The sequence below is a fragment of the Streptomyces sp. NBC_01445 genome (genome assembly GCF_035918235.1).
In the GTDB taxonomy this organism is placed as follows: domain Bacteria; phylum Actinomycetota; class Actinomycetes; order Streptomycetales; family Streptomycetaceae; genus Streptomyces.
Genome location: NZ_CP109485.1, coordinates 8725204 through 9186576 on the forward strand (window position 1 = coordinate 8725204; position 461373 = coordinate 9186576).

At 70.0% G+C, this 461373-nt stretch carries 392 protein-coding genes, 1 tRNA gene, 20 pseudogenes and 1 riboswitch (2 of these 414 cut by a window edge); of the genes and pseudogenes, 215 read left to right on the top strand and 198 right to left on the bottom strand.

The window, feature by feature from the left end; genetic code table 11:
* Both OG574_RS39785 and OG574_RS39790 read left to right on the top strand, forming a co-directional pair.
* Window positions 1-1673, top strand: the 3' portion of a protein-coding gene (locus OG574_RS39785) for an FUSC family protein (protein ID WP_326777124.1). It extends 67 nt beyond the left edge of the window; 1673 of the gene's 1740 nt are visible here — the last part of the coding sequence; its start codon lies off the left edge, out of view; the stop codon is at window positions 1671-1673.
* Complete coding sequence (locus OG574_RS39790) at window positions 1670-2200, top strand: MarR family winged helix-turn-helix transcriptional regulator (RefSeq protein WP_326777125.1); 531 nt, start codon at window positions 1670-1672, stop codon at window positions 2198-2200. The genes OG574_RS39785 and OG574_RS39790 overlap by 4 nt, the downstream gene beginning before the upstream one ends.
* 180 nt (window positions 2201-2380) lie before the next feature.
* On the opposite strand, the gene OG574_RS39795 is transcribed toward OG574_RS39790, so the two are convergent.
* A complete protein-coding gene (locus OG574_RS39795; RefSeq protein WP_326777126.1) occupies window positions 2381-3160 on the bottom strand; it encodes a FadR/GntR family transcriptional regulator in 780 nt (259 codons plus the stop codon).
* A 143-nt stretch (window positions 3161-3303) separates the two neighbouring features.
* Here OG574_RS39795 and OG574_RS39800 point away from each other — a divergent pair, with 143 nt between their 5' ends.
* The 6 genes from OG574_RS39800 (at window position 3304) to OG574_RS39825 (ending at window position 11144) form a co-directional block, all read left to right on the top strand.
* The gene (locus OG574_RS39800) at window positions 3304-4539 is read left to right on the top strand and encodes a M20 family metallopeptidase (RefSeq protein ID WP_326777127.1); all 1236 of its coding nucleotides are present in this window, start codon (window positions 3304-3306) and stop codon (window positions 4537-4539) included.
* On the top strand, window positions 4536-5984 hold the full coding sequence (locus tag OG574_RS39805; RefSeq protein WP_326777128.1) for an aldehyde dehydrogenase family protein: 1449 nt from the start codon (window positions 4536-4538) through the stop codon (window positions 5982-5984). Before OG574_RS39800 ends, OG574_RS39805 begins: the two co-directional genes overlap by 4 nt.
* A gap of 37 nt (window positions 5985-6021) precedes the next feature.
* Window positions 6022-6810: an SDR family NAD(P)-dependent oxidoreductase gene (locus tag OG574_RS39810; RefSeq protein WP_326777129.1), complete on the top strand. Its 789-nt coding sequence runs from the start codon at window positions 6022-6024 to the stop codon at window positions 6808-6810.
* 32 nt (window positions 6811-6842) lie between these two features.
* Window positions 6843-7190 (top strand): DUF3311 domain-containing protein, encoded by a 348-nt coding sequence (locus OG574_RS39815; protein WP_326777130.1) that lies wholly within the window; start codon window positions 6843-6845, stop codon window positions 7188-7190.
* Window positions 7187-8707: a sodium:solute symporter family protein gene (locus tag OG574_RS39820; RefSeq protein WP_326777131.1), complete on the top strand. Its 1521-nt coding sequence runs from the start codon at window positions 7187-7189 to the stop codon at window positions 8705-8707. The genes OG574_RS39815 and OG574_RS39820 overlap by 4 nt, the downstream gene beginning before the upstream one ends.
* Before the next feature lie 100 nt (window positions 8708-8807).
* The gene (locus tag OG574_RS39825) at window positions 8808-11144 is read left to right on the top strand and encodes a penicillin acylase family protein (protein WP_326777132.1); all 2337 of its coding nucleotides are present in this window, start codon (window positions 8808-8810) and stop codon (window positions 11142-11144) included.
* A gap of 29 nt (window positions 11145-11173) precedes the next feature.
* Here the strand turns inward: OG574_RS39825 and OG574_RS39830 are convergent, their stop codons facing one another.
* Window positions 11174-12532, bottom strand: a complete 1359-nt coding sequence (locus OG574_RS39830) for an NAD(P)/FAD-dependent oxidoreductase (protein WP_326777133.1) — start codon at window positions 12530-12532, stop codon at window positions 11174-11176.
* A 135-nt stretch (window positions 12533-12667) separates the two neighbouring features.
* The gene (locus tag OG574_RS39835) at window positions 12668-13054 is read right to left on the bottom strand and encodes a VOC family protein (protein ID WP_326777134.1); all 387 of its coding nucleotides are present in this window, start codon (window positions 13052-13054) and stop codon (window positions 12668-12670) included.
* Window positions 13055-13133: 79 nt separating this feature from the next.
* On the opposite strand from OG574_RS39835, the gene OG574_RS39840 reads away from it, so the two are divergent.
* Window positions 13134-13685, top strand: coding sequence for a GNAT family N-acetyltransferase (locus tag OG574_RS39840; RefSeq protein WP_326777135.1), 552 nt, complete (start codon window positions 13134-13136; stop codon window positions 13683-13685).
* Window positions 13686-13742: 57 nt separating this feature from the next.
* On the opposite strand, the gene OG574_RS39845 is transcribed toward OG574_RS39840, so the two are convergent.
* From OG574_RS39845 to OG574_RS39855, 3 genes are all read right to left on the bottom strand, one after another.
* On the bottom strand, window positions 13743-14426 hold the full coding sequence (locus OG574_RS39845; RefSeq protein WP_100598792.1) for a glycerophosphodiester phosphodiesterase: 684 nt from the start codon (window positions 14424-14426) through the stop codon (window positions 13743-13745).
* Between the two features lie 80 nt (window positions 14427-14506).
* Window positions 14507-14632, bottom strand: a complete 126-nt coding sequence (locus OG574_RS39850; RefSeq protein ID WP_267893774.1) for a hypothetical protein — start codon at window positions 14630-14632, stop codon at window positions 14507-14509.
* A gap of 85 nt (window positions 14633-14717) precedes the next feature.
* Entirely contained in the window at window positions 14718-15302 is a 585-nt protein-coding gene (locus OG574_RS39855) for a PadR family transcriptional regulator (protein ID WP_326777136.1), read from the bottom strand.
* 153 nt (window positions 15303-15455) lie between these two features.
* Here OG574_RS39855 and OG574_RS39860 point away from each other — a divergent pair, with 153 nt between their 5' ends.
* The 7 genes from OG574_RS39860 (at window position 15456) to OG574_RS39890 (ending at window position 22348) form a co-directional block, all read left to right on the top strand.
* Window positions 15456-16595: an LLM class flavin-dependent oxidoreductase gene (locus OG574_RS39860; protein ID WP_326777137.1), complete on the top strand. Its 1140-nt coding sequence runs from the start codon at window positions 15456-15458 to the stop codon at window positions 16593-16595.
* Complete coding sequence (locus OG574_RS39865) at window positions 16592-17593, top strand: alpha/beta hydrolase (protein ID WP_326777138.1); 1002 nt, start codon at window positions 16592-16594, stop codon at window positions 17591-17593. Before OG574_RS39860 ends, OG574_RS39865 begins: the two co-directional genes overlap by 4 nt.
* Before the next feature lie 82 nt (window positions 17594-17675).
* Window positions 17676-19094, top strand: a complete 1419-nt coding sequence (locus OG574_RS39870) for a DUF6421 family protein (RefSeq protein ID WP_326777139.1) — start codon at window positions 17676-17678, stop codon at window positions 19092-19094.
* Window positions 19095-19120: 26 nt separating this feature from the next.
* Window positions 19121-19879 carry an SDR family NAD(P)-dependent oxidoreductase gene (locus OG574_RS39875; protein WP_326778761.1) on the top strand — a complete coding sequence of 253 codons (759 nt, stop codon included), beginning with the start codon at window positions 19121-19123 and terminating at the stop codon, window positions 19877-19879.
* Window positions 19876-20946: a threonine aldolase family protein gene (locus OG574_RS39880; RefSeq protein ID WP_100598786.1), complete on the top strand. Its 1071-nt coding sequence runs from the start codon at window positions 19876-19878 to the stop codon at window positions 20944-20946. The genes OG574_RS39875 and OG574_RS39880 overlap by 4 nt, the downstream gene beginning before the upstream one ends.
* 87 nt (window positions 20947-21033) lie before the next feature.
* A complete protein-coding gene (locus OG574_RS39885; protein WP_100598785.1) occupies window positions 21034-21627 on the top strand; it encodes a transglutaminase-like domain-containing protein in 594 nt (197 codons plus the stop codon).
* Between the two features lie 34 nt (window positions 21628-21661).
* Window positions 21662-22348 (top strand): B3/B4 domain-containing protein, encoded by a 687-nt coding sequence (locus OG574_RS39890; RefSeq protein ID WP_326777140.1) that lies wholly within the window; start codon window positions 21662-21664, stop codon window positions 22346-22348.
* Window positions 22349-22388: 40 nt separating this feature from the next.
* Here the strand turns inward: OG574_RS39890 and OG574_RS39895 are convergent, their stop codons facing one another.
* Together OG574_RS39895 and OG574_RS39900 are read right to left on the bottom strand one after the other, a co-directional pair.
* The gene (locus OG574_RS39895) at window positions 22389-23117 is read right to left on the bottom strand and encodes a lysophospholipid acyltransferase family protein (RefSeq protein WP_326777141.1); all 729 of its coding nucleotides are present in this window, start codon (window positions 23115-23117) and stop codon (window positions 22389-22391) included.
* Between the two features lie 175 nt (window positions 23118-23292).
* Window positions 23293-23709: a DUF4395 domain-containing protein gene (locus OG574_RS39900; protein WP_326777142.1), complete on the bottom strand. Its 417-nt coding sequence runs from the start codon at window positions 23707-23709 to the stop codon at window positions 23293-23295.
* Window positions 23710-23785: 76 nt separating this feature from the next.
* Between OG574_RS39900 and OG574_RS39905 the strand changes: the two genes are divergently transcribed.
* The 5 genes from OG574_RS39905 (at window position 23786) to OG574_RS39925 (ending at window position 28350) form a co-directional block, all read left to right on the top strand.
* Window positions 23786-24193, top strand: coding sequence for a TlpA family protein disulfide reductase (locus tag OG574_RS39905; protein ID WP_326777143.1), 408 nt, complete (start codon window positions 23786-23788; stop codon window positions 24191-24193).
* Between the two features lie 210 nt (window positions 24194-24403).
* Entirely contained in the window at window positions 24404-24910 is a 507-nt protein-coding gene (locus OG574_RS39910; protein WP_326777144.1) for a flavin reductase family protein, read from the top strand.
* Window positions 24911-25078: 168 nt separating this feature from the next.
* Entirely contained in the window at window positions 25079-25864 is a 786-nt protein-coding gene (locus OG574_RS39915; protein WP_326777145.1) for an electron transfer flavoprotein subunit beta/FixA family protein, read from the top strand.
* 63 nt (window positions 25865-25927) lie between these two features.
* Window positions 25928-26890: an electron transfer flavoprotein subunit alpha/FixB family protein gene (locus OG574_RS39920; RefSeq protein WP_326777146.1), complete on the top strand. Its 963-nt coding sequence runs from the start codon at window positions 25928-25930 to the stop codon at window positions 26888-26890.
* Window positions 26891-27057: 167 nt separating this feature from the next.
* Window positions 27058-28350 (top strand): DUF6986 family protein, encoded by a 1293-nt coding sequence (locus OG574_RS39925; RefSeq protein WP_326777147.1) that lies wholly within the window; start codon window positions 27058-27060, stop codon window positions 28348-28350.
* A gap of 125 nt (window positions 28351-28475) precedes the next feature.
* Here OG574_RS39925 and OG574_RS39930 read toward each other — a convergent pair.
* Window positions 28476-28640, bottom strand: a pseudogene (locus OG574_RS39930) (IS200/IS605 family transposase); the annotation flags it as partial.
* 206 nt (window positions 28641-28846) lie between these two features.
* Between OG574_RS39930 and OG574_RS39935 the strand changes: the two are divergent.
* From OG574_RS39935 to OG574_RS39945, 3 genes are all read left to right on the top strand, one after another.
* Entirely contained in the window at window positions 28847-30253 is a 1407-nt protein-coding gene (locus OG574_RS39935; protein ID WP_326777148.1) for an IS1380 family transposase, read from the top strand.
* A gap of 395 nt (window positions 30254-30648) precedes the next feature.
* Complete coding sequence (locus OG574_RS39940) at window positions 30649-31821, top strand: RNA-guided endonuclease InsQ/TnpB family protein (RefSeq protein WP_326777149.1); 1173 nt, start codon at window positions 30649-30651, stop codon at window positions 31819-31821.
* Window positions 31822-31935: 114 nt separating this feature from the next.
* A complete protein-coding gene (locus OG574_RS39945; protein WP_442816875.1) occupies window positions 31936-33201 on the top strand; it encodes an RNA-guided endonuclease InsQ/TnpB family protein in 1266 nt (421 codons plus the stop codon).
* A gap of 231 nt (window positions 33202-33432) precedes the next feature.
* Here the strand turns inward: OG574_RS39945 and OG574_RS39950 are convergent, their stop codons facing one another.
* The gene (locus OG574_RS39950) at window positions 33433-34470 is read right to left on the bottom strand and encodes a LacI family DNA-binding transcriptional regulator (protein ID WP_326777151.1); all 1038 of its coding nucleotides are present in this window, start codon (window positions 34468-34470) and stop codon (window positions 33433-33435) included.
* Window positions 34471-34630: 160 nt separating this feature from the next.
* Between OG574_RS39950 and OG574_RS39955 the strand changes: the two genes are divergently transcribed.
* The gene (locus tag OG574_RS39955) at window positions 34631-35578 is read left to right on the top strand and encodes an ROK family protein (protein ID WP_326777152.1); all 948 of its coding nucleotides are present in this window, start codon (window positions 34631-34633) and stop codon (window positions 35576-35578) included.
* 69 nt (window positions 35579-35647) lie between these two features.
* Here OG574_RS39955 and OG574_RS39960 read toward each other — a convergent pair whose 3' ends face one another.
* Window positions 35648-37714: an NPCBM/NEW2 domain-containing protein gene (locus OG574_RS39960; RefSeq protein WP_326777153.1), complete on the bottom strand. Its 2067-nt coding sequence runs from the start codon at window positions 37712-37714 to the stop codon at window positions 35648-35650.
* A gap of 267 nt (window positions 37715-37981) precedes the next feature.
* On the opposite strand from OG574_RS39960, the gene OG574_RS39965 reads away from it, so the two are divergent.
* Genes OG574_RS39965 through OG574_RS39975 form a run of 3 tightly spaced genes read left to right on the top strand, consistent with a single transcriptional unit; the run spans window position 37982 to window position 41114 of the window.
* Window positions 37982-39250, top strand: coding sequence for an ABC transporter substrate-binding protein (locus tag OG574_RS39965; RefSeq protein ID WP_326777154.1), 1269 nt, complete (start codon window positions 37982-37984; stop codon window positions 39248-39250).
* 11 nt (window positions 39251-39261) lie between these two features.
* On the top strand, window positions 39262-40185 hold the full coding sequence (locus tag OG574_RS39970) for a carbohydrate ABC transporter permease (protein WP_326777155.1): 924 nt from the start codon (window positions 39262-39264) through the stop codon (window positions 40183-40185).
* A complete protein-coding gene (locus tag OG574_RS39975) occupies window positions 40182-41114 on the top strand; it encodes a carbohydrate ABC transporter permease (protein ID WP_100598513.1) in 933 nt (310 codons plus the stop codon). The genes OG574_RS39970 and OG574_RS39975 overlap by 4 nt, the downstream gene beginning before the upstream one ends.
* A 14-nt stretch (window positions 41115-41128) precedes the next feature.
* On the opposite strand, the gene OG574_RS39980 is transcribed toward OG574_RS39975, so the two are convergent.
* Both OG574_RS39980 and OG574_RS39985 read right to left on the bottom strand, forming a co-directional pair.
* Window positions 41129-41506, bottom strand: coding sequence for an anti-sigma factor antagonist (locus OG574_RS39980; RefSeq protein WP_326777156.1), 378 nt, complete (start codon window positions 41504-41506; stop codon window positions 41129-41131).
* Window positions 41507-41567: 61 nt separating this feature from the next.
* On the bottom strand, window positions 41568-41798 hold the full coding sequence (locus OG574_RS39985; protein ID WP_326777157.1) for a hypothetical protein: 231 nt from the start codon (window positions 41796-41798) through the stop codon (window positions 41568-41570).
* Window positions 41799-41946: 148 nt separating this feature from the next.
* Between OG574_RS39985 and OG574_RS39990 the strand changes: the two genes are divergently transcribed.
* Entirely contained in the window at window positions 41947-42987 is a 1041-nt protein-coding gene (locus OG574_RS39990) for an NUDIX hydrolase (RefSeq protein WP_326777158.1), read from the top strand.
* A 16-nt stretch (window positions 42988-43003) separates the two neighbouring features.
* Here OG574_RS39990 and OG574_RS39995 read toward each other — a convergent pair whose 3' ends face one another.
* Complete coding sequence (locus tag OG574_RS39995; RefSeq protein ID WP_326777159.1) at window positions 43004-43741, bottom strand: MBL fold metallo-hydrolase; 738 nt, start codon at window positions 43739-43741, stop codon at window positions 43004-43006.
* A gap of 96 nt (window positions 43742-43837) precedes the next feature.
* Window positions 43838-45196, bottom strand: coding sequence for a dipeptidase (locus tag OG574_RS40000; protein ID WP_326777160.1), 1359 nt, complete (start codon window positions 45194-45196; stop codon window positions 43838-43840).
* Between the two features lie 211 nt (window positions 45197-45407).
* On the opposite strand from OG574_RS40000, the gene OG574_RS40005 reads away from it, so the two are divergent.
* Entirely contained in the window at window positions 45408-46724 is a 1317-nt protein-coding gene (locus tag OG574_RS40005; protein ID WP_442816876.1) for a geranylgeranyl reductase family protein, read from the top strand.
* Here the strand turns inward: OG574_RS40005 and OG574_RS40010 are convergent.
* Window positions 46708-47190: a nitroreductase family deazaflavin-dependent oxidoreductase gene (locus OG574_RS40010; RefSeq protein WP_326777161.1), complete on the bottom strand. Its 483-nt coding sequence runs from the start codon at window positions 47188-47190 to the stop codon at window positions 46708-46710. The genes OG574_RS40005 and OG574_RS40010 overlap by 17 nt on opposite strands.
* Before the next feature lie 264 nt (window positions 47191-47454).
* Here OG574_RS40010 and OG574_RS40015 point away from each other — a divergent pair, with 264 nt between their 5' ends.
* The 3 genes from OG574_RS40015 to OG574_RS40025 all read left to right on the top strand — a co-directional run bounded on the left by OG574_RS40015 (window position 47455) and on the right by OG574_RS40025 (window position 50306).
* A complete protein-coding gene (locus OG574_RS40015; protein WP_326777162.1) occupies window positions 47455-48207 on the top strand; it encodes a TetR/AcrR family transcriptional regulator in 753 nt (250 codons plus the stop codon).
* Window positions 48208-48351: 144 nt separating this feature from the next.
* A complete protein-coding gene (locus OG574_RS40020) occupies window positions 48352-49644 on the top strand; it encodes a sensor histidine kinase (protein ID WP_326777163.1) in 1293 nt (430 codons plus the stop codon).
* Window positions 49641-50306, top strand: coding sequence for a response regulator transcription factor (locus tag OG574_RS40025; RefSeq protein ID WP_326777164.1), 666 nt, complete (start codon window positions 49641-49643; stop codon window positions 50304-50306). The genes OG574_RS40020 and OG574_RS40025 overlap by 4 nt, the downstream gene beginning before the upstream one ends.
* A 95-nt stretch (window positions 50307-50401) precedes the next feature.
* On the opposite strand, the gene OG574_RS40030 is transcribed toward OG574_RS40025, so the two are convergent.
* The gene (locus OG574_RS40030) at window positions 50402-51940 is read right to left on the bottom strand and encodes an MFS transporter (protein WP_326777165.1); all 1539 of its coding nucleotides are present in this window, start codon (window positions 51938-51940) and stop codon (window positions 50402-50404) included.
* 87 nt (window positions 51941-52027) lie between these two features.
* Between OG574_RS40030 and OG574_RS40035 the strand changes: the two genes are divergently transcribed.
* On the top strand, window positions 52028-52432 hold the full coding sequence (locus tag OG574_RS40035; protein ID WP_326777166.1) for a MarR family winged helix-turn-helix transcriptional regulator: 405 nt from the start codon (window positions 52028-52030) through the stop codon (window positions 52430-52432).
* Window positions 52433-52457: 25 nt separating this feature from the next.
* Here the strand turns inward: OG574_RS40035 and OG574_RS40040 are convergent, their stop codons facing one another.
* The 3 genes from OG574_RS40040 to OG574_RS40050 all read right to left on the bottom strand — a co-directional run bounded on the left by OG574_RS40040 (window position 52458) and on the right by OG574_RS40050 (window position 55411).
* On the bottom strand, window positions 52458-53195 hold the full coding sequence (locus OG574_RS40040) for a maleylpyruvate isomerase family mycothiol-dependent enzyme (protein ID WP_326777167.1): 738 nt from the start codon (window positions 53193-53195) through the stop codon (window positions 52458-52460).
* Between the two features lie 65 nt (window positions 53196-53260).
* Window positions 53261-54478, bottom strand: a complete 1218-nt coding sequence (locus tag OG574_RS40045; RefSeq protein WP_326777168.1) for an MFS transporter — start codon at window positions 54476-54478, stop codon at window positions 53261-53263.
* 153 nt (window positions 54479-54631) lie between these two features.
* Window positions 54632-55411 (bottom strand): DeoR/GlpR family DNA-binding transcription regulator, encoded by a 780-nt coding sequence (locus OG574_RS40050; protein ID WP_100598526.1) that lies wholly within the window; start codon window positions 55409-55411, stop codon window positions 54632-54634.
* Between the two features lie 179 nt (window positions 55412-55590).
* Between OG574_RS40050 and OG574_RS40055 the strand changes: the two genes are divergently transcribed.
* From OG574_RS40055 to OG574_RS40075, 5 genes are all read left to right on the top strand, one after another.
* Complete coding sequence (locus OG574_RS40055) at window positions 55591-56475, top strand: SIS domain-containing protein (protein ID WP_326777169.1); 885 nt, start codon at window positions 55591-55593, stop codon at window positions 56473-56475.
* A 39-nt stretch (window positions 56476-56514) separates the two neighbouring features.
* A complete protein-coding gene (locus tag OG574_RS40060; protein WP_116500414.1) occupies window positions 56515-57366 on the top strand; it encodes a class II fructose-bisphosphate aldolase in 852 nt (283 codons plus the stop codon).
* Between the two features lie 59 nt (window positions 57367-57425).
* Entirely contained in the window at window positions 57426-58151 is a 726-nt protein-coding gene (locus OG574_RS40065; RefSeq protein WP_326777170.1) for an alpha-ketoglutarate-dependent dioxygenase AlkB family protein, read from the top strand.
* A 69-nt stretch (window positions 58152-58220) separates the two neighbouring features.
* On the top strand, window positions 58221-59483 hold the full coding sequence (locus OG574_RS40070) for an ROK family protein (protein ID WP_100598530.1): 1263 nt from the start codon (window positions 58221-58223) through the stop codon (window positions 59481-59483).
* 63 nt (window positions 59484-59546) lie between these two features.
* Window positions 59547-60050 (top strand): levansucrase, encoded by a 504-nt coding sequence (locus OG574_RS40075; RefSeq protein WP_326777171.1) that lies wholly within the window; start codon window positions 59547-59549, stop codon window positions 60048-60050.
* On the opposite strand, the gene tnpA is transcribed toward OG574_RS40075, so the two are convergent.
* On the bottom strand, window positions 60028-60441 hold the full coding sequence (gene tnpA / locus OG574_RS40080) for an IS200/IS605 family transposase (RefSeq protein ID WP_326777172.1): 414 nt from the start codon (window positions 60439-60441) through the stop codon (window positions 60028-60030). The two genes, OG574_RS40075 and tnpA, sit on opposite strands and share 23 nt — an antisense overlap.
* A gap of 24 nt (window positions 60442-60465) precedes the next feature.
* On the opposite strand from tnpA, the gene OG574_RS40085 reads away from it, so the two are divergent.
* Entirely contained in the window at window positions 60466-61635 is a 1170-nt protein-coding gene (locus OG574_RS40085) for an RNA-guided endonuclease InsQ/TnpB family protein (RefSeq protein ID WP_326777173.1), read from the top strand.
* Here the strand turns inward: OG574_RS40085 and OG574_RS40090 are convergent.
* The 4 genes from OG574_RS40090 to OG574_RS40105 all read right to left on the bottom strand — a co-directional run bounded on the left by OG574_RS40090 (window position 61625) and on the right by OG574_RS40105 (window position 67386).
* Complete coding sequence (locus OG574_RS40090) at window positions 61625-62617, bottom strand: DUF2877 domain-containing protein (RefSeq protein ID WP_326777174.1); 993 nt, start codon at window positions 62615-62617, stop codon at window positions 61625-61627. The two genes, OG574_RS40085 and OG574_RS40090, sit on opposite strands and share 11 nt — an antisense overlap.
* Window positions 62614-64062 carry a DUF1116 domain-containing protein gene (locus tag OG574_RS40095; RefSeq protein WP_326777175.1) on the bottom strand — a complete coding sequence of 483 codons (1449 nt, stop codon included), beginning with the start codon at window positions 64060-64062 and terminating at the stop codon, window positions 62614-62616. Before OG574_RS40095 ends, OG574_RS40090 begins: the two co-directional genes overlap by 4 nt.
* Complete coding sequence (gene fdrA, locus OG574_RS40100; protein WP_326777176.1) at window positions 64059-65636, bottom strand: acyl-CoA synthetase FdrA; 1578 nt, start codon at window positions 65634-65636, stop codon at window positions 64059-64061. The genes OG574_RS40095 and fdrA overlap by 4 nt, the downstream gene beginning before the upstream one ends.
* A 133-nt stretch (window positions 65637-65769) precedes the next feature.
* Entirely contained in the window at window positions 65770-67386 is a 1617-nt protein-coding gene (locus OG574_RS40105; protein WP_326777177.1) for a PucR family transcriptional regulator, read from the bottom strand.
* 171 nt (window positions 67387-67557) lie between these two features.
* Here OG574_RS40105 and OG574_RS40110 point away from each other — a divergent pair, with 171 nt between their 5' ends.
* The 4 genes from OG574_RS40110 to OG574_RS40125 all read left to right on the top strand — a co-directional run bounded on the left by OG574_RS40110 (window position 67558) and on the right by OG574_RS40125 (window position 71683).
* On the top strand, window positions 67558-68589 hold the full coding sequence (locus OG574_RS40110; protein WP_326777178.1) for a carbamate kinase: 1032 nt from the start codon (window positions 67558-67560) through the stop codon (window positions 68587-68589).
* Window positions 68586-69653: an acetamidase/formamidase family protein gene (locus tag OG574_RS40115; RefSeq protein WP_326777179.1), complete on the top strand. Its 1068-nt coding sequence runs from the start codon at window positions 68586-68588 to the stop codon at window positions 69651-69653. Before OG574_RS40110 ends, OG574_RS40115 begins: the two co-directional genes overlap by 4 nt.
* Window positions 69654-69753: 100 nt before the next feature.
* Complete coding sequence (locus OG574_RS40120; protein WP_326777180.1) at window positions 69754-71004, top strand: amidohydrolase family protein; 1251 nt, start codon at window positions 69754-69756, stop codon at window positions 71002-71004.
* Window positions 71005-71092: 88 nt separating this feature from the next.
* Window positions 71093-71683 (top strand): DUF1097 domain-containing protein, encoded by a 591-nt coding sequence (locus OG574_RS40125; protein ID WP_326777181.1) that lies wholly within the window; start codon window positions 71093-71095, stop codon window positions 71681-71683.
* 9 nt (window positions 71684-71692) lie between these two features.
* On the opposite strand, the gene OG574_RS40130 is transcribed toward OG574_RS40125, so the two are convergent.
* From OG574_RS40130 to OG574_RS40140, 3 genes are read right to left on the bottom strand one after another with little or no spacing between them, the layout of a single operon-like run.
* Window positions 71693-72613 (bottom strand): phosphotriesterase family protein, encoded by a 921-nt coding sequence (locus OG574_RS40130; protein ID WP_326777182.1) that lies wholly within the window; start codon window positions 72611-72613, stop codon window positions 71693-71695.
* Complete coding sequence (locus tag OG574_RS40135; protein WP_326777183.1) at window positions 72610-73194, bottom strand: DUF4865 family protein; 585 nt, start codon at window positions 73192-73194, stop codon at window positions 72610-72612. The genes OG574_RS40130 and OG574_RS40135 overlap by 4 nt, the downstream gene beginning before the upstream one ends.
* A gap of 19 nt (window positions 73195-73213) precedes the next feature.
* Window positions 73214-73774 carry a TetR/AcrR family transcriptional regulator gene (locus OG574_RS40140; RefSeq protein WP_326777184.1) on the bottom strand — a complete coding sequence of 187 codons (561 nt, stop codon included), beginning with the start codon at window positions 73772-73774 and terminating at the stop codon, window positions 73214-73216.
* A gap of 183 nt (window positions 73775-73957) precedes the next feature.
* Between OG574_RS40140 and OG574_RS40145 the strand changes: the two genes are divergently transcribed.
* Genes OG574_RS40145 through OG574_RS40155 form a run of 3 tightly spaced genes read left to right on the top strand, consistent with a single transcriptional unit; the run spans window position 73958 to window position 77591 of the window.
* Window positions 73958-74239, top strand: coding sequence for an SHOCT domain-containing protein (locus OG574_RS40145; RefSeq protein WP_326778763.1), 282 nt, complete (start codon window positions 73958-73960; stop codon window positions 74237-74239).
* Entirely contained in the window at window positions 74236-75024 is a 789-nt protein-coding gene (locus OG574_RS40150; RefSeq protein WP_326777185.1) for an ABC transporter ATP-binding protein, read from the top strand. Before OG574_RS40145 ends, OG574_RS40150 begins: the two co-directional genes overlap by 4 nt.
* A 5-nt stretch (window positions 75025-75029) precedes the next feature.
* Window positions 75030-77591, top strand: a complete 2562-nt coding sequence (locus tag OG574_RS40155; protein ID WP_326778764.1) for an ABC transporter permease — start codon at window positions 75030-75032, stop codon at window positions 77589-77591.
* A gap of 62 nt (window positions 77592-77653) precedes the next feature.
* Here the strand turns inward: OG574_RS40155 and OG574_RS40160 are convergent, their stop codons facing one another.
* Both OG574_RS40160 and OG574_RS40165 read right to left on the bottom strand, forming a co-directional pair.
* Complete coding sequence (locus OG574_RS40160; protein ID WP_326777186.1) at window positions 77654-78172, bottom strand: ATP-binding protein; 519 nt, start codon at window positions 78170-78172, stop codon at window positions 77654-77656.
* Window positions 78173-78383: 211 nt separating this feature from the next.
* The gene (locus OG574_RS40165) at window positions 78384-78728 is read right to left on the bottom strand and encodes a hypothetical protein (protein ID WP_326778765.1); all 345 of its coding nucleotides are present in this window, start codon (window positions 78726-78728) and stop codon (window positions 78384-78386) included.
* Window positions 78729-79034: 306 nt separating this feature from the next.
* On the opposite strand from OG574_RS40165, the gene OG574_RS40170 reads away from it, so the two are divergent.
* Window positions 79035-80192 (top strand): PLP-dependent cysteine synthase family protein, encoded by a 1158-nt coding sequence (locus tag OG574_RS40170; protein WP_326777187.1) that lies wholly within the window; start codon window positions 79035-79037, stop codon window positions 80190-80192.
* Window positions 80193-80211: 19 nt separating this feature from the next.
* Here OG574_RS40170 and OG574_RS40175 read toward each other — a convergent pair whose 3' ends face one another.
* Both OG574_RS40175 and OG574_RS40180 read right to left on the bottom strand, forming a co-directional pair.
* Window positions 80212-80709 (bottom strand): SRPBCC family protein, encoded by a 498-nt coding sequence (locus tag OG574_RS40175; protein WP_326777188.1) that lies wholly within the window; start codon window positions 80707-80709, stop codon window positions 80212-80214.
* Window positions 80710-80775: 66 nt separating this feature from the next.
* The gene (locus OG574_RS40180; protein WP_100598549.1) at window positions 80776-81603 is read right to left on the bottom strand and encodes a DeoR/GlpR family DNA-binding transcription regulator; all 828 of its coding nucleotides are present in this window, start codon (window positions 81601-81603) and stop codon (window positions 80776-80778) included.
* 216 nt (window positions 81604-81819) lie between these two features.
* Here OG574_RS40180 and OG574_RS40185 point away from each other — a divergent pair, with 216 nt between their 5' ends.
* The gene (locus tag OG574_RS40185; RefSeq protein WP_326777189.1) at window positions 81820-84159 is read left to right on the top strand and encodes a hypothetical protein; all 2340 of its coding nucleotides are present in this window, start codon (window positions 81820-81822) and stop codon (window positions 84157-84159) included.
* Here OG574_RS40185 and OG574_RS40190 read toward each other — a convergent pair.
* From OG574_RS40190 to OG574_RS40205, 4 genes are all read right to left on the bottom strand, one after another.
* Complete coding sequence (locus tag OG574_RS40190; RefSeq protein WP_326777190.1) at window positions 84129-86534, bottom strand: right-handed parallel beta-helix repeat-containing protein; 2406 nt, start codon at window positions 86532-86534, stop codon at window positions 84129-84131. The genes OG574_RS40185 and OG574_RS40190 overlap by 31 nt on opposite strands.
* A 115-nt stretch (window positions 86535-86649) precedes the next feature.
* Window positions 86650-87255, bottom strand: a complete 606-nt coding sequence (locus OG574_RS40195) for an Rv1733c family protein (protein WP_326777191.1) — start codon at window positions 87253-87255, stop codon at window positions 86650-86652.
* Window positions 87256-87425: 170 nt separating this feature from the next.
* Window positions 87426-88250, bottom strand: coding sequence for an MOSC domain-containing protein (locus OG574_RS40200; RefSeq protein ID WP_326777192.1), 825 nt, complete (start codon window positions 88248-88250; stop codon window positions 87426-87428).
* Between the two features lie 45 nt (window positions 88251-88295).
* Window positions 88296-88736 carry a DUF6643 family protein gene (locus tag OG574_RS40205; protein WP_326777193.1) on the bottom strand — a complete coding sequence of 147 codons (441 nt, stop codon included), beginning with the start codon at window positions 88734-88736 and terminating at the stop codon, window positions 88296-88298.
* A 259-nt stretch (window positions 88737-88995) separates the two neighbouring features.
* Between OG574_RS40205 and OG574_RS40210 the strand changes: the two genes are divergently transcribed.
* Window positions 88996-90279 carry a TerD family protein gene (locus OG574_RS40210; RefSeq protein WP_326777194.1) on the top strand — a complete coding sequence of 428 codons (1284 nt, stop codon included), beginning with the start codon at window positions 88996-88998 and terminating at the stop codon, window positions 90277-90279.
* A gap of 12 nt (window positions 90280-90291) precedes the next feature.
* Here the strand turns inward: OG574_RS40210 and OG574_RS40215 are convergent, their stop codons facing one another.
* Window positions 90292-91467, bottom strand: a complete 1176-nt coding sequence (locus OG574_RS40215) for a glycosyltransferase (RefSeq protein WP_326777195.1) — start codon at window positions 91465-91467, stop codon at window positions 90292-90294.
* Between the two features lie 58 nt (window positions 91468-91525).
* Here OG574_RS40215 and OG574_RS40220 point away from each other — a divergent pair, with 58 nt between their 5' ends.
* Complete coding sequence (locus OG574_RS40220) at window positions 91526-92314, top strand: glutamate racemase (protein WP_326777196.1); 789 nt, start codon at window positions 91526-91528, stop codon at window positions 92312-92314.
* A 105-nt stretch (window positions 92315-92419) separates the two neighbouring features.
* Window positions 92420-92971, top strand: a complete 552-nt coding sequence (locus OG574_RS40225; RefSeq protein ID WP_326777197.1) for a hypothetical protein — start codon at window positions 92420-92422, stop codon at window positions 92969-92971.
* Window positions 92972-92985: 14 nt separating this feature from the next.
* Here the strand turns inward: OG574_RS40225 and OG574_RS40230 are convergent, their stop codons facing one another.
* Window positions 92986-94056 carry an O-antigen ligase family protein gene (locus OG574_RS40230; protein ID WP_326778766.1) on the bottom strand — a complete coding sequence of 357 codons (1071 nt, stop codon included), beginning with the start codon at window positions 94054-94056 and terminating at the stop codon, window positions 92986-92988.
* A gap of 224 nt (window positions 94057-94280) precedes the next feature.
* Between OG574_RS40230 and lnt the strand changes: the two genes are divergently transcribed.
* The 4 genes from lnt (at window position 94281) to OG574_RS40250 (ending at window position 99250) form a co-directional block, all read left to right on the top strand.
* Window positions 94281-95879, top strand: coding sequence for an apolipoprotein N-acyltransferase (gene lnt / locus OG574_RS40235; RefSeq protein WP_326777198.1), 1599 nt, complete (start codon window positions 94281-94283; stop codon window positions 95877-95879).
* Window positions 95880-95889: 10 nt separating this feature from the next.
* Entirely contained in the window at window positions 95890-96369 is a 480-nt protein-coding gene (locus OG574_RS40240) for an NUDIX hydrolase (protein WP_326777199.1), read from the top strand.
* Between the two features lie 55 nt (window positions 96370-96424).
* Window positions 96425-97216, top strand: coding sequence for a 3-hydroxybutyrate dehydrogenase (locus tag OG574_RS40245; RefSeq protein ID WP_326777200.1), 792 nt, complete (start codon window positions 96425-96427; stop codon window positions 97214-97216).
* A 90-nt stretch (window positions 97217-97306) separates the two neighbouring features.
* Window positions 97307-99250 carry a helix-turn-helix domain-containing protein gene (locus tag OG574_RS40250; RefSeq protein WP_326777201.1) on the top strand — a complete coding sequence of 648 codons (1944 nt, stop codon included), beginning with the start codon at window positions 97307-97309 and terminating at the stop codon, window positions 99248-99250.
* 110 nt (window positions 99251-99360) lie between these two features.
* On the opposite strand, the gene OG574_RS40255 is transcribed toward OG574_RS40250, so the two are convergent.
* Entirely contained in the window at window positions 99361-100752 is a 1392-nt protein-coding gene (locus OG574_RS40255; RefSeq protein WP_326777202.1) for an MFS transporter, read from the bottom strand.
* A gap of 717 nt (window positions 100753-101469) precedes the next feature.
* Between OG574_RS40255 and OG574_RS40260 the strand changes: the two genes are divergently transcribed.
* Both OG574_RS40260 and OG574_RS40265 read left to right on the top strand, forming a co-directional pair.
* Window positions 101470-102519 (top strand): hypothetical protein, encoded by a 1050-nt coding sequence (locus OG574_RS40260; RefSeq protein ID WP_326777203.1) that lies wholly within the window; start codon window positions 101470-101472, stop codon window positions 102517-102519.
* Window positions 102520-102723: 204 nt separating this feature from the next.
* The gene (locus OG574_RS40265) at window positions 102724-103479 is read left to right on the top strand and encodes a class F sortase (RefSeq protein ID WP_326777204.1); all 756 of its coding nucleotides are present in this window, start codon (window positions 102724-102726) and stop codon (window positions 103477-103479) included.
* A gap of 19 nt (window positions 103480-103498) precedes the next feature.
* Here the strand turns inward: OG574_RS40265 and OG574_RS40270 are convergent, their stop codons facing one another.
* Window positions 103499-105184 carry an FAD-dependent oxidoreductase gene (locus tag OG574_RS40270; RefSeq protein ID WP_326777205.1) on the bottom strand — a complete coding sequence of 562 codons (1686 nt, stop codon included), beginning with the start codon at window positions 105182-105184 and terminating at the stop codon, window positions 103499-103501.
* Window positions 105185-105414: 230 nt separating this feature from the next.
* Here OG574_RS40270 and OG574_RS40275 point away from each other — a divergent pair, with 230 nt between their 5' ends.
* The 7 genes from OG574_RS40275 to OG574_RS40305 all read left to right on the top strand — a co-directional run bounded on the left by OG574_RS40275 (window position 105415) and on the right by OG574_RS40305 (window position 110721).
* Complete coding sequence (locus tag OG574_RS40275; protein WP_326777206.1) at window positions 105415-106542, top strand: SchA/CurD-like domain-containing protein; 1128 nt, start codon at window positions 105415-105417, stop codon at window positions 106540-106542.
* 67 nt (window positions 106543-106609) lie between these two features.
* The gene (locus tag OG574_RS40280) at window positions 106610-107089 is read left to right on the top strand and encodes a cupin domain-containing protein (protein WP_326777207.1); all 480 of its coding nucleotides are present in this window, start codon (window positions 106610-106612) and stop codon (window positions 107087-107089) included.
* The gene (locus OG574_RS40285) at window positions 107086-108354 is read left to right on the top strand and encodes a beta-ketoacyl-[acyl-carrier-protein] synthase family protein (protein ID WP_100598568.1); all 1269 of its coding nucleotides are present in this window, start codon (window positions 107086-107088) and stop codon (window positions 108352-108354) included. Before OG574_RS40280 ends, OG574_RS40285 begins: the two co-directional genes overlap by 4 nt.
* Complete coding sequence (locus OG574_RS40290) at window positions 108351-109598, top strand: ketosynthase chain-length factor (RefSeq protein WP_326777208.1); 1248 nt, start codon at window positions 108351-108353, stop codon at window positions 109596-109598. Before OG574_RS40285 ends, OG574_RS40290 begins: the two co-directional genes overlap by 4 nt.
* Before the next feature lie 27 nt (window positions 109599-109625).
* Window positions 109626-109886: an acyl carrier protein gene (locus OG574_RS40295; protein ID WP_100598570.1), complete on the top strand. Its 261-nt coding sequence runs from the start codon at window positions 109626-109628 to the stop codon at window positions 109884-109886.
* A 1-nt stretch (window position 109887) separates the two neighbouring features.
* Window positions 109888-110364 (top strand): SRPBCC family protein, encoded by a 477-nt coding sequence (locus OG574_RS40300; RefSeq protein ID WP_326777209.1) that lies wholly within the window; start codon window positions 109888-109890, stop codon window positions 110362-110364.
* A 24-nt stretch (window positions 110365-110388) separates the two neighbouring features.
* Complete coding sequence (locus OG574_RS40305; RefSeq protein WP_100598572.1) at window positions 110389-110721, top strand: TcmI family type II polyketide cyclase; 333 nt, start codon at window positions 110389-110391, stop codon at window positions 110719-110721.
* Between the two features lie 88 nt (window positions 110722-110809).
* Here the strand turns inward: OG574_RS40305 and OG574_RS40310 are convergent, their stop codons facing one another.
* Both OG574_RS40310 and OG574_RS40315 read right to left on the bottom strand, forming a co-directional pair.
* Window positions 110810-111838: a methyltransferase gene (locus OG574_RS40310; RefSeq protein ID WP_326777210.1), complete on the bottom strand. Its 1029-nt coding sequence runs from the start codon at window positions 111836-111838 to the stop codon at window positions 110810-110812.
* A gap of 52 nt (window positions 111839-111890) precedes the next feature.
* Window positions 111891-112952, bottom strand: a complete 1062-nt coding sequence (locus OG574_RS40315; protein ID WP_326777211.1) for a right-handed parallel beta-helix repeat-containing protein — start codon at window positions 112950-112952, stop codon at window positions 111891-111893.
* A 105-nt stretch (window positions 112953-113057) separates the two neighbouring features.
* Between OG574_RS40315 and OG574_RS40320 the strand changes: the two genes are divergently transcribed.
* Window positions 113058-113504, top strand: a complete 447-nt coding sequence (locus OG574_RS40320; protein ID WP_326777212.1) for a hypothetical protein — start codon at window positions 113058-113060, stop codon at window positions 113502-113504.
* Window positions 113505-113509: 5 nt separating this feature from the next.
* Here OG574_RS40320 and OG574_RS40325 read toward each other — a convergent pair whose 3' ends face one another.
* Both OG574_RS40325 and OG574_RS40330 read right to left on the bottom strand, forming a co-directional pair.
* The gene (locus OG574_RS40325; protein WP_326777213.1) at window positions 113510-114643 is read right to left on the bottom strand and encodes an LCP family protein; all 1134 of its coding nucleotides are present in this window, start codon (window positions 114641-114643) and stop codon (window positions 113510-113512) included.
* A gap of 73 nt (window positions 114644-114716) precedes the next feature.
* A complete protein-coding gene (locus OG574_RS40330) occupies window positions 114717-115226 on the bottom strand; it encodes a transglycosylase SLT domain-containing protein (protein WP_326772804.1) in 510 nt (169 codons plus the stop codon).
* A 405-nt stretch (window positions 115227-115631) separates the two neighbouring features.
* On the opposite strand from OG574_RS40330, the gene OG574_RS40335 reads away from it, so the two are divergent.
* A complete protein-coding gene (locus OG574_RS40335) occupies window positions 115632-116513 on the top strand; it encodes an MBL fold metallo-hydrolase (protein WP_326777214.1) in 882 nt (293 codons plus the stop codon).
* A 113-nt stretch (window positions 116514-116626) separates the two neighbouring features.
* The gene (locus tag OG574_RS40340; protein WP_326777215.1) at window positions 116627-117850 is read left to right on the top strand and encodes a cytochrome P450; all 1224 of its coding nucleotides are present in this window, start codon (window positions 116627-116629) and stop codon (window positions 117848-117850) included.
* Between the two features lie 56 nt (window positions 117851-117906).
* Here OG574_RS40340 and OG574_RS40345 read toward each other — a convergent pair whose 3' ends face one another.
* The 8 genes from OG574_RS40345 to OG574_RS40380 form a co-directional block, all read right to left on the bottom strand.
* Entirely contained in the window at window positions 117907-119151 is a 1245-nt protein-coding gene (locus OG574_RS40345; RefSeq protein ID WP_326777216.1) for a cytochrome P450, read from the bottom strand.
* Window positions 119148-119762 carry a GTP-binding protein gene (locus OG574_RS40350; protein ID WP_100597279.1) on the bottom strand — a complete coding sequence of 205 codons (615 nt, stop codon included), beginning with the start codon at window positions 119760-119762 and terminating at the stop codon, window positions 119148-119150. The genes OG574_RS40345 and OG574_RS40350 overlap by 4 nt, the downstream gene beginning before the upstream one ends.
* Window positions 119743-120102, bottom strand: coding sequence for a DUF742 domain-containing protein (locus OG574_RS40355; RefSeq protein WP_100597280.1), 360 nt, complete (start codon window positions 120100-120102; stop codon window positions 119743-119745). Before OG574_RS40355 ends, OG574_RS40350 begins: the two co-directional genes overlap by 20 nt.
* Window positions 120099-120518 carry a roadblock/LC7 domain-containing protein gene (locus tag OG574_RS40360; RefSeq protein ID WP_100597281.1) on the bottom strand — a complete coding sequence of 140 codons (420 nt, stop codon included), beginning with the start codon at window positions 120516-120518 and terminating at the stop codon, window positions 120099-120101. Before OG574_RS40360 ends, OG574_RS40355 begins: the two co-directional genes overlap by 4 nt.
* A gap of 118 nt (window positions 120519-120636) precedes the next feature.
* Window positions 120637-122349: a sensor histidine kinase gene (locus OG574_RS40365; RefSeq protein ID WP_326777217.1), complete on the bottom strand. Its 1713-nt coding sequence runs from the start codon at window positions 122347-122349 to the stop codon at window positions 120637-120639.
* A 542-nt stretch (window positions 122350-122891) separates the two neighbouring features.
* A complete protein-coding gene (locus OG574_RS40370; RefSeq protein WP_326777218.1) occupies window positions 122892-123701 on the bottom strand; it encodes a hypothetical protein in 810 nt (269 codons plus the stop codon).
* Between the two features lie 91 nt (window positions 123702-123792).
* Window positions 123793-124506 (bottom strand): YoaK family protein, encoded by a 714-nt coding sequence (locus OG574_RS40375; RefSeq protein WP_326777219.1) that lies wholly within the window; start codon window positions 124504-124506, stop codon window positions 123793-123795.
* Window positions 124507-124548: 42 nt separating this feature from the next.
* Complete coding sequence (locus OG574_RS40380; protein ID WP_326777220.1) at window positions 124549-125643, bottom strand: HoxN/HupN/NixA family nickel/cobalt transporter; 1095 nt, start codon at window positions 125641-125643, stop codon at window positions 124549-124551.
* A 29-nt stretch (window positions 125644-125672) separates the two neighbouring features.
* A riboswitch (cobalamin riboswitch) is annotated at window positions 125673-125896 on the bottom strand.
* An 89-nt stretch (window positions 125897-125985) separates the two neighbouring features.
* On the opposite strand from OG574_RS40380, the gene OG574_RS40385 reads away from it, so the two are divergent.
* Together OG574_RS40385 and OG574_RS40390 are read left to right on the top strand one after the other, a co-directional pair.
* A complete protein-coding gene (locus OG574_RS40385) occupies window positions 125986-126348 on the top strand; it encodes an ArsR/SmtB family transcription factor (protein ID WP_100597286.1) in 363 nt (120 codons plus the stop codon).
* A gap of 279 nt (window positions 126349-126627) precedes the next feature.
* A complete protein-coding gene (locus tag OG574_RS40390) occupies window positions 126628-127800 on the top strand; it encodes an RNA-guided endonuclease InsQ/TnpB family protein (RefSeq protein WP_326777221.1) in 1173 nt (390 codons plus the stop codon).
* A gap of 61 nt (window positions 127801-127861) precedes the next feature.
* Here OG574_RS40390 and OG574_RS40395 read toward each other — a convergent pair whose 3' ends face one another.
* The 3 genes from OG574_RS40395 to rho form a co-directional block, all read right to left on the bottom strand.
* Window positions 127862-128416 (bottom strand): inorganic diphosphatase, encoded by a 555-nt coding sequence (locus tag OG574_RS40395; protein WP_326777222.1) that lies wholly within the window; start codon window positions 128414-128416, stop codon window positions 127862-127864.
* 48 nt (window positions 128417-128464) lie between these two features.
* Entirely contained in the window at window positions 128465-128953 is a 489-nt protein-coding gene (locus OG574_RS40400) for a GNAT family N-acetyltransferase (RefSeq protein WP_100597287.1), read from the bottom strand.
* A 63-nt stretch (window positions 128954-129016) separates the two neighbouring features.
* Window positions 129017-130177, bottom strand: coding sequence for a transcription termination factor Rho (gene rho, locus OG574_RS40405; RefSeq protein WP_326777223.1), 1161 nt, complete (start codon window positions 130175-130177; stop codon window positions 129017-129019).
* A 411-nt stretch (window positions 130178-130588) separates the two neighbouring features.
* On the opposite strand from rho, the gene OG574_RS40410 reads away from it, so the two are divergent.
* Window positions 130589-131314, top strand: a complete 726-nt coding sequence (locus OG574_RS40410; protein ID WP_326777224.1) for a class I SAM-dependent methyltransferase — start codon at window positions 130589-130591, stop codon at window positions 131312-131314.
* Here the strand turns inward: OG574_RS40410 and OG574_RS40415 are convergent.
* A complete protein-coding gene (locus OG574_RS40415) occupies window positions 131311-131796 on the bottom strand; it encodes a DUF4440 domain-containing protein (RefSeq protein WP_326777225.1) in 486 nt (161 codons plus the stop codon). The two genes, OG574_RS40410 and OG574_RS40415, sit on opposite strands and share 4 nt — an antisense overlap.
* A gap of 182 nt (window positions 131797-131978) precedes the next feature.
* The gene (locus tag OG574_RS40420) at window positions 131979-133157 is read right to left on the bottom strand and encodes an alpha/beta hydrolase (RefSeq protein ID WP_326777226.1); all 1179 of its coding nucleotides are present in this window, start codon (window positions 133155-133157) and stop codon (window positions 131979-131981) included.
* 157 nt (window positions 133158-133314) lie between these two features.
* Here OG574_RS40420 and OG574_RS40425 point away from each other — a divergent pair, with 157 nt between their 5' ends.
* Window positions 133315-135060 carry a phosphatidylglycerol lysyltransferase domain-containing protein gene (locus tag OG574_RS40425; RefSeq protein WP_442816877.1) on the top strand — a complete coding sequence of 582 codons (1746 nt, stop codon included), beginning with the start codon at window positions 133315-133317 and terminating at the stop codon, window positions 135058-135060.
* Here OG574_RS40425 and OG574_RS40430 read toward each other — a convergent pair.
* On the bottom strand, window positions 135047-136405 hold the full coding sequence (locus tag OG574_RS40430; RefSeq protein WP_326777227.1) for a hypothetical protein: 1359 nt from the start codon (window positions 136403-136405) through the stop codon (window positions 135047-135049). The genes OG574_RS40425 and OG574_RS40430 overlap by 14 nt on opposite strands.
* A gap of 154 nt (window positions 136406-136559) precedes the next feature.
* Between OG574_RS40430 and OG574_RS40435 the strand changes: the two genes are divergently transcribed.
* Complete coding sequence (locus tag OG574_RS40435; protein WP_326777228.1) at window positions 136560-137792, top strand: molybdopterin-dependent oxidoreductase; 1233 nt, start codon at window positions 136560-136562, stop codon at window positions 137790-137792.
* The gene (locus tag OG574_RS40440; RefSeq protein WP_326777229.1) at window positions 137792-138340 is read left to right on the top strand and encodes a hypothetical protein; all 549 of its coding nucleotides are present in this window, start codon (window positions 137792-137794) and stop codon (window positions 138338-138340) included. Before OG574_RS40435 ends, OG574_RS40440 begins: the two co-directional genes overlap by 1 nt.
* Here OG574_RS40440 and OG574_RS40445 read toward each other — a convergent pair.
* From OG574_RS40445 to OG574_RS40455, 3 genes and pseudogenes are all read right to left on the bottom strand, one after another.
* Window positions 138298-138948, bottom strand: a pseudogene (locus OG574_RS40445) (class I SAM-dependent methyltransferase); the annotation flags it as partial. The gene OG574_RS40440 and the pseudogene OG574_RS40445 overlap by 43 nt on opposite strands.
* On the bottom strand, window positions 138945-139613 hold the full coding sequence (locus tag OG574_RS40450; RefSeq protein ID WP_326777231.1) for a TIGR04282 family arsenosugar biosynthesis glycosyltransferase: 669 nt from the start codon (window positions 139611-139613) through the stop codon (window positions 138945-138947). The pseudogene OG574_RS40445 and the gene OG574_RS40450, both read right to left, overlap by 4 nt.
* Window positions 139610-140344, bottom strand: coding sequence for a glycosyltransferase family 2 protein (locus OG574_RS40455; RefSeq protein WP_326777232.1), 735 nt, complete (start codon window positions 140342-140344; stop codon window positions 139610-139612). The genes OG574_RS40450 and OG574_RS40455 overlap by 4 nt, the downstream gene beginning before the upstream one ends.
* 123 nt (window positions 140345-140467) lie before the next feature.
* On the opposite strand from OG574_RS40455, the gene OG574_RS40460 reads away from it, so the two are divergent.
* Both OG574_RS40460 and OG574_RS40465 read left to right on the top strand, forming a co-directional pair.
* Complete coding sequence (locus tag OG574_RS40460; protein WP_326777233.1) at window positions 140468-141229, top strand: response regulator transcription factor; 762 nt, start codon at window positions 140468-140470, stop codon at window positions 141227-141229.
* Window positions 141222-142334 (top strand): sensor histidine kinase, encoded by a 1113-nt coding sequence (locus OG574_RS40465; RefSeq protein ID WP_326777234.1) that lies wholly within the window; start codon window positions 141222-141224, stop codon window positions 142332-142334. The genes OG574_RS40460 and OG574_RS40465 overlap by 8 nt, the downstream gene beginning before the upstream one ends.
* Window positions 142335-142375: 41 nt before the next feature.
* On the opposite strand, the gene OG574_RS40470 is transcribed toward OG574_RS40465, so the two are convergent.
* Entirely contained in the window at window positions 142376-143401 is a 1026-nt protein-coding gene (locus tag OG574_RS40470; protein ID WP_326777235.1) for an NAD-dependent epimerase/dehydratase family protein, read from the bottom strand.
* Between the two features lie 206 nt (window positions 143402-143607).
* On the opposite strand from OG574_RS40470, the gene OG574_RS40475 reads away from it, so the two are divergent.
* Window positions 143608-144399, top strand: a complete 792-nt coding sequence (locus OG574_RS40475; protein WP_326777236.1) for a VOC family protein — start codon at window positions 143608-143610, stop codon at window positions 144397-144399.
* 11 nt (window positions 144400-144410) lie between these two features.
* Here OG574_RS40475 and OG574_RS40480 read toward each other — a convergent pair whose 3' ends face one another.
* Window positions 144411-145043 (bottom strand): peptide deformylase, encoded by a 633-nt coding sequence (locus OG574_RS40480; RefSeq protein WP_326777237.1) that lies wholly within the window; start codon window positions 145041-145043, stop codon window positions 144411-144413.
* A 194-nt stretch (window positions 145044-145237) separates the two neighbouring features.
* On the opposite strand from OG574_RS40480, the gene OG574_RS40485 reads away from it, so the two are divergent.
* Window positions 145238-145957, top strand: a complete 720-nt coding sequence (locus OG574_RS40485) for a GNAT family N-acetyltransferase (protein ID WP_326777238.1) — start codon at window positions 145238-145240, stop codon at window positions 145955-145957.
* Window positions 145958-145986: 29 nt separating this feature from the next.
* Here the strand turns inward: OG574_RS40485 and OG574_RS40490 are convergent, their stop codons facing one another.
* Window positions 145987-146451, bottom strand: coding sequence for a MarR family winged helix-turn-helix transcriptional regulator (locus OG574_RS40490; protein WP_398380280.1), 465 nt, complete (start codon window positions 146449-146451; stop codon window positions 145987-145989).
* A gap of 68 nt (window positions 146452-146519) precedes the next feature.
* On the opposite strand from OG574_RS40490, the gene OG574_RS40495 reads away from it, so the two are divergent.
* From OG574_RS40495 to OG574_RS40505, 3 genes are all read left to right on the top strand, one after another.
* Entirely contained in the window at window positions 146520-146786 is a 267-nt protein-coding gene (locus OG574_RS40495; protein WP_326777240.1) for a hypothetical protein, read from the top strand.
* 140 nt (window positions 146787-146926) lie between these two features.
* Complete coding sequence (locus OG574_RS40500; protein ID WP_326777241.1) at window positions 146927-148948, top strand: NADPH-dependent 2,4-dienoyl-CoA reductase; 2022 nt, start codon at window positions 146927-146929, stop codon at window positions 148946-148948.
* A gap of 61 nt (window positions 148949-149009) precedes the next feature.
* Window positions 149010-149549, top strand: a complete 540-nt coding sequence (locus tag OG574_RS40505; RefSeq protein ID WP_326777242.1) for a PadR family transcriptional regulator — start codon at window positions 149010-149012, stop codon at window positions 149547-149549.
* 10 nt (window positions 149550-149559) lie between these two features.
* Here OG574_RS40505 and OG574_RS40510 read toward each other — a convergent pair whose 3' ends face one another.
* Both OG574_RS40510 and OG574_RS40515 read right to left on the bottom strand, forming a co-directional pair.
* Window positions 149560-150663 carry a Gfo/Idh/MocA family protein gene (locus OG574_RS40510; RefSeq protein WP_326777243.1) on the bottom strand — a complete coding sequence of 368 codons (1104 nt, stop codon included), beginning with the start codon at window positions 150661-150663 and terminating at the stop codon, window positions 149560-149562.
* A 200-nt stretch (window positions 150664-150863) separates the two neighbouring features.
* Complete coding sequence (locus tag OG574_RS40515; protein ID WP_326777244.1) at window positions 150864-151850, bottom strand: fibronectin type III domain-containing protein; 987 nt, start codon at window positions 151848-151850, stop codon at window positions 150864-150866.
* A gap of 425 nt (window positions 151851-152275) precedes the next feature.
* Here OG574_RS40515 and OG574_RS40520 point away from each other — a divergent pair, with 425 nt between their 5' ends.
* Window positions 152276-153478 carry an RNA-guided endonuclease InsQ/TnpB family protein gene (locus OG574_RS40520; protein ID WP_326777245.1) on the top strand — a complete coding sequence of 401 codons (1203 nt, stop codon included), beginning with the start codon at window positions 152276-152278 and terminating at the stop codon, window positions 153476-153478.
* Window positions 153479-153528: 50 nt separating this feature from the next.
* On the opposite strand, the gene dhaM is transcribed toward OG574_RS40520, so the two are convergent.
* From dhaM to OG574_RS40550, 7 genes and pseudogenes are all read right to left on the bottom strand, one after another.
* Window positions 153529-153972, bottom strand: coding sequence for a dihydroxyacetone kinase phosphoryl donor subunit DhaM (gene dhaM, locus OG574_RS40525; protein ID WP_326777246.1), 444 nt, complete (start codon window positions 153970-153972; stop codon window positions 153529-153531).
* Window positions 153965-154567 (bottom strand): dihydroxyacetone kinase subunit DhaL, encoded by a 603-nt coding sequence (dhaL, locus tag OG574_RS40530; RefSeq protein ID WP_326777247.1) that lies wholly within the window; start codon window positions 154565-154567, stop codon window positions 153965-153967. The genes dhaM and dhaL overlap by 8 nt, the downstream gene beginning before the upstream one ends.
* Window positions 154568-154611: 44 nt before the next feature.
* A complete protein-coding gene (gene dhaK, locus OG574_RS40535) occupies window positions 154612-155604 on the bottom strand; it encodes a dihydroxyacetone kinase subunit DhaK (RefSeq protein ID WP_326777248.1) in 993 nt (330 codons plus the stop codon).
* A gap of 234 nt (window positions 155605-155838) precedes the next feature.
* Window positions 155839-155962, bottom strand: a pseudogene (locus OG574_RS52835) (IS110 family transposase); the annotation flags it as partial.
* Window positions 155963-156146: 184 nt separating this feature from the next.
* Complete coding sequence (locus OG574_RS40540) at window positions 156147-156359, bottom strand: hypothetical protein (protein WP_326777249.1); 213 nt, start codon at window positions 156357-156359, stop codon at window positions 156147-156149.
* A complete protein-coding gene (locus tag OG574_RS40545; RefSeq protein WP_326777250.1) occupies window positions 156352-156657 on the bottom strand; it encodes a hypothetical protein in 306 nt (101 codons plus the stop codon). Before OG574_RS40545 ends, OG574_RS40540 begins: the two co-directional genes overlap by 8 nt.
* 91 nt (window positions 156658-156748) lie before the next feature.
* Window positions 156749-157351 (bottom strand): TetR/AcrR family transcriptional regulator, encoded by a 603-nt coding sequence (locus tag OG574_RS40550; RefSeq protein WP_326777251.1) that lies wholly within the window; start codon window positions 157349-157351, stop codon window positions 156749-156751.
* Between the two features lie 156 nt (window positions 157352-157507).
* On the opposite strand from OG574_RS40550, the gene OG574_RS40555 reads away from it, so the two are divergent.
* Together OG574_RS40555 and OG574_RS40560 are read left to right on the top strand one after the other, a co-directional pair.
* A complete protein-coding gene (locus OG574_RS40555) occupies window positions 157508-158587 on the top strand; it encodes an alkene reductase (protein ID WP_326777252.1) in 1080 nt (359 codons plus the stop codon).
* A 119-nt stretch (window positions 158588-158706) separates the two neighbouring features.
* On the top strand, window positions 158707-159420 hold the full coding sequence (locus tag OG574_RS40560) for an SDR family oxidoreductase (RefSeq protein ID WP_326778768.1): 714 nt from the start codon (window positions 158707-158709) through the stop codon (window positions 159418-159420).
* Between the two features lie 255 nt (window positions 159421-159675).
* Here the strand turns inward: OG574_RS40560 and OG574_RS40565 are convergent, their stop codons facing one another.
* The 4 genes from OG574_RS40565 to OG574_RS40580 form a co-directional block, all read right to left on the bottom strand.
* The gene (locus OG574_RS40565; protein WP_326777253.1) at window positions 159676-159873 is read right to left on the bottom strand and encodes a hypothetical protein; all 198 of its coding nucleotides are present in this window, start codon (window positions 159871-159873) and stop codon (window positions 159676-159678) included.
* Between the two features lie 124 nt (window positions 159874-159997).
* Window positions 159998-160174, bottom strand: coding sequence for a hypothetical protein (locus OG574_RS40570; protein WP_326777254.1), 177 nt, complete (start codon window positions 160172-160174; stop codon window positions 159998-160000).
* Window positions 160175-160783: 609 nt separating this feature from the next.
* Window positions 160784-161644, bottom strand: a complete 861-nt coding sequence (locus tag OG574_RS40575; RefSeq protein ID WP_326777255.1) for an alpha/beta fold hydrolase — start codon at window positions 161642-161644, stop codon at window positions 160784-160786.
* A 64-nt stretch (window positions 161645-161708) separates the two neighbouring features.
* Window positions 161709-162704, bottom strand: a complete 996-nt coding sequence (locus OG574_RS40580; protein WP_326777256.1) for an NADP-dependent oxidoreductase — start codon at window positions 162702-162704, stop codon at window positions 161709-161711.
* A gap of 310 nt (window positions 162705-163014) precedes the next feature.
* Here OG574_RS40580 and OG574_RS40585 point away from each other — a divergent pair, with 310 nt between their 5' ends.
* Together OG574_RS40585 and OG574_RS40590 are read left to right on the top strand one after the other, a co-directional pair.
* Window positions 163015-163671 (top strand): TetR/AcrR family transcriptional regulator, encoded by a 657-nt coding sequence (locus OG574_RS40585; RefSeq protein ID WP_326777257.1) that lies wholly within the window; start codon window positions 163015-163017, stop codon window positions 163669-163671.
* Window positions 163671-164168 (top strand): annotated as a pseudogene (locus tag OG574_RS40590) (FAD-dependent oxidoreductase); the annotation flags it as partial. The gene OG574_RS40585 and the pseudogene OG574_RS40590, both read left to right, overlap by 1 nt.
* A 242-nt stretch (window positions 164169-164410) precedes the next feature.
* On the opposite strand, the gene OG574_RS40595 reads toward OG574_RS40590, so the two are convergent.
* From OG574_RS40595 to OG574_RS40605, 3 genes are all read right to left on the bottom strand, one after another.
* Window positions 164411-167896, bottom strand: a complete 3486-nt coding sequence (locus OG574_RS40595; RefSeq protein ID WP_326777258.1) for an SDR family oxidoreductase — start codon at window positions 167894-167896, stop codon at window positions 164411-164413.
* Between the two features lie 49 nt (window positions 167897-167945).
* Window positions 167946-169256, bottom strand: coding sequence for an MFS transporter (locus OG574_RS40600; RefSeq protein WP_326777259.1), 1311 nt, complete (start codon window positions 169254-169256; stop codon window positions 167946-167948).
* Between the two features lie 118 nt (window positions 169257-169374).
* Window positions 169375-170565 carry a family 1 glycosylhydrolase gene (locus tag OG574_RS40605; protein ID WP_326777260.1) on the bottom strand — a complete coding sequence of 397 codons (1191 nt, stop codon included), beginning with the start codon at window positions 170563-170565 and terminating at the stop codon, window positions 169375-169377.
* 192 nt (window positions 170566-170757) lie between these two features.
* Here OG574_RS40605 and OG574_RS40610 point away from each other — a divergent pair, with 192 nt between their 5' ends.
* A complete protein-coding gene (locus tag OG574_RS40610; protein ID WP_326777261.1) occupies window positions 170758-171375 on the top strand; it encodes a TetR/AcrR family transcriptional regulator in 618 nt (205 codons plus the stop codon).
* Window positions 171376-171377: 2 nt separating this feature from the next.
* Here OG574_RS40610 and OG574_RS40615 read toward each other — a convergent pair whose 3' ends face one another.
* The 6 genes and pseudogenes from OG574_RS40615 to OG574_RS40635 form a co-directional block, all read right to left on the bottom strand.
* Window positions 171378-172004: a TetR/AcrR family transcriptional regulator gene (locus OG574_RS40615; protein ID WP_326777262.1), complete on the bottom strand. Its 627-nt coding sequence runs from the start codon at window positions 172002-172004 to the stop codon at window positions 171378-171380.
* Between the two features lie 191 nt (window positions 172005-172195).
* The gene (locus OG574_RS40620) at window positions 172196-172432 is read right to left on the bottom strand and encodes a hypothetical protein (protein WP_326777263.1); all 237 of its coding nucleotides are present in this window, start codon (window positions 172430-172432) and stop codon (window positions 172196-172198) included.
* A 91-nt stretch (window positions 172433-172523) separates the two neighbouring features.
* Window positions 172524-172727: pseudogene (locus OG574_RS52840) on the bottom strand (DUF5060 domain-containing protein); the annotation flags it as partial.
* Window positions 172728-172769: 42 nt separating this feature from the next.
* Window positions 172770-174518 (bottom strand): family 43 glycosylhydrolase, encoded by a 1749-nt coding sequence (locus OG574_RS40625; RefSeq protein WP_326777264.1) that lies wholly within the window; start codon window positions 174516-174518, stop codon window positions 172770-172772.
* A 52-nt stretch (window positions 174519-174570) separates the two neighbouring features.
* Complete coding sequence (locus tag OG574_RS40630; protein WP_326777265.1) at window positions 174571-176637, bottom strand: beta-galactosidase; 2067 nt, start codon at window positions 176635-176637, stop codon at window positions 174571-174573.
* A gap of 115 nt (window positions 176638-176752) precedes the next feature.
* Entirely contained in the window at window positions 176753-177781 is a 1029-nt protein-coding gene (locus OG574_RS40635; protein WP_266567774.1) for a LacI family DNA-binding transcriptional regulator, read from the bottom strand.
* A gap of 278 nt (window positions 177782-178059) precedes the next feature.
* On the opposite strand from OG574_RS40635, the gene OG574_RS40640 reads away from it, so the two are divergent.
* The 7 genes from OG574_RS40640 to uidA all read left to right on the top strand — a co-directional run bounded on the left by OG574_RS40640 (window position 178060) and on the right by uidA (window position 188128).
* The gene (locus tag OG574_RS40640; RefSeq protein ID WP_326777266.1) at window positions 178060-179394 is read left to right on the top strand and encodes an ABC transporter substrate-binding protein; all 1335 of its coding nucleotides are present in this window, start codon (window positions 178060-178062) and stop codon (window positions 179392-179394) included.
* Entirely contained in the window at window positions 179394-180299 is a 906-nt protein-coding gene (locus tag OG574_RS40645; protein ID WP_326777267.1) for a carbohydrate ABC transporter permease, read from the top strand. Before OG574_RS40640 ends, OG574_RS40645 begins: the two co-directional genes overlap by 1 nt.
* A 2-nt stretch (window positions 180300-180301) precedes the next feature.
* Window positions 180302-181201: a carbohydrate ABC transporter permease gene (locus OG574_RS40650; RefSeq protein WP_266567780.1), complete on the top strand. Its 900-nt coding sequence runs from the start codon at window positions 180302-180304 to the stop codon at window positions 181199-181201.
* A 64-nt stretch (window positions 181202-181265) separates the two neighbouring features.
* Window positions 181266-183125 carry a hypothetical protein gene (locus tag OG574_RS40655; protein ID WP_326777268.1) on the top strand — a complete coding sequence of 620 codons (1860 nt, stop codon included), beginning with the start codon at window positions 181266-181268 and terminating at the stop codon, window positions 183123-183125.
* Window positions 183126-183177: 52 nt separating this feature from the next.
* Window positions 183178-185835: a family 78 glycoside hydrolase catalytic domain gene (locus OG574_RS40660; protein ID WP_326777269.1), complete on the top strand. Its 2658-nt coding sequence runs from the start codon at window positions 183178-183180 to the stop codon at window positions 185833-185835.
* Between the two features lie 106 nt (window positions 185836-185941).
* The gene (locus OG574_RS40665; protein ID WP_326777270.1) at window positions 185942-186313 is read left to right on the top strand and encodes a hypothetical protein; all 372 of its coding nucleotides are present in this window, start codon (window positions 185942-185944) and stop codon (window positions 186311-186313) included.
* Between the two features lie 12 nt (window positions 186314-186325).
* Window positions 186326-188128, top strand: coding sequence for a beta-glucuronidase (gene uidA / locus OG574_RS40670; RefSeq protein WP_326777271.1), 1803 nt, complete (start codon window positions 186326-186328; stop codon window positions 188126-188128).
* A 498-nt stretch (window positions 188129-188626) separates the two neighbouring features.
* Here the strand turns inward: uidA and OG574_RS40680 are convergent, their stop codons facing one another.
* The 6 genes from OG574_RS40680 to OG574_RS40705 all read right to left on the bottom strand — a co-directional run bounded on the left by OG574_RS40680 (window position 188627) and on the right by OG574_RS40705 (window position 194453).
* Window positions 188627-189265, bottom strand: a complete 639-nt coding sequence (locus OG574_RS40680) for an MBL fold metallo-hydrolase (protein ID WP_326777272.1) — start codon at window positions 189263-189265, stop codon at window positions 188627-188629.
* Window positions 189262-190347, bottom strand: a complete 1086-nt coding sequence (locus tag OG574_RS40685; RefSeq protein ID WP_326777273.1) for an S-(hydroxymethyl)mycothiol dehydrogenase — start codon at window positions 190345-190347, stop codon at window positions 189262-189264. Before OG574_RS40685 ends, OG574_RS40680 begins: the two co-directional genes overlap by 4 nt.
* Before the next feature lie 57 nt (window positions 190348-190404).
* Complete coding sequence (locus tag OG574_RS40690; protein ID WP_326777274.1) at window positions 190405-191619, bottom strand: cytochrome P450; 1215 nt, start codon at window positions 191617-191619, stop codon at window positions 190405-190407.
* Between the two features lie 59 nt (window positions 191620-191678).
* On the bottom strand, window positions 191679-192686 hold the full coding sequence (locus OG574_RS40695; RefSeq protein ID WP_326778769.1) for a PDR/VanB family oxidoreductase: 1008 nt from the start codon (window positions 192684-192686) through the stop codon (window positions 191679-191681).
* Between the two features lie 110 nt (window positions 192687-192796).
* Window positions 192797-193552: an IclR family transcriptional regulator gene (locus OG574_RS40700; protein WP_326777275.1), complete on the bottom strand. Its 756-nt coding sequence runs from the start codon at window positions 193550-193552 to the stop codon at window positions 192797-192799.
* A 316-nt stretch (window positions 193553-193868) separates the two neighbouring features.
* A complete protein-coding gene (locus OG574_RS40705) occupies window positions 193869-194453 on the bottom strand; it encodes a helix-turn-helix domain-containing protein (RefSeq protein ID WP_326777276.1) in 585 nt (194 codons plus the stop codon).
* Between the two features lie 116 nt (window positions 194454-194569).
* On the opposite strand from OG574_RS40705, the gene OG574_RS40710 reads away from it, so the two are divergent.
* From OG574_RS40710 to OG574_RS40720, 3 genes are read left to right on the top strand one after another with little or no spacing between them, the layout of a single operon-like run.
* Window positions 194570-195406 (top strand): EamA family transporter, encoded by an 837-nt coding sequence (locus OG574_RS40710; RefSeq protein WP_326777277.1) that lies wholly within the window; start codon window positions 194570-194572, stop codon window positions 195404-195406.
* A gap of 26 nt (window positions 195407-195432) precedes the next feature.
* A complete protein-coding gene (locus OG574_RS40715; protein ID WP_326777278.1) occupies window positions 195433-196080 on the top strand; it encodes an FMN-binding negative transcriptional regulator in 648 nt (215 codons plus the stop codon).
* A gap of 35 nt (window positions 196081-196115) precedes the next feature.
* On the top strand, window positions 196116-196823 hold the full coding sequence (locus OG574_RS40720) for a B3/B4 domain-containing protein (protein WP_326777279.1): 708 nt from the start codon (window positions 196116-196118) through the stop codon (window positions 196821-196823).
* A gap of 218 nt (window positions 196824-197041) precedes the next feature.
* Here OG574_RS40720 and OG574_RS40725 read toward each other — a convergent pair.
* Together OG574_RS40725 and OG574_RS40730 are read right to left on the bottom strand one after the other, a co-directional pair.
* A pseudogene (locus OG574_RS40725) lies at window positions 197042-197972 on the bottom strand (integrase core domain-containing protein).
* A 12-nt stretch (window positions 197973-197984) separates the two neighbouring features.
* Entirely contained in the window at window positions 197985-198140 is a 156-nt protein-coding gene (locus OG574_RS40730) for a hypothetical protein (protein ID WP_326777280.1), read from the bottom strand.
* 480 nt (window positions 198141-198620) lie between these two features.
* On the opposite strand from OG574_RS40730, the gene OG574_RS40735 reads away from it, so the two are divergent.
* The 4 genes and pseudogenes from OG574_RS40735 to OG574_RS40750 form a co-directional block, all read left to right on the top strand.
* Complete coding sequence (locus OG574_RS40735; RefSeq protein WP_326777281.1) at window positions 198621-199577, top strand: adenosine kinase; 957 nt, start codon at window positions 198621-198623, stop codon at window positions 199575-199577.
* Window positions 199574-199834: a lycopene cyclase family protein gene (locus tag OG574_RS52845; protein ID WP_442816878.1), complete on the top strand. Its 261-nt coding sequence runs from the start codon at window positions 199574-199576 to the stop codon at window positions 199832-199834. The genes OG574_RS40735 and OG574_RS52845 overlap by 4 nt, the downstream gene beginning before the upstream one ends.
* 195 nt (window positions 199835-200029) lie before the next feature.
* Window positions 200030-200125 (top strand): hypothetical protein, encoded by a 96-nt coding sequence (locus tag OG574_RS52850; protein ID WP_442816946.1) that lies wholly within the window; start codon window positions 200030-200032, stop codon window positions 200123-200125.
* A 52-nt stretch (window positions 200126-200177) separates the two neighbouring features.
* Window positions 200178-200465, top strand: a pseudogene (locus OG574_RS40750) (Na+/H+ antiporter); the annotation flags it as partial.
* 12 nt (window positions 200466-200477) lie between these two features.
* On the opposite strand, the gene OG574_RS40755 reads toward OG574_RS40750, so the two are convergent.
* Window positions 200478-201587, bottom strand: a complete 1110-nt coding sequence (locus tag OG574_RS40755) for a mechanosensitive ion channel family protein (protein ID WP_326777282.1) — start codon at window positions 201585-201587, stop codon at window positions 200478-200480.
* 53 nt (window positions 201588-201640) lie between these two features.
* Here OG574_RS40755 and OG574_RS40760 point away from each other — a divergent pair.
* A pseudogene (locus tag OG574_RS40760) lies at window positions 201641-201871 on the top strand (dienelactone hydrolase family protein); the annotation flags it as partial.
* A gap of 18 nt (window positions 201872-201889) precedes the next feature.
* On the opposite strand, the pseudogene OG574_RS40765 reads toward OG574_RS40760, so the two are convergent.
* Window positions 201890-202011 (bottom strand): annotated as a pseudogene (locus OG574_RS40765) (helix-turn-helix domain-containing protein); the annotation flags it as partial.
* Window positions 202011-202355: pseudogene (locus OG574_RS40770) on the bottom strand (helix-turn-helix domain-containing protein); the annotation flags it as partial. The pseudogenes OG574_RS40770 and OG574_RS40765, both read right to left, overlap by 1 nt.
* Window positions 202356-202467: 112 nt before the next feature.
* On the opposite strand from OG574_RS40770, the gene OG574_RS40775 reads away from it, so the two are divergent.
* Together OG574_RS40775 and OG574_RS40780 are read left to right on the top strand one after the other, a co-directional pair.
* On the top strand, window positions 202468-203064 hold the full coding sequence (locus tag OG574_RS40775; RefSeq protein WP_326778770.1) for an NADPH-dependent FMN reductase: 597 nt from the start codon (window positions 202468-202470) through the stop codon (window positions 203062-203064).
* Window positions 203065-203214: 150 nt separating this feature from the next.
* Window positions 203215-203568 (top strand): hypothetical protein, encoded by a 354-nt coding sequence (locus OG574_RS40780; RefSeq protein ID WP_326777283.1) that lies wholly within the window; start codon window positions 203215-203217, stop codon window positions 203566-203568.
* A gap of 77 nt (window positions 203569-203645) precedes the next feature.
* On the opposite strand, the gene OG574_RS40785 is transcribed toward OG574_RS40780, so the two are convergent.
* Window positions 203646-204098 carry a hypothetical protein gene (locus tag OG574_RS40785; RefSeq protein WP_326777284.1) on the bottom strand — a complete coding sequence of 151 codons (453 nt, stop codon included), beginning with the start codon at window positions 204096-204098 and terminating at the stop codon, window positions 203646-203648.
* 357 nt (window positions 204099-204455) lie between these two features.
* Here OG574_RS40785 and OG574_RS40790 point away from each other — a divergent pair, with 357 nt between their 5' ends.
* Window positions 204456-205109 (top strand): TetR/AcrR family transcriptional regulator, encoded by a 654-nt coding sequence (locus OG574_RS40790; RefSeq protein ID WP_326777285.1) that lies wholly within the window; start codon window positions 204456-204458, stop codon window positions 205107-205109.
* A 169-nt stretch (window positions 205110-205278) separates the two neighbouring features.
* Here OG574_RS40790 and OG574_RS40795 read toward each other — a convergent pair whose 3' ends face one another.
* Window positions 205279-207708, bottom strand: coding sequence for an ATP-binding SpoIIE family protein phosphatase (locus OG574_RS40795; RefSeq protein ID WP_326777286.1), 2430 nt, complete (start codon window positions 207706-207708; stop codon window positions 205279-205281).
* An 80-nt stretch (window positions 207709-207788) separates the two neighbouring features.
* The gene (locus OG574_RS40800) at window positions 207789-210248 is read right to left on the bottom strand and encodes a SpoIIE family protein phosphatase (protein WP_326777287.1); all 2460 of its coding nucleotides are present in this window, start codon (window positions 210246-210248) and stop codon (window positions 207789-207791) included.
* A gap of 194 nt (window positions 210249-210442) precedes the next feature.
* Here OG574_RS40800 and OG574_RS40805 point away from each other — a divergent pair, with 194 nt between their 5' ends.
* The gene (locus OG574_RS40805; protein ID WP_323136463.1) at window positions 210443-210628 is read left to right on the top strand and encodes a TetR/AcrR family transcriptional regulator; all 186 of its coding nucleotides are present in this window, start codon (window positions 210443-210445) and stop codon (window positions 210626-210628) included.
* Between the two features lie 97 nt (window positions 210629-210725).
* On the top strand, window positions 210726-211130 hold the full coding sequence (locus tag OG574_RS40810; RefSeq protein WP_323136462.1) for a hypothetical protein: 405 nt from the start codon (window positions 210726-210728) through the stop codon (window positions 211128-211130).
* Here the strand turns inward: OG574_RS40810 and OG574_RS40815 are convergent.
* From OG574_RS40815 to OG574_RS40825, 3 genes are read right to left on the bottom strand one after another with little or no spacing between them, the layout of a single operon-like run.
* A complete protein-coding gene (locus tag OG574_RS40815; protein WP_266570924.1) occupies window positions 211076-212260 on the bottom strand; it encodes a cytochrome P450 in 1185 nt (394 codons plus the stop codon). The two genes, OG574_RS40810 and OG574_RS40815, sit on opposite strands and share 55 nt — an antisense overlap.
* A gap of 31 nt (window positions 212261-212291) precedes the next feature.
* Complete coding sequence (locus OG574_RS40820; protein WP_326777288.1) at window positions 212292-213659, bottom strand: NAD(P)/FAD-dependent oxidoreductase; 1368 nt, start codon at window positions 213657-213659, stop codon at window positions 212292-212294.
* A complete protein-coding gene (locus tag OG574_RS40825) occupies window positions 213649-213858 on the bottom strand; it encodes a ferredoxin (RefSeq protein WP_100595393.1) in 210 nt (69 codons plus the stop codon). Before OG574_RS40825 ends, OG574_RS40820 begins: the two co-directional genes overlap by 11 nt.
* A gap of 372 nt (window positions 213859-214230) precedes the next feature.
* Between OG574_RS40825 and OG574_RS40830 the strand changes: the two genes are divergently transcribed.
* The 3 genes from OG574_RS40830 to OG574_RS40840 all read left to right on the top strand — a co-directional run bounded on the left by OG574_RS40830 (window position 214231) and on the right by OG574_RS40840 (window position 215507).
* Window positions 214231-214662 (top strand): hypothetical protein, encoded by a 432-nt coding sequence (locus tag OG574_RS40830; protein ID WP_266931573.1) that lies wholly within the window; start codon window positions 214231-214233, stop codon window positions 214660-214662.
* Between the two features lie 26 nt (window positions 214663-214688).
* Window positions 214689-215108 (top strand): SsgA family sporulation/cell division regulator, encoded by a 420-nt coding sequence (locus tag OG574_RS40835; protein ID WP_326777289.1) that lies wholly within the window; start codon window positions 214689-214691, stop codon window positions 215106-215108.
* 69 nt (window positions 215109-215177) lie between these two features.
* Window positions 215178-215507, top strand: a complete 330-nt coding sequence (locus tag OG574_RS40840; RefSeq protein ID WP_326777290.1) for an NIPSNAP family protein — start codon at window positions 215178-215180, stop codon at window positions 215505-215507.
* Between the two features lie 669 nt (window positions 215508-216176).
* Here OG574_RS40840 and OG574_RS40845 read toward each other — a convergent pair.
* Window positions 216177-216773, bottom strand: coding sequence for a TetR/AcrR family transcriptional regulator (locus OG574_RS40845; RefSeq protein WP_326777291.1), 597 nt, complete (start codon window positions 216771-216773; stop codon window positions 216177-216179).
* Between the two features lie 246 nt (window positions 216774-217019).
* Between OG574_RS40845 and OG574_RS40850 the strand changes: the two genes are divergently transcribed.
* Together OG574_RS40850 and OG574_RS40855 are read left to right on the top strand one after the other, a co-directional pair.
* Window positions 217020-220241: a bifunctional cytochrome P450/NADPH--P450 reductase gene (locus OG574_RS40850; protein WP_326777292.1), complete on the top strand. Its 3222-nt coding sequence runs from the start codon at window positions 217020-217022 to the stop codon at window positions 220239-220241.
* 130 nt (window positions 220242-220371) lie between these two features.
* The gene (locus OG574_RS40855) at window positions 220372-221418 is read left to right on the top strand and encodes a zinc-binding dehydrogenase (protein ID WP_326777293.1); all 1047 of its coding nucleotides are present in this window, start codon (window positions 220372-220374) and stop codon (window positions 221416-221418) included.
* 362 nt (window positions 221419-221780) lie between these two features.
* Here the strand turns inward: OG574_RS40855 and OG574_RS40860 are convergent, their stop codons facing one another.
* Both OG574_RS40860 and OG574_RS40865 read right to left on the bottom strand, forming a co-directional pair.
* Entirely contained in the window at window positions 221781-223979 is a 2199-nt protein-coding gene (locus OG574_RS40860; RefSeq protein WP_326777294.1) for an ATP-binding SpoIIE family protein phosphatase, read from the bottom strand.
* A 185-nt stretch (window positions 223980-224164) separates the two neighbouring features.
* On the bottom strand, window positions 224165-224800 hold the full coding sequence (locus OG574_RS40865; RefSeq protein WP_326777295.1) for a TetR/AcrR family transcriptional regulator: 636 nt from the start codon (window positions 224798-224800) through the stop codon (window positions 224165-224167).
* Between the two features lie 137 nt (window positions 224801-224937).
* Between OG574_RS40865 and OG574_RS40870 the strand changes: the two genes are divergently transcribed.
* From OG574_RS40870 to OG574_RS40890, 5 genes are all read left to right on the top strand, one after another.
* A complete protein-coding gene (locus tag OG574_RS40870) occupies window positions 224938-226083 on the top strand; it encodes a VOC family protein (protein WP_326777296.1) in 1146 nt (381 codons plus the stop codon).
* On the top strand, window positions 226080-227018 hold the full coding sequence (locus OG574_RS40875) for a fumarylacetoacetate hydrolase family protein (RefSeq protein ID WP_326777297.1): 939 nt from the start codon (window positions 226080-226082) through the stop codon (window positions 227016-227018). Before OG574_RS40870 ends, OG574_RS40875 begins: the two co-directional genes overlap by 4 nt.
* Window positions 227015-228637, top strand: coding sequence for a bifunctional 3-(3-hydroxy-phenyl)propionate/3-hydroxycinnamic acid hydroxylase MhpA (mhpA, locus tag OG574_RS40880; protein WP_326777298.1), 1623 nt, complete (start codon window positions 227015-227017; stop codon window positions 228635-228637). Before OG574_RS40875 ends, mhpA begins: the two co-directional genes overlap by 4 nt.
* Window positions 228638-228653: 16 nt before the next feature.
* On the top strand, window positions 228654-230672 hold the full coding sequence (locus OG574_RS40885; RefSeq protein WP_326777299.1) for an acetoacetate--CoA ligase: 2019 nt from the start codon (window positions 228654-228656) through the stop codon (window positions 230670-230672).
* A gap of 142 nt (window positions 230673-230814) precedes the next feature.
* On the top strand, window positions 230815-231438 hold the full coding sequence (locus OG574_RS40890) for a malonic semialdehyde reductase (RefSeq protein ID WP_326777300.1): 624 nt from the start codon (window positions 230815-230817) through the stop codon (window positions 231436-231438).
* A 194-nt stretch (window positions 231439-231632) separates the two neighbouring features.
* Here the strand turns inward: OG574_RS40890 and OG574_RS40895 are convergent.
* Window positions 231633-232040: pseudogene (locus OG574_RS40895) on the bottom strand (HoxN/HupN/NixA family nickel/cobalt transporter); the annotation flags it as partial.
* A 39-nt stretch (window positions 232041-232079) separates the two neighbouring features.
* Between OG574_RS40895 and OG574_RS40900 the strand changes: the two are divergent.
* From OG574_RS40900 to OG574_RS40910, 3 genes and pseudogenes are all read left to right on the top strand, one after another.
* Window positions 232080-232403 (top strand): hypothetical protein, encoded by a 324-nt coding sequence (locus tag OG574_RS40900; RefSeq protein WP_326777301.1) that lies wholly within the window; start codon window positions 232080-232082, stop codon window positions 232401-232403.
* Between the two features lie 421 nt (window positions 232404-232824).
* Window positions 232825-233111, top strand: a pseudogene (locus OG574_RS40905) (NAD(P)/FAD-dependent oxidoreductase); the annotation flags it as partial.
* A gap of 139 nt (window positions 233112-233250) precedes the next feature.
* Entirely contained in the window at window positions 233251-234762 is a 1512-nt protein-coding gene (locus OG574_RS40910) for an MFS transporter (RefSeq protein WP_326777302.1), read from the top strand.
* 143 nt (window positions 234763-234905) lie between these two features.
* Here OG574_RS40910 and OG574_RS40915 read toward each other — a convergent pair whose 3' ends face one another.
* A complete protein-coding gene (locus tag OG574_RS40915; protein WP_326777303.1) occupies window positions 234906-235124 on the bottom strand; it encodes a hypothetical protein in 219 nt (72 codons plus the stop codon).
* Window positions 235125-235175: 51 nt separating this feature from the next.
* Between OG574_RS40915 and OG574_RS40920 the strand changes: the two genes are divergently transcribed.
* The 3 genes from OG574_RS40920 (at window position 235176) to OG574_RS40930 (ending at window position 237040) form a co-directional block, all read left to right on the top strand.
* A complete protein-coding gene (locus OG574_RS40920) occupies window positions 235176-235736 on the top strand; it encodes a GTP cyclohydrolase II (RefSeq protein WP_326777304.1) in 561 nt (186 codons plus the stop codon).
* 262 nt (window positions 235737-235998) lie between these two features.
* On the top strand, window positions 235999-236328 hold the full coding sequence (locus OG574_RS40925; protein ID WP_326777305.1) for an SsgA family sporulation/cell division regulator: 330 nt from the start codon (window positions 235999-236001) through the stop codon (window positions 236326-236328).
* 16 nt (window positions 236329-236344) lie between these two features.
* Window positions 236345-237040: a hypothetical protein gene (locus OG574_RS40930; protein ID WP_326777306.1), complete on the top strand. Its 696-nt coding sequence runs from the start codon at window positions 236345-236347 to the stop codon at window positions 237038-237040.
* A 34-nt stretch (window positions 237041-237074) separates the two neighbouring features.
* Here the strand turns inward: OG574_RS40930 and OG574_RS40935 are convergent, their stop codons facing one another.
* Entirely contained in the window at window positions 237075-237500 is a 426-nt protein-coding gene (locus OG574_RS40935) for a hypothetical protein (RefSeq protein ID WP_326777307.1), read from the bottom strand.
* Between the two features lie 1393 nt (window positions 237501-238893).
* Here OG574_RS40935 and OG574_RS40940 point away from each other — a divergent pair.
* The 3 genes and pseudogenes from OG574_RS40940 to OG574_RS40950 all read left to right on the top strand — a co-directional run.
* A complete protein-coding gene (locus OG574_RS40940) occupies window positions 238894-239229 on the top strand; it encodes a MerR family transcriptional regulator (protein ID WP_326773095.1) in 336 nt (111 codons plus the stop codon).
* Window positions 239230-239477: 248 nt separating this feature from the next.
* Complete coding sequence (locus OG574_RS40945) at window positions 239478-239681, top strand: cold-shock protein (protein WP_326709878.1); 204 nt, start codon at window positions 239478-239480, stop codon at window positions 239679-239681.
* A gap of 416 nt (window positions 239682-240097) precedes the next feature.
* Window positions 240098-240284: pseudogene (locus OG574_RS40950) on the top strand (IS5/IS1182 family transposase); the annotation flags it as partial.
* A gap of 64 nt (window positions 240285-240348) precedes the next feature.
* Here the strand turns inward: OG574_RS40950 and OG574_RS40955 are convergent.
* From OG574_RS40955 to OG574_RS40965, 3 genes and pseudogenes are all read right to left on the bottom strand, one after another.
* Window positions 240349-241002 carry a peptidoglycan recognition protein family protein gene (locus tag OG574_RS40955; protein ID WP_326777308.1) on the bottom strand — a complete coding sequence of 218 codons (654 nt, stop codon included), beginning with the start codon at window positions 241000-241002 and terminating at the stop codon, window positions 240349-240351.
* Window positions 241003-242718: 1716 nt separating this feature from the next.
* Window positions 242719-243124 (bottom strand): annotated as a pseudogene (locus OG574_RS40960) (ATP-binding protein); the annotation flags it as partial.
* Window positions 243125-243275: 151 nt separating this feature from the next.
* Entirely contained in the window at window positions 243276-246224 is a 2949-nt protein-coding gene (locus tag OG574_RS40965) for a glycosyl hydrolase (protein ID WP_326777309.1), read from the bottom strand.
* A 308-nt stretch (window positions 246225-246532) separates the two neighbouring features.
* On the opposite strand from OG574_RS40965, the gene OG574_RS40970 reads away from it, so the two are divergent.
* From OG574_RS40970 to OG574_RS41015, 10 genes are all read left to right on the top strand, one after another.
* Window positions 246533-249118, top strand: coding sequence for a beta-L-arabinofuranosidase domain-containing protein (locus tag OG574_RS40970; RefSeq protein WP_326777310.1), 2586 nt, complete (start codon window positions 246533-246535; stop codon window positions 249116-249118).
* 60 nt (window positions 249119-249178) lie between these two features.
* A complete protein-coding gene (locus tag OG574_RS40975) occupies window positions 249179-252544 on the top strand; it encodes a glycosylhydrolase-like jelly roll fold domain-containing protein (protein WP_326777311.1) in 3366 nt (1121 codons plus the stop codon).
* Between the two features lie 17 nt (window positions 252545-252561).
* Window positions 252562-255753: a family 78 glycoside hydrolase catalytic domain gene (locus OG574_RS40980; RefSeq protein WP_326777312.1), complete on the top strand. Its 3192-nt coding sequence runs from the start codon at window positions 252562-252564 to the stop codon at window positions 255751-255753.
* Between the two features lie 127 nt (window positions 255754-255880).
* Window positions 255881-256129 carry a hypothetical protein gene (locus tag OG574_RS40985; protein WP_326777313.1) on the top strand — a complete coding sequence of 83 codons (249 nt, stop codon included), beginning with the start codon at window positions 255881-255883 and terminating at the stop codon, window positions 256127-256129.
* Window positions 256130-256421: 292 nt separating this feature from the next.
* Window positions 256422-256598, top strand: coding sequence for a hypothetical protein (locus tag OG574_RS52855; RefSeq protein ID WP_442816879.1), 177 nt, complete (start codon window positions 256422-256424; stop codon window positions 256596-256598).
* Window positions 256599-256935: 337 nt separating this feature from the next.
* Window positions 256936-257445, top strand: a complete 510-nt coding sequence (locus OG574_RS40995; protein WP_326777314.1) for a transglycosylase SLT domain-containing protein — start codon at window positions 256936-256938, stop codon at window positions 257443-257445.
* A gap of 323 nt (window positions 257446-257768) precedes the next feature.
* Complete coding sequence (locus OG574_RS41000; RefSeq protein WP_326777315.1) at window positions 257769-258053, top strand: formyltransferase family protein; 285 nt, start codon at window positions 257769-257771, stop codon at window positions 258051-258053.
* Window positions 258054-258096: 43 nt separating this feature from the next.
* Window positions 258097-259182: a LacI family DNA-binding transcriptional regulator gene (locus tag OG574_RS41005; RefSeq protein WP_326777316.1), complete on the top strand. Its 1086-nt coding sequence runs from the start codon at window positions 258097-258099 to the stop codon at window positions 259180-259182.
* A gap of 189 nt (window positions 259183-259371) precedes the next feature.
* The gene (locus tag OG574_RS41010; protein WP_326777317.1) at window positions 259372-260679 is read left to right on the top strand and encodes an MFS transporter; all 1308 of its coding nucleotides are present in this window, start codon (window positions 259372-259374) and stop codon (window positions 260677-260679) included.
* A complete protein-coding gene (locus OG574_RS41015; protein ID WP_326777318.1) occupies window positions 260676-263510 on the top strand; it encodes a family 78 glycoside hydrolase catalytic domain in 2835 nt (944 codons plus the stop codon). Before OG574_RS41010 ends, OG574_RS41015 begins: the two co-directional genes overlap by 4 nt.
* A gap of 116 nt (window positions 263511-263626) precedes the next feature.
* On the opposite strand, the gene OG574_RS41020 is transcribed toward OG574_RS41015, so the two are convergent.
* Window positions 263627-264667, bottom strand: a complete 1041-nt coding sequence (locus tag OG574_RS41020; protein ID WP_326777319.1) for a LacI family DNA-binding transcriptional regulator — start codon at window positions 264665-264667, stop codon at window positions 263627-263629.
* Between the two features lie 500 nt (window positions 264668-265167).
* On the opposite strand from OG574_RS41020, the gene OG574_RS41025 reads away from it, so the two are divergent.
* From OG574_RS41025 to OG574_RS41040, 4 genes are all read left to right on the top strand, one after another.
* Window positions 265168-265971 carry a carbohydrate ABC transporter permease gene (locus tag OG574_RS41025; RefSeq protein ID WP_326777320.1) on the top strand — a complete coding sequence of 268 codons (804 nt, stop codon included), beginning with the start codon at window positions 265168-265170 and terminating at the stop codon, window positions 265969-265971.
* A complete protein-coding gene (locus tag OG574_RS41030) occupies window positions 265968-266789 on the top strand; it encodes a carbohydrate ABC transporter permease (protein ID WP_326777321.1) in 822 nt (273 codons plus the stop codon). The genes OG574_RS41025 and OG574_RS41030 overlap by 4 nt, the downstream gene beginning before the upstream one ends.
* A 102-nt stretch (window positions 266790-266891) precedes the next feature.
* The gene (locus OG574_RS41035; RefSeq protein ID WP_326777322.1) at window positions 266892-268154 is read left to right on the top strand and encodes an ABC transporter substrate-binding protein; all 1263 of its coding nucleotides are present in this window, start codon (window positions 266892-266894) and stop codon (window positions 268152-268154) included.
* A gap of 187 nt (window positions 268155-268341) precedes the next feature.
* On the top strand, window positions 268342-271566 hold the full coding sequence (locus tag OG574_RS41040; RefSeq protein ID WP_326777323.1) for a family 78 glycoside hydrolase catalytic domain: 3225 nt from the start codon (window positions 268342-268344) through the stop codon (window positions 271564-271566).
* Between the two features lie 79 nt (window positions 271567-271645).
* Here the strand turns inward: OG574_RS41040 and OG574_RS41045 are convergent, their stop codons facing one another.
* The 6 genes from OG574_RS41045 to rhaI form a co-directional block, all read right to left on the bottom strand.
* Window positions 271646-272308 (bottom strand): LutC/YkgG family protein, encoded by a 663-nt coding sequence (locus OG574_RS41045; RefSeq protein WP_326777324.1) that lies wholly within the window; start codon window positions 272306-272308, stop codon window positions 271646-271648.
* Complete coding sequence (locus OG574_RS41050; protein ID WP_326777325.1) at window positions 272305-273738, bottom strand: LutB/LldF family L-lactate oxidation iron-sulfur protein; 1434 nt, start codon at window positions 273736-273738, stop codon at window positions 272305-272307. Before OG574_RS41050 ends, OG574_RS41045 begins: the two co-directional genes overlap by 4 nt.
* The gene (locus tag OG574_RS41055; RefSeq protein WP_326777326.1) at window positions 273735-274478 is read right to left on the bottom strand and encodes a (Fe-S)-binding protein; all 744 of its coding nucleotides are present in this window, start codon (window positions 274476-274478) and stop codon (window positions 273735-273737) included. Before OG574_RS41055 ends, OG574_RS41050 begins: the two co-directional genes overlap by 4 nt.
* Window positions 274478-275959 (bottom strand): rhamnulokinase, encoded by a 1482-nt coding sequence (locus OG574_RS41060; protein WP_326777327.1) that lies wholly within the window; start codon window positions 275957-275959, stop codon window positions 274478-274480. The genes OG574_RS41055 and OG574_RS41060 overlap by 1 nt, the downstream gene beginning before the upstream one ends.
* Before the next feature lie 86 nt (window positions 275960-276045).
* Window positions 276046-278085: a bifunctional aldolase/short-chain dehydrogenase gene (locus OG574_RS41065; RefSeq protein ID WP_326777328.1), complete on the bottom strand. Its 2040-nt coding sequence runs from the start codon at window positions 278083-278085 to the stop codon at window positions 276046-276048.
* Between the two features lie 52 nt (window positions 278086-278137).
* Window positions 278138-279304: an L-rhamnose isomerase gene (gene rhaI, locus OG574_RS41070; RefSeq protein ID WP_326777329.1), complete on the bottom strand. Its 1167-nt coding sequence runs from the start codon at window positions 279302-279304 to the stop codon at window positions 278138-278140.
* A 472-nt stretch (window positions 279305-279776) separates the two neighbouring features.
* Here rhaI and OG574_RS41075 point away from each other — a divergent pair, with 472 nt between their 5' ends.
* From OG574_RS41075 to OG574_RS41125, 11 genes are all read left to right on the top strand, one after another.
* Window positions 279777-281306 carry a sugar ABC transporter ATP-binding protein gene (locus OG574_RS41075; RefSeq protein ID WP_326777330.1) on the top strand — a complete coding sequence of 510 codons (1530 nt, stop codon included), beginning with the start codon at window positions 279777-279779 and terminating at the stop codon, window positions 281304-281306.
* Window positions 281303-282358, top strand: coding sequence for an ABC transporter permease (locus OG574_RS41080; protein ID WP_326777331.1), 1056 nt, complete (start codon window positions 281303-281305; stop codon window positions 282356-282358). Before OG574_RS41075 ends, OG574_RS41080 begins: the two co-directional genes overlap by 4 nt.
* Window positions 282351-283391, top strand: coding sequence for an ABC transporter permease (locus tag OG574_RS41085; protein WP_326777332.1), 1041 nt, complete (start codon window positions 282351-282353; stop codon window positions 283389-283391). The genes OG574_RS41080 and OG574_RS41085 overlap by 8 nt, the downstream gene beginning before the upstream one ends.
* Before the next feature lie 62 nt (window positions 283392-283453).
* Window positions 283454-284542 (top strand): rhamnose ABC transporter substrate-binding protein, encoded by a 1089-nt coding sequence (rhaS, locus tag OG574_RS41090; protein ID WP_326777333.1) that lies wholly within the window; start codon window positions 283454-283456, stop codon window positions 284540-284542.
* A 79-nt stretch (window positions 284543-284621) separates the two neighbouring features.
* Window positions 284622-284942, top strand: a complete 321-nt coding sequence (locus tag OG574_RS41095) for an L-rhamnose mutarotase (protein WP_326777334.1) — start codon at window positions 284622-284624, stop codon at window positions 284940-284942.
* Window positions 284943-285004: 62 nt separating this feature from the next.
* A complete protein-coding gene (locus OG574_RS41100; protein WP_326777335.1) occupies window positions 285005-286024 on the top strand; it encodes a LacI family DNA-binding transcriptional regulator in 1020 nt (339 codons plus the stop codon).
* Between the two features lie 109 nt (window positions 286025-286133).
* Entirely contained in the window at window positions 286134-286589 is a 456-nt protein-coding gene (locus OG574_RS41105; RefSeq protein WP_326777336.1) for a hypothetical protein, read from the top strand.
* 836 nt (window positions 286590-287425) lie between these two features.
* A complete protein-coding gene (locus OG574_RS41110; protein WP_326777337.1) occupies window positions 287426-288715 on the top strand; it encodes a copper resistance CopC/CopD family protein in 1290 nt (429 codons plus the stop codon).
* 47 nt (window positions 288716-288762) lie between these two features.
* Window positions 288763-289875, top strand: coding sequence for a cupredoxin domain-containing protein (locus OG574_RS41115; RefSeq protein WP_326777338.1), 1113 nt, complete (start codon window positions 288763-288765; stop codon window positions 289873-289875).
* A 93-nt stretch (window positions 289876-289968) separates the two neighbouring features.
* Entirely contained in the window at window positions 289969-290493 is a 525-nt protein-coding gene (locus OG574_RS41120) for a hypothetical protein (RefSeq protein ID WP_326777339.1), read from the top strand.
* Window positions 290481-291197, top strand: coding sequence for a cupredoxin domain-containing protein (locus OG574_RS41125; RefSeq protein WP_326777340.1), 717 nt, complete (start codon window positions 290481-290483; stop codon window positions 291195-291197). Before OG574_RS41120 ends, OG574_RS41125 begins: the two co-directional genes overlap by 13 nt.
* 307 nt (window positions 291198-291504) lie before the next feature.
* Here OG574_RS41125 and OG574_RS52860 read toward each other — a convergent pair.
* From OG574_RS52860 to OG574_RS41145, 4 genes and pseudogenes are all read right to left on the bottom strand, one after another.
* A pseudogene (locus OG574_RS52860) lies at window positions 291505-291624 on the bottom strand (SpoIIE family protein phosphatase); the annotation flags it as partial.
* A gap of 338 nt (window positions 291625-291962) precedes the next feature.
* Window positions 291963-292361 (bottom strand): annotated as a pseudogene (locus tag OG574_RS41135) (integrase); the annotation flags it as partial.
* A gap of 165 nt (window positions 292362-292526) precedes the next feature.
* On the bottom strand, window positions 292527-293798 hold the full coding sequence (locus tag OG574_RS41140) for an ROK family protein (RefSeq protein WP_326777341.1): 1272 nt from the start codon (window positions 293796-293798) through the stop codon (window positions 292527-292529).
* 142 nt (window positions 293799-293940) lie between these two features.
* On the bottom strand, window positions 293941-295095 hold the full coding sequence (locus tag OG574_RS41145; protein WP_326777342.1) for an ROK family transcriptional regulator: 1155 nt from the start codon (window positions 295093-295095) through the stop codon (window positions 293941-293943).
* Window positions 295096-295273: 178 nt separating this feature from the next.
* Between OG574_RS41145 and OG574_RS41150 the strand changes: the two genes are divergently transcribed.
* Complete coding sequence (locus tag OG574_RS41150; protein WP_326777343.1) at window positions 295274-298462, top strand: beta-glucosidase; 3189 nt, start codon at window positions 295274-295276, stop codon at window positions 298460-298462.
* 320 nt (window positions 298463-298782) lie between these two features.
* Here OG574_RS41150 and OG574_RS41155 read toward each other — a convergent pair whose 3' ends face one another.
* From OG574_RS41155 to OG574_RS41225, 15 genes and pseudogenes are all read right to left on the bottom strand, one after another.
* On the bottom strand, window positions 298783-299106 hold the full coding sequence (locus tag OG574_RS41155; protein ID WP_326777344.1) for a hypothetical protein: 324 nt from the start codon (window positions 299104-299106) through the stop codon (window positions 298783-298785).
* Complete coding sequence (locus OG574_RS41160) at window positions 299060-300109, bottom strand: IS256 family transposase (protein ID WP_442816947.1); 1050 nt, start codon at window positions 300107-300109, stop codon at window positions 299060-299062. The genes OG574_RS41155 and OG574_RS41160 overlap by 47 nt, the downstream gene beginning before the upstream one ends.
* Window positions 300088-300576: pseudogene (locus tag OG574_RS41165) on the bottom strand (helix-turn-helix domain-containing protein); the annotation flags it as partial. The gene OG574_RS41160 and the pseudogene OG574_RS41165, both read right to left, overlap by 22 nt.
* Window positions 300577-300843: 267 nt before the next feature.
* Window positions 300844-301206, bottom strand: a pseudogene (locus tag OG574_RS41170) (nitroreductase family protein); the annotation flags it as partial.
* Between the two features lie 62 nt (window positions 301207-301268).
* Window positions 301269-301430, bottom strand: a pseudogene (locus OG574_RS41175) (IS5/IS1182 family transposase); the annotation flags it as partial.
* An 88-nt stretch (window positions 301431-301518) separates the two neighbouring features.
* Window positions 301519-302625, bottom strand: a complete 1107-nt coding sequence (gene pqqE, locus OG574_RS41180; RefSeq protein WP_326777346.1) for a pyrroloquinoline quinone biosynthesis protein PqqE — start codon at window positions 302623-302625, stop codon at window positions 301519-301521.
* Window positions 302622-302885: a pyrroloquinoline quinone biosynthesis peptide chaperone PqqD gene (pqqD, locus tag OG574_RS41185; protein WP_326777347.1), complete on the bottom strand. Its 264-nt coding sequence runs from the start codon at window positions 302883-302885 to the stop codon at window positions 302622-302624. The genes pqqE and pqqD overlap by 4 nt, the downstream gene beginning before the upstream one ends.
* Entirely contained in the window at window positions 302885-303688 is an 804-nt protein-coding gene (gene pqqC / locus OG574_RS41190; protein WP_442816880.1) for a pyrroloquinoline-quinone synthase PqqC, read from the bottom strand. Before pqqC ends, pqqD begins: the two co-directional genes overlap by 1 nt.
* Window positions 303685-304584, bottom strand: coding sequence for a pyrroloquinoline quinone biosynthesis protein PqqB (pqqB, locus tag OG574_RS41195; protein WP_326777348.1), 900 nt, complete (start codon window positions 304582-304584; stop codon window positions 303685-303687). Before pqqB ends, pqqC begins: the two co-directional genes overlap by 4 nt.
* 9 nt (window positions 304585-304593) lie before the next feature.
* Window positions 304594-304743: a pyrroloquinoline quinone precursor peptide PqqA gene (gene pqqA, locus OG574_RS41200; protein ID WP_326777349.1), complete on the bottom strand. Its 150-nt coding sequence runs from the start codon at window positions 304741-304743 to the stop codon at window positions 304594-304596.
* An 82-nt stretch (window positions 304744-304825) separates the two neighbouring features.
* A complete protein-coding gene (locus OG574_RS41205) occupies window positions 304826-305818 on the bottom strand; it encodes a ThuA domain-containing protein (RefSeq protein ID WP_326777350.1) in 993 nt (330 codons plus the stop codon).
* A 37-nt stretch (window positions 305819-305855) separates the two neighbouring features.
* Window positions 305856-308006 (bottom strand): outer membrane protein assembly factor BamB family protein, encoded by a 2151-nt coding sequence (locus OG574_RS41210; RefSeq protein WP_326777351.1) that lies wholly within the window; start codon window positions 308004-308006, stop codon window positions 305856-305858.
* A 191-nt stretch (window positions 308007-308197) separates the two neighbouring features.
* Window positions 308198-309010 (bottom strand): citryl-CoA lyase, encoded by an 813-nt coding sequence (locus OG574_RS41215; RefSeq protein ID WP_326777352.1) that lies wholly within the window; start codon window positions 309008-309010, stop codon window positions 308198-308200.
* Entirely contained in the window at window positions 309007-310206 is a 1200-nt protein-coding gene (locus OG574_RS41220) for a CaiB/BaiF CoA transferase family protein (protein ID WP_326777353.1), read from the bottom strand. The genes OG574_RS41215 and OG574_RS41220 overlap by 4 nt, the downstream gene beginning before the upstream one ends.
* Window positions 310207-310258: 52 nt before the next feature.
* Window positions 310259-311026: an IclR family transcriptional regulator gene (locus OG574_RS41225; RefSeq protein ID WP_326777354.1), complete on the bottom strand. Its 768-nt coding sequence runs from the start codon at window positions 311024-311026 to the stop codon at window positions 310259-310261.
* Between the two features lie 209 nt (window positions 311027-311235).
* Here OG574_RS41225 and OG574_RS41230 point away from each other — a divergent pair, with 209 nt between their 5' ends.
* The 8 genes from OG574_RS41230 (at window position 311236) to OG574_RS41265 (ending at window position 320595) form a co-directional block, all read left to right on the top strand.
* Window positions 311236-312738 (top strand): aldehyde dehydrogenase family protein, encoded by a 1503-nt coding sequence (locus tag OG574_RS41230; protein WP_326777355.1) that lies wholly within the window; start codon window positions 311236-311238, stop codon window positions 312736-312738.
* Window positions 312735-314486 carry a thiamine pyrophosphate-binding protein gene (locus OG574_RS41235; protein ID WP_326777356.1) on the top strand — a complete coding sequence of 584 codons (1752 nt, stop codon included), beginning with the start codon at window positions 312735-312737 and terminating at the stop codon, window positions 314484-314486. The genes OG574_RS41230 and OG574_RS41235 overlap by 4 nt, the downstream gene beginning before the upstream one ends.
* A gap of 117 nt (window positions 314487-314603) precedes the next feature.
* Window positions 314604-315764 carry an ABC transporter substrate-binding protein gene (locus OG574_RS41240; protein WP_326777357.1) on the top strand — a complete coding sequence of 387 codons (1161 nt, stop codon included), beginning with the start codon at window positions 314604-314606 and terminating at the stop codon, window positions 315762-315764.
* Between the two features lie 7 nt (window positions 315765-315771).
* Complete coding sequence (locus OG574_RS41245) at window positions 315772-316641, top strand: branched-chain amino acid ABC transporter permease (protein WP_326777358.1); 870 nt, start codon at window positions 315772-315774, stop codon at window positions 316639-316641.
* A complete protein-coding gene (locus OG574_RS41250; RefSeq protein WP_326777359.1) occupies window positions 316638-318491 on the top strand; it encodes a branched-chain amino acid ABC transporter ATP-binding protein/permease in 1854 nt (617 codons plus the stop codon). The genes OG574_RS41245 and OG574_RS41250 overlap by 4 nt, the downstream gene beginning before the upstream one ends.
* Window positions 318488-319222, top strand: coding sequence for an ABC transporter ATP-binding protein (locus OG574_RS41255; protein WP_326777360.1), 735 nt, complete (start codon window positions 318488-318490; stop codon window positions 319220-319222). The genes OG574_RS41250 and OG574_RS41255 overlap by 4 nt, the downstream gene beginning before the upstream one ends.
* Before the next feature lie 109 nt (window positions 319223-319331).
* Window positions 319332-320213 carry a shikimate dehydrogenase gene (locus OG574_RS41260; protein WP_326777361.1) on the top strand — a complete coding sequence of 294 codons (882 nt, stop codon included), beginning with the start codon at window positions 319332-319334 and terminating at the stop codon, window positions 320211-320213.
* A 148-nt stretch (window positions 320214-320361) separates the two neighbouring features.
* Window positions 320362-320595 carry a hypothetical protein gene (locus tag OG574_RS41265; RefSeq protein WP_326777362.1) on the top strand — a complete coding sequence of 78 codons (234 nt, stop codon included), beginning with the start codon at window positions 320362-320364 and terminating at the stop codon, window positions 320593-320595.
* Window positions 320596-320619: 24 nt separating this feature from the next.
* Here OG574_RS41265 and OG574_RS41270 read toward each other — a convergent pair whose 3' ends face one another.
* From OG574_RS41270 to OG574_RS41315, 10 genes are all read right to left on the bottom strand, one after another.
* On the bottom strand, window positions 320620-321621 hold the full coding sequence (locus OG574_RS41270; protein WP_326777363.1) for a proline racemase family protein: 1002 nt from the start codon (window positions 321619-321621) through the stop codon (window positions 320620-320622).
* Window positions 321618-322523: a dihydrodipicolinate synthase family protein gene (locus OG574_RS41275; protein WP_326777364.1), complete on the bottom strand. Its 906-nt coding sequence runs from the start codon at window positions 322521-322523 to the stop codon at window positions 321618-321620. Before OG574_RS41275 ends, OG574_RS41270 begins: the two co-directional genes overlap by 4 nt.
* Before the next feature lie 70 nt (window positions 322524-322593).
* Window positions 322594-323925: an aminopeptidase P family protein gene (locus OG574_RS41280; protein WP_326777365.1), complete on the bottom strand. Its 1332-nt coding sequence runs from the start codon at window positions 323923-323925 to the stop codon at window positions 322594-322596.
* A complete protein-coding gene (locus OG574_RS41285) occupies window positions 323918-325204 on the bottom strand; it encodes an alpha/beta fold hydrolase (RefSeq protein ID WP_326777366.1) in 1287 nt (428 codons plus the stop codon). Before OG574_RS41285 ends, OG574_RS41280 begins: the two co-directional genes overlap by 8 nt.
* Complete coding sequence (locus OG574_RS41290; RefSeq protein ID WP_326777367.1) at window positions 325201-326022, bottom strand: ABC transporter ATP-binding protein; 822 nt, start codon at window positions 326020-326022, stop codon at window positions 325201-325203. The genes OG574_RS41285 and OG574_RS41290 overlap by 4 nt, the downstream gene beginning before the upstream one ends.
* Window positions 326019-326849 (bottom strand): ABC transporter ATP-binding protein, encoded by an 831-nt coding sequence (locus tag OG574_RS41295; protein ID WP_326777368.1) that lies wholly within the window; start codon window positions 326847-326849, stop codon window positions 326019-326021. Before OG574_RS41295 ends, OG574_RS41290 begins: the two co-directional genes overlap by 4 nt.
* A complete protein-coding gene (locus tag OG574_RS41300; RefSeq protein WP_326777369.1) occupies window positions 326846-327835 on the bottom strand; it encodes an ABC transporter permease in 990 nt (329 codons plus the stop codon). The genes OG574_RS41295 and OG574_RS41300 overlap by 4 nt, the downstream gene beginning before the upstream one ends.
* On the bottom strand, window positions 327835-328788 hold the full coding sequence (locus OG574_RS41305; protein ID WP_326777370.1) for an ABC transporter permease: 954 nt from the start codon (window positions 328786-328788) through the stop codon (window positions 327835-327837). Before OG574_RS41305 ends, OG574_RS41300 begins: the two co-directional genes overlap by 1 nt.
* A 7-nt stretch (window positions 328789-328795) precedes the next feature.
* Window positions 328796-330472, bottom strand: a complete 1677-nt coding sequence (locus tag OG574_RS41310; RefSeq protein WP_326777371.1) for an ABC transporter substrate-binding protein — start codon at window positions 330470-330472, stop codon at window positions 328796-328798.
* 47 nt (window positions 330473-330519) lie between these two features.
* Window positions 330520-332388: a glycoside hydrolase family 127 protein gene (locus tag OG574_RS41315; RefSeq protein ID WP_326777372.1), complete on the bottom strand. Its 1869-nt coding sequence runs from the start codon at window positions 332386-332388 to the stop codon at window positions 330520-330522.
* A gap of 264 nt (window positions 332389-332652) precedes the next feature.
* Between OG574_RS41315 and OG574_RS41320 the strand changes: the two genes are divergently transcribed.
* The 6 genes from OG574_RS41320 (at window position 332653) to OG574_RS41345 (ending at window position 338947) form a co-directional block, all read left to right on the top strand.
* The gene (locus tag OG574_RS41320) at window positions 332653-333840 is read left to right on the top strand and encodes an NAD(P)/FAD-dependent oxidoreductase (protein ID WP_326777373.1); all 1188 of its coding nucleotides are present in this window, start codon (window positions 332653-332655) and stop codon (window positions 333838-333840) included.
* Complete coding sequence (locus tag OG574_RS41325; protein ID WP_326777374.1) at window positions 333837-334157, top strand: (2Fe-2S)-binding protein; 321 nt, start codon at window positions 333837-333839, stop codon at window positions 334155-334157. Before OG574_RS41320 ends, OG574_RS41325 begins: the two co-directional genes overlap by 4 nt.
* Complete coding sequence (locus OG574_RS41330; RefSeq protein WP_326777375.1) at window positions 334147-335637, top strand: FAD/NAD(P)-dependent oxidoreductase; 1491 nt, start codon at window positions 334147-334149, stop codon at window positions 335635-335637. Before OG574_RS41325 ends, OG574_RS41330 begins: the two co-directional genes overlap by 11 nt.
* Window positions 335638-335753: 116 nt before the next feature.
* Complete coding sequence (locus OG574_RS41335) at window positions 335754-336440, top strand: GntR family transcriptional regulator (RefSeq protein WP_326777376.1); 687 nt, start codon at window positions 335754-335756, stop codon at window positions 336438-336440.
* A gap of 1262 nt (window positions 336441-337702) precedes the next feature.
* A complete protein-coding gene (locus OG574_RS41340) occupies window positions 337703-337876 on the top strand; it encodes a hypothetical protein (RefSeq protein WP_326777377.1) in 174 nt (57 codons plus the stop codon).
* Window positions 337877-338647: 771 nt separating this feature from the next.
* A complete protein-coding gene (locus OG574_RS41345; protein WP_326777378.1) occupies window positions 338648-338947 on the top strand; it encodes a hypothetical protein in 300 nt (99 codons plus the stop codon).
* 413 nt (window positions 338948-339360) lie between these two features.
* Here OG574_RS41345 and OG574_RS41350 read toward each other — a convergent pair whose 3' ends face one another.
* The gene (locus OG574_RS41350; protein ID WP_326777379.1) at window positions 339361-340128 is read right to left on the bottom strand and encodes a GntR family transcriptional regulator; all 768 of its coding nucleotides are present in this window, start codon (window positions 340126-340128) and stop codon (window positions 339361-339363) included.
* Between the two features lie 132 nt (window positions 340129-340260).
* Between OG574_RS41350 and OG574_RS41355 the strand changes: the two genes are divergently transcribed.
* The 9 genes from OG574_RS41355 to OG574_RS41395 all read left to right on the top strand — a co-directional run bounded on the left by OG574_RS41355 (window position 340261) and on the right by OG574_RS41395 (window position 346849).
* A complete protein-coding gene (locus OG574_RS41355; RefSeq protein WP_326777380.1) occupies window positions 340261-340524 on the top strand; it encodes a hypothetical protein in 264 nt (87 codons plus the stop codon).
* A 930-nt stretch (window positions 340525-341454) separates the two neighbouring features.
* On the top strand, window positions 341455-341814 hold the full coding sequence (locus tag OG574_RS41360) for an ATP-binding protein (RefSeq protein WP_326777381.1): 360 nt from the start codon (window positions 341455-341457) through the stop codon (window positions 341812-341814).
* 56 nt (window positions 341815-341870) lie between these two features.
* Complete coding sequence (locus tag OG574_RS41365) at window positions 341871-342251, top strand: hypothetical protein (RefSeq protein WP_326777382.1); 381 nt, start codon at window positions 341871-341873, stop codon at window positions 342249-342251.
* A 349-nt stretch (window positions 342252-342600) separates the two neighbouring features.
* Window positions 342601-342674: transfer RNA gene (locus tag OG574_RS41370), tRNA-Met, on the top strand.
* Window positions 342675-342957: 283 nt separating this feature from the next.
* Window positions 342958-343236 (top strand): dihydrofolate reductase family protein, encoded by a 279-nt coding sequence (locus tag OG574_RS41375; protein WP_326777383.1) that lies wholly within the window; start codon window positions 342958-342960, stop codon window positions 343234-343236.
* A 110-nt stretch (window positions 343237-343346) separates the two neighbouring features.
* Window positions 343347-344309 (top strand): hypothetical protein, encoded by a 963-nt coding sequence (locus OG574_RS41380; RefSeq protein WP_326777384.1) that lies wholly within the window; start codon window positions 343347-343349, stop codon window positions 344307-344309.
* Between the two features lie 79 nt (window positions 344310-344388).
* Window positions 344389-344973: a sugar O-acetyltransferase gene (locus OG574_RS41385; RefSeq protein WP_326777385.1), complete on the top strand. Its 585-nt coding sequence runs from the start codon at window positions 344389-344391 to the stop codon at window positions 344971-344973.
* A gap of 11 nt (window positions 344974-344984) precedes the next feature.
* Window positions 344985-345527 (top strand): TetR/AcrR family transcriptional regulator, encoded by a 543-nt coding sequence (locus OG574_RS41390; protein ID WP_326777386.1) that lies wholly within the window; start codon window positions 344985-344987, stop codon window positions 345525-345527.
* Window positions 345528-345682: 155 nt separating this feature from the next.
* Entirely contained in the window at window positions 345683-346849 is a 1167-nt protein-coding gene (locus OG574_RS41395) for an alpha-hydroxy-acid oxidizing protein (protein WP_326777387.1), read from the top strand.
* Here OG574_RS41395 and OG574_RS41400 read toward each other — a convergent pair.
* The 4 genes from OG574_RS41400 to OG574_RS41415 form a co-directional block, all read right to left on the bottom strand.
* Window positions 346818-347807, bottom strand: a complete 990-nt coding sequence (locus tag OG574_RS41400) for a YihY/virulence factor BrkB family protein (RefSeq protein ID WP_442816881.1) — start codon at window positions 347805-347807, stop codon at window positions 346818-346820. The two genes, OG574_RS41395 and OG574_RS41400, sit on opposite strands and share 32 nt — an antisense overlap.
* A 119-nt stretch (window positions 347808-347926) precedes the next feature.
* Window positions 347927-348511: a nucleosidase gene (locus OG574_RS41405; protein ID WP_326777388.1), complete on the bottom strand. Its 585-nt coding sequence runs from the start codon at window positions 348509-348511 to the stop codon at window positions 347927-347929.
* Window positions 348512-348569: 58 nt separating this feature from the next.
* Complete coding sequence (locus OG574_RS41410) at window positions 348570-349127, bottom strand: DUF6069 family protein (RefSeq protein ID WP_326777389.1); 558 nt, start codon at window positions 349125-349127, stop codon at window positions 348570-348572.
* Between the two features lie 107 nt (window positions 349128-349234).
* Entirely contained in the window at window positions 349235-349873 is a 639-nt protein-coding gene (locus tag OG574_RS41415) for a TetR/AcrR family transcriptional regulator (protein WP_326777390.1), read from the bottom strand.
* Between the two features lie 222 nt (window positions 349874-350095).
* Here OG574_RS41415 and OG574_RS41420 point away from each other — a divergent pair, with 222 nt between their 5' ends.
* The 4 genes from OG574_RS41420 to OG574_RS41435 all read left to right on the top strand — a co-directional run bounded on the left by OG574_RS41420 (window position 350096) and on the right by OG574_RS41435 (window position 355644).
* Entirely contained in the window at window positions 350096-353341 is a 3246-nt protein-coding gene (locus OG574_RS41420) for a carboxyl transferase domain-containing protein (RefSeq protein WP_326777391.1), read from the top strand.
* Window positions 353342-353398: 57 nt separating this feature from the next.
* A complete protein-coding gene (locus OG574_RS41425; protein WP_326777392.1) occupies window positions 353399-353809 on the top strand; it encodes an AMP-binding protein in 411 nt (136 codons plus the stop codon).
* Window positions 353810-353924: 115 nt separating this feature from the next.
* Window positions 353925-355148, top strand: coding sequence for an RNA-guided endonuclease InsQ/TnpB family protein (locus tag OG574_RS41430; protein WP_326777393.1), 1224 nt, complete (start codon window positions 353925-353927; stop codon window positions 355146-355148).
* Between the two features lie 208 nt (window positions 355149-355356).
* Window positions 355357-355644, top strand: coding sequence for a hypothetical protein (locus OG574_RS41435; RefSeq protein WP_326777394.1), 288 nt, complete (start codon window positions 355357-355359; stop codon window positions 355642-355644).
* 20 nt (window positions 355645-355664) lie between these two features.
* Here the strand turns inward: OG574_RS41435 and OG574_RS41440 are convergent, their stop codons facing one another.
* From OG574_RS41440 to OG574_RS41455, 4 genes are all read right to left on the bottom strand, one after another.
* Complete coding sequence (locus OG574_RS41440; RefSeq protein WP_326777395.1) at window positions 355665-356297, bottom strand: TetR family transcriptional regulator; 633 nt, start codon at window positions 356295-356297, stop codon at window positions 355665-355667.
* A gap of 98 nt (window positions 356298-356395) precedes the next feature.
* Entirely contained in the window at window positions 356396-356908 is a 513-nt protein-coding gene (locus tag OG574_RS41445) for a DinB family protein (protein ID WP_100597356.1), read from the bottom strand.
* A gap of 69 nt (window positions 356909-356977) precedes the next feature.
* The gene (locus OG574_RS41450; protein ID WP_326777396.1) at window positions 356978-357652 is read right to left on the bottom strand and encodes an SRPBCC family protein; all 675 of its coding nucleotides are present in this window, start codon (window positions 357650-357652) and stop codon (window positions 356978-356980) included.
* A 290-nt stretch (window positions 357653-357942) separates the two neighbouring features.
* Window positions 357943-359625, bottom strand: coding sequence for a class I adenylate-forming enzyme family protein (locus OG574_RS41455; protein ID WP_326777397.1), 1683 nt, complete (start codon window positions 359623-359625; stop codon window positions 357943-357945).
* A 115-nt stretch (window positions 359626-359740) separates the two neighbouring features.
* Here OG574_RS41455 and OG574_RS41460 point away from each other — a divergent pair, with 115 nt between their 5' ends.
* Complete coding sequence (locus OG574_RS41460; protein WP_326777398.1) at window positions 359741-360355, top strand: TetR/AcrR family transcriptional regulator; 615 nt, start codon at window positions 359741-359743, stop codon at window positions 360353-360355.
* Between the two features lie 13 nt (window positions 360356-360368).
* Here the strand turns inward: OG574_RS41460 and OG574_RS41465 are convergent, their stop codons facing one another.
* The 4 genes from OG574_RS41465 to OG574_RS41480 form a co-directional block, all read right to left on the bottom strand.
* Window positions 360369-361667 (bottom strand): hypothetical protein, encoded by a 1299-nt coding sequence (locus OG574_RS41465; protein WP_326777399.1) that lies wholly within the window; start codon window positions 361665-361667, stop codon window positions 360369-360371.
* Window positions 361668-361755: 88 nt separating this feature from the next.
* Window positions 361756-363579, bottom strand: a complete 1824-nt coding sequence (locus tag OG574_RS41470; RefSeq protein WP_326777400.1) for an alkyl/aryl-sulfatase — start codon at window positions 363577-363579, stop codon at window positions 361756-361758.
* An 18-nt stretch (window positions 363580-363597) separates the two neighbouring features.
* On the bottom strand, window positions 363598-363888 hold the full coding sequence (locus OG574_RS41475) for a hypothetical protein (RefSeq protein WP_326777401.1): 291 nt from the start codon (window positions 363886-363888) through the stop codon (window positions 363598-363600).
* Between the two features lie 127 nt (window positions 363889-364015).
* Window positions 364016-364399 carry a DUF488 domain-containing protein gene (locus OG574_RS41480; RefSeq protein WP_326777402.1) on the bottom strand — a complete coding sequence of 128 codons (384 nt, stop codon included), beginning with the start codon at window positions 364397-364399 and terminating at the stop codon, window positions 364016-364018.
* 137 nt (window positions 364400-364536) lie between these two features.
* Between OG574_RS41480 and OG574_RS41485 the strand changes: the two genes are divergently transcribed.
* Entirely contained in the window at window positions 364537-365169 is a 633-nt protein-coding gene (locus tag OG574_RS41485) for an HdeD family acid-resistance protein (RefSeq protein WP_100597399.1), read from the top strand.
* An 83-nt stretch (window positions 365170-365252) separates the two neighbouring features.
* Here OG574_RS41485 and OG574_RS41490 read toward each other — a convergent pair whose 3' ends face one another.
* Both OG574_RS41490 and OG574_RS41495 read right to left on the bottom strand, forming a co-directional pair.
* Window positions 365253-366386 (bottom strand): hypothetical protein, encoded by a 1134-nt coding sequence (locus OG574_RS41490; protein WP_442816882.1) that lies wholly within the window; start codon window positions 366384-366386, stop codon window positions 365253-365255.
* Window positions 366387-366522: 136 nt separating this feature from the next.
* Entirely contained in the window at window positions 366523-367413 is an 891-nt protein-coding gene (locus OG574_RS41495; RefSeq protein ID WP_326777403.1) for a GNAT family N-acetyltransferase, read from the bottom strand.
* A 195-nt stretch (window positions 367414-367608) separates the two neighbouring features.
* Here OG574_RS41495 and OG574_RS41500 point away from each other — a divergent pair, with 195 nt between their 5' ends.
* Window positions 367609-368799 carry an acyl-CoA dehydrogenase family protein gene (locus OG574_RS41500; RefSeq protein WP_326777404.1) on the top strand — a complete coding sequence of 397 codons (1191 nt, stop codon included), beginning with the start codon at window positions 367609-367611 and terminating at the stop codon, window positions 368797-368799.
* 283 nt (window positions 368800-369082) lie between these two features.
* Here OG574_RS41500 and OG574_RS41505 read toward each other — a convergent pair whose 3' ends face one another.
* The 4 genes from OG574_RS41505 to OG574_RS41520 all read right to left on the bottom strand — a co-directional run bounded on the left by OG574_RS41505 (window position 369083) and on the right by OG574_RS41520 (window position 373054).
* Window positions 369083-369214 carry a hypothetical protein gene (locus OG574_RS41505; RefSeq protein ID WP_326777405.1) on the bottom strand — a complete coding sequence of 44 codons (132 nt, stop codon included), beginning with the start codon at window positions 369212-369214 and terminating at the stop codon, window positions 369083-369085.
* A gap of 614 nt (window positions 369215-369828) precedes the next feature.
* Entirely contained in the window at window positions 369829-370737 is a 909-nt protein-coding gene (locus OG574_RS41510; RefSeq protein WP_326777406.1) for a carbohydrate ABC transporter permease, read from the bottom strand.
* On the bottom strand, window positions 370734-371750 hold the full coding sequence (locus OG574_RS41515; protein WP_326777407.1) for a carbohydrate ABC transporter permease: 1017 nt from the start codon (window positions 371748-371750) through the stop codon (window positions 370734-370736). Before OG574_RS41515 ends, OG574_RS41510 begins: the two co-directional genes overlap by 4 nt.
* Window positions 371747-373054, bottom strand: a complete 1308-nt coding sequence (locus OG574_RS41520; protein ID WP_326777408.1) for an ABC transporter substrate-binding protein — start codon at window positions 373052-373054, stop codon at window positions 371747-371749. The genes OG574_RS41515 and OG574_RS41520 overlap by 4 nt, the downstream gene beginning before the upstream one ends.
* A 347-nt stretch (window positions 373055-373401) precedes the next feature.
* Between OG574_RS41520 and OG574_RS41525 the strand changes: the two genes are divergently transcribed.
* Both OG574_RS41525 and OG574_RS41530 read left to right on the top strand, forming a co-directional pair.
* Window positions 373402-374835 (top strand): beta-galactosidase, encoded by a 1434-nt coding sequence (locus tag OG574_RS41525; RefSeq protein ID WP_326777409.1) that lies wholly within the window; start codon window positions 373402-373404, stop codon window positions 374833-374835.
* Between the two features lie 14 nt (window positions 374836-374849).
* Window positions 374850-375155: a hypothetical protein gene (locus OG574_RS41530; RefSeq protein WP_326777410.1), complete on the top strand. Its 306-nt coding sequence runs from the start codon at window positions 374850-374852 to the stop codon at window positions 375153-375155.
* 86 nt (window positions 375156-375241) lie between these two features.
* On the opposite strand, the gene OG574_RS41535 is transcribed toward OG574_RS41530, so the two are convergent.
* The gene (locus OG574_RS41535) at window positions 375242-376411 is read right to left on the bottom strand and encodes a Gfo/Idh/MocA family protein (RefSeq protein WP_326777411.1); all 1170 of its coding nucleotides are present in this window, start codon (window positions 376409-376411) and stop codon (window positions 375242-375244) included.
* A 431-nt stretch (window positions 376412-376842) separates the two neighbouring features.
* On the opposite strand from OG574_RS41535, the gene OG574_RS41540 reads away from it, so the two are divergent.
* From OG574_RS41540 to OG574_RS41550, 3 genes are read left to right on the top strand one after another with little or no spacing between them, the layout of a single operon-like run.
* A complete protein-coding gene (locus tag OG574_RS41540) occupies window positions 376843-377619 on the top strand; it encodes a FadR/GntR family transcriptional regulator (protein ID WP_326777412.1) in 777 nt (258 codons plus the stop codon).
* Between the two features lie 30 nt (window positions 377620-377649).
* On the top strand, window positions 377650-378693 hold the full coding sequence (locus OG574_RS41545; RefSeq protein ID WP_326777413.1) for an enolase C-terminal domain-like protein: 1044 nt from the start codon (window positions 377650-377652) through the stop codon (window positions 378691-378693).
* 3 nt (window positions 378694-378696) lie between these two features.
* Window positions 378697-379020: an L-rhamnose mutarotase gene (locus OG574_RS41550; protein ID WP_326777414.1), complete on the top strand. Its 324-nt coding sequence runs from the start codon at window positions 378697-378699 to the stop codon at window positions 379018-379020.
* 66 nt (window positions 379021-379086) lie between these two features.
* Here the strand turns inward: OG574_RS41550 and OG574_RS41555 are convergent, their stop codons facing one another.
* The 7 genes from OG574_RS41555 to OG574_RS41585 all read right to left on the bottom strand — a co-directional run bounded on the left by OG574_RS41555 (window position 379087) and on the right by OG574_RS41585 (window position 387968).
* Window positions 379087-379956, bottom strand: a complete 870-nt coding sequence (locus OG574_RS41555; protein ID WP_442816883.1) for an amidohydrolase family protein — start codon at window positions 379954-379956, stop codon at window positions 379087-379089.
* Between the two features lie 59 nt (window positions 379957-380015).
* The gene (locus OG574_RS41560) at window positions 380016-382388 is read right to left on the bottom strand and encodes a hypothetical protein (protein ID WP_326777416.1); all 2373 of its coding nucleotides are present in this window, start codon (window positions 382386-382388) and stop codon (window positions 380016-380018) included.
* A gap of 41 nt (window positions 382389-382429) precedes the next feature.
* Window positions 382430-383425, bottom strand: a complete 996-nt coding sequence (locus tag OG574_RS41565) for an aldo/keto reductase (RefSeq protein ID WP_326777417.1) — start codon at window positions 383423-383425, stop codon at window positions 382430-382432.
* 149 nt (window positions 383426-383574) lie between these two features.
* Window positions 383575-384408: a carbohydrate ABC transporter permease gene (locus OG574_RS41570; RefSeq protein WP_326778775.1), complete on the bottom strand. Its 834-nt coding sequence runs from the start codon at window positions 384406-384408 to the stop codon at window positions 383575-383577.
* Window positions 384409-384446: 38 nt separating this feature from the next.
* Window positions 384447-385445 (bottom strand): carbohydrate ABC transporter permease, encoded by a 999-nt coding sequence (locus tag OG574_RS41575; RefSeq protein ID WP_326777418.1) that lies wholly within the window; start codon window positions 385443-385445, stop codon window positions 384447-384449.
* Complete coding sequence (locus OG574_RS41580) at window positions 385445-386743, bottom strand: ABC transporter substrate-binding protein (RefSeq protein ID WP_326777419.1); 1299 nt, start codon at window positions 386741-386743, stop codon at window positions 385445-385447. Before OG574_RS41580 ends, OG574_RS41575 begins: the two co-directional genes overlap by 1 nt.
* Before the next feature lie 439 nt (window positions 386744-387182).
* Complete coding sequence (locus tag OG574_RS41585) at window positions 387183-387968, bottom strand: FadR/GntR family transcriptional regulator (protein ID WP_326777420.1); 786 nt, start codon at window positions 387966-387968, stop codon at window positions 387183-387185.
* Window positions 387969-388401: 433 nt separating this feature from the next.
* Between OG574_RS41585 and OG574_RS41590 the strand changes: the two genes are divergently transcribed.
* The 4 genes from OG574_RS41590 to OG574_RS41605 all read left to right on the top strand — a co-directional run bounded on the left by OG574_RS41590 (window position 388402) and on the right by OG574_RS41605 (window position 399237).
* Window positions 388402-390792, top strand: coding sequence for an Ig domain-containing protein (locus OG574_RS41590; protein WP_326777421.1), 2391 nt, complete (start codon window positions 388402-388404; stop codon window positions 390790-390792).
* Window positions 390793-390951: 159 nt separating this feature from the next.
* Window positions 390952-393282 carry a discoidin domain-containing protein gene (locus tag OG574_RS41595; RefSeq protein WP_326777422.1) on the top strand — a complete coding sequence of 777 codons (2331 nt, stop codon included), beginning with the start codon at window positions 390952-390954 and terminating at the stop codon, window positions 393280-393282.
* A gap of 81 nt (window positions 393283-393363) precedes the next feature.
* Entirely contained in the window at window positions 393364-396792 is a 3429-nt protein-coding gene (locus OG574_RS41600; RefSeq protein WP_326777423.1) for a galactose-binding domain-containing protein, read from the top strand.
* Between the two features lie 66 nt (window positions 396793-396858).
* Complete coding sequence (locus OG574_RS41605; protein ID WP_326777424.1) at window positions 396859-399237, top strand: Ig domain-containing protein; 2379 nt, start codon at window positions 396859-396861, stop codon at window positions 399235-399237.
* A 72-nt stretch (window positions 399238-399309) separates the two neighbouring features.
* Here OG574_RS41605 and OG574_RS41610 read toward each other — a convergent pair whose 3' ends face one another.
* The gene (locus tag OG574_RS41610; protein WP_326777425.1) at window positions 399310-399483 is read right to left on the bottom strand and encodes a hypothetical protein; all 174 of its coding nucleotides are present in this window, start codon (window positions 399481-399483) and stop codon (window positions 399310-399312) included.
* Between the two features lie 622 nt (window positions 399484-400105).
* On the opposite strand from OG574_RS41610, the pseudogene OG574_RS41615 reads away from it, so the two are divergent.
* A pseudogene (locus OG574_RS41615) lies at window positions 400106-400759 on the top strand (hypothetical protein); the annotation flags it as partial.
* Between the two features lie 831 nt (window positions 400760-401590).
* On the opposite strand, the gene OG574_RS41620 reads toward OG574_RS41615, so the two are convergent.
* Together OG574_RS41620 and mptB are read right to left on the bottom strand one after the other, a co-directional pair.
* A complete protein-coding gene (locus tag OG574_RS41620; protein ID WP_326777426.1) occupies window positions 401591-402289 on the bottom strand; it encodes an SDR family oxidoreductase in 699 nt (232 codons plus the stop codon).
* A 127-nt stretch (window positions 402290-402416) separates the two neighbouring features.
* Window positions 402417-403877 (bottom strand): polyprenol phosphomannose-dependent alpha 1,6 mannosyltransferase MptB, encoded by a 1461-nt coding sequence (gene mptB / locus OG574_RS41625; protein WP_326777427.1) that lies wholly within the window; start codon window positions 403875-403877, stop codon window positions 402417-402419.
* A gap of 231 nt (window positions 403878-404108) precedes the next feature.
* Here mptB and OG574_RS41630 point away from each other — a divergent pair, with 231 nt between their 5' ends.
* Window positions 404109-405593: an MFS transporter gene (locus OG574_RS41630; protein ID WP_326777428.1), complete on the top strand. Its 1485-nt coding sequence runs from the start codon at window positions 404109-404111 to the stop codon at window positions 405591-405593.
* A gap of 70 nt (window positions 405594-405663) precedes the next feature.
* Here the strand turns inward: OG574_RS41630 and OG574_RS41635 are convergent, their stop codons facing one another.
* A complete protein-coding gene (locus tag OG574_RS41635) occupies window positions 405664-405852 on the bottom strand; it encodes a hypothetical protein (RefSeq protein ID WP_326777429.1) in 189 nt (62 codons plus the stop codon).
* A 200-nt stretch (window positions 405853-406052) separates the two neighbouring features.
* Between OG574_RS41635 and OG574_RS41640 the strand changes: the two genes are divergently transcribed.
* From OG574_RS41640 to OG574_RS41650, 3 genes are all read left to right on the top strand, one after another.
* Entirely contained in the window at window positions 406053-406994 is a 942-nt protein-coding gene (locus tag OG574_RS41640; protein WP_326777430.1) for an oxygenase MpaB family protein, read from the top strand.
* On the top strand, window positions 406967-409225 hold the full coding sequence (locus OG574_RS41645) for a serine/threonine-protein kinase (RefSeq protein ID WP_326777431.1): 2259 nt from the start codon (window positions 406967-406969) through the stop codon (window positions 409223-409225). Before OG574_RS41640 ends, OG574_RS41645 begins: the two co-directional genes overlap by 28 nt.
* Window positions 409226-409690: 465 nt before the next feature.
* On the top strand, window positions 409691-411241 hold the full coding sequence (locus tag OG574_RS41650) for a phytoene desaturase family protein (RefSeq protein WP_326777432.1): 1551 nt from the start codon (window positions 409691-409693) through the stop codon (window positions 411239-411241).
* Between the two features lie 51 nt (window positions 411242-411292).
* Here OG574_RS41650 and OG574_RS41655 read toward each other — a convergent pair whose 3' ends face one another.
* Complete coding sequence (locus OG574_RS41655; protein ID WP_326777433.1) at window positions 411293-412495, bottom strand: RNA-guided endonuclease InsQ/TnpB family protein; 1203 nt, start codon at window positions 412493-412495, stop codon at window positions 411293-411295.
* 253 nt (window positions 412496-412748) lie between these two features.
* Window positions 412749-414575 carry a serine hydrolase gene (locus OG574_RS41660; protein ID WP_326777434.1) on the bottom strand — a complete coding sequence of 609 codons (1827 nt, stop codon included), beginning with the start codon at window positions 414573-414575 and terminating at the stop codon, window positions 412749-412751.
* A 161-nt stretch (window positions 414576-414736) separates the two neighbouring features.
* On the opposite strand from OG574_RS41660, the gene OG574_RS41665 reads away from it, so the two are divergent.
* Complete coding sequence (locus OG574_RS41665) at window positions 414737-415864, top strand: NAD(P)H-dependent flavin oxidoreductase (RefSeq protein ID WP_326777435.1); 1128 nt, start codon at window positions 414737-414739, stop codon at window positions 415862-415864.
* On the top strand, window positions 415861-417432 hold the full coding sequence (locus tag OG574_RS41670) for an acyl-CoA synthetase (RefSeq protein WP_326777436.1): 1572 nt from the start codon (window positions 415861-415863) through the stop codon (window positions 417430-417432). Before OG574_RS41665 ends, OG574_RS41670 begins: the two co-directional genes overlap by 4 nt.
* 61 nt (window positions 417433-417493) lie before the next feature.
* Here the strand turns inward: OG574_RS41670 and OG574_RS41675 are convergent, their stop codons facing one another.
* Window positions 417494-419950 carry a penicillin acylase family protein gene (locus OG574_RS41675; protein WP_326777437.1) on the bottom strand — a complete coding sequence of 819 codons (2457 nt, stop codon included), beginning with the start codon at window positions 419948-419950 and terminating at the stop codon, window positions 417494-417496.
* Window positions 419951-420090: 140 nt separating this feature from the next.
* Here OG574_RS41675 and OG574_RS41680 point away from each other — a divergent pair, with 140 nt between their 5' ends.
* The gene (locus OG574_RS41680; protein WP_326777438.1) at window positions 420091-421614 is read left to right on the top strand and encodes an acyl-CoA synthetase; all 1524 of its coding nucleotides are present in this window, start codon (window positions 420091-420093) and stop codon (window positions 421612-421614) included.
* Between the two features lie 196 nt (window positions 421615-421810).
* Window positions 421811-423121 carry a threonine--tRNA ligase gene (gene thrS / locus OG574_RS41685; protein WP_326777439.1) on the top strand — a complete coding sequence of 437 codons (1311 nt, stop codon included), beginning with the start codon at window positions 421811-421813 and terminating at the stop codon, window positions 423119-423121.
* A 25-nt stretch (window positions 423122-423146) separates the two neighbouring features.
* Here thrS and paaK read toward each other — a convergent pair whose 3' ends face one another.
* From paaK to OG574_RS41700, 3 genes are all read right to left on the bottom strand, one after another.
* The gene (gene paaK / locus OG574_RS41690; protein ID WP_326777440.1) at window positions 423147-424442 is read right to left on the bottom strand and encodes a phenylacetate--CoA ligase PaaK; all 1296 of its coding nucleotides are present in this window, start codon (window positions 424440-424442) and stop codon (window positions 423147-423149) included.
* A 174-nt stretch (window positions 424443-424616) separates the two neighbouring features.
* Entirely contained in the window at window positions 424617-425408 is a 792-nt protein-coding gene (locus tag OG574_RS41695) for a GNAT family N-acetyltransferase (RefSeq protein ID WP_326777441.1), read from the bottom strand.
* A gap of 132 nt (window positions 425409-425540) precedes the next feature.
* Window positions 425541-427154 carry an acyl-CoA synthetase gene (locus OG574_RS41700; RefSeq protein WP_326777442.1) on the bottom strand — a complete coding sequence of 538 codons (1614 nt, stop codon included), beginning with the start codon at window positions 427152-427154 and terminating at the stop codon, window positions 425541-425543.
* 196 nt (window positions 427155-427350) lie between these two features.
* Between OG574_RS41700 and OG574_RS41705 the strand changes: the two genes are divergently transcribed.
* The 6 genes from OG574_RS41705 to OG574_RS41730 all read left to right on the top strand — a co-directional run bounded on the left by OG574_RS41705 (window position 427351) and on the right by OG574_RS41730 (window position 432856).
* A complete protein-coding gene (locus OG574_RS41705) occupies window positions 427351-428187 on the top strand; it encodes a crotonase/enoyl-CoA hydratase family protein (protein ID WP_326777443.1) in 837 nt (278 codons plus the stop codon).
* A 28-nt stretch (window positions 428188-428215) separates the two neighbouring features.
* Entirely contained in the window at window positions 428216-429163 is a 948-nt protein-coding gene (locus OG574_RS41710) for a Zn-ribbon domain-containing OB-fold protein (RefSeq protein ID WP_326777444.1), read from the top strand.
* Window positions 429164-430210 (top strand): thiolase domain-containing protein, encoded by a 1047-nt coding sequence (locus OG574_RS41715; protein ID WP_326777445.1) that lies wholly within the window; start codon window positions 429164-429166, stop codon window positions 430208-430210. It begins immediately after the preceding gene.
* Entirely contained in the window at window positions 430207-431409 is a 1203-nt protein-coding gene (locus OG574_RS41720) for a thiolase domain-containing protein (protein WP_326777446.1), read from the top strand. Before OG574_RS41715 ends, OG574_RS41720 begins: the two co-directional genes overlap by 4 nt.
* A 97-nt stretch (window positions 431410-431506) precedes the next feature.
* Complete coding sequence (locus tag OG574_RS41725; RefSeq protein ID WP_383085598.1) at window positions 431507-431734, top strand: DUF397 domain-containing protein; 228 nt, start codon at window positions 431507-431509, stop codon at window positions 431732-431734.
* Between the two features lie 207 nt (window positions 431735-431941).
* Window positions 431942-432856 (top strand): universal stress protein, encoded by a 915-nt coding sequence (locus OG574_RS41730; RefSeq protein WP_326777447.1) that lies wholly within the window; start codon window positions 431942-431944, stop codon window positions 432854-432856.
* A gap of 15 nt (window positions 432857-432871) precedes the next feature.
* Here OG574_RS41730 and OG574_RS41735 read toward each other — a convergent pair whose 3' ends face one another.
* Window positions 432872-433627 (bottom strand): leucine-rich repeat domain-containing protein, encoded by a 756-nt coding sequence (locus tag OG574_RS41735; protein WP_326778776.1) that lies wholly within the window; start codon window positions 433625-433627, stop codon window positions 432872-432874.
* A gap of 7 nt (window positions 433628-433634) precedes the next feature.
* Here OG574_RS41735 and OG574_RS41740 point away from each other — a divergent pair, with 7 nt between their 5' ends.
* Window positions 433635-434258, top strand: a complete 624-nt coding sequence (locus tag OG574_RS41740) for a CGNR zinc finger domain-containing protein (protein WP_326777448.1) — start codon at window positions 433635-433637, stop codon at window positions 434256-434258.
* A gap of 208 nt (window positions 434259-434466) precedes the next feature.
* Window positions 434467-434967, top strand: coding sequence for a hypothetical protein (locus tag OG574_RS41745; RefSeq protein ID WP_326777449.1), 501 nt, complete (start codon window positions 434467-434469; stop codon window positions 434965-434967).
* A 69-nt stretch (window positions 434968-435036) separates the two neighbouring features.
* Here OG574_RS41745 and OG574_RS41750 read toward each other — a convergent pair whose 3' ends face one another.
* Window positions 435037-437022 carry an N-acetylmuramoyl-L-alanine amidase gene (locus OG574_RS41750; RefSeq protein WP_398380429.1) on the bottom strand — a complete coding sequence of 662 codons (1986 nt, stop codon included), beginning with the start codon at window positions 437020-437022 and terminating at the stop codon, window positions 435037-435039.
* 325 nt (window positions 437023-437347) lie between these two features.
* Entirely contained in the window at window positions 437348-438553 is a 1206-nt protein-coding gene (locus OG574_RS41755; RefSeq protein ID WP_326777450.1) for an ROK family transcriptional regulator, read from the bottom strand.
* A gap of 202 nt (window positions 438554-438755) precedes the next feature.
* On the opposite strand from OG574_RS41755, the gene OG574_RS41760 reads away from it, so the two are divergent.
* From OG574_RS41760 to OG574_RS41785, 6 genes are all read left to right on the top strand, one after another.
* On the top strand, window positions 438756-440276 hold the full coding sequence (locus OG574_RS41760) for a sugar ABC transporter ATP-binding protein (RefSeq protein ID WP_326778778.1): 1521 nt from the start codon (window positions 438756-438758) through the stop codon (window positions 440274-440276).
* Entirely contained in the window at window positions 440273-441274 is a 1002-nt protein-coding gene (locus OG574_RS41765) for an ABC transporter permease (RefSeq protein ID WP_326777451.1), read from the top strand. Before OG574_RS41760 ends, OG574_RS41765 begins: the two co-directional genes overlap by 4 nt.
* A complete protein-coding gene (locus OG574_RS41770) occupies window positions 441271-442281 on the top strand; it encodes an ABC transporter permease (RefSeq protein WP_326777452.1) in 1011 nt (336 codons plus the stop codon). The genes OG574_RS41765 and OG574_RS41770 overlap by 4 nt, the downstream gene beginning before the upstream one ends.
* The gene (locus OG574_RS41775) at window positions 442278-443486 is read left to right on the top strand and encodes a substrate-binding domain-containing protein (RefSeq protein WP_326777453.1); all 1209 of its coding nucleotides are present in this window, start codon (window positions 442278-442280) and stop codon (window positions 443484-443486) included. Before OG574_RS41770 ends, OG574_RS41775 begins: the two co-directional genes overlap by 4 nt.
* On the top strand, window positions 443483-444358 hold the full coding sequence (locus OG574_RS41780; RefSeq protein WP_326777454.1) for a sugar phosphate isomerase/epimerase family protein: 876 nt from the start codon (window positions 443483-443485) through the stop codon (window positions 444356-444358). Before OG574_RS41775 ends, OG574_RS41780 begins: the two co-directional genes overlap by 4 nt.
* Before the next feature lie 99 nt (window positions 444359-444457).
* Window positions 444458-447556 (top strand): ThuA domain-containing protein, encoded by a 3099-nt coding sequence (locus OG574_RS41785; RefSeq protein ID WP_326777455.1) that lies wholly within the window; start codon window positions 444458-444460, stop codon window positions 447554-447556.
* A 64-nt stretch (window positions 447557-447620) separates the two neighbouring features.
* On the opposite strand, the gene tnpB is transcribed toward OG574_RS41785, so the two are convergent.
* The 3 genes from tnpB to OG574_RS41800 form a co-directional block, all read right to left on the bottom strand.
* On the bottom strand, window positions 447621-449078 hold the full coding sequence (gene tnpB, locus OG574_RS41790) for an IS607 family element RNA-guided endonuclease TnpB (protein WP_326777456.1): 1458 nt from the start codon (window positions 449076-449078) through the stop codon (window positions 447621-447623).
* Window positions 449075-449650 (bottom strand): IS607 family transposase, encoded by a 576-nt coding sequence (locus OG574_RS41795; protein ID WP_326777457.1) that lies wholly within the window; start codon window positions 449648-449650, stop codon window positions 449075-449077. Before OG574_RS41795 ends, tnpB begins: the two co-directional genes overlap by 4 nt.
* Window positions 449651-449783: 133 nt before the next feature.
* Window positions 449784-450962 carry an aminoglycoside phosphotransferase family protein gene (locus OG574_RS41800; protein WP_326777458.1) on the bottom strand — a complete coding sequence of 393 codons (1179 nt, stop codon included), beginning with the start codon at window positions 450960-450962 and terminating at the stop codon, window positions 449784-449786.
* A 233-nt stretch (window positions 450963-451195) separates the two neighbouring features.
* Here OG574_RS41800 and OG574_RS41805 point away from each other — a divergent pair, with 233 nt between their 5' ends.
* Window positions 451196-452695, top strand: a complete 1500-nt coding sequence (locus OG574_RS41805; RefSeq protein WP_326777459.1) for a DNA-binding protein NsdB — start codon at window positions 451196-451198, stop codon at window positions 452693-452695.
* Window positions 452696-452753: 58 nt separating this feature from the next.
* Here OG574_RS41805 and OG574_RS41810 read toward each other — a convergent pair whose 3' ends face one another.
* The 7 genes from OG574_RS41810 to OG574_RS41840 form a co-directional block, all read right to left on the bottom strand.
* A complete protein-coding gene (locus tag OG574_RS41810) occupies window positions 452754-454184 on the bottom strand; it encodes a PP2C family protein-serine/threonine phosphatase (protein ID WP_326777460.1) in 1431 nt (476 codons plus the stop codon).
* 150 nt (window positions 454185-454334) lie between these two features.
* Window positions 454335-455936, bottom strand: a complete 1602-nt coding sequence (locus OG574_RS41815) for a glycoside hydrolase family 13 protein (RefSeq protein WP_326777461.1) — start codon at window positions 455934-455936, stop codon at window positions 454335-454337.
* Window positions 455937-456014: 78 nt separating this feature from the next.
* On the bottom strand, window positions 456015-456890 hold the full coding sequence (locus OG574_RS41820; protein WP_326778779.1) for a carbohydrate ABC transporter permease: 876 nt from the start codon (window positions 456888-456890) through the stop codon (window positions 456015-456017).
* A 32-nt stretch (window positions 456891-456922) separates the two neighbouring features.
* Window positions 456923-457870: a carbohydrate ABC transporter permease gene (locus OG574_RS41825; protein ID WP_326777462.1), complete on the bottom strand. Its 948-nt coding sequence runs from the start codon at window positions 457868-457870 to the stop codon at window positions 456923-456925.
* 30 nt (window positions 457871-457900) lie between these two features.
* Window positions 457901-459313 (bottom strand): extracellular solute-binding protein, encoded by a 1413-nt coding sequence (locus tag OG574_RS41830; protein ID WP_326777463.1) that lies wholly within the window; start codon window positions 459311-459313, stop codon window positions 457901-457903.
* Window positions 459314-459463: 150 nt separating this feature from the next.
* Window positions 459464-460486 carry a LacI family DNA-binding transcriptional regulator gene (locus tag OG574_RS41835; RefSeq protein WP_326777464.1) on the bottom strand — a complete coding sequence of 341 codons (1023 nt, stop codon included), beginning with the start codon at window positions 460484-460486 and terminating at the stop codon, window positions 459464-459466.
* Window positions 460487-460625: 139 nt separating this feature from the next.
* Window positions 460626-461373: the 3' portion of a TIGR03619 family F420-dependent LLM class oxidoreductase gene (locus OG574_RS41840; protein ID WP_326777465.1), read on the bottom strand. 161 nt of this gene lie beyond the right edge of the window; only the last 748 of its 909 coding nucleotides appear in the window; its start codon lies off the right edge, out of view; it ends in the stop codon at window positions 460626-460628.

Consider the following 461373-nt stretch of genomic DNA (forward strand, 5'->3'; position numbering starts at 1 on the left):
GGCTCCCGCTCGCGGGGGTGCTGCGCCTCAACAAGCCGTCCGACATCTGGTTCAAGCCCGCGACGAGCGTCGTCGTGTCCGCGGCGGTGCCGAATCTGACGCTGCTCGCCCTCGGCCGCCTCGACCTCGCGATGTACACGATGGCCGGGTCACTGTGCGCGCTCTACGCGCACAACCTGCCGTACGCGGCGCGTGCCCGGGCCCTCGCCTGGGTCGTCCTCGGCATGCTCGCGAGCCTCGCCGTGGCCCTGCTCACCGCCTCGCTCACCTCTTCGGCGGCCGTGCTCGTGGCGGTCGGCGCGCTTCTCGCAGCCGCCCAGAAGACCCTGTGCGACGCGACCCGCATCGGCCCGCCCGGCCATCTGATCCTTACGTTCATCAGCTCCGCCAGCCTCTTCGCACCGCAGCACCTGGGGCAGATACCCGGCCACCTCGCCCTGACCGCCGGTGCGGGCGCCGTGGCCTGGCTCGTCGGCATGGCCCCCGCCCTCGTGCGGCCGCACGGCCCGGAACGGCGCGCCACCGCTCGCGCCCTGAACGCCGCCGCCGCGTACGTGAGCGCCGAGGGCGGTGCGCGCGAGCGGGCCAGGGCCGGTGCTGCCGCCGCCGTCCACGCCGCCTGGCAGTCCCTCCTCGCCACCGGTAACAGCGGCGCCGCCCGCCGGGCCCTGGAGCGCCTGGTCGTGCGCGCCGAGGTCGCTCTCGCCGCCCCCGCCGACACCGACCCCGCACTCCTGCGCGACTGGGCCGCAGGCCTGAGCGGCACGGGCCCCGTCCCGCGCATCAACCACGCGCACGCCCATGAAGTCGACGACGAAGTCCTCGGCGTCGAGGCCGAACTCGCCCTCGGCAAGCCGTCGTTGTGGCGCAGGCTCGCTCCCGGCTCGCCTCTCCTGCCGGTCGCCCTGCGCACCGCCGTCGGGTGTGCCCTCGCCGGATACGGGTCCCTCGCACTCGGTATCGGCCGCCCGTACTGGGCCCTGGTCACCGCGGCCTCGCTCTACCAGGCCAACGTCACCCTCACCTGGAACCGCACCGTGCAGCGCGTGGCCGGCAATCTAGCCGGAGTGCTCGTCTTCGCCGCCGTGGTGCCCCTCGCCCACGCCGGCCAGATCTTCGTCGTCCTGTTCTGCCTCCTCTTCAGCTTCGGCGCCGAGGCGTTCATCTCCCGCAACTACTGGCTCGGCAGCGTCTGCGTGACCCCCATGGCGCTGCTGATCACCGAGTTCGCCAGGACGCAGGAGGCCGGTGAGCTCATCACGGACCGGGTCGTGGACACCCTCGTCGGGGCGCTGCTCGGCATCGTCGCCGCGGTGATCGTCACCAACCGGCGCGCTGCCGACCACATCGAGCTGGCCCTCGAAGCGACCGACCGTGCCCGCGAGGCCGCGGAGCGCACCCTCGCCGCCCCGCGTCCTGAGCCCGGCGCCCTGGAGGCCGCGCGTCGCAGGCTCGCCGCAGCCCTCGTCGAACTGCGCGCCGCCGACGACACCGCGGCGGGCGAATGGTGGCAGCGCGCCCTGCCCGAGGAGCGTGTGGTCACCGCTGAGCAGGCCGGACACCGTACGCTCGCGGCGACGGTCCGACGCGCGACGCTGCGGACCGTCCGGAACCCCGAGAACGCAGACGAGCACAGGGGCGGCACCGACGCCCGGGAGAACACGCGAGCATGACGACACGGAACGGCAGGGCGGCGGCGGACGACACCGTCGCAGCGGTGGTGCGGCAGTGGCAGACCGTCCACCCCGACATCGACACCGGGCCCATGGAGGTCATCGGGCGGATCAACCGCTGCGCCGCCCTGCTCCAGCAGGCCGAGGACGCCCCGCTGCGCCGCGCCGGGCTGACCCGCGCCGAGTTCGACCTGCTCGGCGCGCTGCGCCGTACCGGCCACGAACTCACCCCGGGTGACCTCGCCCGGGAGACGTTCTCCTCGGGCGCCGCCGTCACCAAGCGGCTCAAACAGCTCCAGGAGCGCGGCCTGGTCGGCCGGCGCGGCGACACCCGTGACCGGCGCGTCTCCCACCTCAGCCTGACCGACGCCGGCCGCGACCTCGTCGATGCGCTGCTGCCCGACCAGCTCGCGTACGAGAAAACGGTCCTTTCCGGCCTCGGTGGCGCCGGGCAGGGTCAACTCAGTGTGCTGCTGGGCGAGTTGCTCGGTCAGCTCGAAGGCCGTCCGGGTGGTCCGCGCGCCTGATCCCGGCCCTTTTCGCAAGGGCGGGAGATACTCGAACTGATCGCCCGAGGCTTCAGCAACCGGAAGATCGCCCGCGAACGGACCGCGGTAGTGGCTGCTTCGTGCTGGAGGTTTCCGGTGGTGGCCCGCGGTAGCCGCTGCTCCGAGCTGAAGGTCTCCAGCGGCAGCCCGCGTCAGTCGCTACTCCGAGGGATCCTCCACGGCCGCCGCGAGCAACCGCCGCGTCTCCGGCTCCACATGGTCGGCGTAGTACTCGTAGAGCGCCTCGCGGCCGAGCCGGGCCGCGCGCGGTGCGTCGCCCGAGCTGATCGCGTCGAGCACCTGCCGGTGGTGGGTGATCGAGCGCTCCATCCAGGCGGCGGCGTCCGTGGCGCCCGCGATCTTCTCCTCGATGACCCCGACCACCGCCTCGTGCACCGCGCGGGCGCACAGGCCGAGCAGGGAGTTGCCGCTCGCCTCGGCGATGGCCCGGTGGAAGAGGGCGTCCGCCTCGCTGAAGGCGTGCAGGTTTCCCGTCGACGACTCGCCGAGGCGCTCCATCCGGCCGATCTGCTCCCGCATGCGGGCCAGGTCGTCGGGGGTGTGCAGGCGCGCGGCGAGGCGGTTGCTCTCCGCGTCGAGCACCATGCGGAACTGCACCAGTTCGCCGAGCGAGGCGATACGGGAACGGGTCAGGCGGCTCAGGGCCTGGCTGAGGTTGTCCGGGGAGACGCCGAGGACCTCGGCGCCCAGCGGGTCGCCCGGGCGTGAGCGGATCAGGCCCGCCGACTGGAGCACGCGCAGCGCCTCGCGGACCGTCGAGCGGCCCACGTCGAAGCGCACGACGAGTTCGCGCTCCGCCGGGAGCCGGGAGCCGGGCGGCAGGTCGCCGCTGAGGATGCGCTCCTCGATCTGCTGGGCCACCCGCTGATAGGCGCGGACCGGCTTCACCGGCTGGAAGAGATCGTCGTCGGGCGCCATGTGCCTCTCCGTGTCGGGCCGTTGCGCCGGAGTGAATCCATGATCCGGCCATTGACCCGGGCGTGAACGTGGGGGCAGAGTACGGGAAATCAACTGGTCTGACCAGTCGACTGGCCTCGTGGCCGCCCCGACTTGGAGGTGCGATGCGTTCCCGCTCAAGAGCCCTGCCCGTCCCCGTGACCGACGCCGCGGCCGCTGTCGCCCTCACGCAGGAACTCGTCCGGCTGCGCACCGTCAACGCCGCGGGAGCCACCGAGGTGGAGCGCCCCGCGGCCGACCTCGTCCAGCGGCTCTTCACGGAGTTCGGCTGGAAGTACGAGGTGGTGGAGGTCGTCCCTGGGCGGCCCAACACCGTCGCGGTGGTCGAGGGCGGCGGCGGGGACGGCCCCACGCTGATGTTCGAGGGGCACATCGATGTCGTCACCGAGGGCGACACGGCCGACTGGACCGTCGATCCGTACGGCGCCGAGATCCGGGACGGAAAGCTCTGGGGTCGCGGCTCGGCCGACATGAAGTCCGGTGTCGCCGCCATGATCTACGGGGTCCGAGCCCTTCAGCTGGCCGGGCCCTTCCCCGGCCGGATCGTCGTCGGCGTGCTCTGCGACGAGGAGGGGTTGATGCTCGGCGCGAAGGCGTTCGCCGCGTCACCGCTCGCCCGCGAGGTGGACGGCGTCATCGTCTGCGAGCCCGAGGGCTACGAGGTGTGCACCTCGGCGCGTGGCGGGATCCGCCTCCGTCTCGACCTGCACGGCGTGATGGCCCACGGTGCCATGCCGCAGGAGGGCAGAAGCCCGATCGTCGCCGGCGCCCGCATCGTCGAGGCGCTCGCCGCCGTGCAGGAGTGGGCCGAGGAGCGCTACGGCGAGCATCCGCACGCGGGCCGCGTCACCGTCACCCCGACCGTGCTGCTCGGCGGCGACCCCGACCAGCTCAACGTGATCCCCGCGCACGGCGTCGTCGGCATCGACGTACGGACCGTCCCGGGCACCGACCACACCGAACTCATCGAGCGTGTCAGGGAGTTCGCGCAGCGGGCGGCCTCCGGAGTGGGGGTGTCCGTCGAGGTCACCGTCGTCGACGACCGGCCCGCCGTCGAGATCCCCGAGGACCACCCCGTGGTCACCGCGCTCGTGGACGCACACCGCCGGGTGCACGGCGAAGCACCACCGTTCGGGGCCGTTCCCGGCACCACCGACGGCACGATCCTGACCCGCGACGCCGGTCTCGCCACCGTCGTCTACGGCCCCGGCGGCAAATGGATCGCGCACCAGGCCGACGAGTACGTCGAGGTGCGCGAGATCGCCGAGTACACGCGCGTGTACGCGGCCGCCGCGCAGGCCTTCCTCACCGCCCGTCCGGACGGGGGTGCGGCGCGATGACGTATCCGCGAGAAGTGCCCACGGGCCTGCCGGTCGGGGATGTCTGGGTTCCCGCGCCTTCGCAACAGCCCGTTGTCTTCCCGTACGACGGGAGCGAGTTCGCTTCGGCGCCCGTCGGCGACGTGGACCTCGCGCGGCGCGCCGTCGAGCACGCCGCCGGGCTCCGCAAGGAGGTCGCGGCCCTCTCTGCACGGGTGCGGCGGGACGTGCTCGCCGGTGTCGCGGCCGACCTGGAAGGCGTCTCGTCCCGGATGGCGGAGCTGCTCGTCCTGGAGACCGGGAAGCCGCGAGTCGACTGCGACATCGAGATGCAGCGCGCCGCCGCGACCTGGCGGGCCGCCGCCGACGAGGTGGCCCACCTGCACGGCGAGACCGTCCCGCTGGACCTCCAGGCCTCCGGCGACGGCATGTTCGGGTTCTGGACGCGCAGGCCCATCGGGGTCGTCGTCGGCATCGCCGGCTTCAACTACCCCGTACTCCTCGCCTCCCACAAGATCGCCCCGGCGCTCGCCGTGGGCTGTCCCGTGATCGTGAAGCCCGCACCGGCGACGCCGCTCGCCACGCTCTGGCTCACCCATCTCGTCCGCGAGCGCCTCGCCGCGGCCGGCGCGCCGCCCGGAGCGGTCCAGCTCGTGACCGGCGACACCGAGGTGGGCCGCACCCTCACCACGCATCCCGACGTCGCGGCGGTCTCTTTCACCGGCTCCGCCACGGTCGGGCACCGCATCGCGCGCGACGCGGCGCCCCGCAAGGTCGTCCTCGAACTCGGCTCCAACGCGGCGCTCGTCGTCGCGGCGGACGCCGACCTCGACGCGGCCGCCGACGCCGTGGCGCGCGGCGGCTACTACGCGTCCGGGCAGGCGTGCATCTCGGTCCAGCGGGTCATCGCCGTCGAGGAGATCGCCGGCGCCCTGGAGAAGAAGATCGCCGAACGGCTGCCCGACGTCGTGGTCGGCGACCCGCGCGACGCCGGCACTCGGGTCTCCGCGCTCATCGACGAAGCCGCCACCGAGCGCGTCCTGGACTGGATCGGCCGGGCCAGGGCGGCCGGTGCCCGGGTCGTCGCGGGCGGAGGTCGCACCGGCACGAGGTGCCTCGCCCCGACCCTGCTCGCGGACGTCCCCGACGGCGAACCCGCCTGGGACGAGGAGGTGTTCGGCCCCGTCGTGTGCCTGCGCACCGTCCCCGGCCTCGATGCCGCGTACGACCTGGTCAACGCGAGCCGGTACGGGCTGCACGCCGCGGTCTACACCCGCGACCTCGGCGCCGCCTTCCGCGCGGTCGACGCGCTCGACGTCGGCGGCGTCGTCATCAACGAAGTCCCCGGCTACCGCAGCGACATCGCCCCGTACGGAGGCGTCAAGGACTCCGGCACCGGACGCGAGGGGCCACGGTTCGCCATCGAGGAGCTGACGGTCACGCGGATGGCCGTCATCCGCCCCTGACGGATCACCTCAGCAGACAGAAAGGCAGCAGCACTTCATGGACTACGCGAATCTGTTCCGGCTCGACGGCAGGCGCGTCGCGGTCGTCGGCGGAGCGGGCGGCATCGGCCGTGAGGTCGTCCGCGCGCTCGTCGCCCAGGGCGCCGACGTCGTGGTCGCCGACCGGGACGAGAAGGGCGCCGAGCAGACCGTCGCCCTGGCCGGCGCGGACGCGGTCCGGTCCGGCACCGCGTCCGCCTACGCCCTCGATGTCCTCGACCCCGAGGCGATCCGCGCCGCCGCCGACGTGTGGGGCCCCCTCGACGCGCTTGTCGTCACCGTCGGCGCCAACGTCCGCAAACGCATCGCCGACTACACGCTCGACGAGTTCGACCGCGTCATCGCCCTGAACCTGCGGGCCTATGTCAGCCTCGTCCAGACGTTCGCCCCCGGCATGGCGGAGCGCGGCCGCGGCAGCGTCGTCGGCTTCGCCTCCATGCGGGCCTTCCAGGTGGAGCCGGGCCAGAGCGTGTACGCCGCGTCGAAGGCCGGCCTCATCCAGTTCCTGCGCACCGCCGCCGCCGAATGGGGCCCACGGGGCGTGCGGTTCAACGCCGTCGCCCCCGGCGTAGTCCGCACCCCGCTCACCGACCAGATCGCGGCGGACCCCGCCTGGTACGACGCCTACGCCCAGGCCTCCGCGCTCAGGCGCTGGGCTCGCGCCGACGAACTCGCCGGTGCCGTCGCGTACTTGGTCTCCGACGCGTCGACGTACGTCACCGGCAGCGTCCTGACCGTCGACGGCGGCTGGACCGCGGTCGACGGCCGCTACGACCCCGCGCTCTGAACATCCGCCGCCCTTCCCCCTCAAGGAAGTTCATGTCCCCCACAGACGAGGCCGCCGGCCGCTCCCCGGAGCCGGACCCGCGCGAGGCCGACCCCCTCGGTTCCCCGCAGCCCGACCCCCTCGAAGGACTCCCCACCCTCGGCGGCCAGGCGCGCCGCTCCCTCTGGATGCTGCTCGTGCCCGTCGTCCTCTACGGCGCCGCGCCCTTCGTCGCCAACCGCATCGAACCCCGCATCCTGGGTGTCCCGTTCCTGCTGGCCTGGGTCATCGCCGCCACGGTCATCAGCCCCGTCGCCATCTGGCTGGTCGCCCGCTTCGACCCGGCGTACCGCACCGGCGCCGTCGAACCCGTCCCCGCCGACGAGGGAGGCGCCCGATGAGCGGCTCCGCAGCCGTCGCGACGACCGTGTTCGGCCTGGCCATGGTCGCCACCATCCTGATCGGCCTGCTCAGCGCGCGCGGCCGGTCCAAGGGCCTCGCCGAGTGGTCGGTGTCCAGCCGCGGCCTCGGCGTGATGTTCATCTGGCTCCTGATGGCCGGCGAGACGTACACCAGCTTCTCGTTCCTGGGGACCGCCGGCTGGTCGTACTCCTTCGGCGCCCCGATCCTCTACCTCGTCGCCTATCTCACCGTGGGCTTCGCCGTCGCCTACATCGTGGGCCCCGCCCTGTGGACGTACGCCTCTCGGCACAGTCTCATCTCGATCGCCGATATCGCTGAATTCCGGTTCCGCTCACGGCCGTTGGGGATTCTTGTCGCCGTCGTCGGGACCGTGTTCCTCGTGCCGTACATCCAGGTGCAGATCCAGGGCATGGGCGTCGTCGTCAACGCGATGACGTACGGGAGCGTCGACCTGCACGTCGCCGCCGTCATCTCGTTCGTCGTCGCCGAGGTGTTCATCCTCGTGTCGGGGCTGCGCGGATCCGCCTGGGTGAGCGCCCTCAAGGACGTACTCGTGATCCTCGCGGTCGTCTTCCTCGCGGTCTACATCCCCATGCACTACCTCGGCGGATTCTCCGACTTCATGCAGCGCATGGTCACCGAGAAGCCCGAGTGGCTCACCTTCCCCGGACACGTGTCCGGCGGGCGCGACGCCGCCTGGTTCCTGAGCACCGTCGTCCTCAACGCCGTCACCATCACCATCTTCCCGACCACCGTGGCCGGCTACCTCAGCGCGAAGAGCCCCAACGCGCTGCGGCGCAACGCCCTGCTGCTGCCGTGGTACCAGCTGCTCCTGTTCGTACCGATGATGGTCGGCGCCACCGCGCTGTTCGTGCTGCCGGGCCTCGGCAACCCCGACCTCGCCCTGTTCAAGCTGGTCACTGACTCGCTGCCGTCGCCCGTCGTGGCGGTCATCGGCGTCGCGGGCGCCCTGTCGGCGATCGTGCCGATGAGCGTCTTCATGCTGTCCATCGGGACCCTGTGGGGAAAGACCGTCCTCGGCGGCGGCAATGGCGCCGACCCGCGCCGCCCGCGGCCGGCCGTCACCGACGACCACGACCTGCGCACCAAGCGCCGCTCGCAGGCGGTCTGCGTCCTCGCTGGCCTGGTCGCGCTCGGCGGCAGCCTCTTCTACCCCAACACGCTCGTCCAGCTGTCCGTCCTGTCCTACGAGGGCCTGGCCCAGCTCGTGCCCGTCGTGCTGCTCTCCCTGTTCTGGCGGCGAATGACCGCTCGCGCCGGGATCTCCGGCATGCTCGTCGGGCTCGTCGTGATGACGGGGCTGTGGGCCACTGACAACGACCCGTGGCACGGGGTCAACGGCGGCATCATCGCGCTGGCCGCGAACCTGGTGGTGACGTTCGCGGTCACCCGCGCGACACCGGCCCCGAGCGCCCCCGCCCCGCAACGGCCCACTGTCCCGGCCGCCTCGGCGGCCGCGGTGAAGGAGTCCTGATGATCGACGAGACCGCACCCGTCCTCCACCGCGCCGCCCACATCGGAAGCCGGAGCGGCGCCGGCCCCCAGGCGTACGCGGCGACGGGGGAGGCGTACCGGTGAACTCGCAAGCAGCGAACGACTTCGAGATACCCGGCCTCGCCGGACCTGTGGAGATCCTCGTCGACCAGTGGGGCGTCCCTCATCTCTACGCCGGCTCCCAGGACGACCTGTTCCTGGCGCAGGGCTTCAACGCGGCCCGCGACCGCCTCTTCCAGCTGGACCTGTGGCGCCGCCGCGGACTCGGCCTCCTGTCCGAGGTGTTCGGCAAGCGGTACGTCGAACACGACCGCGCCGCCCGCCTGTTCCTCTATCGCGGCGACATGGCCGAGGAGTGGAGCGCGTACGGCGAGGACACCGAACAGATCACCACGGCGTTCGTGAACGGCATCAACGCCTACGTGTCCCTGTGCCGCCGCGACCCCTCCCAACTCCCGCCGGAATTCGCAACGTTGGGCTACGAGCCGGCATTCTGGAAGCCCTCGGACGTCGCCCGGATCCGCAGTCACGGCCTGCAGTACAACCTCCACGACGAGGTCGCCCGCGCCTTCACCCTGCGCGACCACGGCACCGACGTCGAAGACTTGCGCCGCCGCCGCGAACCCGCCCCGCACCACCTCACCGTCCCCGAGGGCCTCGATCTGAGCGTCATCCCGGACGACGTGCTGCGCGTGTACGACCTCGCGACGGTCCCGCCCTGGCCCGACGCCGCCGCCCTCCAGGGCAGCGACGGCTCCAACAACTGGGTGCTCGCGCCGTCCCGGACCGTCACCGGCCGCCCCATCCTCGCCAACGACCCGCACCGCGCGGTCACCCTGCCCGCGCTGCGCTACATCGCGCACCTGACCGCACCCGGCATCGACGTCATCGGCGCGGGCGAACCCGCCCTGCCCGGCCTCTCCATCGGCCACAACGGGAACATCGCCTTCGGCTTCACGATCTTCCCGATCGACCAGGAGGACCTGTACGTCTACGAGACCGACCCCGACAACCCCCGCGCCTACCGCTACCAAGGCCGCTGGGAAGCCATGACCCGCGTCACCGAGACGATCCCGGTCAAGGACGGGGAGCCGGTCGAGGCCGAGCTGTGGTTCACCCGGCACGGCCCGGTTATCCACGAACACCCCACGCGCGGCGCCGCGTTCGCCGTGCGAGCCGCCTGGCTCGGTCCCGGCATGGCGCCCTACCTCGGCAGCACCGGCTACATGCGGGCCGAAGGCCCCGACGCGTTCCTCGCCGCCCTGCGCCGCTGGGGCGCGCCCGGCGAGAACCAGGTGTACGCCGCGCCCGACGGCACCGTCGGCTGGCGCCCCGCGGGCCGCGTCCCGGTCCGCCCGAACTGGGACGGCACCCTGCCCGTGCCCGGCGACGGCCGCTTCGAATGGGACGGCTTCCTCGACGCCGACGCGCTGCCCGCCGAACGCGACCCGGACCAGGGCTGGTTCGCCACCGCCAACCAGATGAACCTGCCGCCCGGCTACCCGAACGACCGCGACACGGTCACGTACGACTGGTACGCCCCCACCCGCCACCACCGCATCGCCGAAGAGCTCGACGCGCGCACGGACTGGACCGTCGAGGACTGTGTACGGCTCCAGACAGACACGGTCAGCCTGCCCGCGCGCCGCATCCTGCCGCTGCTCGCCGATCTGGCCGGCGACGACGAACTGACGGCGCGGGCCATCGGCCTGCTGCGGCACTGGGACGCCGACGTCACGGCGGACTCGGCGGCCGCCGCGCTCTTCGAGATCTGGTACCGCCGCCATCTGCGCCCCGCCGTCTTCGGCAAGGCACTGCAACAAGTCGTCCCCGACGCCGAACTCGCTGCGGCCCTCGCCCGGATCCTGCCGCCCGACGACCCGACCTCCGACCCCCGCGTCGACCTGGACCTGCTCACCGGCGAGGAGACCACCCTCGACCCGGGCACCCTGCTCACCACTCTGACCGCCGCCGTCGCCGAGCTCTCCGCCCTCCTCGGACCCGACCCGGCCGCATGGACCTGGGGCGCGCTCCACCACGCCCGCGTGTTCCACCCGTTGACCGCCCTCCACGACGGACCGCAGCCGCCGTGGGCGTCGGTCGGTCCCGCCCCGCGCGGCGGCAGCGGTGACACGGTGGGCGTCGCGCCCTACGGACCCGACTTCCGCCAGACGACGGGCGCCACGTTCCGCCTGGTCGTCGACGTCGGCTCCTGGGACGACTCGGTGGCCATGAACTCACCTGGCCAGTCCGGGAATCCGGACAGCGAGCACTACAGCGACCTGTTCGCCACTTGGGCCGCCGACGGCTCCTTCCCGCTCCTCTACACCCGCGGGCAAGTGGAGAAGCACACGACGCGGACGATCACCCTGCGACCGCCCGCGCCGGCCACCACTCAGGACCCGAACGGGAGGTAGGCCACGTCACTGGTCCTGGCCCAGCCCTGTCACTGGCCCTCGACATGCGCCGTCACCATCGCGTGCACTTCCTCCGGCGTCAGATACGCGTCCGTCTTCTCGAAGTCCTTCAGCGTCGCGGGCCGCTCCGACTGGAACCCCGTCCGCACGAAGTCGTCGCCGGCGACGGCGTTGAGCCCCCAGTTCGCCGCCGTGCGGAAGCGCGCCGTCCCGGTGCGCAGCGCGCCCAGGTGGTAGGCCCGGGCGACGACCTGGGCGGGCAGTCCGGTCAGCTGCACACCCAACGGCTTGGACACGGCCTGAACGCCGCCCAGGTCCACCACGAGCCCCAGGTCCTTGTGCCGGTACGGCTTCAGCGGCTGTCCGTGCAGCGCGGCAGCCACGTTCTTCGCGGCCGCCCAGCCCTGCCGCATGGCGTGCTGGGCGGTCGGCGGGCAGGTCGCGTCGGCGCCCTTCTCCAGGTCCGGCACGGCGGCCGCGTCACCGAGCGCGAACACACCGTCGAGCCCCGGAACCGTCAGATCCGGCTCCACGACGAGCCGGCCCCGGTTCGTCTCCGCGCTGAGCGTCGCGATCAGCGGGCTCGGGGCGACACCCGCCGTCCAGATCAGCGTGCGGCACGGCAGTACACGGCCGTCCGTGAGCGTCACCGTGTCCTCGGTCGCCTTCGCCACGGACACTCCGAGCGACACATGCAGCCCGCGCCGCTCCACGATCGACAGGGCCTTCTCGCCGAGCCGGTCGCCGAGCTCGGGCATCAACTTGGGGGCGATGTCGACGAGATGCCACTTGATCTGCGCCGGGTCGAGCCCCCGAAGGCGCTTGGCGGCGGCGGTGGTCAGGCGCTGCAGATAGGCGGCCGTCTCCGTACCGGCGTACCCGGCGCCCACCACCACGAACTGCAGCCGCGACTCCCGCTCGGCGGGGTCGGTGCTGGCCGCGGCCAGGTCGAGCTGCGAGATGACGTGGTCGCGGATCCAGGCCGCCTCCGCCAGCGTCTTCACGCCGACCGCGTACTGGTCCACACCGGGGATGTCGAACTGCCGCGTGACGCTGCCCGGCGTGAGGACCAGGTAGTCGTAGCGCTCCACCACCGTCTCGCCGTTGATCTTCCGTACGACGACGGCCTTCGCCTCCGGGTCCACGCCCACCGCGCCGCCCGGCACGATGCCGGTGTGCCGCAGCATGCGGCGCAGCGGCACCGCTACCGACTGCGGAGTGAGCACGCCCGAGGCGACTTGGGGGAGCAGCGGCAGGTACAGCTGATGGTCGAACGGACTGACCAGTCTCAGCTGCGCCTCGCCCGGCTTGAGGATCTTCTCCAGCTTGTGCGCGCACTCCATGCCGGCGAATCCGCCGCCGACGATCAGGATCCGAGGAGCTGCCATGTGATGTCTCTCCAGGGTCGGGCTCATCCGGACGCTAAGGGGCCGGTCTGCGGCCATCCCGCCCATACTCTTCCGCGCGCGGGTGCCGCGCACGCTGAACGGGTCCTTCCGCTCCCGTACCCCGGAACCCGCTCCTCAAGGCCGGTAGCGCAACGGATGGTCCTCGGGTACCTCGGTGATCACGATGCGCACGCCGTCCGGGTCCGAGATCCACATCTCGATGAGCCCCCACGGTTCCTTGACCGGCGGCCGGAGCACCTCGACGCCGCGCGCCGCCAGCTCCTCGTGCGTGGCCGCCGTGTCCGCGACCTGGAGCCACAGCTGGAGCCCGGGCGACGGCGGCGCCTCCGACCGGCCGGACACCTCCAGGAAGCCGCCCCCGAGGAAGTAGACGGTCCCGCGCTCGGGCCCCGTCCCGAACTCCCGGTACACGGCGAGACCGAGCGCCCCACCGTAGAAGGCCCGCGACCGCTCGGGATCGGTGGGGCGAAGAAGCGTTCTGCTGCTCAGTACGTGAACCATGCGAACGCAGCGTAGAGGCTCGGCGTTAGGCTCGACGGCGCCCGCGCCGACAGCCGTGCACGAGATCGGAGACCGTCCCATGTCCATCGCTCCCCGCCCCACGACCGGCGACCTCACCTTCAGGGACGCCACCGACGCCGATGTCGACGTGCTCGTCGCGCTGATCGAGTCGGCGTACCGCGGGGACTCCAGCCGCACCGGCTGGACGACCGAGGCGGACATCCTGGAGGGGCAGCGCACCGACCCGCAGGGCGTCGTCGACGTCATCAAGTCGCCGGACAGCCGCCTGCTGACCGTCGAGCGCGACGGCGCGGTCGTCGCCTGCTGCCAGCTGGAGCACCGCGGGGAGCACGCCTACTTCGGCATGTTCGCCGTGAGCCCGGCCCTCCAGGGCGCGGGGCTCGGCAAGGTGATCATCGCGGAGGCGGAGCGCACCGCCCGCGAGGCCTGGGGCGTGCGCGAGATGCACATGACGGTGATCTCCGTACGCGAGGACCTCATCGCCTGGTACGAGCGCCGGGGCTACCGCCGTACGGGAGGGATGACCCCCTTCCCGTACGGCGACGAGCGCTTCGGCATCCCGCAGCGGGACGACCTCCAGTTCGAGCTGCTGGTCAAGCCCCTCGGCTGACGTGGGCCTCGTGGCCGGCACCCGGGTCCCGCGGCTGACTCGGGCCGCTCGCCCGGCTCAGGCCGTGAAGCGGCCGGTCCGTTTGATCTCCGGGTAGTCGGTCGTCGCGGCGTCCAGGCCGAGCGCCCGTACCAGGCGCAGATCGTCCTGCGTGTTGACGACCCAGCCGATGATCCGCAGGTCCGCCTTGCGGGCCCGTTCGACGATCTCCTGTGTCAGACGCCGGATGTTGAGGACCAGGGACGTGGCGCCGACTGCAGTGGCCCGGTCCACCACATCGGTGCCGTACCGGCTGGCCACCAGCGCCGTACGGACGCCCGGCACCAGCCGGGCGATCTCGGCGACGGCCTCGTCGTGGAACGAGATCACCTCGACGCGGCTCACCAGATCACGGCGCAGCATGACCTCGGCGAGGGCGCGCGCCGCGGCGACGTCCTTGATCTCGGCCTGGAGCGGTTTGGAGACGGCGTCGAGCACCTCCTCGAAGACCGGCACCCGTTCGCCGCGCCCCGCGTCCAGGGCGCGCAGCTCGGCGAGGGTCTTGTCGGCGATGGGGCCCCGGCCGTCCGTCGTGCGGTCGACGTCGGCGTCGTGCATGACGACGAGGGCGCCGTCCTTGCTCAGATGCAGATCGAGTTCGATGAGGTCGAGGCCCGCGTTCTGCGCGGCGACGAAGGACCGGAGGGTGTTCTCGGGTTCGACACCCATCACTCCGCGATGCCCGATGGTGAGGAAGTTCAAGATCGTCTCGCTTCCGTCGACGGCGGCTCGGCATCCGCGCGAGGTCGTGGACGGGGTCGCCCGCGCGGCACGGCCGAAGCCTAACGGCCCGTCTCCACGATGGGACCGGTCCGACGCGAGGGAGTGGAGTGGTCCGCTCTGGTTGCGGTGATTCCGAGGACCAGTCCGGTGATGACGGCTGCGACCAGGACGGCGCGGATGCTCACGCTCAGGGCTCCAGACGGGCGGAGGGACAGGGAAGGGGCGGGGACCGGTCCGTCCTACCGCCTCGGCAGCCTGCCGCGGGAAGTGTCACCCGTGGGTGGGCGAGTTCCCCGGCGGTTGACCGGGCACCGCGTCCAGGTCGTCCAGCATGGCCTCGGCCAGCTCGACTTCTGCCGCGAGCCGCCGCTCGCTCCAGCGCAGCGCGATCTGCGGATGGGCCCACGCCTCCACCCCGTCGGCCCGCTCGAGCGCGTCCCTGACCTCCTTCAGCTCGCCCTTCGTGCGGGCCACGTGTTCCGTCACCAGGTCACGCAGGTGCTCCGGCGCGGCGAGGTGCCCGAGCCACACGCGCAGCAGCACGGGGTGCTTGAGCACGGGCGCGCCGAGGCCCTGCCCGCTCCCGGCCCACACCGCGAGCGCCCCGCGCCCTTCCTCGGTGATCGCGTACGTCCGTTTGGCCCGCGGGTCCTCGGCCCCGGAGCGCAGCGAGGTGACGTAGCCCAGTGATTCGAGGCGGCGCAGTTCGGCGTAGATCTGGCTGATGGCGGGCGACCAGTAGAAGAACCGCAGCGAGGCGTCGGCCCACTTCTTCAGCTCGTATCCGGTCCGTTCCCCGGGGAAGGACAGCAGCCCGAGGACGGCCCAGGCGGTCGGTGGCAGGTCGTCAGCCATGCGCCGCATTGAAGTGACCGGAACCGGTCACCGCAAGACCCCGGAGCCTTTGTCACTGCCGAATACCGTCGCCGGTCTTGCCCCTTGAAGACCTGACGGTTAGTCATATACCTAACCGGAACAGTGCGTGTGGCTCAACTCCCTGGAGGCAACGTGAAGTTCTCCGTCATCTTCGAGGCGCAGCTCGCCGATCCCACCGTCGAACACGAACACCAGGTCATCCACGACTGCGTGGAGCAGGCGGTCCTCGCCGAGGAGATGGGCTTCGACCGTATCTGGGCCGTCGAGCACCACTCCCTCAAGTGGTACGCGCACATGTCGGCCCCCGAGATCTTCCTGACCTGGGTCGCCGCCCGCACCAGCACCATCCGGATCGGGCACGGTGTCGTCTGCATGCCCTTCAACTTCAACCATCCGGTGCGGGTCGCCGAGCGGGCCGCCATGCTCGACCTGCTCTCCGGTGGCCGCCTCGACCTCGGGGCCGGCCGGGGCGGCACCAAGCAGGAGACCTCCCTGTGCGGTGTCGACAGGGACCGCACGACGCAGGAGGTCGAGGAGGCGCTGCGGATCATCGGGAAAGCCTGGGAGAAGGACGAGCTGGAGCATCACGGGGAGCTCCTCGACATCGACCCGCACCCCGTCCTGCCGCGCCCGAAACAGGAGCCCCACCCACCCCTCTTCCTCGCGTGCAGCCGCACTGAGACGCTCACCCAGGCGGCCGAACTCGGCATCGGCGCTCTGGTGATGGGCTTCGCGGGCCCCGAGTCGATCGCCGGCATGCGGCGCGCCTACGACGACGCGATCGCCGCCCGTACTCCCGACCGCTTCGTGTCCGGCGTCGTCAACGACCACTTCTCCGTCCTGTGCCCGACCATCGTCCTGGACGACCGGGAGACGGCCCGGAACATCGGCATCCGCGGCCAGCGGTTCTTCGCGCAGTCCATCGGGCACTGGTACGGCGGCGCGGGCGTCCCCGACGAGGCCGTGGTGGAGGGCGCCGACGAGGCGGCCGACATGCGCAGGGCCGCCGAACAGGTCGTGGCCCGCCTCCACGAACACCAGATCCCGGTACGTCCCACCGCGACGGCCACCTTCAACGCCGATCACGCCTACGGCACCGCCGACGACGCCATCGCCTACGTCGAGCGCCTGCGCGACGCGGGCGCCGACGAGATCATGTGTCTCGTCCAGATGGGCACCGTCCCCCAGGAGGCCTGCCTGGAGACGCTGCGGCAGTGGGGCGAGAAGGTCATCCCGCACTTCCGCGCCCAGGAGCAGGGGGTGTCCGCATGAGCCCCGCACCCGAGGACCGCCTCGCACCCGACGTCCGCGCCCTGGTCGACGCGATGACCGCGTTCTTCCCCGACCTCGGCGGCGCCGTCACCGACGCGGCCGAGGCCCGCCGCATCCTGGCCGCGGCTCCCGCGTCACCGCTCCCGCCACCGGTCGTCGGCTCGGTCGAGGACCGCGACATCCCCGGCCCCGCCGGAGCGCCCCGGATCCCCGTACGGATCTACCGCCCGGACCCCGACGAGGCCCCGGGCCCGCGCCCCACCGTCGTCTTCCTCCACGGGGGAGGGTGGGCGATCTGCGGCCTGGACAGCCATGACTCCACCGCCCGCGGGCTCTGCCGCGAGGCGGGGGCCGTGGTCGTCTCCGTCGACTACCGGCTTGCCCCCGAGTCGCCGTTCCCGGCCGCCGTCGACGACGCGTACGCGGCGCTGTGCTGGGCGGCCGACCACCACACCGCGCTGGGCGGCGACGCGGGCGCCCTTGTCGTGGCGGGGGACAGCGCGGGCGGGAACCTCGCGGCTGTCATCTGCCTCCTGGCCCGGGACCGGGGCGGCCCGCGCATCGCGCTCCAGGCCCTCGTCTATCCGGCCACCGACGCGCATCAGTCGACGGAGTCGTTCGCGCGGAACGCCGACCGCTACTTCCTGACGGCCGCGCACTGCCGCTGGTTCGCCGAGCAGTACCTCGGCCCGGACGGCGACCGGTCCCACCCGCACGTCTCGCCGCTCCTCGCCGACCTTGCCTCGCTGCCGCCCGCCCACATCGTGACCGCGGGCTGCGACCCGCTGTGCGACGAGGGCCTCGCCTACGCGAAGGCCCTGCGCGCGGTGGGCGTCGAGGTCACCGAGAGCCACTTCCCGGGGATGTTCCACGGCTTCTTCGGTTTCCCCGAGCTGCTCGACGATGCCCGTACTGCCGTGGCGGATGTGGCGAAGGCCATCGTTTCAACCGCGTCAGGCAGGAAAAACGACGGTGAACCAGGGGGTCACGCAGGATAACTTCCTCCCGGCTCCTCTTGTGGTGGAGAACCTCGCCCGTTTACGGTGTCTGTACGCGAGGTTCTCCCGTGAAGGATGGGTAATGACGGAAATTCTTGTGCAGTCGGGCGTGGAGGGGAAGGTTCCTCCGGAGAAGGTCGGGGGAAGCCCCGAAAGCAGGGTGGTCGAACACCCGGCGTGGCCCGTGCTCAAGGCCGCCGTGGAGGAGATCCGTCCCTGGCAGCAGAAGGACGGCTCCATCGACTTCGCCGCCGACGGCGCCCCGTCCAAGGCCGTGGCGGAGCTGACGCTCGACCGCGCGATATCCGCCGTCGAGCAGCTCTCCCCGCTGCTCCCGCACGACGCCGCGTACCACTCGGCGCTCGCCGCCGACCTGCGCCGCTGGGCGGAAGACGGCTTCCAGGTCCCCGACTTCCTCGACTCGCTGCTGGCCTTCCACCCCGCCGCGCGCCGCGAGGACGGACTGCAGCACCTGGTCGTCTTCCCGATGTACACACAGAACGGCAATCCGGACCGCAATCTGGAGGCCGTCGTCCTGCGCATGGTGTGGCCCGAGTGGCTCGCCGAGCTGGAGGCGACGCGCTACGACAACCCGCTGTTCTGCGGGATCACGTTCGAGGACTTCACCGCCGGCTACGACACCAACTCGGCCGTGCTCTTCCCGGAGACCATCGCCGTACGCGAGGCTCCCGAGCGCTTCTCCTGGGGTGGCATCTTCTGCGACCGCGAGGCGGCCCGCTTCCGTGCCGTCACCGAGGCTTCCGTCGGCATCCTCGGGCTCGAACTGCCCGACGACATCCGCGAGATGATCTCGGACCAGGACCGCTGCCAGCAGGCGTTCGTCCTGTGGGACATGGTGCACGACCGCACCCACAGCCACGGCGACCTGCCCTTCGACCCGTTCATGATCAAGCAGCGCCAGCCGTTCTGGATGTACGGCCTCGAAGAGCTCCGCTGCGACCTCACCGCCTTCAAGGAGGCCGTGAAGCTGGAGGCCGACGGCTTCCCGCAGGGCCGCGACGTGCAGTACGCCGTCCTCTTCGACCGCATGTTCCGCTTCCCGGTCACCGGCGAGCGCGTGCGCAACTACGACGGACTCGGCGGCCAGCTCCTCTTCGCGTACCTGCACAAGCACGACGTGCTGCGCTGGACCGACAACAAGCTCCAGATCGACTGGGAGCGCGCCCCGCAGGTCACCAACCAGCTGTGCGCCGAGATCGAGAAGCTGTACCGCGACGGCATCGACCGCCCGAAGCTGGTGCACTGGTTCGCCGCGTACGACCTGGTGTCCCAGTACCTCGCCCCGCACCCCGGTTCGCGCTGGGCCAAGGGCCCCGACGCCCTCGACCTGAGCCTGCCGCCGCGCAAGCTCGTCGACGACGTGCTTCCGGACGAGTTTCCGCTCAGCATGTTCTATGAGGCACTGTCCAAGAAGCTCAAGAACGTGATCGCCTCCACCAAGGGGATCACCGCTGCGGGCGCCGAGCAGGCCGCCGCGTGAGCGCTCGCGACGAGGAGGCGACGGCCATGGCCGAAGGCAACGGGAACGGCACGCTGGACGGAGCGGTCATCGCGGTCGCGGGCGCGGCGGGACCCGCGGGCCGCGCCACCCTGCTGCGCCTCGCCGAGGCGGGCGCGACGGTCGTCGGAGCGGACGCGGACGCCACACGCCTGGCGGAGGCCGTGGACGCGGCACGCTACGCGCACGGGGGCGCCACCGTCATCGGCGACACCGTCGACCTCCTCGACCTGGACGCGACCCGGGACTGGGCGAACCACATCGAGAAGGACTTCGGCCGGGTCGACGGCCTTGTCCACCTCGTCGGCGGCTGGCGCGGCAGCGCCACCTTCGCCGAGACCGACCTCGCGGACTGGGACCTCCTCGAAAAGCTCCTGATCCGCACGGTCCAGCACACCTCCCTCGCGTTCCAGGACGCCCTCCAGCGCAGCGACCGCGGACGCTTCCTGCTGATCAGCGCCGCGGGCGCCAGCAAGCCGACCGCGGGCAACGCGGCGTACGCGGCCTCCAAGGCCGCCGCCGAGGCCTGGACGCTGGCCCTCGGCGACGCCTTCCGCAAGGCGGGGGGTGACGCGGGCCCGCAGCAGGCGGCTGCGATCCTGGTGGTGAAGGCGCTGGTCCACGACGCGATGCGCGCCGAGCGACCCAACGCGAAGTTCGCGGGCTTCACGGACGTCACGGACCTGGCCGATGCCATCGCCGGCGTCTGGGACCGGCCCGCCCATGAGTTGAACGGGACCCGTCTGTGGCTGACCGAGAAGCCGTGAATCCGCCGAAGACCGACGCCCGCCGGCATCACGACCCGGACGTCCGCGGCTTCGCGAGCGACAACTACGCGGGCGCGCACCCGGAGATCCTCGCGGCCCTCGCCCTCGCCAACGGCGGTCACCAGATCGCGTACGGCGAGGACGACTACACGGCCAACCTCCAGCAGATCATCCGCGCCCACTTCGGCCCCACGGCCGAGGCGTTCCCGGTCTTCAACGGCACCGGTGCCAACGTCGTCGCGCTCCAGGCGGTCACCGACCGCTGGGGCGCGGTGATCTGCGCCGAGTCCGCGCACATCAACGTGGACGAGGGCGGGGCCCCGGAGCGCATGGGCGGCCTCAAGCTGCTCACCGTGCCGACCCCGGACGGCAAGCTCACGCCCGAGCTCATCGACCGGCAGGCCTTCGGCTGGGACGACGAGCACCGCGCGATGCCGCAGGTCGTCTCGATCACGCAGAACACGGAGCTGGGCACGCTCTACACGCCCGACGAGATCCGCGCGATCTGCGACCACGCGCACGAGCGCGGCATGAAGGTGCACCTCGACGGCTCCCGGATAGCCAACGCGGCCGCGTCGCTCGACGTGCCGATGCGCACGTTCACGAACGCGGTCGGCGTCGACATCCTGTCGCTCGGCGGCACGAAGAACGGCGCTCTGTTCGGTGAGGCGGTCGTCGTCCTCAATCAGGACGCCGTCAGCCACATGAAGCATCTGCGCAAGCTCTCGATGCAGCTCGCCTCCAAGATGCGTTTCGTGTCGGTGCAGTTGGAGGCCCTGCTCGCCAAGGACCTGTGGCTGCGCAACGCGCGGCACGCCAACGAGATGGCCCAGCGCCTCGCCGAGGGCGTCCGCGCCGTGCACGGCGTCGAGATCCTCTACCCGGTGCAGGCCAACGCGGTCTTCGCGCGGCTGCCGCACGACGTCAGCGAGCGCCTCCAGAAGCGCTTCCGGTTCTACTTCTGGGACGAGGCGGCCGGCGACGTCCGCTGGATGTGCGCGTTCGACACCCGTGAGGAGGACGTCGACGGCTTCGTCGCCGCCCTCAAGGAGGAAATGGCCCGCTAGCGTTCTCCCCACACCCGACTGTATAGATATGCGATCGACCGTAAAGCTATTGACGCGCGGTCGGTCGCATTTCTATGCTCCCGGTCCATGCAGCTGATCCAGAAGAATCCCGACCTGTCTGCCTACTTGGCGGCCGACGAGGTCATCGACCATCACCACCCGCTCGTACGGAAGACGGCCGAGCGCCTCGCCGCGCAGGCCTCCGACTCATATTCATACGCCCAGGTGGCCTACGAGTTCGTGCGGGACACCATCCCGCACTCCGCCGACAGCGGGGACCTCCGCGTCACCTGGCGCGCCTCGGACGTCCTGGAGCAGGGCACGGGCATCTGTCACGCCAAATCCCACGCGCTGGCCGCGCTCCTGCGCGCCGAGGACATCCCCGCGGCGCTCTGCTACCAGCGGCTCACGCATGACGCCGGGACCGGGTATGTGCTGCACGGCATGGTCGCCGTGCGCTTCCATGGGGCCTGGCACCGGCAGGACTGCCGCGGTAACAAGCCCGGCGTCGACGCCCAGTTCTCCCTCGACGGTGAGCGGCTGGCCTTCATTGTGGATACGGAGTCCAATGAGGTGGACTATCCGGTACTCTTCGATGTACCGGAGCCGGCCGTTCTGCGCGCCCTGCGCGACGCCCCCGACCGGCCCTACTTGTGGGAACACCTCCCCGACGCACTCTGAAACAGCAAGCGCACCCCGAAGAGCAAGGCGGACGATGACCCTCCACCTCACTGTGTCCGACGCGGTACGGACCCTCGCGCCCGAGTTCCGGCACGTCGCCATCGAGGCGTACGGGCTGGTCAACAGCCCCAGCAGTGAAGGGACTTCGGCCCTTCTCGACGATGCCGCACGCCGTCTCGCCGCGCGACTCGACGGACGCGCCCCGCACGAGGACCCGCACATGGCGGCCTGGCGCGCCGCCTACACGGCCTTCGGCTCCAAGCCCTCCCGCACCCGTAACTCGGCCGAGGCACTGGCCAAGAGGGCCCTCGCGGACGGCGGACTGCCGCGGATCAACACCCTGGTCGACGTCTACAACGCGATCAGCGTGGCCCATCTGATCCCGGTCGGCGGCGAGGACCTGGACCACATCAAGGGCGGCATGCGCCTCGTCAGGGCCACCGGCGAAGAGGGCTTCGCCACCGTGGCCGGGGGAGAGGACGTCGTGGAACACCCCGACGCAGGCGAGGTCGTCTGGTGCGACGACGACGGCGTGACCTGCCGCCGCTGGAACTGGCGCCAGGGCACCCGTACGCGCCTGACCGAGGAGTCGGTGAACGCGCTCTTCCTGCTGGAGGCGATGGGGCCGCACTGCGACGTGGTGGCGGCCGGCACCGAACTCGCCGAACTCCTGGAGAAGTTCAGCCCCGGCGCGCGGATCACCGTCCACGCGCCGGAGTAGACGCACCGCGGTGGGCCCGCGGCACGTCTGCAGTACCGATTCAGCTTGCCTCGGCGGCCTTCACCTCTGCCGCGGTGGGCGCGGTGCCGCCGAGGTGCGCGGGCATCCACCAGGTGTCGTCCGGACCCTTCGGGCGTACGGGGTACGCGCGCTGTGCCGCTTCGAGGAGCTCCTGCACACGCTCGCGCAGCCGCCGGGTGATCGCTCCGGCGTACTGGTCGCGCGGGGCCTCCATCGGCTCGCCCACCCGGATCGTGATCGGGATGTGCTGGCGCTTGAAGTTCTTCGGGTGGCCCTTCGTCCACAGGCGCTGGGTGCCCCACAGTGCCATCGGGATGAGCGGCACACCGGCCTCCTGGGCCAGGCGCGCGGCGCCCGACTTGAAGCTCTTCAGCGTGAACGACTGCGAGATCGTCGCCTCGGGGAACACCCCGATGACCTGACCGGAGCGCAGCGAGTCGAGGGCGTGCGCATACGCGTCCTCGCCCTGCTTCCGGTCCACGGGGATGTGCTTCATGCTGCGCATCAGCGGACCGGAGATCTTGTGCCGGAACACCGACTCCTTCGCCATGAAGCGCACCAGGCGCTTCTGCGGCAGCGCTGCGAGACCGTCGAAAATGAAGTCCAGGTAGCTGATGTGATTGCTGACCAGGACCGCGCCGCCGGAGCGCGGAATGTTCTCCGCGCCCTTGACGTCGATCTTCAGATCGAGCGCCTTGAACATCGTGCGGGCCGCGCCGATGACCGGACGGTAGACGAGCTCTGCCATGGAGGGGGAGGACCCTTCATCTCTGCCTGGGGAGGGGGCTCCCGGCGGGAAGTTACGCAGCCGTAGGTTTTGTGGCTTGCGCAGATCGTGCCCCATCAACGGCTGAGTAGCCAGTCCTGGTTCCGGCCGGGCGCGAGATCCTCGTCACTCCCACGCGGTCCGTGCAACCCGTTGATCAGCCAAATCGTGCCGCGCCACGCCGCAGGAGCAGGTACATCTCGCACCCCAGGCAGTAGCCGAACACCGAGTTGAGGAACGCCGCCGCCAGCGCGCAGGCCGTCGCCGCGAGCCCGAGCCAGCCCGGCCCCCACACCAGACCCACCAGACCCACCGCCGCAAAGACGAGCCCGACGAACTGCGCGAACCGCGGCGGCTGCGGAGCCTCGAACTCCGTGGGCGGCCCCAGCCGCGGCCGCACCGCCGTACGGAACAGCCACGCATAGGGAGAACGCCCCACTCCGCCCGCCGCGCCGAGCGCGAAACACAGCGTCTGCCACGCCAGGAGCCAGGCGCTGCCCGTGACGAGCACCAGGGCCAGTACGACCGTCGTGACCGCGGCACCGAACCGCGGCCCTCTCACATCGATGTCCATGAACCCAGCATTCCGCAACGGTGCGCTGTGCGGACCCGGGGAATCTTTGCGGTCTCGTGAATGCTGCACTGGAACGATGACCGGACTTGTGGTGTGTGTGGCCGTGCTCGCCGTGGCGAGCGCCTTCGGGCTGATGCAACGGCGGCGGAGCGGGAGGATGAAGGTGCGGCAGGGCGAAGCGGCGCTCGGAGCGGCGCAGTTGGGGGAGGCACTGGGGGAGCGGGCCACGCTCGTACAGTTCTCCAGCGCCTTCTGCGCCCCGTGCCGGGCCACCCGGCGCGTGCTCGGCGAAGTGGCCGAAATGGTTCCCGGCGTGGCCCATGTGGAGATCGACGCCGAGGAGCGGCTCGACCTCGTACGGGAACTCGGCGTCCTCAAGACGCCCACCGTGCTCGTCCTCGACGCGGCCGGACACATCGTGCGCCGCGCCTCGGGCCAGCCGCGCAAGGCCGACGTCATCGCCGCGCTCGGGGAGGCGGTCTGACGGGTGGTGACCTCGTCGTGACGCTTCTCCCAGATGGCGGGACGCACTTGACTGCACGCACCACCTATCGTCAGCCTGACAGTATGCCCACGGAACCCCTTCTCTTCGAGCGTGTCCATGTGGACCTCGCCCGCTGCGCGAGTGCGCGCTGTCCCGGCTCCTGAGCAGCCACGGACCCCGCTCGCACCCCTCCGGCAGAAGGACAACTCCATGACGGCCACGCCCGATCTCCGCACCGCCACGACCGCATCGCCCGACCTGCTGCGCTCGGTCTTCCGCCGGCACGCGGCCGGAGTCGCCGTGATCACCGCCCGCGGCGCCGCCCCCGTGGGCTTCACCGCCACCTCCCTGACGTCCGTGTCGGCCGAACCCCCCGTCATCTCGTTCGGTATCGGCCTGGGCGCCTCCAGTTGGCCCGTCGTCTCCGAGGCCGGACACATCGGCGTGCACATACTCGGCGAGCACCAGCAGGATCTGGCCGCCACGTTCGCGAAGAGCGGAGCCGACCGCTTCGGGGACCCCACGCGCTGGTACGAGGGCCCGGAGGGCGTGCCCGTACTCGAAGGCGTCCTGGCCTGGCTGGTGTGCCGCGTGATCGCACGCGTGCCCGCCGGTGACCACCGCATCGTGCTCGCCGAGGCCGTCACCGGAGACCCCGCGGGGACCGGCCGGCCGCTCGTCTACCACCAGGGCCGCTTCAACGGTCTGCGCGACTAGGATCACAGTTCAAAGCGCTTGCTTAGCGGGCGAATCCTGGGTGTACTGGCGAGTAATATTTCGTTCGGGGCGCGGGCCGCCCCGACCGGGAGAGTCCGCTTCGGACGCCTATGCTGCCTGCAGGGAGCAAGGCCGCCCAGTAAAGACGATTGCAGTAGGAGAGCCGGCGTGAGCTTGAGGATCGTTGTCACCGTGAAGTATGTGCCGGATGCGACGGGGGACCGGCATTTCGCTGATGACCTGACGGTGGACCGTGATGATGTGGACGGGCTGCTGTCGGAGCTGGACGAGTACGCGGTCGAGCAGGCGTTGCAGATCGCGGACGAGGCGGACGATGCGGAGATCACCGTGTTGACGGTGGGTCCGGAGGACGCGAAGGACGCGTTGCGCAAGGCGTTGTCGATGGGCGCGGACAAGGCGATCCATGTCGAGGACGACGATCTGCACGGCACGGACATCGTGGGCACGTCGCTGGTGCTGGCGAAGGCGATCGAGAAGGCCGGCTTCGATCTGGTGGTCTCCGGTATGGCGTCCACGGACGGCACGGCGGGTGTGGTGCCGGCGCTGCTGGCGGAGCGTCTGGGTGTGCCGCAGGTGACGCTGTTGTCGCAGGTGTCGGTCGAGGACGGTGTGGTCAAGGGGCGCCGTGACGGCGACACCGCCTCGGAGCAGGTGGAGGCGTCCCTGCCGGCGGTGGTGTCGGTGACCGACCAGTCGGGCGAGGCGCGTTACCCCTCGTTCAAGGGGATCATGGCGGCGAAGAAGAAGCCGGTCACCTCCTGGGACCTGTCCGATCTGGACATCGAGGCCGAGGAAGTGGGCCTGGAGGGTGCCTGGACGACGGTCGATTCCGCGGCTGAGCGTCCGGCGCGCAGTGCGGGCACGATCGTCAAGGACGAGGGCGAGGGCGGCAAGCAGCTCGCCGAGTTCCTCGCGGGCCAGAAGTTCATCTGAGTCCCGCCTGCTCGCATCACCCGCTCTGTCCTCATCTTTCGCACGCAGGAGAGAAGAAGTTCCATGGCTGAAGTTCTGGTCTACGTCGATCACGTGGACGGTGCCGTCCGCAAGCCCACCCTTGAACTGCTGACCCTGGCCCGCCGTCTGGGCGAGCCCGTCGCGCTGGCGATCGGTGCCGGCGCCGCCGACACCGCCGCGACCCTCGCCGAACACGGCGCGACCCGCGTCCTGACGCACGACGCGTCCGAGTACGCCGACTATCTGGTCGTGCCGAAGGTGGATGCGCTGCAGGCCGCCTACAACGCGGTGTCCCCGGCCGCCGTGTTGGTGCCGTCCTCGGCGGAGGGCAAGGAGATCGCGGCGCGTCTGGCGGTACGGATCGGGTCGGGTGTCATCACCGACGCCACCGACCTGACGGCCGGTGACTCGGGTCCGGTCGCCACCCAGTCGGCGTTCGCCGCCTCCTTCACCACCACCACCCGGGTGGCCAAGGGCACCCCGGTCATCACCGTCAAGCCCAACAGTGCCCCGGTCGAGTCCGCCCCGGCCGCCGGTGCGGTCGAGACGCTGGACGTGTCGTTCTCCGACCAGGCCAGGGGCACGAAGGTCACCGCGCGCACGGCGCGTGAGTCGACCGGGCGTCCCGACCTGACCGAGGCCGCGATCGTGGTCTCCGGCGGACGTGGCGTCAACGGCGCCGAGAACTTCGCGATCATCGAGGCCCTCGCCGACTCCCTCGGCGCGGCGGTCGGCGCTTCCCGCGCCGCGGTCGACGCGGGCTGGTACCCGCACTCCAACCAGGTCGGCCAGACCGGCAAGAGTGTCTCCCCGCAGCTCTACATCGCCAACGGCATCTCCGGCGCGATCCAGCACCGGGCCGGCATGCAGACCTCGAAGACCATCGTCGCGGTCAACAAGGACGCCGAAGCCCCGATCTTCGACCTCGTCGACTACGGCGTCGTCGGCGACCTCTTCGACGTCGTCCCCCAGCTCACCGAGGAAATCAAGACCCGCAAGGGCTGAGCTTCTCCGGGCCGGTAACGGGGCCGCGTGGTGATCTTCACCGCGCGGCCCCGTTCGCGTACGAGGGACCATTGACGCAGGTGGCGAGCGCAGATAACTTCGCTATACGGATTGTTGATTCCGTGAAGCGGAAACTCTGGAACGTCGAGAGTGTGGAGGGTGCAGGAATGGGTCAGCAAGAGAAGGTGGCAACGAGCCTCGCCGGTGCGGTCAGCGAGGGCATCAGCGCTTCCCTCGCCCCCGTGGACGCGGAGCTGGAGCGCCGCTACCCCGGAGACCCCGGCACCCGGCAGCCCGTCCACACCGTGTACGTCCCCGGTGAGCAGTTCGACGCCGACACCATTCGCACCTGGGGCGACAAGGCCCTGGCGATGCTCGACGAACACGCCCCGGACGCCGCCTCCTTCGCCTCCGTTCTCGGCCTGGGCGACGACCTCGCCGAGGCGGTCCACACACGCGTGCGCGCCAAGCTGGAGCGCGAGCCGGTCGAGGACCTACGCATCGACTTCGAGGACGGCTACAAGGGCGCCGACGAAGACCAGGACGCCGCCCGCGCGGCCCGGCTGGTCGCCGAGGCGTACAAGAACGGCACCGCCGCTCCGTACATGGGCATCCGCATGAAGTGCATGGAGGCGCCGGTACGCGACCGGGGCATCCGCACCCTCGACATCTTCCTGTCCAGCCTCATGGAGGCGGGCGGCCTCCCCGACGGGCTCGTCCTCACGCTCCCCAAGGTCACGTACCCGGAGCAAGTCACCGCCATGGTCCGGCTTCTGGAGGCCTTCGAGAAGGCGCACGGTCTCGAGGCCGGACGCCTCGGCTTCGAGATCCAGATCGAGACCAGCCAGTCCATCCTCGCCGCCGACGGCACCGCCGCCGTCGCCCGCATGATCGACGCCGCCGAGGGCCGCGCGACCGGACTGCACTACGGCACCTTCGACTACAGCGCCTGCCTCGGCGTCAGCGCCGCCTACCAGGCCAGCGACCACCCGGCCGCCGACTACGCGAAGGCCGTCATGCAGGTGGCCGCCGCCGGTACCGGTGTCCGCGTCTCGGACGGCTCCACCAACGTCCTGCCCGTCGGCACGACCGCGAAGGTCCACGACGCCTGGCGCCTGCACTACGGCCTCACCCGCCGCGCCCTGGCCCGGGCCTACTACCAGGGCTGGGACATGCACCCGGGCCACATCCCGACCCGCTACGCCGCGGTCTTCGCCTTCTACCGCGAGGGCTTCGAGTCGGCCGCCGCGCGCCTGGCCGCCTACGCCGGTCACCACGAGGGCGGCGACGTCGCGGACGAGCCAGCCACCGCCAAGGCGCTCGCCGGCTATCTGCTGCGCGGCCTGGACTGCGGCGCCCTCGACACGGGCGAGGTCACCCGCATCACGGGCCTCACGCTGGCCCGCCTCCAGGGATTCGCGGGCCCGCGCCGCGGCGACCTGACCGCGCAGGAACGGTGACGGTCGTCCCGGTCCCGTAACGCGTATCCGGTCCCGTCACCGCTGCCCCGTAGTCTGTACGCCACTTGAACAGGCGTCACAGGGACGGGGCAGCGGTGTCTTCGGGGGAATCTTCGACGCCGGCCGATCTTGGGCGGGTAGTGGACGAGTAGGTGGCCGTGGTCGGGTTCGCGGTTGATCCAGCGCAGTTCGGCCTCGAAGTCCGCGCAGACCTCCCGCATGATCTCCTCGCACCGGTCCAGCATCACCTGAGTGAACACTCCGCGAGAGTATTTGGTGACAAGAATCAAATGGACTTGAAAGTTTCAGACAGCGCGGCGACCGGTTCTGACATCCTTGTTCGGCGTCCGGCAAGGTGACATAAAACAAGACTAGCCTCGCCGTTTCACTTGGTGTGAGGTCGGGTTTCTGTGCGGTAACGCGAAAGTGCCTTCTGAGCTGGGACGATGAACCTTGTCGAGGGGTTCTGTCGGTCCAGGCGGAAGGCACTTTCTGCGTGCAGGGTATCGGTTCGCGTCCCAAGCTTCATGTCTCTGCTGACGGTGCCGGGGTGGTTGGTCACGCCGGGGCACGGTTGTTGGCTGATCTTGCCGATGCCACCGGACTGACCAGCGCGTACTCCACTGCGTTGGGGCCACTTCGGCGACGCGGCACTGGCCACGCCCCGGGCCGGATCGCCACCGATCTCGCGGTGATGCTCGCTGATGGCGGGGAAGCCATCACGGATCTGGCCGTGCTGCGGGACCAGGGCGAGGTGTTCGGCTCGGTCGCCTCGACACCGACTGCCTGGCGACTGCTCGCCGACATCGACGAGACCGGGCTCGCTCGGCTGCGAGCGGCCCGCGCCCTGGCACGAGAGGTTGCCTGGCTGCAGGCCGCCGAGACCCGCTGCGCAATACCGGCCGTGAAGGCCGGCGGGAGGGAACTGCCCGGCCTGGTCCTGGACATCGACGCCACGCTGGTGACCTGCCACTCCGAGAAAGAGGCGGCCGCACCCACCTATAAGGGCGGCTTCGGCTTCCACCCTCTGGTGTGTTTCCTGGCCAACACAGGCGAGGCCATGTCCGGGCGCCTTCGGCCCGGTAACGCCGGAGCCAACACCGCCGCCGATCACATCGCGGTGCTGGACGACGCTCTTGCTCAGATCCCCGACGCCCAACGGCATGGCACCGACATCCTCGTCCGCACCGACAGCGCCGGATCGGCGAAAGCCTTCCTTGCCCACGTCCGGAACATGCGGACCCGAGGAATCCGCACCTTCTTCTCGGTCGGACACGCGGTCACCGAGCCAGTCCGCCGCGCGATCAGGGCCCTGCCCGAGCAGGTCTGGCACCCCGCTCTGGACCAGGACGGGACGCTGCGTGCCGGCGCCGCGGTCGCCGAGCTGACCGGCACGGTCGACCTTGCCGGCTATCCGGACGGCACCCGCATCATCGTGCGCCGCGAGCGACCGCACCCCGGAGCCCAACTGTCCCTGTTCGACCAGGACGAGGGCCTGCGGCATCAGGTCTTCCTCACCGACACCCCGTTCGCCAGCGGCGGCTCCGCCCAGTTCCTGGAGGTCCGCCACCGCGGGCATGCCACCGTCGAGGACCACATCCGGTGCGGCAAAACCACCGGCTTCGGCCGCTTCCCCTCCCGCCACTTCCCAGTCAACGCCGCATGGCTTGAACTCAGCCTCGCGGCGATCGACCTCCTCACCTGGACCCGCGTCCTCCTGCTGGACGGCGAACTCGCCGCTGCCGAACCCAAGAAACTGCGCTACCGAATCCTGCACGTCGCCGCCCGGATCACCCGCGGCGGCCGCCGCCTGCGCTTGCGGATATCGGCGACCTGGCCCTGGAGACATGAACTCACGGCCGCATTCCACCGCCTGGCCGCCCTGCCTCGCCCCGCCACCTGAGCGACCGCCCTCTGATCACCCACGACCCGAAGGACCTTGGAGAACCCGGCCCACCGCGCCGGGCCTTCACCATGCCCGCCGACCGACACCGCTCCAAACGACCCCGCACAGCCAGTCAGCAACCTCAACTGAAACGGCGAGGCTAGTGTTTCAGCGGATTCTTGCGAGGAGCCCCGGGCGTTCACGCCCGGGAGGAATCGCATCCACGGGGTGCGACGCGGAGCGTCGCCGTGACGTGCCGCAGGCCATCACGGCCGCGGAGCGGCCGGGAGGCGTTCCGGCGGAGCCGGGCCACGGCGGTGTGCGCGGTCAGGGGCGGGGTGGGTGTCGCTCGTTCGGGTGGGGCGGGGCCGAACGTGTGGTGGGTCTTCGTCCAGGTGTATAGGTTCGCTGCAGTGAAGCTGGTGGTGCGGGTGAAGCTGCTGCCGACGCCCGTACAGGCGGCGGCACTTGAGGCGACCCTGAACGCTTGCAACGAGGCCGCCACGTGGGCCGCGTCCGTCGCGTTCGAGAACGAGGCGCGACGTCCGCTGGAGCTGCGCAAGCACACCTATGCCGAGGTCCGGGAGCGGTGGGGGCTTGGCGCGCAGGCCGCCCAGCATGCGATCAAGAAGACCTGCGATGCCTACACCACCTTGAAGGCGAACCTGCGTAACGGCCGGTACGGGCGGCCCGGTTCCAGGCGGCACGCCCGCGCCTCGGGCAAGCCGGTCGTCTTCCGGCCCCAGGCGGCTCAGCCGTACGACGACCGGATGCTGTCCTGGCAGCACCAGGCACGCACGGTGTCGATCTGGACCACCGCGGGCCGGCTGAAGGGCGTGGCGTTCACCGGGCAGGCCGAGCAGTTGGAGGTGCTGGCTGCGCACCGCAAGGGTGAGTCCGACCTGGTGTGCCAGGGCGGGAAGTGGTTCTTGATCGCGACGTGCGAGATCGCCGAAGCCGCCCCGAACACCCAGCCGGTCGGGTTCCTCGGGGTGGACCTGGGGATCGTGAACATCGCGGTCACCTCCGACGGGGCCCGACACTGCGGTCGCCGCGTCAACCGCAAGCGGGAACGGGATCGCAAGCTGCGTTCCAAGCTGCAGAAGAAGCAGACCAAGTCCGCCAAGCGGCGGGCGAAGAGGCATGCGGGCAAGGAAGCCCGGCGCGCCAAGGACATCAACCACAAGATCAGCAAGCGGATCGTGGCGGAGGCTGAACGCACCGGTCGCGGGATCGCCCTGGAGACACTCACGGGCATCCGCGAGCGGGCACGGCTGAGAAAGCCCCAACGCACCACGCTCCACTCCTGGCCCTTCGCCCAGCTCGGCTCGTTCATCGCCTACAAGGCGAAGCGGGCCGGGGTGCCGGTCGTCTACGTCGACCCGGCCTACACCAGCCAGGAATGCTCGCAGTGTCATCACATCGCACGCGCGAACCGGCCCTCCCAGGCCCGGTTCGCGTGCAGGTCCTGCGGCTTCGTTGAGCACGCGGACTACAACGCGTCCCACAACATCGCCCACCGCGGGTGGTACGTGTGGGTCTGCGGGGCTCAGTCAACGGCCCCTGAACTCACCCTCATAGCGTGAGTCCTGGACGCAGCCGAACCCATCACAGCCAGTGATGACTCGAGCAGCAAGCCCGGTCGTTTCACGACCGGGTAGTTGACCCCTATGAGTCGTCAGGGTGCCCAACAAAGGCTGGTGAAGCGGCAGTTCGGGCATCGTGCCCGGCTTGTGCTCGCCGCTGCCCAGGCGGCGGTCCTGGACGCTCAGGGGCATGCGGCCCGTGCCACGTGGAATCTTCTGCACGACTGGTGGCTGATGCTGCCCAAGGCCAAGCGGAGCCTCGCGGTAGCCGATGCGGTCATCCGTCAGGGCCGCAAAGACTTGGACTGGCTCGGTGTGCTGCCCGCGCAGGCCGCCCAGGCGGTGCTGAAGACCTACTTCCAGGCCTGGAAGAACTGCTGGGAGGGCCGGGCGCAGGCGCCGGAGTTCAAGGCCCGCTTCCGAACCCGGATGAGCCTTGACATTCCGCAGGGCCGCGACCTGCACGTGGTGCGGGTGCACCGGCGCTGGGGCATGGTCAACATCCCCAAGTTGGGCCGCATCCGTTTCCGCTGGACCAAGGATCTGCCCGTCGGCAAGCACGTCGGCAAGGACCATCGGATCACCGGTGCCCGGCTGGTCAAGGACACGCTGGGCTGGCACATCGCCTTCCGCATCACCACCCTGGCCCCAGCCTCTGTCCCGCACTCCGGGCCGGAGGTCGGCATCGACGCCGGGATCGCCGTCCCGCTCGCCCTGTCCGATGGCGAGAACATCGAGCACGCACCCTGGCTCAGCAAGGGGGAAGAAGAGCGGCTGCTGCACCACGAGCGGCGGGCTGCGCGCCGTAAGGCGTACCGCAAGAAGGGCGAGCGCGCCAGCCGCCGCCTGCAGCAGACGTACGACCAGATCGCTCGTATCCGCGCGACAGCCAAGCGTCGGCGCGAGGACTGGCAGCACAAGACCACCACCTCCATCGCCGAGGTGTACGGCACGGTGGTGGTCGAAGCACTGCACATTACGAACATGACCCGGTCCGCCAAGGGCACCGTCGAGGCGCCCGGCAGTCAGGTCGCGCAGAAGGCCGGTCTGAACCGCTCCATTCTCGGCGAGGCGTGGGGGCGAACCGTCCAGCTCCTGGCGTACAAGGTCGCCCACCGGGGCGGCATCCTGGCCGAGGTTCTTGCCCCGGGTACCTCGCAGGAATGCCATAGGTGCCACACGGTCACTCCCGGCAGCCGCAGGAACCAGGCCGAGTTCGTGTGCAACAACTCCGCGTGCGGCTGGGAAGGCAACGCCGACACCAACGCCGCCCGCACCGTGCTTCACCGATACCGGACGGGCCACCCGCTCGTCCCGGCTGCCGGGAGGGCAGTCGTCAGGCGCGCTGCCAACGGCGTCAAACCCGCCACCGCAAGGTAGGCAGGAATCTCCTGGACTCATCTGGGAGAGAACTTCAATGTCAGCAGAATCTGGGCTGCCGCGAGACGTACGGGCAGTGGACGAACGTCTGGTGGGCGAAGACGGACGACGACAGCGGCAATACGAACGTCTTCGTCAGCGACGTCTACCTCAAGGGCGGCGACAACAACGCGCCGCTCCCCGGGCTCCCTGTCTGCTGACCGTCCGCCGAGCCGCCCGAGGCCTCAACTGTCAGTCGGCCGGGGGCAGTTCGCCCGAGCCGCGCGTGATCAGCCGGGTCGGCAGCTCGATCCGCTCCGGCGCCACCGACAGCCCGTCGAGCTGCCGGAAGAGCCGCTCGGCGGCCGTGCGGCCCAGCTGTGCGGCGTCCTGCGCGACGACGGTCACGCCCGGGCGCAGCAGATCGCCCAGCTCGATGTCGTCGAAGCCGACCAGCGCCACCGGGCGCGTCACCTCCGAAAGGACGCGGACGACGGTGACCGTCACACGGTTGTTGCCCGCGAAGATCGCCGTGACCGGCTCGGGCCCCGCGAGCATCTCCTCCGCGGCGCGCCGCACCCGCTCCGGATCGGTCACACCGAGCGACATCCACGCGTCCTCGACGACTGTCCCGGCGTCCTCCATCGCGGCCCGGTAGCCGCGCAGACGCTCGGCGGCGGTGTGGATGCGCGGCTGGTCACCGATGAAGCCGATACGGCGGTGGCCGTGCGCGATCAGATGCGCGACGCCGTCACGGGCGCCCCCGAAGCTGTCGGACAGGACCACGTCCGCGTCGATCTTCCCGGCAGGACGGTCGACGAACACGGTCGCGACACCGGCTGCGATCTCGGGCTCGAGATAGCGGTGGTCGTCACCGGCCGGGATCACCACGAGCCCGTCCACCCGGCGTGCGCAGAGCGCGAGGACGAGTTCCTGCTCGCGCTCCGGGTCCTCGGCGCTCGACCCGTTGATGAGCAGCGCGCCATGGGCGCGGGCGACCTCTTCGACGGCGCGGCTCAGGGGCCCGTAGAACGGGTCGGCCAGGTCTTCGAGCACCAGGCCGATACTCGCGGTCCTGCCCTTGCGCAGGACGCGCGCGCTGTCGTTGCGGCGGAAGCCCAGGGCCTCGATGGCCTCCTGGACGCGGCGCTCGGTGTCGGGGGTGACTCCCGGCTCGCCGTTCACGACGCGGGACACCGTCTTGAGCCCCACCCCGGCGCGCGCCGCGACGTCCTTCATGGTCGGGCGGTTGCCGTAACGGCTGTCGGGGCGGCGGGCGGTGCGGTCCACGGTGGGCTGTCCTGTCCTGTCGTCGCTGCGGTTCCAGGGGGTTCATCATGCTGTATGGGGATGTGGCGTCGAGCATAGGCCCTGGACAACGTTGTCAGATGCGGGAGAGACTATCTACCGTATTCTCCGACCTGCCATTTCACCAGGGGACCTCACACTGATGCAGACCGACCTCGTCGCCGCGCTCGACATCGGCGGCACCAAGATCGCCGGGGCCCTGGTGGACGACCACGGCCGCATCCTGCTGCGCGCGCAGCGGCCGACTCCGGCCAAGGAGCACGGGGACACGGTGATGCGGGCCGTCGAGGACGTACTGCGCGAGCTGACCGCCGCGCCGCTGTGGGTGCGGGCGCGGGCCGTGGGCATCGGGAGCGCGGGTCCGGTGGACGCCTCCACCGGCACGGTGAGCCCCGTCAACGTGCCGGGCTGGCGCGACTTCCCGCTCGTGGACCGGGTCCGCGCGGTCACCGGTGGCCTGCCCGTCGATCTGGTCGGCGACGGCGTGGCCATGACGGCCGCCGAGCACTGGCAGGGCGCGGCGCAAGGCCATGACAACGCGCTGTGCATGGTCGTCTCCACCGGCGTCGGCGGCGGCCTGATCCTCGGCGGCAAGCTGCACCCGGGCCCCACGGGCAACGCGGGCCACATCGGCCACATCAGCGTGGATCTGGACGGGGACTCGTGCCCGTGCGGGGCGCGCGGCTGCGTGGAGCGGATCGCGAGCGGGCCGAACATCGCGCGCCGCGCGCTGGACAGCGGCTGGCGTCCCGGCGCGGACGGCGACGTGTCGGCCGCGGCGGTGGCGGCGGCCGCGCGCGCGGGCGACAAGGTGGCCATGGCCTCGTTCGAACGCGCCGCCCAGGCGCTGGCCGCGGGCATCGCCGCGACGGCCACGCTCGTGGAGATCGACATCGCGGTGATCGGCGGCGGAGTGGCGAAGGCGGGAGAAGTCCTCTTCGCGCCCCTGCGCCGCTCGCTGCGTGACTACGCGACGCTGTCGTTCGTGCAGCGCCTCACGGTGGCCCCGGCCCGCATGGGCACGGACGCGGGCCTCGTCGGAGCGGCAGCGGCTGCGCTCACGCGCGACCGGGACGTGTCGGCACTCTGACGCGTCACCTGAGTTCGAAGGGGCGGTGTCGGGGCAGGAAGCTCTGCCCCGACACCGCCCCCTGACGCGTCAGCAGGACAGCGTCGCGTCCCCCCAGTCCGCGTGATCGGAGTCCACGCCGTCGCCGGCGTCCGTCACCACGAGGCGTACCGCCTGGGCCCCGCCCACGTCGGCCGACAGCTGCTCCGCCGCGTCCGCGTTCGTGAGGGTGCCGGTCGATGCCACCTTCTTGCCGTCGGCCCAGATCTCGAACGTCACCGTGCCCTTCGTGCCCTTCTCGTCGTCGACGCCCACACTCGCGGTGACGCGCTCGCACGAGCCGCCCGTGTAGTACTCGACGGCGCTGTCCGCGTGCACGCCGAGCCCCTTCCCGTACACGACGCCGCCGATGGTGATCGGATGCCCGTCACCCGCGTCGCTCTCCCCGTTGCTGGTGTTGCGCTCGACGGGCCCGTACCCGTTCGTCGTGGACAGCCACGGCAGATCGCCGAGGGACGAGGCTCCGGCCGGCGGAGCGACCACCACGTGCGCGGTCAGCGGCAGCGCGCTCTGGGCGCGCACCCCGCCCGGCGAGCGGTACGTGGCCTTGAGGGACAGGTCGTACGCCCCCGTCGCGGTCCCCGCCGGCGCGGTCACGGTCCATGACGTGGTGAGCGCCTTGCCCGTCGGTACGGATCCGGCGCCGGTCGGCGAGGTCGGCCTGACGCTCCACCCTGCGGGCCCGTCCAGTGCGACGGACACCTGGCGTGCGGGCGTGCGGCCGAGGTCGGTGACCGACGTCGTGAGGCGGGCGGCCTTGCCCGCCTCGACGAACGGCGCGCCGCTCAGGCCGAGTTCGACGGCGGGCGGGTTCGCGGCCCACTTGCGGTCGGCGGCCACCCGTACCAGTACGGTTCCGTGCGCGGGAACGGTCGCCGAGATGGCCCCGGCCGTGTTGTAGCTCTTGTGCTGCCACAGATCGCGCAGCGTGTAGGCGCTCGCGTGCGGCAGTCCGGCCGCCGCGGCCGAGGTCGCGATCCGCTGTGCGTTGCCCGACTCGTTGAAGAGGGCGACGACGCGGCTGCCGTCCTTCATCTCCTTGGAGACGACCCAGCGCCCGCCCTCGGAGGAGAGCACCGTGCCCTGCTTGCCCAGCGGGTCCTGGTCGACCGCGATGACTTCGCGGTTGCTGAGGATGTCGAGGGTCTCGGCGGAGGCCTTGCGCAGGTCGGTGCCGATGAGCAGCGGTGAGGCCATGATCGACCACATCGAGAAGTGCGTGCGGTACTCGGTCGCGGTCATGCCGCCGTTGCCGACCTCGAGCATGTCGGGGTCGTTCCAGTGCCCGGGCCCCGCGTACTGCGCGAGCGGCAGATTCTGCTTCATCAGGGAGAGCATCGAGCCCCAGCTGTCACTGATGTCACCGGTGGTGCGCCACAGATGGCCGACGTCGGCCGCCCACTCCCACGGCTTGTTGGATCCCCATTCGCAGAGGCTGTAGACGATGGGCCGTCCCGTGGCCTTCAGGGCGTCACGCATCGTGCGGTAGCGCTGCTTGGCGTCGACGCCCTGGTTGTTGCAGTTGTCGTACTTGAGGTAGTCGACGCCCCAGTCGGCGAACTGCTGGGCGTCGCTGTACTCGTGACCGAGGCCGCCGGGGAAGCCGATGTCGCTGCACGTCTTGGTGCCCGCGCTCGTGTAGATGCCGAGCTTGAGGCCCTTGGAGTGGACGTAGTCGGCGACGGCCTTGATGCCGCCCGGGAAGCGCACCGGGTCCGGCACGAGCTTGCCGTTCGCGTCGCGCTGCGGCAGGGCCCAGCAGTCGTCGAGGTTGACGTACTGGTAGCCCGCGGCCTTGAGGCCCTTGTCCACGAAGATGTCGGCAATGCCCTTGACCATCGCCTCGTTGAACTCGGCGCGGCAGTGCGTGGAGTTCCAGTTGTTGAAGCCCATGGGAGGGGTCAGCGCGAGCCCGTCGTCGAGCGTGGGCGAGGCCTTCTGCACGCTTGTGCTCTGCGAGCCGGCCGCGCCGGCTTTCGGCGGGTCGGCGACCGCGGCCGGCGCCGTGACGCCCGCGGCACACAGCAGCCCGGTGGCCAACGCTCCGACGACTCTTCGGCGGGTGGTGCGAGAGGTGCGGGTGGGAAGGTGACGCATCGTTACGTTCCTCCGTACTCGCGAAAGGTGGGGTGACGTCATGTTCGCGTCAGTGGCGCGCGTTTACGGTAGGCCGTGTTGGACTCTGTTGGAAGAGATGCGGTAACGGTTGCCCGATGTCCCGTCAGAACCCTTGACGATCTCGGGAGTTGGGAGTGGGATCCAACCCTCGCGTTCGGTTGTGTTGGGTTGCGGCCCCAGGAGGGGGACATGGCACAGTCATCGTTCTACGGTTCTGGCGCGCCCGGGAGCGCGACAGGACATCGGATGTCCCGTCGGGGTCTCCTGCGGGGCGCGGCGGTGGGCGCCGGTGCGCTCACGCTTCCGGCACTGCTCACGGCGTGCGGGGACGGCCCGGGCGGCGACAAGAAGACCGTCACCGTGGGGTCCAACTCGTCGGACGCCGTGCCGAAGAAGGCGTTCGCGGCGGCCTTCACGGCGTACGAGAAGAAGTCCGGCAAGAAGGTCGACGTCAACACCACGGATCACAACGAGTTCCAGACGAACATCACGCGCTATCTCCAGGGCACCCCGGACGATGTCTTCATGTGGTTCGCCGGCTACCGCATGCAGTACTTCGCCGAGAAGGGCCTCCTGACGGACGTCGACGACGTCTGGAAGGGCTTCAAGGGCTTCTCGCAGGCGCTCAAGGACCAGTCCACGCACGACGGCAAGCAGTACTTCGTGCCGTACTACTACTATCCGTGGGCCGTTTTCCACCGGAAGAGCCTCTTCGACAAGAAGGGCTACGAACAGCCCAAGAACTGGGACGACTTCATCGCCCTGGCGAAGCAGATGCACAAGGACGGCACCCCGGTCGCGTTCTGCGACAAGGACGGCTGGCCCGCGATGGGCACCTTCGACTACATCAACATGCGCCTGAACGGATACGACTTCCACAAGGGCCTCATGGCGGGCACGGAAGCCTGGACCGACACCAAGGTCAAGAAGGTGTTCGACCTCTGGCGCGAACTCATGCCGTACTACCAGAAGGGCGCGCTCGGCCGGACCTGGGAGGAAGCCGCTCAGGGCCTGCAGAAGCGCCAGACCGGCATGGCCGTCTTCGGAATGCCGCACCCGGGCCAGCAGTTCCCGGAGAACGAACGCGCGGACATCGACTTCTTCGCGTTCCCGGAGATCGACCCCCAGTACGGGCAGGACGCGGTAGAGGCCCCCATCGACGGCTTCCTGATCGCGAAGAAGGCCAAGAACGTCGACGCGGGCAAGGCGCTCCTCAAATACCTCGGTACTCCCGGGGCCGAGGACATCTATCTCGCGGGCGACCCGAACAATGTCGCCGTGAACGACGGCGCCGACACCTCCAAGTACACCCCGCTGCAGAAGAAGTCCGCCGAACTCGTCTCCGGTGCCAAGCAGATATCGCAGTTCATGGACCGCGACACCCGGCCCGACTTCGCGCAGACCGTGATGATCAAGGCGCTTCAGGACTTCATCGGAAATCCGAACGACGTCGACGGCCTCGTCAACCGGATCGAGCGGCAGAAGAAGGAAATCTTCTCGTCCGCCGTCAGCTGAGTAGTGGGGGAATGCGTTCCGTGGCGCTGAACACCGCGCGGCGCGCAGGGCGGCGGAGGTCGCGGCGGTTCACCCGCCGTGACCTCGTCGTTCTCGTCGTGCTCCTGGGAATACCCGTACTGCTCGACATCGTCATCATCTGGGGCCCCACGCTCGCCTCCATCGGACTGTCCTTCACGTCGTGGGACGGCATCGGCGACATCCACTGGGTCGGCGGAAAGAACTACCAGAACCTCGTCGACAACTATCCGCCGTTCTGGCCGGCCGTGCGCCACAACCTCCTGTGGCTCGCCTTTCTCGGCCTGATCGCCACGCCCTTCGGCCTCCTCCTCGCCGTAGTGATCGACCGGGGCGTGCGCTTCAGCCGCTTCTACCAGTCGACTCTCTATATGCCGGTCGTGCTCTCACTCGCCGTCGTCGGATTCATGGCGCAGCTCGTCCTCGGCACCGACCAGGGCGTCGTCAACACCGTTCTCAACAACCACGAGAACCCGATCGACTGGCTGGGCGACTCGGACATCAACATCTGGATGATGATGCTGGCCGCGAGCTGGCGGCACACCGGATACGTGATGATCCTCTATCTCGCCGGCCTCAAATCCGTCGACCCGACACTGAAAGAAGCCGCAGCGATCGACGGCGCGAACGCCCGCCAGACCTTTTTCCGCGTCGTCTTCCCGACCCTGCGCCCCGTCAATGTCATCGTCGGCGTCATCACCGTCATCGAGTCGCTGCGCGCCTTCGACATCGTCTACGCCGTGAACAAGGGCCGCAACGGCCTGGAACTGCTGTCCGTCCTCATCACGGACAACGTCATCGGCGAGGCCAGCCGCATCGGCTTCGGCTCGGCCATCGCGGTCGTCCTCCTCACGGTCTCCCTGGGATTCATCGTGACGTTCCTGGTCCAAGAGCTGCGAGGTGCGCGCGACCGATGACCGCCGACATCCGTACGACCTCCCCCGCCGCCCGGGGCCGCTCCCTGGCCGGCGGCGACCGGCGCGGTGAACACCCACGCCGGCGCGGCCGGTTCGGGGTGCACATCTTCCTCATGGCCGTCTCGCTGGCGTTCCTCGCGCCCCTCCTGCTCGCGGTCTACGCCTCGTTGCGGCCGTACGAGGAGACGGCGCAGCACGGCTACTTCTCGCTGCCCGAGCACCTGTCCTTCGACTATTACCGTGAGGCCTTCAGCGACTCGGGGATGGGCGAGTACTTCAAGAACACCCTGATCATCGCCGTCCCGGCCGTCCTGATCACACTCTTTCTCGCCTCCTTCGTCGCCTTCGCGGTGTCGCGCATCAAGGTGCGCGGCGGAATTGTGCTCCTGATGTTCTTCACGGCGGGAAACCTGCTGCCACCCCAGGTTCTCGTCACCCCGCTGTATGTTCTCTTCCTGAAGATTCCGCTGCCGTGGTGGATGTCGGACTCGCTGACGATGTACGACTCGTACTGGGCCGTGATCATCGTCAACATCGGATTCCAGCTGGGATTCTGTGTCTTCGTCCTGGCGAACTTCATGCGGACGCTTCCCCAGGAAATCCTCGAGGCGGCGATCGTCGACGGCGCGGGACTGTGGACACAGTTCTGGCGCATCACGCTGCCACTGTGCCGCCCGGCTCTCGCGGCGCTCGGCACGCTCGAATTCACCTGGGTGTACAACGACTTCCTCTGGGCCCTGATCTTCATCTCGAACCCCGACAAACTCCCGATCACGTCGTCCCTCAACAACCTCCGCGGCCAATTCTTCACCGACTACAACTTGCTGGCCGCCGGTTCGGTCCTGGTGGCGCTCCCCACGATCCTGGTGTTCCTGCTCCTGCAGAGGCACTTCATCGCGGGACTCACGTTGGGGTCGAGCAAGGGGTAGCCGGGCGGGCCGCTCTAGTCCTGCCGTACCGCCGCCTCGACGGTCGGGGCCGGGGCGAAGAGCGGCAGCAGGCCCGTCACCTCCAGCAGGCGTAGCGTCAGCGGCTGGTTGCAGACCACCCTCAGGCGGCCGCCGCGGGACTCCACGCGGCGGCGGGTGCGCAGGAGGAGGGTGAGGCCCGAGCAGTCGAAGAACGTCGTGCGGGTCAGATCGATCACCACGGTGAGGGCCGGGCCCGCCGCCACCGTCTCGAGCAGGGCGACGGAGTCCTGGAGCGTCACGATGTCGACATCGCCGCGCAGTTCGACGACGACGCAGTCACCGGTCTCGTAGACCACGGGGGGCGCCGGGGGCGCGCCCGTGTCGCCGCGACGCTGTTCACTCTGTCGCATGGATCCCCCCGGCCGCGCGGACACATGTCAAGGGGGGAGCACTCCCGTACACCTTCCGGAGTCAGCTCTGGGAGTGCGGCCGGCGGGCGGCCTGGCGCAGGGCCTTCGCCACGTCGTGCCGGTTCAGGCCCTGTTCCTGCGCGTACGCCGTGACCGCGGCCTCGACCTTGGCCGCCGCCTCGAACCAGGCATCCCGCTGCGCCTGACGCTCCACATCATCGAGGTGCTCCAGGGTGCGGCCCTTGTCATCGGCGTCGTGCTGCAAGCGAATCAACTCTTCGGGAAGGTCCACGGAGCGGATCCTAAGCGGCCCCCGCGGCTGGTTCGCGGACCTCGGTGACGTGCGCGAGGCGTACGCGAGGCGCGCCCCCATCAGGTGCTGGTTTCCGCCGCACGCTGTTGCGGGCAAGCCTCAGGGGGCCGACGGAGGAGGGGGAACCGTGATCGTCTGGATCAACGGTGCTTTCGGTGCGGGGAAGACCACCACCGCACGGGAACTGATCGAGCTGATCCCGAACAGCACGCTCTTCGACCCCGACGCGATCGGCGGGGAACTCGCGCAGCTGCTGCCCGCCAAGCAGCTGGCCGAGGTGACCGACATCCAGGACCTGCGCATCTGGCGGCGGCTCGTCGTCGACACTGCCGCCGCGCTGCTCGCCGAGGTGGGCGGCGTCCTCGTCGTCCCGGCGACGCTGCTCAGGCAGGAGTACCGCGACGAGATCTTCGGCGGTCTCGCCGCCCGCAGGATCCCCGTACGCCATGTGCTCCTCGCCCCAGCCGAAACGATCCTGCGCGAGCGAATAGCCCGGCGCGAGATACCGCCCGAGACACGCGACGGCGAGCTGCGCGTCCGCCAGTGGTCCTACGACCACATCGAGGCGTACCGCACGGCGCTGGCCACCTGGCTCACCGCCGACGCCCACCCCGTCGACACCAGCGCGCTCAGCGCGTACGGAGCGGCCGAGCGCATCGCCGAGGCCGTGCGCACCGGCGCCGTCGAGCCGTGCGACATTGTCCAGACGCCCGAGCCCACCGGTGAGACCGTCGCCGCGGGCGTACTCCTCTTCGACGAGGACGACCGTGTGCTGCTCGTCGACCCCACGTACAAGGCCGGCTGGGAGTTCCCCGGCGGTGTCGTGGAACCCGGAGAGGCCCCCGCCAGGGCCGGTGTACGGGAGGTCGCCGAGGAGACCGGGATCCAGCTCCCCGTGCTGCCCGGCCTGCTCGTCGTGGACTGGGAGGCGCCCGCACCTCCCGCGTACGGCGGCTTGCGGCTGCTCTTCGACGGCGGGCGCCTCGAAGGCGCCGAGGCCCGCCGCGTGATCCTTCCGGGCCCGGAGCTGCGCGGCTGGCGGTTCGTCACCGAACAGGAGGCTGCCGGACTCATGCCTCCCGTCCGGTACGAGCGCCTGCGCTGGGCGCTACGGGCCCGCGAGCGCGGCGCCGCCCTCTACCTGGAGGCGGGAGTGCCGGTGGGCTGACGCCGTACGGGGATGCCTACGCGGCGTCGAGGCGCGTGACCGCCGCACGCAGGGCCCCCGCCGACCCGCCCGTCACCGGGTCGCCGTGCCCGAAGCACGCCACGTCCGAGTCGAGCGAGGCCAGGGTGCGGAAGGACTCGACGGACCGCGCGCGGTCGAGGTTGAACACGCCCAATATGACCTGCCCGTCCAGCGGGGACGCGGCCACGGCGTCACCGGTGAACAGCACGCCGTGGTGCGGCAGATGGAGCGCGATACTGCCGTCCGTGTGCCCGGGTACCGCGACGACGCGGGCGCCACCGCCGAAGTCGAGCACGTCACCGTCCGCCAACTCCCTCACCTCACGCGGTAGTACAGGATTCGTCGGCGGTGGCGGCAGCAGCTTCTGCGCCTGTGCGTACAGCGGTCGCTCCCACTCCTCGAACTCCGGGGCGGGGCCCGGCCGTTCACCGCGTACGAACGGCGCGTCGAGCGGGTGCGCCCACACGTCCGCCCCGCTGAGCGCCGCGAACTCGCCCGCGCCGCCCGCGTGATCCTCGTGGAAATGGGTCAGGACGATCCGGCGCACCTCGCGCGGATGGTGGCCGAGCGCGCGTACGGCGCCGGCGATCGCCGTCCCGGCGCCGGCGGCCCCCGCGTCCACCAGCGTCAACTCGCCCCCGTCGTCCCACAGATAGGCCTGCCCCACCGGGAAGCGCAACAGGTGCAGCCGCGGGACGACCTCGATCACATCGGTGATGCCGTAGACACTCATACGCCGACCGTAGGGACGCGCAGCTGTCCGGGGGACATGGCTACGCCCCGGGCAGAAGAGTTCCGCCCGGGGCGAAGACGACGGCTTTTACGAGAGTCAGATCGCGGCGTACTTCTGGAGGAACAGCGCCTCGGCGACCGAGAGCCGCTCCAGCTCCTGCGGCGACACGCTCTCGTTCACCGCGTGGATCTGCGCCTCGGGCTCGCTCAGGCCGATCAGCAGGATCTCCGCCTCCGGGTACAGCGACGCGAGCGTGTTGCACAGCGGGATCGAGCCGCCCTGGCCCGCGTACTGCATCTCCTGACCGTCGTACGCGACGCTCATCGCCTCCGTCATCGCCGCGTACGCCGGGCTGCCGGTGTTCGCGCGGAACGCCTGGCCCTGCCCGATCTGCTCGACCTGGACGCGGGCGCCCCACGGGGTGTGCGACTCGATGTGCGCGACGAGGAGCTTCGTCGCCTCCACGGCGTCAATGCCCGGCGGCACCCGCAGGCTGATCAGGGCGCGCGCCCCGGCCTGCACGGACGGCGTCGCGCCGACGACCGGCGGGCAGTCGATACCGAGGACGGTGACGGCGGGGCGGGCCCAGATGCGGTCGGCGACCGTGCCCGAACCGATCAGCTCGACACCGTCGATGACCTTGGCGTCCTTGCGGAACTGGCCCTCGTCGTACTGGAGGCCGTCCCACGCGGCGTCGCCCGCGAGACCGTCGACCGTCGTCGAGCCGTCCTCCGCGCGCAGCGAGTCGAGGACACGCACCAGCGCCGCGAGCGCGTCCGGGGCCGCGCCGCCGAACTGGCCCGAGTGCAGGTTGCCCCCGAGGGTGTCGACCTGGACGCGGACGAGCGTCATGCCGCGCAGCGTCGACGTGGCAGTCGGCAGCCCGACCCGGAAGTTTCCGGCGTCACCGATGACGATCGTGTCCGCCTTCAGCAGCTCCGGGTGCTGCTCGGCGTACCGCTCGAGACCGCCCGTGCCCTGCTCCTCGGAACCCTCGGCGATCACCTTGACGTTCACCGGGACACCGCCGTTGGCCTTGAGCGCGCGCACGGCGAGCAGGTGCATCAGGACGCCGCCCTTGCAGTCCGCGGCGCCGCGCCCGTACCAGCGGCCGTCCTCACGCTCCGTCAGCTCGAACGGCGGCGTGACCCACGCCGACTCGTCCAGCGGAGGCTGCACGTCGTAGTGCGCGTACAGGAGAACGGTCGGCGCGCCCTCGGGGCCCGGCAGGAAGCCGTACACCGACTGCGTCCCGTCCGGGGTGTCGAGCAGCGCGACGTCCTGGAAGCCCTCGGCGCGCAGCGCGTCCGCCACCCAGTTCGCGGCGCCCTCGCTCTCGCTCTTCGGGAACTGGTCGAAGTCCGCCACCGACTTGAACGCCACCAGTTCGGCGAGCTCGGTCCGGGCCCCGGGCATGAGCGAGGCGACGGTCTCGGCGATCGGATTCGGTGACATGGGAACGCTCCTCGTAGGTGCGACGTTGCACGTGTGTGTACGTATGCGGCTTTCGCACGCGTCCGTGCGGGTCCGCCGTCGGCTGGTGTGCGTGAGCGTTTCGTGCACAGGGCATGCGGTGCCGATCCTGCCACAAGGGGTTGGCGGGACACCGCCGTAGGATGCCTGGGAAAGGTGCGGCAGGCGGCTGGATCGGGAGCAGTAGACCATCGTGAGCAGCGAGAACTCGGCGGACGGCAACGGAACGGGCGAGCACGCGGCGGACGCCGGTGACGGCGGGCAGGTGTGGGACGTCGTCGTGGTGGGCGCCGGTCCCGCCGGCGCCTCGGCCGCCTACGCGGCAGCGGTCGCCGGACGCAGCGTCCTCCTTCTGGAGAAAGCGGAACTGCCCCGGTACAAGACGTGCGGCGGCGGCATCATCGGTCCTTCCAGGGACGCGCTGCCGCCGGGATTCGAGCTGCCGTTCCGGGACCGGATCGACGCGGTGACGTTCTCCCTCGACGGGAAGTTCACCCGCACCCGGCGCTCCCGCCACATGCTCTTCGGCCTGGTGAACCGCGCCGACTTCGACCACCAGCTCGTCGAGCACGCCGAGAAGGCGGGCGCCGAGCTGCGCACCGGGACGACGGTCTCGCGGGTGGAGCAGCACGGCTCGGCCGTGCCCGACCGGCGCACGGTCGCCGTGATCCTCCAGGACGGCGAGGCCATCCTGGCGCGTGCCGTCGTCGGGGCGGACGGCAGTGCCAGTCGCATAGGGGCTCATGTCGGGGTGAAGCTCGACCAGGTCGATCTGGGTCTGGAGGCGGAGATCCCCGTTCCCGAGACGGTCGCCGAGGACTGGAAGGGCCGCGTCCTCATCGACTGGGGCCCGATGCCCGGGAGTTACGGCTGGGTCTTCCCCAAGGGGGACACCCTGACCGTCGGCGTGATCTCGGCGCGGGGCGAGGGCGCCGCCACGAAGCGGTACCTGGAGGACTTCATCGCCCGGCTCGGCCTCGCCGGCTTCGAACCGTCGGTCTCCTCCGGCCATCTGACGCGCTGCCGTGCAGACGACTCACCGCTGTCGCGCGGTCGCGTACTCGTGTGTGGTGACGCGGCGGGTCTCCTCGAACCGTGGACCCGCGAGGGCATCTCGTTCGCGCTGCGGTCGGGTCGTCTCGCGGGGGAGTGGGCCGTCCGCGTCTCCGAGGCGCACGACGCGGTGGACGCGCGCCGGCAGGCTCTGAACTACGCGTTCGCTGTCAAGGCGGGGCTCGGTGTCGAGATGAGCGTCGGCAGGCGGATGCTGACCGTCTTCGAGCGCAGGCCCGGCGTGCTGCACGCGGCGATCACCGGGTTCCGGCCCGCGTGGAAGGCGTTCGCCCGCATCACCCGCGGATCGACGACGCTGGGCGAGATCGTCAGGACGTATCCGATGGCGGGTCGCGTCCTGAGCCGTCTGGACCGGCCGGCATCCGCGGCCGCGTCCTCGGCTGATCCGTCGGCCGTGCCGACGGTCGACGATCCGGAGGCTACTTCTCGATCGTGATGAGGAAGACCGGGTGGTCCGGCGCGGCCGCGGTCAGCTCCTCGTCGGTCGACTTGGCAGTGACGCCCTGGAAGTACTGGTTGACCTCCCAGCCCCACTTCTCCAGGTAGCTGCGCAGGATCGGCAGCTTCTCGCTGTCGGGCACCTCGGTCGCGGTGAACGTACGGACCTTGCGCCCGACGCGCAGCTCGCCGGCCCCGGCGACGCGCATGTTGCGCACCCACTGGGAGTGCCCGCGGGCCGAGACGATGTACTGCGCGTCCTTGTACGTGTGCGGGTTGACCGGGATGCGCTGCATCTGACCGCTCTTGCGGCCGCGTACGGAGAGCTCGGCGGACCCCATCAGGCTGACGCCGTGGCGCGCGAGCCAGCCGATCACGCCGTTCAGTCGGACGTTCAGGCGGCTGCCCTTCAGGTAGTAGGGGCTGGGGGAGGAGGACGAGCCGGACTGGGCGTTCGCGGTCATGGGGTTCTCCTGGGTGTGGGTGGCGCGACAGGGGCGCCGCTGGAGTCGGTCTCGATCTCGGCTGCGAGAGCACTGCTCTCGCTTGAGATCAGTGTGCACGAGATCGGCGATCCAAAGCAAGAGCGGTGCTCTCTTTTCTGGTCGCCGCGGCAGAGTGCGCCGCTCGCCACTGAGTGCACTGCTCCCAAATGAGTGCACCGATCCATAACGCGTGCATCGATCCGGAACGTGTGCACTGCTCCGAAAGCGTGGGACACTGCCCGTATGAGCACCGCACGAGGAGCCAGGGCCAGGGCACGGGAAGAAGTCACCGCCGCCATCAAGGACGAGGCCCGCAGACAGCTCGCGGCCGAGGGCGCCGCCAAGCTGTCCCTGCGCGCCGTCGCCCGCGAGCTGGGCATGGTCTCCTCGGCGCTCTACCGCTACTTCCCCAGCCGCGACGACCTCCTGACGGCGCTCATCATCGACGCGTACGACTCCGTCGGTGAGGCGGCCGAGCAGGCGGACGCCGCCCTGCTCAAGAAGGCGGCGAAGAGCAGCGACAAGGCGAAGACCTCCGACAGCAGGACCGAGGCGATCGCACCCGTGCGCCGCTGGGTCGCCGTCAGCGAAGCCGTCCGCGCCTGGGCGCTGGCCCACCCGCACGAGTACGCGCTCATCTTCGGCTCGCCCGTACCCGGATACAGCGCGCCGATGACAACCGTCCCGGCCGCGTCGCGCGTCGGGCTGCTGTTCTTCAGCATCGTCCGCGACGCCCACCAGGGCCGCGGGATCGCCGAGCCGCCGCTCCCCGAGGAGCTGCGGCCCGAGGCCGAGCGGCTCGGCGCCGACCTGGCCCCCGACCTGCCGCCCGCGACGGTGGCCGCGCTCGTGGCCGCCTGGGCGCAGCTGTTCGGCCTGATCGGCTTCGAGCTGTTCGGCCAGTTCAACCGGGTCGTGGAGGACCGTGCCGCCTTCTTCACGCACGCCGCGACACAGCTCGCCCACGGCGTGGGCCTGGTGCTGCCCCGGGAGTGACATGCCCTCGGCCCGGGAGCGGAAGTCGCTGCCCCGGGCATGACGCACGCCGCCCGAACTGCGTCGCGTACTCCCCGGGGAGTACGCGTGATCACCACGCCCGGCTGACGCCCGCGACGGCGTCCGGCGTCTAGCGTTGCGGTCATGGATGAGCAGCACGTACGCGGGGCCGGCGGCCCGCCCCGGGCCTGGGCGGGTCCGCCGCACCTCAGGCGCTACGGGCCGCCCTGGACGGCGACCGGTGCCGCCCGGCGAGGCCACTACGTGCCGCCCTGGTGGGGTGCCTCGGGCCAGGGGCCGCGCTGGCCCTGGCGGTCCACCGTCCTGATCACCGCGTTCGTCCTCGTCGGCTCGACCTTCGCGGCGCACGCCCAGACCGATCGCGCCGGCCTCGACGTGTTCGCCCGCGTGCTGCTGATCGCGAGTGGCGTTCTCCTGTTGTGGCGTCAGCGCTATCCGGTCCTCGTGGCCTTCGGTACGGCGGCGTGCGCGACGGTCTATCTCGGCGCGGGCTACGCGTACGGGCCGGTCTTCATCACCGTGGCCGTGGGCTGCTACGCGGCGATCGTCGCGGGGCACCGCAGAGCCGCGTGGGCGGCGGTCGGCATGTTCTGGGTGGGGCATGTCCTCGTGGCGCACTGGCTGTACGCGTATCTGCCGCCGTCGGGGGACGATGCCGCGTCCTGGGGGCAGGAGGGTTTCATCGCCGCGTGGGTCCTGGCGATCGTGGCCTTCTCCGAGCTGGTCAAAACGCGCCGCGAGCAGTGGGCGAAGGAGCGCGCCGAGCGCGAGAAGGCCGCAGAGCGGCGCGCCGACGAGGAGCGCCTGCGGATCGCACGCGAGCTGCACGACGTGCTCGCGCACTCCATCTCGGTCATCAACGTCCAGGCGGGCGTGGGTCTGGCGCTGCTCGACTCCGACCCCGAGCAGGCCCGTACCGCCCTCACCACCATCAAGTCCGCGAGCAAGGAGGCGCTGGGCGAGGTCCGCCAGGTCCTCGACACCCTCCGGACCCCGGGTGACGCGCCGCGCGCCCCCGCCCCGGGTCTCGACCGGCTCCCGGAACTCGTGGAGCAGGCGGCGAGCGCGGGCCTCACCGTCGACATCGACACGGAAGGATCCCGCGCCGCGCTGCCGCCCGGCGCAGACCTCGCCGCATTCCGCATCGTGCAGGAGGCGCTCACCAACGTCGTACGGCACTCGGAGTCGCGCAACGCGCGCGTGGAGGTGCGGTACTCGGGGACCGCGCTGTCCCTGCGCATCGACGACGACGGGCCGGCGAGCCATGAGGCGGCAGGTGGCAGCGGGAACGGGCTTGCGGGGATGCGTGAGCGGGCCGCCGCACTCGGTGGCACGATCGAGGCGGGACCGCGGCCCGACGGCGGTTTCCGGGTGCTCGCCGAACTGCCGTTCACGCCGACGGAGGAGAACTGTTGATCCGCGTACTGCTCGCCGACGACCAGTCGCTCGTCCGCGCCGGATTCCGGGCGCTGCTCGACGCGCAGAGCGACATCGAGGTCGCGGGGGAGGCATCCGACGGCGACGAGGCGGTGCGGCTCGTACGAGAACTGCGGCCCGACGTCGTCCTGATGGACATCCGCATGCCGGTCCTCGACGGGCTCGCCGCGACCCGCCGCATCAGCGACGACGCCGCGCTGGAAGGTGTGAAGGTCGTCATGCTGACCACCTTCGAACTGGACGAGTACGTCTTCGAGGCGATCCGCGCCGGTGCGTCCGGGTTCCTCGTCAAGGACACCGAACCCGAGGAACTGCTGCGTGCCGTAAGGGCGGTGGTGCACGGGGACGCGCTGCTCTCGCCGGGGGTGACCCGCCGTCTGATCGCCGAGTTCGCGGCACGCTCCAAGGAGCCTGCGGCCGCCGAGTCGCTCGGGCAGCTCACCGAGCGCGAGCGTGAGGTGATGGCTCTGGTCGGCATCGGCCTGTCGAACGAGGAGATCGCCCGCCGTCTCGTCGTCAGCCCGCTCACCGCGAAGACACATGTGAGCCGCACGATGGTGAAGCTCGGCGCGCGTGACCGGGCCCAACTGGTCGTGCTCGCCTACGAGTCGGGCCTCGTGCGGCCCGGCTGGCTCGGCTGAGCGGACACGCGCCGCCGAAACGCGGGTGCACCCGGCGGGCAGGGGACTGCCGGCCGGGCGCAACCCATGTGTGATGGGGGTCGAGAGTCTGTGGGTCAGTCGCGGACCGCGACGCGCTCCGTACGCGCGGCGGCGTCAGCCTCCTCCTTCATGGACTCCTTCATCGACTCCTGCACCGGCCCCTGCTCCTGTACCGACTTCGCGATCAGGATCGTGTCCTGCGGACGACGGGTCCGCAGGCCGGTGAGGGTGATCAGCAGGCCCGCAAGGGCGATCGCGGTGACGACGACGAGACCGGGCCGGAAGCTGTCGAGGACGGCTTGCGGGGACGAGCCCTCGCCCGAGTTCGCGGTGACGACGGCCGTCACGACGGCGAGGAAGATGGCGCCGCCGACCTGCACCGAGGTGTTGAGCAGGCCCGAGACCATGCCCTGTTCGTCGTCGTGGACGCCGTTCGTGGCCTGGATGTTGAGCGAGGGGAACACCAGGGCGCAGGCCGCGCCGATCAGGAGCATCGTCGGCAGGATGACGGACGCGTAGACCGGGTCGAGGTTGATGCGCAGGAACAGCGCGTAGCCGATCACCATGCAGGTGAAGCCCAGCGCGATCAGGCGCGGCGTGCCGAACCGGTCGACGACGGCGCCGACCTTCGTCGAGGAGAGCGCCACGAGGGCGCCCGCCGGCAGGAACGCGAGCGCGGTGTGCAGCGCGGACCAGCCGAGCAGGGACTGCATGTACAGGGTGACGAGGAACTGGAAGCCGACGTACGAGCCGAAGAACGCCATCGCGCCCAGCTGCGCCCTGATCTGTGAGCCGGAGCGCAGCACTCCGAGACGGATCAGCGGGCCCGGGGAGCGGCGCTCGATGGAGACGAAGACCGCGAGCAGGACGGCGACGGCCAGGAAGGACAGCAGGGTCCGGGCCGAGGCCCAGCCCGCTTCCGGTGCCTGGACGACGGTGAACACGAGGAGCAGCATCGACGCGGTGCCGGTGATGGCGCCGGGGATGTCGTAGCCGCGGTGGTTCTTCTCGCGTTCGCTGTGCGGGATGAGCTTGATGCCGATGAGCAGCGCGATCACGGCGATCGGCGCGGGCAGCAGCATGGTCAGGCGCCAGCTGGCCTCGGTGAGCAGGCCGGACAGGACGAGGCCCATGGAGAAGCCGGTCGCGGCGCAGGTCGTGTAGATGGAGAGCGCGCGGTTGCGCAGCGGGCCCTCGGCGAACGTCGTGGTGATGATGGACAGGCCGGCCGGCGCGGTGAACGCGGCGCTGAGGCCCTTGATGAAGCGGCTGGCGATCAGGAGCGGCCCGGAGTCGACGAGTCCGCCGAGCAGGGACGCGAGGGCGAAGACGCCGAGGGCGATCAGGAACACCCGGCGCCGGCCGAGCAGGTCGGCCGCTCGGCCGCCGAGCAGCAGCAGGCCGCCGTAGCCGAGGATGTAGCCGCTGACGATCCATTGCAGGGTCGACGTGGACAGGTCGAGCTCCGAGCCGATGGACGGCAGGGCGACTCCGACCATCGACACATCGAGCGCGTCGAGGAACATCGCGGCGCAGAGGACAAGCAGTGTGCCCCACAGACGGGGGGACCAACGCTCCTGGGACGCAGGGGTGTTGGTGAGCGGAGAGGTCATGCGGAGCACACTACATGCATATGCATTGACTGCAAGTGCATTTAATTCCGATGCAACAATGCCTGTCTTTTCTGCTACGGTGCGGTTATGGCGGCGAAAAAGGCCGAGCCCGGCCTCGTGGATCAGTGGCGGGACATCCTTGCGGTGCATGCGCGCACCATGTGCGAGCTCGATCGCGAGCTGCATCAGCACGGCCTGGGCGCCAGCGACTTCGAGGTGCTCGACGTCCTGGCCGCCGGTACGGCGGAGGACGGCAGTTCCTCCTTCCGCGTGCAGGAGATCGCTGCGCAGGTCCATCTCAGCCAGAGCGCCCTGTCACGCCTGATCGGCCGCCTGGAGAAGGACGGCCTCCTGACGCGCGGGATGTGCCCCGAGGACCGCCGCGGCGTACGGGTCTGCCTGACGCAGAAGGGCCGCGACCTGCACACCGAGGTGCGACCGTTGCAGCGCGCGGTACTGGGGCGGATGCTCGCGGACGGCCCGAAGGGCTGATTTCCGCAGATGGCCCGGTGGGTCGTCAGCTCCAGGTGATCCCCGACCGCTCCCGCCACAGCGCGGCCAGTGAGGCGTCGCCGGTGAGGCTCGGGAACGGCAGCCGGTTCCACAGCGACAGATAGAGCCGCGCCGCGGGACCCGACAGCTCGCAGTCGGCCTCGCCCGCCCCGTCCCGCTCGGTGGCCGGCGGCTCCTGCGAGACCCGTACGGTCCATGCCCGGTCGGCGTCGGTGGCCCGCACGCGCAACAGGCGCGGGGTGTCCGACCGCACTTTGCTCCTGCCGCGCGCGTGGAAGCCGAGCAGCAGCTCCTCGATGCCGTCGACGGCGAACTCCGCGGGGATCACGCCGGGCGTCCCGGCCAGCGCGGACTCCGCGTCCACCCGGTGGACGGTCGTCTCGTGCGCCTGCCGCCGCGCCCAGAACGCGAGCGGCGACGGCGCGGGCAGGAAAGTCCAGCACTCGACGTCGGGCCGGGCACCGGCCAGCGTCCCGACGAGCCGGCCGTGGCCCTCACGGAACCAGGCGATGAGCTCCGCGCCGTCCAGATCCGGCAGACCGTCGTCGGGGTGGTACGACGTGCGCCCCTCGGCGACGAACGCCGTGGCCCAGCGATGCACCATGCCCACGTGCCGCAGCAGGTCCCGTACGGCCCAGCCCGGGCAGGTCGGCACCTTGGCGTCGGTCCCCGCCGTCTCGGCGGCGCCGGCGAGGAGGCGGCCCTCCTCGTCGAGCGTCTCGATGTGCTCCGCAGTCTCCATGGCGGGAGTCTGCCCGATGGGACCTGGCTTGAATGCGTCCTTGCGGGATGCTCGTCGCGCGCGGGTCAGGCGACGGCCGCGCGCCGGGTCGCGAAGCCGATCAGGGCGGCGACGCCCGCCAGTACGGCCACGCTGGTCAGCGCGGCGGGGAGCGAGAACCAGTCCGCCATGAAGCCGATCATCGGCGGTCCGAGGAGCATGCCGCCGTAGCCGAGCGTGGACGCGGCGGCGACGCCGGTGGGTCCGGCCAGGGCGCCGGCGCGTTCGACCGCCACGGGAAAGATATTGGCGAGACCCAGGCCTGTGACGGCGAAGCCGAGGAGCGCCAGCCACACGGTGGGGGCGAGCGAGCCGAGCAGCATGCCGGCCGCGCCGGTGGCGCCGCCGAACACCAGCGTGCGGGTCCTGCCCAGGCGTTCGAGCAGCGACGTCCCGCTGATCCGGCCGATGGTCATGGCCAGGGCGAAGCAGGAATACCCTGCCGCGGCCACGCCGGGATGGGCGTGCAAGTCCTCCTCCAGGTGCAGCGCGCCCCAGTCCGCGAGCGCGCCCTCGCCGTACGCGGTGCACAGGGCGATGAGGCCGAAGACGAGGACGAGTCCGCGCACGCGTCCGGCGGGCCGCTCGGACGCCGACGCGGGCTCGCTTCGTGTACGACTGCTGTCGTCCGGGGCCGTCGGGGCGTCGTGGCGCAGGAGTGTGGGGCCGACGGCGGCCGTGACGAGCAGGCCGATGACGGTGAGGGTGAGGAGGTGCCGGGTGGGGGAGACGTGGCCCGCGACCAGGCCGCCGAGGCCCGCGCCGAGCATGCCGCCGAGGCTGAACGCCGCGTGGAAGCTCGGCATGACGGGGCGGCGCAGGGCGGCTACGAGGTCGACCGCGGCGCTGTTCATCGCCACGTTGATCCCGCCGTAGGCGGCTCCGAACACGAGCAGCACCAGGCCGAGGACGAGCGCCGAGTGGGTGAGTGGCGGCAGCGCGACGCTCAGCGCCAGGAGTACGGCGCTCACCACGGTGACCGGATGGCTGCCGAAGCGCCTGCACAGGCGCCCTGTGAGCATCATCGTGATCACGGCCCCCGCGGAGACGCCGAGGAGCGCGAGTCCGAGCGTGCTCGCCGAGGCGCCGGTCTGCTCCTTCACTGCGGGGATGCGGACGACCCATCCCGCGAAGATGAAGCCGTCGAGCGCGAAGAAGATCGTGAGCGCGATACGGAGGCGGGTGAGGGGCGCGGTCCGCGGGCTGTCGTCCTTGACGGCCCGGAGTTTGTTTAGTGTCGGCACAAAGTCAGGGTAGGGCGCCACCCCGGCCGGGGACAAGACGGTTCGAGGCGTGACGGCCACGACATCCGCCTGACCGGGCGCAGGGAAATGGCTGCGGCCCCGCCCGTCCGGGCGGGGCCGCAGCCATGAAATCCGTAGGCGTGGCTCGGGGTGTCACACCGCGAGGACCTTGACCCCCGCCTCCTCGAAGCGCTCCACCGTCGCCGCGTCCACGGCGCTGTCCGTGACCAGGGTGCCGATCCGCTCCGTCGAGCAGATCCGGGCGAACGCGCGCTGGCCCAGCTTGCTGGAGTCCGCCGCGACGATCACGCGCTCCGCCCGCTCGCACAGCAGCCGGTTGATGGCCGCTTCCGCCTCGTCGTGCGCCGCGGCGCCGTGCGCGACGTCGAAACCGACGACACCGAGCACGGCCGTGTCGATGGTGATCTGGCTCAGCACGCCGTCCGCGAGCGGGCCGATGAGCTCGTACGACTGCGGCCGGGCGACCCCGCCCGTCACCACGATCTTGAACTGGGGCCGCACCGCGAGCTCGTTGGCGATGTTCAGCGCATTGGTGACGATCGTGAGGGCCGGGGAGCCGGAGGCGAGATCGGGGCGGACCGCGAGTGCGCGCGCCACCTCGGTCGTCGTCGTGCCGCCGGTCAGGCCGACCGCCTCGCCCGGCGTGATCAGCTCGGCGACCGCCTTGGCGATTCGTTCCTTCTCGGAGGCGTTGCGCGCCGTCTTGTAGCGCAGCGGCAGCTCGTAGGAGACGCCGTGGACGACGGCGCCGCCCCGGGTGCGTACGAGCATCTGCTGCTCGGCGAGCTGGTCGAAGTCGCGCCGGATCGTGGCCGCGGACACCCCCAGATCGGCCGCCGCCTCCTCGACATCCAGGCGCCCCCGCTCCACGAGCAGTTCCAGCAGGGACTTCCAGCGGGCGTCGCGGGACATCCGCGGCCTCCAATCGTCGTTCTCCGGTGACCCTAGCGCACTACCTGATGCTTGGTTATGCTCGAAAGGTATCGAATTCTTGCAGGAACGAGCATACGCTCGGCGGGGCGGTTCGAGCGCGACGCATGCGACGCGTTCGACCGGTCCACGGACACGACACATCAGGGAGTGGGCACGGCATGAGCCATGTCGAGAACGAGCTGAACAGCCAGCCGGAGTGCTGGACGCGCGCGGCGGGCCTGGCCGCGGGCGAGGCCGCCAAGCTGCCCGCGCCGGGGGAGCGCGTCGCGATCGTGGGCTGCGGCACCTCGTGGTTCATGGCGCAGGCCTTCGCCGCGCTGCGCGAGCAGTCCGGGCAGGGCGAGACCGACGCGTTCGCGGCCTCGGAGTTCCCGGCCGGGCGCCAGTACGACCGCCTCATCGCGCTGTCCCGGTCCGGCACGACGACCGAGGTCGTCGAGCTGCTCGCCGCGGTCAAGGGCCGCATCCGGACGACCGCCGTCATCGGCGACCCGAACACACCGATCGTCTCCGCCGCCGACGACGTGATCGTCCTGGACTTCGCCGACGAGCAGTCCGTCGTCCAGACCCGCTTCGCGACGACGGCGCTCACGCTCCTGCGCGCCCACCTCGGCCTGCACACCGAGCAGGCCGTCGCCGACGCGCGCACCGCGCTCGAGACGCCGCTGCCCGAAGGCCTCGTGGAGTGCGGCCAGTTCACCTTCCTGGGGCGCGGCTGGACCGTCGGCCTCGCGAACGAGGCCGCTCTGAAGATGCGCGAGGCGTCCCTGTCGTGGACCGAGGCGTACCCCGCGATGGAGTACCGCCACGGCCCCATCAGCGTCACCACCGCGGGCACCGCCACCTGGATGATCGGCACGGCGCCCGAAGGGCTCGCCGAGCAGGTGACCGGCACCGGCGCGCTCTGGGTCGAGGGGAGCCTCGACCCGCTCGCCGAACTCGTGCGCGCGCAGCGCCTCGCCGTCGCCGTCGCGGCCGCCCGCGGCCTCGACCCCGACCAGCCGCGCCACCTCACCCGCTCGGTGATCCTCACCGCCGGCTGACCGTCGACCGAGCTTCCGAGCCTTCCGAAAGGAGGGGCTGTGCCCCTCGCAGCAACCGGCGCGCTCGTCGCCGAGGCCACCGCGGCGCGTACCGCGGTGGCCGCGTTCAACGTCATCACCCTGGAGCACATCGAGGCCGTCGTGGCGGGCGCCGAGGCGGCGAACGCGCCGGTGATCCTCCAGGTCAGCGAGAACGCCGTGCGTTACCGCTACGGGCGCCTGCTGCCCCTCGCGAGGGCCGCGGCCGCCACCGCCGAGGCGTCCTCGGTGCCCGTGGCGCTCCACCTCGACCACGTCCAGAGCGACGAGCTGCTCCGCCAGGCCGCGGACGCCGGGTTCAGCTCGGTGATGTACGACGCGGCCCGGCTCCCCTACGACGAGAACCTCGCGGCCACCCGCGCTGCCGCCGACTGGGGCCATGCCAACGGGCTCTGGGTCGAGGCCGAACTGGGGGAGGTCGGCGGCAAGGACGGCTCCGCGCCGCTCGACGCCCACGCGCCGGGTGCCCGTACCGACCCCGGGGAGGCCCGCGCCTACGTGACGGACTCGGGCGTCGACGCCCTCGCCGTCGCGATCGGCTCCTCGCACGCCATGACCACCCGCACCGCGACGCTCGACCACGACCTCCTCAAGCAGCTCTCGGAGGGCCTCGACGTACCGCTGGTCCTGCACGGCTCCTCCGGTGTCGGTGACGACGAACTCTCGCAGGCCGTCCGGGGCGGCATCGCCAAGGTGAACGTCGGCACGGCCTTGAACATAGCGATGACAGCGGCCATCCGGGAGTTCCTTGCCGCACATCCCGACGCCGTCGACTCCCGCAAGTACCTGAGCGTGGGCCGCGAAGCGATGGCCCGCACCGTGACGGAGCTGGTCGAGGTGATGCGCCGCTGACCGTCCACCGCTCCCGCCCCGGTACGCGGAAGGTACCTCGTACCGGGGACAATGGGTCCATGGCCGGCCAGCACGAACCGCACGCGCCCCCGCTCTTCCCGGTGCACCGGGAGCGCCGGGAGATCACCCCCGGCGCCGTGCACGTGCCCGGCTGGCTCGACGCCGAGGCCCAGCGGGCACTCGTCGAAGCCTGCCGCGGCTGGGCCGCCGGGCCCGTGCCGATGCGCCACACGCGACTGCCGGGCGGCGGCGTGATGTCCGTCCAGACCGTGTGCGTCGGATGGCACTGGCAGCCCTACCGCTACACGCGTACGGCATCCGATGTGAACGGCGCCCAGGTGGCCCACTTCCCCGACTGGCTACAGGAGTTGGGCAGACGCGCGCTGGTCGACGCGTACGAGGACGACGCGGCCGGCGACGGCTACGACCCCGACACGGCACTCATCAACTTCTACGACGGCGCCGCCACCATGGGCATGCACCAGGACAAGGACGAGCGCGCCCGGGAACCCGTCGTCTCGCTCAGCATCGGCGACACCTGCGTCTTCCGGCTGGGCAACACCGAGAACCGCGGCAGACCGTACGAGGACGTGGAGCTGGTCTCCGGGGACCTGCTGGTCTTCGGAGGGCCGTCGCGCCTCGCCTTCCACGGGGTGCCGAAGGTGTACCCCGGTACCGGCGACCCCGCCAACGGGCTCTCCCGGGGCCGCCTGAATCTCACGATGCGCGTCACCGGACTCCACGCACCGCCCTCCGCGCCTTCCCCACCCTCCCCACAGGGGTGAGTTCACCCGCAGGGGCTGCGACGTTCACCGGTTACGATGCGACACGGTGATCAGGGCGAGGAGTTGCTGATGCGTGGCAAGGCGGCCTCCGGGGCCGGGGGGCAGACGGCGGGCGAGGCGGAGGGTTCCGCGCGTTCGCCACGTCTCGAGCGGGGCCGTGGCGCGCTCGGGCCCGCGCTCGAACTCGTGCACACCGGCCGCGCGCCGACCCGCGCCGTCCTCACCGCCGAACTGGGCGTGACCCGGGCCACGGCAGGCGCCGTCGCCGCCGAGCTCGAAGCGCTCGGGCTGATCAGGATCGACGCCAAGCCGAGCGCCGCCGCAGGCTCGCAGGGGCGACCCTCGCACCGGCTGTCCGTCGCCGAGGACGGACCCGTGGCACTCGCCGCGCAGGTGCACGCCGACGGCTACCGCGCCGCCCTGGTGGGCCTCGGCGGCCGGATCGTCGCGACCACGCCCGGCTGCGAGATCATCGACCCGGACCCGGCGCAGGTCCTCGGCTCGGTCGTGGAGGCCGGCGCCCAACTGCTGCGCGAGAGCGGGCGCCACTGCGTCGGCGCGGGCCTCGCCGTGCCGTCCGCCGTGGCCGAGCCCGACGGCACGGCCCTCAACCCGCTGCACCTCGCCTGGCCCGCGGGCTCGCCCGTCCGCGAGATCTTCGCCGAGCGCGTACGGGAGGCGGGCATCGGGCGGCCGGCGTTCGCCGCGAACGACGTCAACCTCGCCGCCCTCGCCGAGCACCGGCACGGCGCGGGCCGTGGAGCGCGCGACCTGCTGTGCGTCGCCACCGGCCACCGCGGCGTCGGCGGCGCGCTCGTCCTCGACGGCCGTCTGCACACCGGCAGTTCGGGCCTCGCCCTGGAGGTCGGGCACCTCACCGTGAACCCCGAGGGCCGGCCCTGCTACTGCGGCAGCCGCGGCTGCCTCGACGTGGAGACCGACCCGCTGGCCCTGCTCGACGCGGCGGGCCGCGAACCGGGCCCCGACGGCTCCCTGCTCCAGCAGGCCCGCGACCTGATCACCGGCAGCCTCGACGACCCGAAGGTGCGGATGGCCACCGAGGCCCTGATCGACCGTCTCGGACTCGGCCTCGCGGGCCTGGTGAACATCCTCAACCCCGACCGCATCATCCTGGGCGGCCTGCACCGGGCGCTCCTCGACGCGGACCCGGACCGCCTGCGGGCCGTCGTCGCGGACCGCAGCCTGTGGGGCCGCAGCGGCGGCGTGCCCATCCTGGCGTGCACCCTCGACCACAACAGCCTCGTAGGAGCTGCCGAGTTGGCGTGGCAGCCGGTCCTCGACGACCCGCTCTCGGCGCTGGGCCTGGCCTGACGCACGGAACTCCGTCGCACCCCGACTGGTCCGGCAGGAGCTTGACCGTGCACAAGCACCGCCATGACTGGTGAATCGGCCCGAAACTACCTGGCCTCGGTGGAGAGCCGCCTCCAGGCGGACGGCTGCGCGACGCGCTGGGAGGACTGGTTCGGCGTGCCCGTCCTCGTGGGGCGGCGGGCCGACTTCCGGATGCGCTGGATGGCCACCAACCTGCACCTGTTCACCGTCGCCGCCGCCGTGCCCGAGATCACCCCGCAGAGCGTCGACGCGTTCACCTCGCAGGTCCTGACGTACGCGAAGAAGAACAAGGACCGCGGCCTCCCGGTCGGCCTGCAGACCGGCGTCGCCGCCTTCCCCGTCCTCGTCAGCGAGCGCGTCGACCCGGCCGCCATGGCCTGGGCCGAACAGCAGCAGCGCAACCGCTTCGCCTGCTTCGCGCGCCCCGTCGTCGTGGACAGCGCACAGCGCTACGTCGGCTTCTACCGCGGCAAGCCGGCCCTCGGCCGCGTCTACGCCTCCCACCTCATCGACAAGGGCTACTTCAATTCTCGATGTACTCCTTGACCACCTGTAGTGGGGCGCCCCCGGTGGAGGCGGCGAAGTATGACGGTGACCAGAAGTGTTCGCCCCACAGGTGGCGGTGGATGTGCTCCGGGTACTCCTTGCGCAGCAGGCGGGCGGAGACGCCCTTGAGGGAGCCGACCATCCGGGACAGAGCGATCTGCGGGGGATAGTGCACGAGCAGGTGGACATGGTCCGCCTCGCTGTTGGACTCGGTCAGCTCGGCCCGGAAGTCGCCGCACACCTCGGTCATGATCTCTTCGCAGCGGGTGAGGATCTCGTCGGTGAAGGCCGCACGCCGGTACTTGGGGACGAGGACCAAATGGGCGTGCAGGGTGTAGATGACGCTACGACCCCTGCGGATATTCGGCTTTGGTTCCCATCGTAGTGACACAGGTCAAGCAGTAGCATGGTCGGCATGAAGCTGGTGGTGCGGGTGAAGATGCTGCCAACGCCCGTACAAGCATTGGCGCTTGAGGCAACCCTGCATGTCTGTAACGAGGCGGCGACCTGGCTGTCGACTCAGGCGTTCGAGCGCAGGGTGTTCTCCCGGGCCGGACTGCAGGCGATGGCCTATTGCGAGGTGAGGGCTCGCGGGCTGTCGGCGCAGCCTGCGCTGCATGTGCTGCGCAAGGTCGCCGACGCGTACAGCACCCTGACGGCGAACCTGATGGCCGGAAACCTCGGCAGGCCCGGCTCCCAGCGGCATGCGAGGGCCACCGGGAAGCCGGTCGTCTTCCGTGAGGTCGCGGCCCAGCCCTTCGATGACCGCTGTCTGTCGTGGCAGATGGGCGAGCGGACGGTGTCGATCTGGACCGTCACGGGCCGGATGAAGCACATCGCCTTCACCGGCTCACCGGAGCAACTCGCCGTCCTTGAGGCGTACCGCAAGGGCGAGAGTGACCTGCTGTACCGAGACGGGCAGTGGTATCTGATCGCCACGTGTGAGGTTGCAGAGGCCGAACTGGACGCGCACCCGGCGTCCTTCGTCGGGGTGGACCTGGGGATCGTGAACATCGCGACTACCTCCACCGGCACCCGCCACAGCGGACGCCGTCTGAACCGGCGCCGCGAGGCGGACCGCACACTGCGGGCCAAACTACAGACGAAGGGCACGAAGTCCGCGAAGCGGCGGGCGAAGAAACACGCGGGCAAGGAAGCACGGCGGGCCCGGGACATCAACCACAAGATCAGCAAGCACATCGTGGCAGAGGCTCAACGCACCGGCCGCGGGATCGCCCTGGAAGACCTGGGCGGTATTCGCGAGCGGGCACGGCTCAGGAAGCCCCAACGCGTCACGCTGCACTCCTGGTCCTTCCATCAGCTCGGCGCCTTCATCGCCTACAAGGCGAAAAGAGCCGGGGTCCCGCTGGTGCACGTCGATCCGGCGTACACCAGCCAGGAATGCTCCCAGTGTCATCACACCGACAGACGCAACCGGCCCTCGCAGGCCCGGTTCGCGTGCCAGGTCTGCGGCTTCGTTGAGCACGCGGATCTGAACTCGTCCCACAACATCGCCGCACGCGGCTGGTGGACGTGGGTTCGCGGGGCTGAGTCACAGGCCCCTGCGCTCACCCTCATCGCGTGAGCGCTGGATGCAGCCGGGCCTCATCATCGCCAGTGATGACCCGAGCAGCAAGCCCGGGCTTCAGCCTCGGGTAGTTGACCGGGTAGTCGTCACGGTCACCGGTCGCCGCGCACGCTCTGCTCAGGCCCACCGCGAGCACCCCACGCGCCAGATCGCCTCCCGAATGGTGTCCGACGGCGAGCAGTTCGCGTAGAGCGGGTTCCAGGGCACCGTCCCCGCGCAGCGACCGCAGGAACGCGTGGGCCTGTGGCACGCATTCGCCGCGCACCGCGTGCCGCAGGAGTGCCGCCGAGAGCAGCGGTGTGCGCAGGGTTGCGTCCGCGACCGCCTCCGAGAGCGGCGCGAGAGGGCCTCCCCACGCTCGGCTCGCCAGCAGTGCGCCGCAGAGGATGTCGTCACCGGACGGGGTGAGTCCGGGGCCGAGGCCGACCAGTGTGCGGGCGGCCCGCAGGACTTCGCTCGACTTATCGGTGTGCAGGGCGTGGCGCAGGTCCGTCAGGCGGGGCGCCAGCGGGGGCGGCAGGGGTTGGGACAGGGCGTCGAGCAGCACCGTCAGCTGTCGGATGCGCGCCGGGTCCGGTGGGGAGGAGGCGTCCTGGACACGGGGCGGTGTCCAGGACGCCTCCGGCTCGAAGCGAACGGGCCCGATGACTACGCGGCCTGCCCCGACGCCGGCCCATGGTGCGTTCAGGTCCAACGGCCGGTCCGCCGACGAGAAGGGCAGGACGAGCGCGTTCGGCAGGCGGATCGCGTCCCTGGTCACCACGGCGAGCGCGGGCAACTCCCGGTCGCCGGTGGCGAGATGGACCGCGTAGCGGGTGGCGGCGACGACGCGGGCCGGCCGGAACGGACCGTGCAGCAGCGGGGCGACGGCCGTGCTGATGGTGCCGAGGTGTACGTGACTGACGGTGCCGAGGTGTACGTGCTCAGGGCGGGTCACCCCGGCCCGTACAGAACCCCCGCCGGCCGGCGTACCCGTCACTCCGCGGGCTCCGGAGGCACCTCGAAGGCGTTCAGCGCGTCCGTGAAGCAGCGCATCGGGGCGTGGGTGAGGCCGGCACCGATCTGGCCGATGCCCGGCTCGCGGTGGGCGATGCCCGTGGTGATCACCGGTTCGAGGCCCGTGTCGACGACCTTGCGGATGTCGACGCCGACGGGGCTGCCGACGAAGTCGAGGCCGGGGAGCCGGTAGTCGCGGTGCCGGCCGACGGTGAGTGTCCCCATCTCCTGGCTGATGCGGCGGGCCCCTTCGGGCGTGCCGCCCACGAAGCCGACGATCGCCGGGGCGGCGGCCAGCGCGAACCCGCCCAGGCCGTGCATCTCGGTGATGGCGCTGTCACCGATGTCGGGATTGGCGTCGGCGGGTCCGTAACCGGCGAAGTAGAGGCCGTCCACGGGGGCGGCGGGTGCGATGAACCAGGTGTCGCCGAGGCCGCTGACGCGGATGCCGACGTCGACACCGTTACGCGCGAAGGCTGTGACGACCGTGGAGTGCGGCACACCGTGCCCGGCCATGAGCGCCAACTTGCTTGCGGCCATCGAGAAGTTGAGGAACCAATAGTTGTTGTCACGCAGGAAGTCCAGCGCCTCGATCCCGCCCAGGTCCGCATGCCGGGCGAGCACGGCGGAGAGTTCGCGGGTGAGCAGGGCGCTCGCCGCGGTGTTGCGGCTGTGGCACTCGTCGCCCATCTGAAGGGCCTGCGCCGTGACCGACCGCAGGTTCACCGGCTCGGCGAGCGAGCCGATCGCAGCGCGCAGAGCGGGGCCGAGGCGCTCACCCATCCAGCGCAGCCGCTCCATGACGTCGTCGCCGAGTGCGCCGTAGCGCAGGCAACGGCCCTGTCCCTCATTCAGGTTGGAGTACGCCCGAAGCCCCGTGGCCTCGTCCTCCACGACGAGCAGGGGCATGGACGCGGAGATGACTCCCGCCATCGGGCCGACTGCATCGTGGTGATGACAGGGGGCGAAGCGGATGGCTCCCGCGTCGGCGAGCGCTTCCGCTTCCGGCGGCGTCGCCGCCCAGCCCTCCAGGAGTGCGGCGCCGACGACGGCGGCCCGCATCGGGCCGCACATGCGCTCCCACTCGATCGGCGGTCCGGCGTGCAACAGGAGTCTCTCCTGCGCCAGTTCAGGGATCAGTGCTCCGGCGGGGCGGACGTCGGTCCATATCGGCACGACGCCCAGGATCCGTTCGAGTGCTTCGGAGTTGGCGGCCTCGACGGCCGGGTGCGCGACCAGGCGGGCGAGCCCGGCGCCGAGTTCCGGATCACCGTAGGCCGGGGGGCGCCAGTCGACCGCGGTCACCGTCGCGCCCGCGGCCCGCGGCGGCCCGGCGAACGCGTCGACGCCGACGTTCACGACGTGCGGGACGCCGGTCAGGAGGCCCTGCGCGGGCACGGCTCGTGCGGGCACGGTCTGTGCGGTCATGCGGTCTCTCCGATCCGGGAGGCGGGGGCGGGGGCTGGGGCAGACGCAGCTGGGGCGAGGGCCAAGTCGTCACTGCCGGCCAGGAGGTCGGCGCACACCCGCGCAGCGGTCGTACTGCTGTCGACGACATACGCGCCCGCGTCGCGCAGAATCCGCCGCTGTGCGGTGAGTCCCTGCGGGTCGTCATCGGTGCCCACGACGAACGCGATCACCGGTGGTGCGTCGGCAGGAGCCTCGGCCAGCGCTCCGGCGAGAGCCGCCGCCGGATCCGGTGCGGCGCCGTGTCCGATGACCACGTCGAGGACGACCGCGGCGCTCCGTGGGTCCGCGAGGGCTGCCCGCAGATACTCGGTGCGGACCGTGGGGTCGATCATCGGGTGGGGGCGCCCGGTGGTGAACTCGTCGTCGCCCAGGTCGAGTACGAGATGCCGGTCCGGGAGGCGCGGGGCTGCGCCCGGCGCGGGCGGGGGAGCGGAGCGGGTGAGGCCACCGAGCACCGGGCCGAGGAGCCAGGCCGCCTCGTGGGCGAACGTGCCGCCCGCGTACAGGGCCCGCAGCAGGCGGCGAGGCGGAGCGGGGGCGGGCAGCTTGGGCAGCTCTTCGCCGGGCGGGAGCGCCCCGCCGGCAGCAAGGGAGGCTGCGGACCGTGCCGCCTCGAAGAGGGTGGGAGCGAGCGTGACTCGGGCCGGAGCCGGGGAGGCCTCGTCCGTGCCGAGGAAGCAGGCCACCACAGGTTTCCCCAACGCGCCCGCGTGACCCAGCAGTTGGTCGGCCACGTGTGAGGCAGGTGGTTTGGACACGAGGACGATGACGTCCGTCGCGGGGTCCGCGGCCAGGGCGTCGAGCCCGGCCCGCATCGTCAGCCCGCCCACTTCCGCGCTCACGTCGCGGCTGCCCGTGCCGATCACATGGCTGACCCCGGCGCCCATGGAGTGCAGGAGGCTCGACACCTGCTGCAGTCCCGTACCGGAGGCTCCGACCAGGCCGACGCGGCCCGCCCGCACTTCGTTGGCGAAGCCGAGGGGGATGCCGCTGATGACTGCGGTTCCGCAGTCCGGCCCCATGACGAGCAGCCCGCGGCGGGCGGCCTCCCGCTTCAGGAGCACCTCCTGCTCGATCGGCACGTGATCGCTGAAGACGAAGGCGTGCATGCCCAGGCGCAGCGCCTTGAGGGCTTCGGCGGCCGCGTACGGTCCGGGGGTGGAGATCAGCGCGAGACTTGCGTCGGCGGGAGCGCCGGCGAGCGAGCGCACCGGGGGCCCGGCGTCGGCACCGGCCTCCGGTCCTGCGCCCGGTCCCTCACCGGGACCGGACAGGGCATCGACCGCCAGGGCGAGGGCGGTGTCCACCGCGTCGGGTTCGCCGCGGACGGCGACGAGCAGGTCGTTGGGTCCGGCGTCGTGGCCCGGGGTGGTCAGCAGCCCCGACCGCGCGAGGACGTCGCGGTTGGCGGGTGTTCCCATCACGAGGCTGATGGTTTCGACGCCCGGCGGTTCGGCCAGGCGGGCGGCGACCCTCATGAGGGCGACGGAGTCGGCGTAGAGATCCTTGTGCACGGCGTTTCGTAGCACCATGGTTCCGACTCTAGGCAGCGGCCCGCCCCTTGCGGCATGGCTCGAAGTGCCAGAACCGGCCGGGGATTTACCGGCAACGGGTGACAGTGACCCGCCTTTGCGGGGGTCGGCGTCAGCCGTGAGGAGGGCTTGCTCAGTGCCGGTCGCGCGAGGAGAGCAACCGGTGGGCGTGGACGGCCAGTTCGGTCTGGAGCCGGGCCGTCGGCCGGCGTTCGAGACCGCCGGTGAGGCGGTCGATCTGGCGCAGTCGATAGCGCAGGGTGTTGTAGTGGATGTGCAGCCGCGCGGCGGTGGCCACACCGTTTCGGTCCTCGAGGAGATAGACGCCGAGGGTCTCGACGAGGCTGCCCTCGTGCTCGGCGTCATGGGTGAGCAGCGGGCCGAGCGCGTCGTCGACGAGGGCCGTGAGCTCCGCTGCGGGAAGCTGTCCGAGGAGCCGGTACACCCCCAGGTCCGCGTAGCCGCGAACGAAGTCGGGGCCGTGCAGTTCGCGGCCGAGCGTCAGGGTCTGCGCCGCTTCCTCGTAGCTGTGGTGGTAGTCGGTGAAGTCGTCCCGGACGGTCCCGGCGGCGACAGCCACGTCCCAGCCGGGGTGCGCGGCGGTGACGGCCGCATGCAGGGCCTGGCATCGGCCGGCGAGTGACGGCCCCGGTTCCATCAGCAGGACGAGTCCGCTCTGGCTGCCCCAGATGATCGCGCCGGCCCCGGCCGCCGACCGTACGAGCGGCAACAGCCGTTCCTCCAAAGCGAGTTCGGTGTCGGTGGGACTGCCGGTGCCGGTGGAGGCGACCTCGACGAGCACGACCGCGCGGGGCAGCCGCAGATTCCAGCCCATGGCCGCGGCCCGGCGCGCGGTCTCGGCGCGGTCGCGCGGCGGCCGGGAGACCAGCTCCATCAGGAGCAGCGTGCGGTAGCGCTGCTGGCGGCTGGCCAGGGCGCGTTCCTGGGCGGCGATGGTGGCGGCGACGGTCGTGGCGTGCTCCAGCGCCATTCGCTGATGAGTGTCGAGCTCATGAGTGGAAGCAGGGGCCGCTCCGGCCCCGTGGTCCTCGGCCTCCGCGTCGTCCCGCCACAGGGCCACGGCGCCGCTCGCGCCCGTGCCCGTCTCGATGGCGCGCTCGGCGGCGGGCGGACGGTCGGGAGGCGGGGAGCCCGCGGAGGCCAGGATCCACCCGTGCTCGTCGAGCACGGCGGCCGCGCAGCCGGACAGTTCGAGCAGTACGTTCATGAGCTCCTGGTAGGAGCCTCCGTCGAGGGCCACCGCCGTGAGCCGTTCATGGATGGCCCGCGAACGCTCCAACTCCAGGGCCTGACGGTTCAGTACGGTGCCCAGCACCTCGGACAGGATGTCGTTGAACATGACGGCACCCGGCAACTCCACGACGGGGAAGCCGAGTTCGTCCGCCACCGCCAGCATCGCCGGCGGCAACGCGGGCAGATAGGGGCCCACCTTCACGGCCAGGGCGGCGAGACCGCGCTCGGCGAGTACGGGGACCAGGTCGCTCAGCGCCTGTGCGTCGTCACGGACGGCGTAGGCGGTGGTCAGCAGCAGTTCACCGCCGCGCATCCAGCGCACGATGTCGGGGACTTCCATGATGTTGACGACGCGGATACGGCGGCCGCGGCCGCTCGCCCCGGCGACGAGTCGTGCGCCGCTGAGGCAGGGCAGGGCCAGCGCCTCGCTCACGGTCAGCCCGGGAGAGAGGCCGTGGGGGACGGTCGGGGCGGTGCCGATACCGATGCCTGTCATGCACAGTCACTATGCGACAGCCGCGAGTAACCTGTAATACCCCGCGCGTAACTTCCATGTTTCCCGCCACGGTTGGGGACGCCCCTTGTCAGCGGGTGTCAACGGCGGGCCGCTCATCCTGGCGTCCGGTGCCCATGACCGGCTCGGCCCGCCTCTCTTACGGTGACCCGCATGACTCCCCGAGCCGTGCCGAGGACAGCGGTGGTCGCCATCGGCGGCAACGCGCTGCTGCGCGGTGGCGCCCACGCCACCGTCGCCGAACAGGTCGAGGCCGCGCGCCGGCTCGCGTCGCCCGTAGTGGCGCTGGCCGACACGGGGTGGCGGGTCGTGGTCACCCACGGCAACGGCCCCCAGGTCGGATTCATCAAGCGCCGCGCGGACCTCGCAGCGGCCCTGGCACCCGAACTGCCCGCCGTCGACCTCGACATGTGCGTGGCTGACTCGCAGGGCGGCCTCGGATACATCCTGGCGACCGCGATCGCGGGCCGCCTCCGGTCGCTCGGGCGCGCCGACGACCGGGTCGCCGCCCTGATCACCCACACCGTGGTGGACGCGCACGACGAGGCGTTCAGCCACCCGACCAAACCCATCGGAGCCTTCTATCCGGCAGCCAGGGCAAGGGAGTTGGCGGATCTTCACAACTGGACCGTGGCGGAGGAGGGCGAGCGGGGCTGGCGGCGCGTGGTCCCGTCGCCCCGGCTGCGCCGGGTCCTTGAGGCGGAGGCGGTTCGGGCGCTGTCCTCGGCCGGATTCACGGTGATCGCGGCCGGTGGCGGCGGCATCCCCCTCGTAGAGACCGACGACGGCGGCTACCGGGGCGTCGAAGCCGTCATCGACAAGGACCTGACCTCGGCGCATCTCGCGGCGGAACTCGGCGCGGACCTGCTGGTCATCACCACCGGAGTGGAACGCGTCGCCGTCGACCACGGCCGGCCCGCACAGCGCTACCTCGACCGGCTCACCCACGACGAGGCCGAACGCCTCCTGGCGCAGGGCCAGTTCCCGCCGGGCAGCATGGGCCCCAAGATCCGCGCCGCCCTCGACTTCCTGCGCGGTGCCCCCGGCCGTCAGGTGCTCATCACCTCACCACAGCAGCTCGGCGCCGCCCTCGGCGGGCGCGGCGGCACCCGGCTCGACAGCGAACCGGCGCGGACCACCGAAGAACCCCTCAACGGCACCGTCACGGCAGGGAGGCCGCAGTGATACTCGAAGCGGGACAGGGCCCGATCGACGGCACGCACTATCTGCGGGCCACACCGGAGACTGCCGGCTGGGGGCGGCTTCCCTGCCGGACCACCGCGCCGGCGCTCACGATCGACTCCGGTGACAGCGTCACCTTCGACACCGTCTCGCACGAGGGCATCCTGGAGGACCAGGGGCGCGATCCTGCGGCCTTCTTCGGGCGGTACGGCATCGCCGCGACCGAAGTGCTCTCCGACGCCCGCCTGTTGGCCAAGTCCCCGCCGCCACGGGACCCGGAGGGGGACGGGCCTCACGTCGTCAGTGCGCCCGTCCACATCAGGGGCGCCGAGCCGGGCGACCTCCTGAAGGCCGAAGTGCTGTCCCTGCACCGGCGCGCCGACTACGGCGTCATCTCCAGCCGGCACGGCCGTGGTGCCCTGCCCGATGAATTCGCCCGCACAGGGCCGGAGTTCACCTTCTGCGCGGTGGAGCGTGCGGGCGGCCGGGACGTCGGCGTGATCCGCTACGGCAACGGCCGGGCGGCGGCCCGGTTCCCGCTGCGGCCCTTCATGGGCATCATGGGCGTGGCCACCGACACGGACGGGCCGGAGCACTCCGTGCCGCCAGGACGGCACGGTGGCAACCTCGACATCAAGGACCTCGCGACGCACTCCGCGCTATATCTGCCCGTACAGACGGCCGGCGCGGGCTTCTACACCGGAGATCCGCACTACGCCCAGGGCAACGGCGAAGTCGCCCTCACCGCCCTGGAGGCGCCGCTGCGCGCCACATTCCGGCTCACCCTGCTCAAGGGCGCACGGGCCCGCGCGGCCGCCGCGGCCCTCACGCATCCCTTCGGCGAGACCGACCGGCACTGGATCCCCGTGGGGCTGCACGAGGACCTCGACGAGGCGATGCGGGAAGCGGTCCGCGCCGCCGTCCGCTTCCTCACGGACCGCTTCGGCATGGACGGGCCGGCCGCGTACGCCTACCTGAGCGCGGCGGCGGACTTCGAGATCTCGCAGGTCGTCGACCAGGTCCAGGGAGTGCACTGCCTCATCCGCAAGGCGGACTTCCCCGACTGATCCAGTTCCCTCCGGTCCGATCGCGGCTGATCGCGCCTGCCGCGCATGCCATTCACCCCCCCCGCATCCGCCCCCGCCCATCCATCCACCGGGAGCCCGTATGCCTCAACTGATACTGCGTCAAGCACGCGTCGAGGACGCCCGTTCGCCCTGCGACGTGGTGATCGACGGCGGCCGGGTGCGAGCCGTCGGTGACGCCTCGGGCCAGGACGCCGACGAGGTGATCGACTGCGCGGGCCGGGTCGTCCTGCCCGGCTTCGTCGAACCGCATCTGCATCTCGACAAGGCCCTCCTGGACGGCGTACGAAGCAACCCCGACGGAACCCTCGCCGGAGCGATCGCGGTGACCGGCGAACTGAAGAGCGCGTTCACGCACGAGGACGTACTGGCTCGTGCGCGGCGCGTCCTCGAGGCGGCGGTCCTCAACGGCACGACGGTGATCCGCGCCCATCCGGACGTCGACCCGATCGCGGGGCTGCTCGGCGTCGAGGTCCTGCTCCAACTCCGCCAGGAATACGCGGATGTGGTGGACCTCCAGATCGTGGCGTTCCCCCAGGAGGGCGTCCTGCGCGCACCCGGCACCGAGAAGCTGCTGATCGCGGCGCTGGCGGCGGGCGCCGACGTGGTGGGCGGCTGCACGTACAACGAGGCCACCCTGGACGACTGCCACCGCCACGTCGAGCTCGTACTCGACCTCGCCGCACAGCACGGAGTCCCGGCCGATCTGCACGCCGACTTCGCCGACGACGCGTCCGACCCCCGGTACGCGCTCGCCGAGTTCATCGCCGGTGAGACCGTGCGCCGGGGCCTGGGCGGCCGGGTGACGCTCGGCCATATGACCTCGCTCGGCGGCCGGGAGCCGGCGGACCGGGCGCGGGCGATGGCGGCACTCGCCGACGCGGGCGTCGCCGTCGTGCCGCTCCCGGCGACCGACCTGCACCTCGGGGGACGACGCGACACCCGGTCGGTCCGGCGGGGGATCGCCCCGGTCCGGGAACTGTGGGACCACGGCGTGCTCGCCGCCTGCTCCTCCAACAACATCCGCAACGCCTTCACCCCGTTCGGGCGCGCGGACCCCCTGGACACGGCACTCCTGCTGGCGCAGACCGGCCATCTGTCCGGGCCCCTCGACCTTCATCGGGTCCTTCGCATGGTGACGCACGACGCGGCCCGCGTCGTCGGGGTCGCCGACGACTACGGCGTACGGCCCGGCGCCCGCGCCGACCTGGTGGTCCTCGACACGCAGGTCTACGACGACATCGTCCTGGACCGGCCCGAACGCGCCCATGTCATCAAGGCGGGAAAGGCGGTGGCCCGCACGACCAGGACCAGCGAACTCCTCGTCCACTGAGCCTCCGCTCCCCTCCCTCCTTTCGCACCCGCACCCGCCCCCCACACGCCCCCGCGCTCTGCCATCCGACTCCAGCAGAGGAATCCCCATGCGCGAACGCCTCTCTCACGAAATCGTTGCCTCCGTACTCGCCGGTCTCACGGCGTTCATCGGAGGGACCGCGCTCCATCTCCCGCCCTGGGCGATCTTCATCTCGTGGGCGGCCGTCTTCGCACTCGGAGGGCCGAGCTGGGCGAACGCACGCAGGCTGTGGTGCACGATGCCCGCCGGCTCCGCCTTCGCCCTGATCATCGTGCTGATCGACCAGCACGTGGGCACGGCGTTCGGCGACAGCCAGTTCGCCCGGAACACGGTGCTGGCCCTGGTGATCATGGTCGTCAACACCGTCCTGATGCACACGGGCCGCATCAAGGCGTTCTCGCTGATTCCCGGCATGTTCCTCGGCTTCGCCAGCTACTTCGCCACGTTCTTCGGTGGCTTCGGGTACAAGCCGGGCAACATCTGGGCGGCTTGGGTCTGCGTGGTCGCGATGAACGCGCTCGGGCCGGTCTTCGCCTATCTGTCCAACCGGCTCATGTACCCGATCCTCTCGCCGGTGCCGACGTCGGTCGTGGCCTCCGCGGGCCCTGTGCACCACGACGGCCGCACACCGCCGGCGGAAACCGCACCGGCCGAGTGAGGCCGTCCGTCACTGCCCGGGCAGCCGCTCCACCGCGAACGCCCTGCCCGGGTTGTCGACGAGGATCCGGTCCACCAACTCCTTGCCCAGGGCCAGTTCGAGCCGTGGGCGGACGCGGCGCAGGAGGTACGGCATCCCGGGCCCGCCGCTCACCGAACGCGCCCCGGCGGTCGTCGTGTCGCCGCCGAGCAGGAGCCGCTCGCCGAACCCCGCGTCGGCGAGCGCCGCCATCGCGTCCGGCATCCGCCAGTCCGTCGAGTGGTTGGCGCGCGACGGCCCGTCGAAGGCGAGATACGCGCCGGACTCGGCGGCCTGGCGGTGCACGGCGAAGTCGGGGGAGCGGTTGAGATGCCCGAGCACGACCCGCTCCGGCGCCACCCCCAACTCCCCGCACAGAAGGTCGAGTACGTCCAGTACGCCCGTACCCAACTCGTGGTGGACGGCGATCGGCGCGCCCGTCGCGTGATGGGCCTCGGCTGCGGCCCGCATCGTCCACACCGCGTGCACGTCGAGGGCGTGGAAGCCGCCCGCGACCTTGATGAGCCCGGCACGCACACCGCTGTCGCCGATCCCCTCTGTGAGTTCCCGCACGAACACGTCGGCGAGGACGGGGCGCTGCCGGTCGAGCAACTCCGGTGTGTAGTGGGCGGCTTGATGAAGTCCCGTCGCGGCCACGATGCGTACACCCGTCGTGGTCGACAGCTCGGGCAGCAGCTCGGCCCGGCGCCCCAGACCGTGCGGCGTCCACTGGACGACCGCGCAGCCGCCCGCCTCCCGGTAGGCGCGCAGTTCCGCCTCGGCGGCTGCCGCGTCGTCGAGTTCCTGGCCGGGGAGCAGCGGGCTGCGGAAGAAGAGGTGGTCGTGCGCGTCGCACACACCTAGTTCCTCCGGCGCCACGTCCCCGAGCACGGTCCGTACGGTCGCGGTCACCACTGCCTCCCCCGGGGAAGCCGGTCGTGCTCGGGGGCGCTCAGGTGCAGCACCTCGTAGAGGTCGCCCGGTGTGTCCGGCGACGCGTGGTCCCAGAGGGAGAAGGTGAGCAGGTCCCAGTGGCGCGGGTCGACGGCGACTGCCGCGCACACCGCCCCGTCCTGCCCGGCGATGCGGGCCGCGTCGCGCACGGCGGCGTCCGTCGCTTCGGCGAGCGGCGCCTGCCCGGTGAGGGGTGTCCGGCGGCGCACCGCGCTCCTCGGGGTGGCGTGCGAGGCAGCCCCCTCCTCGTAGGCGAGTCCGGCCCAGTGCTGCACCTCGGGCCGGCCGAAGTCGTCCACGATGCCCTGGAAACCGGGCCCCCACAGGAACGAGTTCATGCCCTGAGGGGTGTTCCACAGGTAGCACGGCGCGTACTGGTTCACGGGTGACCCGGCGACGCCGCGCTCCCGCATCAGATAGGCCTTGAGCCCGAGTCCGGGGAAGTCGTCCAGGAGATGCCCCCTGGTCTCCACCCGCTTGCGGATGATGGCCATGTCGTAGTCGGCGGGCAGCGTGATCTCGTACTGCATCGCGTGCACGGTCGTGTCACTCCTCTGCTCAGGTGGCGGGTACGAGCAGCGAGAGCAGTCCGCGCACCCCCGCGTCGAAAGCGGCGGGCGAGCCGGACGCGCGGGCCAGCACATAGCCGCCCTGGACCGTCGCGACGATTGTCGCCGCGATCTCCTCGGCATCCAGCGAAGGCGCGAACTCGCCCTGTTCCTTGCCCTCTTCGACGATCCCGGCGAGCTGCTCCCGCAGCCAGTCGATCGTCTCGTCGACCGGAGCGCGCAGCGCGTCGCTCGCGATCACATCCGGGTCCATCGTGAGCCGGCCGATCGGGCAGCCGCGCAGCACATCGCGCTCGCGCCGCAGATACGCCTCGATACGGGCGTACGCGGAGCCGGCGCCGCCGAACGACTTCGCGGCCGTGGCCCGCATCTCCTGTGCCGTCCGCTCGATCGCGGCGAGCGCGAGGTCCTGCTTCCCCCCGAAGTGGTGGTACATGCTGCCCTGCCCGGCGTCGGCGCGCTGCTGGATCGCCTTGGGGCTCGTGCCCACGTACCCCCGCTCCCACAGGAGCTCACGAGTGGACTCGATCAACCGCTCCGAAGTGCCCATGAAGCAACTGTACATACTAGTAGGTACAGAAGTCGAGAGCGAGGAGAGTAGGCGGAAGCAGGCCCAGTACTCCCGTGGTGGTACGCGCGCTGCCGCTGGCTGTACGACGACTTCGACCCCCCTTCGGAGCGAGTCTCGAGTCATCGAGAAAACGTGAGCACACGTTCCGAGGAGATGACTCTCATGCAGACCCTGGCGAACTGGAACGGCGGGCCCGGCCCGTGGATCCTGTTCTTCCCACTGATCTGGGCGGCCGTCGTCATCGGCGTCGTCACGCTGCTGCGCCGCACCGTGTGGCGCGGACGCCGTCGTGGCGGCCCCTGGCGGCCCGCCGCCGACGAGAACTCGCCCCTCACCGTGCTCGGCCGGCGTTTCGCCGCGGGCGAGATCGACGAGGACGAGTACTGGCGCCGCAGCTCCGTCCTGAACGAGGAGTTCGGCCGCACCAAGGGCGGTGCGGAATGACCACCGCCACCCGCACCCGGACCGCGGCCCGAGTCGTCGACGCCGTGAAGGTCTACGGCAGCGGCGACACCGCGGTCCGGGCCCTGGACGGCGTGAGCGTCGGCTTCGAGGCCGGGAGGTTCACCGCGATCATGGGTCCGTCCGGCTCCGGCAAGTCCACGCTCATGCACTGCGCGGCGGGCCTCGACACCCTCAGCGCCGGCTCCGCCTTCATCGGAGACACCGACCTGAGCGACCTCGACGACCGCCGCCTGACCCTGCTGCGCCGTGACCGCATCGGCTTCGTGTTCCAGGCCTTCAACCTGGTGCCGACGCTGACGGTCGCGGAGAACATCACCCTGCCGATGGACCTCGCGGGCGCGAAGGACGACGCCGCCTCCAGGGAGTGGATCGACGCCCTGGTCGACGTCGTCGGCCTGCGCGACCGCCTGCACCACCGACCGTCCGAACTCTCCGGCGGACAGCAGCAGCGCGTCGCCGTGGCCCGGGCCTTCGCGGGCCGCCCCGACGTCGTCTTCGCCGACGAGCCCACCGGCAACCTCGACTCCCGCTCCGGCGAGGAGGTGCTCGGGCTCCTCGGCCGCGCCGTACGGCAGATGGACCGTACGGTCGTCATGGTCACCCACGACCCGGTGGCCGCCGCCCACGCCGACGAGGTCGTCTTCCTCGCCGACGGCCGCCTGGTCGACCGGATGCAGGACCCGACCCCGGACAAGGTCCTCGACCGCATGAAGGCCTTCGACGCGGCCGACGGCGCACGACATGCGGGGGAGGCGCCGGCATGAGCTCCGTGAGCACCTCCGCGCGCCTGAGCCTGTCGTCCCTGCGCGCCCACAAACGGCGCTTCGCCGGCACCTTCCTGGCCGTCCTGCTCGGCGTCGCGTTCCTCGCCGGCACGCTCGTCATGGGCGACACCCTGCGCGCCAGCTTCGACACCATGTTCGGCAACGCGTCGAGCGGCACCGACGCCGTCGTCCGCAGCACGAACGTGATCACGACCCCCGGTGAGAGCCAGGGCACCCGGCAGCCCGTCGCCGCGTCGCTCGCGAAGAAGGTCGCGGACACCCCGGGCGTCGCCGCCGCCGTGCCCGGCATCCAGGGCGCGGGCCAACTCGTCGGCAGCAACGGCAAGGCGATCGGCGGCCAGGGCCCGCCCACCCTCGCGGGCAACTGGATCACCGACCCCGAACTCAACCCGTACCGCCTGGCCGAAGGACACACCCCTTCGAAGACCGGCGAGGTGGTCGTCAACCGCGGAGCCGCCAAGAAGGGCGACCTCAAGATCGGCGACACGACGACCCTGCGCACCCCCGACCCCGTCAAGGTGACGATCGTCGGCCTCGCCACGTTCGGCGGCGAGGACGGCATGGCCCAGGTGACGTACACCGGCATGACGCAGGCCGACGCGGAGAAGTACCTCACGCCGAAGCCCGGCGAGGCCGCGTCCATCCAGGTGCGGGCCGGCCCCGGCACCAGCCAGCGGGAACTCGTCGACGAGCTGACTCCCGTACTGCCCAAGGGAGTCGAGGCCATCACCGGTGAGGCGTCGGCGCAGGAGAGCACAGACATGATCTCCGGGCAGTTCCTGACCCTCTTCACCACCTTCCTCCTCGTGTTCTCCGGCATCGCCCTGCTGGTGGCCACCTTCTCGATCCACAACACGTTCGCGATCGTCGTCGCCCAGCGCACCCGGGAGAACGCGCTCCTGCGTGCCCTCGGCGCCTCCCGCCGCCAGGTCACCGCCACCACGCTCGTCGAGGCGAGCGCCGTCGCCGTCCTCGCGTCGGTCGCCGGTCTCGCCGGCGGCATCGGCATCGCGGCCGGGCTCCAGGCGCTCTTCCCCGCGATCGGCTTCCCGTTCCCCGACGGCGCTCTCGTGATCAGCGGTCTGTCCATGCTGCTCCCGCTCGCCGTCGGCATCCTCGTCTGCCTCGGCTCCGCGCTCCTGCCCGCCGTACGAGCCGGACGCACCGCACCCCTTGCGGCCCTGGGCGAGACGGCAGTCGACCAGTCCGGGGCCTCGCGCCGCCGCGCCGTCGCCGGTACGGCCCTGGGCGTCACGGCGGTCGCCGTCACCCTGATCGGTGTCCTCGCGTCGCCGTCCATCTGGCTCGCCGGCCTCGGCAGCGTGCTGATCCTCGTCGCGTTCGTGGTGCTCGGTCCCGTCGCCTCGTCGCGCGCCGTACGCGTCCTCGGCAGCCCCCTCGACAAGCTGCGCGGTGCCACCGGCGGCCTCGCCCGGCGCAACGCGCTGCGCAGCCCCAAGCGCACCGCCGCGACCGCGAGCGCCCTGATGATCGGTGTCGCCGTCGTCTCCCTGTTCACCGTCTTCGGCGCCTCGCTGAAGGCGACCATGGACCAGACGGTGTCCCGCTCCTTCGCCGGCGACATCGCCGTGTCCGCGCCGTCGTTCGGCGCGGGCGGCAGCGGCCTCAGCCCGAAGCTCGCCCCGGCCATCGCCGAGCAGCCGCAGGTCGCGACAGCCGTCGGCCTGGGCAAGGGCGTCGCGGACGTCGACGGCGATGGCCGTGCGCTCACCGTCACCGACCCGGCCGCGCTCGCCAGGTCCTTCGACCTGGGCACCGTCCGCGGCTCGCTGAACGACCTCGGCACGGACGGCATCGCGATCACCCGCAAGGAGGCCGACAAGCAGCACCTGGAACCGGGCAGCCGCGCCCGACTGGCCTTCACCGACGGCAAGCAGCAGAACTTCACCGTTCGCGCGGTCTACGGCCAGTCGGAGCTCGCGGGGGACTACGTCATCACGCGCGAGGCCTGGGCCCCGCACCGCGCCCAGGACTCCGACACCCTGATCGCCGTCACGTTCAAGGACGGCGTGAGCACGGCCGACGGCAAGGCCGCCGTCTCCAAGGTCGCAGCGGCGTACGGGAATCCGGAGGTGCAGACCCGCGACGAGTACGCGCAGTCGTCCGCCGGTGGCATCGACATGATGCTGACCCTGGTGTACGCGCTGCTGGCCCTCGCCGTGCTGATCGCTCTGCTCGGTATCGCCAACACCCTCACCCTGGCCGTCCACGAACGCACTCGTGAACTGGGCCTGTTGAGGGCCGTCGGCCAGACCCGCGCCCAGCTGCGGGCCATGGTCCGGTGGGAGTCCGTCCTGGTCGCGGCGTTCGGCACCGCGGGTGGCCTGGTGCTCGGCGGCTTCCTCGGCTGGGTCCTGGTCGAGGCGTCGGGCGGCGCGAGCGACAGCGCGTTCGCGTTCGCCCTGCCCCCGCTCCAGCTCGTCGTCGTGGCCCTGGTGGGCCTCGCCGCCGGAGCGCTCGCGGGCCTGCGTCCGGCCCGCCGCGCCGCACGCCTCGACGTGCTGCGGGCCATCGCCACCGAGTGACGTGGCCCGTGCCGTAAGGAGTGACGCGGCCCGTGCCGTACGAGGGGGTGGTCACCGCCCGGTCAGCCGACAACGGCCGACCGGGCGGGAGCATGTCGGGCCGCGCGGCGGTCCGCCGGGGAGTCCAGCTCGGGGAAGGCGTCCGTCACCCGGTACTCGGGAATCGGCGGCAGCGGCAGCGCCGCCGGCGGTGCGGGGAGCGTGAACCACACGACCTTGCCGTCCTCGCCCTGCGGCCGCGCGCCCCAGCTCTCGCTGACCGCGGCGACCAGGGCGAGGCCCCGGCCGCAGGTCGAGAGCGGGTCGGCGTCGCACAGTTGCGGCAGGTGCGGGTCGTGGTCGTGCACCGACACCGTGAGGCGGTCCCGCAGCAGCTCGATCTCGACGGTGCACATCTTGTCGGGACCGGCGTGCCGATGGACGTTGGTCAGCAACTCGGTCACGCCGAGCATCGCCTCGTCGATCAGGGGATCCAGATGCCAGTAGCGCAACTGCGCCGATACGATTCTGCGGACCTGGCGGATCCGCGACGGCAGGGCCTGGAGCTCCACCGTGCAATGCTTGCTTGGGTGGCTGATCACGGCTGCGACTCCCCGAATTGAAGGTCCGGAAGAAGGCGGAGTACCGAGCCAGCAGAGGGTCGCGTTGTCAGCCGAGGCCCGCCTGCTGCATGTCCGGCGGGCTGGTTCGCAGCGTTATCGCCGGTAAACCCTGAGTAGTGATGTGTGACCAGAGTGACTCAGGGGGTGCGAGCCTGCAACTCGCGCACGCAGTCCCCCAGTCCGCCGCCGACTACGTCAGCCGGCCGCGCGCCCTGCGCACCGCGTCGAGGAACCGACGCGTCGTGGGCGGCCCGCTCTCGCCGACGAGACGGGGCACCGCGTCGCCGGGTTCATGATCGTTGCCGAGTTTCAGCAGGTAGCGCCTGCCGCCGACATCGGCGAGCGCCCGGTCGCCGGGCGCGAACCAGGCCTTGCCGGCGCGGACTTCCTGGAGTGGCGCGCTGTCGATCTCGCTGCCGTAACTCGTGAGCAGTTCGAGACGGCCGCCCTTGATGCGGACCTCGCCTGCCCGGGTGAGCGAGCGAAGCAGTCGCCCTATGCGCACACCCGTCGCCGTGAACTCCGGCTCCGCCATGTCGTCCGCCCCCTTGGTGTGAGCTCTCACCGGCCCCGCGGTGCAGTCTGCCCGCACGAAGGCGTCCGCACCAGTGCGCGGGGGAGTGCGCCCGGCAGGGGAAGGGCCGACTCACGCCTTTGTTCCTCCGCACGCCTGTTCCTGCCCTGGGGCAGGTGTTCCTTTGAGTTGCTCAAAGGGGTGTTTATGCAGGTGAGAAGCGTGCGGAAGGTGTTTATGATCGGGGCGTCCGACCGGTCGCAAAGACGACGGCCGGGTGTGGACGGCGTCGGACCGGCGCTCGGAACGACGCTAAGGAGCCATGTGGTGAGCACCCCTCGGCAGGACCCGTCAGCCGTGATCCCCCAAGGGCCGGAACCGGTGCCCACGCTGGACGTGGACCACACGGACGCGGAGTACCGAAGCTGGCTCAAAGAAGCTGTACGAAAGGTCCAGGCCGACGCCAACCGGTCGGCCGACACCCACCTCCTGCGTTTCCCGCTCCCCGAGGAGTGGGGCATCGACCTCTATCTGAAGGACGAGTCGACGCACATCACCGGCAGCCTGAAGCACCGGCTCGCCCGCTCGCTGTTCCTCTACGGCCTGTGCAACGGGTGGATCCGGCCCGGCCGCCCCGTCATCGAGGCGTCCAGCGGTTCGACCGCCGTCTCCGAGGCCTACTTCGCGAAGCTCATCGGGGTGCCCTTCATCGCCGTGATGCCCCGCACCACCAGCCCCGAGAAGATCCGCCTGATCGAATTCCACGGCGGCCGGTGCCACTTCGTCGACGACTCGCGCACGATGTACGAGGAGTCGGCGGCCCTCGCGGTCGACACCGGCGGCCACTACATGGACCAGTTCACGTACGCGGAGCGGGCCACGGACTGGCGCGGCAACAACAACATCGCGGAGTCGATCTACCGGCAGCTGGAGCTGGAGCGCTACCCCGAGCCCACCTGGATCGTCGCCACCGCCGGCACCGGAGGCACCTCCGCGACCATCGCCCGGTACGTCCACTACATGCAGCACGACACCCGCCTCTGCGTCGCCGACCCCGAGAACTCCTGCTTCTTCGAGGGCTGGACGACCGGGGACCCGGACGTCACCTGCGACTGCGGCTCCCGCATCGAGGGAATCGGCAGGCCCCGCATGGAGCCGAGCTTCGTGCCCGGCGCGATCGACCGCATGATGAAGGTGCCGGACGCGGCAAGCGTCGCCGCCGTGCGCGCCCTGGAGGGCGCCATCGGCCGCAAGGCGGGCGGCTCGACCGGTACGGGGTTGTGGAGCGCGCTGAAGATCGTCGCCGAGATGGTGGCCGAGGGCAGGACCGGCAGCGTCGTCACCCTGCTGTGCGACCCGGGGGACCGCTACCTCGACAAGTACTACTCCGACCAGTGGCTGGCCCACCAGGGTATGGACATCGCGCCGTACACGCGGACCATCGAGACGCTGCTCGCCACGGGAGTCTGGCCCAGCGCCGACTGAGGCCCGGGACGGACCTGCCTCAACTCGCCCTGGAACCCCGGGAGTTCACGGCGAGCCTGCGGTCGAGCGCGGCCACCGCGTCACGGAACGCTCGGCCGAGTCCGGCCCGGCCGAGCCGCAGACCCACCCGGAAAGCGGCGGCGCCGTCCGCGGCGAACGTCCACTGCACCCGCGTCCCGCCGACGCCCGACGGCGTGAGCCGCCACTCCTCGACCAGGGCACGTATCCCCGGCGCGTTGGTCTCGTCCACCCGGTACGCGTACACCGTGTCGGGCTCGGCCGCGAGGATGGTCTCCCGCATGCGCGTACCGCCCCTGAGCCGCACCTCGCGCCCCGCGCCGCCGTCCGTCGGGCGGGCGAGCGTCACGGCGGAGAACCACTCGGGCCAGCCCGTCACGTCTTCGGAGAGCGCCCTGAACACCGCCTGCGGATGTGCTGACACCTCACGGGCGAAGACCAGGCGCAGTGGCGCGGACTCGGTGAACTCGAGCCCCACGGGCTTCAGTCGGCGTGCCATGGACGTTCAGCCCCCAAGCGGAATCGGGCGGTTGACCGGGCAGAGGTCACCATAGCTGGCGAACCGTCAGATGTCTGTACCTGTTCCGGGCTCGCCCGCGATGATGAGCCGCAGCTCCTCAGAGATCTCCGCGCGCGCGTCCGCAGGCAGCCCCGCGTCCGTCACGAGCGTGTCCACCTGGTCGAGCGAGGCGAACGAACTCAGGCCCACCGTCCCCCACTTGGTGTGGTCGGCGACCACGACGACCCGGCGCGCGGACTGCACGAGGCGCCGGTTCGTCTCGGCCTCCGCCAGGTTCGGCGTCGACAGGCCGGCCTCCAGCGATATGCCGTGCACACCGAGGAACAGCACGTCGAAGTGGAGCGCCGCGATGGCCTGGTCCGCGACCGGCCCCACCAGAGAATCGGAAGGCGTTCGCACGCCGCCCGTGAGAACCACGGTCGCCGCGCCCTGTCGCTGTCCCGACGAGCGCTGCGCACCGTGGAACACGTCCGCCACCCGCACCGAGTTGGTCACCACGGTCAGGTCCGGCACGTCGAGGAGGTGGTGGGCCAGCGCATACGTCGTGGTGCCGCCGGACAGCGCGATGGCCGTGCCCGGCGCCGCCAGGGCCGCGGCGGTCCGCGCGATGTCCTCCTTGGCGCTGAGCTCCAGACCCGACTTCGCCTCGAAGCCCGGCTCGTGCGTGCTTGCTTCCTCCACGGGGACCGCGCCGCCGTGCACCTTCTCCAGGACGCCCTGCCGGGCGAGCGCGTCGAGATCACGGCGGACCGTCATGTCGGAGACGCCCAGCTTGCGAGTGAGTTCGTTGACCCTGACGCCGCCACGGCGCCTGACCTCGTCGAGGATCAAGGCCCGGCGCTGCTCCGCGAGGAGGTTCTGATTCTCGCTCACGTCCTGTCGGATCCCTTCGCCTCGTCACACCCGTCCATGGTCGCCACATCCTCGCACGCGCCACCGACAGCCGGACCACTGCCCGCTCGCGCGGGCAGTATGGCGCGCGGTAGCACGGATGGGGGAGATTCGGTGACGAGGGATGCGTAGCGCGGGCGTGAGCGGGGATTCTGATTCCGGCACCACACGCGCACGTCAATCGGGGGATGCTGAACGGTGGAGCGTGACACGGCGGACGAGACCGCCCTCGAACTTCTGGTCCACGGCGTAGGGGGCACCACCCCGGAGGTGATGCTCAACGACCCGCGCACGGTCCGGGTCTCCGGCGACGACACGGCCGCGGTCTACCGCCGCGCCGACGACGTCGACGCGGAGGAACGCCCCGACGACTACCGGGGCAAGCCCGTCCCCGAGGCGTACGTCTGGTGCAACCTCACGTCCGGCAACGGCTCGCGCGCCTTATGGCTGCTGCTCCTGCCGTTCATGGTGGTCAACCTCGCCCACTGGATGCGCCCCAACGCCCACCGCCGCACGCGGACCGTGCGGGCCTACGGACTCCTGGTGCGCCTAGTCGGCCTCAGCCTCACCGTCCTCCTGGTCGCCGCCGCCTGCGAGGTGGCGCTCGACCTGGTGGCCTGGCAGTGCGCGGGCACGCACGCGTGCGCCGAGGGGCGCTCCTGGCTCGGCTTCCTGTCGGTCGACGCGCACGGACACGGCGGCTGGTGGAGCCAGCCCGGCCGCCGCCTCGCCCTCGCCGCCCTCGTCCCGGCCGCCGTCACTGGACTCCTCTGGTACCTCTCCCACCGCACCTGGGGCGCGTACGAGTCCCAGCAGCCGCTGCCCCACCAGCCCGACCCGGAGGAGGAGGCCCCGACCAACGCGCTCGGACGGCCGGGGTTCTGGTACGGCCGCCGTCTTGTCGCCCGGCTGCGCGCCGCGCACACCGCCGCGGGCCTGCTCACGGTGGCGGCCGCCGTCGGCACCTCGGCCGCCCGCTTCGACCGCGAGAGCGGCGGCCCCGTCCTCCTCGACGTGCTCGGCCGGATCCTCGACGGCGCGCTCGTCGTGGGCACCGCCGTCGTCGTCTGGGTGGTGTGCCGCAGGGGCCGCAGCGAGAACACGGTCGACCGCACCCTCGACCGGACCCTCGTCCGCCTCCTGCCCGCGGCCGCCCTCGCCCTCCTGGTGCTCACGTTCCTGTACGCGGGCTGGTCGCGCCCCGAGTGGCGCTCGCACGGGCGCCTGCCCGGAGACGCGACGTTCGGCGGGATCGTCCTCGTCCAGGGCGCCGTGATCGTGGCGCTCGCCGTGGTCGCCCACGCCATCCACCGCCGCGCCCGCGACTCCCGTGCGGCCCTGCGCGGCCTCGGCGGACCCGCGACCGCGATGCTCGCCTGCGCCCTGGGCGGTGTGATGTCCGGGGGAGTGGCCCAGCGTGTCGCCGACTGGCTGGACGGCTCCGGCACGCCGGGGGCCGACGGCACCATCGAAGGACCGCCCGTCCTACTGTCCTGGCAGGCCTCCGTGATCCCGCCCCTGCTGATCGTCGTCGCCGTGGTGTGCGCCGTGCTCGCCCAGCGCACCATGCGGCTCAAGCGCCGCGAGATGGCCACCGTCGCGACCGACTACCCGGGGGAGCCCGAGGACGCCGCCCGCACCAGCCGCATCGCGGGCACGCGCGCGCGTGCCGCCCTCACCGACGAGGCGCCCATGATCATCGGCGCGGTCTCCACGGTGACCCTCCTCCTCGGCGCGGGAGCCCTCACGGGCGCGTGGGCGACCCACCAGGTCCCGGGCCGGGCGGCACAGGGCACGTACGACATCGTGGAAGGCGCCGCGCAGACCGCGCAGGCGATGGGCTCCTGGCTCATCGGCCTCGGCTTCATACTCTTCGTCACCTGGGGAAGGCGCGCCTACCGCGACGCGTCGGCCCGCCGCACGATCGGCATCCTGTGGGACGTCGGCACGTTCTGGCCGCGCGCCGCGCACCCCTTCGCGCCGCCCTGCTACGCGGAGCGCGCCGTGCCCGACCTGACCTGGCGCATGGCCACCTGGATTCGCACCACGGGCGGCCGCCTCGTCCTTTCGGGGCACTCCCAGGGCAGCGTCCTCGCCGCCGCGGCCGCCTGGCAGCTGCATCCCACGGTCCGCCGACGCGTCGCCCTGCTCACCTACGGCTCGCCTCTGGAGCGCCTCTACGGGCGCTGGTTCCCGGCCCACTTCGGCCCCGCCGCGCTCGGCGCCCTGCACCGCCAGGTCGACTGCTGGCGCAATCTGCACCGCACCACCGACCCGATCGGCGGCCCCGTCCGGCTGCCCGGCGAGGACGGCCCCCAGGTCGATCACCCGGCGCTGAAGGATCCGCTCGCCTACGGCCGCACCGAGCAACACCCGCTGCCCGCGCCGATCCTGGGCCACTCCGACTACCAGGCCGACCCCGTCTTCGCCGAGGAACGGGCCCGCCTCCTCGCCAGGCTGCGCCCGGGGGTCCCGGGGCCACGCCCGGACGGCGAGCCCGCCGCGCCTCAGGGCAGCGCGGGCAGGTCGTCCTCGTAGAGCAGGGTCAGGTCGTCCGTGCTCGGCTCGGCGAGCTGGGCGACCCGGCCCGCGTGGCGCTCGACCATCGACTCGAAGGTCTGCCGCGCCGTGCGGCCGTTGCCGAAGGCGGGCCCCTTCGGGAGCGCCGTGAAGTGCTTCAGAAGGGCTTCGGACGCGCCCTCGCCGAGCCGGTACTCGTGCTCGTCGGCCTGCTGCTCCACGATCCGCAGCAGCTCTTCGGGCAGGTAGTCGGAGAACGTGATGGTCCGTGAGAAACGGGACGCCACACCGGGGTTGACGGAGAGGAAGCGCTCCATCTCGGAGGTGTAGCCCGCGACGATCACCACGACGGAGTCGCGCTGGTCCTCCATCAGCTTCACCAGCGTGTCGATCGCCTCACGCCCGAAGTCGCGGCCGGAGTCCTCGGGGGACAGGGCGTACGCCTCGTCGATGAACAGCACGCCGCCGGTGGCCCGTTGAAAGGCCTCTTGCGTGCGGATGGCCGTCGAACCGATGTGCTCGCCGACCAGGTCGACCCGGGACACCTCGACGAGATGGCCCTTCTCCAGGACACCGAGCGAGGCGAGGATCTCCCCGTACAGGCGCGCCACGGTGGTCTTGCCGGTGCCGGGGGAGCCCGTGAACACCAAGTGCCGCCTGACGGAAGCCGCCTTGAGGCCCGCCTGCTGCCGGCGCCGGCCCACCTCGATCATGTCCGTCAGGGCGCGCACCTCGCGCTTGACGCTCTCCAGGCCCACCAGGGTGTCGAGTTCACCGAGGACGTCGGTCGACGTACGCGTCGTGGCCGGCGCCTCCGTCTCGGGTGCCGCGGCACGCTGGTCGGGCAGCGCGCTGAGCAGGCCCACGGTCTGCGTGGCCTTCTGGACGCCGGGCGCCGGAGCGGCCTGACCCGCGGATCGCACCCCGCCGCTCTCGTCGCTGGTGCAGTCCTCGACGACGGGACCGTCCTCGGCGAATTCGTAACCGCCGCGCGAACACCGTTCCGTACGGCACTTCTTGAGCGTCGTGCGGCAGCCGTCGATGATGTGGAAGCCGTAGCCCTCGCTCCCGGTGACGCGGCAGCCGTGGAAGCTGCCCCGGCCCCCGGCCGACACATAGAAGCCGGCCTCGGCGGGGGAGGCGACCGTGCAGCGCTCGATCGTCGGGTCGGCGCCCTTGGTGACGATCACGCCCGTCTGGACGGCGTCCACAGTGCAGTTGGCGAGGGTGCCGCCACTCCCGTGATCACGGAACCAGGCACCCGTCGCGGCCTCCCTGATCCGGCAGTCGTCCAGCTGGGCCGTGGCGCCGTCGCTCACCGACACGGCCGTGTTGCGGACTTGGGAGAGATCGCTGTCGACGACGTCCACGCGGGAGCCGCGGTCCAGCACGAACAGGGCGTCGGGCACGTCGTGCACCCGGCACGCGTCGAGCACGGCGGTCGCGCCGTCGCTCACCCACACCGCCGGATAGTCGCCCGTACTGTCGTGGATCTCGCACTGGTTGGCGTCCACGCGCGTGCCCGGGTCCCACACGGACAGACCGTTGCGCCCGAACCGGCGCACCGTCGAGCGGGTCAGCGTCAGAACCGACCGGGAGCGCAGGTCGATCGCGTTCTCCGGGACCTCGTGGATACGGCAGTCGGAGAGGGTGAGCACCGCGTCCGTGTCGAGCGTGACACCGTCCGCCGTGGTGCGGTGCACATCGCAGTCCGTGAGGTGCGCCGTGGCGCGACCGGTGATCTGCACGCCGGTGCCCTTGACCTCGTACACCTCGCAGCCGACGGCCTCCAGGCCGCTGTGCTCGCCGGTGACGGACAGTCCGGAACCCGACGCGTGATGCACCCGGCAGCGCTCCAGGCGGGGGTGCGCGCCGCCGCGTACGGCGACTCCGGCCTGGCCCGCCGAGACGACTTCGCACTCCTCGAAGACACCGCCCCCGCCGTCGAGCACGGCGATGCCGATGCCTCCGGGGTTGTCGACGGTGCAGCGCCGCACGGTGGGCCGCGCGCCGCCCCGCACCTCTATGCCGGCCGCCGAGCGCGTGACGATCCGCAGATCGCAGAGCTCCGGAGCGCCTTCCTCCACCAGGAGTGCCGGGGCCGCCGAGTCCTGCCCCTCGACATGCAGATCGATGACGGTCGCGGACGCGCGCACCGTGAGCGGCACCCCGTCGACCGGGGCGATCCGCACGGACCCGGGCGAGCCCTCCGGACCGCGCAGCGTCACCGCGCGCTCCACGACGAGGTTCTCTCTGTACGTGCCCGACGCCACGGTCAGCACGTCGCCGTCACCCGCGGCCTCCAGAGCCGCAGCGAGCGATCCGTACTCCCCAGTGCGGCGCCGCCACCGCGACGTGCCGGTGTGCGTCACCTGGACCGTGCCCTGTGCCATGGCTTTGTCGTGCCCCCACCTCGTCGTACGCGGGTCCTCGCTGCGTTCCCCGCGGCGAAGGTGGGTCCACCGTAGCGTGCGCGAAGGAGGGGAGTTGACCGGAGCGGAAGGCCGCTCAGCTGCCGGTCCCTGTCCTGCCCCAGTCCGGGCCCGCCTTGTCCCAGGCGCGGTCCCAACGGTCGTACCGGCGGCGCACCATGCGCCACACGACCAGGCGCCGGGCGCCCTCGACGAGCCCCGCCACGGCCGCCGCGGTCCCGAATCCGGCCAGCGCGGCGTGTGTTGTCGCCGTCGCGTTGTCCAGCGGGCGGCCGGAGACCTGACCCGTGGCATCGACCCACAGCGTGAACCGGTCGCCCGGCTGCGGGGCCTTGAGGCTCGACAGGACGCGGCCCGTGTGCTTGACGCCGTCGGGTCCCTTCCAGTCGGCGACGACCCTGCTGTGAGCGTCTCTCGCCGTGGACGTCTCGGGGTCGGGGTCCAGCGGCGGCTGGGGCAGCTTCCGTACGACCGTCGCCGGAACTTCCCGGCGGTCCTTGCGCTGCTCCTGCACGGACTGCATCAGGGCGCCATGCGCCAGGGTCCCCGTCGCGACGCCGATGAGCGGTGCGACAACGACGATCAGCAGTAGCGCCACCAGCGCGACCCACGCCTCGGCGAGGTCGGTCGCGCGGCGCAGCGGATTGTGCCGCCAGCGCCAGAGTCCGGCGATTGCCCGCACGGCCAGCACCCCCTTCCGCCTCCGTCTTAACCGTGAACGGCACGGCTCACGCGCAGTGGGGCGAAGAGAGAGCGAAATCACCCCACTCGACGAAGCTCTCCGCCTGTCCCGTCTTTCCATTGTGCTCCAACGACCGTGTTCCGGCGCGGGGTTCCCCACGCGGCCACGCGTCAGCCCAGGATCGTGATCGCGTCACCGATCCGGACCGTCCCGGTCGTCTCCGGGACCAGGTTCGTCCCGAAACACAGCTGGTCACCGAAGCGGCGGTGGCGTGCGAGCGTCCGCAGCGGCTCCTTGCCACGCTCCGAAGTTGACTGGTTCGTGGTGGTCACCACGCAGCGGCCGCTCTTCTTGGTGATACGGAACGTGACGTCGCCGATCGAGATGCGTGACCAGTCGTCCTCCGCCCAGGGCGCGGTGCCGTCCACCACGACGTTCGGCCGGAAGCGGTTCATGGGCAGCGGGCCCTCGTCCGCGTGATCACCCTGCGCGATGAGGGAGTTGAGGGCGTCCAAGGAGGACAGGGTGGTGAGCAACAGCGGATATCCGTCGGCGAAGCTGACCGTCTCGCCGGGCTTCGCGTACTCGGGGTCGATGGGACGCCGCGTCGCCGGGTCGTCGAGGTGGACGAGCCGCACATCGGCCTCGAGGTGCGCGCTCCACCAGGAGTGCGCCGCGTCGTCGGCCGGAACGGCCTCGACCTTGTCCCCGAAGATGTTCACCGTGGTCGTCGCGGCGGGCCGGGGCACCGGCACGGTCAGGGGGGCGCGGCCGGGCGCCGACATGCGCAGACCGACGCCGTCCGGGGTCTCGGCCGAAGTGAGCGCGAGACGCGGCTGCTGGCGCTGGGTGACGACCTTGCCCGAGGCATCGATGAGCACCCACCGGCGGTCTCCTGCAAGACCCCACGGTTCCACGGCCGCCTCGCGCGGCGCGCGCCCCCGAACCGACTTCAGTGGGTGTATGTGAATCGAGTGAAGCGAGGCATTCGGCATGGGGCCATCCTGCCAGCCGGCACGGACAGCCCCATGGCCGGAAGATCAATAACCGCGGTACTGCTGACGGTTGTACGGATCCTCGTAGGGCGCGGCAGGGCGGGGCGCCGCGGGGCGCATGGCCTCGTAACCGGTGCCGGGCGCCGGGCGCTGCTGCTGCTGTTGTTGCGGCTGCTGCATGCCCGCGTAGCCGCGGGGCCCGGAAGCCTGCTGCGGGATGTACGGCGTAGGCGCGTGCTGGAGCGGCACCTGCTGCGGGGTCGCGTAACCGTACTGGGGCATGGGAGCGGAGGGCGCGGCCGGCAGCGCGGGAAGCGCGGACGGGAGCGCGGGCAGATGACTGCCGGTGTCGTACATGGCAGGAACCCGGATCGGGGCGATCTGGGGTGTGCCCCGCTCTGCGACGAGGGAGTCGTAGATCGGAGTGTCCGGGAAGGACGGCGCGGAGTAGTAACCGCCGCCATAGGTGGAGCGGGGGGAGGTCATGGCACATAAGTTAAGCCCACGATGTGCTGGTTGGGGAGACCGATAAGAGGGTTGTTTTGCGTGTCGGCAGTGACTCGAGATCCCCAATGCGAGCGAACTTGGCAAAATCGGTCGTCGTTCAGCGTTCGGATCGTGTAAAGGCGAGTTCTGATGGGTTACCGGCGGTTGGCCAGTGATCATCGAACGCCTGCCCCTGTGCCGCTTTCGGTCGCGGGGAATAGGTTGACCAGGAAGCCGGAGATCTCTGTTGGGGGCGGACATGCCAATGTCTAAAGGTTCGAATGTCGTCGTGGCGGCGCCGGCCGTGCGGATCGAATTGGGGTGGCGTTCAGGTGCGGGGGTGCCCGACGCGGACGCCTCCGCGCTGTTGCTCGTCTCCGGAAAGGTCCGTTCGGACGCGGACTTCGTCTTCTACAACCAGCCGGCGCACGCCTCGGGGGCGGTACGTCACGAGGGCAAGCGGAGCGCGGACGGCCAGGTGACCGACACGATCTCGGTCGACCTCGCGCGCGTGGAGCCGGCGATCGAGAACGTGGTGCTCGCCGCGTCGTCGGACGGCGGCTCGTTCGGGCAGGTCCCCGGGCTGTACATCAGAGTCCTCGATGCGGCGAACGGCGCCGAGATCGCGCGCTACGACAGCGCCGACGCGAGCGTGGAGACCGCCTTCGTCCTCGGCGAGCTCTACCGGCGCCAGGGCGCCTGGAAGTTCCGCGCCGTCGGCCAGGGATACGGCAGCGGTCTGGCGGGCCTGGCCACCGACTACGGGATCACGGTCGACGAACCCCAGACACCCGCGCCGACACCCGCACCCGCGCCGACACCCGCGGTCACGCCCGCCCCCGCACCGCCCGTCGCGGCCCCTGTCACCGCGCCGCCGCCTCCGACCGCACCCCCGCAGCAGCCCGTCCGCCTCACCAAGGTGACGCTCACCAAGGCGGCGCCGTCCGTCTCCCTCGCCAAGCAGGGCGGCACGTCGGGCTCGATGCGCGTGAACCTCAACTGGGAGGTGCGCAAGCAGTTCAAGGGGTGGGGCAGCAAGCTGGGCCGCGCCGTCGCGCAGCACGCGGACCTCGACCTGGACCTGTGCGCCCTCTACGAACTCACCGACGGCCGCAAGGGCGTCGTCCAGGCCCTGGGCAACGCGTTCGGCGCCCTGAACCGGCCGCCGTACATCCACCTCGACGGCGACGACCGCACCGGCGCCGTCTCCAGCGGCGAGAACCTGACGATCAACCTCGACCACATGAAGGACCTGCGGCGCGTCCTCATCTTCGTCACGATCTACGAAGGCGCCCGCAGTTTCGCGGACCTGCACGCGACCGTCACGCTCCAGCCCCAGTTCGGCGCGGCCGTCGACTTCTCCCTGGACGAGTGCACCGTGCCGTCGACGGTGTGCGCCCTCGCGCTCATCACGAACACGGGCAGCGACCTCACCGTGCGGCGCGAGGCCCGTTACCTCGTGCCCGAGCGCGGCGTGAGCCCGCAGCGCACTGTCGACTACGCGTACGGGTGGGGCATGAACTGGACGCCGGGCAGAAAGTAGCGCCCCGGTCGGCTACTGCCGCTCCGGCGCGGGGTGCGGCCTGGAATACGTACGTCCCTTCCAGGCCGCACCCCGTCCCCTGTAGTGCTGCACCGCGGAGTCGACCGTCATGAGGAGATACAGGAACGCGGTGCCCGGCAGCAGCGGCGCCAGCCACAGCGGCTGCGCGTAGTAGCGCAGCATCGGAACGTACGTCGCGGTCATGAGCAGCCAGGCGAGCCCGCCGAGCAGCGCGGTGAGCCCATGTCCCGTGGCGAGTCCGGCGACGAGCGTGACCGGCGGCGCCAGGTAGACGAGCGCAAGGCCGGCCACGGTCCCGGCGAGGAGCAGCGGGTTGTGGCGCAGCTGGGCGTAGGCGCTGCGCGACACCATGCGCCACAGGTCGCCGAGCCGCGGGTACGGGCGGACGCTGTCGACGCGGTCGGCGAGGCCCAGCCAGATGTGGCCCCCCGCGCCCTTCACCGCCCGCGCGAGCGCGACGTCGTCGATGACGGCGTGCCGGATCGAGTCGGGGATCGCGGCGCGTTCGGCGGCCCGGGCGCTCAGGAGCACGCAGCCGCCGGCCGCAGCCGCCATGCGCGAGCCCTTCCGCGCGATCCAGCGGAACGGGTACAGCTGGGCGAAGAAGTACACGAAGGCCGGTACGACGAGCCGCTCCCACACGCTCTCCACACGCAGCCGCGCCATCTGCGAGACGAGGTCGAAGCCGCCCGTGCGGGCCGCCGCCACCAGTTCCCGCAGGCTGTTCGGCTCGTGCGCGATGTCCGCGTCGGTCAGGAGCAGATATTCGGGCTCACGCGCGCGTGCCAGGCCGATCCCGTGGCGCACCGCCCACAGCTTGCCGGTCCAGCCCGCCGGCGGTTCGCCCGGTGAGCCGACCGTGAGGGGCAGCCCGCCGTGCCGCACGGCCAGCTCCCTTGCCAGGGTTCCGGTGCCGTCCGTGCTGCCGTCGTCGATCAGGAAGACCTCGGCCCGCCCCGGATAGTCCTGCGCGAGGAGCGAGGGCAGGCTGTCCGGGAGCACCGCCGCCTCGTCGCGTGCGGGGACGACGACACACACCGAGGGCCACTCCGCCGGCTCCGTACGCGGGGGCAGACGCAGGTCCGTGCGCCAGAAGAAGCCCTGCCCGGCCAGCAGCCACACCCACGCGGCCAGCGATGCTGCGGTGATCCACACAACGGCGTCCATCCGCCGCAGTCTGCCCCACCGCCCGCTCGCTGTGAGGGCCATCGTCTATGGTTTCCGGGTGAAGATCGCGCTCATGGACTCGGGAATCGGACTCATCGCGGCCGCTGCCGCGGTACGGCGCCTGCGGCCCGACGCCGGGCTCGTCCTCTCCTCCGACCCCGACGGGATGCCCTGGGGGCCGCGTAGCCCGCAGGGCATCACCGAGCGGGCCCTGGCCGTCGCCGAGGCCGCCGCGGAGCACCGCCCCGACGCGCTCATCGTCGCGTGCAACACCGCCTCGGTCCACGCCCTGCCGGCGCTGCGGGCCCGTCTCGAACCCGGGATCCCCGTCATCGGGACGGTCCCCGCGATCAAGCCGGCCGCCGCCGGCGCCGGACCCGTAGCCATCTGGGCCACCCCCGCCACCACCGGGAGCCCCTACCAGCGGGGACTGATCCGGGACTTCGCGGACGGGGTGGAGGTCACCGAGGTGCCCTGCCCGGGGCTCGCCGACGCCGTGCAGCACGCGGACGAGAGCGCCATCGACAGGACGATCGCTGCCGCCGCGGCGCTCACCCCGAACGATGTAAGGGCCGTCGTCCTGGGCTGCACCCATTACGAACTCGTGGCGGAACGCATCCGCGCCGCCGTCCAGCAGCCCGGCATGCCGCCGCTCGTCCTGCACGGCAGCGCAGGGGCCGTCGCCGCGCAGGCGCTGCGCAGGATCGGCGCCGGGCCAGACGCCGAGACCGGTGCGCAGGGCGCCCTCACCGTCCTCCTCAGCGGCCGCACCTCCGCGCTGCCGCCCGCCGCACTCGCGTACGCGGAGGGCAGGCTGCTCCAGGCCGCCGTCAGCCACGCACAGTGACGGCCGGGCCCGGATCTCGGGCATGGCCCAGGCGCACCAGGGCTTTACGCAATCACTCTCCGCAGCCCAGTGCCTTCACTGCGGAACATGAGTAGTCTCGTTTTCATGAGGCACCACTCCGGTAGTGAGCGGCGCGCGACCGTCGCCCCCGAGGTCTGGACAGGCCGTGCACGCAATCGCGTGCAGTGGCTGGCAGCGCTGGGCGGCGCCGCGTGCCTGGCGCTCGGCATCGAGATCGCCGTGGCTTCCCAGTGGACTTCCGGGATCGTCGCGCTGGTGATGTCGGTGGTCGGCTGCATCGCCGCGGGTCTCCTGATCCTGTTCGGCACCCTTGCCTTCGTCCATGTGGCCGTGAAGGTCGACAAGGACTACCTGGAAGTGCGGTGCGGCCACATAGGAGTCCCGCGCCGCCGCATCCTGCTCGCCCATGTGGTGGGAGCCGAGTTCGAACCCAGCGTCACGCCACGGCAGTGGGGCGGCTGGGGCTACCGCTGGCGTCCCGAGCAGGGCACGGCCGTCATCGTCCGGCGTGGCGAGGGCGTCGTTCTGATCATGGTCGACGGCAGGAAGTTCACGGTGACCGTGGACAACGCCGAGTCCGCGGTGCGCGCCATTCACGCCAGGCTCAAGCCGACCTCGATGGGCCCCGCCGTCTGACGGCACCCGCACCCTTACGCACGGCCGCTCCGGACACGCACCGGGGCGGCCGTGGTGCTGTCCGGGGGCTCGTCGCCCCAGGGTCTCGCCGTCGCCACCCCCGCGAGCAGGCCCGCGCCTGCGGTGACGGTCGTGAAGCTCAGGGCGTTGCCGAGCGTCGCCAGACCGGCGAGAGCGGTCAGGGCCGCGCCCGCCGTCAGGACCACCTGCGTGGAGCGCGCCGACCGCCACAGGACGTACAGGAGCCAGCAGAACACCGCGGCAAGGAGGCAGACGCCTACGAGTCCCTGTTCGGCGGCCTGCTGGAGCGGGGCGGAGTGCGGCTTGCCGTCGGGCAGGAGCGTCTCGCCGACCGTGGGGCTGAGCTCTGCGAAGCGGCCTGGGCCGCTGCCGAGGCCGGGATCGGACTCGGCCAGGCGCAGCGCGTCCTGCCACAAAAGGATCCGGTGCTGCGTGAGCTGCCCCTCCAAAGAGGCGGTGAGTCCCGAGGGCAGTACGCCCTTCAGCAGAGCAAGCGAGAGTCCGGTCACCAGCCCCGTCATGACGCCGAGACCGGCGAGGCCGAGGCCCCTGTGGTGCCGCATCATGACGGAGGCGAGGGAGCACAGCAGCACGCCCGTGCACGCCGTGACACCGGCGATCGATCCGACGGCGGCGGCCGCCGCGACCGTGCCGCCGGCCAGGAGGAACAGGGCCGCACGCACGGGCAGGCGCCGCGCGGCCCAGGCCGCGCAGCAGGCCCCGCCGGTGGAGAGCGCGAGGAGTGCGGCCGTCGCGCCGGTGCGGCCGAGCGGAGAACCCGTGTCGGGCGCGGGCACCGCGTGCGGGGATGCGAGCGCGAGCCCGAGTCCCGCGAAGGCCGCCGCACAGGGCGCCGCCATGGGCAGCAGCGCGCCGGAGATCCGGCCGCACGCGTAGCCCGCCGCAACGGCCAGCACCGCGAGCAGCACGCCCTCGGGCCTGCCCGCGCGGGCGGTCGCGGTGATCAGCGACCAGACGGCGCACGCCCCGAGCGCGACGATGCCTGCCGCGTCGGCGACATTGCGCCGCTCGTACTCCGTCGACGGACCGGCCGCCGACGACATCCCCGTGGTCCCCACCACCCCGTCGCCCCCCGACTGTGACGGGCCCCGAGCGGCATGGCCGGATCCGGCCCGTCCTCGGGGACTCGGGCACACCGTAACGGCTGATGCACCGGTTTGTGCATGGGTTGCGCAGGAACGATGCTGCACGGGATGGCCCGCGCGGCGGCCACGACCCCCGCGGACCGCCGTGTCACCCGGCAGGGGACCCGCCGTACACTCCCCGAGTGACCGCCACCGCAACCTCCGTAGACGAGCCGGAACAGCTCGATCCGCAGTCGGCGCCCGCCTCGCGCTGGGCCCGCCTGCCGCGACGGATCGCTCCGGCCGCCGCCGCGGTGCTCTCCGGAGTGCTGCTGTACGCCGGCTTCCCACCCCGTGAACTGTGGTGGCTCGCGCCTCTGGCCCTCGGGCTCTTCGGGGCGTCCGTGTACGGGCGGCGGCTGCGCGCGGGATTCGGCCTCGGCTTCCTCATGGGCCTCGGCTGCCTCGTGCCGCTCCTGTCGTGGACGGGCGTCGACGTCGGGCCGCTGCCGTGGCTGGCCCTCGCCCTCGCCGAATCGCTGGTCATGGCCCTGGCCGGTCTCGGCATCGCCTACGTCTCACGGCTGCCGCTGTGGCCGCTGTGGGCCGCGGGCGTGTGGATCGCGGACGAGGCGCTGCGGGCACGTTTCCCGTTCGGCGGCTTCCCCTGGGGCAAGGTCGCGTTCGGTCAGCCCAGTGGCTTGTTCCTGCCGCTCGCCTCGCTGGGCGGCACCCCGCTCCTGGGATTCGCCGTCGTCCTGTGCGGCTTCGGCCTCACCGCTCTCGCGCTGCGCCTCAAGGACGTACGCGGTGTACGCGACCGGGGTGTGGCCGTCGCCGCCGCGTTCACCGTCGCGCCTGTCATCGCCGGAGCGGTCGCGGCGCCCCTCGTCTCCACCGCGGCCGAGGAGGGCACCGCGCGCGTCGCCGTCATCCAGGGCAACGTGCCGCGCATGGGCCTCGACTTCAACTCCCAGCGCCGGGCCGTCCTCGACTACCACGTACGGGAGACGATGAAGCTCGCCACGAAGATCAAGGCGGGCCAGGTCAAGAAGCCCGACCTCGTGCTGTGGCCGGAGAACTCCTCCGACATCGACCCCTACGTGAACCCCGACGCGTACGCCGAGATCGACAAGGCGGCCAGGGCGGTCGGCGCGCCCATCTCCGTCGGCGCCGTCGTCACCGCCAAGGACGGCACGCCCCGCAACCGGCAGATCCTCTGGGACCCGAAGACGGGCCCCGGCGCCGTCTACGACAAGCGGCAGCTCCAGCCCTTCGGCGAGTACATGCCGTACCGGAGCTTCTTCCGCATCTTCAGCAAGGACGTCGACCGCGCGGGCAACTTCGTGGCCGGCGAGAAGCCGGTCGTCTTCGACATGGCGGGCACCAAGATCGGGCCTGTGACCTGCTACGAGGCCGCGTTCGACTCCGTAGTCCGCGACCAGGTGAAGGCGGGTGCGCAGATCCTCTCCGTGCCCAGCAACAACGCCACCTTCGACCGCAGCCAGATGACCTACCAGCAGCTCGCCATGGACCGGGTACGCGCCGTGGAGCACGGCCGCGCCGTGATGGTGCCGGTGACCAGCGGCGTCAGCGCGGTCATCAGGCCCGACGGATCCGTCGCCCAGCACACCGGCATGTTCGTCGCCGACACCCTGGTCGCCGACGTGCCCAAGAGGACCTCACTGACCCTCGCCACGCGCCTGGGCGGATGGCCGGAGCTGCTCCTCGTGGCTGTCGGCGTGGGCGGTCTCGGCTGGGCCGTGGTGCGCTCCCGCCGAGGCGGGCGCGCCGCCGGATAGGGTCGCGGGCATGCCTACTCCAGAGTTCATCCGCAAGATCCGGGAAACCGTCGGGCACCAGCTCCTCCTGCTGCCCGGCGTCAGCGCCGTCGTCTTCGACGACGACGGCCGGGTCCTGCTCGGGCGGCGCGCCGACACCGGCAAGTGGGCGGTCCTCGCCGGAATCCCGGAGCCGGGGGAGCAGCCCGCAGAGGCCGCCATACGCGAGGTGTACGAGGAGACGGGCGTCGAGTGCGTGCCCGAGCGGGTCGTCCTGGTGAAGACGCTCAAGCCGGTGACGTACCCGAACGGCGACCAGTGCCAGTTCACCGACATCTCCTTCCGATGCCGGGCGACCGGCGGCGAGGCCCGGGTCAACGACGACGAGTCCCTCGAGGTGGGCTGGTTCGAGCTGGACTCGCTGCCGCCGCTGGGCGACTTCTGCCTGCTCCGGATCAAGCAGGCGGCCTCCGACGGGCCGACATGGTTCGAGACCACGTCCGAGCGCTGAAGTATGGGTGCTGACCACATCGGGCGGGGCGCGAGCGCTGCCTAGGGTGCGGAGCATGACCGCGCCCAACGCACCCCTCACCGCGCCGCTCGATCTCGGCGGCCGCATCGCACTCGTCACCGGCGCCGCAGGCGGCATCGGCCGCGCCTGCGCGCTGCGGCTCGCCGCGGCCGGGGCCAAGGTGAGAGCGGTCGACCGGGACCGGGAGGGCCTTGACGCGCTGGCCGAGCAGGCCGGCGCCACCCCCGGTGGCATCGAGCCGCACGTCCTCGACCTCACCGACCTGGACGCGGCCGAGGAGTGCGCCGCGGGCGCCGACATCCTGGTCAACAACGCGGGCATCCAACTGGTGCGCCCCATCGAGGAGTTTCCGCCCGACGTCTTCCACACCGTCCTGACGGTGATGCTGGAGGCACCCTTCCGCCTGGTCCGCGGCGCCCTGCCGCACATGTACGAGCAGGGCTGGGGGCGCATCGTGAACCTCTCCTCGGTCCACGGCCTGCGCGCGTCCGCGTTCAAGTCCGCCTACGTCGCCGCCAAGCACGGCCTCGAAGGGCTCTCCAAGACCACCGCGCTCGAAGGCGCTGCGCACGGCGTCACCTCGAACTGCGTGAACCCCGCCTACGTCCGCACGCCGCTGGTCGAGAAGCAGATCGCCGACCAGGCCGCCGCCCACGGCATCCCCGAGGAACGGGTCCTGGCCGAGGTCATGCTCCAGGACAGCGCGCTCAAGCGGCTCATCGAACCCGACGAGGTCGCCGAGGCGGTCGCGTACCTGTGCAGCCCGCATGCCTCCTTCATCACCGGGACGTCGCTCGTTCTGGACGGCGGCTGGACTGCACACTGATCACCCTCGCGGGTGGTGGCGATTGTCTGATCCATTGAGTTGTCCACAGGGCTGGCGGGGCCGGCCGTACGGCGGGTAATCCTGGTGAGCATGTCGCACGATCGAGCACAGTCCCCGTCAGGACCCGCCGGCCCTGAGCGCCCCGCATCGAGTGCCGAGGCGCCGTTCCTCGAGCTCCTCGCCCGGGGCGCGTCCGCCGACGCCTACGAACAGCCCGTGCTGGTCGCTCGCGCCGAGGGCGAGGAGCAGGGGCGGATCGACGCCCTCGAGCAGGCCAAGGGGCTCGCCCTGCGGGTCCGCGCCGACCTCGAGGGCAGGCGCCGCCGCGAGGCCGAGCTGTCCGCGCTCTTCGAGACCGCCCACGACCTCGCCGGCCTGCGCGATCTGGGCGCCGTCCTCCAGGCCATCGTGCAGCGCGCCCGCTCCCTCCTCAGCACGGACGTCGCCTATCTGACGCTGAACGACCCGGCCAGGGGCGACACCTACATGCGGGTCACCGAGGGCTCCGTCGCCGCGCGCTTCCAGCAGCTCAGGCTCGGCATGGGCGAGGGGCTCGGCGGACTCGTCGCCCAGACCGCCCGGCCGTACGTCACCGAGGACTACGCGCAGGACATCCGCTTCAAGCACACGCGCACCATCGACACCGGAGTCCACGACGAGGGCCTCGTCGCGATCCTTGGCGTGCCGTTGATGCTCGGCCCCCATGTCATCGGCGTGCTGTTCGCCGCCGACCGGCGCGCGCGGGTCTTCGAGCGGGAGCAGATCGCGCTGCTCGGCTCCTTCGCGGCGCTCGCCGCGGCCGCCATCGACACCGCGAACCTTCTCTCGGAGACCCGGGAGGCGCTCGGCGAACTGGAGCGCGCCAACGAGATCATCCGGGACCGCGGCGATGTCATCGAGCGCGCGTCAGACGTCCACGACCGCCTCGCCGAACTCGTCCTGAGGGGCGGCGGGGTCCACGACGTGGCGGCGGCCGTCTCCCAAGTCCTCGACGGGACCGTGGAGTTCGCTGACGTGGTCACCGCCCCCGACAAACCCCTCGACGCCTCCCGCGCCGACGGGCACGCCGTGCGGGACGGGGACGACTGGGTCGCCGCCGTCGCGGCGGGCGGTGAACTCCTCGGCGCGCTCGTCCTGCGAGGCCACCCGGGGCTCGACCCCGTCGACCAGCGCACTCTGGAACGGGCCGCCATGGTCACCTCGCTCCTGCTCCTCGCCCGGCGCTCCGCCTCCGAGGCAGAACAGCGTGTACGGGGCGAGCTGTTGGACGATCTGCTCGACGCGCGGGACCGGGATCCGCGGCTGCTGCGGGAGCGCGCCGCGCGGCTGCGCGCCGACCTGGACGCCGCCCATGTGGTCCTGGCCGCGCGCCTGGAGACCCCGGGCGCCGACGCCGAACAGGAGGCCGCCGCCCGGCGCCGCCTGTGGTCCGCCGCGTCCCATGTCGCCGCCACCCGGCACGGGCTCGCCGCCGCGCGTGACGGGGGTACGGTCCTGCTGCTTCCCCTGAGAACCGGGGACCGGGCCTCCGACCTCGCCCGCCGCACCGCCAAGCACCTCTCCGCCGCGGTCCACGAGCAGGTCACCGTCGGCGCGTCGGCGCCCGTGGAGGACTTGACCACCCGCACCGACACCGTCGCCGCCGCGTACGCGGAGGGGCAGCGCTGCCTGGACGCCCTGCGCCTGCTCGGCAGAGCCGGGGAGGGCGCCGCCGCGGAGGACTTCGGCTTCCTCGGCCTGCTCCTCGCGGACAGCCGGGACATCTCCGGATTCGTCGAACGCACCATGGGCGAGGTCGTGACGTACGACCAGCGCAGGGGGACCGACCTCGTGCGCACGCTCGACGCCTACTTCGCCTCGGGCATGAGTCCCGCCCGCACCAAGGACGCGCTGCACGTGCACGTGAACACGGTTGCGCAGCGCCTGGAACGAATAGGGCGCCTGCTCGGCCCGGACTGGCAGTCGCCCGCGCGCGCCCTGGAGATCCAACTCGCGTTGCGGCTGCACCGGTTGGCCGGGGCGATGTCGGGCTGACGGCCGGGGCGTGGTGAGCCGAGTGCTGTGTGTCGTGCGCCGTGCCTCGCGTGACGGCGAGGCCCCCGTACGCGGGGGTGCGTACGGGGGCCGGGGGAGCGGTGGCCGGGTCAGGCGGGGCGGGCGTCCGCCGTGCGGGCCGCGGCCGCCTGCTCGCCGGCGGTGCCGTCCTCCTCGACGTGAGCCAGGTCGCGGTGCCTGGTCTCCTTCGCGACGCCTACGGCGATGAGCGTCAGGACGGCGGCGGCGATCACGTACAGGGCGATCGGGGTGGAGCTGCCGTAGTCCGCGAGGAGCGCCGTGGCGATGAGCGGCGCGGGTGCTCCGGCGGCGACCGAGGCGAACTGCGCGCCGATGGAAGCACCCGAGTAGCGCATCCGCGTCGCGAACATCTCGGAGAAGAAGGCCGCCTGCGGTGCGTACATCGCCCCGTGCAGTACGAGGCCCACGGTCACGGCGAGGATCAGGTTCCCGAAGCCGCCGGTGTCGATGAGCGAGAAGAACGGGAACATCCACAGGCCCACGCCCGCGGCCCCGAGCAGGTACACGGGCCTGCGCCCGACCCGGTCGGAGAGCGCGCCCCAGGCAGGGATGACGGCGAAGTGCACGGCGGACGCGATGAGTACGGCGTTCAGCGCGGTCTGCTTGGAGACGCCGGCCGACGTGGTGGCGTACACGAGGATGAAGGCGGTGATGACGTAGTAGCTGATGTTCTCGGCCATGCGCGCGCCGATGGCGACGAGGACGTCGCGCCAGTGGTGGCGCAGCACGGCGACGAGCGGCGTCTTCTCGCTCGCGCCGCCCTGCGCGGCCTTGCGCGCCTCGGCCCGGGCCAGCGCCTCCTTGAAGACGGGTGACTCATCGACAGAGAGACGTATCCACAGGCCGACCATGACGAGGACACCGGACAGCAGGAACGGGATGCGCCAGCCCCAGGAGGTGAAGGCGGAATCGGAGATGAGTGCGGTCAGCAGGGAGAGCACGCCGGTGGCGAGGAGTTGTCCCGCGGGCGCTCCGGTCTGCGGCCAGGAGGCCCAGAAGCCGCGCCGCTTGGCGTCCCCGTGCTCGGAGACGAGGAGCACGGCGCCGCCCCACTCGCCGCCCAGCGCGAAGCCCTGGACCAGTCGCAGCACGGTGAGCAGTACCGGAGCGGCCACGCCGACCGTGTCGTACGTCGGCAGGAGGCCGATCGCGAACGTCGCCCCGCCCATCATGAGCAGGCTCAGGACCAGAAGTTTCTTGCGGCCCAGCTTGTCGCCGAAGTGCCCGAAGACGAGCGCGCCGATCGGCCGCGCGGCGAACCCGACGGCGTAGGTCACGAACGAGAGGAGCGTGCCGACGAGCGGATCGGTGTTGGGGAAGAAGAGCTTGTTGAAGACCAGTGCGGCGGCGGAGCCGTAGAGGAAGAAGTCGTACCACTCGATCGTGGTGCCGATGAGGCTCGCGGCGACGATCCGCCGGAGGCTCGCGGGCGGTGGGGGAGCGGTTGCTGCGGAGGCCATGTGGACCACTTCCAGGCGTTGGGCGGGGACGGGTACGTGTCGGCACAAGGTAGAAAGACGCAGGTCAACGGCACATGTGGTGGGGCACCATAGTTTTGGGCGGTGCTATGCGGGGAGCCACCATGAGGAGACGGTGAGCAGGGTCAAGTGCATCGCGCGTCGGCGTGTCGCGACAGGATGACGGCTGTGAGCCCCCCGTAGTCATTGGGCCAGGTGGATCAGACTGTCCGTCAGCGATCGGGGTCAGTGGATCGGGCCCGTCGTCAGGGAGCCGGGCCGGCGGATCGGACCCGGCGCCAAGGAGCGCGGCGGGCGCGGATCAGACTCTTCGTCAGCGATCGGGTGCGGACGGACCGGACTGGGCGTCAGGGACCTGGACGGGGCGGATCGGACCCGTCGTCAGCGAGATGGGTGGGTCGGGCTGGTGCGTTCGAGGGACTGGGTGCGCGCAGTCGTGTCGGGGCCGATCGGGTTGTGCCATAAGCGGTCCGCAAGCCGGAAATCAGGCAAATATCATGATGAAATGCCTGGTCAGGATCTGTGACTCGCCTCCCGGCTGAGCCATTGGGGGCCGAGTGGGTGATAACCCGACTATCGGCCGGGCGGGCGGTTCGAGTGGTGTGCGGGTCACCTGTGGCCGACGGTTATCACGTCGGGGCCGGGTAAGTCGAGCTGACAAAGCGTCAGTGGCCTGGCCGCGGCGGAAGGACTTCGACGATGCGTTCTGCTCGCATGCTCCTCGCTACCGCGACGGCCACGGCTGCACTCGCCATGGCTGCTCCCGGTGCGTACGCAGTCGCCGCAGGCGACTGGGACAACGATGACTCTTCCTACAGCTCAGGGCACGACAAGGACAGCAACCGCGGCGACGATCACGGCTCGGACAAGGGTGACCACGGCTCGGGCAAGGACGAGCGCGGCTCGGGCAAGGGCGGCTACGGCTCGGGCAAGGAAGAGCACGGCTCGGGCAAGGGCGGCTACGGCTCGGGCAAGAACGAGCGCGACGACTACGGCTCCGGCCACGGCAAGCCGCGTGGTGGCATGCACACCGGTGGTGGCGCCCTCTCCATGGTGAAGGGTGACGACTGGAGCAAGGACGAGAACAAGAAGGGCGACTCGGGCGAGCGCGGGGACGAGCACGGCTCGGGCAAGGGCGGCTACGGCTCGGGCAAGGAGGAGCACGGCTCGGGCAAGGGCGGCTACGGCTCGGGCAAGGAGGAGCACGGCTCGGGCAAGGGCGGCTACGGCTCGGGCAAGAACGAGCGCGACAACTACGGCAAGCCGAGTGGTGGCATCCACACCGGTGGCGGTGCGCTGACCACGGTGAAGGGCGACGACTGGAGCAAGGACGAGAACAAGAAGGGCGACTCGGGCGAGCACGGCTACCAGGGCGGCAAGGAGCGCGGCGACCAGGGCGGCAAGGAGCGCGGCGACGGCCGTGGCGGCAACTACGGCTCGGACCAGGGCAAGCCGCGTGGTGGCATCCACACCGGCGGCGGCGCCCTCACCGCGCTGAACGAGGACGACTGGACCAAGGACAAGGAGAAGTACGACCCGGAGAACTACAAGAACGACGGCAACGGCGAGGGCAAGGACTCGTGGGGCTCCGGCTCCGGGCGTGAGAAGCCCAGCGGCGGTATGCACACCGGTGGCGGCGGGCTCGCCACGTCGCCGGGTGTCACGGCAGGCGGCATTGCGGTCCTCGCGGTCGCCGCGGCCGGCGCCTTCGCGCTGCGCCGTAAGAGCGCGTCCGACCGCGCGTCCTGACCGGCGGTGCCTGTCATAGCAGCCGGGGCCGCCGCGTCAACACGTCGCGGCGGCCCGGCTGGCTTTCTTTTTTGCCCAGTTCTCTCTTGAAGTCCCCGATTCTGTGCACGGTCCCGGACGGCTTGCGCTGTTGCCGGACTCTTTTGCTGTTTCCGATCTTCTTGCGCTGTTCCAGATCTGCTCGTTCCAGTGAGGTGGTGCCAGATGGCAGCCCGGTTGCCTTCCCCCGATCAGACCGAGTCCGCGCCACGCGAGCGCCGCTCCCGCCGCGGCCCATGGATCGTGTGGTCCGTCGGAATCGTCGTTCTGCTGGTGAGCCTGTTCGGCGGTCAGGAGGAGACGTCCGACATCACCGATTCCTCCGGCGCTTCGCGTCCCGCGGTGGAGCTCGCGCCGTCCTCGGAGCCCGCTCTGCCCGATCCGCCTACTCTTCCCGCTCTGCCCGTTCCGCCCACAGAGCCCGCGGCGCCCGCAGAGCCCGCGGCGCCGGCGCCCGTCGGAAAGCATCTGCCGCGGGCGAATCCCACGCGGCTGCTCATCCCGAAGATCGGCGTGGACGCCCCCTTCACCCGCCTCACCATCGGCCCCACGGGCCAGCTCCAGCCCCCGCCCGCCGCCAACACGAACCTGGTCGGCTGGCAGGCCGACGGCGTGTCCCCGGGCGAGACCGGTACCGCGATCATCGCCGGGCATGTCGACACGAAGACGTCCGCCGCGGTGTTCGCCAGCCTCAGGGCTCTGAAGACGGGGGACACCTTCACCGTCAAGAGGGACGACTCGAGCACGGCCTCCTTCGTGGTCGACAGCGTCGAGACGTTCGCGAAGAACGCCTTCCCCAACGAGCGCGTGTACGGGGACACGCCCCAGGCCCAGGTCCGGCTGATCACCTGCGCCGGGGCGTACGACCACGGCAAGAAGGACTACACCGACAACCTGGTGGTCTTCGCCCATCTTGTCTGAGGCCGTGGGGAGTTGGTTGTCAGTCCCGGTCCAGGACTCCCATGAGAGCGTCCCGCAGTTCCTTCCCGGGATCCGCCGACGGCCCTTCGGACCGCCACGCGACGAACCCGTCGGGGCGGACGAGGACCGCACCGCCCGGGGCGACGCCATGGGCCTCGGCCCAGTCCACGTCGCCCACGGGGTTCAGCTCCGCGTCGGGCCCACTGCCGATGCGGTACGAGTCGAGCGGGACGGCCAGCCGTTGTGCGATGGCCGTCCCCGCGGTGTGCCACGCGCCGTCGCCACCCCCGGAGCTCAGGAGCACCAGCGACCTCTCGTACAGGTCGAGGCTGGAGATCCGGGTGTCGGCGCGGTGCAGCCACATGTGGGGCGCGCGGCTCCCGGGTTCGCCCGTCAGCCGCATGCCCTCGGGTACGACCGGCGTCGCGGGGTCGACGCCGAGGACCGCGCCGCGCGGATAGCGGTAGCCCAGCGCCACATTGAGGATGCCGCCCTTCTTGCCGCCGGGGCCGCCAGGACCACCAGGGCCGCCGGCGCCGCCGGCTTCCGGGCCAGGGGTGTATCCCGGGTGGCTGTGCTCGACCGATCGCGACGAGGCGCGGGCACTCGTCGCCTCCGCGACGGGCCGGCGCTCCAGGTCATAGGACTCCAGCAGACCGGGACCTGCCCAGCCGCCCAGCACAGCGGCCAGCTTCCAGGCGAGGTTGTGCGCGTCCTGGATACCGGTGTTGGACCCGAACGCCCCGGTGGGGGACATCTCGTGGGCCGAGTCGCCGGCGAGGAACACCCGCCCGTCCGAGTACCGTTCGGCGACCCGCTCGGCGGCGTGCCAGGCGGCCCTGCCGGTGATCTGCACGTCGAGGTCCGGGACTCCGGTGGCGCGCCTGATGTGTTCCGTGCACCGCTCGTCGGTGAACTCCTCGATCGTCTCCCCGTTCTCGGGGTGCCAGGGAGCGTGGAACACCCAGTGCTCGCGGTTGTCGACCGGCAGGAGCGCGCCGTCGGCCTCCGGGTTCGTGAGGTAGCACACGATGAAGCGCCGGTCGCCGACGAAGTCCGCGAGGCCGCGCGAGGTGAACGTGACGCTCACATTGTGGAACAGGTCGCCCGGGCCGCTCTGCCCGATGGCGAGCCGCTCGCGGACGGGGCTGCGCGGCCCGTCCGCCGCGACGAGGTACTTCGCCCGGACGGTGGTGTGCTCGCCCGTGTCGCGGCTCTTGAGCTGTGCGGTCACGCCCTCGGCGTCCTGCTCGAACGACATCAGTTCCGTGTGGAACCGCAGGTCCCCGCCCAACTCCCGTGCGCTGTCCAGGAGTACGGGTTCGAGGTCGTTCTGGCTGCACAGGCACCATGCGCCGGGGCTGAAGCGGGCGAGCCCGCCCCCGGGGTCGATCTCCTTGAACAGCCACTCGCCGGCGTCGCCCACCAGGGTCGGTGTCTGCAGGATGCCGTGGTTGTCGGCCAGGACCGACGCGGCGTCCTCGATGCGCTGCTGGACTCCGGCGACCCGGAACAGCTCCATGGTCCGCACGTTGTTGCCGCGCCCGCGTGGATGGATCGATGTGCCCGAGTGGCGCTCCACGAGCATGTGCGGGACGCCGAGACGCCCCAGGAACAGCGAGGTCGACAGGCCCACCAGGGAGCCGCCGACTATGAGTACCGGCACGTCCTGAGTGCCCTCCGGGGCCTCTTCCGATCGGTTCATTCTTGCCTCCAGCCGCAGCGGCGACCTGGGTCAGTGGTTGGGATCACAGTCCATGCCTCCCCGTGCCGCTTCGCCCCCCGGAGCACCCGGACGGGTGCTCCCCTCACCCGTACGGCGCTTGGGGATCGCGCCCGCCGGGGGGCCGATCAACGATCGGCTCATGCGACCCCGGCATTTCGGACGCGGTGGTCGTTCTTGAACTTCTGCCAAGAAGAGGAGAGGTGTGCCGTATGACCCCGATCTCAGGACGCATATCGCAGTCGGCCTTCGACGGCTCCAGGCTGCGAGTGATCCTTCTGCTCGATCTGTACGAGGGAGCCCAGCAGCAGTTCCTGGACGCGTACGAGCACATGCGCAATCAGGTCGCGTCCGTGCCCGGTCACCTCAGTGACCAGCTCTGCCAGTCGATCGAGAACCCCTCGCAGTGGCTCATCACCAGCGAGTGGGAGAGCGCCCCGCCCTTCCTCGCGTGGGTGAACAGCGAGGAGCACGTCGAGACCGTCCGGCCGATGCACAGCTGCGTCAAGGACACCAGGTCGATGCGCTACAGCATCCTCCGGGAGACCAACCCCGCCGAGCCGGTCACGCCGGCGCCGGCGCCGGCGGCGAACGCGGTGGCGGCCCGGGTGGGGGACGGCGCGGCGCGCCACGCCCTCACCTTCACCGTCAAGCCGGGCTCCGAGTCGAAGGTCGCGGAGATCCTGGCCGGTTACCAGTCGCCCCAGGCCCAGGTCGATGACACCACACGCCTGCGCCGCACCTCGCTCTTCATGCACGGCAACCGCGTCGTGCGGGCCGTGGAGGTCGAGGGCGACCTCCTCGCCGCGCTGCGCCACGTCGCCCGTCAGCCCGAGGTACAGGCGGTCGAGGAAGCCATCAACCCCTATCTCGAACAGCACCGGGACCTGACCGACCCCGAGTCGGCGCGCGTGTTCTTCACCCGGGCCGCGCTCCCGGCCGTCCACCACGTCGTGTCCGACATTCCGGTACCGACCGGCCTGCGGCGTCACGCCCTGTACTACCCGGCCAAGAAGGGCCGCGGGATGGACCTGGCCCGGCTGCTCGCCGAGCAGGACGCGGCCGCGGCGGACGCCCCGGGCAACCCGGTGTACGGCAGCACCGTCTTCCAGCGCGACGACATCGTGGTGCGTCTCATCGACATCACGGGTGAGCTCGACGCCGACCCCGTCGCCTCCCTCGGCCTCAGCGGCGCGAAGAAGTGCGAGGAGCTCGAGAAGCTCCTCGACGGCGCGGCCATCGGCGTCGAGGGCTCCCTGCAGACGGAGCGCAACATCAACCGGCTTCTGTCGCACGCCGACATGATGCCCATCACCGACCGCAGCTCGGCGGGTTCCTGACGGACAACCGCGGGGTGTCCGTGGGCAAGGGCCCCGGACGCCACCGCCGCACCCGGAGGTATCAACCATGATCAAGAATCCACGCATCGTGGACCTGAGCGATACGGAGCCCAACCGCCGGCGAGGAGGTGATCTGCGGGCCATGCTCACGCCCGCGACGGTCGGCTCCACCAGTGGCTTCATGGGCCTGGCCCTCGTCCAGCCCGGCGAGCGCATCGGCGAGCACTACCACCCGTACTCGGAGGAGTTCGTCTACGTCGTCAACGGCGCCCTCGAGGTGGACCTGGACGGCGAGACGTATGAACTCCGCCCGGATCAGGGCCTGTTGATCCCGATCAACATGCGCCATCGCTTCCGCAACGTCGGCGACGTGGAGGCCCGTATGGTCTTCCACCTCGGCCCGCTCGCCCCGCGCCCCAGCCTCGGCCACGTCGACACGGAGGAGACCGAGGGCGCCGAAGCCGGACCCGGGTTCATCACCGGTGGCCCGGACCTGACGGCGCCAGGACACGGACGGCCGTCCGAGCGTAGTGGGGCCATAACGTGACCCGGCGGGTGGCTGTCACCGGTGTCGGTGTAGTCGCCCCGGGTGGTATCGGGGCGAGCGCGTTCTGGGACCTTCTCGCCAACGGCCGTACCGCGACCCGCGGCATCACGCTCTTCGACCCGGTGGGCCTGCGCTCACGCATCGCCGCCGAATGCGACCTGGACCCGCTCGCGCACGGGCTCGACCCGGAGCTGGTCGAACACGCAGACCGGTACATTCAGTTCGCCGTCATCGCCGCCGGCGAAGCCGTCAAGGACTCCGGAATCGACACCGGAGTCGAAGACCCCTGGCGCATCGGAGTCTCGCTCGGCAGCGCCATCGGCGGCACCACCCGCCTGGAGCAGGACTACGTGCGGGTCAGCGAGGGCGGGAAGCGGTGGGACGTCGACCACCGCGCGGCCGAACCGAAACTCCACATGGCGTTCTCGCCGAGCACACTCGCCTCGGTCGTCGCCGAACAGTTCGGTGCCCAGGGCCCGGTGCAGACGGTATCCACCGGCTGCACCTCCGGGCTCGATGCGGTCGGCTACGCCTTCCACACCATCGAGGAAGGCCGCGCCGACATCTGCATAGCCGGGGCGTCGGACTCGCCGATCTCCCCGATCACGATGGCGTGCTTCGACGCCATCAAGGCGACGTCGCCCAACAACGACGATCCCGAGCACGCCTCCCGCCCCTTCGACGCCGAGCGCAATGGTTTCGTGATGGGCGAGGGCGCCGCGGTGCTCGTCCTGGAGGACTACGAGCACGCCCGTGCGCGAGGCGCGCACATCTACTGCGAGCTCAGTGGCTACGCCACCTACGGCAACGCCTACCACATGACCGGTCTCACCAGCGAAGGCCTGGAGATGGCCCGGGCGATCGACAACGCGCTCGGCCAGGCCCGCCTCGATCCCACGCTGATCGACTACGTCAACGCCCACGGTTCGGGCACCAGACAGAACGACCGGCACGAGACGGCCGCGGTCAAGGTGTCCCTGGGAGCTCACGCCTACGAGACACCCATGAGTTCCATCAAATCCATGGTGGGCCACTCCTTGGGAGCGATCGGCGCGATAGAGGTGGTCGCCTGCGTCCTTGCCATGAAGCACCAGGTGGTGCCGCCCACGGCGAACTACGAGACCCCAGACCCCGAGTGCGACCTCGACTACGTACCGCGCACCGCACGTCCGCGAAAACTGCGGAACGTTCTCTCCGTCGGCAGCGGATTCGGCGGATTCCAGTCCGCGGTGCTCCTGACCGAGACAGGTGGGAGGACACGATGAGAACGGAACGCGCCCGAGGCGCGGCCATCACCGGGATCGGTGTGATCGCGCCCAACGGACTGCACGCCGAGGCGTACTGGAAATCCGTCCGGGAGGGCCTCGGCGCCCTGGACCGGATCACCCGCGAAGGATGCGAGAACCTGCCGCTCCGCGTCGGGGGTGAGGTCCGCGGCTTCGATCCCGCGGGCCTCATCGAGGAGCGGTTCCTCGTCCAGACGGACCGGTTCACCCACTTCGGCATGGCCGCCGCGGCGCTCGCCCTCGACGAGGCGGGCCTCAGCCGCGGAGACCCCGCGGAGCCGTACTCCATCGGCGTGGTCACCGCGGCCGGTTCCGGCGGCGGCGAGTTCGGGCAGCGGGAGCTCCAGAAGCTGTGGGGCCAGGGCTCCAAGTTCGTGGGCCCCTACCAGTCCATCGCCTGGTTCTACGCGGCCAGCACCGGACAGATCTCGATCTGGAGCGGCTTCAAGGGGCCGTGCGGAGTGGTCGCGAGCGACGAGGCGGGCGGCCTGGACGCCATCGCGCACGCGGCCCGCACCGTACGGCGCGGCACCGGCGCCATGGTGGTCGGATCCGCCGAGGCACCCCTCGCCCCGTACTCGATGGTGTGCCAGCTCGGATACCCCGAGCTCAGCACCGCCGAGGACCCCGACCGGGCCTACCTGCCCTTCACCTCGGGAGCCCGTGGATTCGCGCCCGCCGAGGGCGGCGCGATGCTCGTCGTCGAGGACGAGACCCGTGCCCGCGAGCGGGGGGCGGACATCCGGGCCGTGGTGGCCGGCCACTCGGCCACCTTCACCGGCGCCTCCCAGTGGGAGGAGTCCCGCGAGGGGCTCGCCCGCGCGATCAAGGGCGCCCTCGACGAGGCGGGCTGCGCCCCCGAGGAGATCGACGTCGTCTTCGCCGACGCCATGGGCGTCCCGGCGGCGGACCGCGCCGAGGCGCTGGCCATCGCCGACGTCCTGGGTGCACACGGCAGGCGTGTACCCGTCACGGCACCCAAGACCGGTACGGGCCGGGCCTACTGCGCGGCGCCCGTCCTGGACGTCGTGTCCGCCGTCTTCGCCATGGAGAACGGCCTCGTACCCCCCACCCCCAACGTGTTCGACATCTGCCACGACCTCGACCTGGTGATGTCTCGCGCTCGCCCCGCCGAGCTGCACACGGCCCTGGTCCTCAGCAGGGGACTCATGGGCTCCAACGCGGCGCTGGTAGTGCGCCGCGGTGGCGACTCCGCCCGGTAACGACCGGGCGGGAAGGAGAACACCCGCATGATCACCGCAGAACTGACCTTCGACGAACTGGCCCGCCTGATGAAGAAGGCGGCCGGAGTCACCGTGGACCCTCATCTGCTCAAGCAGTCGCCGGACTCCCCGTTCGACTCCGTCGGCCTCGACTCGCTGGGCCTGCTCGGCATCGTGGGCGAGCTCGAGAACCGGTCCGGCCAGCCGCTTCCCCCGGACTCGGAGCGCTGCAAGACGCCCCGCGAGTTCCTCGACCTCGTCAACAGCACCCTCAAGGCTGGAGCCTGACATGTCCGGACACACCGAGAACAGCATCACCATCGACGCTCCCATCGACCTCGTCTGGGACGTCACCAACGACATCGAGAACTGGCCGCAGCTCTTCAGCGAGTACGCGTCCCTCGAAGTCCTCTCCCGCGAGGGCGACAAGACGACCTTCCGCCTGACCATGCACCCGGACGACAACGGGAAGGTGTGGAGCTGGGTCTCGGAGCGGACCATCGACCGCGCCAAGCGGTCCGTGCGTGCCCGTCGCGTCGAAACCGGTCCCTTCGCGCACATGGATATCCGGTGGGACTACACGGAGACCCCGGAAGGCACCCGTATGGACTGGGTGCAGGACTTCGCGATGAAGCCCGAGGCCCCGGTCGACGACGCCTGGATGACGGACAACATCAACCGCAACTCCGTCACGCAGATGGGCCTCATCCGCGACCGGATCGAGCGTGTCGCCCATGACCGCCAGAACGCCGCCGTCCCCCGCTGATCGCCGGCCCGGAAAGGAAACCCGATGCATCACGCCCTGATCGTCGCCCGCATGGCGCCCGGTTCGGCGCCGGCGATCTCCGACGTGTTCGCCGCCTCCGACCGAGGTGAGCTCCCGCACCTGATCGGTGTCAACCGACGCAGCCTCTTCCAGTTCGGTGACGTGTATCTGCACCTCATCGAGTCCGACGAGGACCCGGCGCCCGTCATCGCGAAGGTGGCCGGGCACCCCGAGTTCCGCAGTGTCAGCGATCAGCTGTCGGCGTACGTCAGCGCGTACGACCCCGAGACATGGCGCAGCCCCAAGGACGCCATGGCGCACCGCTTCTACCACTGGGACCGTAACAACCCCTCCTGAGTGAGGGCACGACACAACCCGAGGCCGCCGGTCCCGCGTCAGACGCGGAGCCGGCGGCCTCGGGTTGTGTCCGGAGGCGATGTCCCGGTCAGGCGGGGACGGTGCACTCGAAGGCGTGCAGATACGCGTTGACGGGACGGACCTCGCCGAGGACGAGACCCGCGTCCGTCAGCCGCTCGACCATGCTCAGCCGGGTGTGCTTCGCGCCGCCGACGTTGAGGAGGAGCAGCAGGTCCATGGACGTCGTGAACTTCATCGACGGGGTGTCGTCGACGAGGTTCTCGATGACGACGACGCGGGCACCGGGCCGCGCCGCCTTGCGGACGTTGGCCAGCGCCCTGCGGGTGCTGTCGTCGTCCCACTCCAGGATGTTCTTGATGATGTAGACATCCGCCTGGACCGGGATGTCCTCGCGGCAGTCACCGGCGACGATGCGCACCCGCGAGGCCAGCGAACCGCCGTCGCGCAGGCGCGGATCGGCGTTCTCGACCACCCCCGGCAGGTCGAGCAGCGTGCCGTGCATGTCGGGGTGCTTCTCCAGCAGGCTGGCCACGACCTGCCCGTGACCGCCGCCGATGTCCGCGACCGAGGCCACGCCCGTGAGGTCGAGGAGGTCGGCGACGTCGCGCGCGGACTGCTCGCTGGACGTCGTCATGGCGCGGTTGAACACGTGCGCCGACTCGGGGGCCTGCTGGTTGAGATAGGTGAAGAACTCAGCTTCGTACACGTCCTCGAAGACGTTGCGGCCGTGGCGCACCGCCTCGTCGAGCTTCGGCCAGACGTTCCAGGTCCACGGCTCGGTGCACCACAGCGCGATGTAGCGCAGGCTGTGCGGGTCGTCCTCGCGCAGGAGCCGGGACATGTCCGTGTGCGCGAACGTGCCGTCCGGGAGCTCGGTGAAGACGCCCTGGCTGGACAGTGCGCGCAGCAGCCGGCGCAGTGTCAACGGCTGGGTCTTCACCGCAGCCGCCAGGTCCTCCGCGCTCATGGGCGTGTCGTCCAGGGCGTCGGCGACACCCAGGCGGGCGGCCGCGCGTACGGCGGCGGCGCACGCGGCCCCGAAAACCAGCTCCCGCAGGCGCATGGGTGACTGGGAGGCCTCTTCAACGGTCGTCATCTGTTGCCTCGCTTCTGCTGGCGTGATGTGTGTGCGGACATGGCGTTGGCCCTCAGCACATTCCGGCGGGCACAGAGACCGCACACGTGTTGTCGCGGAACCTGTTGCCCTTGCCCTTGTCCTGGCTGGCCAGGTCGGCCGAGCCGTTGCCCATCACGAGGTTGTCGCGGATCTCGTTGCGCTGGTTGAGGGCACCCTTGAAGTTCTTGGCGAGCACGATGCCGCCCGACATCGGGGCCTTGCCCACGTTGTCCTCGACGCTGTTCCCCGCCAGCAGCGAGTCCTCGACGCCGGTGAGGACGATGCCCGACCCCTGGAGGTAGGGCAGACGCGCGGTCGCGGCGCAGTACTTGTTGTTGTCGTGGACGTAGTTGTTGCGCACCTTCAGTGCGCCGGGGCGCGGCTTGTTCTCGTCACCCACGAGCATCATCGCGGCGCAGTTGCCGGTCGCCTCGTTGTGGTCGACGGCCACGTTCCGCAGCCGCCGCACGGTGACGCCGATCCGGTTGCCGACCAGACGGTTGTTGCTGATCACCGCCTTGGCGTTCGGGGCCCCCTCCTCGGCGTCGATCGTGTTGGCCAGGAAGAGGCCGGCGTCGCCGTTGGCCTCGACGGTGTCGTGGCGGAACACCCCGCGCACGGACCTCTCCTGGGCGATGCCCCACTGGCCGTTCTTCTCGGAGGTCACTCCCTCGACTCGGAGGCGATCGGTCCCGGTCGCCAACAGACCGTTCTTCTTGAAACCGCGAAGGGTCAGCGAGCGCACGGTGACGTGCTCGACGGGCTTGGTCTTGGTCCCGGTGACGCAGATGCCGTTGCCGGCCTTGGCGCAGGCGCCGGCAGCGGACGCCGCGTCAGGGACGATGACGGTGGACCGGGCGCTCGCGCCCCGCAGCGTCAGTCCGGACACGGTGATGCTGACGCTCTCGTGGTAGGTGCCGGGGGAGAGAACGATGACGTCTCCCGGCTTTGCCGTGTTCACGGCTTTCTGGATCGACTCGCCCGGGTTCACCCGGTGCACCGTCCGGCAGTCGGCCGACGGGGCCGCGGCCCCCACCCCCGACACGACGACGGCCGCGGTGCATGCGAGGTACGCAATCTGTCGCTTGGTCATATGGCGAAGCTACGAGCGGGTGTTCCGGCCCGCCACCGCTGATCGCCCAGGTGGGCAGCGCCCTACGCTGTGGGTGAGCCGAACGAGCGGAAAAGGGGGCGGCACATGGCCACTTGGGGGCTGATCGTCGAGATGACGGTGGGGACGGGGGAGCGCAAGCACATGGAGGCGTCCGTGCTCGGGCATGTGGAGGGCTCGCGGGAACAGGCCCTCGCGGAGCTGGCGGAGCGGATCGGGCGCTATACGCCGGAGCATCCCCGCAGTCCGAAGCGCAGCCGCATCTTCCGCACCGCCGACGGATTCCTGCTCGTCATCGACGGTGCCTGGCAGTCCTTCAGTTCCCGGTTCACGGTCGCGGAGCTGGTGAAGGACAGTGCCGCGCCGCCGCCCGAGCCGCAGCCGACCCCTGTGCCGACACCCGAGGGCACCGCCGCCCCGACCGCCGCGCCTCCCGAGGACGCCGTTCAGGCGCCCTCGGGCCCGACTGTGGACCGGTACGAGGACGGGGTGCCGGTGAAACCGGCCTGGCTGGGCCGCACCGACCTGCCGTGACGCCCTCAGGCGCCGGCGGACACCGGTGAGTCGGTCCGCGCGGCGACCGAGTTCTCGGTCGCGGATTTCGGGATCGGACGGTCGTCGCGCAGTGCCTGCCAGACCTGGTGGGACGCCTTCGCCAGCGGCAGGACGCGGCCGGCGTCCTGGGCGTCGTAGCTGACCGGCAGCGTGACCATGTTCATGTGGTCGGGGCTGATGCCCTTCAGGTCCTTCGCCAGGCCGAGCAGTTTGTCCGCGGACGCGAGACCGGAGTCGGCGCTCACGGTCTTGGTCGCGGTGTCGGCGAGCTCGTACGCCCTGGCGGGGTTGCCGACCACGTCGATCGACTCGGCGCGGTGGATCAGTGCCTTGATGAAAGTCTGCTGGAGCTGGATCCGCCCCAGGTCGCTGCCGTCGCCGACGGCGTGCCTGGTCCGCACGAGCGCCAGGGCCTGTTCACCCTTGAGGGTGTGCTTTCCGGCGCTCAGGGACAGGTGACTGCTGGCGTCCTTGATGGCCCGGTGGGTGCTGATGTCGACACCACCGAGCTCGTCGACGAACTTCTGGAAGCCCTTGAAGTCGACCTCGAGATAGTGGTCCATGCGGACGCCCGACATCTTCTCCACCGTCTTCACGGTGCAGGCGGGACCGCCCACTTGGTACGCCGCGTTGAACATCGACTGGTGCTCGCCCGGCGCTGTGCCGCCCGACGGCTTCGCGCACTGCGGCCGGTCGACCATCGTGTCGCGGGGGATGCTGACGACGGAGGCCATTTTGTGGCTCTTGTCGACGTGCAGCACCATCGCCGTGTCCGAGCGGGCGCCGGTGACGCCCTTGCCATACTTGCCGTGTGTGCCGGCGCGCGAGTCGGAGCCGAGGAGGAGGATGTTCATCGCCCCGTCGTGGCCCGCGTCCGGGCGGTTCTCGCCCAGTACGGCATTGATGTCCGTGCCCTTGAGATTCCCGTTCAGGTGCGACCATGCGTAGGCCACACCACCGCCGCCGACGAGGACGGCGCCGAGCGCGGTGTACGTGATGACGCGCAGCCGCTTCCTGCGTGACCTGCCACGTGAGCGGTGCAGGTTCGCGGACCCGTAGTCGGGGTGTTCAAGAGCATCTGAGGGCGCGTGTCCTTCGTCTCCGCTGGTGTGCGGCATGGGCGCTGCCCTCCGTTCGAGGGTTGAGATGTGCCGTGGATCAGTTACGGCGTGTGCGTGTGGTGATGACGGCTCAGTACGCGGAGTTGACGTTGTCGATGGAGCCGTAGCGGTCGGCGGCGTAGTTGGCGGCCGCGGTGATGTTGGCGACCGGGTCCGTCAGGCTCTTGGCGGTGCCGGCGACGTGGTAGGCGTCGAAGGTCGGCTGGATGACCTGGAGCAGGCCCTTGGACGGGGTGCCCTTGACCGCGTTCACGTCGTAGCCGTTCACGGCGTTCGGGTTGCCGGAGGACTCACGCATGATGTTGCGCTTCAGACCCTCGTAGGAGCCGGGGATGCCCTTGGCCTTCATGACCTTGAGGGCTTCGTTGATCCAGCCGTCGACGTTGTTCCCGTCGGTGGCCTTCTTGGTCGACACCGAGTGAGCGGCCTTCGGCGTCGCGGCGGGCTCGGCGGCCTGCGCGGGCGACGGGGCGAAGGTCAGTGCTGCGCCCGCGAGACCGGCGGCGGCCAGGACCGTGACGGTGGCGCGCTTGAAGGTGGTGGGGCGGGCGGCAGCGGTGATCGGGGTGGAGAAGGTCATACGGGATTACCTCTTCATGTTCGGGGACACCGTGCGGCGCCGGCCTGTGGTGGCGCCTGGAGCGGAGTCGGGATCCGCGTCCTGTCCCGGGAGTCCGGAGCGAGCGTCTTCGCTCGTGCTCCGACCCGTTCTCCGGGACGACAGCCATAGTTAGCGATGCCCGAGAGGAGGCGCAAGGATGTGACGTACTACCCCACTACGGAGGAATGTCCGAAATGACCGAATGAGGTGGCTTCTATGCACCCCAGAGTGGCCCCACCAGCCACTATCGCCTTTAGTATGTGATCTGGCTCCTATGGGGTGCTTCACAGGCCCGCCCCCCTCCGCGTTACCCAGGTCACGCGTTCAGCCCGGTTCGGAGACCAGGACGATGCCCTCGGAGGGCGACTCTCTTAAGGAGGCGGCATGGGTGGAACCGCGCGGCAGGTCGACTTCGTGACCGAGGGGCCCGAGTCGCACACGCTGGGTGTCCGCTGGATCCATGGATCGGTGTCGGCGAAGCACAACACCGACCCGGACATCCAGGTGCACGCCTATGACGAGCACACGGTCGTCCTGCGGCAGAACATGGCCGTGCATTACGAGGCGCCGTTCCTGTTTCTGCTGTTCGGCAACGCACGCGCCGTACTCATCGACACGGGAGCCACCGCGTCCGCCCAGTACTTTCCCCTGCGCCGGGTCGTCGACGAGCTCATCGAGGACTGGCTGGCCGAGCATCCCAGGGCCACGTACGAACTCCTTGTCCTGCATACGCACGCCCACGGGGACCATGTCGCGGGAGACGTCCAGTTCGCCGACCGGCCCCACACACGCGTCGTCGGGGCGGATCGTGACAGCGCCTGGGAGTTCTTCGGGTTCGCGGACGACGCGGGTCAAGTGGCCCGCGTCGACCTGGGCGGCCGCGTGCTGGAGTGCCTGGCCACGCCGGGCCACCATGCGGCGGCCGTCACCTACTACGACCCGCACACCGGCTTTCTGCTCACCGGTGACACGGTGTATCCCGGGCGGCTGTACGTCGAGGACTGGGCGGCGTTCACCGAGTCCATCGACCGCATGGTCGAGTTCGCGGGCACCCGTACGGTCACCCACGTCTTGGGCTGCCACATCGAGATGAGCAGCAAGCGGGGCGTCGACTACCCAGTCCTGACGACCTGTCAGCCGGACGAGCCGCCGCTGGAGATGACAGTCGGGCAACTGCGGGACATCCGGCGCGCGATCGAGGAAATCGGCGACCGGCCCGGCCGGCACGTCTTCCCCGACTTCATCATCTGCCGCTCGGACGACTGAGCAACCAGGCCTAGCACGCCGGCAATCACCGGGAATCCCCGAGGGGGTCTGTCTCTGCCGACGGATGATCAATAACCTGGTGGGCGTTGCCTGTTACTGACCGAGGGAGCTTCATGTCCACCGCACAGGTCCCCGACATACTGTCGCCGGAGTTCGCCGAGAATCCGTACCCGGCCTACGCGGCCATGCGTGAGCACTCTCCGCTCATCTGGCACGAGGCCACGCAGAGTTACGTCATCTCGCGGTACGCCGATGTCGAGCGCGTCTTCAAGGACAAGGAGTCGCAGTTCACGACCGACAACTACAACTGGCAGATCGAGCCCGTCCACGGCAAGACGATCCTCCAGCTCAGCGGGCGTGAGCACGCGGTCCGCCGAGCCCTCGTCGCACCGGCGTTCCGCGGCAGCGACCTCCAGGAGAAGTTTCTGCCCGTCATCGAGCGCAACTCCCGCGAACTGATCGACACGTTCCGCGCCACCGGCTCCGTAGACCTCGTGGACGCGTACGCCACCCGCTTCCCCGTCAACGTGATCGCCGACATGCTGGGCCTCGACAAGGCGGACCACGCGCGGTTCCACGGCTGGTACACCACCGTCATCGCGTTCCTCGGCAACCTGTCCGGGGACAAGGACGTCGCGGCGGCCGGTGAGCGCACCCGCGTCGAGTTCGCCGAGTACATGATCCCGATCATCCGGCAGCGCCGGGACAACCTCGGCGACGACCTGCTCTCCTCGCTCTGCGCCGCCGAGGTCGACGGTGTCCGCATGAGCGACGAGGACATCAAGGCGTTCTGCAGCCTGCTCCTCGCGGCCGGCGGCGAGACCACCGACAAGGCCATCGCCAGCATCTTCGCCAACCTGCTCACCCACCCCGAGCAGCTCGACGCCGTCCGCAAGGACCGCACGCTGATCGCCCGCGCCTTCGCCGAGACGCTGCGCTACACCCCGCCCGTCCACATGATCATGCGCCAGTCGGCGACCGACGTGGAGGTGAGCGGCGGCACGATCCCCGCGGGAGCGACCGTCACCTGTCTGATCGGCGCCGCCAACCGCGACGCGGACCGCTACGCGGAGCCCGACCGCTTCGACATCTTCCGCGAGGACCTCACCGCGACGAACGCGTTCTCGGCGGCGGCCGACCATCTCTCCTTCGCGCTCGGCCGGCACTTCTGCGTCGGCGCGCTGCTCGCCAAGGCCGAGGTCGAGATCGGCGTCGGCCAGCTCCTCGACGCGATGCCCGAACTGCGGCTCGCCGAAGGCTTCGACCCGGTGGAACAAGGGGTGTTCACCCGCGGCCCGCAGTCCCTGCCGGTGCAGTTCACGCCCGTCACGGCCTGAACCACACGGCCGGGACCGGCGGTTGACCGGTCCCGGCCGCGTCGTCTCCGTAGGTCTCAGTGCGACACAGGAGTGAACTGCACCGGCAGCGCGGTCAGTCCGCGCATCCAGATCGACGGGCGCCAGGTCAGTTCCTGCGGCTCCACGGCGAGCACCAGGTCGGGGAGCCGTTCCAGCAGCGTCTCCACCGCCGTGCGGGCGATGACGTCCGCGAGGAGCGGGGCCGGATACGGGCAGCGGTGCTCGCCGTTGCTGAAGGAAAGATGCGCCGAGTTCTCGGCGCCCACCTGCGACTCGGGCCAGATCTGCGGATCGGTGTTGGCCGCCGCGAGGCCAAGGACCAGGCAGTCGCCCGCCCGGATCTGCCGCCCGCCCAGCTGTGTGTCGCGCACCGCCCACCGGCCGATGAAGTTCTGCGTGGGTGTGTCCAGCCACAGCACCTCGTTCAGTGCCTGACCGACGCTGAGCCGCCCGCCGGAGACGTTCAGCGCGAACCGCTCGTCGGTCAGCAGCAGACGCAGCGTGTTGCAGATCCAGTTGGCCGTCGGCTGCTGCGCCGCCGCGATGACGGAGATCAGGTCCTGGACGACCTCCTCGTCGGTGAGTCCCGCCGGGTGTGCCAGCATCCGTGACGTGACGTCAGGACCGGGCGACTCGCGCTTCTCCTTGACCAGTTGCTGGATCCGCGCGCCCACCCGGCCGTACGCGGCCACCGGGTCGTCGCCCTCCGCCGCGTCCAGGGAGATCCGCAGATCGTCCACCAGCTGCTCGGTGTCGGTGCTGCCCGCGGGCATCCCGCAGAACTGCACCGCCGCCCGCATCGGCAGGGCGTGCGCGAACGCGCCCATCAGCTCGGCCCGGCCGCTGCCGGCGAACGCGTCGATGAGCTGGTCGGCGATGCGCTCGCAGTCGCGGGCGAGTTCGAACTGGTCGACCGCCTCGAGTGCCTCCGTGATGACGCCCGCGCGCCGCTGGTGCTCGGCGCCCTCCGTGAACAGGACCGACGGCTGATAGCCGACGAACGGCATCAGCGGCCAGTCGGCCGGGATGTGCTCCCACTGGTTCCAGCGCCGCGAGTCCCGGGCGAACAGCTCGTCGTGGCTGGTGACATACGTGACCTCGGGATAGCCGAGGACCAGCCACGCGGGGATGTCCCCGTCGAGCAGGACGGGCGCGATCGCGCCGTGCTCCCTGCGCAGCGACCGGTAGAGCTCCGAGGGGGTCTGCTGGTACTCCAGGCCGCTGAGGGCCACCGCGCCGGAGTGGGCGGGGCAGCCGGGCGGCGGGGTCGCGTCGGTCATGGTGTCTTCTCCCGGGCCATGGCCAGTTCGTAGAGGTGGTCGACGAGGGTGATCAGGACGTGCTTGCCGGACGACCTGACGCGCGCGTCGCAGTCGATCAGCGGCACGTGCTCGGGCAGCGTGAGCGCCTGGCGGATCTCGTCGAGGGAGAACCGCGTCCCGTCGTCGTCGAACCGGTTCACGGCGACCACGAACGGCGTCCTGTGGTGCTCCAGGCGGTCGATGGCGTACCAGGAGTCGCTCATCCGCCGCGTGTCTACGAGCACGACCGCGCCGAGCGTCCCCGAGAACAGCCGGTCCCACAGGAACCAGAAGCGCTCCTGCCCGGGGGCGCCGAACAGATAGAGCACCATCCGCTCGGTGAGGCTGATGCGCCCGAAGTCGAACGCCACGGTCGTCGTGGTCTTCGAGGCGACCCCGGCCGGCTCGTCGACGCCGACGCCCGCCTGGGTCATGACCTCTTCGGTGTTCAGCGGCCGGATCTCGCTGACGGACCGGACGAGGGTCGTCTTGCCGACGCCGAACCCGCCCACGATGACGATCTTGAGCCCGGTCTCGGCGACGTCGGCAAGCGGCGTACGGGAGGGCAGCTCAGAGGTTGCGGAGTCCATGCAGCACCTCCTTGAGAAGGGCGGAGTCGGGGAGCGAGGCGACGGACCGCGCCGCGCGTGGATGCCGGGCGGTGATACGGCCCGTCGCGAGGAGATCGCCGAGCAGGATCCGGACCACCGTGATCGGCAGGTTCATCTCGGCGGCGATCTCGACCACGGCCGCCGGATGCCGACACAGGTCGAGGATGCGGACGTGTTCCGACTGCATCCCCGGCGTGGGCTCGCACTCGGCGACGACCAGGGTGACCAGGTCGAAGGTGTCGTCGTCGGCCCGGCTGCGGCCACCCGTGACCGTGTACAGCCGGTCCGGGTCACCGGTGTCGACGGGCCGGCGCGTCATGAGGACGCGCTCTCGCCGTCGCCTGTCCGTGGCTCGGCCCGCAGGTGTTCGCCGATCTGCTCGACCAGCTCGCTCATCTGGTGGCCGACCACACCCGGGTCGGCGCCGTCCTCGGCAATCACCGCGAGATGCGCGCCCTCGCCCGCCTCGACGATGAACAGCAGACCGCCGTGGAACTCGGTCATCGAGTGCCGCACACCGCCCGTCCCGTCGCCGAACTCCACCGAGGCGCCCTGGGCGAGCGCCTGGATGCCGGAGCAGATGGCCGCGAGCTGGTCGGCCTGGTCGAGAGTCAGATGCTCGCTCCAGCACAGCTTCAGACCGTCCCGGGAGAGCACCAGGGCGTGGCGCGTCCCGGGCGTTCGGTCCAGCAGGCTCTCCAGGAGCCAGGTCAGGCTGTTGTCAGTGGTCCGCATGGCGTGTGGGGCGGGTTGTGCCCGGCGAACCGGTTCACCAGCCCGTGCCTCCAATCAAACGTTCTCGTACGGGGGATGGGGGCGCCGGTGCCCGGGCGCGTGCGGGGAGCGGGGCGGGCTACTCGGCCGGCGGCTCGTCGGCCTGGCCGGGCACCTCGGGCGACGTGCCGGGCGTTTCGTCGCGGGCACGCCGCGCGCGGTGGAAGGCGCCGAACTGCGCACCGGCGTTGCGCGGCGCACGCACCGATTCCTCTGCGGGCCCGCCCCCTTCGGCGGGCGCGCGGTCCTTGCGGTCGCGTTCTGCCGAGGCCATGGTGCGCCCCGGCGCCCGTACGGGCAGGCCGCCCGGCGTCGCGGGCGGCGGGTCCGCCTGGGCGGGAATCCCGGGCGTGGTGTCGTCGGACGCCTGCGGAGCGGGGTCCGGGGCCGTCACGGGGGCGGGGGCTGCGGCGCGGCGGACCGGGGGCTGCTGCGGGGCGGGGTCGCGCTGCTGGGCGAGCAGCTGCGGCGGAAGGAGGACCACGACGCCGGTGCCGCCGCGCGACGACGGCCGGAAGTTCACGCTCATCCGGTACTTGGCGGCGAGGCGGCCCACCACGGCGAGGCCGAGCCGGGTGCCCTGGAGCGAGGCCAGGTCCGTCTCGCGGCCCGACACCGCGGCCTCGGCCCGGCGCATGGCCGCGTCGGCCATCTTCAGGCCGCTGTCCTCGATCGTCACGACGATCCCGGCGCTGCGTTCCTCGACGTAGACGTGAACCTCGTCGATGGGCGGCGAGAAGTTCGCCGCGTTGTCCATCAGTTCGGCGAGGAGGTGCATGACGCCCTCGGCGGCGAACCCGGCGATCGCGGCGTTCGTGGCGCAGTGGAGCCTGACCCGCTGGTAGGCGGCGATCCGGCCGACCGCGCCGCGCAGGATGCTCTCCATGACGATCGGCTTGTTCCACGCGCGGCTGGCGCGGCCGCCCATGAGGAGGGCCAGCCGGTCGGTGAGCAGGCCGAGTTGGGATGTGTTGTGGTCGAGCCTGAGCAGATCGCCGAAGACCTCCTCGCCGTGCCGGTCCTGCATCTCGCGCAGATCGGCGAGCATGCTGACCGACTTGGCCTGCACTCGGCTGAGCGCTTTGGCACTGGCGGCCTGTGCTGCGGCGGCCCGCCGCTCGCTGGTGGCGAGTTCCCGTACGAGGGACTCGGCCAGGGTGCGCAGGTGCGCGTTGTCGGGTAGGCCGAGGCCCGACAGGACCGCGGCGGCGGTGGAGCCCTCGCGCAGCGCCACGACGGCGGCCGGCAGGGTCGCCGTGGTCAGCTCGTCCAGGTCGCGGTCGGTCCGGGCGATCCGGTGGGCCGCGTCCTGTCCGGTGGCGACGGCGGAAGCCTCGCGCCGTACGGCGTCGTCCAGTTCGGCGGTGAACGCCTTGAGCACCAGGTGCAGTTGGGGATCGGCGGGCGGCGCGGTGGCTGCGAGCGCCTCCTCGGCACCCGCGCCGTCCCGCAGCCGCTTCGACACGGAGGGGAGCGTGACGTTCACGAGATGGGCGGCCTCGGCCCCACGCTGCGTCAACTGCTGCTGGAACGCCAGCGATTCGCCCTGCGCGGTGTCCACGGCAGCACGGGCCCGCTGCTGGAGCAGGGCGGCCGTGATGAGGGAGGCGGCGACGCAGAGCCAGCTGATCAGGAGCGCGACGAGCACCCAGGTACGGGAGGCCTGCGGCGCCGCGGCGGTCACCGCGCCGACGGCCGCTCCGGCCACCACGAGGACGGCGAGGGGGACGGCGAGCGTGGAGCGTCGCGACGTGGGTGTTCGGCGCGGCGTCGGGCGGGCAGGCACTGGCATTCCGCGGTCCCATCGGTGCTTGCGTGCGGGAAGGTCGTGGCCGATCGGCTCGGGTCGGCCGCACGGCCGGTCCCACCAACAGGACGGTGATCTTCCGGCACGTATATGGCGCTCATGCTAGCCACCGCGCGCGGTGAGAGAACCGGGACAATGGGCGCAGAGCGCCCGGCGGCGAAGTTCGTCGCGAAGTCGCCAGCCTGTCAGGGGACCGTGGTAACAGATTTCGCCGCAGAGGGAGCGTCAAATGGGGACAGGTGTATGGGTGTTGGGCGCCGCCCGGCGCGAGTGGACTCGGGCCGGACCGCGTTCACCGGCGCGCGAGCCGGTGAACGGCCCTCCTGTGCGTCTCCCGCGTTACTGTCAGGGGCTGTTTTCAGCCAACCCCGGCCGGATTCGCAGTGACGCGTCATCGATGTGGAGCCGGGGCGAGTGCCGTTCGGCCGGCCGCAATGAAGGCGATTGTCGGCAACGCGCGGTTGGTCGGGGGTGGAACGGACCTACGGCGCACTTGCCTCGAACGTGACGGTTGGCGGATGGACCGGTCAGTCCTCGCGCGGGGCACGCGTCCTGCGCCACAACAGGTAGCCGGCCCCGCCCGCGAGCGCCGCGCCGAAGCCGATCCGGCCCAGGTCCACGCCGCCGCCCGCGGTGCTGCCGACTCCGGCGCGCGCGCCGCGGTAGCCGTCGCGCGCCACGTTCATCGGGGTGCTCCACTGCCTGCCGTCGGGGCATGCGCCTTGCACGTTCACCTGCGAGCTGGTTCCGACCTCGCCGGCGAGGCGTGCCGTGCCCCGGTACTGCGTGCGGCCGTCCTGCCCGATCCCGCCGCCCAGCTGGGGGAGCGTGACGGAGCCGGCGGCGAAGGCCTGGGAGCGAGCCGTGATGGAGCTCCGCCCGCCGCCGCGGCAGGAGACCGTGATCTCGACCGAGGACGCGGCCCCCACCGTGGACGGCGAGAGGCGCGCCTCCGCGTAGGAGTCGCCGTTCGACGAGCCCCGGTCGCGCGTCCCGTTCGACGAGCCCCGGTCGCGGGTCCCGTCCGGCAAGCCTTGGTCGCGTGTCCCGTCCGGCAAGCCTTGATCGCGGGTCCCGTCGTACGAGCCCTGGTCGCGGGTCCCGTCCGACGAGCCCTGGTCGCGGGTCCCGTCCGACGATCCTTGGTCGCGGGTCCCGTCGTCCGAGTCGGCGCGGCTCAAGAGGTCGGTCCGGCCCACCGAGTCGGTCCGGCCGACCTCGCCGGGTGCGGTCACCGAGGCGGGCGCTGTGACGGGCTCGTGTGCGCTGACGGACCCGGGCGCGAGCGCGGTCAGGCAGGCGGTTGTCGTGATGACGGTGGCTATGGGGCAGAACATGAGGCGTCTCCGGTCCCTGTGCCGCAGCGGCAGGGGGAGCTGCGGTCCTGGTCAGGACGCTAGTGAGCCCGGGCGGGCGGCGCCCGCAGGACTAGGCCGATCGGAGGTCGTCCCCGTCGGCGGCCGGTTCGCGATATCCGACCGCGGCGGCCGCCACGAGCAGGGTGCCGACGAGAAGCGGCCAGCCGAGGCCGTGGTGCAGCACGAGCAGCGCGCCGAGCGCGGCGCCCACCAGCATGGCCACCAGGGAGACGATCCGGCGCCCCGCCCGCGGGTCGGTGCCGCCCGCGAGCGAGGACTCCGAGGCGAGCCCGGTCAGCGTCATCGTGAGGACCGTCGTGGTCATGTCCGGGACCGCGAGTTTGCGGACCGTCGCGTTGCGCAGCCCCATGGCCCATGCGAGGACCGCGATGAGCGCGCACGTGGCCGCGCCCGGCCAGGCGAACGCGACGGCCGTCGCCACGGCGAGCAGGACCGCCTCGGTGACGAACACCGACCGCACCCAGGTCTCCCGTGCCCGCCCGGCGAACACCCCGGTGAGCCGCCCGGCGCACACGGCCCCCGCGAGGAACGCGCCGAGGGAGGTGAGCGACCCGAGCACGGAGAACCCGGGAGCGCCCGCGGCGGCGAAGCCGATGACGACGACATTGCCGGTCATGTTCGCCGCGAAGACGTGGCCGAGGCCCAGATAGCTGACCGCGTCGACGAAGCCGCTCACGACCGTGAGGACCGTGAGGGCCGCGGGGAGGGTGGACCTGCGCGGCGCGGACGCGGGCGCCGCGGGTGGAACGCTGGCTTCACTCACCCGCACGACCTTACGGAGTCCCGGCCCCGGCGGCCCGCCGGATCAGGTCCGCACGGCCCACCGTTGCTCGACCTTCGCCAGCCGCCAGTACCCGATGGCGGCCGCCCAGACGACGACGAACAGGCCCACGATGATGAACCCGACGTTGTCCAGGTCGAGCCCCGCTATCCAGCCGGTCACCGAGTCCCGCAGGTCGAGCTTGTCGTGCAGGACGCCCACGAGCTCGATGGTGCCGATCAGGAACGCGACGGCGATCGACAGGCCGGTGATGGCCAGGTTGTAGAACACCTTGCGCACCGGGTTCGAGAACGCCCACTGGTACGCGAAGTTCATGAACGTCCCGTCCAGGGTGTCGAACAGGCTCATACCGGCGGCGAACAGGAGCGGCAGGCACAGGATCGCGTACCAGGGCAGTCCGGCCGCCGCGCCGCTGCCCGCCATCACCATCAGCGTGACCTCGGTCGCCGTGTCGAAGCCGAGGCCGAAGAGGAAGCCGAGCGGGTACATCTGGCCCGGGCGGGTGATGGACTTGGTGAACCGGCCGAGGACCCGGTTCATGAACCCCCGTGAATCCAGGTGCTGTTCGAGCTCCGCCTCGTCGTACGAGCCCGCGCGCATCGCCCGGAACACCCGCAGGATCCCCACCAGGGCGACGAGGTTGAGCGCCGCGATGAGGTAGAGGAAGGACCCGGAGATGGTGGTGCCCATGACGCCGAGCGTCTGATGGGTGGCGGACCCCTCGTTCATGATCCGCCCGGCGAGCTGGGTGCCTCCGGCGATCAGCGCGGCGAGCACGACCACGACGCTGGAGTGGCCGAGCGCGAACCAGAACCCCACCGACACCGGGCGCTTGCCGTCGGCCATCAGTTTGCGGGTGGTGTTGTCGATCGCGGCGATGTGGTCCGCGTCGAACGCGTGCCGCATCCCCAGGGTGTACGCGGTGACGCCGAGGCCGATGCCGAAGGCCTTCGACCCCACCTCGTAGTGCTCCGGCACGACGAGCAGGAACAGCACGCCGAACGCGACGACATGGAGTGCGGCGATCACCGCGAGGAGCCCGGCGGTGCGGACGGTGTCCTCGCGCCGCCAGTGGAACGCGTCGCGTCCGGTCGCCGGGGACTTTACGGGCAGGGCCATGCGGTCACGCTCCAACACCTCGTGGAATCACTTCGTGAGATGCCGTGGCCGGTCTCCTGGCTGACGGGTGTCCGCGTCCGCCCCTGCCTTCCCAGCTGCGCGCGGCAGCCAGTGGCGTAGTGGGGCAAGGCGTCCCGAGTCGTCTCGTTGCCGAGGGACCCGGGGCCCGATCACAGTGGCGAGGGCCGCTTCGGTCTGAGTCCTTTGAGGGACCGTCACCGAATTCCCGAGCACCACGGCCCGCCCACAGTAGAGGCCGGTCGGCGACGCCTGCAAGGCTGCACAGCTGCGTAGGTGTGCGCGGGTATTCAAGATCACATCGGTGGCTGCGAGGATAGGGCCATGCATCTCGTCCCTGCCGAGCGCGCCGACCGCCGCACGATCGACGGCCACCGGGTCTGCGAAGCCATCGCCGCCATCGGTGAGCCAGGACATGTCCGCGCCTGGGCCGACCGGTTCTCCCTGCTCGCCGATCCCCGCCGCCTCGCGCTGCTCCTCGCGCTGTACCGGGCGGGGCCGCTGGCCGTGTCGGATCTCGCCGTCGCGACGGGCATGAACGACCCGGCGGTCTCGCAGGCGCTGCGGCTGCTGCGCGCGGCCGGAGTGGTCGAGGGGGAGAAGGAGGGCAGGATCGTGCGTTACCGCGTCGTCGACGCGGCGACCGCGGACCTTCTCGAGCACTGCGCGACGGACGGCGCGCACTGACACGTGCGCGCCGTCGTGGCCGGCTGCTCTGTCCTTCAGCGGGTTCTTGCGAGGAACCCCGGTCGTTCGCGCCCGGGAGGAATCGCATCCACGGGGTGCGACGCGGAGCGTCGCCGTGACGTGCCGCAGGCCATCACGGCCGCGGAGCGGCCGGGGGCGTTCCGGCGGAGCCGGGCTACGGCGGTGTGCGCGGGCAGGGGCGGGGCAGGTTTCGCTCGCTCGGGTGAGGTGGGGCGAACGTGTGGTGGGGCTTCGTCCAGGTGTATAGGTTCGCTGATCGTGAAGCTGGTGGTGCGGGTGAAGCTGCTGCCGACGCCCGTACAGGCGGCGGCACTTGAGGCCACCCTGCACGCCTGCAACCAAGCGGCGACCTGGGCGGCCGAGGTTGCATTCGAGGAGAACGCGCGACGTCCACTGGAGCTCCGCAAGCACACCTACGCCGAGATCCGGGCCAGGTGGCAACTGGGCGCGCAGGCCGCCCAGCACGCCATCAAGAAGACCTGCGATGCCTACACCACCTTGAAGGCGAACCTGCGCAACGGTCGTTACGGGCGGCCCGGGACCAAGCGGCACACTCGCGCCTCGGGCAAGCCAGTCGTCTTCCGGCCCCAGGCGGCGCAGCCTTACGACGACCGGATGCTGTCCTGGCAGCACCAGGCACGCACGGTATCGATCTGGTCCATGGCGGGCCGGCTGAAGGGCGTGGCGTTCACCGGGCAGGCCGGGCAGCTGGAGGTCCTGGCTGCGCACCGCCAGGGTGAGTCCGACCTGGTGTGCCAGGGCGGGAAGTGGTTCTTGATCGCGACCTGCGAGATCGCCGAAGCCGCCACGAACGCCCACCCGGTCGGGTTCCTCGGGGTGGACCTGGGGATCGTGAACATCGCGGTCACCTCCGACGGGGCCCGACACTGCGGTCGCCGCGTCAACCGCAAGCGGGAACGGGATCGCAAGCTGCGTTCCAAGCTGCAGAAGAAGCACACCAAGTCCGCCAAGCGGCGGGCGAAGAGGCATGCGGGCAAGGAAGCCCGGCGCGCCAAGGACATCAACCACAAGATCAGCAAGCGGATCGTGGCGGAGGCTGAACGCACCGGTCGCGGGATCGCCCTGGAGACACTCACGGGCATCCGCGAGCGGGCACGGCTGAGAAAGCCCCAACGCACCACGCTCCACTCCTGGCCCTTCGCCCAGCTCGGCTCGTTCATCGGCTACAAGGCGAAGCGGGCCGGGGTGCCGGTCGTCTACGTCGATCCGGCATACACCAGCCAGGAATGCTCCCAGTGCCATCACACCGCACGCGGCAACCGGCCCTCCCAGGCCCGGTTCGCGTGCAGGTCCTGCGGCTTCGTTGAGCACGCGGACTACAACGCGTCCCACAACATCGCCCACCGCGGGTGGTACGTGTGGGTCTGCGGGGCTCAGTCAACGGCCCCCGAACTCACCCTCATAGCGTGAGTCCTGGACGCAGCCGAACCCATCACAGCCAGTGATGACTCGAGCAGCAAGCCCGGTCGTTTCATGACCGGGCAGTTGACTCCCGTTGGCCGTTGGCCCGGCGGCGCGCGGCGGCGATCTCCGCGTACGTGAGGTCGCGCCCCTCCCAGTGCGAGCCCTCGGCGGACTTGCCGGGCTCCAGGTCCTTGTAGACCTCGAAGAAGTGCGTGATCTCCAGGCGGTCGAACTCGGGGATGTCCTCGATGTCCTGCACGGAGGTATGGCGCGGATCGTGCGCGGGCACGCACAGGACCTTCTCGTCCATGCCCTTCTCGTCCCGCATCACGAACATGCCGATCGCGCGGCACTCGACGGTGCAGCCGGGGAACGTCGGATCGCCCACCAGGACGAGCGCGTCGAGCGGATCGCCGTCGCGCCCGAGCGTGTCCTCGATGTATCCGTAGTCCGCGGGGTACTGGGTGGAGGTGAACAGCATCCGGTCGAGCCTGATCCGGCCGACGGAATGGTCCATCTCGTACTTGTTGCGGGAGCCTTGGGGGATCTCCACGGTGACGTCGAACGCGTGGACCGCGTCGGTGCCGTGGGCTGCGTCGGTGTGTCGGACCTCGTTGTCCAAGCCGGCCTCCTCGTCCACCCCGAGTGTCCTCCCGGGAGTGCGGGCGCGTCAGCCTATCGGGAACTCCAATTCGGGCCTGTCCCACATCACGGCCGGCGGGTTGGCGGCGGCCGTGCCGGTGGGTACGGCCCCCACGCTGCGGTAGAAGCCCTCGGCGGGCGGGTGCGAGACCACGCGGACCGAGGTGAGTCCCGCCGCGCGCGCCTCGTCCTTCATATGGCTGACGAGCAGCCGGCCGATGCCGAGTCCCTGCGCCGCGTCGGCGACGAACATCAGGTCGAGCTCCGGAGGCACCAGCGTGAGCGCGTAGAAACCGAGCACCAGGTCATCGGCGCCGACCGCGACGAAGACGCGATGGGCCTCGATGTAGTCGGGCCCCACCCGGTAGCCGGCCACCATCGACGCGTACGGGGCCTCGTAGGCGCGCGACGTGCGGACGAGCCGGGTCAGCCGCTTGGCGTCACGGGCGGTCGCCCGGCGCACCCGGACCGTCCCGCCGTTCCCCGTGCTTCCCGCGGTGGTAATGCTCGAAGTCATAGTGAGAGTATTACGCATCCTGTCGCGCCGATCGACCCGGGGAGGTGCACGCCGGCCGCCGTCTCACGCGGTGGGAACGGTGGACTGCACCTGCCGCAGGAACGTCGCGTTGTCCGGTGTCTGCCGGATCCGCTCGACGAGCGTCTCGAGCCCCGCGTGTCCGTCCCGCGACTGAAGTGCCCGCCGCAGACCGCGCACGACCGCCAACTCGGCCTCAGGCAGGAGGAGTTCCTCGCGACGGGTGCCGGACTGGGTGAGGTCGACGGCGGGGTGGATCCGGCGCTCGGCGAGGCTGCGGTCGAGACGGATCTCCATGTTGCCCGTGCTCTTGAGCTCCTCGAAGAAGTAGTCGTCGGCGCGGGAGCCGGTGTCGACGAGCGCGGTGGCGAGGATGGTGAGCGAGCCGCCCTCCTCGGCGAGCCTCGCCGAGCCGAAGAACCGCTTGGGGCCGATCAGCGCGGAGGCGTCGACACCGCCGCTGAGCGTACGGCCGCCGGACGAGGCCGTGTTGTTGTGGGCGCGGCACAGGCGCGTCAGGGAGTCCAGGAGGATGACGACGTCACGGCCGTCCTCGACGAGCCGCTTGGCGCGCTCGACGGCGAGTTCGGCCAGCGCGATATGCGCCTTCGCGGGCTGGTCGAAGGTCGAGGCGAAGACCTCGCCGCGCACCGAGCGCCGCATGTCGGTGACCTCCTCCGGCCGTTCGTCGAGGAGCACCACCATCAGATGGGCCTCGGGGTGGTTCGTGGCGACGGACGCGGCGAGCTGCTGGAGCAGCACCGTCTTGCCGGTCTTGGGCGGCGCCACGATCAGCCCGCGCTGCCCCTTGCCGATGGGGGTGAACAGGTCGACGACGCGGGGCGTCACGCCGCCCTTCGCGGTTTCGAGACGCAGGCGCTGCCGCGGGTGCAGGGGAGTGAGCTCACCGAACTCGGGCCGCCCGCGCAGCTCCTGGACGGGGCGCCCGTTGACGCGCTCGACCGCGGCGAGGACACGCAGCCTGCCGCACGTCCCCTGGATCAAGTCGCCCTTGCGCAGGCCGAGTCGGCGGATCAGGGCGGTCGGAACCTGGACGTCGTGCGACGTCGGCAGGAGGTCGGCGAGGCGCAGGAACCCGGGCCCGTTGCCCGAGGTGTCGAGGACGCCCGCGGCCTGGACCGCGACCTCCTTCGGCTGCGTCGTGAACGCCTTTGTGGTGGTGGGGGGTTCGAGTGTGGTGGTCATCGGAATCGGTCCTTTCGAGGACGTTCGTACGAGAGCATGAGTGAGGTGGGATCCGGCGGGATCGGGGCGGTGACTGCACGCCCCGCGAGGCGGGCGGGCGAAGAGGCCCGTGAAAGCCCTGAGAAGCCTGTGGCCGGGAAGAAGCGATGCGGGGTACGGCGCGTCGGCGCCGCCTGGCGCATCGCTGACATCGATTCGACGAATCCCGCTGTAGCGGCGATTCGGAGAGGGAGACTGGCACCGGCGCCGAAGAGGCGGCTAGCACACGTGCCATTGGCACTGTAACACCCTGGGGGCGCCGTCCCGCAAGGGCTTACGTCACGGGCCGCGGTGCCGACCCGGCCCGGGAGCCCTGCTCGAACCCATCACCACAGCCCCTGCGGCCCCAGGCGCGGCCTATGCTGAGCCACGATGTTCGCACCCGAAGGCCCCACCGTCCGCGAGCTCGCCGTCCAGGCGCTGTCCTCCGTCGAGCACGGCTACGACCTGCTCGCCCCCAAGTTCGACCGCACGCCGTTCCGCACGCCCCGGTCGGTCCTCGCACCGGTCACCCGTGCCCTGCGCCGCATGGGCCCCTTCGAGCGCGGACTCGACCTGTGCTGCGGGACCGGCGCGGGGTTCGGCGTGCTGCGGCAGGTGTGCCGCGAGCGGCCCGTCGGGGTCGACATCAGCGCGGGCATGCTCACGGCGGGCCGCGCGGCCCACACGAGCGGCGCGGACCTGGTGCGCGCCGACGCCCTCGCGCTGCCCTTCGGGCCGGCCTTCGACCTGGTCGTCTGCTTCGGGGCGTTCGGCCACTTCCTGGCACGGCAGCGGCCCGCGCTGTTCGCCCAGGTCCACTCCGTGCTGAGGCCGGGCGGACGCTTCGCGTTCCCGGTGCCGGCTCCCGCGCGGCCCGGCTCCCGCGGCTACTGGTCGATGCTGGCCTTCGACGGCGCGATGCGGGTCCGCAACGCGCTGTGGCGGCCACCCTTCGTCATGTACTACCGCGGCTTCCGCCTCGGCGATGTACGGAGCGAGCTGGTCGCTGCCGGTTTCGACGTGGAGCTCCAGGCGCTGCCCGAACTCGGTGAGCGCTCCGACGGCAGCCCCCGGTGCCGCCTCCTGGTGGCCACGAAGACCGGCGCGCCCCGCTAAACGGCGGTCTCGGGCGCGCCGCCCGCCTGCCGTACGTCCTCGTGGAGATGCACGATCAGCCAGCGGCCGGCCGCGGGGTCCTTGCGCAGGACGGCCGTGTTCCGCAGCAGCTCGGGACGGAGCGGGGTGCCGTCCGGGCCGGGCGCGTATGCGACGCGCAGCCAGTAGCGCAGGACCGCTGTGTCACCGAAGACGTCGACGACCGGGTCGTACGGGCGAAGCCCGCTCCCCACGGGCCCGTCCTCGGACTCGGGCCGCTCGTCCCGCACCCGGTCCAGGTCCGGCTTGCCGAGCAGCAGCGGCTCGGCGGCCGGGTCCCAGATCGTCGCCTCCGGGTCGAGCCGGGCGTCGATCTGGGCGCGGTCCCCGGTGGCGTACGCCTCGTACATGCCGGTCACGACGGACCAGACGGCGGCCACGTCGCCGGGCGCCGCGCCCGGCCTGGCCAGTGCGGGGCGGGCGGACACGGCGGACTCGGGCATGAGGGATGCTCCTGGTCGGACGGGGGAGGCGCGCCGGGGCGACGCGGATGCCAGGCCACCGTAACGGGTCGTCGGTGACGGGTGACCGGTCGGGCCGCAGCGACAGACAGGTGGGCGGGGCTCCGACGCAGGCCCCAGGGGTGCGGCCGGTTCGCGGCCGGTGGAGTGGGCGGGTGGTGCGCTCAGTGCGTCGTGTCCTGCGGGAACGTCAGCTGGCCGCTCATCCACTGCATGGCCGGCGCGATCTCCCGCTGCCATGTCGTGAAGCGGTGGCTGCCGCGCGGCAGGATGATCTGGGCCGACGTCATGGGCGGCTTGACCGCGTGCAGGAACCTCATCGTGTCGCTGAAGTCCGTCTCGCCCGACCTGCTGCTGGCGGCGAGGACGGACACGCGCGGCACGGGCAGGTTCTCCAGGCGCCAGATCAGGTCGTGCTCGCGTTGTCGCTGGGCGGCGTGGGGACCCGAGCCGAAGAGGCTGCCTGTCGTCAGGTCGTCGCCGATCCTGTAGTCCGCCGACAGCGCGGCCGCCGACGTGTACACACCGGGGTGGCGCAGGGTGAGCTGGAGTGCGCACGTGCCGCCCGACGAGTATCCGAGGGCGCCCCACGCACTCGGGTCGTGGCCCACGCGGTACGCCCGCTTGAGCGCCTCAGGCAGGTCCTTCGTGAAGAACGTCTCGGCCCGCGGACCGCCCGGCACGTCCACGCACTCCGTGTCACGGGGCGGCGCGATCGTCGGGCGCACCATCACGATCACCGTCGGCTGCATCCTGTCCGCCCGCAGCAGCCGGTCCGCGGTCTGGGGGACCTGGAGGTACTGGGCGAGGTTCATGATGCCGCCCGGATAGCCGCTGATCGCGACCATCACGGGGAAGCGCTGGCGGTGGAACTGATTCTGGAAGTACTGCGGCGGCAGATACACGAAGGCCGGGTTCACTGCCCGGCTGCGCCGTCCGACGATCTTGACCGACTCGACCCGGCCGACCTGCGCCGCGGGCCCGTGCGGAATCCCCGTCACCCGATCGAGGCCCTGCGGCCCGGCGGGCTGCACCAGACCGCCGCGCACCGCGCCGACCGTGGTGTAGATGCCGCCGTGGCCGAGCGCCGTGACCTCGGCGGGCGCCTTGTCGACATGGCCGAGCAGCTCGTCCCACGAGCCGTAGAAGTCGAAGTTCGTGTTCACGGCGACGGCGAACGCGGTGAGGATCGTGAGCTGGGTCGCGCCGATCACGCCGAGTCGGCCGAGCACGGCGGCGGGCCCTCGCCGGGCGAGCCGTGGCCACACCCAGACCGTGAGCGCCACACACCCCAGGGCGGCCAGCACCGTCGCGTATTCGAGTGCCCGGCTCGTCAGGCCCATGGTTTCCTCAACTTTCAGCCGTCATCTGCGCTGTTCGGCAGTTTTCACCGGGAAAGAGGCGCGACGGCCGAGGAAGGTTTGCCGGCCACCGCGTTCTTACCGTGCTGTTGTGTCGCTCTTACTCCAGCGATGTGGAGCACTCCTACGCTCGGTCACTGTGAAACAACGCCCCGCCGCCGTGGCAGGTCACACGTGCCTGATCATCGGAATTCTGGACATCGCGTCGGCGATCTCCCCGCACATGCACGAGACCCGCATAGAGCGCATCGCGCCCTACGTGCCGGGCCTGGCCGAGGAGGTGGCGCGCGCCGCCGCGCTCGCCGCGGGGCTGCTGCTCGTCATGCTCGCCAGGGGCTTGCGCCGCCGTAAACGGCGCGCCTGGGAGGCGGCCGTGGGGCTGCTCGCGGTCAGCGCGCTCGTCCAGGGCGTGCGCCACCATGCCCTGATCCCCGCGACGGTCTCGGCCGTCCTGTGCGTCGTGCTCGTCGCCTACCGCGAGGAGTTCTACGCGCTCGGCGACCCGCGCGGCAGAACGCGAGCCCTGTGGAACCTCGTCGTCCTCGGCGGCAGCAGCTTCGGGCTCGGGCTCCTCGTCGTCGGCGTGCGCGCGAACCAGGAGGCGGGCCGCTCCATCGTGTTCACCGAACGGGTCCAGGAGGTCGCCTACGGCCTGTTCGGTGCGTCGGGCCCGATCGCGTACAGCAGCGACAAGGCCGCCGACATCGTCCAGTTCTCGTTGCTCGCGCTCGGTGTGGTCACCGCCGCCACCAGCGTCTATCTCGCCCTGCGGCCCGTCACCCTCCGCCCCGCCGACAGCGACGAACGGCTGCGTGCCCTCCTGGCCGACGAGGGCCGGCGCGACTCGCTCGGCTACTTCGCGCTGCGCGGCGACAAGAGCGTCCTCTTCTCGCCGTCCGGCAAGGCCGCCGTCGCCTACCGCGTGGTGTCCGGCGTCGCCCTGGCCGGTGGCGACCCCATCGGCGACTACGAGGCCTGGCCCGGCGCCATCAAGGAGTTCCTGCGGCAGTGCGCCCTGCACGCCTGGACCCCGGCCGTCATGGGGTGCAGTGAACTCGGCGGACAGGTGTGGGTCCGCGAGGGCGGCCTCAAGGCCCTGGAGCTGGGCGACGAGGCCATCGTCGACTGCGCGGCCTTCAGCCTCTCCGGACGCTCCATGCGCAACGTCCGGCAGATGGTCAACCGCATCGAACGCGCCGGCTACACCTGCCGCATGCAGCGCGTACGCGATCTGCCCGACGAGGAGAAGAAGCGGCTGCGCGAGGCCGCCGCCGCGTGGCGGGGCAGCGCCACCGAACGCGGGTTCTCCATGGCGCTCGGCCGGTTCGGCGACCCCGACGACGGGGACTGCGTCGTCGTCACCGCGCACCAGGACGACGAGGCGGGCAACGACCGCGTGCGCGCCCTGCTCCACTTCGTGCCCTGGGGCGAGGACGGTCTCTCCCTCGACCTGATGCGCCGCGACCGCACGGCCGAACCCGGCCTCAACGAACTCCTCATCGTGGCCGCCCTGCGGGGCGCGCCGGGGCTCGGAGTACGCCGTATGTCGCTGAACTTCGCGGTGTTCCGGGCCGCTCTCGCCCGCGGCGAACGCCTCGGCGCGGGACCGGTGCTGCGGGTGTGGCGGGGGCTGCTCGTGTTCCTGTCGCGCTGGTTCCAGATCGAGTCCCTGTACCGCTTCAACGCGAAGTTCCGCCCGGAGTGGGAGCCGCGCTTCGTCGTCTATCCCACGGTGCGCGAACTGCCGAGGATCAGCTGGGCCTGCCTCCAGGCGGAGGCGTTCGTCGTCCTGCCGCGCCCGGCGGAGCGGCTGCGTCAGCTGCTCAGGAGCCGGCCCGCCGCCCGCGAGGAGAAGCCGCAGCCGATGGAGGTCACCACCCCGTGACCAGCAGGTGGTTGATCAGCAGGGCGAGCACGGCCTGCGCGGTCAGCCACCCGCGGCGCCACCGCTCCGGCAGCAGAGCGGTGGCCGCGAGGAGCCAGACGGCGAACGGGAGCCAGATGCGCTCCGTCTCCGCCTTGCTCATGCCCGACAGATCGGCGGCCAGCAGGGCGAGCGCCGCGCCGAGGACGACAAGGGCGAGCCGCCCCTCCGGCTCCGCCCGGTCACGCAGGACACGTCCAGGGACCCGGCGCAGTCCCGCCACCGTGGCAAGGCCGACGATCAGCACGGTGCACGCGAGGTTGGCCCAGATCCAGTAGCCGTACGGCCGGATCCCGCCCGCTCCCTGGTAGTACCGCTCCGTCAGCAGGTGGTACGCCTCCCACCAGTTGAACCCGACGAGCGTGAACGCGACGGGCACGACGGCCGCTCCCACGGCGAACAGCGGCAGCGGCCGCACGGTCCGCGCCGTGAGCAGTGCGGCCGCCGCGACGAGGGCGATCAGCGTCAGCCCGTACGACAGATAGCAGGTGAGCCCGAACAGCAGTCCGCTGCCGAGGGCCGCCCAGCGGCTGCCGCGGGTGGCCGCCACCGCGAGGAGCGCCATCGACCACGCGGCGACCGCCGCGAAGTAGCCGTCGGCCGACGTGCCCATCCAGACCGCGGCCGGCGCGAGCGCCAGGAACGGCGCAGCGCGGCGCGCCGTCCGCTCGTCGGCGAGCGCGCGGACGGTGACGAGGACGGCGAGCGCCGCCGTGCACCCCACCGTGATGCACCACACCCCGGCCCACGCGCCGCCGCCGAGCCCGATCCGGTCCAGGCCGACGAAGGTCAGGGTCGCCGCGGGCGGATGCCCCGCGACATGGGGCGGCCAGTGGTCGGGGGAGTGCAGCAGGATGTGCCGCGTGAAGTCGCGCAGCGTCGCGCCGACGTCGTCGAACCGGTCGATGACCTGCAGATACTCGTACGAAGTGGTGAGGCGCCCGGCGATGCCCCGCTGCCAGCCGTCGATCAGCGCGAGCGAGAACGTCCACGCCGCCGACGCGGCCCACACGGCGGGCAGCAGCAGCCGCCACCGCAGCCGGGCGGCCACCACGGGCCCGTACGCGACGACCAGTACGGCGACCGAGATCGCCGCCGGGGTCCCCGGGCCCACATGTGGTTCCCAATGGCCGTACAAGGGAGCCCAGTTGACGTGCAGAGTGCCGTAGTGGTCCTGGATGTACCGGCCCACGAGGACGGCCGCCGTGACCAGGGCCACGGCGGCAGCGGCGGCAATCAGGTCACGGCGCGTCCCGGTGGAGGGTGGCGCGGTGCTGGGGGCGGCGGGGGGAGCTTCGACCTTCACATCCGGAACGCTAAGCGCCCGCACCGCCGATCGGTCGGCACCGCGAGGTGGCGTCACCGAACCGTCAGATCTTCCTGCGCCGATCCGCGGGCTGTGCGCAATACGGTCGGACCAGGTCGGCGGGCCCCCGCCGCGCACAGCCTGAAGGAACCACATGGGCGACTTCCCCCGCACTCTCCCCGATCCGTGGCGCAGCCCCCTGCGCGGCCCCCGCTTCACCGCGGTACTCGGCCTCGTCCTGCTCGTCGGGATGACCCTGCTCTTCCTGACCGGCCTCCTGTCATACGCCGCGTACAACCCGAACCTCGCGGCGGTCAACGACAAAACGCCCGACAAGGGGCTGCTCGGCTTCTATCTGTTCTCGTGGCCGACGGACCCGCACTGGCTGTACCGCCTCACTCAGGGACTGCACGTCACCGTGGGCATCACGCTCGTGCCCGTGCTGCTCGCCAAGCTGTGGTCGGTCGTGCCCAAACTGTTCGAGCTGCCACCCGTACGCTCCATCGGCCACGCCCTGGAACGTCTTTCGCTGCTCCTGCTCGTGGGCGGCGCGCTCTTCGAGTTCGTGACCGGCATCCTCAACGTGCAGCTCGACTACCTGTTCCCCGGCTCCTTCTACCCGCTCCACTTCTACGGCGCCTGGGTGTTCATCGGCGCGTTCGTCGTGCACGCCGTGCTGCGCGTACCGCAGGCGCTGCGTGTGCTGCGCGAGCGGAAGGCCGGACTGCCCGAGACGGGGGACCTGGTGGCGGCGAAGCCCGCCGAGCCCACCGTGTCGCGGCGCGGGGCGCTCGCCATGGTCGGCGGGGGTTCGCTCCTGCTGCTCGTCACGACGGCCGGCCAGAGCATCGGCGGGGTGTGGCGCCGCACCGCGCTGTTCGCCCCGCACGGCGGCTCCGACCCGGGCACGGGTCCCGGCCGCTTCCAGATCAACAAGACCGCCGCAGTGGCGGGCATCCGTACGGCCGACACCGGCGAGCCGTGGCGGCTCGTGGTCACCGGTCCGAAAGGCACCTCCCACCGGCTCACCCGTGACGATCTCCTCCGACTCCCGCAGCACACCTCGTCGTTGCCCATCGCCTGCGTCGAAGGCTGGTCCACGGACGACCAGCAATGGAGCGGCGTACGACTGCGGGACCTCGCTGTCCTCGCCGGGACCGACGGCGACGCCGACGTTTTCGTCGAATCCCTGCAACAGCGCGGCGCGTTCCGCAAGGCGGCCCTGCGGCACAATCAGGTGCACGACCCGCGCTCCCTGCTGGCCCTGCGCGTCAACGGAGCCGACCTCACCCTCGACCACGGATACCCGGCCCGCGTCATCGTGCCCGCGGCGCCGGGCGTCCTGAACACGAAGTGGGTCGCCCGCATGACGTTCGGAGCGCTGTGATGAACCGACGGAGTCGTTGGTACGGCGAGAGCCCGCTCCAACTCCTGCTCCTGGCCGCCTCGTTCGCCCTCGCGGGATATGCGGGCGTGCGGCTGCTCGAAGGCGACGTGTGGGCCGTGGCGATCTGGTTCGTCGGCGCGGCCCTCGTCCACGACCTGCTGCTCGTGCCGGCGTACTCGATCGCCGACCGCGCGGCGCGGACGGCGCTCGGCGACCGGAGCCGTACGGCGATGATCTACGTGCGCGTCCCCGCGTTCCTGTCGGGGCTGCTGTTCCTGGTGTGGTTCCCGCTGATCACGCGGGCGCGAGAGGACCACTACGTCCTCGTGACGGGGCATTCAGGGGAAGCGTTCCTGCCGCGGTGGCTGCTGCTGACGGCAGCGCTGTTCGCCGCGTCGGCCCTGTGGTTCGTGTCCGTTACGTTCCTTGCTCCCGCGTCGCCCTGGAGGCAGGCGCGCAGGGCGCGCCGTGAGGAGCGGGCGCGGGAGCGTGAACGGGAGCGTCAGCGGCGCAAGGAGACGAAGGAACGCCCGCCCTCGGACCACTGAGCGACCGACCGCCAGCCGAGCGGGCGCGCGTCGCGCAGCAGCGCGCGCGTGCCCACCCGGGCCCACGGGAACAGCGAGCCCGCGGCGCCCTGCCCGTCGTCCACCCGCACCTCCACTCGCTCGTCCATGTCGAGCGGAGCCGTCTCGGCGATCAACAGTCCACCGGGCGCGGTGAGTTCGGCGACCCGGGACAGCAGGGCCCCCGGGTCGCCGCCGATGCCGATGTTGCCGTCGAGAAGGAGTGCCGTCCCCCAACGGCCCTCGCCGGGCAGGGGGGCGAAGACGGACCGCTGCAGAGCGGCGCCGCCCAGGCGGACCGTCCGCGCGACCGCGGCCTCACTCACGTCGATGCCGAGCGCGCGGTGCCCGGCCGCGGCAAGTGCGGCGACGATGCGGCCCGGGCCGCAGCCGATGTCGAGGACAGCGCCCTCGCAGCGGCGCAGCGCCGAGAGGTCGGCCGTGTCGGCGACCGCGCACCAGCGCTCCACCTCGAGCGGCAGCAGCCATCCGTCCGCGCGCCGCAGGAACAGGGGGCCCCGCTCGTTGCGCACGGCGTCGGTGTAGGGGTCCGTACACCAGGCCGGTGCCGCCTCGCGCGCCGTGGTCATGAGCGGACCACCCGCGTCAGCCGCGCGTGCTCGGCGGCGAACCGGCCGTCCGGCGCGTCGGCCGCCACCAGGGCGGCGTCGTGGGCCGTGTCGACGTCCCGAAGGACCGGCAGGTCCCGTACGCGCAGCTCCGCATCCGTGAGCCGGGCCCGCTGGGCCGCACCCGTGTGCGCCGTCGACATCGGCACACCCCGCAGCAGTTCCGGATCGGGCTCGGCGAGCCCGAGCGCCCAGAACCCGCCGTCGTCGGCGGGCCCGAACCATGCGTCGCAGCCCCGCCAGGCGTCGGGCCCGAGAGCGGGCGCGAGCAGCGCGGGCGTCGCCTGAGGCGTGTCCATCCCGATCAGGACGGCCGGCCCGGTACACCCGGCGAACGCCGCTGCGAGCCGCTCGTCCAGACTTCCGCCGCACTGCGGGACCACGTCGATCCCGGGCGGCAGCCATGCTCCGGGCGCCCCGTCGAGCACCAGGACGCGACGCCGCGCGGGCGTGGCGAGCGCTGCGTGGAGTGTGTCGACGAGCGAGGCCTCGGCCAGGTGCGCGGCCTCCTCGGGTGTGAACGGCGGCGTGAGCCGCGTCTTGACCCGCCCCGGCACCGGGGACTTGGCGATGACGAGGAGCGTGGTGCCGTGCCGCCGCGCTGCGGGCGATCCGCCGGCGGTCACCGCGACGCCGCCTCTCCGCGCGCGGAGAGCGCCGTCCGCGGCTTCTCCGCGAGGACCCCGCGCATGTCACGTACCGCCTGCCAGGTGCCCCGCCAGGTGCCCGTGACCTTGGACTTTCCCGTACGGGGTCGGTAGGGCACCGGGCGCTCCTCGATGTGCCAGCCCGCGTCGGCGGCCCGGACGACCATCTGGAGGGGGTAGCCGCTGCGACGGTCCGTGAGGTCCAGGCCGAGAAGGGATGTGCGGCGTGCGGCCCGCAGCGGGCCCAGGTCGTGCAGCCGCAGTCCGGTGCGCCGGCGCAGCATCCCCGCCAGCGCGAGGTTCCCGGCGCGCGCGTGCACGGGGAAGGCGCCACGGCCCTGCGGCCTGCGCCGGCCGAGCACGAGATCGGCCCGGCCCTCGATGACGTCCTCGACGAACGTCGTCAGCAGAGCCGGATCGAGCGACGCGTCGCAGTCGCAGAAGCAGACCACTTCCGCGTCGGACGCCAGCAGGCCCGCGTGGCAGGCGGCCCCGAAGCCGCGCCGGGGCTCCGTCACCACGGTCGCGCCCAGGGAACGGGCGATGTCGGGGGAGCCGTCGGTGGACCCGTTGTCCACGACGAGTGCCCGCCAACCGTCCGGGATGCGAGCCAGCACCCACGGCAGCGCGGCGGCCTCGTCGAGGCAGGGCAGCACGACATCGACCGAGGGGGCCAGGTCGCGGAGGGAGGGGAAGTCAGGGGGGATCACAGTGTCACCCTACGAATCCAAACCGGACATTTCGGCTCTCAGCTCCTTACGAAACGCGGACGTCGGACGCGGACGGCCCCTCCGGTGCCTCCGATCGGCGCCCCCGGGTGCGACGCTGGTGGAATGCAGACACCACCGCTCGGCCGCGTCCTCGTCGTCGACGACGACCCGACCGTCGCCGAGGTCGTCGCGGGCTACCTGGACCGCGCGGGCTACGACGTCGACCGCGCGGCCGACGGCCCGGCCGCCCTCGACCGCGCCGACGTGCACGGGCCCGACCTGGTCGTCCTCGACCTGATGCTGCCCGGCATGGACGGCCTCGAGGTGTGCCGCAGGCTCCGGGCACGCGGCCCCGTCCCCGTGATCATGCTGACGGCGCGCGGCGACGAGGACGAGCGCATCCTCGGCCTCGAGGTCGGCGCGGACGACTACGTGACCAAGCCGTTCAGCCCGCGCGAGCTGGTCCTGCGTGTCGAGTCGGTGCTGCGCCGGGCCCGAGCGGCCACGGCACCCAAGCCGGCGGGACCGCTGCGCGCGGCCGCCCTCACCATCGACCCGGCGGCCCGTCGCGCCACCAAGTCGGGGGACGAACTCGCCCTGACGATAAGGGAGTTCGACCTCCTCGCCTTCTTCCTGCGCCACCCCGGCCGCGCCTTCTCCCGCGAGGAGCTCATGCAGCAGGTGTGGGGCTGGGACTTCGGCGACCTGTCGACCGTCACGGTCCACGTCCGCCGGCTGCGCGGCAAGATCGAGGACGACCCGGCGGCACCGCGCCTCATCCAGACGGTCTGGGGCGTCGGCTACCGCCTGGACCCGGGCGGCCCGCACGGCGACGCCGCGCAGCCCGACCGGGCACCGGCAGACGGGACCGAACCCCGTGCATGACATGCTCCTCATCGCCCTCTTCGCGTTTCTCGGCGCCGTCGGTGCGGGCCTCCTCGGCGCGCTCGCCCTGTTCGTGCTGCGCCGCCGCTCCCTGACCGTGTCGCTCACGGTCGTCGCCGCCGTCGCCGTGACGGCGATGCTCGCCGGAACGCTCGTCGTGGCCTGGGCGATGTTCCTGTCCCCGCACGACCTGTCCGTCGTGACGACCGTCGCCGCGATGGCCGCCACCGTGTCGCTTGCGACCGCGCTGCTCCTCGGCCGCTGGGTCGTGGCCCGCAGCAAGGCACTCACCCTCGCCGCCCGCTCCTTCGGTGACGGCGGCAGCTTCGCGGCGCCCCTCGCCCCCGCGACGGCGGAACTCGCCGCGCTCTCGAGGGAGCTGGAGGCCACCAGCGCCAAGCTGGCCGCGTCCAGAGACCGTGAGCGCGCCCTGGAGACCTCGCGCCGCGAGCTCGTCGCCTGGATCTCGCACGATCTGCGCACCCCGCTCGCCGGGCTCCGCGCGATGTCCGAGGCCCTGGAGGACGGCATGGCGGCCGACCCGGACCGCTATCTGCGCCAGATCCGCACCGAGGTCGAGCGCATGAACGACATGGTGGGCGACCTCTTCGAACTGTCGCGCATCCACGCGGGGACCCTCGTCCTGAGCCCGTCCAGGGTCTCCCTCCACGACCTGGTGGGCGACGCGCTCGCGGGCGCCGACCCGCTCGCCCGCGAACACGGCGTCCGCCTCGTCGGCGACCGCATCGACAAGATCCCCGTCGAGGTCGACGGCAAGGAGATGAGCCGCGTCCTCGGCAACCTCCTCGTCAACGCGATCCGTCGCACCCCGGCGGACGGCACGGTCGCCGTGGCGGCGGCCGGCTCGACGGACGGCGTGGTCCTCACGGTCACGGACGGCTGCGGCGGCATCCCTGAGCAGGATCTGCCCCGCGTCTTCGACACGGGGTGGCGCGGCAGCCACGCCCGTACACCTCCGTCGGGCGCGGGCCTCGGGCTCGCCATCGTCAGAGGAATCGTCGAGGCCCACAGGGGCAGCGCCGCCGTGCGCAATGTGGCGGGCGGCTGCTGCTTCGAGGTGACGCTCCCGGCGGCGGGGGTGTAGCCCGCAGGTGCCACGTCGCCGGGGCTGTCACCTCACTCACCTCACCCCAGCTCGGCCTTGGCGAACTCCGTCATCCCCTCCTCGAACCCCACCTCGGCGCGCCACCCCAGCTCGGCCCTGAGCCGGGCCGGGTCCGCTGTGATGTGCCGTACGTCGCCGAGCCGGTACTCGCCCGTCACGACAGGCATCGGCCCGCCGTACGCGGCGGCGAGGGCGTGGGCCATCTCGCCCACCGTGTGCGGGTCCCCGCTGCCCGTGTTGTACGCGACGCACGTGTCGGAGGGCCGGTCGCTCATCGTCTCGAGCGCGAGCGCGTTGGCCGCGGCCACGTCGTGCACGTGCACGAAGTCCCGCCGCTGGCGGCCGTCCTCGAAGACGCGCGGGGCCTCACCCCGGGCCAGAGCCGACCGGAAGAAGGACGCGACGCCCGCGTACGGGGTGTCGCGCGGCATCCCCGGCCCGTACACGTTGTGGTAGCGCAGCGACACCGCGCGGCCGCCGGTGGCCCGCGCCCAGGACGACGCCAGGTGTTCCTGGGTGAGCTTCGTCGTCGCGTACACGTTGCGGGGGTCCGTGGGGGCGTCCTCGCCGACGAGGCCGGGACTCAGCGCGGCGCCGCACCGTGGACACGCGGGCTCGAAGCGGCCGTCGCGCAGGTCGGCCTCGGCGCGCGGCCCCGGGCGTACGACTCCGTGGCGCTCGCACTCGTACCGCCCCTCCCCGTACACGACCATCGACCCGGCGAGCACCAGATCCCTCACCCCCGCCGAGGCCATCGCGGCGAGCAGCACGGCCGTGCCGAGGTCGTTGCGGGAGACGTAGTCGGGGGCGTCGGCGAAGTCCTTGCCGAGCCCGACCTTCGCCGCCTGATGACACACAGCGTCGATGCCGGCGAGGGCCGACTCCACGGCGGCGGGGTCGCGTACGTCCGCGACGACCCAAGGATGCGGTGCGTCCGGGCCGGGTGGCCGGACGTCGAGCACGACGACCTCATGTCCTCGCGCGGAGAGAGTGTCCACGACCGCTGACCCGATGAACCCGGCACCGCCGGTGACCAGTACACGCATGCCGCCCACGCTATGCGGGACGGGGCGCGGGGAGGGTTCTCCCCGCCGGTACGTCACGGCTCCGTAAGGCTTGTGCGAACGGAGTTCGGTATCGCGCGGCAGCTCGTACCCGACTAGCGTGAATCGGGGGAACCGGGACGAAACGCACCACCGTCGCCCGGAACATCTCACCCCCGGCACCACCACTCGGAAGAAGGGTTCGCGCCATGGCCGCACGACCGGAGGGCGCGCCCGTCTGGGCCGACGCCATGTTCCCCGATCTGGAGGCCGCCAAGCGCTTCTACGGCGAGCTCCTCGGCTGGACGTTCGAGGAGGGGCAGGAGGAGTACGGCAACTACACCCAGGCGAAGTCGGACGGCAAGCGGGTCGGCGCGCTCTCGCCGCAGATGCCGGGCATGGAGGGCACCCCGCCGGCCTGGAACCTGTACCTGGCCACGCCCGACGTCAACGCCACCGCGGCCCGCGTCAAGGAGGCCGGCGGCACCCTGCTGATGGAGCCCATGGAGGTCGGAGACTTCGGCACGATGGTCACCGTCCGGGACCCGGCCGGCGTCTTCTTCAGCCTCTGGCAGCCGGGCACGCACGACGGGTTCGAGAAGGTGGGAGAGCCCGGTGCGTACGCCTGGGCCGAGGTGACGACACGTGACACCGAGAAGACGGACGGATTCTTCGAGGCCGCCTTCCCGTACGAGGTCCGGAAGATGGCCGACGAGGACGTCGACTTCAACATCTGGCAGCTCGACGGACAGCCGCAGCTCGGCCGCTTCAAGATGACCGAGGACTTCCCGCCGCAGGTCCCGTCGTACGTCAACGTCTACTTCGCGGTCGACGACTGCGACGCGGCGGTCGCCACGGTGACCAGGCTCGGCGGAAAGCTCCACTACGGCCCGATGGACACCCCGTTCGGCCGGTTCGCGGCGGTGACGGACCCGCAGGGCGCCGCTTTCTCGGTGATCGACCTGAGCACGACCGAGGGCGAGATGCCCGACCTCACCTGAGGCGGGATCCGTCAGGGAATCGAGAAGCCGAGCGCGCCCGCGGCCAGTTCCGCGGTGGGCTGTGTCCAGCGCTCGGCCATCGCGTTCCGGGTGGACAGCGAGCGCAGCTCCGCCCGGTCGAGATAGAGCGTGCCGTGCAGATGGTCCGTCTCGTGCTGCACGATCCGGGCGGGCCACCCCGTGAACTCCTCGTCCACGGCGTGGCCCCGCTCGTCGAGCCCCCGCAGCCGCACGTGCTGATGCCGGGCGACCACGGCCTGGAGGCCGGGCACGCTCAGACAGCCCTCGAAGAACGCGGCGCGGTGGGCCCCCACGGGTTTGTACGACGGGTTGATCAGGACGCGGAACGGCTGCGGCACCCGGCCGCGCGCCTCCCGCACCTCGTCGGGGACCTCGGCCGCGTCCTCGATGACGGCGATCCGCAGCGGGACGCCGATCTGCGGTGCGGCGAGTCCGACGCCTGGGGCGGCGTGCATCGACGCGCGCATCGCGGCGATCAGGCGTTCCAGGAGCGCGGGCGCGAGCTGACCGTCGTAGGTCTGCGCGGGGGACCGCAGCACGGGGTCGCCCGCCTCCACGACCGGCAACGGGTGCTCGCCCGCGAGCAGTTCCTCGACGTGGTCACTCAGGGGTACGGGGGACATCGCGCCAGCATGCCAAGAAGGATCACGCGTCGGCAACGTCCACCGCGCCACGCGCATCGTTGCGGCCTCGTGAACATTTCCCCGGCGAGGGAATGAGACCGCGGTGACACGGGCTTTCATCAGAGGGCGGCCATGGTCGGCACGGCCGCTCCACCAGTCCGAACGTCCACCGCCGTCTCCTGGGAGCCCGCCGTATGTCCGTCCCGGCCGCCGCCACCGCCCACCCGCTCGACAACCCCGCGCACGCCTCCCTCACCGGCCCGCACGCGCACTTCGCCGAGTGGCGGGGCCGGATCGTGCGGTACCCCCTCGACGTGACGCCGTGGCTCGCGCTGCCGGACGAGCCCGGACCCGGGGACTGGGCGGATCTCGCGGCGCTCGCCGGGCCGGGCGAGACGGTCCCGCTACTGGGGATGCGCGCGGCGCCGCCCGAGGGCTGGGAACTCACGATGAGCATGGACGGCGTGCAGCTCGTCGACGACGGCGTGGCCGCGGAGCCGGACGCGGAGGCCGTGCTCCTCGGCGCGGCCGACGTGCCCGAGATGCTGGACCTCGTGGCGCGCACCCGGCCGGGCCCGTTCCTGCCCCGCACCGTCGAGCTCGGCACGTATCTCGGGATCCGCAGGCAGGGCGCGCTCGTGGCGATGGCGGGGGAGCGCCTGCACCCGCCGGGCTGGACGGAGATCAGCGCCGTCTGCACCGACCCGGACCACCGCGGCCAGGGGCTCGCGGCCCGCCTCGTCCTGGCCGTCGCGGCGGGGATCAAGGACCGCGGCGAGACCCCGTTCCTGCACACGGCGGCGGGCAACGCGAACGCCATCAGGCTCTACGAGTCCCTGGGCTTCCGGCTGCGGCGCACCACGAAGTTCATGACGGCCCGGGTCCCGGAGTTCGACCACGCCGCCGCCCGCTGAGCGCTGACGCGCGCGGTCCTCGGGGTGGCTCAGGCGTCTTCCCGGACCTGCGCGTTGTAGCGCAGGAGATAGTCCGCGAAGCGGACGAGATCCTCCTCGGGCCAGTCCCCCACCCGCTCCTGGAACGCCTGACGGCGGCTGACGGTGACCTGGGCGAGGATGTCGGCGCCCGCCTCGGTCGGATGGAGGACCTGGACGCGGTGGTCGTCCGGGTCCACCCGGCGCATCACGAGCCCGGCCCGCTCCAGCGCGGTCACCTGCCGGCTCACCGTCGACTTGTCGAGGGCGTAGTGCGTGGCGAGGTCCGTCGCCCGGCAGCCGCCCTTCTCGTCCAGGTGGCTGAGCAGGGTGTACGACACGAGGGACAGCTCGGGGTGCATCCGTCCGGCCATTGCTCTGGCGCGCCGCGCGAAGGACGTCATCTCGCGCTGAATGGTCTCGACTGCCGTCTCGCGGTCTGTCACGTGCTGTCCTTTCCCCGCTTCTCGTTGCATTCTACAACCGAGGGGTGGGGTGCGCCGCGGGCAGGCGGGTTCCCGTGCCCGGAGCTAGCCTCCTGAGCATGAGCGACCCCAGTGATGTGCCCGCCCGCTACACAGTTCTGGTCAAGCCCCAACTCGCCGACAAGGACGGACACCCCGTGCACGGCAACCCCCTGCGCGTGGTGTCCGTCGAGGCCACGGGGTCGTCCGGGGAGTCCGGCTATCCGCGCTTCGAGGGCGAAGGGGTGCAGGTGGAGATCGACCCGCTCACCCGCTCCGTCGAGGCCGTGACGGTGGACGGTGAGGAGCTGCCGTACGGGTGGGTGGCGGAGATCGCCGCGGACTGACCGGCTGCCCGGCCGGGCTTTGGCGGCGGGGTGCGTCGGCGCCGCGTCGACGTGGCGCAGCTCTCTTATGCAACTTGTTGCAAAAGCGAGCTGCCGTCGTCTACAACTGTGACGACGTTCGCCGCGCACGGAGGGCCACCATGAGCCGATACCCGCACCTGCTCACCCCGCTCGACCTCGGATTCACCACGCTGCCCAACCGGGTCCTGATGGGCTCCATGCACGTGGGGCTCGAGGAGGCGGAGAACGGCTTCGCGCGCATGGCGGAGTTCTACGCCACCCGCGCCCGCGGCGGCGTCGGCCTCATGGTCACCGGCGGCATCGCCCCCAACGAGGCCGGACGCCCCTGGGCCGGCGGCGCGAAGCTGACCACCGAGGCGGAGGCCGACGAGCACCGTCAGGTCACCGACGCGGTGCACGCGGCGGGTGGGAAGATCGCGATGCAGATCCTCCACTTCGGCCGCTACGCCTACCACGAGGACCTCGTCGCCCCCAGCCCGCTCCAGGCGCCGATCAGCCCCTTCCCGCCGCACGAGCTCACCGACGCCGAGGTCGAGCAGACCGTCGAGGACTTCGCGCGCGCCGCCGAACTCGCGCAGCGCGCGGGCTACGACGGCGTGGAGATCATGGGCTCCGAGGGCTACCTCATCAACGAGTTCATCGTCGCCGCCACGAACCAGCGCGCCGATCGCTGGGGCGGCTCGTACGAGAATCGCATCCGCTTCCCCGTCGAGATCGTCCGCCGTGTCCGCGAGCGCGTCGGCACGGACTTCATCCTCATCTACCGGCTCTCGATGATCGACCTCGTGCCCGGCGGCTCCACCCTCGAAGAGGTCGTGCAGCTCGCCAAGGAGATCGAGGCGGCCGGCGCCACCATCATCAACACCGGCATCGGCTGGCACGAGGCCCGCATCCCGACCATCGCCACCTCGGTGCCGCGCGGCGCGTACACCTTCGTCACCAAGAAGGTCATGGGCGAGGTCTCCATCCCGCTCGTCACCACGAACCGCATCAACACCCCTGAGATCGCCGAGGAGTTGCTCGCCGACGGCTGCGCCGACATGGTGTCCCTGGCGCGGCCCCTGCTCGCCGACCCGGACTTCGTGGCGAAGGCCCAGGCCGAGCGCTCCGAGACCATCAACACCTGCATCGGCTGCAACCAGGCATGCCTGGACCACACGTTCAGCGGCAAGATCACCTCCTGCCTCGTCAACCCGCGTGCCTGCCACGAGACCGAGCTGGTCCTCGCGCCGACCCGCCTGCGCAAGCGCGTCGCCGTCGTCGGCGCGGGCCCCGCCGGCCTCGCCTGCGCCGTCTCCGCCGCCGAACGCGGCCACGCCGTCACCCTCTTCGACGCCGCGTCCGAGGTCGGCGGTCAGCTCAACATCGCCCGCAAGGTACCCGGCAAGGAGGAGTTCGACGAGACCCTGCGCTACTACCGGGCGCAGCTCGAACTGCACGGCGTGGACGTCCGGTTGAACACCCCCGTCACCGCAGCCGACCTCACCCCGGACGCTTACGACGACGTGGTCGTCGCCACCGGCGTCACCCCGCGCACCCCCGAGATCGAGGGAATCGACCACCCCAGCGTCGTCGGCTACCTCGACGTCCTGCGTGACGGCGCGCCCGTCGGGGAGCGCGTCGCGATCGTCGGCGCGGGCGGCATCGGCTTCGACGTCGCCGAGTACCTCACCGACAGCGGCGACAAGGCGAGCCAGGACCCGGCGACGTACTTCCGGCAGTGGGGCGTCGACATGGACTACCAGGGCCGCGGCGGCCTCGCCAAGCCCGACCGGCCCGCCCCGCCGCGCGCCGTCCACCTCCTCCAGCGCAAGACCTCGAAGGTGGGCGCCGGACTCGGCAAGACCACCGGCTGGATCCACCGCACCGAACTGCGCCACCGCGGCGTCACCATGGTCGCGGGCGCCACGTACGACCGCATCGACGACGCGGGCCTGCACGTCACCGTCGACGGCAGCTCCACGGTCATCCCCGTCGACACCGTCGTCCTGTGCACCGGCCAGGACCCGCGCCGCGGCCTGTACGACGACCTGCTCGCCGCCGGCCGCGAGGCGCACCTGATCGGCGGCGCCGACGTGGCCGCCGAGCTGGACGCCAAGCGCGCCATCCGCCAGGGCACCGAGCTGGCCGCGGCGCTGTGAGACCGGCGGTCACGTGGCCGGGCCCGCCGGCCGCGTGACCGCCTCCGCATAAGGTGCAGCCATGTCACTCCCGCACGCGATCCTCACGGCCCTCCTGGAGAAGCCGTCGTCCGGCCTCGAACTGACGCGCCGCTTCGACAAGTCGATCGGCTACTTCTGGTCGGCCACGCACCAGCAGATCTACCGCGAGCTGGGCCGCCTGGAACGCGAGGGGTACATCAGGGCCCTGCCCGCGCCGACGCCCGCGCGCGGCCAGAAGAAGGAGTACGAGGTCCTGCCCGAGGGCCGCAGCGAACTGGCCCGCTGGACCGCCGCGAGCCAGGACCCGAAACCGCTGCGCGACCCGCTGCTCCTGCGCCTGCGCGCCGCCGCCGTCGTCGGCACGGACGGCATCGAGGCCGACCTGCGCCGCCATCTCGACCTGCACCGGCGGCAGTTGGCGGAGTACGAGGAGATCGAGAGGCGCGACTTCCCGCCCGGCCTCGACGCCGTCGAGGACCGGCTGCAGCACGTCGTGCTGCGCGCGGGCATCGACCTGGAGACGTTCTGGGCCGGCTGGCTCGAACAGACCCTGGAGGAACTCGGCCTCGACCCGTCCTAGGGCCTGTCGTCTAGACGAGCGTCGCCGCCTCCGGGTCCCAGTCGGCCGGTACGGGCGGCGGCGCCGTGGGACAGGTGGCGACGTGGGTGAACTCGGCGTGTTCGGCCGAGCGCGTGATCGCCGTCATCGTCTGCAGGACGTGCAGGGCCAGCGTCCCCGACGCACGCGGCGCACCGCCCCGGCGGATCGCGCGCGCCAGGTCGAGCACGCCGAGCCCCCGCCCGTCGGTGCGCCCCGCGACCGGCAGCTCGCGCCAGTCGTCCGCCCCGTTGGCCCGCACCTTCAGCGGCCCGCGGAAGGTGTTGGGGTCCGGCACCGCGAGGACGCCCTCCGTGCCGGTGACCTCGAACTGGATGCGCGGCAGCGCCGAGTCGAAGCTGAACACCGACGTCGCCCGCACCCCCGACGCGAACTCGACGAGCGCCGACACATGCGTCGGCACCGCCACCGGGAACACCTGCCCCGCTTTGGGCCCCGACCCGACGACGCGCTCCTCGCGCGCGCGTGCCGCCGAGGCCGCCACCCGTGACACCCCGCCGAACAGCGCTACCAGCGAGGTCAGATAGTAGGGCCCGAGGTCGAAGAGCGGGCCCGCGCCCGGCTGGTAGAAGAATGCCGGATCGGGGTGCCACCGCTCCGGTCCGAGGCCCTGCACCGCGGTCGTCGCCGCCACCGGTTCACCGATGTGCCCGGCCCCGACCGCCCGCAGCGCCGACTGGAGCCCCGCGCCGAGGAACGTGTCCGGCGCGTTCCCCACGAGCAGCCCCCGCTCCGTCGCCTCGGCGAGCACCTTCTCCGCCTCGCCGGGGGCCAGGGCGATCGGCTTCTCGCCGTACACGTGCTTACCGGCCCGCAGTGCCCGTGTCGCGACCTGCGCGTGGGCGGCCGGCACGGTGAGGTTCACGACGAGCTCGACCTCGGGAACGGCGAGCACCGTCGCCACATCGCCGGCGACCGGTACGCCGTGCTCGCGCGCGACGGCCGTGGCGCGGTCCGCGTCGAGGTCGGCAACGCCCACCACGCGCAGATCGGGAAAGGCGGACAGCGTCCGCAGATACTGCTTGCTGATGACGCCCGCTCCGACGACGGCGACACCGACCGGCCCCGAACTCACACTGCCCCCAAGGCGGATGCGTGGATGGTGCGGCCGCTCCCGCGCGGCTGCGGAGACGGTAGGACGCTTCGAGGGGAGCGGACAAGGGCGCGTCCCGGGCCTGGACACAGAGATGCCACGGACCCAGATCCGGTGGTGTGCCCCACGCCTGCGCAGGAACCGGGCGCTGCCGCCGACTCCCGCGGCCATGAGAACCCTGCTCAGGACCCGGTGGTGACGCTCCGTTCGGCGGAGTAGGCGCCCCACGTCCCGTCGGGCAGCTGGGCGCGGATCCGCACCCGGTGCCGGACGCCGGCCTCCTTGCCCACGTAGAAACTGTTCCGCGCCGTGCCCTTGGGCGGGGCGTCGCCCCAGACGAGCGTGGTCGCCTGCCTGCCGTCGAGATAGATGCGGTACGCGGGTACGGTGCCGCCCGTGCGCGGCGGCGTCCACGACAGGTCGATGTAGTACGCCCCGCCGGCCCGGCGGGACGCGGCGCGGAAGTCGGTGGGCGCGGAGCCGGGACCCTCGTCGGAGCCCTTCGCGGTAGTGAGCCTCAGGGCCGGGCCCGCGGGTGAGGTGTTGTCGGCGGCGTCGCGCGCCTTCACGGTGAACGCGTAGGCGGTGCCCGGCCGCAGCCCGGTGATCAGCGCCCGGGTCTCGCCCCCGCCGACGCTGTGGATCTTTGAGGCGCCCTGGTAGATGTCGTACGAGACGACGCCCTTGTCGTCCTTCGACGCACCCCACGACAGCGACGCCGCGCGGCCGCCGTCCGCCCGGCCGCGCAGCGCTCCCGGCCGGGTCGGAGCCGACCGGTCCTCGGCCACGGCGGCCGGGGTGGTGACCGGCACCTTCGCGCTGAGCGGCCCAAGCGTGCCATCGGCGTCCTCGGCCCGGACGGAGAAGGCGTACGCGGATTGCGGGCGCAGCCCGACGACGTCCACCATGTGCTGTTCGCCCCCCACCTCCTTCACCTTGGTGGCGCCCCGATACACCGTGTAGCCCTTGATGTCGGCGTCGCCCTCGGGGCGGCTCCACATGACGTGCACGGAGGTGGCGCTCCCCGCCTGCGCCGTGACGCCGGCGGGGGCCGTGAGTGCGGGACCCTGCCGGGTGTCGTCGCCGAGCAGGCCGCACGAGGTGGCGAACAGGAGCGCGGCGGCGCCGGCCGCGTACGCCAGAGGAGTGCGTCCGGGGGTGCGTCGCACGGCGGGCCTTCCGTTCGGAAGCATTGGTACAGACCTGTATGCCACGAGTGACGGGGTCACATCAAGAGGTGGCGCGTCGCCCGCGTCGTGCACGTCCGGACCCGGAGCGGTGGACTGCATGGACTGGGCGAGGTACAGGCGAAGAAGCTCGTCGCCGCCAACTTGGCGAGGACCAGGGTGAGTTGGGTGACAGCAGGAACGCGGCGGGTCGGGGCGACGGACCAACGGCCGCCCCGGATCGCTCACCGGATTCCTCCGAGGATGCGCCGGCCTTTGGGCCGGGGAGGTATCGGATTCCTGGGGAGCAGGGCAGAGAAGGCCGGATCGTCGTCGGGGCGATCCGGCGTCCACCCCGCGTGATGATGAGGACCCCCACCGAGACCGGTTGTGCTCAACTGTCAGTCCTCCCATATAGGTTGTGTTTCATGACGACCGGAGCGTTGACGGCAGGTGGCGGGCATGCCCGCTACACTTTCCGGCTGCGTCTGTCGTCCACGGCCATCCGCGCGCTGGAAGCGGAATGGGCGCGCTGCCGCTGGGTGTGGAACGAGTCGGTGGCCAAGTCGAAGGCCGTGCATCTGCACAACAAGGCCACCGGCGAGAAGACACCGTGTGGCCCGGCGCAGCTCGACAAGATGCTGACCGCGGCCCGTACCGCGAACGCGTGGCTGCGTGAGGGCTCCAGCGTGGTGCAGCAGCAGTTGATACGGGACTCCGCGAAGTCCCGCGCGAAGGCACTGAAAGACATCAAGGCCCGGTTGCCGATGCGGCAGCGGGCCGGTATGCCGAAGTACAAGAAGAAGCATCAGGTCGACCCGAGCCTGAACTACACCCAGCGCGGTTTCCGGGTGAAAGACGGCCGTCTGCATCTGGCCGGCGGCATCGCGGCGACGGTCGTGTGGTCGCGTGAGCTGCCCGAGCCGCCGTCCAGCGTGCGCGTCTACCGCGACAGTCTCGGCCACTGGTACGCCTCGTTCGTTGTCGCCACCAGCACCCAGGCGCTTGTCGAAACCGGCTGCGTGATCGGCATCGACTGGGGTGTGAAGGAGACCGCGACCACCACATCCGACGACTACGACCTTCCCCATCCCGAGCATGGCCACAAGGCCGCGCAGCGCCTCGCCCGCTACCAGCGGATGATGGCCCGCAGGAAGCCGAAGAAGGGCCAGCCCGGTTCGAACGGCTACAAGGGCGCCAAGAAGCAGGCGGCGAAGCTCCACAAGAAGGTGGCCCGGCAGCGCCAGGACACCGTCCGCAAGTGGGCCAAGCGTGTAGTCCGCGACCACGACGCCTTGGCGGTAGAGGACTTCCGCCCGAAGTTCCTGGCGAAGTCGACGATGGCCCGCAAGGCCGCCGACGCAGCGATCAGCGCGACCAAGAGCGCCCTGGTCGAGATGGCCCGTAAACACGGCCGCGCCGTGCACCTCGTCAACCCCGCGCACACCACCATGGACTGTGCGCACTGCGATGCGAGAGCCAAGCATCGCCTGCCTCTCTCCGAGAGAACGTATACGTGCACCGCGTGCGGAACCGTGTCCCCCAGGGACAAGAACTCCGCCCGCGTGATGCTCGTCCGGGCTGGTCTCAACCCGGCTAGTGCTGATCTTGTAAGCCCTGCCACCTGCTAGGTGCCAGGCAAGGTGAACTAGAAATCCCCCTGCTTCAGCGAGGGAGGACGTCAAACCTTCCGGTACGTGTACGCCTCGACGGCCGCCGCCTCGACCGCGTCCAGATCCGCCCCCGCCGACGCCGTGACCACCGCGGCCACGGCCCCCTCGACGAAGGGGGCGTCCACCAGGCGTGCCCCGTCCGGGAGTTCATCGCCCTCGGCCAGCAGCGCCTTCACGGTGAGCACCGCGCTGCCCAGATCGGTGAGCACTGCGATGCCCGCGCCACGGTCAACTGACCGCGCGGCCCCGGAGATCAGCTCGGCGCTGGTGCCGAGCCCGCCGTCCTCGGTGCCGCCCGCCGGTGCCACGGGGACGTCCGTGCCGCCGCCCGCGAGCCCCTTCGCAAGCTCCGCCACCGACTCGGCGACGGCGCGGCTGTGCGACACGAGCACGATCCCGACGGCCTTCTCCTGACCACTGCCCCCGCTGCCCACGCCCCCCGGCTCACTCATCGCGGGCCGCCTCGACCAGGGCCCCGATCAGCAGTGCCGACGACGTGGCGCCCGGGTCCTGATGCCCGATGCTGCGCTCACCCAGATAGCTTGCCCGCCCCTTGCGCGCCTGCATCGGCGTCGTCGCGAGCGCGCCCTGCTCGGCGGCGGTGGCGGCCGCGTCGAAGGAGGTGTTGAGCGCGTCGACCGCGGGGACCAGCGCGTCGATCATGGTCTTGTCGCCCGGCGCCGCCCCGCCCAGCGTCATGACGGCGTCCACGCCGGCCCGCAGCGCCGCCGCGAACTCCGCCTCACTCACCTCGGGGGTGTCCCCGAGCTCCTTGCCCGTACGGCGCAGGAGCGTCCCGTACAGCGGGCCCGACGCGCCGCCCACCGTCGAGATCAGCTGACGCCCGGCGAGGGTGAGCACACCGCCTGGGGTGGCCGGTGCCTCCTTCTCCAGGACCGCGCTCACGGCGACGAAGCCGCGCTGCAGATTGCTGCCGTGGTCGGCGTCGCCGATCGGCGAGTCGAGTTCGGTGAGCCGGGCCGCCTCCCGGTCGACGGCCGCGGTGGCCACGTTGAGCCAGCGTCGGAAGAAATCGGCGTCGAGCACGTCATCTCCTTGCGTGGTGGTGATGGTTCGGACGACAGGCTGCCTCACATGCCCCAGCGCAGGCCCGCCGTGCTCACGGGCGCGTCCCACAGGCGCAGCATTTCCTCGTCGACCTGGCACAGGGTGACGGAAGCACCGGCCATGTCGAGCGACGTGACGTAGTTCCCGACGAGCGTGCGCGCCACCGGCACACCGCGTTCGGTCAGCACGCGCTGGACCTCGGCGTTGAACCCGTACAGCTCGAGCAGCGGGGTCGCGCCCATGCCGTTGACGAGGACAAGTACCGGGTCGCTCGGCTGCAGGTCTTCGAGAACGGCGTCCACGGAGAAGTCGGCGATCTCGCCGGACGTCATCATGGCGCGCCGCTCGCGGCCCGGCTCACCGTGGATGCCGACACCCAACTCCAGCTCGCCGGACGGCAGATCGAAGGTCGGGCTGCCCTTGGCGGGCGTGGCGCACGCGCTCAGGGCCACGCCGAAGCTGCGCGCATTCGCGTTGACCTGGCGTGCGATCGCCTCCACGCGCTCCAGCGGCTGTCCCTCCTCGGCAGCCGCGCCCGCGATCTTCTCGACGAACAGGGTCGCGCCCGTGCCGCGCCGGCCCGCGGTGTACAGGCTGTCGGTGACGGCCACGTCGTCGTTGACGAGGACCTTGGCGACCTGGATCCCCTCGTCCTCGGCGAGTTCCGCGGCCATGTCGAAGTTCAGCACGTCACCCGTGTAGTTCTTCACAACGAAGAGCACCCCGGCGCCGCTGTCCACGGCAGCCGCGGCCCGCACCATCTGGTCGGGCACCGGCGACGTGAACACCTCGCCGGGACAGGCGGCTGACAGCATCCCGTGCCCCACGAACCCCCCGTGCAAGGGCTCGTGCCCCGACCCGCCACCGGAGACGATCGCGACCTTCCCCTCGACGGGAGCGTCCCGGCGCGCGATCACCCGGTTCTCGACGTCGACGAGCAGCTCCGGATGGGCCGCGGCCATTCCCCGCAACGCGTCGGCGACCACGGTCTCGGCCACGTTGATGAGCATCTTCATGGGTACCTCCAAGTGAGCGAAGCATCTGGGCCTCTGGCCAGTGTTTTTCCCTGGTCAAAGCGGGTTTGGAAGGTTTTCGATCTTGGCGGTCCGTGGCGGCTGGGAGCGGGTTCTGGCGGGGCTGTTGCTGACCTGTTGCTGACTTTACTGACGGAGTATCAGGTGGGCGTGTAGTTGCGGACCGGCGCTCCCAACCGCTCACTCACGGCAGTATCGGCTCTCGCGGAGCCCTGGTCACGTGTGCGGCGTGGGTGGTTGGCAGAAGGTGTTGTCGCGGAGCATGGCGAAGAGGACTTCGGCTCGGCGCCGTGCGCGGCAGAGGATGGCCTGGGGTGTGGTGTTTTCCCTGGGTGATCTTCAAGCCCAGGATCTAATGCTTAGTTATCTCCGCAGGTCAGAGGCATGTTGGAGCCGCTCGGGTCAGCAACGGTCAGCATCGGGCGGGAAGGCGTCCCGGCTTCTGACTTGGTGTCCGCCGTGGCGGGACCGGAGCGCAGGCCCCGAGCCTGACGCTGGGGCGCCCTGACGAGCGTGGGGGGCCGCTATGCCTCGCCGTCCGGCCAGGCCTTCAGCTCGGTCCATGTGGCGTCGGCGTCCTGCTCCGCCAGTGCGATGCGGGCGCTCGCAATGGCGCTGCAGCTGCCGATCCACGATCGGAACTTGCGCTCCGCCGTTGTGAGGTTTGACCACCGGCCATCCATGACCGTGCGGTCCGCGGTCGTCGTGAGCGTGAGGCGGTAACGGTGGTCATTCACGGGCGCACTCTGCCTCGGCGAGTGGGGCTGTGAGGAGCGCGGCCTGGATGCCGGCCTGCCGTACCGCGTCGCGAAGGCTGGCCAGCGGCTGAGACTCGGGTGCGCGCGTTGCGTCTGTCTTGGTGGTGGCGATCATGTGGGGCGTGCACGTGTCGATCCAGCGCGAGCCAGCTCCGGGGACGTCGACGATGCGGGTGGCCGTTGCGGGCCGGCCGCAGGCGACGCACGGCTGAGGGGTGCGGCCGATCCGGGCGACCTCCTCATCCGCGTGGAGGCAGGTGGTGATGCCAATGCTCACGACCCTCGGGTGGGAGAACCCCATGGCGCACCGGTCACGTTCTATGGGGTCGCCGTGCACCCGGGAGGACGCGGAACTTGTACCGTCAGCGTCAGTGAGGCAGCACGACTCCGACCTGTCCCCGGATGTCCTGCATGATCTCGTCGACGCTCAAGGTGATGTTCACGCTCGCTGCCATGCTGAGAAACATGACGGCGGACACGATGTGTGCCAGCGTCGCGGCATCGCCCTCGCCGACTCGCGCGCCTCGGCGCAGCGCGGCGGCGACGGCCTCCTCGGTCTGCGCGGTGATGGTGAGAGCTTCGCGATGACGAGGTTCCTCGGGGTCACCGAAGACCATCTCTCGCAGGTAGGTGCGCCCGTTGTCGATCTGCTTGCGGTTGCATTCCACGATCGGCCGGACGATCGCCAGTACCGCTTCCAGCACGTCGGGGATGCTCTCGGCATCCGCCCGGCCCCGCTCGAGCGCTTCGACATAGAGGGAGTTCTGCACGAGCAGGAGGAGCTCGCCCTTGGTCTTGGCGTAGAGGAACAGCGTCCCGGTACCGATGTCGGCCCTATCGGCGATCTGCTGGGTCGTGACCTCGTCGACGCCGTGTTCGGCGAACAGTTCGCGGGCGGCGGCGGTGATGCGGTCCAGCTTCTGCTGCTTGTTGCGCTCACGCCGACCGACCGACTGGGAAGCGAGTGGCATGCGGATCGCCCTTCGGGGAATGATTCCTGACTGTGCTCAGTTATGAGTGGAGTCGCTACTGGTGCGGTTCAGGTATGTACTCCAGTCATCTTCCCATGACGATGCCCGGCCGTCAGCGACGCTGACAACCGATCGACGTAAAGGACCACGCACCTCATGACCACGTCTTCTTCCCTCTGGCAGCCGTTCACGCTCGGCCGCGTCGAGCTTCCCCACCGACTGGCGCTGTCGCCGCTGACCCGCAGCCGGGCGAACGCGGATGGCACCCCGGGCCCGCTGGCGGCGACCTACTACGGTCAGCGCGCCTCCCTCGGGCTGCTCATCACCGAGGGTACGCAGCCTTCGGACGACGGTCAGGGCTACCCGAACACGCCGGGCATTTACACCCCCGAGCACATCGAGGGCTGGCGCAAGGTCGCCGACGCGGTGCACGCGGGCGGTGGGGCGCTGTTCATCCAACTGATGCACGTCGGGCGCATGTCCCACCCCGACAACACCCCGCATCACCGTCAGTCGGTCGCACCGTCGGCGATCTCCGCCGACGACGACATCTTCACCGCGACGGGGCTGCAGAAGACGCCGGCGCCGCGCGAGATGACCGTCCAGGACATCCAGGCCACGATCGCCGAATTCCGGCACGCCGCCGCCTCGGCGATCGCCGCCGGCGCGGACGGGGTGGAGATCCACGGCGCGAACGGCTACCTGCTGCACCAGTTCCTCTCCCCGAACGCCAACCACCGCACCGACTCGTACGGCGGCTCCGTGGGGAACCGGTCCCGGTTCGTTATCGAGGTCGCCCGGGCGGTGGCCGAGGAGATCGGCGCGGACCGGGTCGGCATCCGCATTTCCCCCGCTGTGCCGCTCGGCGGTATCGACGAGGGTGACACAGACAGCGTCCGCGCCCAGTACCGGCACCTGGTCGGCGAGCTGGCACCCCTGAACCTTGCCTACCTGCACGTCCACCATCTCGGAGATGACGAGCTGCTGCGCTCCTTCCGCGAGGTGTGGCCGACCTCCGTGCTCGTGGTGCGCTTGGGGCGCACCCGCGAGCAGATCGCCGACGACATCGACGCGGGCCTGGCCGACATCGCCCCGCTGGGGCGGTTCGCGCTGGCCAACCCCGACATCGTTGAGCGCCTGCGTACCGACGCTCCGTTGAACGAGGTGGACCCGGCCACCCTGTACGGCGGCGGCGAGGCCGGATACACCGACTACCCGACCCTCGCACACGCCTGACCGTCTGAACGGTGAGCCGCCTGCCCCAGTCCCGCCCCACCCGGGGCGGGCGGCTCGCACCCTCAACCAGGCCATCTGCGCCGGCTGGCGCCCAAACCCAGAACAGGAAGAAGCAGAACATGCCCTCACTCAACGGAGCCGTAGTCCTCGTCACCGGAGCAAACGGTGGCATCGGCACCCACTTCGTCCGGGCGGCTCTCGACCGCGGCGCCACGAAGGTCTATGCCACTGCCCGCAACCCCCAGGCATGGGACGACGAGCGCATCGTGCCCCTTGCCCTGGATGTCACCGATCCCGCTTCCATTCAGGCCGCGGTCGAGGCCGCACCGGATGTGACCGTGCTGATCAACAACGCCGGCGCGTCCGTGTCCAGCGCTGGCATCCTCACCCACACCGACGACGAGATCCGCCGGAACGTCGAGACCAACTTCCTCGGCCCCCTCTTCCTCGCCCGCGCCTTTGCGCCGATCCTGTCCACCAAGGACAAGTCGGTCATCATCGACATCCACTCCGCGCTGAGCTGGTGGGCCGTCGCTGGCATCTATAGCGCCACCAAGGCAGCGCTCTGGTCAGCGACGAATTCGCTGCGCCTGGAACTCGCCCCTGAAGGCGTGCACGTCGTCGGCGTCCACGTCGGCTACGTCGACACCCCGATGGCCGCGCACGCCACCGACCCGAAGACACAGCCGGCGGACCTTGTCCGCATTGTGTTCGATGCCGTCGAGGCCGGCGAGCACGAGGTCCTGGCCGATGAGGCGTCCGTGCAACTCAAGGCGGCACTCAGCGCTCCTCTTGATGCGGTCTACCCGCAGCTGAAGGCTGCGAACGCCTGACCTGGCCACATGGCGGCGCCGCGGGCATGACGAACGAGCGTGACCGCGGCACCGCCGGCCCACATTGAGACCGCATCCGCCCAAGCGAAGCGGGACAGGGGCACCGCGCAGACAGGCCTTTGGGAACGCACCCGCTTCGCGATCTGCACGCACCTGGAACGGGACCCTGCCGGCCCGCGCGGCGCTCGCCCGGCAGCTCGACATCACACCCGAGGACTACGACACGGCGCTGGCCGAGATCGCGGCGGCCTGTGGTCACAGCAGGGCGGCGGCGTGGAACAGGCGTAGTGGCAGGCGTTTTGATTCCCAGCGGCGGGCGGTGCCGGTCCGGGCGAGCATGGGCAAGGCCAGGCGCATGCCGTCGGCATTGGTGAACCGCAACTGGGCGCCGGGGCACGGGCGTTCCTCGCGCACGATCAGCCGGATCCCGGTCGGCCCAGCCCCTAAGGACATCGCCGGCCAGCTCAGCCACCCTTGCCCCGACGCAGCCTTCGCCGTCGAGGGTTCGACGGCCGGTGTCGACGCCGTGGATGGCGTCGATGGTGGTCATTCCGACCGAGTGGGCCAGCCATCGGCCCTACGTGGTCGGCCAGTTGAGGAACGCGCGGGTGCCACCCGCAGAGCCGGTCCGGATCAGGGTCTGTCGCCCGCGCCGGAACTTCTCTGGCAGCTGGGCCAGGGCCACGCGGGCAGTCTGGATGCGGTCGGCGGCGGTTTTGCTGCCCGTCTTGACCGGCCGTAGCAGGTCCGCCACTGCCCCCAGGCTCAGGCCCCACCTTGGTCGACGAAGGACTGAGAGCGGGTGGTCTCCATAGGCGCCTTCTTCCAGTCCGGGCGGCGTCTTCCTTGCCGGAGTGGGCAAGTACCGGCACTCCGCCGACGTCCACGATCACCTGCGGTCCCGCGTGTGGGGCGTCCGGCCCAGCCAACTGCATCCCGGTCGCGGGTTTCAGATCGGGCAGGTTGGATCGCGGTCACCGCCCGTGGGCCGACTGAGGCGAGTGCCATCAGGCGTGCGACGGTCGGGTCGTTGCCGACTGCCCCGAACAGCTCCGTGTTGGCCCGCAGCATCGCCATATCGGTCAGGCAATCCCCGCCCACCGCGGTCGCGAGGTCCAGCACGATCTTGTCCGGTCGTGCACTGCCCGCGGCTGCGCTATTGCGCGAGCATCATCGACGGCACGTCTTCCGGGTCGGTCTTGCGGGTTGTCTCCGCCAGCAGCACCGCCCCGGCCCGCGAGACCATCGCTCGGACAGCCGGTTCAATAATTTTCCTTATTGCTGGGCATAGGCCTTATTCGCATACCTGCACACCTGTTGGACAGCCCGCTTCATGGCAGCACGAGGCCAACGAACGGTGCGGTCAGCGGGCGAGGAACTCGACGGCGACCGGGGCGAACTTGTCGTGGTGCTGGAAGATGCCTCCGTGGCCGGAGTCGGGGTAGATGATCAGCTCGGATCCGGGGATGCGGCGGTGCAGGTCCTCGGAGAGCACGGAGGGCACCATCCGGTCGTTGTCCCCGTTGGCGATCAGCGTGGGCTGGGTGATCTTCGACAGGTCGGCAGGGGCCGAGCGACCCCACTTCTTGATCGCCTTGAGCTGCGTCCGGAATGCCTTCACCGAGATCGGGCCGTCTCGGTCGACGGTGCGCTCCTTGAGCCGGTTGACGAACGCGCGGGCGGCGGGCTTGCCTGTGGCGTTGCGGTTGAAGAACAGGAACTCCTTCGGGTCCGACCGCGTCAGGGTCGCCCGCAGGGTGTCCCAGTAGGTGGTCCCAGCGACCTCGTCGATGCCCTTCCCGCCGGCAGGGCCGGTCCCGGTGAGGATCAGCTTGTGCACCAGCTCCGGGTGCTTGATCACGAGTTCCTGGGCGACCATGCCGCCGAGGGAGAAGGAGAAGATGTCGATCTTGTCGAAGCCGAGCGCGCGGATGAAGGTGACGGCGTCGTCGGTCATCGCCTCAACGCTGTCGGGGACCTGCCCGGTGGACTCGCCGACGCCGCGGTTGTCGAACGCGATGACGTGGTGGTTTCTGGCGATCGGGTCGATGATGCGGGGGTCCCAGTTGTCCAGGGTTGCGGCGAGGTGGACGAAGAAGATGACGGGGATGCCGCCCTTGGGTCCCAACTCGCGGTAGGCGTACGTGAAGCCGCCGGCGGTGATGGTGCGGGCCGGTGCGTTCGCGTAGGAGGTGATGATCGGGTCGTTGCTGGTTGCGCTCATGAGGGTCCTCCATATGTATGTCTGATGGCGAGGCCCGTGATGGTGTCGGTCGCGGGCGGCGGGGTCAGGTGTTGCTGACGACGACCTTGCCGCGGATCCCGCCTTTCGCCAGCGCCTGAAGGGCCTGGGGGGTCTGATCGAACGGGAACAGCTTCCCGGCGACGGGACGCAACACGCCGTCATCGACGAGGGTCGCGATCCGGCCGAGTTGCTCGCCGCTGGCACGCATGAACAGGAACTCGTAGCTCACCCCGAGCTTCTTGGCCTGGCGGCGGATGCCGCTGCTGAGACCGGTGATCGCCAGGCGCAGCACGGCGTTTAGCCCTGCCTCACGGGCGAAGGCCGGGTCTGGGGGGCCAGCGATCCCGATGGCCTTGCCGCCGGGCGCCAGCACGCGGAGGGACTTCGCGAGGTTCTTCCCGCCGAGGCTGTCCAGCACCAGGTCGTACCCGGTGAGGAGCTGTTCGAAGTCCTGGGTGCGGTAGTCGATGACGGTGTCAGCGCCGAGCTTGCGGACGAAGTCCGCGTTGGAGGCGCTGGCCGTGGTGGCGACGGTGGCGCCGAGGTGCTTGGCGAGTTGGATCGCTATCGATCCAACCCCGCCGGCGCCGCCGTGGATGAGCACTTTCTGACCCGGCTGTACGTTCCCGCGCTCCACGAGGGCCTGCCATGCCGTCAACGCCACCAGCGGCAGCGAGCCCGCCTCTTGGATGCTGATCGAGGTGGGCTTGAAGGCCAGGTCCGCCTCGGCGACGGCGATGCGTTCGGCGAATGTGCCGATACGGTCCGTGTCGGGCCGGGCGTAGACCTCATCGCCGGGCTTGAAGCCCCGCACCTTCGCTCCGACACGGATGACGGTGCCGGCGAGGTCGTTGCCGAGGATCAGCGGCAACTTGTAGGGCAGGATCTGCTTGAACTCGCCCGCACGGATCTTCTCATCGAGCAGGTTGAGTCCGGCAGCCTGCACCTGCACGAGCACATCGCCGTCGCCGACGAGGGGCTCGGGGACGTCTGCTTCCTGCAGCGGACCCTTGTATTGGTTGACGACGAACGCTCTCATGGCGCGGTTCTCCTTCTCTGACGTTCATTGTTGAGGGCGATGCGAGGCGCCGCTGGCTGGGCGCGGAAGCCCCGCGCGGCGTCCACGAACGCGCAGTGGTTCTCGAAGACGTCCCCGTGGCCGGAGTCCGGGAACACCGTCACCGACTCGGTGAACAGGTGGCGGGTCGGCACCGCGTTGGTGGCTTCCGGTAGTTCTGCGCTGTGGGGCGCTCTGCCATGTCCTTCTCGGGAGGTCTCGTTCTACTCAACCCAAAAGCCGAGTACAGTCAATAGTGAGCGTACTCAGTAGCGTTGTCAAGGAGGTCGTCATGAGACGCGGTCGCATGCCGATCGGACGTCGGGAGCGAGCCAAGAAGGACAAGCGTGAGCGCATCACGGCCGCCGCCCGGGAGCTGTTCGCCGAACACGGCGTCAGCGGGGTCACGACACAGCAGGTCGCCGACCGCGCCGATGTCGCGATCGGCACCTTGTACCTGTATGCGTCCACGAAGGCTGAGCTGCTGATTCTGGTGCAGAACGAGAAGTTCGCCGCCGCGATAGACGAGGGCCTCACCGCCGCGAATGCCGCCGCAGAGAACAGTGCGCTCGACGGCCTGTTCGCCCTCATCCGCCCTGTGGTGACCTGCGTGCGTGAGCAGATCGAGAACGGCCGCACCTACCTGCACGAGCTTGTCTTCGGCGATCCCACCGAGCTCTACCGGCGCGAGGGCCTCGCCCTCTCGGCCCGCCTCGAGGACGGCATCACAAACCAGCTCACCCGCGATGAGCACATCGACGCCGCCGACGCGGCGACGCTGGCGCGGGTGATCACCGCGATCATCCACATCAGCACCACCGCCAGCGTGTACCTGCACCGCAGCGACGACGCCGTCCTCAGCGACATCCGCGACCAGATCCAAGCCACTCTGGCACCCCGCCACATGACATCCCGCCCCCAACCGGCGAGATCAGAAGGAGATTCGTAATGAGCGCGCACTACGACGTCGTCGTCCTCGGTGCCGGCCCCGGCGGCTACGTCGCAGCGATCCGGGCCGCCCAGCTCGGCAAGACGGTGGCCGTCATTGAGAAGCAGTACTGGGGAGGAGTGTGCCTGAACGTCGGCTGCATCCCCTCCAAGGCGCTGCTGCGCAACGCCGAGCTCGCCCACACCTTTCACCACCAGGCGAAGCAGTTCGGCATCTCGGGCGACGTGACGTTCGACTACGGTGCCGCGTACGACCGCAGCCGTCAGGTGGCCGACGGGCGGGTCAAGGGCGTGCACTTCCTCATGAAGAAGAACGCCATCACCGAGATCGACGGCCGCGGCACCTTCACCGACGCCCGCACCATCGACGTGGCGCTCACCGCCGGCGGCATACAGGCCGTCACCTTCGACTACGCCATCATCGCCACCGGCTCCACCGTGCGGCTGCTGTCCGGGGTGGAACTCAGCGAAAACGTCGTCACCTACGAGGAGCAGATACAAGGTGCGGGCCGCGCAGGCGGGCGACGCCGAGGACGACGCCCGCGCGCGGGTGTTCTTCACGCTGGCCCTGACGGGCTGGAGCGTCGCCATGTCGCAGCTTCGGCGCATGGTCCTCGGCCCCGATGTCGGCATGGACGAGCTACGTCGAGAAGTCGCTCGTACGGTGGCGTCGTTCCCCAAGTAAGCCTTGGCGGCGACTTGTTGAGGACCGCCGCGACGTGCGGCATCACCCGTCCAGGTCAGGCTGTCGTGCCGCCGTCGGCGAGCAGCGGGCTGCCGGTCATGAACATCGACAGGTCGCTGACGCAGAAGAAGACGACACGGGCGATGTCGTCGGGTGTGCCGGCGCGGCCGATCGGGCTGGGCATCATCAGGGCCACGTCATCGGCCGTGAGGTCCGGGACGCCGGCTGCCGCGATGGCCAGTTGGTTGCCCTCGGTCGGTACGCAACTGGGCGCGACGGCGAGCACGCGGATGCCCTGTGGCGCGAGCTCCAGAGCGCTCTGCCGGGTGAGGCCGCGCACCGCGTGCTTGGAACCGACGTAGGCGGCGAGGCCAGGCGCGCTGCCGCGGATACCCGCGGTGGAGCACACGTTCACGATGACGCCGCCCTCGCTCATGACCCGGGCGGCCTCGCGGGTACCGGCCAGGGTGCCGCGCGCGTTGACCGCGAAGACCTGGTCCCACGTCGCGTCGTCCAGGTCCGCGATCGACACACTCGGGAAGACGCCCGCGTTGTTGACCCACGCGTCGAGCCCGCCCCAGCGCGTCGCGGCGAGAGACGCCGCTTCCCGTACGTCGTCGGAGTCGGTGACGTCCATCTCGACGCCGACGACGTCGGTGCCCTGGCGGTCGGCGAGTTCGGTGGCCGTGGCCTTGGCGAGTTCGGCGTCGATGTCGCCTAGGAGCAGGCGGGCGCCGGCCTCGGCGAGCCGGGTGGCGATCGCCTTGCCGAGACCCCGGCCGCCTCCGGTGACGACGACGCGGCGCTCGCGCAGGCTGATCAGCTCGGAGAGGGAAGCGGCGGAGACGTCAGGCATGGGCATGAGACACGTCCTTCGAGTCGAGGTTGGGGTGGGGCTGGGATGTGCGCATTCGGCGTGTACAGAGCCGGGCCCGGCGGTGATGTGTGTGCCGTCCGGCAGGGCCAGCGTCGCGGTCGACCCGGCGGGCACGTCCACGTCGAGACGGAAGATGCCCGCGGAGATGGACCACTTGACCGTGATCAGACCCTGCGGGCCGTCGAACGAACCGGACGCCCAGGTCAGTCCGGCTCCCGGCACGGGCGACACGACGAACGTCTCCCAGGCGACCGACCCCGGCGCCTGCCGCAGGCCGAGCGTGTGGGTGTGCAGGAAGCGGACGACGGCGCCCTTGCTGTAGTGGTTCAGGGAGGCGGTGGCACGACCGTCGGCGTCGACACCGTCCCAGTCCTCCCAGATCGTGGTCGCGCCCCGGTCGAGCATGCCCAGCCAGGACGGCGAGGTGCGCTGCGTCAGGACGGTGTACGCGACATCGGCGTGCGCTGAGTCGGCGAGCACCGGAAGCAGATCGGCGGTGGACAGGAACCCTGTGGTGAGGTGGTCGTCCGCCGCGTGGACCAGGTCCACCAGATGGGCGGCCGCGGTGTCACGCAAGTGCTCCGGCACCAGACGGAAGGCGAGCGCTCGTGCGTACGAGGCCTGCGTTCCGGCGGCGGTGCGGCCCTCGGCGTCGAGGAACTCCGTCCGCCAGGCCTCCCGCACTCGCCGTGCGAACTCGCCGTATCGGCGGGCCTCTTCATCCTTGCCGAGCACCGCGGCGATCGACGCGATCGTGCGTACGGAGCGGTAGAGGTATGCGGTCCCGACCTCACCCTTGTCGGCCATGAACCACCCCATGGGGTCGGACGCGACCGGATCGATGAGCGTGCCGTCCGCCGCGCGTCGCTTCGGCTCGCACCACTCGCCCCAGTGGAACGTGCCGTCCCACACGAACTCCTCGTGCGGAAGCGGCACTAGGGAGCGCTCGACACGGAACGGGTGCCGCTTGGTGCGGGCCGCGTCGAGCGCGAACTCCACCCAGCGCACCATCGCGTCCCAGTTCTCCGCGAGGACCACGTCGTCGCCGTACGTCTCGTGAAGTACCCACGGCACGTGGACAATCGTGTCGCCCCAGCCCGCGGATCCCGTGATGTGGTCGACCATGGGGTCGGGGTGCATCTTGAGGTGGTTCGGGTCGGGGGAGGAGTTCACGATCCGTCCGTCGGGCAGCTGGTCGTCGCGCACGGAGCGCAGCCACTTGCGGGAGAAGCCGTCCACGTCGAAGAGGCGTACGGCGGTCGAGACGAACACCTGGTAGTCGCCGGTCCAGCCGAGCCGCTCGCGGGTGGGGCAGTCGGTGGGCACGTCGACGGCGTTGGAGCGGAAACTCCAGCGCGCCGCGTCATGCAGGCGCGTCAGGTCGGGGTCGCTGCAGGCGAAGGCGCCGGTGGGGCGCAGGTCGGTGTGGACGACCTGCATCGAGATCGCCTGCGCGAGAGTGGCGGCGTCGAGTCCGTCGCGCCGGACCTTGGCGTAGCGGAACCCATGGACGGTGTGCCGCGGTTCGAATGCGGCGCTGGTCGATCCGTCGGAGACGACCTCGTCGCGCTGCACGAACGGAGCCGGGGGTTCGCCCGGACGGGAACTGTTGAGGTGCCCAGTCGTCAAGTCCCCCTCTGTGTCTATGTGTTCGCCGTGCTCGATGACAGTGCGCGTACCGGCCGGGCCGAGATCCGTCAGGCGTATGCGGCCCGAGGCGTTCTGTCCGAAGTCCACGACGCAGGCGCCGTCCGGCGTCCGTGTCACGCCGACCGGCGCGATGCTCTCGATCCGGCGTACGGGCGGGGCCGGGGACCAGTCGACGTGGGGTGCCTCAACTGCGAGCAGGTGCACGGAGGTTGGGGGATCGGCGGACGGACGGAAGTCAGTGGTCTGCCCGTCCATCAGATCGGCCCGGACGATCGCGCTCGGCCGTGACACCCATGCGGGCCCGGTGCCGAAAGTCGACCACGTTCCGTCGTCGTAGTCGATGTGCACCTCCAGACGGGCGGCCGTCTGCGTGCCCCATCGCGCCGGCCGGCGCCAGGCACCCGTCTTGCCCCGGTACCAGCCGTCCGACAGCACGATCTCAAGGGAGTTGGGCCCCGGCCGCAGGTACGCGGCGATGTCCTCGGTCTGGGCGTGGAGCGTCTCGGCGTACGACGTGGAGCCGGGCGCGAGTTCGGTGTCACCGACCCGGCGGCCGTTGAGGAACACCTCGTACACACCGAGGGCGGTCGCGTACAGCCGCGCCCTGGCCCACGGCCGATCCTCATCGACGACGACGGAGCCGCTCAGCGCGTGCACGGAACCGGGTTCCGCCTCGGGTGGGGAGATCCAGCGGGACGACGTCCAGTCGGGGGCGAGCAGCCCCACTTCGAAGTCGTGGGGCACCGACCAGGGGGCAACGGCGTCGCCCGCACGCGTACGCACCTGCCAGCTGACCCGGTCCCTGCTGGTGAGCGGGTGCCACGGCCACGGCACGAACAGGTGGCGTGGCGAGGTGCCGCCGGCCGGGGGCAGGGCGATGCCGTTCACGTGCGCCCGGAGTTCGTAGCCGTCCTGCGCCGGCCGGCCCGCGGGCAGTTGCCAGGACAGGCGGGGTTGGGCGTCGCGGACGGCGGGCCCGTCCGTGCTCAGGTTCACCGGAGCATCTGCGTACATGGATTTCGTTCTCTCCGAACTGTTCACAAGGGTGCAGGGGGCGCGCGGCTCAGCGGACCGATCGCACGCGCGTCACGATCAACAGGCCGCCCACCAGGGCGAAGACGGCGCCCGTCAGATAGAGCGCGGTGTAGTTCTTGATGTCGCCCGTCGTGCTCAGGGCGATGATGACCGGTGCCAGTAGTGGGGCGAGGGCGCTGGGGATCTTCTGTGAGAGGGCGACCATCGCCATGTAGCGGCCGGCCTCGGCGCGGTCCGGCAGGACCGCCATGGCGATCGCCTGGTCGACCGAGGAGAAGACGGCGATGGCCAGCTGCATCAGTACCGAGCCGACGAACAGCATCGGGAAGGAGTACACGAACGCCTCCACGACCGCGCCGCAGATGAACAACAGCGCGCCGATCATCGTGAACAGCCGTCTGCGGCCCAGCTTGTCGGAGAGGAACCCGCCGCCGACCGCCCCGGCCATGGCGGCGACGATGCCCACCATGCCGACCGTGGCGACCGCCCCCGCGACCTCCTTCACCGGAAGGTCGAGGCGCTGCGAGTAGAAGAAGGTGCTGAAGGTGGTGTTGAAGTACAGCCCCATGAAGAAGACGAACCGGCCGAGCCAGTTCCAGCCGAAGTCGGGGTGCTTGCGCGGGTTGAAGACGTAGCTCGCCAGGATCCTCCTGAGCGACACCGGCTCCGCCGCCCTGGTGGTCGTAGGGGAGCCGGGCTCGGCGCCGCGCACCGCGAACGTCATCGCGAGGGCCAGACCCAGCACACCGGGCACGACGAAGACGAGGAGTGTGCCCGGCAGGACCGCGGCGAGGCCGATGCCGACGACCGGGCCGATCTGCCCGGTGACCGCGGTGAGCCCGGAGACCTTGCCGCGCTGCTCCTCGGGGACGCGGTCGGCCTGGAGGGTGAGGACCGCCTGAGAGGCGGTCGCCCAGCCGAGCATCGCGACGATCCAACCGGCCCCGATCAGAAGCAGGTTCGGGGCGAGGGCGATGGCGGTGAGCGCCAGCAACCCGAGGACGCTGCCGCCGATCAGGAACGGCTGCCGACGGCCGAAGGGGCTGCGCGTTCGGTCGCTCCAGATGCCGAGCAGCGGGCTTGCGACGAGGTAGACGGCCTGGGCGATGCCGGTGACGTAACCGAGCACCTCCTCCCGGCCCGGCACGAGCTGATCGATGCGCAGGGTCAGGGTGTACGTCAGGGGGAGGACGTAGGCCATGGAGACGCCGAAGTTGGCGGCGACCATCCAGAACAGATAGCCTCGCCCGACCCGTTGCGGGCCGGTGGCGGGGGTGGGCGGCTCGAGGGCCGTGGCCGGGCCGGTGCGGGTGCCGGACAGGGGTGTCTCGTCCTGCACGGTGACTCCGTTGTCAAAGGGGCACGAGGGTGTGCGGCGTCGGACGTGCGAGAGGTGTGGTGCATCAGGTGCATGAACTGTGGGGTGCTCACAGGGTGTTGACCGGGCGGGGGAGGTGTCAGGGGCGGCCGCGGCGCGCGACCTCGCCGAGCCATGCGAGGCTCGGCTTCGGGGTGCGCGTGAACGTCTCCCGGTCCACTGCGATCAGACCGAACGTCGGCTCCCAGTGCCCCCACTCGTAGTTGTCGAGGGCGCTCCAGTGCAGATAGCCGCGTATGTCGATGCCGTCGTCGGCCGCCGCGAAGAGGTGGCGCAGCGCTTCGCCGGTGTAGGCGACGCGGCGCTGGTCGTCGGCGGTCGCGATGCCGTTCTCGGTGACGAGGATCGGGACGCCGCCCGTCACGTCCCAGGTGTGGCGCACCGCCATGCCGAGCGCGTCGGGCCGGTAGGCGGCGCCGACCAAAGTGTTGTCGGGGTGCGGCGGGTGCGGCTCGATGCCGTCCGTGCCGACCCACTGGCTCGAGTACGACTGGACACCGACGAAGTCGTCACCGCGCGCGGCCTCCAGGTACAGGTCCTCCCAGATGTGCTCCAGCTCGCGCCGCTTCTCCTCGGCGCCGGCGCGCGCGGCGAACGCGCGGTTGGCCACACTCCAGCCGACCGCCGCGCCGGTGCGGGCCCGCACGATGTCGCGGACGGCGTGGTGCGCCTTGACGAGCGCGGCACCGATCTCCGGGTCCGGCGCGGGCAGCGTGGGGCGTGAGTCGTTGTCCACGGTCGGGCTCTGCCAGCTGTCGGTGGGGTGCTCCCGCATCTGTCGCTCGATGGTGAGCATCATCGCCAGCATGTTGGGCTCGTTCATGGTGACGACGTACGGCACGTCGTCGAGGATGCCGGTGACCTGCTCGACGCACGAGACGAACCGGTCGACTGCCCGCTCCCCGAGCCAGCCGCCCTCCTCGGCGAACCAGCGCGGATTCGTGAAGTGGTGCAGGGTGATCACGGGCGTGAGACCGTGCCCCAGTGCGGTGTCGATCATGCGCCGGTAGTGGGCGAGGGCGGCGCGGGAGAAGTGTCCGGGAACCGGCTCCACACGGGCCCACTCGACACCGAAGCGGTAGGCGGTGAGTCCGGCGTCCGCGAGCAGGCGCATGTCCTCCTCGTAGCGGTGGTAGCTGTCGACGGCGTCGCCGCTGCGCTCCATGCCGGGCATCTGGCCCTCGCGGGCCCACCAGTCGCTGTTGACGTTGTTGCCCTCGATCTGGTGCGGGGCAGTGGCGGCGCCCCAGAGAAAGGTCGACTTGTCCATGAAGTGGTCCTTGAGAAAGGAGGAGGAAGAAGAAGGGCGGGCCTGAAGTGCCGAAGTCCAGTGCCGTGCGGGCGCCGATTGGAATGTAACCACTTTGGCTACTTTTCGAGCGAGATTAAACTCCCGGGCAGCGGCAGAGAGCAAGACCCTGGTACGAATCAGTGGGCACGGGTCAACGGCGCAGGAGGCACCATGAGTTCGTCGAGCACCGGCACCCGCCGCCGGGGGCAGTACGCCACCACGCCGGCCCGGCGGCTGCAGATCGTCCGGGCGGCCCTGGCGAGCTTCGCCGAACACGGCTTCGAGCGGGCCTCGTTGCGCGACATCGCCGCCCGCGCCGGGGTCACGCACGCCGCGCTGCTGCGCCATTTCGCGGGCAAGGAGGAACTGCTCCTCGCCGCCCTCACGCAGCGTGAGGCGGACGAGGAGGAGCAGGCCGCCCGGATCATTGCCTTGGGGACAGCCGGTCCCGCGGTGCTCAGCGCGGTCCTCGCCGACGAGTTTGCCGACCCGGACTACCAGCGCAACTGGATGGCGCTGGCCGTCGCCGCGACCAGCCCCGACCACCCGGCACACGACTTCTTCGCCAAGCGGCGCGAGCGGATGCGCACCCGGTTCCGCACCAGCAGTCTGCGCACGGCGTACGACAGCCCCGAGGTGACCGCGGACGAGAAGGTGGTGATGGTGCTCGCGATGATGGACGGGTTGCGGATTCAGACCCTGCTCGACCCGTCACAGGACGCGCTGCGCCTGCTGGAGATCTTCATGCGGGCGGTGATCGGGCCCGAGCCCGACGAGAGCGACGCCTGACGTCAGGGAGCGGTGGGTGCCCCGGTCTCCTGCGTGTCCTCCGGAAACACCAGCCGCATGAAGGCCAGCATCGGCCCGACGATGTCCAGGTCCTGGTCGAGCAGCCACTGCAACTGTAGGCCGTTCAGCACGGCTTGGAGCAGGGTGGCCGCGTGATCGGGGTCGAGGCCTTCGTGCAGTGCGCCGTGGTCGGCCTGGCCCCGCATGCCCTGGGTGTAGCTCTCGCGGCTCTTGTCGTAGCGCTGGACGAAGTAGGCGTGTGCCGGATGCTCCGGGCGTGAGGCGGCCGCCGCCAGCTCGATCCATAGGCGCATCAACTCGGGGGTCTTTTGGTGATGGCGCAACAACGTGCCGAGATAGGGCGCAAGTTCATCCATGCCCGAGACGTTCGTCATGCCGAGCTGCCACTCCGCCTCGTCGCGCTCGGCGAGCACGGCCGCGAGCAGCTCGTCCTTGCTGCGGAAATGGTGCAGCAGCCCGGCATGGGTGATGCCGGCCCGCACGGCGATGTCCCGGAGCGACGCCTTCGTGAACCCGTTCTCGGCGAAGCTGTCGCGCGCCGCCCGGACGATCTCCGCCCGCCGCGCCGCCGACTTCGCGTACGGGCCTCGGGCCTTGGGCTCCGTCACTGTGTGCTACCTCTCCCTGCTCGCCCACCCCGAAAACCTTCCAAGGGTCGGCATTTGGCCGCCTGCAGGGAGTCTGAACGGTGGTCATCGAGAGCGCAAGGTACCCGCCTCGGTGTCGTCGGGCAGCCGGGACAGACGCACCGCCATATAGGGACGACCCGGGAGCTGTACGCGGACGCTGGTGCTCTCCGTCACGCCGACGCGGTCGCGGGGGAGCCACGAAAGGGATACAACTCCGGCTTTTCCGTGTTGTACGCGTACGCCTTGGGCAGCAGACACATCCGCACCCTGTTGAAGCCGCTGGAGGCCAGGGTGCGCCGGGTCGCGGTCCGTAGGTGTTCCGCCTGGTGCGTCCAGGCGTACGCGGTGGTGCCGAGCGGCACGTAGCGGGTGCCGTCGGCGTACGCGAAGTGATGCCGGTCGGCCACCCGCACAGGTCCCGTGGCGTTCCGGCGTCGGCGGCCCGACCGCGAACCGACCGGAGGTCCCGTCGAGCGACCGTGCCGTGGAGGACGTGACGAAGGTCCACGGGCCCTCGGCGTCGGGCATGAACCGGATCCGGTACGTTCCGTCACCGTCGTAGAAGCCACCCGCGCGCACCTCGCGCCGCCCGTCGCTGAACACCGCGGCGAGTTCGACATCGGTGAACGGATTGCCGTGGGAGGGGCCGTCGACCTCGATCTCGAACTCGTCCCACTGAGCGCAGTGTTCGTCGTGACGCATAGGAGTCTTTCGGTCGAAGAGCGGTGCGGCGGGCGAGCGCGATCACTCCACGGGCACGGTCTCCCCGGGCGTGATGCCCCCTTCACCGAAGGCGTCCACCGCCACCCAGTACGTCGCGTCGGCGTTGAGCGAGCGCAGGTCGAGCGACGTCCGTTCGTGCACCAGCCAGCTGTGGTACAGCTTCTCCGGATCGCGGCCGTAACGGACGTTGTAGCCGGTGGCCCCGGCGGCGGCGTTCCACTCGACCGCGGCGGTGCGGCCGTCGATCCGGCGGGCCCGAGCGCTCACCGCGTGCGGAGCCGCGCCGTCGCCCGTGCCGAAGACCCGGACACCGCTCAGCGCAAAGACGCCGTCGAACGGCATGCGACCGCCGGTGACCCGGACGAACCGGGCACGCAACGGTGTGTCGAGTAGGAGGAAGGCGTGCGGGGCATCGGTGTCCGTGCCCCGGGAATCGCACACGACGGTCCACTGTCGCCCGTCCTCGGAGACCTCCACCGCGGTCTGCGCAGGCTCATGGGTGGGGAAGATGCCGCGCCAGATGTGACGGTTCCAGTCCGCTCCCTCGGGGACGTCGGGGGCGCTGTCGCCCAGCTGGTGATCGGCCAGGTTGACCTGGAGCGCGTGCACCGTCTTGCTCTCGCCGAGGTCGAGGGTCAGCGACTCGCCCCGTGCGCGCGTCCCGGCCGCCCACCAGGTGCGGATGTCCTCGTTCACGGAATGCTCCGGACCGTGGCCGGGCGCCGAGGACGAGGCGACGGCATCCGCCTTGTACGACAGCAGCATCCAGGGCGGCGGCGTCCACGGGTCGAACGGCCCGTCCGGAACGGCCATCGGGTAGTCGGCGAAGTTCTGGTTGCAGAACAGCACGCCGTCGTCGTCGAAGCCCGCAGGGAAGATCCCGACGCGCCGCTCGAAGTCGTCGTTCACCGAGATCCGCATGGTCGACGTGTGCCACCAGTTGCCGTGCCGATCCTGAAACGTGCTGCCGTGTCCCGCCCCGGTGATGAAGCCGCCCGGCTTCGAGGAGAAGGGACTGTCGAGGGAGTACGTGAACGGGCCCAGCGGGGACGGCGCCGTGTAGTAGCCGTCGGCGTAGGTGTTGAACTGCGTGGCGGGCGCCGCGTACTGCAGGTAGTAGGTGCCGTCGTGCTTGGTCATCCACGCGCCCTCGATATACGGCTTGCCCTGGAGCCGGACTAGGGCCGCTTCCTGGTCCGGGTGGGCCGGAGTGGAGAGGTAGTCCTCACCGACCTGCTCCCAGCCGTGAGTCGAGACATCGGACAGGAACAGGGGCGTCGGCTCGCCGATCTGCTCGAAGGCCGCCGACAGCCGCACCCCGTAGAGGGGCGTCTTGTTGTCGCACCCCCAGTAGAGGTAGACGTCGCCGTCGTCGTCCTGGAAGAGGTTCGGGTCCCAGAAGGGGAAGGTGCCGGGCGTGACTTCGGTGAAGTCGTCGGCGAGCGGGTCGATGCTGCGGAAGAAGGGGCAGTTGTCCGTCTTCCTCGACGCGCTGATGTACAGCGCCCCGTCGATCTCCCGGACGTCCGGCGCGTAGTCGAGGGCGGGCAGCTTCGAGGTGGGGCGGTACTCCCACTCCACGAGGTCGGCCGAGTGCCAGAAGCCCGCCGACATCGAGACGAACATGTAGTAGCGGCCCTGGAACAGAACGATGGAGGGGTCCGCTGCTTCCCGGTGTACGGACCGACGCGTGCCGTCGCCCGTGCGGATGTCCTGGTAGCGGTAGGGGAGATCGAGGGGATTGCAGAGCACGCGCTGGGCAGAGCGCATCGAGAGGTCTCCTGCAGTGAGTGACAGTGGACAGTGAGTGCCGCGGGTCGGGTCAGTCGCGGTCGGTGAACACCTTCACGTCCCATGGGCCGAGCTCGACCGACTGGTCGGCCTCATAGGAGACGTGGGCGAGGACGTCCTGCGCGGCATCGGGAAGTGGAACGGACACCGGGTCCCACGACCAGTTGTGCAGGAAGCGGACGCGGCGGCCGTCACGTGCGGTGGCCGAGGACGCCGTGACGCTCGGGTGGGGGCGGCCCCCAATGCCGTCTGGCGCTGCCCAGTTGAACAGGGCCTCGCCGAAGGCGGGGTCGGGCAGCGTGCCGACGTACGTGATGCGCCCGGCGCCGTGCTGTCGGGTGGTGGCGGCGGGCCAGCGCCCGAGGTGCGGGTCGTCGTAGGCGGCCAGCACGTCCGCCCCGTCCGGGACGAGGGCATCCGTCCAGTGCAGGGCCCGAGCTCCGGGCGGCAACGGGAGTTCGGCGCTGCCGTGCACTTCAACTGGCGTGTCCAGATTGGTGAATTCGTCGTACGAGACTCCCGCGGCCCCGGACAGCCGGGCCGGCTGGACGTCGGTGCGGGCCCGAGCCTCGGGGTCCGCGTAGCCGGTGCGCGGGCCGATCACCAGGTGCCCGCCGGAGTGCGCGTAGGCGAGCAGCCGGTCGAGGGTCGCGTCGTCCGCGGCGTAGAAGGCCGGAACGACGAGCAGCGGGGGCAGGTCGACAGAGCCGAGCTGGTCGGGATGGACCAGGCGGGCCTGCAGACCCGCGTCGAACGCGCCGCGGTAGAAGGCGTCGAAGACGGTCTCGTACGAGCGCTGGTCCGGCGCGCCGCCCGGCTTGGCCATTGCGGGCTTGGCCTGCAGCGCCCACTTGCTGGGCAATGAGAATAGGAACGCGACGTCCGCGTCCGGGGTGAGGGAGGCGACCAGTTCGCCAGCCGACTCCAACTCGGCGCCCAGTGAGGCCAGTTCGCGGTAGATGCGGCCCGGCCGGCCGCTGTGCGGGAGGATGCCGCCCACGTAGGTCTCGGTGCCGAAGTGCAGGGTGTGCCAGTGCCAGTACTCGATCATCGAGGCGCCCCGCGCGATCAGGGCCCAGGCCGCTTGGCGCCACTGGCCGTCGTAGGCGGACTGGTTGCGCCAGGAGGGGCCGACGCTCTGGGCGTTGGTCTCGGTGACCAGGAACGGTTCCTGTCGGGAGGCGTAGATGCGGTCGGCGATGCGGTAGAGGGCCCACGTGCCGTCGTTGGACATCGTGGCCTCGTGCGAGGGGCGCGTGTCCGGCAGCGCGAGGGAGTCCTGCATCGCGTAGTACGGGTTGCCCGCGGCGACGTCGAGGCCGCGGGTGAGTGCGTCGTCCTCGATTCCGGGGCGGTCGTAGGCGATGCACGTGGTGACGAACTGCTCGGGGCTCGCGTACTCGCGTACGATCCCGGCCTGCCAGTCGATGAACTCGGTGGTGAGCTCGGCCTGGAAGCGGCGCCAGGCCAGGTCGTACTGCGGCTGGCTGTTGCCGTCGGGCCTCCACAGGTCGGCCCAGGTCGACAGGCGGTGCGACCAATAGGTCAGGCCCCACTCGCGGTTGAGGGTCTCCACGTCGCCGTACGTGTGGCGCAGATGGTCGACGAAACGCTGGAAGACGCCGTGGTTGTGGAACAGCTCCAGGCCGGGCTCGTTGTCGACCTGGAACCCGATGACGGCGGGGTGATCGGCGTACCGGGCGACGATCTTGCGGATGACGCGCTCGGCGTGGAAGCGGAACGCCGGGTGGGTGTAGTCCACTTCTTGCCGCGAGCCCCAGCCGATGCGCTCTCCGGTGCCTCGCTCCCCGGCGATCTCGGGGTACTGGCGGGCGAGCCACGGGGGTATCGCGTAGGTCGGGGTGCCGAGGACGACGGCCATGCCGCGTTCGTGTGCGGCGTCCAACACCGGCTCGAGCCAGTCGAGTTCGAAGTGTCCGTTGTCGGGCTCCCAGGTCGACCACACCGACTCGCCGACGCGGATGAGGTTGAAGTGGGCCTCGGCCATGAGGTCGAGGTCGTCCTTCAGGCGTTCGTAGGGCTGGTACTCGTGGTAGTAGGCGGCGCCGAACAGGACCCTGTCGGGTGGCTGGAACATGACTTTCCTTCGTATCGGATGGTGCCCTGGCGTGTAACGGCATGCCACCGAAGCCCCCGGCAGCGGCAGGGCTTCGACAGGCGGTGGGTGGTGGTGGGCCTCTCGGCTGCCCGGATCAGTCGCGCGGGGGCCGGGTGGAGTCTCGTACGACCAACTGCGTGGCCAGTTCCACGTGGTGGGAGTCGATCTTCTCCTCGGCGGCCATCTGGAGGGCGGTGCGCAGAGCCACGGCGCCCATCTCGCGGACGGGGCCGTGGATCGTGGTCAGCGGCGGGGACGTCACCTCGGCGAGGGGCGTGTTGTCGAAACCGACGACGCTCAGGTCCTCCGGCACGCGCAGCCCGCGCCGCCGGGCGGCCTCGATGACCCCGGCGGCCAGTTCGTCGGAGGCGGCGAACACCGCGGTGGGCGCGGGGTCCTGCGCCAGCAGCCGTCCCCCGTGCTCCACGCCCTCGGCGGCGTGGAACGTGCCGGCGTGCCGGACCAGTTCGGGTGCCACCGGCGCACCGGCCGCCTCCATCGCGCTGCGGAAGCCGTGCAGCCGTGCCTGATTGGAGCCGGCGCGCTCGGTGCCGCCGAGGTAGGCGATACGGCGGTGGCCCAGGGAGAGGAGATGTGCGGCCGCGGTGTGGCCGCCGGAGAAATTGGTGACGCCGACGCTGACGATCGAGTGGTCGGGCAGCACCTCCGGGTCGAGCAGCACCAGCGGCATCCGGTACCGGGCGAGGGCCTCACGGGCCGGTGTCGGCAAGGAGTTCGCCGTAACGGCGATGACGGCGCGTCGTCCCGCGGCGGCGAGGCCGCGGGCCCAGGCGATGGCATCGGTCGTCGGATCGTGGTCGCCGCGCCGGCCCACCACCACGGCGATGCCCTCACGGGCCCCGGCGTCCACCACGCTCTGGATGATCTCGGTGTGGTAGATGCTCAGCCGCTCGAAACCGAAGAACAGCTCCACGGTGGGATGCGAGCGCAGATCGTCCCGATAGCCGCCGTAGTTGTGGTCCCGCAGGAGATCCAGGACCTTGTCGCGCGTCTCCTTGGCCACGTCGGGGCGGCCGTTGATGACCTTGGAGACGGTGGCGACCGAGACGCCGGCGGACTCGGCGACCTGCGCAAGGGTGACGCGTTGGGGCTCGGATGCCATAGCTCTCCCAGGGGCAAGTGGCGGGTCAGCGGCCCGCGTTGCGCAGCACCGTAGCACCGAAAATATTTTCGTTAACCCTCCAGATCGAGACCGTTGCTGCACTGGAAAATTAACCATGCGGAAGGGATTGACGGACGGGTGGTGCGGTTCTAGCGTTCACCGCCAGCGCGACCGGCAGAAAATTATTTCGAGCACCAAGGTCACTTCTTTTCGGACCTCTGTGGCCGGCGGTTCTTCGCGCGACGTCTTCGCCACTCACTCAAAGGGACAGACCCAAAATGACGCGATTCCACACGGCGGGCCCGACGCGGCCGACCTCTTCCAGCGGACTTTCCCGGCGCGGCCTCCTCGGAGCTGTCGGTGCCGGCCTGGCCACCGCGACGCTGGCGGCCTGCGGCTCCGGCGACTCGGGCGGCTCCGGCGGCGGCAAGGAGATCGTGTTCATGAACCAGTCGCGTGGCCAGGCCGCGACGCTGAAGAAGCTGGCCCAGCAGTACACGAAGCAGACCGGCGTGAAGATCAAGATCGACGATGTCGGTCCCGCCGACTTCCTGACCAAGCTCCAGTCGAGCTCCCAGGCCCGCAACATGCCGGACATCTACTCGGTGGTCGACGGCCACTCCATGGCGCCCTACTACAAGGCCGGCTGGGCCATGAACCTGACCGACCAGCTGAAGGGCAGCTGGGGCGACACCTTCCGCCCCGCCACGCTCAAGACGACGACGTTCGGGGCGGACAATCCGCAGCATGTGAAGCCGGGCACCTACAGCGCGCACTGGGAGACCCCGGCCCTGGGAGTCTTCGTCAACGCCGCGATGTACAAGGGCGCCGGGCTGAACCCGGACCAGGCGCCCGCCACCATGAGCGAGTTCATCGACCAGCTGCGGAAGATCAAGAAGACGGGCAAGGGCCCCTTCTGGTTCGCGACGAGCCTGTCCAACCAGCTGATCCAGTCCTACGGGTCCAACTACATGTCCGACGAGGAGCTGAACGCCACCTTCGTCGGCAAGAACAGCTGGAAGAGCGAGGGCTGGCGCAAGACCCTGCAGCTCGTCGTCGACCTGCGGGACGCCGGCGTGATCTACAACGGGTCGATTCCGAACGGGAACGGCGACAACCCGACCGTGGAGAAGGCCTTCTTCAACACCCAGGGTGTAGCGGCCATCTTCGACGGCACCTCGGCGGTCGGTGTGGCCCGCGCGACGGCACCCGACTTCACCGACTTCCGTTCCTTCCCGCTGCCCAAGGCCAACGACGGCACCCAGACACCGCGCCTGGTCGGCGGCGCGGCCAAGGGCGCCGCGGTCAACCCGCGCAGCAAGAACGCGGACAAGGCGCTGAAGTTCCTCAAGTGGCTGACCGCGCCGGACCAGCAGCAGGCCTGGGCCGAGGGCGTCCCGCTGATCCCCTCGGCCCAGGCCGTGTCGTCGAAGACCATCCCCCAGCAGCTGACCGGCATCGCCGCGAAGATCTCCGACATCCAGCTCGTCCAGAACCAGATCCTGGAGCAGGTCAACACCGCCCTGCAGAAGGGCACTCAGGCCCTCGTCCTCAAGGAACGCTCGGTCGACCAGGTCCTCGGTGACCTCGACGCGGCGCAGAAGAGCGCGTAGTGCGGCGCCGCAGTCGTGTGCTGGCTGCCTGGCTCTTCCTGGCGCCGGCACTGGCCATGATCGCCTTGTTCACGGTGGTCCCGTTCGTGCAGGGCATTCTGCTGAGCTTCCAGTCCTGGGACGGGGTGAGCCTGGACTCGCCGCTCGTCGGGCTCGACAACTACAGGTATGTACTGGACGACACCCAGTTCTGGGGCTCGATGAAGAACGCCGTCCTGTACGGCCTGGTCGGCCTGATCGTCGCCAACGCGGTGTCGATGGTGATGGCGCTCGCCGTGCATCGGGCCCGCCGCGGGTCGGCGTTCTTCCGCACCGTCTACTACCTGCCCGGCGTGTTCTCCACGGTGGTGGTCGGCGTGATGTTCTCGTGGTTCCTCGACCCGAACATCGGGATCGTCAACCAGATGCTCAAAACGGTCGGCCTCGACGGTCTGCAGCACAACTGGCTGGGGGACCCAAAGACAGCAGTGATAGCGGTCGCCGCCGTGTTCGTCTGGTACCACTGGGGCTTCGGCTTCATCCTCTTCCTGGCCGGCCGACAGGACGTGCCCAAGGAACTGTACGAGGCCTCGTCACTGGACGGCGCCCGAGGCTGGTCCCAGTTCCGCTACGTCACCTGGCCCGGGATGTCCCACGTCACCGGCATCGTGAGCGTGCTGACCCTGCTGAGCGGACTGCAGATCTTCGGCACGGTCCAGGTACTGACCAACGGCGGCCCCGCCGGGCACACCGAGGTCCCGACCCTGCACATCTACCAACAGGCCTTCCAGTACAGCGAGTACGGCCGTGCGGCGGCGATGTCCGTCATCTTCGGGCTGTGCCTGGTGGCCCTGGCCTGTGTCCAGCTGTGGGTCTCCCGTCGGCTCGGCGGAAGCACCGACTCCCGGACGGAGAAGGGACGTTGACGATGAACACGCTTCTCGACCCCGCACGGGAGTCCGATACGCCGTCGATGCCGGAACCGACATCGTCGAAGGCGAAACGCCGCGTCGGCCGTCTGCCGCGCATAGCCCTGTACGCCCTGCTGATCGCGGGAGCACTCGAGGCTCTTGTGCCGGTGCTCTGGGTGCTCAGCGGCTCCCTGCAGAGCGGCAAGCAGCTGTACAAGGGCACCGACTTCATTCCCCACCCCTTCGAATGGGGCAACTTCGCCACCGCCTGGAACGAAGGAGGCTTCAGCCAGTACCTGCCCAACAGCCTCCTCTACACCACGGCCGCGGTCCTCGGGATCCTGGTCATCGCGAGCCTCGCCGGGTACGCCCTCGCCCGCATCGAGTTCCCCGGCCGGGGCGCCATCGTGGGCGCGATCCTCGTCATCATGATCATCCCGCTGCCGGCGTCGTTCATCGCCCAGTACAAACTGCTGATCACGCTCGGGCTCGCCAACACCCGTATGGGCTACATCCTCGTCCTCATCGCGGGCGGGCTGCCGATCTCCATCCTGATCATGCGCGGGTTCTTCGCCAGCCAGCCCAAGGAACTGGAAGAGGCCGCCGCCATCGACGGCGCCAACCTGTTCACAACCTTCTGGCGGATCATCCTGCCGCTGGCCAGGCCCGGGCTGATCGCGGTGGCCGTCATCCAGGCCATGGGCGTCTGGAACGAGTACCTCATGGGCCTGGTGCTGTTCAACGACAGCTCGCTCATGCCCGTACAACGCGGCCTCACCAACTTCATGTCCGCGGACACCCCGCAACAACAGATCCTGCTCGCCGCGTCGCTCATCGCGGTACTGCCGATCGTCGTCTTCTACGCGATCGCGCAGCGCCACATCATCAGCGGCCTCTCGGCGGGAGCGCTCAAGTGACCACGTCTCAAATGACCCCGCACCGACCAGTCAGGAAGCTGCCAAGATCATGAGAGTTCGGAGTGTGCGTTCCATCCTCCTCAGAGGAAGCGCGGCCGCCGTACTGGCGCTCGCAGCGGCCCTGCCCAGCGCCCAGGTGTCCACGGCCGTGGACACGTCGGGCACCACTCAACCGCGGGTCAGTATAAGTGAGTTGCCGGTGCCGCCGACCGTCCCGCAAGACGGCGTCTGCACCCATCCCACCGGCTGTGTCTCGGCCGACTGGAGCGGCATCGGGACCCCGGGCCCCGCCAGGAGCTCGAAGTACGTGTTCCTCGGCCTCACCTATGCCGGAGCACCGGAGTCCGGCCCGGCGAGCGTCTACAGCGGCAACCAGGTCCTGGTGGTCCGCACCGACGGCAGCACCTTCCCGAACGGTGAGGCGTGGAAGTGCGTCACCTGCGGGGTGGCCTACGGGTCTGAGATCGAGACGAGCCAGTTCGTCTACCCGCCCGCGAACGAGCTGCCCGACCGCAAGCGCGTCCTGGTGGGCAACGGCATCCTGTCGTGCGGCGCGAACGGTACCGAGTACGCGGTCACCGACCCGCGCTGCACCCCCGCCAACACCAAGATCACCCCCATCTACTGGAACGACAAGCCGCTCTTCAAGGCCGACAGCTCCGGCATCAACAACGGCCGGGAATGGCGGCTGAGCAACGACGGCTTGCATTTGGTGTGGGACGTCCTTGACTATCGGGCACTCACGGAGACCGGGTACGTCGGCCGGATCAGCTACGACAAAGAGAAGGGCCGCTACGAGCTGGTGGGCGTCTCGGCCCTCGCCAACCCCTCGGCCGCGTACCAGCCCCTGGTCGTCGAGAAGGGCAACCAACTGCGCTTCAACCAGGCCGGAATGATCGGCGAACCGCGCGGCTTCACCGCCGACGGGCGGGGCATCCTCGGCATCCAGAGCGCGAACTCCGACAGCATGGACGCCTGGGCCACCGACCTGGCCACCGGCGCCTCCCAGCCCATCACCCGGAACGCCCACTACACCGACCCGATGGCGGCATCGCCCAACGGCAAGTGGCTGCTCGCCGAAGAGGTCAAGGGCTCAGGCCGCCTCGACTTCATCTCCGGCATGCCGGGCATCCCGGCACTCACCGCGCACGGAGGCACCGCCCCGTACATCGCGGGGATCCGCAACGAGGGCAACCGCCGCTACTTCTCGCCCTGGCTCGTCGACCCGAAGACCGGTGACGGATTCCAGATCAATGCCGGATCCGACCGGAACTGGAATATGGCCGCCGACCCGGCCTGGCTCGCCGACAGCACCGCCGTCGTCTACACCGAGAACCTGGCCTGCGGCGCCAACCCGACCCCGCACCGCTGTGCCGACTCGACCGAACCCGGCGGCCGTAACAGCCGCCTGATGATCGCCCGCTTCCCTGACTTCAAGCCCACCGCGCCCGTGACGCCCGCACCGGTGTCCGACAAGACCTGGGGCACACCCTACGACCCGGACAATCCTCCGGCAGCGGCGAAGGCGATCCCGGCCGCCACGTACACGATGCAGGGCAAGGCCCAGGGTACGGCCACCGTACAGATCACCAACAACAGCACCGGCACCCAGCCGCTGAGCGTCGCCGTCGCCTACAGCAACTACAGCGACGACGGCACGAACATCATCAACGGCACGGAGAAGGTCGAGCGGAAGGCCAACACGGCGCTCGGCTGCACACCGGGCACGGCCTCGGAGTTCGCCTGCCTCACCTGGACCGAGGACCTGAAGCTGTCCGGCAAGCACACCGGAACCAAGCAGACCGGCTCCGACGGGTTCACCCTCGGCCCGTCCGTGATGCTCGGCAACGACTTCCAGGCGGTCGGCACACTCACCACGACCATCGACGGCACCACCTACGCGCAGCCGGCCAACGGCCACTGAACCAGGCGGATCCCAGCGGATCCAGATCCGGACACCGGAGGAAACGAACCGGATGACGCACAACACCCCTGAAATCCCCTACGAGTTGGCGATCGACAGCGGCGGCGACCGGTTTCCGGTGTCCGGCAGCCGCCCTCGCCTCTCCTGGAAGCCGCCGCGGAACACCGCGGCGGCGGGCGAAGAGTACGAACTGCAGATCCACGTCGACGGACAGCCGCAGCAACACGCCCTCGTCACCGGCCACTTGCTGGTCGACTGGCCGGTGCCTGCGCTGCGCAGCGGCGAGCGGGTGCGCTGGCGGGTGCGACCCAGCACCGCGACACAGTCGTCGGCGTGGAGTTCCTGGCACGCCTTCGAGGCCGGGCTGCTTGACGGCGACTGGAAGGCCTCCTGGATCACCCCGGCCGACGATCAGCGGGCCTCTCATCTCCCGCCCGGCACGCGGCCAGCGCACACCCTGAGCGCCGCCTTCGACACCTCCGAGGTGGTGCGGGCACGCCTGTACTCCACGGCTCTCGGGGTGTACGAGGCATTCGTGAACGGCGAGCGCGTGGGCACCGCCGAACTCGCGCCCGGCTCGACCTCGTACGACCGAACCCTTTACGCGCAGGCGGCCGATGTCACCTCGTCCGTCCGCACCGGCGTCAACACCCTCGAGATCGTGCTGTCCGACGGCTGGTACCGCGGCCAGGTCGGCGCCTTCCGCAAACCAGCGGGCTGGGGAGACCTGCTCGCCGCCCGCGCGGAGCTGCACCTCGAACTGGCCGACGGAACACGCGAAGTGATCCGCACCGGCGAGCCATGGACGTCCGCCCCCGGCCCCGTCACCCGCGCCGACCTGATGGACGGCCAGATCACCGACTTCCTCACCCCGGTCACCGAACGAAGCACCGTCCTCGTCGACGCCGTGAGCGCACCCCCGGTCGACTGGTCCCCGGCTCCGCCCGTACGCCGCATCGAGGACCGCCCCGCCCTCTCGCTCACCCGGCTGCAGAGCGGCGCCTGGGTCGCCGACTTCGGCCAGAACGCCTCCGGCTGGATCACCCTCGCCGACCTCGGCCCGGCCGGCACCCGCACCGCGATCGACTACGGAGAGCACGTCGACCCCTCGACCGGTGACCTGACCACTACCCACCTCGACTGTCAGCGCCCCGGCGACCCGGTGACCGTCTTCGTCCAGCACGACGAGGTCGTCTCCTCCGGCACCCAAGGCGAGGTCTTCGAGCCCCGGCACACCGTGCACGGATTCCGCTACGCCCGCTTGGAGCGCGGCGACGCACCCCTGAACACGTCGAGCCTCACCATGCGGGTCGTCCACACGGACCTGCGCTCCACCGGCACCTTCGCGTGCGGCAACGAGGACCTCAACCGCCTGTACGACGTGGCCCGTTGGAGCTTCCGGGGCAACGCCGTCGATGTACCCACCGACTGCCCGACCCGCGAGCGCATCGGCTGGACCGGCGACTACCAGGTCTTCGCGCCCACCGCCGCCCGCCTCTACGACATCCACGGCTTCAGCCGCAAATGGCTGCGCTCGGTCCGCGACGACCAGCTCGACGACGGACGCATCGCCAACTTCTCGCCCGACGGGAGGCGCATCAAGCTCCGCACCGACCAGCGTCTCGACAGCATGACGGGATCCGCCGGCTGGGGCGACGCCGTCGTCCTCGTACCGTGGCTCCTGTACGAGACGTACGGCGACCGCCGCGGCCTCGACGAGAACTGGGACGCGATGGTCCGCTGGGTCGAATGGGCCCTGGCCACCGCGCGGACGGCCCGGCACCCCTCCCGGGTGGCCAGGTCCGCGGAACCCCTCCCGCACGAGGAGTTCATCTGGGACGGCTCCTTCCACTGGGGGGAGTGGTGCGAACCGAAGCGCCGCGCCGCCGACGGCTCGATCGTCGCACCGGAACAGGACTGGACGGCGGCCGACAAGGGCGAGGTGGGCACCGCCTTCCTCTACCGCTCCACCGCCACCCTGGCCGCGATCGCCGGGGTCCTGGGCCGCGAGGACGCGGCCGCCCGGTACGCACGCCTCGCGGAACGGATCAAGGAGGCCTGGCGTACGGAGTTCCTCGACGACACCGGCCGCACCACGGTCGACACCCAGGCGAGCTACGTCCGTGCACTGTCGCTCGGCCTCGCCCCCGAGAAGATGCGGGACGCGGTCGCCGGGCGCCTGGCCGACCTGATCCGCGAGGCCGGAACCCACCTGGGCACCGGCTTCCTCTCCACCGCCGACCTGCTGCCCGCCCTCGCCGACACCGGTCACACCGACCTGGCGTACGAAGTCCTGCTCCAGCGCACCTCGCCGTCCTGGCTCGGCATGCTCGACCGCGGCGCCACCACCATCTGGGAGGAGTGGGACGGCGTCGACGAGCACGGCGACGCGCACGAATCGCTCAACCACTACAGCAAGGGCGCCGTTATTCACTTCCTGCACACCCACACCCTTGGGCTGCGCCAGGCCGAAGGGTCCGTGGCCTGGGAGCAGTTCGTCGTCGCGCCCGTACCGCACTCGTCGGTCGGCTGGGCGCGCGGCACCTTCGACAGCCCGCGCGGCACCATCGCCGTCGAATGGCGCATCCAGGACGGGGAGTTGGACCTCACCGTCGAGGTCCCGCCCACATCCACCGCCACCGTCGTCCTGCCCGACGGTGAGCAACTGACGGTCGGCCCGGGCCGCAGCGCCTGGCAAACGAACCTCTGAACCAGGGAGCACACATGTCCGTCCTGCACAGCGACGACGCGGTCGGGAAGCTGGTGTCCCGGCTGACGCTGGAGCAGAAGGTCGCCAGCTGACCGGCCTGAGCGTCATGCACCTGACCGATCGCAAGAAGCCCATACCGGAGGGGAAGGGGCCCGAGGCCGATCCGACCAAGCTGGCCGAGCTGCGGCCGCACGGAGTGGGCCACCTCGCGATGGCGTGGTTCCTCGGCCACGACGCGGACAGCCTGCGCTCGGCTGTCGCCGCAGTACAGGAGGCGGTACGGGAGGTGTCGCCGTTCGGGATCGGCGCGGTGATCCACAACGAGGCCGTCAACGGACCGCTGGAACGGCTGCAGTACACGCTCCCCGACGGCAGCCGCGGATTCGAAGCCGGCGACATCACCATCCAGGGCGCCTTCGCAGCCGATGACGTCAGGTGCCACGAGCCGGTCCCAGCGCCCGCCGCGATCCACTCTTGAGGAGACCACTCCATGCTGAAACCCCGCTCCACCGCCACCCGCGAACTGGTGAACCTCGACGGCCTGTGGAAGTTCGCCACCGCGGCGGGCGCAGGCGACCAGCCGTGGACCGGACCGCTTGACACCCCGCTCGAAGCCCCTGTGCCCGCCAGCTACAACGACCTGTTCACCGACAGCGCCATCCGCGACCACGTCGGCTGGGTCTGGTACCAGCGCACCGTGCGCGTGCCGCGCGGCTGGGCCGACGAGCGGGTCATCCTGCGCGTCGACGCCGCCACACACGAAGGACAAGTCTATGTGGACGACGTCCTGGTCGCCGAACATGTCGGCGGATACACGCCGTTCGAGGGAGATATTACCGAATACGTCGGCGCAGGGCGGGAGTTCAGGCTGACCATCGGCGTCAACAACGAGCTCACCCACACCACCGTCCCGCCCGGCCGCATCACCGTCGACCAGACGGGCCGACGCAAACAGACGTACCTGCACGACTTCTACAACTACGCGGGCCTCGCCCGCTCGGTGTGGCTGTACAGCGTGCCGGACATCTACGTCGACGACGTCACCGTCGTCACCGGCCTCGACGGTACGAGCGGCACGGTCGAGTACGAGGTGGAGACCAGCGGCCACGCTCAGGTGCGGGTCCGTGTCCTGGACGCCACAGGCGCCGAGGTCGCCGCCGCCGAGGGCGCGAGCGGTAGCGTGCGGATCGACGACGTGACGCCGTGGCGGCCGGGCGCGGCGTACCTGTACGACCTCGTCGCGGAGATCGTCGACAGCGCGGGGACGGTCCTCGACACCTACGCCCAGCCTTTCGGCGTACGCACCGTCGAGGTCCGCGGCATCCAATTCCTCATCAACGGCGAGCCGTTCTACTTCACCGGATTCGGCAAGCACGAGGACACCGCCGTGCGCGGAAAGGGCCACGACGACGCCTATCTGGTCCACGACTTCCAGCTGATGGAGTGGGCCGGCGCCAACTCCTTTCGCACCGCCCACTATCCGTACGCGGAGGAGGTGATGGACTTCGCCGATCGGCACGGCATCGTCGTCATCGACGAGACCGCCGCCGTCGGCCTGAACCTCGCCGTCGAGGCCGGCCTGCAAGGCACCCCGCCGAGACCCACCTTCTCGCCCGACACCTTTAACGACGAGACCCGTGCCGCCCACGCGCAGGCCATCCGTGAACTGATCACCCGCGACAAGAACCACCCCAGCGTCGTCATGTGGTGCATCGCCAACGAGCCCGCCTCCAACGAGGAAGGCGCCCGGGAGTACTTCGAGCCGCTCGTCGAACTCACCCGCAAGCTGGACCCGACCCGCCCGGTCACCTACGCGGCCGTGATGTTCGCGACCTCCGAGAACGACCGCATCGCCGAACTCTTCGACGTCATCTGCATCAACCGCTACTACGGCTGGTACATCGCGACGGGTGACCTCGCAGCCGCCGAGGCGATGATGGAGGGCGACCTGAACGGCTGGGCGGCGAAGTTCGGCAGGCCGCTGCTGATGAGCGAGTACGGGGCCGACACCATGCCGGGCCTGCACTCGGTGTGGGATCAGCCGTGGACGGAGGAGTACCAGTCGGCGTATCTCGCGGCCAGCCACCGCGCGTTCGACCGCGTCGAGGCCGTTGTCGGCGAACACGTGTGGAACTTCGCCGACTTCCAGACCTCGCATGGCATCCACCGCGTCGACGGCAACCGCAAGGGCGTCTTCACCCGGGACCGCAAGCCGAAGGCGGCGGCGCACGAACTTCGGCGCCGCTGGGTGGGGTTGGACGGGCGCAAGCCGTCTCGCCCCAGTGCTGGTTGAGGGCGTTGCCCTCCGTGAGCCGGACGGTGAGCGCTCGGCTCAGCCCGCGTCCGGCGTGGTGGCCCCCTCGTGCTGCGGGGGACCGGCTGTGGTTTGCGGCGCTGCCCGCGCTGATAGCCCGGCTGCGCTGGGCGCACGTGTTCCCAGTGACGCAGGGGACCTTGCTCGCCTGGCACCGAAGGCTTGTCGCGGACAGGTGGGACTACAGCACGCGCCGGAGCAAGCCGGGCAGGCCGCCGACCTGTCCCGCTCGGAAATACGATTCGATGCCGTGAGCTGTGGCGATGTCGTTTGGTCAGGCGGCCCGCTGGTACTTCTTGATCAACCCTCCGAGGGCGGATCGTCGTCGCGCGCAGCTTGGTGAGCCCGACGGCGCTCTCCCCGTCCGGCGACAATCTCGCCACGCGAACCACCCCGTCCTGCATGCCGCCGACGATCTGCATCCGTGCACCTTGGCTGTGAGAGAGACTTTCCGGGTTCGCAGGTGTGGCCTTCGCGTCAGTGGCCCCTGGCGATCCATTCGTCGAGGTGCGGAGCCTCGGCGCCGATCGTGGTCGACTCTCCGTGACCGGTGCGCACCACCGTCTCCGGTGGAAGGACGAGCAGCCGGTCCCTGATGGAGCGGACGATGGTCGGGAAGTGGGAGTAAGACCGGCCGGTCGCTCCCGGTCCACCGGCGAACAGGGTGTCCCCGGTGAAGACGGTGCCCAGATCCGGCGCGTGGAGCGAGATCGCCCCGGGCGTGTGCCCCGGCGTGCTGAGTACCGTCAACGCTGTTCCGGCCACGGTGATCCGCCGCATGTCGGAGAGGTAGCCGTCAGGGGAGCGGCCGGGGTGGGTGTGCTTCCAGAGCAGTCGGTCCTCGAGGTGGATCAGGACCGGGGCACCGGTCGCGTCCGCGAGGGCGGGGGCGGCGTCGATGTGGTCGTCGTGTCCGTGCGTGCAGACGATGGCCTTGAGCCGCCGGTCCCCGATGGCCTCGGTGATGGCTCCGGCATCGTGTGCCGCGTCGATGACGATCACTTCTTCGTCATCGCCCACGATCCAGACATTGTTGTCCACCTCCCATGTGCCGCCGTCCAGACTGAAGGTGCCGGACGTGACGAGGTGCTCGATACGCGGGCCGCCGCCCGTCACAGGGTCACCACCGAGCGCAGCACGTCGCCCTTGTGCATCCGGGCGAAGGCGTCCTCGCCGTCCTCCAGGGCGATGGTCTCCGATACGAACGCGTCGAGGTCCAGGCGGCCTTGGAGGTAGAGGTCGATGAGCAGAGGGAAGTCGCGCGACGGCAGGCAGTCGCCGTACCAGCTCGACTTCAGTGACCCGCCGCGGCCGAAGACGTCAAGGAGGGGCAGCTCCAGTGTCATCTCGGGGGTCGGTACTCCGACGAGTACCACTGTTCCGGCCAAGTCGCGAGCGTAGAAGGCCTGGTGATACGTCTGCGGTCGGCCGACGGCGTCGATGACCACGTCCGCGCCGAAGCCGCCGGTCAGTTCGCGGATCGCCCCGACCGGGTCGGTCTCCCGTGAGTTGACCGTGTGCGTGGCGCCCAGGGCAGTGGCAGTCGCGAGCTTACGGTCGTCGAGGTCCACGGCGATGATCTTCGCAGCACCTGCGAGGCGGGCGCCTGTCACGGCCGCGTCACCGACCCCGCCGCAGCCGATGACGGCCACGGAGTCACCTCGGGTGACCCCTCCGGTGTTGATCGCGGCGCCGAGCCCCGCCATGACGCCGCACCCCAACAGGCCCGCGGCAGCGGGGGACGCGGCCGGGTCGACCTTGGTGCACTGTCCGGCGGCGACGAGGGTCTTGTCCGCGAACGCGCCTATGCCCAGGGCGGGGGTGAGCTCGGTGCCGTCGGCCAGTGTCATTTTCTGTCGCGCGTTGTGCGTGTCGAAGCAGTACTGAGGTCGCCCGCGCCGACAGGCCCGGCAACGTCCGCACACTGCACGCCAGTTGAGGATGACGAAATCGCCCGGAGCCACGTCGGTGACGTCGGCGCCCACCGACTCCACCACGCCCGCCGCCTCGTGTCCCAGGAGGAACGGGAACTCGTCGTTGATCCCGCCCTCGCGGTAGTGCAGGTCGGTGTGGCACACCCCGCAGGACTGGATCCGTACCACCGCCTCGCCCGGGCCCGGATCGGGGATCAGGATGGTCTCGATGGCGACGGGCTCGCCCTTCGCCCGTGCCACAACTCCACGTACGTGCTGGGGCATTGCGCAATCCTCTCGAGTGGTGCAGGTGAGTAGTTCTGTGGGTGCAGACAGGGATGGTCAGGCGGCCGGACGGATGCGTATCGGCAGGGACTCCCATGCGCGCAAAGTGTTGTTGGCGTGCCGGCGCGGTGCGCCCGTCAGCTCGAACGACTCGACTCGCCGGGCCAGGGCGGTCAGTAGCGCCTCCGCCTCCAGGCGGGCGACGTGCTGTCCGATGCACTGGTGGATGCCCATGCCGAAGCCGACCTGGCCGGACGGGTCACGTGTGAGGTCGAAGCGGTCGGGCTCGCTCCAGCGGTCCGGGTCGCGGTTGGCGGCGCCGAGGAACATGAGGATCTTCGTGCCCTCCGGGATGGTGGTGCCGGCGATCGTGACATCGGTGGTGGCGGTACGGAAGAACGTCTGCACCGGCGACTGCCACCGCACTGCCTCGTCGAAGGCGACCCGCGCCAACTCCGGCCGCTCGCGAAGCCGTTGCCACTCCTGCGGTTGCGTGGCGAACGCGTAGAGGCAGGCCGCCAGGCCGTGCACGGTCGTGTCCACTCCCGCGGTGAGCAGTGACCGTACGACCAACGGAGCCTGCGCGTAGTTGAGTTCACCACGGTCGGCGGCTGCGCAGATCTCGGCGCCGAATCCGTTCGCCGTCAGGGCCTCGCGTGCGCACTGGGCGTTGACCCATGCTCCCAGCGCGGCAGCGCGGTGGGCGTCGGCGGCGACGAGGTCGTTACGCGGGCCGAACGCGTTGAAGGCCATGTTGCCGTACGGCAGGAGGTTCTCCCGGCCGTCGGGCCCCAGGCCCACGGCATCGGGGAAGGCCCGCAGCGGGAAAGCCTCCGCCAGTGCCGTGAAGGCGTCGAACTCCGGCCCGTTTTTGAGGACTTGGTCCACCAGTTCATCCGCCGTCGCGGCCCAGGTGTCGCGCAGGCGGCGCAGTGCGGGCGGGGCGAGGGTCTCGCGCAGGACCCGGCGTGGCGCGTCGTGCAGGGGAGGGTCGGCTTCGAGGAGCAGGCTCGGCGCACGCCAGGCTTCCTCGTGGCGGAAGTTCGCCAGGCCCACGCCCGAGCCCGACTCGAAGTGCTGCCAGTCCACCAGCGCGGCGTGCACCTGCTCGTAGCGGGCGAGCGCGTGGACGTCGTAGCGGGAGAGACGCACGACGGGGCCGGCCTCGCGCAGCGCCTGATGCAGGGGATCGGGGTTCAGCAGGTGCTCGTGGGCGAACGGGTCGGCGTCGCTGACGGGCTTCGCCACGGCACGTGCGGGTGCCTCGGTCATCGCGGCTCCAAGAGGATGAGTGGGAGGGGCTGGTGCGGCTCGGACGGGCCTCGCGGCCCTCACAGATCGAGGACGAGACGATCCCCGCACGACCGCGACACGCACACGAACATGCAGTTGTTCGCGGCCCGTTGGCGATCCGTGAGGATCGAGTCCCGGTGGTCCGGCTGCCCTTCGGTGACCGGTGTCAGACAGGTTCCGCAGGTGCCCTGCTCGCAGGACGACAGGACGTCCACGCCCGCCTCCCGGATCGCCTGCAGCACGGAGACGTCGCGAGGAACGGTGACGGTGCGCCCGCTACGCCGCAGTTCGACCTCGAAGGCCGCGTCCTGCACCGGCGCTGCTTGATCGGAGGCGGTGAAGCGTTCGGTGTGCAGGGCGTACGGAGCCCACGACGCGCAGGCACTTTCCACCGCGGCAAGCAGCGGGGCAGGGCCGCAGCAGTACACCTTTGTGCCCGGGAGCTCAGTGCCGAGCCAGGCTTCGAGGTCCAGAAGTCCGAGCTCGTCCTGCGGAACGATGCGCACCCGCGAGCCATAAGCCGCCGCGAGCTCGTCACGGAAGGCCATCGAGCCTCGGGTTCGGCCGCCGTACAACAACTGCCAATCCAGGCCGAGGAGTTCGGCCTGGCGCACCATCGGCAGCAGGGGAGTGATCCCGATGCCGCCCGCGACGAAGAGGTACTTCTCCGACGGCACCAGGGGGAAGTTGTTGCGCGGCCCGCCGACGCCGACCCGGTCACCCGGCCGCAGCCGGTCGTGCACGTACGCGGATCCCCCGCGCCCGTCAGGTTCCCTCAGGACGGCGACCCGGTACGTGTACGCGTCCCACCGGTCACCGCACAACGAGTACTGCCGAGTCGTCCCCTCCGGCAGTACGAGATCGATATGGGAGCCCGGCGTCCAGTCCGGCAGCCGTCCGCCGTCCGGATGCGTGAGCGTGAGGGACACGACGCCCTCAGCCACCCGCTCCTTCGCGGCGACGGTCAACGACACCGCGTTCCTTGTTCCCGGCCGACTCTTGTCGGGGCCGGGAACGGCATTCACAACCACGCTGGTTCCGACCACGTTGTCGCCTTCCATCGTTGGGTTCCAGGAAGGATGCGTGGGCCGCGGTGGAGGGCGCGACGCCATTCTCAATGAGTGAGAGAGGAATTCTCCGCTCGCTCAAGCGGCGCTCACCCCGATGTCGGTGCCCCCAGGGCACGGGAGATACCGCGTGCGGCGGTGCGGACCACCGAGGCGACGGAAGTGGCCCCGGCCTCGTTCGGGACGATCACCGACAGCGTGGCCAGCACCTTCCCCCGGCTGTCCCGCACCGGAGCCGCGATGCCCAGGGCGTCCGGGTGTACGTATCCGGGACAGCACGCGTATCCCTGCTGCCGGACGTCCGCGAGCACGGCGCGCAGTTGCGGCGCGGTGGCGGGCGTGGCCTCGGTATAACGGTGCAGGGGTTCGGCTAGGACTCGATCGCACAAGTCTGCGGATCCGTGGGCGAGCAGGACCAGACCGCTGGACGACGCGTGCAACGGCAGACGGCCCGCGATGCGGGTGTAGTTGATGACCGCGCCAGGCGCGCTCAGCCGCTCCACGAACAGCACATCGTCGCCGTCGAGGACGCCCAACTGCACGTGGTGGCCCACCACGTCGTGGACGCCCTCCATGAAGGGCATGGCGGTGTCGCGCAGAGAAAGTGCGGGCGAGGCGCGCGTCACCAGCCCCCACATGCGTATGCCGATGCGTACCCGCCGGTCCGCGTCGCGTGCGAGGAAGCCGTGCGAGACCAATTCGGCGACCAGCCGCGATGCGGTCGCCATGTGCAGGCCCGTACGCCGGGAGATCTCCGAGACGGTCAGGGCCGGCTCCTCGGGCGTGAACGCCTCGAAGATCCGCACGGCCCGGGCCAGTACCGACTCGCCGTTCTGTGACTTCACGTGGCCATCATCGGATTCCTGCCGGGCGCGTCAAGATCCCGGCTCGATTTCGGTTCACGTGAAGGACGCGTCCCGGCGTCACATCGCAGCCCACCCGTCGTCCACGGGGAGCACCGCGCCAGGGTGCCCGCGCAGCGCAAAAGGGGCCGCGCGTCCCATGGCGTCGCGTACGTGCGGGACGATGCCTCGGGGAGCGCGCAGTGCCGCCTGTGTCGGGCGACGATGCATGTCTTCCACTTCAACGCTGCCTCGGGCTACGGCAGTTGGGCCCGCCCGCAGTCGGCGCGAACGGGCACTCCACGTGGCCCTTACGAGGTCAGGCGGTTGTCGCAGGGCCGGGCGGCAGGTGGACCGTCATGATCAGGTGGCAGGTTTCGGTGCCCGCACCGCGGTAGGTGTGGGTGGCGTCGCCGTCGAAGGTGGCGGTCTGTCCGGCTTCCACGGGGTGCTCGGCGCCGTCGACGATCAGGACCATCTGTCCTGAGGTGACGCTGACGGTTTCGACGACTCCGGCCTGGTGGGGGTGGCTGGGGTATTCCTCGCCGGGTTCCAGTCGCCAACGCCAGACCTCTACCGGGGCCGGTCCTGAGGTCGTCAGCATGAGCCGGGCCTCGCTGCCCCGTTCTCCGGCCCACAGGGGCATCACGGCGTCGGCGTCCACGACGCGGACGCGTCCGTCGGCCGGTCCTTCCATCAGGGCGGATACCGAGACGCCGAGCGTGTCGGCCAGCCGGACCAGGGTGGCGAAGTTCGGGTTGCCCTGTGCCTTCTCCAGTCCGACCAGGGCCCCCTTGCTGACCTTGGCGCGCCGGCCGAGTTCGTCCAGGGACAGGCCCGCACGGGTGCGGGCCGCCCTGACGTTGTGGGCGAGTGTCCGCAGGGCTGCCTCTGTCTCGGCCATCCCCTCACCATCCTCACAGTGGGCCACTGGAATGCACCGCACGGTCGTTTGGTTGACCGGGTCGGTCGTTTCATCGTACGGTTTAGTCGTTCCGCTGAATAGTAAGGGATGTACCCGTGATCGCTCTGCTGCTGGCTCTGGGCAGCTCACTCGCCTACGGATGCGCCGACTTCCTCGGCGGCCTCGGTGCCCGAAAGGCGCACGTTCTGCGCACCGTGATGGTCGCCGCCCCGGCCAGCCTCGCAGTCGAGCTGCTGCTGTGGCCGGTCCTCGGCGCGTCGTTCAGCCCGGCCGCGCTCGGCTGGGGTGCCGCCTCCGGTGTCGCCTCGGCCGCCGCGTTCGCCCTGCTCTACAAGACCCTGGCCATCGGCCCCATGAACGTCCTGTCCCCGGTCACCGCGCTGGTGTCCGCCGCGCTGCCCGTCGGCGTGGGCCTGATGCAGGGCGAGCGCCTGGGTATGGCCGGACTCCTGGGCCTGCCGCTCGCGCTGGCGGCGGTGGTCCTGGTCAGCGCCGGGCACGGCGCGGGCTCCGCGCGGCCTTCCCGGACGGCGCTGCTGCTGGCCTTGGGTGCGGGCGCCGCGATCGCGCTCCAGCTGATCTTCCTGCACCAGGCGCCGTCGGACAGCGGGATGGCCCCGCTGGTCATCGGCAGGGCGGTCTCCTCCGCGGTCACCCTGGTCGCGGCCGGGATCATGCACCGCAGGCTCGGCCCCGAGAAGCCCGCCTACGCCATGTCGGCCGCCGCCGGGGTGTTGGACTCGCTGGCGAACCTGTTGTTCCTGCTCGCCGCCCGCAGCGGAGACCTCACCGTCGTCGCAGTGATCACCGCCCTCTACCCGGCCGGCACCGTCCTGCTCGCCCGCAAGGTGCTCGCCGAACGCATCCACCGCGGTCAGCTCGTCGGGCTGGGCACCGCCGCCGTCGCCGTCAGCCTCCTCGCCCTCACCTGAGCGATCCCACAGTCAAGGAGAAACACATGTTCATCCAGCCCTGGGACGCCGGCCTGGACGACGCCGAATGGCAGACCTGGATCGCCGATGGCCACGACTTCGGCCAGCTCAGCGTCAACGGCCTGCCCGGCCAGCCGCCCACCGTCGTCCCCACCCACTTCACTTCCGACGGCAACCAGCTCCTCATCCACCTTGCCCGGCCCAACCCGGTCTGGAAGGCGATCGAGCACGACCCGAACGTCACCTTCACCGTCATCGGCGACTACGCCTTCGTCCCCGGCCCCTGGCGCGTCAAGCCCGACACACCACCCACAGACGGCGTCCCCACCAGCTACTACGCCACCGTCCAGTTCACCTGCCACGCCCACATCGTCGACGACCCCGAGGCCAAGGCTGAGCTGCTGCGCCGCCAGCTCGCCCACTTCCAGCCCGACGGCGACCACGGCCCCGTCGACGTCGACCAGCCGCCTTACGGCCGGATGCTGCCCGGCATCCGCGGCCTGCGTCTGGAAGTCACCGACGTGCGGGCCAAGTTCAAGTACGACGACCACAAGCCCGTCGAGCACCGCACCGCCGTCGCCGACCTCCTCGCCGGACGTGGCCAGGGCCTGGATGCGCCCACCGCGCGCCAGCAGCTCCGACGCCTGGACCGCATCGGCCCTTGGAAGCCCTGACCACCACCCCACGCCATAGGAACGGAACCCCGCCCATGACCGCCTTCGGCATCAGCCCCGCCGTCGCAGACGCCTTCCCCGACACCCTCATCGCCCTGGTCACCGCCACCGGCGTGCACGGCCACGAACCCTGGCCCCACACGGCCGCCGCTCTGGAGAACCTGGAGGAGCAGCTCGCTGACGGCTCCTGGCAGCCCGCCGACGAGACCGACCCGCGCATCGAGGCGTGGCACGCCGCCTACCGCTCCTTCGGCACCAATCCCCGCCGCATCCGCCCCAGCGTCGACGCGCTCGGCCGCCGCTTCGCCAAGAAGGGCATCCTGCCGCGCATCAATCCGGCCGTCGACTCCTACAACGCCGTCTCCGTCCGCCACGGCCTGCCCGCCGGCGCCTTCGATCTGGACCATGTCACCGGCGACGTCGAAATTCGCCACGCAGACGGCAGCGAGGAGTTCACCCCGCTCGGCGAACCCGACACCATCGAGAATCCCAAGCCCGGCGAGATCATCTACACCGACACCACTGGCGTCCTGACCCGCCACTGGAACCACCGCGACGCTCACCGCACCCGCGTCACCGAGGACTCCACCCACGTCGCCTTCGTCCTCGAAACCCTCCGGGCCGACCGCGACGGCCACCTCCTCAAGACCGCCGCGCACGAGCTGCAGGGCCTCCTCCTTCCGCACGCCGAGCAAGCCCGGGTGTACTACCTCAGCCCGGATCAGCCCCAGGCAGGAGCCTGAGTCCCGACGGCCAGCTCCAGCACGGTCGCCGGCGTCCCCGTCGTCATGGAGGGCCTGGGCGAAACCATCTTCGGGCCTCGGGGGGAGCCACCCGTCTGCGCTGCCGCGGCACCTTCCTCGCGACGACGGTCCTCCTCGTCCCATTTCCTCGGCAACCCGCTTGATCGACTCGGTTCCGGCGTCGACGCTATAGGTGCCAAGAACCACGTCCGGGCTGGTCACGCGGCATGTTGGTACTCGTGCAGGATACTGCCGAGGCGGTCGTGTCGATGGACCTCGAGGTGGGTGAGCCGGTCGGGTTCGCTGATCGGTTCGGGCAGGGGACGGAGCGGCGCGGCGCTTGCGGGAGTGCGGTGGGGGCGATGCTGGTTGTAGAACTGCTCGTACGCGCGCAGGGCGTGGAGTAGATGGGCCTTGCTCCAAATCAGGGTGCGGTCGAGGAGCCCGGTCCGGCAGGTTCGCACCCATCGCTCCATGATCGCGTTCATACGCGGCATCCGGACGCCGGTCTGTACGACCTCGATACCTTCCGCCTGGAGGACGGCGTCGAAGCGGCCGGACAGCGAACGTCCCGGTCCCGGATCAAGAACTTCACCTTGGCGCCTGTCTCCTGAAGATCCATCACCGTGTTGGGCGCGAGTTGGGTGACCCGGGCCGCGGTCGGGTGCGCGGTCGGGTGCGCGGTCGCGCCGAGGATTCGCACGCGCCGCGTGGCGTGCTCGATCACCGCGAGGACGTGCAGGGTCGTCCCGGACAGGGGCTTGGACTCGAAGAAGCCGGCGGCGAGGATGGCCTGTGCTTGAGAATGCAGGAATGCCGCCCAGGTGGTGCTATTGCGCTCGGGCGCGGGGTCGATGCCGTGTTCCTTGAGGGAGTTCCACACGGTGGAGGCGGCGACCGTGATGCTGAGAGCGGCGAGTTCGCCGTGTATGCGCCGGTACCCCAAAACGAGTTCTCCCGTGCGAGCCGGAGCGCCAAGACGCGGACGGAATACACGGTGCGCGGTCGACCGGGGCGCTTGGGACGTGAGGCCTTGGCGTGGCGGCGGCGCAGCAGGTGGCGCCAATGCAGCAGCGTGTCGGGGGAGTTGATCAACTGGGGTCGATGAAGGTGTACTCGGGGGAGGCGGTGCAGAAGCGCGGTGAGCAGTGCGCGGTCGGGTCAGGTGAGCTTCGGCTTGTCGATCTGCCGCTGCAGCACGGCGAGTTGATGGCGCTGCGCCAACATTTCGGCGTCCTTGTCGCGGTCACCCATCGGCAGGAGCCGTATCAGGGTGAACATCCTCGTCAGGGTGATGTACGGCAGTCGCAGCAGCACCGGACCGTCCTGGCGTCGGCCGGAGCCAGCCGGCAATCACCGAGCAGGTCCCTACCGTCACCCCTGACTGGCAGGGACTCACGACAGTGCTCACACGTGGCCTGACCAGCACGGACGAGGTTACTGGCACCTTCAGGGTCACCCCGGTTCGCCTTGGGCACGCCAAGGTCCGGATGCTGCCAGGCCCGACCATCCCGAACACGCCGTGCTGTTGTCGACGCGCGCCAGGGAGCGCGTGACACCCACCAGCCAGAGAGAATTGCTGAAAGTTTCTGCAAGTGATTGCCGGAGTGGGAAGCGACTGTTTGACTCGCCTGGCGACAGGCAACAACGGCCCGGGCGCCGGGCAGCTCTCAGCGATCCGGCAAAGGCCGCCCTGGATCAGGCGCCACCATCCGCACCGCGAACTGCGGGGCGGGCCACGGCGCGCCCCCGTTCCGTGACCGGCCTGGCAACCCCTTTCAGCCCGAGAGGAACACCATGAGCGTCGAGATCGACGTCCTCGTCCTGGGGGGCGCCGGCGTGGACACGATCGTGCACGTCCCCGAGCTGCCCCTTTCGTTCGCCGACAGTTACATGATCCGGCCAGGTATCCGGACACGCGCGGGACAGAGCGGCGACTTCGTCGCCCTGGGGGTGAGCAGCCTGGGACTGCGTACGCACCACCTCGACCTGATCGGCGACGACCACGAGGGCGACCTCGTCCGCGCTTTCCACCGGGACCAGGGCATCGCGTTCACCACGAGCCTCCAGCCCGAGGGCACTAAACGAGCGGTCAACCTCGTCGGCCCCGACGGGCGAAGGCTGTCCCTGTACGACGACACCCGCTCGCAGGAGACAGACCGGCTCCCCGAAGCGACGGTCCGGGAACTGGCCGCCGCGAGTCGTCACGCGCACGTCGTCATCACCTACCCGTGCGCGTTCACGCTGCCCACGCTGCGCGAAGCCGGCGTGACCATCTCCACCGACCTGCACAACTGGGACGGTATGAACCCCTATCACGAGGTATTCGCCTACGAGGCCGACCTCGTCTTCCTGTCCACCACCGCCCTGGCCGACCCCGAGCGGACCATGCGCCGGATCGTCGAGCGAGGCCGCGCCCGGGCGGTCATCGCCACGGCCGGGGCGGACGGGGCGTATCTCCTGGTCGATGGCGAGCTGTCACACATCCCCGCCGTCACACCCCCGGCACCGGTCGTGGACTCCAACGGCGCAGGCGACGCATTTGCGTCCGCCTTCGTCTACGGCTGGCTTAACGGTGAGCCTGCTGAGCGCTGCGGCCTGTACGGCGCGGTGGCCGGAGCCCATGCCTGCACCGTGCCGTCGATGCGTACCGACAGCATCACACGCGACGAACTCCACTCCCGCCTCGTGGAGTTGCAATGTGATGCGGCGCCCGCCGAGCACCGCGCCGAAGAAGCGGGACGGCACGGATGAGCGCCGCCACGCGAACATCCGGTTACGACGTCGTCGTCCTGGGCGGAGGAGTCGCCGGCAGCGTGTTGGCCGCGCGCCTCAGCGAAGACCCAGCCCGCACGGTCTGCCTGGTGGAGGCGGGCCCCGACTACGGCCCCATGTGGCGCATGTGGCCTCGCATGCTTTGCCGCGCAGGTACTCGGGGGGCTGGTCTTCGAAAAGGGCGCGCCAGCGCGTCGCCATTGCCCGGGCACTCGTGCCGCAACCCGCCGTCCTAGTCCTCGACGAAGCGGTGTCCGCCCTCGACGTCTCGGTCCAGGCGCAGGTGCTCGGCTGCTCGCGGATCTGCGCGAACAGCTCGCCGTCTCCTATGTGTTCGTCACCCACGACCTGGCCGTCGCGCAGCAGATCACCGACGAGGTTCTGGTCATGCACCGCGGCCGCGTCGTCGAGCAGGGCCCACGGACCGAATCCTGTCGACCCCCGAACACCCCTACACGCGCGGGTTGTTGGATGCAGTGCCGCGTGCGGGGTGGCGGCCGGGAGGCGCCGCTGCCAGTCCACTCTGAGGCCGCCTCCCTTGTCTGGACTCTTTGGGGGTGTCGGCCGGAAAGGACGTACAAGCGGCGGCTCAAGGAGATCAAGGAGGTCGAGGAACTGCCGGAGGGGGTGCAGGAGATGCTGCGCCGGGCGTACGACATCGGCCTTCGCATCAACTCGGAGCTGGGGACGGAGGAACGACGGGAGTCGCAGGCGAAGCGGTACGCCCGGATCAAGCGGATCCGGCGGATCCAGGCGGAGATGATGTCGGCGGCGCGGCACGAGGTGCTCTCCGCGCGCAGCGAACCGGGCGCCGACCCGGAGGTCGTCGACCGGGTGCTGCGGCAGTTGGATGTGCGGAGCCTTCGGTGCAGCCGATCGTCAGCCCCGGCCGATGCGCGGCGCGCGGCCGTTGCGTTCGATCACGTGGTCCGGGAGGGCGGAGGCCGCCTCGTCGGAGGCGATCAGGGCAGTCGCCGTGTTGATGCGGGGCAGCGCGTAGGGGTGCTGCTCGGCCAGCCAGCGGACCAGCTGTTCACGGACCGTGACCCGCACCGTCCAGATGTCGTCCGCGTCCTTGGCCGTGACCAGGGCGCGGACCTCGATCGTGCTGGGGGTGGTGTCGGTGACGGCCAGGCCCCAGTCGCGGCCGTCCCAGGCGGCGCACTCGCGCAGGATGTCGTGCAGTCGCTCGCGCATCTGCGGGACCGGCGCGCTGTGGTCGAGGTGGAAGAAGACGGTGCCGGTCATCTGGGCGCCGCCGCGCGACCAATTCTCGAACGGCTTCGACGTGAAGTACGACACCGGCATCGTGATCCGGCGCTCGTCCCAGGTGCGTACAGCGAGGAAGGTGAGCGTGATCTCCTCGACGGTGCCCCATTCGCCGTCCACGACGACCGTGTCGCCGATCCGCACCATGTCGCCGAACGCGATCTGCAGTCCCGCGAAGAGGTTGCCGAGCGTGGACTGGGCGGCGACACCGGCGACGATGCCGAGGACACCGGCGGAGGCGAGCAGCGAGGCGCCCGCGGTCCGGAACGCGGGGAACGTCAAGAGCATCGCGGCCACCGCCACCACGCCGACGATCGCGATCACGACCCGCTGGATCAGCGTGACCTGGGTGCGCACACGGCGGACCCGGGCCGGATCGCGATGGGCGGTGGCATAACGGGCGTAGGACGACTCGACGATCGCGGCCGCGATCCGCACGACGAGCCAGGCGGTCGCACCGATGAGGACGAGACTGAGGGTCTGTCCGATCCCCGCGGTGTGATCCTCGGCGATCTTCGCCTGGTCGTACGACCCTCTCAACAGGGCCGTGCAGAGCACGAATTGGAGGGGCAGTCGGCAGCGGCGCAGCAGTCCCCACAGCGGGGTCTCGTGATGCCGGCGGTCGGCGCGCTGCAGCAGACGGTCGACGGCCCACCCCACCAGCAGGGTAAGCACGAGCGAGCCACCGACGACGATCAGTGGGCGCAGTACGTTCTCCATGACTCGACGCTAACCGGGATCGGCCACCTCTAACCTGTGATGTTCCTGGCGCCATGGAGCGCACGAACATCATGCTCCACTCGACGTACGGCCCGAGGCCGCCGTGGAGGCCGCCGCCGACCGGTGCGTGCCGCCGGGCACACGGCGTGGACCCCGGATCTCTTCGAGGGTCGCACCTTCGACAGCGTCGAGGAGAGCAGCGCGTATCGGGAGAGACCGGCAAGGACGAGCTGCTCAAGCGGGCCGTGCTCGCCGCCGCCCCCTACTCCGAGCGGTGCCTGGTGCAAGAGCTCCTTGCGGTCGCCGTTCTCGAGCTTGCTGACCTTCGACTTGTGCCAGCCGAGCTGTTGGGCGAGTTGCTCGCCGGTGAGCCGGCCAGCGGGGCGGCGCAGTCTCGTTCCCGCAGTCGTACCCCGAGGGCCAGAGTGTCTCCAGGACCGACGGACGGACGTCGCGGCGCGGTGGTGCGGGCCGGGTGTGAGCGGAACATTCGCCACCAGTGATCTTCGCGAGATACCGCAGGTGGTTGCGTTCCGACGGGTCGAGGCTGAGCGCATCGGCCAGCGCGTTCACCACCGCCACCGAAGGATTACGGTCACGGCCCTGTTCGATGCGGGTCAGGTATTCGACGCTGATGCCGGCCCGCGCGGCGAGATCCAGGCGTCGTAGACCCGGTGACCGGCGGCGGCCGCGATCCGGTAGACCCAGCGACTCCGGCTGGGTGCTGTCGCGCTTGGCCCGGATGAAGTCCCCTAACGGCGTACCCATGTTGGGAGCATACGGTGCTGCCTGCTGATCGCGGAGTGCTCAGACTGGCCCAGTGGGGGCCAGCCTGAACACGGTCTGGCTGGAGCCACGGCGCGGGCTGATCGTGGTGGGCATGGAAAAGAACAGGCACAAGCTGGTGATCATCGTCGGAAGCGTCCGGGATGGACGGTTCGGCCCCGTTGTGGCCTCGTGGGTCGTCGAACAGGCAGGCGTTCACGGTGGTTTCGATGTGGAAGTCGTCGATCTGGCCGAGATCGACATCCCGTTGGCGCTGCCTGCGGCATCGCCGAAGTTCGCCGGCGACGACTACCCCCGTCCGGCCGGGATGGCGGCACTGACGTCGGCTCTGGAGAACGCTGACGCGTTCATCGTGGTCACACCGGAGTACAACCACAGCTATCCCGCGTCGTTGAAGGCGGCCATCGACTGGCATTTCACCCAGTGGACGGCCAAGCCCGTCGCCTTCGTCAGCTACGGTGGTGCAGCAGGTGGTCGGCACGCGGTGCTGCACCTGGAGAACGTGCTGACCGAGTTGCACGCGGTGACGATTCGCGATGGTCTGCCCTTTCCGAACTACTTCACGGCGTGGCAGGACGGCCGTCCCCTCGCCCCTGAGGCCCCCGGGTACGCCAAGGCGCTGCTCGACCAGTTGGCCTGGTGGGCTGCCGCGCTCCGGTCTGCGCGCAACGCCGCTCCGTACCCGGCGTGAGCGTGGCGACGATGGAGTACCTCCCGCTCGGGCGCACCGATCTGCTGGTCAGCAGGCTCGCGCTCGGCTGTATGGGATTCGCGGATCCGGCGCAAGGAGTCAACACCTGGGCCCTGGACGAGCCTGCGGCAGCAAGAGCGCGAGATCGCCGTGCAGGCCGAGGCCACGCGGGGACGCATCGCGGAACTCACCGCACAACTGGAGGAGTTCGACCGGGTCGCCGAGGAGGTCCGCATCACCCGCAAGACCCTGCAGGCGCTGCCTGATCCGTCCCCGCCGACGCCGCCGGCCGCGAAGCTGCCGGACCATCCGGCCTACCGGCAGATCATGGCGGTGTCCGCCGCGGCCGACGCCCCGCTGCGGGCACGGGCGGTCTGCGAGGCGATGGATCTGGAGATCGCACCCAGCAACGTCAACAACGTCCGGCTGAAGCTCAAGCGGCTGGTCGAACGCGGGATCCTGATCGAGACCGAGCAGGGGTTGTTCACCCAGCCACGGCCATAGCCACCCGGAGAGGCCACCACCAGCCCGACAACCCCAGCCGCAAGCGCGAAACAGGCAGCACGTCACTTACCGCCCTCTCAGGCTGGGCGTTCGGTGGTGAGGGTGATGCGGCCGTCTGTCCAGGCTGGTAGGCGCTGGGCGAGTTTCCTTAGGGACGGGCCTCGTACGTGGTGCAGGTGCACCACGAGTTTCGTGCCGAACAGCGCCTGGAAGTGGACTCCGAGGCCCCGCCCGGTGCCGGTGAATAGTTCGTTGGCCGGGACGTCGGGCTCCGGTGGTTCGTTGAGCCGGTACACGCACAGAGCCTGACGGTCCGGGACCGGTCCGGGGAGGACGGCGACCGCGCGGACCGCCGGCCAGCCCAGTTTGATCACGGGAACGTATCCGTACGCCTGGTGGTACGCGACTCCGCCGGGATGGAAACGGACGGCCGGGTCGTCAGGGCGACTCGGCGCGGGCCCGCCCGTATACGCGCGGACCGTGGTCAGCAGCGTGCTTCCCGGCCGATAGAACAGCGACTCGTCGCCCACCGCGCGGCTCCTTCGCAGGCTCGTCCGTCGAGTCTCGCTAGTTTCCCAGTTTTTCCCATTGCTTGACGTGTGTGCAGCTGTCTAGTCCGAAACCCTCGGCAGAGGCTTTGGTCGCCAGTGCTGCTTTCTGAACGATGCCCACGACCCCCACCCGCCGGAACGCCACACTGCTACACATTCAGGCGACGACAAACTATCTACTCACTCACATACCGCCCTCTCACATGCGGCGGCTGCAGGCGAGAATGGCGCACATCGACGGGCCGGAAGAGCGGTCGATTCCCGCTTCTGCCAAAATCGGACGTTACGCTTGGCCTCTGCGCCGCCACCCTGCAATACAGATCTACCGAGGATGTCGTGACCAAGCCCGTGGCCCGCGCGTCTCAGCGCCGCAATGCACGATCCAACCGGGCGCGCATCCTGGACACGGCCCGCCAGGAGCTCGGCCGGAACCCGAACATCACGATGGAGGAACTCGCGAGAGCCGCCGGTGTCGTGCGGCGAACGCTCTTTGGGCATTTTGCCGGGCGGGAAGCCCTGCTGGCCGCGCTCGCCGACGAGGCGTCCGCAGCGCTGCGGGAGGCGGCGGAGGACGCGGTGGGGCTGGATGAGCCGGCTGAGCGGGCCCTGGCGCGGCTGTTCCTTGCGATGTGGCCCGTCGGAGACAGGTACCGGATGCTCTTGGCGCTGGCTCGCAGCCACTTGGGAGCCGAACGCATAACGGGGATCCTTGCTCCGATCCGAGACGCGGCGACGGACATTTTGGAAAAGGGACAGCGGGAGGGAGTTTTCCATTCCCACCTGCCACCCGTGGCGCTCAGCGCCGGACTGGAAGCGCTGACGGTCGCCTTGCTGGAGAGCGTTAATGACGGGGTACTAAATGATGATGTCGTCCCTCTCGTCATCGCCACCCTGATCGCTGCCGGAGTGCCGGAGAAACGTGCGAGTGACGTGGTCGTGGACGTCTCTTCCGTGATCAATGCCAAGCCAGGCTTCGGTGATGGCACCTGATCCCGGTCGCTGCGCCTCCATCGATCCGAGCCGCGCCGTGGCCACGAGGTGGGGGTCTGCTCCTGCTCGCAGGCTCCCGCCTCGGGTAGGAGCTGTCATGGCACACCGGGTCGAGAGACATCAGAGCTGTGGGTGCCTCTGCCCCGACCCACTTCGGTGAGCCGTAGCTTCAGGGGAAATTCTGGATGACTTGCTCAGACCAGATCGTCTTTCCGTTCTGGCCATGGCGGCAGCCCCATCGTCCGCCGAGTCGAGCGACGAGAAACAGGCCGCGTCCTCCCTCGTCGGTTGTGCGGGCACGCCGCAGGCGGGGTTGGGTGCTGCTGGAGTCGGTGACCTCGCATACGAGGACGTCATGGCGAATCAGACGGAGGTCCATCGGCGGACGCCCATAGCGGATGGCGTTGGTAACCAGTTCGCTGACGATGAGTTGGGTGGTGAAGAGGAGGTCGTCCAGGCCCCACATGGTGAGTTGGCGGGTTATCCACTCTCGAGTCTTGGAGACGGCGGCCGGATCGGCCGGGATCTCCCAGTGAGCGGTGTCCGCCGCTGGGATGGCGCGGGTGCGGGCCAGGAGCAGAGTCGCGTCGTCGCGCGGCGCTTGGTCTGTCAGGTCGGCGAGGAGAGCCCCGCCGGTTTCGTCCAGCGCGCGATCCGGACGGCATGACGCGGCGAGGGCATCCGTCAGGCGCCGCAGGCCTTGGTCGATGTCGCGGTCGCGCTGTTCGACCAGGCCGTCGGTGTAGAGGGCGAGCACGCTGCCCGGCTCGACGTGGATCACGGTGGTCTCGTATGGCATGCCGCAGACGGCGAGCGGTGGCCCCGGGGAGATCGCGACGACTTCGGCGGTCCCGTCGGGCCGGACCAGGACGGGTGGCGGGTGCCCGGCACTGGCTATGGCACATCGTTGGGTGACCGGGTCGTAGACCGCGTACAGGCATGTGCCGCCGATGATGTCGTGGTCGCCGGCTGGGGCTTCGGCCGCGAGGCGCTGGACCAGGTCCGCGAGCCGGGTGAGCAGCTCGTCCGGTTCGAGTTCCAGGTCCGCGAGCGTCTGGATGGCGGCGCGCAGGCGGCCCATGGTGGCGCTTGCGGGCATGCCGTGGCCGACGACGTCTCCGGCGACAAGTGCCAGCCGGAGAGAGGGCAGAGCGATGGCGTCGTACCAATCGCCGCTGATTTCGGCTCCGCCGCCTGCGGGCAGGTAGGCGCTGGCGGTCTCGGCTGCAGGACTGTCGGTCGTGGCCGGGGGAAGGAGGCGCTGCTGCAGCACTACGGCCGCCCTGTGCTCGCGCGTGTAACGGCGGGCGTTGTCGATGGCGAGCGCACCCCGTGAGGCGATCTGTCTCATGAGATCCGCCTCGTCCTCGGTGAAGGGGTCGGATCGGCCGCATCGCCAGGCCGATATGGCGCCGAGCGTGAGCCCGCGGGCATGCAACGGTGCCACCATCACCGAATGGGCGTCCTTCGGGACGAGATACTCGACCAGCTGTGGGTCGCTGACCATGGCGATGTAGTCGTCACGGCCGAAGACGACTGTGTCGCCGTGTCGGAAGCTGCGCAGGAGGGGGTGGTCGGGAAGGGGCGGGACGGGGTCGCCGCGCTTGATGTCGGCCGGCCACACTGCGGTGGTCGGCGCAAGGGCCGCGTTGCCCATGTCTCCACCGCCCAGCTGCTTCGAGGGTTCTTCCCCGTTGAAAACGGGGTGCGCAAGGTCGACTGCGGCGAGATCCGCGAACGCAGGTGCGAGAACGTTCGCAAGGTCCTGCGCAGTGCGCACGACATCCAGGGATCCTCCTACTCGCTCGGCCACCTCGCGGGCGAGATCCAGATTACGAAGGGCACGCATCTGGTCGGCGTTGTCCATGTAGAGGGCTGCGACCCCCGTGGGGCGTCCTCGCGCGTCCTCCAGACGGAAGGCGGACAGCGACAGCGCGTGCTGCCGCGCTGGATCGTGCCGCCAGCTCACTTGCTGGTTCTTGCGGATCACTGGGGCACCTGTCTCGAGTACCTGGCGCAGTACTGCCTCGAGGTTCTCGGCGTCCTTGGCGCACAGTACGTCGCTCAGCCGAGCGCCCGGCTGTACTGGACAGCCGTCGAGAGGGCCCGGCGTGGCGTTCGTTTGCACAGTGGTGAGATCCGTGTCGTGCACAGCGATCGTGATCCGGTTCTGTGCGGACAGTGCACGCAGGAGCGCTGCGCCCTGCTCGTGGTCGGCGACGTGGTGTGTGGGAGCCGCCAGGACGAGGACCTCCGCCGAGCCCACTTTTGTGGTCCGGAAGGTGACATCGACGGTGTCGCCGCACTGGTGCCACAGCCGTACCCGGCCGGACGCCGGCATCTCCGTGGTGTCGCGCAGGTCGTCCGGGAGGTTGGCCACCAGTTCCTGCGCGGGGCGGCCACAGACCTCCTCGGCGCGGAACCCCGTCAGGTCCTCTGCTGCCTTGGTCCACCGCAGCACCGCGCCTCGATTGTCGAGGACGGCGGCTGCCGGACCGTCGCAGGCGTACAACCTGCCGCTGGGACCGGAACCGGAGACGCCCGTCGATCCTTGGGAGGCGCCTGCCGAGTATGCGTTCTTGACACTCTCTGTATTCATCTTTGGGCTTCTTTCCGAGATCCTGGGGCTCGAGAGATCGGCCCGCTGTGGCGGCCGTCGGCCGCCTGGTCGGCAGCGCGTCACACCGCAACGGCCTTGGAGCGCAGGTCTTGTTCGGCCCATACGACCTTGCCGTCCGTGGCGGAGCGGGAGCCCCACCTGCGGGACAGCTGCGCGACGAGGAAAAGACCGCGGCCGTTCTCGTCGATGCTGTGGGGACGACGGGGGCGTGGGTGGCTGGTGTTGCTGTCGGAGACTTCGCAAGTCAGGACTTGGTGCTGGATGAGCTGTAGGAAGATCGGCCCGCCGCCGTAGCGGATGGCGTTGGTGACCAGTTCACTGACGATCAGTTCCACGGTGCTTACCAGATACTCAAGCCCCCATTCGCTGAGCTGATGAACAGCTGCCTGCCGGGCGATGCGGACGGCGGCCGGCTCATTCGGCAGTTCCCAGGAAGCGACCTGGGCCGGTTCGAGTCCGTGAGTCCGCGCAAGGAGCAAGGTGACATCGTCGGCCGGGGCCTGGGACGGCAAGGCCTCGATCACCTGAGAGCACAGGTCTTCCAGGGACGAACCGGTCCTGGCCAGGGCGACGCCCAGACGATCCAGGCCCACGTCGATGTCGTCGTCGCGGGACTCGACCAGACCGTCGGTGTAGAGCGCGAGCAGAGTTCCCTCGGGCAGTTCTAGTTCCACGGACTCGAAGGGGACTAGGCCGAGGCCGAGGCCGAGCGGGGCCCCGGCGGGCATGTCGGGGAAAATGACATGACCCTGCGGGTCGATGATCGCGGGCGGGGGATGTCCGGCCCGCGCCATCGTGCACTGCCGGGTGACCGGGTCGTAGACGGCATACACACAGGTGGCGCCCACCACCGCGGGGTCCTGGTCGGGAGCGTCGGCGTCGTCCTCGTTCAGGCGCCGGACCGTGTCATCTAGGTGCGTCAGCAGTTCGTGGGGAGGCAATTCCATGTCCGCGAGCGTGCGGACGGCGGTGCGCAGCCTGCCCATGGTCGCCGCAGCGTTGATGCCGTGTCCGACCACATCGCCGACGACGAGGGCCACCCGGGCGCCGGACAGTTTGATGACGTCGAACCAGTCGCCCCCCACGCCGTGGTCCATGTCAGCCGGCACGTAGCGCGAGGCCACCTCGACGGCGGCGCCGCCTCGCACATGGTGGGGGAGCAGGTCGCGTTGGAGCGTGAGGGCCGTGGTGCGTTCGTGAGCGTACCGGAGAGCGTTGTCCAGGCAGAGCGCGGCGCGGGTGACGAGCTCCTCGGCGAGGAGCAGATCATCCTCCTGGAACGGCGTCTGCTCCTCGGAGCGGAAGAACAGCGCCAGTCCCAGCACGCAGCGCCGCGCACGGATGGGGACGACCATCAAAGAGTGGACCCCGGTGTCACGGACCTTCTGCGCCCGCACCGGGTCGTGGTCGACCCATGGGCCAGCGGTGTCCAGCACGGCTTCCAGGTGAGCGCCGCCCGTGCGCAGGGCGTTGGCGAAGGACGAGGCGGGGTGGACGTGGACCACCTCTTCGCGCACCCACGGCAACTCCGGGACATCTGGGTCGATGGTGGCCAGGCCGGCACGGCGCAGCAGAGGGAGGCGGCCGCTCGTCGTGCCGATCCGCCCCGAGGGCTCCACCCCGAACGGAACCGACTCCACCAGGTCGACGAGGGCGTGGTCGGCCAGCAGGGGCACGGCGAGGGCGGCCAGTTCCTGCCCGGTCTGCACGACGTCGAGGGTGCTGCCGATGCGCGTGCGGGCTTCGCTGAGGATGGCAAGGCGCTCACGCGCCCGCCGATTGCCGGTGACATCCACGCTCAGGGAGCACACCGCCAGTGTCTCGCCGTCGGCGTCCTGGAGGCAGAAGAACGAGGCCGAGAACACGTGCGCCCGGCCACGGCCCGCCGGTGGCCACGCCCGGTACTCGTGGACCTTGGTGGTGCCGCTCTCCAGCACCTGCTGCATCACTGCCTCGAGTGCTTCGGCCTCGAAGCCTGGGAACAGATCTTTCAGGTGGCGTCCGAACCATCGGTCACGAGGAACGCCAACGTGGTGCTCCATGACGTCGTTCACCAAGGTGCAGTGCAGTTGCAGGTCATGAACGAGGATGCCGATTGGTGCGCGGGCGAGGAGCGACTCCCGCACCGGTCCGTTGGTCGCCTCCGAGGACAGGGTGCCGATGTCGGTCACGGATACCAGCCACTGGGTGCTGGCGTCCTGTCCCCAAAGCAACGAGAGCCGCAGAGTCATTTTGAGCGTGTGGCCGACGCGGTGGCGGACCGCCACGGTGCCGGACCAGCCACCCTGGGCACGACACTGCTCGGCGTGCGACGCAGCCCTCAGGGCCTCCTCGGGAGGCGGCAGCACGTGTGCGGCGAACCGGCCTACCACCTCCCGGGCCGTGTACCCGACCAGCTGCCGGGCGGCATGCGTCCACCCGACCACCGTCCCCTCCGCATCGAGCATGGCTATTGCCGCATCGGGTATCTCTCGGGGGCTCACCGGCTCGGCGAGTGGCGTGTGGTCGGTGTTCGTCATCCGGCTCTTTCCATCGGTGCGGAGGTGTGAGACAGCGTCGACATGTAACTTTCGTCGGCTTTGTCCACTTCTGATTGAAGTGTCAGATGCGATCGCTTCATCGTCAAGTAAAAAATGATGGATTCATCAGAATTGTTGCTCTCATTGATGGGCGTGCCGATGCCCGCCACGCAGGAACCGATTCGAACCCCGTCGTGCCCCAGACCCGCCAGGCACTCGTCCGCGCCGGGCGGCAGGTCCTGGCCGAGTCTGGCGGCAGCAAGGCCAGCGTCCATGCCGTCGCGGAGCGTGCGGACGGGGGCCTCCGCTCCGTCTACAACCACTTCACGGGCAAGTCGGGCCTATTCGACGCGGCCGTGGACGATGCACTGAAGGAGTAGGCCCAAGCCGTCGACGAACGCCTGCACGGCGTGGACGATCCGCCGAGCACCTGGCTGAGGGCGTTGGCGTGCGGCTCAGCGCGTGCAGGCTCGGCGGGTGAAGCGCGACGTGGAGGACGGCATGGCCGCAGGCCGGTTCGCCGTGGTCGACCCGGTGATCGCCCTGACCGTGCTGAACGGCAGCCTGCTGGTGCTCCTGGAGCTGTGGTGCAACCAGCCCGAGGCCGACAGCGACCAGGCCGCAGGCACGATGGCCGAGATGGTCCTGCACATGCTCGGTCTCTCCCCGGATGAGGCCCGTGACCTCGCCGGGCGGCCCCTCCCGCTGCAGCGTGAAGAGGATCCTGTCGCGCACGGGCCCACTGGCGCCGACTGCGCACCGATTCCCACGGCCTGCGTAATGTCCGGGGTGGCTGGTCTCTTTTGCCGCTGTCGCCGCCCACAGCCTCAGAGTTGGATGGGCAGGTGGCGGGGTCCGCGGAGCATGGCGTTCTGCCGGTAGGGCGGCGGGTCCTGGACCAGGCGTGCCGTGCCGAGGTGGGGGAGCAGTGCGCCCAGTGCGGCTTGGGCTTCGATGCGGGCGAGGGGTGCGCCGTAGCAGACGTGGATGCCGCTGCCGAAGCCGAGGTGCTCGTTGTCGGGGCGGGTGGGGTCGAACCGCTCGGGGTCGTGGAACCGCCTGGGGTCGCGGTTGCCCGAGGCCAGCACCAGAACGACGGGGGTGCCTTGGGCGATCGGGGTACCGGCGACGTCGATGTCGGCGAGCGGGATGCGCTCACGGATGTGGACCGGAGGTTCGTAGCGCAGCAGTTCCTCCACCGCTCGCGGCAGCAGGTCGGGGTCACGGCGCAGTTGGTCCAGGTGCTCGGGTTGGCGCAGCAGGGTGAGCACCCCGTTGGTGATCAGGTTGACCGTGGTCTCGTGTCCCGCGATGAGGAGCAGCACGGCGGTTTCCGCGAGTTCCTCCTGGGTGAGCCGCAGGGCCGGGTCCGGTTCGTTGATGAAGGCGGAGAGCATGTCGTCGCTCGGCTTGCCACGGCGCTGTTCGGCGAGATTGACCAGGTACCCGCCCATCTCGATGCGCGCCTGGTCGCCCGCCTTGTCGGTCTCGGTGGTGTCCTGTTCGGGCCTGACGTCGGCGGCTGCGACCAGGGCGTCGGACCAGGCCCGGAACAGCGGCTCGTCCTCGTGCGGTACGCCGAGCAGGCGGCAGATCACCGTGACGGGCAGCGGGTAGGCGAAATCGTCGACGACGTCGATCTGCCGGCCCGCCTCGAAGGACTCCATCAGTTCCTTGGTGATCCGGTCGATCTCGCCGCGCATGGCATCGACCCGGCCCGGGTTGTGCGGCGGGCCGAAGGGCCGCATGGCGAGGGTGCGCAGCCTGTGGTGCTCCGGGTCGTCGAGCCGCAGGAACGGCGGCTTGTGTGTCACTTCGCCACGGCTGCGGGGGTCGGCACTCATCCGCGGGTCGTGGAGCAGAGAGGCGATCTCGTGGTAGGTGCCGACCAGGTAGCTGCCGTCTGCCTGCTGCACCACGGGACCGGCCTCGCGGAGTTCCGCGTAGAGCGGGTAGGGGTTGGGGCGACTGGCGTAGTCGGTGATCCGTGCCAGCAAGGTCTCGGAGGGCATCGTGGCTCCTCGTGGTTGGGCGGGACGGGGGTCAGCGGGTGGGCTGCACCACCGTCAGCCGGCGGTCGGGCAGGTATCCGGTGAGCGCCACGGTGGGGCCGTGCGACAGCCCACTCGGATCCGGCACGTCCGACGGAACCGCGATGTCGGCCGCGATCGCGCGGTCCGCCGCGCCGGGTGGGGGCGGGAACGGCGCGGCCGTCTCGATCAGGTGCCGGTAGTAGTCCAGTGACTTGGCCATGTCGACGGTGACGGCGGCGGTGACCCGCCCCTGGTAGCCGTAGACCATGGCCAGGCGGCGCGCCTCCAGAGAGCCCTGGGCGATGACCACGTGGTCGGAGTAGGTGGGCACGCCCACAGATTTGATGTTGAGTCCGAACTGGGTCGACCAGAACGTCGGGATGGCCAGGTGCGGGCGCCGCAACGGCCCCGGACTGACCATGTTGTGGGCCGCCACCTCGGCCTGCTCGACCGCGTTGCCCCAGTGCTCCAGGGAGAGCATCTGGTAGCCGAACAGCGGGTGCGGGAAGCGGGAGACGTCACCGGCCGCGAAGACGTCGTCGGTGACGATCCCGTACATGTCGAAGGCCCGGCAGCCGGCGTCGCAGGCGATCCCGCGCGGGCCCGCCGCCAGCCCGGACTCCGCCAGCCACTCGACGTTGCGGATCGCGCCCAGCGCCACGACGCACACGTCGGCCTCGACGCGGCTGCCGTCGGACAGGTCGGCGCCGGTGAAGCTGCCGTTCCCGCGCAGGGCGGTGACCGTCACCCCGGTGCGCAGGTCGACGCCGTGGTTGCGTTGCATGGCGGCCGCGAGTTTCCCGAGGGTGCCACCCAGCGCGCCCACCAGGGGCGCGGGGCCGCGTTCGGCGACCGTGACCTCCAGCCCCCGTTCCCGGCAGGCGGAGGCGATCTCCGAGCCGGTGAAGCCGCCGCCGATCACCAGCACCCGCTCCGGCCCGGCGGCCAGCCGCTCGGCCAGCGCTGCGCCGTCCTCGCAGGTGCGCAGGGTGAATACCCCGTCCAGGGCGCCCTCGTCCTGGTTGGGCCAGGGCCGCGCGCGGGTCCCGGTGGTGATCAGCAGCCGGTCGTACGGCAGCGACTCGCCGTCATCCAGCAGCACCTGTTTCGCGAGTGGGTCCACGCCGGTGGCGCGTACGCCCAGCCTCCACTCGGCGTCCGGGTCCCGGCGCATCGGCAGCCCGGTGGTGTCCGCCGTCGCCTGCCCGAGCAGCACCTGCTTGGACAGGGGTGGCCGGTCATAAGGCGGGTGGGGCTCGTCCCCGACCACGGTCAGCGAGCCGGTGAAACCCTCCTCGCGCAGCGCCTCCGCGGCCCTGAGCCCGGCCAGCGAGGCTCCGACGATGACGATGCGGCCGTCCTCGAGGTCACCGGGCACCGCTGCTCACCTCTTCCCCGAGGAGGATCGCCTGCACCGGGCACGCCGCCGCGGCCTGGCGCACGCGCTCGACCTGGTCGTCGGGGACGGCCGTGGCGTACAGCAGCCCCTCCTCGCCATGCAGCTCGAATACGTCCGGCGCGAGAAAGACGCACTGTGCGTAGCCCTGGCAGCGCGTGAGGTCCACAACGGTCTGCATCCCCACCACTCCCTCCGTTGTCTCACCCCTCTTTTCCAGCATGGGGCCAGACCCGGGGGCCCGCATGCCACGGCTGCGGAGACGGAAATCCCGGGCAGCTCGCCCCTCGAGGGCGAGGGCTCAGCCCTGGGACGTGGTCGAGTCCGAGGTCGCGCCGATAGGCGGTCGACGCGGTCCGGGCGAGGGCATCGAGCCGTTCATGCCGCTGCTTCAGCCGTGCGGGCCATTTCCGCCGCCTGGACAGTTCCATACGTTGTATGGTAATCCTTGTAGAGCACTTCCATACGCAGTATGGAAAAGCATTGACCACGCCAGGCGCCGCACTTCGCCTGCATTGATGGTGCAGATCGCACCAGTCGGGAAGGGAAGACCATGAACAAGCTCACGAGGCGCATTGCTGTCACCGCTACCTCCGTGGCGGTCGCGGGTGTCGCCGTTCTCGGTGCCGGGGGCACCGCTTCGGCCGCGACTTCTGCATCCGCGCATGTCCAGCGCCCGGCCGTCAGCGTCAACGCCGACGACTACCGCTGGGACCACGGTGTCGGCTACCTGATCGACCTGGGCTACTCCTGGGACGAGATCCATGGCTGGCACCGCGACGGCCGGGATGAGATCAACGGTCGCGGCACCGCTTCGGCCGCGACTTCTGCATCCGCGCGTGTCCAGCGCCCGGCCGTCAGCGTCAACGCCGACGACTACCGCTGGGACCACGGTGTCGGCTACCTGCTCTTCGTACAGGGCTATTCCTGGGACGAGATCCGTGGCTGGCACCTCGATGGCCGGGATGAGATCAGCGGTCGCTGACCGCCGCCAGGCAGGAGCGAAAGTCGATGGAGAGTTTGAAGCCCGTCATGCAGGGGGTGGCCGTGCAGCTCGTCATCTCGCGCACCTACTCGCTATCCATGCGTATGAGCCTGCGGTACGAGACCACTGATCCCTACGTCGTCCGTGCCGCCTTTTTCACCGACACCGACGAGCCGGTCGAATGGGTCCTGGGGCGCGATCTTCTGGCTGATGGCCTGAGGGGTTCCGCCGGCTGTGGGGACGTCCGGGTCTGGTCGGCCGTCGGCCGTGGTGACCAAGCGATGTACATCGTCCTCGGGTCACCCGCGGGCACCGCTTTGCTCGAGGTTCCCGTGGAGGACGTCAAGGCCTTCTTGGAGAACACGGAGGCGGTGGTGCCACGGGGTACCGAGTCCGGACACATCGACTGGGACCTCGAGCTGGCGAACCTGTTTGCAAAGGGCTGAGAGAAGCCCCCGACCCCCGTGCCGCTGGGGACCTTTGCCCCGGCGGCAGAAGAGAAGGAAAGAGTGTTCATGTCTCAGTACCAGCTTCGTGTCTACACACTGCGCAGCCCTGAGGCGCTCGTCGCCTACGAGAACATCTGGTCCAAGCACATTCCCGGTATGGCCAAGCACAGGATCACCACACACGGCGTCTGGACGGTGCCTCCGGCCCCCGGGAGTGAGGAGCGCCAGCTGTACGCCCTCGTTTCCTATCGGGACGCCGACGACGTTCAGGAGCGGTTGCAGGCGTACTTGTCGAGCCCCGAATTCCGCGCGGACATGGAGGGCTTCGACATGGGCCAGATCGTTGGCGTCGCCGAGTCCGTGCTGACGCCCACCGCCGACTCGCCCTTGCGGTGACAGGTACCGAGCCGCTCGAAGTCTGCGGCGACCTGCTCGTTCGTGCCAGAACGCCGCGCAACTCCGCCAAGGCGCTCGCCGGACGGCAACGGGCATGGACGAGATCGGCGAGGTCGGGGGCACGGTTGCAGTTGCCGAAGACCCGGCTGAGTGCCCGTCAGTACGGGGCAGCCGACGCCCGGTGACATGGAGGCCAGCCGACCGGGGGGCGAACGGGTACCGGCACCGCGCGCCAGGCTTCGGCTGCTGCCGCGTCCGCAGATCGGCCGTCGAGTCATGTGCAAGGGTCGTAGTCCGGAGTGCGACCGAGCCGCACCGTAGCGTCCCGGGTCCTGGACACTGCCGGACGCCGTGGTCCTGGGACCGTACTAGGCCGGGGGTCATGCGCACCACCCAGGTGAGCGCACCAGGGGCAAGGGTGAGCGTGAGGTGGCGTAGGGCAGGCTTCGCCCGCAGGGCGCGCAGGAGTGCACCATCAGGTCGGCCACAGATTGGTCGCCCGGCCCAGCCGCAGCACACCGCGCATCTGCTGCGGCCGCGTGGACAGGGCCTTTCCGGATGACGGGTGGCTCCTCATGCGCCGCGGCCTAAGCCCGCCCGAGTACGGGCTGGCCTCAGGCCTCAATGCTTCAGGACTGCCCAACAAATGGCCGGCGCCCTGGCCGTCCGTCATACATCGGCGGCAAGTCGGCTCTCCAGACCCGTGATGAGCGTGTCCAGCGCTAGACGGAAGACACCGTTCTCGTCACTGCCTGGAGGGGCGAGCCCGTCTTCGCAGACAGTGGGGGGTTTGAGGCTCGACCACTGGTGGAGCGCGCCATTGAGCTCGGCGGTGAGGACACCGGTGATGACGGCGCACACGAGAGCGGCGATTTGCGGGAGCTCGGAGTGCGGCACCCCAGCGGCGTCCAGGATCGCTGCGAGCGAAACCCAGAACGGGTCTTCGGGCTGGATGAAGTCCGCCTGGTGGCTGAACGAGTAGGCCATGAGCTTGGGGTGGCGGTGCGCCAGCGTCCGGAAATCCGTGGCGAGCAGGCGGATGCGCTCCTGCCAGGGGGCATCCTCCAGCGTCACGGTGCGGAACTGGGTGCCGACCATTCTCGCCACGCCGCGCAGCACGGCGTCCTTGTTCGGCACGTGGTGGTACAGCGACATCGGGTTCGCATCGAGCGCGGTCGCGAGTTTGCGCATGGTGAGCGCCTCGGCCCCGTCCGCGTCGATGAGCCGCAGGGCGGCGGCATAGATCCCGGCCTCGGTCAGAGGCACGTCCCTCTTTCTTGTTCCCCGCGGGGGACGCTTCGCCTTTTCCATACGCGGACGGTATCAGTTTCATACAGCGTACGGAAATGACTTCGGCCACACGGCGACATGACGGTCGCCCGCATGGCTCCGGGTTGCGGTCGACTTTCCATACGACGTATGGTACCAATTCCATACGGCGTACGTTTCCGTGGTGCACCCCGGTACCGCCGCCGCCCTTGCCCGTCCCCTCTCTGCACAGAGGAGCAAGCCATGACCACACAGCCCAAGAACGACCTGCGACCCATCCGGTCTCCGCGCGGGGTCCCCTTCCTCGGCCACACGCCGCAGATCCCCAGCACCAACCCAGTGGAGTACTTCGGCAAGCTGTCCAAGCAGTTCCCCGAGGGCATCTACGGCATGGACATCGCTGGTATCGAGCAGGTCTTCGTCTGGGACCCGGACCTGGTGGCCGAGGTCTGTGACGAGACGCGGTTCTTCAAGCAGATCGACAAGACGCCGCTGGCCCATGTCCGGGACTACGCGGGAGCTGCCCTGTTCACGGCCCACCAGCACGAGGAGGAATGGGGCATGGCGCACCGGGTCCTCCTCCCGGCGTTCAGCCAGCGGGCGATGAAGGGCTACTTCGGGCAGATGCTGGAGATCGCCGAGAACCTGGTGGGCAAGTGGGAGAGCCGGGAGGGCCGGCCGGTCAACATCACCGATGACTACACCCGGCTGACCCTGGACACCATCGCCCTGACGGGGTTCGGTTACCGGTTCGACTCCTTCGCCAAGGAGGATCTGCACCCCTTCCTCAACGCGCTGCTGGAGGCCCTGATCGAGTCGCTGAGGCGCTCGCAGGAGCTGCCGATGATGACCAAGATGCGTAAGGCGGATGACAAGAAGTACCGCGAGAACATCCAGCTGATGCGGGACCTGGTCGAGAGTGTGATCAAGGAGCGTCGTGATGGGAAGGGCACCGCTGAGGATGACCTGCTGGGTCTGATGCTTGAGGCCACCGACCCGGAGTCCGGCAAGGGGCTGGAGGACGACAACGTCCGTGACCAGGTGCTGACGTTCCTGATCGCGGGTCACGAGACCACCAGTGGTCTGCTGTCGTTCGCCACGTACTCGCTGATGCGTAACCCGCACATCCTGGCCCAGGCCTACGCCGAGGTGGACCGGCTGCTGCCGGGCGACACGGTCCCGGACTACGACACGATCATGCAGATGGACGTGATCCCGCGGATCCTGGAGGAGACCCTGCGCCTGTGGGCTCCCATCCCGATGATCGGCAAGTCCCCACTGGAGGACACCGTCATCGGCGGCTGCTACGAGCTGAAGAAGGGAGCGCGGGTCAACATCCTCGAGGGCCCGCTGCACACCCACCCCAAGGCGTGGGACCGGCCGGAGGAGTTCGACATCAACCGGTGGCTGCCGGAGAACCGGGTCAACCACCACCCGCACGCCTACAAGCCGTTCGGCAACGGCGTGCGTGCCTGCATCGGCCGGCAGTTCGCGCTCACCGAGGCCCGTCTGGCCCTCGCGCTGGTGCTGCAGAAGTTCAAGTTCGCCGACACCGACGACTACAAGTTGGACGTCAAGGAGGCGCTGACGCGCAAGCCCGGCGGCTTCGAACTGAACGTGCGGGCCCGTCAGGAGCACGAGCGGACCGTGTTCGGCGCAGTGGACCTGCAGACCGACGACACGCAGGCGCAGGCCGCGGTCAGCGGTGTGGGGGTGAACCTGACCGTCGCCTACGGCTCCAGCCTGGGCTCGTGCGAGGACCTGGCGCGCACCATCGCCGACCGCAGCGAGCGCTCCGGGTTCGGCACCACCTTGGTCGGCCTGGACGAGCTGGGTGACAACCTGCCCACCGAGGGCCTGCTCGTGGTCGTGGCCTCCAGCTACAACGGCAAGGCCCCGGACAACGCGCAGCGTTTCGACGACCTGCTCGCCGCCGGACTCCCGGAGCACTCGCTGTCCAACGTGCGGTTCGCGCTGCTGGGCGCCGGCAACACCCAGTGGGTGGCCACCTACCAGGGCTTCCCCAAGCGGATCGAGGCAGGCCTGCTGGCAGCCGGCGCCACCCCCGTCATCGAGCGCGGCATCGCGGATGCCGCCGGTGACTTCGACGGCATGGCCGCCCGCTGGATGGACACCCTGTGGACCACCCTGGCCGAGGAGTACGCGGCCGACACCTCCCAGGCCAGCGGCCCGCGCTACCAGGTGCAGCTGCTGACCGAGGCCGACGTGCGCCCCGCGATCGTCTCCGAGCAGGCCTACTCGCTGACCGTCGTCGCCAACGAGGAACTCGTCAACGACGCGACCGGGCTGTGGGACTTCAGCATCGAGCCGCCCCGCCCGGCCGCGAAGTCCATCACCATCGAGCTCCCCGACGGCGTCACCTACGACACCGGCAACCACCTGGCCGTCTTCGCCAAGAACGAGCAGGACCTGGTCAACCGCGCCCTCGCCCGCCTCGGCGTCGACCGCGACCAGGTCCTGCGCCTGGAACTGCCGGCCGGCGGCCGCACCCACCTCCCGGTGGGCACCCCCGTGACCGCAGGCCTGCTGCTCACCGAGTTCCTGGAGCTGCAGGACGTAGCCACCCGCTCCCAGATACAGACGCTGGCCGAGCACACCGAGTGCCCGTGGACCCGGCCGCAGCTGCAGGCCTACACGGCCGACACCGCAGAATCCGAGGAGCGCTACCAGACTGAGATCCTGGGCAAGCGGGTCTCCGTGCTGGGCCTGCTGGAGCGCTTCCCGGCGGTCGAGCTGCCGCTGGCGGTCTTCCTGGACATGATGGGCCCGATCCGCCCGCGGTTCTACTCCATCTCCTCCGCCCCGTTGGCCAACCCGCGCCACGTGCGCCTGACCGTCGGCCTGCTGGAAGGCCCGGCCCTGTCCGGCGACGGCCAGTACCGCGGCACCTGCTCCTCCTACATCGCAGGCCTCGAGCCCGGAGACGTCTTCTACGGCTACGTGCGGGTGCCCTCCCCGACCTTCGCTCCGCCGGCCGACCCGGCCACGCCGCTGGTCCTCATCGGCCCGGGCACCGGCATCGCGCCGCTGCGCGGATTCCTGGAGGAGCGCGCCTCGCAGCAGGAGAACGGCATCGAGGTGGGCCTGTCCCAGGTCTTCGTCGGTTGCCGCCACCCGGAGCACGACTACTTCTACCGGCAGGAGATGCAGGACTGGGAGCAGGCCGGGATCGCTCAGGTGCACACCGCCTACTCCGCGGTGACCGGCCACCCGGCCCGGTTCGTCCAGAACGCCATCGCCAACGCCGCCGACACCGTGTGGCAGGCCATCCAGGACGGCGCGTACGTCTACGTCTGCGGTGACGGCCGCCGCATGGCACCCGCCGTGCGTGAGGCGCTGGCCGCCGTCTACCGGAAGCACACCGGCAGCGACGACGAGGCCGCCCAGCAGTGGCTCGCCCAGCTCGAAGCGGACGAGCGCTACCAGCAGGACGTCTTCGCCTGACACCCAGACGCCGGGAGGGTGCGGCGGTCCTGACACCCGCACTCCTCCCGGCCACCACTCCCCGCGAGGCACCACACGGCACCCATCGGCCCGAACCGCCGGGCGTGCCGCTCACAGAAAGCAGATCACCATGGACACCATGCTCGCCGGACGCTTCCACCTGGACAGCAAGAAGTTCGCCGTGGAGGAGGTCCCCGTCCCCGTTCCGGGCCCGGGTGAAATCCTGATCGAGGTGAAGGCCGCAGGCGTCTGCCTGTCGGACGTCCACCTGCTCGACGGCTCCCTCGTCCCGCTGTTCGCCACCTCCGACACGGTCACCGTCGGCCACGAGGTCGCCGGTGTGATCCACACCCTCGGCCCCGACCTCAAGCGCGGCCTGACCGTCGGTACCCGCGTCACCCTGGAGGCCGGCAAGACCTGCGGCCAGTGCGCCGGCTGCGTGCGCAGCCGCCCCTGCACCCAGATGCGCACCGCCGGCATCGACTACGACGGCGGCTGGGCCCAGTACACCGTCGCCCGCGAGGACACCCTCATCCCCATCCCCGACAACCTCCCCTTCGACCAGGCCGCGATCATCCCCGACGCGGTCTCCACCCCCTACGCCGCCGTCGTCACCACCGCGGGTGTACGCCCCGCCCAGTCCGTCGGCGTCTGGGGCGTGGGCGGAGTCGGCGCGCACAACGTCCGCGTGGCCCGCCTGGCCGGCGCCGCGCCGATCATCGCCGTCGACCCGCTGCCCAGCGCCCGCGAACGCGCCCTGGCCTTCGGCGCGGACTTCGCCCTCGACCCGGCTGCCGACGACTTCGCCGACCAGGTCCGCGCGGCCACCGCCGGACGAGGCCTCGACTTCGCCTTCGACTGCGCCGGCGTGCCCGCCGTCCGCGAGCAGGCCGCCGCCGCACTCGGCCTGGGCGGCTCCCTCATCCTGGTCGGCATCAGCCCCAGGCCCCTCACCATCACCGAGGGCCTGACCTTCAACTACCTGGGCAAGCAGGTGCGCGGCCACTACGGCGGCAGCCCCGAGTCCGTCACCGAGCTGGTCCGGCTGGCCGAGGTCGGCCGTCTCGACCTGGCCCCCTCGATCACCGACCACATCCCGCTCGCCGAGGCCGCCGACGCGGTCAACCGGCTGGAGAACAAGATCGGCGACCCGATCCGCCTCATCCTCGTCCCCTGACAACTGAACAGAAAGTTCATCAAGACCACCTCGGGCAGGGGTGAGTGGGCGCCGGTGCTTGAGGGAGCACCGGCGCCCACGGTTTCCCGGTATCCGGGTCTGGCGCATACCGACTCCGGGTGGGCAGGTGAAGTCGGGCAGGGCGAGCCGGGTCATACCTCTGTGCGGGACGCACCGAGGTGCTGGTCGCCGCGGGAGGAACGGAACGCGAGGTCTGCCGGTGCCGGTGAGCGCTACGCCGAAGTGGAGAATCAGCTGACCTTGTCCGCGTTCAGGTGGACGCCGACAGGTGCTGCATCGTTAGCCGGTCGAAGCCCCCGAGGCAGCTCGCGATCGTCTCGGTGGGCCGGGCGAGATGGTGCTCATACGACCCCAGGAATACCCTCCAAATCCAGCGCTGCCGCGGCCGAGAAGAGGTCCGGTGCGCCCAGGGCACACTCCGCCCAAACCGTCTTGCCACGTCGGGCGTGGCGCGTTCCCCAGTGCTCCGCGAGTTGGGCGACGAGGAACAGACCTCGCCCGCCCTCGTCGAAGACACGGGCCCGGCGCAGGTGCGGAGTCGTGTTGCCGGCATCCGCGACCTCGCACATGAGGGTGCGATCGTGGATGAGACGCAGCTGGATGGGAGGCCGGCCGTAGCGGATGGCGTTGGTGACCAGTTCGCTGACGATCAGTCCAGCGGTGAAGTCGAGTTCCTCCAGCCCCCAAGTGGTCAGCTGCTCGGAGACGCTCGCTCTGACCCGGGCGACCTCGGCCGGGTCGGCATCCACGTCCCAAGTGGCGACCTGACGGTCTCCGAAGGGGTGGGTGCGGGCCAGGAGGAGTGCCACGTCGTCGCGCGGTCGGTCTGCGGGCAGCAGCGCCTCAAGGACGGTGTCACAGGTCGCCTCCAAGGAGGCGGAGGACTGCTCGAGCGCGCGGCACAGTCGGGTCAGGCCCGCCTCGACGTCGTGGTCGAGGGCCTCGATCAGGCCGTCGGTGTAGAGGGCAATGAGGCTGCCCTCGGGCAGGTCGATCTCCGTCGCCTCGAACGGCAGGCCCCCCAGGCCGAGTGGCGGGCCGGCGGGCAGCTCGAGGATGTCGGCGGTGCCGTCCCGGGTCATCACGACGGGCAGCCCGTGGCCCGCTCGGGCGAGGGTGCAGCGGCCGGCGACGGGATCATAGACCGCGTACAGACAGGTGGCGCCGATGTCCCCTGCGGATTCGGTGTCCGCTTGGGCAGAGACTTCGGAAGAGACTTCGGAAGAGACTTCGGCGGCCAGGCGGATGACGACGTCGTCCAGGTGGGTGAGGAGTTCGTCGGGCGGCAGGTCGATGTCGGCGAGGGTGCGCACGGCGGTCCGCAGCCGACCCATGGTGGCGGCTGCGTGGATGCCGTGGCCGACCACGTCGCCCACCACGAGTGCGACCCGGGCGCCGGACAGCGGGATGACGTCGTACCAGTCGCCGCCCACGCCGAGCTGGGCGGCAGCAGGCAGGTAGCGGCAGGCGACCTCCACGGCGGACAGCGCGGGTGTACTGCGCGGGAGCAGACTGCGCTGGAGGGTAAGGGCGGTGGCGCGGGCGTGCGTGTATTGACGGGCGTTGTCGATGGCGAGTGCCGCCCTGGCCGCGACCTCCTGGGCGAGGAGCAGGTCCTCGTCCCCGTACGCGTCGGCCTTATGATGACGGAAGAACTGAGCGACACCCAGCGTGGTACCACGGGCGCACAGCGGTACCAGCAGCATTGATGCGGTCGGACCGAGGTGGTGCCGTGAGGGCCGGCCGGTGATCAGGGCGCGAGCCGGGGGTGATCCGTCCGGATACCTTTGGAGCTGCTGCGGCGGAACCGGTGACTCCCCGTAGATCGCTTCCAGGGAGTTCGTCTCGGGGCAACCCTCCATCACCGACCGCTGGGCAACTCGGCGGACCACGAGTGTGCCCTTCGCAGGAGGCTCGTCTGCGGAAGACGTGTCGAGGAGGTCGACGGTGACGGCGTCGGCGAAGTGTTCGGTGGCCAGGTCCGCCAACTCCTGGGCCGTGCGGGCGATGTCCAGGGTCGTTCCGACGCGTACGCTCGCCTCGTTCACCACCGACAGCCGCCACTGCAAATGGCGATCCCGCTCCGCCTGGAAGGTAAGGACGCCCGTCTCCGATGTGCGGTCCAGGTACCCGGTCGTCAGTGCGATCAGCTTGCGTGTCTCCGCGTTGATCAGCTCTGCATCGCTGGTGAGCCGGGGCAGCTCTTCGAGCAGCCGGTCGAGGATACGACCCTGCGCGAGCCGGAAGGCGCGCAGCATCGCTGTGACCGGCTTCCCGCGCTGAGCCAGCCGACGCGCGCGCTCTGCGTCTGCGGCTGGCGGATCGATCCTCCATGGCTCGATGTCGTGCTCGATGCCGGAAAGTACGGCAATGACGTGCTCGGCGACGTTCTCCCGCGTCATCTGCGCGATGTCTGGTTCGTCCCACAGCTCGGGGACCTCGCGCCGCAGGTATTGCTCTACGTCGTGGATCAGCTCGTCCGCTCGCGGACTGAGCACATGCGCGGCACGGGACAGAAGGCTGTCCGCGGTCGGGTCCACGCTAACGACGTTACGCCGTCCTGGTGGACCGCGAAGCCTTAGCCAGCTATGCGGTGTCCGGGTGGGAGCCCGGTCTCACGGGCTGGTCGTGGTCGAGGACGAGGGGGCCGCGCGGCCACCGGCGACCTGGGTGGCGCCCACGGCTTTCCGGTGCCCACGGGGCCCGGCACAGCCGGTGCTCCGGGTCAACCGAGGTGGGGCAGCGGCCGTCGGGTCACCTGATGGGCGTCGTCCGGCGGGACGCCGAGCATGCGCAGGACCATTTCGGCCAGGTCCGAGGCGGCCTCGTCGCCGTCGAGGTCGGGGCGGGCCAGCCGCAGCGCCACGAGGGACAGCAGGGTCCCGCCGAGGGCGGACAGGGCGGTGGTCGGGTTGGTGCAGGTGAAGCGGCCCGAGGCGATGCCGATCTCCAGGTCGCGCAGGGCTCGAGGGGCGAGGCCCCGGTCGGTGTGGATCTGAGCCAGCCCGCGGTCCCGCAGGATCCGCATGAGTTCAGGGTGGGAGTCGGCCATCTGGGCGGTGAGCCGAAAGCCCGCCGCGACGAGCTCGGCCGGGTCGTCGATTCCTTGTACGCGCTCGTCGATGACCTGCCCGAACTCGTCCAGGGCGTCTGTCACCGCGGAGTCGAACAGCTCCGTCTTGGACTCGAAGTGGTTGTAGAAGGAGCCGAAACCGACGTCCGCGCGCTCGGCGATGGCCTGGATGCTGGCGCTGGTGTCCCCCGTCTCCGCGAGGATCTGCCGGGCCGCACGGACGAGTGCCTGACGGGTCTCGGCGCGGCGCCGCTCGAAGCGGTTCTTGGGCAGGGCTGACGTCGGCATACGGCGAGTGTAACAACCGTCGCGATGAGTCTGCCATTACTGATGGGATTATCAATTATTTGAGTCCACCCTATTGACGATGGGTAACGCCAAAGTTGATGATTTCCTCATTACAGCAGTGTTGCTTGGAGGACACCATGTCCCACACCCCCGTTAACAGGGCCGCTCCCCAGACGCCCCACCAAGACCTCCACAGTGAGCAGGGCGCCTTGCGCGGTGAGCATCCGGGACGGTCCCGGAATCCCGTGATCAAGGCGGCCGACCTGGCCTGGCTGGAGTTCGAGAAGCCCGACCTGGACCAGGCCGAGGTCTTCGCCCGTGACTTCGGGTTCGCGATCGCCGCCCGCACCGAGGGCGAACTGTGGCTGCGCGGCACCTTCGCCGGCTCGCCCTGCATGGTGATCCGGCGTGGGCGTGCCTCGCGGTTCATCGGGCCGGCGTTCCGCGCGGCCGAGCGGGCCGACCTGGACCGGCTGGCCCGCGCCACCGGCAGTACCGTCCGGGACATCGGCGTACCGGGCGGTGGGCAGTCGGTCGCCCTGCTCGATCCCTCTGGCCTGCCGGTCCGGGTCGTGCACTGCACCGAGCAGCTGCACGCGCTGCCCGAGCAGGAGCCGCTGACCCTCAACTTCGGTACCGATCACCGTCGTACGAACGCCACCCAGCGTCCGCCCCGTGAGCCGTCCCGTATCCAGCGGCTGGGCCATGTGGTCCTGGAGACACCGGTGTTCGCCCGCACCCTGGACTGGTACCTGGACACCCTCGGGATGATCGTGTCCGACTTCCTGTTCCTGGACGGGCAGCGCGGGCGCGGGCCGACGATGGCGTTCATCCGGTGCGACCAGGGGAGCGTGGCCGTCGATCACCACACGCTGGCCCTGCACCTGGGGCCCGGAACCGGCTACGTCCACTCCGCCTACCAGGTCACCGACCTCGACGCGATCGGCGCCGGCGGGGAGTATCTGACCGAACGCGGTTACCAGCGCAGCTGGGGCATCGGCCGGCACATCCAGGGGAGCCAGCTGTTCGACTACTGGCGCGACCCCGACCACTTCATGCTGGAGCACTTCGCCGACGGCGACCTGTTCTCCTGCGACCTGGAGCCCGGCTGGGCGCCGATGTCGGCGAGCGGCCTGGCCCAGTGGGGCCCGCCGGTCACCCGAGACTTCCTGGGCGCCACCCCGTCCCCCGCCAAGCTGCGCGAGGTCATGACGGCCCTGCGTGGCGACAACGAACTCGATCCCGCACGCCTGCTGGGCCTGATGAAAGCGATGAGCTCATGAGCACCAACGTTCTGCGCACCAACGACGGCTGGTGGGTCGTCCGGGACGAGCGCGCCGTCCGCGTCGAGACCAAGGCGGTCACCACCGCCGAGCTGCTCGCCGACCGGGACGCGGTCCGCGAGGCCGCCGCCTCCGCCGAGAGCGGCACGCCCGTCGCCGACCTGGTGGCGCTGCCCCCCGTCACCACCCCTTGCCGGGTGGTCGCCCAGATGGTCAACTACCGCAGCCACGCCAAGGATTCGGGCTTCACCGGCGACATCCCGCCCACCTTCTTCCGCAAGGCGTCCGGCTCGGTCAGCGGCCCCCATGACACGATCATCCGTCCCGCGCACGTGAAGTTCCTCGACTACGAGGTGGAACTCGGCCTCGTCATGGGCACGACCCTGCCCGTGGGCACCGTCGTCGAGGAGCAGGACCTGCCGCGCTACGTCGCCGGCCTTGTCCTGACCAACGACGTCAGCGCCCGCGACGTCCAGCTGACCAAGACCCAGTTCTACGAGAGCAAGTCCTATCCGACCTTCACGCCGACGGGGCCGTACCTGGCCCTGCTGGAGCCCGAGGACTTCGCCCATCTGCTGAACCTGCGGCTGCGGCTGTCGGTCAACGGCGTGTCGCGCCAGGACCGCACGCTGGCCGACATGATCGTACGGCCCGCAGAGGCGCTCACCCTGCTCGCCCGCTTCCAGACCCTCGCCCCCGGCGACCTGCTGCTGACCGGCACTCCCGGCGGCACGGCCCTGAAGGCCCCGCCCAAGGCGGCCGAGAAGATCGGTGCGCTGCTGCCGCCCGCACTGAAGTGGAAGGCCTTCTTCAAGGGCCAGGCCAAGAACCCCAAGTACCTGCGCAACGGTGACCTCATCACCGCCACGATCGCCACCCCGGACGGGCGGATCGACCTCGGCGAGCAGCGGACCCCCGTGACGGACGCATCATGAAGGCCGCATCCCAGAGGCCGGTGGTGATCATCGGTGGGGGACCCGTCGGGGTCACGGCCGCCCTCCTGCTCGCCCGGCACGGAGTGCCCAGCTTGATCCTCGAACGCCACCAGGACATCTACCCCCTGCCACGTGCCGTCGTCGTGGACGACGAGATCCGCCGGATCCTGCAGAGCCTCGGTGTCCACGAGGAATTCGCCGCCCTCGCCCGCCCGGCGCCCGGACTACGGCTGCTGGACGCCCGGCGCCACGTGATCACCGAATTCCCGCGGTCCATGCACGGACTCCACGGCTTCCCGCAGCTGAGCATGTTCAACCAGCCCGAGCTGGAACGCCTGCTGCGTGACGCCTTGGCGCGCCGCCCGGAGTGCGAGCTGTGGAGCGGGGTGGAGGTCGTGTCCGTCACCCAGTCCGACACGCAGAACACCGACGCACCCGGAGATCCGACGGGTCCGGTCCGGGTCACCTTCCGGCGCGACGGCAGCGACGAGGAAGAGCACCTGTGGGCCGATGCCGTCCTCGGCTGCGACGGTGCGGGCAGTCTCACCCGTGACGCCATCGGCGCCGTGTGGGAGGACCTGCACTTCGAGGAGAGCTGGCGGGTCATCGACGTGCGCACCAGCCGCCCGGTGCGTACCTGGGAAGGCGCCGAGCAGATCTGCTGCCCCACCCGGCCGGCCACCTTCATGCGCATCAGCGAGGACCGCTACCGCTGGGAGTTCCGGCTGGCCGATGGCGAGAACCTGGACGGTCCGGACGGATGGGAGCGCCTGCGCGAGCTGGTCGCCCCCTGGGTGGACCTGCCGTCCGACGCCTCGCAGGGCGACGACTTCGAGGTGATACGACAGGCGCAGTACACCTTCCAGGCCCGTCTCGCCGACCGGTGGCGCAGGGGGCGCGTCTTCCTGCTGGGCGACGCCGCCCACCTCACCCCGCCCTTCGTCGGGCAGGGTCTGTGCTCCGGCCTGCGCGACGCCAACAACCTCACCTGGAAACTCGCCCGCGTCCTTCAACAGGGCGCACCCGAGGGGCTGCTGGACACCTACGAACGCGAGCGCAAGCCGCACGCCCGCCATGCGATCCGCGTCGCGGTCGCCGTCGGCTGGGCCATGACCGGCGGACAGGACCGCGGTGCGGCGTTCCGCCGGGCCGTGGTGGGCGCGGTCTGTCGCGTCCCCGGCGTGACCGCGGCGGTGAGCCGTGACCTCAGCCCCGCCCTGAGCGCCGGTCCACTCGTACGGCGCCGCCCCAGGCTGACCGGCCGCGTGCTGGCCGGCACCTTCTGCCCGCAGCCCTGGGTACGGCATGACGGCAGGCGAGTGCGCCTCGATGACGTCCTCGGGGACTCCTTCGCCGTCCTGACCGCTGTGCCGCCCACGGCGCAGATGACGGCCGTGGCCACGGCACTGGGCGCCCCGACGGTCCACGTCGACGACCTGGGCGACGACGGCACCCTGGCCGGCTGGCTGGCACGCGGCCGTGCCGACGCCGTCCTGCTGCGCCCCGACCGCGTCGTGACGGACACCGTCCCGGCCGGCACCGGCGACTTCACGGACACCGTCGCCTGGGCCCCCCTGCTGCACACGGCCCGCCGCACAGCCGACGCCCGGCCCGCCTGACGAGGAGCACCACACCATGACCACCCCGCACCCCGCGCCGTATGCGGACCCCTTCTTCACTCCCGACCCGGAGTCGGCCGCCCACAGCCGCATTGCGGACTTCGCCCGATGGGCGGCCCGGCACCGGGGCGCCGAAGGGATCCAGGACCCCACGGACTACCGTGCCCTGTACCAGTGGTCCGTCACCGACCTCGAAGGGTTCTGGGCCGCGGTGTGGGAGTACTTCGACATCGACGCGACGACTGAGTACGAGCGGGTGCTGGCCGAGGAGACCATGCCCGGCGCCCGCTGGTTCCCCGGTGCCACCCTCAATTACGTCCATCACGCGCTGCGCAACCTGCAGCCGGACGCTCCCGCGATCACCGCCCTGGACGAGACCGGAGCCGGCTATGAGATCACGGGCCGGGAGCTGCGCGCCCGGGTCGCCTCCGTCGCTGCCAGCCTGCGCGACCTGGGCGTCGGACAGGGCGACCGGGTGGTGGGCTATCTGCCCAACACCCCCCACACCATCGTCGCCTTCCTTGCCACCGCAAGCCTGGGCGCGGTGTGGTCGGTGTGCGGCCAGGACTACGCGCCCAAGGCCGCCGCCGACCGTTTTGCCCAGCTCGAACCCACGGTGCTCATCACCGCGGACGGCTACCTGTTCGACGGCACCACCCACGACCGCCGCGATGCCTCGCTCGAACTCGCCGCCGCCCTGCCGACGGTGAAGGCCACCGTGCTCGTGGACCACGTGGGCCTTGCCTGGCCCGAGGGCGGGGACTCGGGGCTGACGATTCCCTGGGAGGACGCGGCCACCCGCGCCGAGTACCTCACCCTCGCCCCGGTGCCGTTCGACCACCCCCTGTGGGTCGTCTTCTCCTCCGGCACCACCGGCCTGCCCAAGGGCATCGTCCACGGGCACGGCGGGGTCCTGCTCGAACACCTCAAGATGCTCGGCCTGCACACCGATCTGGGCACCGGGGACCGCCTGCTGTGGTACACCACCACCCACTGGATGATGTGGAACCTGGTCGTCTCCACCCTGCTGACCGGCGCGACCACCTGCACCTACGACGGCAGCCCGGCACCGCAGGCGCGTCCGGACGTCCTGTGGGAGCTGGCGGCCCGTCACAAGGTCACCGTCTTCGGCACCAGTCCTCAGTACCTGCGGGCCATGTCCAAGCTGGGCATCGAACCCTCCGTGCACGACCTGTCGGCCATCCGCGCCGTCGGCTGCACCGGCTCCGCTCTGCCCGCCTCCGCCTACCCCTGGGTCCGCGACCACGTGGGCGCAGGCGTCCAGCTGGCCTCCACCAGCGGCGGCACGGACATCGTCTCCGGCTTCGCCGGCAGCGCCTCCACGACCCCCGTCTGGGCGGGGGAGCTGTCCGCCCCCGGCCTGGGCGTGGCGCTGGCCGCCTACGACGCGACGGGCACCCCTGTCCTCGATCAGGTCGGCGAACTGGTCGTCACCCGGCCCATGCCGTCCATGCCGCTGTACTTCTGGAACGACCCCGACGGCAGCCGCTACCGCGCCGCCTACTTCGGCGCCTACCCCGGTATATGGCGGCACGGCGACTGGATCACCCTCACCTCGCACGGCTCGGTGATCGTCCACGGCCGCTCCGACGCCACCCTCAACCGCAACGGCGTACGCATGGGCAGTGCCGACATCCACGACGTCGTCGAACGCCTCCCCGAGATCACCGAGGCCCTCGTCATCGGCGCGGAGGAACCCGACGGCGGCTACTGGATGCCGCTCTTCGTGGTCCTCGCCGACGGGGTCGACCTGGACGATGCCCTGCGCGAGAAGATCCGCGACGCGATCCGCGCCGGCGCCTCACCCCGCCACGTGCCCGACGAGATCCTCGCCGTACCGGCTCTCCCGCACACGAAGACCGGCAAGAAGCTCGAGGTCCCCGTCAAGCGACTGCTCCAGGGCGCCCCCGCCGAGCAGGTCCTGAACCCCGCGGCGGTCGACCACCCCGAACTGATCGCCTACTTCGCCCGGTTGGGCGCGGAGCGGAACAAGCGGTCAACACACCACACATGACGTCGGTCAGGGGACCACAGGCCCACGTGACAGGACCAGGTCCTTGTGCCCCGCCCGGCTCCGCAAACCCCGTCCCCACGGGGTGGTGCCGGGGCGGTCACCCCGCCCCGGCACCACACACAACCGAAGTAAGAGAGAAATGATGAGCTTGACCGACCGCGAACCGCAGGCCCTCGATGTCCTCGACGACGCCGGACGAAAGGTGCTGTTCACCGAGGCCCGCACCGCGAACACCTTCGCCGAGGTGGCCGTTTCCGACGACGAACTCGCCCTGATCTGGGAACTCGCCCGCTGGTCGCCGAGCGCCGCGAACGGTCAGCCTCTGCGTGTGCTCTTCGTGCGCACCGACGAGGGCAAGGAGCGACTGGTCCGGCATCTCGACGAGGGCAACAGGGCCAAGACGCTCAGTGCGCCGGCCGTGGCGGTCCTGGCGTACGACGTCGACTTCCACGAGCAGATGCCGACCGTCTTCCCGGCTCGCGGCGACATGCTGCGAGCGGCGTTCGCCGACCAGACGGAGAAGCGCGAGAGCCTCGCGGCCTACAACTCGGCATTGCAGACCGGGGTCTTCCTGCTCGCCGTGCGCGCGGCGGGGCTGGCGGCTGGTCCCATGGCGGGCTTCGACCGGGCCGGCGTGGACGAGGAGTTCTTCGCCGGTACCAGCTGGCGCTCGCATCTGGTGGTCAACATCGGTCACCCCGGTGCCGACCCGTGGTTCCCGCGGCTGCCCCGCGTGCCCGCCGAGGACGCCGTCGCCTATGCCTGAGGGCACTGACGCCGCCAGGTAGATGAGAGGCGCCATGCCGTGGGCGCCGGTGCTCTTCCGAGTACCGGCGCCCATTCTTTACCGCGGTGGTTGTGATGGACTTTCCGCAGAGGTGTCACGGCACGAGACCAGGGCGCCGACCGGCACCGTGACAATAAATGCGCCGTCCTGCCGAGCTCGCGCATCACCCGCTGTCAGTCGGCCTGTTGCTCGGCGGGCCGCAGCCCGGCGGTCCACTTCTCCTCGATACGGCCGAGCTTCCGCACGGCCAGGGCAGCAGCCCACGTGGTGAAGAACAGGCCGACGATGACGAAGCCGATGGTGTTGAGGTCCAGGCCGCTGATCCAGTCCCAGAACGCGCCGTGCAGGCCGGCCTTGTCGGCGAGCAGGCCCAGCAGTTCGGCGGTGCCGATGATCAGCGCGACGGCGATGGACAGGCCGGTGATGGTGAGGTTGTAGTAGACCTTCCGTACCGGCTTGGAAAAGGCCCAGCCGTAGGCGAAGTTCATGAAGGATCCCCCGATGGAGTCCAGCAGGCTCATGCCGGCCGCGAAAAGGACCGGCAGGCAGAGGATGGCGTACCAGGGCAGGCCGGAGGCGGCTCGTTCCTGACTGTCGGCTTCGAGCACTTCGTGGACTGGATGCAGCACACCACCGAGTGGGACACCAAGATCGCCCCGTGGATCGAGAAGTCCGGCGGCTTTGAGTCGCTCACGGGCGACAAGACGCGCGAGGGATTCGAGGAGCACATCCTCGGGAGCATGGCCGGCATGAGGCAGATCCTGCAGGACGGGCAGCAGAAGGCCGCCGCCTACTGGAACCCGGTCAGCTCCCTGACGATGTCGGAGATCATCAAGGCCGACCGGATCAACGCCGCCTTCCAGGAGGTCCTGGACGACCCCGCCGCCGAGGAGGCCCTCCAGCACCCGGCCCACAAGCCGCTGCTCGCCCAGGCCGCCAGCTGACCCACACCCCGGAGGGGGCGCCACCCCACGCCCCCTCCGGGACCTCGGTATGACCGCGACTCGAAGCGGTGCGACCACGACTCGAAGCGGTATGACCACGACTCCAGCCGGTCCAACGACGATCGAGGCCGCGACAACCGGTGAGACATGGGCCGTCGGCGCGGGTGGGCTCAGACCGTGCACGTCGCCGTGATACCCGCCGGCGGTAGGCAGGCGTCCGCTGATCTGAGGATCAGCCCCTCCTGACCGCGCCCGGGCGGCGGGCAGGAGGGGCTCAACGGCACCCTCGTGCCTGTACCTGTAGACATTCCATACACTGTACGGAACAAGGTGGTACCGTACAGCGTATGAAACATCCGCGCCGACTTCGCCCGCCCGGAAGGCACCCGTGGGCGGGGCTCGGGGCTGCGTCGGAGCCGGCTGGACAGCCGGCGTCCGCTCCAACCCCGCCTTGGCCCACTTCGTCCTGCCGCTCGGCCCGCGTGGCCACATCGACACCCTGCACCCTCCAGGTCGGGGGCCTCGACCACGTGTGGGTCGCGGGCGACAACGCCCAGGTTCCCGACCTGGTCGCCGAAGAGGGCGCGTGATGCCCTCCCGACGCGCAGCACGCCGTACGCGACCCCAGTGTTCGCCGACAACGTGATCACGGTTCCGCGCGGCCGTCCGCCGAAGGAGTACCGGCACAAGAACCTGGGCGCGGTGGCCCGCACGGCCTCCGGCGTCGCGATCTTCTTCACCGAGGCGGTCACGCCGTCCCGCAGCCGTACTTGATCTCTCCACCCCATTTCTTGTCCCTTTCTCCTGCCGTCATACCCCCCCGTCCGCTGCCTGGAGGGCTGCCCCTATGTCACACAACGCAATCGCCGCCGCTCGCGGCGCTGAGACCACACCGAAGAATGGGCCTGACGACCCGTCACACCAGCGTCGCTGGTGGATTCTGGTGGTCATTTCCCTCGCCCAACTGATGGGAGTCCTCGACGGCACCATCGTGAACATCGCTCTGCCGTCCGCCCAGCGCGACCTGGGCTTCTCGGACGCCGACCGGCAGTGGGTGGTCACCGCCTACGCGCTGACCTTCGGCAGCCTGCTACTGCTCGGCGGCCGGGTCGCAGACCTGGTCGGGCGGAAGGTCACCTTCCTGGTGGGTCTGACCGGCTTCGCGGCCGCTTCCGTACTGGGAGGCGCGGCGAACAGTTTCGGCATGCTCGTCACCGCGCGCGGGATCCAGGGCCTGTTCGCTGCCCTGCTGGCCCCGGCCGCGCTGTCGCTGCTGATGACGACCTTCACCGAACCGCGCGAGCGGGCGAAGGCCTTCACCGTCGCAGGCTCGGTCGCCGGTGCGGGTGGAGCCATCGGCCTGATCCTCGGCGGGGTGCTGACCGAGTACCTGGACTGGCGCTGGACCATGTACGTCAACGTGGTCTTCGCGGTGGTGGCGTTCGTCGGTGGCACAGTTCTGCTGCAGCGCACCCCGCGAGACACGTCCGCCAAGCTCGACGTCCCCGGCACCCTGCTGGTCTCCGCCGGCCTGTTCTGCCTGGTCTACGGTTTCTCGAACGCCGAGACGCACGGCTGGGGTTCGGTGGCGACCTGGGGCATGCTGGCGGCCGGCGCCGTACTGGTGGCCCTCTTCGTCTGGCGGCAGAGCAGGGCGGCATATCCGCTGCTGCCCCTGCGGGTCCTGCTGGACCGTAACCGCGGCGCCTCCTTCGCCGCCCTCTTCGTCAGCGGCGCGGGCATGTTCGGCGTGTTTCTGTTCCTGACCTACTACATGCAGCAGAGCCTCGGTTTCAGCGCACTGGAGACCGGCTTCGCCTTCCTGCCCATGATCGTGGCATCGTCGTCCGCCGCCGCCGTGGCCGCCAACGTCCTGGTGCCGCGCATAGGCCCCAAGCCGGTGGTACCGGTGGGCATGGCCATTGCGGCCGCCGGCCTGGTCTGGATGACCACGCTGGACCTGAACAGCGGATACGTGACGCACGTAGTGCCACAGCTGGTGCTCGTCGGCATCGGGCTGGGCGCGGTCATCGCGCCCGCGATGAGCCTGGCCACCTCCGGTGTGGCCGCGGCCGACGCCGGAGCCGCGTCCGCTGCCGTCAACACCGTCCAGCAGGTGGGCGGGTCCATCGGCGTCGCCCTGCTCAGCACGATGGCCTCCGAAGCCGTCACCGACTACCTCTCCGGCCGCAACCCCAAGGAGCCCGGCGTCCTGGCCCAGGCCGGCCTCGAGGGCTACTCCACCGCGTACTGGTGGTCGGCGGCCATCTTCGTCATCGGCCTGGGCGTGACCGCCCTGATCTACCGCCGTGGTGTGCCCCAGCAGGACGAGAACGCCGCGCCTGTCGTTCACATGTGATCAACGAACGGGTCTGTCCGAGACGGGCGCGGGCCGTGCTGCGGTCACCTGCTGCGACAGCTGCCGTGCACGAGGAATAACAAGGGGAAGTGTCCGGGCGCCTTTGACGGGGTCGTGCGGATTCTCTGAGGCTGCCCCGTTTCTCATTCGAGAACAAGATCGGCGATCCGATCCGCCTCATCCTCGTTCCCTGACGAGTCGACCGAGCGCGACGGGCCGCCCCGGCGACGGAGCCGGCCCATCGCGCCACCAACACCCCCAACCGCCGCCCCGGAGAAGCAGACCGACATGCGCGACTCACGCACCGCCACCGCCACCGCATCCAGCGACAGCAGCAGTCCGACACGCCTGTCGGCAGCCACGGGTGCGCACCCGCGTGACGGGTCCCTCTCCGCTTCGGCGACGGCTCTACGGTGACCGCCGACCTCGCCACCTTCCACCACCTCGCCGACGGGCAGGAACGCCTGGCCGTCATCCTCGGCGAACCCGCCACTGGTCGGCCCCCGCTGGTGCGCCTGCACTCCGAGTGCCTGACCGGCGACGTCTTCCGATCGGCCCGCTGCGATTGCGGCCCCCAGCTGTGCGAGGCGGTCGAGCGCATCGCCGACCGCGGAGGCGTCCTGCTCTACCTCCGCCAGGAGGGACGCGGCATCGGCCTCTACAACAAGCTCGACGCCTACGCCCTCCAGGACCAGGGCCTCGACACCTACGAGGCCAACGTGGCCCTCGGCCTCCCCGAGGACGGCCGCGACTACACCGCCGCCGCTCAGATGCTCGCCGCCCTCGGCGTCTTTGAGCTGGACCTGCTGGCCAACAACCCGGACAAGGCGGCCCAGCTGCGCACCCTGGGGCTTACGGTGACCCAGCACGTTCCCACGGGTGTCTTCACCACAGCCCACAACGTCCGCTACCTCCGTAGCAAGGTCGTCCACACCCAGCACACGCTGCCGCTGACGAAACTGACGGGGGGCTGACGGCCGATGGCCATCGGGTCATGGCCCCCTGTCGTCACCGGGATGCCGCGCGTGACCAGACAAACGGGCCGCGTTACCGAGGAGGAAGACGTGTCGCCGGCGCCAGCGGTCGCGATGCGAACACGGAAGCTGTACTCGGTAAGCCGTGGGGTCGTTCTCGTCCGTCCGCCACCGGATCCCCGTGGTACCCGCCTCCGTGTTCAAGGCCGCTTTGACTCCGGGCAGCCCTGCCGGTGGCCCTCCCCGACTCGAGGCACCAGGAGTGAAACCCGGGCCCGCTGGCGAGGGAGACGTTCGCATATGGCCCGCCGACGAGCATGGCCGCTGCGACTCGTACATCCTTCTCAAGCCGCCATCTGGTACGGCCTTGCTCAAAGCCTGGACGCAGGAAATCAAGATTTTCCTCCAGGAAACGGAGGTCGTGGTGCCCAGGGAGGCCGAGCCCGGGTGGATCGACTTGGACGCTGTGCTGGCGCACTTCCTCGCCGAAGGAAGAAGGCGGCCCAGCTGCCACTCACCGAGAGGCCGGGTCGCTCGGGGCCCCTCGTCACCGAATCCTGTTAGCGTGCCCACCCTGAGGCTGGCAGACTGAATTTGTGCTTCCGTTGATGGCCGCTACTGATCAGAACGCGTTCTCATCGCTTTCTGCCGCCAGTATTGTGTCGGTCAGTGCATTGCTATTCACCGTCGCCTCATTCTGGTGGCTCAACGCCCGACAGGGGCGCCTGGAGTCGTGGGAGCCTCATTCCTTTGCAGCGATTGTCCGCGGCTCCATGACTCGCCTGCGGCTTCCGCTCGTCCTTCACAACAGCGGTGCCAAGCCGATAATCGTGCAGGACCTCAGATTGAGCTTCCCCGATGAGCCCGCCTCTCATCTGCCACTCCTGTGGACGTCTTCAGCATCTCGTCTCCAACCCGGGCCGGACGAGGAATCGGAGTTGCCGACCGGTTTCGTTGTGGCCGGCAGAGAGGCGCGAAAGCTCTTCATCGAGTTCGAGGCACCGTTTTCTGGGTTGGTTCCGGAGGCCCGTGACTACAAGGTCCAAATCCAAGTGAGGGTTGGCCACCGCAAGGGGTGGCGCTCGCTTCTGACGTTCACCTTGAGGACCACCAACATCATTCATCCCGACCAGTACACCGTCTACCACAACGCCCCTGTCGAACTGACGAAGGAAGACCAGAAAAAGGCAGACGCTGCGCTCCTGGAGCTGTTGGAGGGGCAGGAGAAAGGCGATTCCGCCAAGGGCGAAGCCAAGCGGCGAGACTCTTCGGACGACGAGGGCAACACCGGCACGGACCCGTGAACTTGTAGATCGTTCTTTTCCCACCGGGAAACGATCACCGAGGAGCGGGAGTCGCCCCTGACCAGCGCATGCCGTCGGTTCCCCCATGCCCTCCCGTGCGGCGGCCCTGCCCGCCTGCCGCCGCGCGCACCACGGGCACTCCCTCGCGGCCCGCGATGGTGGTGGCGGCGTCGAACCGGGCCCGCGCGAGTTCCGCGATGTCGTCTCCTGGCACGAGGCAGGCCAGCCGTCGGTGGCCTCGGGACAGCAGGTGCCGGGTGGCGAGTTCAGCGACGCCATCGCTCGTGATGACGAGGGTGGGGGCGCGCGGCTGGGCCTTCGGGCCGCAGGGGAGGACGGTGTCGACGCCAGCTTGGCCGAGCAGTTCGGCCGCCTCCGCCGGACACCGGTCCGCCTCGGTGAAGACGGCGGCGGGCCGCAGCTCCGCCCAGGCACGGGCGCCTTCGGCTCCGCAGGCCACGCGGTCGCCGTGGACGAGCGTCGGAGGCCGTGGTGCGCCAGCTCGCCGCTGAGCTCTTCGAGGAAGCGGTGACGGGTGGGGGCGAGGGGGAGCTGAGGCATCGGAACCAGGACGATGTGGCTTGCGGCCTGCCGCGCAGTGTCCGGGCGGTGCTGTGCGGGGCGTAGCCGAGCTCGCGGACGGCCGGCCGTCACACGGCGGCGGGTGTCGTCGTTGATCGGCCGGTCGCCCGGGCTGTTCAGGACGTACGAGCTGCATGACCCTGCCCGCTCCACGGAAATGCCCGGGGGCTGCTGTGGCGGCTCAGCGCTGTTTGAACGGTGGGGGAGCAGCGGGACGACGTCGTCGTAGCTCGGTGGGTACCTCCGCCCGGCGGCGCCGGCTAGCCTGACCCGCCGGCCCATGCCCAGTCGCACCGTGTCTGCGGATTGCTCCCAGATCGGCTGGGGCCTGCCTGGCCGTTACTGGTCGGCGCACCGCGACCGCGTCCGCCTCCCAACCGGCCCCCACGGCTGTGGGGGCCGGCAGTGCAGCCCTCAGTGCGATGGACTTGGTCGTCAGTGCAGGTGGCGGGCGTTGCTCTCGCCCCTCCTCTGTTCGAATTCGAATATCTAACTGTCGAACACGCAGGAATCTATGTTGGCCGGAGTAGACATTGGGTGGTGGTGTAGTTATGGTTTCTCTCGTAGCCAGAAGTCAGCAGGGCCCGGCAGAGACGAACTGCCAGGCAGTGGTACGGAAGTTGCAGTGCGTAGGACGGTGCGGTGGTGGAGTTCCGAAGCCAGAGCGGTTGCAGGACGGCGACGGGGCTGACGACCGGACCGGGTGGCCCGCAGTGATCAGGGGCCGCCGTCGGCGGGACCGCGGTCAAGCGGCGGTACCCGTCAGTGCAGTTCGCAGTACCCAGCAGTGAAATTGGTGAGCAGTACCTCGGTGAAGGCGTCGGCTGCGGGCGCGCGCACCGGGAGGTTCGGCAGTGGGGTTCTAAGCCAGAGCAGATGCAGGACGGGCAACGGGGCTGGCTGCCGAAGAGTGACGCTTGGCCAGGTCACTGAGCAGTTCGCAACACCAGCAGTACGCAGTAGCGCAGTACCAGCAGTATCAAGTCCCCCTGTTTAGTAAGTGGTTGATCACCGAGGGAAGAACGGAGGAACGAGCGCCATCAGGATCGCCCGGGCGGAGTGTTGAGCCCGGGTACCGCAGGACATCGATAGTGAGGTGGTCTCCGGTCAAGCAACCGCGATCCCCGCGCCCCCGACAACTCCCAGGTCGGGTCAGCGGACACAGAAGGCCGGCGCAGTTCCAGGGCCGGCAGATGGTGTGAATGTTCCTTCGGGGCCCTGGTGCCATATGGCACCAGGGCCCCTCAAGCGTGTTCCACAGAGAGGTGCAAATGACAGCAGACGACTCGTTCGACCGTCTCGAGGACGAGGACTACCCCGCCTACACGATGGGCCGGGCCGCCGAGATGCTCGGCACCACCCAGGGCTTCCTCCGTGCCATCGGTGAAGCCCGTCTCATCACCCCGCTGCGCTCCGAGGGCGGCCACCGCCGCTACTCCCGCTACCAGCTGCGCATCGCCGCGCGCGCCCGGGAACTCGTCGATCAGGGCACCCCCATCGAGGCCGCCTGCCGCATCATCGTCCTCGAGGACCAGCTCGAAGAGGCCCAGCGCATCAACGCCGAATACCGCCGCAACACCGAGTCGGGTTCACCGCCTGCGAGCTGAGGCGGCAACGGTCATCGGGCACCGGCAGGTCCTGCGCACACCTGCCGGGCGTGGGGCACAGGGGCGTGTTTCCGATGGTGACAGGGTGTGAGGGCGTGTAGCGTTTAGGTCAGATGTCGTGGTTCGGAAGTTCCCTATTGCCCGCGCTTCGGCGTGGGCGTTCTGCTGTGTGGTGCCGCAGGAACCAGGACGACCACCTCCGCCTTCCGCATGGTGCGGGAGGCGTTCGTGACTGGAAGGCATGAGACATGACTACGGGAACTGTGAAGTGGTTCAACGCGGAGAAAGGTTTCGGATTCATCGCCCAGGCTGGTGGCGGCCCGGACGTCTTCGCCCACTACTCGGCGATCAACTCCACGGGCTTCCGTGAACTCCAGGAGGGCCAGACCGTGACGTTCGATGTCACCCAGGGTCAGAAGGGCCCCCAGGCGGAGAACATCAACCTGGCCTGAGAATCCCCACCCGAGCCCATCATCGCCGAGTCGGTGCCCGGCGCTCCTGCCAGCATTCGCTGTCAGCCCTTGCCAGGGATGTCGTGTGCGTCCTCGCGTTCTTGCGAGGCTCGGGTGGGGGCTGCCTTGCGGAATGTGCGCCGGGGAAGCCGTTCCGCAAGGCAGCCAGCGGCCCCACGCGGAGGCGTCTGGGAGTGTCAGCCACCAGCACGGGCCGTTGCCCAGGACGCAGCGACTGGCGGCCACCGCCAGTATCAGGACCCGTACGGTCCCTCGCACGCGCGCCACGGCGGAAAGCCGCGGACACACCCTTCAGGTACTGCCACAAGTCGATCGTGGCGGGTGCCCCCAGCGTGCAGCCAGTCTCGCTATCAGCGTGTCCATACTGGCTTGCAGGTCTTCCTCCGCTCGCCTTCGTCGTCGTGGTCGGCCGGCCTCTTCCCGGCAACCGCAATGACTGCAAAGCATGGGCGGAATCCGGCGGCCAGGGACGCGGTTGGTGCCGCGCTGGAAGATTCTGCGTGATTGTCGCCTCGAGGAAGCGGCATCCACCACGCCATGCACGGCATCGCCCGTGTGCACAGCCTCAACCTCGCTGGATAGACAGCCCGTTCCCCGACGGCCAACGGCACCCCGACCATGTCGAAGATCGTTTACGGGAAAGGCCTTAGCTCGTGCGAGGTTGCCCAGGTGCGCCACTCACCGGGCGGTCGGCGCCGAAGAGTGGCCGTGCAGACCTGCCCTGGAGATCGGCGGCGAGCTGGCGGATCGCGGGGAGCCGGGCGAACAACGCCTCCCCGGGGCAGTCGGTGGCAAAGCCGTCGCGATGGCCGGAGATCGCGTTGAATGTGGCCGAAGTTCCCTTGGTGTAACGGCTCTTGTCATTCGTGGATGTCAGCCGCACTTTGCTGGTGGGGTCTACGCCCCGCAAGCCGAGTTTCCAGGCGGCGAGGGCCGCGATCCCGCGTTCCATGGCCGCCGGCACCGGCGTCCCTGGTCCGAAGGTGCCGATCGCCGCGATCCCCGTGGTGCTCTGGTTGAACCCGATGGTGTGGGAGCCGATGACGGGGCGGTCGGTACCGCCGGCGCGGCCTTCGTAGATGTTGCCGCATTTGTCGACGAGGAAGTTGTAGCCGAGGTCTCCCCACTTCTGGTCACGGGTCTGGCCCGTGTACAGATTGCGCAAGGTACGCGGGACGTCCGCGCACTTGTAGTCGTTGGGGGTGTCGGTGTGGTGGATGAAGATCGCCGCAACCCCTTGCGCGTAGTGGGCATGGGGGTCGCGCTTGGTCTCGTCGGCCCGCCACTGCGAACGCGACACGATGACGGGTCGAGGCGCTGTATGAGGGAATAGCACGGGCGCCGTTCCGAGGGGCGGGAAGGTCTGAGCGAAAGCGACAGCCGGCTCCGTAACCGCTTCGGCCCGCCACGCCGATGGAAGGGATTCCGACCTTGTCCCACTGATGGTGGCGGCCTTCGTCATTCCGGCCGGTGCCGCCACGAGAGGAACTGCCATAGGGATCGTGACCCACAGTGCTACTCGATGCAGACGCACAGGAAAACCTTCTTTGTCTCCCCGACAGGACGGATGGAGCACGTACGCCCAACAGTTTTGCGGGCGGAGGTTCGCTGCGCGCGCCGGGTTACGGCAGTCAGGCGAGCGTTTCGACGCTCAGCACCGCATCTGACGCTACGCGCTGTTCCACCAGGGATTTCGGGACAGCCCTTATACGCAGTCCTGGAACCCTCCCGGATGCGCGCGAACATGGTCTCGTAACGGATCGGGCTGGCGCGTTGGCGGCATAGGACCGCGTTCTCGTGCCGGAGTACGAGTACCGCGGCGGCCTTCGCGGTGTCGCTGCGCAGCAGCACCCCGGGGACGGACGACGGCTTGCGGGCCACCTTGTACAGCAGCGAAATGATCACGCGGTCATGGTGTCAGTGGTGATCGCTTGCCCGTGCCACCTGCGGCAACGACTTTCCGAGCCCCACAGGTTCGAAACCGTCCGCGCCCAACGGGTTTGAGCAGCAGCGGAGCCCCGTACCTTGATCGGTACGGGGCTCCGCTGTGATCGGTTAGGAGTCTTTTTGGGAGTTCAACTGCGGGAAGACCTCAACCTGCGGCCTCCAGGGCCACGCGCCGCCCGCGCTTCCAGCGGGCCTCGAGCTGGACCAGCCGGTGCTTCCGCATCTCAGGCGTGACGTCGGCGCCAAGAGTGACAAGGGGATCCAGGCGAGCCGGGCAGTCCCGGCCCGTCCGGATCCCCGGGCAAGAGTGGGAAGAACGGCGACGATGGAAGTAACGGCAGCGACGGCGTCGGCACCACCGGCCCGACCGGAGCCGACGGCAGTAACGGAGTGCCGGGACCGGCCGGCCCGCAGGACGAACCCGAGCCGGCCGGACCTGGAAGGACCCGCCGGACAGGACGGCGCAGACGGAGCCGACGGCAAGGACGGACACACCTGCCCCGACGGCTACAGCCTCCAGACGCCGGCCTACGACCCGGACGCCCTCGCCTGCCGACGCGACAATGCGCCGCCGACAACGGCGGCGACGGCCAACCCATGCCGCAGGCCGCCGCGTTGGATCCGCAGCGCCGCCAGTATTAGGAGCGCCATGCCCGAGCCCCGCCCCGCCACCCGCCGGGTCGACGACAGCGCCGCCGACATGATCAGCCTCGTCCGGCTCGGCCTGCCCGTGCACCAGCACCACCCGAGCCACGACAACCCTCCCCCGAGTCTCTCCCAACTACTTCCTCAGAATAGGGGGCACCCCCGCACCGTTCACCGGCTGATCGCCCATTCGACTGCGAAGCTGGACGAGACACAGAGGCCAGCGCCGCACTGTGGGATGTGATGCGGGCGATGGACCTCGATACCCCTCACAGGCAGGATTGGTCATGACGTGATCACCTCCTCGATGGCGCGCAGTTCGACTCATATCGCGCCGCCGTTGCTGGGGAGGTTGGCGTGGAACTGTCCTGACCAGCCTGGAGCTCCCTTGGTCAAGAGGGCTCAAACCGCGGGATAGATCTGCGAGGGGTTGCTGCGCCCGGATCGTCTTCCCACGCCCGCCATAACGGCAGCCCCGGCGGCTGGTCATTTGGGCGGCGAGGAAAAGACCCCGGCCGCCTTCATCCGTTGGACGGCCCCGGCGCAGGCGTGGCTGGGTGTTGCTGGGGTCGGTGACCTCGCACAGGAGTACGTCATCGCAGCCCAACCGGTCCGCCTGCGTAACGTACGGCGTTGGTGACGAGCTCGCTGACCACCAGTTCGGTGGTGAAGACAAGGTCGTGGAGCCCCCAGTCCGCGAGTTGGCGAGTGACCATCGAACGGGCGACCGCCACGGAGGTCGGATCCGCGGGGAGCGTCTAAAAGGCTGTGTCCTGCTCCCTGACGGTACGCGTGCGGGCGAGCAGAAGAGCGAGGTCGTCGGTGGGTGGCCCGGGCCGGTGTCGCGCTCCCGAACGTGCCCGCGGCGGCCACGACGGGCACGACGGGCACGGCCCTGTGGCGGATGTCGCTGCTCGTGTGTGGTTTCCCTTCGACGGTGAAGATGCGCTGTGACGATGTGCCGTTCTTCTCGGGTGTGGCTCAGGTGCGCACGGTCGCGCGCGCGTACGGGACGAGGCGGACGGGTCCGGTCAGCCCGTAGTCCTGCCGCTTGCCGCCGCCGAACACGGCGGGGCAGGCGACGCGGAGCCGGTTGAGCAGGGTCGTCGCCACCTCGACCTCGATCGTGTTGGCGCCGGGCCGCAGCCGGGACCCGAGGTCGGCGACGAGGGTGAGCTGGTCGACGGGCGGCAGGTCGTGGCCGTTGGCGCGCACGGTGAACGTGTCGAAGACGCCGCCCAGTTCGAGTACCGCGCCGTGCGTGCCGGGATCCCAGTCGTCGCCCAGACGGACGGTGGTGCGGTATCGGCCGATGCCGGAGACGTCCTCCAGGCCCGGCAACAGCGTCCAGGGCGCGAGGGCGTCAAGGTTCAACTCGTGCTGTTCATGGACGGTTTCGGTGGCGCTCGCGCCCGGCCGCCAGTCGTCGACCGTCAGCTTCCAGGAGGTGAGGGACACGGGGGAGGGGACGGGGCCGATCGTTGTGGCGACCGAGCGATCGTTGTCGAGGGTGGTGGTGTACGTTCCCGGGGCTGAGGCCCGGATCTCCAGGCGGCCGTCCTCGAGCACCCGGATGTCGTCGGCCTGCGTGGCCGTGGCGTACCGCTTCGGTGCCGCGCCGGACGGGCGGGTCAGGACCAGCACGGTGACGGCGCCTGGCTGCAGGTCCACGGTCAGCCGCACGCGGCCGTCGTCGGTGCGGGCGTACAGGGCGACCGGGGTGGCGGTGCCCGTCCATGGGTCGAAGCGGTACGGGATCGCGCCCTTCACGTGCGCGGTCAGTGTCACGTCGTGCGTGATGCGGGTGCCGGTCGAACCCTTCTTGCTCACCGCGTCGTTGGCGAAGAAGTAGTAGTCGGCGGTGCTGTCCGCCCGGTGGGCGTGCAGCAGCATCGAGGACTGGGCGTGCTCGACGTCGCGGGTCAGCCCGAGCGCGGCGATGGCCTGCGGTACGTCGGGCCGGTCGGCGACCGTGTGGACGGTCTTGAGCTCCTGCAGCTCATCGAGGAGCCGTACGAGCCGCTCGTTGTCGCCGGGGCGGGCGAGACCGGGGACGTGGGCGTCGGACCAGTCGCCGATGAGGATGACGGGCAGGCCCGCGCGGGCGTAGCTCAACAGCTTCTCGGCGACGTCGAGTTGGAGCGTGTGTTCCCGGTTGATCATGATGTCGCCGTCGACGAGCAGCGCCTTGAGCGCGGGCCCCTCGGGGGCCAGCCGTCCGTCGCGGACCACGGCGGACGGTAGGTCGAGCAGACGCGGGCTGAGGAACGTGTGCGTCCAGCCGACGGGCACGCCGTCGCTGGTGAACCAGGGCGCGCCGAGCCCGGATCCCGCGTACCCCTTCTGTCGCAGGACGCCGATGTCGACCCTGTTCACGCCGGTCTGGAGCACCTGCTGCACCCGGGCGAGGAAGTCGGCGATCTGCGGTGTGTGCCGCCACAGCGGCTGGCGCGGTCCCCAGGCCTCGCCATATCCGGCGGCTCCCTTGTACGGCGAGAACGCCGCGAAGCCGGGCCACTGGGCGCCCGGCGCGTCCGCGTACGCGAAGCCGTGGAACACGGCCTGGTTGACCCCGGCCGCGTACTGCGTGACCAGCTTCTTCAGCGTGTCGGTCCACTTGGTGGAGTAGGCGCCGCCGGCCGTGCCACCGGCCTCGTTCGACACGAGCGGCCTGCCGCCCATGTCGCGGCCGCCCGCCAGACAGCGGAAGTCGTCGAGGTTCTTGAATCCGAGGGACTCGCCCTCGGTGACGTCGAGCAGCGCCGACTTGTAGATGGCGTCGGTCTCCAGGCCGTACGGCTGGATGCGCAGCTTCAGGCCCAGCGTGTGTGCCCACGTCTGCAGCGGCCGCAGATGATGCTCGACGTAGAGCTCGGTGACGACCTCCATCACGTCGCGCCGGATCGCCTTGTCGAGCGACGGCTCGAAGCTGAAGGCGTACTTCTCCTTCTTCTCGACGAACGCCGCGAGGTGGGGGAGGAGGGAGTAGCCCATCCGCCGCTCGAACTCGGCGGGCAGCGCCGGGGTCCACAGCGTCGCGTCGGTCTCGATCTCGATGGAGTCCTCGAAGAGCGTGCCGCCCGTCTCCTTGAGCAGCGTCCGGATCGACGGGGTGAGGATATGTTCCTCCCAGAAGTCGGTCACCGCGCGCGTTCCCGCGTCGCTGAAGTGGTCGACGACATAGGCGAGGGGTGTGGTGTGGTCGCGGCCCTCCGGACGCTGACCCGAGCCGCGCTCCCAGTAGGCCACCAGGAGCCAGGCCGCTCCGTCGTCGGGCGCGGTCCAGGAGATGCGCCCGCCGGCCGCCCTGTCGGTGATGTCGGTGACCGTGTCCCGGTCCAGGCGGACCGGCACGGACGTCGGCGTGCTGCCCGCCGAGACCCGCACCGTCTGCACGAGCAGCAGCCGCTGGTCCGTGACGCCTTCCCCGGCCTCGCTCACGGCTTCCGGAACCGGACCTTCGTACGTGGTTCCTGACTCCAGCACGGCGACGCCGTGGGCGAGTTCCTTCGCGGCGGCCCGGCTGTCCGGCGTGATCGAAGGCACCGCGCCAGGCCACGCGGGGCCGATCGTCAGGTCCACCACCACATCGCGCTTCTTCGCCTCGCGCAGCGCCGCCTCCACCGCCGCACGCCAGGCCGCGGTACCCCAGCCGTAGCGGACCGTGTCCAACTGCTCGTCCATGCTGTGCGTGACCGCCGCGATCTCCACCCCGCCGAACCCGGTCGCGGCGATTTCCCGAATCTCCCGGGCGATTTCACCGGTGTCGACCAGAGCGTCGGGCCACCACCATCGAAACTTGGGTCGCACGGCGGCCGCGGGGTCGCGTAGGCCCACTGCCGAGGCCCCCGTGGCACCGGAACCCTGCGCGAGGGCCTGCCCGACAGCGGCCGAGGACAGCGCTGTGGCGGCCCCGGCCAAGGCGCCCATTCTCAACACGGTTCGACGGCGCAGGCTCATTACTCTCCTCGTCCCTGGCCAGTGCCAGTTGAACGGTTCAAACGATTCAATGGTGAGGTGCAGGAACCTACGTGCAGCTGTGACCAGTGGCAAGAGGTGTGCAACAAACGACCTGTACAAGCGGATTGACAGGCGATGTGGCCTCGCGCACAGTTGCCGACTGTGCCGACCGAAACGATTCAACTCGCGCTGGTTGCCGCCCGTACGGTGCACCTGCCACGTCGCACCCGTCACGCCGTGTTCTCCCCGTCGTACATACGCGCAGAAGGAGCCGTAGCATGCCCCGACCACAGCTGACGCGACGCAAATTCGTCGTCGGATCGGGAGTGGCGGCCGGCGCCGCTCTGGGAATGGCGTCCGGCGCGGCGAGCGCGGCACCGTTCCCCCCGGCCCCGGCCGCGTCCCGGACCGGTGCGGCCGAGGCCGCCCTCGCCGAGTTCCCGCTCTCCGATGTGACGCTCCTCGACAGCCCGTTCCGTGCCAACATGCGCCGCACCTGCGCGTACTTGAAGGCCGTCGATCCGGACCGGCTCCTCCACACCTTCCGCACCAACGTCGGCCTGCCGTCGGGCGCCGAACCTTGCGGCGGTTGGGAGGCACCGGACGTCCAGCTGCGCGGCCACACCACCGGGCACCTGCTGTCGGGGCTCGCGTTCGCCCACGCGAACACGGGCGACGAGGAATACGCCGACAAGGCCCGCCACCTCGTGAACGCGCTGGCCGAGTGCCAACGGGCCGCGTCCGCTGCCGGGTTCACCGCGGGCTATCTGTCCGCCTTCCCCGAGAAGGTCTTCGCCGACCTCGAGGCGGGCGGCAAACCCTGGGCGCCCTACTACACCATCCACAAGATCATGGCCGGACTGCTCGATCAGTACCGGCTCTCCGGCAACCACCAGGCCCTCGGCATCCTGGAGGGGATGGCCGGGTGGGTCGAGGCGCGGATGGGCCCGCTGGACGAGACGCAGATGCGCAACGTCCTGCGTGTCGAGTGGGGCGGCATGAACGAGGTGCTCGCCGCCCTGCACCTGACCACCGGCGACGCGACCGCGCTGCGCACCGCGCGCCGCTTCGACCAGGAGGACCTGTTCGCGCCGCTGGGCGCCGGACGCGACGAACTCGACGGACATCACGCCAACACTGAGATCGCCAAGGTCGTGGGCGCAACCCGCCTCTACGAGGCGACGGGAGAGGACCGCTACCGGGCGATCGCGGCGCACTTCTGGGACATCGTCGTGCGCGACCACTCGTACGTCATCGGCGGCAACGCCAACCAGGAGTTCTTCGGCCCGCCTGGCGAGATCGTCAGTCGCCTCTCCGAGGAGACCTGCGAGAACTGCAACACGTACAACATGCTCAAGCTCGGCCGCCGCCTCTTCCTGCACGACCCGGGCAAGGCCGCGTACATGGACCACCACGAGTGGGCCCTGTACAACCAGATGCTCGGCGAGCAGGACCCGGACTCCGAGCACGGCTACGTCACGTACTACACCGGGCTGTGGGCCGGTTCGCAGCGACAGCCCAAGGGCGGCCTCGGCTCCACCCCGGGCAGCTACAGCAGCGACTACGACAACTTCTCCTGCGACCACGGCACCGGCCTCGAGACGCACACCAAGTTCGCGGACACCATCTACTTCAGGGCGGCGGGAGCCGAGCGCCCCGCCCTCTACGTGAACCTGTTCGTACCGTCAGAAGTCCGTTGGCGGGACGGTGGGGTGACGCTGCGTCAGACCGGCGACTACCCGGACGCGGGCGACCCCGTCCGGATCACCGTCACCCGGGGCGCGGCAAGCTTCCAGCTCAAAGTGCGTATCCCCGGCTGGCTCTCAGACGCCGACCGGCCCCTCGCCGCCCGCGTCACCGTCAACGGCCGCGCCGTCGACATGTCGGACGCCGCGCCGGGCACCTACCTCACCATCGACCGGCACTGGAGCGCGGGCGACACGGTCGAGCTGGCCTTCCCCCGCGCTCTGACCTGGCGCCCGGCCCCCGACAATCCGCACGTGCAGGCCCTGTCCTACGGGCCGCTCGTCCTCGCCGGGGCGTACGGCACCACCGACTCGCCCACGATCCCCTCCCTGGACCGTGCATCCGTGCGCCAAGTCTCCCCGAGAACACCGGAGTTCACGGCGGAGGAGGCCGACGGCGCGGAGGTCTCCCTGCGCCCCTTTCATCAGATTCACCACCAGCACTACAACGTCTACTTCGCGACCGTGCCGCGTCCGGGCCGCCCCCGTGAGACCGCCCGCTATCTCCTCGCCGAGGGATCGGGCGGCACCGTGGCGGACGCGACCGGCACCCACGCCCTCGGCCGACTGACCGGCGGGGCCACCTGGACCACCGGCCGTGACGGGCGCACCGCCGCGGTCGCCCTCGACGGCGCCGACGGTCATGTCGCGCTGCCCGCCGGACTCATCACGGGACTCACCGAACTCACTGTCAGCGCCTGGGTACGCGTCGACACACAGACCAACTCGGCCCGCGTCTTCGACCTCGGGTACCACAAGTCGACGTATCTCTTTCTCGCCGCCCGCACCGGCACCGGACGGCCCCGGGCCGCACTGAAGATCGCCGGGATGGAGGGCGAGGACTTCGTCGACGCCGATGCTCCCCTGCCGACCGGGACCTGGGCCCATGTCGCACTTACCGTCGGCGACGGCCGCGGAGTCCTGTACGTCGACGGAGTCGAGGCCGGCCGGAACGACGCCTTCGTCTCCTCGCCGCTGCTCCTGGGCGCGACGACCCGCAACTACCTCGGCCGGTCCCAGAACCCCAGCCACCCGTACCTGCACGGCGCCATCGCCGGATTCCGCGTCCACAACCGGGCGCTGCCCGCCGCCGATGTCGCGGCACTCGCCCGCGCCTGAGCCCCCCCCGCTCACTCAGCAAGCGCCCCAGTCAGCTGCCTCAGTAGAAAGCCTCTCGCCATGCCAGAACAGCACCCCGCCCTGTCCAGACGCGGCTTCGTCGCACTCTCCGCGCTGACCGCCGCCGCCCTCACCGGAGGCCTGCCCGGTGTCGCGCTCGCCGACGCCGGCGCCACCACCTTCGACGCGGCCACCTTCGCCGACCCGCGCCGCGACAGCCGGCCCGCCGTGTACTGGTACTGGAACGGGCCCGTCACGCACGAACTCGTCGATACGCAGATGGCGGACCTGCGGGCCAAGGGCCTGTACGAGATCGTCGTCTTCCCCTACGACAACGCGGAGATGCAGCCCGCCTTCTTCACCGAGGGCTGGTTCGACATCGTCGGGCACGTCCTGGAGACCGCCGAGAAGACCGGCATGAAGGTGTGGCTGTTCAACGACAACCACTTCCCCAGCGGCCGCGCCGGATACTTCGTCACGAAGGGCGGCACGGTCGGTTCGCGGACCTACGAGCCGCGCCCGGACCTGCGGCTCAAGGGGCTGTGGCGGTCGACCGCCATCTTCCAGGGACCGGGAACCGTACGGCTGTTGGACACGACCGGGGTCGGGGTGGACGCCGGGCAGCTCGTCGCCGACGCCGCCGTCCTCGCCGGACCGGCCGTGCTGCGCGCGGGCGGTGACTGGGGCGACTGCACCGTCACCGCGAGCGCCAAGCCCGATGTCCTCGCCACCGGACTGCTGGTGCGCGCCTCCTCCGACGGCCGCGACGCAATCCTCGTCGAGTTCGACCAGACCGGCGTCGTCACCCTGTCGCGCGTCGCCGACGCCGAGGTGACACAACTGGCGAGGTCCACCCGCACCGACGGCTTCAACAAGACCAAGTTTCACACCCTCGCCGTCACCGTGAGCGGCGCCACCGTCTCCGTCACCCTCGACGGAAAGGACAAGGGCACCGCCACCGACGACACCCTGACCCACCACAGCGTCGGAGTACATGCCCGCGACGGGCAGCGCTCCCTGTGGGAGGAGCTGAAGGTGACCGGCGCGGACGGCGCCGTCCTCTACACGCAGACCTACGACGGTTCGTCCGCGGCCGGGGACTTCGCGGCCAGACCCGCGCCGAAGGGCGCGCCTGTGCCCGCCGCGGCCACCGCCCGCCCGGTCGGGGCTACCGACGCGGCGGACCTCGTCGAACTCACCGGCCGTATCACCGAGGGGAGTTGGCGGATCCCGGACGGCGACTGGCAGATCGACCTGTTCGGCGCTGTGGAGCTCGTCGACGACTCGACAGGCTACGCCCGGGGCTACCTCGACCTCCTCGACGACGAACCGGTCGAACTGTTCCTGGACATCGTGCCCGGCGAGTACCACCGCCGCTTCCGCCGCTACTTCGGCACCGTCATCAAGGGCTTCTGGGACGACGAACCCTTCATCGCGTCCGCCCAGCCGCACTCCTTCAAGCGCCGGCCCTGGTCGCCCACGCTCGCCGCCGCCCTCGACGCCGTCGACGCCGAGCCGGGTCCGGCGTACGCGAGCGCGTTCGACGACCTCGGCGAGCGCGGCCGTGTGCTGCGCGGACGCTACTGGCAGGCCGTCTCCGACCGGTTCTCGCGCTACTTCGAGAAGCAGTCCGAGTGGTACGCCGAGCGCGGCGTGCGGCTCGTCACGAACCCGCTGTACGACGAGACGGCCCCGTCCAAGCGGATCGCCTCCACCGGCGACCTGCACAAGGTCAACCAGTGGGCGCAGGTGCCCGGGGGCGACTGCATCACCGCCGAGTACCAGCTGAACACCCCGACGACGGACCCCCGCAACCCGGCATCCGTCGCCCACCAGACCGGCCGGCCGCGCGTCCTCATGGAGATGTTCGGCAACATGGGCTGGCAGATCGCCCCGGACTTCATGCGGGCCCTCGTCGGCGCGTACGCCACCCGAGGCATCAACCTCGCCGTCCTGCACGCCCTCTGGACGGACGAGACGCACGTCTTCTTCGCCCCGCCGTTCGGCCCCCGCAACCCCTGGTGGTGGTCGATGCCGCCGGTTTCCGCGTGGATCGGACGCGTCATGGAACTGGCCCGCGGCACCTCCGGCGCCCGCACCGCACTCCTCCAACCCCAGCGCGCCGCCGAGCAGTTCACCGGGACCGACCGGCAGGGCGAGGTCGACGACGCCTTCGCGGACGCCGCCTATGCCCTCGAACGTGCGCAGGTCGACTTCGACTTGGTCCACGAGGGCGCGCTCAGCGGCGACAAGGCGCTGCTCGCGCAGGCGGAGACCGACGACGGGGTGCTGAGGGTCGGCCGGGCGTCGTACGAGCTGGTGGTCATCCCTGCGACACCCGTACTGGACACGGCGACGGTGCGTACTCTGGCCGCCTTCGTCCGGTCCGGTGGCACCGTCGTCGCGGTCGGCGATCTGCCCGCGCTCGCGGCCGACGGTGACGACGCGGCGCTCAGCCGGGAGCTGGGCACACTGTTCCGCAATGAGCGCGCCACCCTCGTCGCAGGCACCGACGGACTGGCCGCGGTGGCGCACGGCGCATCCGCACAGGCCGCTGTCCTCGAACCCGCCGCCGACGCCGTCCGCGTCCTGCGCACCACGCGCGGCGCCGACACGGCGTTCCTGTTCAACAACGAGAGCGGCACCCGAGTGACCACCACGGCCCTGCTGCCCGCGCACGGCGAACCCGAACTGTGGGACCCGGCCACCGGCAGGGTCCGGCCCGCGCCCGTCCGCGCACTGCCCACTCATGACGGTGTCCGCCTGGCACTGGTCCTCGACCCGTACGAGACGCTCGCGATCGTCGTGCGGCACCGGGCCGAGGCCGCTCCGTATGTCACCGACACCGACGGCCTTCCGGTCACCGCGGTCACCGCTGTGACGCGGAGCAACAAGAGCCTGCGAGTGACCCTCCTCGCCCAGGACCCGGGCACCCACCGCCTCACCGGCCGTGACGGCAGCACCTCGTACACGGGAACCGCGAAGGTCACCGACCCGCTGACGGCGATCCCCGTCGACGGCGACTGGACCCTCACCCTGGCCAAGGACGGCACCGAACCCGTCACCCGGCCGCTCGGCAGCTGGAGCGACATCGCGCCCCTTTACTCCGGCAGCGGCACCTACACCAAGGACATCACGCTCGACGCCGCCGCGCTGCGCGGGCGGCGCCTCCACCTCGACCTCGGCACGGTCCGCGAGGTCGCACGGGTCACCGTCAACGGCAAGGAGTTCGCGCCCACGCTCTGGGCCCCCTACGTCGTGGACGTGACGGACGGCCTCAGGTCCGGCGTCAATCGGATCTCCGTCCGTGTCTCCAACACCCTGTCCAACGAACGCAACAAGCCGCTGCCGTCCGGCCTCCTCGGCCCGGTTGTCCTGCGCCCCCGCCTGCCCCTCACCGTCGACCTGGCGCCGACCCGCGCCTGACCCCGGAGACCTCCGCCATGATTCGACGTAGACACTCCCTGTTGCTCGCGACCGCCCTCACCGCACTGGTCACCGTGGCACCGTCCGCCGTGGCCGTCCCCGCAGCAGACAGCACGACGACCGCGGTCGAGCTGCGCACCCAGCACCTCGACAGCGCCCTTGGCATCGACGACACCACCCCCGAACTGAGCTGGCAGCTGCGTGGCGCCGCCCAGAGCGCCTTCCGCCTTCAGGCCGCCACGAGCAGCGCCGCCCTCGCCGCCGGGCGCCCCGACCTGTGGGACTCCGGAAAGGTCGACTCGTCTGTCCCGCAAGCCACTTACGCCGGCCGTGGCGTCGCCTCCCGCACCCGCGTGTACTGGCGCGTGCAGCTGTGGACGCCGGGCGCAGGGCACGCCGCCGCCTGGAGCGCGCCCGCTGCCTTCGAGACCGGCCTCACCGAGGCGAAGGACTGGTCCGCCGCCTGGATCACCAACAAGGACTGGGAGCTGAGCAAGCGCACCGTCCAGCCCGTGACCGTCGAACTCCCGCGCACCACCGCACGCTACGTACGCCTCGACGTCACCAAACTCGGACTCCCGCTCGCCGACGACTTCCCGGCCCTCGCCCACCGCCTCCAACTCGCCGAGATCGAGGTCCGCGACTCCGCCGCCCCGGACACCGATCTCGCCCAGGGCGCCACCGTCACCGCGTCCGAGACCGACACCGAACGCAAGGTGTGGGAACCGAAACTCGCTGTCGACGGCATCACCAACAGCGCCTGGGACCAGGGCGCCGGCTATCAGAGCCAGACCCACGACACCGCCGACGCGCCCGTGACGCTCACCCTCGACCTGAAGGAGGCCAAGACCTTCGACCGTGTCGTCCTGTTCCCGCGCGCCGACCAACTCGCCGACGACGGCCGTGTCCCTGACTTCCCCGTCGACTACAGTCTCGCCACCGCCGACGCGGCCGACGGCCCGTACACGACGGCCGCGAACGTCACCGGGCAGAAGCCGCCCGAGCCGTACCTGCCCTCCGGACTCCCCATGTTCGCCAAGGACTTCACCCTCCCCAAGGGCGTCCGCAGGGCCAGGCTCTACATGGCGGGCCTCGGCGTGTACGACGCGAGCCTCAACGGCCAGCCCGTCGGCGACGCCGTCCTCGAACCCGCCAACACCGACTTCGCCGACCGCGTCCAGTACGCCACGTACGACGTGGCCCACCAACTGCGGGGCGGAGCCAACTCATTGTCGGTCGAGCTCGGCAACGGCATCTCGAACCAGCTGTCCACCGCGGACCGCTACCGCAAGCTCTACGGCAACCAGGCCGACCCCAAGCTCATCGCCCAGCTGGAGGTGACCCTCGCCGACGGCACCGTCCGCCGCATCGCCTCCGGAACCGACTGGCGTACCACACTCGGCGCCACCACGTCCTCCAACTGGTACGGCGGCGAGGACTACGACGCGCGCCGTGTCCCCACCGGCGACCACTCGACATGGGACCGTGCCACGCAGGCCGACGCCGCCGGCACGCCCGCCGTCCTCAGCGCCCGCGAGACCGAGCCGGTCCGCGTCGTCGAGACCCTCAAGGGCACCGAGGTCTCCGGCGCCGCGGACGGCAGCCGCATCTTCGACCTCGGCCGCAACATCGCCGGCTGGCCCGAGCTCACCGTCACCGCCCCCAAGGGCACCACCATCCGTGCCTACCCGGCCGAGAGCCTCAAGAACGGCCACGCCAACCAGTCCATCAGCAACGTCGGCGCACCACTGTGGGACAGCTACACCACCGGCAGCGCCGACACCGAGACCTGGCACCCGAAGTTCAGCTACCACGGCTTCCGCTACGTCGAGATCCGCGGCCTGCCCGCAGGGGCGACGGTGGCGGTGCGCGGCAAGGTGCTGCGCGCCGACAACGCCTCCGCGGGCACCTTCACCAGCTCGAACGACCTCATCAACGGCATCCACCGGATCACCCGCCGGGCCGTCGAGGGCAACATGATGAGCGTCCTCACCGACTGCCCCAGCCGTGAGAAGCTCGGCTGGCTCGAACAGGACCAGCTCGTCTTCCCCACCCTCGCCGCCAACTACGACATGCGGTCCTACCTCCGCAAGATCGTCCGCGACATGGCCGACGCGCAGACGACGGACGGCCTCATCCCCTCCACTGTCCCCGACTATGTCCAGCTCCCCGGCACCTACCGCAACGACGCCAACTGGGGCGGGGCTTTCGTCCTCGTGCCCTGGCAGCTGTACACGACGTACGGCGACAAGGAGACGCTGCGCGCCTACTACCCGCAGATGAAGAGGTACGTCGCGTTCCTGGAGCAGAAGATCTCCGGCGGCATCCTCGACTACTCGCTCGGCGACTGGTTCACCCCGGACACCACCTTCCCCAAGGCCGTCTCCGGCACGTACGGCTACTGGCGCGTCGTGAACGCGCTCAGCGACATCGCCCGCGTCCTCGGCGACGACACCGGCGTGGCGACGTACCGGGCGAAGGCCGACGCGAGCGCGAAGGCCCTGTCCGACAAGTTCTACGACCAGCAGACCGGCACGTTCGGCGGCGGAGGCCAGGGCGCCGAAGCACTCGCTCTCGACATGGGCGCGTACCCGGACGGTCAACGAGCCTCTCTGCTCGCCCACTTGGTGTCCTCGATCGAGTCCGCCGGCCACCACCTCCTCCTCGGCGAGATCTCGCTGCCCGCCGCGTTCCGCGTGCTGTCGGAGGCAGGCCGGGACGACGTCGTCTACAAGATCGCGACGCGGACGACGTCCCCGAGTTACGGCTACCAGGTCCTCGCGGGCAACACCACGCTCGGCGAGAGCTGGGACGGCGGCTCCGGCCAGTCGCAGAACCACTTCATGCTCGGCGCGATCGACGCCTGGTTCACCCAGCGGCTCGCCGGACTCGACCAGACACCGGACTCGGTCGGCTACCGCGAGCTGCGGATCGCCCCGGCCGCCGTCGGCGACCTCACCTCGGCCGGCGCCACCCACACCACCCCGTACGGCGAGGCCGCGACCCGGTGGAGTCTGGACGGCGACCGGCTGAGTCTCGCTGCGAAGGTGCCGGCGGGCAGCACCGCACGCGTCGAGATGCCCGTCAGCTCCGGCGACGTCCACGCTCCCAAGGGTGCGCGGTTCGTCGAGAAGGCGGACGGCGTCGCGACCTACGAGGTCGGGGCCGGCATCTGGACGTTCGCATCGACGTACGAACCAGCTGCCTGAACAGCCCTTTGCCAGGCGTCGGGCTGGGCGAGGCGGCCGCACCCCCTGTGGTCGTGTCCCCGGCCGCCTCGGCCAGTGCACCACCAGTTACGCCGCCGACCGGATCGCGAACGCGCGCACCCTCGACATGTACCGTGATTCCGCAGGCGGTTGGCACACGACCGAGATCCCCGGTCCGCCCCGCCCTGCTCCACGCAGCGCAGCCGCCTCGCCTTCGACCCGCACGACCAACGCGTACGCGGTGATCCCGCGCGGGAAGATCGTCGCCGCTTCGGCCACGAGCGGCTGGACCGACTGGCAGATTGTGTACGACAGCACAGACCTGAACGCGTACGGCGAGGTCCTCATCGACGGCTCCAGCCCGGGACCACGATGAGACCCGGCCGGCGCAGGTGCTGAACCGGGGGTCGGCCGTACCGCTATCCGCAAGTGCGCCCTGAGCTGGCCCTTCGCCTCGCCCGTTCGTCGCCGCATGCGGCCGGCGGGTCTATCTGAAAAGCGGCGGCCACACCCACACCCCGGCCTTGCCGGTGGAGGTGTGGGATGACCAGCCGCCTGCGGACGGCGGGGTGTGGGGGAGGCCCAGGGTGAGGGGGACATGGATGTCCCGTCCGGCCAGGTCAGGGTGTGGACCCACGGTGGGCCGTGCGAGGACGCGATTGAGCTCCGTGAGGCGTCGACTCGCTCGTGAGCCTGCGCGCGCCCTCGCTCTGCCGCTGGACGTCACCAGTCCCGACGCGGCACGCGCGGCGGTCGACGTCGCGCTCGCCCGCTTCGGCCGCATCGATGTGCTCGTCGCCGTCCGAGGGCATCGTCGTGGCCTGCGAGCCGGGCTGAACGCGTGATGTGGGTAACGCGGAGGGGGTCGGGCTTGTGAAGCACCCCATAGGAGCCAGATCACATACTAATGGTGGTAGTAGCGACTGGGGCCGCCCTGAGGCCCACAGAAGGCGCCTTATCGGATCATTTCGGACATTCCTCCGTAGTGGGGTAGTACGTCACATCCTTGCGCCCCCTCTCGGGCATCGCTAACTATGGCTGTCGTCCCGGAGAACGGGTCGGAGCACGAGCGAAGACGCTCGCTCCGGACTCCCGGGACAGGACGCGGATCCCGACTCCGCTCCAGGCGCCACCACAGGCCGGCGCCGCACGGTGTCCCCGAACATGAAGAGGTAATCCCGTATGACCTTCTCCACCCCGATCACCGCTGCCGCCCGCCCCACCCGCTTCAAGCGCGCCACCGTCACGGTCCTGGCCGCCGCCGGTCTCGCGGGCGCAGCACTGACCTTCGCCCCGTCGCCCGCGCAGGCCGCCGAGCCCGCCGCGACGCCGAAGGCCGCTCACTCGGTGTCGACCAAGAAGGCCACCGACGGGAACAACGTCGACGGCTGGATCAACGAAGCCCTCAAGGTCATGAAGGCCAAGGGCATCCCCGGCTCCTACGAGGGTCTGAAGCGCAACATCATGCGTGAGTCCTCCGGCAACCCGAACGCCGTGAACGGCTACGACGTGAACGCGGTCAAGGGCACCCCGTCCAAGGGCCTGCTCCAGGTCATCCAGCCGACCTTCGACGCCTACCACGTCGCCGGCACCGCCAAGAGCCTGACGGACCCGGTCGCCAACATCACCGCGGCCGCCAACTACGCCGCCGACCGCTACGGCTCCATCGACAACGTCAACTCCGCGTACTGAGCCGTCATCACCACACGCACACGCCGTAACTGATCCACGGCACATCTCAACCCTCGAACGGAGGGCAGCGCCCCTCCTGGATCTGCTGTGGCGGCACCGCGCGGCGAACTCCCCGCCACCATCCCTATGGTGATCTCCAATCACACGGCCGCAGCCGAGGACGTACAGGGATTCGGTACCCCGTTCTTCCACGTACCGTCACAAGGCCCCCGACAAATCCGCGGCGGAGGCGGAGATCCTCGCTCTCCTCGTTCGGAAACGTCGACTTCGTGGTGCGCGCGCTACATGCAGATCCTGTCCGGCGATTTCCTGCGTCGCCAGGGGTGCCTGTCATCAACATCCACCACTCCTTCCTCCCCGCCTTCGCGGGCGCCGGGTCCTATCGCAAGGCGAAGGAGCGAGGCGTGAAGCTGATCGGACCCACCGCGCGCTACGTCACCGAAGATCTCGACGAAGGGCCGATCGTCGACCCGGCATCCGCCGAGGTGGGCAGCCGGCTGCGCCGACGCCCGCCCACATGTGGGCGACGAGGGCTGAGGCCGACGGTGGCGGGAACACGGCGTGCCGGTTGGCGCCTGCCGAGAACCACTCCGAGGGCGGGGCCGTGACCAGGAGGAACCCGTCGTCGCAGCAAGCGTGGCCAGTATTAGCATGGCCCGGGAGCAGGCCCCTGCGTGGGCGACAATCGGGCGGGGAGGACTCCTGAACAAGGTCACGATTCGGGACGTCGCCGAGTTGGCTCACGTGTCGCAGTCCACGGTGTCGAACTACTTCCACAAGCCCCGCAAACTCTCCGATGCCACGCGCGAGCGGATTCGGCGAGCAGTGGAGACGCTCGGCTTTGTGCCCAACGACGCGGCGCGAAGACTGCGGATGGGCGAGAACCCGGTGATCGGTTATCTGGCCTTCGAGCTGGCGAGCGCGACGACCCCGGACATCGCCACGGCGATCGAGCAGCGCGTGTCGGCGCGGGACATGTACCTGCTGATGGCGAACGACACGGGCTCCCGGGCGAGGGAGCGCGAGTACCTGCACCTGTTCGAGCAGCAGCGGGTGGCCGGGATCATCGTTTCTCCTGCGGGTGACGTCGAGCCGGAACTGGCCCGGCTGCGGCGCAGCGGCATAGCCAGTGTGCTGAGCGCACGGCGAGCCGTCTCCGATGCTCAGGCGTCTGTCTCGACGGATCATGTCGCCGGCGGCCGTCTCGCGGTGCGCCACTTGATCGAGCTGGGGCGCCGAAAGATCGGATTCGTCGGGTCCTCACTGGACCTGCGGCAGGTCGCGGACCGGCAGCGGGGAGCGCTGTCGGTGATCGAGGCGGTGCCGGACGCCACCTTGGAGGTCATCTCGGTGCCCGAGCGGACGGTGGAGGCCGGTATCGCCTGCGCCGAGCGCATCGCCGCCCGCGCACCTGGTGACCGACCGGACGCCCTCTTCTGCGTCAATGACCTGCTGGCCATCGGCATCATCCAGTCCCTCACCGCCGGCGGACGCCTGCGCATCCCGGACGACATCGCGGTCGTGGGGTACGACGACATCGAGTTCGCCCAGTCGACCGTCGTACCGCTGAGCACCGTGCGCACACCGCATGCCCAGCTGGGCGCGGCCGCCGCCGACTTGCTCTTCGAGGAGATCGCGGTCCTGCGGGGACCCGCAGACGCAGCCGAGGAGCGCAGTGCCCCTCACGTGGAGTTCTCGCCCGAACTCGTGGTGCGTGCTTCCACCGGCGGCGCCTGACCTGGCGACACCAGTGACGGCATCAGCGCGGCGTCCCGCTTTATTAAATCGTTTCACTTCGGGTCGCGCTGAACTCTTGACGGGCCTGTGTCACCTCGTGTTCTCATGTGCACAACGTTGGTAAAACGTATTACCAGCGGGATGGCCAGCTGGATGGGCAGCACCTCCCGCGAGGAACGGAGCAACCGCATGGCGGAGAAGAACACGGCAACGCCGCAGCTCGACCGAAGACACTGGACCCTGGCCGTGGCGGCCGGCATGGCCTCCTTCCTCGACGCGGGGGCCATTATCTCGGTCGGCCTGGGACTGGCCCTGTGGAAAGAGGACTTCGGTCTCGACGTGTGGACCGTAGGCCTGCTGGGGTCCACGCTGACGCTCTTCATCGCCGTCGGGGCGCTGACCGGAGGACGCCTGGCCGACCTCCTGGGGCGTGGCCGGGTCTTCTCCCTGACGATCCTGGTGTACGCGGCCGCCGCCCTGGCTGTCGCACTCGCCCCCGGCGCGGGCGTCCTGGTCGCCGGCGTCATCGTGATCGGCATCGCCGCCGGAGCCGACCTGCCCACCTCGATCGCGGTCCTGTCCGAGCGTGCACCGGCCGGTGCCCAGGGCAGGCTGGTGGCCTTCACCCATGTGATGTGGACCGCCGGGGTCGTCTTCGTGACATCCCTGGGCTTCGCCGTGTCCGCTCTGGGCACGCTCGGAGTCCGGCTGATCTTCGCGACGCTTGCCGTCCTCGCTGTCGCGACCTTCGCCTTCCGCGCCTTCTATGCACCCTTTAGGGAGTTGGAGGCCGAAGCCGACGCCCGCCACAGCGCCGAAGGCGTCGACGCCTCCCATGCGCTGCCGCTGCGCACCCTGTTCCGCGACCGCTCGCTGGCCGTCATGATGAGCCTGACCGCGCTCTTCTACCTCTTCTTCACCCTGGTGGCGAACACCTTCGGCTCCTTCAAGACGTACTTCCTGGTGACGGTCGGAGACGCTTCGCAGACCTTTGCCACGGCGCTCTCCTTCATCACGACCCTCGTCGGCCTGGTCGGCACCATCGTCTTCACGCGCATTGCCGACACGAAGTGGCGTAGCCGCTTCTTCGCCGCGGGCGTCGTGGTGTTCGCGTCCTGCCAGTTGCTCATCGCGGTCACCGGCGGTGTCGTTCTGCCCGCCATGATCGTCGCCCTGGTTCTCTACAACGTCGGCTTCCCCTTTGTCGGCGAGGCCCTATACAAGATCTGGACCCAGGAGTCCTTCCCGGTCAACGCCCGGGCCACGGTGCAGGGTGCCACTATGGCCGTCGCCCGTTTCGCCGCATCAGGGTTCGCTCTGGTCACTCCGGCGCTGATCGACTGGAGCCCGTCGGGCCTCTACATCCTGCTGACCATCTTCGCGCTGGTCTCCGGCCTCATCGGCATGATTGTCATCCGGCGCGTGCGCAAGGAAGCCGTGGGCACTGCCGCCGCCTCGCTCGCCTCGACGCCTGTCGCCGTCGGAGGCACCCGATGACATCCCACGACCGCACGATGCACCCGGTGCACGTCCAGGCTCCCCGCATCGGATGGACCGACGAACCGTTCGTCACCACGCCGAGCCCTGCGCTGTCGTGGAAGACGGTCACGGCACCGCCTGCCTGGACGCAGTCCGCGGCGGACGTCGCGATCACCAGGAACGGCATCACCGGCACGGCGCGCGTGGAAGGGCCCGATGCCGTACAAGTCCCTTGGCCTTTCGAGCCGTTGCAGCCGCTGGAGTCGGTCCGGGTACGGGTGAGGGTGCACGGCAAGGACGGATCGGCGTCCGACTGGAGCTCGGAGACCGAGGTCACGGCCGGTTTCCTGCCTCCGGCCGGTGACACGGGCTGGCAGGCCCGCTTCATCGGATCCGGATCGGACGAACCGCACCTGATGCGCGGCACCTTCGACGTACGGGGGCCCGTGCACCGGGCCGTCCTGCACACGACGGCTTTCGGCGCCTACGACATCCAGCTCAACGGCACCCCGGTGGACGATGCCGAGCTCAAGCCCGGCTGGACCAGCTACCAATGGCGGGTCAACCTCGATGTCACCGACGTGACCGAGCGCCTGCGCCCGGGCCGCAACGCCCTCGGCATCACCCTCGCCGGGGGCTGGTACACGGAGCGCTGGGGTTTCAGGGACGCCGCTCGTCGGTTCTATGAGGGCGCTCCGGCGGCGGCAGCGCAGCTCACGATCACATACGAAGACGGCACCGTGGACACCGTGGTCACCGACGAAGGGTGGCGCTGGGCTCCGGGCCCGGTGGTTTCCGCGAGCCTGTACCAGGGGGAGACTTTCGACGCCCGCCTGCAGACGCCCGATTGGGCCGGCGCGTCGTACGATGCCGCGCACTGGGACGCCGTCCGCCTGGTCGCCGTACCCGACGTCATCCCCACCCCGCGCACGCTGCCCCCGGTCCGCGTCATCGAACACCGCGCCGTCGAGCAGGTGTTGACCACGCCGAGCGGCGGCACCGTCCTCGACTTCGGCCAGAACCTCGTCGGCCGTGTCCGCATCCGCGTCACCGGGCCGCGCGGCCACACCGTCACCCTCCGCCACGCCGAAGTCCTCGAACACGGCGAACTCGGGACCCGCCCCTTGCGCAACGCCGCGGCGACCGACCACTACACCCTCAGCGGGGACGGCGAGGAGATCTGGGAGCCCAAGTGGACCTTCCACGGCTTCCGATACGTCCAAGTCGACAACTGGCCGGGCCAGTTCACTCCGGACCGCGTCACTGCCGCCGTCCTCCACACCGACATGCCCCGGACCGGCAACTTCACCACCTCGCACGCCCTGCTGCAACGTCTCCACGAGAACGTCGTCTGGGGCATGCGCGGCAACTTCCTGTCCATCCCCACTGACTGCCCGCAACGAGACGAGCGCCTCGGATGGACCGGCGACCTCCAGGTCTTCGCCCCGACGGCCTCCTTCCTGTACGACTGTGATGCCTTCCTCCGCTCCTGGCTGGAGGACGTCATGCTCGAACAGCGGGCCGGCGATGGCGTCGTCCCCATGGTGGTTCCGGCCGTCATCCCTCAAGTGCCAGGCCTGTCCGAACCCGTCGCCGCCTGGGGCGACGCCATTACGGTCGTACCGTCGGTGATGTGGGAACGCTTCGCCGACCACGACATGCTCCAGCGCTCCTTCGACGCCATGACCGCATGGGTCGACGTCGTGCGCGCACGCGCCGGTGAGTCGCTGCTGTGGGAGGAAGGGATCCAGTTCGGCGACTGGCTCGACCCGGACGCGCCGCCGGAGCGGCCCGGTGAGGCCAAGACCGACGCGGCGATCGTGGCCACCGCCTACTTCTTCCGCTCCGCCGACCTGACGGCCAAGGCCGCGTTCCTTCTGGGCCGGGAAGCCGAGGGCCGTACCTACGCGGACTTGGCCGCCCGCATCGCCCAAGCCTTCCGCAACGCGTATGTCACACCCGACGGCCGCATGATGTCCGACGCCCTCACCGCCTACGCGCTGGCCATCGCCTTCGAGCTCGTGGTCGGCGAGCAGCGGCAGGCCATGGGCGACCGGCTACGTGACTTGGTTCGGGCCGCCGGATACCGCATCGCCACCGGCTTCGTCGGCACCCCGATCATCGGCGACGCGCTCACCGCCACCGGCCACGTGAAGGCGGCATCACGCCTGCTGACCCAGACCGAGTGCCCGTCCTGGCTGTACCCGGTCACCATGGGTGCGACGACCGTGTGGGAACGCTGGGACTCCATGCTGGAGGACGGGTCGATCAACCCGGGCCAGATGACCTCGTTCAACCACTACGCGCTGGGAGCCGTGGCCGACTGGCTGCACCGCAGCGTCGCAGGCCTCGCCCCGCTGCAGCCGGGGTATCGCGTGATTCGTGTCGCGCCCACCCTCCTCGACGACCTCGACGACGCTTCGGCCTGGCACGAGACCCCGTACGGGCGTGCCCGTGCCGGATGGCGACGGGAAGGCGACCAGGTGCACTTCCACACCGAGATCCCGTCGAACGCGCGGGCCGTCGTCGAGCTTCCCTCCGGAGCGCGTTATGAGGTGGGCAGCGGGACGCACACCTGGACGGAAGCCCATCCGCGGCCGGTCCAGGAGCGCGGCCGGCTGACCCTGCGCAGCAGTCTCGCGGAGATCATCGATGACCGGCAGGCGTACGAAGCCGTACTGGATGCCATCCACAACATCGACGAGGCCCGCTCGGAGACCTTCCGGCGCACGACCCGCTGGCGGCGCGGCAGGGAACTACGGGAGCCCCTGGACAAGGCGCCCGTCACCGTTCTGGCAGCTGTGGAGGCGGCTCTTGCCGCGTTGCCGAGCGAGCATACGGCGGGCTGAGCCGACCGGACCGCGTGTGGGTACCGATGCCGGACGGTCCGGCCGCCGTCGACGGACAGGGTGTGGCCGATGGCAAAGGGGTGCGGTCGGCAGGAGGGAAGAGCGACGCGCGCTGTTCACCCTTCGGCTGGTGGCGCCGTGGAGTTCCGCGGCATCAGGGTGGGGGAGAGCGTCACCTGGGCCGTCGGCTTGGCGCGGTCCGTGATGCGCTCCAGCAGCAGGCGTGCCGCGTTGCCGCCTATGGCGCGGCCGCCCTGGTCGACGCTGGTGAGGGAGATCTGGCGCAGTGCGGCGAGTGTGGTGTTGTCGTATCCGGCTACTGCGATGTCATCGGGCACCGAAAGCCCGGCCTCGGACAGGGCGTCGAGGACCCCCATGGCGACGACGTCGGCACCCGCGAACATCGCTGTGGGGCGCCGGGTGCGGGCGAGCAGCTCCCGCGCACCGAGGTATCCGCCCTCCTGCGTGTAGCTGGTGGACACGATGTCGATCTCGTCCGCCAGACCATGAGCCCGCATGGCGCGGCGGTAGCCCTCCGCCCGCCGCGCGTTGGGCATCTCCTCGCTGCGTGTGGGGTCGGTCTCCAGGTGCTCTATGTGTGCGATGTGCCGGTGGCCTTGGGAGACGAGGTGGTCGACGACCAGCGCGGCGCCCGCGAGATCGTCGTCGACCACGGTGTCGTAGCGCGTGGACTGGCCGTGACGGCCGATGACCACCATCGGTACCGCACCTGCGAGGCGCTCGAGCCGGGCCCGCGACGACACGGGGGCGACGAGAAGCAGGCCGTCCATGCCGCGGTCGATCATCGCGTCCGTGACCCGGGCCTCGGCCTCCTCGCCGTTGCACCCAGGCCCCAGCAGGACCTGGTAGTCGGTGTTCTCGAACCACTCGGTGACACCGTCGAGGATCTCGGGGAAGAACGGGTTGCGGATGTCCGGAAGCATCACGCCGATGGTGTACGTCTGCCCACGCAGGCCCCGCGCCGCCGCGTACGGGCGGTACCCGAGTTCGGCGATCGCCTGCTGCACCTTCTCCCGCATCCTCGGGCTCGCGCCGTAGGCGCCCCGCAGCACCTTGGACACGGCGGTCGTGGAGACCTGGGCATGGCGCGCGACGTCGACGATCGTCACGCGCCGCGGCTGGGCTGGCGGTGCCATCCGGGGGCCTCCGGGAGTGGGAAACGTTGCCGCAGAGTGTAGAGCCGAGGGCGCGAAAAGCCACGCCGCCGAGGCGCTACCCGTGCTGCGGGGCCGGGTGACATGGAGCTTCTGCCGTTATGAAGTCGCAGCATGCGGGACATCTTGACGCCTTGCGAGGCCGACTCTAAGGTCAGCGCAACTTCTGTAAAACGTTGCCCATTCTCATGAACCAGCCCCCTGGCCGGGTGGGTGCGCGACAGTCCACCTGGGGCCTGGAGTCTGGGACCTGGGGCGCACCGGAACGACGGCGGTGGGGGCTCCTCCGCGCGCAGCTGTGCCAGTGCTCGATCCAGGTGTCTTATTGAATCGTTTCAAACAGAACGGGTCCGCCGGTGATGACCGCTCCAACCGATCGGCCTCCACAGGAGGCTCGCTCAGTACCCGCTCGTCGCACGCCCCTGGCGCCGACGTGGTGGTTCGCGCTTCCGGCGCTGGTTCTCTTCGCCTTCGTCGTCCTGGTGCCGAGCGCCCGTGGGATCTACTACGCCTTCACCGACTGGGACGGTCTCGACCCCGACCTGTCCTTCGTCGGCCTGGACAACTTCACCGACATGACGGGCGACCCCGACGCGGTTCGGGCGATCTGGCACACACTGCTGATCGCGGTGTCGATCACCGTCGTCCAGAACCTCGTGGGGCTGCTGCTCGCGCTGGGAGTGAACAGCGCCATCAAGACGCGCAACGTCCTGCGCGTGTTCCTGTTCGCCCCGGCCGTGATCACACCGATCGTGACCGCCTACCTGTGGCGCAACCTGCTCGGCCCGGACGGCGCGGTCAACAGCGCGCTCGGTGCAGTCGGCCTGGACTCCTGGCAGCAGAACTGGCTGGGCGATCCGGACCTCGCGCTCTGGGCGGTCGTGGGAGTGATCGTGTGGCAGTTCGCGGGCTACTCGATGGTGATCTTCCTGGCCGGGCTGCAGTCGGTCCCGAAGGAGATCCACGAGGCCGCGGCCATCGACGGGGCCGGCCCGGTCCGCCGCTTCTGGTCCGTCACCCGGCCCCTGCTCGCTCCGGCGATCACCATCAACCTGATGCTGTCGATCATCGGCGGAATCAAGCTGTTCGACCAGGTGTACGCGCTGACCGGCGGCGGCCCCGGCCATGCCACCGACACGATCTCCACGCTGATCTACAAGAACGCGTTCACGCTGGGCGAGTTCGGCTACAGCATCGCCCTCGCGGTCGTCCTCACCGTCATCGTGGCCGTCGCCTCCACCGGCCAGTACGTCGTGCTGTCCCGCAACGAAAGGGCCGCGTCGTGAACCGCTACCGCCGCCGTACCTTCGCCCTGGAACTATCCATGATCGCCGCGGCCCTGGTGGTGGGCTTCCCGGTGTACGTGCTGGTCAACCTCGCCCTCCGCGCTCCCTCGGACACCTCGTCGCCGATCCGGCCCACCGCGTCACCCACGCTGGAGAACTTCCATCAGGCATGGCAGCAGGGCGCGTTGGGCGGTGCGCTGGCCAACAGTGTCCTGGTCACGGCCGTCAGCGTCGTCATCGTGCTGGCAGTGTCCTCGCTGGCGGCCTACCCCCTGGCGCGGGTCGCGGCACGCTGGTCCCGCGGGACATACCTGTTGATCATGCTGGGTCTCGTGCTGCCCTTCCAGCTGGCGTCGCTGCCGCTCTACCAGACGATGCGCGACCTCGGCCTGCTGGGCACTCCGTGGGCGCTGATCCTCTTCTACGCCGGTCTGCAGGTGCCGTTCACCGTCTTCCTCTACGTGGGGTTCCTGCGCGTATTGCCGCGTGACTTCGAGGACGCCGCCCTGATCGACGGCTGCACGCCTCTGCAAGGATTCCGCCACGTCGTCCTGCCCTTGCTCAAGCCGGTCACGGTGACTGCGCTCGTCCTCAACACCGTGGCGGTCTGGAACGACTTCTTCACCCCGCTGCTGTATCTCAGCGGCAGCGCCCAGCAGACCATGCCCGTCGCCATCGCCGGTTTCGTCGGCCAGTACGCGACCGACTGGAACCTCATCTTCGCCGCACTGGTGATCAGCGTCGTGCCGGTCCTGGCCGTCTACTTCGCCCTCCAGCGCAGCATCATCAACGGCTTCGCCGGCGGTCTGCGTGGCTGACCGGCACTGGTGCACCCTCCCGGTGCGCGTCACGCGGCACTGCCCCCTCGTCCCCTTCTGTCCCATGCCCCTGCACCGCAGTCCATCCTCGCGGGAGACACCATGAAGACACCCCGACTGGCGGCCCTGACAGCCGCGACCATCGCTGTCGCCGTGCTGGCCGCGTGCAGCGGCGGCACCACCGCGGGCGACAAGGGTGATACCCGGACGCTCACGCTCGCCTCGGTCGACCAAGGCTCCGTCGAAGACATCGTCAAGGCGTTCGAGAAGGTCAACCCGGGCGTCAAGGTCCGCTACACGACCAGCGGCGCGGACCAGTACCAGCAGCAGATCCGCACCCAGCTGTCCTCGGGCACCGCCCCCGACGTGATGTCCGTCTGGCCGGGCAACGGCAACCCGGCCGCCACGCACGTCCTGGCCGAGCCCGGCTATCTGCGCGACCTCTCCGACCGGCCCTGGGCGGCGAAGCTACCGGACGCCGTCAAGAGCGTGGCTCAGTACGACGACAAGACGTACACCGCGCTTTTCGGGCAGAACGGCATCGGCGCCGTCTACAACGAGCAGGCCCTGCAGAAGTCAGGTCTCACCGCGCCGACCACATGGACGCAGCTGCTGAAGTTCTGCAAGGACGCCGCAGCCAAGGGCACCCCCGCCTTCGCGTTGGGCAACCAGGACAACTGGGTGACACAGATCGTCCTGTACGCGCTGGTTGCCACGACCGTCTACGGGCCCGACCGGGACTTCGACACGAAGATGCAGGCGGGCAAGGCCACGTTCGCCGAGTCGCAGTGGACCACCGCCCTGGACAAGTACCTGACGATGGAGAAGACGGGCTGCTTCCAGAAGAACCCGCTCGGAACCACCTACGAAGCCAGCCAGCAACTGGCCGCCACCGGCAAGACCCTCGGCATCGTCCAGGGCAACTGGGTGATCGCCCTGCTCAAGCCGAAGAACCCGAAAGCCACCTACACCCTGAAGCCGCTGCCCGCCGTCGACGACCCCACCAGGACGATCGTCCCGGCCGCGGCGGGCGCCGGTTACGGCATCAACGCCAAGGCCAAGAACGAGGAACTCGCCCTGAAGTTCGTCGACTTCGTCATGTCACCGAAAGGCATGAACCTGTACGCCAAGAAGCAGGGAGGCCTGCCCACCCTCCCCGACACCGGCTACACCGCCGACCCGTCGCTGACCGAGCTGTCGACGTTCATCAAGGACGGCAGGACCGTTCCGTTCATGGACCAGTTGTGGCCCAACACCAAGGTGCAGCAGACCATGCTCAGCGGTCTGCAGGAGATCTTCAGCGACCAGTCCACGCCCGAGAAGGCACTCAAGGCGATGGACGCCGACTACCAGGCCGGGGACTGATCCTCCGGCGAGCGCGGCCGCTGCGTACGGGCATCACCTGGCGCGGCCGCGCCCCGGATCAGCACCACCACCGAACCCCACCCCACCCGGCCGGAGACATCCGTTTCCGGTCCGCACCCTGAGGGCGCAGCACGCCCTCGGGGAAGACACCCCTGCCCAACAGGCAAGCACACTAAAGGAGTTCAGCATGTCCGCAGAGCCGCGTGACGCGCTCAGCCGCAGACACGTCGTGGGAATCCTCGCCGCCGGGACGGCCGGAATGGCCCTGCCCCTCGTGGCCGGCGGCTCAGCCGTTGCCGCTCCTGCCCGCCACACCACCGCCACCGCGGCGGCGGCCGGTGCTGCCGTCGGTCTGCTCGGCATCAACGGCCGCCTCGACGAACCGCTCGGTGTCGACGACACGACCCCCCGACTCAGCTGGCGCGTGACCACCCACCGGGACGGCTGGGTACAGTCCGCCTACCAGATACGCGCCGCCCGCACCGCCCACGAACTCGACCACGGCCCTTACCTCTGGGACTCGGGCAAGGTGCACTCCGACGCCCAGACCGACATCCCGTGGCGCGGCCGCGGCCTCCCGGCCCGTGAGCCGGTCGTGTGGCAGGTCAGGGCCTGGGACCAGGACGGCAAGGCCACACCGTGGAGCCGCCCTGCCACCTGGGAGACGGGCCTGCTCAAGCGCGACGACTGGGGCGACGCCGAGTGGATCGAACACCCCGGCCGCAGTGTCGGCGACCCGCTGCCGCTCTTCGCGCGGACGTTCACCGCCGGCAGGCGCGGGGGCGCGAAGGTCACCAAGGCGCGGCTGTACCTGTCGGGAGTCGGCCTGCACCTCGCGTACGTCAACGGCGAGCGGGTCAGTGACGAGGTGCTGGCCCCCGGCAGTTCCAACTACCAGCTCTCCGCCGAGTACCGCGCCTACGACGTGACCGACCTGATCCGCACGGGCGCGAACACCGTGGGCGTCGAACTGGGCCATGGACCCGCTCTGGTCACCCGCTCGGTCACCAACCCGGCGACCGGCCGGTCAGCCCCGTACAGCTGGTGGCAGAGCCAGTTCAAGGGCAGTGGCACCCTCGCGGCCCCCGCCGCCCCAGGTGACACCACCGTCAAGGTGAGCGCGACGAGCAACTACCACGTCGGCGGCACCGTCAACATCGACACCGGGGACGGCGGGGAGCGCCTCGAGTCGCGCACCATCACCGCGATCGGCACCGCGGGAGCCGACGGCACCGGCATCACCTTCCAGCCCGCCCTCAAGAAGCCGCACGCCGCCGACGCCACGGTCACCGGCTCCGGCAACTCCCGGGCGAGCACCGACCCCAGCGCCGGTGCCGCCGTCACACCCCGCATGATCGCCCGCCTTGAGATCACCCGGGCCGACGGCTCGGTCGAGACCGTCGTCAGCGACCGCACGTGGAAGACCTCGCTCGGCCCGACCACGACGAACAACTGGTACTCCGGCACCGACTACGACGCCCGTCGCGAACAGGCCGGGTGGACCGACCCCGGCACCGACCTGGGGGAGGGCGCCCGCCGCCGCGACGGCTCACCGGTCGGCTGGGTGGCCGCGGGTATCGCGCCGCCGCCCAATCTGACGACCGACCTCGTCTGGCGCGCGGGCGAGCCGGTGAAGATCGCCGACCGTCTCCGTCCCGTCTCGGTCACCGAGCCCCAGCCGGGCGTGTGGGTCTTCGACCTCGGCCAGAACTTCGCCGGCTGGCCCCAACTGACCCTGGAGGGGAAGATCCCTGCCGGGTTGACGGTCAAGATGCTTCCCGCGGAGTCCCTGAACGCGGACGGCACCGTCGACCAGGCATCCATCATGGGCGGAGGCGGCAGCCGCGGCACTGACATCTTCACCGCCTACACCACCCGCGGCAGCACCAAGGGCGAGAGCTGGCACCCCGAGTTCAACTACTTCGGCATGCAGTGGGTGCAGGTGACCGGACTGCCGAAGGGATACCGGCCCACCGCCGACACGATCACGGGACTCCAGCTCCACGCGGACGTCCCCACCGCCGGCCACCTCACCACCTCCAACGACCGCATCAACCGCATCCACCGGATGGCGCGGTACTCGGTCATGAGCAACACGATGTCCACGTTCACGGACTGCCCCGGCCGCGAGAAGCTCGCCTACCCCGCCGACTACCTGCAGCCCTTCGCGTCCCTGCACCGCCACTTCGGCTACGCAGCCTTCCTGCGGACCATGGAACGCCATCTCGCGGAAGGCCAGTCCAAGGCGGGCGACAACATCGGCAACGTCGCCCTGAAGGCACCCGTCTACGACTGGGGCTACACCGGCCGGTTCGGCGACGAGATCAACTGGGGCAACGGCATCATCCTCACCCCCTGGTTCCTCTACGAGACGTACGGCGACACCCAGACCATGGCCCGCTACTACCCCCAGATGCAGGCCTTCGTCACCTACATCCGGACGCAGAAGGCCGGCACCGGCGCGAACGCCCACATCGTCGACGCGGCGCTCGGCGACTGGATCGGCGCCGAAGCCACGTCCGGCCGCATCACCGGCACATGGGGCTATCACCAGATCGCCGACCGGATGTCGAAGATGGCCGCATTGCTGGGCCGCAAGTCCGACGCCGCCGAGTACCGCAGCCTGGCCGCCGCCATCAAGAGCGCGTTCAACGACGCGTTCTACAACCCGGCCCTGGGCCGCTACACCAGCGAGGGCCCGCTCGGTTCCACCGGCGCGACCCAGGCCGCCCAGGCCCTCGCGCTCGACGAGGGGCTGGTCCCGAGCGGCGAACGCGAACGCGTCCTCGACGCGCTCGTCGAACTGGTCAACGGATTCCAGCCGTTCGGCGGCGGTCCGCACTTCAGCGGCGGCACCATCGGCCTGGCACCGATCGTGCGCGCGCTGACGGCCGGTGGCCGCGACGACGTCCTGTGGAAGGTGCTGCAGGAGGACACCCGCCCGAGCTACGGCTTCTTCCTGGCCCCCACGACCGCGAACCCCAAGGGCCTGACCACCCTCCCGGAACAGTGGGACATGGGGAACTCCAAGAACCACATGATCCTCCTCCAGGTCGAGGAGTGGTTCCACGCGGGCCTGGCCGGTATCCGGCAGGCGCCCGGCTCCTCCGGCTACCGTGAGCTGGTGATCGACCCGAGGATCGTCGGAGACCTCACCCACGTCGAGGGCAGCTACCAGACCCCGTACGGCGAGGTCGCATCCGAGTGGACCCTTAAGGACGACACCTTCCGGCTGACGATCCAGGTGCCGCCGAACACCACAGCGGAGGTTCGCGTCCCCAAGGGCGGGACGAACTCCCCGGACGCACCCCGCGGCGCTGACTTCCAGCGCGTCGAGGGGGAGCGCGCCGTCTACAAGGTCGGGTCAGGAACGTACGACTTCACCGTACGAGGCGTGCACCCCGCGACGTAGCACCTGAGCGGCCCAACGGGTCCGGGCGGGGGCAGGCCCATGGCCTGCCCCCGCCCGGTGAACCGCGGTATGACGTTCCTCAGCCGGTGAGCAGTACTACGTGCAGGGTGCGCGGGCCGTGCACTCCCTCGACGCGGTCGAGTTCGATGTCGCTGGTGGCGGAGGGTCCCGAGATCCAGGTGAGCGGGCGGGTGGGGTCGAGGCGGGGGAGGGCCTGCGGGACCGATGCGACGACCTGGTCGGCGGTGCGTACGACGCAGATGTGCAGGTCGGGGACGAGAGTGAGCGCGCGGCGGCCCTGGCCGGGGCCGCCGTCCAGGACGATCGTGCCGGTCTCCGCGATGGCGAGGGCACAAGTGGTGACTACGGCGTCCGTGCCGTCGAGGTCGTACGACGTGAGGGGTGTTCCCCCTGCCGCACCTTCGTCCGGGCGCTGCTCCACCGCCGCGTCGGACAGCCAGGTGTCGGGCAGGCCAGGTGCGATGGCGACCGTGCGGGCTCTGTGCTCCTTGAGCAACTTCGCTATGAGCGAGGGGAGTTCACTTTTCTGGGACCGGTGCACGATTGCCCGGTAGTCGGCCAGGTTCTCGTGCAGCAGGTCGAGGATCGTGGCCGGGTCGTCGGCGGTATGGGTCTGGAAGTAGGTACGCGTGGGGTGGTCTGCCTCGGGTGCGTCGACAAGAGCCTTGCGCACGCGGGACAGGATTCGCTCGCGGGACGAGGGTGTCGTGGGGGAGGTCATGTGCGGTTCTTCTTCCACCAGTCGCGGAACGGTTCGGCGGGCATCTCCGGCAGGTCTCGGCTGTTCGTCCACTGCCCGGCTCCCGGTCCGGGGAGCTTCTTCGGGTGCAGCTTGCGGGTCTTCGCCGCGACACGTTCGCCTGCTGCCAAAGCGCCTGGGTGGTCCAGGACCCAGCCGGCCGCCTTGACCGCGGCCTTCTCCAGGCGGTGCCCCTTGCCGCCCTGGTCGGCGACCTTCTCGCGCAGATGCACGAGGACTTCGGGGATGTCGATGGCGACCGGGCAGACCTCGTAGCAGGCGCCGCAGAGGCTGGAGGCGTAGGGGAGCGAGGCGTCGATCTCGCTTGTGGTGCCGCGGAGTTGGGGGCTGAGGATGGCGCCGATGGGGCCGGGGTAGACGGAGCCGTATGCGTGCCCGCCGGCCCTCTCGTACACCGGGCACACGTTCAGGCAGGCCGAGCAGCGGATGCAGCGCAGGGCCTGGCGGCCTACCTCGTCGGCGAGGGTGTCGGTGCGGCCGTTGTCGAGGAGGACGAGGTGGAAGGCGCGCGGGCCGTCCGCGGTCTCGGCGTCGCTGGTGCCGGTCCACATCGACGTGTACGGGTTCATGCGCTCGGCCGTCGAGGAGCGGGGGAGCGTCTGGAGGAAGACTTCGAGGTCGCGCCAGGTGGGGACGATCTTCTCGATGCCGACGACGGAGATCAGGGTCTCGGGGAGGGTGAGGCACATGCGGCCGTTGCCCTCGGACTCGACGACGACGAGGGTGCCGGTCTCGGCGACCATGAAGTTGGCGCCGGAGATGCCGACCTTGGCGCGCAGGAACTTCTCGCGAAGGTGGAGGCGCGCGGCCTCGGCCAGCTCGGCGGGTGTGTCGGTGAGGCCTTCGGGGGCGGGGCGGCCCCACGCGCCCATCTCCTGGGCGAAGATGTCGCGGATCTCGCCGCGGTTGCGGTGGATCGCGGGGACGAGGATGTGGGAGGGGCGATCGTGGCCGAGCTGCACGATCAGTTCGGCGAGGTCGGTCTCGTAAGCGGCGATCCCGGCTTCTTCGAGCGCTTCGTTGAGCCCGATCTCCTGGGTGGCCATCGACTTGACCTTGACGACCTCGGACTCGCCGGTCTCCTTGACCAGGCGCGTCACGATCCGGTTGGCCTCGTCGGCGTCGGCGGCCCAGTGGACGACGCCGCCCGCCGCGGTGACCGCCTCCTCCAACTGCACGAGGTAGGTGTCGAGATGGCGGAGCGTGTGGTCCTTGATCTGCTTGCCGGCCTCGCGCAGGAGCGCCCAGTCGTCGAGCTCCGCGACGGCCTTGGCACGCTTGTCGCGGATGGTGTGCGTGGCGTGCTTCAGGTTGGCGCGCAGGGTGGTGTTGCCGACGGCCTCGTGGGCGGCCTTCGGGAAGGACGGCATCCCCAGATAGGTCCCGCTCATGACCAGGGCTCCTCTTCGGTACTGGCGAGGATCTCCGCGAGGTGCAGGGCTCGCTGTGGTGCGTCCTGGCGGCGCAGGATGCCGCCGATGTGCATCAGGCAGGAATTGTCCGCGCCGCACAGGACGTCCGCGCCGGTGGAAAGGGAGTTGTCGACCTTGTCGGTTCCCATTGCCGTCGACACGTCGGAGTTCTTGACGGCGAAGGTGCCGCCGAAGCCGCAGCATTCCTCGGCACCCGGCAGCTCGATCAGTTCAAGGCCCTTGACCGCATTGAGGAGTTTCGTCGGCCGGTCACCCAGGCCCAGCATGCGCAGGCCGTGACATGAGGGGTGGTACGTGACCTTGTGCGGAAAGTAGGCGCCGACATCGGTCACACCGAGCACGTCCACCAGAAACTCGGTCAGCTCGTACATGCGAGGGACGAGGGAGTCCGACACCTGCGTCAGCCGTGGGTCGATGCCCTTCGCGGCGATGCGCGGATAGTTGTCGCGGACCATCGCCACGCAGGAGCCGGACGGGGTGACCACGTAGTCGTAGCCCTCGAAGGCGCGGCCCATGCGGTGCACAAGGGGTTCGGTCTCGCGGCGGTAGCCGGTGTTGAACTGGGGCTGTCCGCAACACGTTTGAGCGGCCGGGAAGTCCACCTTCACGCCGAGGCGTTCGAGGAGCCTGACCGTGGCGACGGCGGTGGAGGGATACACGGCGTCGTTGACGCACGTGGCGAAGAGGGCGACGCGCATCACGAGTCCTTGCCGGAAGTGGTGGCCGTGGGGGAGAGGCGGGCAGCGGCCGCGGCCCAGGCGGCGCTGTTGCCGCGTGGCGTGTAGTGGCGTAGCTCCTGTGTGTCGGCTACGAGGCTGCGCATCGCCGACAGGTCGCCGACGAGTCCGTGGGCGCGCGCCTGCACGAGGATGTTGCCCAGGGCCGTTGCCTCGGTGGGGCCCGCGATCACCGGGAGGCCGGTGGCGTCGGCGGTGAACTGGCACAGCAGTTCGTTGCGGGAGCCGCCGCCGACCAGGTGGATGTGGCGGATGTCGCGGTCGGCGAGGGAGGATGCCTGGCGCAGGGTGTTGCGGTGGGCCAGGGCCAGACTCTCCAGGATGCAGCGGACAACAGCCCCCTGGATGCTGGGGGCCGGCTGGTTGGTGCGGCGGCAGTACGCGCGGATGCGCTCGGGCATGTCGCCGGGTGTCATGAACTCAGGGGCGTCCGGGTCGACGACGGACGTGAAGGGCTCGGCTTGGGCGGCGCTGGTGAGGAGTGCGGGCAGGTCGTCCGGCAGACCTTGCGCCGCCCAGGTACGGCGGCACTCTTCGAGGAGCCACATGCCCATGATGTTGCGCAGGTAGCGGACGGTGCCGTCGATGCCGCGCTCGTTGGTGAAGTTCGCGGCGCGGCTCTCCTCGCTGAGGACCGGAGCGTCGAGTTCGAGTCCGGCAAGGGACCAGGTGCCGCAGGAGATGTACGCGAAGTCCGGTGTCGTGGCCGGTACGGCGACCACGGCCGACGCGGTGTCGTGCGAGGCGACCGTGGTCACGGGGGTGTCGGGGGCGAGGCCGGTGTACGCGGCGACGTGCGGGAGCAGTGTGCCCGCCGGGTCGCCGGGGGAGCGCAGCGGAGGCAGCAGTCCTGGGTCGAGGGAGAGCCGGTCGAGGATGCCGCCGGCCCAGGTACCGGTGCGGGCGTCGAACAGGCCGGTGGTGGAGGCGTTGGTCTCCTCCGCGCCGATGGATCCGGTCAGCCAGTGGATCAGCAGGTCGGGGATCATCAACAGGGTTCGAGCGATGCCGAGCTGGGCGCTTCCGGCGGCGGAGGCGAGCTGGAAGACGGTGTTGAAGGGCAGGTGCTGCAGGCCGGTGACCTGGTACAGCTCCTGGGCCCCGATCTTGGGCCATACGTCGTGGGCGGCGACGCCTTCGGTGCGGGTGTCGCGGTAGTGGAACGGCTGGCCGAGGAGGGCGCCGTCCGCGTCGAGAAGGCCGTAGTCGACGGCCCAGGTGTCGATGCCGATGGAGGACACCTGACCTGCTGCGCGCAGGCCGTCGAGTATGCCTTGGTAGAGGGCGAGTACGTCCCAGCGGAGCCCGTCCTGGAGGCGGACCGGTGTGTTGTGGAACCGGTGCGTCTCCGTGAGGTCCAGGTGACTTGGGCCTACAAGGCCGAGGATCACACGGCCGCTGGTGGCACCCAGGTCGGCGGCGGCGAAGGTGAGGTTGTGCATGCGGGCTCCGGGGAGGGGCTAGGTGTAGCGGCCGGGTGCGGGGTGGTCCGGCTGGTCACCGGTTCCCGCACCCGGCATGCTGCGGGTCATCGAAGGAAGGCTGCCGCGACCCCCGCGTCCACCGGGATGTGCAGGCCGGTCGTGTGGGTCAGGTCGCCGCCGGTCAATGCGAAGACCGCATTGGCGACGTGCTCGGGCAGTACCTCCCGCTTCAGCAGGGTGCGCTGGGCGTAGAACTCGCCGAGCTTGTTCTCCTCGATGCCGTACGTCGCCGCGCGCTGCGCGCCCCAGCCGCCCGCGAAGATCCCGGAGCCGCGCACCACACCGTCCGGATTCACGCCGTTGACGCGGATGCCATGCTCTCCCAACTCGGCTGCCAGCAGACGGACTTGGTGGGCCTGGTCCGCCTTGGTGGCCGAGTAGGCGATGTTGTTGGGGCCGGCGAAGACGGCGTTCTTGGAGGCGATGTAGACGATGTCGCCGCCGAGACCCTGTTCGGTCATGGTCCGGGCGGCCTCGCGGGAGACGAGGAAGGAGCCGCGCGCCATGATGTCGTGCTGCAGGTCCCAGTCCTTCGCCGTCGTCTCCAGGAGCGGCTTGGAGATGGAGATCCCCGCGTTGTTGACGACGAGGTCGACGCCTCCGAAGGCGAGAGCAGCGGCCTTGAACGCTTCCGTGATCCGCTCCTCCGACGTGACGTCCACGGTCACGGCGACGGCCTTGTCCGGCCCTCCGAGCTGCTCGGCGACAGCAGCGGCGTTGTCCCCGTTCAGGTCGGCGACCACGACGCAGGCCCCCTCCGCCGCGAGCCGGTGGGCGATGGCCTTGCCGATACCGGAGCCGGCACCGGTCACCAGGGCCACCCGGGTGGCGAGGGGCTTGGGCTTCGGCATCCGCTGGAGCTTGGCCTCCTCCAGTTCCCAGTACTCGATGCGGAACTTCTCCGACTCCTCGATGGGCGCGTATGCGGAGACGGCCTCGGCGCCGCGCATCACGTTGATGGCGTTGACGTAGAACTCGCCTGCGACCCGCGCGGTCTGCTTGTCCTTTCCGAACGAGAACATGCCGACACCGGGCACCAACACGATCGCCGGGTCCGCACCGCGCATCGCGGGTGACTCGGGTGTGGCGTGCCGGGCGTAGTACGCGGCGTACTCCTCGCGGTATGCGGCGTGCAGCTCCTTCAACCGGGCGGTCATGTCGTCGAGTTCGGCCGTGGGCGGCAGGTCGAGGACGAGCGGGCGCACCTTCGTGCGCAGGAAGTGGTCGGGGCAGGAGGTGCCCAGCGCGGCAAGGCGGGGGTGCTCGGCACTCGCCAGGAAGTCGAGGACGGTCTCGGAGTCGTTGAAGTGGCCGACCTGCGGGCGGTCCATCGACGCCAGCCCTCGGATGACCGGGGCGAGCTGAGCGGCGCGCTCCCGGCGCTCGGTCGCGCCGAGCGCCGCGTATCCCTCGAGGACCGGACCGAATGGCTCGTCCTTGCCTTTCTCAACGAGGAAGGTCTCGGCGGTGCGGATGATGAAGAGGGCGTTGCGCTCGCACTCTTCGGCCGTCTCGCCCCACGCGCTGATGCCGTGTCCGCCCAGGACCACCCCGACGGCCTGCGGGTTGGCGGCCTTGATGGCCGCGATGTCCAGGCCCAGCTGGAATCCGGGACGGCGCCAGGGCACCCAGGCGACCTTGTCACCGAAGCACTCGGCGGTGAGCTTCTCCCCGTCGGCCGCGCAGGCCAGGGCGATGCCGGAGTCGGGATGCAGGTGGTCGACGTGAGCGGCGTCCACCAGGCCGTGCATGGCCGTGTCGATGGACGGTGCGGCGCCGCCCTTGCCGTGCAGGCAGTAGTCGAACGCGGCGACCATCTCGTCCTCGCGCTCCACGCCCGGGTAGACGTCGGTGAGCGCGCGCAGCCGGTCCAGGCGCAGCACGGCGAGCCCGCCCTCCGTGAGCGTGCCCAGGTCACCGCCCGAGCCCTTGACCCACATCAGCTCGACGTCGGAGCCGGTGACCGGGTCGGTCTCGGAGCCCTTGGCGGACGTGTTGCCGCCGGCGTAGTTAGTGTTGCGGGGGTCGGCGCCGAGACGATTGGAGCGCGCCAGCAGCGCGGCGACCTCGGGGTGCGTAGACATGGCGTGGATCAGTCCTTGTGAGAGAGGTGAACGTACGGAACGGAGCGAAGACTCAGGCCCCCCACCCCGCCTGCTCCCCACCCACCCGCTCGGCCACGATCCGCTCCTGCCACCCGGAGGCGGCATACGCGGAGACAGGATCCGGGTTCAGCCCCTGCTCCTCGCGCAGCTCGCGCAGCAGAGGCCGGACATCGGTGTTGTAGGCGTCCATCAGCACGAGGTTCGCGCCGAGCACATCACCTTCGCGCTGCGCGGCGACGAGCGCGTCGAGGTCGACGAGGAGCGCCTTGGCGGTGGCTTCCTGCACGTTCATCACGGAGCGGATGACCGCCGGGATCTTCGCCTCGATGTTGTGGCACTGGTCGAGCATGAACGCCACGTTCGTCTCCGGCTTGAAGCCGCCGTTCTTGGCGACCTCGTGCAGGATCCGGAACAGCTGGAACGGGTCGGCGGAGCCGACCATCAGGTCGTCGTCCGCGTAGAACCGTGAGTTGAAGTCGAAGCCGCCGAGCTTCCCCTCGCGCAGCAGTGTGGCGACGATGAACTCGATGTTCGTACCCGGCGCGTGGTGCCCCGTGTCCACGACGACCTGAGCCTTGTGGCCCAGCTTGAGGCACTGCAGGTACGAGGTTCCCCAGTCGGGCACGTCGGTCGTGTAGAAGGCCGGCTCGAAGAACTTGTACTCGAGGAGCAGACGCTGGTCGTCGCCGAGCCGCTCGTACACCGTGGCCAGCGACTCGGCGAGCCGGTCCTGGCGCGCCACGATGTCGTCCTGCCCGGGGTAGTTCGTGCCGTCGGCGAACCACAGCTTCAGGTCCTTCGACCCGGTCGCGTCCATGATGTCGACGCACTCCAGGAGGTGGTCGACGGCCTTGCTGCGCACCTTCGGGTCGGGGTGGCAGACGCTCCCCAGTTTGTAGTCGTCGTCCTGGAAGGTGTTGGAGTTGATGGCGCCGAGTTCCACACCACGTTCCTTCGCGTACGTGCGGAGGCCCTCGTAGTCGTCGACCTTGTCCCACGGGATGTGCAGGGACACCTTGGGCGCGATGCCGGTGAACTCGTGCACCTTCGCCGCGTCGTCCAGCTTCTCCCGCGGGGTACGCGGCACACCGGCCTGCGCGAACACCTTGAACCGCGTGCCGGAGTTGCCGTAGCCCCAGGAGGGTGTCTCGATCCGCTGGCCGGCGAGTGCGGCCTTCACGGCAGCGATGTCAGGCATGTTCACCTCGGGGTGACTGAAGGAATGGGTGCCCCGGAAGCTGGGGCGACAGGTACACGAACCGACCACGTGTGTGGCCGCATGCAGCAACCGACGCATGCGGATGACGATGTGAATCGATTCATTCCGTTCGGGAAAGTAACCCCCTCGACTGGTGGCCGTCAAGGGGTTCCAGTCGATCGGGAGAGGCTCTCCACGACGTTACGGAATCGTGTCGTTCACCCCTCGCGGGTCCAGGGCGCCCCCGGTTTCCTGCAGTTCAAGGGGCCTTCATCGCCCGGCGTGCCCACGTGGGGAGGTCAGGAGATCAAAGTGACCTCTTGACCTGCCGGTTGCGCGGGGCTAGCTTCCGGGCAACCTCACTGAAACATTTCAGGCCGGGTGACTTCTTCGGCATTCAAGGCCGCGCTCGACGACACACCACCTCGGCAGACTCCCCGGCACACCACTGGCACACCCATGGAGAGACGCAATGACGCTTTCTGAACCGGAGACCACTCCGGTGCTCGCGCTGGAGGGGGTGAGCAAGTCCTTCGGCGCCGTACGCGCCCTGCGTGGTGTCTCGCTGCGGCTGTACCCCGGAGAGGCGCACGCCCTCGCCGGAGAGAACGGCGCGGGCAAGTCGACCTTGATCAAGACGCTTGCCGGGGTGCACCGCCCTGACTCGGGCGCGGTCCTGCTCGACGGTGAGCCGGTGGCGTTCAACGGTCCGGCGGACGCCCGCGACACGGGCGTCGCCGTCATCTACCAGGAGCCGACCCTCTTCCCGGACCTCTCCGTCGCCGAGAACATCTTCATGGGCCGCCAGCCCCGGCGTTCCCTGGGCCGCGTTGACCATCGCGCGGTCAAGCAGGCAGCCGCCGATCTGTTCACCCGCCTCGGCGTCGACCTCGATCCCGATCAGCCGGCCCGCGGCCTGTCCATCGCCGACCAGCAGCTCGTCGAGATCGCCAAGGCGCTCTCCTTCGACGCCCGCGTCCTGATCATGGACGAGCCGACTGCCGCGCTCACCGGCAGCGAGGTTGCCCGCCTCTTCGGCGTCGTCAGGACCCTGCGCGCGCAGGGCGCCGCCATCCTGTTCATCTCGCATCGCCTGGAGGAGATCTTCGAGCTGTGCCAACGGGTGACCACCCTGCGTGACGGCGCCTGGATCAGCAGCGAGCCGCTGGAGGGGCTGACCGAGGACGATCTCGTACGGCGCATGGTCGGCCGCGATCTGGACGAGCTCTACCCCAAGCAGCTCACCGAGGTGGGTGACGTCGCGCTCACCGTGCGAAGGCTCACGCGTGAGGGTGTCTTCACCGACGTGTCGTTCGACGTGCGGCGCGGGGAGATCGTGGGCCTCGCGGGGCTCGTCGGTGCCGGCCGCAGTGAGGTGGCCCGGGCCGTGTTCGGCGTCGACCGCTTCGACGGAGGCGAGGTCGAGGTGCTCGGCAAGCGACTCAAGCCCGGCGCCCCGAGCCTGGCGATGGCCGCGGGCCTCGCCCTCGTGCCGGAGGACCGCCGCGCCCAGGGCCTGGTGATGGATATGTCCATCGAGCGCAACATCGGACTCACCGGCTTCGCCGACACCACCCGCGCCGGGCTCATGAACCGCACGGCCGAGCGCAGCCGAGCCGTCGACTGGGCGGTCAAGCTCCAGGTGAAGTACGCGCGTCTCGCCGATGTCGTCGGCACTCTGTCGGGGGGCAACCAGCAGAAGGTCGTCCTCGCCAAATGGCTCGCGACCGCTCCGCAGGTGCTGATCGTGGACGAGCCGACGCGCGGCATCGACGTCGGCACCAAGGCCGAGGTGCACCGCTTGCTGTCCTCGCTCGCCGCCGACGGTGTAGCGGTCCTGATGATCTCCTCCGACCTGCCGGAGATCCTCGGCATGGCCGACCGGGTCCTCGTCATGCACGAGGGCCGGCTCACCGCCGAGATCCCGCGCGCCGAGGCGACCGAGGAGTCCGTGATGGCTGCGGCCACCGGCCGTACGAAGGAAGGAAGGGCGGCCGCATGACCATGACCGCGCAACCGGTGCGGAACGAGACCGCACCTCAGGCCACCGCCTCGCGCCGGTTCATCGACAAGGTGTTCAAGGCCCGCGAACTGGCCGTCGTCGCCGTGCTGGTGGTGATGCTCGGTGCCACGCAGATCTACAACGGCGAGTTCCTGTCCGAGCAGGGCATCAAGGACCTGATGCTCAACGCCACCATTCTGGTGCTCGTTGCGGTCGGCCAGGCCGTCGTGGTGATCACCAAGAACGTCGATCTGTCGGTCGGCTCGGTGCTCGGCATCTCCGCCTTCGCCGCAGGCAACTACCTCCGGGACGGCGGAAGCCCACTCGTCGCCGTACTCCTCGCCGTCGCGCTCGGTGTGGTCTTCGGCGTCCTGAACGGGGCCCTCGTCAGCCTCGGCAAGGTACCCGCTCTCGTCGTCACCCTCGGCACTCTCTACATAGTCCGCGGCATCGACTCCATCTGGGTCGGATCCAAGCAGATCACGGCCGATGCACTGCCCGGCAGCTTCGTCGACTTCGGCCACGACGGTATCTGGGTCGTGCCTTATCTGGCGCTGCTCGCCGTCGCCGTGCTGCTCTGCGTCGGCTACTACCTGCGCAGCTACCGCAGCGGCCGCGACATGTACGCCCTCGGATCGAGCCCCGAAGCGGCGAACCTGGCCGGCGTGCCCGTCCGTAAGCGCATCATGACCGCGTACGTGCTGTGCGGCGCCCTCGCCGGACTCGCCGGAGCCCTGTACCTGGCCCGATTCGGCAACGTCGACTCCGCCACCGGCAACGGTTACGAACTCACCGTCGTCAGCGCCGTCGTGGTCGGCGGCGTCGCCTTCACCGGCGGCTCAGGCACCGTCTACGGAGCTGCGCTCGGCGCCGTCCTGCTGACCTCCATCAACAGCGTGCTCCCAGCGATCGGCGTCAGCTCGGTCTGGGTCACCGCGATCAACGGAATCCTGCTCCTGCTCGCCATCGCCGTCGACCGGATCCTGGCGCTGCGGGTCGCCGCGGTGCTGCGAAAGAAGGCCGCACAGATGAGGAGTGCCCGCCATGACTGACATCACGAGCCCCAAGCCGACGGCCCGTCGTGGCCTGGCCGGGGCGGTGCGCTGGGACACCGCGGTAGGCGTCCTGTTCGTGCTCCTGCTGCTGTTCTCGTTCTCGTTCGTCGACAACTTCGGCAACGCGCTCAACGTCTCGTTCCTCATCGGCAACACACTGCCGATCGCTCTGATCGCGCTGCCGATGACGATGCTCGTCATCTCCGGTGAGGTCGACCTGTCCGTCGGATCCACGGTCGGTCTCTCGAGCGCGGTGATGGGCGCCCTGTGGAACGAGGGCATGGCCATCGAGACGATCATCCCGCTGTGCCTGCTGCTCGGTGTCGTCTGCGGCCTCATCAACGGCCTCCTCGTCACCCGGCTCGGACTGCCCTCCCTCGCCGTCACCATCGGCACCATGGCCGCCTACCGCGGCATCGCCCAGATCATCCTCGGATCGGACTCGGTCACCGACTTCCCCTCCCAGTACCTGGACTTCGGCGCGGGCCGGATCGGTGACACGTTCATCCCGTACGCCGCCCTGCCCTTCGTGGTCCTGCTCGGGATCGCGGTCGTCGTCCTGCACGCCACCCCGGTCGGCCGCTCGCTGTTCGCGATCGGCGCCTCCGAGGAAGCGGCACGCTTCGCGGGCATCCGGGTCAAGCGCCTGAAGCTGTCCATGTTCGTCACGACGGGCGTGCTGTCAGCCCTCACCGGAGTCTTCTGGACCCTGCACTACGCCAGTGCCCGCTACGACAACGCGACCGGCCTGGAGCTGTCCGTCATCGCGGCGGTGCTGCTCGGCGGCATCGACTTCGACGGCGGCAAGGGAACCCTGGGCGGCGCCATCGCGGGCGTGTTCCTGCTCGGCACCCTGCAGAACGTGATGAGCCTGGTCAACGTGTCGGCACAGTCCCAGATCCTCGTCACCGGCGTACTGCTCGTGTTCTCGGTCCTCGCCCCGCGCGTCGGTCGCCAGATCGCTCAGGCCAGGGCCAGGAAGAAGACGGTGGCGGCGCCACCGTCATCACCTGCGCCCGCCACTGCATAGAACCACCAGCTCCTGTTCGGTCAACCGCTGTACACCGTCGTACTACGCAAAGGCAGAAGCCCATGTCTCTCACCACCACCACCAGAACCCGTCGGCTCACCGCGGCCCTCGCCGTCACCACCGCCCTCGTCCTCGGTGCCACCGCCTGCGGTGGCACGACCAAGGACGACGCGAACAAGGAGGCCGGCTCCGCGGCGGCGGGCAAGGCCGACGCCAATGCCGCGACCAAGAAGGGCCTGAGCATCGCGTTCCTGCCCAAGCAGGTCAACAACCCGTACTTCACCACCTCGGACAACGGCGGCAAGAAGGCGGTCGAGGGGCTCGGCTCGACCTACAAGGAGGTCGGCACCAGCAGCGGCACCGACACCTCCGGCCAGGTCTCCTACGTCAACACGCTCACCCAGCAGCAGGTCGACGGCATCGCCGTGTCGGCGCAGGACCCGGGCGCCCTGTGCACCGCCCTCAAGCAGGCCATGAAGAACGGCGTCAGCGTCGTCACGTACGACTCCGACACCAAGCCGGACTGCCGTAACGTGTTCGTCTCGCAGGCCAGCGCCGAGGACCTCGGCCGCACCCAGGTCCAGCAGATGGCCAAGCAGATCGGCAACAAGGGCGAGATCGCGATCCTCTCGGCGGCCCAGACGGCCACCAACCAGAACACCTGGATCGACTACATGAAGGACGAGCTGAAGAAGCCCGAGTACAAGGACATCAAGCTCGTCACGACCGCCTACGGTGACGACGACGCCCAGAAGTCCTTCCAGCAGACCCAGGGCCTCCTCCAGGAGCACCCGAAGCTGAAGGGGATCATCTCCCCGACCACGGTGGGCATCAAGGCCGCGGCACAGTACCTGTCCGGCTCCAAGTACAAGGGCAAGGTCAAGCTGACCGGCCTCGGCACCCCCAACGACATGCGTGCCTACGTCAAGAACGGCACCGTCGACGCGTTCGAGCTGTGGGACCCGGCCAAGCTGGGCGCCCTGGCCGCGCACACCACCGTCGCCCTCGAGTCCGGCCAGATCAGCGGCAAGGAGGGGCAGACGTTCAAGGCCGGTGACATGGGCGAGTTCACCATCGGCAAGGACGGTGTCGTCTCCCTCGGCAAGCCGACCGTCTTCGACAAGTCGAACATCGACAACTTCAAGTTCTGACCCGACGTAAGGGAGAAGGGGCCGCCGTTCACGTCATGGACGGTGGCCCCGGCTCCGTCATTGGACAAGGGAGATGAGGATGCAGCGGGTTTGCTTCCTGCTCAAGGTCAAGGCCGACCGGATCGACGAGTACCGCGTCCGCCACCAGGGTGTGTGGCAGGAGATGCGGGAGGCGCTGACCGCCACGGGCTGGCACAACTACTCACTCTTCCTGCGCGAGGACGGTCTGCTCGTCGGCTATCTGGAGACCGAGGACTTCGACGCCGCCCGAGCCGCGATGGACGCCACTGACGTCAACGCCCGCTGGCAGGCAGAAATGGGCGATTTCTTCGAGGAGCTGGACGGACAGGCTCCCGACGCCGCGATGCGCCCCCTCACCGAGGTCTTCCACCTTGCCTGAGCGGCGGACAGGCACCGACTTACTAGAATGAATGCTGCTCAGAGCACGTACGAGGGGAACCCATGACGGTTGGCATCAAGGACGTGGCGCAGGCGGCGGGCGTCTCCGTCGGCACGGTCTCCAACGTCCTCAATCAGCCCGACCGTGTCTCTGCGGGCACCCGCCGTCAGGTGCAGGACGTCATCACTCGTCTCGGCTACGTCCGCAGCGAGTCCGCCCGGCAACTGCGCGCCGGCCGCAGCCGCATCATCTCGCTGCTCGTCTTCGACATGGGCAACCCGTTCTTCGTCGACATCGCACGGGGCGCCGAACGGGCCGCGCGTGACGCCGGACTCGGCGTCATGGTCTGCAACAGTGGACAGGACCCGGCCGAGGAGGCCGACTACCTCGCCCACTTCGCCGAGCAGCGGGTGCGCGGGGCTCTTGTCGCCCCGGCCGACCCGAGCGGTGGGACGCTGCGTGACTTCCGGAGGCACGGCATCCCGTACGTCGTCGTGGACCGCGTCGCCGGGGACGAAGAGGGCTGCTCGGTCTCCGTCGATGACGAGGCGGGCGGCGCGCTCGCCCTGCGCCACCTCGTCGCGCAGGGGCATCGCCGCATCGCGTTCGTCAGCGGCCCGCCGCATCTCAAGCAGGTCCAGGACCGGCGCACCGGAGCCCTGGCCGCGCTCGCCGAGGCCGGTCTCCCTCTCGACGCACTGCGCGAACTGCCCACCGAACGCATGGACGTGGCCGCGGGCCGCGACGCTGGCGCCCGCCTCCTCGGCCTCGCCGATCGCCCTACTGCCGTGTTCTGCGCCAACGACCTGCTCGCCCTCGGCGTTCTGCAGGCCCTGTACACCGCGGGCGTCCGGGTTCCCGAGGACATCGCGATCGTCGGATACGACGACATCGAGTTCGCAGCGGCCGCGACCGTCCCGCTCACCTCCGTACGCCAACCCGCCTACACTCTCGGGACCATCGCCGCGGAGCTGCTGCTGGAGGAAACAGGAGCGGCGGCGACGGATCACCGACACCAACACGTAGTGCTGCAACCGGAGTTGGTGGTGCGCAGGTCGAGCATGGGTGGACACGACGGCTGAAGGCTGTTGCAGAAGGCTGCGTTCGGGCAGGTCTGTGCCGGGTGTCGGTAGGGAATCCACCCATGACCAGCGGCGACGAGTCTTCGACGGCACAGGTGCTGGCGTCTCTATGCCGGCTCGATGGCAGTTGTGGTCGCTCGGCGGGTTCCGGCCCGGGCGACGTGATCAGCCGGATGCCCTGGTACACCTCGTGCGTGGCTTCCCCGACGAGGAAGAGCCTCCCTTGCCGTTCGGGCTTCTTGATCGCCTCGAGTTCCGCTTCTCCGAGCGCGAGCGCGAGGCATGGACGTTCGGCATGGGGACCCGTCCAGAACTCGAATTCACGGGCCATGCTGAACGTCGCATTCGGGAACAGGTCCACGGTGCCGATGTGGTCCATGTCGGTGCGGGCCGCGGCGTGGGCCGCGTGACGTGTGGCCAGTCGCATATGCATCCGCGTAAATCCGGTGAAGGGTTGACGCGTGGCGTGTTCGCATTCACCTCTTCTTCACGGGAGGTAATGCGGGCATTGGGCGGGGAAGGTCCCTATCTCACATCGATGGCCGGTTCAAGGGTGAGGCAATGAAACGGCGCATTAACTGATGCGTAGCTGCGGGGAATCCTCGCGTCGATCCACTCCTTGGCATCGCCGTCAGCGCATGGCCCGCATGACTCCTCCGTGTCCCTCGTGCGGGCCATACGTGTTCCCCGGGCGATCCCTGAGCAAGTCCCCGTGCAGTTGTCTGGAGGATCCATGTCCTTCTTCGCCAGGGCTTCCTGGCCAGGAGATCACCGTGACGAGATCGTCGCCGGTGCGCTCGCCGCCGCTGTGATCGTCGTCCTCGGATACGCCTCCGGGATCGGCGCCCCCGCACCTCAGAGCGTGGACACCGCCGCTCCGCCTGCCACCACAGCCCCAGCGGATCCGCCCGCGTTGAACACTCCCGGCTCCGCCGAGCCGCCCGCCACCTCCGCGGACGCGGGTGCCGGTGCGGGGGCCGGGTCGGGTGTACTGCCCGTGGGCGACGCACCCCCAGTGACTGGCGGAACGGGAGCGGTTGGGCACGGTGGGCACAACGGCCAGGGGGGTGCAGGGGATTCGACGGGACCTTCCCGAACGCCCCCGGAATCACCGTCCCCGAGTCCGTCTCCCGCGCCGAGCGAATCGTGTGACGACGGTCAGGTGCGGCTTGTGCAGCCCTTGCTCAGCGGCACGAACGACGCGGTAGCCGGCCTCCTGGACGGATTGCCGATCGCTGCCTCTCCCTCTCCCTCTCCCTCTCTTTCGCCGTCGGCGTCTACGTCATCCATGCCAGCTATGTCCGATGGGGCCCTCTGTCTTGGCGTAACGCCCTCGATTTCCCTCCTTTCGGGGCTGACGCCATGAGAACTCGCCTGTTTCTCACGGGTGTTCTGGCCCTCGTGACTCTTGTGCTCTCCGTGCCGTCCGCGTCCGCGCATACGGAACTGGACTCGTCGTCGCCGAAGGGAGGGGCCCATCTGGCGCGCACCCCGCGCGCGGTGAAGCTCACCTTCAGCGAGCGGGTCGATCCCGCCGACGTACATGTCACGGCGCACGGCAAGCGGCTGACCGTCGAGCCGGCGGCCACCGGCAAGCCTGACACTGTTGTCGTCCGTGTCCCGAAAGGATCCGGCGATACCCGCCTGAACTTGGGTTGGCAGGTACGCGACATGGAGGACGGGCATCCGTCCTCCGGCACGCTCACCTTCCGCATCGGCAACGGCGGCTCCCGCGCGAGCGCACCGCACCCGGACGCGGGCGACGCCGCGGTCTCCCCCTCCGCGGCCGTGCGCACCGCCTGGGGTGTCTCCCGTTGGGTGGGCTACCTCGCGCTCGCCCTGTTCGTCGGCGGGCTCGGGTTCCTCGCGATGCTGTGGCCGCAAGGCACCGAAGACCGCAGGACTCGCCGCATCCTGGCCGCTTCCTGGGCGTGCGGGCTCGCCGCCACGGTGGTGGGTGCCGGACTGCAAGGCGCGTACGGCGCGATGGGCTCGCTCGGCGACGTACTCCGACTGTCGACATACACCGACCTGTTGGGCAGCGGCGACGTCGGCATCGTGCTGGCCTGCCGGGCCCTGATGTGGCTGCTTGCCGCCGTCGTCCTGGCCGCACTGTTGCAGGGTGGCGGGCGGGCCGCGAGGTCGCCCGGCTGGCGCGTCGGCGCGGGTTTCGTGAGCGTCGGTCTGCTGCGTACGACGGGCATGACGGGCCACAACTCGGAGGGTATGCACCCTGGTTGGGGCGCGGTCGCCGATCTGGTCCATCTGCTCGGTATATCGCTGTGGCTGGGCGGACTCACACTGCTGCTGCTCGGCGTCCTGCCGCGCCGCCGCCCCGAAGAGCTGTCCGCCGCCGTCTCCGGCTACTCCACCCTCGCGGGCGTGTCCGTCGCGGCGATCGTGGCGGCCGGTGCCGTACTGGCCTGGCAGGTGGTGGGTTCCTTCGGCGCCCTCTTCGCCACCGGCTACGGACGCCTGCTGCTGATCAAACTCGCCGTTCTGGCCGTGGTGTTGCTCATCGCGCAGCGCAGCCGGAGGTGGGTGCGCACGCGACTCGACATCGCCGTACTGCTGCGCGGGGACCGCGCCACCGTACGGCCCTTCGTCCACTCGGTCGCGGCCGAGACGGGGCTCGTCCTCGTCGTCCTGGCCGCGACGAGTCTGCTGGTCACGGCCGCTCCCGGCCGCTGACCGGTTGCACCACCCGGCACACCCTTCCTATAAGGAGACGCACGACTATGCGTACTGACGAATCCGCCGCCCCCGGCGCGCGGGGACAGGCACGACAGGGGTTGCCGCCGCGGCGCGGCAACCGGGCGCTGCTGGCGGCCGGCCTGGGCGCGGCCGTTGCCGCCGTGGGCTGTCTGGGGCTCCTCCAGACGGCGAGCGGCGCACCGGCCGCCACCACAGCGGCGCCGGCGGCCGAGGCCCACTCGATGGCACAGGCCGAGCCGGAGGCCGCGAAGGCCGCCGACCACACTGTGAAGATCACCGGCATGAAGTTCGCGACGCCGAAACTCACCGTGAAGGTCGGCGAGACCGTGAAGTGGGTCAACGAGGACACCGCTCCGCACACGGTCACCACGACCAGCGGGCCCGCGAAGCTGGACTCGGGCACGCTGCAGAAGGGCGACAGCTGGTCGTACACTTTCACCAAGGCCGGAACGTACGAGTACTACTGCGCCGTGCACCCGGACATGAAGGCGTCCATCACGGTCGTCGCCGACAACTCCGGTGGCACAGGTGGCGGTTCGGGTTCCGGTGGTTCCTCCTCCGGAGGGTCCGGATCGGGCGGCTCGGACTCGGGAGGGTCCGGCTCGGGAGGGTCCGGCTCGGGAGGGTCCGGCTCGGGCGGCGCTTCCGGGGGGACGTCGGGTGGCAGCTCCGGCGGGAACGGCGGTGGTTCGACCGGCGGCAGCTCGTCCGGCGGCGGCACCGGCGGTGGCCACTCAGGTGGTTCGACCGGCGGTGACGGTGGTGACAGCGGTGGCGACGAGCAGTGCCACAGCGTTCAGCAGGTCCTGCTGCCGATCCTGCAGCACATCAACTCGGCCCACCTGGAGGAGTCTCCGGGGCAGCAGGTCCAGGACGCGCTGAAGCTCGACAGCTACCTGAAGATGCACACCGTGTGGGTCGAGTCGATCCTCACGCCGGCCGTGAACGGCGGCGGCGCGACCCTCGACGACACCCTCACCGTCCTCCTCCAGCACATCAACTCCGCCCACCTGGAGGAGTCCCTCGGCCAGCAGATCACCGACATCCTCAACCCCGACCAGTACGTGAAGACGCACACCGTCTGGGCCGAGCACCTGCTCGCCCCGACCCAGAAGTACCTCACCACGTCCTGCTGACCGGACCGACAACGAGACGTGGCGGGCCGGCCGAGTCGCAGTCGGCCGGCCCGCCACCGCCGACATTGTCCCTCATCCATCGAGGTGCACTGCGTGACCACCAGAACCCTTCCCACCGCCACCCTCCCGCCCGTGCCCGAGGGCGCCGCGTGGCTTCCCGGGCCCGGCACGTACATGGCCACCGGCGACCGCTGTGTCGTCGAACTCACCGCCCGACTCGGCCCGTTGGTTACTCTGCGCCGCCGCCTCACCGCGGACGAAGCCGCCCTGACCGTCGCGCCCACCGCCGCAGACTGCGTTCTGAGCCTGAAGCTGACCGGCGCCGCGCTCGGCGGCGACGCACTCTCCTTCGTCAGCACCGCCGTAGAGCCCGAGGCGCAGGGCTCGCGGCTGCGCCTCCCCGGTGAACTCGCCACGGCCGACCCAACCGTGCCGGCGATACCGGCGACGCTGACGCTGCGTGTCGTCGAGCGCACCGACGACAGCCTCCTCGTCCTCGGCACCACCCATGTCCCGTACGGCCCACTGCGCCGCTCCACGGGCTTCACCCTGTCCCGCATCCGCCCCGCAGACCGCTTGCGTCTGCTCGTCGCCGCGGAGTTCACATGCCCCGTCTGACCACGCTCGCGCGCGTCGCGCTCGCCACCCTCCTGCTCGGCGGCGCCTTCACGGTCCTAGACGCTCCCTCGGCCCACGCCAAAGGCCACCAAGTCGTCATGTCCGGCTACGCGTTCGGCCCCCGCACGCTCACGATCACGGCCGGCGACACCGTCACCTGGGTCAACCGGGACTCCGCCCCGCACGACGTGAAGACCACCTCGGGCCCCGAGTCCGTCCACTCCCCGATGCTCGACAAGGGCGGCACCTGGAGCCACACCTTCACCGTCGCGGGCTCGTACGGCTACGTCTGCACCGTCCACCCCGGCATGACCGCACAACTCGTGGTCAAAGCCGCTGCCCCGCGCACGCCGACGCCTCAGGCGCCACCCGCCCACCGTCACGACAACCCCGCTCCCAGCACCGCGAGTCCGGCGGGTGAACCGGCCCCGGCCACCTCGTCCGCGCACCCGCACCGCACCAAGTCGACGGCCGCAGCCGTTCCGGCCCCCAGCAGCGCCGCACCCTCGACGCCCGCTGATCGCGGCGCCCCGGTACAGCCCGCTGCCGCGGCCGACACCGCCGCAGGTTCCGCCCGGCCACTCGATCCCCTGCTCATTCTGGCGGGCGTCGTGGCGGGGGTTGCCGTGTTGTGTCTGCTGCTGGTGGGATCACGATCCGCGACCGGGGCTGCCGCGGGTCAGGGGGGTGCGGCCAAGGGCTGACCTTGCCTTAGCTTGTTCTTTCTGGTCTGACCTCGAACGATGTCCCGAACGTGATCGCTCGTACGAGGGTTGCGGCGACGTCAATACGGCCTGCGTCTGATCCTGTGCTCCGACCAAAGAGGCACTTGACCAGTACGAAGGAGGTGGGGGAATGAGTCTGCTGAGTCTGCTGCAACCCGATGTCCGGACCGGCGACTTCGGCCGCTTGTCGCGATCGAGCTGGCTTCCCGCCCGGTCGACGCAGTTGTGGATCGTAGACGGCGCCCTGATCGCCCCGGACACACTTCTGCGCTGGCACCGGGTCCCGCTCCGGAGAGGTGACGGTCCCGTCCGGATGCACCACCGCCGGGCCCGGGTGCCCTGCTCGCGCGGTCGTGCAGACTTCCGTGGCCCGGTCGTAGATCGCGTACAGGCAGGTCGCCCCGGTTGAGTCGTCGTCCGCGCGCCGGGCCAGGCAAGGCGGAACGCGTCCTCGATCTCCTGGCAGACCACGTTTTCGCGTGGCACGCAGCGGATGGAGTCCGGGAGGACGGCGTTGCCGAGGCCGGTGGCAATCAGGGCGAGGGCCGCGGACGCCTCCGTGACCGTGTAGGTGCTGTGGGGATGGAAGCCCGTGGCCAGACGGCTGCGGACCCCGGCCAACGGCTCGTCATCCGGTCTGCCGGTGTCGGCGGCCCTCTGCTGTCCTGCTCGGGCGGCCTGTTCGACGGTGTGGCCGAGGGCGGACAACGGATCGCTCATGGACGGCACTCGGCCTTGCGCTTACAGGCGCCTGTAGCCCCAGCTGGGATTTTCTCGTGCCAGGCGCGGCATCAGGGAGCCAACCGAGTGTACGGTCCGCGGTCGTCCCGGGCGCTTGGGCCGGGAGGCGGCAGCATGGCGGCTTGTGAGTAGACAGCGATGCCATCGCAGTACCGTGTCGGGGCGCACCAGCAGCCGCAGATGGCGCAGCACATACCTCGGGAGTCGGTGTAGCAGCGCCGCCAGGAGCGCCCGATCGCTGGTGTCGAACCGCGGCCTGGCCTTGCCGAGTTGGTGCTCCAGAACCGTGATCTGATGACGCAGGGCGAGGATCTCCGCGTCGGTGTCCCGGTCGCTCATCGGTAGCAGGCGCAGCATGGCGAACGCGTTCGACACGCCGAGGTAGGTCAGTCGCAGCAGCACGGTCGATGATCATGCCGCGCCCACCGCCAGCCGCGTGAGAGCGCTGATTCGAGGGACCAGGCTGGCGCCACGGAAACCGCTCCCACCTGCACGGATGAGGTATTCGGCAAGGGCGATAGCGGCAGCGAGGGCGAGAATGGCCTACACGTGGGTGGACACGGGCGCTCACAGTCGGTTCTGGGTCGCCGTGCCACGCTGGCCAAGTAGGGCTGGCCTCAGGGCCACGGCTCCGTATGCTTGCGCGTCTGCGAGTCTGCCACGTACGAGCCGCAGGCCCTGGAGCTGAGTCGGTGGGCAGTGTTCGGCCAGACCGTCGGCGAGTGAGGACGTGAACGGTATGTGTGCCGGGCCGAGTTCGGCATCAATGACGATCACATCAGGTGTCAGGACCGTGACCAGGCCGGCCAGTGCTCGGGCGGCCTTATGTCCGATGTCCTGGTAGAACTCCATGGCCATGGGGTCGCGAGCCGTGACCAGTTCGTTCGCTTCGACCGGGGTGAGCGGTCGTCCGTAGAGCGTGGCAAGAGCGCGATCCGTGTGCTTGCTCGTCAACTGGGTCGCCAGGCAACCCCGGCCGCCGCAGAGACATTCGCGCCCGTCGGCGCTGATCTGTACGTGCGCGATCTCGCCTGCGGTGCCGCCAGGACCGGTGAAGAGATGGCCGCCGATGACGATGCCGCAGCCGAAGCCGTGACGCACACTCAGGTGCACGCTGGAGTGGACGCCGGTGGCGGCACCGAAGACGGCCTCGCCCAGTCCGGCCAACTGGGCGTCGTTGACCAGGACGACCGGCTGAGGGAGCGTTGCACTCAGGCACGCATGAGCCTCCTCCACCGTCCGGAAGTACCCGGCCAGACGCTCGTTTCGAACGGCAGAGGCGGGGATCGCAGGATGGCCGTCATGGGACACGGGGAACGGTGCGGCGATTACCACCTGTCTGACCGGCGAGCAGTATTGGCTGCCGGCCTTCTCGAGAAGTTCAACGACTGCAGCGGCCCAGAGGTCGGGCTGAGTGGCCGATTCCGAGATCGTGACAGCCGAGCACGGGCCCGCTGGGCTTACAACCGTCAGAACGGAAGTGGACTCCTCGAAACGGATCAAGCCGACGGGATCGGCGAATGCGCCGAGTTGATAGGCGATGGCGGGGCGGCCGGGAGTTCTGACCGGGGAGCCGGCGACGACCGAGAGAGTTCCCCGGGTGACCAGTGTGTTGAGCACTGAGGTGACGACGGTCCGCGACAGGCCGGTGAGCCGGGCGACCTCTGCACGGTTCAGGGTCGGGGCCGTGTCGAAGCAACTCAGGACGGCAGCTTCCAGGAGAGCGGCTGAGCTGCGCGGTCCGCGCGTCACGGTCATGGTCGTTCCTCTTGGGCAGGTGACTGCATGCGTCTTCGCCGGGGTGAGACGAGCAGAGTGGTCGGGCAGGCCCTCGGTCATGGCGGTGGACGCCGACCGCGGGCCCCTGTCTGAGGTGTCGGCGCCATGCGGGTACGTCAACGTGCCCGGCGAAACGTCGGTCCGTGTCGGACAATGTCTGGCGGTGCGACAGTGCATGCCGCCTGGACCTCGGTAACTCGTTTCACCTCTGGGCCAGTTCGGCGGCCAGTACCGCCGCGCCGACCAGTTCCGCGTTCTCCCCGAGCTGGGCCGGCACGACGTCCAGGGACGCGGCGATCGCGGGCTGGGCGTCGCGCTTCACCGTCGCGTCGATACCTTCCAGAAGCGGGCCACCGGTTGCTCCCAGTTCGCCTCCGATGATGAGTGCGGCCGGGTTGAGAAGATTACTCAGGACGGAGAGAACACCTCCGAGCATGCGGCCGGCGTCGTTGAGGATGCGCCGGGTCGTGGGGTCGTCGGCTTGCCCCTGGAGCGAGGCGTCGGACTGCAGGCTCGGATGAGTGTGGGCGACCTGGGCCATGATCGAGGAGACGGAGACGACAGCCTCCAGGCAGCCTCGTCTGCCGCACCGGCACAGCTCCGTGTACCCGGACAGCGGCGTGTGACCGATCTCCCCGGCGAAACCGAGCGAACCCCTGTAGGGCTCGCAGTTCAGTACCATGCCCGCCCCGATGCCGTGGGAGACCTTCACATAGAGGAAGTCTGCGTAACCTCTGCCTGCGCCGCGCCGCAGTTCACCGTAAGCACCCAGCACGGCGTCGTTCTCGACGTGGACCGGCAGGTCGAGTCGGCGTATCAGTTCCCGTCCGGGGTCGAGTCCGACCCAACTGGAGAGAATCGTGGGTGAGCGCACCAGGCCGGATGCGGAGTCCAGCGGCCCGGGAATCCCTACAACCACGGTGGAACCGGCGTCGATTTCGTGGTCCTGGCGAAGTTCCCTCACCATGTCCGCGGCGGCGTCCATGGCTTCAGCCGCGTACAAATCGACATTCAGGTCGGCGCGTCGCTGGGCGACCATATAGCCGGAGCCGTCGACGACGGCGACCTTGACGTGTGTGTGTCCGAAGTCGATCGCCGTGGCGTTTCCCTGGCGGGGCAAGCATCGCAGCACGCCGGCGGGGCGGCCGCTGCCGCTGCCCGGTCCCTTGACCGCCGGATCGTCCTCCGTCACGCGCCCCTCGGCGATGAGCCGCGAAACGGCGTGGTTCACCGTACTGCGAGACAGGCCCGTGGTCTCGACGAGGTGCGCGCGTGTGATGCTGCCGCCCTGGAGGGCGCGGAAGATCTCTTCGCGGGTCCTGTTGCGTGGTGAGGAGCGATCGGAGGTCACGTCCATGCGCTGATGATAGGCACCTCCCTGCATTTAGCCAATGATGGGCGAATTTGTTTTGCAGGGTTAACGCAAAACCCGGGAATCGTAGCTGTTTTCAGTTATTGACGGGCCAAAAGTGGCTCCATAGCCTCCTCTTGCGTCCGGCTCTCAGCCGGACTTGGACAGAGAGAGGACGCTGTCGATGACCTTCGCCCTGCGCTACCCCCGGAACAGACCCATGATCGTGGCCGCCGCAGCCTCGGTCGTGGCGTCGACCCTGATGTTCGGCGGACTGATCCCCGCCCAGGCAGCGACGACCGACCCGCAGCCCACCGCCCTCGAGCAGGCCAACGCGGCCCTGTCCCGAAAGGCGGCTGAGCAGGGCATGGTCCTGCTGGAGAACCACGGCCAGGCTCTCCCCATCGCCTCTTCGGGCAACATCGCTCTGTACGGAGTCGGCGCCTACCGGACCGTCAAGGGCGGCACCGGCTCCGGCAACGTGAACAACCGGTACACCATCACCGCTCGCCAGGGGCTGGAGAACGCCGGCTACAGCGTGACCACCAGCGACGCCTACTGGTCCGCCATGACCAGCGCCTACGACACCAAGTACGGCACCCCCACCGGCGGCATCTTCGGCCCCACGATCGACTACGCCTCCGTGGAGCAGCCGCTGACCACGGACACGGTGAAGCCGACCGCCAAGACCGGCACCGCCGTCTATGTCATCGCCCGCAACTCCGGTGAGGGATCGGACCGTTCCTCCGGCAAGGGCGACTACCTCCTCGGCGACACCGAACGGGCCAACCTCGAGCTGCTGGGCCGCACCTACCAGCACGTGGTCGTGGTCATCAACTCCGGCGGCATCATCGACACCAGCTTCTACCAGCAGATCAACGCCGCGGAGAAGGACTCGTCCGGTGGGCAGGCCCTGGACTCGATGCTGCTGATGAGCCAGGCCGGCCAGGAGAGCGGCAACGCCCTCGTCGACGTCCTCAACGGCACCACCACCCCCTCCGGGAAGCTCACCGACACCTGGGCATCCAGCTACTCCGACTATCCGGCCTCCGCTACCTTCGCCAACAACGACGGCAACTCCGCGACCGAGGAGTACGGCGAGGGCATCTACGTCGGATACCGCTACTTCGATTCCTTCTACCGCTCGATCAACAAGAGCGACCCCGCTTCCGTCGTCAACTACCCCTTCGGCTACGGCGGTTCTTACACCGATTTCAGCATCCAGGCGCAGAAGGTGACCGCGAGCGCCAAGCAGGTGTCGGTCACCGCCAAGGTCACCAACACCGGGCACCGTTACAGCGGCAAGGAGACCGTGCAGGTCTACGTCTCCGCCCCGCAGACCGGCGCGGACAAGGCCTACCAGCAGCTCGCCGGCTACGCGAAGACGGACGACCTGGCCCCCGGCGCCTCGCAGACCGTGACGGTCACCTTCAACACCTCCTCGCTGGCCTCCTACAGTGAATCTCGAGCCGCATGGGTCCTCGACGCCGGTGACTACCTCGTCCGCGTCGGCAACTCGTCCCGCAACACCCACGTCGCCGCCAAGCTGAACCTCGCCAAGCCCGTCGTGACCGAACAGGACCACAACGAGCTGAACGACCAGAAGCCCGCGACCGAACTCACCAGCAAGCCCGCGGACTTCTACACCTACGGCGACGAGCAGAAGGAGATCGCCCACGCCCGGCGCATCAACCTGGACACCCACTCGTTCCACACCGAGAACGACGCCTCCGACGACGAGCAGGACGTCACCGTCGACTCGACCTCGCCCTACTACGCCCTCGACGGGGACAAGATCTCCTCCACCACCGTCTATCTCGACCGCGACGAGAAGGACTGGGAAGGAACGGGCGCCCCCTACGCGCCCAAGACCGGAGAGAAGGTCAAGCACGTCAGGACCAGCTCCGGCAGCACCCTCTACGACGTCGCCAAGGGCAGGACCTCGATCGAGCAGTTCGTCGCCGGACTCACGGTGAAGCAGCTCGCCGACATCGTGGAAGGCTCCAGCGTCGGAGGCACCACCCCATCAGCCGTCGGAGCCGCCGGATACACCACCGGAGCCCACGAGGACCTCGGCATCCCGAGCATGACCCTGTCCGACGGACCCGCGGGACTGCGCCTCACCCAGCAGATCGCCACGACCCCGCCCACCTACCAGTACGGCACCGCCTGGCCCATCGGCACCCTCCTGGCCCAGACCTGGGACCGTGACCTGGTCGACAAGGTCGGCACCGCCGTCGGCAAGGAGATGAACGAATACGGGGTCTCCCTCTGGCTGGCACCCGGCATGAACATCCACCGCGACCCCCTGAACGGCCGCAACTTCGAGTACTACTCCGAAGACCCCCTGATCTCCGGACTCACCGCCGCGGCCACCACCGAGGGCGTCCAGAGCAACCCGGGCGTGGGAGTGACCATCAAGCACTTCGCCGCGAACAACCAGGAGACCGCCCGTAACTCCAGCAACGCCGTGGTCGGCGAACGGGCCCTGCGCGAGATCGAGCTCAAGGGCTTCGAGATCGCCGTCAAGGCCGCCCAGCCCATGTCCGTCATGAGCTCTTACAACAAGGTCAACGGCACCTACGCCTCCGGCAACTACGACCTGCTCACCGACGTGCTACGCGGCGAATGGGGCTTCAAGGGCACCGTCATGACCGACTGGGGCGGAGCGCACGGCGCCACCAACACCATGTATTCCGGCAACGACCTCATAGAGCCCGGCGGCAGGCCCTCCGACATCGTCAACGCCACCGTCAAGGCCGCACCGACCCTCGACGTCCACGGCCTGCCCGCCTACACCAAGACCGTCCGGAGCACCGGCTCCACCAGCTACACCTTCCAGCTCGGCGGACTTACCCTGGCAGCCGGCGGCACCACCACCGTCTCCTCCACCATCGACGGCACGACGGACCTGTCGAAGACCCCGCTGTCCGGCACCACGACGATCGACGCGATCAACAACCAGACCTACACGGCTCACCCGAAATTCACCTCGGTCGACGACGCCTACCAGGCCGTTCAGGACCTGCTCGCCTCCTCCGCCCTGACCGCGACCCAGAAGGCTGCCGTCACGGTCTCGGACGTGCAGCACAGCACGGCAGGGGACTCGACCAGCCCCGTAACCTCCTACACCGTCACCCTGACCGGCAACTACCCTGCGGCCAGCGCCTACACGATGCGGCTGGGCGACCTGCAGCGCAGCGCGATCCGGATCCTCACCACGGCGTCCAAGACCGCCTCGTTCCAGCAACTGGCCCAGTCCCAAAAGGTACGAGGCATCTCGGTGGGCTCCTACACCGACCAGTTCAAGAACCTCGACCCGACGGTCACCTCCGTCAAGGGCCGAGTCCAGCAGCCCTACCACAAGCGCTGACCATGCGGGCGGCGGCCGATCACACAGAGGCCGCCGCCCCCGCGCTTGCCGGCGGACTGTTCGTGGGCTGCTCGTCCGATACGTTCGAGCGGTGCCTGCCGGAGAAAACCGGGGAGGTCAGCTCAGCCGATCTCGAGGGTAGCTACCGAGGTTCGGGCGACGACGAGGGAGCCACGATCACCCTCAAGGCAACTGGGCACAACGGTGCTGATCAGTTCGCTTTCTCAGTTCTGCGCGACACGCGATGCTGCGGTTGGTGCCGGTTGTATGCCGGGCGATCTACGGAGAGTAATTGTCAAGAGTTGTGGGTCAGCAGCGGCTCACCATGATTCGCGGCCCAGGTGCACGAGACCTTGGATGGTGCCCAGGCGGGTGTGCAGGGTGGGCTCTGGGGCCGGGGTGTAGGTGAGCAAGAGGACCCGGGCCGCCGGGTGTTCCGGGGTGTAGAGGTCGTCCTGGCCGTCATCGCCGGGGATGGCGTTCGGCTGGATCTCGATGTGTCCGTAGGTGCCCTGGGCGAGGTAGTAGACGCCCCGGTAGTCACTTTCGCGCTCGGTGAAGACCACATTGAGGTGGCTGGTGACGAGGAGGACCAGTTCACTCGCGATGTAGGTGCTCGTGCCGTAGGTGTCGTAGTTGGTCATGGTGGTCTGATTTTATGCCGCTAGCGTCTCGGGGCGTTCGAGGAGCTCGCCGCGTTCGAAGCGGGCTCCGGCTTTCACCAGGGCGACGAGGTGGGGTGCGTTGACGGCCCGCCATCGTGCCTGGGCGGACTCGACGAGCTTGAACACCATCGCCAGGGCGGCCGCGGGAGCCGGCCCCCTTGGTGACCTTCGTCCGCAGCCGCACGGTCGCGAAGGTCGACTCGATCGGGTTCGTGGTCCGCAGATGGATCCAGTGCTCGGCGGGGAAGTCGTAGAAGGCCAGCAGCTCGGCCTCATTATCCGTGATCTTCTTGACGGCCTTTGGGAACTTCGCTTTGTACTGTTTCTCGAACGCCTTGACCGCCCTGGCCGCGTGCTCCTTGTCCTCGGCGTTGCAGATGTCCTGGATGGCCTTCTTCGCCGCGGGCTGGGCCGACTTGGGCAGGCTGTCGAGGACGTTGGCCGTCTTGTGGACCCAGCACCTTTGGTGGCGGGTTTCGGGGAAGACCTCGTGAAGCGCATTCCAGAAGCCGAGGGCGCCGTCACCGACGGCGAGGACGGGAGCGCGCATGCCCCGCCGGGCAGCATCTCGCAGCAGGCTCGCCCAGGACTCCGTGGATTCCCGGTAGCCGTCGGCCATGGCGATTGGTTCCTTGGTGCCGTCCGCGCGCACGCCCATCACAACCAGGACGGCGGCCTTGGTCTCCTCCAGGCGTATGCGCAGGTGGATGCCGTCGGCCCAGACGTAGACGTAGTCCGTGGCGGACAGGTCGCGCTCGCCGAACGCCTTGTGGTCGGCCTGCCACTGGGTGGTCAGCCGGGTCACGGTGGCCGGGAAAGGCCGGCGGAGGAGCCGAGGAACTGCTCGAGCGCGGGCACGAAGTCGCCGCCGGCCGTGCAGGTAGAGAAGTGGCAACACCTCGCTGATCTTCGGGGACTTCCTGGCCCAGGGCGGCAGGATCGCCGAGGAGAACCGCTTGTGTTGCGCTGCTTGGCCGGCCAGTCCTCCATCCCGGCGAGCAGCCGCATGCCGCCGGGGTTGGCGGCCAGCAGGTCTCCCGTTCGGCTGACCACATGGGCGGGGTTGGGCCGCAGGCTCTCCAGGAGCAACTTGGTCCCCGGACGTACGGTGCGGCTGGGCGTGGCCGGTGGCGTCGGTGCGGTGCGGGCGGCCCGCGCGGCCAGGCTGCGCAGGTGCTCATGCTCCGCGTCCCCCAGGCGTAGGGCGTCAGCGAGGGCGTCGATCACGGAGGGGCTGGGGCGGGTCTCCTTGCCGCGCTCCAGGCGTGCGTAGTAGTCGATGCTGATGCGGGCCAGGGTGGCCAGTTCCTCGCGGCGCAGTCCCGGGGTGCGGCGCGGCCCGGAGCCGGTCGGCAAGCCCGCCTCCTCGGGGCTCACCTGCGCCCGGCGGGCACGCAGGTAGCGCCCCAGCTCGGTGCCGTTACTGCTGGTGGGCTGCTCACGATCCATGCCGTCGAGTGTGGCCGGGCGGCGGGCCGCGGTGGTAGGCGCGTGGGGTGCCCTGCCACAGCACCGAACGCGGCTCCATGGCACAGCCCGCCCTGCCACATCGCGTCGCCCGGCGGCAGCCTGGATGTGTGCGGAAGAGGGCCCTGCCCGCGCGGCCGACATTGTGGTCCCCGCTCTCCGGTGTCCATCGCTTCCCTTCCTTCCACCCGTCACAGAAACAGAGCCATAGACCATGTCGCCGAATGTCGGCATGAACAGGAAGGCGACGTGGGGAGCGCCGAAGAGGGCCAGGTTCTCGCGGGATGCGGCCTTCCTGGCCGTCCGGTCCGAGCGCGGTATTCCCAGGGCCTGGTAGAGGGTCGCGGCGTGCTGGTGCGCCCTGTCGAGGTAGGTACCCTCGCCGAAGTCGGCGTAGTCGAAGGTGAAGTCGTAGGAGAACCGTCCCTCCTCGTCGGCCTTGAGCAGATGTCCGCTCAGGGCGTCCCGCTCCGCGCCCGAGACGACGTGCACTGTCCAGGGCTGGGTGTTGCAGTTCGAGGGGGCGGTTTGAGCGTCCTCCAGCACGCCGCGGATGTCCGACGGGGACAGCGGGTTGGGCAGGAATCCACGCACGGAGCGCCGGGACCGCACAAGGTCCCTAAACGGTGATGCTGTGCTGGGCAAGGTGATTCCTGTGTTGCGAGCGGCTCATGCGGGGCCGTCCACGGCATCGGGAACACGCAGGGGGCCACGACGTCGACGAATGCAGGCCAATCGCCGGCCTGGCCGGCGGTGAGAACGAGTGTCAGCGGTCGGCAGCGGCTGTAGGTGGCGGCGAGGTGGATCTCTGTGGTCAGTCCGCCGCGGGACCGGCCGCGTCTCACAAGCCCGATACCTGTGCCCTCTCTCGAAGTCTGAGCCGAGGCCCACACGTGCCGCCAGCGCTGCAGGGCTGATTGGGTTTCAACGATGGTTAGCGGGCCGAGGCCCGCGGATCGGCCGTCGCGGGACTGGAGCGCTTGTCCGAGTACCGGCTTCCCGGGCAGCATCGAGGACGATGTCGTGGTCGAGTGAGAGGGAACAGGCAGGATCGGTGCGGGTGGCGTCACCGGTCAGGGCGTAGGCCTGGCAGCGGCAGCCGCCGAAGTCCTTGCTCCGCAGGTCGCAGGTTTGGCAGGGGGAGGGCATCCACTGCGTGCCACGGAAGCGGTTGAAGGCTGGCGAGTGCTCCCAGATCCAAGACAACGGTCGGTCGAGGGCGTTCGGGGCGTCGAGATCGGGCATAGAGGCTGCGGCGGGACAGGGAAGTGCGGTGCCGTCGGGGGCGATGGTGAGGGACACTGCGCCCCAGCCCCCCATGCACGGCTTCGGTGCACCGGAGAAGTAGTCCGGTTCCACCCAGGTGATGTCGACAGCGCCGTCGAGACGCTGGCGCCAGCTGTCAATGACCGTGTTGGCATAGGCGAGTTGATCGCGCGTGGGCATGAGAGTTGCGCGGTTGAGCAGTCCCCATCCGTAGAACTGGGCGTTGGCCAGCTCGATCCGGTCCGCCTGCCAGTCCACGGCGAGTTGCATGACGGCGTCGATCACGTCGAGATTTTCGTGATGCAGCACGATGTTGAGGCCCAGAGGCAGACCGCGCTCCTTGATGAGCCGCGCCGCCGCCTTCTTCTCCTCGAATGAGGGATGGCCGGCGATCTTGTCGGAGCTGGCTGGGTCGGAGTGCTGAACGGAGAGCTGCACGCTGTGCAGGCCGGATGCAGTGAGTTCTGTGAGGCGTTCGGATGTGAGGCCGACACCGCTGGTGACCAGCTGTGTATAGAGGCCTGCATCAGCGGCCGACTGAGTGATCGCCGCGATGTCGCGGCGCAGAAGGGGCTCCCCGCCGGAGAGGTGGATCTGGAGCACTCCCATCTGCGCCGCTTGGTCGAATATCTGCGCCCATTGAGGTGCAGTGAGTTCTCGTGACCGCTTGGTCAGCTCGAGGGGATTCGAGCAGTACCCGCAGTGCAGTGGGCAGGCGTGGGTTAGTTCGGCGAGCAGCGCCCAGGGCGGGGCGGGAGCGGTCACTTGAGGCAACCCTTCGCGTGGAGGCGATACAGGAAGGAGGAGACGTCCGCGCGTCTGGCAAGCTGCGGGTGCGCGTCGATGATGTGGGTGGCGACTTCGTCCGCGGTGCGGGTTCCATCGCACAACGTCAGTACGGCACGAGCTGATCCGTGCAACACCACGACGCGTTCCGGCAGGAGCAGGACGTCCGTGCCGCGTGTCGCATCGTGGCGCAGGAGTGAGCCGGTGGGCAGTGCCGGGCGCCACGTCGTCCCGCTCATCACGGTGTCCCTCGGAGGGTTGCGCGGGGCCGGTATCGGAGCGTCCCGGCGTTCTGCACACTGTCGAGCAGGGACCACAGGACGTCGCACTTGAAGGACAGGGCCGCAAGGGCCAGCTCCTGTCGATCACGCGTGACTGCCCACTCCTTCACCCAGGTCAGTGCTTCGGATCCGTCCCGGCGTCCCTGCGGCACCCGACCCCGGAAGTAGGAGAGGCCCTCGGCGGCGATCCAGGGGTAGTGGACGGGAAACGTCTCGAGTCGGGTCAGCATGATCGACGGCGCGCACAGTTCGGTAAGGGACGAGGCGACGGCTTCGAGGGTGCTCCTGTCACGGCAGAAGGTGACGTAGCTGTCCACGGCCAGGCGAACTCCGGGCAACAGGCGGCGGTGGTCGCTGAGTTCGTGGCGTGCGAGGCCCACCGCCTCGCCGAGCCGCAGCCAGCGCTCGATGCCGCTGTCGGAGGGCGAGGCGCCGCTGCTCGTGTCCGATGCTCCGTCGTGGTCCTGGATACGGCGGATCCAGGAGCGGCGGTGGGCCAGCGTCCCGAGTTTGGCAAGGATGAACGCGTCCTTGATCGGGATGTTGCACTGGTAGTAGAAGCGGTTGGCCACCCAGGTGCGCATTTCGTCGCGGCTGAGATCGCCACGGTGCATGCGCTGATTGAAGGGGTGGTGGTCGTGGTAGTTGGCTGTCGCCAAAGTGCGTAGGCGTTCCTCCAGTTCCTCCGCGCTCCACGGAGGCTGCTCCTGGACAGAAGGTGGAGGGGCGTGTGTCTCAGCAAGGGGAACAGTGGTCGTCATAGGTGGATCACCATCCTGTCCTGGGCCACGCGCAGGCCGAGGTCCGCGAGCTGCTCATGCGCATCGTCTCCTGGCTCGACCAGAGGGTTCGTGTTGTTGAGGTGGGTGTAATAGGTATGCGTGCCGGTCTTGCTGAGACGGTGGGCGGTGCCCGTCGGACCGAAGATGGGCAGGTGCCCCATGCCCGATGCCGTCCGCTGCGAGATTCCGTGGCAGCGGGGCTCGTCCTCGTCGAGGAACGTGCCGTCGACCACGACGCAGTCCGCCGCCGCGATCTCCTCTTCCAGGCACTCGCTCCACGAGGCGAGGGCAGGGGCGTACAGGGCGCTGCGGTCGCTCGAGGGATCGTGCACCTTCAGGGCCACACTCCAGGTGGGATCCGCCGGTTCATCGGCGGCGTAACGAGGGCGCTTGGCGGACAGTGGCAGGGCGCTCACCTGGAGGCCCGCCACGTCTGCCGGCTCGGCGTGGCGCGTGAGCGGCAGGTCGTGCCAGGCCAACTCGGTGTACGGGGCGAGGATTTCGGACAGGGGAAGGCGCGTGGACAGTGCCTCGCGTACGGGCTTCGTGCACCACACCTCGATCCGGGACGCCTCGCGCAGGCGGAGCAGGCCCAAGGTGTGGTCGAGTTCGGCGTCGGTGAGGACGACGCGGACGACGGGGGTGCGCACCGCTCCCGCTGCGGGGCGCAGGACCGAGTGGGTCTCGAGTTGTTCCGCGATGTCCGGGGTGGCGTTTGCGAGGAACCAGGTGTCGGGCTGCGGGCCGTGGACGGCGAGCCCGTCGTGCAGGCGTCGGCGGGTAGGGAACCGGCGTGCCCCGGAACAGCCGGGGCACGCGCAGTTCCACTGGGGGAGGCCGCCGCCTGCTGCGGTTCCGAGGAGGCGCAGCAGCACGACGGACGCCTACTTCCTGCTCAGGGCGTAGGCGGTGATCTCCATCGCGGTGTCGACCACGGTGAAGTCGGGCGCCTGCCAGTCGGCGCGCTGCTCTGCCGGCTCCGGCCGGCTCTGGGGTACGGCCTGGCTGTGGGTGAGGTCGTGGGGCTCGTGCATGGTGTCCGCCTTTTGTAGTGGAGGGATGACTGCCGGGCGAGGCACACCCCGGAAGCGATGGGGAATGCGTCGAAAGGGACGTCTACTTGCAGAAGGGCGACTTGCCCATGGCCGACTCGATGCCGCCGAGGATGAGCTTTTGGTACTCGGCGGCGCCCGGGAAGGAACCGTCGGTGCTGAAGTCCTTGGCGTCGTGCCCGAGCGTGGTGAGCCAGGCCCGTCCGCCGTCGTAGTACTGGCACCAGGCCACCGGGTGGTGCGCGCCGTGCCCGGGGTGGTTGTAGTTGCCGGTCACCCCCTTGGTCAGGGTGCTCTCGTCGACCTCGGCCAGGACACGGACCCGGGTGGGCGCGGGCACGAGGTTGTACCATTCGTCGGAGAGCTGCCAGGACGATGGCAGCGCCTTGGTGGAGACGTCCTTGCGATTGACGGTGCGCACCGTGCCGGACTGCTCGGGGCCGTGGTCGTAGAAGTTCGCGTTGCCCAACAGGCCTTCGTACCAAGGCCAGTTGTACTCGGTGCCGAACGCGTTGTGGATCCCGACGAAGCCACCGCCGCCCCGGACGTACTGGCGCAGCGAGGTCTGCGCGGCGTCGTCGAGGGTGTCTCGGCTGGTGGAGTAGAAGATCACCGCGTTGTACTTGAAGAGCGTGGCAGGGGAGGCCAGTTGGGAGACGTCCTCGGTGTAGTCGACCTGGAAGCCGTTGTCGGCGCCCATCTTGAGGATCGACTTCTGGACGACGTTGGCGTCGGTGACCGGCGGGTTGAGACCGGGGGCCAGGGCGGGACCGAGGTTGGCGTGGCGAGGGCCTGCGGTGCGTGTGTAGAGCAGGACCTTGTAGCCCTTGGTCTGGTCGAAGTTGCCCCAGTCGTGGTAGCAGTCGGCGTCGAGGCCGCGGCACACGCCGTAGTCGGCGTCGCCGAGTTCCTGCGCGCCCTGGCCGACGCGTTCTTGGGCGACGCTCAGGGTGCCGGTGGCGACCAGGGCGAGCGTGATACCCAGGGTGCCGACGGCGCCGGACAGTGCTGCGTGCAGGGGCCGGATCCGGCGTCTGTTCCTCGGAGTTGGGGTCATGGAAACCGTCCTTGAGGTCGAGGGGCGAAAGGCCCGGTTACTTGACGACGATCTTTCCGGTGTTCTGCGGGGCGACCGGATCGTTGTAGAAGAACTCGCCGGCGGTCTCGAAGGTGTAGGTGGAGGACTGGCCCGGCATCAGCAGTCCGCTGTCGAACTCGGCCTCGAAGAACGACACGGCGCCGTGTGCGGACTTGTTGTCCGGGGGGTTGGTGAAGGTGACCGTCGTGCCCTTGGCGATGCTCAGGTGCTGGGGCGACATCGCGTTCTGGGCGACGAGGTTCTCGGTCGCGCCCGGGGCGTTCTTGGCGCTGTCCCAGATCCGGCCGAGCGTGATGGTGTTCTTGGCGGTGTCGCCGCTGACCGCCGCCGTGCGGATCTGGTTGCGCCGCGACGGGGGAGTGGGTGCGGCGGCCTGCTTGACGGGGCCCCCGAGCTTGAAGGCCCACAGGTGGTCGCCCTTGGGGATGTCGGGGTAGGGCAGACCGTTGCCGCCGGCGAGGACGGCGACGTACTGCTCGCCGTCGATCTCGTACGTGAGCGGGCTGGTGTTGACTCCCGCGCCGCACTGCCACTTCCACAGGAGGCCGCCGTCGCGGTCGTCGAGCGCGGTGAGGACGCCGTCGGGTCCACCCTGGAAGAGGACACCGCCGGCGGTGCTGAGGATGCCGTTGCCGTGGGCGAGGGACCAGTCGCCCTCCTGGCGCCAGGCGACGGTGTTGGTGCGCGGGTCGACCGCGGCCAGGCCCCCGGCGAAGTACTCGCCCAGCGGGCGTGAGGTGTTGACGCGTCCGCCGTGGGTGTTGGAGTAGGCCGAGTTGATCAGCCCGTAACCGACGTAGACGAGGCCGGTGCGGTGGCTGAAGGAGGGGAAGGACCAGTCGGCGCCGCCGCCCGCTCCGGGGAAGAGGATGGTGGCGCGGTCCCAGTGCACCTCGAACAGGCCGCCGGTGGGGTAGAACGGCACGGGCCGGGTGGCCTTGTCGAGGCGCGGCTCGGTCTCGATGAAGGGCTCTCCGCCGGGGAAGGGCTGGGTGGGGGAGGTCTTCTGGGCGGCGTGCTGGGGGACGGGGCGTTCCTCCATGCCGTGGATCGGTTTTCCGTCGGCACGGTCGAGGATGTAGTACATGCCTGTCTTGCTGCCGTAGATGACGACGCGCTTCTTCTTCCCGTCGACGAGGAGGTCGGCGAGCACCGGTGACATGACGCCGTCGTAGTCCCAGATGTCGTGGTGGACCGACTGGAAGTGCCAGCGCCGCCTTCCGGTCTTGGCGTCCATGGCGACGAGGCAGTTGGCGAAGAGGTTGTCGCCGCCGCGCGTGGAGCCGTCGGTGCGGGGATACGGGTTGCCGAACGTCCAGTAGACCAGGCCGAGTTCGGGGTCGACCGCCGGGTGGATCCAGCACACGGCTCCGCCGGTCTTCCAGGTGTCGCCCTCCCAGGTCTCGTGGCCGTACTCACCCGGGCCCGGAGTTCCCCAGAAGGTCCAGGCGAGTTCGCCGGTGTCGGCCTTGAGGGCGTAGGCGCGGCCGCGGGCTCCGGCGGTGCTGCCTTGGGTGCCGATGTAGACCAGGCCGTCCCAGTAGACGGCGGCGCCGGCCAGGCCGCCCTTGCTGCCGCCGCACTGGCCGCTGGCGGGGTCGCAGTCCGGGTCGCCCTGGTCCTCGACGAGCAGCTCGCGGGTCCAAGCGATCGAGCCGGTCCTCTGGTCGAGGGCGACAACTTTGTTGTCACCGGAGATGGTGAATGCGAGGCCCTGACCGAGGGCGAGACCGCGCATGTTGGTGGTCTCGGTGCCGATGTTTGTCTTCCATTTCGTCCGGCCGGTGCGGCCGTCGACGGCGAAGACGTTCTGCTGGGTGGTGGCGAGGTACAGGATGCCGTCCTGGGCGATGACGGCGCACTGCTGGTGGGAGGAGGTCGAGCCGCCCTCCAGGTTGATGTGCCAGGCGCCGCCCAGCGTACGGACGTTGCCGGCGTGGATGCGCTGGAGGGCGGAGTAGTTCTGGTTGCCCAGGTTGCCGCCGGCCTTGGGGAAGTTCTTGCCGGTTGCGGCGTGGGACTGGGTGGGTACGGGGCGCGCCAGGGTGTCGGATGCGGAGGCCGCCTGCGCCGGTGCGGAGCCGAGCAGGGCGACGGTGCCCGCCGTTCCGGCGGCCGTGGAGGTGAGAAAACTGCGTCTGTCCATGGGCCCTCTTTCATGAAGGTGCCTGACAGGCCATCAGGAGAAACTGATGGGTCTCCGGTGGCGGGAGAGGAGAGCGATGCGGATCATGGTCCGCTCTGCGGTTCGATGAACCCGTGCAGTGGTTGCCATGCGGCGGAGAGATACGTTAGGGACACGGCGGGGGTGTGGCAAGAGCCGGGAAGCGACTTGTTCTACGCCGGCTGCTGGGGCGCGAGGCGGGCGGGCAGCACGGAGCGGGGAATGGGGCCCTTGTTGCGGCGGCCCTGTCCGGACTCCTCCCAGGCGTGGGCGAGGAGCCCCACGGAACGGCTGAGGACGAACAGGCCGCGGGCCAGGGGTGCGGCAAAGCCCAGTTCGGCGTAGATGACGGCGGTGGCGCCGTCGATGTTCATCGGGACGGGACGGGCGCCCGCGCGGCGGCGCTTCAAGGTGTCTTCGACCGCGAGCGCGGCCTGCAGGTGATCGCCCGGCACGACGCCGTCGGCGACTGCCTGTTCCACGAGGCCGATCAGTGGGTCGCGGCGGGGGTCGACGGGGTGGAAGCGGTGTCCGAAGCCGGGCAGGTACGTGGACCGGCTCTGCCAGTCGGCCATGACGCGGCGTGCGGCCTCGTCCCACGGCTCGCCCGCGCTGTGCAGATCGCGGATGTCGGTGAGCATCTCGACGCACTGCTGGCCGGCGCCGCCGTGGTGGTCGCCGAGCATGTTGACCCCGGTGGCCATGGCGCTGTTGAGGCCGATGCCGCAGGTGGCAGCCATCCGGGCGGCGGCGATGGAGGGGGCCTGGGGGCCGTGGTCCACTCCGGCGACGAGGGCCGACTCGAGCAGCGCGGACTGGCGGGGGGAGGGCAGGGTGCCGTGCAGCAGGAGCCAGATGACGTCCACGAACCCGGCATGGCCGATGAGCTCCTGTATGGGGCGGTCGCGGAGTTCGATGCTCCCCGGCTCGATGTGGCTCACGGCCGTGGCCCACCACTGCGCCGCCTCGTCCTGGGGGCCGGTCATGATGTGGCGGCCCCCTCGGAGGAGGCGGAGGCCCAACTGCGGGCCAGGCGTTGCCGCTCGCTGTTGTGCTCGCCGAGCAGGGGCGGAGGCGAGGGGGGCGCGAAGGCTTCGCCGTCGAACAGTACGCCGTTGCCCACGACTCGGAGAGCCTGTTCGGAGCGCCCGGGATGACTCAACTCGCTGACAAAGCCTCGGTGTTGGAGCTGTTCCTGGTCCAGGGCCTGGGGAACGCTGAGCACGCGGGCGGCCGGGACTCCCGCCGCGTTGAGATCGCGTTCCCACTCGGCGGCGGGGCGCCGGGACAGGGCCGTGTTGAGTTCGGCGTTGAGTTCTGCGCGATGGATCTTGCGCTGTTCACGCTCCCGGAAGCGCGGATCGGCGGCGAGGCGCGGTGCCCCGACGAGCCGGCACAGCGTCTCGAACTGGAGTTGCTGGTTCGCGGCGATGTTGAGGGGGCCGTCGAGCGTCTCAAAGGTGCCCGACGGGGCGGCGGTCGGGTTCTGGTCGCCCAGTGGCTCCGGTGGTATGCCGCTGACGAGGTAGTTCGACACCGCCCACCCCATGGTGGACATCGAGGCCTCGAGCATCGAGACGTCGAGTCTGCTGCCGCGGCCGGTCCGCTCGCGCTGGAGCAGCGCGGCACTGATGGCAAGGGCGGCCATCAGGCCGCCGGCCGTGTCGCAGACCGGGAAGCCGATGCGCTGCGGGGCCGTCTCGGAGGTGCCGGTGATGCTCATCATCCCGGTCAGGCCCTGGATGATCTGGTCGTACGCGGGTGCCTCGCTCATCGGGCCGCTGTGGCCGAAGCCGGAGATGGAGCAGTAGACGAGCCGCGCGTTGATCCGGGCGAGAGCGTCCGGACCGTACCCCATGCGTGCGAGCACTCCCGCCCGGAAGTTCTCCAGAAGAACGTCGGCCCCCGTGAGCAGGTCCTCGAAGACGGCGCGGTCCGCGGTGTCCTTGAGGTCGAGCTCGAGCGACTTCTTGCCCGCGTTCTGCGCGAGGAACGAGGCCCCGATGCTGTCCCGGTTCAGTGACGTGTCGGGGCCGAGATTCCGGGCGAGGTCGCCCTGACCGGGACGCTCGATCTTGACCACCTCCGCGCCCAGAAGCATGAGTTGATAGCTGCAGTAAGGGCCGGCCAGTACGTTCGTCAGGTCAAGAACGCGTACCCCGTCGAGTGGTCGTACGTCCATGAAACATCTCCTTCCGGGCGCCGACTCGCGGCGCGTCCTACCGGCGGATGGGTCAGGTGTGCGGCCCCAGCGGGTGGGAGAAACCCTGTGAGGCGATCCGCGCGGCGACCTCCAGGAGGTCCTGCGCGAACGGTTCGATCGCCGTGGCCGGAATGCGCGCGCTGGGGCCGCTGAGGGAGAGCGAGGCGACCACCACACCTGATTGCGTGCGGATGGGTACGGCTACGGCGGTGAGGCCAACGTCGCGTTCACCCTGGCTGGCAGCGAAGCCGTTCTCCGCGGCCTCGTCGGCCCACAGCCTCAACTGCTGGGTGTGCGTGACGCCGTGCGGTGATGCGGCCGCGACGCGTTGCAGCAGCCCGTCCGTAGCGCCGATGAGCAGCACCTTGGACGACGCGCCCGCCCACAGCGGCAGTTCGTCGCCGACCCGTACTACGTGCCGCAGCGGCTGAGGGCTCTCCTGCTGGGCCACGCACACCCGGTGGATGTCGCGCCGGATCATCAGGTTGGCCGTCTCGCCTCTGCGGTCGGCCAGTTCCCGCAGGAGCTTCTGCGTGTCGGCGGGCAACTCCCAGCTGGTGTGCGCGAGATGAGCCCATCGCCACAGACCGGGACCGGCCGTGTAGCCGCCGGGTGTCGCCCACAGCAGTCCGTACTGCTCCAGGGTCTGCACCAGGCGCACCACGGTGGTCTTGGGCAGGCCCGTGGCATCGACCATGTCCCTTAGGGGCACAGTGGGCTGATCTTCAGTCAGCAACGACAGGATGTCCAGGGCGCGGCGCACACTGCGTACTCCGCTCTGGCCTTGCTCGGGCTCCATGCTGTCTCCTTCGCGGATCAGGGGGTGGCCGCCGCCCGGCGGGCGTGGCTCTGGTGCGACAGCTTCCACCAGCTCGGCTCTGCGGGGAAATCGCGGTTCGGAACTTCCTGACGCCGACCTATTGCCACGGCCTCTCGGCGCCCGTACGTTACACGCCAGTCCACAGAGCAGTCCACGGAAACCGCTAGATGGTTTTTTCTGGAGACGTGATGCTGGAAGATCTCCTCAAGGCCGCCGACGCATCCGATGTCGTCGACGCGCCGCCCTTCATATCCGGGACGTGGGGTGGCGAGGGTCCGCCCCTGGAACGCACCGGTCCCTACCTCAGACGCACCGTCAGCCGTGCCACCACCTCGACAACAGCAGAGATCGACACCGCACTTCAGCAGGCCGGCCGCTACGCCGAGCAGGTCGCCTCACTCGCCCCCGCCGCGCGCGCCCAGATCCTGGAGACCGCCTCCCGGACGGCGTCCGCCCACCGCGACCGGCTCGCCCGCCTGCTCGCCCTCGAACTCGGCAAGCCCCTCAAGGACAGCCGTACGGAGATCGACCGCGTCGCCTCGACCTTCGCGGTCTGCGCCGCGGAGGCCCGCCGCATCGACGGCGAGAACCTCCCGGTCGCAGGCTGGAACACCGGCATCGGCAACACCGCCCTCACCTACCGCGCCCCGGCCGGCGTGGCCCTGGCCATCACCCCGTTCAACGCGCCCGCCAATCTGCTCGCCCACAAGCTGGGCGCCTCGTTCGCCGCAGGCAACACCACGCTCGTCAAGTCGCCGCCCCAGGCACCCGCCGCATCGGCCGCCGTCGTGGCGGTCCTCCTGGAAAGCGGCATGCCCCACCAGGCGGTCCAACTCCTGCACGGCGGCGGGGAAGTGGGCGCCGCGCTGTGCGCCGGCGACGAGGTGAGCGTCATCAGCTTCACCGGCAGCGCCGCCACAGGAGCCGCCGTGGCCAGGGCGGCCGGAGCCAAACGGCTCGCCCTCGAACTCGGCGGCAACGCCGCCACCATCGTGTGCGAAGACGCCGACGCCGAGTCGGCCGCCGCACTCTGCGCCAGGAACGGCTACAGCAACAGCGGCCAGAGCTGCATCTCCGTCCAGCGCGTCTACGTCCACCGCAGCCGCTTCGACACCTTCCTCGACGCCTTCACCGCTGCGGTCGACGCCCTCGTCGTCGGCGACCCGCTCGACGAGGACACCGACGTCGGATCGATGGTCGACGAGGACGCGGCCGAGCGCGTCGTGCGCTGGTCGAAAGAGGCCGCTGGCCTCGGCGCGCGGGTGATCCGGGGCGGAACCCGCGACGGTGCCACCGCTGCTCCCACGATCATCGCCGACCCGCCTGCACACGCCTCCGTGGTCGTCCACGAAGTGTTCGGCGCCCTCGTCGCCGTCATCCCTTTCGACGACTTCGACACGGTCCTGGACGCCTGCAACGCAAGCCGCTACGGGCTGCAGGCCGGCCTGTTCACCTACGACATCACCCGGATCCTCACCGCGTGGCGGCGCCTCCAAGTCGGCGGTCTGATCGTCAACGGATCCTCCAACTACCGCCTGGATCACGTGCCGTTCGGCGGTGTGAAGGACTCCGGTTTCGGTCGTGAGGCCCCCCGCTGGCTCATCGACGACTACACCGTCGTGAAGACCCTCATGCTGCGCGGGCTGTCCGTCTGGGGCGAGCACCGCGAGCTGCCCAAGGAGAACACGTGAACACTGTCTCTGCGGCGGAAGCCCTCGTCACTCAACTCGAGTCCTACGGAGTCGAGTACGTCTTCGGCACCTGCGGCCACACCAACATCGCTCTCTTGGACGCCCTCGGCCCCAGCTCGATCACATTTGTCATCGCACGCCACGAGCAAGCGGCCGCGCATGCCGCGGACGGGTACGCCCGCGCCACCGGCCGCCCCGGAGTCCTGCTCACCCACGTCGGCCCGGGCATGATGAACGCCGTCACCGGAGTGGCCACCGCCGCCCTCGACTCCGTTCCCCTCGTCGTCATCACCGGAGACGTCCCCTCCTATTACTACGGGCGCCACCCGCACCAAGAGGTCAATCTCCACGCCGACGCCGACCAGACGGCCATCTACCGGCCGTTCTGCAAGCGCACCTGGCAGGTCCAGCGCGTCCAGGATCTGCCGCGCGTCACCGAGCGCGCCTTCTGGACGGCCGCAAGCGGCCGGCCCGGCACCGTTCTTGTCAACATCCCCATGGACCTGTTCAACCGTCAGGTCGCGCGGTACGACGGAGACCACCCGCTACCCGGACACCAGGGCGCGGCAGACCTGGACGAGGCGACCGCCGACCGGATCGCGCAGGCCCTGCTGGAGGCGGAGCGCCCGCTCCTCTACTTCGGCGGAGGCATCCGCAGTCCGCAGGCCCGTGCCGCGCTCCTGCGGCTTGCCGAACACCTCGACATCCCGCTCGCCCACTCCCTCATGGGCAAGGGCATCGTCCCCGACCAGCACCCGCTGCTCCTGGGCATGCCCGGCTTCTGGGGCCTGGAGACCACCCACGATTACACCAAGGGCGCCGATGTCGTGCTCGCGCTGGCCACCCGCTTCGCCGAGACGGACGCGAGCTCGTGGGAGAGCACCTACACCTGGAACTTCCCGCCCAGCAAACTCATCCAGATCGACATCGACCCCGCCGAGATCGGCCGCAACTACCCAGTCCACATAGGCGCCGTCGCCGATGTAGGACTGGCGCTCGACAGCATCACCGCCGCCGTGCTCTCCCGCCGGGACGAGCCCGTCACCCGAGCCGCCGTGCGGGAAACGATCGCCGCCGCCCGCAGCAGCGTGTTCGACGCCGCCAGGACCGCGGGCCGGAGCGACGACTTTCCCCTGCGCCCGCAGCGCATCCTCGCCGACCTGCGCGACACCCTGCCCGAGGACGCGGTGCTCGTCACCGACGTCGGCTGGAACAAGAACGGCGTGGCCCAGTGCTACGAACTGCCCGAGCAGGGCCGCTTCATCACCCCCGGCGGGGCCTCCACGATGGGCTTCGGCCCGGCCGCAGCAGTGGGCGTGCAGATCGCCCAGCCCGACCGTGTCGTGGTCGCCCTGATCGGTGACGGCGGCATGAGCGCCCAGCTGCCCGCCGTCCCGATGGCTGTCGAGCAGGGCGCGCCGGTCATCTTCGTCGTGATGAACAACCGCGCCCACGGCACCATCGCCGATCTCCAGGCCTCGTCGTTCGGACGCTCCTACGGATGCGAGTTCACCGACGCCGAAGGACGTTCCTACAGCCCCGACTTCGCCAAGTACGGCGAGGCGTGCGGAGCCGACGGCTACGCCGTCAGTTCCCCGGCCGACCTGCGCAAGGCACTCGAGAACGCCCTCGCCCGCCGCCGCCCCGCCGTCCTCGACGTACCCATGGTGAACGAACCGGTGCCCACGCCCGGCCACTGGAACATCAAGGACATCTACGCCGGACGCTTCCCGGCCGACACGGTCTGACCCGACCCCGTCCCGCGCCCGCAGCACCCCGCCAGTCGCATCGACAGGCCGGCGAGGGACGCGTCGCCTCCCCCCACGTATCCGCATTCGCCCCCCGTCTCATACGAGGTGACCGCCATGACCCGCCCCGCTCTGCCGTCAGCACCACGCACCCTTCTCGTCGGAACCGTCGCGCTGCTGGCAACAGTGACGGCCTGCAGCGCCCCCGGAGAGTCGGACACCAAAGCAGGCTCCGACTCGGGCCCCATCAAGATCGCCGTCGTCAACGCCCGCAGCGGCCAGCTCTCCTCACTGGGGGAGTGGGAGTACCGGGGGGCCAAGCTCGCCATCGACGAGTGGAACAAGAAGGGCGGCATCAAGGGCCGCAAGATCCAGATGAAGTCCTTCGACGACCAGGGCGACCCCACCACCGGCACCAACCTCGCACGCAAGATTGCCGGCGAGAAGTACGTCGCCATGATCGGCACGGCGGAGAGCGCCGTCACCATCGCCATGGCCCCCGTGCTCAAGCAGGAGGAGATCCCCAACATCACCTCGGGGCAGGCCGACGGACTAGTCGCGCAGAAGAGCCCCTTCCTCTTCCTCAACGGCCCCACGAGCACGACGTACGACAGCACCCTCGCGAAGTTCCTGATCCAGGAAAAGGGCCTCAAGAAGATCGCGATGATCAGCAACAACGGTTCCTTCGGCAAGGGGGAGCACGACGCCTTCGCCAAGGCCGTCAAGGACCTCGGCGTCACACCGGTCACCGATCAGGTCGTTACCACCGACCAGAAGGACTTCAGCGCCGCCCTCACCAAGATCCGCTCCGCGAAGCCGCAGGTCGTCTTCATCGGATCGGAAGAGGTCGAAGCCGGCCTCATCGTCAAGCAGGCCAGGGACCTGGGCATCGACGCCCCCTTCGCGGGCGCCGCCCCACAGGGCACGCCGGTCTTCATCGACACCGCGGGGAAGGCCGCCGCCGAGGGAACCTTCGTCAGCTCCCCCTACCTCAGCAACGAGGTCAGCCCCGCCGCGCAGAAGTTCGCGGGCGCCTACAAGGCCGCCTACGGCGTCGAGGCGGAACTCCACGGAGCCAAGGCGTACGACGGCACGAACATCCTGCTCACCGCACTGAAGAGCAGCGACGGCGCCACCGGCAAGAAGCTCGCCGACGCCATACGCGCCACCGACTACGACGGGCTGCTGGGCCACTTCCGGTACGGCGAGGAGGGTGTCGGCATCACCAAGACCACCATCGGCGTCATCCGCGACGGCAAGCTCGTCGAACAGAAGTGAGGATGCCGTGCAGGACACCTTCCAGACCCTCGTCAGCGGGCTCAGCCTCGGAGCCGTCTACGCGCTGGTCGCCATGGGATTCTCCCTCGTCTACCGCACGATGGGCCTGGTCAACTTCGCTCACGCCGACATCGCGATGATCGGGGCTTACGCCGCGTCCACCTTCTACCTCACCTCCCGACTCCCCTTCGCCGTCGCCATGGTGGTGTCCATCGTCATCACCGGCGCCATCGGACTGGTCATCGAACGGGTTCTGCGTCCTTTGGAGAACAAGGACTTCGACCTGATGCTGATCGGCACCATCGGCTTCGGCATTGTGCTGCAGGCGGTCGCCATCCTCATCTGGGGGACCACAGGACGTGCGGTCCCCTCGCCCCTGCGCTCCGCACCACTGGACATCCTCGGCATCCGCGTACGTACCTATGACCTGCTCGTCATGGGCGTGGCCGCACTCGCCGTCGTCGCTCTCGGCTTCTTCCTCTCGCGGACCAAGCGCGGCGCCGCCATGCAGGCCGTCGCGATGGATCACGACGCGGCCACCGCGGTGGGCATCAACGTCGGCCGCAGCAACGCCCTCGCCTTCGCCATCGGCGCGGGCCTGGCCGCACTGGCCGGCGGACTGGTCGGACCCATGCTCTACGTGGACGCGTCGCTCGGCGGCGCCCTCGGCATCAAGGGCTTCGCCGCGGCCATGCTCGGCGGATTCGGGTCCATCAACGGCGCCGTGGTCGGCGGCATCGCCATCGGGGTCCTCGACTCCTACGCCGCCGGCCACTTCCAGGGCTACTCGGTCCTGGTCACCTTCCTGGTCTTCACGGCCACGATCATGATCCGGCCGACGGGAATCTTCGGCGAAAGGACGGTCAGCCGCGCATGAAGCCACGCGTCGCAGCAGTCGCCGCGATCGTCATCGCGGCCTGGGCCCTGCCCTACGGCCTGGACAGCTACACCATCCACGTCGTCAACATCGCCCTCATCTACGCCCTGCTCGCCATCGGCATGGGCCTGGCCATGGGAATCTCCGGCCAGATCAACCTCGCCCAAGTCGCCTTCTTCGGCGTCGGCGCCTACGGCATCGCCATCCTCACCACCCACTCCGGATACGGATTCTGGGCAGCCGCCGTGCTCGCCCTCCTGGCCGCCGTCGCGGTCGGCCTGTTCGTCGGCCTCCCCGCCCTGCGCATGCAGTCCCACTACCTCGGGATCGTCACCCTCGGCCTGGCACTCGGATTCATCAACTGGATCACCAACGCCACCATCACAGGCGGCGCCGACGGCATATCCGGAATCCCGGTGCCCACCCTCCCCGGCATCGACCTCTCCAGCGAGTACCTCTACTACTACCTGGAAGCCATCGTCTTCGCCGTCGGCCTGTTCTTCGGCCTCTTCGTCGTCCACACCGCCCTGGGCCGACGTCTGCGAGCGATGCGGGACGACTCCCTGGCAGCGGGTGCCATGGGAGCCGAGATCCCGCTCCTGCGGATGACGGCATTTCTGCTCGCCAGCCTCTACGGCGGACTCGCCGGAATCCTCTACGGCGGCCTCATCCGCTACGTGGCGCCCGAGACCTTCTCCATCAGCAACATGTTCATCCTTCTCGCCATGGTCATCATCGGCGGCCGCCGCTCCCTCGTCGGATGCGTGGTCGGCGCGATCGGCCTGACACTCGTACGGGAGTGGCTCTCGGACTTCTCCACCTACGCCCAACTCGGATACGGCGTCGTCGTCGTGCTCATGGTCGTCTTCGCGCCCACCGGCCTGGCCGGCGTCCCCGCACGCCTTCGCGACCTGTACCGGCGCCGCCGCGGCCACCGCACCACTCGCGCCGAACTCCGCTCCTTCACCCCGTACGAGCCGGTCGAGTACACCTCGCACCAGCAGCCGGTGCTGCTCCAGATCGACGCGGTGACCAAGCAATTCAGGGGACTACGAGCCCTGGACGAGGTCTCACTCTCCGTGGGCGCAGGCGAGATCCGAGGCATCGTCGGCCCCAACGGCTCGGGCAAAACGACCCTGTTCAACGTGATCAGCGGCTTCTACCGGGCCACATCGGGATCGGTGTGCTTCGCCGACACCGAGACCACCACGGCACGCCCTTACGCTCTGTCGCTGGCCGGAATGGCACGTACCTTCCAAAACCTGCGTCTGTTCGGGCAGTTGACGGTCCGCGAGAACATCCTCGTCGCGCTCGACCGGTCCCGGACCCGTGCGATCTGGCGGTACGCCGTATGGCAGCCGGGCGTCGTGGCGCAGGAACGGCGACTGCGTGCCGCGGCGGACGAGACCCTCGACCGCTACGGTCTGGGTGACTTCGCCGAGGCGGCACCCACCTCGCTGCCCTACGGCATCCAACGCCGCATTGAAATCGCCCGCGCCATGGCCAGCAAGCCGCGCCTGCTCCTTCTCGACGAACCGGCGGCGGGGCTCAACGGCGAGGAGGTCCAGCAACTCGTCAGAATCGTCCGCTCGATCCGCGACAGCGGCACCACGGTCGTTCTCATCGAGCACAACATGGGCCTGGTCATGTCGCTGTGCGAAAAGGTCACGGTCCTGTCCAGCGGCAAGATCATCGCGGAAGGTACGCCACAGGAAGTCGTCGCGGCCCCCGAAGTCATCGAGGCCTACCTCGGGGACTCCGAACTGAGCGAGCTGGGCCTGGACGAGACGGCGGGCGCCGATCCCTCGGTCACCCCAGGGCCGGGCCGCACCAAGGAGGCCACCTCGTGATCGCCACCGACACGCGCCAGGTGTCCCGTCTGACCGTCGAGGACCTGAGCGTGCACTACGGCGGGGTCTGCGCCGTCAGCAACATCGGATTCACCGTAGAACCCGGCGAGTCCGTCGGCATCATCGGCGCCAACGGCGCAGGCAAGACCTCCACCCTGAAAGCGCTGATGGGTCTCGTCCCACGCACCACGGGCCGCATCAGCCTGGGGAGCCATGACCTGTCCAAGGCCAAGGCGCGGGACATGGTCCGCCACGGCATCGGTTACGTACCCGAAGGACGACACGTCTTCCCGGGCCTGCCGGTGGAGAAGAACCTGCTGCTGGGCGCCTACGCGCGCCCCTGGAACAAGGACACCCACCACCAACTGGACGAGATCTACGCTCTCTTCCCCGTCCTGGGGGAGATGCGTAACCGCCTGGCCGGCGCACTCTCGGGCGGCCAACAGCAGATGCTCGCCATCGGCCGGGCCCTGATGAGCCGACCGAACCTGCTCATCCTCGACGAGCCGTCGATGGGCCTGTCCCCGAAGCTCGTCGGCAACATCCTGGACGTACTGTTGAAGCTCCGCCAGGAAGGCCTGAGTCTGCTGCTGGTGGAGCAGAACGCCAAACTCACCTTCGGAGTCACCAGCCACTGCATCGTCATGGAGAACGGCGAAGCCGCGATGACCGGAACCTCGTCCGCGCTCAGTCACGATCCGCGTGTTCGGGAGGTCTACCTGGGCCTGTGAATCAGGTCCGCTTGGCAGCCACAGGAAATCGAAGCAGGACGGCTTCCCGCACGCGGCCCGCCCTGATATTGATTTACGAACTAGTTAGTACATTGCCTGTGGAGTCGCCGTGGCCCAGAACTCGTACCTCCTCGCTCTCGTCGGAGCGGGCATCGCAAGGTCCCTCAGCCCCGAACTCCATGAGCGTGAGGCCCAACGGCATGGCGTGCGCTGCCTCTACCGGCTTCTGGACGTCGAACTGCCACAGGATGCGCCCGGCGAACACCTCCAGGACCTCGTGCGATCCGCCAGCCTGCTCGGCTTCGCCGGCCTGAACATCACCCACCCCTACAAGCGCCTCGTGATGCCGCACATCTATGAACTCGCCCCGTCGGCGCTGCGGGTGGGCGCCGTCAACACGTTGGTGTTCAGGCCGGACGGCACGACCGTCGGCCACAACACGGATCTGGCCGGATTCGCGGCGGCGTTCGCACGAGGCCTGCCCGGCGTGCGTCTGGGGCAGGTGGTGCAACTGGGCGCGGGCGGTGCCGGAGCGGCGGTCGCCCACGCGTTCCTCGACCTCGGAGTCCAGCGCCTGTCGATAGCCGACCCCTGCGCCGACCGTGCCCACGACCTGGCGAAGGACCTGAACGAAGCCGCTGGTGCGAACTGGGCCGAGGGGTGCACGGCGGGGGAAGCGGAGGCCAGGACGCAAGAGGCCGACGGCCTCGTCAACGCCTCGCCCATCGGCACCGAGCACCACCCTCGTCTCCCTCTGGACCCAAAGGCGTTGCATGCGGGCCTCTGGGTGGCGGACGTCAACTATCACCCGCTCCGGACGCCGCTCCTGCATGCGGCCAGTGCGTTGGGATGCGCAGTTCTGCACGGCGGAGGGATGCTGGTCCACCAGGCAGCCGCCTCGTTTCGCCTCTTCACCGGACTGGAGCCTAAGGCATCTCACATGCTCGCGGACTTCGCCGACCTGACCGCTGACCGGTTGGCCCACTCGTGACCGACCGTCGTGTCGACACCGTCGGGGCGAGCCCAGGTTGTCACTGCGCGATCGTGATGGCTAATTCCAACTGTCATGCTGCCAGGCGGAGTCACGCACAGGCGGAGCTGCTGCGCCGGGAGGCCCGCTGGAGGTCGCGGCGGCGGAGGTGAGGTGGGCCCTGCGCGCCCACGACTACGCGGCGGCCGCCGCGTGCACCGCCGAACTGCCGGCGGGCATCGCGGCGGCCTGTGGACGCACGGCTCTCGCGGTCGAACTGCTGTGCAGCGGGGATGCGTTGCGCGACGGCCACCGCGGCGGCGCCGCCTACTGCGCACCGGTGCGCCGCCGCTGCGAGACGGCGCTGCGCGAAGTCGTCAGGGACGAGCGCACCACCGCGTGACCCCGGGCGCGTGGCCTGCACGGGTCATAGCAGAAAACCCGCGGGGAATGGGTCGGTCGGGTCGAGATGGAACTGCGAGGTCCCGGTGACCCAGGCTCGGCCCGTGATGGACGGCAGCACCGCGGGGCGCGTCCCGACCGTCGTCTCGCCGAGCAACCGGCCCGTGAACCGCGTCCCGATGAACGACTCGTTCACGAACTCGTCGCCGAGGCCCAGCTCCCCGCGCGCGTGCAGCTGCGCCATCCGCGCGCTGGTCCCTGTGCCGCAGGGGGAGCGGTCGAACCAGCCGGGATGGATGGCCATGGCGTGCCGGGACAGTTCGGCGGTCGAGCCGGGCGCCTTCAGATAGACGTGATGGCAGCCGTTGATGTCGTCCCGTTCCGGGTGCACCGGCCGGGCGCGTTCGTTCACCGCGTCCATGATCGACAGTCCCGCGGCGAGCAGGTCCTGCGCCCGGGAGCGGTCGAACGGCAGCCCCAGGTGGGCGAGTTCGACGATTGCGTAGAAGTTGCCGCCGAAGGCCAGGTCGTAACCCACCTCGCCGAAGCCGGGCACCTCCACCTTCTGGTCGAGGGCGTGGGCGAACGACGGCACGTTCTCGATCGTCACCGCCGTCGCCGCGCCGTCCTCCACCGCCACCGACGCGACGATGAGCCCGGCGGGGGTGTCGAGCCGGATCGTCGTGACCGGTTCGACGACGGGCACCATCCCCGTCTCGACGAGGACGGTCGCGACGCCGATCGTGCCATGGCCGCACATCGGCAGTAGCCCGGACACCTCGATGAACAGCACGCCGTAGTCGGCGTCGGGGCGGGTCGGCGGCTGCAGGATCGCGCCGCTCATCGCGCTGTGGCCGCGCGGCTCGTACATCAGAAGGGTGCGTATGTCGTCGCTGTGCTCCATGAAGTGGAGCCGGCGCTCGGCCATGGTCGCACCGGGGATCGTCCCTACCCCGCCGACGATCACCCGCGTGGGCATGCCCTCGGTGTGCGAGTCGACGGCATGGAGCGTACGACGGGACCTCACTTGTACCCCTTGGAGAGGACGGCCTCGGTGTCGGCGGTGATGCGTTCCACCAGCTTCGGGGCGAGCGGAAGGCGCGGCGGACGGCACGGGCCGCCCTTGAGGCCCGCGATGTCCATCGACAGCTTGATCGACTGGACGAACTCGACCTTCGAGTCCCAGCGCAGCAGCGGATGCAGATCCCGGTACATCGGCAGCGCCCTGGCCAGGTCGGCGGGGTCGCCGGACGTGGCCAGGCGGTAGAGCTCGACCGTGGACTCGGGAACCATGTTCGGATACCCGGCGATCCAGCCGGTGGCCCCCGCGAGACCCAGCTCGACGAGCACGTCGTCGGCGCCGATCAGCAGATCGAGGCCCGCCGCCAACTCGCTGATCTGGTAAGCCCGTCGGACGTCACTGCTGAACTCCTTGACGCCCACGATCGTGCCCTCGTGGTACAGCTCGGCGAGCAGCTCGGGCGTCAGGTCGACCTTGGTGTCGAACGGGTTGTTGTACGCGACGACCGGCAGGCCCACCTTGGCGACCTCGCGGTAGTGCGCGACGACGGCCTGCGGCTCGGCACGGAAGGTGTTCGGCGGCAACAGCAGGAGCGACGTGGCGCCGGCCTCGGCGGCCTGTTCGGCCCAGCGGCACGCCTCCATCGAGCCGTATGCGGCGACCCCCGGCATGACGCCGAACCCGTCGGGCGCCGCCTCGACCGCAGTCTCCACGACGCGGGCCCGCTCTTCGGCGGTCAGCGTCTGGTACTCGCCGAGTGAACCGTTGGGCGCCACCCCGTCGCAGCCGCCCGCGGCGAGGAACCGCACGTGCTCGGCGAACGCGTCGTAGTCGACCGAGAGATCGTCATGGAAGGGGAGCGCCGTCGCGACATGGACGCCGTGCCAGGGCGTGGCGGGACTGAACATGCTGATGTCTCCTTGTGAAACGTGAAGGTGCGGGGGCGTGGCGGGTGCGGGCGCCGATAGGCGGTCCGGTTCAGGACGTCGACCCGGCTGCCGTCATCCATTTCTCCAGGCCCGAGGCGTCCAACGGCAGTGCAGCGGACAGCACTTCGGAGCCTTGCGGGGTGACCAGGATGTCGTCCTCGATCCGTACGCCGATGCCGCGCAGCTCCGGCGGAACGGTGAGGTCGTGCGCGTGGAAGTACAGGCCGGGCTCGACCGTGAGCACCATCCCGGGGGCCATGTCGGCGCCCAGGTAGGCCTCGTCGGCGGCGCGCGCGCAGTCGTGGACGTCGAGGCCGAGGTGGTGGCCGATGCCGCACACCAGGTAGCGGCGGTGGTGCTGGCCGGTGTCGGAGAGCGCCTCGTCGACGGAGACCGGCAGCAGTCCCCAGTCGGCGAGGCCGTGCGCGATCACCTCCATGCAGGCGTGGTGGAAGTCGGAGAACCGGCGGCCGGGGCCGACCGCGGCGAGACCGGCCCGGTGCGCCTTCTCCACCAGGTCGTGCACCTGCCGCTGGGCGGTGGAGAACCGTCCCGAGGTGGGGAACGTGCGGGTGACGTCGGCGGTGTAGTGGCTGTGGACCTCGACGCCCATGTCGAGCAGGAGCAGTTCGTCGGGCAGGACCGGGCCGTCGCAGCGCACCCAGTGCAGCGTCGGGGCGTGCCGGCCGCTGCCGACGATCGACGCGTAGCCGGGGCCGTTGCCGTACGCGCGGGCGTAGCGGTCGAAGGTGCCCTGCAGCCAGCGCTCCCCGGGGCCCTCGATCGCGGCGGGTATCTCCCGGACGACCGCGGCGAAGCCCCCGACGGTGCGGTCCACCGCCCGCCTCAGCTGCCCGATCTCCCAAGGGTCCTTGAACATGCGAAGCTCGGCCAGCGTGCGGCCGACCTCCTCGTCGGCGGTCACCTGCTCGGTGAGCTCGGCCAGGGGACGGACGTCGATGCCCAGCGCCTTCGACCAGTCGTCGAAACCGGGCGCGGCCCCCACCCACAGCTCGCCATACCGGGCGTCGCGCCAGAATCCCTGCTCGCCGGGGTAGGCGGGCGGCGGTATGTAGAGAGTGGCGTCGCCGGACCGGAGCACCACGACCGCGTTCTCGACGGCGCAGCCCGTCACCCAGTAGAAGTCGCTGTCCGGGCGGAAGTCGTACGCTGTGTCGTTGCTGCGCACCGGCGCCTCGCCGGCGGCCAGCACGACGGTTCTGCCGGGCAGGGCCTCGGCGAGCCGGGCCCGATGCTCGGCGGCCGCTTCCGGGGCGCCGGGGACGACGGGTGCGGTGCGGTCGGGCGTGCCCCAGCCCGTGCCCATGTAGGTGTTGAATGCCGGGATTTCGGTCAGCTTCGGGGGCCTGCCCTCACGCATCGGTGATCTCTCCTCCTGCGTCGCGCACCAGCTCGTGGAGGCGGGTGAAGACCCGCCCGTCGCGGATGCCGTCGTGTTCGTACTCGTTGGTGACCCAGGTCTGCACGTTGCCGACCCGGGCGGCCGTGTCCAGCTGCAGGCCGGCGTCCACGTACATGTCGTCGTAGTAGACGGCGGCGGCGAGGGGGACCTCGTTGGCGGCCAGCCGGTCGAGGTCGTACAGCGGCGGCCACTCCGTGCGCTCGGCCAGCAGTTCCACCGCCCCTTGGAACGGCCGCAGTTCGGCGATCTCCGCGAACATCCAGGGATACATCATCTCGCCGGTGAACAGAAGCGGCCGGGCATCCTCGGCGAACCCCGGATGCCGGGCCAGCTCGGCCTGCGCCGCCCATCCGGTGGCCCCGGCGCCGTGCCCGTAGATGCTCTCCTGGAGCGCAGCGAACAGCGGGTTATCGCTGTACGACGTGCGGGCCAGCACCTGGTGCAGGAACGCCGCCGAGAGCTCGTCGCCGCTGAACGCCTCGTCGAGCAGCCAGTGCATCCGCTCGTGGCCCGGCTTCATGCCGAAGTCGATGCCGAGCGACTGCAGCCGCCGTACGGTCAGCACATCCCCGTCCGGCAGCCGCACGTCGCCCGCGGCCAGCCGGTCGGCGATCCGGTCGACGTTCTCGACCTGGTGCGGGTAACGCCGGTAGAACAGCTCGTTCTTCGCTGCCACCCGTGGATACGTACGCCGGTAGACCTCGGCGGCCGACGGGTCGAGGCCGGGCAGCCCGCCGGTGACGTAGCAGGCGCTGAGCCCCTCGGGGACCCGCGACAGATACGTCAGGGTCAGGAAGCCCCCGTACGACTGGCCCAGCGTCGCCCAACGCCGGCCCCCGTACAGGGTCTTCCGTACGTGCTCGTGGTCCGCCACGATCGCGTCGGCCCGGAAGCGGGCCAGGAAGTCCGCACCCTCGCGGGCGGACGCGAACGCGCTCATCCGGCGCCCGTCGACCCGGCTGCTGCGGCCCGTGCCGCGCTGGTCGACCAGGACCACCCGGTGTGTCTTCAGCGCCTTGCCGAGCCAGCCGCCGTGGTCCACAGGGCGCGGCCCCTTGCCGCCGGGGCCGCCCTGCAGATAGACGAGGCAGGGCAGGTCCTCGCCGGCCCGGGTGGGGGCGGCGAGGTCGCGGACGAAGACCTGGATCGTGCCCCGGGACGGGTCCGACCAGTCGAGCGGCACGTCGACCAGGTGCTCGCGCACCCGCATGCCGGGGATCGTGTATTCGACGGTCATGCGGTGGCCGCCTTCCGCTTGCGCTCCCACTCCGGATTGATCCGGGGTATCGCCGCCAGCAGCGTCTGCGTGTACGGGTCCTGCGGGTCGTCGAAGACCCGGTCGCACGGCCCCTGTTCGACGATCTTCCCCGTGCTCATCACCGCCACCCGCTGCGCGATCCGCCGGACCACGGCGAGGTCGTGGGCGATGAAGATGTACGAGAATCCGCTCTCCCGCTGCAGCCGCATCAGCAGCTCCAGGATCTGCGCCTGCACCGACACGTCCAGCGCGGAGACGGCCTCGTCGCAGATCACCAGCTTCGGGTTGACCGCGAGCGCGCGGGCGATGCCGATGCGCTGCGCCTGCCCGCCGGAGAACTGCGCCGGATAGCGCAGCGCATGGTCGGGGTTGAGGCCGACCCGCTCCATGAGCTCCCGGGTGTGGGCCCGCCGGCCGCCCTTGGGCGCGATGCCCTGGTAGTCGAGCGGCGCCATGAGGATGCGCTCGACGGTGTGCCGCGGGTTGAGCGACGAGAACGGGTCCTGGAAGACGACCTGCACATCGGCGCGGTAGCGGGCGAGCTGCGCACTCGTGGCGTGGGTGATGTCCTCGCCTTCGAACTCCAGGGTGCCCGCGCTCGGTTCCATCAGCTTGGCGGCCATCCGCGCGCTGGTGGACTTGCCGCTGCCGGACTCGCCGACCAGCGCGAGGGTCTCGCCGAGCCGCACGTCGAAGCTGACGCCGTCCACGGCCGTGAACTCGCTCTTGCGGCCGTAGAGACCGCGGGTCGTGAACCGCTTGATCAGGTCGCGGGCGCTGAGCAGTACCTCACTCATGCGATCACCTCGTCGGCGGGAAGGTTTTCCTCGGGCAGGGCGTCGTCGATCCGCGGGATGCTGTCGAGCAGCTTGCGCGTGTACACGTGCTCGGGCGCCGAGAAGATCCGCTCGGCACTCCCGTACTCGACCTGCTCGCCCTGGCACATCACCAGCACCCGGTCCGCGATCGAGCTGATCACGGCGAGGTCGTGGGTGATGAAGACCATCCCGGTACGGGTCGTGTCCTGCAGGCCGGCGAGCAGGCGCAGGATCTGGGCCTGGACGGTGACGTCCAGGGCCGTGGTCGGCTCGTCGGCGATGAGCAGCGCGGGCGAGCAGACCAGCGCCATCGCGATCATGATGCGCTGCCGCTGCCCGCCGGAGAACTGGTGCGGGTAGTGGCCCACCCGGCTGCCGGGCTCCGGGATGCCGACCCGCTCCAGCGCCTCGATGGCGACCTGCCTGGCCTCCGCTCGCGAGGCGTCCCGGTGAGCCCGGTACATCTCCTCGATCTGCAGGCCGACGGTGTAGTACGGGTTCAGCGAGGACAGCGGGTCCTGGAAGATCATGGCCGCCTGCTCGCCCCGGATCTTGCGCATCTCCCGGTCCGTACGGCCGAGGAGCTCGACGCCGTCCAGCGTGACGCTGCCCTTCGTCACGGCCCCGCGCGGCAGCAGGCCCATGATGGCCAGGCTGGTCATCGACTTGCCTGAGCCGGACTCGCCGACGATGCCGACGGTCTCGTTGCGCCTGACCGTGAACGACACGTCCTTGACGACGTCCACGGGACCGCGCGTGGTCGGCAGGGTCACGGTGAGGTTCTCCACCGCAAGCAGCTCGCTCATCGGATCCTCACTCGCGGGTCGAGGGCGGTGTAGAGGAGGTCGACCACGACGTTGCCCATGACCACGAGGAAGGCCGCGAGCAGCGTGACCGCCATGATGACCGGCTGGTCGTTCTTCTCGATCGAGTCGGCGGCCAGCTTGCCGACACCGTTGAGGCCGTAGACGGACTCGGTGATGAGCGCGCCGCCGAGCAGGCTCGCGAAGTCCATCCCGAAGATCGTGACGACCGGGGTGAGCGCGGGGCGCAGCGCGTGCCGGCGCATCGTCAGCAGGGGCGAGAGGCCCTTGGACCGGGCGGTCCGCATGAAGTTCTCGGCCAGCGTGTCGATGACGTTCGCCCGCGTCAGCCGGGCGTACAGACAGGCGGCGCCGGTGGCGAGCACGATCCACGGCATGAGGTACGAGTCGAACCACAGCCCCGGATTGTCCGAGAACGCCACGGCCGACGGGAACGGCAGCAGCTTCAACTTGACCACCAGCAGGTACTGCAGCGCCAGCGCGAGCACGAAGTTGGGGACGCTCGCGCCGCCCAGGGTGAGGTTCATCGCGACCTTGTCCCACCAGGTGCCCTCCTTGACCGCGCTGAGCAGGCCCGCGGCGATGCCGACGAGCAGCCAGAGCGCGGCCGCGCCGACCGCGAGGGTGGCGGTGGCCGGCAGCCGCTCGATGATCATCCCCGTGACCGGCTGGCTGGTCTGGAACGAGTACCCGAGGCAAGGCGCCGCGCAGTGCACGAGGTCATTCCCGGACCCGTAGTCCCGCCCGGCGACGATGCCGGTCACGAAGTGCCAGAACTGGGTGAGAAACGGCTCGTTGATGCCGAGGGCATCCCGGATCTGCGAGACCCGGTCCGGCGTGCAGGTTTTCCCGCAGATCATCAGCGCGGGATCCGGCGACAGCTCGAAGAAGATGAGATAGGTGAACAGGCAGATCAGAAAGAGGATCAGTACGAGGCCGGCGAGCCGCCCGGCGAGATAGCGGGCCATCAGGCGGCCTCCCCTGCATCGGTGGCGGCCCGGACACGGTCGCCGAGCACGGTAAGGGACAGCACGGTCAGGAAGAGGAACAGGCCGGGGATCACGAAGTACAGGGGGTCCACGGCGTACCAGTGCACCGAGCTGGAGATCATCTGGCCCCAGGAGGCGGTCGGCGGGCTGACGCCCACGCCCAGGAAGGACAGCCCGGCCTCGGTGCCGATATAGCCGGGCACGGCGAGGGTGGTCATCACGATCAGCGAGCTGCGCAGGTTGGGCAGGATCTCCTTGAACACCAGGGCGCGCTTCGAGGCGCCCGAGGCGCGGGCGGCCTCGACGAAGTCGCGGCCCAGCAGGGTCAGAGTCTGGCCGCGCACCACCCGGGCTAGATAGGGCCAGCCGAAGAAGCTGATCACGGCGACCAGCAGCACCGACTTGTTGCCCGTGGGCAGCGACGACAGGATCGCGATCATGAAGATCAGGGCCGGGAAGGCCATGAGGAAGTCCATGACCCGGGAGATCACCTGGTCGACCCAGCCGCCGTAGAAGCCGGCGACCATGCCGAACACCACCCCGAGCAGTGTGGTGAGCACGGTCGCCGAGACGGCGATGCTGAACGAGACGCGCGCGCCGTACGCGATCCGCGCCAGGAGGTCGCGGCCGTTCTGCGGCTCGACGCCGAAGAGGTGGTCGGCGCTGACACCGCCGAACGACCCCTTGGGCAGGCCGCCGGAGTCGACGTCGATGGCCGCGGTGTCGAACGACGTCGGGCCGTGGCCCGTGACGGTGCTGATGAGCGGCGCGCAGACCGCCATCAGCACCATCAGGGCGATGAACCCGGCGCTGAGCATGGCGCCGCGGTCGTGGAGCAGGACCCCCATGATCCGCCGGCTCGCCGTCGGGGGCGCGCCGGGCGCGGTCGACGATGGACCGGCCTGCGCGTCGGGCACGATGGCAGTCGTCATCTGCGGCCTACTTTCCCGGGTCCTTGAGGCCGATCGACACGAGGTCGATGCCGCCGCTGAACGCCGCGCTCTGGTAGGCGCCCGCGATGTTGGAGCCGGGGACCATGGTGACCTTCTCGTAGGCGAGGGGGACGATCGGCGCCTGGGCCATGATCTGCTTGTCCAGCTCGCCGTACGCCTGGTTGGCGGCGTCCACGTCCTGCATGGCCGCGATCTCGTCGATGCGCTTGTTGATCGCCTTGTTGTCGATCTGAGCCAGGTTGGCGTTCGCGGTGGGGGTGATCCGGCGGCCGTCGAACAGCGGCGGCAGGAAGGTCGCGCCCGACGCCCAGTCGGGGCACCAGCCAGTGATGGCGAGGTCGTGCTGCTTGGCCGTGGAGCCGATCACCTCGTAGTACGTCGAGGTGTCAATGTTGTTGATCTCTATCTTGATGCCCAGCGGCTTGAGGGCCTCCTGGATCGCGACCGCCTCCGCCGTCGACTTGGCGTCCGGGCGGTTGTCCAGGGTGAGGCTGAAACCCTTCGACACCCCCGCCTCGGCGAGCAGCTTCTTCGCCTTCGCCACGTTGCGCGGGTAGGGATCGTACTCGCTGCGGCCGAGCATGGTCGGCGGCTGGATCGCGGTCCCCGCGGTGGCAAGCTGCTTGCCGCCGAGCGCGGCGACGACCGTCTTCTTGTCGATCGCGTACTCGATGGCCTGACGAACCCGCACGTCCTTGAGGTACTTCTTGGTCGTGTTCATCCCCATGTACGTGGTGCAGCCGCCGTACCCGGAGAGTGTGCGCGACTTCAGCTCCGGCGTCTTGATCCGCGACAGCGTCGAGGCCTGGATGCTGGGGGTGATGGCGTCGACGTCCTTGCCCTGCCCGGCGAGCATGCGCTCGTCCATGGTCGCGGCGTCAAGGCCGAAGGTCCACTCGAAGGCGTCCGGCTTGGCCGCGCGGATCTTGTCGGTCGACCGCTTCCACTTCGCGTTGCGGACCAGCTTGAGCGACGCGCCGTGCTTGTAGCTCGCCACCTTGTACGGGCCGGAGGAGATCGGCTTGGTGTCGAACGCATGCTTCGCGCCCGTGCCCTTCGGGAACGGCGTGAAGTTGGGCATGGTCAGCGCGCTGGGGAAGTCGGGGAAGGACTTCTTCAGATGGAAGACGACGGTCTTGGCGTCGGGAGTCTCGATCGAGTCGAGGTCACCGGACTTGTACGGGCCCTTGTAGCTGGCCGGCGCCTTGATGAGTTCCTTCGGGTAGGGCGAGCCCACGCCGTCGGGGTCCCAGGCGCGCTCGATGCCGAACTTCACGGCCTCGCTGTCGATCGGCGTGCCGTCCTCGAACTTCAGACCGTCCTTGAGGGTGAACTTCCAGGTCTTCGCGTTATCGGACGGCGTACCGAGGTCGGTCGCCAGGTCCGGGTGGACCTTCACGCCCTGGGCGCCGGTACCGGCGCCGAACGTGGTCAGGCCGCGGTAGATGAGCCGGTAGAAGTTGTTGACGCCGCCGTCCCACCCGGCGCTCGGGTCCAGGTGGGAGAAGTCGGCGTTGGCCAGGACATGGACGGTGCCGCCCGTGGCCGGGCCCTTCGATGCGCCACCGCCGGCGTCGGCGGCCGACTGGCCGCCCTCCCCGGAACAGGATGCGAGCAGCGTGCAGGCAAGCGCGGCGCCGAGGGCAGCCGTGGTTCTCCTCATGGTGCGCTCCTTGGATCGGTACGTTTCGATGACGTCGGGGGAAGTGCTCACTGGGCCCGAACCCAGACGCGCATGGCCTCGGGCCTGCGGTTGCCCCACAGGAAGTAGGGGACGAGGGTCACCTGAGCGGTCCCGGCCGGTTCGGCGGCGACGGGCTCGCCAGTGATCTCCGGATAGAGCTCGGCCGGCGGCACCGGCGCGACATCCGCCGTCAGACGCACGGCAACCTGTCCGGGCAGGCCGTCGGGCAACGCCGCGAGTTCGGCGTCGGCCAGACGGTCGACCGGGAGGACGAGATCGTCGACCGGGGCGGGGGAGTCCTGCTGCTCGACGCAGTAGACGAGCGGCCCGCGGGCGACGGCGACGGCGCCCCGGGTCGCGTCCAGGTAAGGGTGCGAGGCGTGGCCGCGTACCGGCATCGGCAGGTGCAGGCGCAGCGTGTCTCCCGCCGACCACTCCCGCTCGACGGTCAGCCAGCCGTCCTCGGCCGTGACGGTCTCGCCGTCCAGCGTGACGTCCCGGGCCCACGCGGGGATGTGCAGGCGGATCGCATACCGGCGGCCGGGCGCGCGTTCGACGGTGAGGCGCACGTCGCCGTCCCACGGATACGCCGTCTCGACGCTCACCGCGACGGCGTCCGTCTCGATGCGGCCCTCGGTGAACAGGGCGATGACCAGTTCGTCCGGGCGCTCGGCGGCCACGTAGTCGCCGAGCTGTGCCATCCACCGGACGATGTTGGGCGGGCAGCAGGGGCAGCCGAACCAGGAGCGGCGCAGCGCCTCGCCGCCGGTCTCGGCGCCGCTGCGCTGCTCGTGGTCGGGGCGCCGCTGGAGCGGGTTGTCGTAGAAGAAGGCCTGTCCGTCGGCCGAGAGCCCCACGGCGTAGGCGTTGAAGAGCACGCGCTCGAAGACGTCGAGGTACTTCGCGCTGCCCGTGGCCACGAACATGCGCCAGGCCCACTGCATGACAGCGATGGCGGCGCAGGTCTCGGTGTACGCGCGCTCGGACGGCAGCTCGTACCGGTCACCGATGGCCTCGTCGGAGTGCCGGCTGCCGAGCCCGCCCGTGAGGTACAGCTTGGTGGCGACCATGTCGTCCCAGAGCTTGTCCAGGGTCTCGAACAGGGTTCGGTCCTGCGTCTCCAAAAAAACGTCGGTCGCACCGGCGGCCAGGTACCCCATGCGCACCGCGTGCCCGGTGACCGTCGGGAGGTCACGGAAGGGCAGATGGTCCTGGAAGTAGTCGGGCGGGAAGACGCTGTGCCGCAGGTGTCCGTGCCCGCGGCGGTCCACGAACAGGCGGGCCTGGGTCAGATAGGCACGCTCACCGGTCTCCCGGTACAGCTCGACCAGGGCCATCTCCACCTCGGGATGCCCGCAGACGCCCTCCTTGCCCCCTTCGCTCTCTTCGCCGAAGCGCCGGACGGCCAGGTCGGCGAACTTTCTGGCCACGGCGAGGAGTCGGGCGTCGCCCATCCTGCGGTGGGCCGCGACGGCGGCCTGGATCAGATGGCCGAGGTTGTAGAGCTCGTGCCCCCAAGCCAAATCCTGCCAGGGCTTCTTGGCCGCCTCCGGGTCCTGGAAGAAGGAGTTCAGGTAGCCATCCTCGCCCTGCACCCGTTCGAGGAGCCCGACGACCTCGTCGAAGAACTCCTGTACGCCGGCGTCCACTTCGCCCTCGCCGATCTCGTACGCCAGACCTTCGAGCGTCTTGTACAGATCGGTGTCGAGGAACGGGTAACGGCCGCGGTAGGCGGGAGGTTCGGCGCTGAGGAGTCGGCTCAGGTTGTCGAGGTTGCCGGCGGCGCGCAGTTGCTCGACGGTGTGCGGGATCGTCGCGTGCCGGTTCCGGTCCTGCCACTCCCGGAGCAGACCGCCCGTGATGCGGGTAGAGGAAAGCGGCGAGACAGCACCCATATCCGTCCGTACGGCTCCCGTCGGCTCATCTGACACGGTCCTGACCTGCCCTGATGCCATGAAATCCCCAGTGGTATGTGGCATTGCACTGTGCAATAGCACTGGCGTGCTGCGCCGACCTTAGAGCCGGGGGGAGTTGAACGGCAATGGATGTTCCGTGGAATTTACGTGGCGGCGAACTCCGGTGGCACGCACGGCCGGTGGGTGCCCGTCCGACTTTGTGAATCCCTTTGACGAGCCAGGGGTGTGTGACATAGTACTGCCGTGACTAAGCGACTGACCTGCGATGTTGTGGTCGTCGGGGCCGGGATGACGGGCGCTGCATGCGCCTTGTACGCGGCCCGCGCCGGCCTGAGAGTCGCCCTGGTGGACCGCGGCCCGGTGGCCGGAGGCACGACCGGCGCCGGCGAGGGGAACCTGCTGGTCTCCGACAAGGAACCGGGGCCCGAGCTCGAACTGGCCCTGCACTCCGTCCGGTTGTGGGCCGAGCTGGCCGCCGAGCCGGGGATGGGCGACGCCGTCGAGTACGAGCGCAAGGGCGGCGTCGTCGTGGCCACCGCGCCCGAAGGGCTCGCCGCCCTGGAGGAACTCGCGGTCGAGCAGCGCGCCGCAGGGGTCGAGGCGATACCCGTCGACCCCGGTGAACTCCGTTCTCTCGAGCCGCACTTGGCGCCAGGACTCCCCGGCGCGGTCCACTACCCGCAGGACGCGCAGGTGATGCCGTCCATGGCCGCCGCCCACCTGGTGCGCGCGGCACGGGCGGCCGGCGCCCGACTGCACACCGGCTGGACCGTCACCGGCGTACTGCGCGCCGCCGACGGCTCCGTCCGCGGCGTCCGTACCGACCAGGGGGACATCCATGCCCCGGCGCTGGTCAACGCCGCCGGCACCTGGGGCGGCGAAGTGGCCGCGCTCGCGGGGGTCCGCCTGCCCGTCCTGCCGCGGCGCGGCTTCGTCCTGGTCACCGAGCCGCTGCCGCGCATGGTCCACCACAAGGTGTACGCCGCCGACTACGTGGCCGACGTGGCCAGCGACTCCACGGCCCTGCAGACCTCGCCGGTGGTCGAGGGCACGGCGGCGGGACCGATCCTGATCGGCGCCAGCCGCGAACGCGTCGGCTTCGACCGGTCCTTCTCGCTCCCCGTCGTACGCTCCCTCGCGGCGGACGCGACCCGGCTTTTCCCCTTCCTGGAGCAAGTTCGCGCGATGCGCTCCTACTTGGGCTTCCGTCCCTACATGCCGGACCATCTGCCCGCGATCGGGCCCGATCCGCGCGTCCCCGGACTGTTCCACGCGTGCGGGCACGAGGGTGCGGGCATCGGACTCGCCCCGGGCACCGGGCAGTTGATCGCCCAGGTGCTCACCGACAAGGCGCCGGACCTGGACCTGACGCCGTTCCGCCCCGACCGCTTTCCCGAGTCCGACCGCTTTCCCGAGGAGGAGACAGAGTGAGAGCCGTGAGAGCCCGTACGCCGCTGGACCTGACCGAGGCCCGTCCGGGCCCTGCCTTCACTGTCACCTTCGACGGCCGGGAGATCGAGGCCCTGCCCGGCCAGAGCGTCGGCGCGGCGCTCTGGTCGGCGGGCGTCACGTCCTGGCGGTCGACGCGGGGCGAGGGCAGGCCGCGTGGAATCTTCTGCGGCATCGGCGTCTGCTTCGACTGCCTGGTCACCGTCGACGGGCACCCCAACCAGCGGGCCTGTCTGCGCCCCGCCGAGCCCGGCCAGGTGATCCGTACCCAGGAAGGGACCGGCCACGATGAGCGCTGACCCGCGCCCGGTTGACACGCCCGCCGCCCCGCATCCCGCCGCCCCGCATCCCGCTGACCCGCGTCCAGTTGACCCGCCCGCCGAGCCGCATCTCGCGATCGTCGGAGCGGGCCCCGCCGGCCTCGCCGCCGCACTGGCCGCCGCCGCCCGGGGCGTCCGCGTCACCGTGATCGACTCCGCGGCACAGGCGGGCGGACAGTTCTACCGGCAGCCCGCCCAGGAGCTCGGCGCGCGCCGCCCGCAGGCACTGCATCACCAGTGGCGGACCTGGGAGCGGCTGCGTGACGGACTGGCCGACCACCTCGCGGCCGGCCGCGTCACGCACCTGACGAGCCACCAAGTATGGTTTGTGGAACGGCAGTCGAAGATCTTCACCGTCCACGCGCTGACCGGCCCCGAGCAGCGGGAGCCGGCCACCGTGCGCGCCGACGCCGTACTCCTCGCCACCGGCGGTTACGAGAAGGTGCTGCCGTTCCCCGGCTGGACCCTGCCTGGCGTGCTCACCGCGGGCGGCGCCCAGGCCATGCTCAAGAGCGGCCTCGTGCTACCGGGGCGGACGGTGGTGGTGGCCGGGACCGGGCCGCTGCTGCTGCCCGTCGCCGTCGGCCTCGCCGCAGCGGGCGCCAGGGTCGCCGCACTCGTCGAGTCCGCCGATCCGAAGGCATTCACCTCGCGCGCGCCGCGGCTCGCCGCCCACCCGGACAAGCTGGCCGAGGCGGCACAGTACGCGGCGGCGCTGCTGACCCACCGGATCCCGGTCCGCGCGCACCACACCGTCATCGCGGCGCACGGGACGGACCGGTTGGAGGCCGTCACCGTCGCCGCGCTCGACGCCGACGGCCGGGTCAGGCCGGGCACCGAGCGGCGCATCCCCTGCGACACCCTCGCCGTCGGCCACGGACTGCTCCCGCACACGGATCTCGCCGAGACGCTCGGCTGCCGCGTCGACGACGGAGGCGTCTCGGTCGACGAGGGACAGCGCACCGACGTGCCCGGCGTCTGGGCCGCGGGCGAGAGCACCGGCATCGGAGGCTCGACGCTCTCCCTCGCCGAGGGACACATCGCAGGACGTTCGGCGGCCGCCCGGCTACAGGGGACGGAACCCGACCCGGCCAGCTGGGCGGCAGCCGCCCGCACCCGCGACCGGCTGCGCCGCTTCTTCGCCGCCATCGACTCCGTGTACGCCCCGCCCGCGCACTGGACCGAGCAGATCACCGACGACACGGTCGTCTGCCGCTGCGAGGAAGTGCCGGCGGCCGCGATCCGCGAGGCACTGGACGAGCTCGGCGCGGGCGATGTACGCACCGTGAAACTGCTGACCAGGGCCGGCATGGGCTGGTGCCAGGGCAAAATGTGCGGCCCGGCGGTGGCGGCCCTCGCCGGCGGCGAACAGCGGCCCGCGAAGCGGCCGTTCGCCTGCCCGGTACCACTGGGCGTGCTCGCACGGGCCGGGGAGCAGGAAGCGGCCGCAGAGCACTGACCCCCCGAATCCACGCCACCCCTGCCCGGCACTCCCGTACCGCCCCTCACCTCGCGCTGCCACGCATCCGCTGCCTGGATACTGGTGGCTCGCCACTTGGCATGGAAGGAAACCCGATGGCCGCCCAGCGCACCAGCGCCCAAACCGCCGGTCCCGCTCTGCCCACCCTCGGGGGCACGCGGAGCAGCTACCGCGAACGTGTCGTCGACGCGCTGCGTGCCGCGCTGATCGCCGGCGAGCTGCGGCCGGGCGAGGTCTACTCCGCGCCCGGTCTCGCCGCCCGCTTCGGCGTCTCCGCGACGCCCGTGCGCGAGGCCATGCTCGACCTCGCCAAGGAGGGCCTGGTCGACACGGTGCCCAACAAGGGCTTCCGGGTCACCGTGGTGTCCGACCAGCAGCTGGACGAGTACACCCACATCCGTGCGCTGATAGAGATCCCCACCACGGTGGAGCTGGCCACGAACGCGGACCCCGCCGCCCTGGAAGCCCTGCGCCCCGTGGCCCAGGAGATCGTCGCCGCCGCTGCCGCCGGTGACCTCATCACGTACGTCGAGGCGGACCTGCGCTTCCACCTCGAACTGCTCGCCCTCGCGGGCAACGCCCACCTCGTCCAGGTCGTCGGCGATCTGCGCCGACGCTCCCGCCTGTACGGCCTCACCTCGCTCGTCGAGGAGGAGAAGCTTCAGGCCTCCGCCGAGGAACATCTCGAGATCCTCGACGCACTGCTCGCCCGCGACGAGGAGGCGGTCCGCGCGGTCATGACCCGGCACATCGGACACATCCGGAGCCTGTGGGCGGAATAGCGGCGCGGGTCTTCGTGCGAGGCGCACCGTGCGCAGCCGTGGCTCAGACGGACCGGTGGTACTGGTCCGGCACGTGTACGTCGGCGCTGCCCATGCCGATAACCTCGTCCGCGCAGGTCACGCGGCATGTTCGTACGCGCGGAGAAGGCCGCCGAGGCGATCGCGGCGCGCAGACTCGACCGACCGCGCTCGACATCCCGCACACCAGCTCCGACCAGCGCGGATGAGGTGATCGGCAAGCGCAGAACCGGCGTTTCGGCACGCCCCACTTGTGACGCCCGCCCCAACACGAACCGGTTCTCGGCAGGCCTGACGAGCCTTCACCCAACGTGTCCAACTATCGGCGTGCGCAGCGACCGGTGCCGGTGCCCGGGGTACGGCCCACGACTGCGCAGCGCCCCAGGAACACGTGCTCGGCGCGCAGTGCGCAGGTGCTCGGGCTCGCTGCGCAGCGGGGGTGCCGGGAGTTGCGCAGCCAGGCCCGCCCGGCCCCGACTCCGACTGCGCAGTGCCAACTGGGGCGCGCTGCGCACCGGGTACTGCGCAACCCGGACCGGTCGACTGTGAGCGGGCGGTACGCATTGTGCGGCGCCCGCCAAAACGCGTACCGGGCGACCAGAGCGGTACGGCAAAAACGCGTACCAGTACCTGAGCGAACCGATTGCGTCCTGGGGGCCATGGCTTCGTCTGGCAGGTCTGTGACCTGGGTGTTCTAGAGACCGGTACGCGTTTCGGTACGCGGTTTTCCGCCCCTGCAAAACGCGTACCGGTCGCCGGATGGCGGCGGGCGCGGCCAGTCGCCGAGGCGCCCTCGAAGCCGAGTGACGCGGAATCGGCCGAGGCTGCCGGTACGCGTTGGGAAACCAAACGCGTACCGGAGCAGGGGAGTGCGCAGCGACCGCTAAGGAGCACCCACGATGCTGCGCACCCTCCGCTGCGCAGTCGCAGTGCGCCCTGACTGCGCACCTTGGGATCCCCGCTGCGCAGCGTCCCCGCCCACCGCTGCGCAGTGGACGATCAGGTCGTGCTGCGCACCATCCGCGAGCCGTTGCGCAGGCGGCGACAGGCGACTGCGCAACCGGTGCGCAGTGGAGCCCGGCAGCGTGGTGCCCAGCGGGACGCGTACCGGGATGCGTACCGGCCGGTGGTAGTGGACTGTGATGTGGCGCCGTTAGCCCTTGCCGTACTCGCCGTGCTGGCCATCGCCAGTTGGGTGCCCGGGGCGCGCAGATCCTTCACGGCCCGTCCTGTTGGGTGCCGGCGTGCTGGGTCTCGTGTTCCTGCTGATGTTCCCCATCAGCCGCGTGATCGGCTTCGGTGACGTGAAACTCGCCCTCAGCGCCGACGCGACGCTTGGCTGGTACGGATGGAGAGTGCTGCTCCCCGGTCTCTTCGCCGGCTACGTCACCATCGCTCTCTACGGCATCACGTTGTGATGAACCTGATCGGTCGCCGTTCCCGGTCATCGGCTCCGCCTTGACCCGTCTGCACCAGCGCGGACCACGGGGCCAGACGTGGTGGAACGCAGCCCGCGGCGGTAGTCCCCAGTCCCTGGACCAGGCACTGGACCTTCCCGCATCGCTGGCCATGTGACGGCCTGCAAGCCAGATGACCAACCCCACTACCCGAGATTGGCTGGGCAGTGGGACGGAAGTCGACGGCGATCAGGCGACCGACCAGAGACCGGTGAAGGTCATGATCGAGCCGATCACCACGGAGCCGTCGTTCCGGGGCGTGGGAGGCCCAACTCCCGTGACGATCGCCCGGGGACCACGGCCGCCAGTACCGGCATCGCCGACAAACTGACCCTCAAAACCCCTAGCAAAGTCACCCCTAAAGCGGGCCTCAAAGTCCCTAGTGCACCCTCCACCGCTTGAGAGAGGAAAACGGCAGGCCAGGACCGCTGGTACGTGCGTACCGGTCGCGCCGACAACCCCTCTCACGCACACTCCGGCCTGGCAGCAGGTGGGGAAGGAAGAAAAGGAAGAGAAAGAGCAGACGGAAGGACGAGGCCGGCGCGTGCGCGCTCGGGGTCGGAGCCGCGTTGTGTCTTGTTGCGCGTCGGCCGGGGGCCTCCGCGCTCGCGGCCCGATGAGACGGGCCGCGGCGGGAAGAGGGACGGAGGCGAACCAGCATGTGATGGCCTGACACCGACGAGGACGGCCTGCGGGACACTGCCAAGGCATGGCGGGACTTCGCCGACGACCTTGGGGGCGTCATCCGCCGCAGCGAACAAGCCCGCCCGCACGATCATCGAACACAACGAGGGCGAGGCAATATGCGCCTTCGACGCCCCATACTGGCGCCGCTACTACTACCAGAAGTACGGCTGGCTCCAGGACGTGATCGACAACTCACGCGACATGGCCGAGGCCCTCGACAAGTACGCCGACGCCGTCCACGCCGCGACAAAGCTTCCTATGGAGCAACCACTGGCAGACGATCAAAACGCGCGGCTGGGGCACATCGATCCGTGCTGGACCACCGTGACCGTCGACAGTCAGTAATCAGTTTCCGGACTCATCCGCTGCATACGTGGCAGCGCACCGCCCTGGCGCCCGGTGTGTCGACTGGACTGACGTCGACCGTGCCCGCTGGCCATGATGATCCAAGCACCTTGATCACCCCGGGCCCTGGCTCCTGAGCCGGTACTACCGCTGGGCGGTGCTTCCTCGACGGCGCGGGCAAGGGCGAGTTCGAGGGGTTCCCGAAGTCCTCGTTGTCCTTGAGGCAACCCTGCCGTCGCCGGTAAGGGCCACGTCTCTGCAGCCGAAGTTTCCCGAGGACGCCGAGGCCTTGAACCAGCAGAGGCCCTGCAGGTAGTCGGGTTCGGAGTTGTTGCTCAAAAGCGGCACGGCACGCCGAAGGGGACTCCCCGGCAACGGGACTGGTCGGCCAAGCCGTGCAAGCTGGATGTGGGTTACTGATCCGACCGTTCTATGCCGTACTCGTAGGCGACTTCCCAGCGTACGTCGGGGACGACGATGTCCGCCGTTTCGACGGGACGGCCGTCGGTGTCGTAGTAGGTCCGTTCGATCAGCAGGACCAGGTCGCCGACGCTGATGCCCAGGAGGTTCGCCTGGGCCTGGGTGGCACGCCCCGGGCGCGGGATCTCGACGGCGTTGTCGATGATGACGCCGATGGACCGCATCCGCTCCACAACGCCGCGGCCGGCGAGTGGGCCCATCTCGGGCAGCACGATCGGGCTCTGGCCGGTGATGGCCATGGGCTCCCAGCTCGCTGAGGTCTGTACGGGTCGGCCATCCGCGAGGAATTCATAGTCCGTTCGCACACAGAGGTCCCCTGGTGAGATGCCGAGACGCTGGGCGATGTGGTCCGGGGCGAGAGTTCGGGCCTGCGAGTTGGACTCCCAGGCGCCGGCTTGTCCGAGTTCGCTCATGTCGGCGCGGAAGGGGGAGCCGCCGCGGCGTTCGCGGTGACGCGAACGCACCATGCGGCGACGCTCGCGTGGGCGGCATACGTACGTGCCTGACCCGGAGCGGCCTTCCAGGATGCCTTCGATGATCAGGCGTTCCGTGGCCTTTTGGAGGACGTTGGGGCCGACGGAGTAGTGCGCGGCGAGCTGGGCGCGGCTGGGTAGCCGGTCACCGACTCCCCATTCTCCGGCTGAGATCCGGCGGCGCAGGTCGGCGGCGACGCGCTGGTACGGCGGCGGCTCGTGCCCCATGTGGTGTCTCCGTACGTCGGCGTGGACAAAGGCGGCGGGAATTACTGCATCCCGATTGACAAGCTAATGCATCAGCAGCAAGCTAATGCATCAGATCTACGTTGCGTGATGAGACCTGTGTGGGGGAGAGCTGTGGACTCACCGAAGAACCGCACCAGCCAGCTGGAGGCACTGATCCAGCACGCCCTCGCCACTCCACCCCACACCCAGACCCTTGCAACCGTCATACGCGTCACCGCACCAGTCCCGGACGAGCTCGACGAGGACGTACGCCGCACGCTGCTCGCAGCACTGCAGGCCACGGCAGACCGGTTCGGCCATATTGCCGCCCCGGATGGCTCCACCCTGTGGGCCGAGGTCGACCGCCCGCCGACGACAAGAAAGGGCCACTCATGAGCACCCAAGCCCACCCCGCCCCCGCACCATGTCTCGTCCCTGTCCCGCCCAAGCCCGACAAGCCAGGTACGCCAGGCGACGTTCGCACCCGCGAGCATGACGGCCTGAGCACGCCGGCTGAGATCTGGGAAAGGATTCGAGGCAACGCCTGTGCGGGCTGCGGGAGTTCGAAGAACCTGCAACCCGGTGGATTCGCCTACGTCAAGTTGCGCGGATTACTTGGCTACGCGGTGCGGGTCTGCCCCAACTGCCGTCGATCTGTCCGGGGCGCGCGGTGATGCCCGCCTACGGCAGGGTCGAGAGCTGGATGCCCGGCGCCGAACCGGGGGAGGGGCTTCAACGGGCCTGGTTGTTGGGCCGTTGTGGCACCGTACGGGTCACGGGCGCGGAGGTGTTACGGGTCAGTGGCACTGTGGCTGTTGCGGCTCTGGCTGTTCTTGAGGCGAGTGGAACACCGCTGGGGTCGATCCTGGCCAACCGCGCCCGCTCGACGGCTGAGATTGTCGTCGCCGCGGGCACGGGGGCTACCTGGCCTGCGCTGCCAGGCACACAGTGCGTTGAGGGCGCCATGATGCGGTGCCCTGCACCGGAGTTCACGGTCGCCAGCCGCCGCCACACGGGCGGTCGCACTTGGATCTGCGCCCCCGGTCCCGCGAGGCCTGCCACCACCGACAGCGATGTGTTGTGCGAGGCCATCACTACCGCACTGGTCACGCTGGCGTGGCTCGCCTTCGCGCGAGGGACATGCTCGGGAGGGGCGCGCCTCACATGAAACCGACTCCTCCTGCGCGCTACGACTCCACCGCGCGAGTCTCGGGCCGTGACCTCGAACCGGTCCCTCCGCAAGGCCTGCCCACAGCTCACCCAACAGCCGGCACTTGTCCTCCGTGCCGGCGCAGGGTGGTCTTGCCTGGAGCGTCGCGTTCCAGCGTGGCCAAGGCCCGCGCGCACGCGGTCGATGCTCTGCGGGAGTGGCAGATCGACGACGACATCGTCGAGGCTCTGCGGCTCATCGTCAGTGAGCTCGCCACCAACGCGATGGTCCACACAGCGAGTCGAACCATCGAGATCACTGTGTCCGTCACCGCCACTGAGGCCATCGTGACCGTCACCGACCAGGGACTGTCCGGGACACCCGCCGCACGCAAGGCGCGCCCCGAGGAGGAACACGGACGAGGCCTGGCCCTCGTCGACGCCCTAGCCACCCGATGGGAGTCCACACCGCTCGCCGACGGGACCCAAGTTGAGGCCGCGGTCGCCCTTCCCGGGCAGACGGCAGGCGCGCTGTGACAGGGCGGCGGGCTCCCCACGCACCTGCCCTCCAGGCGCTGCGGGCGAACCTGACCATGGTCGTGGATCAGGCCCCGCCGCAGAAAATCCATGACCGGCAACCTCCCCAAGCGCCAGTGCGCGGTTCCTTCTGGTGCGATGCCGCCGCTCACCTCTGCGACGGCCGCATGCTCTGGTTGGGCGGACAGGCCTGCTGGACACCTGAGCAGGCGCTGGCCTGGATCGGATGGCGAGCCGGACACGTTGCCGACCAGCTCGATGACCAACTGGCCCGGCCGGTGCGCGCATGGATCCAAGACCACCCCGAGCCCCAACGGGCGAGCGGACAACTCTCTCGCGGGATCACCTACGCGCTCGTCTTCTGCGACGGCAGCGTCCAGTTCGTCCTCGCAGCCACGCCCAGCGCCTTCGACCCCGACAGAGAGAGTGCGCCATGAGGCATGCCTTGACGTGCCGTCCTCGCAGCAACACCCCATAGATCTCTGCCCGGTGGCCCGGATGACCTCGGCCCCGGCCATCGGGCAGGGGGGCCCAACCCCGGCACGCGAGAACCCCATTGGCGGACCGTTCCACAACTGCCTCAACGGATCACGGAGGAACCATGACCTCGATGCCCACCGTCCCCCGTAGACCCGCACGGAACTGACGGATGGATTCGGGTACGCGTCTCAGGTGTCGAGCGGGCCCGGCCTGCGGTGCGGGAAGTCGACGGGCGGCTGCGGTGATTGCCCGCAACAAGAACTGGTCAATGGACCCGAGGCCATGGCGTAGAGTCGTGTTTACCGACGCGGGGTGGAGCAGCTCGGTAGCTCGCTGGGCTCATAACCCAGAGGTCGCAGGTTCAAATCCTGTCCCCGCTACTGCATTACCGCAGGGCCCGGATCTCCACGGATCTGGGCCCTGCGGTGTAGAGGTCCACGTGGATCGCTCCCTCGATGAGGAAGAGCTCGATGGTCTCGCCGGCTGGGCTACGGCGCCCTCGCTGAAGGGTCTGCGTCGGTTGCGGCCTCGGCGCCGAACCAGAGGCTTCCCGTCTGAGGCCAACCGTGCGGACCCGTGGGAACCTGCGGGTCAGAGCAGTCCAGAGAGGCGCTTCCTCCCGAGCGTGAACGCCCGGGGGGGGGCCTGAAGCCCGCCGACGGCGTGACGTTCCTCAACTGCGATGTGGCCGAGGCGGTCCGGATCGCTCTGGACGCGAGCGGAGGCAAGAACCTTGAGGTCCTGTCAGCTTCGATCGGCCGTCAGCTCCTGGAGCGCGGGCTCATCGACGAGATCGACCTGCACATCGCGCCGGTCCTGCTCGGCAACGGGATCCGCCTGTTCGACAACCCGGGCGGCTCGCCGGTCCGACTCGGCCTTGTCAACGGCAGCGACCCGTCGCTTGTGGTGAACGTGCGCTACCGCCCGGCCTCCGCCGGGTGAACCGCCGGTATCGATACCGCCGCCGCATCGTCCGGTAGGGGTCCGCCGGGACGCGGCGCCTCTATTCTGTTGCCGCTCGTGTTCCATCAGTCACACCTCGGGGGAAACACATGAACGCCTGGAATCCGGGCGGGCAGCCGCCTTACGACCCGCAGGCAGGGCACCGGCCCCAGCCCGGCCCGTACCCGCCGCCTCAGGGCCCGTACCCGCCACAGCCGCCCAACGGCGGTTACCCGCCGCAGATCCCGCACCCTTACGGGCCCCCTCCCAACGGGCCGCACCCGTATCCGCCGCACCCCGGCCCGCCGCCCGCCCCTGGCCCCTTCCAGCGGCTGTGGCAGAAGGTCGGCCCCATCCACACCGCGCGCCGGGTGTTCAAGCCGTCCCGCTCCGGCATCGTCGACGACGCGCTCGTCGCCCGTATACAGAAGATCCGCACCCTGGTCGGTCTGGGCGCGGTGGTGTGGGTGTCGATGTCGTACAAGCTCGCCAACTCGGTGAGCGACGTCGTCAGTGAGCGAGGGGACCAGGCCTGGCTCAGCGTCCTGATGCTGTCCGTGACGTTCCCCGTCGCCGTGGGAGTACTGCTCGCCCTCGCCGCTCCCTCGGCCCGCCGCGAGCTGCTGCGCCGGGCCGCCAAGTCGTTCGGCGCGATGGTGTCCATCGTGGCGGCGGTGGCCGTGTTCCCGGCGATCATGCTCACCGGCTTCATGGAGGGCAGGTTCGCCACCAACCCGGTGATGGCCGTCGTCACGTACTCCGTCCTCGTGCTGACCTTTGTGTGGGTGGTGCCCTTCATCTTCTGGGGCATCGGCCTGGCGCTCGTGTACGTGTTCCGCACCGCGGACATCCACGAGACCGTGCCGCCGCTGCTGGCCATGACGCTGGTCTGGGAGATGACGCTCGTCGACCTGTTCACCGGCGCCTACGCGGGTGTGCCGGGCCCGCTCCGGGTGCTGCTCATGCTCGGGGCCCCCGCCTCGGTGACCGCCGTCGGCCTGTGGGAACTGCACCGCCTGCGTGCCCACTTCGGCATCGGGGTCCGGGACATGCTGATGCGGCAACCGGGTTAGCCGGGCCGAGCGCCCTGCGCTCGGTGACTCGCCGATCGTGAGCGTACGTTCGTACATTCCCGAGCGTACGATCGTACGCATGACGACGACGGACTACTTCGCCGACGACCCGCGCACGAACCTGGAGCGCATGCTCGCGGGTGACCTGTACATCGCCGACGATCCGGAGATCGCCCGGCGTCAGCGGAGGGCGATGCAGTTGGCGGCCCGCTACCAGGCCGCCTTCGTCGAGGACGCCGACAAGGCCCGGCCGATTCTGGCCGACCTGCTCGACTCCGTGGGGGAGGGCGTCGAGGTGCGGCCGCCGCTGTTCGTCGACTACGGCAGCAACATCGCCATCGGCGCCCGCACCTTCGTCAATTACCACCTCACCGCGCTCGACGTCGCCCGGATCACCATCGGCGAGGACTGCCAGATCGGCCCCAACGTCCAACTCCTCACCCCCACCCACCCGGTGGAGCCGCAGCCCCGCCGCGACAAGCTGGAAGCCGCGCTGCCCATCACCATCGGCGACAACGTCTGGCTCGGCGGCGGGGTCATCGTGTGTCCCGGGGTGACCATCGGGGACAACTCCGTCATCGGCGCCGGCGCCGTCGTCACCAAGGACATCCCGGCGAACGTCGTCGCCGTGGGCAACCCCGCCCGCCCCGTCCGCACCCTCTGACCGGCGCACCCGTGGCCACCGGACGCACGGACCCGCAGCGCCGCGAGCGCATCATCGCCGCCACCCTCGACCACATCGCCGAAGAGGGCGTCGCCGGGGTCTCCCACCGCAAGATCGCCATGCGAGCCGACGTGCCGCTCGGCTCGATGACCTACCACTTCGCAGGCATCGACGACCTCTTGCGCGAGGCCTTCAAACGGTTCGCCGACCAGATCGTCGCCGTGTTCGAGCGGCACCTGGCCGACGCCGGCACCCCCGAGCGGGCCCGGGAAGCCGTCACCGACCTCATCCACGCGCTTTCCGAAGGGCCGCGCCGCGATCTCGTCCTCACCCACGAGCTGTACGCCCTCGCAGCCCGCCGCGACGAGTACCGCGAACTCACCCACGCCTGGACGGCCCGCAGCCGCGACCTCCTGGAGCGGCATTTCGACGCGGACACCGCCCGCCAACTGGACGCGCTGATCGAGGGGTTGGTCCTGCACTGTTCCCTCGACACGGCCCCGCAGAGCCGCGAACTGACGCGGGCGGCCGTGCGGCGCCTGACCTCCGGCTGATCTCCGTCTGGCGTTCGGCGCGCGGCCGGCCCTGAGCCGCCCGTGGGGTGCGGACCTGACCCCGTACCCCACGGGCTCCCATCCATCGGCCTGCGCACTAGGGTCTGATCGCCACCGCCAGGACACGGTGGCGTTCGACGAGGAGGGTGGCCGCGATGACGCAGCAGTTCGGTGACTACCAGCACGAGATTTACTTCAACGCGCTCGGGGGCATCGTCCCCGAGCTGCCCATGGCCTTCGCGGAGTTGGAGCAGCGGGCCGGCGAGGCGCTCGCGCCGTCTGTGTGGTCGTACGTCGCGGGTGGCGCGGGCGACGAGTTCACCCAGCGCGAGAACGTCACCGCCTTCGAGCAGTGGGGGCTCATTCCGCGCATGTTCGTCGGGGCGAGCCGGCGGGACCTGACCGTCGACCTCTTCGGCCTCAGGCTCGACAGTCCGCTGTTCATGTGCCCCATCGGCGTGATCGGGCTCTGCGGGCAGGACGGGCACGGGGACCTCGCGACGGCGCGGGCCGCCGCGCGCACGGGAGTTCCGATGGTGGCCTCCACTCTGTCCGCGGACCCCATGGAGGACGTGGCCAAGGAGTTCGGCGAGACCCCCGGCTTCTTTCAGCTCTACACGCCGACCGACCGCGACCTCGCCGAGAGCCTCGTCAGCCGTGCCGAGGCGGCGGGCTTCAAGGGGATCGTCGTCACCATGGACACCTGGGTCACCGGCTGGCGGCCCCGCGACCTGACCACCGGCAACTTCCCGCAGCTGCGGGGCCACTGCCTCAGCAACTACACCTCGGACCCGGTCTTCCGCTCCCGGCTCCCGCAGGGCCGCGTCGATGACACGCAGGCCGTCGTCATGCAGTTCGCGAGCGTCTTCGGCAACCCTCTGACGTGGGACGACCTCCCCTGGCTGCGCTCGCTCACCAACCTGCCGCTCATCGTCAAGGGCCTGTGCCACCCCGAGGACGTACGGCGGGCCAAGGACGGCGGCGTCGACGGGATCTACTGCTCCAACCACGGCGGGCGGCAGGCCAACGGAGGCCTCGCCGCTATCGACGCCCTGCCCGAGGTGGTGGAGGCCGCCGACGGTCTGCCCGTGCTGTTCGACTCGGGGGTGCGTTCCGGAGCCGATGTGGTCAAGGCGCTCGCCCTCGGCGCGACGGCGGTCGGTATCGGCCGCCCCTACGCCTACGGCCTCGCCCTCGGCGGCGTCGACGGCATCGTCCACGTGCTGCGGTCCTTGCTCGCGGAGACCGACCTGATCATGGCCGTCGACGGCTATCCGACGCTCGCCTACCTCACTCCGCAGGCGCTGCGTCGTCGGCGCTGACCTCGGGCGCGTGGGGCGCGGTCCGGTCCAGTTCGACGCCGAACTGGGCCCCGGCCAGCAGCGCCAGGTTCGACACCCACAGCCAGACGAGGAACACGACGCCGCCCGCCAGGGAGCCGTAGAGCTTGCTGTAGGTGCCGAGCTGCGAGGCGTAGAACGTGAAGCCGGCCGACGCGACGAGCCAGATCAGCGCGGCCAGCAGACCACCCGGCAGGCCGTGCCGCCACCCTCGGGCGGCGGGCGGCCCCGAGCGGAACAGGACCAGGACGAGCAGCGCCACCAGGCACAGCAGGGCAGGCCACTTGAGGAAGTTCCAGGCCGCGGCGACCGTGTCGCCGAGTCCGAGCCAGTGCCCGAGGGACTGGGCGAGGGATCCGCTGAGCACGAGGGCGAGCGCGCTGGCCACGAGGAGCGCGAGCAGGGTGCAGGCGGTCAGCAGGATGCGGTGGGCCTTGCGCCACACGGGCCTTGTGTCGCGGACGCCGTGCAGCGTGTGGAGGGCCCGGCGGAACACGGCCGAGTAACTGGACGCCGACCACAAGGCGCTGACTGCGCCTGCGATCGTCACGGTGAGCGCGGCGGACCGCTCGTGTGCCATGTGGCGGAGCGACTCGTGCAGGGCGGCGCCCGACTCGGCGGGCGCCCAGGCCGTCACATGCGTGATCAGGGCGTCCGTCGTGGCCGGGCTGACCAGGCCGATGAGCGAGGCGGTCACGAGCATGGCGGGCAGCAGGGCGAGGATCGCGTAGTACGTCAGCGCCGCGGCCCAGTCCGACACGTCGTCGTTCCACATCGACACCGGCGTGCGGCGCAGCGCCGCCCACAGCCGGGGCCAGGACATCGACTTGTCGCCCGGCACGTGGCTGTGGCCGTGGTCGTCGTCGCCTTCGTCGGCGGAGCCGGACGTGGCGGGGGAGGGGACGGTTCGGGTGACCTGGGCCGTCGGCCGGGTTCCCAAGGCGTGCTCGTCTCGGTCGGAGGGCGCCCCGGCGGCCTTGGCGGGAGCGCCGGTGTGCGCGGGACATGGCCCGCGATCATCTCATCGCCCGCCCCGCGGCCTGTCGGGGGAGTCGTGAATCAGGAGCGTACGGGAATGTTCCGCGCGGCCCAGTCGGCGAGGACGCGTGCGCAGTCGGCGACCGTCTCGCGCCATGTCCTGGCCGCGCCGTCGCCCGCCTCGTCGCTGACGTGCTTGACGATGCGCAGCGGCACACCGGCCTGCTGGGCGGCGGAGGCGAGAGCGTAGCCCTCCATGTCGACGAGCGGGGCGAGCTCGGCCAGGCGGGCGCGGGCCGCCTCGTCGGAGATGAAGGAGTCGCCGGTCGCGAGGACGGGCCCGCCGTGGTCGGGCAGGTCGATCGGCGCACCGTAGATCTCGCCCGTCAGGGAGGCGAGCACGGCGTTGTCCAGGTCGTGCTGGATCACGGAGCCGATGACGTGGGTGCCCGTCCAGCCGGGGCGCAGCGCACCCGCCGTGCCCAGGTTCACGATGCCCGAGGGCTGCGGGCCGCGGGCCAGGACGGTGGCCAGCGCGGTCGCCGCGTTGACCTTGCCCATGCCGGTGAGCAGGACGGGGAGATCCGAGTCGAGGAACTGCGCCTCTTCCTTCACGGCCAGCACGAGCAGGGGGCGGCCGGCGGTGACCTCACCTATGAGTTCCATGCCGCAAAGGTAGCTCCGGGCCGGTCGCCCACTCGCAGCCGGGGCATGGCACACCAGGTCAGCGGCCGCGCACCGCGCCGCGCGCCACCGGGGTCAGCAGCATCCCGATGGTGAGTCCGACGGCTAGATAGACGCCGGCCGTGCCCACCTTCGTCACGAGGGCCACCGACGTGGTGAAGGGCAGCAGCACCATGACGAGCGTCGCCAGCGTGACGATCCAGGAGAAGAACCGCCCGGGCTGCGGTGTGCCCAGGCACAGGAGATGCAGCAGCAGCGTCGCGACGAGGGCCGCGACAGCGGCGCCGCCCGCGAGCAGTCCGGTGGACGCGTCCCCCATCGCGCCATCGCGCTCCGGTGCGAACACGGCGACGCCGAGGACACCGCGGACGAGGAGCACACCGGCCACGGCGGTCAGCGCGGCGACGAGCGCGGTCATCAGGCCGCCGGACCAGATCCTGCGGGCATCTACGCGCGGCTGCGGGGGCGGAGGCGGCGCGCTGTCGGCGTACGGCCCGTACGCCGTGTAGGTGGGGTGCGCCGGGTCGGGCCCGTACAGCTGATGCGGATCCTGCCCGTAGCCGGGGTCCTGGCCATAGGGCGTATGCGGTGTCTCCATGAGGATCTTCCCCCTCCGTCCGGACGCTTGACTCAAGCCAACACAGGGGCGAGTGCATGGCGCGAGCGGGCGTGGGCCGAATGGACGGGCCGGAGGAACCCGTGGGGTCAGGGCTTTGCTCCGGCGCGGGGTGTGAGGCCGAGCAGCCGCAGGTACATCGCCGTCAGATCGGCGACGGCCCGGTCCCGGTAGCCCGGGTCGGCGGCCACGGCTCGTGCGAAGCCCGCGACCATGCCGGCCGCGGCGGTGGCCACGGACTCCGGCGAACCGGCCGGCTCGGCGAGGCCCTGGCGCACCAGACGGGCGATGTAGCGCGCGGTGCGCCCGCGGGGGCGGTCGTTGATCTCGTCGCGGAGCACGCGCATCGCCGGATCTGTGAGCGACTGGTGTTCGAGTACGGTCAGGAACGCGAGGTTGTCGACGTAGGCGTCCAGGAACGCCGCGTTGGTCCGCTCGGCGAGCAGATACGGGTCCTCGGCCTCTGGGGCCGCCGCCTCCTGGGCCGCCAGGAAGCGGTCCCGCAGATCGGCGGCGAGCACGGCGAAGACGTCCTGCTTGGAGGCGAAGTAGACGTAGAACGTGGCGCGGCCGACGTCGGACTCCGCCGTGATGTCGGCGATCGTCGTGCGCGCATAGCCGCGCTGCTCGAAGACCGTGCGGGCCGCCGTGAGCAGTCGGGCCCGCGTGGCGCTGTCCTGGCGGTCCAGCTTGTCGCGCACGGTCCAGGATTTTCTCGCGATCGGCATGGCCCCAGCATATTGACGTTGACGACGGCGTCAACGCAGACTGGGCGCGCCATTGAGGTTGACACCAGCGTCAATGCACTGGCGCGTTGGTACGTCCGGCGCGCCCCGAAGCCGTGTCACGTACAGCCCAAGCAGAGCCATGTACAGCCCGATGCACTCACTACAGCCCGAAGCCGTCACGTACAGAAGGCCCCCTTTCCGGGCCCGTGGAGGAGACGTCCGATGACAGGTGTGCTGATCGCCAACCGGGGCGAGATCGCCGTCCGGATCCACCGCGCGGCGTCGGCGCTCGGCCTGCGGACCGTGGCGGTGCACTCCGCGGACGACCGCTCGGCGGCCCATGTGCGGCTCGCCGACGACGCCCACCTGCTCAAGGGCGAAGGCGTAGCCGCCTATCTCGACGCGCGTCAGATCGTGGAGATCGCCGGGCGCGCGGGATGCGACCTGGTCCACCCCGGCTACGGGTTCCTCAGCGAGAACGCCGACTTCGCGAAGGCGTGTGCCGAGGCGGGGCTGACCTTCGTGGGTCCCACCCCCGAACTCCTCGCTCTCTTCGGCGACAAGGCGCGCTCACGGGAGCTCGCCGTGCAGCACGGCGTCCCCGTCCTCGCGGCCACCGGCGCCCCGACCTCACTCGCGCAGGCCACAGATTTCCACGCCGGAGTGCGCGACGGCGTCATGGTGAAGGCGGTCGCCGGGGGAGGCGGCCGCGGCATGCGCGCGGTGCACGACGCGTCGGACCTCGCCTGGGCGTACGAGCGCTGCCGCTCCGAAGCCGAGCGCGCCTTCGGCAACGGCGATGTGTACGTCGAGCAACTCCTGCCCCGCGCCAAGCACATCGAGATCCAAGTCGTCGGGGACGGCACCGGACAGGTGACCCATCTGTGGGACCGGGAGTGTTCGGTCCAGCGCCGCAACCAGAAGCTGATCGAGGTCGCGCCCAGCCCGTGGCTCCCCGCGCGCACGCGTGACCTGCTGATCGAGGCCGCGGTCACGATGGCTTCGGCGACCCGGTATCTCGGCCTCGGAACCTTCGAGTTCCTCGTCGACGCGGACGACCCGGACGCCTACTACTTCATCGAGACCAATCCGCGCCTCCAGGTCGAGCACACCATCACCGAGGAACTCGCCGGGGTGGACCTGGTGGCCACCCAACTGCGCCTCGCCCAGGGCAGGTCGCTGGCCGAACTCGGTCTCCTCCAGGAGGACATCCCGCAGCCGCGCGGCTTCGCGATCCAGACGCGCGTCAACCTCGAAGAGCTGTCCGCGGACGGCACGGCCCGCGCCTCGCAGGGCACGCTGACCGCCTTCGAGGCACCCGGCGGCCCCGGCGTGCGCGTGGACACCCACGGCCGCGCGGGCCTGGAGATCAAGGGCTCGTACGACTCCCTCGTCGCCAAGGTGATCACTCGTACGGTCCGCGGCGACTTCGCCGACGCGGCGGGGCGGGCGGCCGGGGCGCTCGCCGAGTTCACGCTCTGCGGGGTCCCCTCGAACATCCCGCTGCTGCGTGCCGTTCTGCGCCACGAGGCCTTCCGGGACGGCACGGTGACGACCGCCTTCGTCAACGAACACCTCGACAAGCTCGTACCGGGCGCCACCGCCTCTCAGGAGAGCCACGGCTCGGTCCTCACCGCCCTCTCCGCGGGCAGTGTCGTCGACGTCTGTGTGGAGCCGGGCGCCGAGGTGGCGGCAGGTGCGCCACTCGTCGTCCTCGAGGCGATGAAGATGGAACACGTCCTGACCGCGCCCCGCGGCGGAATCGTGCGCGAGGTCCGCGCGAGCGTCGGGGACGTCGTCCCGGCCGGTGCCGAACTCGTCGTCTTCGCACCTTCGCAGGGCGAGGACAGCGTCGACGAGGCGGCGGCCGACGTCGATCTCGACGTGATCAGGCCGGACCTCGCCGAGGTCGTCGAGCGCCACCGCATCGGCCTCGACGAGGCCAGGCCCCAGGCCGTCGAGCGCCGCAGGCGCACCGGCCACCGCACCGCACGCGAGAACCTCGCCGACCTCTGCGACCCGGGCAGCTTCACCGAGTACGGCGCCCTGGCCATCGCCGCGCAGCGCCGCCGCAGGACCCTCGAGGACCTGATCGCCAACACCCCGGCCGACGGGATCGTCACCGGCGTCGCCCAGGTCAACGGCGCGCAGTTCGGCGACCGGCGAAGCCAGTGCGCCGTCCTCGCGTACGACTACACCGTCCTCGCCGGCACACAGGGGATGCTCAACCACAAGAAGACCGACCGCATGCTCGAACTCGCCGAGCGGCAGCAGATCCCGGTCGTGCTCTTCGCCGAGGGCGGCGGCGGACGTCCCGGAGACACCGACATGATGGCCGTCGCCGGACTCGACGTCCCCACCTTCGCCACCCTGGCCAGGCTCAGCGGGCAGGTACCGACGGTCGGCATCGTCGCCGGGCGCTGCTTCGCGGGCAACGCCGCGCTCCTCGGCTGCTGCGACGTCGTCATCGCGACCCCCGACGCCACGGTCGGCATGAGCGGCCCCGCGATGATCGAGGCGGGCGGCCTCGGGCAGTTCCTGCCCGAGGAGGTCGGTCCGATGCCGGTCCAGGTACCGAACGGCGTCGTCGACATCCTGGTCGACGACGAGGCCGAGGCCGTGGCGGTCGCCAAGCAGTATCTCTCCTATTTCCAGGGCGACTTGAGCGACTGGGACTGTGCGGACCAGCGCCTCCTGCGGCACGTCGTCCCCGAGAACCGGCTGCGCGCGTACGACGTACGTGAGGCGGTCACCCTCCTCGCCGACACCGGCTCGGTCCTGGAACTGCGCCGCGAGTTCGGCGTCGGCGTCATCACCGCGCTCGTACGGGTCGAGGGGCGGCCGATGGGCCTGGTCGCCAACAACCCTCAGCACCTCGGCGGCGCCATCGACAGCGACGCCGCCGACAAGATGGCGCGCTTCCTGCAACTCTGCGACGCCCACGGCCTGCCCGTGGTCACCCTGTGCGACACCCCGGGGTTCATGGTCGGCCCGGACGCCGAGAAGACCGCGACCGTACGGCACTTCAGCCGGCTCTTCGTCGCAGGAGCCCACCTCGGCGTCCCGGTCTTCTCCGCCGTGCTGCGCAAGGGCTACGGTCTCGGCGCGATGGCGATGACCGGCGGCGGCTTCCGCGCCCCCACGGCGATGGTCTCCTGGCCCACCGGCGAGATCGGCCCGATGGGCCTGGAAGGCGCCGTCCGGCTCGGCTACCGCCGCGAACTCGAGGCCATCGCCGACCCGCAGGAGCGACAGGCCAGGTACGAGGCCCTGCTCGCGGAGCAGTACGAGCAGGGCAAGGCCCTCAACGCGGGGACGACCTTCGAGGTCGACGACGTGATCGACCCGGCCGACACCCGCCGCTGGATCACCACGACGTTCGCCCAGCACCCCAGGCATCCGGATCCGTATCCGCACCCGCGTACGCCCCAGCGGCACACCCGCGGTCGATTCATCGACACGTGGTGACGCCGGTGCGGTGAAGGTCCGGGTAGGTCAGGTCGGGACAACAAACCGAGGAGCCGCATGAAGATCGAGGAGTACCTGGAGGATCTGCGTGCCCGTCAGGCCCGCGTCCGCCCACACGGCACACCGTCCGACGTCGTGTACCCGCTCGACGAGATCTCCGTGCCGGATCATGTGGCGCACTGGGCGCGGCTGCGCCCCGACCGGGCCGCGGTCGTCTTCGAGGGCCGCACCGTCACCTACCGCGAACTCGACGAGCTGAGCCGCCGTGTGGCGGGACGGCTCGCCTCCGAGGGCGTCGGCGCGGGCGACCGGGTCGCCGTCCACCTGCCCAACTGCCCCCAGTTCCTGGTCGCTTTCCTCGCCGTGCTGCGCCTCGGCGCGGTGCACGTGCCGGTCAACCCGATGTTCCGCCGGTGCGGAGCATCATGGCTCGCCTCCCGCCTGGCCTCCGCCCCACGCGTCCAGTGATCATTGGCGGGCGCGATGGGTCGAACGTGAGCACGAGCGTCAAACGGGAGGATGATCGCGATCAGTTCCGGTCTTCTGGGGCAGTGCCCGGGAGGGCGCTTGTAGGGTGATGTTCATGCAGCTCCGGTACGCCTTCAGGCTGTACCCGGGCCCCGGTCAACGCCTCGCGCTGGGCCGGGCGTTCGGGTGCGCGCGGGTCGTGTTCAACGACGCGGTGCGTGCCCGCCAGGACGCCCACGCGGCGGGTCTGCCGTATCCGAAGGCCGCCGAGCTGTCCCAGAACTTGATCACCCGGGCCAAGCGGACCGTGGAGCGGTCTTGGCTGGGCGAGGTGTCCTCGGTGGTGCTCCAGCAGTCTCTGCGGGATGTGGAGGCCGCCTACCGGGCGTTCTTTGCCTCCCTCAAGGGTGAGCGCAAGGGAGCGGGGATGGGTGCCCCGCGGTTCAAGTCGCGTAAGGACTCGAGGCAGTCGATCCGGTTCACGGCCAACGCCCGCTGGTCGATCACCCCAACCGGCCGGCTGAACCTGCCGAAGATCGGCGAGGTGCGGGTGAAGTGGTCCCGCACCCTGCCCGTGGTGCCGTCCTCGGTCACGGTGATGAAGGACCCGGCGGGGCGGTATTTCGCGAGCTTTGTCGTCGACACCGACCCGGCCGCCGACGCCGCGCGAATGCCCGCCGCCGAGCGGGCCATCGGGATCGACCTGGGCCTGACCCGCTTCGCGGTCCTGTCCGACGGCACGAAAATCGACTCCCCGCGGTTTCTGCGCCGGGCGGAGAAGAAACTCAAGAAGACTCAGCGAGAGCTGTCCCGCAAGCAGAAGGGGTCGAAGAACCGGGCCAGGGCCCGCCTGAAGGTCGCCCGCGCCCACGCTCAAGTAGCCGATGCGCGCAAGGAGTTCCACCACCAGCTCTCCACACAGTTGATCCGCGAGAATCAAGCGGTCGCGGTGGAGGACCTGGCGGTCTCCGGTCTCGCGCGCACCAGGCTGGCCAAGAGCGTTCACGATGCGGGCTGGTCCCAGTTCGTGACCATGCTCGAATACAAGGCAGCCCGGTACGGCCGCACCCTGGTCAAGATCGGCCGGTTCGAGCCCACCAGCCAGGTGTGCTCCGCCTGCGGACACCACGACGGACCCAAACCCCTGCGCGTCAGGGAGTGGACCTGTTCCGTCTGCGGCACCCGGCATGACCGGGATGTCAACGCCGCCAAGAATGTGAAAGCGGCCGCTGGACTGGCGGCATCGGCCTGCGGAGCGCCGGTAAGACCAGAACCCGTTCTGGCACAGCGCGAAGAAACAGGAAGCCACGGAATCCCAGCAGGAAGCCGTGCCGCCTAGCGGCACAGCAACCCGCGGGACGGCCAGAATCCCCGGGCTTCAGCCCGAGGAGCATGTCAAATCCCGGTCTTCTGGATCGCGGGCGAGGATCTGGGCATCCTCAACTTCCTGATGCTGGGCGGCACTTCGGTCCTTATGCCCGCAGGACCCGGCGCGCGTCCTGCGGGCGATCGGTGCCCATTCCGTCCTGCGGGAGGCCGCGTACGGAATGACCGAGACGCACACGATCGACGTGACGCCCTATGGGTTCCAGGGCGGTGACCAGGATCTGCACGCCGAACCCGTCTTCTGCGGAGTGCCCATGCCCGGCACGGACATCGCCGTGGTGTCGCCCGTCACCGGTGAACCAGTGCCGCTCGGCGAGGCGAGCGAGAGCATGGCGCCGTACAAGGTTCCCCTCGTGGAGATAGTCGACGAGATGCCGATGACGACGACCATGAAGATCCGGAAGGTGGATCTGACGGCCCGCGCGCAGCAGCTCGCCGACGGCCGCTGAAGGCCGTGTCGACGCGCGCCTCAGGTCTTCGGCATGAGTGTGTGCAGCAGGTCGACGCAACTCCGGAGATCCGGTTCGGGCGATGCGTGGTCGCCGGCCGCGCCCAGTGACCACTGTTCCAGGGCGGTGCGGGTCACGGCGAGCGCGATGCCGGTGAGAAGGCGGGGCCGGGGGTCGGCCGGAGGGGCGGCCATCCGCTCGGCCACCGCCTCCCTCACCTGTTCCTCGAAGGCGTCGAACCGCGCGTGCAGCGCCGCCCGCAGCTCCGGGTGCCGGTCGGCGATCCGGAAGGTGGCCTGGACGAGTTCACGGTCGGGTACGACGTCGTCCGTGATGTGCGCGGACAGTACGTCGAGCAGTTCGGTGAGCGTGGCCCGCGGAGCCGGGTTGCCGTGTGTGAGGCGCAGGTGGAGCGCGTCCGGCAGCGGCGGCGGGCTGATGGTGAGCGCGGATTCCTTGCTCGGGAAGTAGTTGAAGAACGTGCGCTGGGAGATCCCGGCGGCGGCACTGATCATGTCGACCGTCACCCCGGCCAGGCCGTGCTCCTCGACGAGCCGCACTGCTGCCGCGTGGATCGCGTGTTCGGTCTCGCGGCGGCGCCTTGCGCGAAGACCCTCGCCTGCAGTGGACGACGTACGGGCCGGACTGGGCATGGCGACAGTCTCGCAGGTCGCACGACACCCCCGTACAGGGCCCGGCAGGCCGTGACTATCCAAGGCCGGAACCGGGTCGCAAGCGGGTGGGAACCGGGTCAGAAGTAGCCCCTCCCGCCGTCGAGAAGCTCACGGATCGCGTCGAGGTGACCGGCGTGCCGGGCCGTCTCCTCGATCATGTGCAGGAGGATCCACCGCAGATTCGCGGCCCCCGCGCGGAAGTCGGGGTGCCGGCCCGCCTGGTCGAGGGAGTGCGCTGCGGTGATCTCGTTCGACCGGGCGTACTGGCGCGCGTACTCGCCGAGGAGCTGGTCGAGGGGGACGTCGTCGACCAGCATGTCGGCGTCTTCCGGCCCGTCGTCGAACTGGGGGCCCTCGGCGGCGCCGCCCATCAGCATGACCTCGAACCAGCAGTGCTCGACCCACCGCAGATGCGACACGACCCCCGCCAGGGTCATGGCGGGGGACGCGGGGAGTACGGATCGATGGGCGTCCTTCTCGGACACGCCCTCGCACTTCCACTCGACGATGGCGCGCTGCATGTCCAGCCAGGCGACCAGCTGTGTTCGCTCGTCGGCGTCGTAGGCAGGGCGTATACGAGGAAGGGTCATGGGCGGGGACGCTACTGGTCCCGGCGGACCCGGCGTACGGGAATTTCCCGTGGGCGGATTGGGGCCGCCTCATGCCGCGGGGCGCGTCGCACGTTCCTTGGCGGCCGGGACCGAGGCGGGGCGAGGCTCGGGGTGCTGCTCAGGGTGGGACCCGGGTTGGACCTGGGGCCGTGGTTCGGGACGGCCCTGCGGGCGAGGTGGGGCCGGGGCCGTGAGGGCCGGAGGAGCGGCCGTGCGCTCGGCGGCGGGGGTGAAGGAGGGGCCGGGCAGGCGTATCCGTCGTGGGGTGGCTATGACGTGGCAGTGCGGGGCGCCGAGGCGCTCGCCGAGCCGGCGCGCGTCCCTCGGCAGGTCGCGCCGCCAGGCCATGGCGACGACGGGCGCAAGGAGCGTCAGGGCGCCCGCGAGGCGGCACTGCACCGTGAGGCGCAGCAGGGTGCCGCGGCGGCGCGGGGAGAGCGTGAACGAGTACAGCGGCGTCTGGGCGCCGAGTGGGTTCCACATCCGGTCGCCGCGGAAGACGAGGTGCTCGCCCGGGACGTACGCCACGCACTGGAGCAGCTGGTCCCGGTGGCGCCCCGGAAAGCGGTACACATGAACCACGCCCGGACCTGCGGGCTCTGCGCTCTCGGCGACGGTGTCGACACCCGAGAACCAGAGTTCGAGATTCCGTGCGTCGGAGAGGAAGTCGTACACCTCAGTGACGGATCGGCCTATGTGGACGTCCACGGAAATCTCTGGCATCACGCACCTCCCCGGCGCCCGTCCGGTCGTCGGCGCGGTTGCCGACGGGTACGCACCCCACGGGCTCTACCTTCCAAACGTGCGTGCGGATCGGCTCCACGACATCTCGGGTTAGCCCGAACGGGTGATGGGGCACGCACGTACAGTGGTCGCCTGCCCGGGACGGGGCCCGCCATGCGGCTCGGGGCGGCCCGGGGTGTGAGGAGGGTGCGGGGGAGGTGTGAGGGGGCGGGGCCGGGCCGCCACCGATCTGGGGACCCGGCGCCGAGCGTGTTGAACGTTCGTTAAATCTACGGCTGGTGTGCCCGCCGCAGCTCCGCCTTCAGGACCTTCCCCGCGGCCGAGGTGGGCAGCGCCTCCAGGAACCGCACCTCGCGCACCCGCTGGTACGGAGCGACGCGGGCGGACACGTGCGCCATCAGCTCCTCCGCGAGCGCCGGGCCGGGGGCCGGCGAGGCATCCGGGCGCGCCACGACATACGCCGCCGGTATCTCGCCCGCGTCCGCCGCCGGCACCCCGATCACCGAGACCTGCGCGACCGCCGGATGCCCGCTGAGGATCTCCTCCAGCTGGCCGGGATAGACGTTGTATCCCTTGTAGATCAGCATGTCCTTGGCGCGGCCCACGATGTAGACATGGCCGCGCTCGTCGCACCGCGCCAGGTCGCCCGTGCGCAGCCAGCCGTCGACGAACTGCTCTGCCGTCAGCTCGGGATGGCCGAGGTAGCCCGCCGTGATCTGCGGGCCGCGGGCCCACAGCTCGCCCGTCTCGCCGTCGGGCACGCAGCTCCCGGTCTGTACGAGGTCGCGGATCTCGACCTCGGTGTCGAAGACGGGCAGGCCGACCGATCCGATCGGCACCGGGTCATCGGGGTCGACGATTCCCGACGTGACGCCCATGGTGGCCTCGGTCAGCCCGTACCCCTCCACGACGCACGCCCGCGGGAACAGTGTCCCCAGGGCGCGAAGTGTCGTCGTATCGATGGGCGCCGCACCCGAGTTGACCACGCGGACCGCGGGGAGCGCACGGCCCTGTGCGGCGGGGGCGGCGAGCAGGGCGTGGAAGAGCGCGGGGGACCCGGCGATCTGGGTGGCTCCGAACTTCTCGGCCAGTTCGAGGAACCGCTCGGGGTCAAATCGTCCGGCGAGGACGCTCGTGAGCCCGGCGAGCACGCCGATCGACTGGCCGACCAGGCCCATGGCGTGGAAGAACGGCGCGACGGCGACCGAGACGCCCTGCCCCGGAGGGTTGGTGTACTCGGTGGCGGCCTCGGGAACCGGGTCGAGGAAGATGCCCCCGTCGGGGTCCACCGCGGGCACGGCGGCCGCGCGCCAGCAGGTGAACTGGAGGCAGTTCGCCACGACCTGGCGGTGCAGCACCTGGACCGCCTTCGAACGCCCTGTGGTGCCGCCTGTGAAGGACAGGTGGGCGACCGCGTCGGGCGTGACGCGTGGGCCGGGCTCGGGGGCCGCCGCGAGCAGGTCGGCGAGAGGCACGGTGCCGTCGAGGTGTGCCGGATCGCCGGGCGCGACGGCCGACGGTGGTACGAGGGCCAGCAGTTCGAGCCCCTCGGTGCCGGCCGCGAGGAGCGCCGGTGCCGTCGCCGGATGCGTCACGGCCGCCCGGGCGCCCGCCTCGTCCAGCTGTGCGCGCAGGGCCGCCGGGGGCAGGGTCGGGTTGATGGGCGCCACGATCGCGCCGGCCAGCAGGATCCCGTAGTAAGTGACCGGGAACCAGAGGGAGTTGGGCTGGTGCAGTGCCACCACATCGCCCTCGGCGATGCCGCGCTCACGCAGCCCCCGCGCGAAGCGGAGCGCCTGGTGGTGGAGTTCCGCGAAGGTCAGCGTGTCGTCGCCGTCGCGCAGGGCGACGCGGTCGGGGTATCTCCTGGCCGAACCGGCGAGGATGTCCCCGACGGACGCCTCGGGGTAGGAGAGGCGGGCCGGCATGCCCTTCGGGTGGCGACGGATCACGCGGCAACTCCCTTGTCGACGAGTGCGACGGGCGTGCAGTCAGAACATTCGTTAAGCTACGGTCCCCGTCGGCAGGTGTCCAGACGCCGGGACAGGAGCAGGAGATCGGAGAGCTGTGTCCACGCGACCCGCAGCAGGCCACAAGGCCATCGTCGAGGCTGCCCGGCAGGAGTTCTCCGAGCGCGGCTACGGAGCCACCTCGATCCGCGACATCGCCCAGCGCGCCGGGGTGAGCCTGTCTGCCCTGTACTACTACTACAAGGGCAAGCAGGACTTGCTGGTCGCCATCCTCGACGACGGTCTCGACGCCTACTTCAGTGCGTGCGACGAGGCGTTGGAGGCGGCGGGCGACGACCCGGCCGAACAACTGGAGGCGCTCGTCGCGGCGACCGTGCGGTTCCGTACGGAACACCCCGTGAAGAGCAGCATCGTGCTGACCGAGGGGCGCAGCCTGGAGCCCGAGCACCTGGCGCGCTACCGGAAGAACGAGGCGCGCGGCAGCCGGCAGTTCCGCGACGTCGTCGAGCTGGGCGTGGCGCAGGGCATCTTCCTCACCCCCTACCCGGACGACGCCCGGCGCGCGGTGATCGCCATGTGCAACGCCATCGGGGAGTGGTACCAGTCCGAGGGACCGGTATCCGTGGACGAGTTGGTGGAGCGGTACGTGGCCCTGGCGCTGACCGTGGTCGAGTACCGCCCGCGCGCGGTACGCCGACCCGCGCGTGCCTGACATCGAAGCCGCGTCACCCCGCAGGGGCGGCCGTCACATGCGGCGATCCGTCGTCGTCCAGGAACTCGATCACCGCGAGAGCGATGAGCGCGCAGAGAGCGATCCACACGATGACGACGCCCGTCGGACGGTCCCACACCAGCATGATCACGGCCGACACGGCGACGACCGTCCAGTTGAGCCACGTCTTCGCCCGGTGCACCCACGCGCCCACCGGCCCGCCGGTGAGGCCCGCCGCGTCGCGCACCGCGCCGATGCCGCCGCGCCACATGGCCTTGACCCGGGTCGCCGCACGGCCGTCGCCGCTCAGCCACGCCGCGAGCGCCACCACGATGCCGACGGTGATCAGCATGCGCACCGTCGTCCGCAGGAACCGCACGAGCGCGTCGTAAACGGCGCCGGCGGCCGGCTGCGACACCTCGGAGGGCAGCCCGTCGAGATAGAACGCGCGGAAGACCCACAGACCGATGCCGAGGATCGCGGCGCCCACCGCGATCGCGATCCCGGCCGCCACCAGCGCGCGCCGCTTGCGGACGGCCAGGAGGACGGCGCAGGCGGCGAGGACCAGGGTGATGACGGGCAGCCAGACCCCCATGAGCTGGAGCAGCCGGAAGCCCTTCTTGATCTTGCCGATGGAGTCGGACGTCATGACCGTGAAGTCGGTGTGCACCTCGGGGATCTTCGAGGCGACTCCGAGGCCGCGGTCGACGAGCCGCTGCTTCGCCTCGTCGATGACGGGCGCCAGGTCGATCGTCACCGCGTCGTTCGTGAGCTTGACGGCGCCGCCGCCGCTCCCGGTCAGCGCCTTGTCGACCGCCGTGTGCACGCGCCGGTTGAGGCCGGTCCACAGCTTCTCGAACGAGTCGCTCGACACGAACTTCTGGACGGTGTTGTGCACAAAGCCGCTGAGTCCGCTGGTGAGCGGGCCGCTCAGCCTGCCCAGTGCCTTTTCGAGCCTCGGCCGGTCGGCGGGTGCCACGTCGCTGAGGAGCGCCTTGAGATCGATGTTCTCCATGACGACGTTCGTGACGCGGCTCGTGACGGCCGCCTGGACATCGGGATCGGAAGCGAGCGGCTCCATCGTCGCCACGTAGCGATCGGTGTCGCCGACGATGTCGCCGGCCCATGTCGCGACCGCGCTGAGCGGCGTCAGGATCGCCACGAGGACGATCAGGAGGCCGGCGAAGAACGAGCGCAGATGGTGCCGGGGCCGGGCCGGCGCCGCGGCCTCCAGCTGAGCGACCCGGGCGCGCAGCGCCGCCATGTCGTCGCTGGTGTCCGCCGGGGGACGGTCGTCACGGTCCGGTGTCATGTACTCATGGGATGCCATGCGGTGGCTGAGGGCCCGCTGGACTAGTGCGTATGGGCGGCCAACGCACTCCGTCACCCCGTCACCACCGTCACGGAGTGACGATCGCGAAGTCCGGATCGTTCTCGTCGAGGACCGAGAGCAGGGTGTCGAGGGCGCCCAGGTCGCCCGAGTGATAGACGCCGTGGAGACCCTTCCCGGCCAGCAGGGTGAGGAGTTGGGGCTTCGTCAGCGTGAGGGAGAGGTCCGCGCTGTCGGCGGGCCGGGTCGTACGGGTGTGGACCAGGACACCGTTGTGCAGCGTCATGCGGTACATCTCGCCCAGGTCCGACAGATGCCAGTGCAGGGTGAGCGAGTGGTCCCACGCCCTCGGCCCGTCGACCCTGACCGCGAGCGAGTCGAAGAGCTGCTCGACGTTCAGCGCGTCGCCCATGTTGCCGCCGCCGATGCTGGTCGCCTTGATCTCGCCGCGCAGCTCCTGGGCGCCGGTGAGGTAGCAGTTGCGCCAGGTCGCGCACTCCGCGCCGTGCGCGAGCCGCTCGAAGGTCTCCGCGAGCAGCTCCTTGGCGTCAGCGCTGTCCGGCGCGGCGAACACGGCGTGCCTCAGGAGCTGGGCGGCGAACCGCAGATCGCCCTCCTCCAGGTACGTACGCGCCTTGCCGAGCACCGCTTCGAGCCCGCCCATGCAGTCGACGTAGCGTTCGGCGGTCTCGGTGGGCGGGTGCTCCCACAGGGATGCGGGATTGCCGTCGTACCAGCCCATGTAACGCTGGTAGATGGCCTTCACGTTGTGGCTGACGGAGCCGTAGTAGCCGCGCGCGTGCCAGGCCGCGGAGAGCGCGGGCGGCAGCTCGATCAGCTCGGCGATCTCCGCCCCCGTGTACCCCTGGTTGAGCAGCCGCAGCGTCTGGTCGTGCAGATACGCGTACAGGTCGCGCTGCTCGGCGAGGAACGACCTGATGCGGTCCGAGCCCCAGGTCGGCCAGTGGTGCGAGGCGAACAGGACGTCCGCGTCGTGGCCGAAGAGCTCGACGGCCTCGTTGAGGTAGCGGGCCCAGGTCCGGGCGTCGCGGACCACCGCGCCGCGCAGGGTCAGGATGTTGTGCAGGTTGTGCGTGGCGTTCTCGGCCATGCACAGGGCGCGCCGCTGCGGCAGCAGGAAGTTCATCTCCGACGGCGCCTCGGTGCCCGGCGTCATCTGGAAGCGGAACACGACGCCGTCGAGGGTCAGTTCCTGTCCCGTGTGCCGGACCTCGACCGTGGGCGCCATCAGCCCCGTGGTGCCGGTGGACGCGGTGAAGCCGAGCCCCATGCCCACGAGACCCTCGGGCCCGCGCTCCAGGTTGGCGCCCGTGTAGTAGGTGCCGCGGCGCAGCATCGCCGCACCCGCGTACACGTTCTCCACGACGGAGTGCTCCATGAAGCCCTGCGGAGCGATCACGGGTACGTCGTCGTCGGCTCCGATGACGCCGAGCACACCGCCGAAGTGGTCGAGGTGGGAGTGGGTGAACACGACGGCGGCGACGGGCCGTTCGCCGCGCTGCGACCGGTAGAGCTCCAGCGCGGCGGCCGCCGTCTCCGCGGAGGCGAGCGGGTCGACGACCACGACGCCGTGGTCGCCCTCGATCAGCGTCATGTTGGAGAGGTCGAACCCGCGTACCTGGAAGACGCCCTCGGTCACCTCGAACAGGCCGGCCCGCGCGCACAGTTGGGACTGCCGCCACAGGTTCGGGTGCGCGGTGTCGGGACAGTCCTCGTCGAGGAACGCCGTGTCGTCGAAGTTCCACACGACCCGCCCGTCCTCGGCCGTGACCGTCGAGGAGAGCGGCGGAGAGACAAGGCCACGGTCCGCCTCCTCGAAGTCGGACCGGTCGGCGAAGTCGGGGGCGGAGTCGGGGGTGTCGGAGGTGGTCACTTCGGTCTCCCAGGGGTGTCAGCGGCGCGCTTCAGTGCCGTACGACGCGCGCAGGAACAGCGCCACCACCTGCGCCATGTGCTCGGTCTCGGAGGGGTCCACGCTCTCGTCCGGGGCGTGGACCAGGCACTGCGGTTCCTCCACGCCCATCAGGAGCCGTACACGGCCATGGCCGGAGCGGCCCGCGGACTCGCCACCGACGCGGTCGTCATCAGCGCCGGTGTCCTCCACGTCACGGCGGCGCCGTGACCGGTGCCGGCGCCCTCGTCCGCGTCCCGGTTCGTCGGACGGGACATCCATGGTGGTCATACGGGCCCTCCCAGGTCGCGTCGTTGCACAAAATTGGCATAGCTTGTGCCGGTTCGCACCTGCTGTCGGGTCGGGCCCGTACGCACGAGGGGTGCGGCGGGACCCGATCCGCGCCGTCCCCGGACGGTCAGCTCTCGGTCAGATGCCGCACCAGCACCGGCACATGGCTGTGCTCGATGTCCTTGACCGAGGTGACCAGCGTGACCGTGCCCGTACGGGCCATCGCGCGCAGCTTGTCCGTCAGCTCCACGCGGTCCGGCTCCGCGAGCTCGTCGCGGTAGCGGCGCTCGAACTCCGGGAAGCGGGATGCGCGGTCCTCGTGGTACCAGGAGCGCAGCCCGGAGGACGGCGTCAGGTCCTTCATCCACGCCTCGACGTCGGCCCGCTCCTTGGAGACGCCGCGCGGCCACAGGCGGTCCACCAGGACCCGGGTTCCGTCGTCCGCCGACGGCGGATCGTAGACCCGGCGGACACGGAAGTGCGGTTCGGAACTCTTGGAACGTTCTGTCATGGCCCAATTGTGCGGAGTTTCCCGGCGTCGTGTCCGCGGCCGTCCGCCGCTCCGGTGACGGCCCCCGGATGCCGGAGGCGTACGTCGTTCGCCTCACCCGAGTGGCGGGCGCACCGACGTCGTGTGAACAGTCGGACATGACGCACGCACCGCACGAACCCCGAACCCCGGCGGCCGAAGAGACCCGCGAAGAGCGCACTTCCCCGCCCGAGGGCCCCCTCGGGCGCCTGGCTCAATCCGCCTGGCAAGTAGTGCTCCTGGCAGGCATAGCCGCCCTGATCCTGGGCGTCCTGGTCCTGGTCTGGCCCGGGGCGTCCCTGTTCGCCGCCGGAGTGCTCTTCGGCGTGTATCTCCTGGTCACCGGCGTATTCCAGCTGGTGGCCGCATTCGGCACGCATGTCACCACCGGGCTGCGCGTGATGGCCTTCATCAGCGGCGCGGTGTCGATCCTGCTCGGCCTGTTCTGCTTCCGCGGGGCGACGCAGTCGATCCTGCTGCTCGCGCTGTGGATCGGTATCGGCTGGCTGTTCCGCGGCATCACCCAGACCGTCGCGGCCGTCTCCGACGAGGCGATGCCGGCGCGCGGCTGGCAGATCTTCCTCGGCGTCGTGAGCGCGCTGGCCGGTGTGGTCCTGATCGTCTCGCCGTTCGAGTCCGTCGCCGTACTCACCCTGGTCGGCGGCTGCTGGCTGCTGGCGGTCGGCGTCGTGGAGATCGTCACGGCGTTCCAGCTGCGGAGCAAGGCGAAGCGGATTCCGCACGGGGTATGACTTGGGTCCTGAAAGCGTATACACGCGCGCCGGGCGCCCACATCGGGACGCCCGGCGCGACGGCTCCGGTCTGTCGGTGACGGTCAGACCGCGACCGTCTCCTCCATCTCTTCCTCTGCCGCCTCTTCCTCTGCTGCCTCCGTGGAGCGGGCAGGCGCCTGAGTCACGCTGTGCGCGGCATGCTGCCGGGGCTCGACCGCGACGGCACCGCGCCGCCGCTCCGTGAGCGCGGCAAGCCCCGTCAAGGCCAGGCCGACCACGAGCCAGACGGCCAGCGTCCACACGTTCCTGGCCAGGTCGTGGCTGCCGAAGTAGAGCAGGCTGCGCGAGCCCTCGACCAAGCCGGCGCCGTTCCAGAAGGCGTGCAGAGTGCCGAAGAAGCCGTTCTGCAGCTCGGGCCGGTAGAGGCCGCCGGAGCTGGTGAAGTTCAGCATCACGAACAACACCATGAGCGCGAGCGTCGTCCACCGCTTCAGGAACGTGTGCAGACCCACGCCGATGAACAGAATGCCCGCCGAGTAGAGCCAGGACATGGCCCACATGCCCCACAGGCCGTGGTGGGCCAGGCGGAACACCGGTCCCGCGAGAGCCGCGCCGACGAGGCCGACCACGCCGGACACACCGACCACGAGCGCGGCCCGCATCCGCATCGACAGGGCGGAACCCGCCGCGCCGATCACGGCCACCGACGCGTACGAGCCGATGCTCAGCGCCACCAGCAGGAAGAACAGGCCCTGGCCCGTCGGGTCGTCCGAGACGGTCGGGGTCACGTCCGTCACCTTGAGCGGCACGCCCTGCTGCGTGGCGACGGGGGTGAAGATCTTCTCGGCGGTGATCGCGCTCATGTCGGACCCGGCGGTGGCGACGATCAGCTCGGGGGACTTCGCGCTCAGGACGTACGCGCCGTCGATGTCACGGGACTGAAGCTGCTCCACGGCCGCCGGGCGGCTGTCGAGCGTACGCACGTCGAGCGCGTCGCCGGCATTGTCCTTCACCGTCTGGGCGAAGACCTTCGCCTCGGGCCCCGCCCCGACGACCGCCACCGGCAGATGGTGCGGCTCGGGCGCCACGAAGGCCCCCATGTACGCGAGCCCCATGCCCAGGCACATCAGCAGCGGGGTGATGAGGTGGGTCAGCACATGGCGCAGCGCCGGATTCCGCACGCCGTGCACGGCGCCCGCGGACTCGGAGCGGTGTGCCTTGTGATCGGCGGGCATGGGCAGGACCTCCAGCTGGTTGGGTTGGTGTTTACAACCTTTCACGTTGTACTCTACAACTATCTCGGCGCAATGGGGTACGGGTGAGGGTGTGACGATGGCCACCGCGGCCCCGCGGCGGCCACCGCACGCGCCTTCAGTCCTGCTGGAGCTCGAGCTGGTACTCGTACGTCCGATGCGTCGGCACGTAGCCGAGTCCGTCGTTCACGGCGCGCATGTGCGTGTTGCTGTCGGCGGTGTCCGTGAGCAGGCCCCCGAGCTTCGGGTGGCGGCCGCGGGCGCGGAGAACGGCCTCGGCCTTCATCCAGCGCGCGAGGCCGTGGCCGCGGTGCTCGGGCAGTACGCCCGTGCCGTAGTGCTGTCCGTCGCCCGTGCCGTCGCCGGGGACGACGAGCTCGGTGAACCCCACGACGGTGCCGTCGGAGGCGTCGACCGCCACGACCGTGTCGAGGTGTTCGCCGCGTTCCTCGACCGCCTTGGCCACCGCGCGGACGCGGTCCACATCCCACGCGACCGTCCCGTAGTCGGTGTCGTCCATGGGCATGTCGTCCATGGCACGACGCGACGCGGCGAACGTCGCGGCCAGGTGGTCCGGAACCGTCCCTTCCCAGGAGACGAGCCGGTATCCGGGGTGCTCCGCGTGCGCCGTCCGCGTGAGGGCCGGGACGTCCGCGTCCGCGAGCGGGAGTCGCGCGTACGTCAGGTTCAGCACCCGGCGGAACCCTCGCGCGGCCAGGAACAGGTCCGCGGGTGAGCCGTCGTCGGCCGGGGCGGTGAGCGAGCGCCGCCCGTCGTCCTTCGCGGCCGTCACCGCCGCGTCGAGGAGCCGGGTGCCGGCGCCGCGACGCCGTTCCGCGGGATGGACCTGGAGGGCCAGCTGGGCGAGATGCCGCTGCCCGTCCCGGTCGATGAGCCGCAGGAACGCGGACCCGACCGGGTTTCCGTCGGTGTCGGACGCCAGCCAGGCGAGGCGGCGGCCGTCCGGACCGCCGGACGGATCGGTCAGCGGTGTCAGGTTCAGCGACAAGAGGGCTCCTTGTGCAGGGAGTTGAGGACGCGGCTGAACCTAACCACGGGCGCGCGCCCCCGCAAAGGGATTGACCGCGCGGGCCCCCGGCGCCGGAACCGTCCGCCCGCGCCCATTCCTTATTTCTGAAACGAGTTCTACTGTGTGCGCCGTCAGGACCGGGACCCGGTGTACCAGCGACCGCCAGGAGGGGCCGTGCACCTCGAATACACGCCCGAGCAACAGCAGTTGCGCGCGGAGCTGCGCGCCTACTTCGCGGAGCTGGTGCCCGACAACGCGTACGCCCGCTACGAGGATCCGGCCGCGCAGAAGCGGTTCTACCGCGAGACGGTGCGACGGCTCGGCACCGACGGGTGGCTCGGCGTCGGGTGGCCGAAGGAGTACGGCGGGCGCGGCCTGACGCCCATGGAACAGTTCATCTTCTTCGACGAGGCCGCGCAGGCGGGCGTGCCCCTGCCACTCATGGCGCTCAACACCGTCGGCCCCACGATCATGCAGTACGGCAGCGACGAGCAGAAGGCGTACTTCCTGCCGAGGATCCTCTCCGGAGAGCTCGACTTCGCCATCGGCTACAGCGAGCCCGACGCGGGCACCGACCTCGCCGCGCTCAAGACGCGGGCGGTACGCGACGGGGACGAGGCCACCGGCCACTACACGGTGAACGGGCAGAAGATCTGGACGACCAACGGCGACACGGCCGACTGGGTGTGGCTCGCCGTGCGCACCGACCCGGACGCCCCGTCGCACAAGGGCATCACCATGCTCCTGGTGCCGACGTCGGACCCCGGCTACTCCTGCACCATCATCAACACCCTTGCCTCGCACGACACCACGGCCAGCTACTACGAGAACATCCGGGTTCCCGTCAGCCGCCGCGTCGGTGAGGAGAACAAGGGTTGGCGGCTCATCACCAACCAGCTCAACCACGAGCGCGTGACGCTCGCCGCCCACGGCACCATGGCGATCCGCGCGCTGCGCGACGTGCAGCGCTGGGCCATGGACACCAAGCTCGCCGACGGGCGCCGCGTCATCGACCTCGGCTGGGTGCGCAAGCGCCTCGCCCAGACGCACACCCGGCTCGACGCGATGAAACTCCTCAACTGGCAGATGGTGAACGCCGTCCAGGAAGGCAGCCTCACCCCGCAGGACGCCTCCGCCGTAAAGGTGTACGGCTCCGAGGCGCGCCGCGAGGCGTATGCCTGGCTGATGGAGGTCGTCGCCGCGGCGGGGGCGCTCAAGGAGGGCTCGGCGGGCGCCGTCCTGCACGGCGAACTCGAACGCGGCTACCGATCAGCCGTGATCTTCACGTTCGGCGGCGGCAACAACGAGATCCAGCGCGAGATCATCTCCTGGATAGGTCTGGGCATGCCCCGTGTCCGCCGCTGAGGCGCCTGTGACGAGGATTCATAGTTGGCACAAGAGAGGCATGGTTGGCACTGGCTGCAGCCTGCAGTCATCGGGATGCCAAGCCTCTGGGCTCCGACGGGATGGATGTGCCGCGACCACGACGGGGCACCACGAAGGTTCGGACTGAGAGGATGTCTCACGTGGTGGTGGCGTGAGCTGCGGCACGACGTCTCTTCGGGGGTGCCGATCTGTCGCGGCGGCTGGTTCCTGAGGGTCTGTCGGAACTTGGCGCTCCGTTGCTGTCGTCGTTCAACTCCCGCCCTCAGGGCGGCGGAACCGCGCTGCTGGACGAGCGGGCCGGGTTCACGGCGGTGGTGTACGTGCCGACCAGCGGGGGTGCCTGGCGGCCCCTGCTGGAGACGTCCGGGATGTCGCCCGCGACGGCGCACCTCATGGACCAAGGTGGGGCCGTGGCGCGGATTGCACCGGGCGGTGCTGGACGAACTCGGCGCCCAGGCTGAGCTCGACTGGACGTACGCGATCGTCGACGCCGCCTTGGAGCGGGCGAAAGAGGGCGTTCGCTGAGCGGGCCGACCCCGGTCGGTCGCGGCAAGCAGGGCAGCGGACTGCATCTGCTGGCCGAGCCTCAGGGCATCCCGCTCAGCGTCGCCATGACCGGCGCCAACATGCACGCGAGCCTCGCCCTCAAGCCGCCGGTCGGCGGCATACCCGCCATCCGCTCACGACGCGGACCTCCGTCGGTGACGCCCGGTCAAACTCCGCGCGGACAAGGCGGACTTCTCCGCCGAACACCTGGCCTGGCCGCGCGAGCGGGGTGTCGTCCCACGCATCGCACGGCCGGGCATCGAGTCCGGCGAACGGCTCGGCCGGCACCGCTGGAAGACCGAGCGGTCCATCGACCGGCTCTTCGGCTACCGGCGCCTCACCATCCGGTACGAGCGAAAGGGCACCCACTTCCACGGCTTCCTCGGGCGGGCCACTGCCCTCACCTGGCGAGAGAAGCTCGCAACACTCGCCACAGCTGATCAGCACGGACCTGTCCCCGCATCAGCTCTTGAGGCTTCCGGCGGACAGCCCCGAGCGCCAGAACCGCTGGAGGGCGAGGAAGGCGATACAGAGGGGGACCACCGACACCAGGGAGCCCGTGACGACGATGTCGTACCAGGGCTGGTCCCGAAGCTGGCTGTTCCAGAAGTAGAGCCCCAGGGTGAGCGGCCAGCGTGAGTCGTCGGCGAGCATCATCAGGGGCAGGAAGAAGTTGTTCCAGATCCCCACGAACTGGAAGAGGCAGATGGTGACCAGAGCGGGCGACATCAGCCGCAGCGCGATGGTGAAGAAGATCCGGAGTTCTCCCGCGCCGTCGACCCGGGCGGCGTCGGTGAGTTCGTCGGGCACGGAGGCTTCGGCGTAGACGCGGGCGAGGTAGACCCCGAAGGGGGTGACGGCGCTCGGGATCAGCACCGACCAGTACGTGTTGACGAGGCCGGTTGACGAGGCGAGCAGATACAGCGGGAGGGCGAGCAGCGGCGGGGGGATGAGCACCGCGCCGAGGATCACGGCGAAGACACCCTCCCGGCCTTTGAAGGGATATTTGGCCAGGGCGTATCCAGCCATCGCGGCGAACAGGGTGGCCACCAGGGCCCCGACCCCGCAGTACAGAAGGCTGTTGAGGAGCCAGTGGCCGAAGATGCCGTTGCTGTGCCGGAAGACCTTCGTGAGGTTGTCGGCGAGGTGGAAGTGCGAGCCGAACCAGAAGCCGTTGCTGCCGAACAGGTCACCGTTGGATTTCGTCGCCGAGACGATCAGCCACCAGATCGGCAGCAGGAAGTAGCCCGCGATCGCGAACAGCAGCACGGTGGTGCTCAGTCGGGCGGCTGAGGTGCCGCGACGGCGGGCGGGCAGCGCCGCCCGCCCGGGGTCGGACCTGCGGCGTCGGGCTGTGGGCTGCGTGCTCATCGCGATCCTCGTGTGCTCAGGCGCAGGAAGCCGTAGGACAGGGCGAACGTGGCAAGGGCCAGGACCACCGCGACAGCCGCGGCGAAGTTGTAGTCGTTGAGGCCGAAGGCGGCCTGGTAGGAGAGCATCACCGGGGTGTAGTTGCTGCTGATCGCGGCGGTCATGGGGCGCAGCACCATCGGTTCACCGAACAGCTGCAGCGTGCCGATGATGGAGAAGACGCCGGTCAGGGTGAGGGCCGGGCGCACCAGCGGCACCTTGATGTGCCAGGCGATCCGGAATCCGGAGCATCCGTCCAGCTCGGCGGCCTCGTACAGCTCCTTGGGGACGGACTGCAGCGAGGTGTAGATGATCAGCATGTTGTAGCCGGTCCAGGACCAGGTGACGATGTTGCCGATCGAGAAGAGGATCACGTTGTGGGAGAGGAAGTCGACGTCTACGCCGATGCTCCTGCCGATGTCGTTCAACGGACTGATGCCGGGCATGTAGAGGAAGGCCCACAGCACCGCCGCGATCACGCCGGGGATCGCGAACGGCAGGAAGTACGCCACGCGGAAGAAGCGCTTGAACCGTGCCACTTGGGAGTCGAGGAGCAGGGCGAGGAGCAGGGCGAGACCCAGCATCACCGGCACCTGGACGAGGCCGAAGACCAGGACCCTGCCCACGCCCTTCAGGAACGTGCTGTCGGTGAGCACCCGCGTGTAGTTGTCCAGGCCGGCGAAGACGGTGCGCGGAGCCCCGAAGCCGAGCCCGGAGCGCTCCACCCGGAACAGGCTCTGATGGACGGCGTACCCGATCGGGATGACGAACACGGCCAGGAACAGGACGCCGAACGGGGCGAGCAGCACGGCGGCGGAGCGGTTGCGCCGGGCGGCGAGCCTGCTGGCGGAGCGGCCGCGCGACGGCCGCGGCTCCCGGCCCGGGGCACCGGCGAGCCGGTCCGCGCCGTGATCGCCCGACGGCGCCGGCCGGTACGCGACCGGCACTGTCGGGGAGTCCACATTGCGGGTCATCTGACTTTCACGCCCTTCGACTTGATCGCCGCGAGCGTCCTCTTCTGTACGTTGTTGAACGCGTCGAACAGCGTGCCGGAACCGGCGTAGGCCTTGGCGGTCGCCTCGTCCAGGTCGACACCGAACTGCGACTGCGTGGGACCCCACTGCCAGCTCGTGTCCGCGTGCTGGGCGGCTTCGCCGAACACCTTGTAGATGTTCTGGCCGCCGTAGTAGTCCACGCCCTTGTTCACTTCGGGCAGCTTGAGTCCGGCGGTGGCGGCCGGGTAGATGCCGGTCTTCGTGATCAGGTTCTTGAGGCTGTCGGGGTTGGTGCTCATCCAGGTGGCGAACCCGACTGCCTCGTCTTTGTGCTGACAGCCCTTGAGCACGGCCGTGCTGCCGCCGCCGTCGTTGCCGAACTTCTTCTCCCCGGCGGTCCACTGCGGCATCGGGGCGACGGCGAACTTGCCCTTGGCCTTGGGGGCGTTCTGGGCGATCAGTGGGTTCAGCCAGACCGCGCCGATCGCCGTGGCCACCTTGCCGGACTGCAGGCCGCTCCACCACGCGGGGCTGTAGCCCTGGTCCGTGGCCACCAGCTTCTTGTCCACCAACTGCTGCCAGTAGTCGGCGAGTTGCCGGGACCGGTCGTCGTTGACGCCGACGTGCCACGCGTCGCCCTCGGTACCGAACCACTTGGCGCCCTTCTGCCAGGCCAGGCCGGACAGGGTGATCGCCCGCAGGTTCACGATGTGGGCCTCGGGGTCGGCCTTGTGCAGCTTCTCGGCCGCCTTGGCGTACTCGTCCCAGGTCGTCGGCACCGCGATGCCGTACTTCTTGAAGACGTCCTTGCGGTAGTACATGGCCATCGGGCCCGTGTCGACCGGGATGCCGTAGGTCTTGCCCGCGACGGTGACCTGGTTCCACGTCCACGGAACGAACTTGTCCTTCGCGGCACCGGCCTCCTGGGAGACGTCCTCCAGGGCGCCCTCGAGCAGGAAGGTGGGTATGGACTCGAAGCCGATCTGCGCCAGGCAGGGGGCGTTGCCCGCCTTCACTGCCGAGAGCATCTTGTCGTAGCCGCCCTGGCCACCGGACGGCAGCTTCTTGAAGGTGACCTTGATGTTCTTGTGGGTGGCGTTGAACAGCTCGGCCGACTTGTCGTAGCCGGGGGCCCAGCCCCAGAACTCCAGGTGGACGGTGCCGCCGGCGGCCTTGTCGTCGCCGCTCCCTCCGCACGCCGCCGCTGTCAGGGCCAGGGCGGCCGCGGACAAACTCCCGAGTACGGCCCGCCGTCTGGAGCGCGCGGCCAACTTAGCAAGCATTTATGTGAACCTTCCCGTTGCGAGGAACTGGAAATTACTCAGATTCTTGGGCAAGTTGAATGTGAGGAGCCTGGGCGCTCCCCTCGAAGGTCGAGGGGCGGGGCTGTGGTCTTCCGAGGCGCCGAGGCTCGGTACTTGTATCCACCGCGAGGCGAAGTTCAGTATTTGTGGGGCGCGCCGTAACGTCAAGACCATAGATCCGATACATGCCAACCGTGGATATCCGTAGCTCAGAAATATCGAATGGCCATTGAACCGGCTGCGAGCCTGCCTTCATCGCCGCGTCGGCCGTGATCCCGCCGTCGGACACCAGGCCGGGACCGGACCGTACCGGCGGCTGGAGCGCCATGGGGAGGCTGAGCGGACCGCAGGGCGACGGCGACCCGGTCGCCTTCGCCCCCAACCGTCCCGACCATGGCGCGATCGGCGCCTGCGCCGCTTGGCCCCGGCGTCACGCCGAGTGCGGTGCGTCCGGCCGGGAGCGCACCGCGGGCGCGGCCGGGGCCGCGGCGGTGCTCCCGGCGGGGCAGACCGACTTCTCCGGACAGGCCGATGTCGCCCGCTTCCTGCGCACCGCTGCCCGGCTCGACCTGGACGTGATCGTGCGCCCCGGCCCCTACATCTGCGCTGAGTGGGAGTTCGGCGGCCTCCCTGCATGGTTGCTGGCTGACCCCGGGCTGCGGCTGCGCCGCACCGACGACCGCTATCTGGCCGCTGTGGACGCCTGGTTCGACCAGCTGATCCCAGTCCTGCGCCCCCTGCTCGCCAGTCGGGGCGGGTCGGTGATCGCCGTCCAGGTCGAGAACGAGTACGGCAGTTACGGCCATGACACCCCCTACCTCGACCATCTGCGGCAGGGCCTGATCCGACGCGGCGTGGACTGCCCGCTGTTCACCGCCGACGGAGCGACTGACGGCGTACTGCGCGGGGGCGTGCTGCCCGGCACCCTGGCGACCGCGACCTTCGGCTTACAGCCCGAGGAGTCACTGGCGACACTGCGCCGCCACCAGCCGACCGGCCCGCTGATGTGCTCCGAGTACTGGCACGGCTGGTTCGACCACTGGGGCGAGCACCACCACGTACGGAAGGCGGACGAGGCAGCAGCGGAGCTGGACCGGATGCTGGCTCAGGGCGCCTCGGTCAACCTCTACATGGGTCGCGGCGGCACGAACTTCGGCTGGTGGAACGGAGCCAACCACGACGAGAACGACTACGAGCCCACCTGCAGCAGTTACGACTACGACGCCCCGGTCGGCGAGGCCGGAGAGCTGACCGAGAAGTTCCACGCGTTCCGCGCGGTGATCGAGCGGCACCGTGGCCCGGTCCCGTACGCGATACCCAGGACACCGGACCGGCTCGCCCCGCAGACGGTCCGGCCGGACGGCGCGGTGGCGCTGGCCGACTGCCTCGACGTGCTCTCCACTCCTCAACACCGGCTCTCACCGGAACCGATGGAGGTGCTGGGCCAGTCACTGGGGCTGATCCACTACCGCACGTGGCTCCGTGGCTCCTTCCCCGACTCGACCCTGCGCGTGCACGGCCTCGCGGACCGGGCCCAGGTGTTCCTCGACGGTGTGCCGCTGGGCGTCCTGGAGCGGACCGGGCCGCTCGACGCGCTGCCGATCAGCGTCCCCGACACCGGTGCCCAACTCGACCTGCTGGTAGAGAACATGGGGCGGATCAACTACGGCCCCCTGCTGGAGGATCACAAGGGCATCAGCGGCGGCGTCCGGATCGCCGGCCAGTACCAGTTCGACTGGGAGATCCACCCCTCCCGCTGACCGATCTGGCAGGATTGCGGTTCGGGGCCGCCGAACAGGTCGAGGGCCCGGCCTTTCATCGTGCGACGCTGGAGGTACCGGAACCGGCCGACGGTTTCCTGGCCCTGCCGGGCTGGACCAAGGGCCAGGTGTGGCTGAACGGCTTCGCCCTCGGCCGCTATTGGGACCGCGGACCCCAGCGCACGCTGTACGCCCCCGCCCCGGTGTGGCGGGCCGGCCTGAATGAACTCGTGATCCTGGAACTGCACCGGCCGGGCGAGCGGATCGAGCTCTGCGACGTCGCGGATCTGGGCCCCGCCGATCCGGGCCCGACCGGCTGACCTTCGGCTGACCTTCGGAATGCGAAGTGGCGCCGGTCCGGATTCCTCCCGGAACGGAGCCACTTGAAACGAGTTTCCGAGGCGGATCAGCTCTGGCCGTGCCCGAAGTACGCGGCCAGCTCCCGGTCCGGGGCCTCGACCTCGACGGCCCGGCCGCCGTCCCGCAGCGACACGGTGGCCGCGTAGCCCGCGGCTACCGCTTCGCGGGCCGCGACGGGCGAGGTGACGGTGGCTCCGCCGTCCCGTACGAACTGCAGGAATTCCGCCATCAGCACGGGATCGGCGCCCCCGTGCGTGCCGGTCGGTGTGTGCACGGGCAGCACCAGATCGGCCTCGGCGCGGCCGTCGGAGCGGCGGTTCCACACGTGGACCTCCGCTCCCTCCGAGTCGCCGAAGTTCTCCAGCCGCCCCTCGGTACCGATCACCGTGTAGTTGCGCCAGTAGTCGGGGGTGTAGTGACACTGCTGGTAGCTCGCGAAAACACCGTTGTCCAGCCGCATCTGCATCATGCTCAGGTCCTCCACGTCCACCACCGGGTGGAGACCGGTCTGGCTGAGCGGCGGCCAGTTCTCCGTCGACAGCCACTCGGTCATCCGCTCCCCGCTGCGGTCGCGGTGCGAGTCGATGTCCCCGTAGACCGTCAGCCCGCCCATGGCGTTCACCTGCCGGGTGTAGCCGCCGGCCAGCCAATGGATGACATCAATGTCGTGCGCGCCCTTCTGCAGCAGCAGGCCGGTGGTGAGACGTCGGTCCGCGTGCCAGTCCTTGAAGTAGAAGTCCCCGCCGTGGCCGACGAAATGGCGGCACCAGACGGCCTTGACCTCGCCGATCACCCCCTTGGCGATCAGTTCACGCATGGCCACCACGACCGGCATGTGCCGCATGTTGTGGCCCACGTACAGCCGGGTCCGGGACTGGCGCGCAGCCGCGAGCAGCCGGTCACACCCGTCGGTGGTGATCGCCATCGGTTTGTCCAGGAACACCGGTACACCGGCTTGAAGGAAGTCCAGGCCGATCTCCTCGTGCGTGTGGTCCGGAGTCAGCACCAGCGCGCCGTCGAGTCCCGCGTCGAGCAGCTCGTGGTGATCCGCGGCGGTCCGCACCTGGGTGCCGAATCGCTCCTCGGCGTGCGCAAGCACCTGTCGGTCGCGGTCGCAGGCGGCGGCCACCAGTGAGCCCGATCCGGGCCGGTGAGCCAGGTCGGCCAGGTCGCTGCGATTGCCCAGGCCGATGACACCGAGCCTGATGTCGTCCAAGGTGCTTGCCCTTTCAGAAGGTTTCGACCCCAGCAGGGCCAGGATGATCGATGATAGATCTGGAACATATCCGATTGCATGGTGGGTTTGTGCCTGATCCTGACGGGGTTGAGGTGGCGCCGACCGCCAGGACACTCGCACTCCCGGGGGCGCTACGGCCAGGCGGTAGAGGGGTGTTGCCCCGGTGAGGGGTGGGATGGAGTGGCTGGTATGGGACGGAACGAGTCTGGGCTCGCCGGATCCTGGCGTCAAGAGTTTGAATGTGATTCACTGACCCCGGATTGGCTGATGTATCCGAAACATATTGCGCTTGGGGCGCCTCTGCGCCGTTCGGTGACCTCATGCCCGACACGGACCGCTATCGCTATGCCGTCCGGATCGCCGTGCCATGGATCGACGCAGAAGTGGATCGACGTGAAAGGGGAGCGCCGTTGACCCGCGCAGCCCACAGCACCGCACCCGCGCTGGAACCCCCGGGCGACGGTCCCGGTTACCGTCCCGGCTACGAGGTCGCGGCCGAACGCATCCTCGAACACCTCGTCCTGGCCGGCCTGGAGCCGGGCGACCGGCTGCCCACCGAGCAGGACCTGGCCGACCGGGTGGGGATGAGCCGGACCGTGGTCCGCGAGGCGGTGAAGATCCTCTCCGCGCTGGGCCGGCTGTCCGTGCACAAGGGCCGCGGCATCTATGTCGCCCAGCCCGACCAGTCCTCCTGGCAGCACTCCCTGACCCACTTCTTGCCCGCCGACCTGCACCAGGTCGACGAACTCTTCGAATTCCGGCGGCACTTGGAAACCACCACCACCCGCCTGGCCGCCCAACGCGCCACGCCGGCCCAGGTCAAGGCCGTCCGCGAGGCCGCCCATCAGTCCACCCGGGCCGCCCAGCAAGGTGACATCGACGCCTTCAGCCGCGCCGACGACGCCTTCCACACCGCCATCGCCGCCGCCACCAACAACTCCTTCCTCACCGCCACCATCGACACCCTGCGCCGCCTGCAGCACCAGGTCACGGCCATAGGACTGGCAGGCCTCGCGGGCGGTTCCCTGCACGACGCCGCCGCCCAGCATGAGGCCATCGCCCACGCCATCGCCACCGGCGAACCCACGTACGCACACACCCTCATGGCCCATCACATCGACCGGACCACCCACCAGTTCCAACGAGAGATCCGGCACCGCATCACCCCCGGCCACCCCAACGCCTGAACCGCACACCATCACCCATGAAGGACATCCATGCGAATCACCGACGTGACTGTGGAACTGGTCGATCTGCCCGCTCAGCCGCCCTTCCGGTGGCGAGCAGGGCTGCCCGGTTCGGAGCCGGCGGTCGTGGGCGGAATTCTGCGGGTCCACACGGGCGACGGCCTGGTGGGCGAGGCGCACACGAGACGTGGGCTGATCGTCGCCGACCTGGTGAACCGTCGTATACGTGAGGACCTGCTCGGCCGCGACCCGCTGATGCGCGAGCTGCTGTGGCACCGCCTGTGGGAGCTGGACCGTATAGAGGAACTCCCCATCTACGCGCTCGGCCTGGTCGACGTAGCGCTGTGGGACCTGGCCGGCCTCGCGGCCGGGCAGCCGGTCCACCGGCTGCTCGGTCCCTACCGCGAGGCCATTCCCGCCTACGCGAGCACGGTCACCTTCGGCAGCGTCGAGGAGTACCTCGACGTGGCCGACCAGTGCCTGGAGCTCGGCTACTCCGCCATCAAGCTGCACGCGTGGGGAGACGCGCGAGCCGACGCGGACCTGTGCCAGAAGCTGCGGGCCCACGTCGGTGACGACATTCCACTCATGTACGACGGCTCGGCCGGGTTCGACCTCGCCGACTCGGTGTATCTCGGCCGCGCACTGTCCGAGGCGGACTACCTCTGGTACGAGGAGCCGATGCGCGAGTTCAGCGTGACCGCTCACCGGTGGCTGGCCGAACAGGTCGACATTCCGCTGCTGGTCGCGGAGACCTCCGACGGCGCGCATTTCAACACCGGCGACTTCATCATGGCGGGCGCGGCGAGCCGGGTCCGCACCAGCGCGCAGCTCAAGGGTGGGATCACCGGGGCCCTGCGCATCGCGCACCTGGCCGACAGCTTCAACCTGCGGGCCGAGGTGCACGGCAGCGGAGTGGTCAACGCCCACCTGTGCATGGCGATCCCCAACACCACGTACTACGAGTCCCTCGTGTACACCAACCCCGTACAGCGCGAGCCGGCGGTCGGCGCCGACGGGCTGGTGCGGGCGCCGACGGCCCCTGGCATCGGCTTCGACCAGCAGGGCTGGTGACCCGTGCAACGCTACGCTGCGGTCATACGCCTGCGTGGGGAACTCGAAGCGGAATACCGCGCCTTGCACGCGGCGGCCTGGCCCGAGGTCCTCGCGACCCTCAAGCGCGCCCACATCGGCAACTACTCGATCTTCCTGCGTGACGGCCTGCTCTTCAGCTACCTCGAATACACGGGCGATGACTACACCGCCGACACCGCGCACATCGCCGAGTGCCCCGTCACCCGGGACTGGTGGGCCCGTACCGACCCCTGCCAGCAGCCACTGGACAGCGTAGGCGACGGCGAGCGGTGGGCACCCGCCGAAGAGCTCTTCCACCTCGATTGACATCGGGGGCAAGCGGCAGGGGGCGGACGCAGTTGCGTCCGCCCCCTGCCGCTTGCCCGCCGCGGTTCACAGACCGTAGACCCGCGCGGCCGTGCCTGCGAACACCGCCGTCCGCTCGTGCTCCGACAGGTCCGCCACGAGCTCGCGGCCGACGGCGACCACCTGTTCGTACTCGGCCGCCAGGGTGCACACCGGCCAGTCCGAGCCGAACATGAGCCGCTCCGGACCGAAGGCCTCCAGCGCGACCGACACGAACGGCCGCAGGGCGGCAGGGCTCCAGGTGTGCCGGTCGGCGGCGGTGACGAGCCCGGAGAGTTTGGCCACGGTGTTGGGCAGGCGGGCCAGGGCGGCCAGGTCCGCGGCCCAGGTGTCCGGTCGGCGTGGGCGGACCGAAGGCTGGCCCAAGTGGTCGAGGACGAAGATGAGTTCGGGCCGTCGCCTCGCCACGGCAACCGCCGCGGGCAGTTGTTCAGGGCGTAGGACCAGGTCGTACGCGAGACCGGCGGATGCGACGGCGGTCAGGCCGCGGCCCACGTCGGGACGGAGCAGCCAGTCCGCCTCGTCCTCGCCCTGGACCTGGTGGCGGATGCCGACGAGACGGTCACCACCGGGCAGCGCGCACAGTGCGGTCAGGGCGTCCGCGACCGCGGGAGAGGTCAGGTCCGTCCAGCCGACGACGCCGGCCACCAAAGGGTCGGCCGCGGCGAGCGCCAGGTATTCGGGAGTCTCCTCGGGTACGCAGATCGTCTGCACCAGCACCGTGGCGTCGACACCGGCGGCCGCGGCCTGCGGGCGCAGGTCGTCGAGGGTGAAGTCACGCCGCAGCGGGGCGAGTTCGGGGCCGGTGATCCAGTCCTGGTCGCGGACCGTCAGGTCCCATACGTGCTGGTGGGCGTCGATGGTGGTCACGGTTGTCTCTGACGACGTGCTCGGCATGATCTTCCTGTGTCTGGCGAAGGTGCTGGTGGAATGGGTGCACAGCGAGAACGGCCAGATCAGGCCAGACGCGTGACCTTGCCCTTCCGCGTGACCTGCACGGTGACCGCCCCGCCCGCCGGGACGTCGACCTGCGGCCAGCCGAGGAACGCCGTGTACCCGAGGGGGCGGGCCGATTGGCGGGCCGTTTCCGCCAGCACCGACACCCGTGCCGCGTAGGCCGTGTTGTTGGTCAAGCGGACTTCGGCGGCCTGGCGGCTCTCGCTGACATACTCGGCTTCGACGTGATCAAAGGGAATGAGAATCCCTTCCCCGGGCCGGACGTAGATTCCGGGAAGTTCGAGTGCCATCAGGACACCGTCGGTCTCGGTCCAGGAGTTTCTCGTCCAGATGAAATTACCGACGGCACCCTTGCCCTCGGCATCGCTGGGCTGGATGCGCTCCATGCTTGAACCGATGCGATAGTCGGTGGTGATATGCCCCGGCATGTTGACGGCCTCGGCGTGGGCATGCTGGATATCGCTGATGAGTTCGGCGTACTTCTTGTCCCCAGTGGCTCGATACAGCTTGAACAGGTGGTCCGCGGAGGACGTGCAGACACCGGGCGCGGCATGTTTGTTCTGGCTGCTCGCCCAGACGGCGCCGGCCATCCTCCCCTTGAGCCGCGCGATAGCACTGCCTGCCGGAAACAGCGGATCGTACGCAAGCGTCCAGGACGAGCACAGTGCGGCCTGGACCTTGGCGCGATTCAGCCATCCCTTCTTTCCGGTGTACTGGTACAGCGCCATGAATGACTCCAGGAGACCGAACGCTGTCTCGGAGTCGGCATCCTGTGAAATATCCGCGCACGCTCCGCTGGTGAATCCACGGGACTTGATGTCGCGCTCATAGAAAAATTCGGCTGCTTCCTCGGCCACGGCCAACCAGTCCGGACGGTGGAAGTAGTCGGCCGCCAGGGCGATCCCGGCCGGAGCGATGGCGCCGGCCGTCGAGTTGTACACGGCGATGTCGCCTGTTTCGGGCACGATGTACTGGCCGAATTCTCCGTGCTTTCGCCAGGTCCGGGTGAATGCTTCGGCCAGACCGCTCGCGGCCAGTTCCCAGGATTCCTTGACGGTGCCGCCGTGCCCTTGCGCCTTCAGGAGCATCACGTGCTTCATCAGCCAGAAGAGCACGTCTCCGTTCTTGCGTACCATCGCCTGTACGGCAGGGAAGTCGGGGTGCGTCTTCTCTGAGCGGATCTTGCCATCTGCACCGATGGTGCCGTAGAAGAATCCGCTCTGCCCCTTCATGCGGGAACAGATGAAGTCAAGCTCATCGGAGACCCTGCCCCGTTCCGTCGGGTCGTTCAGGGCCAACATGGGGTAGGTGTTGATCATTCCGCTCACCCAGCCCAGTTGAAAGTCCCTGTTGTTTTCCGGAAGGTAGTAGCGGCCCGCCTTGGTCTCTGTGAAATTGCCTCGGCAGATGTTGGTGCCGAGCTCCGCCAGCTTGCTCATCGGAAGCAGGTTTCGAGGCGCGGTGGCGCCGGTGAGAGACTTTCGCACATCCATGAACTTCTGCAGGACTGCCGGAATTCCGTCGGCATCGAAGGTGAAGACCTGGAAGCGAATCGAAACCGCGTCACCGGCGGCCCAGTTCGACGCCCTGTCGTCGCTCGTCCGGAAATCGCCGAAACCGGCCACCTGCCGGCGCACAACCGGTGCCGAGATGCTGAATTCACAGCTCTCCCTGCTCGCACTCTCCTCGACCGAGAGCCCACTGTTGCCCAGAGGGGTTCCCTGCTCGGTCAGGACGATCCAGCCCTTTTTGAACTTGGGCGAGAAGAAGCTCATCGCCGGGGCGGCAGTACTGAACGTCGCCAGCTCGATCCGTGAAGTCGCCGCAGCATCGACGGCCAGTCGCGGGTTGTTCGATATCGTCAGCGGCGTCTGTGGGTTGTAGTACATGTCGGCCGGATAGTCCGGGTTGTATCCGTTGCCGATGGCGCGATAGCGATTGCCGTTGTAGAGGATTCCGGGAATCATCACGTAGTTGGCGGTCTCCCAGCTCTCGAAGGGGAAATCAAGGGAGATCGCGCTCTGCTCCGCCTCGCCCTTCTCCAGGGTGCAGGTCAGAGTGACCTCCCACCCGTGACCGTCGGGCACCCGTCGCGTGTCCCACTTCAGCTGCCACTGTCGTGGCCCGTCGGACAGCAGGTCGCCGTCGAATTCCTGGGTCCGACGAAGCGTCGTGCCGTCATATTCCCGAACGGACACCCGGAGGGAACCGTGCAACTCGCGCAGAGCGCGGCTGAGTTCCGCGGCCTGGCCACTGGCTCCGGCAACTCCTGCGTCGAGCGGTTGGGCTTGCGAGATCGTCGGTTCGAGAGCGACCGTCGCTCCGACCCCGGCGGCCGCCAACAGGGCAAGGCAGTTTCTTCTGTCCAGCATTCTGCAACCGTCCTCGTGTGTGGGTTCCAGTGAGTGGAGCTTCAGATCAATGTCGGTAAGGGCACCGGCACGCCCGGCGGCAGCAGGCCCTGGGCGTGCAGGGCGAGCCACATCTCCTCGGGGACGGGGTGGCTGATCATCGCGGTGGCGTCCGTCACCTCGGCGGCGCTGCGTGCCCCGAGCAGCACGCCGGCGACCGCCGGATGGCCCAGCGGGAACTGCAGGGCGGCTGCCCGCAGCGGGACGTCGAAGGCCTCGCACAGCGTGCGCAGAGCCAGCGCCCGGTTCAGCACGGTTGCCGAGGCCGGCGCGTAGTCGAAGGTCGCGCCCGGCTTGGGATCGGCCAGCAGTCCCGAGTTGAACACCCCGCCGACCAGCACGGACACTCCGCGTTGCGCCGCCAGCGGCAGCAGTGCGGCCAGAGCGCTCTGGTCGAGCAAGGAGTAGCGGCCGGCCAGCAGGACCACGTCGATGTCGGTGTCGCGGACGAAGAGTGTCGGCATCGCGGTCTGGTTCATGCCGACGCCTATCGCGCCGACCATGCCCTCCGCCCGCATCCGCTCCAACTCGGGGTAGGCGCAGTCGAATACCTCGCGCTCGTGGCCGTCCGGGTCGTGGAGATAGACGGTGTCCACGCGGTCGAGGCCGAGCCGGGTGAGGCTCTCCTCGACGCTGGTGCGTACACCTCGGGTGCTGAAGTCCCACACCCGCTCGTGGGTGGCCGGGACGGCGAAGCCGTTCGCCAGGTCGTCGCCGGGCAGCCCGGCGCGTGCGCGCAGCAGGCGGCCGACCTTGGTGGACAGCGTGAACTGCGCACGTGGCCGGGTGCGCAACGCGTCCCCAAGGCGGCGCTCGGACAGGCCGAGTCCGTAGTGCGGAGCGGTGTCGAACGCACGGATGCCGCAGGCCCAGGCGGCCTCCACGGTGGCGGCCGCGTCCTCGTCGCTGACTGCGCGGAACAGGTTCCCCAGGGCGGCGGCACCCAGTGACAGTGCGTCGACGGCGGTGGCGGTGTGCACGGGTGCTGTGGGGTGCATGGGGGAGGAGTGCCTCTCGCTGAAGGGACGTGAACGGACATGAACGGGCGTGAAGGGGCGCGAGCGTCCGAAGTCCGCGACATGTGACAGGGGGCGGGGCTTACGTCGGTCCCCGCCCCCTGTCACATGCCCAGCCGTACCGGACGCTCTCAGCCCTTCGTCGCTCCACCTGTGAGGCCCTTGACGAACTGCTTTTGGAAGGCCAGGTAGAAGACGAGGATGGGCAGTGTCGCCAGGAACATGAAGGCGAAGACGGAGCCGAAGTCCGCCTGGTGTTCGCCGATGGCCCGGTAGATGCCGACGGTCACCGTGGTGCCCGCCGCCGGGCCCAGGACGATCAGCGGGTTGAGGAAGTCGTTCCAGATCCAGACGCCGAGGAAGATCACCACGCTGGCCGACGCCGGCCGCATCAGCGGGAAGACCACTTGCCAGAAGGCGCGGAACGCTCCGGCGCCGTCGATCGCCGCTGCCTCTTCGAGCTCCCGGGGGATAGTCTTGGCGAAGCCCGCGAAGACGAACACCCCGAACGGCATGTAGTAGCCGACGTACGCCAGGACCAGTCCGGGCACGCTGCTCATCAGCCCCAGCGTGTGCAGGACTTCGGTGATCGGGGTGAGGATCACGGCGGGCGGCACCATGAGGCCGCAGAGCAGGACGACCATGATGACCTTGGGCAGGATGCCGGTCGACCGGGCCAGGTAGTGGCCGAGCATGGCGGAGATCGCGGTGATGACGAGGATGGAGATCACGGTGACCTCCGTGCTGTTGACAAGCCCGTACCAGAAGAGGTGGTCCGGGCGCGACAGCACGGCCTGGATGTTGTCCAGGGTGGGCGGGCTCGGCAGGCCGAGCGGGTTCGACACGATCGCCGAACCGTCCTTGAACACGTTGACCAGCACGAGATAGATCGGCAGGAAGAACAGCAGGCCGGCGAGGATCGCGACGACCGGACGTACCCACGCCCTTGTTCCGCCCCTGTTCATACTCGGGTTGAGGTCCGGGTTCATCTTCGTGTTCGTGCTCATGCGGAGACCTCGCGTTTCTGCAGCCACCCGAGCGCGATCACGGAGACGGTCGCGACCAGGATCAGCATCGCCACGGCCATCGCGGAGGCGTAGCCGACGTGGTTGCCGTTGAACGCGGTCTGGACCACCTGGAAGGCGAGGGTGGATGTGGTGCCGGGGCCGGGGCCGCCGTTGGTGAGCACCTGGATCTGGTCGTAGGCCTTGAATCCGCCGATCAGTGACATGACCGTGTTGATGGTGACGGCGGGTGCCAGCATCGGCCAGGTGACATGGCGGAACCGCATCATCGGCCCACAGCCGTCGATGGCCGCCGCCTCGTACAACTCCTGCGGAATTCCCTGCAGTCCGGCCAGGTAGATCACCACGCAGAAGCCGAGCCCCTGCCAGGCGATAACCCACGAGACCGTGTAGAGGGCGAGGCTCGGGTCGGAGAGCCAGCCCGGCGGATGACTCACCCCCAGCTGTCGCAGCATGGAGTTGAGCAGGCCGTCGTCGACGAGGATCGACTGCCAGATGACGCTGACCACCACCGCGCTCAGCACGACCGGCACGAAGAACACGCTGCGCAGAGCGTTGTACAGCCAGCCGCGCCGGTCGAGCAGCAGGGCGATCGCCAGGCCGCCGGCGTTGGTCACCAGCGTCACGATCACGGTGATGACGGCGGTGTTCTGCAGTGCTTTGAGGAAATCTTCGTCGGAGAACAGGCTCGTGAGGTTGGACAGGCCCACCCACTGGGTCGGCGGGTTGAAGGGGTTCTTGTTGGTGAGGCTGTAGCCGGCGGTCATGCCGATCGGCACCAGGACGAGGGCCAGGTAAGCGAGCAGTCCGGGCGCCGCGAAGACGGCGAAGCGGCCCGGTCCGCCGTTCGGGCGGAAGCGCCGGGACGGTCGCGACGACCGCCGCGCCGGGGCGTCCTGTGGTCGGACCGCTGCCGTGTCCTTCGCCGCGGGCGCGGCAGCGGGACCTTCCGGTCGGGTCAGGGTACGTATGCGCATTATCGGGTGGCCTTGTCCCACTGCTCGTCCATGTAGGCACCGAACTGACGGGCCGTCATGCGGCCGCCGATGAGCTTCTGGACGCCGGCCGCGGCCTTGTCGGCCAGGCCGGGCGGCAGGGAACCGTCACCGGATTCCTGGGAGAAGGAGTTGACGATCCCGCCGCCCTTCTGGGCCTGCCGATACGCCGCCATGGTCTTCTTGTAGACGGGGCCCATGGTGCTGGGCGGGCTGTAACCCTTGATGTCGATGATGAGCCCGTCGGCCTTGACGGCGGCGTCCAGGTTCTTCTGGTCCTCCATGAAGGCCTTGGCCCACTTCTTGGCCAGGGGCACATCGGACGCCTTGGAGTTCACCGTCATCCCGCCGCCGAGGACGCCCGGGAGTGCAGGGGCCCCCTGGTCCGTGGGCCACGCGAAGACGCCCGTGTCGAAGTCCGGCTTCTTTGTGTCGGCCGAGGCGGAGAACCAGCTGCCCATCGGATACATCGCGCCCTTGCCGTCACGGAAGGCCTGTTCGGTGTCCGCGTAGGAGCGGGACAGGCCGGCGCGGTCGATGTATCCCTTGTCCGCGAGGCCGGCGACCTTCTGGGCGGCGGCGACGAACGCCGGGTCGGTGAACTTGACCTTGCCCTTGGCGCGCTGGGACAGCCAGTCCGGCGTCTTCCTGTAGACGTCGGTGGCCACCGTGCAGATCAGCGGGAACATGTCGGCCCAGGAATCCTTGCCGCCACCGCCGACCACGAAGGGGTTGATGCCCTTCTTCTTCAACTTGGCGCTGTCGTCGAGCAGTTCACGGTACGTGCGGGGCGGTGTGTCGATGCCGGCCGCCGCGAAGTCCTTCTTGTTGTAGTAGACCAGCGTCGTCTGGGCGGCGTAGGGCAGCTGGTAGACCTTGCCGCCGTACGTGTTGGCGTGGGGGTTCTCGTACGTCGCGAGTTCCTTGTCCGTCCACGGCGCCAGCTTGCCGGCCTCGGCGAATCCGGCGGGGTTCAGGCCGATCATGACGTCCGGGAACTGGCCCGTGCTGTCGAGCTGCTTCGCGTACCCGGTGCGGTCGGCGCTGGGGGACACGAGCTTCTTGATCGTCACCCCGGGCACCTTCGTCGAGGCGCGGGCGATCGCGGCGTCCCAGTACTTCGCGTCCAGGTTGGGCGTTTCGAAGGTGAGGAAGGTCAAGGTGACCTTGTCGCCGTTGCCCTTGGATGCACTCGTACCGGAACTGCCGGCCGTGCACCCGGCCAGGAGGAGAGCACCTGCGAGGGCGACGGTTCTCGTGAGTATCGGATTGCGCTTCATGTTCAATTTCCCCTACCCGTCGTTGTCCGGGGGGCGGTACCGAGTCGCTGTCTTGCTCGTACCGAGACGAGAGAGGGAACCCCGCTGCCGACCGTCCACCGAATCCGTCACATGGTTCAGACTCTTCCCAGAGTCCTGCTGCTCTCGGGGGCGACCGCTCCCCTCAGCGTTCGCCCCTCAGGGCATCTTGGGGGTATGGAAGTCTGCACGCGACGGCATGTCAAGAGATGAGACGGAGTTATTGCCCCAAGCGAGGTGGCAATAGATCAGATACATGTCCGTAGGGTTTCGCCCCGGGCCTCTGCGGATTCCCTTCGCGAGAACGAGACACATCGGTGGCGCGGTTCACGCCCGCGGCACGCTGCGCCCCGTCGCCCGGCCGTTTCCGGCGTGGGCGGCGGGGCGGCGGGGGGCTACTGATCGAGGCTGACGCCCACGGTCACGCCCCGTCCGGGCCGGCGGGAGCGGCGAAGATGCGGTTGCGGATCTCTCGTTGGACCTGGAGTTCCGTCGTGTCTATGTGGCGGGCCATGAGGGCGGCGGCCTGCTCCCGCTCGCCGGCCCCGATCGCTTCCAGGATCGCAAGGTGCTGCTCGGCGGCCCCGGCCAGCGATCCCGGTGCGGAGTCGGCCAGAGCCACGATGGTGACCTGCCGCTGCAGCCGCTGGATCGCGTCGACCAGGCTGGAGAGGAACGCGTTCCCCGCCGCCGCACCGATCGCCTGATGGAACTCCGCATCGGCCCGGCCGAACGACTCGTGGTCGTCGCGTTCGGCGGCCTCCGCCGAACGCTGCGCTGCCTCGCGGATCGCCCTGAGCTGAACCGGTGTGGCCCGCGTGGCCGCGAGCCCGCTGGTCTCGGTCTCGGTGAAGCGCCGGAACTCGAACAGTTCACCGACGCGGCTGGGGTCGGTCGGCAGGAACCGGGAGAACGTGTCGGACCACAGGTCGTTCTTGGGATGCGCCACGAAAATGCCGCGTCCCTTCTCCACCGAGAGCCTCCCGAGGGCCGAGAGGATCTTGACACCCTCTCGCACCACCGTCCTGCTCATGTCTACTTCGGCCGCCAGATCCTTCTCCGTCGGCAGCCGGTCGCCGGGCCCCATCCCCTGCCGTGCGACGTACTCCAGGATGCGCTCCGCCGCGACCTCGTAGCCGGGGCGGTAGGGAGCCGCCTCCGTCTCCGAATCCGATGCCGCGGACGCGGGCCGGGAAGATCCAGTCATGTTGCTCCATATATCCGATGCATGCAGGTCACGAAATGCCAAGCGCTGGGGCCCAAGATACCTCCCGGACTGTCCGTTCAGGGGTGCTCGGATCACCCCACGGGGCACCCGCGCCATCGGAAATAGATCCGAACTAAGCCTTGACGGCCTCTCCTGTTGCCGTGCACGCTAGATCGCACTTGTGCTGCGGTAGTTACATAGGAGAAGCAAGCGCACTTCCCTGCACGGACAGGCCTGTGGGCCCTCCGGCTCACGCCTGTCCACCGATCCCGCTCCCCGGAACAGCGTGAACCATCTCCGCTGAGGAATACGAAATATCCAGTGACCTCGTTCGTCGCTCGACGTTTGCCTGCCTTGCGTCCTTCTGCGCTGCTCACGGCAGTTGATCAGCGATCCCGCGCGTCATCGAGAGTCACTTCACCTAGGAGGACATGTGGACAGGCGTCGCTTTCTGGTTGCCAGCGGCCTGAGTTCGGCCACTGCCGTGGCCATGGCCGCCGGCCCCGCGCAGGCCGCGCAGGCCGAGCGAACGGCCAGGATCAAGTCGTTCTCGTCGCTGCGGATCGAAGCGGGCTTCCTGTCGTTGGGCATCAGCGATTCCGGGTACGTGGACAGCCTGGTGGACCTGCGTAACGGCACCGACCACCTGGCGAAGGACACCCCGGTGACGCTGGTCAGCGTGGTGGCCGACGGCAAGCACATGGTCCCCGCGAAGGTGCGGGTCGTGTCGCGCGACAGGTCGCACCACCGGCAGGTCCTGGAGTTCGTCGGCGACAGTGTGACGATCCAGGTGGAGGCCGTCGGGTTCCCCACGCATTCCACCCTTGAAGTCGTCGGCCTGACGGCCGCCTCGGGTGTGGATGTGCAGACGCTGCTGTGGGGTCCGCTGCCGACGACGCTCGACGAGACCATCGGCGAGACGGCCGGTGTGGTCGCCGACTCCGAGTTCGTCATGGGCGTCCGGCCGCTGAACGACAAGACGGTGGGCGGGTGGCCGAACGAGCACCTGGCGTACGGGTTCGGCCCCGATCTCGTCTGGAATCCGTACGGGCTCCAGACCGGCGAGAAGGACGAGTGGCTGGCGAGCAACGTCGCCGCGAAGACCACGTGGGGCAGCGTCCTGCGTGCCACCACCTACGACTACAGCAAGGTGCGGGTCCGGCAGCGCACGAACGGCTACAAGATCACGCTCGGCCCACTGCCCGCGGCGGAGGGCCGGATCGTCGGGTCGAAGATCGCCCTGTTCGGCAGTGCGCCGGATCTCGCCCTGACGGTGCTCAGCCAGATCGCCAAGGAGCACGACCAGGCGTACCCCACCCTGGACGGCCAGTGGCAGAAGGTGGCCCAGCGCACCTCGCAGACTCACTTTTGGGTCCACGACCTCAACACGGGCACCGTCACTGCGGCCGCCAAGCTCGCCGCGCAGGCCGGGGTGCGGAACATCTACGCGATCAGCGGCAACGGGCCGTGGGCGTCGCACGGGCACTACCAGTTCAACGGCAACTTCGGCGGATCGGACGCGGCGGCCGCCCAGTTGGTGGCCGCGGCGGCGAAGGAGGGCGTCGAGGTCGGGGTGCACACCCTGTCCACCTTCATCGACGCCAACGACCCGTACGTGAAGGCGCCGGCCGATCCACGGCTCGCGTTGGCCGGCTCCGCCCGGCTGTCCCGCCCGCTGGCCGGCTCGGACACCACGCTGTACGTGGATGCCGACGGCCTGCTGGCCTCCGGCGTCGACGGTCAACGGCTGCGGATCGGCGACGAGTTCATCACGTACGGCTCCGTCACCAAGGTCAGCAACACCGAGTGGCAGGTCGGCGGCCTGGGCCGGGCACAGTGGTCGTCGGCCGCCAAGGATTACCCGGCCGGCACCACCGTCGCCCGGCTCATCCAGAACGGCTACGGCGGTGCGTTGGCCAGCCTGCCCATCACCGACGAGATCGCGACCCGCCTGGCCACCGCCTACAACACCAGCGGCGTCCACGCCACGTCCTACGACGGCCTTGAAGGCACCGGCTACAACGGCTGGGGCGGCTACGGCTTCGCGCGCCTCGTCAACGGCGTCTACCGGCAGGTCACCACCAAGAACTTCATCACCGAGTGCAGCAACCTCGCGTCGAACACCTGGGACGCCCAGTCCAGGGCGAGCTGGGGTGAGATCGGCCCCACGAGCTACGCCCAGATCATCCGCAGCAACACCTTCTACCGGGCGAACTACCTGCCCGGGATGATGGGCCAGCAGGGGCTCTCGGGCAACGACAACCTGCAGAAGATCGAGGACACCCTGGCGCACGCGGCCTCCCTCGACGCCGGCGTCAACTTCGAGACCTCCGTGAGCGGCCTCCAGTCCGGGAAGAACTCCACCGTGCTGCTCGCCGCCGTCCGGATGTGGGAGTCGGTGCGCGCGGCCGGCGCGTTCACTGCCGAGCAGAAGAAGCAACTGGGTGTAGCGAGCAGGCACTGGCACCTGACCGAGGTCACGCCGGACGCCGAGTGGACACTGCAGGAGATGGACGCGTCCGGTCAGCCGATCGGCGACCCGCAGTCGATCAAGGCCCCGACGCCGGGCTTCGCCACGGCGGAGCCGACGGACGCCCGGATCGGAAAGCTGTACGGCTTCAAGGTGACCTCGACGACGCCGCGGACCATCCGCTACGAGGTCACCGACGGCCGCCTCCCGCGCGGCCTGACCCTCAACCAGGACACCGGTGGCATCACCGGAATTCCTACCCACCCCGGCACCAGCAAGTTCACCATCACCGCCAAGAACGGCGGGACCGTCGCCGACGCGAAGATCACCTACAAGGTGACGACCAGGCCGTGAAAGCGGCCGCCGCGCCCCGGTCACGGCCGGGGCGCGGCGCAGTCGGCACCCGCTCCCCTCCGCGCCACCCGCACGAACCTCCAGGAATGAATCCATCGAGAACGCTTGGGGTTTCACATGAGAGTGCGTCCCAGACAGCTGCTGTGCCTTCTCGCGTTAATGGTCTCCCTGCTCGCCCTCGCACTCGCCGCTCCCGCCACGCCGGCGAGCGCCGCCCCCGACCCGGTCAACGCAAAACCCGCAGTGGTACCCGCCCTCCAGAAGTGGCAGGGCCGCACCGGATTCTTCGAGCTGAGCCGACACAGCCGCATTGTGTTCGCCGGCGCACAGCGCGACACCCTCCGCAAACAACTCGCCACGCTCCCGGACGAGATCGAGCAGGTCACGGGGCGCAAGCCGGCCATCTCGCCGCGCCAGTCGCACAGCGGCGACATCGTGCTTTCGATCGATCCCACCGTGCCCGAAGGGGTGAACACCGCCCGGTTCAAGGAAGAGGGCAACACCTTCACGGTCACCGGCGACACCGTACGGATCACCGCACCGACCGCGAAGGGCGTCTACTACGGCACCCGTACGCTCCTGCAGATCCTGCTGCTCGACGACGGCCGTGACTCGGTCCCCGCGGGCACCGCCGTGGACTGGCCGAACTACAAGGTGCGCGGCTTCACCCTCGACGTCGGGCGGCGCTTCTTCACCGCGGACTTCATCCGCGACTACATCCGTCTCATGGGCTGGTTCAAGCTCAACGAGTTCCAGATCCACCTCAACGACAACGGGTTCAAGGGCGACCGTCCCTGGAGCGAGGCCCAGGCCGGCTTCCGCCTCAAGACCGACAACCCCGCGCTGTCCGGTCTGGCCTCGAAGGACGGGGCGTACGACCGGCGCGACTGGGACTCCTTCGAGGACACTGCCGCCGCCAACGGCGTCACGCTCGTCCCCGAGTTCGACGCCCCCGCCCACTCGCTCGCGTTCATCCGCTTCAAGCCGTCCCTCGGCCTCAACAACGGCGACTCCGACCACCTGGACCTGTCCAAGCCGGAGACCACCGCGTTCATGAAGTCGGTGTTCGACGAGTTCACGCCGTGGTTCCGCGGTCCGGACGTGCACTTCGGCGCCGACGAGTACCGGTCGGACAAGCTCCGCTACAAGACCTACTTCAACGAGATCGCCGCCCACATCCGCACGCTCGGCAAGCATCCGCGCGCCTGGGGCAGCCTGTCCCTGATGACGTCCGACACCACGGGCTTCGACCGCGACGTCACCCTCAACAGCTGGAACAACTCGTGGTACGGCCCGCAGGCCCTCAAGAAGGACGGCTACTCGTTCATCAACACCAACGACGCCCTGCTCTACATCGTCCCGTTCGCGAGCTACTACCACGGCCACGGCCTGGACGGTAAGTACCTCTACGACAAGTGGGAACCCAACGTCTTCCCCGACGGCCAGAGCGTCGCACCGAAGGACCCCCAGCTCCTCGGCGCGATGTCCTCGGTGTGGAACGACCTCACCAAGTCCAGCTACACCGAACTCGACGTGCACAAACTGGTCGAGCCGACCTTCGGAGTCCTGGCGCAGAAGATGTGGAGCGGCGCCAACTCGGGTGTCCCGTACAGCGAGTTCATGTCGACTGTGCGCAAGCTCGGCGTGGGTACGGGCCTGACCGAGGTCGCCACGACACTTGCCACCCCGGCCAACAGCGAGCTGAGCGCGGGCAAGCCGGCGACCGCGTCCGCGGGCACGGCCGACGCGGCGTTCGACGGGGTGAGCACCACCAAGTGGCAGAGCGGCCCGGGAGATCACGCCTGGCTCCGCGTGGACCTCGGCCGCCCCCAGATCGTCACCAAGGCCGACCTGGACTGGGCGCCCGCACACGGCCGCGACTACGCGATCCAGGTGTCCGGCGACGGCACGACCTGGACCACGGTCGCCCGCCGCACGGACCGCGCGTCCGCGGGATCCGACACGCTCACCTTCGAACCGGTCACCGCCCGGTACGTGCGTCTCGTCGGCACCGAAGCGGCCCGCAAGCAGGACGGCTTCGCGCTGTGGAGCATGCGGGTCTTCGACGCAGCGGATCTGGCGCTGCACCGGCCGACCACCGCGTCGTCGTCCGAAGTGCCCAGCCTGGGACCGGAGAACGCCACTGACGGTGACCCGGCGAGCCGCTGGGCCAGTGCCTACCGGGACGGCGAATGGATCCAGGTGGACCTGGGCCAGGTACAGACGGTCTGCCGCGTCCTGCTCGACTGGGAGACGGCGTCCGGAAAGGACTACGACATCCAGGTCTCCGACGACGGGACGAACTGGAAGACAGCCGCCGCCGTCCGGGACAAGCCCGCGGGCGCCCGCGTGGACGACCTCACCTTCGCTCCCGTGTCGGGCCGGTACATCCGCATGCAGGGCATCAAGCGCATGTCGTCCTTCGGCTATTCGCTCCGGCGCCTCGAGGTCCGGGCCGCGAGCCCGGCGACGAACCTCCTGCGCCGCTGAGGCGTGGTGCCGGCCGGTGACGGCGCCGGTCGGCGCCACCGCACAACCCCTGCCAACTGAAGAAGAGAGGACCACTCGACAGTGAGTAGTTTCTACAGAAAGATCGCTTATTTCCTGGGGGTGATGATCGTCGCATCACTCCTTTTTGGCCTGTCCGCAACGAAGCAGGCATCCGCGCAGCAGTCGGCCGGGAACGCTCCGTTCATCAACTCGTGGCTGGTGTCGGGGCCATTCGATTCACCGGTGGTCGACAAGCAGTATGAATGTGAAGCCGATGGCCCGGCGACCCCGGTCGACGGGAAGACGAAGATTGCCCCGAAGGTCGGAGAGCCGTTGGGCTTCGGCGACGAAAGCAGAAACTGGGAGTACTTCGACGACCGCATCTATAACCGGAACTACGACGACTACCAGGATCTTGACGGGTATTACTCCGTCAAGAAGGGTGTCGACACGAAGAACAAGTACGTGTACGCGCACACGTACGTCTACAGTCCGGTCGATCAGCAGGCGTATTTCAACGCCGGGGCGAGCGGTTCGTACCGCCTGTATGCGAACGACAGCTGTCTGACGGCCCCGAGCACCCCGGTGGAGGTGCAGAAGGATCTGACAAAGCAAGCTGTCCAGCTGCACGCGGGCTGGAACAAGCTGATGATTCAGATCAAGCACACCTATACGGAGGACGTGAATTCAAACGGTGTGCCGATCGCCAAGGATCAGAACGTCGCCTATCTAGGGTTCTACGGCCGGGTGGCGGATCAGAACGGCAACAAGATCGATGGTCTGGTCAATTCCGTGACAGGGTCTTCGGGGAGTCTGCAGATCGTGTCGCAGGGACTCTCGACCGACGACGCGATCCATACTCCGCTCCCGAAGAACAACATGCCCACCGGTTACAAGGAATGGCCGTACGTCTGGAACAAGTCGGCGGGCGGCAACAAGTACGGGCTCAGCGCTTCGGCTTTCCAGTTCATGGCTGCCGGTGGCGCGCCGGGCTACACCTGGAAGATCATCGACGGGAAGTTGCCTGATGGTCTGGAACTGAACCCCGATGGCTCCATCGCGGATGGACTGGTCAACGGGAAAGTCGATCTGAACAGCACCAAAGGCGTCATTGGCGTCAACACCGAACCAGGCGACTACCACTTCACCGTCCAGGTGGCGGATAAGGAAGGGAAGACTGCGTCAAAAGACTTCACCATCAAGGTGAAGGAACGTCCGAACAAGTGGTTCGAGGAAGGCAGGGTCAGCGCACTGACCCATTCCACCCCGACGTACAACTACTTCGTGGATCCCAACTACTCCGTTGATCAATGGGCGGAGAGGGCGAAGCGTGAAGGGCATTCGCTGGTTTCGGTGGAATCCCTGCAACAGAACTACTTCTGGCCGTCAAAATTCGCCGATCCGAAGCACATCAGGGCGGAGTACCTCCCCAAGGACAAGGGCGGAAAAGTAGTAGACGGGTTGAAGCCGTACGAACAGGCGGTAAAGCGTTACGGCATGAAGTTCGGCCTGTACTACGCGACCGAGGGCGGCGGTTTGCAGCATTACTCCACTGATGTGTTCGTGCAGAATGTGGAGGATCTCATTCAGCGCTACGCTCCGGACTACCTGTACTTCGACGGTCCACAGGCAATGCCCAACGCCAACTACGACGCGATGTACAGCGCGGTACGCAACCAGAGTGATGAGATCATCGTGGACTCGAATGCCCAGGGGGCGGAGTACGGTGATCCGGATCTGAGAACCAGCGAGGCGTCGGGCATCTACGCCAATACGGGGAAGAACCATCTTCTCAAGCGGACCCCCATGGAACCGTGGAAGATGATCCACACCAAGAACATGCTCTCGCCGTACTACGGCAAGCGCGACGACTTCAGGCAGGTCACCAAAGAGATGGTGATGAATGCCGGTCGGGGCTATGTCGACAACAACGATCAATCGGTTCTCGACAGCCGGGGACCGAACTGGGACTCTCCCCAGGACATCGCCACGCGGTATCCGAAGGCTGCCCAGGAATTCATCGACGTACGAGAGGACCTCGCGAACTGGTTCGCTCCGGAACGCGGGCCGGAGCGGCACGAGTCCACGACGGGCACGACGCCGTACTTCCTGGCGGACGCCGGCTACGAGGACGATGGACGAGGAAACTACGAGAAGTTCGCCTTCCCCAACAGCACGACCGGTCCGCAATGGGGATATGCGACCGCCCGGGACAACAACATCTATCTGCACATCCTGAAGGGGCCGGACGGCAAGAAGGGCTTCGACGCGATCACCGACAAGTCCCTGACCATTCGTCCGGTCAAGGATCGGGTGAAGTCGGTGCGATGGCTGAACAGCGATGTCCCCGTCACGTCGTTCCGTCAGAAGGACGACAGCCTGACCATCGACCTCGCCGATGTGAAGGAAGACCCGATCGACACGATCGTCAAGATCGAGACGGACAATCCTGAGCGCAAGTACAAGCTGACCGACGTCGACGTCACCGGTGAGCAACTGGCGCCGAAGGTGCTGAAGGTCAAGGCCGAGGGCTACATGACGTATCCCGCGCTGAAGGCCAAGCTTTCGCATGTCACGTACAGCAGCGCGGATCCTGGGACAGCGAACGTCCGTCCCAGTGGAATCGTGCATCCGGTGTCGGACGGCACGACGAGCATCACGGTACGAGGCACCTACGAGGGCGTGACCAAACAAGGCGTGTTGAAGGTGACGGTCAAGGACGGCCTCGTCCATGCCGCCGACATGCTCAGCGCGTCGTTGTCGGTGGAAGGGAAGGAGGCCTACGGCGAGTTCGGCCTGAACGACGGGCTGAAGTACGAGCTACAAGGCAGGTCGACCGCGGGCGGGCCCATCGGCTTGGACGCGGCTCGGATCACATGGCACGGCGGAATCGTCGATCTGGCCGGCGGTGACAAGTACAAGCCGGTCGCCATCAAGGAAGTCGACACCTTCGGGTTCAAGGGGAAGAAGATCAGCACCCCGCAGGTCAAGGAACCCACGCGAGGAGTCGTCTGGGCGGACGTGACACTCGACGGTAAGACCCACCGAACGAACTGGGTCTTCATGGACCTGCTGCCGTACCGGAACCTCGCGAAGGGCGCCGAAGTCACGGCCGACCAGGGGCAGGACGCGTTGTCGAACCTCACCGACGGCAGGCTCATCGATGGCGACCACTTCGATCAGTCGAAGTGGTCGGTGCCGGGAAGCGAAAAGGCTTGGATTCAATTCAAGCTGCCCGCGAAGTCCGATCTCGCGAACATCGGCATCAACTTCAACACGCTGGATCAGAAGTACGTCAACACGCCCAAGACGATCAAGATCCAGACCAGTGTCGACGGCGTGACCTGGAGTGATGCCGGCACCGTCAATGGCCCGACGGGTACTGCCTATTTCGGGTTCCACGACCAGTACCCCCTCAACGCCCAGGCCCAGTACGTGAAGTTGGCGTTCGATGACGGCTCGAACGGGTCGACGACCGACCTGCTCGAGGTTGCCGTCAACGGGCGATAGGCGACACGGCGACCGGTCGGCGCCGCGGTCTTCAACGGTGACAAATCATTTCGATTTGGGGGAATTATGGACAGAAGGAACTTCCTGATCGCCGGTGGTGTCAGTTCGCTGGCACTGATCGCGACGCCGGCCCTCGCCCAGCCGGCGGCAGCAGCAGGGCCGGCGATCACGGAACAGGCCGGCCGCCCGTTGCGGATCAGGGCGGGATTCCTGTCGCTGGGTCTCGACCCGGCAGGACGGATAGTCGAACTGAAGGACATACGCACGGGGACCGACCATCTGTCGGCGGGCAGATCGCTTCCCCTCGTGTCCGTCGTCCTGGGCGACGGGAAGCAGGACGTCCTCTCCCAGGTGAAGGTCTCGCGGCGGGACGGTCGCGTGCTGGTGTTCAGCGGCGAGAAGGCGACGGTCGAGGTCAAGGTCGTCAACCACGCGACGTACGCGACGCTCGAGGTCGTCGGTCTGGACGCAGCGCCGGGCGTGGACGTGCGGACGCTGCTGTGGGGCCCGCTGGCCACCAGTGTCACCGACACCGTCGGCGAGGCCGTCGGTGTGGTCCGCGACAGCGGCTTCGCCCTCGGGATCACCCCGCTCAACGACAAGACCGTCGGCGGCTGGCCCAAGGAGTTCGACGCGTACGGGTTCGGCTCGGAGGTGAAGTCGAAGCCGTACGGGGAGGCCGGCACGCAGAACGAGTGGGGTGCCGCGGCGAAGACGTCGTGGGGTGGCATTCTGCGCGCCTACTCCTACGACTACAGCACGGTACGGACCCGCGAGGACGGCATCCGGATCGGCCCCCTGTCCGGCTTCGAAGGCCGGATCCTCGGATCGAAGCTGGCCGTGTACGGCAGCGCCCCTGATCTCGTGCTCACCGTGCTCAGCCAGATCGCACAAGGCGAGCAGCTGCCATACCCGACCATCGACGGGCAGTGGCAGAAGACGGCCCGGGCGACCCGGCAGCCGTTCCTGGCCCTGCACTCCCTCGGCACCTCGAACCTCGTCGACGCCATGAAGTTCGCGAAGCAGGCGGGCATCGAGAACGTCTACTCCGTGCAGGGCGCGGCCGGTCCCTGGACGTCGACGGGGCACTACCAGTTCAACAGCGGCTTCGGCGGCTCGGACGCCGCCGCGGCCCAACTGGTGGCGACCGCCGCCGCGGGCGGCATGCGGGTCGGCGTGCACACCCTGTCCAACTTCATCCAGGCCAGGGACCCGTACATCTCTCCCGCACCGGCCGACAAGCGGATCACGGTCGGCGCGACCGTGAAGCTGACCCGCGCGCTGGCCGCGTCGGACACGACCCTGTACGCCGACGGCGACTCCGGCGGCGGCGGTCACGTCATCGGCCGTCGGCTGCGCGTCGGCGACGAGTTCCTCACGTACTCCGGTGTGACGCAGGCGGGCGCCGGCGAGTGGCAGTTCACCGGCGTCAGCCGGGCACAGTGGGGATCGGCCGCGGCGGCCCACCCCGCCGGGGCTGACGCCACCCGGGTCAGCGAGAACCAGTACGGCGGAGCGCGGGGCGACCTCCCGATCATCGACGAGATAGCCACCCGCCTCGCCACGATGGCCAACACCACCGGCGTCCGCAGCATCTCGTACGACGGACTGGAGGAGGTGTCCTGGAGCGGCTGGCGCGGCCAGGGCTTCGCTCACCTGGTCAACGGCGTCTACCGCCAGCTCGACTCCCACGACGGCTTCATCTGCGAGGCGTCCAACCCGTCGTCCAACTCGTGGTTCGCCCAGTCGCGGATCAGCTGGGGCGGCATCGGCTGGTCCGACTCCAACTACGCGCAGGTGACCAGGAACAACACCTTCTACCGGGCCAACTTCCTCCCCGCCATGGGTGGTTCACTGCCGATCGACGCAGGCACGAGCCCGCTCGGTGTCGAGCACAACCTGGCTCTCGGCGCGTCGATCGGCGCGAACTTCGGCTGGTTCGAGACGAGTACGGACAGTCTCGCCAAGGGACCCAACACCGCGGCGGTGCTCACCGCGGTACGGATCTGGAACTCCGCCATCGAGGCCGGCGCCTTCACGCCCGCCCAGCAGGAGCTCATGACCGACGAGAAGAAGAACTGGCACCTGAGCGAGGTGACCGAAGGCAAGGAGTGGTCGCTGCAAGAACTGGACCCGTCCGGCAGCCCGGTCGGCCAGGCGCAGACGGTGCGGGCGCCGAAGCCCGGTTTCACGACACCGGAGCCGGCCCACGGCCGCGTAGGGGAGTTGTACGCGTTCAAGGTCACCTCGACCTCGCCCCGGACGGTCCGTTACGAGATAACGTCCGGCGAGCTGCCCACGGGGCTGAGCCTGAACAAGGACACCGGCGGCATCACCGGAGTCCCCACCGCCCCGGGCACGAAGCGGTTCACGATCACCGCGCGCAACAGCGGCGTCATGCCCGACGCGGAGGTCACATACAGCCTGCGGGTCACTCGCGGCTGACAACGGGCGGCCTCGGTCGGTCCATGACCGCTGAAAACAGTCAGGGCCACGACGGAAGTGTGACGACACGCCTCAGCGCTGCCCTTCGACGGCGTCCAGAGAGATGTCGTGGCCCTGGCTCGCCTGGTTCTTGTGCGCCGACACCGTGATGGCGACGGGGGCCGCACCGTCGATACTGACCCGCATCATTGCCTGGTACGGACCCCGCAGTGCGCGCAGGGCGATCTGCCGGTCGGTGAGGTGCACACCTGCGGCATGACCGGGGAAGCACCACCTGCCCTGGACCCGGCGGATCGTTGGCGCAGCCTGCTGAGCCGCGTGTTGGCCGAGGCCACCGCCCCGTCCGCCCGATCCGGGCTCCCACGCCTGTCTCCACCACCGAGGAGTTCATGACCATGAGTATTGTGACCACTGCCGAGCGCCCCCCGGCGCCGGAGACCCCGTTGATCGACGACGTGACGGTCGCGCTGCTGGGCGGTCGGTTCGCCGTCCGCCTTCTGGCATCCGGCCTGTGGCTGGGATCGGACCCTGCTGGCGGACCGGGCGGGCAGGATCCACACCAGCCTGATCAAGGGCGCTCACCGAGGGGGCCCGTCCCCAGCTGTACTACTTCCTCATCAACGGCCCGGACTTCGCCGGCCTGCTCGACCAGTACACGCAGCTCACCGGACGCTCGCGGGTGCCGCAGGCAGCCATCTTCGGCCTGCAGACGTCGGACAAAAATTTCGCGAGTGTGAGCGACCAGAACTGGTGGCGTCAGAAGATCACCGAGCACCGTGCCGCCGGTTTCCCGTTCGACCACCAGGTCAACGACAACCGCTGGTGACATGGCTCGGGCGCCTGGTCGGGATCGTGGTTTGAGTTCAGCGACGAGCGCTGGCCCGACCCCGCGGGATACGCGGAGTGGGCCGCTGCCAACGGCGTCACGGTCACCCTCGACTACAACCGCAACAACTCCAACGAGATGGAAGGCTGGGTCGCGGGGCCCCTGCCCGGCTACAGCTTCGACGCCGCCGACCTCGCGGCGGTGAACCAGAAGGACGCGGTGCCCGACTGGACCAACCCCGCCGCCCGCTCCTGGGTGTGGAGGGTCTCCTGGAAGGAGGGCTTCGACTCCGCTCTGAAGTATCCCGGCGACGGCCTCTGGCTGGACGAGCCCGACGAGCTGGGACGCATCCCGTACAACGCCGACGCGGCCAACGGCTGGAAGTGGTCGGGTTACGCCTGCTTCGCCGACTCCTCGGCGGACGGCGCCTTCATCGAGTGGACCGTCGATGTTCCCGACGCCGGAACCAGGACGCTGACTTTCCGCTATGCCAACGGCGGCCCGAGCGATCGCCCGCTGTCCGTGTCGGTCAACGGCTCCCCCTGTCGAGAGCGCCCTGCCGTTCCACCTGACCGGGGATGGGCCACCTGGAAGACGACCTACGTCGCCGCCGCGCTGCCCGTGGGCAGGGTCACGACCCGCGCGACCACGGCCGGATCCAACGGCGCCCACATGGACAGCCTGACGATCCACTGACCCCCCCCAGCGTCCGGGCACCAGCGATTCCCGACGACCCAACACTCCGAACTGCAAACCTTGCGGCGTGCGGCAGAAGCCGTGGAGCGGACAGCGCTTCCGGCTGCTCGGAAGCGCTGTCCGGGTTCGGCCTGGGGACTTCTTCCTCTGCGTCGGTTCATGGGGCGGGATGTGGGGCTGTTCGCCGGATCCCGCGTCGAGGTCCGGCATGTCGTCGGGGGTGACGGTGAACTGGTTCAGACGCTCTTGGCCGCCTGGAAGCGGCGTTCGTGTCGGCTGGCGGCGTGGACGTTGGGGCTGCGGCCTACGTCCTTGACCGGCTCGTGGATCCCCTCCCGTCGCCGTGATCAAGGCCTGGAGGTGGGTGTCTGGCTGCGCTCCTGGAGGGGTGCTCCTCCGTGGGTAGCCGCCCAGTAATTGCTTCTCGAGCCGTCGCTGGAGGCCCATCAGCTGTGCGATCTCTCTGGCCGACAGATCGCCCCCGGCGCCACGAGCCTCGTCCAGCTGTGCTCCACAGGGACAGATGTGCGCCTTACGCCCGGCTTCGGCTGGATCGCTAAGGGAAGGAGGTTGCGGCAGACCCGATCTCTGGCCTCAGGCAACAGTAGGGCGAGCACCACCACGTCGAGGGATCTCCGCACAGAACGTCTCGCGCAAGAGTCATCGCCATGGCGTGTGACCTGCGGTGTACCAATGTGCCAAGTATCTCTCTGATTTCGGCCTCCGAGGTGCTGAAGCTACTTGGCATCACTACAGGTCAGGAACATCAGCTAGTGCCATGTATCGATCCTCGTCACAGGCGCCTTTTCGTACGGTCGTCGGGGCGCGGGGTCAGCCGAGCTGCCCGGACGGCCGCATGGTGATGTGGTTGATGTCCACGCCCGCGGGCTGGTTGACGGCGAAGACGATCGTGTCCGCGATGTGCTCGGCGGTCATCGCCGGCGCCGCCTCGGGGGTGCCGCCGCGCTGGTCCCAGAACGGGGTGTCCACCACTCCGGGGGCGATGACGGTCACGCCGACCCCGTCCTTGCCGACCAGCAGCCGGGTGTTCTCGGCCAGCGCGTGCGCGGCCCACTTGGTGACCGAGTACAGGTTGCCGGGCGTGTTGCGCACCCCGGCGACCGAACCGATGATCACGATCCGGCCCTTGGACTCCCTGAGGTGCGGCAAGGTCTCCCGCACCAGCAGGGCCGGGCCCAGGACGTTGGTGAGGACCATGGCGCGCATGTCCTCGGGGGCGTGGCTCTCCAGGTTGCCGGGCAGCGAGAAACCGGCGTTGGCGATGACGTTGTCCAGCCGGCCCCACGCGTCCACCACGTGGCGCACGGCGGAGGCGACGTCGTGTTCGTCGCTGGTGTCGCCTGGGATCGTCAGCAGCCGCTCGCCCGCTGCGGCCGAAGCGGCGAAGGCGGTGAGCTTGTCCGCGTCACGTCCGGTGACGGCCACGCGGTGGCCCTGCTTGAGCAGGGCGCGGGCGGTGGCGGCGCCGATTCCGGTCGAGCCACCGGTGATCAGCGTGACGGGTTCCATGAGACGGCCTCCTGAGTGGTGTGGTCATCGGGGATCCGCCGCGATCCTGGACGTCGAGGAACGCGAGGTGGCGCGTGAGGCCGACCGGCTCCGGGCCCCGGTTCCCCGGAACGCCCGCACTATAACTTCAGGGAAACCGCAAAGGCTCTCCGTAACTGGGCCGGGGGGAAGGCTGAAGCCCTGCGTCACGGGCTCGCTGAGACGTCCATGCCGCCCACAGCAGGATGGCCGAGATCCCCAGGACGGCGCCGACCACATCCGGGACGGTGGGCCCCCGGCCCGACGGAAACACCATGAGAACCACAACGACGACCACTATCTTGATCCGGGTGTCCGCCAGCGGGCGCCATGCGACGGTGGCCAGGGGCACCACACCCCACAGCAGGTACCAGCCTTGCACGGCTGGAGCACACACCACCAAAGCCAACAATCCCAGGGCCGCGGCGCGTTCGGCGCCGAGGCGAGGAGCGCGCGCCAGGAAGTACAAGGCGCCGCAGCCCCCTGCCAAGGTGCCGAGCGTACGCATCACTGTCACCGGGTCAGGCGTGGTGTCCCAGCCGGCTTCGGTCCCGATCCACCTCAGCAGCCGCCCGACGTCCGTGGCCACCGACATCGGCGTGTACGAGTGGGCCGGCGTGCGGATCGTATGGAGCCAACCCCAGCCCAGCCCGCTGAGCGTCACCGTCAGCACCAGCGTCCCGACGGCCACGAGGAGGATCCCCGCCGCGCGGCCCAAGCGTCGCCACCGGCCCGTCTGACCGGCGACTGCCACCAGGGCGGCGCACCCCAACGCGACCGCGGCCGGGGCCTTCACCAACGCGGCGCACGTGAGCGCGACTACACCCAGAACCCATCGTCCCGACCGGCACGCCACAAGACCGGTCATCATCAGGCCGAGCATCAGTGCCTCGTTGTGCGCCCCGCCCACCAGGTGGGCCAGCACCAGCGGATTCAACGACGCCGCCCACCAGGCGCCTGAGCCGTCGCCGCCCGACCGGGTCGCGAGCCACTGAACCGACCAGGCCAGCAGGGCGAGCCCGGCGAGCGCGGCCACCCGATGGAGCACGACAGCGGCGACCACATGGTGTTCGCCGGTCACGAAGACCACGGCCCGACTCACCAGAACGGACAGGGGGCCGTACGGAGCCGGCGCGTCCCGCCACACTTCGGGGACATTTGCAGCGAGATGCCCGCCGAGTGCCGAGGGCCCGACTTCGTACACGTTCCAGGAGCGCCCGGCCAGTGCGCCCTGAGCCACGTAGCTGTAGATGTCCATGCTGAACAGCGCCGGCGCCGGGAGCAGGGGCAGCGCCCAGCCGCCCAGCGTGAGCCACTGGCGCCGTCTGCTCATCACCGCGCCGGCCCGCAGCAGCGTGCCCAACTGCCACCAGGACCAGAGCAGCAGACTGAGTCCCGCATACGCCGCCGTCGCACCGATCAGCGCGAGGGCGGGTCCCGGGGCTCCCCAAATCCCGTTCGGCACGCCGCGCGGCAGAGCGCCGGCGCCCCAGGCACCGCATGAGAGCAACGCAGAACCCCACATGCCACGCTGTGCCCAGACCCGAATACCGCTATCCGCCGCTCTCATTCGCACGAAGGTAGAGCGCTTTCCGGATCACCGCACCAGCTCTGCCCCAATGAACGGCAAACGCCGGATGTCACCTGTGTCCGCGGCCGGGATGGGTCCATGGTCACAGCTTGGATCACGCGCCGCTGCCGAGTCCACAGGCGTGCCCACGATGTGGACATGCGGAGGGGTGAATTCCGGCCGGTGCATACGATCCGACGGTACGTCCTCGCACCACACCGGAAGGCGCTCGTGAGTTCCACCTCCCCCCTGTCCACCAGCACATCTCCGGTGACGCCGTCGGGCACGGTACTGATCCGCTCCGCGGCCGACGTCTCCGATCTCGTCAACTCGGGCACGGCGCGGGGCCGGCACGCCAAGATGATCGTGATCATCGCGCTCGGCGGCATCTTCCTCGACGCGTACGACCTGAGTTCCCTGGCCTACGGGCTGCCCGACATCACCCGGCAGTTCGGCCTCAGCCCCACCATGGCCGGCACGGTCACCGCCTCGATCAGCGTCGGTTCGCTCCTCGGCGCCCTCGTCGGCGGCTGGCTCGTCGACCGGATCGGCCGCTACCGCGTCTTCATGGCCAACATGCTCTTCTTCGTCGCCACCGCGCTGGTGTGCGCGGTCGCGCAGGACGTGTGGACGCTGATCGCCGCGCGCTTCGTGATGGGCATCGGCGTCGGCATGGACATCCCGGTCGCGATCGCGTTCCTCGCCGAGTTCTCCCGGCTGCACGGCAAGGGCAGCAAGGGCTCTCGCACGGCCGCCTGGTCACCCGCCTGGTACACCGCGACCAGCGGCTGCTACCTCGTGATCATGCTGCTGTACTTCGTCCTGCCGGACGCCCAGTTGGGCTGGCTGTGGCGGTTCACCGTCGGCTTCGGCGTGGTTCCCGCGCTGCTGGTACTGCTCCTGCGCCGGCGCTACATGAACGAGTCCCCGACCTGGGCCGCCGACCAGGGCGACCTGGAAGGCGCGGCGAAGATCCTGCGGCAGTCGTACGGCGTGGACGCGCGCGTCGCCGACGACGCGCCCAAGACGGCGCCCCGCGCGCCCCGCACCGGCCTCGGCGCGTACGCGCGGCTCTTCGCCCCGCCGTACCGCACGCGCACGATCCAGTCGGTGGCGGTCGGTCTTGCGGAGACCTTCGGCTACAACGCGGTCGCGTTCGGACTGCCGATCATCATCGCCACGCTGATGACCCAGGGCCCGCTCACCACGATCGCGTCCTCCTTCGCCCTGAACCTCGTCTTCGCCCTGACCGGCGGGCTGCTCGGCATCCGCTGGGCGTCGACCCGCGGCGCCTGGCCGATGATGACGCTGGGCTTCGCGATCCAGTTCGTCGCCATCACGGTGCTCGGCCTCATCGGGGATCCGTCCGGGACGGCCGTCGTGACGGCGGGCATCCTGATGCTCGGCGCGTTCATGTTCGCGCAGGGCTTCGGCCCCGGCGCACACATCATGAGTTACGCCTCGCTGGGCTTCCCGACGTCGATGCGCGGCGTCAGCATCGGCTTCAACCAGGCCGTGCTGCGCCTGGGTTCGACCTTGACCCTCTTCTTCTTCCCCATCCTCAGCACCGGCCTCGGCACCCACGTCTACTGGGTCATCCTCGCCGCCCCCGTCCTCGGCCTGACGGCCCTGCTGGGGAAGCGCTGGGAGCCGATCGGCTTCGACGCGGACGCGGAGGAACGGAGCCGGTCCGGGCTGACTGCATCCAAGGCCTGAAGGACCTAACGCCTGTGCCCCGACCGACAACACGTCGGTCGGGGCACAGGCGTTCAGGTGGCGCGAGTGCCTACTGGCCCTCGTCGCACATGCCGTCCTCCAGCTCGGAGATCGGCCGGTCGCCGGAGGCGACGCAGATCCACTGCGTGGGTTCCTCGGCGTACGCCCAGCTGCGGGGGTCGGTGAGGAGCTCGGTCAGCTCCTCACCGGTGACCTCCCGGCCCGCGCCGTACGCAGGCCACTCGTCCGACCGGAACACCCTGATGAACCCCAGGGGCTGCCGGCAGGCGATGAGCGTCGGCCCTCCTCGAAGGAGGCATCGGATTCCCGCCCGGCCGCCGCGCCGTCGACCGGTGCGCCAACCCGCCGTAGCGTTGTACCAAAGCGCCGAGCAGAGATCCTCGATCGCACTGGGCACCGCTGATTCGGGAGAGGGGCGATGGTGTGGAGGGCACAGGAGTGGCAGAGGGGCGGGGTGATCCCGGGCTCTTCGGACCCGGGTCGGTCACCTGGCAGGTGCACGCGGATCCGATGATGTGGGTCGCCGGTGTGCGTGCGCTCTACTTTCAGGCGCTCCTGCCGCGTGCCGTGCGGGGCGTCATGCAGAACTCGGACTTCCGGAAGGATGCCTGGGGGCGGCTGATGCGGACGGCCGGGTTCGTCGGTACGACCACGTACGGGACCACTGAGGCCGCCGAGCGTGCCGGTGCCCGCGTGCGGAAGATCCACAGTCATCTCAAGGTCACCGACCCCGGCACCGGTGAGCGGTACGGCGTCGATGAGCCGGAGCTGCTCCTGTGGGTGCACTGCGCCGAGATCGACTCCTACCTCCACGTCGCGCGCCGCTCCGGGTTCCGGCTCACCGACGCGCAGGCCGACCAGTACATCTCCGAACACCGCACCAGCGCCCGGCTGGTGGGCCTCGACCCCGCCGACGTGCCCGGCGACCGGACCCAACTCGCCGCGTACTTCGAGAAGATGAGGCCCCTGCTCGCCGCCGGTCCGGAGGCCCAGGATGTCGACGACTTCCTGCGCAGACCGCCCGTCCACCCGCTGCTGATCCCGGCGCGCGCGACGCTCTGGAGGCGCGTGTCGCATCTGGCGTACGCCTCTCTGCCGCCGTACGCCCACGAGTTGTACGGCAGGCAGGCCCCGGCACCGGCCGCCGTGACCCGAGGGCTGCGGTTCACCGGCGCCGTCCTGCGCTGCGTTCCCGCACGTGTGCGCTGGCAGCTCCCGCCGAAACACATCCTGCGCGCCATGTCACGACTCGGCCCCGGCAGCCGCCCGGCACCGTACAAAATCGGGAGTCGGACGGCCATACTGGACAGGCCGGGGAGGGCGCAGCGAGGCGACGGGGGCGACAGCGCGAGATGCCGGAGTCGGGGGAGACCAGGCTGATCCAGGGCCGGTACCGGCTGCTCGATCTCATCGGGCGGGGCGGTATGGGCGAAGTGTGGCGCGCCAGGGACGAGTCGCTCGGGCGCAGAGTCGCGGTCAAGTGCCTCAAGCCGATGGGGCCGCAGCACGACCAGTCCTTCACCCGGGTCCTGCGGGAGCGCTTCCGCAGGGAGGCCCGGGTGGCGGCCGCCCTCCAGCATCGCGGGGTGACCGTCGTCCACGACTTCGGCGAGCACGAAGGCGTGCTGTACCTCGTGATGGAGCTTCTGGAGGGCAAGAACCTCAGCCAGCTCCTGGAGGACAACAAGCAGCACCCGTTACCCGTCGCCGACATCGTCGAGATCGCCGGCCAGGTCTCGGCCGCCCTCGCCTACACGCATGAACAGGGCATCGTCCACCGTGACTTGAAGCCCGCGAACATCATGCGGCTCGCCGACGGCACGGTGAAGATCTGCGACTTCGGCATCGCGCGCCTCGGCCACGACGTCGGCTTCACCTCACGCCTCACCGGCACCGGCATCGCGATGGGCACCCCGCACTACATGTCGCCCGAGCAGATCGGCGGCGACCATGTCGACCAGCGCAGCGACCTGTACTCGTTCGGCTGTGTGCTCTACGAGATCGCGACCGGGGCGCCGCCGTTCGACCTGGAGGACGCCTGGGCCGTCCTCGTCGGGCACCGCGACACCGTGCCCGAACCGCCCCGCACGCACCGGGCCGAGCTCCCCGGCTTCCTGGACCGGATCATCGTCGACCTCCTCGCGAAGGACCCGGACGAACGGCCGCGGGACGCCCGCGAACTGGCCCGGCGGATCGGTGACGGCCGTTCCCCGTCCGGACATGTGCCGACGGTGGCCACCGTCCCGGTACGGCAGACGGCGGTCGAGCCGCAGCGGCCGGTGTCCCGTGAACCGCGGTTGCCGTCCTGGACGCGCGGCATGACGACGGGCCACAAGGCGGCCGGGCCGCCCCTGCTGCGCGGCACGCCGCCCGACGCGGCCGCGGGGCTGGCCGGGGAGTGGATCGCGCGCCCCGAGTCGCGGCGCGGGGAGCAGCCCGTGCGCACGGAACGCCCCACGCCGGCACCGGAGCTGGTCGCCCATCTCGCCGCCCGGCACAACGCGGGCCTGAGCCTCGGCCGGCTCGGGCGCTGGGAGGAGGCCGGCGAGGTCCACCGCGCCGTAGCGGCGGAGCGCGAGCACGCCCTCGGCCCCGACCACCCCGAGACGCTCGCCAGCCGCTACGAGGTCGCCTTCACGCTCAGCCGCACCGGCCGCCCCGCCGACGCCCTGCGCGAGTACCGCCGCGTCACCGAGGGGTGCGAGCGGGTCCTCGGCCCCGAGCACCCCGAAACGCTCGGCGCCCGGCAGGAAATGGCCTACGTCCTGGGCCAGTTGGGGCGCCACTTCGACGCGCACCAGGTGTACACATCGGTGCTCGCGGCGCGTGAGCGGGCCATGGGCCCCGACCATCCGGACACCCTGCGCTGCCGCCACAACCTCGCGTACAACCTCAGCCGGCTCGGGCGGCTCGAGGACTCGTACCGCATGGCGCGCGAGGTCGCCTCGGCGCGCGCCCGCGTCCTCGGCGCCAGCCATCCGGACACGCTCGTCTCGCGCTACGAAGTCGCTTACGCACTGGGTCAGTTGGGACGCTGGACCGAGGCCCTGCGCACCTACCACGAGGTGGCGCAGGCCCGCGGACAGGCGCTCGGCCCCGACCATCCGGACACCCTCGCCGCGCGCTACGAGGTCGGCATCAGCCTCGGCCGGCTCGGCCGCAGCGCCGAGGCCCTCGGCCTCTACCGCGACCTCATCGACGACCGTACGCGCGTCAGCGGCCCGGCCCACCCCGAGACCCTGCGCACCCGCCACGGCCTCGGCGTCAACCTCGGGCGGATGGGCCGCTGGGAGGAAGCGCTCGCCGAGGCCCGCGACGTCTGCGCGATCCGCGCCCGGGTCCTCGGAGCCGATCACCCGGACACGCTGGTCAGCCGACGCGAGGTGGCCGTCGGACTCGGCTGGCTCGGCAGGTGGTCCGACGCGCTCGCCGAGTACCGCCAGGTCGCCGCGGCCCGCGAACAGGTCCTCGGCGCCGACCACCCCGACACCCTCGCCAGCCGCAACGACGAGGCACACTGCCTGGAACAACTCGGCCGCGGCACGGAGGCAGTCGAGGTGTACCGCCGAGTGGCTGCGCTGCGCCAGCAGCGGGCGTCGGGGGGACACTGAGGGGCTGGGTGGGGTCGGCTGTGGGGGGGGTGTCTGCCCGGGAGTGGGGCCTGCGGTGGCCTGCCTCGGGTTGCCTGCCAGCGGTCGTCTGCCGGGTTCGCGACACTGAAGGGCTGGGTGGGGTCGGCTGTGTGGGGGCGTCTGCCTGCGCGTGAGGCCTGCGATGGCCTGCCTCGGGTCGTCTGCCTGCGGTCGTCCGCCTGGGGTCGGCTCCCCGTGATCATCTGCCCGTGAGGGACGCCCGAGGGTCTGCCTGGGGTCGGCTCCCCCGTGAGTGACGTCCGGGCTCCTCTGCCTGCGGTCGGCCTCCCGCGGCCGCGGGCCTGCAGCGCCTGCCCGCGATCGTCCGCCTGGGGCGGGTTGCCTGCGGACGCCTGCCCACGCGCGCCCGCCCGTACTCCTCCGCTTCGCGATCCGCCGAGCCAGGGTCTGGCCCGGCATGATCGGCTCGTGTTACCAAGAGGGATGCCAGCACACGAGCGCTACGACGTCGTCATCGTCGGCGGAGGTCACAACGGCCTCGTCGCCGCCGCCTACCTCGCCCGGGCCGGACGTTCCGTCCTGGTTCTCGAGCGGCTCGGCGCCACCGGCGGTGCCGCCGTGTCGACGCGGCCCTTCGCCGGGGTCGACGCGCGCCTGTCGCGGTACTCGTACCTGGTCAGCCTGCTGCCCCACAAGATCGTCGACGATCTCGGGCTCGACTTCGCCGTGCGCGGCCGCACCGTGTCCTCGTACACGCCGACCGAGCGCGACGGGCGGGCGACCGGGCTGCTCGTCGGCGGCGGTGAGGAGCGCACCCGCGCCTCCTTCGAGCGCCTCACCGGCGGCGGGCGCGAGTACGCGGCCTGGACCGACTTCTACGAGACGACCCGCCGCGTCGCCGAGCGGGTCTTCCCCACGCTCACCGAGCCGCTGCCGGCCAGGGACGTGCTCCGGCAGCGCGTCGACGACGAGGCCGCCTGGCGGATGCTCTTCGAGGAGCCGATCGGCGCCGCTGTCGAGGAGCGCTTCAGCGACGACCTGGTGCGTGGCGTGGTCCTCACCGATGCCCTCATCGGTACGTTCGCCGACGCCCACGACGCGTCCCTCCAGCAGAACCGCTGTTTCCTCTACCACGTGATCGGCAACGGCACCGGAGACTGGGACGTGCCCGTCGGCGGCATGGGCGCCCTCACCGACGCCCTCGCCAACGCCGCCCGCGCGGCCGGCGCCGAGCTCGTCACCGGGCACGAGGTGACCCGCGTCGAGACCGACGGGCGGCACGCCGAGGTGACGTACGAGTCGGAGCGCGGCGCGGGCCGCGTCGGAGCCGGGCACGTGCTCGTCAACGCGTCTCCGCAGGCCCTCGCCGCCCTCGTCGGCGACGAGCCGCCCGCCCCGGCCGAGGGTGCGCAGCTCAAGGTCAACATGCTCCTGACCCGGCTGCCGAAGCTGCGCGACACGTCCGTCGACCCGCGCGAGGCATTCGCCGGAACGTTCCATATCGCCGAGGGCTACGAGCAGTTGGCGACCGCGTACGGCCAGGCGGCGGCCGGTTCACTGCCCGCGGCGCCCCCGTCGGAGATCTACTGCCACTCGCTGACCGACCCGAGCATCCTCGCCCCGGACCTCGTCGCGCGCGGCTACCAGACCCTCACCCTGTTCGGCCTGCACACCCCCGCCCGGCTCTTCGCGGGCGACAACGACGCCGCCCGCGCCGAGCTCCTGAAAGCCACCCTCGCCCAGCTCGACGCGCAGCTCGCCGAGCCGATCGAGGACTGCCTCGCCCTGGACGCCGACGGCCGGCCGTGCATCGAGGCGAAGACCCCGCTCGACCTGGAGCGGGACCTGCGCCTGCCGGGCGGCAACATCTTCCACCGCGACCTGTCCTTCCCTTACTCCCAGGAAGGGACGGGTCGTTGGGGCGTCGAGACTGCCCACGCCAACGTCCTGCTGTGCGGCGCGGGCGCCGTGCGCGGCGGCGGGGTCAGCGGGATCCCCGGGCACAACGCGGCGATGGCGGTCCTCGGGAATTGACGTCCTCCCCCCGCTGAAGCAGGGGGATTTCTAGCTCACTTTGCCTGGCACCTAGCAGGTGGCAGGGCTTACAAGATCAGCACTAGCCGGGTTGAGACCAGCCCGGACGAGCATCACGCGGGCGGAGTTCTTGTCCCTGGGGGACACGGTTCCGCACGCGGTGCACGTATACGTTCTCTCGGAGAGAGGCAGGCGATGCTTGGCTCTCGCATCGCAGTGCGCACAGTCCATGGTGGTGTACGCGGGGTTGACGAGGTGCACGGCGCGGCCGTGTTTACGGGCCATCTCCACCAGGGCGCTCTTGGTCGCGCCGATCGCAGCGTCAGCGGCCTTGCGGGCCATCGTCGACTTCGCCAGGAACTTCGGGCGGAAGTCCTCTACCGCCAAGGCATCGTGGTCGCGGACCACACGCTTGGCCCACTTGCGGGCGGTGTCCTGACGCTGCCGGGCCACCTTCTTGTGCAGCTTCGCCGCCTGCTTCTTGGCGCCCCTGTAGCCGTTCGAACCAGGCCGGCCCTTCTTCGGCTTCCTGCGGGCCATCATCCGCTGGTAACGGGCGAGACGCTGCGCGGCCCTGTGGCCATGCTCGGGATGGGGAAGATCGTAGTCGTCGGATGTGGTGACCGCGGTCTCCTTCACACCCCAGTCGATGCCGATCACGCAACCGGTTTCGACAAGCGCCTGGGTGCTCGTGGCGACAACGAACGAGGCGTACCAGTGGCCGAGACTGTCGCGGTAGACGCGCACGCTGGACGGCGGCTCGGGCAGCTCACGCGACCACACGACCGTCGCCCCGATGCCGCCGGCCAGATGCAGACGGCCGTCTTTCACCCGGAAACCGCGCTGGCTGTAGTTCAGGCTCGGGTCGACCTGATGCTTCTTCTTGTACTTCGGCATACCGGCCCGCTGCCGCATCGGCAACCGGGCCTTGATGTCTTTCAACGCCTTCGCCCGGGACTTCGCGAAGTCCCGTATCAACTGCTGCTGCACCACGCTGGAGCCCTCACGCAGCCACGCATTCGCGGTACGGGCCGCGGTCAGCATCTTGTCGAGCTGCGCCGGGCCACACGTTGTCTTCTCGCCGGTGGCCTTGTTGTGCAGATGCACGGCCTTCGACTTGGCCACCGACTCGTTCCACACCCAGCGGCAGCGCGCCCATTCCGCTTCCAGCGCGCGGACCGCCGTGGACGACAGACGCAGCCGGAAAGTGTAGCGGGCATGCCCGCCACCTGCCGCCAACGCTCCGGTCGTCATGAAGCACAACCTATCTGGGAGGACTGACAGTTGAGAGCAACTGATCTCGCTGGGGTTCCTCATCATCACGCGGGGTGGACGCCGGATCGCCCTGACGGCGATCCGGCTTTCTCTGCCCGGCTCCGCAGGAGTCCGATCCCTCCCCGGCCCAAAGGCCGGGGCATCCTCGGAGGAATCCGGTGAGCCGCCGAGTCGGTGCGCCGATTCAGAGCGCGGCCTCAGGGCGCCGGCTCAGGGGTGGCCGGTGCGCCGCTCAGTCCTGCGACGGCGACCACCCCACCGCCTCGATCCGCGCCGCGTCGGACGGGCGTGCCTCGTCGAACACGGTCCGGCGGCCGTCGGTGACGCGCACTCCGTCCACGTACACCCCGCGTCCCACGTACAACTGGTCGGTCGCGTAGCGCCAGCGCAGGCGGACCTGGCTGCCCTTGAAGGCGCCGAGGGCGGCGGTCAGGCGGTGCCAGGCGCGGCCCGACCAGCCGTCGGCCGTGCCCTTGGAGTGGTCCTCGGCGTCCTCTCCCTTGCGGGTGGTCGCGAACGGCAGGGCCTGCCAGGTCGCCCCGGCGTCGGCCGACGCCTCCAGGTAGAGGAAGTCGGAGTGCGGCTCCGTGTCCCACCACAGGTCGCAGGCGAGGCTCGCCGCGTCGGAGGTGACGTCGAGGCCGGGCAGCGTGAGCGTCGCCGACGTGGCGCTCGTCATGCCGGAGAACCAGGCGGTGCGCCCTTGGGCGGGGCGTACGGCGACGGCGCGGGCGAGGTTGTTCGCGGTGGCGACCCGGGGAGCGGAGCCGGATCGCCAAGTACGAACGGGGTGCACGGAGTTGCCGAGCACGATGAGGAACGAGTCCGTCGTCGGGTCGAGGACGATGGAGGTGCCCGTGAAGCCTGTGTGCCCGGCCGTGCGAGGTGTCGCCATCGCGCCCATGTACCAGTGCTGGTAGAGCTCGAAGCCGAGGCCGTGCTCGTCGCCGGGGAACGCCTGGTTGAAGTCGGTGAACAGCAGCCGTACCGACTCCTCGGACAGGATGCGCGCCTTGCCGTACGAACCTCCGTTGAGGAGCGTGCGGCCGAGGATCGCGAGGTCCCACGCGCAGGAGAAGACACCGGCGTGGCCCGCCACACCGCCCAGCCCGAACGCGTTCTCGTCGTGCACCTCGCCCCAGACGAGTCCGCGGTCGAGGCCGGACCAGGGCAGGCGCGCGTCCTCCGTCGCGGCGATCTTCGGCTTCCACGAGGCGGGCGGGTTGTAGCGGGTGCGGCGCATGCCGAGGGGGCCCGTGATCCGCTCGTGCAGGAGCACGTCCAGGGTCTGGCCCGTCAGCTTCTCCAGGACCAGCTGGAGCGAGATCAGATTGAGGTCGGAGTAGAGGTACACGGTGCCGGGCGGGTTGAGAGGCGCCTCGTTCCAGATGAGGCGGAGCTGGCCCTCGCGCGTCGTCTCCTTGTAGAGGGGGATCCAGGCGCGGAATCCCGAGGTGTGCGTGAGGAGTTGACGGATCGTGATGTCCTGCTTGCCGGCGCCCGCGAAGTCGGGGATGTACGAGGCGACCGTGGCCTCCAGCTCCAGCTTGCCGCGCTCGATCTCCTGTACGGCGATGAGCGAGGTGAACAGCTTCGACACGGAGGCCAGGTCGTAGACCGTGTCCTCGGCCGCCGCGATCTGCTGGTCGGCGGGGAACTCCACACCCGTGTCGGTCTTGTCGTCGTAGGCCGAGTAACGCACGGCCTTGCCGATCGGCTGGTGGAGTGCGACCGTGCCGCCGCGGCCGGCGAGCAGTACGGCGCCCGCGTACCAGGGGTGCTTGGGGGAGGGGGCGAGGAACTTCTCGGCGTCGGCGACGAGTTGGCGCAGATGCCCGGCGATCAGGCCGGCCCGCTCGGGGGACCCGCGGCGCAGCGTGGTTCCGTGCCCGTCGGCGTGCCCGGGGGTGTGTGTGTCCGCCGCTGAGGCGGGCCCCGCCGGGAAGGGGGCAATGGCCAGCGCCCCGCCCAACGCCAGTACCCCCGCGCCCAGTTGGCGACGGGACATCGACATCCCGTCGTCCGTGTCGTGCAATCTGTCCGCCGCGCCGTCGGTCATGAACGAACCCCTTCTGAAAGAATCTTTCGGGATCTAGCTCGACGCATGAAACTTTCATGTCAGGCTCCGGTCGTGTCAAGCCTCGGAAATGCGTCACAGAAATCTGACGCAGCATCAGAAAGTGTCTTCCCTCGTTCGGAGGAGTGCGGCATTCTGCGCCCATGCAGACGGAGCTGAGCAAGAAACTGGGGATCGAGCACGCCATCTTCGGCTTCACGCCCTTCCCGGCGGTGGCCGCCGCCATCAGTAGGGCCGGGGGGTTCGGCGTGCTCGGCGCGGTCCGCTACACCGCACCCGACGACCTGGCCCGAGATCTCGACTGGATGCAGGAGCATGTCGACGGCGCGCCCTACGGGCTCGATGTCGTGATGCCCGCGAAGAAGGTCGAGGGGCCGAACCACCAGAAACTGACCGAGGCCGACGTCGAGGCGATGATCCCCGAAGGACACCGCCAGTTCGTCAGAGACACCCTCGCCAAGCACGGGGTGCCCGAGCTCGCCGAGGGCGAGGCGTCGGGCTGGCGCATCACCGGGTGGATGGAGCAGGTAGCCCGCAGCCAGCTGGACGTCGCCTTCGACTACCCGATCAAACTCCTTGCCAACGCACTCGGTTCACCGCCCGCCGACGTCGTCCAGCGCGCCCACGACCACGACGTCCTCGTGGCCGCTCTCGCGGGCAGCGCCCGGCACGCCCGTAAACACGCGGACGCGGGCATCGACATCGTCGTCGCGCAGGGCTACGAGGCAGGCGGACACACCGGCGAGATCGCCTCCATGGTGCTCACGCCCGAAGCGGTCGACGCCGTGGCCCCGCTGCCCGTCCTCGCGGCCGGCGGCATCGGCAGCGGGGAACAGATCGCGGCGGCCCTCGCGCTCGGCGCCCAGGGCGTCTGGCTCGGCTCCCTCTGGCTCACCACCACCGAGGCCGACCTCCACTCCCGCGCGCTCACCGCCAAACTGCTCGCGGCCGGCTCCGGCGACACCGTCCGCTCCCGCGCCCTGACCGGCAAGCCCGCGCGCCAGCTCCGCACGGAGTGGACCGACGCCTGGGACGACCCGTCGGGCCCCGGCACCCTGCCCATGCCCCTCCAGGGGCTGCTCGTCGCCGAGGCCGTCTCCCGTATCCAGAAGTACGAGGTCGATCCGCTGCTCGGCACGCCCGTCGGGCAGATCGTCGGCCGGATGACGAGCGAACGCCCCGTCCAGGCCGTGTTCGACGACCTCACGCGCGGCTTCGAGCGCGCCGTCGACCGCATCAACCGCATCGCAGGAAGGAGCGGCCAGTCGTGAGCACCGGCCCCAACCCCAACAGCGCGCCCCCCAACGGATTCTGGGCCCAGGCCACCGCGGATCCCGGCCGTACCGTACTCGTCGCACCCGACGGGGAGGAGTGGACCGCCGGCCGGCTGCACGCCGACGTCAACAAGCTCGTGCACGGTCTGCGGGCCGCCGGGCTCGAACGAGGCGACGCGTTCGCCGTCGTCCTGCCCAACGGAGTCGAGTTCTTCACCGCGTATCTCGCCGCCTCCCAGGCCGGCTTCTACCTCGTCCCGGTCAACCACCATCTGGTCGGCCCCGAGATCGCCTGGATCGTCGCCGACTCCGGAGCGAAGGTCCTCATCGCGCACGAGCGGTTCGCCGAACAGGCCGTGGCCGCCGCCGACGAGGCGGCACTCCCGGCAGGGCAGCGGTACGCGGTCGGAGCCATCGACGGCTTTTGCCCATACGCGCAACTCCTCGACGGGCAGCCCGAGTCGGTGCCGGACGACCGCACTCTGGGCTGGGTGATGAACTACACCTCGGGCACCACGGGCCGCCCCCGGGGCATCCGCCGCCCCCTGCCCGGCAAGCTTCCCGAGGAGACCTACCTCGGCGGCTTCCTCGGCATCTTCGGCATCAAGCCGTTCGACGACAACGTCCACCTCGTCTGCTCGCCGCTTTACCACACCGCCGTGCTCCAGTTCGCGGGCGCGTCCCTGCACATCGGGCACACCCTCGTCCTGATGGACAAGTGGACCCCCGAGGACATGCTGCGCCTCATCGACACCTTCAGGTGCACACACACGCACATGGTGCCGACCCAGTTCCACCGCCTGCTCGCCCTGCCCGACAGCGTCAGGAGCGCGTACGACGTGTCGGCGATGCGGCACGCCATCCACGGCGCCGCGCCCTGCCCCGACCACGTCAAGCGCGCGATGATCGACTGGTGGGGCCACAGCGTCGAGGAGTACTACGCGGCCAGTGAGGGCGGCGGCGCCTTCGCGACCGCCGAGGACTGGCTGAAGAAGCCGGGCACGGTCGGCAAGGCGTGGCCGATCAGCGAACTCGCCGTGTTCGACGACGACGGCAACCGACTGCCGCCCGGCGAACTCGGCACCGTCTACATGAAGATGAGCACCGGAGGATTCTCGTACCACAAGGACGAGACCAAGACGAAGAAGAACCGCATCGGCGACTTCTTCACCGTCGGCGACCTCGGCATTCTCGACGAGGACGGGTATCTATTCCTCCGCGACCGCAAGATCGACATGATCATCTCGGGCGGCGTCAACATCTACCCCGCCGAGATCGAGTCCGCGCTCCTCACCCACCCGGCCATCGCCGACGCCGCGGCCTTCGGGATCCCCGACGACGACTGGGGCGAGGAGGTCAAGGCGGTCGTCGAACCCGCGGAGGGGCACACGGCCTCAGACGCACTCGCCGCCGAGATCCTCGCGCACTGCGAGCGCCAACTCGCGGGCTACAAAAGGCCGAAGAGCGTCGACTTCATCGAGACGATGCCGCGCGACCCGAACGGCAAGCTCTACAAGCGCCGTCTGCGCGACCCGTATTGGGAGGGCCGCACGCGCGCGATGTGATGCACGTGGAGGTGTGACCGAGGAGCGGCCCGGGGAGAGATCCCCGGGCCGCTCCCGTCGTTCAGCCGTGCACCCGAACCACCTTCAGCGCCGGTGACTTCAGGATGTCCTTCTCGCAGAAGCGCGACGTCACCCACTCGCCGTCCGAGTACAGGTGCGTCTGGTCGCTGTAGTGCGGCGAGTTCGGGTTCGAGGACTGGGAGTACGTCAGCAGGGTCCGCGCCACCGGGCAGCCACCGCCGTTCCAGCCGACGGCCTGGATGTAGCTCGAACCGTGAACGACCTCCGTGTAGCCGCCCGCCTTCGCGTCCCACACCGTCTCGACCTTGTTCCACACGCCGAGGGACTCCGTGCCGCCGTGGACGGGGATGCGCTTGCCGCCGCGCACGACGAACTGGTGCGCGCCGAGCGGGTCGTCCAGGGCGATCCCGGCCGCCCGCAGCTCACCCACCGCGTCGGCGAGCGCGGTCGCGAAGCCCGGCGCATCCGTGTTCAGCGTGTTCGGTGTGCGCACCGGGTCGGTGGCCGAGAACGGCACCTTCCAGAGCTTGTCGTTCGGCACGGCCGCGGTGAGCCGCCGCCAGAACCGGTCGAAGAGCAGCGCTCCCCGGCTCGACGTGCGCATCGTGTGATCCCACTTCTTGAGCACATCGCAGGCCTGTCCCACATCAACGGCCGTGCCATCGCTGCCTGTTGCCGTGCCGCCGGGCAGCGCCGCGCACGCGCGCGCCGTGTCCGCCGCCGCCAGATCCGCCGCGGGCACCCGGTCGGCGAACTGCTGCCGCTGGAGGTCGGTGACGGCGAGTCCGCCGAGCCCCGCCATCGCCGACACGTCCTCGACGCCGCCGCGCGTCCGCATCGACCGCTGCGTGCCGACCGTCCCGAAGACCCGCTCGTACCCCGTCAGCGGCCGGTCGGCGTTGGCCAGCCAGGCGCTGTCGTTCGAGTTCTCCACGTACGGCGCGTCCTTGAGGACCGGCATCCTGGACGGTCCGAAGATGCCCGGCTGTACGGCGTCCTTGTCGGAACCGAGCTTGCAGTCGCCGCGCGAGCCGTCCAGGACCGCGACGCCGGACGCCGGATACGTCACCTTGCCGAGGGGCGTCGAGCAGCGTGCGGCCAGGTCGTCGGTGATCCGGGGCAGCACCTGCGCCTGCGCGAACAGCGAGTGCCCGGAGGCGTCGGCGGCGATCGTGTTCACCCACGGAAGCCCCTGCGTGCGCTTCAGCGAGCGCAGCACGTCGTCCGTGGAGCGCGCCTTGCTGAACCCGAGTCCTGTGTCGGAGGCGCGCAGGTTCAGGGCGTTCGGGTCGTTCAGCGCGTACGCCGTCGTGGCCGTCCAGGGCAGCGGCAGCGACGCGCCGAGCGAGTTCACGATCGGCCCGTAGCGCGTCCACCACTGGGTGCGGGTGACCGGCGCGCCGTCCTTCACCGCGACGCTCACGGTCCGCTTCGTCATCCGCTCCGGCCTGCCGTCGACGAGGTACGCGGTCGGGTCGGCCGGGTCCAGTGTCAACTGGTGGAGATTGAGCGTGACCCCCGTCGCGACGGTGTGGCTCCAGGCGATACGAGAGTTGTGGCCGATCGAGATCGTCGTCGAGCCGAGGAGCGAGCCGCCGGAGACGTTCAGTTCGCCGGGGATCGTCTGCTGCGACTGCCAGAAGCGACGGCCGCCCTGCCACGGGTAGTGCGGGTTGCCGAGGAGCAGACCACGGCCGTTCGCCGTGGTGGCACCGCTGAACGCGACGGCGTTGGACCCCATGTCGGCGTCCTCGTTCGAGAACAGCTCCTTGGCCGCCGCGGCTGTCGTGGCCTTGTCCGGCGTAGGGGCTGGGGCTCCCGTGGACGGTGGCTGCGCGCCGGCACCGCCCGGTGGTTGCGCGGTCGGTGGCTGCGCGGCCGTGATGCCGTCCACGCCGCGGCCCTGACCGCCGAGCACGGCGAGTGCGAAGCCGTGCGCCGCGACGTCGAGAGTCGTCACCGGGCGCACCCAATCCGCTCCCTTGCAGGCCGGGTCGGTGATCCTGTTCTGCTTCAGCCACGCGTTGTATCCGGCGGCGAAGCCCCGCATCGTGTCCTTCACCTCTCGGCTCGGGCCCGCGGGCGCCGGCTCGGTGAGGAGCTTGTCCACGGTGCCCGCCTCACGCACTCCCCGGAAGTAGAGGTCGCTGGAGACGTTCTTCGTGGCCGAGGAAAGGGAGCCGTCAGGGGCCGCGTCGGGCCCGAAGTAGCGGGAGCGCTCGCCGCGCACGGTGACGAATCCGTCGGCGAGCGCGCACACCTGGTCGGCGGCCTGCGCCCACCCGGTGCCGAAGCCGAGCCCCGCGTAGTCCTTGGCGACGATATGCGGAATGCCGTACTCCGTGTAGCGGATCGTGGCGGACAGGCCGCCGCCGTGCGGGTGGTGCTCGGGCCGGCCGTGGCCGCCGGCGGCTGCCGACGGGAGTGAGGCCGTGGTGCTCAGCGCGGTCAACAGGGCGAAACCGATGACCGCGAGACGTCTCGGGCGGGTGCGCATCGTGCCTCCCAACTGGAGTGAGGGAAGGGGCGGTTGAGCGTACCAACGGGTATGCCCGGAAGGACGGCGTCCGGTGCGGCCTGCGCGCGACGCGCGTCACCGGCCTTGATTTCGTGTCGGCCGGGGCACAGGATCGCGCCATGACGGGTGCCCGGGATGAACAAGACGTACGTGCCAGCACGGTCGACGGGACGCTGCGCCGCAGCGCACGACGCGCCCCCGAGCGCGTCGCCGTCCGCTACGGCCCGCGCGCATGGACGTACGCCGAACTCGACGCGGCCGTCTCGCGCGCGGCCGGCGTGCTGCGCGGCCTGGGCCTCGGACGAGGGGACCGCGTCGGCGCCTACGGGCACAACTCGGACGCGTACCTGATCGGCTTCCTGGCCTGTTCACGCGCCGGGCTCGTGCACGTGCCGGTCAACCAGAACCTCACCGGGGACGACCTCGCCTACATCGTCGGCCAGTCCGGCTGTGCACTTGTACTGACCGACCCCGGCCTCGCGGACCGGCTCCCCGCCGGCGTGCGCACCCTGGCCCTGCGCGACGCGGACGACTCCCTGCTCGCCAGGATCCCCTCCGCCGAGCCGTACGACGGTCCGCAGCCGGACGCCGACGACCTGGTGCAGCTCCTGTACACCTCCGGCACGACCGCGCTGCCCAAGGGCGCGATGATGTCGCACCGCGCTCTCGTCCACGAGTACGTCAGCGCGATCCATGCCCTCGGCCTCACGGAGACGGACCGGCCCGTCCACTCCCTGCCGCTCTACCACTCGGCGCAGATGCACGTCTTCCTGCTGCCCTACCTCGCCGTCGGCGCGCAGAACACGATCCTCGACGCACCGGACGCCGCGACAATCTTCGACCTGGTGGAGGCGGGCGCGGGCGACAGCCTCTTCGCGCCGCCCACCGTCTGGATCGGCCTCTCGCAGCACCCGGACTTCGCCACCCGGGACCTGAGCGGCCTGCGCAAGGCCTTCTACGGCGCGTCGATCATGCCGGTGCCGGTCCTGGAACGGCTCCGCGCGCGCCTGCCCGGACTCGCCTTCTACAACTGCTTCGGCCAGAGCGAGATCGGGCCCCTCGCCACCGTCCTCGGACCCGACGAGCACGAGGGCCGGATGGACTCGTGCGGGCGGCCCGTCCTGTTCGTCGAGGCACGTGTCGTCGACGAGGACGGGAAGGAGGTGCCCGACGGCACGGCCGGTGAAGTGGTCTACCGCTCACCGCAGTTGTGCGACGGCTACTGGGACAAGCCGCAGGAGACCGAGGCGGCCTTCCGCGACGGCTGGTTCCGCTCGGGAGACCTCGCGGTGCGCGACGCCGAGGGCTACTTCACCGTCGTCGACCGCGTGAAGGACGTCATCAACTCCGGGGGAGTGCTCGTCGCCTCACGCCAGGTCGAGGACGCGCTCTACACCCACCCGCAGGTGGCCGAGACCGCCGTCATCGGCCTGCCCGACGAGCGCTGGATCGAGGCAGTCACGGCCGTCGTGGTCCGCGGTGGCGGCGAGGTGACCGAGGCGGAGCTCATCGCCCACGCGCGCGAGAAACTCGCCCACTTCAAGGCGCCCAAGCGGGTCGTCTTCGTGGACGAACTCCCGCGCAACGCCAGCGGCAAGATTCTCAAGCGCGAGCTGCGGGACCGGTTCCGTACGGTGCACTGAGCCCGCCGGAAAATGACGAGCGGAGGCGGCCGGGGCCCTGTTACGGTCCGGCCATGAAGCGATGCGCAGCTGCCATGACGACGACGCCGGAGAGTGTCCCGGCGCGCTGACAGCTGTCTCAGTCCGAAGCCCCGGGGCGAGTGCCCCGGGGCTTCGCCGTGGGACCACTCGCCCGACGACCGCGAGGGATCCCACCGTGAACCAGCAGAAGCAGGACCAGCAGAAGTACGAGCAGCGCAGTCAGGAACACCCGCAGCGCGAGCGCCCCGAGCACGAGAGTCCGAAGCACGACCACCGCAAGCTCGGCCGTGAGCTCGGCCTCTTCGGCACCGACCCGCTGATCGGCGCGGGACTGCCCTACTGGCTGCCCGACGGCGCGGCCGTACGGCACACCCTCGAGGAGTACATCCGCACCGCCGAGCGGCGGGCCGGCTACCGGCACGTGTACTCGCCGGTCCTCGGCAAGCGGGAGCTGTACGAGATCTCGGGGCACTGGTCGCACTACAGCGACGACATGTTTCCCCCGATGGACCTGGGCGGCGAGCAGGTCGTCCTGCGGCCCAGCCTCTGTCCCCACCACGCCGTCATCTACCGTTCCCGCTCCCACAGCTACCGCGAACTCCCGCTGCGTATGGCGGAGTTGGGCGGCATGTACCGCTCCGAGCTGTCGGGCGTGCTCGGCGGTCTGACCCGCGTACGGGCCATCCAGCTCAACGACGCGCACATCTTCTGCACCCTCGCCCAGGTGGCCGACGAGGCGCGGGCGGCCCTGGAGATGATCCGCAGGGCCTACGAGGCGCTCGGCATCAACCCCGCGCGCTACCGGCTCTCTCTGCCGGGCCCGGGCGGCAAGTACGTCTCCGCCCCCGGGATGTGGCAGCGCTCGACCGCACTGCTCACCGATGTCCTCGACCGCTCGGGCCTTCCCTACGAGGCGGCCGAGGGAGAGGCAGCGTTCTACGGGCCCAAGATCGACGTCCAGGTCGCCGACGGCGCGGGACGCGAGTCCACCCTCTCCACCGTCCAGGTCGACTTCCACCAGCCCGAGCGTTTCGACCTGCACTACATCGGTCCGGACGGCGCGAAGCACCGGCCGGTGATGGTCCACCGCAGCATCATCGGCAGCGTGGAGCGGGTCGTCGCGCACCTCATCGAGCAGCAGGGCGGCGCCTTCCCGGCGTGGCTCGCGCCCACCCAGGTGGCGATCCTGCCGATCTCGGACGCAGAGCTTCCGCACGCCGATGCCCTCGCGCGGCGGTGCGCCGAGCTGGGGCTGCGGGCGGAGGTCGCGGGCCCGGACCGCGGCACCCTGGGCGCCCGTGTCCGGGAGGCCAGGCTCGTGCCGTACCAGGCGGTCATCGGCGGGAGGGAGGCGGCGGACGGTCGGGTCGCGCTGCGCCTGCGTGACGGCCGTCGCCCCGCCCCGCTGCCCGCCGAGGAGGTGCTTGCCAGGGTCGGGGCAGTCGTCGACGCGTACGGGCACGACCTGTGGGACGAGGCGAGCTGACGGAATCGGGGCCGATGGGGGCGGGTTACCCCTCCCGCCCCCGCAGGTCCACGATGCGCTTGATCTTGCCCACCGAACGCTCCAGCGTCTCCGGGTCCACGACCTCCACCGTCACCGAGACGCCGATGCCGTCCTTCACTCCGGTCGCGATGGTGCGGGCCGCCGCGTCGCGTTCGGCGGCGGTCGCGTCGGCGCGGGCCTCCGCGCGTACCGTCAGGGCGTCCATGCGGCCCGCGCGGGTCAGCCGGAGCTGGAAGTGGGGGGCGACGCCCGGCGTGCGCAGGACGATCTCCTCGACCTGGGTCGGGAAGAGGTTCACGCCGCGCAGGATCACCATGTCGTCGCTGCGGCCCGTCACCTTCTCCATGCGGCGGAAGGAGGGGCGGGCCGTGCCGGGCAGGAGCCGGGTCAGGTCCCGTGTCCGGTAGCGGATCACGGGCATGGCCTCCTTGGTGAGCGAGGTGAACACCAGCTCGCCCTGCTCACCGTCCGGCAGGACCTCGCCGGTGATGGGGTCGACGACCTCCGGATAGAACTGGTCCTCCCAGATGTGCAGCCCGTCCTTCGTCTCGACGCACTCCTGGGCGACGCCCGGTCCCATCACCTCGGAGAGGCCGTAGATGTCGACGGCGTCGATGGCGAAGCGCTCCTCGATCTCGCGCCGCATCTCCTCCGTCCACGGCTCGGCGCCGAAAACCCCGACCTTGAGGGATGTGCCGCGTGGGTCGACGCCCTGGCGCTCGAACTCGTCGAGGAGCGTCAGCATGTACGACGGGGTGACCATGATGACCTCGGGGCGGAAGTCCTGGATCAGCCGCACCTGGCGTGCGGTCATGCCGCCGGACGCGGGGATGACCGTGCAGCCCAGCCGCTCGGCGCCGTAGTGCGCGCCGAGTCCACCCGTGAACAGGCCGTACCCGTACGCCACATGGACCTTGTGGCCGGGCCGGGCGCCCGCCGCGCGCAGGGAGCGCGCCACCATGTCGGCCCACATGGAGATGTCGTTCTCCGTGTAGCCGACGACGGTGGGCAGGCCGGTGGTGCCGCTGGACGCGTGCAGCCGGCGCACATCCGTCTCCGGCACGGCGAACATCCCGAACGGGTAGTTGTCCCGCAGGTCGGTCTTCGTGGTGAACGGGAAGCGGGCGAGGTCGGCGAGCGAGCGGCAGTCCTCGGGGTGTACGCCCGCCTTGTCGAAGGACGCGCGGTAGAACGGCACCTTCTCGTACACGCGGCGCAGTGTCGCCCGCAGCCGCTCCAGCTGCTGCGCGTGCAGCTCCTCGGGGCCGAGCAGTTCCCCCGCGTCCAGCAGTTCTGTCATCGTCGACCGCACTCCCGAGCCCTGAGGGCCGACCATCCACCCACACTGGCATAACGGGCAAATCGGTCGACCGATCATTCGGTTGATCCGTTCAGGGTCAGTAATTCAAGGGGCGGGGGCAGGCGTCAAGAGGCGGGACGGACTCAATCGCCGGCCGGGCGCCCCCAGATTCCCTCAGGCGCCACCGGCGGCCTCGTGGACGTACGGAGTCGTCGTGCTCAGGGCCGCGAAGCCGAGGCGTTCCAGGATCGGGCGGCTCATGCTGGAGGCGTCGACCTGGAGGTAGCGGTAGCCCCGCTCGGCGGCGATGCGGGTGCGGAACGCGACGAGGCTGCGGTAGATCCCGCGCCCGCGCCACTCGGCGACGGTGCCGCCGCCCCACAGGCTCGCGAAGTCCGTCCCCGGGTGCGTCTCCATGCGGGCCGCGCTCACCGGCACGTCCCCGGCCAGCGCGAGCACCGCGGGAACGGCGTCCGGGTCCTCGGCGAGCTGGGCGAGGAGCTGGTGCCGGGTGAGGCCGAGACTCCTGCCGAAGGCCTTGTCGTGCACCTCCGACATGAGGTCGACGCCTGCCTCGTCGGTGACGGGGAGCAGCCGGATCCCCTCGGGAAGCGGGACATCTGTCGGCAGGTCCGCGACCTCGGCGACCAGGAGCGTCTCCACGGGCTCGGGGAGGAATCCGGCGGCCGTGAGCCGCTGCGGAAGGTCGTGCGGCAGGTCGTGCCCGTACACCTTCCACTCGAATTCGCGTCCGAGGTCGGTGAAATGGCGTACCTGCGCGGCGATCGCCGCGTCGGCCGAGTCCTCGTCGAGGTCCGACCACACGACGCCGTTCCAGGAGCTGCCCTCGGCGCCGGTCTGCCGCACCACGCCGTCCACCCGCTCGACCCGCGTGCCGGGGCCGTCGGGCCTCGCGTCCCGCCTCATCTGCTGGTCGAACAGGCCCAGCACCGCTTGGTGATCCATCCGGTCACTTCAGCACCGGGACGACGGGGTGGCAACCGGATTGAGCCCGGCGCGAGGCCGCGCCCCGGTACGAGGCCGTGTCCCGCCACGCGCCGTCGCCATGTCCCGCTACGAGCCCCCGGTCGCGCCCCGCTACGCCCCGCCCGCTACTGCCCGCGCCCACCGGTAGTCCGCCTTGCCGCTGGGTGAGCGCTGGATGCGGTCGGTCAGGACCAGCTGGCGGGGGATCTTGTAGCCCGCGAGGCGGGTGCGGCAGTGGGTCTGGATGTCGTCGAGCGAGGGCGGTTCCGCGCCGTCGCGCAGTTGGACCACCGCGGCGACGTGATTGCCCCACTTGGCGTCGGGCACCCCGGCCACCAGCGCGTCGTACACGTCGGGGTGGGACTTCAGGGCCTGCTCGACCTCTTCCGGATACACTTTCTCGCCGCCCGTGTTGATGCACTGCGAGCCGCGTCCGAGGACCGTGACGATGCCGTCCTCGTCGACCGTCGCCATGTCCCCGAGCAGCACCCACCGCTCGTCGCCCTTCTGGAAGAACGTCTCGGCCGTTTTCGCGGGGTCGTTGTAGTAGCCGAGCGGGACGTGCCCGCGCTGGGCGATGCGGCCCGGCTCTCCGGGGTCGACCGGCTCGTAGGTCGCCGGATCGACCACCTGCGTACGGGAGTTGACCCGCAGGCGGAAGCCCTTCTCCGGGCCGGAGTCGTCCGTCGCCGTGCCGTTGAAGCCGGACTCGGACGAGCCGAAGTTGTTCAGGAGCATCACGTTCGGGACGAGCGCCTGGAACTGCGCGCGCACCGTCTCCGACATGATCGCGCCCGACGACGAGACGCTGAACATCGACGAGCAGTCGGTGCCCTTCATCGGCCCGTTCAGCGCGTCGATCAGGGGCCGCAGCATCGCGTCCCCGACGAGCGACATGCTCGTCACCTTCTCCTTCTCGACCGTACGCAGCACTTCTTCGGGCACGAACTTCGTGTGGATGACGAGGCGTTGGCCGAAGTTGAAGCCGATGAAGGCGGTGAGCGTGGACGTGCCGTGCATCAGGGGAGGCGTCGGGAAGAAGGTGATCCCGTCACCGCCTGCCGCCACGCGTTCGGCCAGCTCCTCCGGCCTGCTGACCGGGTCGCCCGTCGGTGCGCCGCCGCCGAGCCCTGAGAAGAACAGGTCCTCCTGGCGCCACATCACGCCCTTGGGCATGCCGGTCGTGCCGCCCGTGTAGATGATGAAGAGGTCGTCGGCCGAGCGCGGCCCGAAGCCGCGCTCCGGCGAGCCCGTGGCCTCCGCCTCCGTGAAGTCCACGGCCTTGACGGGCGGCGCGCCGGTCGGCGGGGTTCCGACGCGCACGAGGTGGCGCAGCTTCTCCGTCTGCGGCTGAGCGGCCGCGACGCGTTCGGTGAACTCGGCGTCGAAGACGAGCGCCGCGAGGTCCGCGTCACGGTAGAGGTAGACCAACTCCTCCTCTACGTAACGGTAGTTGACGTTGACGGGCACGATCCGCGCCTTGAGGCAGGCGAGCACCGTCTGGAGATACTCGATGCCGTTGTAGAGGTGCAGGCCCAGATGTTCGCCGGGGCGGATCCCGCTGTCGATCAGATGGTGCGCGAGGCGGTTGGCCGCCGCGTCGAGTCCGGCGTACGTGAGCCGGCGCTCCGCGCCCGTGCCGGGATGGTCGATGTGCACGAGCGCCTCGCGGTCGGGGACCACGTCGACGACCGACTCGAACAGGTCGGCAAGGTTGTACTCCACCGCTCCTCCTGACCCAGGCGCCATCTCGATGTGGCCGTCATCTCAGCAGAGCCGCATGGAACAGGGAAGGGCCCCCGCACAAGAAATCTGACTGACTGTCAGAAAACTCTTGAACTGGCCACCCGCCTACTGCAACCTGTTCTCGCATCCGAGACGTACGCGGCATCCGAGACGCATCCGAGACGGGAGCACGGCCATGGATGGCACGGAACACGACGCGGGACACGGGACGGGTCACGGGACGGAACACCTCGCGGTGCGGCGCGAAGGCGCCACCCTGGTCCTCACGCTCAACAGGCCCGAGGCCAAGAACGCGCTCTCCCTGCCGATGCTGGTCGGCCTCTACGACGGATGGGTCGCCGCCGACGAGGACGACTCGATCCGGTCGGTCGTCCTGACCGGCGCGGGCGGCACCTTCTGCGCCGGCATGGACCTCAAGGCCCTCGCCGGCAAGGGGATGGAGGGCGAGCAGTACCGGGACCGCCTCAAGGCCGACCCCGATCTCCATTGGAAGGCGATGCTGCGCCACCACCGGCCCCGTAAACCCGTGATCGCCGCCGTCGAGGGCTACTGCGTGGCCGGCGGCACGGAGATCCTCCAGGGCACCGACATCCGCGTCGCCGCCGAGAGCGCGACCTTCGGACTCTCCGAGGTCAAGCGAGCCCTCTTCCCGATCGGCGGCTCCACCGTGCGGCTGCAGCGCCAGATCCCGCGCACCCACGCCCTGGAGATGCTGCTGACCGGCAGGCACTACAGCGCGGCCGAGGCCCTCTCCGTCGGGCTGATCGGCAGCGTCGTCCCGACCGGCACCGCGCTCGACAAGGCCCTGGAGATCGCCGAGCAGGTCAACGCCTGCGGCCCGCTCGCGGTGGAGGCGGTGAAGGCCTCGGTGTACGAGACCGCCGAGATGACCGAGACCGACGGCCTCAAGTCCGAACTGGAGCGCGGCTGGCCGATCTTCGCCACCGAGGACGCGAAGGAGGGCCCCAGGGCCTTCGCCGAGAAGCGTCCCGCCGTCTACCGGCGCGCGTGAAGCCCTCCGACCGCCAAGGAGTCCTGAAGTGCCCGAAGTACTCAAAGCCCCGCTCGTCGTCGAGTTCCCCTTCACCCGCTCGCTCGGCTCCGTCCAGAGCGCGTTCCTGACCGGCCTGCGCGAACGCACCGTCCTCGGTGTGAAGACCACCGACGGCAAGGTCATGGTCCCGCCCGTCGAGTACGACCCCGTCACCGCGGACGAACTCCGCGACCTCGTGGAGGTCGAGTCCACCGGCACCGTCACCACCTGGGCCTGGAATCCCGAACCCCGGCGCGGCCAACCCCTCGGCACACCCTTCGCCTGGGTCCTGGTCAGGCTCGACGGCGCCGACACCGCCCTCCTGCACGCACTCGACGCGCCGGGCCCCGACGCCGTGACCACCGGCATGCGCGTCCGCGTCCGCTGGGCCGCCGAACGCACCGGCGCCATCACCGACATCGCCTGCTTTGAGCCGTACGAGGGCGAGGCCGCGGATGCCGAACCCGCCGCGCACGACGGGCAGTTCGACGATGCGGTTACCGGGATCGTCGCGGCGGCCCGCCTCGACTACGTGTACTCCCCGGGCCGCGCCCAGACCGCGTACATCAACGCCCTCGCCGACCGGCGCACGGTCGGCGAACGCTGCCCGTCCTGCCGCAAGGTCTACGTCCCGCCGCGCGGCGCCTGCCCCACCTGCGGCGTCGCCACGACCGACCGGGTCGAGGTCGGCCCGGCCGGCACCGTCACCACCTTCTGCATCGTCAACGTCAAGGCCAGGAACCTCGACATCGAACTGCCCTACGTCTACGCCCACATCGCGCTCGACGGCGCCGACCTCGCACTCCACGGCCGCATCGCCGGCATCCCGTACGACCAGGTGCGAATGGGCCTCAAGGTCGAGCCGGTGTGGACCGAGGGCGGGCGCTACCCCGACCACTACCGGCCCACCGGCGAACCGGACGCCGACTACGACACGTACAAGGAGCTGGTGTAGATGCGAGAGGTGGCGATCGTCGCCTTCGCGCAGAGCGACCATCTGCGCACGACCGACGAACTCTCCGAGGTCGACATGGTGATGCCGGTGCTGCACCAGGTCCTGGCGCAGACCGGCCTCAGGACAAGCGACATCGGCTTCACCTGCTCCGGCTCGTCCGACTATCTCGCGGGCCGCGCCTTCTCCTTCACCATGACCCTCGACGGCGTGGGCGCGTGGCCGCCGATCTCCGAGTCGCATGTGGAGATGGACGGTGCCTGGGCGATGTACGAGGCCTGGGTGAAGCTGCTGACCGGCGAGGTCGACACCGCGCTCGTCTACTCGTACGGCAAGTCCTCGCCGGGCTCGGTGCGCGATGTGCTCACGCGCCAGCTCGACCCGTACTACGTGGCCCCGCTGTGGCCGGACTCCGTTGCCCTGGCGGCACTTCAGGCACAGGCCCTGATCGACGCGGGCGAGACCGACGAGACCGCGCTCGCCGGGATCGCCGCAAGGAGTCGGGAGTCCGCTTCGGCCAACTGCCATGCGCAGGTGAAGGGTTCGGTGCCGCAGGGCGACTACGAGGTGCAGCCGCTGCGCAAGGGCGACTGCCCGCCCGTCAGCGACGGCGCCGTCGCCGTGATCCTGGCCGCCGGGGACAAGGCCCGCGAACTGTGCGAGCGGCCGGCCTGGATCCGCGGCATGGATCACCGCATCGAGGCACACAGTCTCGGCGTCCGCGACCTCACCGACTCCCCGTCCTCGCGGCTCGCCGCCGAGCGAGCGGGTGCCTTCGAACGGCCGGTGGACACCGCCGAGTTGCATGCACCGTTCACCTCCCAGGAGGTCGTCCTGCGCAAGGCGCTGAAGCTGGGCGACGACGTGGCCGTGAACCCCTCCGGCGGCGCGCTCGCCGCCAACCCGGTGATGGCCGCGGGTCTGCTGCGTATCGGAGAGGCCGCCGCCCGTATCCACCGCGGTGAGTCCGACCGGGCACTCGCTCATGCCACGTCCGGCCCCTGCCTGCAGCAGAACCTGGTCGCCGTTCTGGAAGGAGACGCCCGATGAGCAGCACGGTGAGCGGCAGGGTGGGCGGCGGGGTCAACAAAGAACCCGTGGCCGTCGTCGGTATCGGCCAGACCAAGCACGTCGCGGCCCGCAAGGACGTCTCGATCGCCGGACTGGTCCGTGAGGCGGCCCGACGTGCCCTGGAAGACGCCCAGTTGACGTGGGCGGACATCGACGCCGTGGTGATCGGCAAGGCGCCGGACTTCTTCGAGGGCGTCATGATGCCCGAGCTGTATCTCGCGGACGCGCTCGGCGCGGTCGGCAAGCCCATGCTCCGCGTGCACACGGCGGGCTCGGTCGGCGGTTCCACCGCCCTCGTCGCCACCAATCTCGTGGCGTCCCGCGTCCACAGGACCGTCCTCACCCTCGCCTTCGAGAAGCAGTCCGAGTCGAATGCGATGTGGGGCCTGTCCCTGCCGATCCCCTTCACACAGCCGCTGCTCGCCGGCGCCGGCGGCTTCTTCGCCCCGCACGTCCGCGCGTACATGCGGCGCACCGGCGCACCCGACCACGTCGGCTCTCTGGTCGCGTACAAGGACCGGCGCAACGCGCTGAAGAACCCCTACGCGCATCTGCACGAGCACGGCATCACACTGGAGAAGGTCCAGTCCTCACCCATGCTGTGGGACCCGGTCCGCTACTCCGAGACCTGCCCGTCCTCCGACGGTGCGTGCGCCATGATCCTCACCGACCGTGCGGGCGCGGCCCGTTCGCCGCAGCCGCCGGCCTGGATGCACGGTGGCGCGATGCGCAGCGAGCCGACCATGTTCGCGGGCAAGGACTTCGTCTCGCCGAAGGCCGGCAAGGACTGCGCCGCCGACGTCTACCGGCAGGCGGGCATCGGCGACCCCCGACGGGAGATCGACGCCGTCGAGATGTACGTGCCGTTCTCCTGGTACGAGCCGATGTGGCTGGAGAACCTCGGCTTCGCCGCCGAGGGCGAGGGCTGGAAGCTCACGGAATCGGGCGTCACGGAGCTCGACGGCGACCTGCCCGTCAACATGTCGGGCGGCGTCCTGTCGACCAACCCCATCGGTGCCTCCGGCATGATCCGCTTCGCGGAGGCCGCGCTCCAGGTCCGGGGGCAGGCGGGGGAACACCAGGTCGACGGCGCCCGCAAGGTGCTCGGGCACGCCTACGGGGGCGGCTCGCAGTTCTTCTCGATGTGGCTCGTCGGGGCGCACCCGCCCACGTCCTGAACGGCTCACCGCCGCGGCCTGTCCGCCGCGCGGGCCGATCGCTAGGCTGGCGGGCGGACGACGAACCGGGAGGAGCACGGACGTGGCCGAAAGCACCATGGAGCAGCACACGCTCGCGGGTTGGGACAAGCCGGACCTCGATCTGAGTGCCGCGGACTGGCATTCGAGCAGCAAGGGGCTGGGGGACGTCCAGATCGCCTTCGTCGAAGGCTTCATCGCGATGCGCAATGGCGGCAGTCCCCATAACCCGTCCCTGATCTTCACGCCCGCGGAATGGGGGGCGTTCGTGCTGGGGGCACGCGAAGGGGAGTTCGATCTGACCTGAGCCGGGCTGACCGCGGCGGGTCCGACCTCGGCGGGCCTGGCCCGAGCCGGCCTGGCCCGAGCCGCGGTCAGGTGATGTTTCCGGCTTTTCCGGCGACATATGAAAAACGGCCCTGCCCCTTGGCCCCGGTGTGCGCGAGGCTGGGGGCAGGAACAGTCGCTCTTGCCGGGGCCCGTCGACACCGTGCCCCGGTGTCGGAGGTTGGACATGAGTACCCCGCGCCCTCTGCCCGTCGTGGCCGCCGTCGACGGATCCGAAGACAGCCTGCGCGCCCTGGAATGGGCGCTGACGGAAGCGGGCAGGCGCGGGGCGCCCGTGCAGATCGCCCATGTGCGCCAGTACGCCCCCTGGACCCAGCCAGGGGTACTGGTGTCCGGCCCGCCGGAGCCCCCGGGTGACCCGGTCGTCGACGAGGTGCGCGCCTCCCTGACCGGCCGAGGCGGTCTGCCTCCGGTGGAATACGTGACGCTGGAGGGCGCTCCCGCGGCTGTCCTGCCCGAACTCGGCGCTGAGGCACAACTGTTGGTCCTCGGCTCGCGGGGACGCGGCGGCTTCGCCAGCCTGCTGCTCGGTTCGAACGGTGTGGCGGTGGCACGGGACGCCGCCTGCCCCGTCGTCGTGGTGCCCAGGCCCGGACGCGCCGTGCACGGTGACGACGACCTGCCCCCCGGACCGCGCGTGGTCGTCGGCGTCGAGGTGGACGAGCCCGACGACACCCTCCTCGCCTTCGCCTTCGAGGAGGCCGCGCGGGGCGGGGCGCGCCTTCAGGTGATCGCGGTGTTTCCGTGGCCGGTGCTCGCCTGGACGACGTTCGGCGACTTCACGCCCACGACGGTCGACCAGGAAGAGGCCGAGCGCGAGACGCTGACGCTGGTGAACGCGGCGGTGGCGCCCTTCCGCAAGATGCATCCCGATGTCGAGGTCGACCTGTACGTGGCGCCGGGCGACGCGGCCGGGCACCTCGTCGAGAACTCCCGCGAGGCAGACCTCGTGGTCGTGGGCCGCCACCGCCGCCGCCTCACGCGCCCCGCGCCGATGCTCGGCACGGTGACCATGGCCGTACTGCTGCACGCGGCGAGCCCGGTCGCGGTTGTGCCGCCGGTTCTGGAAGCCGCGCCCTAGAAGATCTTCGGCGAATCAGTACAGCACCACGCACCCCCGCGCCGTGAGGGCCTCGAGCAGCCCGGACGGCACGTGCATGTCGTTCCACCGGAGGTCCAGCTTCTCCAGGGCGGGCAGCGCGGCGATCCAGTCGGGCAGGTCGCGCAGCCGGTTGGACCGTAGGTCGAGCCGCCGTAGCAGCGGAAGTCCGCGCAGGGATCCGGGCACGTCGGTGAGGGCGTTCTCGCGCAGTTCGAGTTCCCGCAGCTCACGCAGGTGCCGTACGGAATCGGGGAGGGCGGTGAGGCGGTTGCCGCGCAGCCACAGCTCGCGCAGCGCGGTCAGGCCGCCGATCGATTCGGGGAGCCGGGTGAGGGTGGCGTGCTGGGCGCGCAGCTCCACGAGGCCCTTCATCGAGCCGATCGATTCATGGAGTCCGGTGAGCGCGTTCTCGCCGACGTTGAGATAGGCCAGCCGAGAGAGCCTGCCGAGCGAGTCCGGGAGCGCGGTGAGCTCGTTGTCGTGCAGGTAGAGGAAACGGGTCAGGCTCGTCAGGTCACCGAGCGTGTCCGGGACCGAGGCGAGGCGGTTGTGCCCGAGATCGAGAGTGTGCAGGTGGGGGAGCGATCCGATGCGGTCGGGGAGCCGGGTGAGTGCGTTGTCGGGCAGGAGGAGAACCTCCAGGCGGGGGTGGTCCCACACCTCGTCCGGTACGTCTCTCAGGCCCGCCCGCCAGTACGAGAGCACAGCCGGCCTCCCCCGAGATTTAATGGATGCGCGGGACCTTATCATTAGCCCCATGCGCGACATCAGCTCCGGCCCGCACAGCACGCCGCTCGCCCTGGACCTCGTCCTCACTATCCGCCACGACGGGCACGGCGGTGTCGCCGACGACCTCGACCGGCCCGAAGACCTGACGGCCTGGGTGCGGGAGCGTGCCGAGGTGCTGCCGGGCGCCGCCGGGTTCGAAGCGGACGCGACCGCGCTCGCCGAGGTGTGCGAGGTGCGGGCCGCCGTCCGCGCGCTGTTCGCCCACGCCGTGCGCCCCGGCGAGCCCAGCCCGGCGGACGCCCACCGGCTGCTCCCCGTGAGCGAGGCCGTGCGGCGGCTCAACGAGGCGGCGGCGCTCACCCCTACCGTTCCCGTCCTCACCTGGGACGACGGCGCCATCCCCCGCGTACGCCATGAGGCGCGCACCTCCGCGTCCGCCCCCGACGTGCTCACCGCGGCCCTGGCCCGCGCCGCCGTCGGCTTTCTCGCGAGCGACGACCGCGAGCGGCTGCGGGCCTGCCACGCCCCGCGCTGTGTGCGCTACTTCCTCAAGGATCATCCCCGTCAGGAGTGGTGCAAGCCGTCCTGCGGCAACCGCGCACGGGTCGCCCGGCACCACGAGCGGCACCGCGCGGAGGCGGTACAAGACTGAACTCGCCGCGGGGCAGGTGGTGTTGAGTGAGGGCGCCGGCGTGGGCCCGGGCCGGCGCCCCCGGCCGGTTGCACACCGATGAGCAGACCATTGCGCCGCCGCGGGAACCCCCGACGCCCCGGGATTCGCCCGCGTCGGCCCGGTCACGACCCCGTCGGGGCCGCGGCCCCCGCGCCGCGGACCGCCCCGGTGCACGTACCATTGCGGCATGTCCTTCCTCCGCCGACGCAGCTCCGCCACACCCGCGGGTCCTGACTTCGATGTTCTCGCCATGGACCCGGGCGACTGGCCGGGCAATCTCGGCGCGGGCCTGCTGCCCGCCCCTGACGGCAGCTGCCAGGGCGTTTTCCTGCGCTACGACCTGTTCGGCGGCCGCGGCCCCGCGATGATCATCGGCAATCTCCCCGAGGGCTCGTCGGCCCGCGAGACCGCCGAGGGCGAGATCCCCTTCGAGGTCGCCCAGCTCCTTCTCGCGCTGGAGAACGACGAGGAGGTCACCGTCGTCGGCACCGAGGACATCCCGGTGATGCAGGGCGACAACCTCCTCATCGTGCGCCGCCTCAAGCTCTCCGAGGGCCGTATCTCCTGCGTGCAGTTCGACCGCAGCGACAACGTCCTCGTGACCATCGCGGCCTGGGACCGGCCCATCACGGACGACCTCTACGCGCTTCTGAAGCCGCTGCCCCCCGAGCTGTTCCAGCAGGCCTGAGCCAGGAGAAACGGCCGGGCCCGGACCTGCCCCCACGGCAGATCCGGACCCGGCCGAGTCATGTGCGCTCTAGGCTCCCGACGGCAGCACCTGCACGTCGGCGGCCCGCACGTACGCCACCCGGTGACCGAACTGGATCTCGTAGTAGACGTCCTTGCCGCGCACCACCCGGTGCGACGTCGTGTCGAACGTCGGCGAGAAGAAGTACTCACCGGTCGTCCTGCCACCCGCGACATACCGCTGCCCCGCGAGCAGCTTGTACGGCAGCGGAGAGATCGCCTGCGGCGTGATGTCCGCCGGGTACGCCTCCTTCTCGGGGTAGGCGCGCCCGTACACGGGGACGTCGGTGCGGCCGGCCTTCGGGGCGATGACCAGGCCTGCCGCGTTCACGGCCGTGGGCTGCTTCTTCGGGTTCTTGAACCAGGCCTTCTGGCCGAGGTACCAGACCGCGGTCCAGTCGCCCTTGCGCTCCGCGACGGCGTACTGCTGGCCGGTCGACAGGCGTGCGCCCATGTCGTTCACATCGGTCGTGGAGTCCTCGCCGCCGGGCCGCAGCCCGATGTCCTTGATCAGCGGCGCGTCCTCGCTGGGCGCGGTGTACACCCGTACGGCGCCGGAGCCGTGTGCCGCGCAGGTCTCGCCCGCCTTGACGCAGCCCGTGTACACCGGCTTGTTCCTGGCGAAGTCGGGGGCGATGGTGACGAGGCCGCCCTTCGTGCCTGCGGTCGCCTTGAACGGCTTGCCCATCAGCGCGAAGTAGTGGGCCCAGTCCCAGTACGGACCGGGGTCCGTGTGCATCGTCTTGATCCCGGCGGGTGTCGTGCCGGGCACGTTGTCATGGCCGAGGATGTGCTGCCGGTCCAGCGGGATGTCGTACTTCTTCGCCAGGTACTTCACCAGACGCGACGACGCCCGGTACATCTCCTCCGTGTACCAGGAGTCCGGCTGGGCGAGGAAGCCCTCGTGCTCCAGGCCCAGGGACTTGGCGTTGACGTACCAGTTGCCCGCGTGCCAGCCGACGTCCTTGGCCTTCACGTGCTGGGCGATGTGCCCGTCCGTGGACCGCAGCGAGTAGTGCCAGGCCAGATACGTCTTGTCCTGCACCAGCTGAAGCGTCGTGTCCCACGTCGCCTCGGTGTCGTGGATGACGATGTAGTCGATGCTCTGGTCGTTCGGCCGGTCGGCGAGGTCGTGGTTGCCGTAGTCGCCGTCCCCGAACTCCTCGTAGGGCGCCGGGATCCACTCGCACGACACGGTCGCCGGGCACTCGGTGCCGCTCTCGTCGGACTTGCGCAGGCCCATGCTCCGGACCTGCGCCGCGTCGGCCTTCAGGCTGCGGTCGGCCGCGAGCTCCACGCGCTGCCCGGCGTCCGTGGTGCGCCGCTCGCCGTCGTGGATCACGGCGAACACGTCGTTCGCGTACGTCGCCGCCGTGGCGGTGTCATCGGCGCCGGAGAATTTCGCGATCGCGCCGTACCAGTCGGCCGGGTCGGAGCTGAGGGGCTTGCCGAGGGCCTTCTGGGCCGCGGCGAGCAGGGCGGCGCCGCCGCGCACATTGGCCGCGGGGTCGGAGCGCAGCTGTTCGGCCGGGATGCCGCTGAGCTCGGCGGCACGCGTCAACGACTTGAGGCGGGCCGGGAGTTGGGAGTTGCGCGGCACCTTCGTCTTCGGGGTGAGCGCCGGCCGTGACGTGTCACCACGCGGATCGCCCTCGGCCTCGCTGTGCGCGGCCACACCGGCGAGCGCGGCGCGGGCGTCCGTGAGGTGCATGGGGCCGTAGCCGCCGGTGACGCTGGGCGCACCGCCGTGCGTGTCCCACCGGGACTGGAGGTAGGAGACGCCGAGCAGGACGCTCTGGGGCACCCGGTACTCGGCCGCCGCGGTCGCGAACGCGTGCTGGAGGCCCGCGTCCGACGCCCCCCGGGCCTCGCTCGGGGGCGCGGCGCCGAGGAGGGGGAGCAGCAGGGCCGCCGTCGCGAGCGTCCCCGCCGCCCGGGCCGCCTGGTTGGTGCGTCTGCGGGCGGCCGGGGAGCGGTCGCTGGTGGTCGAGGGCAAAGCGGCCTCCTGGGGACGGTCCTGGGACAGATGAGCTCGACGGTGTGCGGGGCGATCGTGGGTCAGTGGTATCGGCTTGCCGACGATCCGTCAATCATGCTCAGGGCAAGGGATTTCCCATGTCAGCGCCCGTTCGGCGGGCTTTCGCCGGGGAGGCCTCACCGCCTGCGGCGCGTCAGTGGAGTGGACCAATGACCGTCCGCAAAGAGTGGGGTCGTCGTCTCGGCATACGGGAGGGCGCCGCGCGCTCACAGTGCACTCCACCTGATCGGGGGATCGACCACGCGGCTGTTCCCCCACAGCCGGCCCGGGGTGGGCGGCGCGGCTATGTGCCGCCCAGGACCCGATCCACCTGCTCCGGCGAGAGGGCGTGCTCGATCGCCAGGATGGCCGCGCCGACCACGGCCGCGTTCGCCCCGGTGCGGCTCGGCTCGATGCGCAGGACATGGGTGGCCAGCGGATGGGAGCGGCGGTACACGGCCTCCCGTACGCCCGCGAGGAGTTGGTCGTGGACGGCGGCCAGCGCGCCGCCGACCACCACCGTGTCCGGGTTGAAGAAGTTCACCAGCCCCGCGAGAACCTCGCCGACCGCACGCCCCGCCTCGCGCACCATCCGTACGGCGTCACGGTTGCCGGACTTCACCAGGCGCACGACATCGCGGCTCGACGCGGCGTCCAGGCCCAGGTCCGACAGCTCGCGGGCCAGCGCCGCGCCGCCTGCCACCGCCTCGAGGCACCCCGAGTTCCCGCATCGGCACGGCGCCGTCTCCTGACGGCTGTCGCCCACCCGGATGTGCCCGATGTCGCCCGCGCTGCCCTGCGCGCCCCGGTGCAGCCGGCCGTCCGCGACGATGCCGCAGCCGATGCCCGTACCGACCTTGATGTAGAGGAGATAGCGGGTGTCCGGAAACGCCCGGCGCTGCTCGGCCAGCGCCATCACGTTCACGTCGTTGTCGACGAGGGCCCGCACGCCGAAGCGGTCGGCGAAGAACTCCGGGATCGGGTACTGGTGCCAGCCGGGCATGATGGGCGGATCCACGGGCCGGCCGGTGGTGAACTCGACGGGGCCCGGCACGCCCACACCGATCGACTGGAGCGAGGCCGGGTCGAGGCCCGCCTCGTCGAGGAGCGCGTGGAGCGTCCGCTCGACGTGGCCGAGAATCGACGCAGGACCGTCGGCGATCGACAACTGGTCCTCGCGCAGCGCCAGTTGATCCCCGCCGATGTCGAGCAGCGCGACCCGGCAGTGCGAGGCGCCCAGGTCGACGCCCGCCACCACGTGCTCGCGGGTGCGCAGATGGAGGCGGCGCGGGGGCCGGCCACCCGTCGAGTCCCCGGCCTCCGCCCCGGCCTCGGTTAGGAAGCCGTGCGCGATGAGTGCGTCGACGCGCTGCGACACGGTCGACCGCGCGAGACCGGTGATCCGCGCGATGTCCGCGCGGGTCGTGGCGGCCCCCGTACGCAGCAGGGCGAGGACCTCGCCGGGCGACGACGGCGGCGCGGAACTGGGGTGATCCGGCGCTCCAGACATGGCAGTCACGATAGGGACGAGTTTCGCTGCTCACAAGCCCGATGCTGTTCGCCGATCGACCTAAGTACCTGTCAATTTCCTTTGTACGGACCAGGGTTGAGCCCTTGACAGGTCAAAGAAGGGTCAGCACATTGCAATGCAGACCGCTGCGGAAGACTGCCGAAGAGGCCGGAGAGGCTGAACGATGCAGGCGACACAGACGATGTTGGCGATGCACGGCGTGTCCAAGAGCTTTCTCGGTGTACGGGTGCTGCACGGGGTGTCCCTGGACCTCGCCCCGGGCGAGGTGCACGCGCTCGTCGGGGAGAACGGCGCGGGAAAGTCCACCCTGATGAAGGTCCTCGCGGGAGAGCACGTCCCCGACGAGGGCACCATCACCCTGGACGGCGCCGAGCAGTCCTTCAGCCATCCCGCGCAGGCCCAGGCCGCCGGAATCGGCATCATCCACCAGGAGTTCGCGCTCCTGCCCCACCGCACCGTCGCCGAGAACGTGTTCCTCGGCCGCGAACCGACCCGGCGCGGACTCGTCGACCGTCGCGCCATGGAGGCGCGCACCGCCGAACTCCTCGCCGAACTCGGCGAGTCGGGCATCACCCCGCGCACCTATGTCCGTGATCTTCCGGTCGCGCGCCAGCAGACCGTCGAGATCGTCAAAGCACTCGCCTCCGACGACGCGCCCGCCCGCGTCCTCGTCATGGACGAGCCGACCGCCCCGCTCGCCGACCACGAGGCGGCCCAACTCCACGCTCTCGTGCGCCGGCTGGCGGCCCGTGGCCTCGGCATCCTCTACATCTCGCATCGCCTGCGCGAGGTCTTCGACCTCTCGCAGCGCATCACCGTCCTCAAGGACGGCCGGCACGTCACGACCGTACGCACCGAGGACACCGACACCGACCAGGTCGTCCGCGCCATGGTCGGCCGGGAGCTCAGCGCCTACTACCCGCCGCGCGCCCGCCCCGGCGAGGCCGGTGACGTCCGGCTGACCGTGCGCGGTGGAGGCAACGCGCGCCTGCGCGACATCGACCTGACGTTGCGCTCGGGAGAGGTCACCGGTATCGCGGGCCTCCAGGGATCAGGACGTACGTCCCTGGCCCGTGCCCTGTTCGGGGCCGCGCCCTTCACCACCGGCGCCATGACCGTCGGCGGGCGCGACCTGCGCCCCACGAGCCCGCGTCAGGCCATCCGTGCGGGGATCGCCCTGGTCACCGAGGACCGCAAGGCCGAGGGCCTCGCGCTGCGCCAGTCCGTGCGCGACAACGCGCTCCTCGTGACCCGGGCCGTTCCCGCGCGCGGCCGGCCGCCCGCGGCCCGCGACCTCACCGCCCTCCTGGAGCGGGTCCGGCTGCACGCACGCGGCGAGGACCAGCAGGCCCAGTTCCTCTCCGGCGGCAACCAGCAGAAGGTCGTCATCGCCAAGTGGCTCGCCGCCCGCCCGCAGATCCTGCTCTTCGACGAGCCGACCAGGGGCGTCGACGTCGGCGCCAAGGCCGCCATTCACACCCTCGTCCGCGACCTCGCCCGCGAGGGCCTCGCCGTTCTGATCGTCTCCTCCGAACTCCCCGAACTCCTCGGCATGAGCGACCGCGTCCTCGTCATGGCGGAGGGGCGCCTGGCCGGTGAACTCCCCGCCGGCGCAAGCGAGGAGGACGTCATGCGCCTGGCCACACGCGGCGGCCCGGCAGCGCGCCCGCCCGCCCCCGCCTCACCGGAAGGAAGCGCATGACCGGGACCGCCGTCGCCCCGCCGACCGTCGCGAAGTCCGCCCCGCCGCGCAGGATCCGCCTCGCCGACCCCGCTGTCGGCGTCTGGCTGGCCGCCGCGGCCGTCACCGCCGCCGGGTGGATCGTGGTGGCCGCGCGCGGCGGGGACTTCCTCACCCTCGCCAACGTCGTCGGCATCCTCCAGAACTGCGTGGCACTCGGACTTGTCGCCGTCGGGCAGACCGCCGTGATCCTCAGCGGCTCCCTCGACCTCTCCGTGGCGTACCTCATCAGCCTCGGCACGCTCGTCGCCGCCACCACGATGGAGGACGGCAGCGTCGTCACGGCCGTCCTCGCCGTACTCGCGCTCTCCGCCGCCGTCGGCCTGGCCAACGGCCTCGTCGTCACCGGCCTCAAGGTCAACGCGTTCATCGCGACCCTGGGCACGGCGTTCATCCTGCGCGGCTGGATCGAGGACACCTACACGGGCCCCGCGGGCAAGGTCCCCGCCTCGTTCCAGCATCTCGGCTACGACCGCATCGGGCCCGTCCCCGTCTCCGTGTTCCTGCTCGCCGCGGTCGCCGCCGCCCTGTGGCTCGTCACCCGCCGCACCCGATTCGGCCACCACCTCTACGCGACCGGGGGTGACGAGCACGCGGCCCGCCTCTCCGGCGTCCGCACCCGGCGCACCGTCGTCGCCGCCCACGTCCTGTGCTCGCTGTGCGTAGGAGCCGCCGCGCTCTTCCTCGCCGCGCGGCTCGGCGCAGGCGCCCCCTGGGCCGGCACCGAGGCCCGCTACGACCTCGAGTCGATCGCCGCCGTCGTCCTCGGCGGTACCGCGCTCGCGGGCGGCCGTGGGGGAGTGGCGGGCACGCTCGGCGGCGTCCTGGTCCTCGCCGTGCTCGACTCCGTCTTCAACCAACTGGGCGTCGACCCGTTCTTCAAGAACGTCGTACGCGGCGTCGTGATCACCGCCGCCGTCGCCCTCTACGCCCGGCGCGGCACACGGAGGCCCGCATGACCACCGCGAATCCAACGGCCGTCTTCCACAAGCGAGTTGCCCGATCCCTGGGCGCCGGCGCCCCCGTCTACGTACTCCTCGCCGTGCTCCTCGTGGCCCTGGCCGCCACCGACCCCGGCTTCTACGAACCCGACCGCTTCCTCGCCTTCGTCAAACGCGCGGCGCCGCTCGTCATTTTGGCGGCGGGCCAGTATCTGGTCATCGTCTGCGGGGAGTTCGACCTCTCCGTGGGGGCCGTCGTCACCGCCGGTGTCGTCGTCGCGGCGGAGCTCTACGGCTCGTACCCGGGCGCCTCCTGGATCGTGGTGACGGGCGGGCTGCTGCTCGCCGGAGCGCTGACCGGTCTCGTCAGCGGGCTGATCACGACGAAACTGCGCGTGCCGTCGTTCATCACCACGCTCGGCATGATGCTGATCCTCGAAGGCGCCGTCTTCTTCTGGACCGGGGGCTCGCCGCACGGATCGCTCCCGGAGGAGTTCCGCCGGCTCGGCCGCGGCACGGCGGGCGGCTGGCTGCCCTGGGCGGTCCTCGCCTGCCTCGTCGCGGGCGCCGCCGCAGTGTTCCTCATGCGCTCGGACTTCGGCCGCACGCTGATCGCGACCGGCGACAGCGAACGCACCGCCGCCCTCGCGGGCGTCCGCGTGCACCGGGCCCGCATCATCGCGTTCGTCCTGTCGGGCGTCGCGGCCGCGCTCGCTGCCGTACTCGTCGGCGGATTCTCCGGAGTGTCCGCGCAAGCGGGCCGCGGCTACGAGTTCGAGGCCATCACGGCCGTCGTGCTCGGCGGCGTCGCACTCGGCGGGGGCCGCGGCAGCGTCGTCGCCGCGATGGCCGGGGCCTTCTCGCTCCAGGCCCTGTTCACGCTGCTCAATCTGCAGGGCGTCTCGGGCGCCCTCGAATCCACGGTCCAAGGCGTCATCGTCATCGCCGCCGTAGGTCTCGGAGCCGCCGACTTCTCCCGCCTGCGCCGCCGTCGTACTCATCCCTCGGGAGGGACCCCCTCATGACCCGCAGACGTCCACTCGCGGTCGCCGCCGCAATTGCGGCCGCCGCCCTGCTCACCTCGTGCTCCAGCGACATGCCGGCCGACTCCGCGGCGGGCACGGCGTCGGAGAGCGCGACGAAGGGGGGCGCCGACAAGCCGTCGAAGTTCTTCCAACAGGCCGAGTACGAAAGGCAGTTGGCGCTCGCCGAGGTCACGCCCGAGGGGCCCGCCGACAAGCCCTGGGAGCAGATGCTCGAACCCGAGATGACCGACACGGCCCAGTACAAGAAGAAGGGCTCCGGCGGCACCCACCTCTGCTTCTCCAACGCCGGAGTCTTCAACCCCTGGCGCCAGGTCGGCCTCAAGGACATGAAGGCCGAGGTGAAACTCCACAAGGAGATCACCGACTTCACCGTCCTCGACGCCCAGGGCAAGGACGACAAACAGATCTCCGACATCCAGGAACTCGCCGGGAACAAGAACTGCGACGCCCTGATCGTGTCCCCGAACACCACCGCGACGCTCACCCCGGCCGTGAAGGAGGCCTGCGGCAAGCTGCCCGTCATCGTCTTCGACCGGGGCGTCGAGACGGACTGCGCCGTCACCTTCATCAACCCCATCGGCGGCTACGGCTACGGGGCCGTCGCCGCGGACTTCCTCGTCGGCAAGGTCAAGCCCAAGGGCAAGATCCTCGCCCTGCGCATCTCACCCGGCGTCGATGTCCTGGAGACCCGCTGGTCCGCCGCGAAGCTCGCCTTCGACAAGAGCCGACTCGACGTGGTGGACGTCAAGTTCACCGACGGCGACCCCGCCAAGACGAAGTCGATCGTGGCGGACGCGATCTCCCGGCACGGCTCGGTCGACGGCGTCTGGATGGACTCGGGCGCCACATCCGTGGCCGCCGTCGAGGCGTTCGAGGACGCCGGCGTGGACGTCCCGCCCATCACCGGCGAGGACCAGCAGGACTTCCTCCAGGCGTGGAAGGACAAGAAACTCACCGCGATCGCGCCCACGTACCCCACCTTCCAGTGGCGTACGCCGGTCATCGCCGCCCTGCGCGTGCTTGACGGCAAGCAGGTCCCCAAGGAGTGGAAGCTGCCGCAGCCCACCGTCACCCAGGACAACCTCGACGAGTACCTCCAGGAGGGCATGCCGCCCCTGCACTACGCCATGTGCGGCTGCAAGGACCTGCCCGGCTACCCGAAGGACTGGGGAGGCAAGAAGTGACGGCGCCTGCCTGGAAGTTGGGCGCCAACCCCTGGATCTGGCACTCGCCGGTCACCGGCCGCGCCCTCGCCGACACGCTGCCCCGGCTTGCCGCCTGGGGGTTCGACTGCGTGGAACTCCCCATGGAGAGCGCGGGTGACTGGGACCCGGGCGACGCGGCGAAGCTCCTCGATGCGACCGGTCTCGCCCCCGCCGCCGTGATCGCCGTCATGCCGCACGGCCGCGAGCTGGTCGACGCGGACGCCGCCACGGTGCGCACCACACAGGACTACTTACGCCACTGCGTGGACGCCGCCCACGCGATCGGGGCGCCGGTCGTCGCGGGACCCCTGTACGCCTCCGTCGGCCGGACCTGGCGCATGGACCGCGCCGCACGCGAGGCCGCGTACGACGAACTGCGAGGGCACCTCGCCCCCCTCGTCGAGCACGCCCGCACAGCCGGGGTGCGCCTCGCGGTGGAACCCCTCAACCGCTATGAGACCAGCCTGCTCAACACCGTCGCCCAGGCCCTGGACGCCCTCGACGGGCTGCCGCACGACGGGATCGGCGTCGCACTCGACACGTACCACCAGAACATCGAGGAACACTCGCTCCCCGCCGCCGTCGGCGCGACCGGGGACCGCATCGCGCACGTCCAGGTCTGCGCGAACGACCGCGGGACACCTGGGGCCGACCACCTCGACTGGAGCGGCTTCCTGGACGCGCTGCGCGAGGCGGGCTACCAAGGCCCCTTGTGCATCGAGTCGTTCACCGCGCACAACGACGCGATCGCCGTCGCGGCCTCCGTGTGGCGCCCGCTCGCCGGCAGCCAGGACGCCCTGGCCACGGACGGCCTGCGCTTCCTGCGCGCCGCGACCGGCCGAACCCGCTGAACCTCTGAGTTCCTCCGCATTCCGGCACCCCGCAAGTCCGTCCACTGTTTCCACGGAAAGGACCACCTCATGGGATGTCATGCTCGTGACATCAGAGGCATGCGAAGAGCTGCCCTCGCGTTACTGACCGCACTGCTGCTCGCCGTCGGCTTCCTGCCCACCGGCGCCACAGCCGCGGGCAAGGCCCCCGCCTTCCGCGCGCTGCTCTTCACCAAGGCCGTCGGCTACGTCCACGGCTCCATCCCGGACGGCATCAAGATGGTCGAGGAGGAGGCCGCGGCGAACAACTTCGAGGTCGTCCAGACCGACGACTCGACCGTCTTCGACGACGCGAAGCTCAAGGACTTCGACGTCATCATCATGCTGCAGAACTCCGGCATGGTCTGGGACACCGACGGCCAGCGCGAGGCCCTGCAGAAGTACGTCCGCGGCGGCAAGGGCGTCGTCGCCATCCACAACACCCTCGACATGGGCGTCGAGGAGCAGTTCCCCTGGTGGGACGAGACCATCAACGGCGGCGCCCACATGCCCGCCCACTCACCCGGCGTGCTCCAGGGCACGGCCAAGGTCGCCGACCGCGTGCACCCCTCCACCAAGGGACTTCCCGAGCGCTGGGAGCGCCCCGAGGAGTGGTACAACTTCGACAAGGACCCGCGCGGCGACGTGCACGTCCTCGTCACCGCCGACGAGACCACGTACGACCCGGGCGGCTCCGCGATGGGCGCCGACCACCCCATCTCCTGGTGCCGCAACGCCGAGGGCGGCAAGGTCTGGGCGACCGCCATGGGCCACGACAGCGCCTCGTACACCGAACCCGCCTTCCGCTCCCACGTGCTCGGCGGTATCCAGTGGGCCGCGGGCAACAAGCCCGGCGACTGCGGCGGCACCGTCTGGTCCGGCTACGAGAAGACCGCCCTCGACGACAACACCGCCGACCCGATGGAGCTCGACGTCGCCAAGGACGGCAAGGTCTTCTACATCCAGCGCAGCGGCGAGGTGAAGGTCTACGACCCCGCCACCCACGCCACCGCGACCGCGGGCAAGCTCGACGTCTACACCGGCGGCGAGGACGGCCTCGTCGGCATGGAGCTCGACCCGTCGTTCAAGGACAACCACTGGATCTATCTGTACTACGCGCCGAAGGACGCCAAGGACGACGTCAACCGGCTCTCCCGCTTCACGGTCAAGTCCGACAACACCCTTGACCTCGGCAGTGAGAAGAAGCTCCTAGACGTCCCCGCCTACCGCGACCGCAGCTTCCCCGAGCCCGGACACACGGGCGGCGCCGTCGAGTTCGGCCCGGACCGCACCCTCTACCTCGGTGTCGGCGACGACACCCCGCCCAACCTCGACCCCGACTGGCAGGGCTACGCGCCGATCGACTGGCGCCCCGGCAAGCAGATGCTGGACGCCGCCCGCACGGCCGGCAACACCAACGACCTGCGCGGCAAGATCCTGCGCATCAAGCCCACGAACGCGGGCGGCTACACCATCCCCAAGGGCAACCTCTTCGCCAAGGGCACGGCCAAGACCCGCCCCGAGATCTACGCGATGGGCTTCCGCAACCCGTTCCGCTTCAACGTCGACCCGAAGAACGGCGCCCTCCACGTCTCCGACTACGGCCCCGACCGCGGCGCCCCGACGACCGACCGCGGCCCCGAGGGCCTCGTCGAGTACAACGTCATCAAGAAGCCCGGCAACTACGGCTGGCCCTTCTGCCACGGCAACAACCAGCCGTACGCCCCGTACAACCCGGACACCAAGGAGGTCGGCGCCAAGTTCGACTGCGACAAGCCGGTCAACCCCTCGCCGAACAACACGGGCCTCAAGGACCTGCCGCCCGTGCAGCAGCCGGTGATCTGGTACGGCTACGGCAAGTCGAAGGAGTTCCCGGAGATGGGCGAGGGCGGCTCCGCACCGATGAGCGGGCCCGTCTACCACTACGACGCGAAGAACCCGTCGAAGACCAAGTTCCCCGCCTACTTCGAGGGCGCGAGCTTCTTCTACGAATGGGCCCGCGACCAGGTCAAGGAGATCCGCTTCGACCAGGACGGCAAACTCCTCAAGATCAACGACTTCCTGAAGACCGCGAAGTTCGCCAAGCCGATGGACATGACCTTCGGTCCCGACGGCTCGCTCTACGTCCTCGAATGGGGCAGTCAGTTCGGCGGCGGCAACAACGACTCCGGGCTCTACCGGATCGACTACGCGCAGGGACAGCGCGTACCGATCGCCGAGGCGAAGGCCTCCGTCACCAACGGCCCCACCCCGCTCGAGGTCTCTTTCTCCAGTGAGGGAAGCAAGGACCCCGACGGCGACCCGCTCACCTACGCCTGGGACTTCGACGGCGACGGCACCTACGACTCCACCGAGGCGAGCCCGAGCCACACCTACACGGCGAAGGGTGATTTCAACGCCCAGCTGAAGGTCACCGACTCCACCGGCAAGTCCGGTTACGCCAACGTCCCCGTCACCGCGGGCAACACCGCGCCCAAGGTGAAGATCGAGTTCCCCGTCGACGGCAAGCTCATCGACTTCGGCGACAAGATCCCGTACAAGGTGACCGTCACCGACCCGGAGGACGGCACGGTCGACTGCTCCAAGGTGACCGTCAACCCGGCCCTCGGCCACGACGACCACGAGCACCCCACCACCGACATCCCCGGCTGCGAAGGCACCGTCGACACCGGTGACCTGGGTGGCCACCCCGAGGGCGCGGACCTCACCTACGTGCTCAACGCCAAGTACACCGACAAGGGAGGCGACGGCGTCAGCGCCCTGACCGGCTACGGGCGGTCCGTGCTCCAGCCCAGGCACAAGCAGGCCGAGTACTACGACGGCCAGTCCGGCACGCGCGTCGTCGCACAGGAAGGCGCCGAGAACGGCAAGCGCATCGGCGACGTCAGCGACGGCGACTGGGTCCAGTTCGACCCGATGAGCGTCGAGGGCATCGGACAGGTGAGCTACAAACTGTCGTCACCGTACGGAGTCGGCTCCATCGAGCTGCGCGCGGACGCCCCCGACGGCAAGCTCCTGGCCACCACACCCGTCCCGAACACCGGCGACTGGGACACCTACCAGGCCACACCCGCCGTCCCGGTCGACGCGCTGACCGGCACACACAAGCTGTACCTCGTGTTCAAGTCCCCGCAGGACAACTCGTTCGACGTGGACGCCGTGCAGTTCAGCAACCCGTAGCCGTTGCTCAGAGCCTCAGTAGCTCTCAGCATTCCGGGCATTGCGGCCCGGAAGGTCCGTCTCATCACCAAAGCGTGAGTGCTTCGGCTTGAGTACGGTCTCTCGTTTCCGTCTGCCGTTGGTGCGGCAGGGTTGCGCCACCTGCCCGCCCGCCCGTGGCCTTGCGGCTGCGGGCGGTTGCGCGGGTCTTACGGTCAGCTCCACGAGGCTTCGACGCCGCCGGGGCGGTGTCCTGGTCTCCGGCCACTCCGGTACCAGTTACTGCGGCTGCCGCGAGGGCTGCGAGGTTGAGTGCGGCGTTTTCGTCCCGGTCGATGACCAGGCCGCAGGCGTCGCATTCGTAGGTTCGAACGTGCAGCGGCAGCTTGACTTTCACTGCGCCGCACTCGGAACAGGTCTTCGAGGAGGGGTACCAGCGGTCCGCGAGCACGATGCGGGTGGCTTGGCGCTGGCGGGTCTTGTAGTCGAGCTGGTGGCGGATCTGGCCGAATCCGGCGTCGGCGATCCGGCGGGCCAGGCGCCGGTTGCGGAGCATCCCGGCGACGTTGAGGTCCTCGATCACGATGGTGCCGTACTCGGCCGCGACGCTCGTGGTGAGTTTGTGTAGGGCGTCTTCGCGGAGGTTCGCTACGCGGTGGTGGACCTTGTTCCGCTGGGCGTTGGCCTTCTCCCACCGCTTCGAGGGCTTGTGTCCGGTGCGTCGGTCGGGGCCCTGGCGTCGGGAGACGACGCGGGAGGCGCGGCGCAGCTGCTTGCGTGCCCGGTCGTAGTGCCCGGGGTTGGCGACAACGCGGATCTCGCCGGTGGTGTCGGCCATGACAGCGAGGGTCTTCACGCCGAGATCGATCCCGACCGCCGTGTCCGGCCGGGCGACCCGGCCGAGGTCCTGCTTCACCTCTACCTGGAAGGAGACGAACCAGCGCCCCCGCTCGTGCCGCACAGTTGCGGACAGAACCCGGGCCTTTTCGGCCTGGACGCGGGTGAGGAGTTTGACGGTGGGCTCGTAGGTGCGGATCGTGCCCAGCCTCGGCAGCGTGACGTGCCGGCCGTCGGCATCGACGCGGATCGTGCCGGTGGTGAACCGGCAGGCGAGGCGCGCTTTCCGCTTCGACTTGAACCGCGGCGCACCCATCTTCCGGCCGTGGCGCTTGCCCTGCTTGGACTTGGAGTAGTTGTCGAACGCGGCCGACGCGTTGGCCAGCCCGGTGGAGTACGCCTCCTTAGAGTTCTCTCCCCACCAGTGCGCGAATCTGGGGTCGGTGTGCTTGGCGGCGTTGAATGCCTTGCGCAGCGACGGCAACGACCACGGCCGCCACTGCGTCAGCCCGGCCTCGGGCACGCCGTACGTCTCCTCGGCCTTGCGCTGCCACCACGAGGCGGTCACCCAGCCCACAGCCCAGTTGTACGCGGCACGTGCGGCGCCGCAGTGCGAACGCATCGCGGCCTGCTGTGCGGCGTTCGGGTTCAGAGCGAACCGGTACGCCTGGACCACGAACCCGGGCTGCGGCCGGAACTTCTTCACTCGGCGGCCTCACCGGTCGCCACGGCCACCGCGCGGGCGGCCCGGTTCTTCGCCGCCCGCCGCCCGTACAGGCGCGCGCACATCGACGTCAGCACTTCGGTGACGTCGCGCACCAGGTCATCGGCTGTCTCGGTGGGGTCGAGGACAACCAGGCGACGCCCAGACGCGGACAAGACGGCTTCGAGGTGCTCGACGCCGAACCGGGCCAGCCGGTCTCGATGCTCGACCACGATCACCACCGCCTGCGGGTCTGACAGAACCCGGTGCAGCTTGCGCCGACGGCCGTTCAATCCCGAGCCGACCTCGGTCACGACCTCCGCGACCGGCAGGCCGAGACCAGTCGCCCCCTGGACCACGCGGGCCACCTGCCGGTCAAGGTCCGACTTCTGGTCCGCTGACGACACTCGGCAGTACGCCACGACGCGGCCAGGCGCCTGCGAAGCGGGCTCGTCGACCAGCCACGTGCCGGACGGCGTCTGGCGCACTGGGACCGGCATACGGCCCTCTTTCGCCCACGTCCACGCGGTCTGGTAGTGCACGCCATTGCGCGCCGCCCACTCGGAAAGCTTCACACAATCAAGATAGCGGATGAGAAAGGCTGAGATTCACTGATGACTCACGCAACAGTTGGTCGCCCCTAGGGACAAGGGCACACGAGAATCCGCGGTGCGCCGCTGTCCTGGCGCACCGCGGATTCCTGTCCCCTCAGCGAGTGCCGACCGCCGCACGCACGGCCCTGCGGGCCAGCTGGCAGTCGTCGTGCAGCCGCCTCAGCAGCAGCCGCTGTTCCTCGCCGGACGGCGCAGCACCGTGCGGGGCTGTGCCCGATGCCGCCGGGGTCGTGTCGTGCATCGAACGCTGCACGGCCGTCTCGTACGTCCGGATCTCCCGCGTCAGTACGAGCATCAGGTTCACCAGGAACGCGTCCCGCGCCGCGGGACCGCCGGACTGCGCGAGCTGGCTGATCTGGCGGCGCGCCACCGGCGCGTCACCGAGCACCGACCACAGCGTCGCCAGGTCGTACCCCGGCAGATACCAGCCCGCGTGCTCCCAGTCCACGAGTACCGGGCCCGCCGGTGACAGCAGGATGTTCGACAGCAGTGCGTCACCGTGACAGAACTGGCCCATGCCCTGGCGGCCCGACGAGTGCGCGATGCCGTGCAGCAGCTTCTGCAGATCGCCCATGTCCCGGTCGGTGAGCAGCCCGAGGTCGTGGTAGCGGGAGATCCGGTCCGCGTAGTCGAGCGGCGCGTTGAACGTGCCGGCCGGCGGACGCCAGAGGTTGAGCCGGCAGATCGCGCTGAGCGCGGCCCGCACGTCCGCCCGGGGCGGTGCCTCGGCCGGGTGCCGCTGCAGGGCGGCGACCCGGCCGGGCATCCGCTCGATCACCAGCGTGCAGTTGTCGGGGTCCGCGGCGATGAGCCGCGGCACCCGGACCGGTGGCCGGTGCCGGACGAACGAGCGGTATGCAGCTATCTCGTGGCGGATCCGCTCGGCCCAGATCGGGGAGTGGTCCACTAAACACTTGGCGACGGCGGTGCTGCGCCCTGTGGTGCCGACGAGCAGCACGGACCGTCCACTGCGGCGCAGCACCTGCACCGGATTGAACTCCGGGCAGATCCGGTGCACCGAGGCGATCGCCGCGCGCAGCTGCGCCCCCTGGGGGCCGGACAAGTCGAGTCTCCCGCTGAGCGGTTGGGTGCCGAGCCCCGGGACGCGCCTGGTCCGACCGGAGCCGAGCGCTGCGGCCGCAGGTCGCGCGGGGTCGAGATACGGGCCGCCGCCCGCCGGTGGGGCCTCCCCTGCGCGGCCGTTGCCGCGAGCCGGGGGCCGGGCGTAGAGCGGCCGGGGCGGGGCGGACACGGAGGACGATGCTGCGTACATGGGCGAACAGATCCCTTCGTGTGCCTGCGAGTTGCCTGCGCCACCCGCCCCGGGGAACCGTGGTGCACCCTGGGGAGTGAGCCGCGGCAACCGGGTCGGGGTGGCGCATTCCTACCTGACACCCGGTGCCCACTGGCACACCATCTGGCGCACCCTGGCGAACCCTGGCGAATAGTCGCTCTGCAACTGACAGAGGGTTACTGTCAACTCAGCCGAGAACCTGGGGGCTTGACGTGAACGGACAACCCAACACCCGCCTGAACGACCTGTTCGGCCTCGCCGGCTGGTCCAAGGGGGAGCTCGCGAGGCTGGTCAACCGGCAGGCGGCGGCCATGGGCCACCCACAGCTGTCGACCGACACCTCACGGGTGCGGCGTTGGATCGACATGGGAGAGATCCCGCGCGATCCGGTTCCACGGGTGCTGGCGGCGCTGTTCACCGAGCGACTCGGCCGTGTCGTGACCATCGAGGACCTCGGTCTGGTCCGGCACGGGCGCACGGGGAAACGGCGTGACGACGGGGCTGTGCAACACCCCGACGGAATGCCATGGGCGCCCGAGCGGACAGCTGCGGTCCTCACCGAATTCACGGGAATGGACCTCATGCTCAACCGACGCGGCTTGGTGGGCGCGGGTGCCGCGCTTGCCACAGGATCTGTACTCAGCGGCGCCATGCATGACTGGCTGCACACCGATCCGGCCCTCGCGGCCGACGCCCCACGTTTCGAAGACCCCCTGCACGCCGACCCCGCTGGGTTCGACCGCTATGAGGCCGCCCCCATCGGGTCGCAGGAGATCGAGGAACTGGAGCGCTCCGTCGAGGTGTTCCGGGCCTGGGACGCGGCCCGCGGTGGCGGCCTGCAACGCAAGGCGGTGGTGGGCCAGCTCAACGAAGTGGGCGGCATGCTCAGCTACCGGCACCCCGACCATCTCCAGCGGCGCCTGTGGGGCGTCGCTGCCAACCTGGCCGTCCTCGCGGGCTGGATGTCGCACGACGTCGGCCTCGAACCCACGGCCCAGAAGTACTTCGTCATCGCCGCGCACGCGGCGCGGGAGGGCGGCGACCGGCCGCGCGCCGGGGAGGCCCTGTCCAGGGCGGCCCGTCAGATGGTGCACCTCGGCCGGCCCGACGACGCACTCGACCTCATGAAGCTCGCCAAGTCCGGATCCGGCGACCAGACCCTGCCGCGTACCCGGGCGATGCTCTACACCATCGAGGCCTGGGCACAGGCGTCGATGGGCAAGGGCCAGGCCATGCGGCGCACCCTCGGCCAGGCGGAGGACCTCTTCGTCTCCGACAAGGGCGACGTCCCGCCGCCCAGCTGGATGCAGATGTTCGACGAGGCGGACCTGCACGGGATGCAGGCCCTGGCGTACCGCACCCTCGCCGACCACGAGCCGGCCGCGGCGAACACGGCGCAGCGCCACGCCAAGGAAGCCCTCGAACTGCGGGCGAACGGGCGGCAGCGGTCGCAGATCTTCGACTACATCTCGCTCGCGTCGGCCCTGTTCATCGCCGACGACCCGGAGCAGGCCGACCGGTACGCGCGCCTGGCGCTGGTGTCGATGGGGGCCAACTCCTCCCATCGCACCTGGGACCGGCTCCGCGAGATGTACCGGCTCACCGGGCAGTACGCGAGCTACCCGAAGATCGTGGACCTGCGTGAGGAGATCAAGCTCGCGCTGCCGAAGCCCCCCGGAAAGCCCACGGGAGGCAAGCGCGCCCAGGCGTGACCCTCCGGGGCACGTGGCCCGAATTCAACAAGTAGCTGTCTGCAACCAGCTGTCCGCGTCAGGAGCCGATCCTGGCGACCAGCACACAGGCCTCGTCCGCGCGCTCGTGCGCGGCGAACTCCTCGAAGACCGTCCGCACACAGTCCTGCGCGGTGGCGGCCTCGGCGAGTCGTGGCGCGAGATCGAGGAGCCTGTTCGCCGCCGCGGCGCCGCTGCGGTGGGGGACCAGGCCGTCGGTGTGCAGCAGCAGCAGATCGCCTGCGCGGAGCGTCTCCTCGGCCAGCCCGTACGTGGCACCGGGTGTCGCTCCGAGCAGCACGCCCTCCGGCGGCGTCAGCGCACGCCCCACCCCGTCGCGGAAGAGCAGCGGGGCGGGGTGTCCCGCCTGCGCCCAGGTCAAGGTACGTGACCGGGGATCGTAGCGGCAGCAGACCGCGCTGCCCAGTGACGGCTGAACCGACGTGTCGGTCAGCTGGTTGAGCCAGCCCATCAGCTCGTCGGGGCGGGTCCCCGTGACGGCCATGCCGCGCAGGGCGCCGAGGAGCATCGCCACGCCGGAGGTCACGGCCACGCCGTGTCCGGTCAGGCCGCCCACGCTTAACAGGGTCTGTCCGTCCGGCAGTTCGAGCGCGTCGTACCAGTCGCCGCCGACGAGTTCGCCCGTCGACGACGGCAGATGGCGGGCCGCGAGGTCGAGATCGTGCGGTGCGCCCTGGGAGAACCGCAGGGAGCCACGCCACGGCGGCAGCACGGCCTCCTGGAGCTCGACCGCGAGCCGGTGTTCCGTCTGCTCGATGTGCCGCCGGCGCTGGAGCGAGTCATGGGTCTCGCGTACGGTCCGCTGGGTGCGGCGCAGCTCGCTGACGTCGCGCAGGACCGCCCACATCGAGGCGGTGGAGCCGTCGGCGTCGAGCACGGGCTCGCCCATCATGTGCACAGTGCGGGCGGTGCCGTTGGTACGCAGGATGCGGAACTCGCCGTCGATCGGCTTCCCCTCGATGAGGCAGTCCGTCACCATCCTGGTGAGCATGGCCTGGTCATCGGTGTGCACGACGGACGGGAGTTCGTCGAGGGTCAGCGGGGGTGCGTCGGGGCTGCGGCCGAGGATCTGGAACAGCTCCCCGGACCAGCTCGCCTCGTCGGTGAGGAGATTCCACTCGGCGCTGCCCACGCGGCTGAGCAGGGAACCGCTCGGCGGCTCGGCAGGCGCACAGTCGCGGGCCTCGGGGATCAGCGAATCCACGGTCGGGCGCGGTGGCCCGTCGCGCAGCTGCGCCAAGTGCTTGTCGAGATCGCTGAGTTGGTGCACGGCGAGCTCGTAGAGGGCGCGCTGCCAGCGTCGCTCGGGGTCGCCGTCGTCCGAAATGGCCTCGCGGCGCACGGCGTCGACATCACCGAGCAGCCGACGCGTCTGCGTGATCAGCGCGTCGACCGAACCGTGCTCCGGCGGCTGGGCGGCGGGGCGGTCCGCGAAGACATGGGGAGGCATGACGTACTCCGATACAGGCGCGGCACGACCAAGACTGACGGAAGGACCGGTAATGACTGTTGCACAGCCGGACAGGCCCCGTAAGGGGTTTGGCAACACCCGGTGCGGTGATGCTTCTGGCATATACCTGAGTCCTCCCGGGCGTCCGGTTCAGGCGCGGAGCCACACCGCCGTGTCCCGTGGGAGTCGCCCCTCGTCGTCCAAGGGGCCACTGGCCAGCAGAAGACGTGAATGGGCCGGGAGCGGAGCGGCCGGATCGGAGAAGTTGACGACGCAGACCAGGCCCTCGCCCCGGGCAAGAGCCAGTACGCCAGGGGAACTTGGGAGCCAGCGCATCGGCCCGTCGCCGAATCCCGGCTCCGTGCGGCGCAGGCGAAGTGCCTCGCGGTAGAGCGACAGCATCGAGCCCGGATCGGTGTCCTGCCGATGGGCCGCGTACGTCCCCCAGTCCGCCGGCTGCGGCAGCCAGGGCTCCCCGGCTGACCCGAAGCCGTACGAGGGTCCGTCCTGCGTCCAGGGCAGGGGCACGCGGCAGCCGTCGCGGCCCGGGTCGGTGCCGCCGGAGCGGAAGTGCATAGGGTCCTCGATGCGGCCGGGCGGAACCTCCGCCTCGGGCAGGCCCAGCTCCTCTCCCTGGTAGAGGTAGACGGCCCCCGGCAGGGCCAGCGACAGCAGCGCCGCCGCGCGCGCCCTGCGGGTGCCGAGCGCCAGGTCCGTGGGCGTGCCGAAGCGCTTCGACGCGAAGGCGAACGTGGTGTCCGTCCGGCCGTAGCGGGTCACCGTCCGCGTCACGTCGTGGTTGCACAGGACCCAGGTCGCGGGAGCCCCCACCGGCGCGTGGTGGGCGAGCGTCATGTCGATGGACTCGCGCAGTTCCGACGCATCCCATGGGCGTGACAGGAAGTCGAAGTTGAAGGCCGTGTGCAGCTCGTCGGGGCGCAGATAGCGGGAGAAGCGCTCGGGGTCGGGGACCCACAGCTCCCCGATGAGCACGCCGTCGTACTCGTCGGCGACGGCCCGCCAGGAGCGGTAGATCGTGTGCAGCTCGTCGCGGTCCACATAGCCGCTCGTGTCGTCCTCGGCGGCGTCGGCGAGTGCCGGGTCCTTGGCGAGGAGTGCCGCCGAGTCGACGCGTACGCCCGATGCGCCGCGCTGGAACCAGAACCGCAGCACCTCCTCGTGTTCGTGACGCACCGTGGGGTGCGCCCAGTTGAGGTCCGGCTGCTCGGGCGTGAACAGATGCAGGTACCACTCGCCGTCGGGGACGCGGGTCCAGGTCTCGCCGGCGAACTGGGACGGCCAGTTGTTGGGAGGCAGTTCGCCGTGCGCGCCCCGGCCGGGCCGGAAGTGGAACAGCTCGCGCTCGGGGCTGCCCGGACCCGCCGCGAGCGCGGCCCTGAACCAGGCGTGCCGGTCGGAGACATGGTTGGGCACGACGTCGACGATGACGCGGATGCCGAGGTCACGCGCCTCCTCGATGAGCTTCTCCGCCTCGGCGAGCGTGCCGAACGACGGGTCGATCGCCCGGTAGTCGGCCACGTCGTAGCCGCCGTCCGCCATCGGGGAGCGGTACCAGGGGGTGAACCAGATCGCGTCGATCCCCAGGCGGGCCAGGTGGCCCAGCCGGGCTCTGACCCCCGCGAGATCGCCCGTCCCGTCTCCGTCGCCGTCGGCGAAGCTGCGTACGTACACCTGGTAGATGGCGGCGGAACGCCACCAGTCGCCGGTGTCTGGGGTATGGGGGGCTGCCACGTAGTGGTCCTTTCGGGCAGGAGGGCGTGCCGGGGCGCGCCGTCACGGAGGCGGCGTACGGGGAGGGGCGGCGGGCGATCAGCCCTTGAGGCCGCCCGCGGTGAGACCGCTCATGATGTTGCGCTGGAACAGCAGGAAGAGGATCAGGGTCGGCAGCGAGGCGATGGTGAGGGCGGCGATCAGCCAGTTCTCAGGAACGCCGCTGGCCAGCGAGTAGATGCCGACGTTCAGGGTCTGCTTGCCGGGGTCGGGCAGCGTCAGCATCGGCCAGAGGAAGTCCTTCCACACGCCGACGACCGCGAAGATGGAGACGACGCCCAGGATGGGCCGCGAGATGGGCAGTACCACGGACCGCAGGGTCCGCAGCGCGGACGCCCCGTCGATGGACGCCGCGTCAAGCAGCTCCTGCGGGATCGAGTCGAAGAACCGCTTGAGCAGGAAGATGTTGAAGGCGTTGGTGACGGACGGCAGCCAGATCACCCAGGGGCTGTTGAGCAGATTACGCTCGAAGATCGGCACGTCGAGGACGGTCAGGTACTGCGGCACGACCAGGACCGTCGCCGGGATCATCAGCGTCGCCAGCATCATGCCGAGGATGACGTTGCCGAACAGGGGCCGCAGCTTGGACAGCGAGTAGGCCGCTGCGACGTCGAGGACGAGCTGGAAGGCGAGCGCGCCGAACGCGTAGTACAGCGTGTTGCCGAGCAGCTTCGCCAGATCCATCACCCGCCACGCGTCCCGGTAGTTGCCGGGGTGCACGCTGGTGGGTACGAGCGTCGGCGGGGACTTGACGAACTCCTGCGTGGTCTTGAGGCCGCCGCTGACCATCCAGTACATCGGCCCCAGGAAGACCAGCGTGAAGAGGACCATCACCAGGGCGAAGACGACCCAGTAGACGACCTTGCCGCGCCGCCTGCCGAGCTGGGCCGGTGAGATCAGAGTCCGGGGACGCATCGTGTCGGTGGCCATGTGAACTCCCGTGCGGGTCAGTCTTCTTGGGGGCGGCTGAGGCGTACGTACACCGCGGAGAACCCCGCGAGCAGGACGAGCAGGACCAGGCCGAGCGCTGCCGCGCCGCCGTAGTTGTTGAAGTTGAAGGCGTACTGGTAGATGAGGTAGACGACGGTCATGGTGGAGCCCTCGGGCCCCGCGCCGTTGGTGAGCAGGAACGGCTCGGTGAAGACCTGCATCGTGGCGATGATCTGCATGAGGAACATCAGCGAGAGGATCAGCCTCGTCTGAGGGATCGTCACATGCCAGATCTTGCGCCAGAGTCCCGCGCCGTCCAGCTCCGCCGCCTCGTAGAGCTCGCCGGGGATGCCCTGGAGGGCGGCGAGATAGATCAGGGTCGCGCCGCCCATGTTCATCCAGGTCGCCGCGATGACCACGGAGATCATCGCCGTACTCGTGGACTGCAGCCACTGCTGGTCAGGTATCCCGAAGATGCCGAGGATCCGGTTGAACAGGCCGTAGCCGGGGTCGTAGAAGTACTTGAAGAGCAGGACCGAGGCGACCGGCGGAAGCATGACCGGAAGGTAGACGAGCATCCTCAAGTAGCCCTGGCCGTGCCGGAATTCATTGAGCAGGACCGCCACGAGGAACGGCACCGCGAACCCCAGCACGAGCGCGAGTCCCGTGAACAGGAGGGTGTTGCGCCAGGCCTGCCAGAAGGCCGGGTCGTTGAAGACGTAGGAGAGGTTGGACCAGCCGGCCCAGGTGGTCCTGCCGTCCTTGTTCTTCTGGAAGGCCAGGAAGAACTCCCTGACCATCGGATACCAGGAGAAGAAGGAGAAGCAGAGCACCGCGCCGATCAGGAAGCCGTGGGCGGAGAGATTGCGCTTCACCGCTCGGGCCAACGAGCCGCGCCGCTCGGGGAGGTGATGCGGCGCGCGGGCGGACGCCGGCGAGCTCTTGGACAGCGTGGGGGCCGACATGGTCGCTCCTCGGGGTGCAGGTGCCGTGGGCTACTGGTTGGCCAGCACCTGGTTGACCTGCTGCTCCGCGGTGGCGAGCAGCTTGTCGATGTCGGCGTTGCGGTTGGTGAGGACGCCCGACATCACGTTGTCGAGGACCTTGTAGACCTCCTGCGCCTTCGGCGGCTCCGCCTTGCCGGGTACCGGATTGTCCAGGAACGGCTTGAAGTTCTCGACGGGCATCGTCGCGTTCTCCGTGCGGGACGCGAGGTCCTCGGCCTTGGTGTCACCGGTGAAGAAGTTCGGCTGCGGCAGGCCCACGGGCAGCTTGTCAGCCTTGGTGCGGTCCCACTGGAACTGACCCTTGCCCGGGGTGAGGTTCTTGAAGTTCAGCCAGGCGACGGCCGCCTTGATCTTGTCGGGCGACGAGCCCTTCTTGATCATGTAGTCGTTGCCGCCGAAGAGCGTGGCCTTGCCGCCGGGGATCGGACCCATGCCGAAGTTCTCGTAGTCGGCGCCCAGTTGCTGGACCATGTACGTGATGTCGTCGGGCGCGGCGAGGAACATGCCCAGCTTGTCGGAGGCGATCTGCTTCTGGAGGTCGCCCCACTTCAGCAGTTGCGTCTTGCCCATGCTGTCGTCCTTCCAGCGCATGTCGTGCAGCTGCTGGGCGACCTGCTTGCCGGTGGCGTCGTTGAACGCGGCCTTCTTGCCGTCGGCGGAGACGACGTCGGCCCCGAGGCCGTACATCGCGGCGGTGAAGTGCCAGCCGCCGGTGTTCTCCGCGCTGTACTCGCCGTAGCCCGAGATGCCGTTGCCGAGGCCGGCGATCTTCTTGGCGGCGGTGCGGACCTCTTCCCAGGTCGTCGGCGGCTTGTCCGGGTCGAGCCCGGCCCGCTCGAAGAGCTTGCGGTTGATCAGCAGGCCCATCGTGTAGTTGCTGGTGGGCAGCCCGTAGAGCTTGCCGTCCTTCTTCAGGACGCCGAGGACGTTCGGGTCGATGGAGTTCAGGGCCGGCACGGTCTTGGGTGTCACGTAGGCGGAGATGTCCTCGGCGCCGTTGTTGTCGAGCACCTGCTGGAGATCGGTGAAGTACGTGTAGAAGACGTCCGGTTGGGACTTCGCCTTGAGCTGGGCGGTGAAGCGGGCGGGCTCCTCGCACTGGCCCGGCGTCGACTTCCCGCTGATCGTGACGTTCGGGTACTTCTTGTTGAACTCCTTGACGTCCTCTTTCCACTCCCTGAGCTCGGCCGCCTTCGCCGCCGGCGGCATGCAGTCGATGGTGAGCGTGACCTTGGTCTTCGGATCCAGCGGAGCCGAAATGCCGGCCTTCGAGCCGCCGCCCGACCCACTGTTGTCGTCGCTGCTGCTGGTGCCGCAGGCGGCGAGGGAGGTCAGGGTGAGCACGGCGGCGACCGCGGCCGCGGAGGTACGGCGGGTAGGGCGGAACCAGGAGCTTCTCATCGGTGGTCCCCTTCGGGCATGAGCATGGAGGGCCCACGGCTGACGACAACCGCAGGAAGGCCTACGGCTATCGAGCAGCCGGGGCGCGGCACACTCAACCACCGCGAACAGGTACCCGCAAGATGTTGTGCAGACTCCGCAAAAAACTGACTATGCCACGGTTGTGCGGGACGGAGCCTGTGCCGTGGAGCCGCGCACCACCAGTTCGGGCTCGAACAGCAGCTCACCGGGCGTCACCGAGCCGCCCTGGATCTGCGTGACGAGCAGCTCGACGGCGGCCCGGCCCATCGCCTCGATCGGCTGGCGCACGGTGGTGAGGGGCGGTTCCGTGCAATTCATGAACGCCGAGTCGTCGTAGCCGACCACCGAGATTTCGTCGGGCACGCGCAGGCCCTCACGTCGTGCGGCCCGCACCGCGCCGAGCGCCAGCGGGTCGCTCGCGCAGATGATTCCCGTGATGCCGCGCCGCATGAGGCGCGCCGCCGCCGCGTGGCCGCCCTCCAGCGAGAACATGGCCCGCTCGACGGCGTCCTCGGGCAGCGTCCCGCCGGCTGCCCGCACCACGCCCCGCGCGGCGGCGAGTTTGCGCATCGACGGCACATGGTCGTCCGGGCCGAGCACGAGTCCGATGCGTTCGTGGCCGAGCGAGGACAGATGCCGCCAGGCCTGCTCGACCGCGACGGCGTCGTCACACGCGACACAGGGGAAACCGAGGTCCTCGATCGCCGCGTTCACAAGGACGACGGGGACCTTGCGTTCCGAGAGCAGTCGGTAGTGCTCGTGGCGGGCGTCCGCCTGGGCGAACTGGCCGCCCGCGAACACCACGCCGGACACCTGCTGCTGGAGCAGCAGTTCCACATAGTCCGCCTCGGAGACGCCGCCATTGGTCTGGGTGCACAGGACGGGGGTGAGGCCCTGCTGGGCGAGCGCGCCGCCGATCACGTCCGCGAACGCGGGAAAGATCGGGTTCTGCAGCTCCGGCAGGACGAGCCCGACCAGGCGGGCGCGCTCGCCGCGCAGTTGGGTCGGCCGCTCGTAGCCCAGGACGTCCAGGGCCGTGAGCACGGCCTGCCGGGTGGCCTCCGAGACGCCGGGCTTGTTGTTGAGCACCCGGCTGACCGTCGCCTCGCTGACGCCGACCTTCTGTGCCACCTGAGCAAGTCTCCGTGTCATGGAACGCAAGATTAGCGCAAGAATTGCAGTCTGCTTGCGTAAGTTCGGTGAACGGTTGCCCAGGGCGCGGTGAGCAGGTTCTGAGAGGTGCTGACAGGCGCCCTGGGCAGGGAACGTATCCGTTCAGGGGATGGCGGCGTCAGCGCACGTCGCCCGTGGCCGGGTCGACGACCTTCTCCACGAGGAGTTCCAGGACCCGGCGGTCCTCGTCGGCCGTGGCGCGCGCGGCAGGGCCGCCCGGGTAGGTGTCGAACAGCACGTGCGTGGCGCCGAGTCCGGCCAGCGCGTGCAGGTCGCCGCGGACCTGGTCGAGACTGCCGTGGCCGAGCGGGCGCTCCTCGGTGTCGGGCCGTGCCCCGAGCGCGATCTGCAGCCGCGGCACGAGTGCCGGTACGGGCCGCCCGGCCTTCTCGGCCTCGGCGGCCACGACCGGCAGCTTCGCGCGCAGGCCCTCAAGCGTCGGCATGAAGGGGTGCCACCCCTCGCCGAGCCGCGCGGCCCTGCGCAGGGCGGCGGGCGAGTCGCCGCCGACCCAGACCGGCAGCTGCGCGGCAGCGGGGGCGGGGGCCGTGCGGACGCCTTCGTACGAGACGTAGTGCCCCTCGAAGGTGCACGGGTCCTGCGCCCAGGCGGCGCGGATCGCGGCCAGGTACTCGTCGGTGATGGCGCCGCGCTCCTCGAACGGGACGCCCAGCGCGCGGTACTCGGCGGCCGACCAGCCGACGCCCGCGCCGAGGATGAACCCGGCGTCGTTGAGCTGGTCGATGTTGGCCGCGAGCCGCGCCGTCTGGAGCGGGTGCCGGTACGGGATGACGGTGATGGTCGTGCCGAGCTGAAGCCCCGGGACCCGGCCCGCGAGATGCGCGGCCAGGACGAACTGGTCGTAG

What these genes read in the sequence shown, in the direction of transcription:
- OG574_RS39790 (WP_326777125.1), top strand. Translation starts at nt 1,670, where the DNA reads ATGACGACACGGAACGGCAGGGCGGCGGCGGACGACACCGTCGCAGCG.
- OG574_RS39795 (WP_326777126.1), bottom strand. Translation starts at nt 3,160, where the DNA reads ATGGCGCCCGACGACGATCTCTTCCAGCCGGTGAAGCCGGTCCGCGCC.
- OG574_RS39800 (WP_326777127.1), top strand. Translation starts at nt 3,304, where the DNA reads ATGCGTTCCCGCTCAAGAGCCCTGCCCGTCCCCGTGACCGACGCCGCG.
- OG574_RS39805 (WP_326777128.1), top strand. Translation starts at nt 4,536, where the DNA reads ATGACGTATCCGCGAGAAGTGCCCACGGGCCTGCCGGTCGGGGATGTC.
- OG574_RS39810 (WP_326777129.1), top strand. Translation starts at nt 6,022, where the DNA reads ATGGACTACGCGAATCTGTTCCGGCTCGACGGCAGGCGCGTCGCGGTC.
- OG574_RS39815 (WP_326777130.1), top strand. Translation starts at nt 6,843, where the DNA reads ATGTCCCCCACAGACGAGGCCGCCGGCCGCTCCCCGGAGCCGGACCCG.
- OG574_RS39820 (WP_326777131.1), top strand. Translation starts at nt 7,187, where the DNA reads ATGAGCGGCTCCGCAGCCGTCGCGACGACCGTGTTCGGCCTGGCCATG.
- OG574_RS39830 (WP_326777133.1), bottom strand. Translation starts at nt 12,532, where the DNA reads ATGGCAGCTCCTCGGATCCTGATCGTCGGCGGCGGATTCGCCGGCATG.
- OG574_RS39835 (WP_326777134.1), bottom strand. Translation starts at nt 13,054, where the DNA reads ATGGTTCACGTACTGAGCAGCAGAACGCTTCTTCGCCCCACCGATCCC.
- OG574_RS39840 (WP_326777135.1), top strand. Translation starts at nt 13,134, where the DNA reads ATGTCCATCGCTCCCCGCCCCACGACCGGCGACCTCACCTTCAGGGAC.
- OG574_RS39855 (WP_326777136.1), bottom strand. Translation starts at nt 15,302, where the DNA reads ATGGCTGACGACCTGCCACCGACCGCCTGGGCCGTCCTCGGGCTGCTG.
- OG574_RS39865 (WP_326777138.1), top strand. Translation starts at nt 16,592, where the DNA reads ATGAGCCCCGCACCCGAGGACCGCCTCGCACCCGACGTCCGCGCCCTG.
- OG574_RS39870 (WP_326777139.1), top strand. Translation starts at nt 17,676, where the DNA reads ATGACGGAAATTCTTGTGCAGTCGGGCGTGGAGGGGAAGGTTCCTCCG.
- OG574_RS39875 (WP_326778761.1), top strand. Translation starts at nt 19,121, where the DNA reads ATGGCCGAAGGCAACGGGAACGGCACGCTGGACGGAGCGGTCATCGCG.
- OG574_RS39885 (WP_100598785.1), top strand. Translation starts at nt 21,034, where the DNA reads ATGCAGCTGATCCAGAAGAATCCCGACCTGTCTGCCTACTTGGCGGCC.
- OG574_RS39890 (WP_326777140.1), top strand. Translation starts at nt 21,662, where the DNA reads ATGACCCTCCACCTCACTGTGTCCGACGCGGTACGGACCCTCGCGCCC.
- OG574_RS39895 (WP_326777141.1), bottom strand. Translation starts at nt 23,117, where the DNA reads ATGGCAGAGCTCGTCTACCGTCCGGTCATCGGCGCGGCCCGCACGATG.
- OG574_RS39900 (WP_326777142.1), bottom strand. Translation starts at nt 23,709, where the DNA reads ATGGACATCGATGTGAGAGGGCCGCGGTTCGGTGCCGCGGTCACGACG.
- OG574_RS39905 (WP_326777143.1), top strand. Translation starts at nt 23,786, where the DNA reads ATGACCGGACTTGTGGTGTGTGTGGCCGTGCTCGCCGTGGCGAGCGCC.
- OG574_RS39910 (WP_326777144.1), top strand. Translation starts at nt 24,404, where the DNA reads ATGACGGCCACGCCCGATCTCCGCACCGCCACGACCGCATCGCCCGAC.
- OG574_RS39920 (WP_326777146.1), top strand. Translation starts at nt 25,928, where the DNA reads ATGGCTGAAGTTCTGGTCTACGTCGATCACGTGGACGGTGCCGTCCGC.
- OG574_RS39925 (WP_326777147.1), top strand. Translation starts at nt 27,058, where the DNA reads ATGGGTCAGCAAGAGAAGGTGGCAACGAGCCTCGCCGGTGCGGTCAGC.
- OG574_RS39955 (WP_326777152.1), top strand. Translation starts at nt 34,631, where the DNA reads ATGCAGACCGACCTCGTCGCCGCGCTCGACATCGGCGGCACCAAGATC.
- OG574_RS39960 (WP_326777153.1), bottom strand. Translation starts at nt 37,714, where the DNA reads ATGCGTCACCTTCCCACCCGCACCTCTCGCACCACCCGCCGAAGAGTC.
- OG574_RS39965 (WP_326777154.1), top strand. Translation starts at nt 37,982, where the DNA reads ATGTCCCGTCGGGGTCTCCTGCGGGGCGCGGCGGTGGGCGCCGGTGCG.
- OG574_RS39970 (WP_326777155.1), top strand. Translation starts at nt 39,262, where the DNA reads ATGCGTTCCGTGGCGCTGAACACCGCGCGGCGCGCAGGGCGGCGGAGG.
- OG574_RS39975 (WP_100598513.1), top strand. Translation starts at nt 40,182, where the DNA reads ATGACCGCCGACATCCGTACGACCTCCCCCGCCGCCCGGGGCCGCTCC.
- OG574_RS39980 (WP_326777156.1), bottom strand. Translation starts at nt 41,506, where the DNA reads ATGCGACAGAGTGAACAGCGTCGCGGCGACACGGGCGCGCCCCCGGCG.
- OG574_RS39995 (WP_326777159.1), bottom strand. Translation starts at nt 43,741, where the DNA reads ATGAGTGTCTACGGCATCACCGATGTGATCGAGGTCGTCCCGCGGCTG.
- OG574_RS40000 (WP_326777160.1), bottom strand. Translation starts at nt 45,196, where the DNA reads ATGTCACCGAATCCGATCGCCGAGACCGTCGCCTCGCTCATGCCCGGG.
- OG574_RS40010 (WP_326777161.1), bottom strand. Translation starts at nt 47,190, where the DNA reads ATGACCGCGAACGCCCAGTCCGGCTCGTCCTCCTCCCCCAGCCCCTAC.
- OG574_RS40015 (WP_326777162.1), top strand. Translation starts at nt 47,455, where the DNA reads ATGAGCACCGCACGAGGAGCCAGGGCCAGGGCACGGGAAGAAGTCACC.
- OG574_RS40020 (WP_326777163.1), top strand. Translation starts at nt 48,352, where the DNA reads ATGGATGAGCAGCACGTACGCGGGGCCGGCGGCCCGCCCCGGGCCTGG.
- OG574_RS40030 (WP_326777165.1), bottom strand. Translation starts at nt 51,940, where the DNA reads ATGACCTCTCCGCTCACCAACACCCCTGCGTCCCAGGAGCGTTGGTCC.
- OG574_RS40035 (WP_326777166.1), top strand. Translation starts at nt 52,028, where the DNA reads ATGGCGGCGAAAAAGGCCGAGCCCGGCCTCGTGGATCAGTGGCGGGAC.
- OG574_RS40040 (WP_326777167.1), bottom strand. Translation starts at nt 53,195, where the DNA reads ATGGAGACTGCGGAGCACATCGAGACGCTCGACGAGGAGGGCCGCCTC.
- OG574_RS40050 (WP_100598526.1), bottom strand. Translation starts at nt 55,411, where the DNA reads ATGTCCCGCGACGCCCGCTGGAAGTCCCTGCTGGAACTGCTCGTGGAG.
- OG574_RS40055 (WP_326777169.1), top strand. Translation starts at nt 55,591, where the DNA reads ATGAGCCATGTCGAGAACGAGCTGAACAGCCAGCCGGAGTGCTGGACG.
- OG574_RS40065 (WP_326777170.1), top strand. Translation starts at nt 57,426, where the DNA reads ATGGCCGGCCAGCACGAACCGCACGCGCCCCCGCTCTTCCCGGTGCAC.
- OG574_RS40070 (WP_100598530.1), top strand. Translation starts at nt 58,221, where the DNA reads ATGCGTGGCAAGGCGGCCTCCGGGGCCGGGGGGCAGACGGCGGGCGAG.
- OG574_RS40075 (WP_326777171.1), top strand. Translation starts at nt 59,547, where the DNA reads ATGACTGGTGAATCGGCCCGAAACTACCTGGCCTCGGTGGAGAGCCGC.
- OG574_RS40085 (WP_326777173.1), top strand. Translation starts at nt 60,466, where the DNA reads ATGAAGCTGGTGGTGCGGGTGAAGATGCTGCCAACGCCCGTACAAGCA.
- OG574_RS40095 (WP_326777175.1), bottom strand. Translation starts at nt 64,062, where the DNA reads ATGACCGCACAGACCGTGCCCGCACGAGCCGTGCCCGCGCAGGGCCTC.
- fdrA (WP_326777176.1), bottom strand. Translation starts at nt 65,636, where the DNA reads ATGGTGCTACGAAACGCCGTGCACAAGGATCTCTACGCCGACTCCGTC.
- OG574_RS40105 (WP_326777177.1), bottom strand. Translation starts at nt 67,386, where the DNA reads ATGACAGGCATCGGTATCGGCACCGCCCCGACCGTCCCCCACGGCCTC.
- OG574_RS40110 (WP_326777178.1), top strand. Translation starts at nt 67,558, where the DNA reads ATGACTCCCCGAGCCGTGCCGAGGACAGCGGTGGTCGCCATCGGCGGC.
- OG574_RS40120 (WP_326777180.1), top strand. Translation starts at nt 69,754, where the DNA reads ATGCCTCAACTGATACTGCGTCAAGCACGCGTCGAGGACGCCCGTTCG.
- OG574_RS40125 (WP_326777181.1), top strand. Translation starts at nt 71,093, where the DNA reads ATGCGCGAACGCCTCTCTCACGAAATCGTTGCCTCCGTACTCGCCGGT.
- OG574_RS40140 (WP_326777184.1), bottom strand. Translation starts at nt 73,774, where the DNA reads ATGGGCACTTCGGAGCGGTTGATCGAGTCCACTCGTGAGCTCCTGTGG.
- OG574_RS40145 (WP_326778763.1), top strand. Translation starts at nt 73,958, where the DNA reads ATGCAGACCCTGGCGAACTGGAACGGCGGGCCCGGCCCGTGGATCCTG.
- OG574_RS40150 (WP_326777185.1), top strand. Translation starts at nt 74,236, where the DNA reads ATGACCACCGCCACCCGCACCCGGACCGCGGCCCGAGTCGTCGACGCC.
- OG574_RS40165 (WP_326778765.1), bottom strand. Translation starts at nt 78,728, where the DNA reads ATGGCGGAGCCGGAGTTCACGGCGACGGGTGTGCGCATAGGGCGACTG.
- OG574_RS40175 (WP_326777188.1), bottom strand. Translation starts at nt 80,709, where the DNA reads ATGGCACGCCGACTGAAGCCCGTGGGGCTCGAGTTCACCGAGTCCGCG.
- OG574_RS40190 (WP_326777190.1), bottom strand. Translation starts at nt 86,534, where the DNA reads ATGGCACAGGGCACGGTCCAGGTGACGCACACCGGCACGTCGCGGTGG.
- OG574_RS40200 (WP_326777192.1), bottom strand. Translation starts at nt 88,250, where the DNA reads ATGCCGAATGCCTCGCTTCACTCGATTCACATACACCCACTGAAGTCG.
- OG574_RS40205 (WP_326777193.1), bottom strand. Translation starts at nt 88,736, where the DNA reads ATGACCTCCCCCCGCTCCACCTATGGCGGCGGTTACTACTCCGCGCCG.
- OG574_RS40210 (WP_326777194.1), top strand. Translation starts at nt 88,996, where the DNA reads ATGCCAATGTCTAAAGGTTCGAATGTCGTCGTGGCGGCGCCGGCCGTG.
- OG574_RS40215 (WP_326777195.1), bottom strand. Translation starts at nt 91,467, where the DNA reads ATGGACGCCGTTGTGTGGATCACCGCAGCATCGCTGGCCGCGTGGGTG.
- OG574_RS40225 (WP_326777197.1), top strand. Translation starts at nt 92,420, where the DNA reads ATGAGGCACCACTCCGGTAGTGAGCGGCGCGCGACCGTCGCCCCCGAG.
- OG574_RS40230 (WP_326778766.1), bottom strand. Translation starts at nt 94,056, where the DNA reads ATGTCGTCGGCGGCCGGTCCGTCGACGGAGTACGAGCGGCGCAATGTC.
- OG574_RS40240 (WP_326777199.1), top strand. Translation starts at nt 95,890, where the DNA reads ATGCCTACTCCAGAGTTCATCCGCAAGATCCGGGAAACCGTCGGGCAC.
- OG574_RS40245 (WP_326777200.1), top strand. Translation starts at nt 96,425, where the DNA reads ATGACCGCGCCCAACGCACCCCTCACCGCGCCGCTCGATCTCGGCGGC.
- OG574_RS40250 (WP_326777201.1), top strand. Translation starts at nt 97,307, where the DNA reads ATGTCGCACGATCGAGCACAGTCCCCGTCAGGACCCGCCGGCCCTGAG.
- OG574_RS40255 (WP_326777202.1), bottom strand. Translation starts at nt 100,752, where the DNA reads ATGGCCTCCGCAGCAACCGCTCCCCCACCGCCCGCGAGCCTCCGGCGG.
- OG574_RS40260 (WP_326777203.1), top strand. Translation starts at nt 101,470, where the DNA reads ATGCGTTCTGCTCGCATGCTCCTCGCTACCGCGACGGCCACGGCTGCA.
- OG574_RS40265 (WP_326777204.1), top strand. Translation starts at nt 102,724, where the DNA reads ATGGCAGCCCGGTTGCCTTCCCCCGATCAGACCGAGTCCGCGCCACGC.
- OG574_RS40270 (WP_326777205.1), bottom strand. Translation starts at nt 105,184, where the DNA reads ATGAACCGATCGGAAGAGGCCCCGGAGGGCACTCAGGACGTGCCGGTA.
- OG574_RS40275 (WP_326777206.1), top strand. Translation starts at nt 105,415, where the DNA reads ATGACCCCGATCTCAGGACGCATATCGCAGTCGGCCTTCGACGGCTCC.
- OG574_RS40280 (WP_326777207.1), top strand. Translation starts at nt 106,610, where the DNA reads ATGATCAAGAATCCACGCATCGTGGACCTGAGCGATACGGAGCCCAAC.
- OG574_RS40290 (WP_326777208.1), top strand. Translation starts at nt 108,351, where the DNA reads ATGAGAACGGAACGCGCCCGAGGCGCGGCCATCACCGGGATCGGTGTG.
- OG574_RS40295 (WP_100598570.1), top strand. Translation starts at nt 109,626, where the DNA reads ATGATCACCGCAGAACTGACCTTCGACGAACTGGCCCGCCTGATGAAG.
- OG574_RS40300 (WP_326777209.1), top strand. Translation starts at nt 109,888, where the DNA reads ATGTCCGGACACACCGAGAACAGCATCACCATCGACGCTCCCATCGAC.
- OG574_RS40305 (WP_100598572.1), top strand. Translation starts at nt 110,389, where the DNA reads ATGCATCACGCCCTGATCGTCGCCCGCATGGCGCCCGGTTCGGCGCCG.
- OG574_RS40310 (WP_326777210.1), bottom strand. Translation starts at nt 111,838, where the DNA reads ATGACGACCGTTGAAGAGGCCTCCCAGTCACCCATGCGCCTGCGGGAG.
- OG574_RS40315 (WP_326777211.1), bottom strand. Translation starts at nt 112,952, where the DNA reads ATGACCAAGCGACAGATTGCGTACCTCGCATGCACCGCGGCCGTCGTC.
- OG574_RS40320 (WP_326777212.1), top strand. Translation starts at nt 113,058, where the DNA reads ATGGCCACTTGGGGGCTGATCGTCGAGATGACGGTGGGGACGGGGGAG.
- OG574_RS40325 (WP_326777213.1), bottom strand. Translation starts at nt 114,643, where the DNA reads ATGCCGCACACCAGCGGAGACGAAGGACACGCGCCCTCAGATGCTCTT.
- OG574_RS40330 (WP_326772804.1), bottom strand. Translation starts at nt 115,226, where the DNA reads ATGACCTTCTCCACCCCGATCACCGCTGCCGCCCGCCCCACCACCTTC.
- OG574_RS40335 (WP_326777214.1), top strand. Translation starts at nt 115,632, where the DNA reads ATGGGTGGAACCGCGCGGCAGGTCGACTTCGTGACCGAGGGGCCCGAG.
- OG574_RS40340 (WP_326777215.1), top strand. Translation starts at nt 116,627, where the DNA reads ATGTCCACCGCACAGGTCCCCGACATACTGTCGCCGGAGTTCGCCGAG.
- OG574_RS40345 (WP_326777216.1), bottom strand. Translation starts at nt 119,151, where the DNA reads ATGACCGACGCGACCCCGCCGCCCGGCTGCCCCGCCCACTCCGGCGCG.
- OG574_RS40350 (WP_100597279.1), bottom strand. Translation starts at nt 119,762, where the DNA reads ATGGACTCCGCAACCTCTGAGCTGCCCTCCCGTACGCCGCTTGCCGAC.
- OG574_RS40355 (WP_100597280.1), bottom strand. Translation starts at nt 120,102, where the DNA reads ATGACGCGCCGGCCCGTCGACACCGGTGACCCGGACCGGCTGTACACG.
- OG574_RS40360 (WP_100597281.1), bottom strand. Translation starts at nt 120,518, where the DNA reads ATGCGGACCACTGACAACAGCCTGACCTGGCTCCTGGAGAGCCTGCTG.
- OG574_RS40365 (WP_326777217.1), bottom strand. Translation starts at nt 122,349, where the DNA reads ATGCCAGTGCCTGCCCGCCCGACGCCGCGCCGAACACCCACGTCGCGA.
- OG574_RS40370 (WP_326777218.1), bottom strand. Translation starts at nt 123,701, where the DNA reads ATGTTCTGCCCCATAGCCACCGTCATCACGACAACCGCCTGCCTGACC.
- OG574_RS40380 (WP_326777220.1), bottom strand. Translation starts at nt 125,643, where the DNA reads ATGGCCCTGCCCGTAAAGTCCCCGGCGACCGGACGCGACGCGTTCCAC.
- OG574_RS40385 (WP_100597286.1), top strand. Translation starts at nt 125,986, where the DNA reads ATGCATCTCGTCCCTGCCGAGCGCGCCGACCGCCGCACGATCGACGGC.
- OG574_RS40400 (WP_100597287.1), bottom strand. Translation starts at nt 128,953, where the DNA reads ATGACTTCGAGCATTACCACCGCGGGAAGCACGGGGAACGGCGGGACG.
- rho (WP_326777223.1), bottom strand. Translation starts at nt 130,177, where the DNA reads ATGACCACCACACTCGAACCCCCCACCACCACAAAGGCGTTCACGACG.
- OG574_RS40410 (WP_326777224.1), top strand. Translation starts at nt 130,589, where the DNA reads ATGTTCGCACCCGAAGGCCCCACCGTCCGCGAGCTCGCCGTCCAGGCG.
- OG574_RS40415 (WP_326777225.1), bottom strand. Translation starts at nt 131,796, where the DNA reads ATGCCCGAGTCCGCCGTGTCCGCCCGCCCCGCACTGGCCAGGCCGGGC.
- OG574_RS40420 (WP_326777226.1), bottom strand. Translation starts at nt 133,157, where the DNA reads ATGGGCCTGACGAGCCGGGCACTCGAATACGCGACGGTGCTGGCCGCC.
- OG574_RS40435 (WP_326777228.1), top strand. Translation starts at nt 136,560, where the DNA reads ATGGGCGACTTCCCCCGCACTCTCCCCGATCCGTGGCGCAGCCCCCTG.
- OG574_RS40440 (WP_326777229.1), top strand. Translation starts at nt 137,792, where the DNA reads ATGAACCGACGGAGTCGTTGGTACGGCGAGAGCCCGCTCCAACTCCTG.
- OG574_RS40460 (WP_326777233.1), top strand. Translation starts at nt 140,468, where the DNA reads ATGCAGACACCACCGCTCGGCCGCGTCCTCGTCGTCGACGACGACCCG.
- OG574_RS40470 (WP_326777235.1), bottom strand. Translation starts at nt 143,401, where the DNA reads ATGCGTGTACTGGTCACCGGCGGTGCCGGGTTCATCGGGTCAGCGGTC.
- OG574_RS40475 (WP_326777236.1), top strand. Translation starts at nt 143,608, where the DNA reads ATGGCCGCACGACCGGAGGGCGCGCCCGTCTGGGCCGACGCCATGTTC.
- OG574_RS40480 (WP_326777237.1), bottom strand. Translation starts at nt 145,043, where the DNA reads ATGTCCCCCGTACCCCTGAGTGACCACGTCGAGGAACTGCTCGCGGGC.
- OG574_RS40485 (WP_326777238.1), top strand. Translation starts at nt 145,238, where the DNA reads ATGTCCGTCCCGGCCGCCGCCACCGCCCACCCGCTCGACAACCCCGCG.
- OG574_RS40490 (WP_398380280.1), bottom strand. Translation starts at nt 146,451, where the DNA reads ATGCAACGAGAAGCGGGGAAAGGACAGCACGTGACAGACCGCGAGACG.
- OG574_RS40495 (WP_326777240.1), top strand. Translation starts at nt 146,520, where the DNA reads ATGAGCGACCCCAGTGATGTGCCCGCCCGCTACACAGTTCTGGTCAAG.
- OG574_RS40500 (WP_326777241.1), top strand. Translation starts at nt 146,927, where the DNA reads ATGAGCCGATACCCGCACCTGCTCACCCCGCTCGACCTCGGATTCACC.
- OG574_RS40505 (WP_326777242.1), top strand. Translation starts at nt 149,010, where the DNA reads ATGTCACTCCCGCACGCGATCCTCACGGCCCTCCTGGAGAAGCCGTCG.
- OG574_RS40520 (WP_326777245.1), top strand. Translation starts at nt 152,276, where the DNA reads ATGACGACCGGAGCGTTGACGGCAGGTGGCGGGCATGCCCGCTACACT.
- dhaM (WP_326777246.1), bottom strand. Translation starts at nt 153,972, where the DNA reads ATGAGTGAGCCGGGGGGCGTGGGCAGCGGGGGCAGTGGTCAGGAGAAG.
- dhaK (WP_326777248.1), bottom strand. Translation starts at nt 155,604, where the DNA reads ATGAAGATGCTCATCAACGTGGCCGAGACCGTGGTCGCCGACGCGTTG.
- OG574_RS40550 (WP_326777251.1), bottom strand. Translation starts at nt 157,351, where the DNA reads ATGCCACTCGCTTCCCAGTCGGTCGGTCGGCGTGAGCGCAACAAGCAG.
- OG574_RS40555 (WP_326777252.1), top strand. Translation starts at nt 157,508, where the DNA reads ATGACCACGTCTTCTTCCCTCTGGCAGCCGTTCACGCTCGGCCGCGTC.
- OG574_RS40560 (WP_326778768.1), top strand. Translation starts at nt 158,707, where the DNA reads ATGCCCTCACTCAACGGAGCCGTAGTCCTCGTCACCGGAGCAAACGGT.
- OG574_RS40565 (WP_326777253.1), bottom strand. Translation starts at nt 159,873, where the DNA reads ATGTCCTTAGGGGCTGGGCCGACCGGGATCCGGCTGATCGTGCGCGAG.
- OG574_RS40575 (WP_326777255.1), bottom strand. Translation starts at nt 161,644, where the DNA reads ATGAGCGCAACCAGCAACGACCCGATCATCACCTCCTACGCGAACGCA.
- OG574_RS40580 (WP_326777256.1), bottom strand. Translation starts at nt 162,704, where the DNA reads ATGAGAGCGTTCGTCGTCAACCAATACAAGGGTCCGCTGCAGGAAGCA.
- OG574_RS40585 (WP_326777257.1), top strand. Translation starts at nt 163,015, where the DNA reads ATGAGACGCGGTCGCATGCCGATCGGACGTCGGGAGCGAGCCAAGAAG.
- OG574_RS40595 (WP_326777258.1), bottom strand. Translation starts at nt 167,896, where the DNA reads ATGTACGCAGATGCTCCGGTGAACCTGAGCACGGACGGGCCCGCCGTC.
- OG574_RS40605 (WP_326777260.1), bottom strand. Translation starts at nt 170,565, where the DNA reads ATGGACAAGTCGACCTTTCTCTGGGGCGCCGCCACTGCCCCGCACCAG.
- OG574_RS40610 (WP_326777261.1), top strand. Translation starts at nt 170,758, where the DNA reads ATGAGTTCGTCGAGCACCGGCACCCGCCGCCGGGGGCAGTACGCCACC.
- OG574_RS40625 (WP_326777264.1), bottom strand. Translation starts at nt 174,518, where the DNA reads ATGCGCTCTGCCCAGCGCGTGCTCTGCAATCCCCTCGATCTCCCCTAC.
- OG574_RS40630 (WP_326777265.1), bottom strand. Translation starts at nt 176,637, where the DNA reads ATGTTCCAGCCACCCGACAGGGTCCTGTTCGGCGCCGCCTACTACCAC.
- OG574_RS40635 (WP_266567774.1), bottom strand. Translation starts at nt 177,781, where the DNA reads ATGGCATCCGAGCCCCAACGCGTCACCCTTGCGCAGGTCGCCGAGTCC.
- OG574_RS40640 (WP_326777266.1), top strand. Translation starts at nt 178,060, where the DNA reads ATGACGCGATTCCACACGGCGGGCCCGACGCGGCCGACCTCTTCCAGC.
- OG574_RS40650 (WP_266567780.1), top strand. Translation starts at nt 180,302, where the DNA reads ATGAACACGCTTCTCGACCCCGCACGGGAGTCCGATACGCCGTCGATG.
- OG574_RS40660 (WP_326777269.1), top strand. Translation starts at nt 183,178, where the DNA reads ATGACGCACAACACCCCTGAAATCCCCTACGAGTTGGCGATCGACAGC.
- OG574_RS40665 (WP_326777270.1), top strand. Translation starts at nt 185,942, where the DNA reads ATGCACCTGACCGATCGCAAGAAGCCCATACCGGAGGGGAAGGGGCCC.
- uidA (WP_326777271.1), top strand. Translation starts at nt 186,326, where the DNA reads ATGCTGAAACCCCGCTCCACCGCCACCCGCGAACTGGTGAACCTCGAC.
- OG574_RS40685 (WP_326777273.1), bottom strand. Translation starts at nt 190,347, where the DNA reads ATGCCCCAGCACGTACGTGGAGTTGTGGCACGGGCGAAGGGCGAGCCC.
- OG574_RS40690 (WP_326777274.1), bottom strand. Translation starts at nt 191,619, where the DNA reads ATGACCGAGGCACCCGCACGTGCCGTGGCGAAGCCCGTCAGCGACGCC.
- OG574_RS40705 (WP_326777276.1), bottom strand. Translation starts at nt 194,453, where the DNA reads ATGGCCGAGACAGAGGCAGCCCTGCGGACACTCGCCCACAACGTCAGG.
- OG574_RS40715 (WP_326777278.1), top strand. Translation starts at nt 195,433, where the DNA reads ATGTTCATCCAGCCCTGGGACGCCGGCCTGGACGACGCCGAATGGCAG.
- OG574_RS40720 (WP_326777279.1), top strand. Translation starts at nt 196,116, where the DNA reads ATGACCGCCTTCGGCATCAGCCCCGCCGTCGCAGACGCCTTCCCCGAC.
- OG574_RS40735 (WP_326777281.1), top strand. Translation starts at nt 198,621, where the DNA reads ATGAGCGTCGAGATCGACGTCCTCGTCCTGGGGGGCGCCGGCGTGGAC.
- OG574_RS52845 (WP_442816878.1), top strand. Translation starts at nt 199,574, where the DNA reads ATGAGCGCCGCCACGCGAACATCCGGTTACGACGTCGTCGTCCTGGGC.
- OG574_RS40755 (WP_326777282.1), bottom strand. Translation starts at nt 201,587, where the DNA reads ATGGAGAACGTACTGCGCCCACTGATCGTCGTCGGTGGCTCGCTCGTG.
- OG574_RS40775 (WP_326778770.1), top strand. Translation starts at nt 202,468, where the DNA reads ATGGAAAAGAACAGGCACAAGCTGGTGATCATCGTCGGAAGCGTCCGG.
- OG574_RS40795 (WP_326777286.1), bottom strand. Translation starts at nt 207,708, where the DNA reads ATGAATACAGAGAGTGTCAAGAACGCATACTCGGCAGGCGCCTCCCAA.
- OG574_RS40800 (WP_326777287.1), bottom strand. Translation starts at nt 210,248, where the DNA reads ATGACGAACACCGACCACACGCCACTCGCCGAGCCGGTGAGCCCCCGA.
- OG574_RS40815 (WP_266570924.1), bottom strand. Translation starts at nt 212,260, where the DNA reads ATGCCCTCCGAGACCTTGCTGGCACGGATCACCGACTACGCCAGTCGC.
- OG574_RS40825 (WP_100595393.1), bottom strand. Translation starts at nt 213,858, where the DNA reads ATGCAGACCGTTGTGGACCTCACGCGCTGCCAGGGCTACGCACAGTGC.
- OG574_RS40830 (WP_266931573.1), top strand. Translation starts at nt 214,231, where the DNA reads ATGAACAAGCTCACGAGGCGCATTGCTGTCACCGCTACCTCCGTGGCG.
- OG574_RS40835 (WP_326777289.1), top strand. Translation starts at nt 214,689, where the DNA reads ATGGAGAGTTTGAAGCCCGTCATGCAGGGGGTGGCCGTGCAGCTCGTC.
- OG574_RS40840 (WP_326777290.1), top strand. Translation starts at nt 215,178, where the DNA reads ATGTCTCAGTACCAGCTTCGTGTCTACACACTGCGCAGCCCTGAGGCG.
- OG574_RS40850 (WP_326777292.1), top strand. Translation starts at nt 217,020, where the DNA reads ATGACCACACAGCCCAAGAACGACCTGCGACCCATCCGGTCTCCGCGC.
- OG574_RS40855 (WP_326777293.1), top strand. Translation starts at nt 220,372, where the DNA reads ATGGACACCATGCTCGCCGGACGCTTCCACCTGGACAGCAAGAAGTTC.
- OG574_RS40865 (WP_326777295.1), bottom strand. Translation starts at nt 224,800, where the DNA reads ATGCCGACGTCAGCCCTGCCCAAGAACCGCTTCGAGCGGCGCCGCGCC.
- OG574_RS40870 (WP_326777296.1), top strand. Translation starts at nt 224,938, where the DNA reads ATGTCCCACACCCCCGTTAACAGGGCCGCTCCCCAGACGCCCCACCAA.
- OG574_RS40875 (WP_326777297.1), top strand. Translation starts at nt 226,080, where the DNA reads ATGAGCACCAACGTTCTGCGCACCAACGACGGCTGGTGGGTCGTCCGG.
- mhpA (WP_326777298.1), top strand. Translation starts at nt 227,015, where the DNA reads ATGAAGGCCGCATCCCAGAGGCCGGTGGTGATCATCGGTGGGGGACCC.
- OG574_RS40885 (WP_326777299.1), top strand. Translation starts at nt 228,654, where the DNA reads ATGACCACCCCGCACCCCGCGCCGTATGCGGACCCCTTCTTCACTCCC.
- OG574_RS40890 (WP_326777300.1), top strand. Translation starts at nt 230,815, where the DNA reads ATGAGCTTGACCGACCGCGAACCGCAGGCCCTCGATGTCCTCGACGAC.
- OG574_RS40900 (WP_326777301.1), top strand. Translation starts at nt 232,080, where the DNA reads ATGCAGCACACCACCGAGTGGGACACCAAGATCGCCCCGTGGATCGAG.
- OG574_RS40910 (WP_326777302.1), top strand. Translation starts at nt 233,251, where the DNA reads ATGTCACACAACGCAATCGCCGCCGCTCGCGGCGCTGAGACCACACCG.
- OG574_RS40930 (WP_326777306.1), top strand. Translation starts at nt 236,345, where the DNA reads ATGGCCGCTACTGATCAGAACGCGTTCTCATCGCTTTCTGCCGCCAGT.
- OG574_RS40940 (WP_326773095.1), top strand. Translation starts at nt 238,894, where the DNA reads ATGACAGCAGACGACTCGTTCGACCGTCTCGAGGACGAGGACTACCCC.
- OG574_RS40945 (WP_326709878.1), top strand. Translation starts at nt 239,478, where the DNA reads ATGACTACGGGAACTGTGAAGTGGTTCAACGCGGAGAAAGGTTTCGGA.
- OG574_RS40965 (WP_326777309.1), bottom strand. Translation starts at nt 246,224, where the DNA reads ATGGGCGCCTTGGCCGGGGCCGCCACAGCGCTGTCCTCGGCCGCTGTC.
- OG574_RS40970 (WP_326777310.1), top strand. Translation starts at nt 246,533, where the DNA reads ATGCCCCGACCACAGCTGACGCGACGCAAATTCGTCGTCGGATCGGGA.
- OG574_RS40975 (WP_326777311.1), top strand. Translation starts at nt 249,179, where the DNA reads ATGCCAGAACAGCACCCCGCCCTGTCCAGACGCGGCTTCGTCGCACTC.
- OG574_RS40980 (WP_326777312.1), top strand. Translation starts at nt 252,562, where the DNA reads ATGATTCGACGTAGACACTCCCTGTTGCTCGCGACCGCCCTCACCGCA.
- OG574_RS40985 (WP_326777313.1), top strand. Translation starts at nt 255,881, where the DNA reads ATGTACCGTGATTCCGCAGGCGGTTGGCACACGACCGAGATCCCCGGT.
- OG574_RS40995 (WP_326777314.1), top strand. Translation starts at nt 256,936, where the DNA reads ATGACCTTCTCCACCCCGATCACCGCTGCCGCCCGCCCCACCCGCTTC.
- OG574_RS41005 (WP_326777316.1), top strand. Translation starts at nt 258,097, where the DNA reads ATGGCCCGGGAGCAGGCCCCTGCGTGGGCGACAATCGGGCGGGGAGGA.
- OG574_RS41010 (WP_326777317.1), top strand. Translation starts at nt 259,372, where the DNA reads ATGGCGGAGAAGAACACGGCAACGCCGCAGCTCGACCGAAGACACTGG.
- OG574_RS41015 (WP_326777318.1), top strand. Translation starts at nt 260,676, where the DNA reads ATGACATCCCACGACCGCACGATGCACCCGGTGCACGTCCAGGCTCCC.
- OG574_RS41020 (WP_326777319.1), bottom strand. Translation starts at nt 264,667, where the DNA reads ATGGCACCGCCAGCCCAGCCGCGGCGCGTGACGATCGTCGACGTCGCG.
- OG574_RS41035 (WP_326777322.1), top strand. Translation starts at nt 266,892, where the DNA reads ATGAAGACACCCCGACTGGCGGCCCTGACAGCCGCGACCATCGCTGTC.
- OG574_RS41040 (WP_326777323.1), top strand. Translation starts at nt 268,342, where the DNA reads ATGTCCGCAGAGCCGCGTGACGCGCTCAGCCGCAGACACGTCGTGGGA.
- OG574_RS41045 (WP_326777324.1), bottom strand. Translation starts at nt 272,308, where the DNA reads ATGACCTCCCCCACGACACCCTCGTCCCGCGAGCGAATCCTGTCCCGC.
- OG574_RS41050 (WP_326777325.1), bottom strand. Translation starts at nt 273,738, where the DNA reads ATGAGCGGGACCTATCTGGGGATGCCGTCCTTCCCGAAGGCCGCCCAC.
- OG574_RS41055 (WP_326777326.1), bottom strand. Translation starts at nt 274,478, where the DNA reads ATGCGCGTCGCCCTCTTCGCCACGTGCGTCAACGACGCCGTGTATCCC.
- OG574_RS41060 (WP_326777327.1), bottom strand. Translation starts at nt 275,959, where the DNA reads ATGCACAACCTCACCTTCGCCGCCGCCGACCTGGGTGCCACCAGCGGC.
- OG574_RS41065 (WP_326777328.1), bottom strand. Translation starts at nt 278,085, where the DNA reads ATGTCTACGCACCCCGAGGTCGCCGCGCTGCTGGCGCGCTCCAATCGT.
- rhaI (WP_326777329.1), bottom strand. Translation starts at nt 279,304, where the DNA reads ATGCCTGACATCGCTGCCGTGAAGGCCGCACTCGCCGGCCAGCGGATC.
- OG574_RS41075 (WP_326777330.1), top strand. Translation starts at nt 279,777, where the DNA reads ATGACGCTTTCTGAACCGGAGACCACTCCGGTGCTCGCGCTGGAGGGG.
- OG574_RS41080 (WP_326777331.1), top strand. Translation starts at nt 281,303, where the DNA reads ATGACCATGACCGCGCAACCGGTGCGGAACGAGACCGCACCTCAGGCC.
- OG574_RS41085 (WP_326777332.1), top strand. Translation starts at nt 282,351, where the DNA reads ATGACTGACATCACGAGCCCCAAGCCGACGGCCCGTCGTGGCCTGGCC.
- rhaS (WP_326777333.1), top strand. Translation starts at nt 283,454, where the DNA reads ATGTCTCTCACCACCACCACCAGAACCCGTCGGCTCACCGCGGCCCTC.
- OG574_RS41095 (WP_326777334.1), top strand. Translation starts at nt 284,622, where the DNA reads ATGCAGCGGGTTTGCTTCCTGCTCAAGGTCAAGGCCGACCGGATCGAC.
- OG574_RS41100 (WP_326777335.1), top strand. Translation starts at nt 285,005, where the DNA reads ATGACGGTTGGCATCAAGGACGTGGCGCAGGCGGCGGGCGTCTCCGTC.
- OG574_RS41105 (WP_326777336.1), top strand. Translation starts at nt 286,134, where the DNA reads ATGCCGGCTCGATGGCAGTTGTGGTCGCTCGGCGGGTTCCGGCCCGGG.
- OG574_RS41115 (WP_326777338.1), top strand. Translation starts at nt 288,763, where the DNA reads ATGCGTACTGACGAATCCGCCGCCCCCGGCGCGCGGGGACAGGCACGA.
- OG574_RS41125 (WP_326777340.1), top strand. Translation starts at nt 290,481, where the DNA reads ATGCCCCGTCTGACCACGCTCGCGCGCGTCGCGCTCGCCACCCTCCTG.
- OG574_RS41140 (WP_326777341.1), bottom strand. Translation starts at nt 293,798, where the DNA reads ATGACCGAGGGCCTGCCCGACCACTCTGCTCGTCTCACCCCGGCGAAG.
- OG574_RS41145 (WP_326777342.1), bottom strand. Translation starts at nt 295,095, where the DNA reads ATGGACGTGACCTCCGATCGCTCCTCACCACGCAACAGGACCCGCGAA.
- OG574_RS41150 (WP_326777343.1), top strand. Translation starts at nt 295,274, where the DNA reads ATGACCTTCGCCCTGCGCTACCCCCGGAACAGACCCATGATCGTGGCC.
- OG574_RS41155 (WP_326777344.1), bottom strand. Translation starts at nt 299,106, where the DNA reads ATGACCAACTACGACACCTACGGCACGAGCACCTACATCGCGAGTGAA.
- pqqD (WP_326777347.1), bottom strand. Translation starts at nt 302,885, where the DNA reads ATGAGCGGGACGACGTGGCGCCCGGCACTGCCCACCGGCTCACTCCTG.
- pqqC (WP_442816880.1), bottom strand. Translation starts at nt 303,688, where the DNA reads ATGACGACCACTGTTCCCCTTGCTGAGACACACGCCCCTCCACCTTCT.
- pqqA (WP_326777349.1), bottom strand. Translation starts at nt 304,743, where the DNA reads ATGCACGAGCCCCACGACCTCACCCACAGCCAGGCCGTACCCCAGAGC.
- OG574_RS41205 (WP_326777350.1), bottom strand. Translation starts at nt 305,818, where the DNA reads ATGACCCCAACTCCGAGGAACAGACGCCGGATCCGGCCCCTGCACGCA.
- OG574_RS41210 (WP_326777351.1), bottom strand. Translation starts at nt 308,006, where the DNA reads ATGGACAGACGCAGTTTTCTCACCTCCACGGCCGCCGGAACGGCGGGC.
- OG574_RS41215 (WP_326777352.1), bottom strand. Translation starts at nt 309,010, where the DNA reads ATGACCGGCCCCCAGGACGAGGCGGCGCAGTGGTGGGCCACGGCCGTG.
- OG574_RS41220 (WP_326777353.1), bottom strand. Translation starts at nt 310,206, where the DNA reads ATGGACGTACGACCACTCGACGGGGTACGCGTTCTTGACCTGACGAAC.
- OG574_RS41225 (WP_326777354.1), bottom strand. Translation starts at nt 311,026, where the DNA reads ATGGAGCCCGAGCAAGGCCAGAGCGGAGTACGCAGTGTGCGCCGCGCC.
- OG574_RS41230 (WP_326777355.1), top strand. Translation starts at nt 311,236, where the DNA reads ATGCTGGAAGATCTCCTCAAGGCCGCCGACGCATCCGATGTCGTCGAC.
- OG574_RS41240 (WP_326777357.1), top strand. Translation starts at nt 314,604, where the DNA reads ATGACCCGCCCCGCTCTGCCGTCAGCACCACGCACCCTTCTCGTCGGA.
- OG574_RS41250 (WP_326777359.1), top strand. Translation starts at nt 316,638, where the DNA reads ATGAAGCCACGCGTCGCAGCAGTCGCCGCGATCGTCATCGCGGCCTGG.
- OG574_RS41275 (WP_326777364.1), bottom strand. Translation starts at nt 322,523, where the DNA reads ATGTTCAGTCCCGCCACGCCCTGGCACGGCGTCCATGTCGCGACGGCG.
- OG574_RS41280 (WP_326777365.1), bottom strand. Translation starts at nt 323,925, where the DNA reads ATGCGTGAGGGCAGGCCCCCGAAGCTGACCGAAATCCCGGCATTCAAC.
- OG574_RS41285 (WP_326777366.1), bottom strand. Translation starts at nt 325,204, where the DNA reads ATGACCGTCGAATACACGATCCCCGGCATGCGGGTGCGCGAGCACCTG.
- OG574_RS41290 (WP_326777367.1), bottom strand. Translation starts at nt 326,022, where the DNA reads ATGAGTGAGGTACTGCTCAGCGCCCGCGACCTGATCAAGCGGTTCACG.
- OG574_RS41295 (WP_326777368.1), bottom strand. Translation starts at nt 326,849, where the DNA reads ATGAGCGAGCTGCTTGCGGTGGAGAACCTCACCGTGACCCTGCCGACC.
- OG574_RS41300 (WP_326777369.1), bottom strand. Translation starts at nt 327,835, where the DNA reads ATGGCCCGCTATCTCGCCGGGCGGCTCGCCGGCCTCGTACTGATCCTC.
- OG574_RS41305 (WP_326777370.1), bottom strand. Translation starts at nt 328,788, where the DNA reads ATGACGACTGCCATCGTGCCCGACGCGCAGGCCGGTCCATCGTCGACC.
- OG574_RS41310 (WP_326777371.1), bottom strand. Translation starts at nt 330,472, where the DNA reads ATGAGGAGAACCACGGCTGCCCTCGGCGCCGCGCTTGCCTGCACGCTG.
- OG574_RS41315 (WP_326777372.1), bottom strand. Translation starts at nt 332,388, where the DNA reads ATGGGTGCTGTCTCGCCGCTTTCCTCTACCCGCATCACGGGCGGTCTG.
- OG574_RS41330 (WP_326777375.1), top strand. Translation starts at nt 334,147, where the DNA reads ATGAGCGCTGACCCGCGCCCGGTTGACACGCCCGCCGCCCCGCATCCC.
- OG574_RS41335 (WP_326777376.1), top strand. Translation starts at nt 335,754, where the DNA reads ATGGCCGCCCAGCGCACCAGCGCCCAAACCGCCGGTCCCGCTCTGCCC.
- OG574_RS41350 (WP_326777379.1), bottom strand. Translation starts at nt 340,128, where the DNA reads ATGGGGCACGAGCCGCCGCCGTACCAGCGCGTCGCCGCCGACCTGCGC.
- OG574_RS41365 (WP_326777382.1), top strand. Translation starts at nt 341,871, where the DNA reads ATGGTCGTGGATCAGGCCCCGCCGCAGAAAATCCATGACCGGCAACCT.
- OG574_RS41380 (WP_326777384.1), top strand. Translation starts at nt 343,347, where the DNA reads ATGAACGCCTGGAATCCGGGCGGGCAGCCGCCTTACGACCCGCAGGCA.
- OG574_RS41385 (WP_326777385.1), top strand. Translation starts at nt 344,389, where the DNA reads ATGACGACGACGGACTACTTCGCCGACGACCCGCGCACGAACCTGGAG.
- OG574_RS41395 (WP_326777387.1), top strand. Translation starts at nt 345,683, where the DNA reads ATGACGCAGCAGTTCGGTGACTACCAGCACGAGATTTACTTCAACGCG.
- OG574_RS41405 (WP_326777388.1), bottom strand. Translation starts at nt 348,511, where the DNA reads ATGGAACTCATAGGTGAGGTCACCGCCGGCCGCCCCCTGCTCGTGCTG.
- OG574_RS41410 (WP_326777389.1), bottom strand. Translation starts at nt 349,127, where the DNA reads ATGGAGACACCGCATACGCCCTATGGCCAGGACCCCGGCTACGGGCAG.
- OG574_RS41415 (WP_326777390.1), bottom strand. Translation starts at nt 349,873, where the DNA reads ATGCCGATCGCGAGAAAATCCTGGACCGTGCGCGACAAGCTGGACCGC.
- OG574_RS41420 (WP_326777391.1), top strand. Translation starts at nt 350,096, where the DNA reads ATGACAGGTGTGCTGATCGCCAACCGGGGCGAGATCGCCGTCCGGATC.
- OG574_RS41425 (WP_326777392.1), top strand. Translation starts at nt 353,399, where the DNA reads ATGAAGATCGAGGAGTACCTGGAGGATCTGCGTGCCCGTCAGGCCCGC.
- OG574_RS41430 (WP_326777393.1), top strand. Translation starts at nt 353,925, where the DNA reads ATGCAGCTCCGGTACGCCTTCAGGCTGTACCCGGGCCCCGGTCAACGC.
- OG574_RS41435 (WP_326777394.1), top strand. Translation starts at nt 355,357, where the DNA reads ATGACCGAGACGCACACGATCGACGTGACGCCCTATGGGTTCCAGGGC.
- OG574_RS41440 (WP_326777395.1), bottom strand. Translation starts at nt 356,297, where the DNA reads ATGCCCAGTCCGGCCCGTACGTCGTCCACTGCAGGCGAGGGTCTTCGC.
- OG574_RS41445 (WP_100597356.1), bottom strand. Translation starts at nt 356,908, where the DNA reads ATGACCCTTCCTCGTATACGCCCTGCCTACGACGCCGACGAGCGAACA.
- OG574_RS41450 (WP_326777396.1), bottom strand. Translation starts at nt 357,652, where the DNA reads ATGCCAGAGATTTCCGTGGACGTCCACATAGGCCGATCCGTCACTGAG.
- OG574_RS41465 (WP_326777399.1), bottom strand. Translation starts at nt 361,667, where the DNA reads ATGACACCGGACCGTGACGACCGTCCCCCGGCGGACACCAGCGACGAC.
- OG574_RS41475 (WP_326777401.1), bottom strand. Translation starts at nt 363,888, where the DNA reads ATGACCACCATGGATGTCCCGTCCGACGAACCGGGACGCGGACGAGGG.
- OG574_RS41480 (WP_326777402.1), bottom strand. Translation starts at nt 364,399, where the DNA reads ATGACAGAACGTTCCAAGAGTTCCGAACCGCACTTCCGTGTCCGCCGG.
- OG574_RS41485 (WP_100597399.1), top strand. Translation starts at nt 364,537, where the DNA reads ATGACGCACGCACCGCACGAACCCCGAACCCCGGCGGCCGAAGAGACC.
- OG574_RS41490 (WP_442816882.1), bottom strand. Translation starts at nt 366,386, where the DNA reads ATGCCCGCCGATCACAAGGCACACCGCTCCGAGTCCGCGGGCGCCGTG.
- OG574_RS41505 (WP_326777405.1), bottom strand. Translation starts at nt 369,214, where the DNA reads ATGAGGTGCGCCGTCGCGGGCGACATCCCGGACGTCTCCAGCAGGGGC.
- OG574_RS41510 (WP_326777406.1), bottom strand. Translation starts at nt 370,737, where the DNA reads ATGAGCACGCAGCCCACAGCCCGACGCCGCAGGTCCGACCCCGGGCGG.
- OG574_RS41515 (WP_326777407.1), bottom strand. Translation starts at nt 371,750, where the DNA reads ATGACCCGCAATGTGGACTCCCCGACAGTGCCGGTCGCGTACCGGCCG.
- OG574_RS41520 (WP_326777408.1), bottom strand. Translation starts at nt 373,054, where the DNA reads ATGCTTGCTAAGTTGGCCGCGCGCTCCAGACGGCGGGCCGTACTCGGG.
- OG574_RS41525 (WP_326777409.1), top strand. Translation starts at nt 373,402, where the DNA reads ATGGGGAGGCTGAGCGGACCGCAGGGCGACGGCGACCCGGTCGCCTTC.
- OG574_RS41545 (WP_326777413.1), top strand. Translation starts at nt 377,650, where the DNA reads ATGCGAATCACCGACGTGACTGTGGAACTGGTCGATCTGCCCGCTCAG.
- OG574_RS41555 (WP_442816883.1), bottom strand. Translation starts at nt 379,956, where the DNA reads ATGCCGAGCACGTCGTCAGAGACAACCGTGACCACCATCGACGCCCAC.
- OG574_RS41560 (WP_326777416.1), bottom strand. Translation starts at nt 382,388, where the DNA reads ATGCTGGACAGAAGAAACTGCCTTGCCCTGTTGGCGGCCGCCGGGGTC.
- OG574_RS41565 (WP_326777417.1), bottom strand. Translation starts at nt 383,425, where the DNA reads ATGCACCCCACAGCACCCGTGCACACCGCCACCGCCGTCGACGCACTG.
- OG574_RS41570 (WP_326778775.1), bottom strand. Translation starts at nt 384,408, where the DNA reads ATGAACAGGGGCGGAACAAGGGCGTGGGTACGTCCGGTCGTCGCGATC.
- OG574_RS41575 (WP_326777418.1), bottom strand. Translation starts at nt 385,445, where the DNA reads ATGCGCATACGTACCCTGACCCGACCGGAAGGTCCCGCTGCCGCGCCC.
- OG574_RS41580 (WP_326777419.1), bottom strand. Translation starts at nt 386,743, where the DNA reads ATGAAGCGCAATCCGATACTCACGAGAACCGTCGCCCTCGCAGGTGCT.
- OG574_RS41585 (WP_326777420.1), bottom strand. Translation starts at nt 387,968, where the DNA reads ATGACTGGATCTTCCCGGCCCGCGTCCGCGGCATCGGATTCGGAGACG.
- OG574_RS41595 (WP_326777422.1), top strand. Translation starts at nt 390,952, where the DNA reads ATGGTCTCCCTGCTCGCCCTCGCACTCGCCGCTCCCGCCACGCCGGCG.
- OG574_RS41605 (WP_326777424.1), top strand. Translation starts at nt 396,859, where the DNA reads ATGGACAGAAGGAACTTCCTGATCGCCGGTGGTGTCAGTTCGCTGGCA.
- OG574_RS41620 (WP_326777426.1), bottom strand. Translation starts at nt 402,289, where the DNA reads ATGGAACCCGTCACGCTGATCACCGGTGGCTCGACCGGAATCGGCGCC.
- mptB (WP_326777427.1), bottom strand. Translation starts at nt 403,877, where the DNA reads ATGAGAGCGGCGGATAGCGGTATTCGGGTCTGGGCACAGCGTGGCATG.
- OG574_RS41645 (WP_326777431.1), top strand. Translation starts at nt 406,967, where the DNA reads ATGCCGGAGTCGGGGGAGACCAGGCTGATCCAGGGCCGGTACCGGCTG.
- OG574_RS41650 (WP_326777432.1), top strand. Translation starts at nt 409,691, where the DNA reads ATGCCAGCACACGAGCGCTACGACGTCGTCATCGTCGGCGGAGGTCAC.
- OG574_RS41655 (WP_326777433.1), bottom strand. Translation starts at nt 412,495, where the DNA reads ATGACGACCGGAGCGTTGGCGGCAGGTGGCGGGCATGCCCGCTACACT.
- OG574_RS41660 (WP_326777434.1), bottom strand. Translation starts at nt 414,575, where the DNA reads ATGACCGACGGCGCGGCGGACAGATTGCACGACACGGACGACGGGATG.
- OG574_RS41665 (WP_326777435.1), top strand. Translation starts at nt 414,737, where the DNA reads ATGCAGACGGAGCTGAGCAAGAAACTGGGGATCGAGCACGCCATCTTC.
- OG574_RS41675 (WP_326777437.1), bottom strand. Translation starts at nt 419,950, where the DNA reads ATGCGCACCCGCCCGAGACGTCTCGCGGTCATCGGTTTCGCCCTGTTG.
- OG574_RS41680 (WP_326777438.1), top strand. Translation starts at nt 420,091, where the DNA reads ATGACGGGTGCCCGGGATGAACAAGACGTACGTGCCAGCACGGTCGAC.
- paaK (WP_326777440.1), bottom strand. Translation starts at nt 424,442, where the DNA reads ATGACAGAACTGCTGGACGCGGGGGAACTGCTCGGCCCCGAGGAGCTG.
- OG574_RS41695 (WP_326777441.1), bottom strand. Translation starts at nt 425,408, where the DNA reads ATGGATCACCAAGCGGTGCTGGGCCTGTTCGACCAGCAGATGAGGCGG.
- OG574_RS41705 (WP_326777443.1), top strand. Translation starts at nt 427,351, where the DNA reads ATGGATGGCACGGAACACGACGCGGGACACGGGACGGGTCACGGGACG.
- OG574_RS41715 (WP_326777445.1), top strand. Translation starts at nt 429,164, where the DNA reads ATGCGAGAGGTGGCGATCGTCGCCTTCGCGCAGAGCGACCATCTGCGC.
- OG574_RS41720 (WP_326777446.1), top strand. Translation starts at nt 430,207, where the DNA reads ATGAGCAGCACGGTGAGCGGCAGGGTGGGCGGCGGGGTCAACAAAGAA.
- OG574_RS41725 (WP_383085598.1), top strand. Translation starts at nt 431,507, where the DNA reads ATGGAGCAGCACACGCTCGCGGGTTGGGACAAGCCGGACCTCGATCTG.
- OG574_RS41730 (WP_326777447.1), top strand. Translation starts at nt 431,942, where the DNA reads ATGAGTACCCCGCGCCCTCTGCCCGTCGTGGCCGCCGTCGACGGATCC.
- OG574_RS41735 (WP_326778776.1), bottom strand. Translation starts at nt 433,627, where the DNA reads ATGATAAGGTCCCGCGCATCCATTAAATCTCGGGGGAGGCCGGCTGTG.
- OG574_RS41740 (WP_326777448.1), top strand. Translation starts at nt 433,635, where the DNA reads ATGCGCGACATCAGCTCCGGCCCGCACAGCACGCCGCTCGCCCTGGAC.
- OG574_RS41745 (WP_326777449.1), top strand. Translation starts at nt 434,467, where the DNA reads ATGTCCTTCCTCCGCCGACGCAGCTCCGCCACACCCGCGGGTCCTGAC.
- OG574_RS41755 (WP_326777450.1), bottom strand. Translation starts at nt 438,553, where the DNA reads ATGTCTGGAGCGCCGGATCACCCCAGTTCCGCGCCGCCGTCGTCGCCC.
- OG574_RS41760 (WP_326778778.1), top strand. Translation starts at nt 438,756, where the DNA reads ATGTTGGCGATGCACGGCGTGTCCAAGAGCTTTCTCGGTGTACGGGTG.
- OG574_RS41765 (WP_326777451.1), top strand. Translation starts at nt 440,273, where the DNA reads ATGACCGGGACCGCCGTCGCCCCGCCGACCGTCGCGAAGTCCGCCCCG.
- OG574_RS41770 (WP_326777452.1), top strand. Translation starts at nt 441,271, where the DNA reads ATGACCACCGCGAATCCAACGGCCGTCTTCCACAAGCGAGTTGCCCGA.
- OG574_RS41775 (WP_326777453.1), top strand. Translation starts at nt 442,278, where the DNA reads ATGACCCGCAGACGTCCACTCGCGGTCGCCGCCGCAATTGCGGCCGCC.
- OG574_RS41785 (WP_326777455.1), top strand. Translation starts at nt 444,458, where the DNA reads ATGCGAAGAGCTGCCCTCGCGTTACTGACCGCACTGCTGCTCGCCGTC.
- OG574_RS41800 (WP_326777458.1), bottom strand. Translation starts at nt 450,962, where the DNA reads ATGTACGCAGCATCGTCCTCCGTGTCCGCCCCGCCCCGGCCGCTCTAC.
- OG574_RS41810 (WP_326777460.1), bottom strand. Translation starts at nt 454,184, where the DNA reads ATGCCTCCCCATGTCTTCGCGGACCGCCCCGCCGCCCAGCCGCCGGAG.
- OG574_RS41820 (WP_326778779.1), bottom strand. Translation starts at nt 456,890, where the DNA reads ATGCGTCCCCGGACTCTGATCTCACCGGCCCAGCTCGGCAGGCGGCGC.
- OG574_RS41825 (WP_326777462.1), bottom strand. Translation starts at nt 457,870, where the DNA reads ATGTCGGCCCCCACGCTGTCCAAGAGCTCGCCGGCGTCCGCCCGCGCG.
- OG574_RS41830 (WP_326777463.1), bottom strand. Translation starts at nt 459,313, where the DNA reads ATGAGAAGCTCCTGGTTCCGCCCTACCCGCCGTACCTCCGCGGCCGCG.
- OG574_RS41835 (WP_326777464.1), bottom strand. Translation starts at nt 460,486, where the DNA reads ATGACACGGAGACTTGCTCAGGTGGCACAGAAGGTCGGCGTCAGCGAG.